430 protein-coding genes, 11 tRNA genes, 2 rRNA genes, 5 pseudogenes and 1 riboswitch (1 of these 449 only partly in view) are annotated in these 448,255 nt (G+C 63.7%); of the genes and pseudogenes, 265 read left to right on the top strand and 183 right to left on the bottom strand.

What is annotated here, in order from left to right:
* Positions 1-208 precede the first annotated feature (208 nt).
* The 3 genes and pseudogenes from PSAL_RS01025 to PSAL_RS01035 form a co-directional block, all read left to right on the top strand.
* Positions 209-3,046: ribosomal RNA gene (locus tag PSAL_RS01025) — 23S ribosomal RNA — on the top strand.
* 110 nt (positions 3,047-3,156) lie between these two features.
* Positions 3,157-3,271 (top strand): 5S ribosomal RNA (gene rrf, locus PSAL_RS01030).
* 233 nt (positions 3,272-3,504) lie between these two features.
* Positions 3,505-3,660: pseudogene (locus tag PSAL_RS01035) on the top strand (transposase); the annotation flags it as partial.
* Positions 3,661-3,860: 200 nt separating this feature from the next.
* On the opposite strand, the pseudogene PSAL_RS01040 reads toward PSAL_RS01035, so the two are convergent.
* A pseudogene (locus PSAL_RS01040) lies at positions 3,861-4,070 on the bottom strand (IS3 family transposase); the annotation flags it as partial.
* Between the two features lie 54 nt (positions 4,071-4,124).
* Between PSAL_RS01040 and PSAL_RS01045 the strand changes: the two are divergent.
* The 5 genes from PSAL_RS01045 to PSAL_RS01065 all read left to right on the top strand — a co-directional run bounded on the left by PSAL_RS01045 (position 4,125) and on the right by PSAL_RS01065 (position 5,690).
* Positions 4,125-4,415 (top strand): hypothetical protein, encoded by a 291-nt coding sequence (locus tag PSAL_RS01045; RefSeq protein WP_196941888.1) that lies wholly within the window; start codon positions 4,125-4,127, stop codon positions 4,413-4,415.
* 3 nt (positions 4,416-4,418) lie between these two features.
* Positions 4,419-4,631 carry a hypothetical protein gene (locus tag PSAL_RS01050; protein ID WP_119838418.1) on the top strand — a complete coding sequence of 71 codons (213 nt, stop codon included), beginning with the start codon at positions 4,419-4,421 and terminating at the stop codon, positions 4,629-4,631.
* A 92-nt stretch (positions 4,632-4,723) separates the two neighbouring features.
* On the top strand, positions 4,724-5,017 hold the full coding sequence (locus PSAL_RS01055) for a transposase (protein WP_196222738.1): 294 nt from the start codon (positions 4,724-4,726) through the stop codon (positions 5,015-5,017).
* A 92-nt stretch (positions 5,018-5,109) separates the two neighbouring features.
* Positions 5,110-5,391 carry a type II toxin-antitoxin system RelE/ParE family toxin gene (locus PSAL_RS01060; protein ID WP_119838420.1) on the top strand — a complete coding sequence of 94 codons (282 nt, stop codon included), beginning with the start codon at positions 5,110-5,112 and terminating at the stop codon, positions 5,389-5,391.
* Between the two features lie 11 nt (positions 5,392-5,402).
* On the top strand, positions 5,403-5,690 hold the full coding sequence (locus tag PSAL_RS01065) for a HigA family addiction module antitoxin (protein ID WP_119838421.1): 288 nt from the start codon (positions 5,403-5,405) through the stop codon (positions 5,688-5,690).
* Between the two features lie 139 nt (positions 5,691-5,829).
* Here PSAL_RS01065 and PSAL_RS01070 read toward each other — a convergent pair whose 3' ends face one another.
* Positions 5,830-8,730: a type I restriction endonuclease subunit R gene (locus PSAL_RS01070; protein WP_119838430.1), complete on the bottom strand. Its 2,901-nt coding sequence runs from the start codon at positions 8,728-8,730 to the stop codon at positions 5,830-5,832.
* 497 nt (positions 8,731-9,227) lie between these two features.
* Between PSAL_RS01070 and PSAL_RS01075 the strand changes: the two genes are divergently transcribed.
* The gene (locus PSAL_RS01075) at positions 9,228-10,304 is read left to right on the top strand and encodes a tyrosine-type recombinase/integrase (RefSeq protein WP_119838422.1); all 1,077 of its coding nucleotides are present in this window, start codon (positions 9,228-9,230) and stop codon (positions 10,302-10,304) included.
* Positions 10,305-10,366: 62 nt separating this feature from the next.
* On the opposite strand, the gene PSAL_RS01080 is transcribed toward PSAL_RS01075, so the two are convergent.
* Together PSAL_RS01080 and PSAL_RS01085 are read right to left on the bottom strand one after the other, a co-directional pair.
* Positions 10,367-10,440: transfer RNA gene (locus PSAL_RS01080), tRNA-Cys, on the bottom strand.
* A 183-nt stretch (positions 10,441-10,623) separates the two neighbouring features.
* Positions 10,624-11,571 carry a GSCFA domain-containing protein gene (locus tag PSAL_RS01085; RefSeq protein ID WP_119838423.1) on the bottom strand — a complete coding sequence of 316 codons (948 nt, stop codon included), beginning with the start codon at positions 11,569-11,571 and terminating at the stop codon, positions 10,624-10,626.
* 217 nt (positions 11,572-11,788) lie between these two features.
* Between PSAL_RS01085 and PSAL_RS01090 the strand changes: the two genes are divergently transcribed.
* The 3 genes from PSAL_RS01090 to PSAL_RS01100 all read left to right on the top strand — a co-directional run bounded on the left by PSAL_RS01090 (position 11,789) and on the right by PSAL_RS01100 (position 14,498).
* Complete coding sequence (locus PSAL_RS01090; protein ID WP_119838424.1) at positions 11,789-12,442, top strand: protein-L-isoaspartate O-methyltransferase family protein; 654 nt, start codon at positions 11,789-11,791, stop codon at positions 12,440-12,442.
* A gap of 69 nt (positions 12,443-12,511) precedes the next feature.
* Positions 12,512-13,966, top strand: coding sequence for a TolC family outer membrane protein (locus PSAL_RS01095; protein ID WP_231388574.1), 1,455 nt, complete (start codon positions 12,512-12,514; stop codon positions 13,964-13,966).
* Between the two features lie 70 nt (positions 13,967-14,036).
* Positions 14,037-14,498, top strand: a complete 462-nt coding sequence (locus tag PSAL_RS01100; protein ID WP_119838425.1) for a hypothetical protein — start codon at positions 14,037-14,039, stop codon at positions 14,496-14,498.
* A 7-nt stretch (positions 14,499-14,505) separates the two neighbouring features.
* Here PSAL_RS01100 and PSAL_RS01105 read toward each other — a convergent pair whose 3' ends face one another.
* Together PSAL_RS01105 and PSAL_RS01110 are read right to left on the bottom strand one after the other, a co-directional pair.
* On the bottom strand, positions 14,506-15,969 hold the full coding sequence (locus PSAL_RS01105) for a cobyric acid synthase (protein ID WP_119838426.1): 1,464 nt from the start codon (positions 15,967-15,969) through the stop codon (positions 14,506-14,508).
* 152 nt (positions 15,970-16,121) lie between these two features.
* Positions 16,122-16,442 (bottom strand): DUF6280 family protein, encoded by a 321-nt coding sequence (locus tag PSAL_RS01110; RefSeq protein WP_119397947.1) that lies wholly within the window; start codon positions 16,440-16,442, stop codon positions 16,122-16,124.
* Between the two features lie 224 nt (positions 16,443-16,666).
* Here PSAL_RS01110 and efp point away from each other — a divergent pair, with 224 nt between their 5' ends.
* A complete protein-coding gene (efp, locus tag PSAL_RS01115; protein ID WP_119838427.1) occupies positions 16,667-17,230 on the top strand; it encodes an elongation factor P in 564 nt (187 codons plus the stop codon).
* Positions 17,231-17,664: 434 nt separating this feature from the next.
* Here the strand turns inward: efp and ygfZ are convergent, their stop codons facing one another.
* Positions 17,665-18,405 (bottom strand): CAF17-like 4Fe-4S cluster assembly/insertion protein YgfZ, encoded by a 741-nt coding sequence (gene ygfZ / locus PSAL_RS01120; protein WP_119838428.1) that lies wholly within the window; start codon positions 18,403-18,405, stop codon positions 17,665-17,667.
* A 79-nt stretch (positions 18,406-18,484) separates the two neighbouring features.
* Here ygfZ and PSAL_RS19195 point away from each other — a divergent pair.
* Positions 18,485-18,802 (top strand): annotated as a pseudogene (locus PSAL_RS19195) (glycosyltransferase); the annotation flags it as partial.
* A gap of 164 nt (positions 18,803-18,966) precedes the next feature.
* Here PSAL_RS19195 and PSAL_RS01125 read toward each other — a convergent pair.
* Positions 18,967-20,955: an ABC transporter ATP-binding protein gene (locus PSAL_RS01125; protein WP_119840343.1), complete on the bottom strand. Its 1,989-nt coding sequence runs from the start codon at positions 20,953-20,955 to the stop codon at positions 18,967-18,969.
* A complete protein-coding gene (locus PSAL_RS01130; RefSeq protein WP_119840344.1) occupies positions 20,952-21,650 on the bottom strand; it encodes a tyrosine-protein phosphatase in 699 nt (232 codons plus the stop codon). Before PSAL_RS01130 ends, PSAL_RS01125 begins: the two co-directional genes overlap by 4 nt.
* A 337-nt stretch (positions 21,651-21,987) precedes the next feature.
* Here PSAL_RS01130 and PSAL_RS01135 point away from each other — a divergent pair, with 337 nt between their 5' ends.
* Positions 21,988-23,202 carry a pyridoxal-phosphate-dependent aminotransferase family protein gene (locus PSAL_RS01135; protein WP_119840345.1) on the top strand — a complete coding sequence of 405 codons (1,215 nt, stop codon included), beginning with the start codon at positions 21,988-21,990 and terminating at the stop codon, positions 23,200-23,202.
* A gap of 435 nt (positions 23,203-23,637) precedes the next feature.
* Here the strand turns inward: PSAL_RS01135 and PSAL_RS01140 are convergent, their stop codons facing one another.
* Positions 23,638-24,780: a pyridoxal phosphate-dependent aminotransferase gene (locus PSAL_RS01140; protein WP_119840346.1), complete on the bottom strand. Its 1,143-nt coding sequence runs from the start codon at positions 24,778-24,780 to the stop codon at positions 23,638-23,640.
* A gap of 176 nt (positions 24,781-24,956) precedes the next feature.
* Positions 24,957-25,745 carry a hypothetical protein gene (locus PSAL_RS01145; RefSeq protein WP_196941889.1) on the bottom strand — a complete coding sequence of 263 codons (789 nt, stop codon included), beginning with the start codon at positions 25,743-25,745 and terminating at the stop codon, positions 24,957-24,959.
* A gap of 237 nt (positions 25,746-25,982) precedes the next feature.
* On the opposite strand from PSAL_RS01145, the gene PSAL_RS01150 reads away from it, so the two are divergent.
* Positions 25,983-26,729: a thiamine diphosphokinase gene (locus PSAL_RS01150; RefSeq protein ID WP_119840598.1), complete on the top strand. Its 747-nt coding sequence runs from the start codon at positions 25,983-25,985 to the stop codon at positions 26,727-26,729.
* Here the strand turns inward: PSAL_RS01150 and PSAL_RS01155 are convergent.
* The 4 genes from PSAL_RS01155 to PSAL_RS01170 form a co-directional block, all read right to left on the bottom strand.
* Positions 26,647-27,597: a DMT family transporter gene (locus tag PSAL_RS01155; RefSeq protein ID WP_119840597.1), complete on the bottom strand. Its 951-nt coding sequence runs from the start codon at positions 27,595-27,597 to the stop codon at positions 26,647-26,649. The two genes, PSAL_RS01150 and PSAL_RS01155, sit on opposite strands and share 83 nt — an antisense overlap.
* Positions 27,598-27,727: 130 nt before the next feature.
* Positions 27,728-28,966 (bottom strand): peptidase T, encoded by a 1,239-nt coding sequence (gene pepT, locus PSAL_RS01160; RefSeq protein WP_119840596.1) that lies wholly within the window; start codon positions 28,964-28,966, stop codon positions 27,728-27,730.
* Positions 28,967-29,149: 183 nt separating this feature from the next.
* Positions 29,150-30,319: an OpgC domain-containing protein gene (gene opgC / locus PSAL_RS01165; RefSeq protein ID WP_119840595.1), complete on the bottom strand. Its 1,170-nt coding sequence runs from the start codon at positions 30,317-30,319 to the stop codon at positions 29,150-29,152.
* A gap of 250 nt (positions 30,320-30,569) precedes the next feature.
* Positions 30,570-31,943 carry an L-serine ammonia-lyase gene (locus tag PSAL_RS01170; RefSeq protein WP_119840594.1) on the bottom strand — a complete coding sequence of 458 codons (1,374 nt, stop codon included), beginning with the start codon at positions 31,941-31,943 and terminating at the stop codon, positions 30,570-30,572.
* A gap of 253 nt (positions 31,944-32,196) precedes the next feature.
* Here PSAL_RS01170 and rpiA point away from each other — a divergent pair, with 253 nt between their 5' ends.
* From rpiA to PSAL_RS01195, 5 genes are all read left to right on the top strand, one after another.
* On the top strand, positions 32,197-33,030 hold the full coding sequence (gene rpiA / locus PSAL_RS01175) for a ribose-5-phosphate isomerase RpiA (protein WP_119840593.1): 834 nt from the start codon (positions 32,197-32,199) through the stop codon (positions 33,028-33,030).
* An 84-nt stretch (positions 33,031-33,114) separates the two neighbouring features.
* Positions 33,115-34,482, top strand: a complete 1,368-nt coding sequence (gor, locus tag PSAL_RS01180; protein WP_119840592.1) for a glutathione-disulfide reductase — start codon at positions 33,115-33,117, stop codon at positions 34,480-34,482.
* A gap of 68 nt (positions 34,483-34,550) precedes the next feature.
* Positions 34,551-35,726 carry an FtsH protease activity modulator HflK gene (gene hflK / locus PSAL_RS01185; RefSeq protein ID WP_119840591.1) on the top strand — a complete coding sequence of 392 codons (1,176 nt, stop codon included), beginning with the start codon at positions 34,551-34,553 and terminating at the stop codon, positions 35,724-35,726.
* A 13-nt stretch (positions 35,727-35,739) separates the two neighbouring features.
* Complete coding sequence (gene hflC / locus PSAL_RS01190; protein ID WP_119840590.1) at positions 35,740-36,798, top strand: protease modulator HflC; 1,059 nt, start codon at positions 35,740-35,742, stop codon at positions 36,796-36,798.
* A gap of 437 nt (positions 36,799-37,235) precedes the next feature.
* Positions 37,236-38,705, top strand: a complete 1,470-nt coding sequence (locus tag PSAL_RS01195) for a Do family serine endopeptidase (RefSeq protein ID WP_119840589.1) — start codon at positions 37,236-37,238, stop codon at positions 38,703-38,705.
* 117 nt (positions 38,706-38,822) lie between these two features.
* Here PSAL_RS01195 and PSAL_RS01200 read toward each other — a convergent pair whose 3' ends face one another.
* Positions 38,823-39,146, bottom strand: coding sequence for an OB-fold nucleic acid binding domain-containing protein (locus PSAL_RS01200; protein WP_196941890.1), 324 nt, complete (start codon positions 39,144-39,146; stop codon positions 38,823-38,825).
* A 260-nt stretch (positions 39,147-39,406) separates the two neighbouring features.
* Between PSAL_RS01200 and PSAL_RS01205 the strand changes: the two genes are divergently transcribed.
* Both PSAL_RS01205 and PSAL_RS01210 read left to right on the top strand, forming a co-directional pair.
* A complete protein-coding gene (locus PSAL_RS01205; protein ID WP_119839809.1) occupies positions 39,407-39,730 on the top strand; it encodes a 2Fe-2S iron-sulfur cluster-binding protein in 324 nt (107 codons plus the stop codon).
* Positions 39,730-40,533: an FG-GAP repeat domain-containing protein gene (locus tag PSAL_RS01210; protein WP_231388575.1), complete on the top strand. Its 804-nt coding sequence runs from the start codon at positions 39,730-39,732 to the stop codon at positions 40,531-40,533. The genes PSAL_RS01205 and PSAL_RS01210 overlap by 1 nt, the downstream gene beginning before the upstream one ends.
* A gap of 29 nt (positions 40,534-40,562) precedes the next feature.
* Here the strand turns inward: PSAL_RS01210 and PSAL_RS01215 are convergent, their stop codons facing one another.
* Both PSAL_RS01215 and purD read right to left on the bottom strand, forming a co-directional pair.
* The gene (locus PSAL_RS01215; RefSeq protein WP_119839807.1) at positions 40,563-41,198 is read right to left on the bottom strand and encodes a hypothetical protein; all 636 of its coding nucleotides are present in this window, start codon (positions 41,196-41,198) and stop codon (positions 40,563-40,565) included.
* Positions 41,199-41,324: 126 nt separating this feature from the next.
* Positions 41,325-42,605 carry a phosphoribosylamine--glycine ligase gene (gene purD, locus PSAL_RS01220; RefSeq protein ID WP_119839806.1) on the bottom strand — a complete coding sequence of 427 codons (1,281 nt, stop codon included), beginning with the start codon at positions 42,603-42,605 and terminating at the stop codon, positions 41,325-41,327.
* Positions 42,606-42,874: 269 nt separating this feature from the next.
* On the opposite strand from purD, the gene xseA reads away from it, so the two are divergent.
* Complete coding sequence (gene xseA, locus PSAL_RS01225; protein ID WP_119839805.1) at positions 42,875-44,470, top strand: exodeoxyribonuclease VII large subunit; 1,596 nt, start codon at positions 42,875-42,877, stop codon at positions 44,468-44,470.
* 48 nt (positions 44,471-44,518) lie between these two features.
* On the opposite strand, the gene PSAL_RS01230 is transcribed toward xseA, so the two are convergent.
* Positions 44,519-44,944, bottom strand: a complete 426-nt coding sequence (locus PSAL_RS01230; RefSeq protein WP_196222818.1) for a hypothetical protein — start codon at positions 44,942-44,944, stop codon at positions 44,519-44,521.
* Positions 44,945-44,997: 53 nt separating this feature from the next.
* Positions 44,998-46,056: an alkane 1-monooxygenase gene (locus PSAL_RS01235; protein ID WP_119839813.1), complete on the bottom strand. Its 1,059-nt coding sequence runs from the start codon at positions 46,054-46,056 to the stop codon at positions 44,998-45,000.
* A gap of 189 nt (positions 46,057-46,245) precedes the next feature.
* On the opposite strand from PSAL_RS01235, the gene ftsY reads away from it, so the two are divergent.
* The 4 genes from ftsY (at position 46,246) to PSAL_RS01255 (ending at position 49,511) form a co-directional block, all read left to right on the top strand.
* Positions 46,246-47,538, top strand: a complete 1,293-nt coding sequence (gene ftsY / locus PSAL_RS01240) for a signal recognition particle-docking protein FtsY (RefSeq protein ID WP_119839804.1) — start codon at positions 46,246-46,248, stop codon at positions 47,536-47,538.
* Between the two features lie 105 nt (positions 47,539-47,643).
* A complete protein-coding gene (locus PSAL_RS01245; RefSeq protein ID WP_119839803.1) occupies positions 47,644-48,273 on the top strand; it encodes an inner membrane-spanning protein YciB in 630 nt (209 codons plus the stop codon).
* A gap of 168 nt (positions 48,274-48,441) precedes the next feature.
* A complete protein-coding gene (locus tag PSAL_RS01250) occupies positions 48,442-48,912 on the top strand; it encodes a MarR family winged helix-turn-helix transcriptional regulator (protein ID WP_231388576.1) in 471 nt (156 codons plus the stop codon).
* A 41-nt stretch (positions 48,913-48,953) separates the two neighbouring features.
* Positions 48,954-49,511, top strand: coding sequence for a nuclear transport factor 2 family protein (locus PSAL_RS01255; protein WP_119839802.1), 558 nt, complete (start codon positions 48,954-48,956; stop codon positions 49,509-49,511).
* A gap of 481 nt (positions 49,512-49,992) precedes the next feature.
* Here the strand turns inward: PSAL_RS01255 and PSAL_RS01260 are convergent, their stop codons facing one another.
* Positions 49,993-50,898: an alpha/beta hydrolase gene (locus PSAL_RS01260; RefSeq protein WP_119839801.1), complete on the bottom strand. Its 906-nt coding sequence runs from the start codon at positions 50,896-50,898 to the stop codon at positions 49,993-49,995.
* Between the two features lie 114 nt (positions 50,899-51,012).
* Positions 51,013-51,090: riboswitch (SAM riboswitch) on the top strand.
* A gap of 65 nt (positions 51,091-51,155) precedes the next feature.
* Here PSAL_RS01260 and metZ point away from each other — a divergent pair.
* The 13 genes from metZ (at position 51,156) to cysG (ending at position 63,428) form a co-directional block, all read left to right on the top strand.
* A complete protein-coding gene (gene metZ, locus PSAL_RS01265; RefSeq protein ID WP_119839800.1) occupies positions 51,156-52,340 on the top strand; it encodes an O-succinylhomoserine sulfhydrylase in 1,185 nt (394 codons plus the stop codon).
* A 195-nt stretch (positions 52,341-52,535) separates the two neighbouring features.
* A complete protein-coding gene (folE2, locus tag PSAL_RS01270; RefSeq protein ID WP_119839799.1) occupies positions 52,536-53,624 on the top strand; it encodes a GTP cyclohydrolase FolE2 in 1,089 nt (362 codons plus the stop codon).
* A gap of 162 nt (positions 53,625-53,786) precedes the next feature.
* The gene (locus tag PSAL_RS01275; RefSeq protein ID WP_231388577.1) at positions 53,787-54,590 is read left to right on the top strand and encodes an urease accessory protein UreD; all 804 of its coding nucleotides are present in this window, start codon (positions 53,787-53,789) and stop codon (positions 54,588-54,590) included.
* Between the two features lies 1 nt (position 54,591).
* The gene (locus PSAL_RS01280; protein WP_119839797.1) at positions 54,592-54,894 is read left to right on the top strand and encodes an urease subunit gamma; all 303 of its coding nucleotides are present in this window, start codon (positions 54,592-54,594) and stop codon (positions 54,892-54,894) included.
* A gap of 184 nt (positions 54,895-55,078) precedes the next feature.
* Entirely contained in the window at positions 55,079-55,384 is a 306-nt protein-coding gene (locus PSAL_RS01285) for an urease subunit beta (RefSeq protein ID WP_119839796.1), read from the top strand.
* Positions 55,385-55,479: 95 nt separating this feature from the next.
* Positions 55,480-57,189 carry an urease subunit alpha gene (ureC, locus tag PSAL_RS01290; protein WP_119839795.1) on the top strand — a complete coding sequence of 570 codons (1,710 nt, stop codon included), beginning with the start codon at positions 55,480-55,482 and terminating at the stop codon, positions 57,187-57,189.
* Positions 57,189-57,815: a hypothetical protein gene (locus PSAL_RS01295; RefSeq protein ID WP_119839794.1), complete on the top strand. Its 627-nt coding sequence runs from the start codon at positions 57,189-57,191 to the stop codon at positions 57,813-57,815. The genes ureC and PSAL_RS01295 overlap by 1 nt, the downstream gene beginning before the upstream one ends.
* Before the next feature lie 306 nt (positions 57,816-58,121).
* Complete coding sequence (locus tag PSAL_RS01300) at positions 58,122-58,343, top strand: DUF1127 domain-containing protein (protein WP_119839793.1); 222 nt, start codon at positions 58,122-58,124, stop codon at positions 58,341-58,343.
* Positions 58,344-58,383: 40 nt separating this feature from the next.
* The gene (locus tag PSAL_RS01305; protein WP_119839792.1) at positions 58,384-58,932 is read left to right on the top strand and encodes an urease accessory protein UreE; all 549 of its coding nucleotides are present in this window, start codon (positions 58,384-58,386) and stop codon (positions 58,930-58,932) included.
* On the top strand, positions 58,844-59,578 hold the full coding sequence (locus tag PSAL_RS01310) for an urease accessory protein UreF (RefSeq protein ID WP_231388578.1): 735 nt from the start codon (positions 58,844-58,846) through the stop codon (positions 59,576-59,578). The genes PSAL_RS01305 and PSAL_RS01310 overlap by 89 nt, the downstream gene beginning before the upstream one ends.
* A gap of 23 nt (positions 59,579-59,601) precedes the next feature.
* Positions 59,602-60,225 (top strand): urease accessory protein UreG, encoded by a 624-nt coding sequence (ureG, locus tag PSAL_RS01315; protein WP_119839791.1) that lies wholly within the window; start codon positions 59,602-59,604, stop codon positions 60,223-60,225.
* 19 nt (positions 60,226-60,244) lie between these two features.
* Positions 60,245-61,693 carry a TrkH family potassium uptake protein gene (locus PSAL_RS01320; protein WP_119839810.1) on the top strand — a complete coding sequence of 483 codons (1,449 nt, stop codon included), beginning with the start codon at positions 60,245-60,247 and terminating at the stop codon, positions 61,691-61,693.
* Positions 61,694-62,027: 334 nt separating this feature from the next.
* A complete protein-coding gene (cysG, locus tag PSAL_RS01325; protein ID WP_119839790.1) occupies positions 62,028-63,428 on the top strand; it encodes a siroheme synthase CysG in 1,401 nt (466 codons plus the stop codon).
* Positions 63,429-63,536: 108 nt separating this feature from the next.
* On the opposite strand, the gene PSAL_RS01330 is transcribed toward cysG, so the two are convergent.
* A complete protein-coding gene (locus PSAL_RS01330) occupies positions 63,537-65,309 on the bottom strand; it encodes a serine protease (RefSeq protein ID WP_119839789.1) in 1,773 nt (590 codons plus the stop codon).
* 350 nt (positions 65,310-65,659) lie between these two features.
* On the opposite strand from PSAL_RS01330, the gene PSAL_RS01335 reads away from it, so the two are divergent.
* Positions 65,660-66,604 carry a glycine--tRNA ligase subunit alpha gene (locus tag PSAL_RS01335; protein WP_119839788.1) on the top strand — a complete coding sequence of 315 codons (945 nt, stop codon included), beginning with the start codon at positions 65,660-65,662 and terminating at the stop codon, positions 66,602-66,604.
* A gap of 111 nt (positions 66,605-66,715) precedes the next feature.
* Here the strand turns inward: PSAL_RS01335 and PSAL_RS01340 are convergent, their stop codons facing one another.
* Entirely contained in the window at positions 66,716-67,351 is a 636-nt protein-coding gene (locus tag PSAL_RS01340; protein ID WP_119839787.1) for a MarC family protein, read from the bottom strand.
* A 154-nt stretch (positions 67,352-67,505) separates the two neighbouring features.
* Here PSAL_RS01340 and PSAL_RS01345 point away from each other — a divergent pair, with 154 nt between their 5' ends.
* Positions 67,506-68,021 (top strand): DUF6446 family protein, encoded by a 516-nt coding sequence (locus PSAL_RS01345; RefSeq protein WP_119839786.1) that lies wholly within the window; start codon positions 67,506-67,508, stop codon positions 68,019-68,021.
* Between the two features lie 142 nt (positions 68,022-68,163).
* Here PSAL_RS01345 and PSAL_RS01350 read toward each other — a convergent pair whose 3' ends face one another.
* Positions 68,164-68,718 (bottom strand): outer membrane protein, encoded by a 555-nt coding sequence (locus tag PSAL_RS01350; protein WP_196222817.1) that lies wholly within the window; start codon positions 68,716-68,718, stop codon positions 68,164-68,166.
* A gap of 315 nt (positions 68,719-69,033) precedes the next feature.
* Between PSAL_RS01350 and glyS the strand changes: the two genes are divergently transcribed.
* The 5 genes from glyS (at position 69,034) to folP (ending at position 77,111) form a co-directional block, all read left to right on the top strand.
* Positions 69,034-71,298, top strand: coding sequence for a glycine--tRNA ligase subunit beta (gene glyS, locus PSAL_RS01355; RefSeq protein WP_119839784.1), 2,265 nt, complete (start codon positions 69,034-69,036; stop codon positions 71,296-71,298).
* 172 nt (positions 71,299-71,470) lie between these two features.
* Positions 71,471-74,035 (top strand): putative PEP-binding protein, encoded by a 2,565-nt coding sequence (locus tag PSAL_RS01360; protein WP_119839783.1) that lies wholly within the window; start codon positions 71,471-71,473, stop codon positions 74,033-74,035.
* 158 nt (positions 74,036-74,193) lie between these two features.
* Positions 74,194-74,826 (top strand): cell wall hydrolase, encoded by a 633-nt coding sequence (locus PSAL_RS01365; protein ID WP_231388579.1) that lies wholly within the window; start codon positions 74,194-74,196, stop codon positions 74,824-74,826.
* Positions 74,827-75,150: 324 nt separating this feature from the next.
* Entirely contained in the window at positions 75,151-76,074 is a 924-nt protein-coding gene (locus PSAL_RS01370; RefSeq protein WP_119839781.1) for a dihydroneopterin aldolase, read from the top strand.
* Positions 76,071-77,111, top strand: coding sequence for a dihydropteroate synthase (folP, locus tag PSAL_RS01375; RefSeq protein WP_119839780.1), 1,041 nt, complete (start codon positions 76,071-76,073; stop codon positions 77,109-77,111). Before PSAL_RS01370 ends, folP begins: the two co-directional genes overlap by 4 nt.
* Positions 77,112-77,115: 4 nt before the next feature.
* Here the strand turns inward: folP and PSAL_RS01380 are convergent, their stop codons facing one another.
* Both PSAL_RS01380 and ilvC read right to left on the bottom strand, forming a co-directional pair.
* Positions 77,116-78,357, bottom strand: coding sequence for an Hsp70 family protein (locus PSAL_RS01380; protein WP_119839779.1), 1,242 nt, complete (start codon positions 78,355-78,357; stop codon positions 77,116-77,118).
* Between the two features lie 151 nt (positions 78,358-78,508).
* Complete coding sequence (ilvC, locus tag PSAL_RS01385; RefSeq protein WP_119839778.1) at positions 78,509-79,531, bottom strand: ketol-acid reductoisomerase; 1,023 nt, start codon at positions 79,529-79,531, stop codon at positions 78,509-78,511.
* Positions 79,532-79,679: 148 nt separating this feature from the next.
* Here ilvC and PSAL_RS01390 point away from each other — a divergent pair, with 148 nt between their 5' ends.
* Complete coding sequence (locus tag PSAL_RS01390; RefSeq protein WP_119839777.1) at positions 79,680-80,135, top strand: Lrp/AsnC family transcriptional regulator; 456 nt, start codon at positions 79,680-79,682, stop codon at positions 80,133-80,135.
* On the top strand, positions 80,132-80,590 hold the full coding sequence (locus PSAL_RS01395) for an Lrp/AsnC family transcriptional regulator (protein WP_119839776.1): 459 nt from the start codon (positions 80,132-80,134) through the stop codon (positions 80,588-80,590). The genes PSAL_RS01390 and PSAL_RS01395 overlap by 4 nt, the downstream gene beginning before the upstream one ends.
* A 92-nt stretch (positions 80,591-80,682) precedes the next feature.
* On the opposite strand, the gene PSAL_RS01400 is transcribed toward PSAL_RS01395, so the two are convergent.
* Positions 80,683-81,879, bottom strand: coding sequence for a UbiH/UbiF family hydroxylase (locus PSAL_RS01400; protein WP_119839775.1), 1,197 nt, complete (start codon positions 81,877-81,879; stop codon positions 80,683-80,685).
* A 49-nt stretch (positions 81,880-81,928) separates the two neighbouring features.
* Entirely contained in the window at positions 81,929-82,573 is a 645-nt protein-coding gene (locus PSAL_RS01405) for a pyrimidine 5'-nucleotidase (protein ID WP_119839774.1), read from the bottom strand.
* 101 nt (positions 82,574-82,674) lie between these two features.
* On the opposite strand from PSAL_RS01405, the gene PSAL_RS01410 reads away from it, so the two are divergent.
* A complete protein-coding gene (locus tag PSAL_RS01410) occupies positions 82,675-83,325 on the top strand; it encodes a GntR family transcriptional regulator (protein WP_119839773.1) in 651 nt (216 codons plus the stop codon).
* Positions 83,326-83,358: 33 nt separating this feature from the next.
* Here PSAL_RS01410 and PSAL_RS01415 read toward each other — a convergent pair whose 3' ends face one another.
* Together PSAL_RS01415 and carA are read right to left on the bottom strand one after the other, a co-directional pair.
* Positions 83,359-85,404 carry a glycosyltransferase family 2 protein gene (locus PSAL_RS01415; protein ID WP_231388580.1) on the bottom strand — a complete coding sequence of 682 codons (2,046 nt, stop codon included), beginning with the start codon at positions 85,402-85,404 and terminating at the stop codon, positions 83,359-83,361.
* Between the two features lie 402 nt (positions 85,405-85,806).
* Entirely contained in the window at positions 85,807-86,967 is a 1,161-nt protein-coding gene (carA, locus tag PSAL_RS01420) for a glutamine-hydrolyzing carbamoyl-phosphate synthase small subunit (RefSeq protein WP_119838015.1), read from the bottom strand.
* Between the two features lie 302 nt (positions 86,968-87,269).
* Between carA and PSAL_RS01425 the strand changes: the two genes are divergently transcribed.
* Together PSAL_RS01425 and PSAL_RS01430 are read left to right on the top strand one after the other, a co-directional pair.
* Complete coding sequence (locus PSAL_RS01425) at positions 87,270-87,731, top strand: GatB/YqeY domain-containing protein (protein WP_119838014.1); 462 nt, start codon at positions 87,270-87,272, stop codon at positions 87,729-87,731.
* A 169-nt stretch (positions 87,732-87,900) separates the two neighbouring features.
* Complete coding sequence (locus PSAL_RS01430) at positions 87,901-88,083, top strand: DUF3008 family protein (protein ID WP_119838013.1); 183 nt, start codon at positions 87,901-87,903, stop codon at positions 88,081-88,083.
* 14 nt (positions 88,084-88,097) lie between these two features.
* Here the strand turns inward: PSAL_RS01430 and PSAL_RS01435 are convergent, their stop codons facing one another.
* The 4 genes from PSAL_RS01435 to lipB all read right to left on the bottom strand — a co-directional run bounded on the left by PSAL_RS01435 (position 88,098) and on the right by lipB (position 91,824).
* Positions 88,098-88,592: a DUF2244 domain-containing protein gene (locus tag PSAL_RS01435; protein ID WP_119838018.1), complete on the bottom strand. Its 495-nt coding sequence runs from the start codon at positions 88,590-88,592 to the stop codon at positions 88,098-88,100.
* Positions 88,593-88,679: 87 nt separating this feature from the next.
* Positions 88,680-90,350: a cytochrome c oxidase subunit I gene (gene ctaD / locus PSAL_RS01440; RefSeq protein ID WP_119838012.1), complete on the bottom strand. Its 1,671-nt coding sequence runs from the start codon at positions 90,348-90,350 to the stop codon at positions 88,680-88,682.
* Positions 90,351-90,626: 276 nt separating this feature from the next.
* On the bottom strand, positions 90,627-91,064 hold the full coding sequence (locus PSAL_RS01445; protein ID WP_119838011.1) for a c-type cytochrome: 438 nt from the start codon (positions 91,062-91,064) through the stop codon (positions 90,627-90,629).
* A 94-nt stretch (positions 91,065-91,158) separates the two neighbouring features.
* Entirely contained in the window at positions 91,159-91,824 is a 666-nt protein-coding gene (gene lipB / locus PSAL_RS01450) for a lipoyl(octanoyl) transferase LipB (RefSeq protein ID WP_119838010.1), read from the bottom strand.
* Between the two features lie 247 nt (positions 91,825-92,071).
* Between lipB and PSAL_RS01455 the strand changes: the two genes are divergently transcribed.
* The 3 genes from PSAL_RS01455 to PSAL_RS01465 all read left to right on the top strand — a co-directional run bounded on the left by PSAL_RS01455 (position 92,072) and on the right by PSAL_RS01465 (position 94,212).
* A tRNA-Leu gene (locus PSAL_RS01455) sits at positions 92,072-92,158 on the top strand.
* 99 nt (positions 92,159-92,257) lie between these two features.
* On the top strand, positions 92,258-92,596 hold the full coding sequence (locus tag PSAL_RS01460; RefSeq protein WP_331274424.1) for an NAD-dependent epimerase/dehydratase family protein: 339 nt from the start codon (positions 92,258-92,260) through the stop codon (positions 92,594-92,596).
* 425 nt (positions 92,597-93,021) lie between these two features.
* Entirely contained in the window at positions 93,022-94,212 is a 1,191-nt protein-coding gene (locus PSAL_RS01465) for an MFS transporter (RefSeq protein WP_119838008.1), read from the top strand.
* A gap of 46 nt (positions 94,213-94,258) precedes the next feature.
* On the opposite strand, the gene PSAL_RS01470 is transcribed toward PSAL_RS01465, so the two are convergent.
* Positions 94,259-94,951, bottom strand: coding sequence for a DUF1045 domain-containing protein (locus tag PSAL_RS01470; RefSeq protein ID WP_119838007.1), 693 nt, complete (start codon positions 94,949-94,951; stop codon positions 94,259-94,261).
* Between the two features lie 378 nt (positions 94,952-95,329).
* Between PSAL_RS01470 and PSAL_RS01475 the strand changes: the two genes are divergently transcribed.
* The 5 genes from PSAL_RS01475 to PSAL_RS01495 all read left to right on the top strand — a co-directional run bounded on the left by PSAL_RS01475 (position 95,330) and on the right by PSAL_RS01495 (position 99,007).
* Entirely contained in the window at positions 95,330-95,962 is a 633-nt protein-coding gene (locus PSAL_RS01475) for an ATP-dependent Clp protease proteolytic subunit (protein WP_119838006.1), read from the top strand.
* A gap of 178 nt (positions 95,963-96,140) precedes the next feature.
* Positions 96,141-97,409 (top strand): ATP-dependent Clp protease ATP-binding subunit ClpX, encoded by a 1,269-nt coding sequence (gene clpX / locus PSAL_RS01480; RefSeq protein ID WP_119838005.1) that lies wholly within the window; start codon positions 96,141-96,143, stop codon positions 97,407-97,409.
* Between the two features lie 248 nt (positions 97,410-97,657).
* Positions 97,658-98,041: an NADH:ubiquinone oxidoreductase subunit NDUFA12 gene (locus PSAL_RS01485; RefSeq protein ID WP_119838004.1), complete on the top strand. Its 384-nt coding sequence runs from the start codon at positions 97,658-97,660 to the stop codon at positions 98,039-98,041.
* 64 nt (positions 98,042-98,105) lie between these two features.
* On the top strand, positions 98,106-98,558 hold the full coding sequence (gene mlaD / locus PSAL_RS01490; protein ID WP_119838003.1) for an outer membrane lipid asymmetry maintenance protein MlaD: 453 nt from the start codon (positions 98,106-98,108) through the stop codon (positions 98,556-98,558).
* The gene (locus tag PSAL_RS01495) at positions 98,555-99,007 is read left to right on the top strand and encodes a DUF2155 domain-containing protein (RefSeq protein WP_119838002.1); all 453 of its coding nucleotides are present in this window, start codon (positions 98,555-98,557) and stop codon (positions 99,005-99,007) included. Before mlaD ends, PSAL_RS01495 begins: the two co-directional genes overlap by 4 nt.
* A gap of 4 nt (positions 99,008-99,011) precedes the next feature.
* Here PSAL_RS01495 and aat read toward each other — a convergent pair whose 3' ends face one another.
* From aat to PSAL_RS01545, 10 genes are all read right to left on the bottom strand, one after another.
* Positions 99,012-99,668: a leucyl/phenylalanyl-tRNA--protein transferase gene (aat, locus tag PSAL_RS01500; protein WP_119838001.1), complete on the bottom strand. Its 657-nt coding sequence runs from the start codon at positions 99,666-99,668 to the stop codon at positions 99,012-99,014.
* A gap of 73 nt (positions 99,669-99,741) precedes the next feature.
* Positions 99,742-101,091 (bottom strand): acetyl-CoA carboxylase biotin carboxylase subunit, encoded by a 1,350-nt coding sequence (gene accC / locus PSAL_RS01505; protein WP_119838000.1) that lies wholly within the window; start codon positions 101,089-101,091, stop codon positions 99,742-99,744.
* 9 nt (positions 101,092-101,100) lie between these two features.
* Positions 101,101-101,583, bottom strand: coding sequence for an acetyl-CoA carboxylase biotin carboxyl carrier protein (gene accB, locus PSAL_RS01510; RefSeq protein WP_119837999.1), 483 nt, complete (start codon positions 101,581-101,583; stop codon positions 101,101-101,103).
* A 274-nt stretch (positions 101,584-101,857) separates the two neighbouring features.
* Positions 101,858-102,508, bottom strand: coding sequence for a PRC-barrel domain-containing protein (locus PSAL_RS01515; protein WP_119837998.1), 651 nt, complete (start codon positions 102,506-102,508; stop codon positions 101,858-101,860).
* A gap of 135 nt (positions 102,509-102,643) precedes the next feature.
* Positions 102,644-104,596, bottom strand: coding sequence for an acetate--CoA ligase (gene acs, locus PSAL_RS01520; RefSeq protein WP_119837997.1), 1,953 nt, complete (start codon positions 104,594-104,596; stop codon positions 102,644-102,646).
* A gap of 94 nt (positions 104,597-104,690) precedes the next feature.
* Positions 104,691-105,446 (bottom strand): ABC transporter ATP-binding protein, encoded by a 756-nt coding sequence (locus PSAL_RS01525; protein WP_119837996.1) that lies wholly within the window; start codon positions 105,444-105,446, stop codon positions 104,691-104,693.
* 12 nt (positions 105,447-105,458) lie between these two features.
* Complete coding sequence (locus PSAL_RS01530) at positions 105,459-106,220, bottom strand: ABC transporter ATP-binding protein (RefSeq protein ID WP_119837995.1); 762 nt, start codon at positions 106,218-106,220, stop codon at positions 105,459-105,461.
* A 9-nt stretch (positions 106,221-106,229) separates the two neighbouring features.
* Positions 106,230-107,426, bottom strand: coding sequence for a branched-chain amino acid ABC transporter permease (locus tag PSAL_RS01535; protein WP_119837994.1), 1,197 nt, complete (start codon positions 107,424-107,426; stop codon positions 106,230-106,232).
* 4 nt (positions 107,427-107,430) lie between these two features.
* Positions 107,431-108,462 carry a branched-chain amino acid ABC transporter permease gene (locus PSAL_RS01540; RefSeq protein ID WP_119837993.1) on the bottom strand — a complete coding sequence of 344 codons (1,032 nt, stop codon included), beginning with the start codon at positions 108,460-108,462 and terminating at the stop codon, positions 107,431-107,433.
* A gap of 160 nt (positions 108,463-108,622) precedes the next feature.
* A complete protein-coding gene (locus PSAL_RS01545) occupies positions 108,623-110,008 on the bottom strand; it encodes a substrate-binding protein (RefSeq protein ID WP_119837992.1) in 1,386 nt (461 codons plus the stop codon).
* A gap of 272 nt (positions 110,009-110,280) precedes the next feature.
* Between PSAL_RS01545 and PSAL_RS01550 the strand changes: the two genes are divergently transcribed.
* The 5 genes from PSAL_RS01550 (at position 110,281) to PSAL_RS01570 (ending at position 116,667) form a co-directional block, all read left to right on the top strand.
* Positions 110,281-111,609 carry a helix-turn-helix domain-containing protein gene (locus PSAL_RS01550; protein ID WP_119837991.1) on the top strand — a complete coding sequence of 443 codons (1,329 nt, stop codon included), beginning with the start codon at positions 110,281-110,283 and terminating at the stop codon, positions 111,607-111,609.
* Positions 111,610-111,781: 172 nt separating this feature from the next.
* Positions 111,782-112,150: a response regulator transcription factor gene (locus PSAL_RS01555; protein WP_119837990.1), complete on the top strand. Its 369-nt coding sequence runs from the start codon at positions 111,782-111,784 to the stop codon at positions 112,148-112,150.
* A 32-nt stretch (positions 112,151-112,182) separates the two neighbouring features.
* Positions 112,183-112,623 (top strand): hypothetical protein, encoded by a 441-nt coding sequence (locus PSAL_RS01560; RefSeq protein ID WP_196222710.1) that lies wholly within the window; start codon positions 112,183-112,185, stop codon positions 112,621-112,623.
* Entirely contained in the window at positions 112,620-115,322 is a 2,703-nt protein-coding gene (locus PSAL_RS01565; RefSeq protein WP_119837989.1) for an ATP-binding protein, read from the top strand. The genes PSAL_RS01560 and PSAL_RS01565 overlap by 4 nt, the downstream gene beginning before the upstream one ends.
* Before the next feature lie 184 nt (positions 115,323-115,506).
* Positions 115,507-116,667 (top strand): FliM/FliN family flagellar motor switch protein, encoded by a 1,161-nt coding sequence (locus PSAL_RS01570; RefSeq protein ID WP_196222709.1) that lies wholly within the window; start codon positions 115,507-115,509, stop codon positions 116,665-116,667.
* Positions 116,668-116,808: 141 nt separating this feature from the next.
* On the opposite strand, the gene PSAL_RS01575 is transcribed toward PSAL_RS01570, so the two are convergent.
* Positions 116,809-117,234 (bottom strand): TIGR01244 family sulfur transferase, encoded by a 426-nt coding sequence (locus PSAL_RS01575; protein WP_119838017.1) that lies wholly within the window; start codon positions 117,232-117,234, stop codon positions 116,809-116,811.
* A 280-nt stretch (positions 117,235-117,514) separates the two neighbouring features.
* On the opposite strand from PSAL_RS01575, the gene PSAL_RS01580 reads away from it, so the two are divergent.
* The gene (locus PSAL_RS01580) at positions 117,515-117,739 is read left to right on the top strand and encodes a hypothetical protein (protein WP_119837987.1); all 225 of its coding nucleotides are present in this window, start codon (positions 117,515-117,517) and stop codon (positions 117,737-117,739) included.
* Between the two features lie 233 nt (positions 117,740-117,972).
* Here PSAL_RS01580 and PSAL_RS01585 read toward each other — a convergent pair whose 3' ends face one another.
* Positions 117,973-118,188: a hypothetical protein gene (locus tag PSAL_RS01585; RefSeq protein ID WP_119837986.1), complete on the bottom strand. Its 216-nt coding sequence runs from the start codon at positions 118,186-118,188 to the stop codon at positions 117,973-117,975.
* 173 nt (positions 118,189-118,361) lie between these two features.
* Here PSAL_RS01585 and PSAL_RS01590 point away from each other — a divergent pair, with 173 nt between their 5' ends.
* A complete protein-coding gene (locus PSAL_RS01590; protein ID WP_119837985.1) occupies positions 118,362-118,625 on the top strand; it encodes a DUF2312 domain-containing protein in 264 nt (87 codons plus the stop codon).
* Positions 118,626-118,634: 9 nt separating this feature from the next.
* Here the strand turns inward: PSAL_RS01590 and PSAL_RS01595 are convergent, their stop codons facing one another.
* Positions 118,635-119,510, bottom strand: a complete 876-nt coding sequence (locus tag PSAL_RS01595) for a hypothetical protein (protein ID WP_119837984.1) — start codon at positions 119,508-119,510, stop codon at positions 118,635-118,637.
* Positions 119,511-119,616: 106 nt separating this feature from the next.
* Between PSAL_RS01595 and PSAL_RS01600 the strand changes: the two genes are divergently transcribed.
* From PSAL_RS01600 to PSAL_RS01615, 4 genes are all read left to right on the top strand, one after another.
* Positions 119,617-121,299: an ABC transporter permease gene (locus PSAL_RS01600; RefSeq protein ID WP_119837983.1), complete on the top strand. Its 1,683-nt coding sequence runs from the start codon at positions 119,617-119,619 to the stop codon at positions 121,297-121,299.
* 208 nt (positions 121,300-121,507) lie between these two features.
* Positions 121,508-122,704, top strand: coding sequence for a tyrosine-type recombinase/integrase (locus PSAL_RS01605; RefSeq protein WP_119837982.1), 1,197 nt, complete (start codon positions 121,508-121,510; stop codon positions 122,702-122,704).
* Between the two features lie 135 nt (positions 122,705-122,839).
* Positions 122,840-123,076 carry a helix-turn-helix transcriptional regulator gene (locus PSAL_RS01610; protein WP_119837981.1) on the top strand — a complete coding sequence of 79 codons (237 nt, stop codon included), beginning with the start codon at positions 122,840-122,842 and terminating at the stop codon, positions 123,074-123,076.
* A gap of 147 nt (positions 123,077-123,223) precedes the next feature.
* The gene (locus PSAL_RS01615; RefSeq protein WP_119837980.1) at positions 123,224-125,602 is read left to right on the top strand and encodes a DUF5906 domain-containing protein; all 2,379 of its coding nucleotides are present in this window, start codon (positions 123,224-123,226) and stop codon (positions 125,600-125,602) included.
* Between the two features lie 658 nt (positions 125,603-126,260).
* Here the strand turns inward: PSAL_RS01615 and PSAL_RS01620 are convergent.
* On the bottom strand, positions 126,261-127,223 hold the full coding sequence (locus PSAL_RS01620) for a hypothetical protein (protein WP_119837979.1): 963 nt from the start codon (positions 127,221-127,223) through the stop codon (positions 126,261-126,263).
* Positions 127,224-127,370: 147 nt separating this feature from the next.
* Here PSAL_RS01620 and PSAL_RS01625 point away from each other — a divergent pair, with 147 nt between their 5' ends.
* The 6 genes from PSAL_RS01625 (at position 127,371) to PSAL_RS01650 (ending at position 130,926) form a co-directional block, all read left to right on the top strand.
* Positions 127,371-127,715 (top strand): hypothetical protein, encoded by a 345-nt coding sequence (locus PSAL_RS01625; protein ID WP_119837978.1) that lies wholly within the window; start codon positions 127,371-127,373, stop codon positions 127,713-127,715.
* 155 nt (positions 127,716-127,870) lie between these two features.
* A complete protein-coding gene (locus PSAL_RS01630; RefSeq protein ID WP_119837977.1) occupies positions 127,871-128,485 on the top strand; it encodes a hypothetical protein in 615 nt (204 codons plus the stop codon).
* Positions 128,469-128,864: a hypothetical protein gene (locus PSAL_RS01635; protein ID WP_147407598.1), complete on the top strand. Its 396-nt coding sequence runs from the start codon at positions 128,469-128,471 to the stop codon at positions 128,862-128,864. The genes PSAL_RS01630 and PSAL_RS01635 overlap by 17 nt, the downstream gene beginning before the upstream one ends.
* 1 nt (position 128,865) lies before the next feature.
* The gene (locus tag PSAL_RS01640; RefSeq protein ID WP_147407597.1) at positions 128,866-129,456 is read left to right on the top strand and encodes a helix-turn-helix domain-containing protein; all 591 of its coding nucleotides are present in this window, start codon (positions 128,866-128,868) and stop codon (positions 129,454-129,456) included.
* Positions 129,446-130,225 carry a terminase large subunit domain-containing protein gene (locus PSAL_RS01645; protein WP_119837975.1) on the top strand — a complete coding sequence of 260 codons (780 nt, stop codon included), beginning with the start codon at positions 129,446-129,448 and terminating at the stop codon, positions 130,223-130,225. The genes PSAL_RS01640 and PSAL_RS01645 overlap by 11 nt, the downstream gene beginning before the upstream one ends.
* Positions 130,210-130,926 carry a hypothetical protein gene (locus PSAL_RS01650; protein ID WP_119837974.1) on the top strand — a complete coding sequence of 239 codons (717 nt, stop codon included), beginning with the start codon at positions 130,210-130,212 and terminating at the stop codon, positions 130,924-130,926. Before PSAL_RS01645 ends, PSAL_RS01650 begins: the two co-directional genes overlap by 16 nt.
* Positions 130,927-131,193: 267 nt before the next feature.
* Here PSAL_RS01650 and PSAL_RS01655 read toward each other — a convergent pair whose 3' ends face one another.
* From PSAL_RS01655 to PSAL_RS01680, 6 genes are all read right to left on the bottom strand, one after another.
* Complete coding sequence (locus tag PSAL_RS01655; protein ID WP_196222708.1) at positions 131,194-131,943, bottom strand: AbiV family abortive infection protein; 750 nt, start codon at positions 131,941-131,943, stop codon at positions 131,194-131,196.
* Positions 131,944-132,184: 241 nt separating this feature from the next.
* Positions 132,185-133,081, bottom strand: a complete 897-nt coding sequence (locus PSAL_RS01660; RefSeq protein ID WP_196222707.1) for a hypothetical protein — start codon at positions 133,079-133,081, stop codon at positions 132,185-132,187.
* A 23-nt stretch (positions 133,082-133,104) separates the two neighbouring features.
* On the bottom strand, positions 133,105-133,902 hold the full coding sequence (locus PSAL_RS01665; protein ID WP_147407595.1) for a HipA family kinase: 798 nt from the start codon (positions 133,900-133,902) through the stop codon (positions 133,105-133,107).
* 85 nt (positions 133,903-133,987) lie between these two features.
* On the bottom strand, positions 133,988-134,296 hold the full coding sequence (locus PSAL_RS01670; RefSeq protein WP_119837970.1) for a hypothetical protein: 309 nt from the start codon (positions 134,294-134,296) through the stop codon (positions 133,988-133,990).
* Complete coding sequence (locus PSAL_RS01675; protein ID WP_119837969.1) at positions 134,293-134,937, bottom strand: hypothetical protein; 645 nt, start codon at positions 134,935-134,937, stop codon at positions 134,293-134,295. Before PSAL_RS01675 ends, PSAL_RS01670 begins: the two co-directional genes overlap by 4 nt.
* Complete coding sequence (locus PSAL_RS01680; RefSeq protein ID WP_119837968.1) at positions 134,930-135,718, bottom strand: hypothetical protein; 789 nt, start codon at positions 135,716-135,718, stop codon at positions 134,930-134,932. Before PSAL_RS01680 ends, PSAL_RS01675 begins: the two co-directional genes overlap by 8 nt.
* A 260-nt stretch (positions 135,719-135,978) precedes the next feature.
* On the opposite strand from PSAL_RS01680, the gene PSAL_RS01685 reads away from it, so the two are divergent.
* The 5 genes from PSAL_RS01685 to PSAL_RS01705 all read left to right on the top strand — a co-directional run bounded on the left by PSAL_RS01685 (position 135,979) and on the right by PSAL_RS01705 (position 139,731).
* Positions 135,979-136,054 (top strand) — tRNA-Thr (locus tag PSAL_RS01685).
* A gap of 217 nt (positions 136,055-136,271) precedes the next feature.
* Positions 136,272-136,967: a hypothetical protein gene (locus PSAL_RS01690; RefSeq protein WP_119837967.1), complete on the top strand. Its 696-nt coding sequence runs from the start codon at positions 136,272-136,274 to the stop codon at positions 136,965-136,967.
* Complete coding sequence (locus PSAL_RS01695) at positions 136,964-137,377, top strand: PIN-like domain-containing protein (RefSeq protein ID WP_119837966.1); 414 nt, start codon at positions 136,964-136,966, stop codon at positions 137,375-137,377. The genes PSAL_RS01690 and PSAL_RS01695 overlap by 4 nt, the downstream gene beginning before the upstream one ends.
* A gap of 41 nt (positions 137,378-137,418) precedes the next feature.
* Entirely contained in the window at positions 137,419-138,822 is a 1,404-nt protein-coding gene (locus tag PSAL_RS01700; RefSeq protein WP_147407594.1) for a KAP family P-loop NTPase fold protein, read from the top strand.
* Positions 138,823-139,026: 204 nt separating this feature from the next.
* Positions 139,027-139,731: a hypothetical protein gene (locus PSAL_RS01705; protein ID WP_147407593.1), complete on the top strand. Its 705-nt coding sequence runs from the start codon at positions 139,027-139,029 to the stop codon at positions 139,729-139,731.
* A 154-nt stretch (positions 139,732-139,885) separates the two neighbouring features.
* On the opposite strand, the gene PSAL_RS01710 is transcribed toward PSAL_RS01705, so the two are convergent.
* The 8 genes from PSAL_RS01710 to PSAL_RS01745 all read right to left on the bottom strand — a co-directional run bounded on the left by PSAL_RS01710 (position 139,886) and on the right by PSAL_RS01745 (position 144,263).
* Positions 139,886-140,125, bottom strand: coding sequence for a hypothetical protein (locus PSAL_RS01710; RefSeq protein WP_119837964.1), 240 nt, complete (start codon positions 140,123-140,125; stop codon positions 139,886-139,888).
* Positions 140,122-141,327 carry a hypothetical protein gene (locus PSAL_RS01715; RefSeq protein ID WP_119837963.1) on the bottom strand — a complete coding sequence of 402 codons (1,206 nt, stop codon included), beginning with the start codon at positions 141,325-141,327 and terminating at the stop codon, positions 140,122-140,124. The genes PSAL_RS01710 and PSAL_RS01715 overlap by 4 nt, the downstream gene beginning before the upstream one ends.
* Entirely contained in the window at positions 141,324-141,647 is a 324-nt protein-coding gene (locus tag PSAL_RS01720; protein ID WP_119837962.1) for a hypothetical protein, read from the bottom strand. The genes PSAL_RS01715 and PSAL_RS01720 overlap by 4 nt, the downstream gene beginning before the upstream one ends.
* Positions 141,644-141,910 (bottom strand): hypothetical protein, encoded by a 267-nt coding sequence (locus PSAL_RS01725; RefSeq protein WP_119837961.1) that lies wholly within the window; start codon positions 141,908-141,910, stop codon positions 141,644-141,646. Before PSAL_RS01725 ends, PSAL_RS01720 begins: the two co-directional genes overlap by 4 nt.
* 11 nt (positions 141,911-141,921) lie before the next feature.
* Complete coding sequence (locus PSAL_RS01730) at positions 141,922-142,494, bottom strand: hypothetical protein (RefSeq protein WP_119837960.1); 573 nt, start codon at positions 142,492-142,494, stop codon at positions 141,922-141,924.
* Positions 142,495-142,502: 8 nt separating this feature from the next.
* Entirely contained in the window at positions 142,503-142,730 is a 228-nt protein-coding gene (locus PSAL_RS01735; RefSeq protein ID WP_119837959.1) for a hypothetical protein, read from the bottom strand.
* A gap of 101 nt (positions 142,731-142,831) precedes the next feature.
* The gene (locus PSAL_RS01740; RefSeq protein ID WP_119837958.1) at positions 142,832-143,113 is read right to left on the bottom strand and encodes a hypothetical protein; all 282 of its coding nucleotides are present in this window, start codon (positions 143,111-143,113) and stop codon (positions 142,832-142,834) included.
* A gap of 451 nt (positions 143,114-143,564) precedes the next feature.
* Positions 143,565-144,263 carry a helix-turn-helix domain-containing protein gene (locus PSAL_RS01745; RefSeq protein ID WP_119837956.1) on the bottom strand — a complete coding sequence of 233 codons (699 nt, stop codon included), beginning with the start codon at positions 144,261-144,263 and terminating at the stop codon, positions 143,565-143,567.
* Between the two features lie 134 nt (positions 144,264-144,397).
* On the opposite strand from PSAL_RS01745, the gene PSAL_RS01750 reads away from it, so the two are divergent.
* The 15 genes from PSAL_RS01750 (at position 144,398) to PSAL_RS01820 (ending at position 156,785) form a co-directional block, all read left to right on the top strand.
* Entirely contained in the window at positions 144,398-144,676 is a 279-nt protein-coding gene (locus tag PSAL_RS01750) for a hypothetical protein (RefSeq protein ID WP_147407592.1), read from the top strand.
* A 292-nt stretch (positions 144,677-144,968) separates the two neighbouring features.
* Positions 144,969-145,253 carry a hypothetical protein gene (locus tag PSAL_RS01755; protein WP_119837954.1) on the top strand — a complete coding sequence of 95 codons (285 nt, stop codon included), beginning with the start codon at positions 144,969-144,971 and terminating at the stop codon, positions 145,251-145,253.
* A 4-nt stretch (positions 145,254-145,257) separates the two neighbouring features.
* Positions 145,258-145,578: a hypothetical protein gene (locus PSAL_RS01760; protein WP_119837953.1), complete on the top strand. Its 321-nt coding sequence runs from the start codon at positions 145,258-145,260 to the stop codon at positions 145,576-145,578.
* 17 nt (positions 145,579-145,595) lie between these two features.
* Positions 145,596-146,264, top strand: coding sequence for a hypothetical protein (locus PSAL_RS01765; RefSeq protein ID WP_147407591.1), 669 nt, complete (start codon positions 145,596-145,598; stop codon positions 146,262-146,264).
* 4 nt (positions 146,265-146,268) lie between these two features.
* Positions 146,269-147,423, top strand: a complete 1,155-nt coding sequence (locus PSAL_RS01770) for a DUF7146 domain-containing protein (RefSeq protein WP_119837951.1) — start codon at positions 146,269-146,271, stop codon at positions 147,421-147,423.
* Positions 147,420-147,731: a hypothetical protein gene (locus tag PSAL_RS01775; RefSeq protein WP_119837950.1), complete on the top strand. Its 312-nt coding sequence runs from the start codon at positions 147,420-147,422 to the stop codon at positions 147,729-147,731. The genes PSAL_RS01770 and PSAL_RS01775 overlap by 4 nt, the downstream gene beginning before the upstream one ends.
* A 61-nt stretch (positions 147,732-147,792) precedes the next feature.
* Entirely contained in the window at positions 147,793-149,760 is a 1,968-nt protein-coding gene (locus tag PSAL_RS01780; protein WP_147407590.1) for a hypothetical protein, read from the top strand.
* A gap of 426 nt (positions 149,761-150,186) precedes the next feature.
* A complete protein-coding gene (locus PSAL_RS01785) occupies positions 150,187-150,897 on the top strand; it encodes a hypothetical protein (RefSeq protein ID WP_119837948.1) in 711 nt (236 codons plus the stop codon).
* Between the two features lie 168 nt (positions 150,898-151,065).
* The gene (locus tag PSAL_RS01790; RefSeq protein ID WP_147407589.1) at positions 151,066-152,832 is read left to right on the top strand and encodes a hypothetical protein; all 1,767 of its coding nucleotides are present in this window, start codon (positions 151,066-151,068) and stop codon (positions 152,830-152,832) included.
* Positions 152,829-153,104: a hypothetical protein gene (locus PSAL_RS01795; RefSeq protein ID WP_119837946.1), complete on the top strand. Its 276-nt coding sequence runs from the start codon at positions 152,829-152,831 to the stop codon at positions 153,102-153,104. Before PSAL_RS01790 ends, PSAL_RS01795 begins: the two co-directional genes overlap by 4 nt.
* A gap of 3 nt (positions 153,105-153,107) precedes the next feature.
* Positions 153,108-153,626, top strand: coding sequence for a hypothetical protein (locus PSAL_RS01800; protein ID WP_119837945.1), 519 nt, complete (start codon positions 153,108-153,110; stop codon positions 153,624-153,626).
* Positions 153,610-153,792 carry a hypothetical protein gene (locus PSAL_RS01805; RefSeq protein WP_119837944.1) on the top strand — a complete coding sequence of 61 codons (183 nt, stop codon included), beginning with the start codon at positions 153,610-153,612 and terminating at the stop codon, positions 153,790-153,792. Before PSAL_RS01800 ends, PSAL_RS01805 begins: the two co-directional genes overlap by 17 nt.
* Positions 153,789-155,441: a portal protein gene (locus tag PSAL_RS01810; RefSeq protein ID WP_119837943.1), complete on the top strand. Its 1,653-nt coding sequence runs from the start codon at positions 153,789-153,791 to the stop codon at positions 155,439-155,441. Before PSAL_RS01805 ends, PSAL_RS01810 begins: the two co-directional genes overlap by 4 nt.
* Complete coding sequence (locus PSAL_RS01815; protein WP_119837942.1) at positions 155,438-155,764, top strand: hypothetical protein; 327 nt, start codon at positions 155,438-155,440, stop codon at positions 155,762-155,764. The genes PSAL_RS01810 and PSAL_RS01815 overlap by 4 nt, the downstream gene beginning before the upstream one ends.
* Positions 155,754-156,785, top strand: coding sequence for a hypothetical protein (locus PSAL_RS01820; protein ID WP_196222705.1), 1,032 nt, complete (start codon positions 155,754-155,756; stop codon positions 156,783-156,785). The genes PSAL_RS01815 and PSAL_RS01820 overlap by 11 nt, the downstream gene beginning before the upstream one ends.
* A 236-nt stretch (positions 156,786-157,021) precedes the next feature.
* Here the strand turns inward: PSAL_RS01820 and PSAL_RS01825 are convergent, their stop codons facing one another.
* Positions 157,022-157,558 carry a hypothetical protein gene (locus PSAL_RS01825; protein ID WP_147407588.1) on the bottom strand — a complete coding sequence of 179 codons (537 nt, stop codon included), beginning with the start codon at positions 157,556-157,558 and terminating at the stop codon, positions 157,022-157,024.
* Between the two features lie 385 nt (positions 157,559-157,943).
* Here PSAL_RS01825 and PSAL_RS01830 point away from each other — a divergent pair, with 385 nt between their 5' ends.
* From PSAL_RS01830 to PSAL_RS01895, 14 genes are read left to right on the top strand one after another with little or no spacing between them, the layout of a single operon-like run.
* Positions 157,944-158,885, top strand: coding sequence for a phage capsid protein (locus tag PSAL_RS01830; protein ID WP_119837941.1), 942 nt, complete (start codon positions 157,944-157,946; stop codon positions 158,883-158,885).
* 59 nt (positions 158,886-158,944) lie between these two features.
* Positions 158,945-159,403, top strand: a complete 459-nt coding sequence (locus PSAL_RS01835) for a hypothetical protein (RefSeq protein ID WP_119837940.1) — start codon at positions 158,945-158,947, stop codon at positions 159,401-159,403.
* A 45-nt stretch (positions 159,404-159,448) separates the two neighbouring features.
* Positions 159,449-160,051: a hypothetical protein gene (locus PSAL_RS01840; RefSeq protein WP_119837939.1), complete on the top strand. Its 603-nt coding sequence runs from the start codon at positions 159,449-159,451 to the stop codon at positions 160,049-160,051.
* Positions 160,048-162,516, top strand: coding sequence for a hypothetical protein (locus PSAL_RS01845; RefSeq protein ID WP_119837938.1), 2,469 nt, complete (start codon positions 160,048-160,050; stop codon positions 162,514-162,516). Before PSAL_RS01840 ends, PSAL_RS01845 begins: the two co-directional genes overlap by 4 nt.
* Positions 162,516-163,067 carry a hypothetical protein gene (locus PSAL_RS01850; RefSeq protein WP_196222704.1) on the top strand — a complete coding sequence of 184 codons (552 nt, stop codon included), beginning with the start codon at positions 162,516-162,518 and terminating at the stop codon, positions 163,065-163,067. Before PSAL_RS01845 ends, PSAL_RS01850 begins: the two co-directional genes overlap by 1 nt.
* Positions 163,067-165,217 (top strand): hypothetical protein, encoded by a 2,151-nt coding sequence (locus tag PSAL_RS01855; protein ID WP_119837936.1) that lies wholly within the window; start codon positions 163,067-163,069, stop codon positions 165,215-165,217. The genes PSAL_RS01850 and PSAL_RS01855 overlap by 1 nt, the downstream gene beginning before the upstream one ends.
* Positions 165,214-168,582, top strand: a complete 3,369-nt coding sequence (locus PSAL_RS01860) for a phage tail tip lysozyme (RefSeq protein WP_119837935.1) — start codon at positions 165,214-165,216, stop codon at positions 168,580-168,582. The genes PSAL_RS01855 and PSAL_RS01860 overlap by 4 nt, the downstream gene beginning before the upstream one ends.
* Positions 168,582-171,089, top strand: a complete 2,508-nt coding sequence (locus tag PSAL_RS01865) for a hypothetical protein (protein WP_119837934.1) — start codon at positions 168,582-168,584, stop codon at positions 171,087-171,089. Before PSAL_RS01860 ends, PSAL_RS01865 begins: the two co-directional genes overlap by 1 nt.
* On the top strand, positions 171,086-172,621 hold the full coding sequence (locus tag PSAL_RS01870; protein WP_119837933.1) for a hypothetical protein: 1,536 nt from the start codon (positions 171,086-171,088) through the stop codon (positions 172,619-172,621). The genes PSAL_RS01865 and PSAL_RS01870 overlap by 4 nt, the downstream gene beginning before the upstream one ends.
* Complete coding sequence (locus PSAL_RS01875) at positions 172,621-174,951, top strand: hypothetical protein (protein WP_119837932.1); 2,331 nt, start codon at positions 172,621-172,623, stop codon at positions 174,949-174,951. Before PSAL_RS01870 ends, PSAL_RS01875 begins: the two co-directional genes overlap by 1 nt.
* A gap of 9 nt (positions 174,952-174,960) precedes the next feature.
* Positions 174,961-175,797: a hypothetical protein gene (locus PSAL_RS01880; protein WP_119837931.1), complete on the top strand. Its 837-nt coding sequence runs from the start codon at positions 174,961-174,963 to the stop codon at positions 175,795-175,797.
* A 36-nt stretch (positions 175,798-175,833) separates the two neighbouring features.
* The gene (locus PSAL_RS01885; protein ID WP_119837930.1) at positions 175,834-176,112 is read left to right on the top strand and encodes a hypothetical protein; all 279 of its coding nucleotides are present in this window, start codon (positions 175,834-175,836) and stop codon (positions 176,110-176,112) included.
* Positions 176,109-176,723 (top strand): holin-associated N-acetylmuramidase, encoded by a 615-nt coding sequence (locus tag PSAL_RS01890; protein WP_119837929.1) that lies wholly within the window; start codon positions 176,109-176,111, stop codon positions 176,721-176,723. Before PSAL_RS01885 ends, PSAL_RS01890 begins: the two co-directional genes overlap by 4 nt.
* On the top strand, positions 176,714-177,286 hold the full coding sequence (locus tag PSAL_RS01895) for a 3TM-type holin (RefSeq protein ID WP_119837928.1): 573 nt from the start codon (positions 176,714-176,716) through the stop codon (positions 177,284-177,286). The genes PSAL_RS01890 and PSAL_RS01895 overlap by 10 nt, the downstream gene beginning before the upstream one ends.
* Positions 177,287-177,568: 282 nt before the next feature.
* On the opposite strand, the gene PSAL_RS01900 is transcribed toward PSAL_RS01895, so the two are convergent.
* Both PSAL_RS01900 and PSAL_RS01905 read right to left on the bottom strand, forming a co-directional pair.
* Positions 177,569-178,504: a YHYH protein gene (locus PSAL_RS01900; protein WP_119837927.1), complete on the bottom strand. Its 936-nt coding sequence runs from the start codon at positions 178,502-178,504 to the stop codon at positions 177,569-177,571.
* 242 nt (positions 178,505-178,746) lie between these two features.
* Positions 178,747-179,634: a LysR family transcriptional regulator gene (locus tag PSAL_RS01905; RefSeq protein ID WP_119837926.1), complete on the bottom strand. Its 888-nt coding sequence runs from the start codon at positions 179,632-179,634 to the stop codon at positions 178,747-178,749.
* A gap of 102 nt (positions 179,635-179,736) precedes the next feature.
* Here PSAL_RS01905 and PSAL_RS01910 point away from each other — a divergent pair, with 102 nt between their 5' ends.
* On the top strand, positions 179,737-180,234 hold the full coding sequence (locus PSAL_RS01910) for a lactoylglutathione lyase family protein (protein ID WP_119838016.1): 498 nt from the start codon (positions 179,737-179,739) through the stop codon (positions 180,232-180,234).
* Between the two features lie 61 nt (positions 180,235-180,295).
* On the opposite strand, the gene PSAL_RS01915 is transcribed toward PSAL_RS01910, so the two are convergent.
* Positions 180,296-180,982, bottom strand: a complete 687-nt coding sequence (locus tag PSAL_RS01915; protein WP_231388581.1) for a TetR/AcrR family transcriptional regulator — start codon at positions 180,980-180,982, stop codon at positions 180,296-180,298.
* 125 nt (positions 180,983-181,107) lie between these two features.
* Here PSAL_RS01915 and PSAL_RS01920 point away from each other — a divergent pair, with 125 nt between their 5' ends.
* From PSAL_RS01920 to PSAL_RS01935, 4 genes are all read left to right on the top strand, one after another.
* Positions 181,108-182,253 carry an HlyD family secretion protein gene (locus tag PSAL_RS01920; protein WP_119837924.1) on the top strand — a complete coding sequence of 382 codons (1,146 nt, stop codon included), beginning with the start codon at positions 181,108-181,110 and terminating at the stop codon, positions 182,251-182,253.
* Positions 182,250-183,830: a DHA2 family efflux MFS transporter permease subunit gene (locus PSAL_RS01925; RefSeq protein ID WP_196941892.1), complete on the top strand. Its 1,581-nt coding sequence runs from the start codon at positions 182,250-182,252 to the stop codon at positions 183,828-183,830. The genes PSAL_RS01920 and PSAL_RS01925 overlap by 4 nt, the downstream gene beginning before the upstream one ends.
* 376 nt (positions 183,831-184,206) lie before the next feature.
* Positions 184,207-184,851 carry a GntR family transcriptional regulator gene (locus tag PSAL_RS01930; protein ID WP_119839747.1) on the top strand — a complete coding sequence of 215 codons (645 nt, stop codon included), beginning with the start codon at positions 184,207-184,209 and terminating at the stop codon, positions 184,849-184,851.
* A gap of 319 nt (positions 184,852-185,170) precedes the next feature.
* A complete protein-coding gene (locus PSAL_RS01935; RefSeq protein ID WP_119839746.1) occupies positions 185,171-186,337 on the top strand; it encodes an amidohydrolase in 1,167 nt (388 codons plus the stop codon).
* Between the two features lie 33 nt (positions 186,338-186,370).
* Here PSAL_RS01935 and PSAL_RS01940 read toward each other — a convergent pair whose 3' ends face one another.
* The 3 genes from PSAL_RS01940 to PSAL_RS01950 are packed head-to-tail and all read right to left on the bottom strand — an operon-like array spanning position 186,371 to position 189,388.
* Complete coding sequence (locus PSAL_RS01940; protein ID WP_196222815.1) at positions 186,371-187,165, bottom strand: pyrroline-5-carboxylate reductase family protein; 795 nt, start codon at positions 187,163-187,165, stop codon at positions 186,371-186,373.
* A gap of 43 nt (positions 187,166-187,208) precedes the next feature.
* Positions 187,209-188,660: a sensor histidine kinase gene (locus PSAL_RS01945; RefSeq protein ID WP_119839744.1), complete on the bottom strand. Its 1,452-nt coding sequence runs from the start codon at positions 188,658-188,660 to the stop codon at positions 187,209-187,211.
* Positions 188,657-189,388: a response regulator transcription factor gene (locus tag PSAL_RS01950; RefSeq protein WP_119839743.1), complete on the bottom strand. Its 732-nt coding sequence runs from the start codon at positions 189,386-189,388 to the stop codon at positions 188,657-188,659. The genes PSAL_RS01945 and PSAL_RS01950 overlap by 4 nt, the downstream gene beginning before the upstream one ends.
* Before the next feature lie 469 nt (positions 189,389-189,857).
* Between PSAL_RS01950 and PSAL_RS01955 the strand changes: the two genes are divergently transcribed.
* The 6 genes from PSAL_RS01955 to PSAL_RS01980 all read left to right on the top strand — a co-directional run bounded on the left by PSAL_RS01955 (position 189,858) and on the right by PSAL_RS01980 (position 196,365).
* Complete coding sequence (locus tag PSAL_RS01955) at positions 189,858-191,102, top strand: ABC transporter substrate-binding protein (RefSeq protein WP_119839742.1); 1,245 nt, start codon at positions 189,858-189,860, stop codon at positions 191,100-191,102.
* A gap of 72 nt (positions 191,103-191,174) precedes the next feature.
* On the top strand, positions 191,175-192,047 hold the full coding sequence (locus PSAL_RS01960; protein WP_119839741.1) for a carbohydrate ABC transporter permease: 873 nt from the start codon (positions 191,175-191,177) through the stop codon (positions 192,045-192,047).
* A complete protein-coding gene (locus PSAL_RS01965) occupies positions 192,040-192,948 on the top strand; it encodes a carbohydrate ABC transporter permease (RefSeq protein ID WP_119839740.1) in 909 nt (302 codons plus the stop codon). The genes PSAL_RS01960 and PSAL_RS01965 overlap by 8 nt, the downstream gene beginning before the upstream one ends.
* A 4-nt stretch (positions 192,949-192,952) precedes the next feature.
* The gene (locus PSAL_RS01970; RefSeq protein WP_119839739.1) at positions 192,953-194,050 is read left to right on the top strand and encodes an ABC transporter ATP-binding protein; all 1,098 of its coding nucleotides are present in this window, start codon (positions 192,953-192,955) and stop codon (positions 194,048-194,050) included.
* Positions 194,051-194,360: 310 nt separating this feature from the next.
* On the top strand, positions 194,361-195,149 hold the full coding sequence (locus PSAL_RS01975) for a glycoside hydrolase family 25 protein (protein ID WP_119839771.1): 789 nt from the start codon (positions 194,361-194,363) through the stop codon (positions 195,147-195,149).
* Between the two features lie 322 nt (positions 195,150-195,471).
* Positions 195,472-196,365 (top strand): glucokinase, encoded by an 894-nt coding sequence (locus tag PSAL_RS01980; RefSeq protein WP_119839738.1) that lies wholly within the window; start codon positions 195,472-195,474, stop codon positions 196,363-196,365.
* A 150-nt stretch (positions 196,366-196,515) separates the two neighbouring features.
* Here the strand turns inward: PSAL_RS01980 and PSAL_RS01985 are convergent.
* The 5 genes from PSAL_RS01985 to PSAL_RS02005 form a co-directional block, all read right to left on the bottom strand.
* Positions 196,516-196,590: transfer RNA gene (locus PSAL_RS01985), tRNA-Glu, on the bottom strand.
* 117 nt (positions 196,591-196,707) lie between these two features.
* A tRNA-Glu gene (locus PSAL_RS01990) sits at positions 196,708-196,782 on the bottom strand.
* Positions 196,783-196,891: 109 nt separating this feature from the next.
* Positions 196,892-198,637, bottom strand: a complete 1,746-nt coding sequence (gene recJ / locus PSAL_RS01995; RefSeq protein WP_119839737.1) for a single-stranded-DNA-specific exonuclease RecJ — start codon at positions 198,635-198,637, stop codon at positions 196,892-196,894.
* A 169-nt stretch (positions 198,638-198,806) separates the two neighbouring features.
* Complete coding sequence (locus tag PSAL_RS02000) at positions 198,807-200,108, bottom strand: homoserine dehydrogenase (protein WP_119839736.1); 1,302 nt, start codon at positions 200,106-200,108, stop codon at positions 198,807-198,809.
* Positions 200,109-200,280: 172 nt separating this feature from the next.
* Positions 200,281-200,673, bottom strand: coding sequence for a hypothetical protein (locus PSAL_RS02005; protein ID WP_119839735.1), 393 nt, complete (start codon positions 200,671-200,673; stop codon positions 200,281-200,283).
* Positions 200,674-200,783: 110 nt separating this feature from the next.
* On the opposite strand from PSAL_RS02005, the gene PSAL_RS02010 reads away from it, so the two are divergent.
* Both PSAL_RS02010 and PSAL_RS02015 read left to right on the top strand, forming a co-directional pair.
* On the top strand, positions 200,784-201,293 hold the full coding sequence (locus PSAL_RS02010; protein ID WP_119839734.1) for a hypothetical protein: 510 nt from the start codon (positions 200,784-200,786) through the stop codon (positions 201,291-201,293).
* A 260-nt stretch (positions 201,294-201,553) separates the two neighbouring features.
* On the top strand, positions 201,554-202,984 hold the full coding sequence (locus PSAL_RS02015) for a Glu/Leu/Phe/Val family dehydrogenase (protein ID WP_119839733.1): 1,431 nt from the start codon (positions 201,554-201,556) through the stop codon (positions 202,982-202,984).
* Between the two features lie 145 nt (positions 202,985-203,129).
* Here PSAL_RS02015 and PSAL_RS02020 read toward each other — a convergent pair whose 3' ends face one another.
* Positions 203,130-203,621 (bottom strand): hypothetical protein, encoded by a 492-nt coding sequence (locus tag PSAL_RS02020; RefSeq protein WP_147407639.1) that lies wholly within the window; start codon positions 203,619-203,621, stop codon positions 203,130-203,132.
* A 243-nt stretch (positions 203,622-203,864) separates the two neighbouring features.
* Between PSAL_RS02020 and PSAL_RS02025 the strand changes: the two genes are divergently transcribed.
* The 6 genes from PSAL_RS02025 to rpoD all read left to right on the top strand — a co-directional run bounded on the left by PSAL_RS02025 (position 203,865) and on the right by rpoD (position 213,216).
* Positions 203,865-205,130, top strand: a complete 1,266-nt coding sequence (locus PSAL_RS02025) for a sarcosine oxidase subunit beta family protein (protein WP_119839731.1) — start codon at positions 203,865-203,867, stop codon at positions 205,128-205,130.
* A 57-nt stretch (positions 205,131-205,187) separates the two neighbouring features.
* On the top strand, positions 205,188-205,466 hold the full coding sequence (locus PSAL_RS02030; RefSeq protein WP_119839730.1) for a sarcosine oxidase subunit delta: 279 nt from the start codon (positions 205,188-205,190) through the stop codon (positions 205,464-205,466).
* Entirely contained in the window at positions 205,463-208,408 is a 2,946-nt protein-coding gene (locus PSAL_RS02035) for a sarcosine oxidase subunit alpha family protein (RefSeq protein ID WP_119839729.1), read from the top strand. Before PSAL_RS02030 ends, PSAL_RS02035 begins: the two co-directional genes overlap by 4 nt.
* Positions 208,401-208,955, top strand: coding sequence for a sarcosine oxidase subunit gamma (locus PSAL_RS02040; RefSeq protein WP_196222814.1), 555 nt, complete (start codon positions 208,401-208,403; stop codon positions 208,953-208,955). Before PSAL_RS02035 ends, PSAL_RS02040 begins: the two co-directional genes overlap by 8 nt.
* A 122-nt stretch (positions 208,956-209,077) precedes the next feature.
* Positions 209,078-211,042: a DNA primase gene (dnaG, locus tag PSAL_RS02045; RefSeq protein WP_119839727.1), complete on the top strand. Its 1,965-nt coding sequence runs from the start codon at positions 209,078-209,080 to the stop codon at positions 211,040-211,042.
* A gap of 194 nt (positions 211,043-211,236) precedes the next feature.
* A complete protein-coding gene (gene rpoD / locus PSAL_RS02050; RefSeq protein ID WP_119839726.1) occupies positions 211,237-213,216 on the top strand; it encodes an RNA polymerase sigma factor RpoD in 1,980 nt (659 codons plus the stop codon).
* Positions 213,217-213,442: 226 nt separating this feature from the next.
* On the opposite strand, the gene PSAL_RS02055 is transcribed toward rpoD, so the two are convergent.
* A complete protein-coding gene (locus PSAL_RS02055) occupies positions 213,443-213,940 on the bottom strand; it encodes a hypothetical protein (RefSeq protein ID WP_147407638.1) in 498 nt (165 codons plus the stop codon).
* Positions 213,941-214,318: 378 nt separating this feature from the next.
* Between PSAL_RS02055 and PSAL_RS02060 the strand changes: the two genes are divergently transcribed.
* Entirely contained in the window at positions 214,319-215,299 is a 981-nt protein-coding gene (locus PSAL_RS02060) for an ABC transporter substrate-binding protein (protein WP_119839724.1), read from the top strand.
* Between the two features lie 7 nt (positions 215,300-215,306).
* Complete coding sequence (locus PSAL_RS02065; RefSeq protein WP_119839723.1) at positions 215,307-217,010, top strand: ABC transporter permease; 1,704 nt, start codon at positions 215,307-215,309, stop codon at positions 217,008-217,010.
* A gap of 6 nt (positions 217,011-217,016) precedes the next feature.
* Here the strand turns inward: PSAL_RS02065 and PSAL_RS02070 are convergent, their stop codons facing one another.
* Complete coding sequence (locus tag PSAL_RS02070; protein WP_119839722.1) at positions 217,017-218,036, bottom strand: ABC transporter ATP-binding protein; 1,020 nt, start codon at positions 218,034-218,036, stop codon at positions 217,017-217,019.
* 259 nt (positions 218,037-218,295) lie between these two features.
* On the opposite strand from PSAL_RS02070, the gene PSAL_RS02075 reads away from it, so the two are divergent.
* The gene (locus tag PSAL_RS02075; RefSeq protein WP_119839721.1) at positions 218,296-219,507 is read left to right on the top strand and encodes an AGE family epimerase/isomerase; all 1,212 of its coding nucleotides are present in this window, start codon (positions 218,296-218,298) and stop codon (positions 219,505-219,507) included.
* Positions 219,508-219,673: 166 nt separating this feature from the next.
* On the opposite strand, the gene PSAL_RS02080 is transcribed toward PSAL_RS02075, so the two are convergent.
* The 3 genes from PSAL_RS02080 to PSAL_RS02090 form a co-directional block, all read right to left on the bottom strand.
* A tRNA-Gly gene (locus PSAL_RS02080) sits at positions 219,674-219,748 on the bottom strand.
* 189 nt (positions 219,749-219,937) lie between these two features.
* Positions 219,938-220,012: transfer RNA gene (locus tag PSAL_RS02085), tRNA-Gly, on the bottom strand.
* A gap of 162 nt (positions 220,013-220,174) precedes the next feature.
* Positions 220,175-220,597: an organic hydroperoxide resistance protein gene (locus PSAL_RS02090; protein ID WP_119839720.1), complete on the bottom strand. Its 423-nt coding sequence runs from the start codon at positions 220,595-220,597 to the stop codon at positions 220,175-220,177.
* 121 nt (positions 220,598-220,718) lie between these two features.
* Here PSAL_RS02090 and PSAL_RS02095 point away from each other — a divergent pair, with 121 nt between their 5' ends.
* Complete coding sequence (locus tag PSAL_RS02095) at positions 220,719-221,204, top strand: MarR family winged helix-turn-helix transcriptional regulator (RefSeq protein ID WP_196222813.1); 486 nt, start codon at positions 220,719-220,721, stop codon at positions 221,202-221,204.
* A 3-nt stretch (positions 221,205-221,207) separates the two neighbouring features.
* Here the strand turns inward: PSAL_RS02095 and PSAL_RS02100 are convergent, their stop codons facing one another.
* Both PSAL_RS02100 and PSAL_RS02105 read right to left on the bottom strand, forming a co-directional pair.
* Entirely contained in the window at positions 221,208-221,912 is a 705-nt protein-coding gene (locus PSAL_RS02100; protein WP_119839719.1) for a thermonuclease family protein, read from the bottom strand.
* 146 nt (positions 221,913-222,058) lie between these two features.
* Positions 222,059-225,505: a pyruvate carboxylase gene (locus PSAL_RS02105; RefSeq protein WP_119839718.1), complete on the bottom strand. Its 3,447-nt coding sequence runs from the start codon at positions 225,503-225,505 to the stop codon at positions 222,059-222,061.
* 345 nt (positions 225,506-225,850) lie between these two features.
* Here PSAL_RS02105 and PSAL_RS02110 point away from each other — a divergent pair, with 345 nt between their 5' ends.
* A complete protein-coding gene (locus PSAL_RS02110) occupies positions 225,851-228,193 on the top strand; it encodes an ATP-dependent helicase (RefSeq protein ID WP_119839717.1) in 2,343 nt (780 codons plus the stop codon).
* A gap of 697 nt (positions 228,194-228,890) precedes the next feature.
* Here PSAL_RS02110 and PSAL_RS02115 read toward each other — a convergent pair.
* Positions 228,891-229,112, bottom strand: coding sequence for a DUF1127 domain-containing protein (locus tag PSAL_RS02115; protein ID WP_231388582.1), 222 nt, complete (start codon positions 229,110-229,112; stop codon positions 228,891-228,893).
* Positions 229,113-229,424: 312 nt separating this feature from the next.
* On the opposite strand from PSAL_RS02115, the gene PSAL_RS02120 reads away from it, so the two are divergent.
* The 9 genes from PSAL_RS02120 (at position 229,425) to murD (ending at position 240,656) form a co-directional block, all read left to right on the top strand.
* On the top strand, positions 229,425-230,519 hold the full coding sequence (locus PSAL_RS02120) for an Mrp/NBP35 family ATP-binding protein (RefSeq protein ID WP_119839768.1): 1,095 nt from the start codon (positions 229,425-229,427) through the stop codon (positions 230,517-230,519).
* An 881-nt stretch (positions 230,520-231,400) separates the two neighbouring features.
* Positions 231,401-231,895, top strand: a complete 495-nt coding sequence (locus tag PSAL_RS02125) for a division/cell wall cluster transcriptional repressor MraZ (protein ID WP_119839716.1) — start codon at positions 231,401-231,403, stop codon at positions 231,893-231,895.
* 3 nt (positions 231,896-231,898) lie between these two features.
* On the top strand, positions 231,899-232,918 hold the full coding sequence (rsmH, locus tag PSAL_RS02130) for a 16S rRNA (cytosine(1402)-N(4))-methyltransferase RsmH (RefSeq protein ID WP_119839715.1): 1,020 nt from the start codon (positions 231,899-231,901) through the stop codon (positions 232,916-232,918).
* Entirely contained in the window at positions 232,915-233,274 is a 360-nt protein-coding gene (gene ftsL, locus PSAL_RS02135) for a cell division protein FtsL (protein WP_119839714.1), read from the top strand. The genes rsmH and ftsL overlap by 4 nt, the downstream gene beginning before the upstream one ends.
* Complete coding sequence (locus PSAL_RS02140; RefSeq protein WP_119839713.1) at positions 233,271-235,055, top strand: peptidoglycan D,D-transpeptidase FtsI family protein; 1,785 nt, start codon at positions 233,271-233,273, stop codon at positions 235,053-235,055. Before ftsL ends, PSAL_RS02140 begins: the two co-directional genes overlap by 4 nt.
* A gap of 42 nt (positions 235,056-235,097) precedes the next feature.
* The gene (locus tag PSAL_RS02145) at positions 235,098-236,609 is read left to right on the top strand and encodes a UDP-N-acetylmuramoyl-L-alanyl-D-glutamate--2,6-diaminopimelate ligase (RefSeq protein WP_119839712.1); all 1,512 of its coding nucleotides are present in this window, start codon (positions 235,098-235,100) and stop codon (positions 236,607-236,609) included.
* Entirely contained in the window at positions 236,606-238,039 is a 1,434-nt protein-coding gene (locus PSAL_RS02150; protein WP_408004196.1) for a UDP-N-acetylmuramoyl-tripeptide--D-alanyl-D-alanine ligase, read from the top strand. Before PSAL_RS02145 ends, PSAL_RS02150 begins: the two co-directional genes overlap by 4 nt.
* 73 nt (positions 238,040-238,112) lie before the next feature.
* Positions 238,113-239,195 (top strand): phospho-N-acetylmuramoyl-pentapeptide-transferase, encoded by a 1,083-nt coding sequence (gene mraY / locus PSAL_RS02155; protein ID WP_119839711.1) that lies wholly within the window; start codon positions 238,113-238,115, stop codon positions 239,193-239,195.
* A 39-nt stretch (positions 239,196-239,234) separates the two neighbouring features.
* A complete protein-coding gene (gene murD / locus PSAL_RS02160) occupies positions 239,235-240,656 on the top strand; it encodes a UDP-N-acetylmuramoyl-L-alanine--D-glutamate ligase (RefSeq protein WP_119839710.1) in 1,422 nt (473 codons plus the stop codon).
* A gap of 22 nt (positions 240,657-240,678) precedes the next feature.
* Here the strand turns inward: murD and PSAL_RS02165 are convergent, their stop codons facing one another.
* Together PSAL_RS02165 and PSAL_RS02170 are read right to left on the bottom strand one after the other, a co-directional pair.
* Positions 240,679-241,854 (bottom strand): BaiN/RdsA family NAD(P)/FAD-dependent oxidoreductase, encoded by a 1,176-nt coding sequence (locus PSAL_RS02165; protein ID WP_119839709.1) that lies wholly within the window; start codon positions 241,852-241,854, stop codon positions 240,679-240,681.
* A 140-nt stretch (positions 241,855-241,994) separates the two neighbouring features.
* Positions 241,995-242,312: an SRPBCC family protein gene (locus PSAL_RS02170; protein WP_147407637.1), complete on the bottom strand. Its 318-nt coding sequence runs from the start codon at positions 242,310-242,312 to the stop codon at positions 241,995-241,997.
* A 396-nt stretch (positions 242,313-242,708) separates the two neighbouring features.
* Between PSAL_RS02170 and ftsW the strand changes: the two genes are divergently transcribed.
* The 15 genes from ftsW (at position 242,709) to PSAL_RS02245 (ending at position 259,590) form a co-directional block, all read left to right on the top strand.
* Entirely contained in the window at positions 242,709-243,875 is a 1,167-nt protein-coding gene (ftsW, locus tag PSAL_RS02175; protein ID WP_119839707.1) for a putative lipid II flippase FtsW, read from the top strand.
* Between the two features lie 15 nt (positions 243,876-243,890).
* Positions 243,891-245,021, top strand: coding sequence for an undecaprenyldiphospho-muramoylpentapeptide beta-N-acetylglucosaminyltransferase (murG, locus tag PSAL_RS02180; protein ID WP_119839706.1), 1,131 nt, complete (start codon positions 243,891-243,893; stop codon positions 245,019-245,021).
* Complete coding sequence (gene murC / locus PSAL_RS02185; protein ID WP_119839705.1) at positions 245,018-246,421, top strand: UDP-N-acetylmuramate--L-alanine ligase; 1,404 nt, start codon at positions 245,018-245,020, stop codon at positions 246,419-246,421. Before murG ends, murC begins: the two co-directional genes overlap by 4 nt.
* Before the next feature lie 355 nt (positions 246,422-246,776).
* Positions 246,777-247,034 carry a DUF2484 family protein gene (locus tag PSAL_RS02190; protein WP_119839766.1) on the top strand — a complete coding sequence of 86 codons (258 nt, stop codon included), beginning with the start codon at positions 246,777-246,779 and terminating at the stop codon, positions 247,032-247,034.
* A gap of 9 nt (positions 247,035-247,043) precedes the next feature.
* Positions 247,044-247,340 (top strand): hypothetical protein, encoded by a 297-nt coding sequence (locus PSAL_RS02195; RefSeq protein ID WP_119839704.1) that lies wholly within the window; start codon positions 247,044-247,046, stop codon positions 247,338-247,340.
* Positions 247,341-247,404: 64 nt separating this feature from the next.
* Entirely contained in the window at positions 247,405-248,361 is a 957-nt protein-coding gene (gene murB / locus PSAL_RS02200) for a UDP-N-acetylmuramate dehydrogenase (protein WP_119839703.1), read from the top strand.
* Positions 248,362-248,571: 210 nt separating this feature from the next.
* Positions 248,572-249,492: a D-alanine--D-alanine ligase gene (locus PSAL_RS02205; protein ID WP_119839702.1), complete on the top strand. Its 921-nt coding sequence runs from the start codon at positions 248,572-248,574 to the stop codon at positions 249,490-249,492.
* Positions 249,480-250,409, top strand: coding sequence for a cell division protein FtsQ/DivIB (locus tag PSAL_RS02210; protein ID WP_119839701.1), 930 nt, complete (start codon positions 249,480-249,482; stop codon positions 250,407-250,409). Before PSAL_RS02205 ends, PSAL_RS02210 begins: the two co-directional genes overlap by 13 nt.
* 29 nt (positions 250,410-250,438) lie before the next feature.
* Positions 250,439-251,758: a cell division protein FtsA gene (gene ftsA / locus PSAL_RS02215; protein ID WP_119839765.1), complete on the top strand. Its 1,320-nt coding sequence runs from the start codon at positions 250,439-250,441 to the stop codon at positions 251,756-251,758.
* A 169-nt stretch (positions 251,759-251,927) separates the two neighbouring features.
* A complete protein-coding gene (gene ftsZ / locus PSAL_RS02220) occupies positions 251,928-253,703 on the top strand; it encodes a cell division protein FtsZ (protein WP_119839700.1) in 1,776 nt (591 codons plus the stop codon).
* 386 nt (positions 253,704-254,089) lie between these two features.
* Positions 254,090-255,010 (top strand): UDP-3-O-acyl-N-acetylglucosamine deacetylase, encoded by a 921-nt coding sequence (lpxC, locus tag PSAL_RS02225; protein ID WP_119839699.1) that lies wholly within the window; start codon positions 254,090-254,092, stop codon positions 255,008-255,010.
* A gap of 119 nt (positions 255,011-255,129) precedes the next feature.
* Positions 255,130-255,981, top strand: coding sequence for an outer membrane protein assembly factor BamD (locus tag PSAL_RS02230; RefSeq protein WP_119839698.1), 852 nt, complete (start codon positions 255,130-255,132; stop codon positions 255,979-255,981).
* Positions 255,972-256,109 carry a hypothetical protein gene (locus PSAL_RS02235; protein WP_196222811.1) on the top strand — a complete coding sequence of 46 codons (138 nt, stop codon included), beginning with the start codon at positions 255,972-255,974 and terminating at the stop codon, positions 256,107-256,109. Before PSAL_RS02230 ends, PSAL_RS02235 begins: the two co-directional genes overlap by 10 nt.
* 7 nt (positions 256,110-256,116) lie before the next feature.
* Entirely contained in the window at positions 256,117-257,772 is a 1,656-nt protein-coding gene (gene recN, locus PSAL_RS02240; RefSeq protein ID WP_119839697.1) for a DNA repair protein RecN, read from the top strand.
* 123 nt (positions 257,773-257,895) lie between these two features.
* Complete coding sequence (locus PSAL_RS02245) at positions 257,896-259,590, top strand: chloride channel protein (protein ID WP_408004197.1); 1,695 nt, start codon at positions 257,896-257,898, stop codon at positions 259,588-259,590.
* A 110-nt stretch (positions 259,591-259,700) separates the two neighbouring features.
* On the opposite strand, the gene PSAL_RS02250 is transcribed toward PSAL_RS02245, so the two are convergent.
* The 5 genes from PSAL_RS02250 to cobS all read right to left on the bottom strand — a co-directional run bounded on the left by PSAL_RS02250 (position 259,701) and on the right by cobS (position 265,726).
* Positions 259,701-260,042 (bottom strand): DUF427 domain-containing protein, encoded by a 342-nt coding sequence (locus PSAL_RS02250; protein ID WP_119839763.1) that lies wholly within the window; start codon positions 260,040-260,042, stop codon positions 259,701-259,703.
* Between the two features lie 115 nt (positions 260,043-260,157).
* Positions 260,158-261,969 (bottom strand): aminopeptidase P family protein, encoded by a 1,812-nt coding sequence (locus PSAL_RS02255; RefSeq protein ID WP_119839762.1) that lies wholly within the window; start codon positions 261,967-261,969, stop codon positions 260,158-260,160.
* 50 nt (positions 261,970-262,019) lie between these two features.
* On the bottom strand, positions 262,020-263,894 hold the full coding sequence (cobT, locus tag PSAL_RS02260; RefSeq protein WP_119839696.1) for a cobaltochelatase subunit CobT: 1,875 nt from the start codon (positions 263,892-263,894) through the stop codon (positions 262,020-262,022).
* Between the two features lie 147 nt (positions 263,895-264,041).
* A complete protein-coding gene (locus PSAL_RS02265; protein WP_119839695.1) occupies positions 264,042-264,482 on the bottom strand; it encodes a hypothetical protein in 441 nt (146 codons plus the stop codon).
* Positions 264,483-264,742: 260 nt separating this feature from the next.
* Positions 264,743-265,726, bottom strand: a complete 984-nt coding sequence (gene cobS / locus PSAL_RS02270; protein ID WP_119839694.1) for a cobaltochelatase subunit CobS — start codon at positions 265,724-265,726, stop codon at positions 264,743-264,745.
* 216 nt (positions 265,727-265,942) lie between these two features.
* Between cobS and PSAL_RS02275 the strand changes: the two genes are divergently transcribed.
* Together PSAL_RS02275 and PSAL_RS02280 are read left to right on the top strand one after the other, a co-directional pair.
* Entirely contained in the window at positions 265,943-266,485 is a 543-nt protein-coding gene (locus PSAL_RS02275; protein ID WP_119839693.1) for a sigma-70 family RNA polymerase sigma factor, read from the top strand.
* Positions 266,470-267,213, top strand: a complete 744-nt coding sequence (locus PSAL_RS02280; RefSeq protein WP_119839692.1) for an anti-sigma factor — start codon at positions 266,470-266,472, stop codon at positions 267,211-267,213. Before PSAL_RS02275 ends, PSAL_RS02280 begins: the two co-directional genes overlap by 16 nt.
* A gap of 492 nt (positions 267,214-267,705) precedes the next feature.
* Here the strand turns inward: PSAL_RS02280 and PSAL_RS02285 are convergent, their stop codons facing one another.
* On the bottom strand, positions 267,706-268,335 hold the full coding sequence (locus tag PSAL_RS02285) for a J domain-containing protein (protein WP_119839691.1): 630 nt from the start codon (positions 268,333-268,335) through the stop codon (positions 267,706-267,708).
* Between the two features lie 89 nt (positions 268,336-268,424).
* On the opposite strand from PSAL_RS02285, the gene PSAL_RS02290 reads away from it, so the two are divergent.
* Positions 268,425-268,688 (top strand): BolA family protein, encoded by a 264-nt coding sequence (locus tag PSAL_RS02290; RefSeq protein ID WP_119839761.1) that lies wholly within the window; start codon positions 268,425-268,427, stop codon positions 268,686-268,688.
* Positions 268,689-268,742: 54 nt separating this feature from the next.
* Here the strand turns inward: PSAL_RS02290 and PSAL_RS02295 are convergent, their stop codons facing one another.
* From PSAL_RS02295 to pepN, 4 genes are all read right to left on the bottom strand, one after another.
* Positions 268,743-269,198, bottom strand: a complete 456-nt coding sequence (locus PSAL_RS02295) for a DUF4177 domain-containing protein (protein ID WP_119839690.1) — start codon at positions 269,196-269,198, stop codon at positions 268,743-268,745.
* Between the two features lie 87 nt (positions 269,199-269,285).
* Positions 269,286-269,753 carry a thioesterase family protein gene (locus tag PSAL_RS02300; RefSeq protein WP_119839689.1) on the bottom strand — a complete coding sequence of 156 codons (468 nt, stop codon included), beginning with the start codon at positions 269,751-269,753 and terminating at the stop codon, positions 269,286-269,288.
* Positions 269,754-270,547: 794 nt separating this feature from the next.
* The gene (gene gatB, locus PSAL_RS02305) at positions 270,548-272,062 is read right to left on the bottom strand and encodes an Asp-tRNA(Asn)/Glu-tRNA(Gln) amidotransferase subunit GatB (RefSeq protein WP_119839688.1); all 1,515 of its coding nucleotides are present in this window, start codon (positions 272,060-272,062) and stop codon (positions 270,548-270,550) included.
* 169 nt (positions 272,063-272,231) lie between these two features.
* Positions 272,232-274,796 carry an aminopeptidase N gene (gene pepN / locus PSAL_RS02310; RefSeq protein WP_119839687.1) on the bottom strand — a complete coding sequence of 855 codons (2,565 nt, stop codon included), beginning with the start codon at positions 274,794-274,796 and terminating at the stop codon, positions 272,232-272,234.
* Between the two features lie 210 nt (positions 274,797-275,006).
* Here pepN and PSAL_RS02315 point away from each other — a divergent pair, with 210 nt between their 5' ends.
* From PSAL_RS02315 to PSAL_RS02335, 5 genes are all read left to right on the top strand, one after another.
* Positions 275,007-275,204 carry a hypothetical protein gene (locus PSAL_RS02315; RefSeq protein WP_147407636.1) on the top strand — a complete coding sequence of 66 codons (198 nt, stop codon included), beginning with the start codon at positions 275,007-275,009 and terminating at the stop codon, positions 275,202-275,204.
* Between the two features lie 189 nt (positions 275,205-275,393).
* Positions 275,394-276,173, top strand: coding sequence for a gamma-glutamyl-gamma-aminobutyrate hydrolase family protein (locus PSAL_RS02320; RefSeq protein ID WP_119839685.1), 780 nt, complete (start codon positions 275,394-275,396; stop codon positions 276,171-276,173).
* Positions 276,174-276,296: 123 nt separating this feature from the next.
* Positions 276,297-276,533 carry a hypothetical protein gene (locus PSAL_RS02325; RefSeq protein WP_196222810.1) on the top strand — a complete coding sequence of 79 codons (237 nt, stop codon included), beginning with the start codon at positions 276,297-276,299 and terminating at the stop codon, positions 276,531-276,533.
* Positions 276,534-276,705: 172 nt separating this feature from the next.
* Entirely contained in the window at positions 276,706-278,280 is a 1,575-nt protein-coding gene (locus PSAL_RS02330; RefSeq protein WP_119839684.1) for a Re/Si-specific NAD(P)(+) transhydrogenase subunit alpha, read from the top strand.
* A gap of 13 nt (positions 278,281-278,293) precedes the next feature.
* Positions 278,294-279,727: an NAD(P)(+) transhydrogenase (Re/Si-specific) subunit beta gene (locus tag PSAL_RS02335; RefSeq protein WP_119839683.1), complete on the top strand. Its 1,434-nt coding sequence runs from the start codon at positions 278,294-278,296 to the stop codon at positions 279,725-279,727.
* Between the two features lie 284 nt (positions 279,728-280,011).
* On the opposite strand, the gene PSAL_RS02340 is transcribed toward PSAL_RS02335, so the two are convergent.
* From PSAL_RS02340 to PSAL_RS02350, 3 genes are all read right to left on the bottom strand, one after another.
* Positions 280,012-280,965 (bottom strand): ABC transporter permease, encoded by a 954-nt coding sequence (locus PSAL_RS02340; RefSeq protein ID WP_119839682.1) that lies wholly within the window; start codon positions 280,963-280,965, stop codon positions 280,012-280,014.
* Complete coding sequence (locus PSAL_RS02345; RefSeq protein ID WP_119839681.1) at positions 280,958-281,980, bottom strand: ABC transporter permease; 1,023 nt, start codon at positions 281,978-281,980, stop codon at positions 280,958-280,960. Before PSAL_RS02345 ends, PSAL_RS02340 begins: the two co-directional genes overlap by 8 nt.
* Before the next feature lie 90 nt (positions 281,981-282,070).
* Positions 282,071-283,777, bottom strand: coding sequence for a peptide ABC transporter substrate-binding protein (locus PSAL_RS02350; RefSeq protein WP_119839680.1), 1,707 nt, complete (start codon positions 283,775-283,777; stop codon positions 282,071-282,073).
* 277 nt (positions 283,778-284,054) lie between these two features.
* On the opposite strand from PSAL_RS02350, the gene PSAL_RS02355 reads away from it, so the two are divergent.
* Genes PSAL_RS02355 through PSAL_RS02365 form a run of 3 tightly spaced genes read left to right on the top strand, consistent with a single transcriptional unit; the run spans position 284,055 to position 288,264 of the window.
* On the top strand, positions 284,055-285,890 hold the full coding sequence (locus tag PSAL_RS02355) for an ABC transporter ATP-binding protein (protein ID WP_119839679.1): 1,836 nt from the start codon (positions 284,055-284,057) through the stop codon (positions 285,888-285,890).
* Positions 285,891-285,929: 39 nt separating this feature from the next.
* Positions 285,930-287,096 carry an acetylornithine deacetylase gene (gene argE, locus PSAL_RS02360; RefSeq protein WP_119839678.1) on the top strand — a complete coding sequence of 389 codons (1,167 nt, stop codon included), beginning with the start codon at positions 285,930-285,932 and terminating at the stop codon, positions 287,094-287,096.
* Positions 287,097-287,100: 4 nt separating this feature from the next.
* The gene (locus PSAL_RS02365; RefSeq protein ID WP_119839677.1) at positions 287,101-288,264 is read left to right on the top strand and encodes a M20 aminoacylase family protein; all 1,164 of its coding nucleotides are present in this window, start codon (positions 287,101-287,103) and stop codon (positions 288,262-288,264) included.
* A 52-nt stretch (positions 288,265-288,316) separates the two neighbouring features.
* Here PSAL_RS02365 and PSAL_RS02370 read toward each other — a convergent pair whose 3' ends face one another.
* The 3 genes from PSAL_RS02370 to moaA are packed head-to-tail and all read right to left on the bottom strand — an operon-like array spanning position 288,317 to position 291,693.
* Positions 288,317-289,366: a glycosyltransferase family 4 protein gene (locus PSAL_RS02370; protein WP_119839676.1), complete on the bottom strand. Its 1,050-nt coding sequence runs from the start codon at positions 289,364-289,366 to the stop codon at positions 288,317-288,319.
* A gap of 12 nt (positions 289,367-289,378) precedes the next feature.
* Positions 289,379-290,686 carry a 3-deoxy-D-manno-octulosonic acid transferase gene (locus PSAL_RS02375; RefSeq protein WP_119839675.1) on the bottom strand — a complete coding sequence of 436 codons (1,308 nt, stop codon included), beginning with the start codon at positions 290,684-290,686 and terminating at the stop codon, positions 289,379-289,381.
* Positions 290,686-291,693, bottom strand: coding sequence for a GTP 3',8-cyclase MoaA (gene moaA / locus PSAL_RS02380; RefSeq protein WP_119839760.1), 1,008 nt, complete (start codon positions 291,691-291,693; stop codon positions 290,686-290,688). The genes PSAL_RS02375 and moaA overlap by 1 nt, the downstream gene beginning before the upstream one ends.
* Before the next feature lie 84 nt (positions 291,694-291,777).
* On the opposite strand from moaA, the gene PSAL_RS02385 reads away from it, so the two are divergent.
* Positions 291,778-292,185 carry a hypothetical protein gene (locus tag PSAL_RS02385; RefSeq protein WP_119839674.1) on the top strand — a complete coding sequence of 136 codons (408 nt, stop codon included), beginning with the start codon at positions 291,778-291,780 and terminating at the stop codon, positions 292,183-292,185.
* On the opposite strand, the gene PSAL_RS02390 is transcribed toward PSAL_RS02385, so the two are convergent.
* The 4 genes and pseudogenes from PSAL_RS02390 to glmU form a co-directional block, all read right to left on the bottom strand.
* Complete coding sequence (locus tag PSAL_RS02390; protein WP_119839673.1) at positions 292,147-292,875, bottom strand: DNA alkylation repair protein; 729 nt, start codon at positions 292,873-292,875, stop codon at positions 292,147-292,149. The two genes, PSAL_RS02385 and PSAL_RS02390, sit on opposite strands and share 39 nt — an antisense overlap.
* Before the next feature lie 293 nt (positions 292,876-293,168).
* Positions 293,169-293,372, bottom strand: a pseudogene (locus tag PSAL_RS02395) (IS5/IS1182 family transposase); the annotation flags it as partial.
* A gap of 80 nt (positions 293,373-293,452) precedes the next feature.
* On the bottom strand, positions 293,453-295,276 hold the full coding sequence (gene glmS, locus PSAL_RS02400; protein WP_119839672.1) for a glutamine--fructose-6-phosphate transaminase (isomerizing): 1,824 nt from the start codon (positions 295,274-295,276) through the stop codon (positions 293,453-293,455).
* Positions 295,276-296,628, bottom strand: coding sequence for a bifunctional UDP-N-acetylglucosamine diphosphorylase/glucosamine-1-phosphate N-acetyltransferase GlmU (glmU, locus tag PSAL_RS02405; RefSeq protein WP_119839671.1), 1,353 nt, complete (start codon positions 296,626-296,628; stop codon positions 295,276-295,278). The genes glmS and glmU overlap by 1 nt, the downstream gene beginning before the upstream one ends.
* A gap of 183 nt (positions 296,629-296,811) precedes the next feature.
* Here glmU and PSAL_RS02410 point away from each other — a divergent pair, with 183 nt between their 5' ends.
* Entirely contained in the window at positions 296,812-297,474 is a 663-nt protein-coding gene (locus PSAL_RS02410) for an HAD-IA family hydrolase (RefSeq protein WP_119839670.1), read from the top strand.
* Positions 297,475-297,542: 68 nt separating this feature from the next.
* Positions 297,543-298,745: a DegT/DnrJ/EryC1/StrS family aminotransferase gene (locus tag PSAL_RS02415; RefSeq protein ID WP_119839669.1), complete on the top strand. Its 1,203-nt coding sequence runs from the start codon at positions 297,543-297,545 to the stop codon at positions 298,743-298,745.
* A gap of 22 nt (positions 298,746-298,767) precedes the next feature.
* On the opposite strand, the gene PSAL_RS02420 is transcribed toward PSAL_RS02415, so the two are convergent.
* Positions 298,768-299,238: a CreA family protein gene (locus PSAL_RS02420; RefSeq protein ID WP_119839668.1), complete on the bottom strand. Its 471-nt coding sequence runs from the start codon at positions 299,236-299,238 to the stop codon at positions 298,768-298,770.
* A 309-nt stretch (positions 299,239-299,547) separates the two neighbouring features.
* On the opposite strand from PSAL_RS02420, the gene PSAL_RS02425 reads away from it, so the two are divergent.
* From PSAL_RS02425 to PSAL_RS02540, 24 genes are all read left to right on the top strand, one after another.
* Positions 299,548-300,222 carry a glutathione S-transferase family protein gene (locus PSAL_RS02425; RefSeq protein WP_119839667.1) on the top strand — a complete coding sequence of 225 codons (675 nt, stop codon included), beginning with the start codon at positions 299,548-299,550 and terminating at the stop codon, positions 300,220-300,222.
* Positions 300,223-300,622: 400 nt separating this feature from the next.
* Positions 300,623-300,988: an NADH-quinone oxidoreductase subunit A gene (locus PSAL_RS02430; RefSeq protein ID WP_119839666.1), complete on the top strand. Its 366-nt coding sequence runs from the start codon at positions 300,623-300,625 to the stop codon at positions 300,986-300,988.
* Positions 300,988-301,512, top strand: a complete 525-nt coding sequence (locus tag PSAL_RS02435) for a NuoB/complex I 20 kDa subunit family protein (protein WP_196222816.1) — start codon at positions 300,988-300,990, stop codon at positions 301,510-301,512. The genes PSAL_RS02430 and PSAL_RS02435 overlap by 1 nt, the downstream gene beginning before the upstream one ends.
* A 9-nt stretch (positions 301,513-301,521) precedes the next feature.
* A complete protein-coding gene (locus PSAL_RS02440) occupies positions 301,522-302,133 on the top strand; it encodes an NADH-quinone oxidoreductase subunit C (protein WP_119839664.1) in 612 nt (203 codons plus the stop codon).
* Positions 302,133-303,347 carry an NADH-quinone oxidoreductase subunit D gene (locus tag PSAL_RS02445; protein ID WP_119839663.1) on the top strand — a complete coding sequence of 405 codons (1,215 nt, stop codon included), beginning with the start codon at positions 302,133-302,135 and terminating at the stop codon, positions 303,345-303,347. Before PSAL_RS02440 ends, PSAL_RS02445 begins: the two co-directional genes overlap by 1 nt.
* Positions 303,344-303,652, top strand: a complete 309-nt coding sequence (locus tag PSAL_RS02450; protein ID WP_331274416.1) for a hypothetical protein — start codon at positions 303,344-303,346, stop codon at positions 303,650-303,652. Before PSAL_RS02445 ends, PSAL_RS02450 begins: the two co-directional genes overlap by 4 nt.
* Before the next feature lie 89 nt (positions 303,653-303,741).
* Positions 303,742-304,590 carry an NADH-quinone oxidoreductase subunit NuoE gene (nuoE, locus tag PSAL_RS02455; RefSeq protein ID WP_119839661.1) on the top strand — a complete coding sequence of 283 codons (849 nt, stop codon included), beginning with the start codon at positions 303,742-303,744 and terminating at the stop codon, positions 304,588-304,590.
* Between the two features lie 41 nt (positions 304,591-304,631).
* A complete protein-coding gene (locus PSAL_RS02460) occupies positions 304,632-305,363 on the top strand; it encodes a hypothetical protein (RefSeq protein ID WP_119839660.1) in 732 nt (243 codons plus the stop codon).
* A gap of 5 nt (positions 305,364-305,368) precedes the next feature.
* Positions 305,369-305,611: a DUF5337 domain-containing protein gene (locus PSAL_RS02465; RefSeq protein WP_119839759.1), complete on the top strand. Its 243-nt coding sequence runs from the start codon at positions 305,369-305,371 to the stop codon at positions 305,609-305,611.
* 3 nt (positions 305,612-305,614) lie between these two features.
* Positions 305,615-306,913, top strand: coding sequence for an NADH-quinone oxidoreductase subunit NuoF (nuoF, locus tag PSAL_RS02470; RefSeq protein WP_119839659.1), 1,299 nt, complete (start codon positions 305,615-305,617; stop codon positions 306,911-306,913).
* On the top strand, positions 306,910-307,317 hold the full coding sequence (locus tag PSAL_RS02475) for a hypothetical protein (protein WP_147407635.1): 408 nt from the start codon (positions 306,910-306,912) through the stop codon (positions 307,315-307,317). Before nuoF ends, PSAL_RS02475 begins: the two co-directional genes overlap by 4 nt.
* Positions 307,318-307,496: 179 nt before the next feature.
* Positions 307,497-307,952 (top strand): DUF5333 domain-containing protein, encoded by a 456-nt coding sequence (locus tag PSAL_RS02480; protein WP_119839657.1) that lies wholly within the window; start codon positions 307,497-307,499, stop codon positions 307,950-307,952.
* A gap of 6 nt (positions 307,953-307,958) precedes the next feature.
* The gene (gene nuoG / locus PSAL_RS02485; RefSeq protein ID WP_119839656.1) at positions 307,959-309,974 is read left to right on the top strand and encodes an NADH-quinone oxidoreductase subunit NuoG; all 2,016 of its coding nucleotides are present in this window, start codon (positions 307,959-307,961) and stop codon (positions 309,972-309,974) included.
* 351 nt (positions 309,975-310,325) lie between these two features.
* Positions 310,326-311,366: an NADH-quinone oxidoreductase subunit NuoH gene (nuoH, locus tag PSAL_RS02490; protein ID WP_119839655.1), complete on the top strand. Its 1,041-nt coding sequence runs from the start codon at positions 310,326-310,328 to the stop codon at positions 311,364-311,366.
* Positions 311,367-311,369: 3 nt separating this feature from the next.
* Positions 311,370-311,864, top strand: a complete 495-nt coding sequence (gene nuoI, locus PSAL_RS02495) for an NADH-quinone oxidoreductase subunit NuoI (protein ID WP_119839654.1) — start codon at positions 311,370-311,372, stop codon at positions 311,862-311,864.
* A gap of 66 nt (positions 311,865-311,930) precedes the next feature.
* The gene (locus PSAL_RS02500; RefSeq protein ID WP_119839653.1) at positions 311,931-312,338 is read left to right on the top strand and encodes a carboxymuconolactone decarboxylase family protein; all 408 of its coding nucleotides are present in this window, start codon (positions 311,931-311,933) and stop codon (positions 312,336-312,338) included.
* Positions 312,335-312,943, top strand: a complete 609-nt coding sequence (locus tag PSAL_RS02505) for an NADH-quinone oxidoreductase subunit J (RefSeq protein ID WP_119839652.1) — start codon at positions 312,335-312,337, stop codon at positions 312,941-312,943. Before PSAL_RS02500 ends, PSAL_RS02505 begins: the two co-directional genes overlap by 4 nt.
* A gap of 87 nt (positions 312,944-313,030) precedes the next feature.
* On the top strand, positions 313,031-313,336 hold the full coding sequence (nuoK, locus tag PSAL_RS02510; RefSeq protein WP_119839651.1) for an NADH-quinone oxidoreductase subunit NuoK: 306 nt from the start codon (positions 313,031-313,033) through the stop codon (positions 313,334-313,336).
* Positions 313,337-313,340: 4 nt separating this feature from the next.
* Positions 313,341-315,482 carry an NADH-quinone oxidoreductase subunit L gene (gene nuoL, locus PSAL_RS02515; protein WP_119839650.1) on the top strand — a complete coding sequence of 714 codons (2,142 nt, stop codon included), beginning with the start codon at positions 313,341-313,343 and terminating at the stop codon, positions 315,480-315,482.
* On the top strand, positions 315,482-317,032 hold the full coding sequence (locus tag PSAL_RS02520) for an NADH-quinone oxidoreductase subunit M (RefSeq protein WP_119839649.1): 1,551 nt from the start codon (positions 315,482-315,484) through the stop codon (positions 317,030-317,032). The genes nuoL and PSAL_RS02520 overlap by 1 nt, the downstream gene beginning before the upstream one ends.
* Before the next feature lie 15 nt (positions 317,033-317,047).
* Entirely contained in the window at positions 317,048-318,484 is a 1,437-nt protein-coding gene (gene nuoN / locus PSAL_RS02525) for an NADH-quinone oxidoreductase subunit NuoN (RefSeq protein WP_119839648.1), read from the top strand.
* Between the two features lie 3 nt (positions 318,485-318,487).
* Complete coding sequence (locus tag PSAL_RS02530; RefSeq protein WP_119839647.1) at positions 318,488-319,249, top strand: biotin--[acetyl-CoA-carboxylase] ligase; 762 nt, start codon at positions 318,488-318,490, stop codon at positions 319,247-319,249.
* A 27-nt stretch (positions 319,250-319,276) separates the two neighbouring features.
* Complete coding sequence (locus PSAL_RS02535; RefSeq protein WP_119839646.1) at positions 319,277-320,056, top strand: type III pantothenate kinase; 780 nt, start codon at positions 319,277-319,279, stop codon at positions 320,054-320,056.
* Positions 320,053-321,726 carry a ribonuclease J gene (locus PSAL_RS02540; RefSeq protein WP_119839645.1) on the top strand — a complete coding sequence of 558 codons (1,674 nt, stop codon included), beginning with the start codon at positions 320,053-320,055 and terminating at the stop codon, positions 321,724-321,726. Before PSAL_RS02535 ends, PSAL_RS02540 begins: the two co-directional genes overlap by 4 nt.
* On the opposite strand, the gene PSAL_RS02545 is transcribed toward PSAL_RS02540, so the two are convergent.
* The 6 genes from PSAL_RS02545 to PSAL_RS02570 form a co-directional block, all read right to left on the bottom strand.
* Entirely contained in the window at positions 321,666-322,085 is a 420-nt protein-coding gene (locus PSAL_RS02545; RefSeq protein ID WP_119839644.1) for a PilZ domain-containing protein, read from the bottom strand. The two genes, PSAL_RS02540 and PSAL_RS02545, sit on opposite strands and share 61 nt — an antisense overlap.
* A gap of 108 nt (positions 322,086-322,193) precedes the next feature.
* Positions 322,194-323,843: a DEAD/DEAH box helicase gene (locus tag PSAL_RS02550; RefSeq protein ID WP_119839643.1), complete on the bottom strand. Its 1,650-nt coding sequence runs from the start codon at positions 323,841-323,843 to the stop codon at positions 322,194-322,196.
* 255 nt (positions 323,844-324,098) lie between these two features.
* Positions 324,099-325,052, bottom strand: a complete 954-nt coding sequence (locus tag PSAL_RS02555) for a glycosyltransferase family 2 protein (protein ID WP_119839642.1) — start codon at positions 325,050-325,052, stop codon at positions 324,099-324,101.
* Positions 325,049-326,077 carry a glycosyltransferase family 2 protein gene (locus tag PSAL_RS02560; RefSeq protein ID WP_119839641.1) on the bottom strand — a complete coding sequence of 343 codons (1,029 nt, stop codon included), beginning with the start codon at positions 326,075-326,077 and terminating at the stop codon, positions 325,049-325,051. Before PSAL_RS02560 ends, PSAL_RS02555 begins: the two co-directional genes overlap by 4 nt.
* A 45-nt stretch (positions 326,078-326,122) precedes the next feature.
* On the bottom strand, positions 326,123-327,730 hold the full coding sequence (locus PSAL_RS02565) for a peptide chain release factor 3 (protein WP_119839758.1): 1,608 nt from the start codon (positions 327,728-327,730) through the stop codon (positions 326,123-326,125).
* A 90-nt stretch (positions 327,731-327,820) separates the two neighbouring features.
* Positions 327,821-328,855: a Hint domain-containing protein gene (locus PSAL_RS02570; protein ID WP_119839640.1), complete on the bottom strand. Its 1,035-nt coding sequence runs from the start codon at positions 328,853-328,855 to the stop codon at positions 327,821-327,823.
* Positions 328,856-329,020: 165 nt separating this feature from the next.
* Between PSAL_RS02570 and PSAL_RS02575 the strand changes: the two genes are divergently transcribed.
* From PSAL_RS02575 to PSAL_RS02600, 6 genes are all read left to right on the top strand, one after another.
* Positions 329,021-329,800 (top strand): SDR family oxidoreductase, encoded by a 780-nt coding sequence (locus PSAL_RS02575; protein ID WP_119839757.1) that lies wholly within the window; start codon positions 329,021-329,023, stop codon positions 329,798-329,800.
* A 72-nt stretch (positions 329,801-329,872) separates the two neighbouring features.
* Entirely contained in the window at positions 329,873-330,955 is a 1,083-nt protein-coding gene (locus tag PSAL_RS02580) for an ABC transporter ATP-binding protein (protein ID WP_231388585.1), read from the top strand.
* A 293-nt stretch (positions 330,956-331,248) separates the two neighbouring features.
* Complete coding sequence (locus PSAL_RS02585; RefSeq protein WP_119839638.1) at positions 331,249-331,464, top strand: twin-arginine translocase TatA/TatE family subunit; 216 nt, start codon at positions 331,249-331,251, stop codon at positions 331,462-331,464.
* A gap of 6 nt (positions 331,465-331,470) precedes the next feature.
* Complete coding sequence (tatB, locus tag PSAL_RS02590) at positions 331,471-332,031, top strand: Sec-independent protein translocase protein TatB (RefSeq protein ID WP_119839637.1); 561 nt, start codon at positions 331,471-331,473, stop codon at positions 332,029-332,031.
* Between the two features lie 2 nt (positions 332,032-332,033).
* On the top strand, positions 332,034-332,927 hold the full coding sequence (tatC, locus tag PSAL_RS02595; protein ID WP_119839636.1) for a twin-arginine translocase subunit TatC: 894 nt from the start codon (positions 332,034-332,036) through the stop codon (positions 332,925-332,927).
* The gene (locus tag PSAL_RS02600) at positions 332,920-333,771 is read left to right on the top strand and encodes an ATP-binding protein (protein ID WP_119839635.1); all 852 of its coding nucleotides are present in this window, start codon (positions 332,920-332,922) and stop codon (positions 333,769-333,771) included. The genes tatC and PSAL_RS02600 overlap by 8 nt, the downstream gene beginning before the upstream one ends.
* 119 nt (positions 333,772-333,890) lie before the next feature.
* Here PSAL_RS02600 and PSAL_RS02605 read toward each other — a convergent pair whose 3' ends face one another.
* From PSAL_RS02605 to PSAL_RS02705, 21 genes are all read right to left on the bottom strand, one after another.
* A complete protein-coding gene (locus PSAL_RS02605; RefSeq protein WP_231388586.1) occupies positions 333,891-335,195 on the bottom strand; it encodes a LysM peptidoglycan-binding domain-containing M23 family metallopeptidase in 1,305 nt (434 codons plus the stop codon).
* Positions 335,196-335,279: 84 nt separating this feature from the next.
* Positions 335,280-335,939, bottom strand: coding sequence for a protein-L-isoaspartate(D-aspartate) O-methyltransferase (locus tag PSAL_RS02610; RefSeq protein ID WP_119839634.1), 660 nt, complete (start codon positions 335,937-335,939; stop codon positions 335,280-335,282).
* Positions 335,940-336,090: 151 nt separating this feature from the next.
* A complete protein-coding gene (gene surE, locus PSAL_RS02615; RefSeq protein ID WP_119839633.1) occupies positions 336,091-336,873 on the bottom strand; it encodes a 5'/3'-nucleotidase SurE in 783 nt (260 codons plus the stop codon).
* A gap of 224 nt (positions 336,874-337,097) precedes the next feature.
* Positions 337,098-338,033, bottom strand: coding sequence for an AEC family transporter (locus PSAL_RS02620; protein WP_119839632.1), 936 nt, complete (start codon positions 338,031-338,033; stop codon positions 337,098-337,100).
* Positions 338,034-338,245: 212 nt separating this feature from the next.
* Positions 338,246-338,899, bottom strand: a complete 654-nt coding sequence (locus tag PSAL_RS02625; protein WP_119839631.1) for an SDR family NAD(P)-dependent oxidoreductase — start codon at positions 338,897-338,899, stop codon at positions 338,246-338,248.
* A 92-nt stretch (positions 338,900-338,991) separates the two neighbouring features.
* A complete protein-coding gene (locus PSAL_RS02630) occupies positions 338,992-339,252 on the bottom strand; it encodes an amidophosphoribosyltransferase (RefSeq protein ID WP_119839630.1) in 261 nt (86 codons plus the stop codon).
* Between the two features lie 110 nt (positions 339,253-339,362).
* Positions 339,363-339,941, bottom strand: coding sequence for a DUF2199 domain-containing protein (locus PSAL_RS02635; RefSeq protein WP_119839629.1), 579 nt, complete (start codon positions 339,939-339,941; stop codon positions 339,363-339,365).
* A 37-nt stretch (positions 339,942-339,978) separates the two neighbouring features.
* Positions 339,979-341,448 carry an amidophosphoribosyltransferase gene (purF, locus tag PSAL_RS02640; RefSeq protein WP_119839755.1) on the bottom strand — a complete coding sequence of 490 codons (1,470 nt, stop codon included), beginning with the start codon at positions 341,446-341,448 and terminating at the stop codon, positions 339,979-339,981.
* Positions 341,449-341,833: 385 nt separating this feature from the next.
* The gene (locus PSAL_RS02645) at positions 341,834-342,409 is read right to left on the bottom strand and encodes a CvpA family protein (RefSeq protein ID WP_119839628.1); all 576 of its coding nucleotides are present in this window, start codon (positions 342,407-342,409) and stop codon (positions 341,834-341,836) included.
* Between the two features lie 25 nt (positions 342,410-342,434).
* The gene (radA, locus tag PSAL_RS02650) at positions 342,435-343,802 is read right to left on the bottom strand and encodes a DNA repair protein RadA (protein WP_119839627.1); all 1,368 of its coding nucleotides are present in this window, start codon (positions 343,800-343,802) and stop codon (positions 342,435-342,437) included.
* 147 nt (positions 343,803-343,949) lie between these two features.
* Positions 343,950-344,720: a DNA repair protein gene (locus PSAL_RS02655; RefSeq protein WP_119839626.1), complete on the bottom strand. Its 771-nt coding sequence runs from the start codon at positions 344,718-344,720 to the stop codon at positions 343,950-343,952.
* Positions 344,721-344,808: 88 nt separating this feature from the next.
* Positions 344,809-345,300: a paraquat-inducible protein A gene (locus tag PSAL_RS02660; RefSeq protein WP_231388587.1), complete on the bottom strand. Its 492-nt coding sequence runs from the start codon at positions 345,298-345,300 to the stop codon at positions 344,809-344,811.
* 2 nt (positions 345,301-345,302) lie between these two features.
* Positions 345,303-345,740 (bottom strand): hypothetical protein, encoded by a 438-nt coding sequence (locus PSAL_RS02665; protein WP_119839625.1) that lies wholly within the window; start codon positions 345,738-345,740, stop codon positions 345,303-345,305.
* Complete coding sequence (locus tag PSAL_RS02670; protein WP_119839624.1) at positions 345,740-346,486, bottom strand: ABC transporter ATP-binding protein; 747 nt, start codon at positions 346,484-346,486, stop codon at positions 345,740-345,742. Before PSAL_RS02670 ends, PSAL_RS02665 begins: the two co-directional genes overlap by 1 nt.
* Complete coding sequence (locus PSAL_RS02675) at positions 346,483-347,265, bottom strand: MlaE family ABC transporter permease (RefSeq protein ID WP_119839623.1); 783 nt, start codon at positions 347,263-347,265, stop codon at positions 346,483-346,485. The genes PSAL_RS02670 and PSAL_RS02675 overlap by 4 nt, the downstream gene beginning before the upstream one ends.
* Positions 347,262-348,311 (bottom strand): alanine racemase, encoded by a 1,050-nt coding sequence (alr, locus tag PSAL_RS02680; protein WP_119839753.1) that lies wholly within the window; start codon positions 348,309-348,311, stop codon positions 347,262-347,264. The genes PSAL_RS02675 and alr overlap by 4 nt, the downstream gene beginning before the upstream one ends.
* Before the next feature lie 378 nt (positions 348,312-348,689).
* A complete protein-coding gene (locus tag PSAL_RS02685; protein ID WP_119839622.1) occupies positions 348,690-349,523 on the bottom strand; it encodes a DUF1194 domain-containing protein in 834 nt (277 codons plus the stop codon).
* A 363-nt stretch (positions 349,524-349,886) separates the two neighbouring features.
* Positions 349,887-351,371, bottom strand: coding sequence for a replicative DNA helicase (locus tag PSAL_RS02690; protein ID WP_119839621.1), 1,485 nt, complete (start codon positions 351,369-351,371; stop codon positions 349,887-349,889).
* A gap of 445 nt (positions 351,372-351,816) precedes the next feature.
* Entirely contained in the window at positions 351,817-352,494 is a 678-nt protein-coding gene (locus tag PSAL_RS02695) for an orotate phosphoribosyltransferase (RefSeq protein WP_119839620.1), read from the bottom strand.
* A gap of 130 nt (positions 352,495-352,624) precedes the next feature.
* Positions 352,625-353,674, bottom strand: coding sequence for a dihydroorotase (gene pyrC / locus PSAL_RS02700; protein WP_119839619.1), 1,050 nt, complete (start codon positions 353,672-353,674; stop codon positions 352,625-352,627).
* Between the two features lie 93 nt (positions 353,675-353,767).
* Positions 353,768-354,691 carry a phosphoadenosine phosphosulfate reductase gene (locus PSAL_RS02705; RefSeq protein ID WP_119839618.1) on the bottom strand — a complete coding sequence of 308 codons (924 nt, stop codon included), beginning with the start codon at positions 354,689-354,691 and terminating at the stop codon, positions 353,768-353,770.
* A gap of 407 nt (positions 354,692-355,098) precedes the next feature.
* Between PSAL_RS02705 and PSAL_RS02710 the strand changes: the two genes are divergently transcribed.
* The 3 genes from PSAL_RS02710 to PSAL_RS02720 all read left to right on the top strand — a co-directional run bounded on the left by PSAL_RS02710 (position 355,099) and on the right by PSAL_RS02720 (position 357,638).
* Positions 355,099-356,067, top strand: a complete 969-nt coding sequence (locus PSAL_RS02710; protein ID WP_119839752.1) for an XdhC family protein — start codon at positions 355,099-355,101, stop codon at positions 356,065-356,067.
* Positions 356,064-357,092 carry a molybdopterin-binding protein gene (locus tag PSAL_RS02715; protein WP_119839617.1) on the top strand — a complete coding sequence of 343 codons (1,029 nt, stop codon included), beginning with the start codon at positions 356,064-356,066 and terminating at the stop codon, positions 357,090-357,092. The genes PSAL_RS02710 and PSAL_RS02715 overlap by 4 nt, the downstream gene beginning before the upstream one ends.
* A gap of 81 nt (positions 357,093-357,173) precedes the next feature.
* Positions 357,174-357,638, top strand: a complete 465-nt coding sequence (locus PSAL_RS02720) for a (2Fe-2S)-binding protein (RefSeq protein WP_119839616.1) — start codon at positions 357,174-357,176, stop codon at positions 357,636-357,638.
* A gap of 126 nt (positions 357,639-357,764) precedes the next feature.
* On the opposite strand, the gene infC is transcribed toward PSAL_RS02720, so the two are convergent.
* The 7 genes from infC to PSAL_RS02755 form a co-directional block, all read right to left on the bottom strand.
* The gene (gene infC / locus PSAL_RS02725; protein WP_231388588.1) at positions 357,765-358,259 is read right to left on the bottom strand and encodes a translation initiation factor IF-3; all 495 of its coding nucleotides are present in this window, start codon (positions 358,257-358,259) and stop codon (positions 357,765-357,767) included.
* A gap of 202 nt (positions 358,260-358,461) precedes the next feature.
* On the bottom strand, positions 358,462-359,310 hold the full coding sequence (locus PSAL_RS02730) for a ferredoxin--NADP reductase (protein ID WP_119839614.1): 849 nt from the start codon (positions 359,308-359,310) through the stop codon (positions 358,462-358,464).
* Between the two features lie 61 nt (positions 359,311-359,371).
* Positions 359,372-359,758, bottom strand: a complete 387-nt coding sequence (locus PSAL_RS02735; protein ID WP_119839613.1) for a DUF934 domain-containing protein — start codon at positions 359,756-359,758, stop codon at positions 359,372-359,374.
* Positions 359,755-360,516, bottom strand: a complete 762-nt coding sequence (locus PSAL_RS02740) for a phosphoadenylyl-sulfate reductase (RefSeq protein ID WP_119839612.1) — start codon at positions 360,514-360,516, stop codon at positions 359,755-359,757. The genes PSAL_RS02735 and PSAL_RS02740 overlap by 4 nt, the downstream gene beginning before the upstream one ends.
* A complete protein-coding gene (locus PSAL_RS02745; RefSeq protein WP_119839611.1) occupies positions 360,506-362,167 on the bottom strand; it encodes a nitrite/sulfite reductase in 1,662 nt (553 codons plus the stop codon). Before PSAL_RS02745 ends, PSAL_RS02740 begins: the two co-directional genes overlap by 11 nt.
* Before the next feature lie 5 nt (positions 362,168-362,172).
* Entirely contained in the window at positions 362,173-362,472 is a 300-nt protein-coding gene (locus PSAL_RS02750) for a DUF2849 domain-containing protein (RefSeq protein WP_119839610.1), read from the bottom strand.
* Positions 362,472-363,464, bottom strand: coding sequence for an NAD(P)-dependent oxidoreductase (locus tag PSAL_RS02755; RefSeq protein ID WP_119839609.1), 993 nt, complete (start codon positions 363,462-363,464; stop codon positions 362,472-362,474). The genes PSAL_RS02750 and PSAL_RS02755 overlap by 1 nt, the downstream gene beginning before the upstream one ends.
* 144 nt (positions 363,465-363,608) lie before the next feature.
* Between PSAL_RS02755 and PSAL_RS02760 the strand changes: the two genes are divergently transcribed.
* Positions 363,609-364,070 (top strand): Lrp/AsnC family transcriptional regulator, encoded by a 462-nt coding sequence (locus PSAL_RS02760; RefSeq protein ID WP_119839608.1) that lies wholly within the window; start codon positions 363,609-363,611, stop codon positions 364,068-364,070.
* A gap of 156 nt (positions 364,071-364,226) precedes the next feature.
* On the opposite strand, the gene PSAL_RS02765 is transcribed toward PSAL_RS02760, so the two are convergent.
* The gene (locus tag PSAL_RS02765; RefSeq protein WP_119839751.1) at positions 364,227-365,411 is read right to left on the bottom strand and encodes a cytochrome P450; all 1,185 of its coding nucleotides are present in this window, start codon (positions 365,409-365,411) and stop codon (positions 364,227-364,229) included.
* Between the two features lie 100 nt (positions 365,412-365,511).
* On the opposite strand from PSAL_RS02765, the gene PSAL_RS02770 reads away from it, so the two are divergent.
* From PSAL_RS02770 to PSAL_RS02790, 5 genes are all read left to right on the top strand, one after another.
* On the top strand, positions 365,512-367,248 hold the full coding sequence (locus PSAL_RS02770) for a sensor histidine kinase (RefSeq protein ID WP_119839607.1): 1,737 nt from the start codon (positions 365,512-365,514) through the stop codon (positions 367,246-367,248).
* Between the two features lie 90 nt (positions 367,249-367,338).
* A complete protein-coding gene (locus tag PSAL_RS02775; RefSeq protein WP_119839606.1) occupies positions 367,339-368,580 on the top strand; it encodes a sigma-54-dependent transcriptional regulator in 1,242 nt (413 codons plus the stop codon).
* Between the two features lie 334 nt (positions 368,581-368,914).
* Positions 368,915-369,916 carry a DctP family TRAP transporter solute-binding subunit gene (locus tag PSAL_RS02780; RefSeq protein WP_119839750.1) on the top strand — a complete coding sequence of 334 codons (1,002 nt, stop codon included), beginning with the start codon at positions 368,915-368,917 and terminating at the stop codon, positions 369,914-369,916.
* Between the two features lie 88 nt (positions 369,917-370,004).
* On the top strand, positions 370,005-370,682 hold the full coding sequence (locus tag PSAL_RS02785) for a TRAP transporter small permease (protein ID WP_119839605.1): 678 nt from the start codon (positions 370,005-370,007) through the stop codon (positions 370,680-370,682).
* A 3-nt stretch (positions 370,683-370,685) separates the two neighbouring features.
* On the top strand, positions 370,686-372,080 hold the full coding sequence (locus tag PSAL_RS02790) for a TRAP transporter large permease (RefSeq protein ID WP_119839604.1): 1,395 nt from the start codon (positions 370,686-370,688) through the stop codon (positions 372,078-372,080).
* Positions 372,081-372,184: 104 nt separating this feature from the next.
* On the opposite strand, the gene tpiA is transcribed toward PSAL_RS02790, so the two are convergent.
* From tpiA to tgt, 7 genes are all read right to left on the bottom strand, one after another.
* Positions 372,185-372,955, bottom strand: coding sequence for a triose-phosphate isomerase (gene tpiA, locus PSAL_RS02795; RefSeq protein ID WP_119839749.1), 771 nt, complete (start codon positions 372,953-372,955; stop codon positions 372,185-372,187).
* 97 nt (positions 372,956-373,052) lie between these two features.
* Positions 373,053-373,511: a TfoX/Sxy family protein gene (locus PSAL_RS02800; protein ID WP_119839603.1), complete on the bottom strand. Its 459-nt coding sequence runs from the start codon at positions 373,509-373,511 to the stop codon at positions 373,053-373,055.
* Positions 373,512-373,628: 117 nt separating this feature from the next.
* The gene (locus tag PSAL_RS02805; RefSeq protein ID WP_119839602.1) at positions 373,629-373,979 is read right to left on the bottom strand and encodes a HesB/IscA family protein; all 351 of its coding nucleotides are present in this window, start codon (positions 373,977-373,979) and stop codon (positions 373,629-373,631) included.
* A 27-nt stretch (positions 373,980-374,006) separates the two neighbouring features.
* On the bottom strand, positions 374,007-374,744 hold the full coding sequence (locus PSAL_RS02810; protein ID WP_119839601.1) for a DUF3307 domain-containing protein: 738 nt from the start codon (positions 374,742-374,744) through the stop codon (positions 374,007-374,009).
* Positions 374,741-375,373 (bottom strand): MarR family transcriptional regulator, encoded by a 633-nt coding sequence (locus tag PSAL_RS02815; protein WP_119839600.1) that lies wholly within the window; start codon positions 375,371-375,373, stop codon positions 374,741-374,743. The genes PSAL_RS02810 and PSAL_RS02815 overlap by 4 nt, the downstream gene beginning before the upstream one ends.
* A gap of 180 nt (positions 375,374-375,553) precedes the next feature.
* Entirely contained in the window at positions 375,554-375,916 is a 363-nt protein-coding gene (locus PSAL_RS02820) for an SUF system Fe-S cluster assembly protein (RefSeq protein WP_119839599.1), read from the bottom strand.
* Positions 375,917-376,008: 92 nt separating this feature from the next.
* Positions 376,009-377,136, bottom strand: a complete 1,128-nt coding sequence (tgt, locus tag PSAL_RS02825) for a tRNA guanosine(34) transglycosylase Tgt (RefSeq protein ID WP_119839598.1) — start codon at positions 377,134-377,136, stop codon at positions 376,009-376,011.
* Between the two features lie 384 nt (positions 377,137-377,520).
* On the opposite strand from tgt, the gene lon reads away from it, so the two are divergent.
* From lon to PSAL_RS02840, 3 genes are all read left to right on the top strand, one after another.
* A complete protein-coding gene (lon, locus tag PSAL_RS02830; protein WP_119839597.1) occupies positions 377,521-379,932 on the top strand; it encodes an endopeptidase La in 2,412 nt (803 codons plus the stop codon).
* 241 nt (positions 379,933-380,173) lie between these two features.
* A complete protein-coding gene (locus tag PSAL_RS02835) occupies positions 380,174-380,599 on the top strand; it encodes an HU family DNA-binding protein (protein WP_231388589.1) in 426 nt (141 codons plus the stop codon).
* 51 nt (positions 380,600-380,650) lie between these two features.
* A tRNA-Val gene (locus PSAL_RS02840) sits at positions 380,651-380,725 on the top strand.
* Positions 380,726-381,120: 395 nt separating this feature from the next.
* Here the strand turns inward: PSAL_RS02840 and PSAL_RS02845 are convergent.
* The 15 genes from PSAL_RS02845 to PSAL_RS02910 form a co-directional block, all read right to left on the bottom strand.
* Positions 381,121-381,579: a DUF2267 domain-containing protein gene (locus PSAL_RS02845; RefSeq protein WP_119839596.1), complete on the bottom strand. Its 459-nt coding sequence runs from the start codon at positions 381,577-381,579 to the stop codon at positions 381,121-381,123.
* A gap of 369 nt (positions 381,580-381,948) precedes the next feature.
* Positions 381,949-382,710: an SDR family NAD(P)-dependent oxidoreductase gene (locus PSAL_RS02850; RefSeq protein WP_119838775.1), complete on the bottom strand. Its 762-nt coding sequence runs from the start codon at positions 382,708-382,710 to the stop codon at positions 381,949-381,951.
* Between the two features lie 262 nt (positions 382,711-382,972).
* Positions 382,973-383,428 (bottom strand): VOC family protein, encoded by a 456-nt coding sequence (locus PSAL_RS02855; RefSeq protein ID WP_119840302.1) that lies wholly within the window; start codon positions 383,426-383,428, stop codon positions 382,973-382,975.
* Between the two features lie 222 nt (positions 383,429-383,650).
* On the bottom strand, positions 383,651-384,319 hold the full coding sequence (locus PSAL_RS02860) for an AAA family ATPase (protein ID WP_231388590.1): 669 nt from the start codon (positions 384,317-384,319) through the stop codon (positions 383,651-383,653).
* The gene (locus PSAL_RS02865) at positions 384,319-384,702 is read right to left on the bottom strand and encodes a VOC family protein (protein WP_196941893.1); all 384 of its coding nucleotides are present in this window, start codon (positions 384,700-384,702) and stop codon (positions 384,319-384,321) included. Before PSAL_RS02865 ends, PSAL_RS02860 begins: the two co-directional genes overlap by 1 nt.
* A 63-nt stretch (positions 384,703-384,765) precedes the next feature.
* Positions 384,766-385,230: a GNAT family N-acetyltransferase gene (locus PSAL_RS02870; protein WP_196222848.1), complete on the bottom strand. Its 465-nt coding sequence runs from the start codon at positions 385,228-385,230 to the stop codon at positions 384,766-384,768.
* Between the two features lie 404 nt (positions 385,231-385,634).
* Positions 385,635-386,633: a tyrosine-type recombinase/integrase gene (locus PSAL_RS02875; RefSeq protein ID WP_408004209.1), complete on the bottom strand. Its 999-nt coding sequence runs from the start codon at positions 386,631-386,633 to the stop codon at positions 385,635-385,637.
* Positions 386,516-386,797 (bottom strand): helix-turn-helix domain-containing protein, encoded by a 282-nt coding sequence (locus PSAL_RS19360; RefSeq protein WP_119840305.1) that lies wholly within the window; start codon positions 386,795-386,797, stop codon positions 386,516-386,518. Before PSAL_RS19360 ends, PSAL_RS02875 begins: the two co-directional genes overlap by 118 nt.
* A complete protein-coding gene (locus PSAL_RS02880; protein ID WP_119840306.1) occupies positions 386,794-387,048 on the bottom strand; it encodes a hypothetical protein in 255 nt (84 codons plus the stop codon). Before PSAL_RS02880 ends, PSAL_RS19360 begins: the two co-directional genes overlap by 4 nt.
* Complete coding sequence (locus tag PSAL_RS02885; RefSeq protein ID WP_119840307.1) at positions 387,048-387,881, bottom strand: DUF2303 family protein; 834 nt, start codon at positions 387,879-387,881, stop codon at positions 387,048-387,050. Before PSAL_RS02885 ends, PSAL_RS02880 begins: the two co-directional genes overlap by 1 nt.
* A gap of 19 nt (positions 387,882-387,900) precedes the next feature.
* Positions 387,901-388,224 carry a hypothetical protein gene (locus tag PSAL_RS02890; protein WP_196222849.1) on the bottom strand — a complete coding sequence of 108 codons (324 nt, stop codon included), beginning with the start codon at positions 388,222-388,224 and terminating at the stop codon, positions 387,901-387,903.
* Between the two features lie 294 nt (positions 388,225-388,518).
* The gene (locus PSAL_RS02895) at positions 388,519-388,674 is read right to left on the bottom strand and encodes a hypothetical protein (RefSeq protein ID WP_196222850.1); all 156 of its coding nucleotides are present in this window, start codon (positions 388,672-388,674) and stop codon (positions 388,519-388,521) included.
* On the bottom strand, positions 388,671-388,988 hold the full coding sequence (locus PSAL_RS02900) for a hypothetical protein (protein WP_147407655.1): 318 nt from the start codon (positions 388,986-388,988) through the stop codon (positions 388,671-388,673). The genes PSAL_RS02895 and PSAL_RS02900 overlap by 4 nt, the downstream gene beginning before the upstream one ends.
* A 187-nt stretch (positions 388,989-389,175) precedes the next feature.
* Complete coding sequence (locus PSAL_RS02905; protein ID WP_119840309.1) at positions 389,176-389,442, bottom strand: hypothetical protein; 267 nt, start codon at positions 389,440-389,442, stop codon at positions 389,176-389,178.
* Between the two features lie 44 nt (positions 389,443-389,486).
* Positions 389,487-390,272 carry a S24 family peptidase gene (locus tag PSAL_RS02910; protein WP_119840310.1) on the bottom strand — a complete coding sequence of 262 codons (786 nt, stop codon included), beginning with the start codon at positions 390,270-390,272 and terminating at the stop codon, positions 389,487-389,489.
* On the opposite strand from PSAL_RS02910, the gene PSAL_RS02915 reads away from it, so the two are divergent.
* Entirely contained in the window at positions 390,271-390,498 is a 228-nt protein-coding gene (locus PSAL_RS02915) for a hypothetical protein (RefSeq protein ID WP_119840311.1), read from the top strand. The two genes, PSAL_RS02910 and PSAL_RS02915, sit on opposite strands and share 2 nt — an antisense overlap.
* Complete coding sequence (locus PSAL_RS02920) at positions 390,495-390,860, top strand: hypothetical protein (protein ID WP_231388591.1); 366 nt, start codon at positions 390,495-390,497, stop codon at positions 390,858-390,860. Before PSAL_RS02915 ends, PSAL_RS02920 begins: the two co-directional genes overlap by 4 nt.
* Before the next feature lie 382 nt (positions 390,861-391,242).
* On the opposite strand, the gene PSAL_RS02925 is transcribed toward PSAL_RS02920, so the two are convergent.
* Positions 391,243-391,554, bottom strand: coding sequence for a hypothetical protein (locus tag PSAL_RS02925; protein WP_147407656.1), 312 nt, complete (start codon positions 391,552-391,554; stop codon positions 391,243-391,245).
* Positions 391,555-392,397: 843 nt separating this feature from the next.
* Here PSAL_RS02925 and PSAL_RS02930 point away from each other — a divergent pair.
* The 33 genes from PSAL_RS02930 to PSAL_RS03090 all read left to right on the top strand — a co-directional run bounded on the left by PSAL_RS02930 (position 392,398) and on the right by PSAL_RS03090 (position 417,089).
* On the top strand, positions 392,398-392,946 hold the full coding sequence (locus PSAL_RS02930) for a hypothetical protein (RefSeq protein WP_119840316.1): 549 nt from the start codon (positions 392,398-392,400) through the stop codon (positions 392,944-392,946).
* Positions 392,947-392,948: 2 nt separating this feature from the next.
* On the top strand, positions 392,949-393,188 hold the full coding sequence (locus tag PSAL_RS02935; RefSeq protein WP_147407657.1) for a hypothetical protein: 240 nt from the start codon (positions 392,949-392,951) through the stop codon (positions 393,186-393,188).
* Entirely contained in the window at positions 393,178-393,405 is a 228-nt protein-coding gene (locus tag PSAL_RS02940; protein ID WP_119840318.1) for a hypothetical protein, read from the top strand. Before PSAL_RS02935 ends, PSAL_RS02940 begins: the two co-directional genes overlap by 11 nt.
* A gap of 50 nt (positions 393,406-393,455) precedes the next feature.
* A complete protein-coding gene (locus PSAL_RS02945; protein ID WP_231388592.1) occupies positions 393,456-394,130 on the top strand; it encodes a YdaU family protein in 675 nt (224 codons plus the stop codon).
* Between the two features lie 234 nt (positions 394,131-394,364).
* Positions 394,365-394,955 (top strand): hypothetical protein, encoded by a 591-nt coding sequence (locus PSAL_RS02950; RefSeq protein ID WP_119840319.1) that lies wholly within the window; start codon positions 394,365-394,367, stop codon positions 394,953-394,955.
* Positions 394,952-395,608: a hypothetical protein gene (locus PSAL_RS02955; protein WP_119840320.1), complete on the top strand. Its 657-nt coding sequence runs from the start codon at positions 394,952-394,954 to the stop codon at positions 395,606-395,608. Before PSAL_RS02950 ends, PSAL_RS02955 begins: the two co-directional genes overlap by 4 nt.
* Positions 395,609-395,913: 305 nt before the next feature.
* A complete protein-coding gene (locus PSAL_RS02960; RefSeq protein WP_196941894.1) occupies positions 395,914-396,111 on the top strand; it encodes a hypothetical protein in 198 nt (65 codons plus the stop codon).
* Between the two features lie 176 nt (positions 396,112-396,287).
* Entirely contained in the window at positions 396,288-396,803 is a 516-nt protein-coding gene (locus PSAL_RS02965; RefSeq protein WP_196222851.1) for a phage terminase small subunit P27 family, read from the top strand.
* A gap of 1 nt (position 396,804) precedes the next feature.
* Complete coding sequence (locus PSAL_RS02970; protein ID WP_119840323.1) at positions 396,805-398,481, top strand: terminase large subunit; 1,677 nt, start codon at positions 396,805-396,807, stop codon at positions 398,479-398,481.
* Positions 398,478-398,654: a hypothetical protein gene (locus tag PSAL_RS02975; RefSeq protein WP_196222855.1), complete on the top strand. Its 177-nt coding sequence runs from the start codon at positions 398,478-398,480 to the stop codon at positions 398,652-398,654. The genes PSAL_RS02970 and PSAL_RS02975 overlap by 4 nt, the downstream gene beginning before the upstream one ends.
* Positions 398,655-398,749: 95 nt before the next feature.
* On the top strand, positions 398,750-400,033 hold the full coding sequence (locus PSAL_RS02980) for a phage portal protein (RefSeq protein WP_269212595.1): 1,284 nt from the start codon (positions 398,750-398,752) through the stop codon (positions 400,031-400,033).
* A complete protein-coding gene (locus tag PSAL_RS02985; protein ID WP_119840325.1) occupies positions 400,026-400,625 on the top strand; it encodes an HK97 family phage prohead protease in 600 nt (199 codons plus the stop codon). The genes PSAL_RS02980 and PSAL_RS02985 overlap by 8 nt, the downstream gene beginning before the upstream one ends.
* A gap of 110 nt (positions 400,626-400,735) precedes the next feature.
* Positions 400,736-401,962 carry a phage major capsid protein gene (locus PSAL_RS02990; protein WP_119840326.1) on the top strand — a complete coding sequence of 409 codons (1,227 nt, stop codon included), beginning with the start codon at positions 400,736-400,738 and terminating at the stop codon, positions 401,960-401,962.
* A 78-nt stretch (positions 401,963-402,040) separates the two neighbouring features.
* Positions 402,041-402,493 (top strand): hypothetical protein, encoded by a 453-nt coding sequence (locus PSAL_RS02995; RefSeq protein ID WP_119840327.1) that lies wholly within the window; start codon positions 402,041-402,043, stop codon positions 402,491-402,493.
* 74 nt (positions 402,494-402,567) lie between these two features.
* Positions 402,568-403,059, top strand: coding sequence for a hypothetical protein (locus tag PSAL_RS03000; RefSeq protein WP_119840328.1), 492 nt, complete (start codon positions 402,568-402,570; stop codon positions 403,057-403,059).
* 21 nt (positions 403,060-403,080) lie between these two features.
* Complete coding sequence (locus PSAL_RS03005) at positions 403,081-403,665, top strand: head-tail connector protein (protein ID WP_196222853.1); 585 nt, start codon at positions 403,081-403,083, stop codon at positions 403,663-403,665.
* Entirely contained in the window at positions 403,665-404,015 is a 351-nt protein-coding gene (locus PSAL_RS03010; protein WP_119840330.1) for a head-tail adaptor protein, read from the top strand. The genes PSAL_RS03005 and PSAL_RS03010 overlap by 1 nt, the downstream gene beginning before the upstream one ends.
* A 72-nt stretch (positions 404,016-404,087) precedes the next feature.
* Complete coding sequence (locus PSAL_RS03015) at positions 404,088-404,537, top strand: HK97-gp10 family putative phage morphogenesis protein (protein ID WP_119840331.1); 450 nt, start codon at positions 404,088-404,090, stop codon at positions 404,535-404,537.
* A 3-nt stretch (positions 404,538-404,540) separates the two neighbouring features.
* Complete coding sequence (gp17, locus tag PSAL_RS03020) at positions 404,541-404,942, top strand: tail completion protein gp17 (RefSeq protein ID WP_119840332.1); 402 nt, start codon at positions 404,541-404,543, stop codon at positions 404,940-404,942.
* Position 404,943: 1 nt separating this feature from the next.
* Positions 404,944-405,372, top strand: coding sequence for a phage tail tube protein (locus PSAL_RS03025; protein WP_119840333.1), 429 nt, complete (start codon positions 404,944-404,946; stop codon positions 405,370-405,372).
* On the top strand, positions 405,372-405,737 hold the full coding sequence (locus PSAL_RS03030; protein WP_119840334.1) for a GTA-gp10 family protein: 366 nt from the start codon (positions 405,372-405,374) through the stop codon (positions 405,735-405,737). The genes PSAL_RS03025 and PSAL_RS03030 overlap by 1 nt, the downstream gene beginning before the upstream one ends.
* A gap of 11 nt (positions 405,738-405,748) precedes the next feature.
* Entirely contained in the window at positions 405,749-406,057 is a 309-nt protein-coding gene (locus tag PSAL_RS03035; protein WP_119840335.1) for a hypothetical protein, read from the top strand.
* Positions 406,054-408,306, top strand: coding sequence for a phage tail length tape measure family protein (locus PSAL_RS03040; RefSeq protein ID WP_119840336.1), 2,253 nt, complete (start codon positions 406,054-406,056; stop codon positions 408,304-408,306). The genes PSAL_RS03035 and PSAL_RS03040 overlap by 4 nt, the downstream gene beginning before the upstream one ends.
* The gene (locus PSAL_RS03045) at positions 408,303-408,959 is read left to right on the top strand and encodes a hypothetical protein (protein ID WP_119840337.1); all 657 of its coding nucleotides are present in this window, start codon (positions 408,303-408,305) and stop codon (positions 408,957-408,959) included. The genes PSAL_RS03040 and PSAL_RS03045 overlap by 4 nt, the downstream gene beginning before the upstream one ends.
* The gene (locus PSAL_RS03050) at positions 408,956-409,537 is read left to right on the top strand and encodes a hypothetical protein (RefSeq protein WP_119840338.1); all 582 of its coding nucleotides are present in this window, start codon (positions 408,956-408,958) and stop codon (positions 409,535-409,537) included. Before PSAL_RS03045 ends, PSAL_RS03050 begins: the two co-directional genes overlap by 4 nt.
* A complete protein-coding gene (locus PSAL_RS03055) occupies positions 409,534-409,959 on the top strand; it encodes a DUF6950 family protein (protein WP_119840339.1) in 426 nt (141 codons plus the stop codon). The genes PSAL_RS03050 and PSAL_RS03055 overlap by 4 nt, the downstream gene beginning before the upstream one ends.
* The gene (locus PSAL_RS03060) at positions 409,949-412,186 is read left to right on the top strand and encodes a phage tail protein (protein WP_196941895.1); all 2,238 of its coding nucleotides are present in this window, start codon (positions 409,949-409,951) and stop codon (positions 412,184-412,186) included. Before PSAL_RS03055 ends, PSAL_RS03060 begins: the two co-directional genes overlap by 11 nt.
* 12 nt (positions 412,187-412,198) lie before the next feature.
* Positions 412,199-414,556, top strand: a complete 2,358-nt coding sequence (locus PSAL_RS03065) for a hypothetical protein (RefSeq protein ID WP_196941896.1) — start codon at positions 412,199-412,201, stop codon at positions 414,554-414,556.
* A gap of 11 nt (positions 414,557-414,567) precedes the next feature.
* On the top strand, positions 414,568-415,401 hold the full coding sequence (locus tag PSAL_RS03070) for a hypothetical protein (protein ID WP_119839206.1): 834 nt from the start codon (positions 414,568-414,570) through the stop codon (positions 415,399-415,401).
* A 24-nt stretch (positions 415,402-415,425) separates the two neighbouring features.
* Complete coding sequence (locus PSAL_RS03075; protein ID WP_119839207.1) at positions 415,426-415,866, top strand: hypothetical protein; 441 nt, start codon at positions 415,426-415,428, stop codon at positions 415,864-415,866.
* Entirely contained in the window at positions 415,841-416,128 is a 288-nt protein-coding gene (locus PSAL_RS03080) for a hypothetical protein (RefSeq protein ID WP_147407626.1), read from the top strand. Before PSAL_RS03075 ends, PSAL_RS03080 begins: the two co-directional genes overlap by 26 nt.
* Positions 416,129-416,189: 61 nt before the next feature.
* Entirely contained in the window at positions 416,190-416,726 is a 537-nt protein-coding gene (locus tag PSAL_RS03085) for an N-acetylmuramoyl-L-alanine amidase (protein ID WP_196222823.1), read from the top strand.
* Positions 416,727-416,750: 24 nt separating this feature from the next.
* A complete protein-coding gene (locus PSAL_RS03090; protein ID WP_119839838.1) occupies positions 416,751-417,089 on the top strand; it encodes a hypothetical protein in 339 nt (112 codons plus the stop codon).
* Positions 417,090-417,510: 421 nt separating this feature from the next.
* Here PSAL_RS03090 and PSAL_RS03095 read toward each other — a convergent pair whose 3' ends face one another.
* Together PSAL_RS03095 and PSAL_RS03100 are read right to left on the bottom strand one after the other, a co-directional pair.
* A complete protein-coding gene (locus PSAL_RS03095) occupies positions 417,511-417,654 on the bottom strand; it encodes a hypothetical protein (RefSeq protein ID WP_196222824.1) in 144 nt (47 codons plus the stop codon).
* 79 nt (positions 417,655-417,733) lie between these two features.
* Positions 417,734-418,255 carry a hypothetical protein gene (locus tag PSAL_RS03100; protein WP_119839840.1) on the bottom strand — a complete coding sequence of 174 codons (522 nt, stop codon included), beginning with the start codon at positions 418,253-418,255 and terminating at the stop codon, positions 417,734-417,736.
* Between the two features lie 132 nt (positions 418,256-418,387).
* Between PSAL_RS03100 and PSAL_RS03105 the strand changes: the two genes are divergently transcribed.
* The 4 genes and pseudogenes from PSAL_RS03105 (at position 418,388) to PSAL_RS03120 (ending at position 422,367) form a co-directional block, all read left to right on the top strand.
* On the top strand, positions 418,388-418,747 hold the full coding sequence (locus PSAL_RS03105) for a hypothetical protein (protein ID WP_119839841.1): 360 nt from the start codon (positions 418,388-418,390) through the stop codon (positions 418,745-418,747).
* Positions 418,737-419,012, top strand: a complete 276-nt coding sequence (locus PSAL_RS03110) for a hypothetical protein (protein ID WP_147407641.1) — start codon at positions 418,737-418,739, stop codon at positions 419,010-419,012. Before PSAL_RS03105 ends, PSAL_RS03110 begins: the two co-directional genes overlap by 11 nt.
* A pseudogene (locus tag PSAL_RS03115) lies at positions 418,924-419,867 on the top strand (IS3 family transposase). Before PSAL_RS03110 ends, PSAL_RS03115 begins: the two are co-directional and overlap by 89 nt.
* Positions 419,868-420,615: 748 nt before the next feature.
* Entirely contained in the window at positions 420,616-422,367 is a 1,752-nt protein-coding gene (locus PSAL_RS03120; protein ID WP_119839843.1) for a sugar phosphorylase, read from the top strand.
* Between the two features lie 163 nt (positions 422,368-422,530).
* Here PSAL_RS03120 and PSAL_RS03125 read toward each other — a convergent pair whose 3' ends face one another.
* On the bottom strand, positions 422,531-423,751 hold the full coding sequence (locus tag PSAL_RS03125; protein ID WP_119839844.1) for a glycosyltransferase family protein: 1,221 nt from the start codon (positions 423,749-423,751) through the stop codon (positions 422,531-422,533).
* A 33-nt stretch (positions 423,752-423,784) separates the two neighbouring features.
* Positions 423,785-424,564, bottom strand: a complete 780-nt coding sequence (locus PSAL_RS03130; RefSeq protein WP_119839845.1) for an HAD-IIB family hydrolase — start codon at positions 424,562-424,564, stop codon at positions 423,785-423,787.
* Between the two features lie 47 nt (positions 424,565-424,611).
* On the opposite strand from PSAL_RS03130, the gene PSAL_RS03135 reads away from it, so the two are divergent.
* Positions 424,612-424,687: transfer RNA gene (locus PSAL_RS03135), tRNA-Val, on the top strand.
* Positions 424,688-425,066: 379 nt separating this feature from the next.
* Here PSAL_RS03135 and PSAL_RS03140 read toward each other — a convergent pair.
* The 3 genes from PSAL_RS03140 to PSAL_RS03150 all read right to left on the bottom strand — a co-directional run bounded on the left by PSAL_RS03140 (position 425,067) and on the right by PSAL_RS03150 (position 426,592).
* Positions 425,067-425,393: a preprotein translocase subunit YajC gene (locus PSAL_RS03140; protein WP_196941897.1), complete on the bottom strand. Its 327-nt coding sequence runs from the start codon at positions 425,391-425,393 to the stop codon at positions 425,067-425,069.
* Between the two features lie 103 nt (positions 425,394-425,496).
* Positions 425,497-425,628, bottom strand: coding sequence for a hypothetical protein (locus PSAL_RS19300; protein WP_269212596.1), 132 nt, complete (start codon positions 425,626-425,628; stop codon positions 425,497-425,499).
* 319 nt (positions 425,629-425,947) lie between these two features.
* Positions 425,948-426,592, bottom strand: a complete 645-nt coding sequence (locus tag PSAL_RS03150) for a DsbA family oxidoreductase (protein WP_119839846.1) — start codon at positions 426,590-426,592, stop codon at positions 425,948-425,950.
* A gap of 367 nt (positions 426,593-426,959) precedes the next feature.
* Between PSAL_RS03150 and PSAL_RS03155 the strand changes: the two genes are divergently transcribed.
* Positions 426,960-427,036, top strand: a tRNA-Asp gene (locus tag PSAL_RS03155).
* A gap of 296 nt (positions 427,037-427,332) precedes the next feature.
* Positions 427,333-427,409, top strand: a tRNA-Asp gene (locus tag PSAL_RS03160).
* A 54-nt stretch (positions 427,410-427,463) separates the two neighbouring features.
* Here PSAL_RS03160 and PSAL_RS03165 read toward each other — a convergent pair.
* On the bottom strand, positions 427,464-427,871 hold the full coding sequence (locus tag PSAL_RS03165; protein WP_119839847.1) for a hypothetical protein: 408 nt from the start codon (positions 427,869-427,871) through the stop codon (positions 427,464-427,466).
* Positions 427,872-427,921: 50 nt separating this feature from the next.
* A complete protein-coding gene (locus tag PSAL_RS03170) occupies positions 427,922-429,310 on the bottom strand; it encodes a M20/M25/M40 family metallo-hydrolase (RefSeq protein ID WP_119839848.1) in 1,389 nt (462 codons plus the stop codon).
* A gap of 565 nt (positions 429,311-429,875) precedes the next feature.
* On the opposite strand from PSAL_RS03170, the gene hemA reads away from it, so the two are divergent.
* The 3 genes from hemA to ispG all read left to right on the top strand — a co-directional run bounded on the left by hemA (position 429,876) and on the right by ispG (position 434,190).
* Positions 429,876-431,099, top strand: a complete 1,224-nt coding sequence (hemA, locus tag PSAL_RS03175; protein ID WP_119839849.1) for a 5-aminolevulinate synthase — start codon at positions 429,876-429,878, stop codon at positions 431,097-431,099.
* A 532-nt stretch (positions 431,100-431,631) separates the two neighbouring features.
* Positions 431,632-432,885 carry a helix-turn-helix domain-containing protein gene (locus tag PSAL_RS03180; RefSeq protein WP_231388593.1) on the top strand — a complete coding sequence of 418 codons (1,254 nt, stop codon included), beginning with the start codon at positions 431,632-431,634 and terminating at the stop codon, positions 432,883-432,885.
* 174 nt (positions 432,886-433,059) lie between these two features.
* Entirely contained in the window at positions 433,060-434,190 is a 1,131-nt protein-coding gene (gene ispG / locus PSAL_RS03185; RefSeq protein WP_119839851.1) for a flavodoxin-dependent (E)-4-hydroxy-3-methylbut-2-enyl-diphosphate synthase, read from the top strand.
* 18 nt (positions 434,191-434,208) lie between these two features.
* On the opposite strand, the gene PSAL_RS03190 is transcribed toward ispG, so the two are convergent.
* From PSAL_RS03190 to PSAL_RS03200, 3 genes are read right to left on the bottom strand one after another with little or no spacing between them, the layout of a single operon-like run.
* The gene (locus PSAL_RS03190) at positions 434,209-434,943 is read right to left on the bottom strand and encodes a thioredoxin domain-containing protein (protein ID WP_196941898.1); all 735 of its coding nucleotides are present in this window, start codon (positions 434,941-434,943) and stop codon (positions 434,209-434,211) included.
* On the bottom strand, positions 434,940-435,704 hold the full coding sequence (locus PSAL_RS03195; RefSeq protein ID WP_119839853.1) for a DsbA family protein: 765 nt from the start codon (positions 435,702-435,704) through the stop codon (positions 434,940-434,942). Before PSAL_RS03195 ends, PSAL_RS03190 begins: the two co-directional genes overlap by 4 nt.
* 43 nt (positions 435,705-435,747) lie before the next feature.
* On the bottom strand, positions 435,748-437,007 hold the full coding sequence (locus PSAL_RS03200; protein WP_231388594.1) for a M48 family metalloprotease: 1,260 nt from the start codon (positions 437,005-437,007) through the stop codon (positions 435,748-435,750).
* Between the two features lie 154 nt (positions 437,008-437,161).
* Between PSAL_RS03200 and PSAL_RS03205 the strand changes: the two genes are divergently transcribed.
* Positions 437,162-438,319, top strand: coding sequence for a pyridoxal phosphate-dependent aminotransferase (locus PSAL_RS03205; RefSeq protein ID WP_119839854.1), 1,158 nt, complete (start codon positions 437,162-437,164; stop codon positions 438,317-438,319).
* Here the strand turns inward: PSAL_RS03205 and PSAL_RS03210 are convergent.
* Complete coding sequence (locus PSAL_RS03210; RefSeq protein ID WP_231388595.1) at positions 438,316-439,137, bottom strand: helix-turn-helix domain-containing protein; 822 nt, start codon at positions 439,135-439,137, stop codon at positions 438,316-438,318. The genes PSAL_RS03205 and PSAL_RS03210 overlap by 4 nt on opposite strands.
* A 201-nt stretch (positions 439,138-439,338) precedes the next feature.
* Here PSAL_RS03210 and PSAL_RS03215 point away from each other — a divergent pair, with 201 nt between their 5' ends.
* The gene (locus PSAL_RS03215; RefSeq protein ID WP_147407643.1) at positions 439,339-439,761 is read left to right on the top strand and encodes a hypothetical protein; all 423 of its coding nucleotides are present in this window, start codon (positions 439,339-439,341) and stop codon (positions 439,759-439,761) included.
* Positions 439,762-439,852: 91 nt separating this feature from the next.
* Here the strand turns inward: PSAL_RS03215 and ilvN are convergent, their stop codons facing one another.
* The 5 genes from ilvN to PSAL_RS03240 all read right to left on the bottom strand — a co-directional run bounded on the left by ilvN (position 439,853) and on the right by PSAL_RS03240 (position 445,798).
* Complete coding sequence (gene ilvN / locus PSAL_RS03220; RefSeq protein ID WP_119839856.1) at positions 439,853-440,416, bottom strand: acetolactate synthase small subunit; 564 nt, start codon at positions 440,414-440,416, stop codon at positions 439,853-439,855.
* Positions 440,417-440,426: 10 nt separating this feature from the next.
* Positions 440,427-442,172 carry an acetolactate synthase 3 large subunit gene (locus PSAL_RS03225; protein WP_119839857.1) on the bottom strand — a complete coding sequence of 582 codons (1,746 nt, stop codon included), beginning with the start codon at positions 442,170-442,172 and terminating at the stop codon, positions 440,427-440,429.
* A 461-nt stretch (positions 442,173-442,633) separates the two neighbouring features.
* Positions 442,634-443,533: a delta-class carbonic anhydrase gene (locus tag PSAL_RS03230; protein ID WP_196222826.1), complete on the bottom strand. Its 900-nt coding sequence runs from the start codon at positions 443,531-443,533 to the stop codon at positions 442,634-442,636.
* A gap of 118 nt (positions 443,534-443,651) precedes the next feature.
* The gene (locus PSAL_RS03235) at positions 443,652-444,347 is read right to left on the bottom strand and encodes a response regulator transcription factor (RefSeq protein WP_119839858.1); all 696 of its coding nucleotides are present in this window, start codon (positions 444,345-444,347) and stop codon (positions 443,652-443,654) included.
* Positions 444,344-445,798, bottom strand: a complete 1,455-nt coding sequence (locus PSAL_RS03240) for a cache domain-containing protein (protein WP_119839859.1) — start codon at positions 445,796-445,798, stop codon at positions 444,344-444,346. Before PSAL_RS03240 ends, PSAL_RS03235 begins: the two co-directional genes overlap by 4 nt.
* Before the next feature lie 312 nt (positions 445,799-446,110).
* On the opposite strand from PSAL_RS03240, the gene PSAL_RS03245 reads away from it, so the two are divergent.
* Complete coding sequence (locus PSAL_RS03245; protein ID WP_119839860.1) at positions 446,111-447,196, top strand: TRAP transporter substrate-binding protein; 1,086 nt, start codon at positions 446,111-446,113, stop codon at positions 447,194-447,196.
* A 185-nt stretch (positions 447,197-447,381) separates the two neighbouring features.
* Positions 447,382-448,255: the 5' portion of a TRAP transporter small permease subunit gene (locus PSAL_RS03250; RefSeq protein WP_119839861.1), read on the top strand. Its footprint extends 20 nt past the window's final position; 874 of the gene's 894 nt are visible here — the first part of the coding sequence; the start codon lies at positions 447,382-447,384; the stop codon falls past the right edge of the window.

The following is a 448,255-nucleotide window of genomic DNA, read 5'->3' on the forward strand; positions in this document are numbered from 1 at the left end:
GCCGATCCTGCTTTCGTCTGCCTCATCGACAAAAAGTAACCGTTGTCCAAGTCAAGTACACTAACCCGTGTGATTAACCATCACACAGTCTGGACGACAGTCCAGGCGGGAAATGTATGACTTTTGATCCGGAACAGAGTGCCAAGCGGACGAACCAGCCCGCACATACGATGGCACGCGACAGACTTGTCTGTCTTCTTCTGGATCAGATCAAGCGCGAAAAGGGCGTTTGGTGGATGCCTTGGCAGTAAGAGGCGATGAAGGACGTGATACTCTGCGATAAGCTATGGGGAGCCGAGAATAGGCTTTGATCCATGGATTTCCGAATGGGGCAACCCACTTGAATGCTTGATGATATTATCTCGCTTATGCGAGGTGGCTATCATTGAGTATAATCAAGTACTTATTACCTGAATACATAGGGTTTTAAGAGCAAACCCGGGGAACTGAAACATCTAAGTACCCGGAGGAAAGGACATCAATAGATACTCCCCTAGTAGCGGCGAGCGAACGGGGACCAGCCGAGCAATGATTGTGATTAGAATGGTCTGGAAAGGCCAACCATAGTGGGTGACAGTCCCGTATAAGAAGCAAGATTTGACGTATTAAGTAGGGCGGAACACGTGAAATTCTGTCTGAAGATCGGGGGACCACCCCCGAAGGCTAAGTACTCCTTACTGACCGATAGCGAACCAGTACCGTGAGGGAAAGGTGAAAAGCACCCCGACGAGGGGAGTGAAACAGTACCTGAAACCGAACGCCTACAATCAGTTGGAGGGGCTTTACGCCCTGACAGCGTACCTTTTGTATAATGGGTCATCGACTTGGTCTCACGAGCAAGCTTAAGCCGTTAGGTGTAGGCGCAGCGAAAGCGAGTCTTAATAGGGCGTCGAGTTCGTGGGATCAGACCCGAAACCGAGTGATCTAGGCATGACCAGGATGAAGGTAAGGTAACACTTACTGGAGGTCCGAACCCACACCTGTTGAAAAAGGTCGGGATGAGTTGTGCCTAGGGGTGAAAGGCCAATCAAACTCGGAGATAGCTGGTTCTCCGCGAAATCTATTTAGGTAGAGCGTCATCCGAATACCCCGGGGGGTAGAGCACTGGATGGGTAATGGGGCCCCACAGGCTTACTGATCCTAACCAAACTCCGAATACCCGGGAGTACTAGATGGCAGACACACTGCGGATGCTAACGTCCGTAGTGGAGAGGGAAACAACCCTGACCTCCAGCTAAGGCCCCCAATTCATGGCTAAGTGGGAAAGCAGGTGGGACGACCAAAACAACCAGGAGGTTGGCTTAGAAGCAGCCATCCTTTAAAGATAGCGTAACAGCTCACTGGTCTAATTAAGTTGTCCTGCGGCGAAGATGTAACGGGGCTCAAGCCATGAGCCGAAGCTGAGGATGCACATAGTGCATGGTAGCGGAGCGTAGTGTGACATAGCTCCATGCGTCCTTATCCTTGCTTGCAAGGTATTGGACGCAAGGAGCTTTCAGTGAAGCCGGGCTGTAAGGCATCCGGTGGAGAGATCACTAGCGAGAATGATGACATGAGTAGCGACAAAGAGTGTGAGAGACACTCTCGCCGAAAGTCCAAGGGTTCCTGCTTAAAGCTAATCTGAGCAGGGTAAGCCGGCCCCTAAGTCGAGGCAGAAATGCGTAGACGATGGGAATCAGGTTAATATTCCTGAGCCAGTGGGATGTGACGGATTGCGACGGTTGTTCCTCCTTATCGGATTGGAGGGGCCGCTTAGCAGTTCCTGGAAATAGCCCCACGTCAGACCGTACCCTAAACCGACACAGGTGGACTGGTAGAGAATACCAAGGCGCTTGAGAGAACGATGTTGAAGGAACTCGGCAAAATACCTCCGTAAGTTCGCGAGAAGGAGGCCCGGTAGATACGCAAGTATTTGCCGGGGGCACAAACCAGGGGGTGGCGACTGTTTACTAAAAACACAGGGCTCTGCGAAGTCGCAAGACGACGTATAGGGTCTGACGCCTGCCCGGTGCCTGAAGGTTAAAAGGAGGGGTGCAAGCTCTGAATTGAAGCCCAGGTAAACGGCGGCCGTAACTATAACGGTCCTAAGGTAGCGAAATTCCTTGTCGGGTAAGTTCCGACCTGCACGAATGGCGTAACGACTTCCCCGCTGTCTCCAACATCGACTCAGCGAAATTGAATTGCCTGTCAAGATGCAGGCTTCCCGCGGTTAGACGGAAAGACCCCGTGCACCTTTACTACAGCTTCACACTGGCATTAGGCCGAACATGTGCAGGATAGGTGGTAGACTTTGAAGCCAGGACGCTAGTCCCGGTGGAGTCACCCTTGAGATACCACCCTTGTTCTGCTTGATGTCTAACCGCGATCCGTTATCCGGATCCGGGACCCTGTGTGGCGGGTAGTTTGACTGGGGCGGTCGCCTCCTAAAGCGTAACGGAGGCGCGCGAAGGTTGGCTCAGAGCGGTCGGAAATCGCTCGTTGAGTGCAATGGCAGAAGCCAGCCTGACTGCGAGACTGACAAGTCGAGCAGAGTCGAAAGACGGCCATAGTGATCCGGTGGTCCCAAGTGGGAGGGCCATCGCTCAACGGATAAAAGGTACGCCGGGGATAACAGGCTGATACTGCCCAAGAGTCCATATCGACGGCAGTGTTTGGCACCTCGATGTCGGCTCATCTCATCCTGGGGCTGGAGCAGGTCCCAAGGGTACGGCTGTTCGCCGTTTAAAGAGGTACGTGAGCTGGGTTTAGAACGTCGTGAGACAGTTCGGTCCCTATCTGCCGTGGGTGTAGGATACTTGAGAAGAGTTGCCCCTAGTACGAGAGGACCGGGGTGAACGATCCACTGGTGGACCAGTTGTTATGCCAATAGCAGTGCTGGGTAGCTATGATCGGAAAGGATAACCGCTGAAGGCATCTAAGCGGGAAGCCCCCTTCAAAACAAGGTATCCCTGAGGGCCGTGGTAGACCACCACGTCGATAGGCTGGAGATGTAAGTGCAGCAATGCATTCAGTTGACCAGTACTAATGGCCCGATAGGCTTGATTTGATCCAGTAGAAGACAGAAACTTCTACGGAAAATCAAAAGCATACACATCAACAAGTAGACTTGAACCTGAACAACAATTGATAATCTCTCGACTTTGGATTTTTCCTCGGTCTGGTGGTCATAGCGCGAGCAAAACACCCAGCCCCATCCCGAACCTGGCCGTTAAGTGCCGTAGCGCTGATGGTACTGCGTCTTAAGACGTGGGAGAGTAAGTCGCCGCCAGACCTAGAAAAAATCCAAAACGATCAAAAAAACAAAAAAGCCCCCGCAAGAGAAATCTCGCAGGGGCTTTCTTGCGTAAACAAAATCACGCAATCGACACAAGACGTAAGCGAAGAAAAGGTCCCCCTGCAACCGCCACAAGGGGGACCTGCCGTCGTCGTGCCTTGCTCTCCTCCAGACGCCTGAAATAATGTTGATGGTGAGCGGGTCATAAGCCTCCGGGCGCATACCGTGCACGCGTTTACGCGGCATGGCTCGGCTTGACGCCGAAAGCCGATTTCAGCGACGGGAAAGAAGGGCTCGGGCGGATCACCAAGGCAGGCAATCGATACCTGCGAAGGATGCTCTACCTCGGCGCAATGGCCCAGATCAGCGCGCCGCGAGGACGGTGAGAGGTTGCATCAGGCCCAGGCACCGGACTGGGTTGATCAGATGCTCGCTTGCAAGCCCGTGAAGGTGGTCGCAATCGCGCTGGCCAACCGCATGGCTCGAACGGTCTGGCCACTGATTGCCCGTGGCGGCAGCTACCGAGCTGCTCCAGCCTGAGACGGAATGAACCGCCCCGAGTTTGCCGGAGGCTGATTTCGGTTAGTTACGCGGCCATGTCTTCAGTTTCCAGAGCGGCGTAGAAGTTTGCCTCTGCTTCTGCCGGCGGGATGTTCCCGATCGGCTCGAGCAGGCGGCGGTTGTTGAACCAGTCGACCCATTCGAGGGTGGCATATTCGACGGCCTCGAAGTTGCGCCACGGCCCGCGACGGTGGATGACCTCGGCCTTGAACAGGCCGCTGATTGTCTCCGCCAGACCCTGAACGCGGTCGAGGAGAGGATCGAAGCGCTGCAAGCGCGCAGCCTGCGGATGGACCGCCTGCTGACCCGTCACACGCTGGCTCGGGTGGCGCTGGTCGGCGGGGTGATGGCCGCGCTAACCCTCAGCGGGTCCTTCCTGGCGGTGACGTTGATGATCGCCAGCCAGCAGCCCACGCCAACGCCAAGCTTGGCGCAACCGCCCGAGGCACTGCAAGGCAGCCGGACGATCCGGGGTGTGGGCGGCCTTGGCGAATTGATCGCACTGCCGCCCGGCCTCGTGCCGGCACGCTGTCCGCTGGGGACAGGGGCTGGACGCACTTGTCTTCAACGAGAGGAGTAGAGGATGGCCCTGACGAACTTGGAGCGCGAGTTGCTGTCCTGCGTCGAAGAGCTCGGCAAGAGCGTGGAAGACTGCATGAGGAAATTGATCGAGCAAGAAAGGTCGCTCGCGCGCTTGCAGGAGGAGTTGCACGAGTCATTGAACGGATTGGAGCGTTCCTTGCAGGCCCCGAATCCGGAGGAAAGGCCTCCGCGCGGGTTTCTGTTCACGAAGTGAAGAATCAGTCCCCGGATGCGCCGAAACGAAGGGGTGCAAAGCCGGCGCCACCCCTCCAGGGGCCTTCATAAGTTATTGAAAGAATGCGTGGAATGAAAAGAGCCAATTTTACTGACGAACAGATCATCGGTATCTTGGAAGAGCACCAGGTTGGTGCGACCTGCCCGGAGCTGTGTGACAAGTACGGCATGTCCACCCGAACCTTCTACAGCTGGAAGGCCAGGTTCGACCTGCCGCAGGCATCGGGGTCAGACCGGATCGAGCGTCTCGAAAACGAGAACGCGAAGCTGAAGAAGATGCTGGTGGAGCAGATGTTAGCTTTGGAAACGGTCAAGGAAGAAGTCGCTCTGCGGAAGGTGACGCTGCCAAGCCATGAAGCGCCGTAGACGCAACAAAACTACCAACATACATAGGAATGGAAAGGCTTCGCCATGTATCACACCTTGACACATGCATCACATCATGATACATCCCTGTCATGATCCAGAGTGCCAAGGGCAAACTTGCCACGAACGCCTTGCAAGGCAAGTATGGGAAGAGGTTTCCCACCGATCTCGTAAAGCGCACGCGGGCCATGCTCACGGCGCTGGACGCGGCTGTTGTGGTGGAAGACCTGCGCTTCCCTCCTGGCAACAAACTCGAGGAACTCAAGGGAGATCGTGCCGGGCAGCACTCGGTACGGATCAATGGCCAATGGCGTATCTGCTTCGTCTGGACACCGAAAGGACCAGCCGAGGTCGAAATCGTCGATTATCACTGAAAGGAGACGTCATGAGTTTGCTTGAAGACCCGATGCACCCAGGCGAAGTACTAAAAGAGCTATACCTTGATCCGCTTGATATCGGCGCGATCGGGCTGGCCCGTCGCCTCGGCGTTCCGCGGACGCGGATCGAACGGCTAGTGAAGGGGGCGACGAGCATGACGCCGGATACGGCGCTGCGGCTCGCTCACGTGTTCAACACGACCCCGGAGTACTGGATGAACATGCAGACCAATTTCGACATGCATGCCGCCATCCAGCAGATTGACGTGTCCGACATCGAGCCTCTGGTGGCCTGAACGGGCACCAGTCCCGTCCCTCCTACGGCCCGTCATTATGCGAGCGTGCAGGGCCTGGCCTCCGCCGCCTTGAAGGACATCGCCCCCACAAGGCAGGGGACGGAAAGGCGGCTGCCGCCAAGGGCGGCAAGGTTTTACGTCATGTGATCTCGTGCAGCAGTGCTTCGGCCTGTTCGAGGACAATTTGAACAGCCTTTTTCGATAGGTCAGGAGGATAGCCGTATTTTCGAAGGATGCGTCGCACAAGAATCCGCATCTTGGCCCGTGCACTTTCCTTCGTATGCCAGTCGACCGTAGCGTTGCGGCGCACTTGATCCAGCAATTCATGAGCGATGAGGCGCAGTTTCTCATTTCCCATCGCTTCCACGGCAGTAACATTCTGTGCCAAGGCATCATAGAAGGCCAGCTCGTCATCTGACATCCCCTCAGCTTCACCACGCATGGCCGAAGCCTTGACGTCTTTAGCGATATCAATAAGAGCTTGAATCATCTCAACCGTAGAGATTGCATTGGCATGGTAACGAGCGACGGCTTCCTCAAGTCGCTGACTGAATGCCCGGCTTTCAACAACGTTGCGCTTAGTTCGGCTCATAATTTCTCCATTGAGCAGCTTCTTAAGCGCTTCCAGAGCGAGATTTTTTCGCTCCATAGATTGAACTTCTAACAAGAAGTCGTCTGACAAAATGGAAATATCTGGTGTCTTGATGCCGGACGCCTTTAAAATATCGACGATCTCGGCGTCAGCGACAGCCTTATTTAAAAGTTGCTCGATGGCAAAGTTTTTTGCCCGCGAGGACAGTTTGCCTTTCGCTGATGTCTTCGCCATCGCTGCGCGAACAGCTTGCAAAAAACCAACTTCGTCCTTCACAGACTTTGCCAGGTCGCTGGACGATGCCAGCGCAAAAGCACGTGACATCTCAAGACTGGCATCCTGAAAACGTGATAGCTGCTTCTTCTTTTCAGCTTCTGTTGACGCGGCTTGAGCCTTGTTGGTCTGCTGCCCAACGATCCAATCAACGGCATCGCCCAAGGCCTTCAATCGGGCTTGTGCGGTGCCGCTGAGCCCTAGACTGTAGTCGTGGCCGCTGAACATGCTACGCACTACATCGAGCTTCTCGGCGAGCAAGGCGACCGCCTGCTCTTCGTCAATTCCGGTTCGCTCTCGATCCGCATCAGAGTACTGCGAAAGCGCATCTTTAAGATTCTGGGCGATGCCGATGTAATCGACCACAAGCCCGCCCGGCTTGTCTCTGAAAACTCGGTTTACGCGCGCAATGGCCTGCATCAGACCGTGCCCGCGCATAGGCTTGTCGACATACATTGTGTGCATACTTGGCGCGTCGAACCCTGTCAGCCACATGTCCCTTACGATCACAAGCTTCAACGGATCATCTGGAGTGCGCGCGCGTTTGGCCAAGTCGTCCCGGCGCTTCTTATTGCCGATGTGCTCCTGCCATTCTAGGGGATCAGAGGCTGAGCCAGTCATGACGACCTTTACGGCTCCAACTTCGTCAGTGTCTGAATGCCATTCCGGACGCAGTTTGACAATTTCATTGTATAGAGAGACGCAGATGCGGCGGCTCATGCAAACCGCCATGGCTCTGCCACCCAAAGCGGAGGTTCGTGCCTCCAGATGTTCTACCAGGTCCGCAGCGACCTGCTTCAGGCGCTTATCTGCGCCGACGAGGGCTTCAACCGTGCTCCACTTGGCTTTAGCCTTTTCCTGCTCGGATAGAGTATCGTCTTCTAGGATGGCGGCAATTTCTTCATCGATCTTGGGCTTTTCGTCTTCACCCAACTCGATGCGGGCCAAGCGACTTTCATAATAGATGGGAACCGTAGCTTTGTATTCGACCGCTCTAGTGATGTCGTAAATGTCAACATAGCCCCCGAAAACTGCAGGTGTGTTCACATCAGCCGTCTCAATCGGAGTGCCGGTAAAGCCAACGAATGAGGCATTAGGAAGTGCCTGCCGGACGTAGTGAGCATACCCGTATCTCCGTTCACCGGTCTTGGCGCTCACTTTGGCATTCAGCCCATATTGGCTTCTGTGTGCTTCATCGGCGATCACGATGACGTTGCGGCGGTCCGTCAATGTAGGAAAACGCTCTTCCCCCTTCTCGGGAGCGAATTTCTGCATGGTTGTGAATATCACACCACCGGATTGACGCTCTAGAAGCTCGCGCAAGTCGTCTCGGCTCTCTGCATGTTCTGGGGTTTGCCGGATCAGATCCTTAGTAGTCGCGAACGTCTGGAACAGCTGGTCGTCGAGATCATTTCGATCAGTCAAGACAATCAGGGTCGGATTCTGAAGCTCAGGACTTCGAACCAACAAGCCTGCGAAAAAGGCCATTAGTAGTGACTTCCCTGAGCCCTGAGTATGCCAGATCACACCAATGCGGCGATCGCCTTCAGGCTTTGAGGCCTCGATCGCGTTAGTTAGGGCTTTTCGCGCGCCGAAAAACTGGTGGTAGCCAGCGATGATCTTGAACGGACCATCGCCTGTGTCACCAAAAACCGTGAAATCGCGCAGCAGCTCCAGGAAGCGACCTTTGTCGAATACGCCCTTCAGCAGCGTCTCCATTTCCTGCGGGCCTTCAGGGGTAAAGTCCTCCGCAGCGCCAGTTACGGAGCGCCATGGCATGAACCGCTCTTCATTGGCTGTCAGTGATCCGATCCGGGCTAGCAAACCGTCTGAACTGACCAACACAGCGTTTGTACGAAACAGGGATGGGATCTGCTGCTTGTAAGTTTGAAGCTGGGCGAAGGCATCTTCGATCGTAGCGGTTTCGCTTGCAGCGTTCTTCAGCTCGATCACCGCCACCGGTAAGCCGTTCAAGAATACTATCAAGTCAGGGCGGCGCTTGTGCTTCCCCTCGATCACAGTGAACTGGTTGGTCACCAGCCAATCGTTAGACTGAAAATCCTCAAAGTCGATCAGCCAAACTTTGTCACCCCGGATCGTCCCGTCATCCGCCTTGAACTCGACATCCACACCATTGACCAGAAGCGCGTGTATGCGTCGGTTCTCTTCGGTCATCTTAGATTGAATAATCGGTTCTTCGTTCCCGATGGGGCCCTCGACGAGTTCATTGAGCGGAAGATGATTGTCCCAGCAGTTATGCGTGAGCGCGGGGGCCAATCATGATGACCGTGGATGATCAGTCCCTTCATGCGTGGATGCTGTCGAGACCGCCTCAAAGCCGGAGCAAGGGTTTGTCGAACGAAGCCTGCGTCAGCCGGTCTGGTTCGACTAGAAACGTAGCCAAGATGGCTCTGCAGGAGGGTAGGGTATGCTGCGAGAAATTCAGCTGATTTCCACTCAACAATTGGCAGAGCACCTCGGATACGACAAAGCGTCGACTTCCTTCTATGAGTTTTGTCGGCATCTTCGTATCGCACCAGTGCCTGGTCGACGTGGATGGTACGACCCCAAGTTGGTGCGGTCGAGGCTGGACCAGTCGCAAGGCATGGATCAAATATCCAGAGATGTGAGCTCTAGCTCTCGAAATTTGGTTGCGGAAAGGAGGGCCCGCCTTGGTAAAGCGTAGTCTGCCTAAAGGGGTTCATAGGGTTCGCCGAAAAGTTAAGGGCGGGGTCAAATACCACTTTTACGCGTGGCGCGGCGGCCCGAAGTTCTGGGAAGATGTCATCCCATACCCAGTGGTGCCTGAGTTTTTCCAAGCATTCTCCGCTTGCACCGCTTCGCAAAAATCTAGCTTCACTCTAATCGATGAACTTGTAACAGATTTTCTGAGTAGTGATGCCATGCCCCCTAGGACACGTTCGCGGGAGGATGTCGAGCTCTGGGTCAAGAGATTTCAAAACGAGTTCGGTGGAGATCCCATGGCCATGTTCGAAGAGCCTGCCTCTCGATCTGAACTTAATACTTGGCGCAAGCGCTGGATTCATTCACCGAAACAGTACGACATGGCGGGCACACACGCAGTTAAATTACTGAATTGGGCTGTCGGCGAGGGGCGACTTAAGGAGCATTACTGCCATAAACTGAAGAAGATCTATGTGGCCAATCGTAGCGAGATTGTGTGGACGCCAGCAGATATTGAGGCGTTTAGCAAGGTCGCGCCTGAATGGGTCCAGCGCATCCTGATGCTGGGTTGTGAGACTGGGCTGCGCGTGGCGGATTTGGTGAAGGTTCGGAGGAACCACTTTGAGAAAACGACGCATGGGAAGCGTCTACGCTTCAAGACGGGCAAGCGTGGGCGCGTTGCATATATTCCTGTAACTCATGGTCTTCAGACGCTCTTGGAAACGACGCCTGATGGTCAGGAAACACTTCTGGTAGGGCAGCTTGGTGATCCCCTAACGCCCCGATGGGCATCTCACCAGATAACGAAGTGGCGGCGTGAAGCCAAGGTGTCCCCTTGGGAAGATGGGCGAGAAAAAACGCTTGCGGACACTCGGGGCACAGCAGCGACGCGTTTGCTCAATGCAGACCTCTCGCTGCGTCAGATTGCAACACTCATGGGCTGGTCAGTGCGCTATGCTTCTGAGGTCATTGAAATATATGCGCGTGTCAGTCCTGATGAGAGCGACAACGTTCTTGCCCTCATGAAGGCAGCTGAAAAACGTCAGGATGCACCGAAATTGTAAACGCAACTGTAAACGGCTTGGCCGTTACATCGAGAGGAGTGATCTAAGTGTTTGAAAATAAATGGAGGCGAGTACCGGAATCGAACCGGTGTGGACGGATTTGCAATCCGCTGCGTCACCACTCCGCCAACTCGCCTGCCGTGGTGTGGCTCCATTGAACGTGAAGCCGTGAGCCCGGTTCAAAGCGGGCCTGTTACAGCCGCTTGCATCGGGTTCGGAGCGCTTTATTGCCGCTTTTGCATCTCTTGTCCAGAGCAGCCACCGGAAATATGTGCTCCATATCGTCGGGGCAGGTAACCTGACTGAAAACAAATGAAAATTACTGTTCGGCCTCGCAGAGATAGCGGGAGGTCATGTAACCGATGACCCGGTCGACGATGGCGGGGCGGACGTGGACGTTGTCTTCGCCATAGGCGTTCAGGCCGAGGGTCGTGATGATCTCGTAACTGGGGAAATAGTCGACATCCTTAAAGCTCTGGATCGCGAGTTCGGCCACGACACGCAGCACGGATTTAGAATAGGCATTCCTGGAAACGGCGTCTCCGCCGGCGAAGGTGACCTGGATCGGGACCGGCGAAACTGTCAGCAGGACCTTGCGGCGGCCCTTTTCCATCAATCGTTCGAGCATTTCGAAAATCAGCATCTGACTTTGCCCGATATCCAGTTGCTGGAACAGGAAGCGGCCAGGGTGCGCGTTCATCAACTTCCGGCTCGGGGCCTCGTTCAGATAGGTGCCTGTTTCATTGTCGTACCAGGTTTCCACCAGCCCGAGGGTCACCACAACTACATCTGACTGCGCAAGGCCCTCGGCATAAAGGTCGCGGATCTGTCCACGCCGTTCCATCGCGCGGGCTTCGGCGACCGGGCGGGACCCGGTAGCAAGCAAGCAATCGAGAACCTCTCCCTTGCCGGCGGGATACAGACCAGCCCCATCGACGGGGCGATCCAATGCGGTGACGCATTGCAGCATCGTGCCGGGGTTGTACTGGTTCAGGATCCGGTTGGGCTGGCCCGGTGCCTCTTCCTGCGGGGCGGTGAAATGGGCGGTCGGCACGGTCAAGCCCCGCGCCAGCAGGGCTTTTTCCACATTGCGCGCGAAGCAGGAACCGATGGTAAAGACACTGTCGCCCGTCGACAGGTGAAAGCCCGGCGTGACCTCGGGAAAGATCATCCCGCCCTCGTAACGAGCATCGCTGCGGTCGGGGTATTTGCGCGCCTTGTTTCTGAGCGCCTCGGAAAAGGCCTCCTGTCCGGCAATCTGGTTCATGGCGTATCCTTTGGACTGACGGGCAGGGGGCCCGGCTTTCTGCTGCCTCAGGGCTAATCCTGTGAAGTTAAGAAAGCTTCAATTCCGGGCAGTCACACTGCGGCGCGACAGCCAGTCACAACGACAAAGGTGGGATCACACGCATCGTGGCGTTGCTGCCGCCTTTTCTATGTGGCAAAACCTTCGCAGAGAAGATTCTGAACGGAAGAGTCTAGTTATGACCGACTACGCTGCCCGGCGGACCATGATGGTCGATGCCCAAGTCCGGCCCTCGGATGTTACCAAGTTCCCGATCATCGAAGCGATGCTTGCCGTCCCCCGAGAGGTCTTCGTGCCTCGGGACCGCAAGGAAGCCGCTTATCTCGGTGAAAACGTGAGCCTTGGTGGCAACCGCGTACTGCTGGAACCCCGGACCCTGGCCAAGATGCTGGATGCGCTGGATATTCAACCGGACGAGCTGGTGCTCGATCTCGGGGCGGCGCAGGGCTACTCCGCCGCCGTGATCTCGCGCTTCGCAGAGGCCGTGATCGCCGTCGAGGAACAAGAGGACCTCGTGGCGGACAGCCAGCAGATCCTCAGCGATCTGGGGGCCGACAATGTCGTCCTGCATGACGCGAAACTGGCCGAAGGCGCGCCGGAACATGGACCCTATGACGTGATCCTCGTCGAAGGCGGGGTCGCCTTCCTGCCCGACGCCATCACCGACCAGCTCAAGGAAGGCGGCCGGATCGCGGTCCTGTTCCTGGAAGGGCACCTGGGCGAGGTTCGCCTTGGCTACAAGGTCGACGGCAAGGTCAGCTGGCGCTTTTCATTCAACGCCGGGGCCCCGGTTCTGCCGGGCTTCGAACGACATTCTGCCTTCACGCTCTGATCCCGCGGGGATGGTGGCGCAGGCGCGGTAAAGACAGACCGGCGAACCGGTCGCATGAAGGAGCAGAAGATGGCGAAACGGTTTGGGGCCGAAGTGGTCCGGCGCGGGCGCATGGATGTCGGCACGCATGTTCGCAGGCTGCTGACCGGTTCTGCGGCGGGTCTTGCGTTGCTGGTGATGCCGCTTGCGGCGGGGGCCGAAAGCCTGGGCGACGCGCTGGCCGACGCATATCGCAACAGCGGCCTGCTGGTACAGAACCGGGCGGTCCTGAAGGCTGCCGATGAAAGCGCAGCCCAATCGCTTGCCACCCTGCGCCCGGTGCTCAGCTGGTCGTCCGGGGTGACCAACAGTTTCGCCCGCACCTATGCTTCCGGCGTGGATTACGGCACCGCCTCGACCTCGGCCAATGCCGGTTTGACAGCCACGCTGCTGCTGTTCGATTTCGGCGCCAGCCAGATCGCCATCAACGTGGCCAAGGAAACCGTCTTGCTGACCCGTCAGCAGCTTGTGCAAATCGAACAACAGGTCCTGCTGCGCGCCGTCAGCGCCTACATGGAAGTGCGCCGGTCGACCGAAACCCTGTCGCTGCGTCAGGCCAACGTGCGCCTACTTTCGCAGGAACTTCAGGCGGCACAGGACCGGTTCGATGTTGGTGAAGTGACCCGCACGGACGTGTCCCAGGCCGAAGCGGCCCTTGCCGAAGCGCGCAGCGGTCTTGCGGTGGCGCAGGGCAGCCTGGAACAGGACAAGCTGGAATACGAGGCCGCGGTGGGGCATCTGCCGGGCACGCTGCCCGAACCCTCGCGTCTTGGCACTGTGCCGTCTTCGGTCGAAAGCGCGACCCAGACGGCCCTGCAGATCCATCCTTCCATGGACGTGGCACGCCGGCAGGTGACGATCGCCGAAATGCAGGTCGATATTGCCACCGCGAACATGAACCCGACGCTGAACGCCACCACCAGCTATGGCCTTACCAAACCGTTCGAAGGCGATACCCACACGCTTGGCGGCTCTGTCGGGCTGACACTGTCGGGACCGATCTACAGCGGCGGGGCGCTGGCCTCGGTCGAACGTCAGGCATTGGTGAACCGCGAAGCGACGCTGGCCAACCTGCATGTCGTTTCCGACACCGTGAAGCAAAACGTCGGCACCGCCTATACTGCCGTCAAGGTCGCTCAGGCGGCAACGGTGTCGGGCCGCGAACAGGTGCGCGCCGCTGAAGTCGCCTTTGAAGGTGTCCGTGAGGAAGCGACCCTTGGGGCGCGGACCACGCTCGACGTCCTGACCCAGGAACAGACCCTGCTGGATGCCCGGACGTCCTACCTTTCGGCCCAGGTGGACGAAGTGCTTGCCCGCTATTCGCTGATCAGCGCCATGGGGCAGCTGACCGCACAATCGCTTAGCCTGAACGTCGAGATCTACGACCCGACCGCCTATTACAACATGGTGAAATCGGCCCCCGCGCGCCTGTCCAAGCAGGGCCAGCAGCTTGATTCCCTGCTGCGGCGGATCGGGCAGGAGTAACTCTGCCCCATCCGCTTGAGACATTCGGTATCGCGGGCTAGACTTCTGCCCATACCAAGAGGGCGGCGGAATGGCGGATCACAATGACGGCTCGGGCATGGGTGACGAACCGGACGCCCCTACGGGGGCGGCCCCCTCTGGCAGGGGGCAGGCAGGACAGGAAGCTGACCCGCTGGTCCTGTCGCCGGAACTGCGTGTGGCCCCTGGCGCTGCGGATAGCCTGCCGCCCGAAACCGAGGCCTGGCCGGGGGCGCCTGTGGACCGGCGCGTCCTGGACAATCGACATTACGGGAATGATGGTCCGGCTGCGCCTGTCGCCGGGCGTGACACCAGCCATCTTTCCGCCGAAGAATGGGATGAAGTCTGGGAAGACGCCCGTGCCTTCGACGAAGCAGAGCTTCGCGAATTCATCCGTGGCATCGTGCGCGAAGAGATGGAGATCGCCCTGCGAGACGTCAACCTGCGCAACATCCGCAAGCATGTGAAACGAGAGATCGCCAAGGCCCTCTCGGGCGCGTCCAAGAAGGGCTAGGGAGCGCCTAGGCCCTGACGGGGTCTGCCATGGCCAGCAGGCGGTCTAGGTCCATGTGGGCCTCGATATGGGCAGCAAGGTCGTCCAGCACCCGGTCGACCGATGCGCCATATCCTGGCTGTGACGGCGCGCCCAACCGATCCAGGAAAGTGGCGCGGAACCCATCCGAGGCAAACAACCCGTGCAGGTAACAGCCCTGAATCCGCCCATCTTCGGAGGCCGCCCCTTCCCGGCGTCCCGACAGGTCCAGCCAGGCACGATCGCAATCCGGTCCGCTGGTTTCACCAAGATGGATTTCATATCCCGACAGCGCCGCGCCGCTGGCAGGGTGGCGCGCCGCGCTTAGCGCGACACGTTTGCCCGGTCGCATCACAGTGTCGATATTCAGGTGCCCAAGACCGGGATAGCGGCCGGGTCGGCCCTCCAGCCCTTCGGGGTCGCTGACGCTTTGCCCCAGCATCTGGTAGCCGCCGCACAGGCCAAGCACATGCCCGCCGCGCCGGATATGCGCGGCAAGGTCAATGTCCCAGCCGTTGGCGCGGAAGGCATCCAGATCCGCGATCGTCGCCTTGGAGCCGGGGATCAACACCAGTGCTGCATCGCCGGGCAGGGGGCGTCCGGGGGCGATGATCTCAAGCGTGACGCCCGGTTCGGCCGCCAGCGGGTCGAGGTCATCGAAATTGGCGATCCGGCCAAGGCGGGGCACGGCGATCTTCAGCGCGCCGGTGCTGCCGGGCCGGGCGCGGTCCAGGTCCATGACGTCTTCGGCGGGCAGGCGCCAGGCATCCGCGAACCAGGGCAGCACCCCCAGCGATGGCCAGCCGGTGTGATCGGAAATCGCCGTCACGCCGGCATCGAACAGCGCCACGTCGCCCCGGAACTTGTTGACCGCAAAGCCCTTGATCCGGGCGCGGTCGGGGGCCGAGATGACTTCCCGCGTGCCGACGATCTGCGCGATCACGCCGCCCCGATCGATGTCCCCGACCAGGATGACAGGCACATCAGCGGCCTCGGCAAAGCCCATGTTGGCGATGTCCCCGGCGCGCAGATTGACCTCGGCTGGGCTGCCGGCACCTTCGATCAGCACCAGGTCGGCGCCCGCTCCAAGGCGGTGGAAACTGTCCAGAACGGCCGGCAGCAAGCTGGCCTTGAGGCGGCCGTAGGCGCCGGCGGCGGCGGTGGAATGTAGCTGCCCGCGCAGGATCACCTGGGCGCCGGTTTCGGATTCGGGCTTCAGCAACACCGGGTTCATATCGACCTCGGGCGGGCGGCGACAGGCCAGCGCCTGAAGCGCCTGAGCGCGCCCGATCTCGCCGCCGTCAGGGGTGACGGCAGCATTGTTGGACATGTTCTGCGGCTTGAAGGGCGCGACCGACAGGCCGCGATTGGCAAAGGCACGTGCCAACCCCGCGACCAGCATCGACTTCCCGACGTTGGAGCCGGTGCCCTGTATCATGATCGCCCTGGTCACATGCCCCGCCTTTCGCCGCACCAACCGGCGGCCTTGCTGTTCTTCGGGCGGTTGTGCCACGGCGTCTCGGCGCTGCCAATCAAAACCCGCAAACGAAAATCGCGCCCCCTCGGGGACGCGATTTTCTGGGAAACCACTGAGGGAACAGAGGCTTATGCGGCTTCAGCTTGCTCTGCCGCGTGGCGGCGTTCGCTTTCTTCACGGCTCAGGGCGACCGAGGTCCGGATCCCCTTGGAGACGAAGTCCATCAGGCCTCCGACAACGCGTTCGTTCGGGTCGATCCCGGCGCAGGACAGCACTTCGCGGCCATCGCGCGAGCGTGCCCACCGAGCGATCTGCTCGGGGCCGTTGCCGTACTTCTTGTCATCCGCGATCGCGTCATCCAGGGCTGCAAGGACAACGGCGGCGAAGAGTTTCCGTGCGCGGTTGCCCTGTTCGTTATTGAAGGCGGTGCCATCAACGAAATCTTTCATGATCCGTCCTTGCTTATTGCTCTTGTGTTTCGGGCGTGCCGCCCCTTATGACGAACTGAATGCGATTCGGGTAGCGCAATCATGCATCCCCGTCATGCGTTCAGCGCATGCCTCGCAGAGCGATATTCGCAGCGGCTCCGGACAAGTGCGGCGCGCTTGCCACAAGCGCGCACCGGATATATAGGCTGCGCAACCCAACGTTCAACCAGTACAGGCGAGCCGACATGCCCAAGATCAACGGAAACGAAATCCGCCCCGGTAATGTGCTGGAGCATAACGGCGGCCTCTGGGCAGCCGTGAAGGTCGACCACGTCAAGCCCGGCAAGGGCGGTGCCTTTGCCCAGGTCGAGATGAAGAACCTGCGCAACGGGTCCAAGCTGAATGAACGCTTCCGTTCTGCGGACAAGGTCGAGCGCGTGCGCCTGGAACAGCGCGACATGCAGTTCCTGTATGAAAGCGACGGCATGCTGGCCTTCATGGATACCGAGAACTTTGATCAGGTCGAACTGCCCTCTGACCTGCTGGGCGACCGCCGGCCCTTCCTGCAGGACGGCATGACCATCGTGGTGGAATTCCATGAATCAGAAGCGCTTAACGCCACCGTCCCACAGAAGGTCGTCTGCAAGATCGTCGAGACCGAGCCTGTCGTGAAGGGCCAGACCGCCGCCAACAGCTTCAAGCCCGCGATCCTGGACAATGGCGTGAAGGTCATGGTGCCACCCTTCGTCGGTCAGGACGAAGACATCGTGGTCAACACCGAATCCATGGAATATTCCGAGCGCGCCTGAGCGCGCTGCATCGGTCCGGCAGGGCACCGCGAGGCCGCAATCACAGGCCTTGGACCTCTGGAGAGTGAACGCCGCCGCTCGGGGAACCGGGCGGCGTTTTGCATTGGCGAACCAGGGGAAGGTGAGGGCCCTTAGAGGCGACGCGGATGCCTTGGGGCAGGGGGCCGGGCCTTGGGGTGGAAGGGCGATCCTGTCGCCTGTGTGGCTGCCTTGTCATGCTTGCCCGTCATCCGTCAGGGTGGTTGCCCAACCGCCCCGGTCGAGGTGCCAGGAGGGCGGGCAGGCGGCGGATACCGACCCTTAAGGCTCGTAAAACCGCCGACACTCCTCCGATTGCAGGCACCACAAGACATCCCGCCCAAGATTTGCGCCATGGCCCGGTTTGCTGACCATTCCCGCGGCGGATTTCGAACCGGACGCCCTTGGCCGCTTGCTCAGCTATCCTCTGGCAGAAAAACGCGAGCTTCCCCGGCCTGCATCGCCCCGGTCGCGCGGTCAAGGCGCAGGTAGGCGATGGCCTGATCGCCCGCAACGCTGTGCAGGGTGCCGACGGACTTGCCCTCGGCCGTGATCTCGGTGCCCGGCGTGGCGGGGCCTTCCAGCGTGACGCGGCGCAGGCCCTTGCGCAGCTCGGTCTTGTGTTTCATCCGGGCGGTGACTTCCTGCCCGACATAGCAGCCCTTGCGGAAATCCACGCCATTCAGGTGCTCGAACCCGGCCTCAAGGATAAAGGTGTCGGGGGTCAGTTCGATGCCAGTTTCGGGGATGCAATGGGCGACGCGGATAGCGTCGAAATCGGTACCATCGGTACCGCCCTCGGCGCCGATCAGATGCCAGCCGAGCGCCGCATGGCGGGGGTCGGTGAAGGCCCCCTCGGGCGCCGGGCCGGTGCCGCGCAGGACCTGAAGGTCCGTGACATCGATCGTCACATCCGCGCGCAGGCGGTACATGGTCAGGCGCTGCGCCAGGGCGGCGGCCTGGGGTTCGGCGACCTCCAGCAGGATGTCCGCGCCATCCTCGATCAGGATGAAATCGCAGATGAATTTGCCCTGCGGGGTCAGCAACGCGGCATAGACCGGGCCGTCCCCCAGCCGATCAAGGCTGTTGGTGACCAGGTTCTGCAGGAAATGCTGCACATCGGCGCCGCCAAGGCGCAGGATCTTGCGGGGGATCATTGGGCTGTCGGGCATGGGACTTTCGCTTGTCATTGGCCCCGAGTATACCGCGTGGCGCAGAGGTTAACAGGGGGGTGCCATGGCAGCCGCGCTTTCGGTGGTGATCGCGACCATGAACGACGAAGCCGGGCTGGCACGCTCGGCCGCCGCGCTGTTCGAGGGCGTGCAGGCCGGCATCCTGCGGGAACTGATCGTCAGCGACGGCGGGTCGGGCGACGGCACCGTGACCCTGGCCGACGAAATCGGCGCGCGTCTGATCACCGGACAGGGCGATCGTGCCGCCTTGCTGGCGCAGGGCGCGGCGGCGGCGCAGGGCGAATGGTTGCTGTTGCTTGGTGCAGGTGCATCGCCCGCGCGGGGCTGGAGCGATGCGGTTCTGGCGCAGATGCAGGCCGGGCGCGCCGGGGTCTTTCGTCAGGCACCGGGGGCGGGCCTCGGGGGGCGGGTCGCTTCCTGTGCGCGAACCTGCGGGTGCGTTTCGGCGGGCGGGTCACGCCCGGCCGGTGCTTCTGGTCCGGGCGCGGGATTTCGGCGGGGCGATCCGCCCCGACCTGATGTCGGTCAGCGCCCGAACATAGCCCAGATCATCCGGCGCGCCATTGTCGCATCGACGGGCGGCGGCGGCAGGTCCTTGCCCTCGGCCCGGCGGCGCGCGGCTTCGCGTTGTTGCGCAACCGCATCGGCCGTGGGGCCGTCGGTCTTGAACTGAAGGTCATGCAGGTGGGCATAGATCCCGCCGCGTTCCAGCAGTGCCTCGTGCGGGCCGGCATCCACCGCATGGCCGCTTTCCATCACAACGATCTTGTCGGCATTGCGCACCGTCGCCAGCCGGTGGGCGATGACGATGGTCGTGCGCCCCTCGGCCAGCCGGTCCAGCGCGCTTTGCACCACCGCTTCGGATTTGGCATCCAGCGCCGAGGTCGCCTCGTCCAGCAGCAGGATCGGCGTATTGCGCAACAGGGCGCGGGCGATGGCCACGCGCTGACGTTGCCCGCCCGACAGGTTCGACCCCCGCGGCCCCACGGGGCTGTCCAGACCCTGCGGCATCCGGGCGACGAAATCAGACACATGGGCGGCGTCCAGCACGCGGCGCAATTCGTCTTCGCTGACATCCGTGCGACCCAGCAGGATGTTCTCGCGCAAGGTTTCATCGAAAAGCAGCGCGTCCTGGCTGACCACGGAGAACATTCCGCGCAGATCGGGCAGGGACATTTCGCCCACCGGCACGCCGCCGATTTCGACAGAGCCCGCCTTCGGATCGACCAGCCGGGTCAGCAAGTTGAACACCGTTGATTTGCCCGCCCCCGATGCGCCGACAAGCGCCGTGGTCGTGCCCGGCTCTGCGGTAAAGCTCAGCCCGTCCAGCACCTCGGTTTCGCCATAGGACAGGCGCACGTCCTTCAGGGTGATCCCCGGCACGCCGCTCGGCGCGGGCTTGGGGGTCGCGGGGGACACCAGTTGCGGTTGGGTTTCCAGCAATTGCCGGATCCGCTCGATCGCGGCCGCCGCGACCTGCCAGGTGCCGGTGACCCCGCCCAGACGGCGCAGGGGTTCAAAGGCGAACCCGATCGCGGTGAAGAAGGACACGAACTGGCCCACGGATTTCTCGCCCGAGATGATCTCGGCCCCGCCGAAGATCAGCACGCCGAGGAAGCCGAGCCCGGCCATGACATCGATCATGCCGGGGATCGCCGAGGTGCCCACGGTGGCGCGGATCTCGGCCTTCACCAGCTTGTCGGTCAGGGCGGAATAGCGGGTGTACTGGTAGTCTTCCAGCCGGTTCAGCTTGACCGGGACGATGCCGTGAAAGACCTCGTCCAGACGGATGGCCAGCCGGGCGCCCAGATCGCGTGCCTCGCGGGACCGCGCGCGGATAAAGCGTTGCACGACGAAGGAGGGCGCGATCAGCAGCGGCGCGCCGACCAGCGCGACCAGCGTCCATTTCCAGTCGACCGAGACCGCGACCCCCATCAGGATCACGAGCGAGATCAGATCGCGCCCCGCCCCGGTCAGGATCGCTGCCCAGACATCGTTGATCGAGGCGACATCGGTCTGGATCCGCTGGATCAGGTAGCCGGGCGGGTGGCTTTGGTGGAAGGGGCCGTCTTGACGCATCAGGTGGCGCAGCAGGTCGCGGCGCAGGTCGGCGGCATTGACCTGAGCGATCCGCGCCAGCAGCACCTTCTGCGCGACCGAAGCAAAGGCCCGGGTAATGAAGATCGCGACGACAGCCAGCCCGACCCAGCCCAGGGCCGAAGTATTGCCCTCGATGAAGACGCTGTCGAACATCGGCTTCATGATCCAGCTGAGCGCGCCCAGCATCGACCCTTCCAGCGCCATGAACAGCGCCGCAAAGATCAGCGCCAGCCAATGCTTGTGCAGGTAGCCCTTCCACAGCCAGCGGATCAACACGCCGCCCTTTTCATCAGCCGTGCGCGGCAGGTCGCGTTCATCCGGCGCCACGGGGGGTGTTTGCGATGCGGCTTTGGGCGGTTCAGCGGGAACGGCGGTGTCGCCGGCAGGGGCGGGTTTGGCGTCGTGATCGCTCATGACGGGGTCTTCCCGCGGCCGCGCGACTTGCGGGCGTCAAATTCGGCCTGCAAGGCCTTGGGGTCGTATTCCGTCTTCACCCAGTCCTCGAAACCGATGGGATCCCGTGCATTGCGCGCGGCATAGCTGTCCAGAATATGGTCGAGAATGCCGGTCTTCGTCCAGCGGAAGTGGACATATTTCGCCGACAACATCTTTTGCGCCTCCGCGACGGGGCGGCCTTCGATCACCAGCAGGTAGATGGCCGAGGCGAACCCGGCCCGGTCTGCCCCGGACTTGCAATGCATGACAAAGGGTTTCTCGATGCTGCGGAAGGCCTCGATCACCGACAGGATCTCTTCTGCCGAGGCTGCCTCGCGGGCATAAAGATTGCGGTCCACCAACGTCAGGCCAAGGGCCTCGCAGCTTTCCTTTTCCGTGAGGTAGTGCGCCGCACCACCCGCGCCCCGCAGGTTCAGCACCGACTTGATGCCGAGCGCCTTCATCTTCTCGAACCGTACATGGGTCGGGTGATTGGAACGCCAGACATCCGGGGCGATCAGAAAGAAGTTGGTCCAGACCTTGCGCAGGATCGCATGGTCGAACCAGTCGTTGTAGATCGCGGCCCGGCGCCGGTTTTCCGGCGTGGACAGGTCGGTATTGTAGGAGGCGCGCAGGTCGCGCTCCCAGTTCTTGACCCGGTCGACCAGTTTCATGCGGCGGTTCCCTTGTGAAGTCGGGGTGGTTTCGGGCCCCGGCAAGGGGCTGGTCCCATGTAGGCGAGGATGGGGGATGAGGCAAGCGGAGGTCCGGGACGCGCGGGCGCGCAGGGACCCGTGACAGGCGGCGAACGCCGGCGACCGAGGTAGCGATCCGACCTCGGCCCGGACCAGGCGCGGGGAAATTTCCACCGGGCCAAAGCGGTGCCCCCAGGGGCAGGGCGGCCCGTGACGGCGATTGCTGGCCTCCCGTGCATTGACCTTGCCCGACACGGCGCTATTGCTGGGGCGTCCCGGTGCCGCGCCGGGGCTTTCCGCTTCGAAAGGACCGACGATGTCTCTCGCCCACGGCCGCCCCTACCTTGCCATTCCCGGCCCTTCCGTCATTCCCGACCGGGTCTTGCAGGCGATGCATGCGCCGGCGCCGAACATCTACGAAGGCGACCTTGTCGAGATGACCTTCGGCATGATCCCCGACCTGCGGCGGGTGGCGCGCACGGCGCATGATGCGGCGATCTACATCGCCAATGGCCATGGCGCCTGGGAAGCGGCGCTGAGCAACGTTCTGAACCCCGGCGACAAGATCCTGGTGCCGGCCACCGGGCGCTTTGCCTTCGGCTGGGCCGATATGGCCGAAGGTCTGGGCCTGGTGCCGCATATCGTCGATTTCGGGCGCAAGGCCACCATCGACCCCGACCGCCTGCAAGAGATCCTCGAACAGGACAAGGCGCATGAGATCAAGGCGGTTCTGTTCAGCCACGTCGATACCGCGACCTCGGTGCGCAATGATCCGGCCGCGCTGCGGGCCGCGCTGGACGCCGCCGGTCACCCCGCCTTGCTGATGGCCGATTGCATCGCCTCGCTGGCCTGCGACCGTTTCGAAATGGATGCCTGGGGCGTGGATATCATGGTGGCGGGCTGCCAGAAGGGGCTGATGGTGCCGCCGGGCCTGTCCTTTGTCTTCTTCAATCCGCGCGCCGCCGAGGCCCGCGAAAAGGTCACGCGCGTCAGCCGCTACTGGGACTGGAAGCCGCGCTCGGCGCCGGATTTCTTCTACAACTTCTTCGGGGGCACCGCGCCCACGCATCACCTGCTGGGGCTGCGGACCTCGCTCGACATGATCGCCGAGGAAGGGCTGGAGAATATCTGGGCCCGTCACGCCACCCTGGCCCGCGCGGTCTGGGCGGCCTGCGATCATTGGGCCTCTGCCGGGCCGCTTGAGATGAACCTGGCCGATCCCGCGATCCGCAGCCATGCAGTGACCGCCCTGGCAATCGGGCCGGGCAATGGGCAGGCGCTGCGCCGCTGGACGGCGGATCAGGCCGGGCTGACCCTGGGTCTCGGCATCGGAATGGACAGCGAAACGGACCCCGGTGGCACCGGCTTTTTCCGCATCGGCCACATGGGGCACCTGAACGGGCACATGGTCCTTGGTGCGCTGGGCGTGATCGAGGCCGGGATGACCGCGCTTCAGATCCCCCACGGGAAGGAGGCGCTTAGCGCCGCCGCAGGGGTCATCGCCGCCGGGCGCATCGATCTGGCGCAGTAGCCCGCGCCTCGGTAGAAGGCCAGGGGCCCGGAACCGCAAGGATGCCGGGCCCCTGTTCTATCGGAAGGGGTCTCTCGGCACTGGAGCATCCGCGCGGCGTTGCCTGGCGCGGATCACCTCGATGCCGCCAAGGATCAGATCGGCGAGGGCAAGCGCCACCGGCATACCCAGTGCCGGCGGATCGCGACGCGGATCCACAGCAGGTTGATCAGCCCCATGACCGGCGCCGCGATGGTCTAATCGGGCGCGCCTTTGGGAGCAGGAGCTTGCAGGCTGTGATGTTGGGGGCTGCCGGGCCATGGCCAGGCTCTTTGCAGTCTTCCCCAACCCATCGGATGGTCGGCCCGTTTGCGCCCTGACACGAGCCTTTCCAAAACAAGGCTGACGCCGATGTGACCCCATGCCCACGGGGGGCGTCAATGCGACCTTTCTGCCTCAGGCAGACAGGTCGAGACGCGCAAGCGCGCGGGGCAGGGCCGCTTCCAACTGGGCCATCTGGTCTTCGGGGCCGCATGAAATACGGATGCAGCGATCCTGCGGGGCCACGAAGGGCATGCGCACGAAAACGCCCTCCTCGGCGAGCGCCGCAACCATGGCGCGGGCGCGGGCACCGTCGGCGCCCAGGTCCATACAGACGAAATTGGTGGCCGATGGCAGCGTTGTCAGGCCATTGGCGGTGGCCATCCCGGCGATCCGCTGGCGCGAGGCGGCAATTTCATCGCAGATATGGGGCAGCCAGGCAGTATCTTCCAGTGCGGCCAGCGCCCCGGCCTGCGCGGTCCGGTTCATGCCGAAATGGTTGCGCACCTTGTCGAAGGCCCGGATCAGACCCGCCGCGCCAAGCGCATAGCCCACCCGCGCGCCCGCCAGCCCGTAGGCCTTGGAAAAGGTCCGCATGCGGATCACCCGCGGGTCGTCGATCGGCAGCGGCAGTGCGGCCTCCGCTGGGGCAAGCTCGGCATAGGCTTCGTCGAGGATCAGCAACGTGCCCTCGGGCAGGTCGGACAGGGCGGCCGCGATCCGGTCGCCGGGCAGGTAGCTGCCCATGGGATTGTCGGGATTGGCAAAATAGACCAGCTTGGCGCCGGTTTCGCCGGACTTGGCGATCAGCGCCGGCAGGTCTTCGGAATCGTCGCGATAGGGCACCGTGTGGATCGTGCCGCCAAAGCCCGTGACATGGTAATTGAAGGTCGGATAGGCCCCAGCAGAGGTCACTATATTGTCGCCGGGACCGATGATTAGGCGGACAAGATCCGCCAGCAACCCGTCGATGCCGGTGCCGACCACGATATTGTCGACCTCGCACGACCAGTGCCGGGCCAATGCGTTGCGCAGATCGTGGCTGGCCGGATCGCCATATTGCCAGATCCCGTCAAGCGAGGCGCGCATCGCCTCCAGCGCACGGGGTGAAGGCCCAAAGCCGTTTTCGTTGGCGCCGAGGCGCGCGGCAAAGGGGGCATTGCGCCGGCGCTCAAGCTCTTCCGGGCCGGTAAAGGGCACGGAAGACGGCAATCCGGCAGCAAGCGGGGTCAGGCGCGCGGCAGAGCCGGCAGGGCGGGTGGCACTGTGCTTGGTCATGGCGCGTCATAGCTGCGCCGGGCGGGGTCTTGCAAGATTTTTGACGCGTCTTTTGACGGCGAATTTTATGCCTCGATCAAAGCGGCCCTGGACCCGGTCGCGCGGTGTTTGCAAAGTTGGCGAGGGGTGTTTGCAAAAGGTGCCTGGGGCGGCAGAGATGCGCGGTCAGGGGGCGGTCAGGGTTCGTCTGGGGCCGGTTGATAGCGTCCGTTCTCGGTCCGCCGCAGTTTGCCTTCTCGCAGCAAGGTGCCAAGCGCGCGCAGGCTGTCTTCGCGGTCGAACGCTGCCGGGGCCATGGATTTCACCTGCGCCATCAATTGCCGACGCGAGAAATGCGGCTGACCTTCGACCCTGGTCAATTCCCTTGCGGCCTGATGCAGGATTTCTGTCGGCAGGGGCATTCTGCGTCCCGGTGAAGGATCCGCGACCGGACGGGGCGCAGGCGGAGTCACCTCGGGTTTCCCGACCCCGCCTTCATGCCCCTGCTGAGATGCTGCCGGTTCGGAAGGCGGTCCATCGTCAAAGTGTTCCCCGCGGGGCTGCGCGGAAGGCGCTGCCACGCCATGCGAGGCTTGCTCCAGATCCTGCCGGTATGGGGCTGCAGGGCCCGCGTCCCGCTCCGGGGTCTTGATTTCGGCCCGGCGGGTGGCAACGGCGGCCCGCAGATGGGCAAAGGAGACCCGGCGGCGGCTGGAGTCACTCTGGTCGAAGGCCCGGTCGGTTTCATGCAGAAGGCGGTCGATCTGCGGCCCGGCAATCGGGGCGGTGTCGGCCGGTTCGTTGTGCTCCGCCGGGGGGCGGGCTGGCGGGGGCGTTTCAGCAGGCGGCGCAGCGTTCCCTTGTGGCGCCATGCCCGCCGCCGCGATCTGCGGGCCAAGCACCCGCAGGCATCCTTCCAGGGCCGCGAGGATTTCTGCCGGGTCATCGTAGCCTTCCAGGGTGCAGGAAAAGTCGCCAAAAGACACCGTGAGGCTTTTTGTGGTCGCACTCACTTTTCGCCGCATCGCCCCTGTCCTGACGTTTCTGACCCTTGCCTGTTCCCGTGGGCTTAGGGGGCCGCGCGTCGGCCCGCAAGGGGCGCGTGGCTGGAACGTGCTCCTTTGGCTCGTGACGGGATAGACTGGTCAGGGTGTGATTCTGTGGTGCAGAGCGTCCCATTTTGTGACGATAATGTGGAGACTTCCACTGACCCCGGGGCCTTCATGACCGACCAATCTGCACCTTTGCCCGTGATCCGCAGCACGCGGCCCGTGGCCCTGTTCGGTGGCGGCGAGATCCCGGGGCAACTGGCGGAAACCGTTCTGGCCATGGCTGGCGCGGTTGTCGGCGCGGATGGTGGCGGGGAATGGTTGCTGGAGCGCGGTCGGCTGCCCGATGCGGTGATCGGGGACATGGACTCGCTGCGCTCCGAACGCGTTCAGGACATCCCGCCCGAGCGGTTCATTCGCATCACCGAACAGGAAAGCACTGATTTCGAGAAATGCCTGACCCGGATCGAGGCGCCGTTGGTGCTCGGGATCGGCTTCATGGGCGGTCGGGTCGACCACATGCTGGCGGCCTTTTCGGTGCTGCTGCGCCATCCCGACCGGCCCTGCCTGTTGGTGGGAAGCGAAGACCTGGTGTTTCATGCGCCGCCGGATGTCACGCTGACCTTGCCATGCGATCAGCCGCTGTCCCTGTTCCCACTGGCGCCGGTCCGGGGACAGTCCAGTGGGCTGACCTGGCCAATCGAGGGGCTGGATTTCGCCCCCGGCGGGCGGATCGGGACGTCGAACAAGGTGGTCGGCAGGAACGAGGCAGGCGCGGCCCAGGCCGCAGAAGGTTCAGTCGCGGTCTCGCTGGCCTTCGACGGGCCCGGCATGTTGGTCATAATGCCGGTGGCGGCGATGGCGGATGTGGCAACGGCGTTGCTGAGCCGGCCCGCGCGATGGCCCGCTCGCGCAGGATGATATACAGCCCGGCGCCGATGATGATCGCGATACCGACCAGGGCCAGCCCATTGGGAAATTCGCGGAACACAAGCCAGCCGACCAGCGCGGTCACCGGCAGTTCAAGATACTGCATCGGCGCCAGGGTCGAGGCCGGGGCATAGCGCAGCGACCAGGTCATCAGGAGATGCCCGAAGGAGCCGAAGATCCCGGTCAGCAGTACCAGCCCCCAAAGCTGCCCCGGCGGTATGTCGAGGGCCAGTTCCTCAACCCCGAACGCGCTGCCGATCAGCAGCACGGGCAGCAGGATGACGGTGGCCATGATTCCGCTCAGCGCCTGCATGGCGATGGGGTCGGTCGCCCGGGCCACCTGTCGGGTGACCAGGCTGAAGGCGGTGAAGTTCACTGCCACCAGCAAGGGCAGCAGCGCGGGCAGGCCGACGGCGGCAAAGCTGGGCTGGATCACCAGCAGCGTGCCGGCGAACCCGACCGCCACGGCAGCGATGCGGCGCGGGCCGATTTCCTCGTTCAGGAACAGCCGCCCGGCGATCAGGGTCAGGAAGGGCATGACAAAGGCAATGGCGATGGCATCGGCCAGCGGCAGGTAGCGCAGCGAGACGATCATGAAATAGACGCCGCCCATATGCAGCACGGTGCGCAGCAGGGTCAGGCGCATGGGGCGGCCGCGTGCCGGCCAGGGCTTGCGCAGCAGAATTGCCAGCGGCAGCAACAGCAGCGCCTGCAATGCGAACCGAAACAACAGGATCATGGCCGAGGTCATCTCGGCCCCCAGGATCTTGACCACCGCGTCGGCGCAGGGCGCGACGACGCAGAAGGCGGACATAAGGGTGATGCCCAACAAGGGGTTGTCGCGATGCGGTGTTTCCATGGCGCGACGCTAGGTGCGCGCGGGGGAACTGTCCATGGCCGGCGTGACGGGACCGGTGCAGGGCAATGGCGCCTGTGCAGCAAGGGGGGGGCGGGCCCCCGGTTTGGGGACCCGGCCGGGCGGCGGGGCGTCAGGCCCTTGCGGCGCCCTGCAAAAGTTCGATGCAAAGATCCGTCGCCTTGGCCATGTCCTGGACCGAGATCCATTCCAGCGGGCCATGAATGTTTTGCATCCCGGTGAACAGGTTCGGCGTCGGCACGCCCATTTCGGTCAGCCGCGACCCGTCGGTGCCGCCGCGAATGGGGACCGAGACGGGATCCAGCCCCAGCTTGCGGGCCGCATCGCGGGCCAGGTCCACCGGGGTCATGTCGTTTTCAAGCCAATACCGCATGTTGCGATATTGCGGCGTGATCTCGCAGGAAATCGTCGCGCGCGGTTCGGTGGCCTGAACGGCAGCGCAGATCTGGCGGAGCATCTCGCCCTTCGCGGCCAGGCCGTCGCGTTCGAAATCCCGCAGGATCAGCTTGATCCGCATTTCGTTCGCGCCGCCGGACATGTCGGTGGCATGGATGAAGCCGTCACGCCCATCGGTCAGTTCGGGACGCATGGTGGATTGGGGCAGGGCGGCGATGATTCTGGACGCCAGCTGGATCGCATCGACCAGCTTGCCCTTGGCAAAGCCCGGATGGATCGAGACGCCCTTGACCAGGACTTCGGCCCCATCGGCGGAAAAGCTTTCGTATTCGATCTCGCCCAGCTTGCCGCCGTCGAAGGTATAGGCGAAATCGGCTGCCAGATCGCGGGGCAGGTCGGGACCGACGCCGCGCCCGATCTCTTCGTCCGGGGTGAAGGCGATGCGCACCGGCCCATGGGGAATGTCGGGGTTTTCCAGCAAGTGACGCGCCGCCGTCATGATGATCGCGACGCCCGCCTTGTCGTCCGCGCCCAGCAGGGTCAGCCCGGAGGCGGTGATGATGTCGTGGCCCTGCTTCTGCGCCAGATAGGGGAAATCCTGCGGCGACAGCACCAGATCGGGGTCGTCGGGATAGGTGATGTCGCCGCCGTTATAACCACGCACCACGCGGGGCTTCACGCCGGTCGCATTGAACTGTGGGGCGGTGTCCACATGGGCCAGCAGCCCGATGGTCGGCGCCTCAATATTGCCGGGGATGGTTGCCAGCACCACGCCGTAACTGGTCAGGGACACATCCTCTGCGCCGATCTCGGTCAGCTCGGCTTCCAGCATCCGCAGCAGATCATACTGGATTTCGGTGCTGGGGGCGGTGGGGCTGTCGGCGTCGCTTTGGGTATCCACGGCCGCATAGCGGACAAGGCGGGTTTCAAGCTCTGTATCGAACGGGCTGGGCATGGGGCCTCCTGACAAGGGGGTGCGCCGGGGCGCTTGACGGAAACCTATGTGGAGCCGCGGTCCGAGGAAAGGGGGGCCGCGCGCCCCGGCGCAGGGCTCTGCGGGTTCGCCGGGCCTGAGGGGGCGGGACTGGGTTCAGGTGAAGGACCGGGCTCTGGGAAAGGACTGGGCTCGGGTGAACGATCAGGCTCTGGCCCGGCTGGCGTTGCGTTCCCGCCAAAGCGGGGGCACCCAGAGCAGGGCCATGGTGGTCAGGGCCAGCAGCGTGTTGGCGGCCTGTCCGCCAGGGCCCCAGGTGCTGTCGATGTAGCGCACGCCATAGACCAGCACGACATGCCAAAGGTAGACCTGCAGCGAATGGCGCCCCAGCAGGCACAGGGCGGGCCGGGTGAAGATCCAGCCAATACCGTTCGAGATGGCGCGCACAATTGCCGACGGATCGTTGCGCCCGCCGATGGCCAGCCAGGTGAACAGGAACCCCGCGGCCATGAAGTTCAGCAGGTAGACCGGCCCGAAATTCGAGCGCAGTTCGAAGGGACGGAAGGCCTTGAAGACCGCTTCGGGCATCCAGCCATGGGCCGAGGCCAGTCGCAGCGGCGCGAACAGCAGCAGGAACAGCAACGCGACCAGCGCAAGGTCGCGGGTGCGCGGGCCAAAGACCTCTTCCCAGCGGATCCGGCCTGCGGCCCATGCCGCCCCCAGCATCAGCCCGGCGATGAAGGGCACCTGCCAGCCCATCGGATCGAAGGCCATGCGCAGGCCCTGGGTGTCCGAGGCTTCGAACAGCCGGTCCACCCCGCGCGACCAAAGCAGCGAAACCTGCAATTGGCAGGCCGTCCAGACCAGCGCCGACAGCCCGGCGGCCAGCATCCAGCGCCCGTCGAAAACCCAGCGGATCAGCAGCGGCGAGATGGCCATGAACAGGATGTACATCTGCAGGATATCAAGGAAGGTCGGCTGGAATGCCAGCGTCAGGATCCCGAGAATGCGTATCGGATCGTCCATCGGGGCGGTGCCCAGCCAGTTGCGCCAGGCCATCACGCCTCCGGGCAGCAGATCGCGCATCGCGAGCCCGAGAAAGATCAGCGCCACGGTCCAGAGCCAGAGTTCCAGCATCCGTGCATGGACAGATTTACGCATCGCCTGCATGCCGCTGCGCAGATATTGCCGGCCCTTGAACAGCCCGAACATCAGGCCGGACAGAAAGACGAATCCTTGGGTGCTTTCGACGAACATCACCTCGCGGAAATGCAGTTTCTGAACCCAGACCCCGTTCTGCAGAACGAGGTGGGACAGGACCATCGTCAGAAGGAAGAACCCACGCAGGCCATCCAGAAAGTCGATACGTTTCATGGCTTCAGTTCGAAATGTGACGGGCTGGTAACCACGCGGCGTCTCCGGAAGGAGGGGAAGGGATGGAGTGTTCCGTTTAGAGATAGCGCGAAAGTTGCGCGTTCATAGCCGTGCCGCACGGCAGGCTCAATTGGCCAAGCAAGCGAAAGTGCCGCGCTGCCGTCGCGATAGGCGAAATCGGGGCGCGATGGGCGATTTTCTGCGCCTTTGCATGCCGGTGGGCCCGATGGGCACGGGCGTCGACGTTGCTTCAGCAGTTGGGGACGTTCACCGCCAGCCCGCCAAGCGAGGTTTCCTTGTACTTCTCGTGCATGTCCCGTCCGGTCTGGCGCATGGTTTCTATGCAGGCATCCAGCGGCACGAAATGCTGCCCGTCGCCGCGCAGCGCAAGCGAGGCCGCCGAGACCGCCTTGATCGCGCCAAGGCCGTTGCGTTCGATGCAGGGCACCTGCACCAGACCGGCGACCGGATCGCAGGTCATGCCCAGGTGATGCTCCAGCGCGATCTCGGCTGCGTTTTCGATCTGCTCGGGGGTGCCGCCCATGACGGCGCAAAGCCCGGCGGCAGCCATGGCTGCGGCCGATCCGACCTCGGCCTGACAACCCGCTTCGGCGCCGGAAATGGAGGCGTTGAATTTCACCAGCCCGCCGATGGCGGCTGCGGTCAGGAAAAAATCGTCCAGCTTGTCGCGACTGGCCGTGGGCACATGGGTCAGCCAGTATTTCACCACCGCCGGCAGGACCCCCGCCGCGCCATTGGTGGGGGCGGTGACGACCTGACCGCCGGCCGCGTTTTCCTCGTTCACCGCCATGGCATAGGCGGAAATCCAGTCGTTGATCACATGGGGAGGGGCCAGGTTGCGCCCGGCCTCGTCCTTCAGCGCGTCATGGATGGCGGCAGCGCGGCGGCGCACGGCCAGACCGCCGGGCAGGGTGCCGGGCGTGCTGAGGCCCCGGTCGATGCAATCGGACATGACCTGCCAGACCTGGGCGATGCCGCCCGACAGGGGCTTGCCACCTCCCCGCGCGGTTTCATTGGCCGCTTTCATTCCGGCAATCGTCAGGCCGGATGCCCGTGCCATGTCCAGCATCTCGGCGGCGGATTTGAACGGATAGGGGATCGGCGGGCCCTCGGCCTCTGCCTTGCCATCAGCCAGTTCGGCTTCGGTCAGGACGAAACCGCCGCCGATGGAATAATAGACTTCGGACAGGATCACATCGCCCTGGGCATCCAGCGCCATGATCCGCATCCCGTTGGGGTGGCCGGGCAGGGGGGTGTCGTAGTCGAAGATGAGGTCGGTCGCGGGGTTGAAGGCCAGTTGGCCCAGCCCGCTGGGCGCGACATGACGGTGTTCGTCGATCCAGGCCAGGGCGGAGTCTGCAGCCCCGGCATCATAGCTGTGGGGCAGGAACCCGGCGAGGCCCAGCACCGTGGCGCGATCCGTCGCATGGCCCTTGCCGGTGAAAGCCAGCGATCCGTGCAGCGAGGCGCGCAGCCCATGGGCATCGAAGGGCGCGGCGCGCAGCCGGTCCAGAAACCGCCCCGCAGCCACCATCGGCCCCATGGTATGGGACGAGGACGGGCCGACCCCGATCTTGAAAATGTCGAAGACAGAAAGGAACATGCGCGTACTCCGGTTTGCGGGCAGGATAGGGCGGTAGCCCGGGCGCTGTCGCCATGAAAGCGACACTTTCCGCGATTGCCGCGCCAGAGGTCCCAACCGGCTTGCGGACTGGCTTGCGGACTGGGTCCCAGCTTGCCATCCGGCTTGGGGCCCCGGCCAGGCATCCGGGACTTGTGAACCAGCACGGGAAATCCGTACTCGCATCCCTTGCCTTACCTGCCTATAACCACCCCGGTATTACGGAGTGAGCCGCATGAGCCAAGAGCCTTCCCCTGCGACCCAGACTGCGACCCCTGCAACCCCGAACGGCGCGCCTGATGCGCTGGGCGCGGCCGACCGGGCGAAATTCGCGGCCTCCTGGCGGTCGGTGGGCTTTGTCGAGGACGGAATGAAGGTCGGTCTTGGCACCGGCAGCACGGCGGCCTGGATGGTGAAATGCCTCGGCCTGCGGGTCCGGCGCGAAGGGCTTAAGATCGTCGGCGTGCCGACCTCGTCTCGCACCGCGGCGCTGGCGCGCGAGGTCGGGATCGAGGTGACGTCTCTGGATCAGGCCGGTTGGCTGGATCTGACCATCGACGGCGCGGATGAATTCGACCCCGCCTTTCGTCTGATCAAGGGCGGCGGCGGCGCGCATCTGCGGGAAAAGATCGTGGCTGCCGCCAGCGACCGCATGGTCGTGATCGCCGACCCGGACAAGGATGTGGCGACCCTTGGCGCCTTTCCCCTGCCTGTCGAGGTGATCCCGTTCGGCATGGACGCTACCCGGCGACTGGTCGAGCGCGCGCTTGCGGATCTGGACGTGGATCAGCGCAGGACCGTCTTCCGCCCCGCCGGCGAAGGTCTGTTCGTGACCGACGAGGGCAACCATACGCTGGATCTGCACCTCGGCCGGATCGGCGACCCCGAAGCCCTGTCCCAGGCGTTGAACGCCATTCCGGGCGTCGTTGAAAACGGCCTGTTCATGGATATCTGCGATGCGGTCGTCATCGGACGGGAAGACGGCCATGTCGTGACCCGCCACAAGCAGGGCGCAACAGAAGAAACCCACCTTGATTTCGCAGCGGAACTGGCCCTTTTCGACGCCTGAACCGATGCCGGACAGCACCCGGTCCGGCCATTGGATCGGGGTCCGCAAACGAACGCCCTCAGGGCTCAGAAGAAGGATCCTCGCATGAGCTTCGACTATGACCTCTTCGTGATCGGCGCCGGTTCGGGCGGCGTGCGCGCGGCCCGCGTGGCAGCCGGTGAAACCGGCGCCCGCGTCGCCATCGCCGAAGAAAGCCGTTACGGCGGTACCTGCGTCATCCGGGGCTGCGTGCCGAAAAAGCTGATGGTCTTCGCCTCGACCTATGGCCGTGTCGCCGAAGAGGCCGCCGCCTACGGCTGGGACGCGAAGATCGAGAATTTCAACTGGACCGCTTTCTGCAGCAAGCTGAACCTGGAACTCGACCGGCTGGAAGGGGTCTACAACCGCCTGCTGGATGGCTCCGGTGTCGACAAGTTCTCGCAGCGGGCCACGGTGCGCGATGCCCATACGGTCCTGCTGGCCGATGGCACGGAAAAGACCGCCAAGCATATCCTGGTCGCCACGGGCGGGCGCCCGGTGCGGCCCGATCTGCCGGGGGCGGAACTGGGCATGGTGTCGGACGACATTTTCCACATGGACAGCCTGCCGGGCAATGTCCTGATCGTCGGCGGGGGCTATATCGGTAGCGAATTTGCCTGCATCCTCAACGGGATGGGCGTTTCCGTCACGCAATATTACCGGGGTGATCAGATCCTGCGCGGCTTTGACAACGAGGCCCGCAACCTGATCGCGGAGGAAATGCGCGCCTCGGGCATCGACCTGCAGACCGGCACAGACATCACCGGGCTGGAACGGGACGGCGACCAGATCGTCGCGCTGCGCTCGGACGGTGCAAAGGCGCGGTTCGACAAGGTGATCTTTGCCACCGGACGGCGCCCCAACACCGACGACATGGGCTTTGAAGAGGCCGGCGTGACGTTGAAAGGCAACGGCGCGATCACCGTGGACGAATACAGCCAGACCGGCGTGCCCTCGATCTATGCGATCGGGGATGTGACGGACCGGGTGCAGTTGACCCCGGTGGCGATCCGCGAAGGCATGGCCTTTGTTGCGACGGTCTTCCGGGGCGAACCGACGCGGCCTGATCACGAACTGATCCCGACGGCGATCTTCACCCAGCCCGAAATGGGCACTGTGGGCCTTTCTGAAGAACAGGCAAAGTCCGTCGCAGGAGAACCGGTCGAGATCTACGCGACCTCGTTCAAGCCCATGCAGCAAAGCTTTGCCGGGGGTGCCGCGCAGAAGATCCTGATGAAACTGGTTGTCGGCAAGGAAAGCCGCAAGGTCCTGGGCTGCCACATCGTCGGCCCGGCGGCCGGGGAAATGATCCAGATGGCCGGAATCGCGGTCAAGATGGGCGCCACAAAGGAGGACTTTGATCGCACGGTCGCGGTCCATCCGACGGCAGCAGAAGAGATGGTGACCATGCGGACTCCGGTCAGAACCATCTGAAGCGCTTGTAATTCGGCCCGAGGACGCACACGTATCGGGCGAGAAGACTATAACGGAAGGGGAGATTGATGGCTGGAAACAATGGCGGTCCCTGGGGGGGCGGCGGTTCCGGCGGAGGGCGACCGACGCCACCCGGAAACAACGGGGGCAACGACGGACGTCGGCCCGGCGGAAACGGTGACAAGCCGACAGGTATTCCGGATATCGACGACCTGGTCCGCAAGGGCCAGGACCAGTTGCGCGTCTTGATGGGCGGCAAGGGCGACACGCCCCGGCGTCCGGGCGGCGATGGCCCCGGTGGCGGCGGCGGCGGTGGCCCGCTGGTCACCCGTGGCACCCTGCTGATCGGGCTGGTGGTGCTGTTCGGCCTCTGGGTCTTTGCCAGCTTCTACACCGTCCGCCCCGAGGAAAAATCGGTGGAACTGTTCCTGGGCAAGTATTCCTCGACCGGGGAACCGGGCCTGAACTTTGCGCCCTGGCCCGTCGTGACGCATGAAGTCATCACCGTGTCGCGCGAACGCAACGTCGACATCGGCGTCGGCGCCCGTGGATCGGATGCCGGGCTGATGCTGACCGGGGACGAGAACATCGTCGACATCGATTTCCAGGTCGTCTGGAACATCACCGATCCGGCGCAATTCCTGTTCAACCTGCGTGATCCGCAGATGACCATCGAAGCAGTGTCGGAATCCGCCATGCGCGAGATCATCGCGCAGTCTCAGCTGAGCCCGATCCTGAACCGGGACCGTGGGGCGATCTCCGGCCGTCTGCAGGACATGATCCAGAGCACGCTCGACAGCTACAATTCCGGCATGAACGTGATCCGGGTGAACTTCGACAAGGCCGACCCGCCCGCGCAGGTCATTGATGCCTTCCGCGAAGTCCAGGCCGCCGAGCAAGAGCGCGAACGCCTGACCAACCAGGCCGATGCCTATGCCAACCGGGCCACGGCGGCCGCACGTGGTGCCGCAGCGCAGATGATACAGGAAGCCGAAGGCTATCGCGCCCGCGTGGTCAACGAAGCCGAGGGTGAAACCAGCCGCTTCACGGCCGTGCTGAACGAATACCGCAAGGCACCTGAAGTGACCCGCAAACGCCTTTACATCGAAACGATGGAAGAGGTGCTTGGCAACGTGAACAAGGTGCTGATCGACGAAAACGCCGGGTCGGGTGTGATGCCCTATCTGCCGCTTTCCGAACTGACGCCCCGCGCTTCGGCACCTGCCGACGCAAGCGGCAACTGAGGAGGATCCGGTCATGAAAAAACTAACGATAGCCCTGGTCGTCCTGGTCGTCGCCCTGATCGGCTTCTTCAGCTCGATCTTCATCGTGGACGAGCGTGAGAATGCGCTGGTCCTTCAATTCGGTCGTGTGGTGGACGTGAAGGAAGACCCCGGTCTTGCCTTCAAGATCCCGCTGATTCAGGAGGTCGTGACCTATGATGACCGCATCCTGAGCCGCGACATCGATCCGCTGGAAGTCACGCCGCTGGATGACCGCCGCCTGGTCGTGGACGCCTTTGCGCGTTATACGATTTCGGACGTGCGCCAGTTCCGGCAGGCCAATGGTAGTGCCGGTCTGGTGGCTGCCGAAAACCGGCTCGATTCCATCCTGCGCTCGCAGACCCGCGAAGTGTTGGGCTCGGTGACCTCGGACGAGATCCTCTCGGCGGATCGTGCCGAGCTGATGACGCGGATTCGCGATGCCGCCTACACCGAAGCGCAAAGCCTTGGTCTGGATATCATCGATGTGCGGATCAAGCGGACCGACCTGCCGACCGAGAACCTTGACGCGACCTTTGCCCGGATGCGGGCCGAACGGGAACGTGAAGCGGCAGATCAGATCGCGCGCGGTAACGAACGTGCGCAGGAGATCCGCGCCGAAGCCGACCGCAAGAAAGTCGAGCTGGAATCCGATGCGCAGCGCCGGTCCGAGATCACCCGAGGCGAGGCCGACGCCCTGCGCAACGGCATCTTCGCCGAGGCCTTCGGCGCCGACCCGGAGTTCTTTGACTTCTACCGGTCGCTGAACGCCTATCGCGCCGCGCTGAGCGGGAGCAATTCGACAATGGTGATTTCGCCTGACAGTGAATTCTTCAACTATCTGAAGTCGAACAATCCCGGAAACGCCAGCCCTTCGACCTTTACCGCTGCGGCCCCGACTGCAGGGGCGCCGTCAGAGGACGGGCTGGAAGGCGATGCCATGGAAAGCGAGGATGCGGCCCCGGAAGAGACCGGCAACGGCGCGTCTCTGGTGCCCCTGGCTGATCCGGCCACCGCACCGGAAAGCGACCCGGCGACGGTCCCGGTCGACTGACATCGCCCCCATTCGGGGCGCAGAAGGGGGCTGACCGCAGGGTCGGCCCCCTTTTTCGTGGGCCGGTTCCTGGCCTCGACCGCCAATCCTGTGCCGCCATTTCTGCATCGGCTCTCGCAGAGGTGAACTTTGTGTCACCCGGTTTGGCCGGGTCGCAGGTCGCACGGATGTCGGGAGGCTCTTGCGAAAAAAATTTACCAAAAATCAGGGCTTCGGTGAAAACCTCGCACCTGAACGGGACGGGCGCCGCCGGGGCTGGTGGGTTGGCCGGAGTCTCGATGCGGGCGAAAATCCTCTCACAGGGGGGTCACGGCCTGTTGACGTGTCGCGATAGGCTTTGTGTTGCAGTCAGGAGAGCCTACATTAGAAAACAATGACATGTTCGGCCCCGCCGGGGTTTCGGACGTTGTCCTCACGAAGATGAAGGAGATATGGGAATGACCAGCCAGGCCTTGGCCTTCCGATCCCGACAACCGCAAATGTTCCGCGCCTTCTGGCTGACCGTTCTGGCCGTCGCGCTGCTGCTGGGGCAGGCACTGTCCGCCCGCGCGCTGCCCGACAGCTTTGCCGATCTTGCAGACCAGATCAGCCCCTCGGTCGTGAACATCACCACATCGACGACGGTGACGGGGCGTGACCAGCCCTCTCCCATGGTGCCTGAAGGCTCGCCTTTCGAGGATTTCTTCCGCGAATTTCAGGACCGTAACGGCGGCAACGACGAAAGCCGCCCGCGCCGCAGCCAGGCGCTCGGCTCCGGGTTCGTGATTTCGGAAGATGGCTATATCGTCACCAATAACCACGTGATCGAAAACGCCGACGAAATCGAGATCGAATTCTTCAATGGCGAACGTCTTGATGCGACCCTGGTGGGCACGGATCCGAACACCGACATCGCCCTGCTGAAGGTCGAAGCCGAGGAACCGCTGCCCTTCGTTACCTTCGGGGACAGCGATACCGCTCGGGTCGGCGACTGGGCCGTGGCCATGGGCAACCCGCTGGGGCAGGGCTTTTCCGTCTCCGCCGGGATCGTTTCGGCCCGCAATCGCGCGCTGAGCGGCACCTATGACGATTACATCCAGACCGACGCGGCGATCAACCGCGGCAACTCGGGCGGTCCGTTGTTCAACACCAACGGCGAAGTGATCGGCGTCAATACCGCGATCCTGTCGCCCAATGGCGGCTCGATCGGGATCGGCTTCTCGATGGCCTCCAACGTGGTCTCCAAGGTTGTGACCCAGTTGCAGGAATTCGGGGAAACCCGCCGCGGCTGGCTGGGTGTGCGCATCCAGGACGTGACCGATGACATGGCCGAAGCCATGGGTCTGCAACAGGCCAAGGGGGCCATGGTCACCGATGTGCCCGATGGTCCGGCCAAGGATGCGGGCATGGAAGCCGGCGACGTGATCACGAGCTTCGACAATGTCGATGTGGATGACACCCGCGGCCTCGTGCGTCAGGTCGGCAATACCTCGGTCGGCAAGACCGTTCGCGTCACCGTCTGGCGCGATGGCGAGACCGAGACGCTGCGGGTGACCCTTGGACGTCGCGAGAACGCCGAAGCTGTGCCTGCGGCCCAGACGCAGGACATGCCTTCCGAACCGGAAGTGCTTGACCTGATGGGCATGTCGATCAGCGAACTGACCCCGGATTTGCGTCAGCAGCTGGATCTGGACGAAGACGCGACGGGTCTTGTCGTCACCAATGTGGACGAGATGGCCAACGCCTTTGAAAAGGGCATTCGCGCCGGTGATCTGATCACCGATGCGGGCCAGCAGAAGGTGACCGGCCTGACCGATCTTGAGGACCGGATCACCGAGGCACGGGATGCGGGGCGCAAGTCCATCCTGCTGCTGGTGCGTCAGAACGGCGATCCGCGCTTTGTCGCGCTGCCGCTCGACGCGGACTGACGAACCGGCCGGCAAACGGGCTGATGATCCTGCGGGATTGCAAAAGGGGCGCTTTCGGGCGCCCCTTTTCCTGTGCGGTCTTCGTGGTGTCAGGAGGGCAGGCAGTCGAGGCTGGTCTCAGCCTGTCAGGCTGTCGAGCATGGCGGAAATATCCTCGATCTCTTCAGCCAGGACATGGGTCACGCCATCACCGCGCTGGATCCGCCCGGTGACCCGCAGCATCCGTCCCGAGATCACCGCGCGGCGGAAGCGTTCGAAGATCTTGCGCCAGGCAATGACATTGACCACGCCGGTCTCGTCCTCCAGCGTCAGAAAGATCACCCCCTTTGCGGTGCCTGGCCGTTGGCGCAGGATGACCAGCCCCGAAACCGTGACCCGTGCGCCATTGGGCGGACGCGTCTGCCAGCCGGCGGGCAGGCTGGCGGGGGGGGGGCCAGACATCGGCTGGGCGCTGCCTTCCGGCGGGGCTGTCCGGGCAGGGGGCTGTGGTGTGGCGGGAAGGGCGGGCATAGGCCTGCGGTCTCCGGGCTGGGGTATGGCGGGGGCTTCGGCGCTGGCTACGACTTGGGCGGCGATGCGAACATTTATAGAACATCTGTCCGGATTCGCAAGAATCGCACTGGGCGCGCGGGAAAATTGACTGGAAGCATGCAGATGGCGCAGCTAGGTAGGCCGGAGGCACCAACCAGAACGAGGCGCAGATGGCGAAGATCACCTATATCGAATTTGGCGGCACCGAACATGTGGTCGAGGTCCCCAACGGACTGACCGTGATGGAAGGCGCGCGCGACAACGGCATTCCGGGCATCGAGGCCGATTGCGGCGGCGCCTGCGCCTGTTCCACCTGCCACGTCTATGTCGCACCCGACTGGGTCGAAAAGCTTCCTGCGAAAGACGACATGGAAGAAGACATGCTCGACTTCGCCTATGAACCCGATGCGGCGCGGTCGCGCCTGACCTGCCAGATCAAGGTGACGGATGCGCTTGACGGGCTGGTCGTTCAAATGCCCGAAAAGCAGATCTGATGCGGCGCTGGCGGGGGCCACCTGCCAGGGGGGCGCGGCGTCAGCCCGCCCGCACCTTGCAGCGGTGCGCCCGCCGCGCCATGCCGGTGGTTTGCCTGGTGGCCGCGGCGCTGCTGCTGCCCTGTCCCGCCACGGCAACGGAGATCCACTCGGCCCGTTTCGCAGGGCCGACGGAACGCTACCGCCATGGTATCCTTGGTGACGAGATCGAATTTTCCATGCTGGAGATCAGCCTGTCGGAAGGACCAGGGCGGCGCTTTACCCTGCCCGAAACGCTGGTTTTCGAAGACGTCGCCCCGCGCCTGCTGGATGTCGACGGAGATGGCACACCCGAGATCCTCGTGGTGGAAAGCAGCCTGACCGGAGGCGCGCGCCTGACGGTCTGGGACGAGACCGGGCGCATCGCCGCCACCCCGCATATCGGGCGCAGCCAGCGCTGGCTGGCCCCGATCGGCGCCGCCGATCTGGATGGCGATGGCCGGATCGAGATCGCCTATATCGACCGACCCCACCTGGCCAAGACCCTGCGGATCTGGCGGTTCGACGGCGATCCGGCAGACGGCACAGGCCAGCTGACCGAAATCGCCTCGGCGCCCGGATACAGCAATCACCAGATCGGCTGGAGCTTCATTCCCGGCGGAATACGCCACTGTGACGGCGTGGCGCCGGAGATGATCCTGGCGGATGGCAATTGGCAGCATGTGGTTGCGGTGACGCTTGATGCGGACGGCCAATTGAACGCGCGGGAGCTTTCAAGTTATGCCGGGCCGCAAAGCCTGTCGCGCGGGGTCGATTGCCCCTGATCAAGTCGGGTGTCCCGACGGCTGAGCGGTCAGGACATCGGTGTGGTCTGGTCGGGGGAAATGCCCTCGGGCCTTGGTCCGCCCATGGTCCACAGAAGGAACGGCAACGTGGCGATGGGAAATTCGTCCGGTTGCCGCAGCGGCCAGTTGCGCCAGATCACCACGGCCCCGAGGATCTTGGTCATTGCGAGAAAGGGCAGGGTCAGCACCAGCCGCAAGATATGGTCGTGCAGGTTCAGGACCGCCGCGCCGGTCAGCCCCAGGCCCAGACACAGGATGCAGAGGCCGATCATGAACAGGATCATGCGGGTGCGTCCCATCTCCTCCATCCGGTAGGTCAGGTCGGGCAGGCGATGCGACAGGTGTGTCGCTGTTTCCGACACCAGAGACAGGAATTGCCGCTGATCCGCATCCGGCGTTGCGTTTGACGCGTTGAGGGCGATCTGCAGCTTCACCCGCTCGCGGCCGCTGGCAAGGATGAAACGGATCAGACGATGGTCGCCGGTGTGGATCTGGATCAGGGCTGCTTCGCGCACCCGGCTCAGGTCCAGCGAGACGCCCGGCCCGGTCAGCGCATTCTTCGACAGAACCCATTTCTGCGTCTTGCGGGTAAGGGCAGGACGAAAGGAATACGTCAGCTCTGGGGCAGGTTCATGCAGATCCATCGTGCGGCAGGTTACGCGAAAGTCACTTGGGTGCAAGCAACCTTGGGGGGCCCTGCGCGGTGGACTGCCGGCCATACAGCTTGATCGCAGAAGCGGCGCGGCCCCAAGGACCGCACCGCGTGCCGTTTATTTCTTCGCCGTGGCAAGGGCGCGCCAGCCGATGTCGCTGCGGTGAAACCCCTCGGGCCAGTCGATGGCCTGGACCATGGCATAGGCCTTTTCGCGGGCTTCCTGCAGGCTGCTGCCGCGCGCGGTCAGGTTCAGCACCCGCCCGCCGTTCGCCAGGATCCCGCCCGCGCCGTCGCTGCGGGTGCCCGCATGGAAACACATCTGCGTGGCGGTTTCGGGCAGGGCATCCAGACCGGAAATTTGCGTGCCCTTGGCATACCCGCCGGGATAGCCCTTTGCCGCCATGACCACCGAAATCGCATGATCGTCGGACCAGTTCACCCGGGCCTCGGCCAGACGGCCCTCGGCGGCGGCCTGCAACAGGTCGAGGACCTGACCGCCAAGGCGCATCATGATGGCCTGGCATTCGGGATCTCCGAAGCGGCAGTTGTATTCCACCAGCCGCGCCTGACCGTCCTGGATCATGAAACCGGCATAAAGAACCCCCTGGTAGGGCGTGCCGCGCCGGACCATCTCGGCCAGGGTGGGGCGGATGATCTCTTCCATGGCGCGTTCAGCCACGCCATCGGTCAGCACCGGCGCGGGGGAATAGGCACCCATGCCGCCGGTATTGGGCCCCGTGTCCCCGTCAAAGGCGCGTTTGTGATCCTGCGCCGTGCCGATGGGCAGGGCGGTTTCCCCGTCGCAAAGGATGAAATAGGAAGCCTCTTCGCCCTCCATGAATTCCTCGATCACCACCTCGGCCCCGGCTGCGCCGAACTCTCCGCCGAACATGTCGTCGATGGCCGCCAGCGCCGCGTTTTCATCCATCGCGACGACGACGCCTTTGCCTGCGGCAAGCCCATCGGCCTTGACCACGATCGGAGCACCCCGCTGGCGGATATGGGTGCGTGCAGGCTCGGCCTCGGTGAAACGCGCATAGGCCGCGGTCGGCGCGCCGGCGGCATCGCAGATCATCTTGGTGAAGGCCTTCGAAGCTTCCAGTTGCGCCGCCGCCCGGCTGGGTCCGAAGGTCAGCACGCCGGCCACGCGCAAGGCATCCGCGACACCCGCCGCCAGCGGCGCCTCGGGGCCGATGATGACAAAATCGATGGTCTGCGCTTCGGCGAATTCCACCACGGCGGCCCCGTTGAGAATGTCGAGATCCGCACATTCCGCGATGGCCGCGATCCCGGCATTGCCGGGCGCGACAATCAGCCGGTCGCACTTGGGGTTCTGGACCACCGCCCAGGCGAGGGCATGTTCGCGGCCGCCGCCGCCTAGGATGAGAATGTTCATGAAATCTCCGCTCGGTTCCAGCGCGGTTTAGCGTCAGGGCGCCTGCGGAGCAAGCGTCGCGCGGTCAGGGGGCGCTGCCCCCGTCTCCTTGGCGGAGACTCCCCCGGAGTATTTTTGGCCAGATGATAAAGAGCGGGCTCGCTCATCTGGCGGGAAATACTCCCGCCGGAGGCATCTTTCTGGCGATCAGCCAAGCGACACAAGGCACGCTCGGGGCTTTTGGTCGCCGCCCGGTCTGATATGCTGTTTGCGCAGAGACGAGGTGCGCAGTGGATCTTTTCGAAGAAGACGAAGCCGGCAATGCCCCCGAATTTTCGGTCACCGAAATATCGGGTGCGATCAAGCGGGTGATCGAGGGAGAATTCGGCCATGTCCGGATCAAGGGCGAGATCGGGCGGGTCAGCTTCCCCCGGTCAGGGCATGTCTACCTGGATCTGAAGGATGATCGCAGCGTGATCTCCGGTGTGATCTGGAAAGGCGTGGCCAGCCGGCTGGAAACCCGCCCCGAAGAAGGGATGGAAGTGGTCGCCGTCGGGAGGATCACCACCTTTGGCGGGCAGTCGAAGTACCAACTGGTGATCGAGGATCTGAAGCCCGCCGGCATGGGCGCCCTCATGGCCATGCTGGAAAAGCGCAAGGCGGCCCTGCAGGCCGAAGGGTTGTTCGCGCCTGAACGCAAGAAGGCGCTGCCTTACCTGCCCGACGTGATCGGAGTCGTGACCTCGCCCTCCGGGGCCGTGATCCGCGACATCCTGCACCGGCTGAGGGATCGTTTCCCGCGCAAGGTGCTGATCTGGCCCGTAGCCGTTCAGGGCAAGGCTTGCGCGCCTGAGGTTGCACGCGCAATCGAAGGCTTCAACGCCATGTCCATCGGGGGGGGCATGCCGCGCCCGGATCTGCTGATCGTGGCGCGGGGCGGCGGCTCGATCGAGGATTTATGGGGGTTCAACGAGGAGGTCGTCGCGCGGGCGGCGGCGGCGTCGCAGATCCCGTTGATTTCGGCCGTGGGGCACGAGACAGACACGACCTTGATCGATTTTGTCAGTGACCGCCGCGCCCCGACGCCGACCGCCGCGGCCGAGCTTGCCGTGCCGGTGCGCGCCGAGCTTCTGAGCTGGGTCGCCGAACAGGGCGCGCGGCTGGTGCGGGCGGAAACCCAGGCGCTGGAGCTGCGGGGCCAGCGGCTGCGGGACTTGGGGCGTGGCTTGCCGCGCGCCGAGACCTTGTTGGAAGGGCCGCAGCAGCGGCTGGATCACCTGGGTGAACGGCTGCCACGCGCGCTGGTGGGCCTTGCCCAGACCCGTCGCGTAGCCCTGTCCGAGGCTGCGGGGACCCTGCGGCCCGGCATGCTGACTCGTCGCCTGGCCGAGGAAACCCGAAGGCTCGACGCCGTTTCGGGGCGGCTGGGTCCGGCCTTGACGCGGGCTGTTGCGGGCAAGCGCGAGGCGCTCGGGCGGCGCAGTGACCGTCTGAGCCTGGCGCCGATCCAGCGCGAAATCGACCGACAGGGGCGAGATTTCAGCCGGGCATTGCAACGTCTGGTGCACTACGGTGAAGCGGATCTGCGGCGGCGCGGCGATGCGCTGGAAAGCCTCGACCGGTTGCGCCTGTCGGTGGGCTACGAGGCGACGCTGGACCGCGGCTACGCGGTGGTGCGCGATGGCGATGGCCGGATCCTGCGCCGCAAGGCCGAGGCCGAGGCCGCCGCAGAGCTTGAGATCCAGTTTGCGGATGGGCGGATCGGTGCCATGACCGGTGCTCCGGGGTCCGATGCCGCGTCGGGTCGTGCGACGAAGGCGGCTGCGACCAAGCCCGCGCGGGCGAAACCTGCGCCGAAGGCGGATGATCAGGGGTCGCTGTTCTAGGCGGCTGAAGTCTTCAGTCGATTGGTCAGCTGAATGACCGGGCTGCGCTCAGACCCCAACCTCGGGGCCCATGCATTGCAGGGGTTCCGGGGTGTTCTCGATCTCGTAAAGCTCGGTCCCGACCTCGTCGCTCTGGAAGCTGGCGGTCATGCCGTCGGGACCGTTGAAGAACAGCCAGCATTGCGGGGCGCTCTGGTCTTCGTAGACAAAGCAGATCTCGCCGTTTTGTTCGTACCAGGTGCCGTCCTTGCATTGCCCGTCCAGGAAGGACCAGCGCACGCGGCGGCCTGGCAGGTATTCCTCGATCCCGTAGGGCTGGCCGCCGGAGCCATAGTAAAAGGTCTTGCCCTGGGAATAGCTGTCGAATTCCTGTGCCGTCATCGCCTGCTGGGCCAGCAGGGGCGTGGCGATCAGCAGGGTCAGGGCCGTCAGGGCGGGAATGTTCAGGGCGGGGCGCGCATGCGGATGTCTCATCCCCTGACCCTGACAGAAGCCATCCGAGTCGGGAATATCCAAGCGCATGGCCTTCAGCCCGGCGGCGAAGCTCTGCCGGGTTCCGCGCCACCCGCACGGCGCCAATCGGCCAGGTGCGGGTCCATCACCCGTCGCCAGCCTCCTGGCCAAAGCGCCAGGGTTGCCATGACAGGCAGGCTGCGCGGCAGGATCGGCATGGTCTCGCGCGCCAATTGCAGGCCGGGATAAAGCCGCTGTGCATGCAGGTGGTGGTCCGAATGGCGCGGCGCATTCAGCATCATCGCCTGGCTGGCGGCCTGGGGGGCATTCCAGGAATGGCGCAGGCCGGTGGGTTCATACCGCCCCGTAGCCAGCTGGCGGCGCTCCAGCCCATAGTGCTGCACGTAATCCGACAATAGCACCTGGTTCTGGAACAGCAGGCACAGCCCGAGATACAGCAGCAGCCCCGTCGCGCCACCCGACAGCAGCGCCAGCAGGCACAGGGTCAGCGCCACTGCCAGATCCCCGAGGTAGGGGGTGCGCCAACGCGCCCGCCCCGCGCGCGTCAGATCGCGCCGCTCGGCCGCCAGCCCGGCGCGGAAGGAGCCGATCCAGGCGCGCGGGAAATACCGCCAGTAGCCTTCGCCGCGCCGCGCGGTATTTGGGTCGTCCGGCGTGGCGACATGGATGTGATGCACCTTGGGATGGGACGAGGCATGATGCCCGAACAGCATCGTGCCATAGAGCAGCCTGCCAAGACAACGCAGTGCGCGGCGCGGTCGGTGGATCAACTCGTGGGCATTGGGATGGGTGACTTGCCCCGTCCAGGTTGCCAGCGCCAGCAGGCAGGGCAGGACCGACCAGCCCGCAACACCGCGCGGCCCGCAAAGCAGCGCGATGGCCAGCAGCACAAGGCCGATATGAGCCAGTGCAAGTCCGACCGAAAGGGCGGAGCCGGCGGTGAAATCCTGCCCCGGGTCGGCGTTGTCCCATTCTTCGGGCAGAAGGCGGTCCATCAGCGCCACGCCGAGCGTCAGCCAGGCCAGCGCGATCCAGCCCCAGACCCCGCCCAGTACCAAAGCCGCCAGCAAAAGCGGCAGCGGCAGGCAGGTGGCAAGCACGAAACGGGTCATCTTCATCCTCTGGTGCGGGGCGGACCCCCGATCTGGCTAAGGGATGCCCCTTGCCGGGTCAACGACGGCCAAATGCGGGCACAGGCCGGTGTGACCGATGGGGGCGGGCCCGGCACGGCGCTGACGCCGCCCCCTTCCATCACTGGGCAATAGGCATTACCTCTGCGGGAAACCACAGGCGGACCCAAGATGGCTCTTTTCACGAAACTGCGCGAGCGGCTTTTCAAATCCTCTTCGAAGCTCGAAGAGGGGCTGGATGCGATCATGGAAGACGGTGGCACGGCAGAGGCCGATCCGCAGCCGGATCCGCCCCAGCCGGAACCCGAGAAAGAGCCGCAGCGGGACCCTGAACCGGCGCCTGATCAGGAACCGGAACCAACGCCAGAACCTGCCCCTCAGCCGACGCCGAAACCGGACCTGCCGCGCCCCGCCGCGCCGGAGCTTCCGGTGCCCGAACTGCCATCCCCCGGTCCGACCGAGGTTCCGGCGCCCGCGCCCGACATGGTGCCCGTGCCGCCCCGTGAAATCCCGGCCCGCGCCCCGTCTGAAATCCCGACGGGCACGCCCACCGAACTGCCTGCCGATGTGCCGAAGGACGGCGGCGGCCTGATGTCGCGGCTGTTCCGGCGCGACAGCGCGCCAGTGGTACGCCGGGTGCTGGACGACGACATGCTCGAACAGCTCGAAGAGCTGCTGATTGCCTCGGACATGGGCGTTGACACGGCCCTGCGGGTAACGGCGAACCTGGCCGAGGGGCGCTATGGTCAGCGCCTGTCGACGGCCGAGATCAAGAAGCTGTTGGCCAGCGAGGTCACGCGGATCATGGAACCCGTGGCCCGCCCCATGCCGCTATACCCGAAGAAACCGCAGGTGGTGCTGGTTGTCGGCGTCAACGGATCGGGCAAGACCACCACCATCGGAAAGCTTGCCAGCCAGTTCCGCGATGCGGGCAAGAGCGTCATCATCGCCGCGGGCGATACGTTCCGCGCCGCTGCGGTCGAACAGCTTCAGGTCTGGGGAGATCGGGCCGGGGTGCCGGTGCTGAAGGCCGCGCAGGGCAGTGACCCGGCCAGCCTTGCCTATGACGCGATGGTCAAGGCCGAGGCAGAGGGCGCCGACCTGCTGCTGATCGACACCGCCGGGCGCCTGCAGAACCGTGCCGACCTGATGGAGGAACTGTCCAAGATCGTCCGCGTGATCCGCAAGAAGGACCCCGAGGCGCCGCATAACACCCTGCTGGTGCTGGATGCGACCACCGGTCAGAATGCCCTGTCCCAGGTTGAAACCTTCCGCAAGCTGGCCGATGTCTCGGGTCTGGTGATGACCAAGCTCGACGGCACCGCCAAGGGCGGCGTGCTGGTCGCGCTGGCCGACAAGTTCGGCCTGCCGATCCATGCCATCGGGGTCGGGGAACAGATCGACGACCTTGCGCCCTTTGATCCGGCGGATTTCGCCCGCGCTTTGACCGGGGTCGAAGCTTAACGACCGCATAGCCGACCCCGACAACATCATGTCCACCCTGCCTGCCCGCCGCGAACCGCCCCGAGGGCGCTAGGCGGGCAGGGGGCGCAAAAACAGGAGGTCCGCGTGGCCGAAACGAACAGCCGAAAGATCAGCCCTCTGGTAAAGACGGGCCTGGAACTGGGACCCGTGGTCCTGTTCTTCATCGCCTATGTGCTGGTGAAGAACCGGACCTTCGACATCGGGGGCCGCAGCTACGAAGGGTTCATCCTTGTCACTGCCGGATTCGTGCCGCTGGTGCTGCTGTCCACCGCCTTGCTGTGGAAGCTGACCGGCAAGCTGTCGAAGATGCAGCTTGTCACGGCCGTTCTGATCACCGTCTTCGGCGGCCTGTCGGTCTGGCTGAACGACGACCGGTTCTTCAAGATGAAGCCGACGCTGATCTACCTGCTGTTCGGTGGTGCGCTCGGCATCGGTCTGCTGCGCGGCGAAAGCTGGCTGCAATCGGTGATGGAAGGCGCCATGGCGATGAAACACGAAGGCTGGATGATCCTGACCCGGCGGCTTTGCGTCTTCTTCCTGGCCCTGGCCGCGCTGAACGAGATCATCTGGCGCACCCAGAGCACCGATACTTGGGTCTATTTCAAGACCTTCGGGCTGACCATCGCGGTCTTCCTGTTCTTCATGACACAGGGCAAGGTCCTGCAGACCTATGCGCTGGAAGAGGAGGACAAGACCCCGGACGAAGCCGGCTAGGCTGCCGGCGACGGGGCTGCCTGCTGCATCGGGCGTCGGGCGGTTGGCATTTCTGCGGCGCCTTGCGGGGATCGCGCGGCTTGTTCTTGCGATTCGCGTGAGGCTGGGGTCACGTGCGCTTCGGTTGCCCCAGGCGGGCGGCCGTTTGCCATTCCGAAAGGCCAGCCCTTGCCCGATCGTCCCGCCGTGGAAAGCCTGCCCGTCATCCTGACCCATATGAAGCGCAACTGGCCCTTCTACTGGGTGTCGCGGGTCAATGCGCGCTATGTCCATGTGCTGGAACGCCGGTTGAAACCCCTGGGTCTGGACATGCCGCGCTGGCGGGTGCTGATTTCGCTATATGAAGAGGAATATCTGGGCGTGTCGCAGATCGCTGAAATCTCGACCATGCGGCTGAACACGACGACCAAGGTAGTCCAGCGCATGGTGGCGGATGGCCATGTCTCCACCCGGATCAGCCCCGAGGATGGCCGCGTCACCCAGGTGCGCCTGACCCCGGCGGGCGACGCCCTGCGTGCCGCGGCGCTGGAAGAGGCCAATCGCGTGCTGGCCGCCGGTTTCGTCAATATCTCTGCGCAGGAACTCTCGCAGCTGAATGCCACGCTGGAAAAGGTCTTTGACCAGTTGCAGCGGATCTGAGCCTGCCGCCTTGCCCCCCCTTGCCGTCGAAAGGAAAACCGATGTCCCTTGAAGATAAGATTGCCGCGCTCGCGACCCGCGTCGAGGTGCTGGAAGCAGAAGCCGAGATCCGGCGCCTTCAGGCCCGCTACATGTTCCTGTGCGACACGCCCCTGCCGGAACATGGGGTGGACAGCGATGCCGGGCGGATCGACCGGATCATGGCGCTATATGCCGAGGATGCGACCTGGGAAGGGGTCGGGGAATATTACGATGGCCAGTTCGGAAAGCTGGAAGGGGCGCCCGCCATCCGGGCGCATTTCGAACGCTTCTGGGGCGAAAAGCAGGATCCGGCGCTGCTGCTGAACTGCCATTATCTGACCTCGGAACAGATCCATGTTTCGGGGGACACGGCGGAAGGCCAATGGGTGCATATGCAGCCCTGGCTGTTTTCGGATGGCAAGGCGGTGCTGCGGTCCTCGCGTCTGAACAACGGTTTCCGCAAGGAGGCCGGGGGCTGGAAGATCACCCGGACCCGGACCGAGAACGTCTTTGTCGCGCCGCTGGCTGAGGGCTGGGCGTCGGATTACCCCTCGAAGATGGTGCTGATGGCCCCCTGACCGGGAGCTGAGGGGGAGAGGGCGCTGCCCCCTCTTGGGTCCATGGCCCCATTCACCCCCGGACTGTTTCCGACAGGATGAAGAAGGGCCGCGCGGCGCGAGGTGTTCAGCCATTCTGGCCGAAAAGGATCTTATGTTCCTCGGCCCTGTTGCTGCTGGTATGCAGGTTTTCGGCCAGGGCCTTGTCCTTCCGGACCGCCGGGCGCGCAGCGACCAGGTCCAGCCATCGTTGCAGGGCGGGTTTGTCCGAAATGTCCCGTTGCTGGCCTTGTCAGAGGCAGGCCCGGGGCCAGTTCGCCATGTCGGCGATGGAAAAGAAATTCCCCGCCAGATATTACAGGATCGCGCCGCTTTCGAAGACCGGGCTCGGGGCGCCGTCCGGACTTTCGGGATCGATGACCGCCGGCATCCGGTTGTTGGGCGTGGATCAGTCGGAAGGCGGGATCGGATCGGTCATGGCGGGTCCTCCGTGTCGGAGCCGTCATGAGGCATTCGCCCCCCAGGGCAAGGGCAGCGACCAGCCCGAGGCAACGGCGAGGGCGGGTGTGGGCGCGGTGATCGCACTGACTTCTGCGTGAAGGGCGGCACCACATGTATCCGTGAGGTCGCGGTATAGGTCGAAGATGCCGGGGCGCAGGTAGCTGGACCAGTGGCAGATGCGCCGCTGCGGCGGGGCGACGCGGTAGCCGAGCCCCGACAGCCCGTCGAGATGGCGGGGGTCATCCAGCCGCAGGGTCGGCAGCCCCGGCAGGTCCGCCCGGCCGAGCACCAGATCTCCGGGGTGTGCGGGCGGCAAGGCCGAGCGCAGCATCAGGTCGTAGACCCGGTTTTCACCACTGGTGACATGCAGCATCCGGGCCCGGCGCCCGGCGGGGCTGTCCAATGCGCGGCGCGCGGAGCTTGCGTAATCCGCACCCGCCAACAGCAGCACGCGGTCCAGCGTCCCGGCCTCGAGCTCCGGCAGGGCAGACAGGATCACCCGCGCGCCAAGCGAATGGCCGATGGCATGGATCGGGCGCAGCGGATCGGCGTCGCGCAGGCGGCGCAGCAGCCCGGCGAGGGCCTGACCGGCAAAGGCGGCCTCGGCATGGGCCTGCCAGATCGACCCCCGGGCCCGCCAGCCGAAGGCCAGACCCTGGCGCAGCGCCCCGATGCCCAGACCGCGGGGCCAGCTTTCGGCCTTGTAGCAGGGGTGATCCGGGGCCTCGCTGAAGATATGGTCATGCGGGCAGTGGTCGGGATGTTCGGGTTCGAAACGGTAGCCATGCACCATGACCACGATCGGCCCCGGTCGCGCGACCAACGGGTCCAGCGCAGCCGACGTGGATCTGGGCGTACCATGTGCCTGCACGGCGGTGCCCGTTGCATTCATCCTGATCAAGGCCATTTCTGCGTGCCCATTGCCCGATGTTCACCCGACCATAGCGCGGGACTGCAAACCGGTGATGAACGGGGCATGACAGAGCCGTGACGGCTTGACCCGACGCAATGGCAGCGTTAATCCGAGGCTCGTGGCGCTTTGTTACCGGATTGCGGGCCACGTTAAACATGCCGCTAAAGAGGTCGAGGATGGGGACCCCCTTTCGCTTGACCGCGATTGGGGTTTTTTTGTGCCCGTCTCAGGCGGGTGGGAAGGAAAAGAAGATGAGCACCGACTGGAAGCAGGGTACCAAGCTGGTTCACGGCGGCATCCGCCGTTCGCAATATGGCGAGGTGGCCGAAGCCATCTTCATGACCCAGGGGTTCGTCTACGAGACCGCCGAAGCCGCGCAGGAACGGTTCGAGGAAACCGGCCCGGACGAATTTATCTATGCCCGCTACGGCAACCCCACCGTCGACATGTTCGAAAAGCGCATTGCCGCGCTGGAAGGGGCCGAGGATGCCTTTGCCACCGCGTCCGGCATGGCGGCGGTGAACGGGGCGCTGACCTGCCTTTGCGCGGCCGGGGATCACGTGGTTGCGGCCAAGGCGTTGTTCGGCTCCTGCCTTTACGTGCTGGAACAGGTGCTGGGCCGCTTCGGGGTCGAGATCACGCTGGTCGATGGTACCGATCTTGACGCATGGCGCGCGGCGATCCGGCCGGACACCAAGGTTGTCTTCTTCGAATCCACCTCGAACCCGACACTGGAAGTCATCGACATCAAGGGGGTCGCCGACATCGCCCATGCGGTTGGTGCCACGGTCGTGGTGGACAATGTCTTTGCCACCCCGGTCTATTCGCGCGCCATCGATCTGGGCGCCGACGTGGTGGTCTATTCCGCGACCAAGCACATCGACGGCCAGGGCCGGGCCCTGGGCGGCGTCGTGCTGGGCACGCAAAGCTATATCCGCGAAAAGCTGATGCCTTACCTCAAGCATACGGGCGCGGCGCTGTCGCCGTTCAACGCCTGGCTGATGCTGAAGGGGCTGGAAACGATCAAGCTGCGGGTCGATGCCCAAAGTCGCAACGCGATGGCCGTGGCCAAGGCGCTTCAGGGGCACGAAAAGCTGGCCCGCGTGATCTACCCCGGCCTGCCCGACCACGCCCAGCACGCCCTGGTGCAAAGCCAGACCGGCGGGCAGGGCGGCACCGTGATCGCCATCGACCTTGCGGGGGGCAAGGAGGCAGCCTTCCGGTTCCTCAACGCGATCGAGATCGGCGTGCTGTCCAACAACCTCGGGGATGCCAAGTCGATCCTGACACATCCGCAGACCACCACGCATTCCAGCCTCAGCGATGAGCAGCGCGCGGACCTTGGCATCACGCCGGGGCTGGTGCGCATCTCTCTCGGGATCGAGGACGAAGAGGATCTGGTCGCGGATATCCTCGGGGCGCTCGAGAAGGCCTGATTGAAGCCGAGCTATCCTTAACCATTCGTGACCCATCGGCCCCGCCGGGGTTGGATGGGGCACGATCCCGCGACGAGATTTAATGATCCGTTAGCTACCGTCCGGCGTATACCGTGCAGGAATGGAAAAAGGTGCTATTGGACCTTACATGTTGCGGGACGGCGCCATTTGCGGCGCAAGGGAAAAGGGGCCGGTATGAATATCCACCCGAACGATCTGTCACCCAAGGACGATGACGCCAAAGCGGCGCTTGACCTTTTGCGCCATTGGGCCGCGCAGGCCAGCGATGCCGAGATCAATGCGCTTGATCCCTCGATCGCGCGGCTGCTGCCGGGGCAGGGCGAATACCCCCTGCTTTCCAATGTCTACCCGACGGATTTCACCGCAGGCGCCAATTACCGCGCCACCATGCCCGACCTGCAGAATGGCCCGGCCAGCCTGATCCGCGGCGCCAACAAGGCCATCCAGCATGTCGGGATCTCGAATTTCCGCCTGCCGATCCGCTATCACACCCGTGACGGTGCCGAGCAGATGCTGGAAACTGCAATCACCGGCACCGTCAGCCTTGAGGCCGACAAGAAGGGCATCAACATGTCGCGCATCATGCGCAGCTTCTATGCCCACTCCGAGAAAAGCTTTTCTTTCGACGTGATCGAGGCGGCCCTGGACGATTACAAGGCCGACCTCGACAGCATGGATGCGCGGATCATGATGCGCTTTTCCTACCCGGTAAGGCGGGAAAGCCTGCGTTCGGGTCTCAGCGGCTACCAGTTCTACGATATCGCGCTGGAACTGGTGGACGAAGGTGCGACGCGCAAGCATTTCATCCATCTCGACTACGTCTATTCCTCGACCTGCCCTTGTTCGCTGGAACTGTCGGAACATGCCCGGCGCGAGCGCGGCCAACTGGCGACGCCGCATTCGCAGCGCTCGGTGGCGCGGATTTCGGTGCAGGTGCTGGATGGCAAGGTGCTGTGGTTCGAGGATCTGATCGACATGGCCCGCAGCGCCGTCCCGACCGAGACGCAGGTCATGGTCAAACGCGAGGATGAACAGGCCTTTGCCGAGCTGAACGCCGCCAACCCAATCTTTGTCGAAGATGCTGCGCGGCTTTTTTGCGAGCAATTACAGGATGATAATCGGGTCGGGGACTATCGTGTCGCCGCCAGTCATCAGGAAAGCCTGCACAGCCATGACGCGGTGTCGATCCTGACCGAAGGCGAAAGCTTCCGCTCCGGCAGTGTCGATCCGCGCTTCTTCGCGACCCTGCATCACGCCGGGTAACCCCTTTTCAGGGCGCACAAATTGCGGGCAGAGGCCCGCAATCTCCGGTGCCGTCTGGTCTGGGATCTGAATAGGGCTTACACTCCTGCCATCGCTTGCTAATCTGCCGGGCGACGGAGGGACCAGACCATCAACGCCGAACTGCAAGACCTGCGCCCGTCAGTGACGCGCCAGCCCCGGTCCCGGGGTGTTCTGCGGCTGTCGGCGCGGCCCGGCGCGCGGATCGGTGATCTGCATCAGTCGGGGTCCCTCAAGGCGCTGTTTCCCGCTGCACGCCATGGCATGTTGAATGCGGTGTTCCTGAACACGTCCGGCGGGGTGACCGGCGGCGACCGCTATTCCATCACCGCAGAGGCCCGCGATGGCGCGGCCCTGTCGCTGACCTCTCAGGCGGCAGAGCGGCTTTATCGCGCGCAACCGGACGAGACGGGCCATGTGGAAGTGTCCTTGCGGGTCGGGGCGGGCGGTCGGCTGGACTGGCTGCCCCAGGAAACCATCCTGTTCGATGCCGCCCGCGTCTGTCGCCGGTTCCAGGTCGACCTGGAACCCGATGCGCGTTTCCTTGCAGTCGAGCCGCTGGTCTTCGGCCGCGTCGCCATGGGCGAGGTGGTGCGCGACGGGCTGCTGAAGGACCGCTGGCGGCTGCGGCGGGACGGGCGCCTGATCTTTGCCGACAACCTGACCTTTGATAGTGCGGACCTGCCGCTGGACCGCCAACGCATGCGCCCCGGTGTCGCGGCGGGCGCCGGCGCCATGGCGGCGCTGCTGTTTGCCGCCCCCGGTGCCGAGGCCGCGCTGGCCGATCTGCGCTGGCTGCTCGGCCCCACGGGGGGCGCGAGCCTTGTTGCCCCCGATCTGATTTTCGCCCGGATCGTCGCCCCCGACGGGTTCGAGCTGCGCAAGCGGCTGATCCCTGCCGTCACGCGGCTGTCCGGGCAGGACATTCCCAAAACCTGGACGCTTTGACATGCAACTGACCCCCAGAGAAAAAGACAAGCTTCTGGTCGCGATGGCCGCCGAGGTCGCGCGCAAGCGCCTGTCGCGCGGCGTGAAGCTGAACTACCCTGAAGCCATCGCGCTGATCACCGACGCGGTGGTCGAGGGCGCGCGGGACGGACGTTCGGTCGCCGAGATGATGGAAGCCGGCGCCCAGGTCATCACCGTCGATCAATGCATGTCGGGCATCCCCGAGATGATCCACGAAGTGCAGGTCGAAGCGACCTTTCCCGATGGGACCAAGCTGGTGACGGTACATAACCCGATCCGCTAGGACCTTGGGCCAAAACAGATTTCACGCGCCGGGCGCGGCATCCCCAGCCGCCCGCCGCCTCAGGAAAGGAACGGAGCATCATGACCCTGCTTGAAAAGATCCTGACCACCCTCGGCCTGGCGCCGCAGGTTCAGCCAATCCCCCTGCGCGTCCCCGGCGCGCCCGCCTTCTGGGAGAAACGCCAATGATCCCGGGAGAGCTTTTCCCCGCCGAAGGCAGCCTGACCCTGAACGAAGGCGCGGAGTCCATCACCCTGATGGTGGCCAATACCGGTGACCGCCCGGTGCAGATCGGCAGCCACTACCATTTCGCCGAGGCCAACGAGGCGCTGGATTTCGACCGCGCCACTGCCCGTGGTCTGCGCCTCGATATCGCCGCCGGCACTGCCGTGCGGTTCGAACCGGGCCAGCGCCGCGAGGTCAGCCTTATTCCGATCTCCGGGGATCGCCGTATCTTCGGTTTCAATCAGAAGGTCATGGGGCCGCTGTGACCGGGACGGGGCGCTTGCCCCGCCGCTGATCCACGCCCTTTCGACCTGACCCCCATTCGCCGCCTCACCGCGACCAGACATTTCAGGAGCCCGCAATGCCCACCCAGATCTCTCGCGCGGATTACGCCGCGATGTTCGGCCCGACCACGGGCGACCGGTTGCGCCTGGCCGATACGGATCTTGTGATCGAGGTCGAAAAGGACTTCACCAGCTACGGTGAAGAGGTCAAGTTCGGCGGCGGCAAGGTGATCCGCGACGGCATGGGCCAGTCGCAGGCGACGCGGGCCGAGGGCGCGGTGGACACGGTGATCACCAATGCGCTGATCGTCGACTGGACCGGCATCTACAAGGCCGACGTGGGCCTGAAGGACGGGCGCATCCACAAGATCGGCAAGGCGGGCAACCCCGATACGCAGCCGGGCGTCGACATCATCGTCGGTCCGGGCACCGAGGTCATCGCCGGTGAAAACCGCATCCTGACCGCCGGCGGCATCGACAGCCATATCCATTTCATCTGCCCGCAGCAGATCGACGACGCGCTGCATTCCGGCCTGACCTGCATGATCGGCGGCGGCACCGGCCCGGCCCATGGCACGCTGGCCACGACCGTCACACCCGGCCCCTGGCACATGGCGCGCATGTTGCAGGCCGCCGATGCCTTTCCGATGAACCTGGCGTTTGCGGGCAAGGGCAATGCCTCGCTTCCCGCTGCGCTGGAGGAACAGATCAAGGGCGGGGCCTCCTGCCTGAAGCTGCACGAAGACTGGGGCACCACGCCTGCCACTATCGACAATTGCCTGTCGGTGGCCGACGACTACGACGTGCAGGTGATGATCCACACCGACACGCTGAACGAATCCGGTTTCGTCGAGAACACCGTGAAGGCGATGAAGGGCCGCACCATCCACGCCTTCCACACCGAAGGGGCAGGGGGCGGGCATGCACCCGACATCATCAAGATCTGCGGCGAAGAACATGTGCTGCCCTCTTCGACCAACCCGACGCGGCCCTTCACGAAGAACACCATCGACGAACATCTCGACATGCTGATGGTGTGTCACCACCTTGACAAGGCGATCCCCGAAGACGTGGCCTTTGCCGAAAGCCGCATCCGGCGCGAGACAATCGCCGCCGAAGACATCCTGCACGACATGGGTGCCTTCAGCATCATCGCCTCCGACAGCCAGGCCATGGGCCGGGTGGGCGAGGTCCTGATCCGTACCTGGCAGACCGCCGACAAGATGAAGAAGCAGCGCGGCCGCCTTGCCGAGGAAACCGGCGCCAACGACAATTTCCGGGTGCGCCGCTATATCGCGAAATACACCATCAACCCCGCCATCGCCCATGGTCTGTCGCATCAGATCGGCAGCATCGAGGAAGGCAAACGCGCCGACCTCGTGCTGTGGAACCCGGCCTTCTTCGGAGTGAAACCCGAAATGGTGCTGATGGCCGGCACCATCGTCTGTGCCCAGATGGGTGATCCCAATGCCTCCATCCCGACGCCGCAGCCGGTCTATTCGCGGCCCATGTTCGGGGCCTATGGGCGATCGGTTGAACGCTCTGCGGTGACCTTCGTCTCTGCCGCGGCCCAGGCCGAAGGCATCGGTCACAACCTGGGTCTCGCCAAGGAAACCGTCGCGGTGCTGAACACCCGCAACATCGGCAAGTCGCACCTCAAGCTGAACACGGCCACCCCAAGGGTCGAGGTCAACCCCGAGACCTACGAAGTGCGCGCCGACGGAGAGCTGCTGACCTGTGAACCGGCCTCGGAGCTTCCGATGGCGCAGCGCTATTTCCTGTTCTGATGCGGCGGGCGCTTTCCCTCGGGCTGGTGCTGCCCGCGCTTCTGCCGCTGAGCGCGCAAGCGCAATCGTTCTATTGCCCGACCGCGACGGATCTGGAAACCGGCATCGCCCTGATCACCCGTGATGCGGATTACGAGACGATCGAGGTCTTTCAGCGCGTCTCGAACGATGTGACCTCCTATTGGGTGATGGAGGACGCGACGCCGAGCTATTTCGAACTGATCGGCAAGGGGATCTTCACCCTGTCCAACAGTTATCTCGAAGGCGGGCCAGGTGAATCCGAAATCTATGTCTATCCGGTTCCCACCGACGGGCTGCCGGTCGTGATCTCGGGCCTGAGCTGGAGCACGGAAGTCGATATCTTCTCGCCCACGGGCAGCAGCACGACCCGGATGGAGGTCTCGGTAGGTCCGGTGCAGGACCTCGACATCGGGCCCTGCCGCTATTCCGCCATGCCGGTGCGGATCGAGACGGTGCCGGCAGAGGGTGAAAGCAGCTATACGACCTATCTTTACGCGCATGATCCGGGCATTTCGGTGATTTCCGAAAGCGGCTCGGGGGACACGTCCCACATGATCGACCTGCCGACCGAGATCATTGCCCTGCGCAAGAGGTTCGAAAATTGACATTTCGCGTCGCATACCTGGCCTGTTGCCACGCTGGAACGACCCTTTCCGGCGCCCGTCGCGCCCTGTTTCACGGGGTCGGACTCCTGTGCCGCAGCGCAGCAAATCTAGCCCCTTCCGTCATGCAATTAGCGCAATGCGGCCCTGTTTCACGCTCATTAACAGGGGTTTTAGAAGAATTCTCTGCGTTGCAGCGGGCGCATGGCGGTGTTGAGGGATTGACTGTAGTAAGGACGCAATCGCTGACCTATCTCTTGGACAACGGAGCAAAACGCCCCAAACCAAAGTCCAAAGAGGTTACTCATCATGGCTACTGCAACTCATATCTCTTCCGCACCGTCCTTCGGCAGCCGCTTCTCGGCTCTGATGAACAGCATCGGCACCGGCCTGAACAACTACATGGAACGCCGCACGCGTCACGACCAGATCACAGCGCTGAACGCGAAGTCGGACGCCGAACTGGCCAAGCTGGGCATCCGTCGCGACGAGATCCCGGCCTACGTCTTCCGCCACCTGTTCTACATCTGATCGGGTTTGACGGCGTTGGTTTGACGGTTGGGGGCGCGGCATGATCCGCGCTCTCTCCACCCTCACCAGCGAGGCCGTCGATTCGACGAGGGTCACCGACAGCGTGACGCTCGACTACGACGCCCGGTTCATCCGGCGTAAGGGGCTGCAGACCGACGGGGGCAATCGCATCCTGGTCGACCTGGCCCAGACGATGTCGCTGAACGAAGGCGATGCGCTGCAGTTGGAAGACGGCTGTCTGATCACCGTCCGCGCCGCGCCCGAGCCGCTTTTGCAGGTGACGGGGCCGCATCTTGTGCGCCTTGCCTGGCATGTCGGCAATCGTCACACCCCCTGCCAAATCCTGGACGACCACCTTCTGATCCGTCAGGACAAGGTCATTGCCACCATGCTGACGCATCTCGGCGCGACCCTTGTCCCGGTCCAAGCGCCCTTTGTCCCCGAAGGCGGGGCCTATGGACACGGGCGGACCCATTCCCATGAACATGGCAAGACGCTGAATGGCGGAGATCATGACCATGGGCATTCTCATGGCGATGGTCACGCGCATGACCACGGGCATTCGCACAGCCACTCCCATGACAACTGAGCAACTGCATGTCGACCCGGCGCTGATCCTGCATCGCTGGCTCTCGCCCGCCTATCCGGTCGGGGCCTTTGCCTATTCTCACGGGATCGAGGCCGCGGTGGCCGATGGCTGGATCACCGACACCCCGACAGCCGAGGCCTGGATTCGCGACATCCTCGATCATGGGGCAGGGCACAATGATGCGCTTCTGCTGGCCGCCGCATGGCATGCCGCCCCGCAGGACCTGCCCGAAATTGCGGAACTGGCGCTGGCGCTGGCCCCTTCGGCCAGCCGACGCCTGGAAACCAGCGCACAGGGCGCCGCTTTTGCCGCCACCACGGCCGAGATCCACGGGATTGACCTGCCGGCCATGCCTTATCCGGTCGCCCTTGGCCGGGCGGCCCGGTTGATGGATCTGCCTCTGGACATGCTGCTGCGGCTGTCTCTGCTGGCCTTCGCCTCGACCCTGACATCGGCAGCGGTGCGTCTGGTGCCTCTTGGCCAGACCGATGGGCAACGTATCCTGTCGGGTCTTGAACCCTTGTGTCAAACACTGGCACAGAGGGCGGAAACCGGCGACCTGGAAGGGCTTGGCGCGCGCGCCATTTTGTCCGACATTGCCGCCATGCGGCAGGAAGCCCTGACGACGCGACTCTTTCGTTCCTGATTCCCGATGGAAAGGATCCAGCCATGCCATCCCCCCACGGTCCTCTTCGTATCGGTCTGGGCGGCCCGGTGGGTGCCGGCAAGACCACGCTGACGGCAGCCCTGTGCCGGGCGCTGCGCGACCACCTGTCGGTCGCAGTGGTGACCAACGACATCTACACGCAGGAAGACGCCGAGGCGCTGGTGCGCATGCAGGCGCTGACCTCGGACCGTATCAGGGGCGTTGAAACCGGCGGCTGTCCGCATACGGCGATCCGCGAGGATGCCTCGATCAACCTGGCGGCCATTGCCGAGCTGAACAAGGATTTCCCGGACCTCGACCTGGTGCTGGTGGAGTCGGGGGGCGACAACCTGTCGGCGACCTTCTCGCCCGAACTCGTCGACATGACGATCTATGTCATCGACGTGGCGGCGGGCGAAGAGATCCCGCGCAAGGGCGGTCCGGCGATCACCCGTTCCGACATCCTGGTCATCAACAAGACCGACCTCGCCCCCCATGTGGGCGCCGACCTGAGCGTCATGGAGCGCGACGCAACGGCACAGCGCAAGGGGCGGCCCTTCGTCTTTACCAATCTCAAGACCGGAGAGGGGCTGCCGGCCATCCTGTCCCTGATCGAGGAGATCGGCGGACTTGTCCCGGCTCTCTGACGCCTCCCGTCGCTCGGCGATGATCGACATTCGCCCCATCGGCTATGTGATCGGCCTGCTTGTCGCCGTGCTGGGCATGACGATGCTGTTGCCGATGCTGGTCGACATGATCGAAGGGCAGGGACATTGGTACGTCTTTGCCGAAAGCGGTATCATCACCTTCGTCGCGGGGGCCCTGACGGCGCTGGCCTGCCAGAACGGCAACCGTGACGGGCTGACCCTGCAACAGACCTTCCTGCTGACCTCGGGTGTCTGGGCAACCCTGCCGATCTTCGGTGCGCTGCCATTCATGCTGGGAGAGACGCAGGCCAGTTTCACCGACGCTTATTTCGAGGCCATGTCGGGGGTGACCACCACCGGTTCGACCGTCTTCGTCGGCCTTGACGACATGGCGCAGGGGCTGCTGCTGTGGCGTGGCATCCTGCAATGGCTGGGCGGCATCGGGATCATCGTCGTGGCCATGGTCTTCCTGCCCGAACTGCGGGTCGGGGGGATGCAGGTCTTCCGCTCCGAAGCTTTCGAAACCATGGGCAAGATCCTGCCCCGCGCCACGGCTATCGCCAGCCAGATCTCGGTCATCTATGTCGGGCTGACGCTGGCCTGCCTGATGACTTACCTGCTGCTCGGCATGGGGACCTTCGATGCAACGGTCCATGCGCTGACCACCGTGTCGACAGGCGGATTTTCCACCCGGGATGCCAGTTTCGGCGCCTTTGCGGGGGGGATGGAATATGCCGCCACGGTCTTCATGATCCTCGCGGCGCTGCCTTTCGTGCGCTACGTGCAACTGCTGCATGGCAACAAGACCGCGATCTTTCGCGACGTGCAGGTCAGGGGCTTCATGGCGACGATCGGCGTGCTGGTCCTGGTCAGCAGCCTGGCCCTGCTGCACCTGTTCCCGCATCACTGGGAACAGGCCTTGCGCGAAAGCCTTTTCAACATCGTCTCGATCATCTCGGGGACGGGCTATGCCTCGGTCGACTACATGCAGTGGGGGTCGTTCCTGATCACCCTGTTCTTCTTCATCGGACTGATCGGCGGCTGTGCCGGATCGACGGCCTGCTCGGTCAAGATTTTCCGCTACCAGATCCTGCTGGCCTCCATCGGGGCACAGATCCGCCGCATCCACGCGCCCCACGCGGTGTTTTCGCCCCGCTACGAAGGCCGGCCCCTGGGCGAAGAAGTGCTGGGGTCGGTCATGTCCTTCTTTGTCTTCTTCGTGGTGTCTCTGGGTGTGTTTTCGGTGCTGCTGGCGCTGACGGGCCTCGATTTCATCACCGCGCTCTCCGGCGCGGCGACGGCGCTGGCCAATATCGGCCCTGGCCTTGGCGACATCATCGGCCCGGCAGGCAATTTCGCGCCCCTGAACGATTCCGCCAAGTGGATCCTGAGCATCGCCATGTTCTGCGGCCGGTTGGAGCTGATGGTGGTCTACGCCATGCTCACGGTCCAGTTCTGGCGTGGGTGAGCGGCGGTCCGGCGCAGCCGGCAAAAGGTCCGGTGGACCTTTTGAACCGCGAACGGGCGGGGGCTTCCAGGCGTCCGAGCCTTTGCCAAGGATTTGCCGGCCCGATCCCCCGAAACGCCCGCTAACCTCGCAAATAGCCGCCCTGCCAGCCCGCGCAGGCCCATGACCCTTGCCAGAGGCCCCTGTTCTGCGGCATCATGACCCTCAACGCTGCGGCAACGACGCCGGGCGCCTTTCCCGATGACTGGGACTTTCATGAGCATGGCCGTGTGACCCTTCGCCCTTGGCGGGGCGCGTTCCGGCCCTATTCGTCCTGATCCGGCAAGAGGCTGATATGAAGACCTTTCCGATATTCCTGACCATGACCGGCCGCCGCGTGGTGATCTGCGGCTCTGGCGCCGAGGCGGCGCGCAAGGCGCGTCTGGTCCTCAAGACCGAGGCCGAGATCGTCATCGCGGGCCGCGACCTCGACCCCGAACTTTCTGGCCTCGTGGCTACCGGGCGCGCCCTGCATGTGCCCGAAGCCGGCCCCGAGACCTTCGAAAACTGCACGCTGGCTTTCATCGCCACGGGGGACGAGGCGCTGGATCTGCGCATCGCCGCCATGGCGCGGGCGGCGGGGGCGGTGGTCAATGTCGTCGACCAGCCGGATCATTGCGACGGGTTTACCCCGTCGATCGTTGACCGCGACCCGGTCGTCGTCGCCATCGGGACCGAGGGCACGGCCCCGGTGCTGGGCCGCATGATCAAGACCGAGATCGAGACGATGCTGCATCCCCGTCTTGGTGGTTTCGCCGCCCTTGCGGGGCGCTTGCGCGATGCGGTCGCGGGCCGGATCGCGCCGCGCAACCGGCGCGCCTTCTGGGAATGGGTCTTTACCGGCGAGGCCTTCGCCCGGCATCGCGGCGGCGACGAACATGCCGCTGCCGACATGCTGAAGCAGGCCATCGCAAATGGCGAGGCGCCCGGAGAAACCGGACTTATATCCCTTGTCGGGGCAGGGCCGGGGGCGCGGGATCTGCTGACCCTGCGCGCGGTGCGCCGCCTGCAGGAGGCCGATGTGATCTTCTACGATCGCCTGGTCGATCCGGAGGTTCTGGAACTGGCGCGCCGCGATGCCGACCGGGTCTATGTCGGCAAGGAGATCGGTGCCCATGCCTGGCCGCAGGACAAGATCGACCGCCTGATCGTTGCCGAAGCCGCCAAGGGCCGCCGCGTCGTGCGGCTGAAATCCGGCGATCCGTCTATCTTTGGTCGCGCGGCCGAGGAAATCGCCGCCGCCCGCGCCGCCGGGATCGCGGTCGAGATCGTGCCGGGCATCACCGCCGCCTCTGCCGTGGCCGCCGCCACGACCCGGCCACTGACCGAGCGCGGCGAGACCGATACGCTTGTCATCACCACGGGCACCTGCCGCCCCGGAGATTGCGCGCCCGACTGGCGCGCCGCCGCCCGTCCCGGCACGGCCATGGCCTTCTACATGGCGGTCGATCGGGCCGCCCGTGTCGAAGCCGAACTGCTGGCCGCCGGGGTGCCGCCGAATTGTCCGGTCGATGTGATCGCCTCGGCCAGCATGCCGCAGGAACGGCGTCTGAGCCTGACCCTGCAGGGCATGGCCGAGGCCTTGCAGCGCGAAAAGGTGCAGAGCCCTGCGATCCTGTTACTGCGCTATTCCAAGACGCTGGCGGTGGATGCGGTGCCCTCTGCCGATGTCGCCGCGCTGCCGTCCCGCGCCTGAGAAGGTCATGTGGAGTTTGCAATGAAAGAAGCCCGCGCATCTGACTGCGCGGGCTTTTGTTTGCTTTGTCGAAGGGCCGGCTTGTTCGGGCCTGGCGCGGATCCTGGGCTATTCCCAGCATTCCACGAGGGCGGTCATCTCGCGGGCCTGGCGGGCCAGGGTCAGGGGGGGCAGCGTGCCGCTGGTAATTGAGGCCGGAGTAGAGATGCCCGCGCCGGACAGAAAAGTCGCAAGGCTGGCTCCGTCGGTGGCGAAGGCGACCGATTGCGGCAGGCTGCGATCCCCGTCGGGGCCAGCCTGCAGCAGGCCGATCACGGCGCCGGAGGCGTTCATCACCGGGCCGCCCGCATCGCCGGGCAGCGTTGCGATCTCGAGGCGCGAAACCCCGGTTTCCCCGTTCAGCCCACCCCGGTCCGCGAGGTCCCCATAGGTGACGCTGGCCGCGCCCAGCATCCCGGCATAGGAATAGCCCGCCACGGCAATTTCGCTGCCGATTTGCGGCACGGCCGAGGAGACCTCGGCGACGCGCATGGGGGCAAGGGCGGCGGTGGGGCGCAGCAGGGCAAGGCCGCTGGTGGCGTCGCTGCGCGCGACAGAGGCGGCGTGATCCCCGGCGATGGTGATCTGGCCACAGCTTGCAAGATCATCGGCCAGGGTCGCCACCGCGCCATCCCGGCTGACGAAGACACCCGAGCGCGCGAACAGGGGCTTGCGGACCCGCAGTCCCGCCACCAGATCGACACCCTGGCTGGCGTCGATGCCTTCGTTATAGGGCAGCACGCCGGGCAGGCGGGTAAAGCTGGCCTGCATTTCGCCCAGAAGCCGGCTGCGGCGGTCGCTGTCGCCCATGGGCCAGACCAGAATGAACCCCTTTATATGACCGTCTTGCAGCCGCGCCTCGGCATGGCTGACGATCTGTGCGTTCTCCCCTTCGACGGTAAAGCTGTCGGCGCGCCGTGACCGGGCGCCGCCCTCGGGCAGGATCGCGAGGGTTTGCATGATCTCGTAAAGCGCGGCCAGGCGGCCTTCGTCCCCGGCCTGCGAAATCAGCAGAACGCGGGCGGGCAGGGCGGCTTCGTCCCGCGGAGTGAAATGGGCAAAGGGCGCCTCGTGGCGGTCGAACTGCACCGCGCCAAGCGGCAGTTCCATGGCGATCCCGGCCTCGTTGTCGCTATAGAGTTCCAGCCCGAGATCGTCGAGCAGGGCGTTGTACTGCCCGATCAGCGCACTGCGCTGCGCCGTCGTCAGGATGCCGGTGGCGGAAAACCCGTTGGCCTGTTGCCAACGGGCCATGGAATTGCGTGTGCCCTGTCCGAAGGCGCCGTCGACGGGGCCATTGTAATACCCGGCCCAGCCAAGGGCGATCTGCAACTGGTCGCGTTCGGCGCGCGACAATTGCGCCTCGCTGCGGCGGGCCTGCTCGGGGGTTTCATCGTCAAAGCCGGTGCCGAAGGTGCCCGCGTCAGGCAGGGGCTGGGCGGCTGGCTGGGGGGCGGTCTCGGGCTGGGAGCCCGAGCCGATGCCCGAGCCAGTGCCTGACCCGATGCCCGCCTGGAACTCCGCCTCGTACCAGGATCGGTATGAGATATAGCTGTCGCCCGGAATCTGTCCGCTGGCCCGCAGGGTCTGCAAACGGTTCACGGCCTCGTCCCGCGGATAGGGGCCAAGCACGGCGACATAGAGACCGTTGGACAGGGTGAAACCCGTGACATCGGGCAGGTAGCCCGCGTAATTCTGCAGCCCGGCTTCGGCCTCGGCGGCATCGGGCCAGGCGTGGATCTGGATATAGGCGGGCAGGTCCTGCGCCTGGGCGCCGCGCAGGGCGACAAGGGTCGCGAAGAAAGCTGTGAAACACAGCCGCATGATCAAACGGGTGGACATGGAATACCTCTTGCCTGCCACGATGGGCCTCATCCTTCGGGGCGTTTGCGGACCGGCAGTTGCGACAGGGCCCGGAAGGCAAAGTCGCAGAAGGCGATCCATGCGCCTCTGTCAGGGATTTCTACCAAATCGGGAATTACTTGCACCCTAATAATGCAGATATGGCCGGATCTGCGCCCCGGAAACCACGGTTGCGCAGGCCGCAGGATCGCCACAGGGGCAGGCGCGGCGCAGGTTGGCGGTGGCCGCTGGCGCAGGGGGCAACTTGACCTCTGACCGCCTGCCCGGTAACGAACGGCAACGCCGTGGCCCGGCCACTTCCAGACCCGCGCCGAACCCAAGGTAGCCCGATGCCCGAGACCAGTTTCGCCCAGACGACCCGCCCGCAAAGCTTTCAGGAGATCATCCTGCGGCTTCAGGCCTATTGGGCCAGCAAGGGCTGCGCGATCATGCAGCCCTATGACATGGAGGTCGGCGCCGGCACCTTCCACCCCGCGACCACGCTGCGCAGCCTCGGCTCGCGCCCCTGGGCGGCGGCCTATGTGCAGCCTTCGCGCCGGCCCACCGACGGGCGCTATGGCGAGAACCCGAACCGGCTGCAGCATTACTACCAGTACCAGGTGCTGATCAAACCGAGCCCGCCGGATCTTCAGGCGCTTTACCTCGGCAGCCTCGAGGCCATCGGCATCGACATGGACATGCACGACATCCGTTTTGTCGAGGATGACTGGGAAAGCCCGACCCTGGGCGCCTGGGGCCTTGGCTGGGAAGTCTGGTGCGACGGCATGGAAGTCAGCCAGTTCACCTATTTCCAGCAGGTCGGCGGCCACGACTGCAAGCCGGTCTCGGGCGAACTGACCTATGGCCTTGAACGCCTTGCGATGTATGTCCTCGGCATCGATCACGTGATGGACATGCCTTACAATGATCCGCAGTCGGTGATCCCGCTCAGCTATGGCGATGTCTTCCGCCAGACCGAGCAGGAATATTCGCGCTGGAACTTCGACGTGGCCAATACCGAGGTGCTGCTGAAGCATTTCGAGGAAGCCGAAGCGGAATGCGAGGCGATCCTGTCCCAGCCCGCCGAAGACCCCAAGACCGGCAAGCGCATCGTCATGGCGCACCCCGCCTATGACCAGTGCATCAAGGCCAGCCATGTCTTCAACCTGCTGGACGCGCGCGGTGTGATCTCGGTCACGGAACGCCAGGCCTATATCGGACGGGTGCGGGCGCTGGCCAAGCAATGCGCCGATGCCTTCGTGCAGACCGAGGCGGGCGGCTGGACGGCCCCCTGAGCCGGGACCCTTCCAGCCCCTCGCGGCTGGCCTGCAAAAGGACGGGCAAGGGGGCAGGATCATCCTCTTGCCGCTGTGCCATCCGGACTTTCCCGATGGCGCCGGGTCGGGTCAGCCCGCGAGGCCGGGCAGCAGGACCTTCAGCCCGTCGGTCAGCATCTCGACCGCGATGGCAGCCAGGATCATGCCCATCAGGCGGGTCATGATGGTCCGCGCGGTCTGGCTGATATGCTTGCCGATGGTCCCCGCAGCCAGGAACACCACCCCGACCAGCGCCAGGACCGTCAGGAAGACCGCCCCATAGGCGGAAAGCCCGGCCAGATCCGTGGCCTGCTGACGATAGAGGATCAGCGTGGTGATCGTCCCGGGCCCGACAAGGATCGGGAAGGTCAGCGGATAGAAGGCCACGGCGCTGCGATCGTCGAACCGGGCCTGTTCGGTATTGGTGCCGTGATGGGCCGCGCTGTCCTTGCCGTTCAGCATCCCCAGCCCGATGGTCAGCACCACCAACCCGCCCGCGACGCGGAAATCGTTGACCGAGATTCCGAAGGCCGACAGCAGCGCCGTCCCGGCCGCCGCGAAACATCCCCCCAGGACCAGCGCGTATAGCGTCACCTTCACCGCGGTGCCGCGCCGTTCGGCCGGGGTCATGCCATCGGTTATGCTCAAAAAGACCGGCAGGTTGGTCACAGGGTTCATGATGGCGAAAAGGGCGCCAAAGAACTTGATGGCGTCGAAGCTGTCCATGTGGTCTGTCTTTCCTGGAAAATGCGGGCCCTTCCGGCGCCTTGCCTAGGGGCAGAGGCACGGGGCAGGGTTCAGCCCTAGCAGGGCGCGTGCGAACTGCCTATAGCGAAGCGGCGCGATCAGCCGCGCCATGCAAGAAAAGCCGGGGAAAGATATGCTGGGACGGATTGCCATCGTTGCCATTCTGGTCTGTGCGCTGTTGGCGGGCGGGGGCCTGTTCTATCTTCAGATCTGGGGTTACTACGACCCGGTCGTCTCGCGCCCCGGTCAGGACGTGGCCATCGTGCCCCTTGGCGACACCAGCGCCCGCCCGATCTCCTACTCCGATTTCGAAGCGATCGACGCCGACAGTTCTCCGATCCGGTATCGCGCCTGCTTTACGCCGATGGACGATCTTGCCACCCTTGAAACCCTGTACGAACCCTACCCGGAGGCGGAGCCGTTGAACGCGCCCTTCTGGTTCGGTTGCTTTGACGCCGGGGATATCGGCGAGGCGCTTGAAAGCGGCACCGCGAAGGCGTTCCTGGGCGGGAAGAACTTCCACTACGGAGTCGACCGGGTGATCGCGGTGACGGAAGAGGGGCAGGGATATGTCTGGCACCAGCTGAACAATTGCGGCGAGCGGTCCTATGACGGGACCCCGGTCGGGGAAGCCTGCCCGCCGCGCTGAGCAGCGCCGGACCAATGGGGCGGGTGCCTTCGTCAGGGCATGTCCCGGATCATGCAGCATGCCTGGAATGCAAAAGGCCCGGAGCGGGATGCTCCGGGCCTTTCCATTCGTATCGTTCTGTCCTTGGACAGATATGCCGCTATCAGAAACGATAGTTGACGCGGGCCGCGACCGTGTTGCCGGTGAGGTCACTCGGGGAGTCGTCGAAGTCCGAGATGTTCTCGTAGAGGTACTCGGCGCCAACGCTCCAGTTGGCGTTCAGCATGTGCTCTGCGCCGAAGCCGACGTTATAGCCCCATTGGTCATCGACCATCGAGCCACCGGCAACGCCGTAGACCAGGGTCGAGCCCAGGTCATACCCCAGGCGGGCTTTCAGACGGGTGGAATCGGCAGCGCCGTTTTCCCACATGTCGCGGGCCTGGTATTCGGCTTCGCCACCAAGAACGAAGTCGCCGAAGTCATGGTCGTAGCCGGCATGCAAGCCGTAGACCATGGAATCGTCAGAGAAGGAGCCCTTGTCGAGGTCGCCGTAGCCGAGGCTGGCACCACCGTAGAAGCCGGTCCAGTCGGCCGAAGGCTCTACGATCACCGGGGTCACGATGACCGGATCGGCGGGGGCTTCGGTATAGGCCCCTGCAAATGCGGGACCAGCGGCGAAGAGGGCAGTCGTTGCTGCCAAGATGTTCAGGCGGTTCATTTCTTTATCCTTTATCCTGCCAAGTCTTGAGGCCGGAAATTCACTACACGTCACAGGCATGTAAGTCTCAGCGACCCTCGGACAAGCAACGCACATAAAGTTGATAGGTTCCGGCCTTGTCGGTGGATTTATGCTTTCCGTTGCGGAACATCCCGGCGGGATTTCGCGCGGGGCGGTGCGCGCTGCGGCGGCAGGATTGACTGCCGCAATCTGCCGGATGGCGACCCCGGAGGCGACCCCGCCTATCGCCACTGGACCCTCAGGCCCCCCTCGGCTATTCCCTGCCCGCAAACCACAGCCCGGACGGATATTCACATGCCCGATCTCCTGATCGAACTCTTTTCCGAGGAAATTCCCGCCCGTATGCAGGCGCGTGCGGCGGAAGAGCTGAAGAAACGCGTGACCGACGGTCTGGTCGAGGCCGGTCTGACCTATGCCGGGGCCGGGGCCTTTCACACGCCGCGCCGTCTGACGCTGACCCTGCAGGGCCTGCTGGGCGAAAGCCCCACCCTGCGCGAAGAACGCAAGGGCCCGCGTACCGATGCGCCGGAAAAGGCCATCGAAGGCTTCCTGCGCGGGGCGGGGCTGACCCGTGACCAGTTGCAGGAACGCGATGACAAGAAGGGCCGCGTCTTCTTTGCCGTGATCGAAAAGCCGGGCCGCAAGGCGCCCGAGATCATCGCCGAAGTGCTGGAATCCGTGCTGCGCAATTTCCCCTGGCCCAAGTCGATGCGCTGGGGCAGCGGGACCTTCCGCTGGGTACGCCCGCTGCATTCCATCCTTTGCGTCCTGTCGGACGAGGCAGGCGCCGAGGTCGTGCCGATGGACCTTGACGGCATTTCGACCGGCAATACCACCGAAGGCCACCGTTTCATGGCGCCGGGCCGTTTCGCGGTGAAGGATTTTGACGATTACGCGACCCAGTTGAAACGCCGTTTCGTGGTGCTGGATGCCAGCGAGCGGGCCGAACATATCTGGCAGGACGCGACCAATACCGCCTTCGCCAACGGTCTCGACGTGGTCGAGGACAAGGGCCTTCTGGCCGAGGTCTCGGGCCTTGTCGAATGGCCCGTCGTGCTGATGGGCGAGATCGGCGAGGACTTTCTTGGTCTGCCCCCCGAGGTGCTGCAAACCTCCATGAAGGAGCACCAGAAGTTCTTTTCGGTAAAGAATGCCCGGACCGGACGTATCGAACGCTTTGTCACCGTCGCCAACCGCGAGACCCGCGACAATGGCGCGACGATCCTTGCCGGGAATCAAAAGGTGCTGGCGGCACGGCTGTCGGATGCCAAGTTCTTCTGGGAAAACGACCTGCGCGTGGCGCAGCGTGAAAAGATGCAGCCCTGGATCGACCAGCTGGATAATGTGACCTTCCATGCCAAGCTCGGCAGCCAGGCAGAACGGATTGCCCGGATCACCGATTTGGCGGGCGATCTGGCCCCGGCGCTTTCGGCGGATCCCGCCGTGGCGCAAAAGGCTGCGCGCGTCGCCAAGGCCGATCTGAGTTCGGAGATGGTCTATGAGTTCCCCGAACTTCAGGGGCTGATGGGCCGTTACTATGCAGAGGCCGCGGGCCTTGCCCCCGAAGTCGCCGCCGCCTGCGAGGCGCATTATTCCCCGCTTGGTCCCACGGATGACGTGCCGGTTGCACCGGTCTCGGCCACGGTGGCGCTGGCGGACAAGATCGACACGCTGATCGGCTTCTGGGCCATCGACGAAAAGCCGACTGGTTCCAAGGATCCCTTTGCCCTGCGTCGCGCGGCGCTTGGCGTGATCCGCATCATCCTGACCAACAAGGTCCGGTTGAACCTGCTGGGCCTGTTCGACGACCTGCTGATGCGCCACATCTTCAAGGCGCTGGACGAGACCGAGACCGGCAAGCGCGCCCGCCTCGCCGATTTCGCCGCCGAACGGGACATGCCCGAAGAGGCCTTTGGCCAGTTGCTGTCGGCGCTGGAGCAGGAAGAAGCCGAGCGCAGCGCCGATCGTGCACAGATGCAATCGGTCCTTCAGGACGCCTTCGGGGCCGGTGATCAGGGCGCACTGCCCAAAAGCGTCAACCTGCTGTCCTTCTTCCATGACCGGCTGAAGGTGCACCTGCGCGACGAAGGCATCCGCCACGACGTGATCGACGCCTGCCTCGCGATGCCGGGCAATGACGATCTGACGCTGCTGGTCAACCGGGCGCAGGCGCTGTCGGATGTGCTGGGCACCGAGGACGGCGTGAACCTTGTCCAGGGCTTCAAGCGCGCCAACAACATCCTGACCCAGGCCGAGGACAAGGACGGGGTGGCTTATGAATACGGTGCCGATCCGAAATTCGCCGAAGCCGAAGAGGAAAAGACCCTGTTCGCGGCCCTCGACGCCGCAGCGCCGCGGATCGAAGCAGCCCTTGAGGGCGAAGATTTCGCCGCTGCTGCTGCCGCGCTTGCCGGGCTGCGCGGGCCCATCGACGCCTTCTTCGAGGCGGTGCAGGTCAATGCCGACAACGAGGTCGTGCGCCGCAACCGTCTGAACCTGCTGTCGACCATCCGCAGCACCGTGCTGAAAGTGGCGGACCTGACCCGGATCGAAGGCTGATCCGGGCCGGGTTGGGCGAGCGTCTTCCAAGGCCGTGACACGGCTGCCGACTCGCGCCGAGCCGGTGAAAACGGCAGGGGCAGGTGGCTGAACGCGGCCCTCGGGGCGGGGACAAATCCCTTGCCCCAAACCCCGCCCCGGCTATGCTGCGCAGACTCAGGAAGGTGCCGCAGTGCAGCAAGACGATCCAGATATCACGCCGGTCACCGAAACCGCGCCGATCGCGACCCGCACCCATGGCGGGCGGGCCAAGTGCCTGCAACGCCTGACCCGGCTCAGCCTGCCGGTACCGCGCACCACGGCCCTCAGCTTTCGAGCCGTCAAGGATATCGCCGAAGGGCGGATGCCCGACGTGGCCTGCATCCTTGCCCCCTTCGGGGACGATCCCCTGCTCTGCGTGCGCCCTTCGTCCGAAGACCCCGATTGGGGTGGGCCTTCGGCGGTGCTGAACATCGGCATGAACGACGCCACCCATGCGGCCCTCTCCGAACGGATCGGCACGGAGGCGGCGACGCGTCTTTACAACCGCTTCGTGCGCTCCTACGCGATCCATGTCGAGCGGCTCGATCCGGACATGTTCGAGGACCTGCCCGTCACCGGCCCCGAAGCACTGGCCGAGAGTTTTCGCGCCTATCACGAGGAAACCGAACAGGATTTCCCCCAGGATGCCGCGACGCAACTGGCCGCCGTGCTGCGCAGCATGGCGCGGGCCTGGCGCGGGACGACCGCGCGGCTGCTGCGGCAGGCCAAGGGCGCGCCGGCGGATGCGGGCCTGGGGCTGGTGGTGCAGGAAATGGCATTGGGGCTAGGCAAGACGGGGGAATGCGGCTCGGGCGTGATCCAGCTTGCATCCAGCGGAACCGGATTGCCCCGGATCACCGGCCGCTACCTGAGCCAGAGCCAGGGCCGCGAGGCCCTGCAGGGCGACAGCCGGTCGATGTTCCTGGCGCGGGATGCGCGCGGGCCCTCGCTTGAGGACCTCGCGCCGGAGGCCTTTGCCACCCTCGCCGAATATTCCCGTCTGATGCGCTATCGCCTGCGCGAAGAGATGCAGTGCGAATTCACCATCGAGAACGGCAATGTCCATGTGCTGGACGGGGTGCGCGCCAGCCGCAGCGCCCGGGCGGCAGTCCGCATGGCGGTGCGCCTGGCCGAAGACGGCGTCATCCCGCGCGACGAGGCCCTGTGCCGGGTCGATCCCCGCGCCCTGAACGAGATGATGCACCGGCAGGTCGACCCTTCGGCAAAGCGTGACCTGATCGGCACCGGGATCGCCGCCAGCCCCGGCGCGGCCTCGGGGCGGCTGTGCTTTTCGGCGGCGGATGCTCAGGCGGCGCAATCGCGGGGCGAGGCCTGCATCCTGGCGCGGCGCGAAACCGGTCCCGAAGACATTCGCGGCATGCATGCGGCCGTGGCGGTGATCACCGAACGTGGCGGCGCGACCTCGCATGCCGCGGTGATCGGGCGCGGGCTGGGCCTGCCCTGCGTGGTGGGCCTGACCGGGCTGCAATTCGACATGAAGACCGAGCGGTTGATCGCGCGCGACGGCCGCAACTTCCGCGCCGGGGACATGATCACCGTCGACGGCACCCATGGGGACGTGCTGGCCGGCGAAGCGCCGCTGCACGAGGCCTCGCAGGATGCCGCCTTCCAGGCGATGCTGACCTGGGCCGAAGACTATTGCGACATCGGGATCCGCGCCAATGCCGACACCCCGGCGGACGCCGAGACCGCGCGCAAGTTCGGCGCCGACGGCATCGGCCTGTGCCGGACCGAGCACATGTTCTTTGAATCCGGTCGCCTGACCGTGATGCGAGAGATGATCTTTGCCGATGCGCCCGATGACCGGCGCACGTCCCTGGAACGTCTGCTGCCCATGCAACGGGCTGATTTCACTGATCTCTTCCGGATCATGCAGGGGCGGCCCGTCTGCATCCGCCTGTTCGATCCGCCGCTGCACGAATTCCTGCCCTCGGATCGCGAGGGGCTGCGCGAACTGGCCGAAAGCCTGTCGCGCCCCCTGTCGGACGTCACCCGTCGGGCCGAACAGCTGTCGGAATACAACCCCATGCTGGGGATGCGCGGCGTCCGTCTGGGCATCACCGTGCCGGAAATCTACGACATGCAGGCCCGCGCCATCTTCGAGGCGACGATCGCCGCCAGCGAAGACGGTGTTCCGGTGGTGCCCGAGATCATGATCCCCCTGGTCTCGGCCAGGCGCGAGGTCGAACTGGTCAAGACGCGGGTCGATGCCGTCGCCGCTGCGGTGCGCAACGAGACGGGCAAGGATTTCAGCTTCCGCCTCGGCGTCATGGTCGAGACCCCGCGCGCCGCGCTGCGGGCCGGGGAAATCGCGCCCCATGCGGCCTTCCTGTCCTTCGGGACCAACGACCTGACGCAGATGACATACGGGTTGTCACGGGACGACGCGGGCAAGTTCATGTCGACCTATGTCAAGCAGGGTGTGTACCCCGAGGATCCTTTTCATACGCTTGACCATGAAGGCGTCGGCGAACTGCTCACGATTGGGGCAGAACGCGGCCGCGCGGCGCGGCCCGACCTGGTCCTGTCGATCTGCGGGGAACATGGGGGCAATGCCGAATCAATCGCCTTCTGCAGGGCTGCGGGCTTTGATTACGTTTCGTGTTCTCCCTTCAGGGTGCCCATCGCTCGGCTGGCTGCCGCTCAATTGAACATTCGGCCAACATTGCCGCCAAGGGCGCTTAAAACATCCTGATTTCAATGGCTTGTGATTTTCTGGCGGAAAACTTCAGCCTTGTGATGGGCGAGTTAACTCTTGCTTAACGTAGCGGTGGGTGGACGGTTCCATCACTTTTCGTTAGGGACCTGACCGGTCGCACCCGAATGGGCGCCGCACCAGAGGATCCGAGATACATGAAGTTTGCTGCACACCTGCTGACCGCCACCCTGCTCATGGCCACGCCCGCGCTGGCCCAGAACCCGATGACCGATGCAATGGACGCCGAGCAGAAAGCCATGGAAACCGTCCCGCAAGGTCGGCTTGCCGCCCTGTTGAAGACCCCCGAAGCCGTTGCTTCGGATGCGGTCAAGGTCAGCTACACGCGCGACTGGCTTGCGGCGCAGCCCGCAGGGGCAGGCGGTGACCAGTTCCAGTGCCTCGCCGAGGCGCTTTACTTTGAAGCTCGCGGCGAAAGCGTCAAGGGCCAGTTCGCCGTGGCCGAGGTGATCCTGAACCGAGCCGACAGTCCTGATTTCCCCAGCTCCGTCTGCGGCGTGATCAACCAGGGGACGGGGCGCAAGTACGCCTGCCAGTTCACCTACACCTGCGATGGCCGGGCCGAGACGATTTCCGAACCCCGCGCCTATGCCCGCGTGGCCAAGGTCGCCTCGATCATGCTGGCCGGGGCCCCCCGTACGCTGGTGGATGGCGCGACCTATTACCATACGACCCACGTCAACCCGTCCTGGTCCCGGCGTCTGAACAAGACCGCCTCGATCGGCGTGCACCAATTCTACGTCTCGCCCACCCGTACGGCGAGCAACTGATCCCCATCGGGGTGCGCCGGTCATATAACGGACCGCGGACCCGAGGCGCCCGGAACGGAGCGCAAGGAAGACCTTCCAGAATGGAAACCCGGATCCCGGCCGCCAGAAGGCGCCCGCGGGTCTGATCGGGCCCTGGCCCCTTGGGCCCCCTCGCGGGCGACCCCTTTCCCCCATTGATGCCCCGCGACAGGGCCTGCCGGGCCTTGCCGCCCGGGCTTTGTCGCCTGCCTGTCGGTGCCGGCGCCTGCGCGCCGCTTTCAGCGCCGACCCCTTTGCCTATCCGCGCTCTTTCTGACATGAAGACGCCGCATTCAGGGGGCAATGATGAGCGAAGAGATTTCCCAGGCTTTCGGCCATCCCGAGGAGCGATCCCGGGCCCTGTCGGGCGACAGCCCTGCCGACCGCATTTCGCTGCGCGATCACCTGACCTCTGTCGAGATCGGGGCGTTTCAGCAGGAACGCGGTACCGATCAGCGGCTGCGCTTCAACATCGTGGTCGAGGTCCGCAACCCCGCCGAGATCGCCGATGATGTGGACCGAATCCTGTCTTACGACACGCTGACCGACTCCATCGCTGCCGAACTGGCCGCGGAACGCCTGAACCTGCTTGAAACCCTGGCCGAACGCATTGCCGCGCGCATCCTGCGCGAACCGGCTGCCGACCGGTGCTTCGTGCGGATCGAAAAGCTGGATCGCGGCCCCGGCGCCCTTGGGGTCGAGATCGTGCGCAGCCGGGCCGAGGCCGCTTCGCCGGGGCAGGGCGCGGCGGAAACCCAGCCCGATCCGCTGATCTGTTACCTGTCGCAACCCGCCATCGCCGCGCCCCTGCTGCCCGGATGGCTGGATCAGCTTCAGAACTGCGGCCGCCCGGTGATCCTGTGCTGCGGTCCGGCGGTCCATGCCCAGGCGACCTCGGCCCTGGTGCAGCGCCGCATCGACCTGCTGGCCATCGAACAGACCGCCTGGATCCTGGCCGGTCAGGACCGCCGCTGCGTGGTGGTTGCCAGCCGGACCGAGCTTGACTGGGCGATGACCCAAGGCCAGATCAGCCTCTGGGCGCCGTCGAAGATCGTTCTGGACGCGGTCGGGGACCGGCCCGAACGGATCGACGGCCCCGGCCTTGCGCTGTGGTTCGCCGGGGTGATGGGCAGTAGCGAGATGCTGGTGATCGGGGACAAGGCACCGCCATCCACCGAGGCGACCCGCGTCCGCCAGATCACGTCGGGGACCGAAAGCCTGCATCCATGACGACCTATTACCGCCCGCTGGTGCAATCCGGCCCGCGCCCGTCCCATGCGCTGCCCCTGTGCGGTGGCCCGCTGTGGTTCACCGAGGTCGAGGCGCTGCGCCGTGACGCCGCCGCCCGCATCCTGCCCGCGTCCGACCTGCCCGAAGACTGGTCGCGCCGCCTCTGCCGCCCGCGTCCCGCGCTCGCCGGTCTGTCGCTGGACCGGCCGCGCCTGATGGGCATCCTGAACGTCACGCCCGACAGCTTTTCCGACGGCGGGGTCTTCAATGCCCCCGAGGCGGCGCGCGCCCACGGCAAGGCCATGGCCGGGGCCGGGGCCGACCTGATCGACATTGGCGGCGAAAGCACAAGGCCCGGCGCGGCCGAGGTCCCGGTGGACGACGAAATCCAGCGCACCGCCCCGGTGATCGAGGCCCTGCGCGACCTCGGCTTGCCGATCTCGATCGACACCCGCAAGGCCAGCGTCGCCCGCGCCGCGATCCGGGCGGGTGCCGGGCTGATCAACGATGTTTCGGGCTTTACCCATGATCCCGCTCTGGGGCCGCTGGCGGCGGCCTCGGCCCTGCCGGTCTGCGTCATGCATATGCGCGGCACGCCGGGCGACATGCATCTGGACCCGGTCTACGACAACGTCCTGCTCGACACCTACGACGAACTTGCCGCCCGCATTGACGCGGTCGAGGCCGAAGGCATTCCCCGCGCCCGTATCCTGGCCGATCCGGGTATCGGTTTTGCCAAGACGGCCGGGCATAACCTGCAGATCCTGCAACGCCTGTCGCTGTTCCACGGACTGGGCTGTCCGCTGCTGCTAGGCGCATCCCGCAAACGCTTTATCGGGACAATTGGCGCAGCATCCGAGGCAGGCGCCCGCGCGCCCGGTTCCATCGCCGTGGCGCTGGCCGGGGTGGCGCAGGGGGTGCAGATGCTGCGCGTCCATGACGTGGCCGAGACCGCCCAGGCGCTGCGCCTCTGGCTTGCGGTGCGAGACGGGGCTGCGCGGGACGGGGCGGGGCCGGAAGGGACGGGGCGAGCCTAGGCCGTCAAAGCTCTGCCGCCGCTAGCGCCAGCCCGTCGACAACGGCGGTAAAGGCCGCAGCCCGTTCAACCCGCGCGTCAGGACAGAGCGCGCGCACGACGTCATCCACCATGCCCATCAGGCTCGACCCGCCGACCAGCACCACGGCGGAAATCTGACCGGGCCGCAGTCCGGCGATCGTCAGACTTTCGGCGGCAGAGGTTTCCAGCGCGCTCCGTTGCGCGGCCAGTGCCGCATCCATCGAACTGCGCGTGATCTCGGCGACAAGGCCCTTTTCAACCACGCCAAGGGCGATCTCGGCCTGCTCGGCGCCATTGGCCGCGATCTTGCCCCGCTCTACCGCAAAGGCCATCTCGTGGCCCAACTCGCTTTCCAGCACCTCGGCCAGACGGCGCAGCTTTTGCGGCTCGACTGCCTGGCGCAGCATGCCGGCCACCATGCGCCGGGTCTCGGGGGTGTAAAGGAAGGGGATCTTGGCCCAGGTCGCCAGTTCGACGAAAATCCCGGCCGGCATCGGCAACAGGCCCGCGCCCATGTCGCGGCGCAATTGCCCGCCCTGACCCAGCAGCGGCATGACATGGGCCAGCGACAGGGCGGCGTCGAAATCGGTACCGCCCAGACGGATGCCGTGGCTGGCCAGTACCTCGACCCCATTGCCGCCCTGACGGAAGACCGTGAAATCCGTCGTGCCGCCGCCGATATCGACGATCAGTCCGGTTTCGCCGCTGCGGTCTCGGCCCATGCTGGCCCAGGCCGCAGCCTCGGGTTCGGGCAGGAACCGGATGTCGGTGAAACCGGCGGCCTCGTAGCAGCCGCGCAGATCCGCCTCGGCCTGGGCATCGCGGGCGGGATCGCCATCGTGGAAATGCACCGGACGTCCCGACAGCACGCGGCTGACCTTGCCGCCAAGCTCGGCCTCGCTGCGGGCCTTCACACGGATCAGGAAAGCAGTGACGATATCCGCCAGCGTCCGCCTGCGCCCGCCGATCAGGCGGCGTTCATGAAACAGCGTCGTGCCCAGAACCGATTTCAGCGCCCGCATGTAGCGGCCTTCCTCGCCACTGATCAGCGCCTCTGCGGCGGCCTGACCGATCAGCATCGTGCCTTCATCGGCGGGAAAGAACACCGCCGTCGGCAGGGTCTCGGCCCCGTCCTCGACCGCGATCCGCCGGATCGAGCCTGCTTCCACCACCGCTGCCGCCGAATTCGACGTGCCGAAATCCACGGCCAGAACCCGCCCGTCCATCGGGAGCCTCCCCTTGCTCGAAAATGCGAAACCGCCTGCTACCCAAGCCCGCGCCCCGGCGCAACCGCAAACCGTGCCCATGCAAAAAGGGCCCCGCCATCTGGCAGGGCCCTTCCAATCCGCCAGGCCATGAAATGGCCTGCGAAATTTCTCAGTTCTTGGCCTTGTCGACCATCTTGCCGGCCGAGATCCAGGGCATCATGCCGCGCAGCTTTTCGCCGACCTGTTCGATCTGATGCTCGTCGTTCAGGCGGCGCGTACCCTTGAAGAAGGGCTGGCCAGCCTGGTTTTCCTGCATGAAGTCGCGCACGAACTTCCCGGTCTGGATGTCGCGCAGAACCGCCTTCATCTTCGCCTTGGTCTCGTCGTAGGGCAGGATGCGCGGGCCGGAGACGTATTCGCCGTATTCCGCCGTGTTCGAGATCGAGTAGTTCATGTTCGCGATGCCGCCTTCGTAGATCAGGTCGACGATCAACTTCACTTCGTGCAGGCATTCGAAATAGGCCATCTCGGGGGCGTAGCCGGCTTCTACCAGGGTTTCAAAGCCCATGCGGATCAGTTCGACAAGGCCACCGCAAAGCACGGCCTGCTCACCGAACAGGTCGGTTTCGCATTCCTCGCGGAAGTTGGTCTCGATGATGCCCGAACGCCCGCCACCGATGGCCGAGCAATAGGACAGGCCGATTTCCAGCGCCTTGCCGGAGGCATCCTGATCCACGGCCACCAGGCAGGGCACGCCGCCGCCCTTGGTGTATTCGCCGCGCACGGTATGGCCGGGACCCTTGGGCGCCATCATGATGACATCGACGCCGGGCTTGGGCTCGATCAGGCCGAAGTGCACGTTCAGGCCGTGGGCGAATGCGATCGCCGCACCGTCTTTCAGGTTGTCATGGACGTATTTCTTGTAGGTTTCGGCCTGCAGTTCATCGGGCATGGTGAACATGATCAGGTCGCACCAGGCGGCTGCCTCGGCGATCCCCATGACCTGAAGGCCTTCGCCCTCGGCCTTGGCCGCGCTGGAGGAGCCTTCGCGCAGGGCGACGACGATGTTCTTGGCGCCCGAATCGCGCAGGTTCAGCGCATGGGCATGGCCCTGGCTGCCGTAGCCCAGGATGGCGACCTTCATATCCTTGATCAGGTTGATGTCGCAGTCACGATCATAATAAACGCGCATGTTTTCGCTTCCTTCCGTTTCGCCCTCTTGGGCTGTCCGTCATGAGGGGCAGAATAGGGATTTTGTGGCGCATGGCGTTGCAAAATTTGCATTAAGACGCCATAATTACAAAAATCAATTCGCCGGTATCCGAAATAAAGTAAAATCAATGCTCGACGACGCAGATCGGCGCATCCTGCGCCAGCTCCAGGCCGATCCGGCGGCGAGCGCCGCTCAGATCGCAGAGCGCGCCAGCCTGACCCAGGCCACCTGTTGGCGACGGATCGAGAAGATGCAGGAAGAGGGCGTCATCCGCGGCTCCCACGCGGTGATCAACTGGCATGCGCTTGGCTATTCGGTCGAGGTCTCCCTGCGCATCACCCTCGACAAGAGCCAGCCCCGCGCTTTCGAGGATTTCGCCGCCGAAGCCCGCAAGATTCCCGAGGTGCTGGAAATCCAGACCTTCCTTGGCCAGGTCGATGTGCGCCTCGGCCTCATCGCGCGCGACATGGACCATTATCAGGACCTCTACCGCACCCGGATCCTGACCTTGCCGCATATCTCCGACCTCGATGCGCTGATGCATATCGCCCGGATCAAATACGATGAAACGGTGCCGCTGTGATCGATCTCGACGACACCGACCGCCGCATCCTGCGGGCGCTCAGCGAAGATGCCTCGCTCAGCTCGGGCGCACTTGGCCGCCGCCTTGGCCTGTCGCAACCGGCCACCTGGCGCCGCATCCGGCGCCTGCAACAGGCCGGTGCCTTCCAGTCACGCCGCCTCGATCTCGACCTCACGCGCCTCGGCTTCGGCGTCACGGTCTTCCTCGGGATCAAGCTCGCCGCCAAGGGCCGCCTCAGCCTCGAGGATTTCGAACGCGCCGTTTCGGCCATACCGGAGGTGCAGACTGTCGAACATATCCTCGGCAGCTACGACTACCGCCTGCGGGTCACAGCCCGCGACATACCGGATTTCGAACGCGTCCTGCGGCGCCGCATCATGACCCTGCCGGGCATCGGCAATGTCGACGCCAATGTCATGCTTTCCGAAGAACGCCTGCCGGGCCCGCTCGGCTGACAGGTTTCCCTGTTCAAAATATCCCGGGGGAGGGCGCCGCAGGCGACCGGGGGCAGCGCCCCCATCACGCCCTCTCCGCAAAGCCTGGTTCGTCAGGAAACGCCCAGACCCATCTGCATCAGCATCCGGCGCACCGGTGCGGCCCCGTACAGCGTCTGCAACCCGGCGGCCCGCAGATCCCGCAACGGCTGGGGCGCGACTTGCGAGGCGCGGTTCAGCAAGTCGATGCCCGCCGCCCGGATCTTCACCTCCCGGTGGCGGGCGCGGTCATAGGCCTCCAGAACCTCTGCGCTGCCCGGATCGTCCGCCTTCCGCATCAGATCGCGCAGCGCCCGCAGATCCCCCAGCGACATGTTCAGCCCCTGCGCACCGATGGGCGGCAGCACATGGGCGGCTTCGGCCATCAACGCGATACGCTGACCGGCCATCCGGTCGGCCACCTGGGTCACGATGGGCCAGATCGCCCGCCGGGTCCGAAGGGTCAGCGGCCCGAGGATCCCTGTCGACCGCTCCGACGCTGCCGCTTCGAACTCCGCAACCGGCAGCAGGGCCAGGTCCTGCGCTTTCGGGCCATCTTCCATCCAGACCACGGCCGAGCTTGGGCAGCCCTCGAAATCGGGCAGGGGGACCAGGGTGAAGGGCCCGCCGCTGCGGTGGATCTCGGTCGAGATATTTTGATGCGGCTCTGTATGGGTCACCGCAAAGGCCAGCGCCTTCTGGCCATAGCGCGTCGTCTTCACGCTGATGCCGGCGGCACTGCGCATCGGCGAGGCGCGACCATCGGCGGCCAGGACCAGCCGGGTGCGCACCCGGGTTCCGTCGCTCAGGCCCACGATGGCGCCGCTGTCGCGGGTGAACAGGCTCGTGGTGCCGATCCCGGGGCGGAATGTGACGCGTTCCAGATCTGCAAGCTGGGCTACCATTTCCCGGCGCAGCAGCCAGTTGGGCAGGTTCCAGCCAAAGGGCTGTTCGGAAATCTCGGCGGCGCGGAAATCCCGGATCAGCCGGGCTTCGGGCGCGGGACCGCCGGCATCGACGATGCGCATGATCTCCAGCGGGGCGGCATGGGGGGCAAGGCGCTCCCACAGCCCGGCATCCTCCAGCAGCGCACGGGCCGGTTGCAGAAAGGCAGTGGTGCGCAGATCCGCACCCTCGGCACTGCGATCGGTCACCGGGGCGGCGGGATCAAGGCAAAGCACCTTGTACCCTTCGGCGCCCAGCAGGCAGGCTGCGCTCAGACCGGCGACGCCGCCGCCCGAAATCACGATGTCAAAGCTTTGATCGGCCATGGCCGGGCACCTCCTGATTTGGTCCCGCTATACCTAGCGGAAAATCCGCTCAGATCACGCGGGCAAGAAAACCGGACAGGTCGTCGGTATGAAAATGCACATGCGGCGCGGTCACCGGCGCCTCAGCCACATGGACGCAGCGCAGGCCCATGGCGTGGGGCTGGGCCAGATTGCGGGGATCGTCCTCGAACATCGCGGCGCAGCTGGGGTCCAGTCCGTCGGTGCCGAAGATCACGTCATAGGCGTCGCGGTCCGGCTTGGGGCGGAACCCGGCGTGTTCGATCCCGTAGATCGCATCGAAACGCCCCGCCAGGCCGCGCGATTCCAGCACCCGTTCGGCATAGGGGCCGGAGCCGTTGGTATAGACGATCTTGCGGCCGGGCAGGGCGGTGATGCGGTCAGCCAGCACCGGATCGCGTTCCATGTGGCTGAGGTCGATCTCGTGCACCTCGGTCAGATAGGGCAGCGGGTCGACATCATGTTCGCGCATCAACCCGGCCAGCGTGGTGCCGTGATTGTGCCAGTAATCCTTGCGCAGCTGATCCGCCTCGGCCTGCCCGAGGCCAAGGGTACGCATCACCCAATCGGTCATCCGGACCTCGATCTGATCGAACAGCCGGGCCGAAGGGTGATAAAGCGTATTGTCCAGGTCGAAGACCCAGGTCGTCACATGGGAAAAGGCATCTTTGGGCATGGCCTGACGCTATCCCTACCGCGCGCCGGTCGCAAGCGCCCGCAGCTTGCCTGATCGCCGCCCCGCCCCTAAGGTGCGGGGACGTTGAAAGGAAACAGCCAATGGCCAGTAAACCCGCGCAGGGAGACGCTTATTCCCTGATTCTGGAAGCCATCGATGTCGGGCTCTACCGCCCCGGCGACCGGCTGGTGGAAAGCGAGCTGGCCGAGCGTTTCGGCGTTTCGCGCACCCCGATCCGCGAGGCGCTGCAACGGCTTGAGACTCAGGCCCTGCTGACCCGCGACGGCCGGTCGCTGATCGTGGCCTCGCTGGATCACAACCAGTTGGCCGAGCTTTACATCGTGCGCACCGAGCTCGAGGCCCTGGCGGCCCGTCTTGCCGCCCGGCACGCCACAGCCGAAGAGATCCGCGTCCTGCAGGACATGGTGGCAGACGATCAGCGCTATCTTGGCGATCCGCCCGCGCTCAGCCGGGCGAACCGGCGTTTTCACCACCAGATCCACCTGGCCTCGCACAACCGGTTCCTGGTGCAGCAGCTTGACCTCGTGCATCGCTCCATGGCGCTTCTGGCCACCACGTCGCTTGCGGCCGAGGGGCGCGACAACGATGCGCTGAGCGAACATGATCAGATCGTCCGCGCCATCGCCGCCCGGGACGAGGATCGCGCGGCGGAAAGCCTGCGGATCCATATCTCGAAGGCCTTTGTCACCCGGCTGAAACTGGATGCCGCCCGCGACGACGGGCTGATCTGACCCGCGTGGCACTGCCCCGGCAGTGGAACCGGCCTAGTGGAGGGTTTGTCCTGGCGCGGCGAGGTCCGGTCCTGCCGCGACAGGCGGCCCTTTCGCCGATGCAGGTTCATGGCACGGGGGCACTTGCGTGCAGGGGACTTCGGGCGTTCCCGCCATGGCGGACCGGCGTTTGAACAGCTGGGTGGAATGGCCATGCTGGGTTTTGTCCCAGTAGAAGGGACAGACGATCATCTCGTAAAGCGCCTTGTAACAGGCAAGGCATCCGAGCGGGTAGTAGAAGTGCAGGCTGGGCACCCAGAACCAGAGCCGCCGGTGCTGGGATCGCGAGACCGCGACGATGCCGAGAATGATGTTCTGCAGTTCCGCGATGACGAAGAAGGTGGTGAACATCTTCAGCATCCAGTAGGGTACCAGCCCTGCCAGCGGATGCGGCAGCCCCAGCATCAGCAGCCAGAGCGACCAGAGCAGGGGCGCCAGCAGGAATTGCGATATCGCCGAGATGAAGTGGATCTGGAAGCCGAAAAATTGCCAGGCCCCCATCTGACGCATCGACAGCAGCGGCTGGCGCATATGCACGAGGTAGGTGACCATGTAGCCCTTCAGCCAGCGCGACCTTTGCTTGACCCATGGCAGGGCGTGGCAATTGGCCTCTTCGCCGGTGGTGCTTTGCAGGATCTCGGTGCGGTAGCCGTGCCGCGCCAGGCGATAGCCGAGGTCGGCATCCTCGGTCACATTATGCGCGTCCCAACCGCCCAGCCGTTCCAGCGGTGCGCGCCGCATGAAAACCGTGGTGCCGCCAAGCGGGATCGCAAAACCGAGCCGGGTCAGCCCCGGCAGCACCACCCGAAACCAACTGTTGTATTCGATGGTGAAACAACGGGCGAGCCAGTTCTGATGCGGGTTGTAGTAATCGAGCGCCCCCTGCAGGCAGGCGACCTCTGCCGGGGCGGCGTTGAAGCGTGCAGCAACCCGGCGCAGCTGGTCGGGGTCTGGCGCGTCCTCGGCATCATAGATCCCGATGATCTCGCCCCGGCAGAAATCCAGCGCATAGTTCATCGCCCGCGGCTTGGTACGCGGCAGGCCGTCGGGCACGATCACCACCCGCATCCAGTTCGGGATGCCCTGGGTGGCGACGACTTCCTGAGTGACCAGATCTTTCTCTTCCAGCACCAACACGACGTCGAGGTTTTCGCGCGGGTAATCCAGCCGCTCCAACCGGCGGATCAGCGCATCCGCAATGCCCCTTTCGCGGTACATTGGCGCCAGCACCGAGATCACTGGCAATCGGGTGCCCGGCGGCGGGCAGTCCGGTTCCGGCGGGCGGCGGTCGATCAGCCCGGCGATCAGGGCCGAGGATTTCATCACCAGCACACAGAGCAGCGTCAGCACCCCCCAGCAGACAAGGCCCAGGATCAGCGCACCCGGTGCCAGGGCCGTCAGGCCGATCAAGGCGGTAATGAACACGCCGGTTATCAGGTAGCGGCGGCGGTCGACGGACCAGGTCCGGCAGCTTTCGTGCGGGGGGACGCGGCTGGTCATGGTCCTGATCAACCTGTCGCCGTGATGCCAGGCCAGATAGCTGTGGATCGCGTCCCGACCCGCGATCACCGGACGGACCGAGATCCGCAGCGCCTGTCGCGGGGCGTCTTTCAGCTGCGTGTCGGCGGCCTCCGCAGCCTTTGCTTCGGCCCGCATCGCGGTTTCGATGGCGGGGATCAGGCTCAGGAAATCCTCTGGGCGAGCGGTGGCAAAGACGATGTAGCCCTGTTCCACCCCGTGCGGCACGATCTGGTGGCGGATGCAGAAGGTCGGGTCCAGCAGGTCCTGCAACGCGTCTGCGGGCCGATTGCGCCGCAGGTCGACACATTCCAGGCGAAAGCTGCGGGCGAGGCTCTGCAAAAGGTCCTCCTCGCTCAGCTGTCCCTCGGCCCAGTCACGGCGCAGGGCCCGGATCGGGTCGTCGTAGTTGGCGCCCTGACGCTGGACCGGAACGAAGGATGTCGCAGCCTCCTGAAAGCCGAAGATCCGGGCGGGTTCGCCGGCCTCGTGCAGGGGGCCCGACGGGCTGGTCCGGGCCAACGGGGCGGGCCGGGGCGGCGGCAGGTCAGGGAATGGGATGGGGTCTGGGCGGCCTGCAACATGTCGGCTGGCATCCCGGCGGCAGTGCGGGCGGCCTGCGCCCCACCCCCTGCACCGTCGCGAGCCATGCTGCGCGCGCCGTCTCGTGCTTCCAGCCTGCGTGGATGCAGCGCCATCCGCCAAACCCCGTTTCAACCTCGGCGGGAGCATGGCGCGGGTGGGGTTAACTCTGGGTTAATAGATATCCGGGGTCATATATCTGGAACCGCGGGTATATCCGACCCGCGTTCGATCGGGTCGGGTCAGGGAGGGGTGGTCAGGGAGGGGTGGCCAGACAGGGGCGGCTAGGAGAGCGGCAGGTCAATTCCGGCGGCGCAGGCATCGACCGCGCCTGCCAAAGGGTCAGGAGGCGACCTTGTCCATCGAGGCGGCGAAGCGCTCGAACAAGTAGAAGCTGTCCTGCGGGCCGGGGCTTGCCTCGGGGTGGTACTGGACCGAAAAGACCGGCCGGTCGGTCATGCGGATGCCGCAATTGGACCCGTCGAACAGCGACACGTGGGTCTCGGTCACGCCAGCGGGCAGCGACTGGCTGTCGACTGCGAACCCGTGGTTCATCGAGGTGATCTCGACCTTGCCGGTTTCCAGATCCTTCACCGGGTGGTTCGCGCCGTGGTGACCATGGTTCATCTTGACCGTGGTGGCGCCCAGGGCAATCGACAGGATCTGGTGCCCGAGGCAGATGCCGAAGATCGGCATGCCGGAGCGTTTCATCACGTCCTGGATCATCGGCACGGCATAGACGCCGGTCGCGGCGGGATCACCGGGGCCGTTGGACAGGAACAGACCGTCGGGTCCATGGGCCAGGACCTCGTCCGCCGTGGCGGTGGCAGGCAGCACGGTCACGTCGCAGCCGGCCGAGGCCAGGCAACGCAGGATGTTGCGCTTGGCGCCGTAGTCGATGGCGACGACCTTGTGACGGGCTTCGGTCTGCTTGGTGAAACCGTCGGGCCAGGCCCACCGCATCTCGTCCCAGCGGTAGGTCTGCGCGCAGGTGACTCCCTTGGCGAGGTCGAGACCGACCAGACCCGTAAAGGCGCGGGCCTTGGCCACCAGGGCCTCGATGTCGAAATTGCCTTCGGGATCGTGCTGAAGGGCCGCATGGGGCGCGCCGCGTGCCCGGATCACCCGCGTCAGCCGACGGGTGTCGATGCCGCCGATGGCGATCCGGCCCCGGCTGGCAAGCCAGTCGCCCAGTTCGCCGGCCGAACGCCAGTTCGAGGGTTCGGTCGGGTCCCATTTCACCACCATGCCGTCAGCCACGGGATCGGCGGTCTCGTCGTCTTCGGGATTGACGCCGGTGTTGCCGATATGGGGGAAGGTGAAGGTGACGATCTGCCCGGCGTAGGAGGGATCGGTCATGATCTCCTGATAGCCGGTCATGGCGGTGTTGAAGCAAAGCTCGGCCACGGTGATGCCGGTGGCACCGAACCCTTTGCCGTAGAAGATGGTGCCGTCGGCCAGTGCGAGGCAGGCGGTCGGTTTCTGTCCTTGGGAAAGGGGCATGGCGGCGACTCTTCTGGCTTGAAATTTGCGCATTCCTATGGGGCGGCGGGCGGCGGGTCAAGGCCCGAAGGCCATTCGCCTCGCGGCCGGGCCCTGCCTGTCCTGCGGGTCCCTTCCGGGCGGTGGGACATTCCCGCCCTGGTGCGACCCGAATGCTGCCGCCGCAGGCGTTTCCCTGCGGCCTTTGCCTATTGATCGGACGACACGGATATCGTCAGGCGACGTCGCGGCGCGGTCCTTGTTCGTCCCCGCCACATTCGGTATTGTCGGCAATTGCCACAACATCCGGGGATAGATGTGACATGTCACTAAGGGAAAAACTCAACGCCGAGATCAAGCAGGCGATGAGAGATCGTGCCAGCACGCGTCTGTGCACGCTGCGCCTGGTCAATGCGGCGATAAAGGATCGCGACATCGCCACGCGTGGAGACGGCAATGACGAAGGCGTCGGCGAATCCGAAGTTCTGGCCATCATGGGCAAGATGACCAAGCAGCGTCAGGAAAGCGCGCGCGCCTACGAAGAAGGCGGACGGATCGACCTGGCCCAGCAAGAGCTGGACGAGATCAAGGTGATCGAGGAATTCCTGCCCCGCCAGCTGAACCAGACCGAGGTCGACAAGGCCATCGAAGAGGCGATTTCGTCCACGGATGCGCATTCGATCCGCGACATGGGCAAGATCATGGGCCACCTGAAGTCGAAATATACCGGCCAGATGGATTTCGGCTCTGTCGGGCCGATGGTGAAGAAGCGCTTCGCCTCCTGATACCGGCGGGGGGGGCTGGCGTCGCGGCTGTTCCGCGCCGCCCCGGAGAACCGAACGACATTTTGCAAAGCCCCGGTGTGCCTCTGGCCGCCGGGGTTTTCGCATGGCGGTGGGGGGAACCTGCGCCGGGGGGACCCGGTTGATCCTTTGAGCACAAAGGAGACCTGTCATGAAAGCCCAGTCGAAATCCCAGCAACGTGCCGCCGGCGCCGCCCTGTCCGCCAAGCGGGGCGAGACGAAGACGTCGAGCCTGCAAGGCGCATCGAAAGATATGTACGAGTCGATGACGGAAGCCGAGCTTGCCGAGATGGCCGGAACGCAACGCAAGGATCTGCCCGAAGAGGCAAGCTAGTCCCAGCTAGAGTTTCATCCAGCCGCGTGCTGGCCGAAGGCCTGCAGCAATTCGGGGTAAAGCCGGCTGCGCTCGTCTTCGGACAGGAAGGCGCCGATTTCGACCTCGCGGCCATTGCCGGCCAGGGTGATGTATTGCGCAACCTTGCCGCCAGTCGGGTATAGCCGCACCGTGACCCAATAGGGATTGGCCTGCCATTCCTGATGCCGCCCGCGCGGTCCGCTGCGGATCAACTGGCAGGTGTCTGTGCCGATCTTCAGCACCTCGTGGATCTCCGTATCGCGGTAGGATCGATCCAGCCCCCACCAAAGCCCGGTCAGCGCCAGCATGGCAAAGGGCAGCAACCCCCAGAGCACAGGTGTGCCGATCATCGTCAGCAGCGGGATCGACACCAGTCCGAAAAACAACAGGATCACCACCGCAAAGCCCTGCCTGGGCAGCGAACGATAGGGCCTGAGCTCCAGCCGGGTGGTGTCCTGCCAGTGATAGGGCAAGGGGGGCTCCGTCATCTCTGTAATGGCCCTTTGGCGGGCCTTGGGGAGATCAAATGCAAAGGGGCGCAACATGGGCGCCCCTTTGTTGTTCCTGCGGCCGGTTCAGTGGGCGTGGCCCTTGTCCCAGTCTTCCTGCTTGGGAAGCTGCTCGAACGTATGTTCGGGCGGCGGGCAGGGCAGGGTCCATTCCAGCGTATCAGCGTATTCGTTCCAGTAGTTGTTCTCGGTCACCTTGGCGCCGCGGAACAGCGAATAGAACATGATGCCGAAGAAGAACAGGAACGACGCGAAGGACAGGAAGGCGCCCATCGAGGACCAGTAGTTCCAGACTGCGAAGCCTTCCGGGTAGTCGATGTAACGGCGCGGCATGCCCTGACGACCCAAGAAGTGCTGCGGGAAGAAGGTCAGGTTGGCCCCGATGAACATCATCCAGAAGTGCAGCTTGCCAGCCCATTCAGGGTACTGGCGCCCTGTCATCTTGCCGAAATAGAAATAGACCCCGGCGAAGATGGCAAAGATCGCCCCCAGCGACATCACGTAGTGGAAGTGCGCCACGACATAGTAGGTGTCGTGATAGGCGCGGTCCACGGGGGCCTGACTGAGGACCAGACCGGTGACACCGCCGACGGTGAACAGGAACAGGAACCCGAAGGCCCAGAGCATCGGCGTCTTGAACTCGATCGAGCCCTGCCACATCGTCGCGATCCAGCTGAACACCTTCACGCCGGTCGGCACCGCGATGACCATGGTCGCCATCATGAAGTAGCTCTGCTGCGTCAGCGACAGACCCACGGTGTACATGTGGTGCGCCCAGACGACGAAGCCCAGCACGCCGATCGCGATGATCGCGAGGACCATCGGCAGGTAGCCGAAGATCGGCTTGCGCGCGAAGGTCGAGATGACGTGGCTGATGATGCCGAAGCCGGGCAGGATGATGATGTAGACCTCGGGGTGACCGAAGAACCACAGGATGTGCTGGTAGAGGATCGGATCCCCACCGCCGGCGGGCTGGAAGAAGGTCGTTCCGAAGTTCCGGTCGGTCAGCAGCATGGTGATCGCGCCAGCCAGGACAGGCAGGGCCAGAAGGATCAGCCAGGCGGTGACAAAGACCGACCAGGCGAACAGCGGCACCTTGAACAGGGTCATCCCCGGCGTGCGCATGTTCAGGAAGGTGGTAATGATGTTGATCGCGCCGAGGATCGACGAGGCACCGGATACGTGCACCGCGAAGATCGCGAGATCCATCGAATACCCGCCTTCGGAGGTCGACAGCGGCGGGTAAAGCACCCACCCCACGCCCGACCCAAGCTGGTCATTGCCCCCCGGTGCCAGCAGCGAGCAGACGCCGAGCGTCAGGCCGGCCACGTAGAACCAGAAGGACATGTTGTTGAGGCGCGGGAACGCCATGTCCGGCGCGCCGATTTGCAACGGCATGAAATAGTTGCCGAAACCGCCGAACAGGGCCGGGATCACGACGAAGAACATCATCAGGACACCGTGATAGGTGATCATCACGTTCCAAAGATGCCCGTTGGGCGTACATTCCGCCGCAGACGGGAAGAGCCTTGCGCCTTCGAGGCACATGAACTGCACACCGGGGTGCATCAGCTCCATCCGCATGTAGACGGTGAACATGACCGAGATCAGACCGGCGCAGGCTGCGACGATCAGGTAGAGAATCCCGATATCCTTGTGGTTGGTAGACATGAACCAGCGGGTGAAGAACCCTCTGGTATCCTCGTGCCCGTGGCCATGAACGGCTGCGTCGGCCATGTCGTGCCTCCTGCTAGAGTTGTGCGGACGGCGGAACGGGGGACTCCTCCCATGCGCCAGAAATCCCTAGCTTTCTAAAAGACGGGATCATGCGGGGCAATGGCCGCATTTGACGCAGATCAAATTATTTTGTCGCAGGGGTTGTTCCGCCCAGCCCTGCTGCACTCCGCCCTTGATCTGCGCGCACCGGGTTCGGGCCGCATGGGCGGTGCAGGGCGGGCCGACGGGGGAATCGTCTTTGACGGGTGGCAGGGTAAGGGGCGGGCGACCTTGGGCTCAGGACCCGTCCGCCTCCGGCGCGACGCTGGCAAGATAGGCGGCGATGTCGTCCTGCCCTCTGGGCAGCTTGAAGCTCATCTTTACCGTCGCCGAACTGTCGTCCAGGAAGTCGCGGACGAAGGCCCGCGGGTCGGTAACATAGGCGGCCAGGTTTTCCTCGGTCCAGATCAACCCGGTCTCGCCGGCGGCGATCAGGTCGGCGCCATAGCGGAAGTCCCCGATCCCGGCCTGACGCCCGATCACCCCGTAAAGGTTCGGGCCCGTGGGACCCCCGCGCTGAATCATGTCCGAACCGTTCTGGATCTTGTGACAGGCGCGGCATTTCTTGTAATCGGCTTCCCCGGCCGCCGGATCACCCGCAAGGCCAGGGGCGGCCCCGGCCAGAGACAGAATCACGGACAAGGACAGGGCTGCAAGGGGTGTCTGGCGTGGCATGGAAAGCTCCGGTCGCGAAATGTCAGAGCGAATCCTAGCAAGCGATCGTGCGAATCCCCAGCCCCTGCGCCTCTGGTCTATTGTCGCAGGGCGGTCAGGTCGCCGTTGCGGGGTCGGGAAAGGCCTCGGGGAAGCGCGCCATCAGCGCCAGGTCAAGGTCGTCGATGGTGACCGGCAGGCCCAGATCGACAAGGCTGGTCACCCCCTGATCCGAAATCCCGCAGGGCACGATTCCCGAGAAATGGCTCAGGTCCGGCTCCACGTTGATCGAGATCCCGTGAAAGCTGACCCATTTGCGCAGCCGGATACCGATGGCGGCGATCTTGTCTTCGCGCGGGGTGCCATCGGCCAGGGGCGCCTTTTCCGGGCGCGGTACCCAGACACCGACGCGGCCTTCGCGGATCTCTCCCCGGATGCCGAAATCGTTCAGGGTGGCGATCACCCAGCCCTCCAGCGCCAGAACGAAGGCGCGGATGTCGCGCCCACGCCGGTTCAGGTCTAGCAAGACATAGGCGACGCGCTGTCCCGGCCCGTGGTAGGTATATTGCCCGCCGCGCCGCGCCTCATGCACCGGAAAGCGGTCGGGATCGGTTAGATCCTCGATCCGGGCCGAGGTGCCGGCGGTATAAAGCGGGGGATGTTCCAGCAGCCAGATCAGCTCTTCCGCGGTGCCAGCGGCGATGGCGGCCACGCGGGCCTCCATCTCGGCCAGGGCCTGTTCATAGGGCACCAGCCCGTCGGATTTGCGCCATTCCACCATGTCCCGCCCCCGGCAATCTGCATTGTTCGTTTCCGGGGCGGATATGCACCCGGTGCCCCGGATTGTCGAGATGGAGGCGGGGCAGGGACAGGCCGAGCGACCCGCTGCGCCGCGCCTTTTTTACCCGCCTTTCAGGGAGCGAAAACAGGCGCTTTCCGGCTCGGGAGAAGAAAATCCACATCGGCAGATTTTCCGCTTCACATTCCCGGAGACGCTCGGTATATGCCCGCTACCTACCTGATCACGTGCGGTCGTGGCGGAATTGGTAGACGCGCAGCGTTGAGGTCGCTGTGGGGTAACACCCGTGGAGGTTCGAGTCCTCTCGACCGCACCATTCATCCCGACACATCGCGGATGATGATGATCGACAGGCCCGCGACAAGCCGGGCCGCAGTGGGAAATCCAAGCCAGGAAGCACAGTCCCGACATCCCCATTGTGCGCGTCTTTGACACCTGCGGGCCGCGCAGGACCGTCAGCGACGGCCGCGTGGTGTTGAATTTCATCGGGCAAGCGCTGTCCGGCGCGCCGCTGACGATCTACGGCGACGGCGGGCAGAGGCGGTTCTTCTGTTTCATCACGGATATGGTCGAGGGGTTGGTGCGGCTGATGGCCAGCGCGGGCGACATGGCGCGGGCCTGCAACCGGGGCAATCCGCGCGCATGCACCGTGCTGGAGCTGGTCGAGGTGATCTCGGCCGCGGTCGGCACCGGCACCCGGATCCTGCAGGGACCACAGCCCCAATGGCGATCCGACTCGGCGCCAGCCGGATAACGCCCTGGCGTGGGCTGCTCTGGCCTGGGAGCCCGAGGGCGGGATCAGCGATGGGCTGCTGCGGACGATCGCCTGTTTCCGTGCTCTGAGGGGGGAAGCAGATCCGGGGCAGGGCCCCCGGCCGCGCAGGCTGACCCGCCAGGGGGCTGGCGTCTTTCCTCGGCAGAGTGGCGCGCCGCCCGCATTTTTTTCGCCCTGCAATCCCGGAATCGCGCGGAACGGGTCTTGCGTTGCGCCGCGACCGGGGGGAAACAGACCTTGCGGCCGGGCTTGTTCCCCACTGCCCCCGATTGCCCCGTCTGGCCGTTCGCGTTCACATTCGATACCCCCGCGCGCCCTGCCGTACCCGCTGAACCGGGTGCCGGGGCGGTCCCTGCGGGCGGATCCCCAGACAACGCGGGCCTGCTCCGCGTCGGAGCATCCCTATGCAAAGCAGCCAGAGCGGCGCGCGCCCCGGACTTGTCATGCTGGCCCTTGCCATGGGCGGTTTCGCCATCGGCGTGGCCGAATTCGCCACCATGAGCATCCTGCCCTTCTTCTCGGCCGATTTCGGCGTCAGCGAAGCCGAGGCGGGTCATGCGATCAGCGCCTATGCACTTGGCGTCTGTGTCGGTGCGCCTCTTGTCGCATTGTTGAGCGCGCGGGTGCCACGGCGCACCCTGCTGGTCGCGTTGATGGCCTATTACGCGGTGGTGAACGGCAGTTCCGCGCTGATGCCGGGCTGGGGTGGTTTCGCCACGTCGCGCTTTTTTGCCGGACTGCCGCATGGGGCCTATTTCGGTGTGGCCGGCCTGATGGCCGCCTCGCTGGTGGCGCGGGAAAAACGGGCGCAGGCGGTGGCGCGGGTGATGCTGGGCCTGACGGTGGCGACGGTGCTGGGCGTGCCGCTGGCCAATGTCTTTGGCGCGGTGCTCGGCTGGCGCTGGAGCTTTGCCATCGTCACGATCCTCGCCGCCACCTGCGCGATCATGGTGCATCTGCTGGCGCCGCGCCTTCCGGTTGCAGCCGATGCCAGCCCGATGCGCGAGCTTGCCACGCTGAAGCGGCGGCAGGTCTGGCTGACGCTGGCCATCGGCAGCATCGGATCGGGGGGCATGTTCTGCATCTATACCTACCTTGCCTCGGTCATCATGCAACATGCAGGCGGCAGTGCGGCCGTGGTGCCGATCATGCTGATGGTCTTCGGCGTCGGCATGACGGCGGGGCAGTTCATCTGCGGCTGGGCCGCGGACAAGTCGATCATGGGCGCGGCGGCCGGGGCGCTGGCGGTCAATGCGGTGATGATGGTCGCCTTCTGGGCCGTCGCCGGAAACCTGTGGCTGATGGCGCCCGTGCTGCTGGTCATCGGGATCACCGGCGGGCTGAGCACGATCCTGCAGACCCGGCTGATGGACCTTGCCTCGGACGCGCCGACCCTGTCGGCGGCGCTGAACCATTCGGCCTTCAACGTTGCCAATGCGCTTGGCCCCTGGCTGGGCGGGCTCGCGCTGATGGCCGGTGCGGGTTGGCCTTCCATCGGGCTGGTTGGCCTTGGCCTGTCGCTGGCCGGGCTGGTGATCTGGGGCATCGCCATGCTGGACGATGCGCCGCGTCGGCGGGGGATTCCCGCCGGCTGATCGTCCGGGGCTGGCGCTTGTCGGTGCCTGCTGCTGTTCGCGTGGATCAACCCGCCGCGTTCAGGGGCAGGCGTTCGATCAGGTGAAAACGGCCCTCGGCGTCCTCTCCCGCCAGGGCCAGGCTGTCGATGCGGAACGGGGCCGGCAGAGCGGGCAGAAGATTCGCCAGGGCCGCTTCGGTCGCGCGGGCCTGATCGTCAGGCAGGGCCCCTGACAAGGTCAGGTGAAAGCGGAATTCGTCCATGACGTAGGGATAGCCCCACTGCTGCAAAAGCGCCTCCTGCCGGTCCGACAGGCCGGCCTTGCGGCGGCGCGCGGTCTCGGCCGGGGCCGGCGGCGCGCGGAACGGGTCGAGGTCGCGGACCATGGTCCCGGCCAGCATCGCCAGATCAGTTGCATCCCCGACCGGCGTCAGGGCCAGAAAGCGCCGGATGCGGCGCAGGGCGAGCCCTTGCAGCAGGACGGGCGCTTGTGCCGCGCATAAAGACCGGGCCGCCGATGCCAGGGCCTCGGCGGTCTGGCCGTCGGCAAGGCTGAAGGGCGGCTTGATCGTGCCGTGAAAGCCGTATTTGCGCGGCCTGGCGGTGATGTCCTGCACCGTGCAGGGCAGCGGTCCGGTTTCGGGATGCGGACGGGGCTGCCCCGTGGCGATATCCCAGCCCAGCCAGGCGGCGCCGAAATCGGCCAGGGGGCCGGGCGCGGGCAGGTAATAGATCGCGAAGCGGCTGAAATCCTGCATCTTCGGGGCCTTCCTGTGGATCGGGTTCGCCTGTTGGGGCGCCTCATGGATGTGCGGTCCCCATCCGGCCAATTGCGCCGGGGATCGGGTCGCGTGACGCCCGGTCATAGCGTGGCGGGCATGACATGGAAATGACGCCACGGGCAATTTGTCGCGTACAGGGACCGCATTCGTCTGCGGAAGGCAGCGACCGGCAGGGACGCCCTGCCGTGATGCAAGCCGTGATGAAAAAGGGCCGCGACGGCGCCCTCGTCGCCCATTCGGGTCAGGGGGCGTTAGGCAAAATCTCCGCCCGCCCTTGCAGGTGTTCCTGACGATCACTAAGACTCTATTAGTATCTGATCGATAGGGATCAGGGATAACATCAAGGGCAGGCGTATGAGAGATCCGGTCGACTTCTACATGAACAATCTGGTGCCGATGGTCGTCGAACAGACTAGCCGGGGCGAACGCGCCTACGACATCTTTTCGCGCCTTCTGAAGGAACGGATCATTTTCCTGTCCGGCCCGGTTCATGACGGCATGTCGAGCCTGATTGTCGCGCAGCTGCTGCACCTCGAGGCGGAAAATCCGTCCAAGGAAATCTCCATGTATATCAACAGCCCCGGCGGTGTCGTGACCGCAGGTCTGTCGATCTATGACACCATGCAGTACATCAAGCCCAAGGTGTCGACGCTGGTTGTCGGTCAGGCGATGTCCATGGGGTCGCTGCTGCTGGCCGGCGGCGCCGAGGGCATGCGCTTTTCGCTGCCCAACTCCGAGATCATGGTGCACCAGCCTTCGGGCGGCTATCAGGGCCAGGCGACGGACATCATGATCCACGCCGAGCACACGAAGAAGCTGAAAGAGCGTCTGAACCGGATCTACGTCAAGCATACCGGCCAAAGCTACGAAGCGGTGGTGGACGCCCTTGAACGCGACAACTTCATGTCCGCCGAAGAGGCCAAGGCCTGGGGCCTGATCGACGAAATCGTCGAAAGCCGCGACAGCATCGGCTCGGATGCCGACTAATTCGGCCAGACCCCCTGTCCCCGGCGGGGCAGGGGTGGCTGCAGCGCAACAGGCAAACTTTGGCGTTGTCCCCCCTGCGGGGCTGGCCTAGTCTGTCTGGCATGCTGCAATGGTACGGCCCCGAAGCGCGCAATATGGCGTGCATGAAAGGCCCTCCGGGGCGAAAGGTGAACTGAAGATGGCAACGAATTCCGGCTCTGACAGCAAGAACACGCTCTATTGCAGCTTCTGCGGCAAGAGCCAGCACGAGGTGCGCAAGCTGATCGCGGGCCCGACCGTGTTCATCTGCGACGAATGCGTCGAATTGTGCATGGACATCATCCGCGAGGAAACCAAGTCGACCGGGCTGAAAAGCTCTGAAGGCGTGCCGACGCCCAAGGACATCTGCGGTGTTCTGGACGATTACGTCATCGGCCAGATGACGGCGAAACGGGTTCTCTCGGTCGCGGTGCACAACCACTACAAGCGGCTCAACCATTCGGCCAAGTCCGGTGGCGATATCGAACTGGCAAAGTCCAACATCCTGCTGATCGGCCCCACGGGCTGCGGCAAGACGCTGCTGGCGCAGACGCTGGCGCGCATTCTGGATGTGCCCTTTACCATGGCCGATGCCACGACCCTGACCGAAGCCGGCTATGTCGGCGAGGATGTCGAGAACATCATCCTGAAGTTGCTGCAATCCAGCGAATACAACGTCGAGAAGGCGCAGCGCGGCATCGTCTATATCGATGAGGTCGACAAGATCACCCGCAAATCCGAAAACCCGTCGATCACCCGCGACGTGTCGGGCGAAGGCGTGCAGCAGGCGCTGCTTAAGCTGATGGAAGGCACGGTCGCAAGCGTGCCGCCCCAGGGCGGGCGCAAGCATCCGCAGCAGGAATTCCTGCAGGTGGACACGACCAACATCCTGTTCATCTGCGGCGGTGCCTTTGCCGGTCTCGACCGGATCATCGCTGCGCGCGGCAAGGGTTCGGCCATGGGCTTTGGTGCCGATGTGCGGGACAACGATGATCGTGGCGTTGGCGAGATCTTCCAGGAACTCGAACCCGAGGATCTGCTGAAATTCGGCCTGATCCCGGAATTCGTCGGCCGTCTGCCGGTTCTGGCGACGCTGGAGGACCTGGACGAAGACGCTCTGGTCACCATCCTGACCCAGCCGAAGAACGCTTTGGTAAAGCAATACCAGCGTCTGTTTGAACTGGAAGATGTCGAGCTGACCTTCACTGATGATGCGCTTCTGGCCATCGCCCGGCGCGCCATCCAGCGCAAGACCGGTGCGCGTGGTCTGCGTTCCATCCTCGAAGACATCCTGCTTGATACGATGTTCGACCTGCCGGGCATGGATAACGTCGACGAAGTCGTCGTCAACGAAGAGGCCGTGAGCGCAGATGCGGCCCCGCTGATGATCTACGCCGATGCCAAGAAGGAAGGCGCGACAGCGGGCTGACCGCTGCGCGTCCTTCGGCGGCAAGACTGCCAGGATCGATAAGGCCCCGCTTCGGTGGGGCCTTTTTCATGTCACCCGCTTCAGCCGCGTTGTTTGCGCAAGGAATGGGTAGCGGCAGAGCCCGCTTGCTGCCATGTCGTTTCAATCCAAGCTATTCCGCGCCGATCCACCCGGCCTTGGCGGCGCTGGCCTCTGGACCTTCGCCGCCGAATAGGTCATATCAGAAGCAACCAGTACCGGAGGTCTTGATGGGCATTCTGCATTCTCTTTTCCGTGGCGTGACGTGGTGGGACACCGCGACGCTGAACACCTCGCTTTATACACGGCGCAAGGGTGTGAAGGTCGGTGAGGATGACGAAGGCAACGTCTTCTACCAGACGGCGGATGGCAAGCGACGCTGGGTCATGTTCAAGGGTGAAGTCGAGGCAAGCCGGATCGGTGCCGATTGGCACGGCTGGCTGCACCATACCTTCGACGAAACGCCCACGGATCGCCCGCTGCCGCACAAGACCTGGGAAAAGCCGCACCTGGAAAACCTGACCGGTACGGCATTGGCCTATGCGCCGCCGGGCTCGATCCGCAAGGCAAGCCCCGCCGCCCGCGAGGATTACGAGGCCTGGAGCCCCGAATAAGGGCTCGATCACCCGATCCTCCCATTGACTGCCAGGAATTGGCGACCAGAACGGGACGCTTTTGATGTCTTCTCAGAACACGACCGAAATCATCGTCGGGGCCGGGGTCATCGCGATCGCTGCGGGCTTCCTGATCTATGCCGGCCAGATCGCCGGGATCGGCGGCACCAAGGGCTATGACCTCAACGCCTCTTTCCGGTCGATCGAAGGGGTGAACGTCGGCACCGACGTGCGCCTTGCCGGCGTCAAGGTCGGCAGTGTCACGGATATCGTTCTTGACCCGGCGAGCTTCCGCGCCAAGGCCGGTTTCACCGTCCAGAACGGCATCGACGTGCCCGATGACAGCCAGGTGGTGATCGCCTCCGAAGGTCTGCTGGGCGGCAATTACGTGGAGATCCTGCCGGGTGGCTCGACCTTCAACTACGCGGCCGGGGACGAGGTTCTGGATACCCAGGGTTCTGTCAGCCTGATCTCGCTGCTGTTGAAATTCGTCGCCGGGGGCGGTTCCGAGGGATGAAACCGCTGGGTCGTTTCGTTGTGACCCTGTTGGCCACGGGGCTGATGGCGGGTCCCGCCGTGGCGCAGGACGCGGCAGAGCCGGGGACCGGCGCAATGTTGCGCGGTCTCGACCGGATCGATGCCACCACGACCGATCTGGAACTGCGTAACGGCGCCACCGCGCCCTTCGGTGATCTTGAGATCACGCTGAAGGAATGCCGCTACCCGATGGGCAACCCTTCGGGGGATGCCTATGCCTATCTGTCGATACGTCAGGATGGCCGCGATCTGTTCGACGGCTGGATGATCGCATCCTCGCCGGCGCTGAATGCGCTGGACCATTTCCGCTATGACATCTGGGTGCTGCGCTGCACCCTGCCGGGCAATGTTCAGGACCCGGCGCAGGCACCCGTGGCCCCGCCGGAACCGGTCGCGCCGCAGGATGGCGAAGAAGCCCCCGTCGACTGACGTATCAGCTTCGCCCCGCCCGGTTGCGGGCAAGCAGCCCCTCGACAGTCTGATCGATCGGTGCGGTGAATTCCGCGCGCGCCGTCAGCGCTTCGGCAAGTTGGGCGTGGTAATCGGCCCGCGTGATCTCGACCGCGCCAAGCGAGGCGAGGTGATCGGTCAGGAATTGCGTGTCGAACAGGCCAAAGCCGGTCTGGCGCAGGCGGTCCACCAGCCAGGCCAGCGCGATCTTGGACCCGTCGCGGGCGCGCGAGAACATGCTTTCGCCAAAGAAGGCCCGGCCCAGAGTGACCCCGTAGACCCCGCCGATCAGCCGGTCCTCGCTATTGCGGACCTCCAGCGAATGAGCATGGCCCATGGCGAAAAGCGCCTGGTAAAGCTCTGATATCTCGTCGTTGATCCAGGTTTCGTCCCGGTCCGCGCAGCCCTCCAGCACGCCGGTGAAATCCTGATTGATCGTGACCCGGTAATCGGGCCGCCGCAATCGCCGCGCCAGCGAGCGCGAGATGCGGAAACCATCGAGGGGAAAGACCCCGCGGCGGCGCGGATCGACCCAGAACAGCCCCGGGTCATCGCGACCCTCGGCCATGGGAAAGATGCCGGACATATAAGCCTGAAGAAGCAGTTCCGGCGTGACGCCGGTCTCGTCCTGATCCTTCATGCGCGCGGCCCCGCAAGGGGTCGGTCACAACCGCCCCGGACCCATGCAAGGGACCGGGGCCGGGGGGGCCAGTTTAACCGGGAAAGGTCCGCGCGAGCCATTTTTCCAGCCAGTGGATGTTGTAATCCCCGGATTGGATGTCGGGATCCTGCAACAACATGTCGAACAGCGGCACGGTGTTTTCGACTCCGTCGACGATCAGTTCGCCAAGCGCACGGTCCAACCGGGCCAGCGCTTCGGGGCGGTCGCGGCCATGCACGATCAGTTTGCCGATCAGGCTGTCGTAATAGGGCGGGATCGAATAGCCGTTATAAAGAGCGGAATCCATCCGCACACCCAGCCCGCCGGGCGCATGGAAGGCCGAGATCTTGCCCGGACGGGGCGCGAAGCCCGGCACGGTTTCGGCGTTGATGCGCACCTCGATGGCATGGCCGTTGATTCTCAACTCGTCCTGCGCGAAGGACAGGGGCATGCCGGCGGCAACGCGGATCTGTTCGCGCACCAGGTCGATGCCGAAGATCGCCTCGGTCACCGGATGTTCCACCTGCAGGCGGGTGTTCATCTCGATGAAGTAGAATTCGCCGTTCTCGTAGAGGAATTCGATCGTCCCGGCGCCGGCATAGTTGATCTTGGCCACGGCATCCGCGCAGACCTTGCCAATGCGATCCCGTTCTTCCTGGGTGATGGTGGGCCCTGGGGCTTCTTCCAGCACCTTCTGGTGACGCCGTTGCAACGAGCAATCGCGTTCGCCCAGATGGACAGCCGTGCCCTTGCCGTCACCGAAGACCTGAATCTCGATATGGCGGGGGGTGGTCAGGTATTTCTCGATATAGACTTCGTCGTTGCCGAAGGCGGCCTTGCCTTCGGAGCGGGCGGTCAGAAAGGCACGCTCCATCTCGGCATCGCTGTTGGCGACCTTCATGCCGCGCCCGCCGCCGCCGGCGGTGGCCTTGATGATGACCGGATAGCCGATTTCGGCCCCGACGCGCCGGGCACTGGCCAGATCGGGCACGCCACCGTCAGAGCCGGGCACGCAGGGTACGCCCAGGTCCTTCATCGTGTCCTTGGCGGTGATCTTGTCACCCATGACGCGGATATGTTCGGCGCGCGGGCCAATGAAGGTCAGCGCGTGGTCTTCGACGATCTGCACGAAGTTCGCGTTTTCGCTGAGAAAACCGTACCCAGGGTGGATCGCCTGGGCGCCGGTGACTTCGGCTGCGGCCATGATCGCGGGGATCGACAGATAGCTGTCGCTGCTGGCGGGCGGGCCGATGCAGACGCTTTCGTCGGCCATGCGCACATGCATCGCGTCACTGTCGGCAGTGGAATGCACCGCGACGGACTTGATGCCCATCTCGCGCGCCGCGCGGATCACGCGCAGGGCAATCTCGCCCCGGTTGGCGATGAGGATCTTTTCGAACATGGGGAACCCTTACTCGATGATCATCAGAAGCGAACCGTATTCGACAGCCGCCTTGTCTTCGACCAGGATCCGCGTGACGGTCCCGGATTTCGGCGCCGGAATGTGGTTCATCGTCTTCATCGCTTCGACGATCAGCAGGGTGTCACCTTCGGACACGCTGTCACCGACCTTGACGAAGGATGGCGCACCGGGTTCGCCCTGCATGTAGATCGTGCCCACCATGGGAGAGGTCACAGCGCCGGGATGATCGGCGGGATCTTCGCTGGCGGCGGCCGGGGCCGGAGCGGCGGCAACCGGCGCGGCGGCGGGGGCAGGCGCGGCGGGAACCGCGACGGCTGCCTGGATCTCGGCCTTGCGGCTGACCCGGACGCTCAACTGGTCGTCTTTCGCGTAATCGCGTTTCACTTCCAGTTCGGTCAGATCATTCTCGCGCAGGAGTTCCGCCAGGGCCTGGATAAAGGCCACGTCTGCGTCATGCGTCTTTTCGCTCATTGCACCCTCGATCGGATAGGAGCGCCTCTTACCTGTCAGGCGCCTGATGTTATTGCACTGCTTATAGAGAAAGCCTGTGCCAGAAGAAAGCCGTGGTTGTCCATGGTCGCGCCGCTTTTCCCCGCCCGCCCGCAAGGTTGTGCGCAACAGCAGGGGGTCCCCGGGGGCGAACATGTGAAAAGGCCGCCCTCCGGGACGGGAGAGCGGCCGACATTTGATCTGTCTGTGGTCTGGCAGGATCCGTGCGGGGATCCGGCTCAGCGACCGGGCGTCGTTACGATTTGCCCAACATCACTGGTTCATCCGAGTTGATTTCCTCGGAGGCTTCGGGGTCGAATTCGGCCATGGCTTCAAGCTCGGCCTTGGTATAGGCGCCGGCCTGCAGTTCTTCGCCCGACCAGCTCAGGGCTTCCAGCGGCATGGCGACGTCATGTTCGCCAAGACCCAGGAAGCCGCCGATACCCACGATGGCCATTTCCTTGCCGTCGACCAGAACGACATTGTCGATCTCGCCGATGGTTTCGCCGTCACCGGATTTCACATCCGTGCCGATCAGCGACCCGGCGGTGATGGTCGAGGGCATCACAGCGCCATCATTGGCCAGATCGTCGGTGGCCATGTCATCGGATCCGGTGTCGGTAATCTGGTCGACATCCTGGGCGTAGTCTTCGGTCTGGGTGCCCATGCTGTCGGCCGTATCACTGATGGCGTCGCCGGTGGCGTCGATACCGCTTTCGATTGCATCGCCAGTGGAATCCGCAGCTTGGGCAAGGTCTTCGCCCATGGTGTTGTCGGCGTTGGCATTGGCCTCTGCGTTGACGTCGGCGGTCAGGTTATGTTCGGACGTGGCTTCCTGTGCGACGACAGGGGTTGCAACGAGTGCGATAGCGGCCACACCGGACATCAGGGTTTTCTTGAAGGTCATGTCGATCTCCTTTGTCTGTTCTGACCACTCAACACGGGCGGGGCCATCGAAGTTCCCTGCCGCGTTTCCAGAATGCACAAAAAAACCCCGAAGCTCGCGGCTCCGGGGGTCTTGATCTGGTGTGAGGTCGGGGTGTCAGCCCTTGTTCTTGCGGTTCTCGATCAGGTCTTCGACCACCGAAGGATCGGCCAGGGTCGAGATATCGCCAAGCGCGCCGTAATCGTTTTCGGCGATCTTGCGCAGGATCCGCCGCATGATCTTGCCCGACCGGGTCTTGGGCAGGCCCGGCGCCCATTGGATCAGGTCGGGTTTTGCGATCGGCCCGATCTCTGTGCGCACCCAGGTTTCCAGCTCCTTCTGCAACGCGTCCGAAGGCTCTTCGCCGTTCATCAGCGTGACATAGGCATAGATCCCCTGGCCCTTCACCTCGTGCGGGTAGCCGACCACGGCGGCCTCGGCGACCTTGGCATGGGCGACAAGGGCGGATTCGACCTCGGCCGTGCCCATGCGGTGGCCCGAGACGTTGATCACGTCATCGACCCGGCCGGTGATCCAGTAATAGCCGTCGCCATCCCGGCGGCAGCCGTCCCCGGCAAAGTAGTAGCCCTTGTAGTCGCTGAAATAGGTCTTTTCGAAGCGTTCGTGATCGCCCCAGACCGTGCGCATCTGCCCCGGCCAGCTGTCCTTGATCGCCAGCACGCCTTCGCAGGCGGTCTCGGTGATCTCGGCGCCGCTTTGCGGGTCCAGCACCACGGGCTGCACCCCGAAGAAGGGCAGCGTGGCCGATCCGGGCTTGGTCGCGGTGGCACCGGGCAGGGGGGTGATCATGTGGCCGCCGGTTTCGGTCTGCCACCAGGTATCGACGATGGGCAGCCGCCCCTTGCCGATGTTGTCGTTATACCAGTTCCAGGCCTCGGGGTTGATCGGTTCGCCCACTGTGCCCAGCACCTTGAGGCTGCTCAGGTCGTAGCCTTCGACGAAACCGGTGCCCTGGCCCATCAGCGCGCGGATTGCGGTGGGGGCGGTGTAGAACTGGTTGACCTTGTGCTTTTCGATGACCTGCCAGAAGCGCCCGGCATCAGGCCATGTCGGCACGCCTTCGAACATCAGCGTGGTCGCGCCATTGGCCAGCGGGCCGTAGACGATATAGGTGTGCCCCGTCACCCAGCCCACATCCGCGCCGCACCAGAAGACGTCGCCGTCGTGGTAGTCGAAGGTGTATTGCTGGGTCATCGCGGCATACAGAAGGTAGCCCGCGCTGCTGTGCACCACGCCCTTGGGCTTGCCGGTCGAGCCGGAGGTGTAGAGGATGAACAGCGGGTCTTCGGCGTTCATCGGGCGGATCGGGCAATCCGGCGCGACCTGCTCCATCATCGCTTTCACGTCGACATCGCGCCCGTCGATCCAGCTGATCTGGTCGCCGGTATGCTTGACCACCAGGCAGCGCACCTTGTCCGAGCAATGCAGCAGGGCGGCATCCGTATTGGCCTTCAGCGGCGTGCGGCGGCCGCCGCGCGGGGCGTGGTCGGCGGTGATGACCACCTTGGCGCCGCAATCGTTGACCCGGTTTGCCAGCGCATCGGGCGAGAAACCGGCAAAGACCACCGAGTGGATCGCGCCGATCCGCGCACAGGCCAGCATGGCATAGGCCGCTTCGGGGATCATCGGCATGTAGATGATCACCCGGTCGCCGCGCATCACGCCCTGTGCCAGCAGCACGTTGGACAGGCGGCAGACCTTTTCATGCAGCTCGCCGTAGGTGATGTGCAGGGCCGGGGTCTCGGGGTCGTCGGCTTCGAACAGGATCGCCGTCTGATCCGCGCGGGCCGGCAAATGCCTGTCGATGCAGTTGTGGGCGACGTTCATCACGCCGTCCTCGAACCACTTCACCGACACCTCGCCCAGCGTGAAGTTCGTGTCCTTCACGCGGGTGAAGGGTTCGATCCAGTCCAGCCGTTCGCGGGCGGCGGCGCCCCAGAAGGCATCGGGATCGGTTACGGATTGCTTGTACATTTCCGCATATCGGTCGGCATCCACATGGGCATGGCCCACGAAATCCTCGGCCGGCGGATAGGTCATATCTTTCATCACGGACTCCTCCTCGCGTGATTAACCATTTCTAGATATGGGCGGGGGCCGGGCCTGTTCAACCGCTTCGCGGCGCGGGCCCGGCCCTTCGGCCTTATATGGCTAGGTATTCCGACCGAAGTTCGGCGTTGGAAAGCACCTCCTGGGCGGCGCCATCGAAGACCACCGACCCGGTGTCCAGAATCACCGCCCGATCCGCCAGTTCCAGCGCGCGCACGGCGTTCTGTTCGACCAGGATCGTGGTGATCCCCTGTTCCTTGATGATCCGCAGGGTCTTTTCGATCTCGTCGACGATCACCGGGGCAAGGCCTTCGTAGGGTTCATCGAGCAACAGCACCTTGATGTCGCGGGCCAGGGCGCGGGCGATGGCCAGCATCTGCTGTTCGCCGCCCGACAGGGTGACGCCTTCCTGGCGGCGGCGTTCGCCGAGACGCGGAAACAGTTCGTATAGCCGCGCCAGGCTCCAGCCGATGGGCGGGGCGATCTGGGCCAGTTGCAGATTTTCCTCTACCGTCAGGCCGGGGATGATCGAGCGGTCCTCGGGCACGAGGCCGATCCCCGCCTGCGCGGCCTGCCAGGAAGCCATGGAATGCAGCGGCTGGTGATCCAGCCAGATCTCGCCATGGGTGACCTGCGGGTCATTCATCCGCGCGATGGAGCGCAGGGTCGATGTCTTGCCCGCCCCGTTGCGCCCCAGCAGCGCCAGGATCTCGCCCTCGTGGACGTTGAAGCTGATGTTCTGGACGATGTAGCTTTCGCCGTAATAGCTTTCCATGTTCCAGACCGACAGGAAGGCCGGGGCGGTTTCGGCAAAGTTCTTGCCCTTCGAGAAATCCGGTTTGACGTTCATTTTCCCGCTCCTTTAAGCCGCCGCGCTTTCGCCAAGGTAGGCTTCGCGCACCTTGGGGTGGCCCTTGATGTTTTCCGGCACGTCCTCGACCAGGGGGGTGCCCTGGGCCAGCACGGTGATCCGGTCGGCCAGGCTGAAGACCACGTGCATGTCGTGTTCGATGATGGCGATGGTGATGTCGCGTTCGGCCTTGATCTGCTTCAGCAGATCGATGGTGTTGTTGGTATCGGCCCGCGCCATCCCGGCGGTGGGCTCATCCAGCAACAACAGGCGCGGTTCCTGCGCCAGGCACATGCCGATTTCCAGTCGTCGCTTGTCGCCGCGCGACATGGAAGCCGCGTGCATGTGGCGCTTGTCGACCATGTTCATGTCGACCAGCATCGCTTCGGCCTTGTCGCGGATGTCGGCCTCGCGGGCGACGGACCGGACCCCGTTCAGCTTGAACGCCCCGTCGCGACGCGCGAAACAGGGGATCATCATGTTTTCCATCACCGTCAGATCGCCGAAGATCTCGGGCGTCTGGAAGACCCGGCTGATCCCCATCTGGTTGATCTCGTAAGGCGTGCGCCCCAGCACCGACTGACCGTCGAACATGACCGACCCGGTGTCGGGGATCAGCTTGCCCACGAGGCAGTTCAGCAGCGTGGACTTGCCCGCCCCGTTCGGCCCGATGATCGCATGGACCGAATTTTCCGCCACGCTCAGGTTCACGTCTCCGAGCGCCTGGAGCCCGCCGAAACGCTTTCCGACATTCTTGACTTCGAGAATACCCATTTCGGTCTCCTATTCGGCAGGGGTGGATTGGGTGGCCTTGTCGCCGCCGTCACGGCGCCGGCGCAGCCGCGACAGACGTTGGCCGCCTTCGACAAGCCCACCGGGCAGGAAGGTGACGACCAGCATGAACAGGAGGCCCAGGGTCAGGTGCCAGCCGGAGCCGACGAAATGTTCCGCGACCCAGATCACGATGCTTTCCAGCCCGTCGGGCAGGGCGTGGAACCACTGGTGCAGCACGTTGTCGTTGATCTTCGAGAAGATGTTCTCGAAATACTTGATGAAGCCCGCGCCCAGCACCGGCCCGATCAGCGTGCCCGCCCCGCCGAGGATCGTCATCAGCACGACCTCGCCGCTGGCAGTCCATTGCATGCGCTCGGCCCCGGCCAGCGGATCCATCGAGGCCAGAAGCCCGCCCGCCAGCCCGGCATACATCCCCGAGATCACGAAGGCCGCAAGGGTATAGGGGCGGGTGTTCAGCCCGGTGTAGTTCATCCGCTGCTGGTTGGATTTCACCGCCCGCAGCATCAGGCCGAAGGGCGAGCGGAAGATGCGGATCGACAGGTAGAAGGCGATCATCATCACCAGCGCACAAAGATAGTAACCGGCATTGAACTGGAAGGCCCAGCCGCCAAGGTTCAGCGTCTCGGTCGCGCGCATCTCCAGACCGAAGAAGCTGGTTGCGGGGATGCCACCCGTGGCGGTCGCCGCCTCGCCCAGGATGCGCGGATCGTCCAGCGACAGTTGCAGCCCGGTTTCGCCGTTGGTGATCGGTGTCAGCACCGAATAGGCGAGGTTGAAGCTCATCTGCGCGAAGGCCAGCGTCAGGATCGAGAAGTAGATGCCCGAGCGGCGCAGGCTGACAAAGCCGATCAGCAGGGCAAACAGCCCCGAGACGACCACTGCCAGCAGGATCGCCGGAATGACGTTCATGCTGAGCAGCTTGAACATCCAGACGGCGGAATAGGATCCGACGCCAAGGAAGGCCGCGTGACCGAAGCTGAGATAGCCGGTCAGGCCGAACAGGATGTTGAAGCCGATGGCGAAGATCCCGAAGATCACGAAGCGCTGCATCAGGTCCGGGTAGCCCGCGTTGAATTGCGACATGGCGCTGTCGGCGGGGAAGGGGTTCAGGATGAAGGGCGCGAAGATCACCAGCGCGGCGACGACGCCCAGAAGGGTCAGGTCTTTCTTGTTCAGTCCCAGCATGGGTTCAGTCCTCCATCACGCCCTTGCGACCCATCAGGCCACGCGGGCGGGTCAGCAGGATGACGATTGCGGCAAGGTAGATGATGATCTGGTCGATCCCGGGGATCAGCGACTTGATCTCGTTCATCGAGGCGAAGCTTTCGAGGATCCCCAGCAGGAACCCGGCCAGCACGGCGCCCGGCAGGCTGCCCATGCCGCCGACCACCACGACGACGAAGCTGAGGACAAGGAAATCCATGCCCATGTGGTAATTGGGCGAATTGATCGGGGCATACATCACCCCCGCCATCCCCGCGACGACTGCGGCAAGGGCGAACATGATGGTGAACCGCTTGTCGATGTTGATGCCCAGCAGGCCGACGGTTTCACGATCCGCCATCCCGGCGCGCACGACCATCCCGAAGGTGGTGAATTGCAGGAAGGCAAAGACCGCACCGATGATCAGGGCCGCGAAGGCGAAATAGACCAGCCGCCAGTAGGGGTAGATGATGACATTGGGATCCATGCCCAGCATCGCGCCGAAATCGAAACTGCCGCGGAAGGCGTCGGGCGCCGGCGTGGCGATCTGGGTGGCGCCGAAGTAATGCTTGATCAATTCCTGCAGCACGATGGCCAGGCCGAAGGTGACAAGGATCTGATCGGCATGGGGACGGCGGTAGAAATGCTTGATCAGCCCGCGTTCCATCACGAAGCCGACCAGCAGCATCACCGGGATCGAGAACAGGATCGCCAGGGGCACGGACCAGTCGATGATCGCGGCGCCGAAATCGGGGCCGAACCAGCTTTGGACATAGGGGGTCTTCACCTTCATCGGATTGCCGAGGAAATCGGTGCGCGTCGGGTCGATCGTCTCGAACGAGAGGTTGAGGATCTTGTTCAGCGTGACCGCGCAGAAGGCGCCGATCATGAACAGCGCGCCATGGGCGAAGTTCACCACGCCAAGGGTGCCGAAGATCAGGGTCAGGCCAAGGGCGATCAGCGCATAGGCGCTGCCCTTGTCGAGGCCGTTGAGAATTTGAAGGATGAGTGCGTCCATTGTCCCCGCCTGGGTTCGGATGTGGAAGGGTTGCCTGGGGTGGTGCCGCAAAAGCGCTTTGCCTGACCGGCGAAAGCCGGTCCGGGTCGGGGCCTAATTGGGTTTGGGCACCACGGGCGCCGGTCGGCCATTGGCCACCGGCGCCCGCTTCCATGCGCGATCAGGCGCCTGCGTTGCAGGACCCGAGGTTGCCGCCCGAGAACATCGGGTTGTCGGGCTCGTACCAGACCTGCTGGACGGGCGTCTGTTCGACCACTTCGAGAAGGTCGAATTCGGAGGTCGGGTTCTCTTTCCCGCGCACCACCAGAACGTCCTTGAAGCACTGGTGATCATCGGCGCGGTACAGCACCTGGCCGTTGCCCAGACCGTCGAACAGGAAGCCCTTGTTCGCCGGGCTGTCGATGCCCTCGATGGAACTGTCGCCACCCACCAGGGCCTCTCCCACGGCGCAGGGGTTGAAGGACCCGGCCCGTTGCACGGCATCCGCATATAGCAGCGTCTGCACGTAGCAGGTATGCGCGGCCTGGCTCGGCGGGAAGCCGTACTTGGTGCCGAAGCTCTTCACGAAGGCCTTGGAGCCTTCGTCCTGCAGCGACCAGTGCCAGTTGGTGGACCCGAAGATCCCCTTGACCGCATCGCCCGCGCCCTGCGCCATCAGACGCGAATAAAGCGGCACGACGATCTCGAACTGCTTGCCGTTGACGATCTTGTCGCGCAGGCCGAACTGCACGGCGTTGGTGATCGAATTGACCATGTTGCCGCCGTAGTGGTTCAGGATCAGCACATCCGCGTCCGTCTGCAGGATCGGCGTGATGTAGGAGCTGAAATCCGTGGCCGCCAGCGGGGTGCGCACGGTGTTGACCGTGGACCAGCCAAGCGCCTCGGTCGCCGCCTTGATCGATTCTTCCTGGGTCCAGCCCCAGGTGTAGTCGGCCGTCAGGTGATAGGCCTTGCGATCGGTGCCATATTGCGAGGCGAGCACCGGGGCCAGCGCCGCGCCGGACATATAGGCGTTGAAGAAGTGGCGGAAGCCATTGGCCTTCTTGTCCTTGCCGGTGGTGTCGTTGGAGTGGGTCAGGCCGGACATGAAGATCACGCCCGCTTCCTGGCACAGACCCTGCACGGCGACCGCGACGCCCGAAGAGGACCCGCCAGTGATCATCACCGCGCCGTCCTTTTCGATCATCGATTTGGCCGAAGCCCGTGCCGCGTCGGATTTGGTCTGGGTGTCGCCGGTGACGTATTCGACCTTCTTGCCCAGGATGCCGCTGCCTTCCAGCGCCTTGGAGCTGAAGGTGTTCAGCATGCCGCCGTCGCCTTCGCCGTTCAGGTGCTCGACCGCCAGCTGATAGGCGCGCAATTCGTCCGCGCCTTCGTCTGCATAGGGTCCGGATTGCGGCACGTTGAAGCCGAGCGTCACGGAGCCGCCCATCGGTTCATTGGTGAACGCGTTTGCCGCGCCGGTGAAGATCGTGGGAACGGCAAGGCCGGCCCCGCCGATCATACTGGTCTTCAGCAACCCGCGACGTGTCAGGTTTTTCGACATGAAGTCTCCTCCCTTGGATTGGGCGCCATGGTCCTCTCCATGGCGTGATGCGGCTGCGCCTCCTCCGCGCTGCCACCTGCACTAAGTGCGGGGTCATCATCGCACCGGAATCGAAAATTCTGCAACAATCCCTTTTGATTGCTGGATTTTTTTGTAAAGAAATGAACAGTTAACCAGTAAGACTTGTAAATTAATTCTGTCGCACTGCAGCAATCTACGGCCCGGAAGGCCAAGAGAAGCTTGAAACGACAGGGAAATTCGGCAGGAGGCCAATGCCCAGATCAACACTGACAGGCACACGAATCCGTGATCGTCGCCTGGCGCTGGGCATCCGGCAGGCCGAACTGGCGCGGCAGGCGGGGATCTCGGCCTCCTATCTCAACCTGATCGAACACAACCGGCGCAGAATCGGCGGCAAGGTCCTGCTGGCGCTGGCCGGGGTGTTGGGTGTCGAGCCTTCGGCCCTGTCCGAAGGCGCCGAGGCAGCGCTGCTGTCGCAATTGCGACAGGCCGCCGCCGACCGCCCCGACACCCGCGCCGAAATCGACCGGCTTGAGGAATTCACCGGGCGGTTTCCCGGCTGGGCGGCGCTGATCGCGGGGCAGAACGCTAGGCTCGGCGCGCTGGAACAGGCGGTTGCGGCGCTGACCGACCGGCTGGCCCATGACCCGCATCTGGCCGCTTCGATGCATGAGGTCCTGTCGACGGTGACGGCGATCCATGCCTCGGCGGAAATTCTCGTCGACGATCCCGGCATCCCGCCCGAATGGCGCGCCCGCTTTCATCGCAACATCGCCGAGGACAGCGCCCGCCTGGCCGAAGGTGCGCGACGCCTCGTCACCGAACTTGACGAGGGCGCGAGCCGGGAAACAATGCTTTCGGCTCCGCAGGACGAGGTCGAGGCCTTCTTCAGCGCCCGCGATTTCCATTTCCCTGAACTTGAAACCGCGCCGGAGGCCGAAACGGTTGCCCGCCTGACGGAAACAGGTGCGAGCGGGCTGAGTTCGGACGCGGCGCGGCTGCTGGCCCGGCGGGCGCTGGAATCCTACGAGGAAGACGCCCGCATCCTGCCTGCCGCTGCCCTGATAGAGGCGCTGCCCGATCAGCAGGGCCCTGACCCGTTGCAACTGGCCGCGCGCTTCGGGGTCGATCCGGGACGCATCATGCGCAGGCTTGCGGCGCTGCCGGCGGATCTGCTGGCCACGCGGGGGCAGCGGCCCTTTGGCCTAGTGGCCTGCGATGCGGCCGGGGCGCTGACCTTTCGCAAGCCGCTGGCGGCCTTTCCACTGCCCCGCTTTGGTGCGGCCTGTCCGCTGTGGCCGCTGTTTCAGGCGCTGAGCCGCCCGATGATGCCCCTGCGTCAGGTGATCCGCCTGGCCGGGCGATCCGATGCGGTCTTTGCCACCCATGCCATCGCCCAGCCCGCCGGGTCGCAGGTGCCGAACCGCGAACCGACCTTCGAGGCCCATATGCTGATCCAGCCGATGCCCACGCTGACCCCGCAGGACGAGATGCCGCGCGTCGGGATCACCTGCCGGATCTGTCCCAAGCCCGCTTGTCGGGGGCGGCGCGAGCCCGCGATCATGGCCGAACAGGGGTAGCCCGATCGCCCTGTGTCCGACCATGCAGGTCAACTGCTGAAGCGGCGGGGCCATCGCAGAGGCGCGAACCGGGTCCGGGGAATTCCCGTTCCGCGACATATACGCTTCCCCTTTCGCGGGCGGGCCTGCTAAGACAAGGGAATGATTGCTCTGCAAGGGAGGGGAGGACCTTATGGGCAAGTCGGTTCTCGTGATCGAGGACGAACCCAATATCATCGAGGCGATCAGCTTCATCCTGTCGCGGGATGGCTGGCATGTGGCCAGTCATTCCAACGGTGTGGATGCGGTTGCGGCGATCCATGCCCGGCGACCGGATCTGGTGATCCTTGACGTGATGCTGCCGGGACGGTCGGGATACGACATTCTGCGCGATCTCAGGGCGGACCAGCAGACGGACAGCCTGCCGGTGCTGATGTTGACCGCCCGCGGCCAGACCAGCGACCGCGCCCTGGCCGAGGAAGTCGGGGCCAGCCGTTTCATGACCAAGCCGTTTTCCAATTCCGAAGTGCTGGCGGCGGTGAACGCGATGATCTGCACCTGAAGATGCCGCTGCCCGGAGCTGCGAAGCAGGATATGCCAGACCCAGTCGATCCCGAAAATGTGCAGGACCCAAGCCGGCAACCGGTCGGAACGGCCGCGCGGTCCAGCCTGCGACAGCCACTGCGGCAACCACCTCGGCCCGGGCCGGTCTTTCTGGCGCGCCGAAGCTATCGTCAGCGGCGGCTGGGGGATGCGGCGCGGCTGTTGCCGGTCCTCGGGATCATCTTTCTGGTCGGGGTGCCGTTGCTTTGGCCGCAAGGCGCGGCGGCGGGGCTGCCGACCTCTCGGGCGATCATCTATATCTTCGGGGTCTGGGCCCTGCTGGCTTTGGCCACCGCCCTGTGCCTGCATTGGTCGCGCGATCTGCCCGATACCTTCGATGCAGACCCGAATGACGGTCTTCAGGATACGGGCGAGCGGCCCGGGGCCGTGCCCGGTGCCGCCGCGTCGATACCGGAGGCGCCGCGCAGATGACATCGCTGAACCTGTTGATCGGCGCCTGCCTGACCTATGCCGCCTTCCTGTTCCTGATCGCCTTCGCGGCGGAACGGGCGGCGGTGCAGGGACGGTCGAACTGGCTGCGTTCGCCGCTGGTCTATACGCTGTCGTTGTCGGTATATTGCACCGCCTGGACCTTTTACGGGGCGGTCGGCTATGCGGCGCGGTCGGGTCTGGAATACCTGACGATCTATATCGGGCCGAGCCTGGTGATGATCGGCTGGCTCTGGGTGTTGCGCAAGATGGTGCGGATCGGGCGCAGCCAGCGTATCACCTCGGTCGCGGACCTGATCTCGTCCCGCTACGGCAAGTCGAACCTGCTGGCGGTGGTCGTCACCTTGTTGGCGGTGATCGGCACCACCCCCTATATCGCGCTGCAATTGCAATCGGTCACGCAAAGTTTTGCCGTCTTTGCCGCCAATGACCCCACGACACAGTCCGCGCTGGCGCCTGCCGGGGCGGACAATCGGTCCACCGCACTTTGGGTGGCCGCCGGGCTGGCCGCCTTCACGGTGCTTTTCGGCACCCGCAATCTGGACGCCAATGAACGCCATCACGGTGTGGTCATCGCCATCGCGGTCGAGGCGGTGGTCAAGCTATGCGCCCTGCTGGCCGTCGGTATCTTCACGGTCTGGAGCCTTGGCGGTGGCCTGTCAGAGACGCTGGCGCGCATCGATGCCTCGCAAAGCCTTGGCACCTGGCGGATGGAGGGCGGGCGCTGGACCGGTCTGATCTTCCTGTCGGCGGCGGCCCTGCTGTGCCTGCCGCGGATGTTCCAGGTCCTGGTGGTGGAAAACGAGGACGAGCGCCACCTGCGCACCGCCGCCTGGGCCTTTCCCGCCTACATGATCGCGATGAGCCTGTTTGTCATGCCGATCGCGGTCGCGGGCCTGTCCTTGCTGCCGGCGGGGTCGAACCCCGACATGTTCGTGCTGACCCTGCCGCTGTCCGAAGGGCGCCCGGCCCTGGCGGTGTTTTCCTTCATTGGCGGTTTCTCCTCGGCCACCTCGATGGTGATCGTGGCGGCCATTGCCCTGTCGACCATGGTGTCGAACCATATCGTCATGCCGATCTGGCTGAAGATGAGCGGCGATGGCGCGATGGTCTCGGGCGACATGCGTCACGTGGTGATCCTGTCGCGCCGGGCCTCGATCATCGCGGTGCTGTTCCTCGGTTACCTCTATTACCGCTTTTCGGGCGGCGGCGCGGCGCTGGCCTCCATCGGGTTGATCTCCTTCTCGGGCGTGGCGCAGTTCCTGCCTGCGATGCTGGGCGGGATCTTCTGGCGCGGGGCGACGCGGTCGGGGGCCTTTTCCGGGCTCTGCATCGGCTTCATGCTCTGGCTCTGGTGCCTGTTCCTGCCGTCCTTCGGGCCCGATGTCGTGATGTCCCGCACGCTTCTGGCCGATGGCCCCTTCGGACATGCCTGGCTGCGCCCGCAGGCCCTGTTCGGGATCGGGGGAATCGATCCGCTGGTACATGGAGTCTTCTGGTCGATCCTCCTGAACAGCCTCGCCTTCACGCTGATTTCGCTGTTTTCCTTCCCCTCGCCGATGGAGCGGTTGCAGGGCGCGCAATTCGTCAACGTGTTCCAGCACTCCGCCCGCCCGCACGGCTGGTCGGGCGGCGCGGCGCAAAGCGAGGATCTGCTGATCATGTCGCAGCGCCTGCTGGGCCCGGCGCAGGCCCAGGCGCTGTTTCAGTCAGAGGCAGCGCGCCAAGGCGTGACCGGATATCTGCCGGACCCCGATGCCGATTTCCTGCTGTTGCTTGAACGCGAATTGTCCGGCTCGGTCGGGGCCGCCACGGCCCATGCCATGGTCGCTCAGATCGTCGGAGGCGCGGCCGTTTCGGTCGAGGACCTGATGGCGGTGGCCGATGAAACCGCGCAGATCATGGAATATTCCAGTCAACTGGAAGCCAAGTCGAGCGAGCTGACCCGCACCGCCCGCCAGTTGCGCCTTGCGAATGAAAAGCTGACCCAGCTGTCGGTGCAAAAGGATGCCTTCCTCAGCCAGATCAGCCATGAGTTGCGCACGCCGATGGCCTCGATTCGCGCGTTTTCGGAGATCCTGCGCGATCCCGGCGCTTTGCCCGAAGCGGACCGCGCCCGCTATGCCCGCATCATCCATGACGAAGGCGTGCGGCTGACCCGACTGCTGGACGATCTGCTGGACCTTTCGGTGCTGGAACACAGCCAGGTCACGCTGAACATCCGCCGCGTGCGCCTGTCCGAGGTGCTGGATCAGGCTATCGCGGCAGCCGATACCGAAGGCGGCGGGCTGGCGTTGCAACGGGCCTATGGGCGCGACCCGATCTGGATCGAGACGGACGCGGATCGGCTGGCCCAGGTCTTTATCAACGTGATCGCCAATGCGCGGAAATATTGCGACGCCCCGCACCCCGCGCTGCGCATCGCCACCCGCAGCCTCCAGGGCGAGGTGACGGTGGATTTCATCGACAACGGCAGCGGCATCGGGCCCGCGCAGCAGAACCTCATCTTCGAGAAATTTGCCCGGATCGGAGAGCACAAGGCCGGTGGCGCCGGGCTTGGTCTGGCGATCTGCCGCGAGATCATGGCCCGGCTCGGGGGCACCATCACCTATCTGCCGGGGCAGGGCGGCGCGGCCTTTCGGGTCCGGCTGGGGCCTCGGGCGGTGCTGGCGGCTCAATAAGGGGCGGCGCGGCGCAGGTTCTTGCGGTTGCGGCCATTCTTAAAGCGGATGGTAACTATCTGGCCCCTACAACCAGCCTGAATGTCCGCAAAAAGCGGTGGCGGAGAACATGGCAAACGTAAAGTCAAACGCAGTCCTGCGCAGAAAGGCAGTTGCTGCCAGGGAGGTCTACCAGGCGCGCGCCATGTCGCCTGAGAAAGCCTTGCGTCTTGCGCTTGCGAAAAGCGCGGATGAACTTCTGGATCTGCCTCTTGTCGTGACGGAAATCACCCATGATTTCATTCCGGCTCAGGATTTCATCGACATGCTGGGTGATGATGCGCTGCTGCTGCTGCTGGATGGCCCGGTGCGGCTGACCGGGGCGGTGGTGCTGGATCTGCCGGTGACGACGGCGCTGGTCGAACAAAGCACGATGGGCCGCGTCAGCCCGCTTGAGATCGAGGAGCGCGCGCTGACGGCGACCGATGCCGCCTTGGTCGCGCCGATGCTGGATGACGTGCTGGAGCGGGTCGAAGGGCTGCTTGATGGCGCGCCGGGCACCGGCTGGCTGACCGGCTACGCCTTCGGGGTCCGGATCGAGAACAAGCGCCTGCTGGGACTGGCATTGGACGCGCCGGATTTCCATCTGTTCCGAATCACGATGGATCTTGGCGGCATCAAGCAGGGCGACCTGATCCTTGCCCTGCCGGACAGGCCGGACAGCGACGAGGACAGCCTTGCCGACGATGGTGCAAGCGCGCGCAACCTGAGCGACGCGGTGATGTTCGCCCCCGCCGCCATCGACGCGGTCTTGCACCGCATCAGCATGCCCCTGTCCGATGTCAGCAATCTGAAGGTGGGGGACCTGCTGCCCGTTCCGCTGGAGGCCCTGCAACAGACGCGGCTTGAAACCGGGCGCAACCATTGCCTCGGCAAGGTCCGGCTGGGTCAGGCGAACGGCCTTCGCGCTGTGCGCCTGACGATGGCGGATCTGGCCGAGGCCCGCGAAACCATCGGCACGTCCACCGATTCCGCGGCGGCCTTCTTTGAGGCCGATTCCCCGTCAGAGGCGGGGGGGATGGATTTCGGGGCCCCCGACCTTGCCGATACGGATTTCCCGGCGCTGGATTCGATCCCTGACCCCGGTGGCCAGGAGGCGGGACTACCTGATCTGCCGCAAATCGACATGGGTGATGGGGACGCGGGCGATTTCCCGGCCATGGGCGATCTTCCCGAAATCGGAGACCTGCCCCCGATGGATGATCTGCCCGATCTCTCGGACTTGCCGGGGTTGGACGACGGCGAAGACAGCGATTTCCCGACGATGGGCATGGCGATGCCCGATCTTCCCGATCTGGAAGGCTAGCCGAAGAACATGAGGAATATTGCGCTGGCCGAGGATAAGATGCCTGAAACCGGGGTCCCGGCTACATCGGGCGGTTGGCCTTTTGCGGCGCAAACTGGTCCCGGCGCCCGGACGGATCGCACCGCCCGAGCCAAAGCCGGCTCAATCGCTCAGTTGCACCAGACGCGGGCGCAGGCCCGACAGGTCGTAGCCCGCTCGTGCTACGGTGCCGAGTGTCTCATCGACATCCGCGCCATTGCTGACCCGACCCAGCGACCAGATCACCGAAGAGCGGGTGCCCGAAGCGCAGTAGGCCAGAACCGGCCCGGTGGCAGTGTCGGCGAAATCCATGTGTCTGGCGATATTGTCCGCCGTCATCGTGTCATGGGTCAGCGGCAGGACCGCGAAATCGAGGCCCGCAGCCGTGGCAGCCTCGGCCAGGGCTTCGGCCTGCAGCTCGGGCGGGTTTTCCGCGTCGGGGCGGTTGCAGATGATACGGGTGAATCCCGCCGCCTTGATGGCCGTCATGTCCGACGGTTCGATCTGGGGCGAAACGGAATAGCTGGGCGTGATCTGACGAATATCCATGGCGTCGAGTTTAAGCGCCGCCGAAAGGGCTGTCCAGCGGCGCAAGCGTGCAGGGTCGGCGAAATTCGCCAACCAGCAGAAGCGCGAAATCCGCAAGTGTCCGCGCGCCGGGCCCTGCCCAGACCAAAAGCGTTTTGCGCAGTGACGCGCATTGGCTATACTGAAACCGGTCCGGATCGCTTTGGGAGGAGCACCGGGCTATCGACAGCAAAGCAGGGGAACGAGACGGCACAAGCACTTTGTGTCTTGTCGTCCTGCTATCTATCAGGAGGAGGATCATATGAACGAAACGTCCATGAATGACCTGCAACGCAAATTTGCCGATGTGTCGGACCTGATCTTGTCCACGCGCCCCGGAAACCGGCATCGGCACCTGACCAAACTCCATGAACTTGTTGGAGATTATTCCCGCAAAGGGGTCGTGGTTCCGCTGAAACTGCGCCAGATGCAGGAGGACCTGACCAACGAGGCGATTGAGTCCCGTTTCAACAACATGCCGGTCTGAAGCGCGGAGCCCGCGCACCGGGCAGGCCAGATCAGGCCTGTCGCGTCTGATTTCATCCCGTCGCCGGTGCGCCCTGCGGCGGGATTATTCGTTTGCAGGCAAAGGATTAAAGGCCGTGCTGTGATGATCAATCTTACAGGGCGATTCGCGCTGATCAGGCAAAGTCGCGCCCGAAACCCCGTTCGACAGGTGGCTTGCCCCCGGCGACACGGTGTCTCAGGCGAGGCAGATCGTCAGCCGAGCGATATCCCGACCATCACCGCCATGAGACCCAGCACGGACAGGGCCAGCCCGCCCATGTTGAAAGGCATCGCCCGGCGGATCGCCTCGCGCAGGGCCGCGTCGTCCAGCTGCGCGCGCTTGGCCTGCGCCACCTTGATGATCGACCAGAAAAGCGACGTCAGTCCGATCAGCGACACCAGCGTGCCGGTCCAGATCAACCATTCCATTGCCGCTCTCCTCTTGTCCGGGCGTCCTGCGCGTAATCCAGCCGCCCCCCGGTTGCAAGCCCGCAGGCCTGTCCGCAGGGGTGAATTGGCCCTTGCGGCGCTTAGTCCCCTTGGCTAGCAAAGGGTTCCGCCGCCAGACGGCAGATCCCCGGTTCCGCATCCGAGAGTGAGACATGGAAGACGAAACGAGCGCCGACTCCAATTACCGCGTCACCGCGGGCGAACTGCGTCAGTTCGTCGAGCGTATCGAACGGCTGGAAGTCGAAAAGAAAGATATCGCCGACCAGCAGAAAGAGGTCATGGCCGAGGCCAAGGGTCGTGGGTACGACACCAAGGTCCTGCGCAAGATCATTGCCCTGCGCAAACGCGACAAGGATGATATCGCCGAAGAAGAAGCGGTGCTGGAAATGTACATGGAAGCGCTCGGGATGACCTGAGCGACCCGGTCAGGGGCGGAGCATCCGCACGCCCTCGATCGCTTCGATCTGGTCCAGATCGTCTTCGTAGACATCGCTCAGCAGATTGATCACGTCGCTGTCCCAGCCGGGCACGTTGATTTCTTCTTCGGTGCTGCCGGGCAGGGCGTTGCGCTTCAGAAAGGCTTCGATGACCTGATGGCGTTGTGCGGGGTCAAGCTCCGGATGGTTGCCAAGATAGGTCTTCAGCCGCGTCATCGCCTCGGGCGGCAGAAGCCGGCGCAGGATCGCGAATTCGCCATCCATCGGGATGTCGGGCGCGACGCCGGCCATTGCGTGCATGACATCGGCCCAGATCAGCGGCGTGTGTTCACTGCACCAGACCGTGATCGCGATATCGGGCGCGGCCCGGCGCAGGCGCAGCAGCAGTTCCGACCAGCGCAGGCGCAGCGGGTCCGATTCCCAGAACCTGTCCAGCACATCGCTCTGCGGGGCTTCGCGATAGAGCGTCGGGATGAACAGCGCCGGATTGCAGAGCGACAGGCACAGTTCGATCTGATCCTCGCGGAACAATTCGCGCAGCGCCGCCAGCCGGATATCGGCGTTTCGGAAAAACCGGTTCTGCGCCAGGGCGAGCTTTGGCACGCTGAAGAAATTCGGGTTGGTCAGGATCAGGCGCCGGATGTCCGGGCTGCTGACCAGGTCTGCCAGCAGGGCTTCGCGTTGGCCGGGGGGGCGCGGGGCGAAGGCGATGGAATCGAGCATCTCGCGCAGGTCGCGCCGATAGCGCGACGGGCCGGGCAGGGCGGTCCCGGCCTCCTGCAGAACGTCGCGGTTGCGCAGCAGGCATTTGACCAGCAGATCCTCGTCGGTGCCGTAGACCCCTGCGTGAAGTACGATATGCATTGCCGCTCCGTGAAATTGGCCCGGTATTCAAGGTGAGCCCGCTTTCGGGCCCGGTACCCCGGGCTAGGTTCTGGACAGAAGGAACCATTTCGGGCAACCAATTTCCATGACAAATTCGCCGCTTACAGCCCGTTCCCCAAAGGGCCCCGTCGCCGGAGCCCGGAAAACCCGGCGCTTCGGTCTTGATATCTGGTCCTGTGTGGCGGCGCTGATCGCGTTGATCGTTCTTGCGCCGATCCTTGCGGTGATCTGGATCGCCCTCTGGCCCGAAGAACAGATCTGGGGGCATCTCGTCTCGACCACCCTGCCGCGCTACCTTGGCAATTCGCTGATACTGATGATCTCGGTCGGCGGGTTGACCGGGGTGATCGGGGCGGCGGCGGCCTGGATGACGACGCGCTATGACTTTCCTCTGCGGCGCTGGCTGGATTACCTGTTGCTGCTGCCGCTGGCGATCCCGGCTTATATCGGGGCCTATGCACTGGTCGATTTCCTCGAATACGCCGGGCCCGTGCAGCGCCTGATGCGGCAGGTCTTTGGCTGGCAGGATGCGCGGGATTACTGGTTCCCTGAGATCCGATCCATGGGGGCGGCGATCCTGGTGCTGACAGCGGCGCTTTACCCCTATGTTTACCTGCTCTCGCGGGCGGCGTTCCGCGAACAATCGGCCAGCGGGGACGAGGTCGCCCGATCCCTCGGCGCCGGGCCGTTCGCGCGCTTTCGCCGGGTCGGCCTGCCGATGGCCCGGCCTGCCATCGCGGCGGCGATGTCGATCGTGATGATGGAGACGGTCAACGATTTCGGCACGGTGGATTTCTTTGCCGTGCAGACCCTGACGACCGGTATCTTTTCGGTCTGGCTGCAAAGCTACAATCCCGGCGGCGCGGCGCAGATCGCCTGCGTGATCCTGGCGCTGGTACTGGCGCTGGTGTTGATCGAGAAGACCTCGCGCCGGCGCTTGCGGTTCTATGCGCCGGGCCGCCGGCACCGCCCTGTGACGCGCCGACAGTTGCACGGCTGGCGCGCAGCCCTTGCGACACTGGGTTGCATAGTGCCCTTCCTGGCCGGTTTCGTCCTGCCGGGAAGCGTGATCCTGGGCCATGCGCTGGCGGCCGGCGAAGGATGGCGCGATCCCGGTCTCCTCGCGGCGTTACGCCATACGTTGGTAATCTGCGGGGCGGCCTCGATCGTGACGGTTCTGGCGGCGATCCTGCTGGTCTATGGCGTGCGCCTGTCGGGGGCGGCACTGCCCCGGTTGCTGCTGCCGGTGACGACGATCGGCTATGCCGCGCCGGGTGCCGTGCTGGCAGTGGGGATCCTGGTGCCCCTGGCGACGCTCGATCATCACCTGGCCGACGGCATTCAGGCGCTGACCGGCTGGGATCCGGGCCTGTTGCTGACCGGCACCGCCTTTGCCGTGGTCCTGGCCTATTGCGTGCGCTTCTTTGCCATCGCCCAGGGGGCCACCGATGGCGCCATGGGTCGGGTGCCGCCGTCTTTGCCGATGGCGGCGCGATCCCTGGGACGCAGCCGGGCGCGGGTCCTGACCTCGGTCTACCTGCCCCTGATCCGCGGCACCCTGGCCTCGGCTCTGCTGTTGGTCTTCGTAGACAGTGTAAAGGAGCTTCCCGCGACGCTTTTGCTGCGTCCCTTCAACTACGACACCCTGGCGACACGGGTCTTTGAAAAGGCAAGCCTCGAGCAATTGGGGCAGGCAGCCCCTGCAGCGGTCCTTGTGATCGCGGTCGGTCTGGTCGCCGTCGGCCTTCTGGCGCGCAGCAATCGCTGAAACCCCTTGATCGGCCGCTCGTCTTTGGCTAAACGGCAGCCGATGCCCCTATAGCTCAGCTGGTAGAGCAACTGATTTGTAAAGCGAGCACACGACCCTGCTCAGCAATGCTGTCGCGGTAATTACCTCATAAAAACAGACGCTTCGGTTGATCAGCCCCGCTGCTGGATGCCATGCAATTGCATAGTTGATTGCATGGAGGCGCGTGATGGCGACCCTTGAAACCACGTTCACGAAAGGCACGCTTGATAAGGCCGTGCACAAGGGTGGAGCGGCGACGCGTTACCGCGATCCTCGCTATCCCAACCTCTACATGGAAGTTGGCGCGCGCTCGAAGACGTGGCGCTATCGCAAATTCTGGAAGGGGCGCAACTTCACCGAGACGCTTGGTACATGGCCGCAGATGGCCGTGATCGAAGCCGCACAAACAGCAGCAGAGACTAACGCGCGGGTAGAGGATGCGGGCGTCACCCAGCATAGTGATCGCCCGCGCAATGCGCCGGAAGTGACGCTCCGCGCGGCCTTCCAACAGCATGTCACGCAGGCGCTCGACCCCCGGCAGAAGAAACTGACCGATACGACCGTTGCCGACTACGAAGGCGTCCTGCGCTGCCACGCTGCCGATTGGCTCGAACTGTCGATCTCGGATATTTCTCGGCAGATGGTCAACGAGCGCATCAAGTCACTTTCAGACACTCCACCGACCGCGACAAAGCTGCTACGCGCCCTATCCGCGATCTACGGCACCCAGCTTGCCTATCGCGATGATGGGTTCGAGCATGATCCTACCTACCGGGTAAAGGGATATGAAGCTGCACACCGGGAACTGCTGTTCGACGAGGCGAAACGGTGGCCCGCGCTCGACGCCATCGCGAAAGTGCCGAACCTTACGAGGCGGGCGGCATGGCTAACGCTGCTCTTTACCGGGTTCCGTATGCGCAACGTGCGCGAGCTTCGCTGGCAGGACATTGACCTTGATGAGCGCGTCCTGACCATCCCTCGACTCAAGAACGGGCAGAAGCGTACTTTCCCATTGTCCGACATGGCGGTCGAGGTACTTCGCCTTACGCCACGCTCCCACGACGTCATCGTCTTCGAAGGCCGTCACCACGGCAAATCCATCTCAAACCTTCGCCAGATCGACAGGGATGGCAACGACGTGGACAACGGCGGCGTGCTGCGCCCGCATGACACGCGCCACCTGTTTTCGTCTGCGGCAGCAAAAGCGGGTCTTTCGGGGCCTATGATCAACTGGATGCGTGGGGATGTGACCATCATGCGGGGAGCGGCTGGGCGCTATATGCATGATCTTGGGTCCCACGAAGTCGCGAACGCCGTCGCGCAACAGATCATTGCCAAGTGTGGACCTGAAACCACCATTGATCAGTTGCTGACGGTCGCTTAAATTTGTCACATCTTGCCTCCACGTCCGGACCCTGACCTATCGTGACGTGAGGCCGATCCTAGCAGAGTAGCGCGGTGCGCTCAGGGAGAAGGTTGCTGGATCGGTCATGTGGGCTTCCTAGAGAGGAAGTGTCGCATGACCGTCGTTGACGACCTTATCACTGAGTTGCGGACCGCAATCGAAGCGCAGTCCTTCCCCGAAATCATGACACCCGCACAGGCCGCGAAGTTCCTTGGCGTGTCCGAAGACTATCTGCGGGACCATCGCAAAGCGAAATCCGGACCTGCATACTCCCAGCCAGCGACGAAGATTGTCCGCTACATGCGGCACGATTTGATTGCTTGGCTGAACCGTTCGCGCGTCGCCGCATGAAAAGACCGAGGCAAGTTGGAACTCGCCCCGGTCGGACATTCAGGCTCGCAGTGAACGCAAGAGTTGGGATAACTCATTTATAGCGTTTGTTGCCGCGCGGTTCGAACAAAGTTTGAGGACCAACTTGTCCGCTTGAAGGACAAGACAATGGATAACAATCAGAAAGAGATCGTGGCAGCACTTCTGCGCCTGTGGGATGGATACGAAAAGCGGCACATCGAATTGAACCTCACGGGTGCCGAGAAAGATGAAAACGGCAAGGTAAAGCCGAAGGTCATGACCGTTGGAGGCCCGCTGACGCCCGAGCTGGCTTGGGAACATGTAAGCGGCAAGCGTTCCATAGGTGTCGCACCAGTGAAGGCCGACAGCACATGCTCGTGGGGCGTATTGGACATTGACTGGCCCGATATGCCCGAAGACGACGTGATGCTGGTGGGCGAGCGGATCAAGACGCGGGCCGCGGCATTCCGTTCGAAATCCCGCGGCCTGCATGTCTACATTTTCGTGGATGAACCGATCCCCGCTCGTCAGATGCACGATTACCTCGTCACGCTCCGTAAGCGGTTGCCGAAGGCCTGCTTCGACAAGAAGGCGCTGCGCGAGGTCGAGGTGTTTCCGAAGGCGACTCAAACTGTCGTGACGCCGGACAACGAACCCACGGCGGTCAATCTTCCCGTCTGTGGGCAGCGCCGCGAACTGGCGTGGGTTATCGGCTCCGAAGGCATGAGAACGGCGCTTGACGATGTCGATGTGCTCGGCATGTTCAACCATCTCGATCAGCATTGCCGCCTCAACGCTTCGATGGTCGGCCAGATCGCAGAACAGCAGCCCGTATTGGACGCCAGCGAGATCGGCTACAAGGTGCCGGACAACCCGGCGGGGCGGAATGACCTGCTCATGCGCATTGCCATGTCGATGCAGGCGCGCGGCTGGCCCGATACCGAGATGGATGCCGAAATTCGCAAGCTCAACGGTGATGCAACCTTCCACCATCTTTTCGCGGATGGCCCGCTGCCTGAAAGCGAAGTCGCCAACCTGCTCAAGAGCGCCAAGCGGAAGGAAAAGGGCACGCCGACACCGCTGCACTACCGTCAGGTCGAGAAGTTCAACCGGCGCTGGTCGAAGATTACGATCAATGGCACGGTCGAATACATCGACAAGGAAGCGGCCGAGTTCACCACCTTCGCGAAGCAAATGCTGTTCGACGAAACGTCCGATCAGGTAGTCCGCGTCGGCAAGTCGTTGATGCCTCTCGCCCAGCTTTGGCTTCGCGACCCGGATCATGCCAGGTTTAAAGGTGTTGTCTGCGAACCCGTCGACTATGACGGCCCGGCCTACAACGTCTGGCGCGGGTTCGCGGTGGTGCCGAAGGAGGGCGACGCTTCGGTGTTCAAGTCCTATATTCGTGACGTGCTGTGCTCCGGCGACACCGGCCTCGCGCAGTGGGTGATGATGTGGCTGGCCGATGCCGTGCAGCGCCCGACTGAACCCTCGCCGCCGTCAGCAATCGCGCTCCGCGGGCGTCAGGGCGGTGGCAAGTCCTTCCTTCAGGAGCGCGTCCTGACCCCGATCTTCGGGGAACGCTATGTCCAGAAGGTTCAGGAGTCGGAACGTCTGTTTTCGCGGTTCAATCGGTCAATCTTCGGCGCGACCTTCATTGCAGCGGAAGAGTCGATCTTTCACGGATCGGCGGCGACAGCGGCAAAGCTCAAGTCGTTCATCTCGTCGCCTAGCTGGACCTACGAGGAAAAGTTCAAGGCGACCGTGCAGGCGAAGAACGTCCACCGCCTGATCGCCACCACCAACGAAACGCAAGCGGTCCACATCGACTTCGACGACCGGCGCTGGACCGTAATCGAAGTTGGCCAACCATTCGACATGACCACCATGGATGGGCAGGAGGCAGCATATGCTTTCTGGGAGCCTTACCACGCTTTTATGCGGTCGGATGATGGCCCGTCTATCGTGCTGCACTACCTGCTCGACTATCCCGTAGACCGGCAAGCACTGACGTTCGGATATGGCACGGAGGCGAAGGCGCGGGATAAGGTGGCATCTGATCCCGTGATGGCTGTGCTGCACGAGATTGCGGAGCGTGGTGTGTGCCCGCATGATCCGAAAGCATCGGGTATCATCTCGAACAAGACCCTCGCGGATTTCGTGCACAAGGCTGGCGGGCGCAAGCTCTCGCCTGAGGAAATTGCCAACAAGCTGCTCGACCTCGTTCCCCATGCCGAAAAATCCCGCAAGGCAATGTTCTGCGAGCGGGTACATACTTCGACCGACATGTATGGCGATGCGACAGCGACCCCGATGATGGAAACGCGCCAGCGGGGCTATTACCTTGGCACGCTGGACGAGTTTCGGGCGGCTGTGTCACGGATCACGCTGCGCGCCTATGGCGAAGATGATGAGCGGCTGCCTGATGACTTCGATCCGGCTGAGTTCGACATGGCGCAGGCGGGCGGCTGGCGGGCGTGGGAGGCTGCGCAGAAGGAAGACCCTAATGGTGATCCGCCATTCTGAACTTGGGCGTGTCACGGGCGGGAAAGGCGTGTCAGGGGGTGACACGCCTTTTCTATATCAAGGGCAAGTGGTTAGGCGATTTGTGTCAGTTGTGACGCCTGTGACGGGGGTAAATCGTTAGACTCTGAAACATGAGATTTGACCACGGCTGCGCGGGCGGCGAGGCGTTGTGCTGCTACGATTATTATACTGACACAACTGACACAACTGACACAAAGGTTTGAAAACAAGGCGTTATGGCGTGTCAGGGGCGATCTTCGGTGACACGGGGTGACACGCCTTCGGGCACGTTAGCGCATTCTTGAGGTGATCCGCGCCCGCAATCTCCACCTTCTTGTTGTCAGCCAGCCGCAGTGCACCGGGTCAATTGCATCAAACCCAATTGCATGCCGATCTGATGCCCAACGAAATCAAGCCATTAAACGCTTAGCGCAGCGAATAACATATTCGTCGAGGTCGGGCCGATCCTGACCGAAGAATGTCAGCATCTATGACGCATTTAGCGAGGCAAAACCAAGCCAACGCGGCACAACTAACCAACACCAGCGACCTCGCGGTCATCTCCGCAGCCAGCTAGGCGAGCGCTGGGTATCTCGACCATCGCGCCTACCATCGTGGGGTAGAGGATTGCCGCCCGTGGCTGACGCGCTGCTAGCCTTCACTCGCGCATGATTTTTTCTGACATGTGAGCGCAGTAGCTACAGAGGTCAGGGTAGTCCGGGTTGTATTCAAATACGGTGATGTCAGTGCTGCATCGTGCGCACTCACCGCTGACGCTTTCGCCGCAGGTAAAGCAAACGCTGGCCTCGCCTGTTTCGACGTATGTGGAAGACCAACATTCTGGACAGTCGGTTATCGCCGGATTCAAGCCTTCCTTCGCCATGATGTAGGCTGAAATCTCGTATGATGTGTTAACCACCATCTGCATCATGGTTTCAAACGGAATTTCTTCGCCGCACTGGTAGCACTTTCCAATGACATCTTCTCTATCAGCATTGTCAGGGTCCGCCTGACCGATCAGAGATGAACTGCATTGGGGGCATTCCATGCGATCAAGGTCCGTGACTACTGCGGGCCAATCGACAATTTCGAGGCTCGCAAGGCACTTTTTCTGAACCTTCTCGAAGGCGGCGCGCTGTGCGAGTAGCGTATCCCAGACATCGGCAAGATGGTCATGCGGATCTTCGCCAAGCAAATTGAAAAAGTCCACCACCATAGGGAATGATGATGCTATTGCCTCGCCAAGTGCGCTCACTGGCTCCTTCAAGTGGTAGTGTTCAAGATCGTTTCGAAACCGTTGAAGCTTGTTGATGTCCGCGTCCGGCCACGGCAACCCAAAATCCTTAAACCGGGATTTGAGTTGGGTAAGATCGACAGTCGTGTACCCAACAACCTCGAGATCAACGCCGCCCTCCCCGTCAGGGATCGGCTTGAATTTCGCCCCTATGACCTCCATCGGATCAGCCTCAGGGGCTGCTCTGATCAGACATTCCTTCGCCAGCAGTAGCAGTCCGGCATAATAGTTTCGCGCCGCACTCAGCATGCGTGCATCTGGGCCGGTTTCAAAATCCTCGATGCCGAGCGCAATGGAGGTAATGGCGTTGTCAAAGATTCCTGACACGAGACCCTCTTAGGTAGAAATAAGGTGGAGACACCGTTGGACCTTGAATAGGTCACACAGAGCAGAAGCGAGGCATTACGACAAGAGCTACCGGCCCACTGAAACATCTCCATTGGGTCAATCACTTGCATCAAGTCGGAAATGCACATGAAATTCAACGGTCGAACCGAAGAGCAACGTCTTGTCGCCGGTATCCTAACGCAGGCATTCAGTGACATGTTTCTGGTGCGTGACAACTATAACGCGTCGGCGGACATTGACGCCGTTCAGGCTATCCGCTTTCTGACCGCGCGATCCGGCAGCCTAGCCGAGTGGCGGGATCAGCTATGTTCATATCTCGACCTTGATGGTGACGTGCTGGCTGCGCGCGTCCGCGCCATTCTCGACGGCAAGGCCGAACCGCCGAGTGCCGACAAGTCTGGGCGGGGATCGCATGCGTTCCAGAAGCGTGTCCATCAGGCACGCGACCGTTGGAAAAAGCTGGCACCTTAAATTTCCCCATCGCTACCTTGTACTTCGCTCGGATCAGTCGGTCGCGGTCGATACATTTCAGGTATGGGTCGCGGTGCGTGCTTTCTTGTCTTTCCATCCAGACGGGCGCGGGCGCATTGGCCGCGCCCGTTTTGGATTGATCAAGGGAGACAACTATGGCCGACGATACCAATGCTGCCATTCAGGCTTTGATCCAGCAGGTCAGCACACTCACCGAGACCGTTGAAGCGCAGTCCAAGCGGCTCGATAAGCTTCATGATTTCAATGGTCGGGTGCTGGACGAAAAGAAAGACCTCCAACGCAAACTTGCTGATCCCGGAGAACAGGCTCGGCGCCTATCTGCCGTTATCGCACAGGAGCAGGAAGACCGCCGCTTGAAAAGCGCAGGCATGGATCGTTACGAGAAGCGCTTCCACCTAAGCCGTGCCGAGGCTCGCGATCCGGCCAAATATCGTGCGGCCAAAGAAGCCGCAGAGAAGGCCGGAGCCACTTTGCAGATCGTCGATCCCGATGCAACAAATGATCGTCACTGGCGCAAAGTTCAAAAGTCCGAAATCGCCCAAACCAAGACGATTTCGCTCGACGATGAACATCACCGTGTCCGCTACGTTCGCGAGGATCACAACACGGGCGCCGGTATCGTGCAACGTCGCCTCGAAGCCGAGAAGCAAGGCTTCAAGATCACCACTTGGCGCACCCCGTCAGACCTTCCCCAACACATGCAAGCGAAGTTGCACCTGATGGAGAAAGCTCATGACGCCAACACCTGAAGACCGTGCATGCCTTGAATGGGCCTTCCGTGTCGTTCTGGGTCTTGGGCCGGAGAGCGACGTTTTTGTGCTTCGTGACCTGACCGTCGTAACCGCCGCTGGGGATGAACGGATCGACCCGTCAATCGGCCCCGATGAGGCGTTCTTCCATGCACTTGCGCAGGCGATGAAGCTTCATCTTGCGGGGATCGACCCGGCTGAGGTTCGCCACGATCTCGTCGCGGTGGGCATGGGGGTAGAGGCGGCAAATCGCGTCCATGATCATCTTCTGGATATCTCCGTTGAAGAGTGGGGCCGGTTAGGCGAGCGTGTCGTGTGGTATAGCGACGATAACGGCTCACCGATTACGGCCTCAACTCCGCTTTCGGGAGTATCCTGACATGGCTGGAAACAAGGGCTCGGGGCGGCCCAGTGTCATCAATACCCATCCAGAGAAAAAGACCATCATTCGACAGATTGTCCTTGGCGAGCACGACATGGCGGGAGGCATGTCGAAGGCGCAGATCGCGAAGCGCATCGGCATCCATCCGGACTCTGTTTCTCGGTACCGCAAAGAGCAAATCACGGAAGAGATGGTGCGCACAATCTTGGCCGATGCGCGGCGCGAAAAGCTGAACGACGATACCGGGCTGCTGAATGAAGAACGGCTAGATGTGGCCCAGAGCTATGAAACGTTGGCAAGGCGGGTCGAGAAACTGATTAGGAAAGCCGAGCAGACCGAAGACGACGGCTTCGCCCTTTCGGCCATGGAAGGTCTTCGGAAGGTCCTCCGCGACATTGCCACCATGCACGGGAAGATGGCGACCCAACTGTCGGTCGAGGTCAAGTTGGCGGAAAGCCCGGAATGGGTCACACTGAAACGCATCCTCCGCGAAGTGTGCGAAGAAGTGCCTTCGGCACGCGAACCGCTCCTTCGCCGCATGCGTCACGAGTTGCTGTCCGTCACCAAGGAGGACGGCGGTGCCTTTTGATGCCTTGATACCATGGTTTCAGGATCTGGAACGCCAGCTCGACCCCGAAGCCAGGTTGGCTCATTGGATGCAGCATCCGCCAGACCCTTGGCAGGTTGAGGCCTTCACCACAGCGGCCAGCGAAATCGCTATGCGTGTCGGGCGTCAGTCTGGCAAGACCTCTGTACTCGCGGCACGCGCTGTCGAAGAGTTGCATGTGCCGAACTCGCTTACCATCTGCGTTGCACCGGCGGAGCGGCAGGCGAAGATTATCGCACGGGAGATCGGTCAGCAGCTACAACGCACTGACCTGCTAATTGCGCGGTCGACGCTGACGGAACTCGAGATGGCGAATGGCGCGCGCGTAGTCGCCTTGCCTTCCACGTCGGACACCATCCGTGGCTATCCCTCAGTGTCGCTGTTGATCATTGACGAGTGCGCCTTCTTGCAAGGGGAGGGCGGCGGTGAAGACCTAATTTCTGGCGTGCTGCCGATGCTAACCACCAAGGGGCAGGTTTACTTTTCCTCAACGCCCGCGGGAAAGCACAACTACTTCGCGAGGTTGTTCCTCGACGCAAAGCCCGGCGACGGAATTCACCGGATTGTGGTGAAGGGAACCGATATTCCGCGTCTGGCCGAGAAAGTCGAGCGGATGCGCCGCACCCTGTCTGCAACAAAGTTTCGGCAGGAAATAGAGGTTGAGATGCTGGCCGACGGGCAAGCTTACTTCGACCTCTCGATCATTGAGCAAGCCACGAGCAAGGAGGGCGCGGTATGTCCGAAGTTCTAGAATTAGTCTACCACACCGACGGGCGGGTGGTGAATGAGACCCATCAGGACCCGGCAATCGAACGAGTTACTGGCTTCCAGCGCTATCAGATCGCCGCCGACCTTGGGCAGGCGAATGACTATTCGGCGGTTGTCGTTATCAAAGACGAGGCATTGCCAACGGTCGCTTCCAGCCGTGTCGTCATCGGCCCTCGGCGCCGCACTGTCGTCTATGCGGACCGCTTCCGTGGTGTTTCCTATGTGGATGTGGTTGATCATCTAATCCGACTGCGGAACGCGCCGCCATTCGGCGGCAAGTCGGAACTCGCCATCGACGGCACGTCCATTGGGCGGGTGGTGTCCGACATGCTCTGGGAGCAGGGTGTGGACCACAAGGCGATCCAGATGACGGGCGGGCAGGATTGGTCGCGCAAGGGCCGCTACGTGAACGCAGGCAAGACCTTCATGATCGAAAACCTCGCCGTATTGTTCGCTGCGGGCGAATTGACCTTCGCTCACAACTTACCGCTTAGGCAGGAAATCGAGGAAGACCTATCCTCGTTCACCACTCAGACGACGGCGGCTGGAAATCAGATTATCACCCAGTCACGCAACGCCTCCGGTCACGGTGATACCGGGATTGCACTGATCGTCGCGGCGTTCGCCTCGCAATACCTCGCGCCCCAAGGCATCAAGGTCAGTCACCTTTCAGGAATGTACTAGAGTGTTCGGCACCTGACAGAAGATACCGTGTGGAAGCAGGGTGTCGGACATTGGTCCGGCATCCTATTGCGAAGCGGTCAAATGACCGCTTCGAGCCCCTTTGCGGACTATCGCCGTGAGTTCAGTCGTTGTGGGTCCAGTTCTCCATTGCACGCGGGCTAAAAGAGTTTTTAGTCACGGCAGAGAGGCTGAAAGTTTTCGGAACGTTGATAGCATAGTAAGGGAATGACATCATTAGTGGCTTACGCTTCACCGTTTTCACCTGCGTCAATTGTCTTTCGCTTCTCTATGCTCAGATGTTACTTCGTCTAGGACGCGTGTTGCTGTCTGGTCGCCAGCGTTCGCCGCAGTCAGGAGTTCACTCAGAGGAGAATAGGACTGAGAATACAACCCTTTCTCTAGCAGATTGAGTACTCGGGTCGCAGCCCAGATCCAACGCTCTGCATCTAACCGGCCCACCGAGTCCGGTGTGGAAGTCACCTCGAGTTGGGAATTTGTGTCAAGATAAAGCCCCGATTGCCTTATCTTCTCGAGATTGCCTTCATGTACTGCCTCGAAGATTTTCGACAGCCAGCGTTGCTCGATCCCAAGAATCTTGATCTGGTCATCTGACATGCCGCTAAGCTGTGGCAGGAGCTCAGCGCGCAATTCTTCACGGAGTTCCAAGCTCATCGGCGGCAAGGGCTCCTTCATGCCGGGCTGGTGGCCGAGTGCTGTAAATCGTGCTGCAATCTTGTCAGACACCCCCTTCATATCGAGTTCATATTTCTGCTGAAGCGAAGCCTGAAGTACAATGAACGCCATTAAGTGCCGGAATCTATGTTGGCTGTGTACGTGTTTCGGCTTTCGCCAGCCGTTCTCGATGATATGCCCTTTGCCAGCCTCCTCAAACGCCAAAATTGAGAGGCTAAGCGCAGAACCTGCGCTCCCATTCTCCTGCAAGATTCGAGCATCGCGCAGCAATCGTTTTACGTTGGCGACTACTCCCTCAAGTGCGGATGCCTTTGCTTTGTCCATTTTGACCATTCAAAAATTCCGCTCTGCTGCTTTCTGCGCCTCACCAAAGCTCAGCTCAAGCCATTCTGTTCAAGGAGCGAAAGTCTGCTCCGTCCCGCATTTCAGCCGTTCTATTTGTGTTCGTTCCACCGAGCGCTAGCCGGAGGACACCAGGGAGCCTTCTGTCAGATGTCGAACATTAGAGACGCGCAGAGCTAGGCGCTGACGCGGTGTCCAGTGATCGTCCGAGCGTTCACCCCTTTTACGCCGCCTCAGCCTTGAGAACGTGATCCCCAATCTGCTGGTATGTCTCAAGCGGACGCAGACGCAAATGCTTATCATCTGCCTGCTCTTCCAATTCCTTCAGAGCTTCCTCCAAACGATTTTGCTGCTTATCTGACACTTGCGGATCATCTTTTGCAGGCCGCTGAAGGATCATTTCATAGTTTCGAGCGGCCATGCTATTGTGGTCTCGGACCTGAATTGTATTCAAATCCCAAAGGCGCAATTTTACTAACTCAAACGACCTTGGGAGAGACGACACTTTGAGTGTCCCAAAATTGGCAACCAATCGCGAGCCAGAGAAATCAATGACAGGTTCCTGACTGTTTCTTTTCGCGCGCCGCTGTCTGTTTTCACGAAGGTCAGCACTAAAGAAATTTGTGAAGCCGACCCTTTTGCTTTTGACATAGTCGCAAACAAGGAAAGGAAGGCGGTCACCAGATCCTTCTGTCTCGGCGGCAACTTCCACGAGCTCCCTTGAGCGGGAGTCTTGTGCCATTCCGGATAGGTAGAGCGATGAAAGCGCCGCCATCCAACTTTGCGCAATTCCTTCAAGGCTGCTGCCCTCGGCCTCTCGCGTGTCGCCAAACGCAATGCCTGATACCGCTGGGTCCGGCTCACCAATCGCCCGGCCCGCACGCTTGGCCAAGTCCTCTTGCAGATATTCACCCGCGATCTGGATCGCGCTTATCGCACCACGTGCATTGGGACCGTAGAGGCAGGTAAGGCGGTCCAGTTGGTTGGCCCACTCGAGATGGAAGCCCTGGTCATTGAAGGCAGCCACGCCCACGACGAACCTCTCGTATGAACCAGAAATCGGCTCAAAGAAAACAGGTGCCCAACGCGCTCGGACTCCGTCGCGCAGCTGGGGAAACATGTTCGTGTCTAGCGAAATTTCCATCATACCATCTGCGGCACGCCTAGTGCCTTACTTGCGTCAAGCGACACTCTAGCCGTTCTTTTCTCAAGAAATTCTTTCAGAGCTTCGGTATACTGTAGCGGCAACAGGTCAGCAATGCGACTGTTTTGCGAGGTCTCGCTGGCATCAAAGCCGTCGATCTCGACCCCAAACTGTCGAGCAGCCTTCGCGCATTTTTTCTTTTGCTCCAAGGTCATGAACCGCGTCACCCACAACCCCAACTTGTTCAAATATTCTACATCCGGGTCTAAATTTTCGGGTTGCCAGCTAGGGCCTGTAAAGCAGTGCCCATGATCAATGATCCAATACTCATTGTCCCCGCCAAATAGAAAATTTCCGGTATTCCTATCGACATTGGCTACCCAAGAGTCAAAAGCGTACAGCTGACCGAGGTCGTTCCACTTGGCTATTTCAGAAACCAGAGCGCTCTTGCCCGAGTCATCAGAGCCTTTCCATCGGTAGGTCATATTCGGAACTTTCACATCGACGCTCACGAATGCCAAATGGGAGCCATCTTGTAGCTGCGGCGCTTTATTGATCGGAAGGACGCCCGGACGAACTAATCCAAGGTAGCAGTCTGGGATTGGCAAATTGGCTTCCCGAGCCAAACAAAATACGATCAATTCGTTGCAGAGTTGAATTAAATTGAGGTCCTTTATGACGGCTAGACGTTCTTCTCCGTCATCGGTGAGAACCGGACCGCGGAATGTGTCGTTCACATTGCCGTCTTTAAATCCCTCAGCCCCAACTAAAACCGAGGCAAGTCGAACTTCAGACATGGAAATCCTTAACAAATGTCGGTTACTTGCCTTGATACACACGCAATACGAGCGTGAGCAAGAGGTTAGCCGCCAGTAGCAACTACTACGCGGGTGCGCGCCCGAGATATTGGATCGCGACTTCTTGGCAGGCCTTAGCCATAGCCTTTGCTACCGTGCGCAAGTTCCTCTGCGTCACGATTGCGCGCATGCGCGGACCATTCGCGGTCGATTGTACCACGCCATGCTCAAAGAGCAGAAATCTTCGGCTCTCATCCTCGAACGTTATCGGTTTCAGCAATGGCTGCAACTGACTGAAGAACAGGATCGTTTCGCTGGGTTTATCAGGGTCGTCTGAAAAGAGCTTCCATAGGTCGTTCTCATCGACTTTGCCGTCATACTCGATGTGGGTCACGGCGCTCTTGGGTTCCCGACAGTTACACTCGTGAGGCGCAAGGGCTGGACCCGGCCAGCAAACTCGCTGCGATACGCCTCGAAGGCCTGTCTCACTCGCTCTACAACGGTATCCCGAGTTGGGCGAGGCTCCGGCGGTGTTTCCTTGCGCCGACGTTTGACCGTCACATAGACAAATTCTTCATCCGCGTGCGTATCGGAAATGTCCCATCCCTTGCCCAAGGACTTGTTCACGAACTTCGACGCGGCGTCGATCTCGTGTTCTTTCTTGGATTTGTCCGCGGCATCGAATTTCTGCCGTTCCGCCGCTAACAGGGCATGGCAGGTCGGCACCAAGACCTCGTCAATTTCTCCGGTGTCGTGGAAGTGCTGAGCAGCTTCCTTAACCGTTTTCTCGTGCTCCTCAGCGGAGGCTATATCGTCCTCCAGCTCGGCAACACGAGCCTTTAGCCGCGCCAGTTGTTCAAGTGCCTTGTTGTAGTCGTTCTTGGCCTTCTGGGTCGCGTCGTTTGCCTCGCGCTTGGTTGCTGCGAACAGGTCGTCCAAGTCGAGGTTGGGCACCCCCTCAATGAGGCGCTTCAACTGATCGGTCGGGCTGCTGCCGTCCGGGTGATACAGGAAACCGTCGCGCAACTCAGCCATCCCACACCTCTAGGTCTGGAACATCGGAACCGAGAGTACGCTCGATAAGGAGGCCACGTCCTCCTGCGTGATGAAAGCAGACGGGGCTGCACTGGAAGTCGATTTGGGTGGCAACCTTGACCATCTGGGCAAAGGCTCGCCGCTCGAAGCGCATTGCTCTTGTTGCGTTGGTGTCGAAGTCGACAAGGTAATCGCTCGTAAAGCGCTTCGTCTTCCTGTCGAAGATGCGGGCGATCATGCCACGAGGCGATATGTAGACGTCTTTGTGCAACTTGTTCGTTGAAAGGGTGCGACGGAAGTCCTCACGGGTCTGGGCGCTGACGGCCTTTCCGCTGTGGAAATTCCAGTAGTTGTCTAATGTCGCTGCACGTGCTTCAGAGATTCTTGGAGCGTCACCGCACCGGAAATGCTGTCGCCAATCGACAAGCAGCTCTTGTCCATTGCTCCACATGAACAGTTGTGCTTCGCCAGCCAGCAAAAGAGCGTCTGGCGGCTCGCCAAAGGCTTCAAGTGTTCTGAATGCAGCCGGGCTAAACTTGAGACCGGGCAGGTCATTCTCACCGATCTCAAACTCCAGAATCAAACTGTTGGTGACGACGTGGAGCTTGCCGGCGATGAGATGCACCCATGTCTCGACGGGGTCGCCTGATCGCTTAACGAAAGGTGCAAGGAAGACCAGTCCATCGACAAAGTCCGGCGGCAAAGCAAACCTGTCACCCTCCACCGGGTCGGTGGAAAGTGGCTGGCTGTAGGGCCGTGTATTCGTGAACGTCTGCAACATCGGTGTCGAAAAGGCCTTGGACTTCAGTCAGTAAGCGTCAACGAGAGGATGTAGTCAACCTCCCGCCCGGACTCCGGGCCTGCTGTTACGGCTATAAATTTAGGAACGAGTGATTTTTGCCGGATTGCGCTTTGTCCGCAGGTCGTTTAAACGCACGATCAGCGCTCGGTGGCGCACCAGAGGTCAATTGCATGACAATTGCATGATGGTGGAAGTCGAGTTCGTCAAAACCACGAAAACACACATGTTTTCAACGGTTTGCCCCTATAGCTCAGCTGGTAGAGCAACTGATTTGTAATCAGTAGGTCCGCGGTTCGAGTCCGTGTGGGGGCACCACAAATCATTGAAATTACTGAATACTTTAAGTATTCAGTTGTATGCGTCCGAGCGTCCGAGTTTGTCCGAATTCGGACGGGCAGTTTCTATGCCAAATGATGCTGCCAGCAATATTTTTCTGAAGTACTGCTTGGTCACGGGGCGTGACCTGCGTATATGATTATTTCCAATTGGATCACTCTGAAGTGACAGGTGATCCGGCTCGGGAGGCCGCATCATGAAACACGAACTGATTGGAGTAGGCCTCTACACTCCCAGCGAAGCGGGGCGCCTGACCGGCACGGCCTCTGGGAAGATCAGTCGCTGGCTGAAGGGGCACGATGCGAACGGGAAGCACTACGATCCGTTGTGGCAAGGTGACATTCCAACCGACGATGGGCCCGTGCTGCTAAGCTTCCGGGATCTGATGGAGACCAGGGTGGTGAATGCTTTCATAACCATGGGGGTTTCACCGGTTCGGATGCGGGCGGCGCTCAACTTGGCGCGCGAGGTCATCGGCGCCAGTCATCCTTTCTCCACAAATCGTTTCAGGACCGATGGTCGCGAGATCTTCCTTCACGTGATCGAAGACGACGAAAACGGCGAGCAGCGAGAGCACCTCCTCAATCTATTTCGCCGCCAATATTCGTTCCGGGAAGTTCTGGATCCGGTGTTGAGAACCGTTGAGTTCGACGATGGCGGAAACCCCTTGCTGTGGTGGCCCCGGGGAAGGCGGACGAACATCGTTCTGGACCCGCGCAGATCATTTGGGGCCCCCATCGAAGCGACGACGAGCGTGCCTACAGAGGTTCTTGCTGAGTACGCGGCGCACCAAGGCGAGGCGGAAACCGCCATTGCCTATGACGTTCCACTGGAAGCCGTTCGACGGGCCGTGGAGTTCGAGCAGATCCTCAAGGGGCCGATGGCTGCTTGAAGGTTTTCTTCGATAACTGCACCTCGCCGGTGCTGGCGTCTACTCTGAACGGGTATCTGTGCCACTACGATCATGAAGCCCTGCATATCAAGGATGTGCAAGGCCTGCCTGCCGGGCGGCACTCGACGGATGAAGACTGGATCAAGTTTCTGAGCGCGAGCCCTGAGGCCTGGATCTTCATTTCGGCAGATCGACGCATCCTAAAAAACAGAGGAGAACGCGCCGCGCTGCGTTCGGCCGGTCTTCACGGCTTTATCCTGGCAAAGGGCTTTCAGAAGCAGACGTCGGCAAAGAATGCCGGTTCCCTGGTTCAGCGCTGGCCGGATATCGAGAACTTAGTTTCCTTGATGTCACCGCCTGTGATCTTTGAAATTCCCGTTAGCGGAAAGATTAAATCCTTACCGTTTTAGGTGTGTTCTGCCGATGCAGCTATCGGGATCGTCGAAAGAAAGTGAGCTATTACGAAATGAGGCTGACACTACCAACTGCGAAGTGCGAAATTTATGTTGATGGCTTTTCCGGTCAAGATTTGTTGGGGCGCGCCGAGACAGGTAAACAGCTTACCGCTTTGGTGGATCGGCTGGAAGATCCAGTTGTCATCGCACTAGATGGCCCTTGGGGAAGTGGTAAATCATACTTCTTGCAGCGATGGGCAGGGGCGCATCATAATGAGTTCTCTGGCAATTCAACGGTCATATACCTGGACGCGTTCAAGAACGATTATCTGGATGATCCGCTCATCGCACTCACCGCTGCGATAGCTGATCGATTTGAGAAAGCTGAAGAGGCCGGCCGGGGCAGGTCTTGGGAAAGGGCCAAGCGAGCCGCTGTGTCGCTCTCGCGGCCAGCTTTTCGGATTGGCTTGGCCATGGGGACCGCAGGTTTAAGTGAAGTTGTTGGCCCCGCCCTTGATGCGGCTCTGAAAGCCGCCGGTGAAGACATCGAGCAGCGAGCGGAAGATGCTTTCTGGGCAGCCGAGCAGAGCCGCCGGGCGGCGATGGAGCAATTCAGAGGGGCCTTGGATGCCATAACCGCCGGTGGGGAGGGGGAAGATGAGGGGTCTCCAATTGTAATCGTTGTTGATGAACTGGATCGCTGCCGGCCTGATTATGCTCTTGCGATGCTGGAAGTAGCGAAGCATTTTTTTTCGGTGCCCCGAGTGCATTTTGTCTTGGGTGTCAACATGAACGCACTCCAGCACATTGTCAGGGCGCGTTATGGAGTGAGCGTTGATGCGGCGGAATACCTCAAGCGGTTCGTATCTATTGTCCTCAATCTCCCAGAAAGTTCTGATCAATATGGTCGCACTGTAGCTTCTTATACATACTTTGAAGCGGTTGCGGCTCGAATGGAGATACCCCATTCTATCTCTAAGACGCTTCTTGGTCCGCACGTGAAACTTTTGGCGAAATCCGGAAACTTATCGTTGAGAGATGTTGAGCGGCTTTTGTCGCATGCGGTTTTAGTGCCGGATTTTGAATCATTGATACGTTATCGTTCCGGCTACCAAGTGGTAGTGGCTTCATGCTTGATCTTAAAGGCGTTGCGGCCAGAATTGTACGATGCCGCAATTAAGAACAGTATTGCCATTGAACAGATCGACGATTTTTATGGCATCACAGCAGAAATGATTGGTGCGGATCAAGCCTCGAGACGCAGCGGCAAGTTTTCTCAAGATGCTATGATGATCAACAAGTGCTGGAGCTTTATTATATCCGGCGGAGAAAGCGAGAAAAGCGACGAGAAAAGGGAGCTGCTGTCAAGAATGTTTGATGAATTTGGTGATGTTCATTTACCGAGTTTTGTTCGGTCAATCGGGGAGAGCCACTTCTCGAATTTTAGATTAATCGGATGAGCGTCGCTGGGCCTTTGTTAGGGCTTAGAGTACCTTTATTTTCGCCACATCCAAAGTTGCAGAAATGGCTGAGGGGGGTGGCTCTGTATGGGGGAGGCTAATAGAAGAAGCGCGAGTAGGGCCGAAATTCTAAAGTCGGCAAAGAGGTGCGTTTATTGCAGCTCTACTTCCGCGACCACAATTGAACATATGCCGCCACGCGGCATGTTTGAAGGGAAGGACCGCCCGAGCGGATGGGAGTTCGCTTGCTGTGATCGCTGCAATGAAGGTTCTCGGGGCTCTGATGCCGTCGCTCAGCTTTTTGCCTTGATTGAGCCCATATCGGTGAGCGGATGGAAGGGTGATCAAATATCTAGGGCAATGGCCGCAGTTAGAAAGCAAGCACCGAAAGTGCTCTCGGAGTTGAGTCCGCTGGGCAAGTCTCGGCCAGTGCTCTTGAACCGGAAAGGTTTGCTGCATGAAGCGGTCGAACTGAAAGCGGACGGTCCAGCAACAAAAGCTCACCTCGATGTATTTGCTGCAAAGATGGCCATGGCAACTTTTGCGACATACATCGGTCGACCGATGAACATGGATGGGATCATCTACACACAGTGGTTTCTCAATCGTGGAATGGGCCAAGATGCCTATCACGCCTCATTGTCGATCATGCCGAGTTTTGATGAACTCCGGCAAGGAAGGAAGACCTCTGGAAAGCAATTCCACCTTCATTACAACACTGATTTAAGTAGCTTAATTGTGGGCCTTATTTCTTTTCATGGATGTCTTACCGTCATGCTTGTTGCTTCCGATGGAGATGAGTTTAGGCCAACTCTCGATAATATGTTGCAAAGGATGATTGGTCCTCACAGACCGGGCTCTCAACTTACGGAGCCAGGGTTGCCAAACCTAGAATTCCTTCGATCCTAGATTGGGTGATACCGTTATTTGAAATGCAGGATCTCATCTAAAGCGCTGCGCCAGCGAGCACAGTACCCCGGGTTCAATCAGGTTCCGATCATAAGGCAGGCTGAGGGTGGGTACGTCGGCCATCTTCTCGGATCAATCCATGTCGTTCAGCCCGTCAAACTAAGGGGCTGTTCCGGCAGGGATTGCACATGCGGTTGCCCGGTCCGTCGCTGAGGAACTGGCCGCCGCAGCACAGGCAGTTCCGGGTCTTCTGGCGGCGCTGGCGTTCCAGGCGGGTGGCGGCGCTGTGGGCGGTGTATTCGCAGGAATAGCCGCGGGTGAGCTGGCGGGGACCTTCGAATACGGCCCAGCCGTCACGGGATCCCCGGACGGCGAGGGGCACTGCTTGGGTCATGGCTTTTCCTTTCCATCATGGGGCCGGCGGATCGCGCCGATCGCGCGGCTGGCCGTCTCGAAACTTGCCGGCATGTAGGTATCCATCAGCTGCGCGTTCTGCGCGGCCGTGTTGCCTAGGACATCGCCCACGTCATCCTTCGTGGCGCCGCCCTGGCGCGCCCAGACGCTGCCGGTGCGGCGCAGGTCGCGGTACTGGATGGTGGCGCAGCTGGGCAGGTCCTCGGCCGCGCGGTTGCGCAGGCGCTGCCAGTCCTTCTGGAACTCGTCCAGGGTCCAGAGACCATTGCGGCCCGGCAGCAGGGGAATGTCCATGTCGCCTGCTGCCTCGGCTTGGGCCACGCGGCGCAGGACCAGGGGCAGGTTCTCGGGGTGAACGGGCAGGGCGCCTTCCGTCTTTCGCTTGGAGCGGGTGAAGATCCAGACCCAGTTGGTGCGCTCGACGATTTCGTCGCCGTCGATCGTGCGCGTGACAATGCGCCGGAAGGCGCTGACCCGGGCGGCGAGCACATCGGTCTGTCGCTGTCCCTGGAACAGAGACAGGCGCATTGCGTCGGCCGTGGCGCGGGCGCGGTCATCGCCCAGAGCCTCGGCCGCCGCTTCCAGGGCGGCCAGCTCGGCCCCCGAGACGATGCGCCGGCGTGGCTCCGGCACGGCGATGCCCAGCTTGCTGCAGGGGTTCGAGTTCTGCGGCCGCCATTCGATCCGCTCGGCATAGGCCATGAGGATCGACATCATGGCGATCACGCGTTTGGCTTGGGTGGCGCCGCGTTCGCGCTGCAAGGTCTTGGCCCAGCGATACATCACGCCATGGGTGATATCGGTGGCCAGCTCGTCTGCCCACTTGTCCTCGATGATCTGCAGCCAGCCGCGGTAGCTGCGCTGTGTGGCAGGTTCGCGATCGGGCAGCTCGTCCCGGCGGTAGTCGCCGATCAGCGCGCCGATGGTGCGCCCGCCGCGCCGGATCTGGTCCGCATCCTCCGGTGCCTTGCCGGCCTTGAGGGCCTGGCGGGCGCGGTTGGCCAGGCGGCGCGCCTGGGTGATGGTCCATCCCGGGCGCTCGGCATCGAGCTCGATCGAGCTGATCCCCAGATCGCGCTGCTGGGTGCTGGGTTCCCACCAGACGCGCCAGGTCCCGTCCGCGCGCTGGCGTTGGCGCAGCCCCGTCACCTTGTCCGCGATCGGCTTACGGATCCGGCTCATTGGTGGGCCTTCCAGGCGTCGGCCTTCTTGCGCACCTGGGCAATCCAGTTGCGGCAGGCAGCGGCAAACCCGGAGGCACCGGACGCGCGGAACCCGAGCAGGGAGATGTAGACATCGGAATAGCCCTCCGAGATCCGGGCGGGATTGTCCTGTCGCGTGGTCAATTCCCGGGAAAGCACGGTCACGGCCTCTCGATAGCGCCGATGACTTGCGGCCCAGTCGGAGCCTTCGATTGCGGGAAGGGTGTCCAGCATCGCGGCCAGCTCGTCAGCGGCGCTGAGAACACGGCTGCGATGGGCGGCATCGGAAAAGTCGGTCATGCGCTTCCTGCCTTCTGCATGAGGTGATCGAGGCGTGTGCGCGGCGGTGGCGCCGGCCGCTCCTCTTCGACAAGGCCCTGGCGATCGAGCCAGGCCAGAACGGCGCTGCGGCGCCAGAGCATGGGGCTGAGCGAATGGGGCATCGGCGGCGGGAAATCGTGGTCCCGTTCCAGCCAGTCCCGTTTGACTAGGAAGGAGGCGCGGCCGGACAGTTCCAGCAGTGACGCGACCTCTTCGGAGGTGATGAACAGCGTCCGGTGCATGGGGTCTCCTTTCAGGCGGGGCTCGGGATTGTCTCGATGACCTGCGCCACGGCCCCGGTCACCGGCAGCAGCACGGCGCGCGAGGCGACGCGGGCAAAGGTCATGTTCGTGCGGGTCGCGCCGGGCAGGGCGGCCAGGGCATCGGCCCAGCGGTCCGCCCAGGGCGTGGTTTCGAAATGCTGTGCCAGGAAGGCGACGGACCGGCCGGAAGCGATGCAGAGCATGCCTTCTTCCGGCCGGATCCGGAGGCCGCCATAGGCGAGCTGGCGGTTGGCGGCCTTCTGGTCCGCGCCCACTTCCCCCAAAGCGGTGCGGATCCAGTCGGCGACGCGGCACGGCCTGTCTCCATCCGAGAAGTAAGGCCGCGCCAGCAGGTGCGCGAGGCAGTCCATGCCGGTCTCGATCGAGCAGTAGCCATCGGTCACGTCGATCCCTTCCAGCTTCTGCCCGGGGCGCAGGCTGCGGCGCGCCATGCGCAGCGCTTCGTCACGGTTGGACGCGGGGATCGTGTATTGACGGCATACGGTCTCCGTCACGGTCGCGCGGTAGTGGCGCAAACCGTCGATATCGGCATGAGATGTCATGGTGTTACCTAGTCTGAAAAGCGATCTGCCAGAGCTTGGCCGAAACGGGCCAGAGCCTGCCGGTCGTCCTGACCGAGCTCCGTGGCGTAGTCGCAGAACTCGTCGAAGTTCATGGAGGGCGGCGAGACCAGGTCCGCGATCTTTGCCAGCACGTAGGGGGTCTGTTCCATCTTATCGACAAGCTCCGACACGATTTCATCGCGCAGGACGCCCGTATGGAAATGATAATCGCTCATGGGAACCTTGGGGGGTATCCCCGCGCGCGCCCGGCGCGGGGGTGTTGGGACAACAGGCCGGCAGGATTGGGATGTCTACCGGGGGCGCCCCGACGGGAACGTCAGGCCGCGCCAGGCGCGGGCTTGTCTGTCGATACCTGGGGGCGGTGGTCTTCGAGGAAGATCACCTTCGGGTCGAGCTGCCCGATTTCGATCCGATAGGCGGTGCGCCACTGGATCAGCTCGTCGAACAGCGGGCCGATGGCCGCCAGCAGGGCCTCTGCCTCTGCCCGCGAGGGGATTTCGCCGCGATGGGCCGCATAGGCGCAGTCGCGCAGGGTGCAGAGCTGCGGATCCCCGATGGGGCCCGGCTGCGCGAGGGGTATTCCGTCGTGATGTGCCACGAGAGCCTCCTGAGCATGTTTCTGCCCTTGAGTTAGGAGACGTGACCCGTGACTGTCAACTAAAAAAGTTAGGAAATGTAAAAGTAATCCTCGGATATGTAACTCAACATCCGCACGTAATAGCTGTTTAGCTTCCTGCTGTGAAATTCTCGAATGGTGTAGTTGAATACGGATGCCACCCCTCCGCCAAGCACCATTGAGACCAGTATCAGCATATCTTCGCCGGTCCGGAATTCGGATGCGAGAAGGAGATACGCCCCGATGGTTCCCAGTATAAAGGTGCAAATTGTAGCGAGCATTGCCGCTTCGCCGCTGGCTATTCGGATCTCCCTTCGGATCGCCGCTTGAGCGCGAAGGAAGCGGTCATAGTCTTTCTTCTCACTTGCATCCTAGAGCATTCGGCTTGCGTATTCCAGATCCCTAATCCGCGTTGCGCTCACCCATGCCCCACCTAACTTCGCCATGACGCAATGACCTTTGCTCTGATGACCACATTCACAAAGTCCACGATATGTATCCTCTGGTCGAGATTGGGTCCGGCTGCGGGTACGAGGGCGGGCGGATCATACTTTCGCAGTATCGTGGTCTTGCCCTTATTGCCCCAGTTTGCGACGTCGGCGACTACAATGTCTCCCGGTTTGCAGAGTTCGGACAGGCCTCGATCTGCAAGGATGATGTCGCCAGGCATATAGCCGCACATTGAGACCGCGTAGCTGTTGACCTCCCACATTTCAGAGTTCTCGTTGAGGCCAAGCGCGCCAGCTACCTCTGTGGCCTTCCTGTGAGTTGTGTTTCCCTGGTGAAGCGCCAGAAGTTCGCTCTGGTCGCTGCGAACCAAGAGGCGATGCGCGTTCTCCTCGCTGAGAGCGCCAGGTGGTCGCGTCCTACGCGCAGTGGTGGGAGTGTCTGCCTGAATGGGCATGCTTTCCTTGGGGGGCTGTGATTGCAGGACCACCCCTGCACGTGTCAGCACCTCGTCGATCGGCACTTCTAGGGCATCGGAGAAAGCTTGCGCCCACTCCAGCGTCATTTTCTGACGCCCGTTATAGATGTGGGATACATTTGAGCGCGACTTTCCAAGGCGACCGGCAATCGCATCGGCCGTTACGCCGACCTTCTTTTGTTGGGCTTTAAACCATTTGTCATCCATCGCGAGAGAGGTAAGCACCCGTTACTAGTAACGCGAGGTAGAAAAACTAAAAAAGTGAGTGACAGGGGCTTTCCGCTCAAGCTATATCTCGTGTCATGACCAGTCACCTCACACCACTTGCGGTATGCGAACGCATGATCGGCCCTATCGAGCTGATTTCCGTGCTTTGCGGGTATTCCGAAAAGGCCGCGTATCGCTGGCGTCACCCGTCGAACACGCGGGCCGGCGGCGATTTCCCGTCACTGCGGGATCTTCGCCGGCTGCATGCCCATGTCCGCGCCCATGACCTGCCTCTGAAGCCGGAATGGCTGATCTGGGGCGCCTTCGAGGACGAGGTGGAGGCGGCAATCCGCGCCCATCCCTGTCCCCTGCCGCTTGTGGCCCGGCTCCGCCCGGAGGTGGCCGCGCAATGATGTTCCCCCCGTCCCACAGCCTGTTGCCTTGCCGGACTGCCTCGATGGACGGGCACCTGGGGCCGGTGCGCGAAAGGCGCGCCGGTCCCCCTTTCTCTTCCTGTTCCGGAGGGCGTGCGGGCAGCGCGTGCTTCGGGCGCGGGCGCTGCCTCATCCTCCTCCCGAGGCTGGCGCCCGCGCATGTTTTCGGATCGGCCGCTTCGAGCAGACACCCCACGGGTGGAAGCGGTCGCGAGCGGCGGGGCAGGGTTGCCGGGCAGCCATCCCGCCTCGCCGCGACAAGGGGGCGGGCATGAGTGTGGCAAAGCTCAAGGTCCTGGCCTGGGTGGCCGGGATGCAGGCGCGGACCAGCACGCTGCTGGAAAGCAGCCTGCGCAGCCAGCTTGAGGATCGCATTGCCGCTCTGCCTCAGGGCGATGCGCTGCGCCAGCTGGTCGAGGCCTTTCTGTCGGCAATGGACGCCGCGGCGCGGGATCCCGGCGCGCGGATCGCGGCGGGCGAAGCGCTGGTCGGCGGTGTTCGTCATCTCGCCCTGGCCGAGGCCGGGGACAATATCAGGAGGATTTCCGGTGAATGACCGCATGAGCCTGCAAGACCAGATCGCGATCAATGCCGCCATGGCGCTGGTGTTGACCGTCGTTGCCGATCCGGCCCGTGAGAAGATGCACCTGGCCATCCTGCGCGAGGCGGCATCGCAGATGGTCGATGGCCGCCCGCGGTTCGAACCGTTCCTCGATGCGGCGCGCGCCATGGTGGGTGCCGCCCAGGTCCGGCCTGGCGGATCCGGCGCCGACTGGACCCGCGCCACCTGGCAAATGAAGGACGCGCTGCGCGCTATCGTGGAATGGCGTCTGGGTGAAGCACAGGAGAAGGCGGATGCGCGCCGGGCGGTTGCGGCGTGACCGGCGTGGATACTCTGATGCAGCGCCTCGTCCAGGAAGAGCAGCTGGCCCGGCGCCGTCTTCGCGCGGCGCATCTGGTCGAGACGCTGGCCGGCGCGATCGCGGTGCTGGACGTGCCGGTCAGCCTGGAGCGCCGGGGCGGAGCCATGGTGTTAACCTTGGACTTTTGGAATCCTTCGGATCCATGCGCAGACGCCGGTGGGCAGGACATCGCGCTTGCTGCGCAGCCGATCGAGATGGCCGGTTCGGATCCCTTCAAAGCGGCCACGCCAATCGCACAGGCCCAGGCTTCAGCTGTCGATGAAGATCCTGCACCGGAAGCGGGCACGGATGACGTTGAGGTCGAACCGGAGAGCGCAAATGCAGCAGCGGACAGCGCGCCAGTCCCGGGGCCCTTGGCGTTGCCGGAAAGCGCCCCGGTCATCCTCAAAGTCGTACAGGCCCACTTGAACGCGCTTGGATACATCAGCCCCTGGTGCCCGCAAACGGATCACCAGCTGATCGCGCGTTTGACCGACGGCTTGAAGCTGCCCGCCGTCGCACAGGAGCTGGGCATCCCGGTCGATGACTGCCGCAAGAGGTTCTCCGCGCTTTGCCCGCAAACCGATTGGGATGCGCAGCTGCGCCTTCTGCGGGTCTTGGGCTGCCGGGCCGGGCTGAAACAGCCCGTCTCGGACGAGGCCTGATGCCATGTCCGCAGCCATGCGCCAGACCTACTCCCTGGACGAGATCAAGCACATGCTGATCGCGCGGCTCGAGGACGTGGTGGCGCGCTATGCGCCGCCTGCCCATGGCAGCTACCGGGCGCATGGCAAGTTCTTCACCCTGAACCCCGGCCGGGCCGACCGTCACGTGGGCAGTTTCTGCGTGACGATGCAGGGGGCCAGCCGGGGGCGATGGAACGACTATGCCGTCGGCGATGTGCCGGGCCAGGGATTTGGCGACGTGCTGGACCTGATTGCGCTGTCGCTTGGCTGTTCCACCACCGATGCGATCCGTGAGGCGCGGGGTTTTCTGGGCTTGCAGACCGCCAGTGCCGAGGACGTGGCGCGGCATCGGGCGGCGGCAGAGAGATCCCGTCGCCTGCAGGCAGAGGCAGCTGCCAAGGAAAAGGCCGCACGGGCGAACCGTGCGAAGGCGGCGCGCGCGATCTGGCATTCCGGCCAGGCCCGCCTGCGCGACACGCCGGTGGACCACTACCTGCGCGGCCGCAGCATCGACCTGTCCCGCCTGGGGCGCCAGCCCGGCGTCCTGCGGTACGTACCGGACTGCCGGTATCAGCATATGGATCGGGAGAGCGGCGAGATCATCGAAGGGCGACATCCGGCGATGGTCGCGGCCGTCACCGATCGGCAGGGCCGGACCGTGGCTTGCCATCGCACCTACCTCGGCATCGGTCCCGATGGCTGGGGCAAGGCGGCAGTGCCGCAGGCCAAGAAGGTGCTGGGCGATTATGCCGGTGCCTATGTGCCGCTCTGGAAGGGCATGGGGCCACGCGGAGGGAAGCCGCCCGCACTGCACGAGGCAGAGCCGGGCCAGCACGTCTTCATCGCGGAAGGCATCGAGGATGCCCTGTCGGCCGTGCTGTTGCTGGACGGCTTGCCGCGGGTGATCGCGGCGATTTCGCTCTCCAACCTCGGCCAGGTCGCGCTGCCGCCAACCGTGTCCCGCGTCACGCTGATTGCGGACCAGGACGAGGGCGAGCAGGCCCGCGCTGCACTTGATCTGGCAATTGCCCAGCACCGCCGCGCCGGGCGCGAGGTGCGCCTATGGCGCAATGAGTGGGGCGGCAAGGATCTGAACGATGCGCTTCGGATGCTAAAGGCAAAGGAGGAAGGGTCATGATGCGACTGTCCGATCAGCGGTTCGAAACCGGCGACGAATGGGTGGCGGCCTTGCCTGGTCGGTTGCGGACCGCAGCGGCACTGACCTCCGAGGGAAAATCGATCCGCATTGATGTTCTGATGAGCCCCGAGATGGCCCGGCAGGCGGCGCGACAGCTGGATCTTCTGGCGCGGTCGCGGCCCGAGCTTGGCGAGGTGCCCATCTGCCTGCCGCAAGCCGAACCATTTTCGCGAAGGGCGCTCGGCAGTGTCCTGATCGTCTGGACCATGATCCTGGCGGCCATCGCGATCCTGGTCGCGGTCATCTAGGCGACCCGACCGAATGCAAGCCGGTGCGCAAGACACCGGGGAAACTCAAGATCCGAAAGGCATGGCTGTGACGACAGAACCGGGGGACATGAGTTGGCTTGAAGAGCCTGCCCGCACGACCTACAGGCCGGACGCCCGGCCGTCGGAAGCAGATCTGCGCGCTGGCCTGGCAGAGGCCCCCGAGGCACCAGGCCGTGCTTTCGAGGAGAGCACAGGACATGGTGAACACCGGGACGCTGGCAAGAGCCAGGGCGCAGCTGGAGAGGATCGCGGATCGTCGGCGGCTGGTGACGGCGCTGGCGGTGGCGGCAGCGGCAGGCCGCGTGGCGAGATCTGGGAAGATTGCCCGGTCGTCCCGTTGGGGGTCCACGGCGATCTGTCGTACTATCTCGACACCAAAGGGCAGCTGAGATCGGTCGACAACCATTCGCTGGACAAGATCCGGCATATCTTCGGCGGCCGCATCGGCCTGCTTTCGGCCAAGTATCCGAGCTATTACAAGAACGGTGATCCCAAACCCGGGGCCTTTGACCAGGCGAAGGCCGCCACGGCGATGGTTGCCGCCAGTACCGAACGCGGCGTCTGGTCCCCGGTCGGCAAGGTGCGCGGCGCCGGTGCCTGGCTGGACGAGGACGGCCGCCTGATCTTTCACGCGGGCGACGAGGTCATGATCGAGGGGCGCTGGCGTTCGCCAGGCGTGTACGGCGGGCATGTCTATCCCGCCTCGGATCCCGTTCCCCGCCCGGCCAAGGAGATCTCGGCCGAGGCTGCAGCCGAGATCCTCACCACGCTGGAAAGCTGGAACTGGGCGCGTCCGGATATCGATCCGATGCTGACCCTTGGCGTCATATGTGCGCAGCAGATCGGTGGCGCGCTGGATTGGCGGCCGGTGACATGGGTCACCGGCGACCAGGCGACCGGCAAGTCGACGCTGCAACGGCTTTTGCGCTATCTGCACGGGGGCAGCAGCGGGTTGCTGCAAGCCTCTGACGCGACCGAGGCGGGCATCCGTTCGGTCATCGGCTACTCCTCGATGCCTGTCGCCCTGGACGAGCTGGAGCCGGACGACGATCCGAAGAAGGGCAAGGCGGGCGCGATCATCCGCCTGGCCCGGATCGCCGCAAGCGGCGACCAGATCCTGCGGGGATCCACCGATCAGAAGGGCTACCAGGGCAATGCTTACAGCTGCTTCCTGTTCAGCTCCATCCTGGTGCCCCCGCTCCCCCCGCAGGACCGATCACGTCTGATCCTGCTGGACCTCAATCGCCTGTCACCGGATGCGCCGAAGCCCAAGGATGATCCTCGGCGCCTGAAGGCCCTGGGCGCCACGCTGCGCGCCAGCATCATCGGGAGGTGGGACAGCTGGGCCGAGAGGCTGGACCTCTGGCGCGGCAGCTTGGCTGCCCAGGGCCATGGCGGCCGGCAGGCAGACAACTACGGCACCGTCCTGGCGCTGGCCGATATGGCCCTGCACGAGGCGCTGCCGCCCGACGAACTGATGTCGAGCTGGGCGCGCAAGCTGGACGTGCACCTGAGTGCCGAGAGCGTGGACGTGGGCAGCAATGCCGAGGACATGCTGGTCCATCTCCTGTCACAGCCTCTCGACGTCTGGAGGCGCGGCCAGAAGCTGAACGTTGCCAGCTGGATCGCCATGGCAGCGAAGCTCCCCCGCGCCCCCGAGGCGATCGAGGCCGCCACTGCCGAGAACGCCAACACCTACCTGGCGCAGTTCGGGCTGCGCGTGAAGGGCAGGGATGTGAACGCCGAGCTGTGCATTGCCAACAAGCCGCTGGCCGGGCTGCGCAGCCTCTTCGAGGGCACGCCCTGGGCTGAGGGCGTCTGGTCCCAGGCGGCGCGCCGGGTGACGGATGCAAAGAGCGCCAACATGACCTTCGCGCGCGTGCCGTCCCGCGGCTACGCGATCCCCTTCACCTCGATCCCCGGGTTGCTGAACGCGATGGATGAGACCGGCGGCGTGTCGCAGCGCCGCGAGGCCTCAGTTCCCCCGGACATGGAGGATTTCGTCTGATGTTGCAAAGCAATCGCAACCCAATGGAAACGCACAATCTTTTAAGCTCGACCCGGACCCGGTTTCAGGCCATCATTCGCCTGCGGTGGGACGCTCTGCGGACGGGTGCGGGGCTACGACGCTACGACGCTAAAATTTTAAGCGTCGTAGGGTTTGTCGTAGGGTTTTTTCCTTCTGTCGCAATGGGTTACTGCCCGCCTACGACGCTACGACACGAAAACGCTCTCCCCACGTATGTGCACACGCACATGCGTGTATGCGAGGGAAAGTGTGTGTCGTACCGTCGTAGCGTCGTAACTCTCTTCTATCTTTTTGATAAGAAAGAAGAAGTACCTACGACAAGCCTACGACACGGCCAAAATGGGCGTCGTAGCCTGCCGTTGATCTCCGCTAACCCTCTGTTCTTCAATAGAAAAGGGGGATTTTATGCCCAAGCCTGACAATCAATGGCAGCAGGAAGCCCTGCTGATGGCCGAGCGCATCGATCGGCAGCGCGACCGGGGCATGCAACTGGCGCTGTTGCCGGACGAGGTCGGTGAACCTGTGGCTGGCGAGGACCAGGCGCGGCAGGCCGGGCGTCCGAAGGGGGCCAAGAACAAGGTCAGCAGCCAGATGCGCGAATGGCTGGCCGCGCGCGGCATGCGGATGCCTGAGGATGTCCTGGTGGAGATCGCGGGGCTCAACTGCCGCGACGACGTGATCACCCTGGCCATGGCGCAGACCGAGCGGATCCTGTCCTGGGCCTTCGATGGTGCGCACATCGGTGACAAGGCTGCGCCGAAGGCCACCTCGGCCATGCGGCTCGATGTCTTCCGCCAGCAGTACACGATGATCCTGCGCGCAGCTGAGGCCATCCTGCCCTTCACGGCCCCGAAGGTGACGCCGGACGTGAACGTGCAGCAGAACACCACGTTCATCCTGCCGTCGGCGCCCTCGGCCCCGGCGGTTCCTGGTGCGGATGCCAGGGACGTGACGCCGCCGTCGCGCGGCCGGATGCGCCCCGCCGATGTGGTGCATGAAATCGAGCAAAATCAATGTCTTGGCGATGCGCATACCGAAAACTCGGACGCGGAAACTCGGACGGGCAAGCTAAGCAACGGAAAAGATGGGGGAAAATCCGATGCTGCAACTGATTGAAAATCAGCAGGAGCGCCCCCGCACCGCCGCGGTGTCCCGCCCTGGTGCAGGGCGCGCCCCTCGCCCGGCGCGCGCCCGCGCGACACCCCGGGGGGGCCTCCCCGCGCTTTGCCTCAGGCCCCTCTGTGTGACCCCATGCAGCATTTTGGCCCATCGGGAGGCCAGGGTATGAACGCGAAATCTGGAAACGGTCAACGGGGTCGGGGGGAAGCCTCTGACCTGGCCACCGCGGGGGGCAGGGGGTTCACGGCAGAGCAGATCGAAGCATTGCAGGGAAGCGATGCGAAAGAGGCGATTGCCAGCCTAGAGGGCGATTTCGCATCTGGCAATATGCCGGATCTGGACGTGGTGCAGTTTCCGGGACCGATCGCGGAGCGCTTCTTCTGGTCGAATGACGACGTGATTGCGATCCAGGGGCCTGTCGGTTCGGGCAAGACCACGACGCTGATGAAGTCCCGCGCCCGGCGGGCTGTGGAAATGCCGCGCTCGACCATTGACGGGGTGCGCCGCTACAAGGTGCTCTTCATCCGCGAGACCTACCGCCAGCTCTGGTCCACCACTATCCCCTCCTACCTGGAGACCTTTCCGAAGGACCTCGGCACCTGGTCCGGCGGGCGTGGGGATCCCGTGACGCATGTGATCCGCTTCGCCGACGCCTATGGCCCGATCGAGTTCACGGCCGAGTTCATGGCTTTCGGCGACGATATCGTCGCCAGCATGCGCGGGGTACAGACCACCGACATCGTGCTGAACGAGCTCGACACCATGCCGGTGGAGATCCTGACCGTCGGGATCGGGCGGATCGACCGTTATCCGGCCCGCAACCATTTCGAAGGTTTGCCGGATCACCTGCGCAGCTACGGGCAGATCGTTGGCGACATGAATGCGCCAGACGAGGACAACTGGGGCTTCCGGGTGTTCCACGACGCGGACGAGCGCCGGCGGATGGCCGAGCTGCTGTCTGCAGAGCTGCCGGAAGGCGCAAACCGGATCACGATCGAGTTCTGCAACCAACCGGGCTATGGTGAGCCGGGCTGCGAGAACCTGCAGAACCTGTCCTCCAGCTATTACCCACGCCAGATCGCGGCCATGCAGCTTGCGGGGCGCGGCGACATGGTCGACCGGCTGGTGCGCAACAGGATTGTCTACCTGCGCGCGGGCGATCCGGTCTTCCGGCGTGAGTTCAGTCCGCGCATCCATGTGTCCGATACACCGCTGAAGCCCATTCCAGGCCTGCCGCTGCGCATCGGCCTCGATCAGGGCTTCAAGGGGGCCGCGGTGATCGCCCAGATGACCGGCTTCTTCCGCTGGCGGATCCTCGGCGAGATGCATTTCCCGGATGAGCGTCTGATGGCCGCCGTTTTCGGGCAGCGCCTGGCGGACCTGCTGGAGCAGCGCTGGCCCGGTGCCCATGTCGAGGCCGGCTGGGGCGACATGGCGGGAGAACATGGCGCCAGCCAGGCCGCTACGGAAAACGCGACCTGGAACATGCTGGTCGGGAAGGCCTCTGGGATCACCATCCGGCCCCAGCGGCTGGGGACCAACCGTATCCAGCCGCGCCTGGAGGCGGTCCGCGCCGCTCTCGAAGCCCCGCTGGACGCGGGCGAGCCCGGGCTGCTGCTGGACCCCTCCTGCAAGTTCCTGCGCAGGGGCTTCGAGGCCCGATACGTCTGGACCGAGCGGGTCGATGCGAGCGGCGACAAGCGCAAGGTGCCCGACAAGAGCCTGACCGAAGCCAACGTGATGGATGGCCTGCAATATCTGCTGCTGTCCGAACATGCGGGCGATGGCAGCCCGCCCTATGCGAAGCGCCGCCCCGACAGGCACGAGGCCCGGCAGGGCGCTATCCGCGGGCCGCGCCGGGCGGGGGTGCGCGATGGTCTGAACCCGGGGTGGGACATCCTCGACCCCTATGCAGAAGGAGCAGGACGATGAATGGCATGTCGAAGCAACGGGCCGATGATCTGAAGCGGCTGGTGGGGATCCTTTCCGAATACCCGGTGGGCAGTGAGGACGTGGTGGGGCGTTTCGAGCGTGAGGAGGGCATGATCTTTTCCCGCCCGAAGGCCGGCGGGACATCGGCCAGGCTGCGGGGGATCACCGTCCGGGCGGCCTATGTCAGCCCCTTGAGCGGCAAGGTCGCAGCTCTGCAGCTCTGGGGGCAGAAGGCCCGCCGGGAGCTGCTTCAGGCGGGGCAGGCGGTCTGAACCATGATCCATGCACTGCCTTTCGACAATCAGGGCGCCATGGCCGTCTTCCGCTGGCTGGATGCCAACGACCGACGCGAGGCGGAAATCGTGCGCGGCGCGCCGCAGGATCACATCGACCTGTTCTGCGACTGGCGCGCGGTGCAATCCGTGGCCGCGCTGTCCTTCGTCCTGCGCACCGAACGGCGAACGCCCTTCGCGGTACTGGCGGTGGTGCCTACCGGACAGGCGGGGGTGGCCCAGGCGGCCATGCTGGCACGCTCCCATGAGGGCTATCGCCACTCCATGGCGCGCACCGCCGTGATGATCCGCCGCGGCCTGCCGGCCTGGGCGCAAAGCGTGGGCTTCAACCGCCTGGAGGCGCGCTGCTGGGCCGGCCATCCGACGGCGGCGCGCTTCCTGCGCGGCTGCGGCTTTCACCAGGAGACCGCCGTGCCGGGATACGGCGCGGATGGCACCGAGACCTTCCTTCAATTTGCGTGGACACAGGACAGGAGAGACCCCCATGTGCAAGGCACCTAGCGTCGACACCCGACCCGCTATCATCTCGGCAGGCACCGGCCAGGACAGCACCCAGAGTGCAGATCTGGAAGCCCGTCTGCGGCGGGCTCGCTCCGGGGCAGCGGCGAATATCCTCACCAGCCCGCTTGGGATCCCGGCGCGCAGCAAGCTGGGGGCGCCGCAATGAGACCCCAGACCGGATTTCCCCAGGACGATCGCGCGAAGGAAGCCGAGCGCCGCTGGTCGGAACTGAAGGAGGAGCGCACCAAGTTCGAGCCCGATTGGGACGAGATTGCGCGCCTCATCCGCCCGCAGCGCGGCGGCTTCCGGCTGGACACGCCGACCACGCGTCAGCTGAGCAAGTCGCTCAGCTCGGAAGGCGCGATCGCGCACGGGCATTTCGCGGCCGGGATCTATTCCGGGATCACCAACCCCGCGACGCGCTGGGGCGGGTTCACCACGCCGGATGAGGAGCTGAACCGCTGGGCACCATTTGCGGAATGGCTGGACGGGGCGGCGGCCAAGGTGCATCGCTCCTTCAGCCCCTCGATGTCGAGCTTCTACCCGGCAAGCTTCCAGCTTTACGGGGACCTCGCTGCCTTTGGGAACGGCGCAGGCTATGATCAGGTCGACCTGACCAACCGCAAGTTCATCGACGTGACATTCTCGCTGGGCGAGATCGTGGTGGCGGTGGATTTCCACGGCCGGGTCTGCGAGGCGGTGCGCAAGCTGCATCTGACCCCGCGCCAGGCGATCCGGGAATTCCGCGAGGACACGCCCGCGAAGATCCAGGACCAGGCCGCGCGGGGGGTGGTCGAGAAGAGCGTCTACTACTGGCACGTCCTACCGAACGAGGCGTTCGAGCCCTACAAGCTGGGCCCACGCGGCAAGCGCTGGCTGAGCCGCTGGATCTGTGCGGCCGATTACACGCTGATGCGCGAACGCGGCTACGAGGAAATGCCGGTCTACTACCCGCGCTGGGACGTGGACAGCGGCATGAGCTACGGCACCGGGCCGGGGTCGATCGCCCTGGCCTCGGCCCGCAAGCTGGATGTCATGGAGGCCGCCACCCTGCGCGCGGCGCAGCGGGCCGCCGATCCGACCAAGCTGGCGCCCGACCGCAATACCGTGCCGCTGGACGGCGTGTTCCGACCGGGCAGCACGGTCTATGGCGCGGTCTCGATGCAGGGGCACCGGCTGGTGCAGACCGAGGAGTTCAACGGCAATATCGGCCTGACGCTGGAAGAGAAGCGGGCGGCAGCCGAGGCGGTGGAGAACGCCTTCTACTACTCGGTCATGAGTCTGACCGGGCGCACCGGGATCTCGGACGCGGAGAACCGTGTCATCGAGGAGGCCCGGCTGCGCAACTGGGCTCCGCATGCCGACCGGATCATGGAGGAATACGCCGCGCGCAAGTATGAGCGCCGTTTCCGCATGCTGTACCGGGCGGGGCAGATCCCGCCCGTTCCTGAGGGTGTACCCGGCGGGGTGCCCCTGATGGTCAGCTACACCTCGGCGGCGGCGATGGCCCTGCGCGCCTCCGAGGCGCAGGCCGTGCGGTCCCTCGTCCTGGGGGATCTGCTGCCGCTGGCGCAGTTGAAGCCCGAGATCCTGGACCGCATCAGTGCGGATGACTACGCCGAGGTGTTGCACGAAGCCAGCACCGCCGTGCCGCAGCGTGTCCTGGTGCCGCGCGAGCAGGCAGCGCAGCTGCGCGAGGCAAGGGCGCAGGCCCAGCAGGCCCAGAGTGCCGTCCAGATGGCGGCCGAGGGCGGCGCCGGCATGAAGGAGCTGGCCCAGGGCATGCAGGCGATGCAGGGGGGTGGTGAAGGATGATCCTTGACCGTCTCGGGACGCTGCTTGCGCGCTTCGGCACCACGCTGGAGGGACGCCGGACCGCAGCGGAACATGCCCGGACCTGGCGCAGGGCGCGGGTGCATGTCCCGGAGATCGTGCCCGACCTGATTGCGCATGGCGGCCTGTTCATGGGGCAGGCCGTGACCATGGAGGGCGGGGTGCCGAGCCCCGCCCGGATGGATCCCTGCCAGCTGGCCTACGAGGCTGGCCGGCGGGACCTGGCGGTGCAGCTGCTGGCGGCCGCCGGACTGACGACAACCGATCTCAACGAACTCATGAGGGAGCAGGATTATGACCTTTGAATTGTGGAACCAATGGCGGTTTCGCCGCTTTCTGGAAACGGCTGGCGAAGGCGGCGCGGGTGGCGCCGGAGCCGGCGATGGCGGGGGCGGCGAAGGCGCGGGCGGCACGGGCGCAGGCGCAGGCCAGGACGGCCAGGGCGATGCTGGCGGCGATGGTGGCGCCGCGGCTGAAAAGCCCTGGTGGGAAGGCGCCGGCTTCGACGAGAAACAGCGCCAGCTTCTGACCGCCAAGGGGCTGACCGTGGATGATCCGGTCGCTGCCATGGCAAAGCTGACCACGCTTTACGGCCATGCCGAAAGCCGCCTCGGCAAGCCCGCCGACCAGCTGATGGATCGTCCCGGGAAGGACGGCGACGTGTCCGACTGGCTGCGCGCGAATGGTGATCTGTTCGGGATCCCCGAGAAGGCTGACGGCTATGACATCAAGCCCCCGGAAAGCTGGCCGAAGGACGCGAAATGGGACAGCGACCTTGAAGCCGCAGCCCGCACGAAAGGCCACGAGCTCGGCCTGAACGCGCGCCAGATGCAGGGCATGGTCGAGCTGTACGCCGGCGCGGTGGCGAAGCTGGACGCGGGCGCCAGCCAGGATCTGGAACAGGCCTCGGCCCAGTTGCAGTCCGAGCTGCAGGCGGACTGGGGCGACACGTACGGCGCCAAGGTGACGCTGGCACAGCAGGCGGCCCAGGCGGTGGCCGAAGCCGCTGGGCTGGACAGCGACGGCCTGCTGGCGATCGCGCAGGTCCTGAAGAAGGGCACGGGCGATGCGAACACGCTGCGTCTGTTCGCGGCCGTCGGCGAAATGATGGGCGAGGACAGCCTGCCGAACCTGTTGGGCAATGGCGCCGGTCTGTCCAGCACCCCCGCCGAAGCCCGTGCCGAGCTGGAGGCGATGATGGGCCCGGACAGCGAATATTCCAAGGCCGTTGCCGCCAAGCGCGGCGGCAAGCCCGGCGCGGATGCCGAGTTCAAGCGGCTGCATGAGCGGCGCCAGCACCTGGAGAAAATGGTCAGCGGAAGATAGCCAAACCGGCAGGTCCACGAAATGTGTAGTCTGATCTTTTTAGGTCAGGCTGCACGTGTCTCATGCCCAAGATTGCCTGGCCGTCTCGGGGGCACGCGTTGCAGAACAGGCGGCAGAGCAAGTGTTAACTATTCGCAAACATGGAGCGCGTACGATTTAAGCTGCGCTCACGCTAGAAGTTCAAAAGTTTCGTGGACAGGCGAACTTCGCTGAGGAGGTCAAAGATGTATAGGCGTTCAGTTCTTTCGCGAGTTGCTTCTCTCTTTCGCAAGGCGGGCTCGCCGCGAATGACGATTTTCACGTGGGGGTTTGCTCTTGGCGCTTGGTGTCATGCGCTTTTTTTCTTGCTCGACTTCGGATTGTTTTGATTGAGTAGTTTGTGGTGGCCGAATGGAGTACTGCGGGGCCAAGCTTTCTGAGACGGAGCCGTTCATCCCTGCTGCTTCTATCGTTCGGCTGAACTCGTAGTCCATTCCTTCGTAGGGAGGAAGGTTCGATCTGCTCTCAATGTGGGTGTATCCAAATGCCAGCGCAGCAACGACGGCAGCGAGTAAAGTGCCCAAACCAGTCAATAATGTCCCAACGGGAACTCCATACTCTTTTAGCAGTTCTCCCCAACGTGAAACTTCATTTCCAGCGACCGGATCAACTTTGGAAACCTGCCTGGCGGCTTCGGAGGGAGTGATCCTTTTTTGCCGCAGTTCTTCTCCAACGTTGGTCAGAATCTCTATGACTTGCGGGCCAAAGTTGTCCGAGTTGAAAATTCGGATCAATCCCTCCCAAATCTCGTAAGTTCCGTTGAATACTAAGCCGTTGGACTTACACCGAGGGCATTCTGAAAAGCATTCCTCGATCTGTATCTTGGTGCCAATGCCTGCAGCGATCCCACTCGGATAAGCCAACTCACAATTGGGACAGAAACTCGGTATTATCATTTAGCCGCCTAATCCTTCTCTTCACCACGGATTGCCGATTCGATCAGTGTTGCGATGTACCAAAGTAGATGCTATCCATTGGGTGACGGGCAACCCGGTTTCCGGGTCCGTCTGATCCGGGCAATTCCGGCGTCTAGGCCACGATACGGCCAGGGCGGGTCCGGTATAGGGCAACCCCTCCGAAATCTCACCATGATCGTTGATTTTTCGAGAGGGGACCCAGATGTCCTATCGTCAGACCGTCGAGGCGCATCACCGCCTTTCCTACCAGAACAACGTCCGCATGGTCGCGCAGCAGATGCAAAACCCGCTGCGGGCCGCCGTGACCATCGTGTCGGCCTCGGGCGAAGCACAGGACATGGCCGACCTGATCGACAAGGTCGAGTACCAGGAAGGCGAGGATTATTCCCGCCGCAACCCGGAAAACCCACCCAAGCGCACCCGGCGTTGGCTGGTCCGCCCGACCGTGATCGAAAGCGGCCAGCTGATCACCAAGGAAGAGAAGTTCGACCAGTCGCAGGATCCGACCTCTTCGCTGGTCGTGACGCACACGAAGGCCGTGGAACGCGGGATTTTCGACCGGATCCTGGGCGTTCGCAAGTCCGGCAGCAATTACGTTGTCCGACCGGGTGGCATCTTCGGGGCGGTTTCCGAGGGCAAGACGCCGGGCTCCACCAAGGATCTGGCCGCCGGCAACTACATCGCCGTTGATGCCGGGGAGGACGCCGCGGCCGGGCTGACGCTGAACAAGATGCGCGCGGCGACGGAAGGCATGGAGCTGGAAGATTTCGGGCTGGAAAGCGACGACGAGATCTTCGGCCTCATCACCCCCAAGCAGAAAACCGACCTGCTGAAGCTGGCTTTCGAGACCGGGAAGAACCTGAACCCGTTCGAGGTCAAGGAAATCGAGAACGGCCGACCGGGTTCGCTCCTTGGGATCCGCTGGATGTTCACCAACCGCTTGCCCAAGGACAACAACGGTCATCGTCTCGTGCCGCTCTGGACGAAGGCGAATATCGTCTGTGGCATGTGGCAGGACATCGAGGCCGATCTGTTCAACGACACCTCGGCCCGCAACCTGCCGCAATGCATCGTCGACGCCTATCCGGCCGCCGGCCGGGTCCAGGACGAAGGCGTGCGCATAATCCGGTGCCTGGAAGCTTGATCGCGGGGCCGGATCCGGTCCGGCCCTGACCTTTACCAGAACCTTCAGGAGCAGAGTTCATGCCCGTAGTTTCCGCCAATTCCGACCTCGTCCACGATCCCTTCGACGCCAATTCGGTTCCGCCCGATCCCGAGATCGCGCGCGGCCGCCTGGTCTGTTCGACCGGCAATGTGGTCAACGCAGCCGATGACGCCAACACATCCAAGTACCACCTTGCGAATGTTCCGGCGAACGCCGTGGTGCATGAAGATACCTTCTTCGATGTGGCCAGCTGGGGCTTTGCCCAGGTGGTCATCGGCACCGAGACCGATACCGATGCCCTGGTGGACCAGACCAAGGCAACCGAGACCATCGTCACCCCGTTCGCCTTGGGCGACGCCAACCATGGCAAGCGGTGGTGGGAAGTCCTGGGGCTCGCCGAAAACCCCGGTGGCACTGTCGAGATCTGGGCCCATGCAGAGGCCGCTGCCACCGGCGCCGGGAGCATGGCCTTCCGCATCGCCTACCTGATGCCCTGAGCTAGGACGGTGGCCGGGCGCAGGTCCGGCCGCCGAGGGTAATCCATGACCTCTGCAATCGCATCCAGCAACATCGCGCGCCAGGCGTTCCGCTTCATGGAACTTCGCCCGCTGCAAAGCTTCGGTGAAAACTCCGATCAGGCCCGTGCGGCTGAGGAGCAGTATCCGAACGCGCTGGACATGGTTCTGGAAGCCTATGACTGGAGCTTCGCGCGTCGGCTCCTGAAGCCGGCGATGGTACAGCCCGTCGCGACTCTGGCTGTCGACCCCGACCTCCCCTTCGCATATGACCTTCCCGTCGACCTGCTGACGATCCGCAAGATTTATGGCGCTGAAACCGGGCGCTGGCGGTTGGACGAGCGGCTGCTGCGCACCGATTTCGCAGGTCCGCTGGTGCGGGGCACCGTTCGAAAAACCAATGAGAACCAACTGCCCGCGACCGTCCGGACCGTCATCGCCTGCCAGCTGGCGGTTCTCCTTTCCTCCCAATTTGTCAGCTCACGTACAAAGAGGGTTGAGATCGACGACAACCTGCTTCGGGTGTTCCAGCAGGCAAAGGACAATGATCTTTTGACAGCCTCGGCCGCACGGCTCGACGGGCTCGATCCCTCGGTCAGTAGTGACTGGGTCGGGCAGGTGCTGTCATGACCGCAACGCGGCCCCCACAGGTTGCTTTTTCCAGTGGTGAACTGGATCCGTTGCTGCACGCACGGGAGGATTTTCAGCGCCACCAGACCGGGCTGGCTCTCTGTCGCGGGTTCCTTCCGCTGCGCCAGGGCGGGGTCACCCGCGCACCCGGCACGATCTTTCGCGGCTACACGCGCGCAAACGCCATGGCCCGCCGCATTCCCTTCGTCTTTGCCGAAGACGATGCCTGCTCGCTGGAGTTCTCGAGCGGCAAGATGCGCGTCTGGCGCTACGGCGCGCTGGTGACGGAAGCGGGCGGTGGGATCTACGAGATCGACACGCCGTTCCTGGAGGCGGACCTGCCCGGGCTGAACTACCTGCAGGACGCGGACGTGATGTACCTGTCCGACGGCCGCAATCCGATGCAGCAGCTCAGCCGCTTCGCCCTGAATGACTGGACGATCACAAGTGCTGAACTGCTTAGCGGTCCGTTCAGGGTGCAGAACCTTGACGAGAATCTGAAGCTAACACTGACGCCTTCAGGCGCGCCCAGCGACGTGGCTTACTGGATTTCCAAAGCCGATCTTTCGATCAATGCGCTGCGTAAGTACGGCACCCGGATCTACCGTTTCAAGGGGGAGGGCCCCTCGCTTATTTCTACCACGAACGGCAGCTGCGGCGAACTCCCCCCGACACACGATAACGGGACCGAATCCTACCTTGTCGATGATTTCGTCGATCCGGATATTTTTGCCTTCTGGGAATTCGTTTACGACACGGAAAGCACAGCCGGTGGCTTCCCGATCGACATTGAAGCGGACTCGGATCTGTTCACCGAAGATCACGTTGACATGCTTATGATGATCGAGCCGACCGATTGGAGCTCAATCGCAATCTGGGTCGGGAATGCGTCCGTGGGCAACGGCCAATTGGTCCGCTACGCTGGGAACATTTACGCCGTTATCGGCACCGAAACGGGGGTCAATCCCCCTGTCCATTCCACGGGAACGGTGCGAACTGACGCGTCCAAGGGCACAAAGTATCGCCATGTCTCGACGGAAGTTGGGATCGTGCGTATAAGAGCGGTGACAGATGCCACCCATGCGGTTGCCGATGTGCTTCAGGCCGTGCCGCAACCTTGTCTGGACGACCCGACTTATCGCTGGTCCATGGGAGCCTGGAATGACCTTTTTGGGCATCCCAGATTCCTGACGCTGTTCGGCCAGCGCCTCTATACGGCACGCACGGCCACGGAACCTCGGACCGTGAGTGCTTCCACTGTTGGGGCCTACCGTGATTTCCTGCCCGGGGCGGAAGCGGATGCGAGCTTCTCCTACGACATCGGCGGGATCACCTCGAAGAACCCGATCACCTGGCTGACGGCCGGGCGGCGCGGTGTCTACATCGGGTCCATGGGCGGCGTTCGCCTGGTGATCGGCACTGCCGACAGCCCGATCACGCTGACCACCTTCAATCCCGAGATCGTTTCCACCGATGGCGCCGCCGCGATCCAACCCGTCATGCCCTATGGCTGGCCGGTCTACGTGACCCGCGACAAGGGGCGTCTTATGGAGGTGCGATACAATTTCAGCGACGACGCCATGCGGCCCTTCGAGATCTCGCTGCCCTCACAGCACCTGGGCGCCGAGCTGTTCGAACAGATCGTCTGGCAACCCTCGCCCTATCAGCGCGGCTGGATCCGGCGCGGCGACGGGACCCTGCTGTGCCTGATCTATGATCCCGAGCAGGATGTCCTAGGGTGGGCCACGGTACCGATGGCCGGGGGCGTGGTCGAGGACCTGGAGGTTTCGCCGAGCGTCGACAGCGCCTTCGACGTGCTGAGCATGATCGTGCGCCGCGAGATCGACGGGCAGACGGTGCGCTGCATCGAGGAACAGGCGATCAACCTGCGCCCCTCACTGGGAAGCCTGGGGGAAGAACACTTCAACCATGCCTTCTGCGGCTCGGTCTTCGCTCCGGAAGCGCCGGCCGACACCTTCTATCTGCCGCATCTGACCGGCGAGACCGTGGCTGCCTGGACAGACAAGGGGCCCTATTCCGGACTTGTGGTCGGCCCGGGCGGCGCGGTGGTCCTGCCGGACCCGGTGTCCCATGCGGTGATCGGGCTGGCCGATGCGACACACCAGTTCCGCACCTTGCCGATCCGGGCGGCGGCCAACGACGGCGATGCCAGGGGGCGCAAACGCCGCCTGAAAAATGGCTCGGCCGCGGCGGTCTTCAAGACCGTGCGCGGCTTCGCGCGTTGCGTCGAACGCATCGAGGGCGAGGCGGAATATGTCTCTCCGCCCGTCGAGCTGGTCCCGCTGCATGTGGCCTCGGACGATGTCACGGGACGCACCGGCATCCTGTCGGTCGAGCTGACGAGTGGCGAGGCCGACGAGGTCATGCTGCAGTTCGAGCCCGACGGCCTTGCCCCGATGACGATCACCGGGATCTTTCCCAATATCGAAGAGGTCGGTGCCTGATGTGCGATATGGGTATTTCGGCCGCACTGCTCGCGACAGGTGCCAGTTCGGCCGCTGCAGCTGGCGGCGCGGCTGCGGCGGGCGGCGCAGCGGCATCGGCCTTGACCATCGGGCAGGCCTTGCAGATTGCCGGCACCGTGGCAGCCGTCGGCGGCTCCCTCTACGGCGGTATCCAGTCCAACAACATCGCGAAAGCCAATGCAGCGGCGATCGGGCGCCAGAAGCAGGAAACGGCGGTCCTCAATTCGGTCGAGGATCAGCGCACCCGGCAGAAGTTTCAGGGGCAGATCGCCCAGCAGCGGGCGGAACTGGCCGCGCGGGGGATCGACCTTGGCAGCCCCACGGCCATCTTCCTTGGTCAGAGCGCGGCCGAGGAGATGGCCTTCGCCTCATCCTCGGTGCGTCAGACGGGACAGGCGCAGGTTGCCGAGCTGAGCGACCAACAGCGCATGCTGCGGGCCCAGGGCCGGCAGTCGCTTTTCAAGGGCGGCCTGTCCGCCGCCGGCAGCCTGCTGACCGCCGCGCCTGACCTCTGGCCGGAGCTGACCTGATGGCACAGCTGACCGTCCCCACCGCAGGCACCAGCCCCGGCCGCGCGGCCCGCGCCGTGCCGGCCCAAGATCCGGGCACCGGCGGCGCGATCGCGGATTTCGGGGCCGTGATGGAACGCATCGGCACCGGGATCGAAGCTGACCGGCTGGACCGCAAGCTGAAGCGCGTCCAGGTCGACCTGACGCGGGACGTGAACGATCTGCGCCTGCAGGTCGAGCAGATCGGCGACCCGGACGCCGCCGAACACGCCTGGAGCAGCGGGGTCACCGGCCTGCGTACGCGCTACGAGGCAGCCCAGGGCGAAGACGGCCGGCAGATGATCGAGGATCGCAGCCGGGAGACCTTCGGGCTGATGTTCGATCAGCTGACCAATGCCACGGCCTTCGGCATCGGCAAGCGGGCTCTGGAACTGCGCCGGTCCGAACGCGAGGCCAGCTTCCTGAACTACACCTACGAGGCCAGCCGGGCGGGGGCATCGGCCGATGCGCCCACGCTGGAGGTGCTTTACAGTCAGGGCGACGAGCAGATCGACGGGCTGCTGGCCAGCGGGATCATCGACGCCGAGGAAGCCGCGCGCCGCAGGATCGCCCTGCGCGGCGAGATCTCGACCGCGCGGGCAATCGAGATGGTGGGCAGCGATCCGGCAGGGTTCCTTGCAGCCAGCGAAAATGCAAGCGCCGTCCCCGGCCTCAGCGGCGATCAGCTTGCCGCCTACCGCGTCCAGGCGCAGTCGGCCGTCGACAGTGCGGCAGCGGCGGCCACCCGGCAGGCGGCAGCGGACACGCGGGCGCGCAGTGTCGCGGTCGGACAGGAGATCACCGATGCTGTCACCGTCCTGAAGTCGGGCAAGCCCTATGGTGATACCGATTTTCTTGCAGATCCCGAGGTGAAGGCCCACGAGGATTACCCGAAGTTGCAGGCCTGGGTATCGCTGCAGCAGCGTCTGCCGGGCCTGGCGCAGATGAGCCCGGACGAGCTTTGGCGGCGCGTTCAGGATGAACGGGCAAGGCCCGGCACGGATGCGCATGACACTGCCGAGCTGTCCGCGTTGGAAAGCTACTACGACGAGGCCCTGACCGGCTGGTCTCAGGACCCGATCCAGTTCGCCCATGATCGCGGCTTCGCTGTTCCGACCCTGCCGGGCTTCGAGGCCTCCGACCCCGGGACCTTCGCGACGGCACTGGGACAGCGCCTGGCCTTCGCCGGTTGGCTGCAGGAGGAAGGCTATACGGATGACCTGCGCCCCTTTAGCCGGGCGGACAAGGCGATGTTCGACCGGATGAAGCAGGCGGATCCGGCAACGCGCGTCGAACTGGCACAGATCGCCTCGGTCGCGGCAGTGCAGGATCCGCAGACCGGCCAGCGCAGCTATCCGCTCCAGGAGTTGATCGGGGATCCGGTCATGGCTTCGGTCGGGGATCTGATCACCGCGACGGGAGATCGTGGTCTGGGTGAAGAGATCCTGACCGGGCAGGGTCAGATCGACGCGGGCAATGTGCGTATGCCCGCCCAGGCGGACCGCCTCGAAAGTTCGACCCAGACTGTTCGGATGCTTCTGGCCGATCTTCCGGGCGGCGCCGAGATGGAGGGCCGCGTCCGCGCCGCGACCGACGCGCTTTACGCGGCGCGCGTCAAGGGCGTCGATCCTGCCTCGGGGGAGATCGACGAGGACATCTACCTGCAGGCGCTGCACGAGGTCATGGGCGGCACGGGCACCTATGACGACAGGAAATCCGCGACGGGCGGGGTGCAGAAGGTGCGCGATCGCGAAACGATCCTGCCTGTCGGGATCCGCGCGAGGACTGTTTCGTCCGCGCTGGAGCGTCTTGGGCAGGTCGCCGAGACGGCCTCGGTGTCCAGCGGACGTGGCGGGCAAACCGACGTCACCCGGTGGGTCGAGGACCCGGCCGCCTTCGAACGCCAGATGCGCACGATCGGAAATGGCGCAATGCCAATGGTCGATGGGGATCCGATCACCCGTGAGGATCTGCAGAGCCAGCGTGTCACGCTGCAGGCCGTGGGCGACGATCAATACATCTTCGCGGTCGCTGGGCGCGACAGCGCGACCGGGTTCAGCACGCTCTATGACGAGGACGGCGCCCCCTTTGTCTTCAGCCTTCGCAAGATGTTGCGCGAGGTCGCACGATGACATTCATGCTGAAGGATACCGGGACGGTCGATCCCAACGGGCCTCTGAGCCACGCCGTGCCCGAACGGGCCGAGCGCGTTGCGGCGCAGTTCCGGCTGGACCAGGTCAGCACCGACAGCATGGGCCTGCAATCGGCGCACGTCGAGCGCACGCTGCTGTCGGAGATCCAGGGCGCAATCGGTCCGGATCCCGACGCGCCTGCACCGACCCGGCCTTATCGCAGCAGTGAAAAGGCCTTCCAGGTGGACCGTGCCCGTGCCCTTCGGCAGGTCGCGGATCTGCGCGCCTTCGATCCCGACACTTTCGGGTCGCTGCCCACGACGCCGGAAGAGTTCGACCGCGAAGTGCTGCGCCGGCGCCGAGCCGAGCTCGATGACCTGATGGACCTGCTGCAGGCTGCCCCTTCCGGCGGTTGGGCCCCGGAGCTAGCCGGCAGCCTTGGGGCCGGCATCTGGGATCCATGGACCGCGTTGACCTTGCCATTTGGGGCCGCCGGGCGCCTGTCGGTGCCGATGACGGCCGCCATCGAGGGCGTTGCCGGCGCGGCGGGGGAGGCCCTGAGCTTGCCCGACCAGTTCCGCGCGGCTCGGGAACTCGGCATGCCCGATCCAAACGTGCCTCTGCAGCTGGCGTTCGCGGCGGGGTTGTCGGGCGCCCTCGGCGGTGCCGGGGCCGCAGCCGGGCGATACATCCAGTACCGGCGGACGGGCCGTGCTGCGGGACAAGCGGCCCGGCCGTCGGCCGAGGCACCTCTGGAATTCGGCGCAGCCCTGGATGAGGCCGATGGGGAAATGTTGCAGGCCCGGGCCGATGGTCGACCCGCCCTTGCCTCGCCGCAGGATGGGCCCGCCGCCGACCGGGCGCCAGCCCCGGGCCAGCCCCTGACCATGGGCGACTTCGATTTCAGCGCAACGGGCAATGCGTCCCCGCGCGGCAACCGGATCGGCTATGTCTTCGGGCGGCTCCTGGAGAGGGGCGTCGATCCCCACCTGGCCGCCGGCTTCCTGGGCAATTTCGTCGCCGAGAGCGGCCCGGGACTTGATACCGCTGCCATTGGGGACAACGGCAATGCCCTGGGCATGGCGCAGTGGAACGGCCCGCGCCGCCGTGAGCTGGAGCGCTTCGCGCAGTCCCGGGGCAAGCCGGCCACGGATCTGGATACGCAGATCGACTTCCTGTTCCACGAGCTGGAAACGAGCGAGGCGAAGCCCTGGGCGCGGATCCGCGAGGCCCGTGACGCGGGCGAAGCCGCCCGCCTGATTTCCGACCTCTTCGAACGCCCGGGCACGCCGCATCTACCCCGCCGTCTGGGCGCGGCGCGCAGCATCATGACGCAATATTCCCAAGGTGGTGTGCCGCGCTGGACCGGCCCGCTGGAGCTGCCCGACGACGCGCCCGCCGCCGGTTTCAGCGGCTATCGCACCTCGCGGGCCTATACCGGCACCGGCGAAATGACCGTCGGCGACGACATGCGCGTCTCGGTCGAATACCAGGTGGTCGACCTGGCCGACCTGCGTCAGGCCACGGGTGATTTGCAGCCCCGCGATCGCGCCCGCGCCGCCAGCGATGCCTGGGTGACGGATACCGCCGCACGTCTGGATCCGGCGCGCCTGATGGACAGCCCGGAGGCGGACCGGGGCGCGCCGCTGGTGGGTCCCGACAACATCATCGAAAGCGGCAACGGACGGGTGCGCGCCATTGGGCGCGCCTATGAGCTGGGCTCGGACCGGGCAGCGGCCTACCGGCAGCAGATCGAGGAGCGCACCGGCGCGACGATCCCCGAGGGCATCGAGCGCCCGGTGCTGATCGCGCGGCGCACCAGCGCGCTGGATGACGCGGCCCGCCGCCAGCTGGTGGTGGACGCCCAGGACAGCGGCGTGGCCCGGATGACCGCCACGGAACGCGCACAGATCGGGCAGCGCGCCCTGGGACACGACCTGCTGCAACGCCTTGACCCGGACCGGGTGCTGACCTCCGCCGAGAACCGGGATTTCGCGCGGGCCTTCGCCGCGCGCTTCCCCCGATCCGAGCGCAATGCCTTCATCGACGAGAAGGGCAACCTGTCGATCGACGGTGTGCGCCAGATGCAGGACAGCCTGTTCGCGCGCGCCTATGAGGCGATGGACATCCTGGCGCGCTACGTGGAAGCCGCCCCGGGCGAGCTGCGCAGCCTGATGGATGCCTTGTCTGCCGCGGCCCCCCGCATCGCGCGGCTGCGCGCGGCGATCGCGGCGGGTGACGTGAGCCCCGAAATGGACATCACGCCGTTCCTTCTGGATGCCGTGCGTCTGATCGCGGGCGCGCGGGAGGTTGCCACGGCCGAGGGCGGCAAGCTGGCCGAGATCGTGGAAGAGGCCCTGGCCTCGGTCGATCTGCTGGACGGCGGGGCGGTGGCGCCGCTAACCGCCGCACTGGTCCGCAAGATCATGCCGGGCGGTCGGCAGGCCAGCGCCAGGGCAATCACGGATTTCCTGAACCGATATGCGGACGAGGCCCTGGCCGCAGGGCAGGGCGGCGGTCTGCTGGGCGCGCCCGGACCGCTGGACGTGTTGAAGGCTGTTGACCGCGCGAGCTTCGGGGACCTGACCGAAACCGGCCGCCCGAGCAGCCCGGAAGCGCGGCCGGTAACGGTGGGCGCCTTGGCCGAGGGCGCGAGCTTCGACCAGGGCGCCACCAGCGAAGGCGCCCTGATCGGGGATGCCCAGGCCGAGCGCGGGTTGCGGGAAAGCGCGGCGGCACAGGCAGGCCCGCCGCCGGTTTCAGCAGGACGGCTCAGCGATGAGGAACATGACGCCGTCGAGGCCTGGCTGGAAACGCAGGTGCGCGCCGGATCGCCGCTGGACAGGGACGCTCAGGGAAGGATTGACCGCTCCTACAGGGCCAATGGAGACGAGGATGTCGCCGGGGATATTCGCGCGGGCCTGACGCCGGCGCCGGTCGAGATGACGCTTTACCGGGGGCAGGCGCTCGATGAGGCGGCAGCAGGGGGGCTGCTGTCCTTCTCGCTCAGCCGCGCGACGGCCGAGGGCTTCGGGCGCCTGGTCGAAGTGAAGATCCCGGCCGGCACCCCGATCTATTCGCCGCGCTCGGGTATCTCGGGCGGCGAGATCCTGATCCCCGTCGAAGAGGCGCGGCGCCTGATCCCCGAGCTGGACGATGCTCCGACCGCTGGTCCCGCCGGATCTGCTGGCAGCGCCGATCCCGAAGACGCCCTGTCGATCGACGATTTCCGGGGCGTGGCCGAGGTCGAATTCCGCAACCCGGACAAGACCGTCCACAGCCTTCAGGACATCCTGGCCGACCTGGACGCCGACGAGGACCTGGAAACCGTTCTGGAAATCTGCCCCACAGGGAGGCCTGCCTGATGCCCAATATCCATGATTGCCTGCAACGCGCCGTGGACGCCGGAGAGCTGGACCAGGTCCGTGCCCGCGAGGCAGGTTCAAAATACGATCAGCTGGTAGAGCGCTACGCGACCGAAATGCCGCGCCACCAGGCTGAGGCGACCGCCGCGGCCCATTTGAAAGAGGCAACCAAGCGGGCCCGGCGGTCGCGCAAGCATGCGGTGCTGAACCAGCTTCAGGCGATGACACGGATCCGCACCCTGATCCTGGACAGTCCCGATCCCGCCCTGGCGATCCGCAACCTGATCGAGTTCTCCGAGGGCAGCGGGTTTCGTGGTGAAAGCGTGGCCTCGATCGAGAAGGCCTATGTCCATTCGATCAATGCCTCGCTGAACAGCGTGCTGCGCGAAACCGGCCGCAACGTCTGGGGCAACAGCCGGGACGCGGTGCGCCTGCGCGATGTCATCCGCGAGTTGCACATGGAAGAAACCGGGGATGCGCGCGCCAAGGCGCTGGCGCAGAAGGTCCGTTCCGAGCAGCAGCGCATGCGCCGCCTGTTCAACGCCCATGGTGGCGACATCGGCGAGCTGGCGGATTTTGGCGTGAACCACACCCATGACGTGGCCCGCCTGCGCGCCGCCGGCCTGGATGCCTGGAAGGATTTCGTCGCCCCGCAGAGGGGCCCGCACATGCTGGACTGGACCCGCATCATCGACAATGCCACGGGCAAGCCCTTCTCGGCCGACGGGACGCCACCGCCACGAGACCGGATCGACAGCTTCCTGAACCAGATACACGAGGGGATCACCACGCGCGGCTGGGACACCCGCGAGGCAGGACTGACCACCGGCGGCAAGGCGCTTTACAACCAGCGTGCCGAACACCGTGTCCTGCATTTCCGCGATGGCAGCACCTGGCTGGAATACAACAAGCGCTTCGGCAGCTCTGACCCGTTCAGCGGCATGATTGGCGGGCTGCATGGCATGGCGCGGGACGTGGCGATGATGCGCGTGCTGGGTCCGAACCCGCATACCGGGCTGGAGTTCGCCATCCAGGTGGCCGAGAAACACGCCGCCATCCGCAAGGATCCCGGCCTCGAGGATCGGGTCAGCAAGACGGCGATCCGCGCGCGGACGATGCTGATGCATATCGACGGGTCGGCAAACGTGCCGGAAAGCCTGGCGGCGTCCCGCTTCTTCGGTGGCACCCGCAAGGTGCTGACCTCCATCCAGCTTGGCTCAGCCGCGCTGTCGGCTGTTACGGACCTGGCGACCACGCGCATGGCAGCGACGGTCATGGGGATGAACCCTAACAACCTGTTCGCCCGGCAGGTCCAGATGATGACCAGTCATGCGACGCGCGAGACCGCCGCGCAGATGGGCTATGTCGCCGATACGCTGGCCGATATCGGCAGCACGGCCGCGCGGTTCACTGGCGAGGTTCCGGTCGGCGAGTTCGCGGACCGGCTGTCGGGCTTCACGATGCGCGCCTCGGGTCTGAGCTTCTGGACGGACATGAACCGCACCGCGTTCCAGATGGAATTTTCCGGCTTTATGGCCAGCCACGCCGGAGACCGCTTCGAGGCGCTGCCGGATCCGCTGCGCCGGATCTTTGAGACGCGGGGCATCACCGCGCGCGACTGGGATCTGCTGCGCGATCCCGAGGCGCTGTTCACGGCGCCCAACGGCGCGACCTTCCTGTCGCCGATCTACTGGCGCAATGCCCAAAAGACCCTGCCCCCGGCCGAGGCCGAGGGGCTGGCGATGCGCCTGCAGATGGCCATCGAGGAGCAGCTCGAAGTGGCGATCCCGAGCGCGACCGTCGAAGGCCGGGCGCTGATGGTGGGGCGCTCTGCGCCGGGTGCCATCGGTGGCGAGTTGCTGCGGTCCACAGCGATGTACAAGGGGTTCGCAGTTTCGCTGATGTTGGCCCAGATCCGTCGCTTCATGGCCATTCCGACGCCCCTGGGGCGCGCCGCCTATGCGTTCAAGATGAGCGCGAGCCTGGTCCTGATGGGCGCCCTGGCCGTGCAGCTGAAGGAGATGGCCAAGGGCAATGATCCCCGTCCGATGGATGAGAGCAAGTTCTGGATGGCGGCCGTCTTCCAGTCCGGTGGCCTGGGCATCTTCGGCGATTTCTTCGCCTCGGAAACCAGCCGCGTCGGCGGTGGCCTGGCCGAGACCATCGCCGGGCCTGTCGTCGGCTTCGCGGGTGATCTGATCGGCCCGGTGGCATCGAACATCCAGCGCGCAGCCGAGGGTGAGGACCTGCTGCTTGGCCGCGATGCGGCGAACCTGGTGCGCTACGACACGCCCATAGGATCAAGCCTCTGGTACGCGCGTCTGGCCTTCAGCCGGGGCGTGGCCGACCAGCTGCAGTACTTCCTGGACCCGGAGGCCGAGCGCCAGTGGCGCCAGCAGGCCCGCCGCCAGGAGCAGGACTACGGCAACGCGAACTGGTGGCAGCGCGGCCAGCTGGTGCCGGACCGCGCCCCCGACCTGTCCAATGCCTTCGGAGGTTCCAGATGAGCATCGACGAATTCAGCCCGGCCCCGGTCCAGGTGGTCGACGGCATCGGCCCATACGGCATCCCCCATGCCTATGCGGGGGCGGCGGAACTGGCCGTGACCCTGAGCCTGGCCGGTGAGCGCACGGTGCTGACCGTGCTGCAGTATTCCTGCGATCCGGTCACCAGCGACACCGCCGGCAGCCTCTACCTGGAGGCCCAGGTGGCGAGCGATTTCGCTTGGGCCTCGATGATCGTCGAGCGCGCGACCCGCATGGAACAGGGCTATGATGGGGCCGCGTCCCGGGAGAAGGCCGTGCAGGTCCAGCTGGATCGCATCGTCATGGCCCAGCAGGACACGCAGCGTCTGGCGAAGAACGCGCTGCGCCTGGCACCGGAAGAGCCCGAGGTGCGCGTCTTCGACAAGACGGTTGCCGAACGGTCGGGGCGCACCCTTGCCTGGGCCGAGGACGGCATGGGCCTTGAGCCCGGGCCGAAATCCTCGGAGATCGCGAAGGCGCAGGGTTTCGCGGAAGAGGTCGCGCAGATCAAGGAAGAGTTCGGGAACGTGGACGGGGCGATCACCGAAGCTCGAGCCGCACGGGACAAGTCCGAGCTTTGGGCCGAAGAGGATGAGGATACCGAGGTGGACCCCGGGCAGTATTCCGCCCTGCACCATGCCGCGAAATCTGCGCTGGCTGCCACGGCAGCCGGCGTTGCGCAGACGGGCGCCGAGACCGCCAAGGGCGGCGCGGAAGCGGCGCAGGCCGGCGCCGAGCTGGCCGCAGCTGCGCAGGACATCTTCGAGAGCACCGCGGCCGGACTGGCCTCCACCACAGAGGGTGGCCTGTTCTGGGTGCCCTCTGCCGGCGCGCTGGACCTCTATCGGCACGACGCCGGCCCCCTGGCCTTCGACATGGACGTGAGCGTGGCGACGAGCCCGCGTATCGAGCAGTTCGAGACCATCACGCCCACGGGCCTTGCCCTGGCGGGCGGCACTGTGCGCGAGAAGGGCGAGACGGTGACGCCCGAGCTGAGCTGGGTCCAGACGAAAAGCAGTGTCTACGCTGCGGTCTCTGCGCAGAGCGTCGATGACGGAGGCGGCCCGGAAAGTGTCGGGACCGGCGACACGAGCTGGGAGGGCGATGACGTGACCGAGGATACCACCTTCACGGTCGAGATCACCGACGCGCTGGCCCGCACCAGCGAGGCCAGCATCACGCTCGATTTTCGCAACCGTCTGTTCTGGGGGGCGTCCGCCAATGCCACGTTGACCAGCGCCCAGATCATCGCCCTGGCCGGGGCCGGGCTATCGAACGTGCTGGCCCGGGCAATGAGCATCGCGGCCTCGGGCGGCGCGCCCTACGTCTACTATGCTTGGCCCCTGGTCTATGGTGACCCGTCGAGCGTGAAGGTCGGTGGCTTTGCCCTCGATGGTGCAGGCTACACACTCGCGACCGTCTCCGTCAGCACCGCTGCCGGACATGTCGAAGACTACCGCGTCTTGCGGCTGGCCCAGCAGCAGAGCGGCACTGTTCTCCTGGAGGTTTCCTGATGCCTATCCCTCTGGCGGATACCGCCGTTCCCTCCACGCCCACCTACGAGATTGCACGTCGCGAGAACATTAAGGGCACCGCGCACCCGATTTCCGCCATCGCGAGCTGGTCGGCGGAGGTACCTGCCTACCTGCGGGAAGCGGGCATGTTGCTGGTCGAGCGGGACACCCGCAGGCTCTTCATGATCAACGAGGCGCTGGACGGCCTGGTCTCTGTCACCAGTGACGATCTGGACGGCGCGCTACTCGGCATCCTGCGCAACCTCCTGTGGGTTTGTCTCGGAGACGGTGAAACGTCCGCACCACCTGTCCTGGTCGCCGAAGACGGCCTGGTGCTCGACGTTGCTGAGCCGAAGGCGTCGGTGGCGGCGTTCGACGGCGCGGCCGTGGCGGCCCTGCGCGTGGATCTATGGATCGTATCGGGCGAAGGGGGGGAGCTGTCCCCACCTCCAGACGCCGTTTCCGAGGGCGGCCTGGTACTCGACATTGCAGAGCCGAAGGCGACGGCTGCCGCGTTCGATGGCGCGGCCGTAGCGGCCCTGCGCCTCGACCTCTGGAGCTTCGAAGGGGAAGGCAATGCCCTGGGCATCATCCCGACACTTGTGTCCGAGGCGGGCTTGGTCCTGGACGAATGGACGGGCAATGGTGCCAGTGCCCTGCTGGCCGCTTTCCGGGACGCCGTGTGGTCGTTCAGCGGTGCGGCCCAAGGCCTCATCGCCTGGCCGGTTCGTGTGGCCGAGGACGGCCGCGTGATCGAAACGCAGGGCGCGCGAAACGGGGACCTCTACAGCAGCTACGTCGAGCGGGCCACGCTGCCGCAGTTTCGCCAAATGGTTTGGCGCTTCACCGGCTCGGGCGAGGGGCTGAACCCCCCGTCGGAAGTGAGCGAAGACGGATATACGCTGAGCGCGTCCTTCGGTGCGTCTGGTTTCGCTGACCGGGCCGTCGCCTATATCGTGGCCGGCGGCCTTTATATCATGGGCGGCAGCGGGCCCGACGGGGTGCTGAACGACGACGCTGACAAGACGTGGCTTTCGGCGGTCGTCGTGGGCGGCACCGTGCAAGCCATCTGGGAGGACGATGTCGGCGGCAAGCACACGGCCAGGGTCATGATTGCCGACGGGTCTGTGTGGGACGACGGCGCCATCGAGGCAATGTCTGACGACGGGCAGTCCAATGGCGAATCGCAAGCCCGCGAAGCCAACTCGATCGTCTTCCCGGCGCCGCCGGCCTTCAAGGACAGGCTGCGCATGCCACGCACCGCTTCGGCGGACGCCTGGCTTGGCTACTACACGTCAGGCGGGGCTTCCGTCGAGATCCCGCCTGGCACGATCACGGGGCTCATGGACCTGACCGATAAGCTTAGGGAAGTCGGCTCCAATCGCTACGGCACCACGGCAGCCAGCGCCGCCTGCCGCCGTGAGGTTGAACTTGCCCACGCTCTCTCCGGCGACTGGGTCCCGGACATGCTTATCTGGAGCAATGCAGAGGGCGGCCAGGACATGGCCGATATTCTCGACAGCGCCGGGGCTGGAAAATATTACGCGCAGAACGTTTCCACGGTGCTGACCGACCTTGCTGGGCTGCCCTTGCCTCGCCGGATAGCCTATCGCTGGATGCTGATGCAGCAGGGTGAGAGTGACAGCAACGTCGCCAACCTGGGAGACCTGCACAGCCAGCACCGTGAGGAACAGGAAGAGAAGGCCCAGTCTATCTTAGGACAGTTCGAGCCAGTCCGGATGCTCTCGGGACAACCCTCCAGCTTCTTCTCGAACTTTGATGGCGCGCAGTCGATCCTGGATTACGCCCTCTCGGGGGCCGATCCTTACATGTACTGTCTCGGACCGACTTACGCCTTCCCGTTTGCGTCCGACTTCCTGCACCAGACCAGTGTCGGCCATGCGATGCGCGGATATCTGGCGCAGGCAGCAAGGCATGAGATCAGGAACGGGCGGGGTTGGGTCCCCCTGCATCCCGTCAGCGCTTCCGTCACGGGGGCGAACGAAATCACGGCCGTGCTGTCGGAAGCAGCCGTAATCGACGAGGACTGGCTTGTAGATCCGACGGGACTGGCCAACGCGGGCGTCCAGGTGAGCGGAGCCACGGTTTCGGCAGTGTCCGTCACGGGCACCACCATGACCATCACCACCAGCGACGCTGCCGCCGGAGCCACCGCGGTAGGCACGGCCACCGCAGGCCACACCGGAGAGGACCGCGCCGCCACCGGGATCCCGCGATCCACAATTCGCTCCGTGGCTCAGTTCGGGGCCTTCCATACCGGGGACCCCATCCACAAGCCCATCTGCCACCGTCGCATCAACATCACCTAAGGAGCCAACATGACCGTCTACAGCTTCAAAGTCCTGCCTGGCGTCACAGCCCCCGCAGGCGCGCCGGCCAACCCGCTGATCAACCTGCGCAACGCATGGGAGGGCGCGGCCCCTCTTGCGTTCCAGGCAATCCTCGATGCCCTTGGCGGCGCCTACGACGTGTATCAGCGGGCACGTCTGGCGCAGACCTGGATCGACCTCTACGACGCGGGCCTGCTGGCCAAGCTGGACAGCATCCACATGCTTGGACTGACCGAGGCCGACAGCCTGATCAACTGGGCCGGAGGTGCCGCAGCAGTGAGCACGGGCGCGGCCTGGGATGGTGTGGCCGGGCACACCACGGACGGGGTCGACGATTTCGTGACCTTCGGCAACCCGTCGGCCATGCCCGACTTCCTGCAGAACAGCGCCTGCTTCGGGATCTTCTGCGCGGATGAGACCGGCGTCGTCAGCAACACCTACCAGGTAGGCATGAACATTTCCGGTGCCCCGGACAACACCCTGTATTCCATCCAGACCGGCACGGATACCGTCGCCTGGGCGGTGCAGACCTCCCCCACAACCAACGCCAGCTACGAAGGCGCACAAACCGGAATGTGGCTTGCCAACCGCACCGGGGCAACCGCTGCACAGATCTACAAGGACGGCGTGCAGATCGGCACGACGAGCCAGGCATCCACTGTCCTGCGCAACGGGTCGCTGTCGCTTGGTCGGCAATCCACCTCTTTCACCGTGGCAAACGCGGCTGCTTTCGTCGCGGGCGCCGGATTGACGGCGCAGGAGGCCGCCGACCTCAGCGCGATCATCTCGGGGCACGTCGCCAAGGTCCAGGGCTGGGCGGTCTGATCGGCGAAGTCAGCCACCTCACTATCGGAGGACAGCATGAAATTTGACGGCACAGTAAGCTTGGGCAACGCGCTGTCCATTGCGACGGTGATCGTGGGCCTCAGCATCGGTTACGCCAAGCTTCAGGCCCAGCAGGAAGATAGCCACAGGCGGATCTCGGTCATCGAAGCGGCGGCGAACGCCCGAGAGGGTCGCATCCGCGCCGCCGAGATCGCGTTGGCTGGGCAATCCTCCGACCTGCGCAACATTCAAAATGGCATCGACGACATCAAGAAATCACTGACGCAGTTGACAAATGGCAGGAGCGACCGATGACGAAGTCCGTTCAGCACCTTGCGGAAGAAATCGTCGCCCGTGAGGGCGGCTTCGTAAATGACCCCGATGATCCGGGCGGCGCCACGAAACACGGGGTCACGATCCACACCATGCGCAACCTGGGGCTGGACTTGGACCGCGATGGTGACGTGGACGTTGCCGACGTGCAGCGCCTGACCGTGGATCAGGCCGTGGACATCTTCCTGCGGCGCTACCTTTATGCGCCGCGGATCAACCAGCTCCCCGAGCAGCTCGTGGATACGGTCTTCGACATGCAGGTGAATGCCGGGAACAACGCGGTGAAGATCCTGCAGCGGCTCGTGACCGAGATGGGCTTTCCGGCGGTGGCGGATGGAGCGATCGGGCCGAAGACGCTGGCCGCAGTGCAGGCCGCCACGGCGGCGGCCCCGGGTTTCATCCGGGATGGCTACGGGATTGCCCGGCGCAACTACTACTTTGCCCTCGCCGATGCGCGACCGGCCAGCCGGAAATACGCGCGGACCCGCGCCGGCGGCAAGGGTGGCTGGATCACCAGGGCGGAAGAGTTCATTGCGCCGCGCTACCACATGAGCGCGGCAAAGTTCAGGGAAAGGACGAAGGCATGGGCGTGATTAGCACCATCACCGGCGCGCTCTTCGGGGCGGGCGGCAACGTGATCCAGGAGACGGCCGAGGTCTTCGTGCCGAACGCGGAAGCTTCCGCGCAGCGGGCGAGCGACGGCACGGCCTCGGCCCGCGCGCAGTTCGCGGCAGAATTCACCGGGGCGACCGGTGGCTTCAATGGCTTCGTCAACGCACTGAACCGCCTGCCACGGCCGATCCTGGCGCTGGGGGTTATCTTCCTCATGGGCGCAGCCATGGCGGATCCGCTCTGGTACACGGCGCGGATGCAGGCGCTGGCACTGACACCGGATCCGCTGTGGCAAGGCTTCGGCCTGCTGATGCTGTTCTTCTTCGGCGGGCGGATGCAGGTCACGGCCGCCCAGGCCCGCGTCGCAACGGCAGCGCTGAGCGCCCAGGTGCCCAAGGTGATCGAGAGCATTGCAGCCCTGCGCGAGCTGCGCGCTGAGAGCGCAGGCGTGGCCGATACGGGAAGTGCTGCCGATCTCACGCTGGACGCCACGGAGGCCGGTGACAATCCCGCTCTGGCGGCGTGGCGACAGGCGCAAGGGTGACGCGGCCGTCCGAAAACCGCTTCATGGGCCATCTGACAAGCCATTGAAAACACGACGAAAATTTTTTTCCGAGTGAAACGATTAAGTGATTGATTTCAAAGGGTATATTGGTGATTTGTAATCAGTAGGTCCGCGGTTCGAGTCCGTGTGGGGGCACCATTTTACCTGAATGATGTGCTGAATTTCATAGGCCTCTGGATGGCCACGGGCCTTCCAGGGCCAGGCCGTGCGGTCGAGGCGGCAAAGGATTGTCCTCTGACGCCTCCCCCTCACCCCGGACGTCTAGTCCCTGCCGGGCCGCCGCTTGCGGAATGAGTCATCGGGCGTGCCGGTGAAACAGCCGAGCACATGGGGGTAGGCCTCGGTTACGACGTAGCCATAGACGCCGTCCTGCACCATCCCGTTGCAGATATCGAGATCGCCGGAGCCGGCTACGTATTCCCAGTCATCGACATAGGTGCCGTCATAACTGCCGCCCGGTCCGTCGGGGCGCGTGCCGGACTTCAGGTGGTAGCTGGTGGTGGCCTTCCGGATCTCTCCGTCGTCGTCGATATAGCTTCCGAAGATCGGAAACCCGTCAGCGGCAAAGCCGATCACAGGCGAAGGTCCATCGGGAGTGTCCTGATTGAACAGTGCCATCGGATTGCCGTGATAATGATAGGTGCCATCAGGCTGGGTGTGGGCGTTATGCGCATCCGTCCCGAAATTGCTGGCCCCGCCCATCGGATCGAACCGATAAGGCGTGTCCATGTCGTTGCACCCGATAAAGCCATCGCCGACGCCAAAGCACCCGGCTGCCACCTGATCCAGCTTCACGCCGTTCAGGAATACTGCATTGTCCATCATCAGGCTGAGAGGGGTCGGCGTGTCGCTTGCGCGCGGGTTCGCGGTGATCGTGAAGCTTTGATCCTGAACCGAGAACGGATTGGCGAACCCCTTGCTGGTATTGAAATCATGATTGGGCACGGCGTTGGAGGTGATCGTGCAGCTTGCCCCATCCGTGGTGATGGTCACGGCCCCATCGTATTCCTGCGAATTGTGCAGATCTGTCGCTTTGGCAGAATTGGCAGCGACATGATCGGCACAGGTTGCGGACCGGTCTGTCAGGATTTCACCCGTGATGTCATGCGCGGTGGCCAGGCCGGGGGGCAGGGCGAAGACCAGAAGGGCCGCAAGGGCCGGTGCCGTCGCGGGTGCAGGGTGTTTGCGGAAAAGCATCGGAAAGGTCCCTCCATCGGATGGCACAAGCCCAAGTTTCCATTGCGTGAATGTGACGGGGCTCTCGGCGGTGCTGAAACCTTACGAATTCGGCGTTTGGCTATCAACAGCCTCGGAGATCACTGTAAATTGCCTCGCTTGATCGTGAAGAGGCCGGCGTGGTCGATATGCCCCCAGGGCCGACGACAAGGCGCACGGGAGCGACCTGTGCACAGGCCCCGACCCCCAGCAGCCAGGCGACTTCAGCCAAGGGTCGCCGCCAGCGCCTCGACCACGCCCATGATCCTTTGCAGCCGCGCGCTTGGGGCGCGACCACGGTGCCGGATCGACCACAGCTTGTTGAAGCGTGGCTCCGGCAGGGGCGCGACCCTGATCCGATCCGCCCGAGGAAAGGCCGCAAGGCCGCTGCGTGGCAAAAGGGTATATCCAAGGCCCTCGGCCACCGGCGCGGGGATTTGACCGATCTGGTTGACATAGGTGCGCAGGCGCAACCTGTCGGCGCCGGTGAAGGCCTCGGGGAAATTCCGTGCCAGCAGGTCGTTGGCATAGCTTGCAACATCCGGATGCGCGACAAGGCCGAGGGTTTCGAGATCATTGAAACCAACCGGGCCGTCCCGGCCGGCGGGTAGCAGCAGGCACAGTTCTTCCTGTCCGATGTGGCGCGCTTCGATGCGGGGGTGGCCGGGGTCATCGGCCACCACGCCCAGATCAAAGCGGCCCTCCAGCACACCCTCGAGGACGCGGGGCTGCGGGACGGCTTCGACATGAATGGACAGTTCCGGCGCGTCCCGCATCAGGGCGATGGCACGGGGGTAGAACAACATCGCGAAGCTGCCCGAGCAGGCGAGGCGCAATTCGCCCGCGTCGGGATCGTCCCGCGAGATCGACTCGCGCAGCGCCTTTTCTTCGGTGCGGCGGGACAGGCCGACGTCGCGCAGCGCCTCGCCGGCGGCCGTCAGGGTAAAGCTTTTGCCATCCTGCGAGATCAGCGGCTGGCCCAACTGCTGCTCGAGCTTGCGCAGATGCTGCGACACGCCGGGTTGCGTCATGTTGAGGCGTGCCGCGGCGCGGGTGAAATGCCCCTCTTCGGCGAGGATGGTGAAGGTCTCGATCCAGGTGGCGTTCAGCATCAGATCATTACGCTTTGTTTTCGTTTTTCTAAGTAATGATTATTTCACAAGCGGTGGGTGGCTGTCTACATCCTGGACAACCTCAAACGACAGGAGATCGATATGACACCGACACCCCGTACCTTTTCCCACATCGGCCTGTCCGTCCTGGACGTGGACGCAGCCGTCAAATTCTATTCCGAGGTCATGGGCTTTTATGTGCTCATGCAGCCGAGCGACATCGTGGAAGACGACAGCGCGATTGGCGTGATGTGCACCGATGTCTTCGGTCCGGGCTGGAAACACCTGCGGATCGCGCATCTTTCGACGGGCGACGGCATCGGGATCGAATTGTTCGAATTCGCGGATAATCACGCCCCCGACGACAATTTCGCCTATCGCCGCCACGGGACCTTCCACTTTGCGATTCAGGACCCGGATCTGGAAGGGTTGCTGGAAAAGATCGTTGCAGCTGGCGGTAAGCAGCGGATGCCCGTGCGGGAATATTTCCCCGGCGAAAAGCCATATCGCATGGTCTATGTCGAAGACCCCTTCGGCAATATCTTCGAGCTTTACAGCCACAGCTACGAACTGACCTATTCCGCCGGGGCCTATTCATAACTGACGTTCTGCGTTCCGGCGCTTCGGCGCCGGGACGGCTTTAACCGGGACGACCTGACGTTCAGGCCCGATAGACCCCGAGAAACATCGTGACAGCCGCCTGCGCGACGCGCTGGATCTCGGCTTCGGAGGGCTCGTCAAGGCAGCGCCCGAACAGACGGGAGCGCCAGATGCTGGCGGTCGAAAGTTCGACCAACTGCTGCGCCGCGAAACCCGGATCGGGCACTTCCAGGTGCCCCGCTTCGGTTTCCTGTTCCAGAAAGTCCCGCAGGCAGGTCAGGAAATGGCTGGCGCCGGCGTCATAAAACCGCGTCCCGAGTTCGGGCATGCGTTCGACCACCGCAATGACGATCCGTTGGGCGTGGATCATGTCGCGGGACCCCATCTTGCGCGCAAGGCCCTTGGCATAGGCCATCAGGCGGTCCTCGACCGTCCCGGCTTCGGTCAGCTCCGCCGCGATCCCGTCAAAGACCCCGTCGCGGCGGTCCTCGACCAGGGCAACGAACAGATCTTCCTTGTTGTCGAAATAGACATAAAGGGTGCCTTTCGACACGCCCGCCGCCTTGCAGATGTTGTTCATCGAGGCGGCATCAAAGCCCTGATCGACAAAGATACGCCAGGCGCCGTCAAGGATCTGACGGCGTTTCTGCGGGTCTTCGCCCGCGGCATGGCGGCGCTTCTGCGCATTGGTGTCGGCCGGTTCCGCCGGTTTCCGCGCCCGTGTTTCGGGATCTCTGTCGTTCATCATTCAGCCCATATAGTCGAACCGGCTGGTTCGATAAAGCCTTGATTTCCGCCCGCGACCTTTCTAAATGGCGTCGAACCAATCGGTTCGACCGTTCGATTCCCATCCAATTTCCGAAAGCCTGCCTCATGCCACGTGACGAAACCAATGCCCCGCGCCCGACCGAAACCCTGTCTTCCGAAGGGGCTGGTCCCGCGGACGGCGCGGCGCCGCAGAAGGGGTCACGCAAGAAGGTCGTCCTTGGCGGGCTTGCGTTGATCGTGGTGCTGGCAGGGGGCTACGAAGGCTATGGGTGGTGGACCGAAGGGCGTTTCATGATCGGCACGGATGATGCCTATGTGCAGGCGGATCTGTCGCTGGTCTCGTCGAAATTGCAGGGCTACGTTGCCGACATCCCGGTGCAGTCGAACCAGCATGTCGCCAAGGGTGATGTGCTGGTCCGGATCGAGGATGGCGACTACCGGATCGCGCTGGAACTGGCCGAGGCCAAGCTGCCGACGCTTGAACGCACCTTGGCGCGGATCGACGCCCAGATCGTCGCGGCTGAGGCCGGCGTGACCCAGGCCGAGGCCGAGCTTGCCGGGGCCGAAGCCGCCCTGCGCACCGCCGAAACCGCCCAGGCACGGGCGCAGGGGCTGTCGGACCGCAAGGTGACCTCGCAGGCCGCGCTCGACACGGCGAACGAGGATCTGGATACCGCGCGGGCCGACAAGGCAGCCGCGCTGGCCGCGATCACCGGCGCAGAGGCCGAGGTCGAGGTGCTGAAGGCGCAGAGCGCCGAAACGGATTCGGGTCGCCGGGAACTGCAGCTTGCCATCGACCAGGCGCAGCGCAACCTGGATCACACTGTCCTGCGCGCGCCCTTCGACGGCACGGTCGCCAATATCGCCATCGAAGCGGGTGAACTGGTCAGCGTCGGGGCGAGCCTCGCCGCCGTCATCCCCGATCGCGGTCTCTATGTCGAAGCGAATTTCAAGGAAACCCAACTGGCCGGCATCGTGCCCGGCGAAATCGCGACGGTCACCATCGACGCCATCGCAGGGCACGAGATCGAGGGCCGGGTGGTCTCCATCGCGCCGGCGACCGGATCGATCTTTTCGCTGTTGCCGACGGATAATGCCACGGGCAATTTCACCAAGATCGTCCAGCGCGTTCCGGTGCGGATCGAACTGCCGGCCGAAACCGAGGGTCTGCGCGCCGGCCTCTCGGTCGTGGTCGAGATCGACCAGCGCAGCGCGCCGCAGGGCACCAAGGTGGCGCAGGCGTTGCAATGACCGCCGCTGTCGTACCGGCACCGGAACCCGAATTGACGCCGCGCCGGGTCGCGGCGTTCTTCGTCATGGTCTTCGGCATGTTCATGGCGATCCTCGACATCCAGATCGTCTCGGCCTCGTTGCCGGAAATTCAGGCGGGGCTGGGGGCCTCGTCGGACGAGATCAGCTGGGTCCAGACCTCCTACCTGATTGCCGAGGTGATCATGATCCCATTGTCGGGCCTGCTGGGGCGGATGATGTCGACGCGCTATCTGTTCGCGGTTTCGGCAGCAGGGTTCACGGCGGCGTCCTTCATGTGCGCGACCTCAAGCTCGATCAACGAGATGATCCTGTGGCGCGCCCTTCAGGGGTTCCTCGGCGGCGGCATGATTCCTTCGGTCTTTGCGGCGGCCTTCACGATCTTTCCCGCCTCCAAGCGCAGCATCGTCTCGCCGATGATCGGCCTTGTCGCCACCCTGGCGCCCACGGTCGGGCCGACCATCGGCGGTTATCTCAGCCACGCAATGAGCTGGCATTGGCTTTTCCTCGTCAATGTCCCCGCCGGGATTGCCGTCACCATCGGTGTGCTGGCGCTGGTCGATTTCGACAAGCCCGACTGGAAGCTGTTCGACAGGTTCGACTGGATTGGTCTGGCCGCGCTGGCCTGCTTCCTCGGCGGCATGGAATATGTGCTGGAAGAGGGCCCCGGCAACGACTGGTTCCAGGATGAAATCGTCGCGGTGCTGTTCATCGTCATGGTCGTCGGCGGGCTGCTGACCTTCTGGCGGGCCTTCACGCGGGAAGATCCGGTGGTCGACTTCTCCGCCTTCGCAAACAGGAATTTCGCCGTCGGTTCGGTCTTCAGTTTCACCATGGGGATCGGGCTGTACGGGATGACTTATCTATACCCGCTCTACCTGGCCTCGATCCGCGGCTATGACAGCCTGATGACCGGGCAGACGGTCTTTGTCTCGGGGCTGGCGATGTTCTTCAGCGCGCCGCTGGCCGGGGTGCTGTCATCGAAAATGGACCTGCGGCTGATGCTGTTGATGGGGTTCCTCGGCTTCGGGGTCTCGTCGTGGATGCTGACGGGGATGACGGCGGGATGGGATTTCGATGAATTGCTGCTGCCGCAGATCCTGCGGGGGGTGTCGCTGATGATCTGCATGGTGCCGATCAACAACCTGGCCCTCGGCACGCTGCCGCCCGACAAGATGAAAGGCGCCTCGGGGCTTTACAATCTGATGCGCAACCTCGGCGGCGCGGTCGGGCTGGCATTGATCAACACGCTGCTGACGGATCGCGGCGCCCTGCATGCCGCCCGCCTGCGCGAGGCGCTGGATTGGTCCAATGCCGAAGCGCTGCGCCAGATCGCCCTGCTGTCGGCCTATCTGGAGGCCGACGGGATCGATGGCGAAACCGGCGCGCTGGCGCAACTGGCCGCGCGGGTGACGCAGCAGGCGACGGTGATGTCCTTCATCGACATCTTCACCCTGATCGCGCTGCTTTTCGCCGGGTTGGCGGTGCTGTCCCTGGCGATGGAACCCCGCGCCGCGGAGCAGGTGGGGGCGGTCATTAGGGGCGGGGGCGGTCTTTAAAGGGCGGGGTCAGCCCGCGCAAGGCCCGGCCAGGGCGGAACGACGACTCCTCATTTCACTGCCGGTGCCGCCCGACGGCGCTGTTTGACGGGACGTGACGCTTGATGGCCAGACAGGTGGCATCGTCTGTGCAGACTGGGTTCCCTGACGCCGGTTTGTGTCGTACTTCGATTGCGAGACATATCTGAACCCGAACGCCAGGCAGAGCATTTTGCGGCGTCATTCAATTGCCGGCCAGGGAGAAAACCGCCGATGCCGCATCCGCCAAGCGCCCGGGCCCCCTCTCGAACGATCCGCATAACCCGATCGAAACCTGCGGAAGTTCCCGCAGAGGACAATGATATGACTTTCCATCAATGGGGGCCATATAAGGCAGATGGCAAAGGATAACACACAGGTCACGACCCTGGTGCAGCGGCTCGGCTCGATGATCATCGCGGGGGATTTCCGACCCGGCGAGCGCCTGCTTGAAGACACCCTTACCGAGGAAATGGGTCTTGGGCGCACACCGCTGCGCGAAGCCCTTCTGGTGCTGCAGGGGCAGGGCATGATCGACCGCCGCAAGGGCTGGTACGTTCCTGAAACCCGCCCGGCCGAAGTGCCCAACCTGTTCGAAGCCCGCGCCGTCGCGGAAGAAGCGCTTGCGGTTCTGGCAACCCGGCGCGGGGGACCGGACCTGGCGGTGCAACTGGAGCAGCTTTGCGACCGGATGGAAACCTATCCGGATATTTCGCGGGCCGAACTGAATGCCCTGAACCAGACCTTTCACGAAGCGATCCGCGATGCAGCGGCCAATCCGCATATCGCGGAATTCTGGGACCGGGCGCAGTTCCGGCACTGGCAATTGCGCCTGCCGATCATGTTCTCCCAGGATCAGATCCTGATGGCGCATACCGAACACCGCCGGATCGCCGATGCCGTCTCGGCCGGTCAGGCAGACGCCGCCGGCGCCGCGGCGCGGGCGCATGTCGAGGCCACTGCCAGAATCGTTACCGAAGCGCTAGAGACCGTGCGCATGTAGCCGGTCGGGCAACCTTGCCCTTTCCCGACACGCCGCCACCCAGACCGCGCCATTTCGATTGCCCGGATCCCGGCGGACATCCTCTGCAGCGCCCTCCCGGCTCTCGACATCCCACCGAAGACGCCCCTGCGCTCCAGCGCCGCCACAAGCGCCGGCCCAGGTTTCCCTGTTCCAAATATCCCGGGGGAGGAGGGCGCCCTGGCGCCCTTCGGGGGCAGCGCCCCCATCCCGCCCGCGCGCCCATTAAGCCCGGACGCCCTTGCCTTCCCCCGCCCGATGCACAAACCTGCCGGCGCAATCACAGCCAGCAGGAGCCCCCATGAGCGACGTCACCGATTTCCTTGCCGAGCGTTTCCCCGACCTGCGTGACATCCGCCGTGACATCCACGCCCATCCGGAGCTTGGCTTCAGGGAAACCCGCACCGCTGCACTGATCGCCGGCCGGTTGCGCGCTGCGGGCTACAAGGTCACCGAAGGCATCGCGCAGACCGGCCTTGTCGCGACTCTCAAACGGGGTGACGGCCCGGTCATCGGCCTGCGCGCCGACATGGATGCGCTGCCGATGGACGAACAGACCAACCTGCCGCATGCTTCGAAGACCGAAGGCGTCTTTCACGGCTGCGGCCACGACGGCCATACCACCAGCCTTCTCGCCACCGCCGAAGCTCTTGCGGCCCATGGCAACTTTTCCGGCACGGTCCACCTTATCTTCCAACCCGCCGAAGAAGGCCTCGCCGGAGGTCTCAAAATGGTCGAAGAGGGCCTTTTCGACCGCTTCCCCTGCGACCGGATCTACGGGTTCCACAACATGCCGCTGCTGCCCATGGGCCAGGCGGCGGTGCGCCCCGGTCCCGCCATGGCATCCGCCGATGGCTTCATATTGCGCTTCACCGGCAAGGGCGGCCACGCGGCCATGCCGCATCTGTCGCGCGACGTGGCGCTGCTCTGCTCGGAACTGACCCTCGCCTTCCAGAGCCTCATTTCACGTGGCATCAACCCGCTGCATTCCGCGGTCCTCTCTGTGACCCAGATCCACGTCGGCTCGGCCCATAATGTCATCGCGGGCGAAGGCTGGATGTCCGGCACGGTGCGCTGCCTGGATCCGGAGGATCGCGCCCTGTTGGAAGCCGGTTTGCGCGCGCTGGTCGAACACCATTGTGCGGCGCGCGGCATCTCTGTGGATATCGAATGGATCAACGGCTACCCGCCCCTGACCAACGACCCCGCAGCGGCGGCACAGGCGTCGAAGGTCCTCTCGGCACAGGGGTCTCCGGTCTCCTGTTCGCAAGCCGAACCGCTCATGGCAGCCGAGGATTTCTCCTACATGCTCAACAAGATTCCGGGTGCCTACATCTTCTTTGGAATGGCGGTCGAGGGCGAAGACAACCCCATGGTGCACCACCCCGCCTATGACTTCCGCGACGAGTTGATCCCGATCATCGCCGAAAGCATGGTTCGCCTGGTCGAAGCCGAACTTCCGGCTTGAAGATTTGGTGTTCTGCCCCCGCCGCCATGCCAGCTATCCGAGGTTCATCTGTCGCACCTTCACAAGCGCGGCCTCCAGACCTTTCGCGATGCTTTCGTCATGACCAGCGGCGCGGGTGGTGCGGAGGCCTTCGGCGATGACACCGTCATAGTCGATGAAGCTTTGAACGATGTCGGGGGCCTCGGCGATGCGGCCCTTCAACAACAGAGCGGCGTTGCAGACAAGGTTTTCGGCCGCGCCTCTGGCCAGGCTCGGGGACAACCCTTGCGATTCTGCCGCTTTGATCAGCGCGGTGGCGAGCAAGGCGGCATAGGCGGGGCCAGCCCCGGATAGGGCTGTCATGACGTCGATCTGGGCTTCTCCGGGCACTTCCGCTTCGGTCCCGATACCTGAGAAAATCGCGCGGGCGAGGCTCTTGTCCGCTTCGCCTGCAGCAGCGGCGGCGGTCCAGGGCGTATAGGATTGCCCGACTTCGGCCAGGGCATTCGGCAGGGCGCGGATGATGCGCGAGGCGCCGGTTTTTTCGGCAATCTCAGCCGCCAGAACGCCCGCCATGACCGAGATGACCAGCGCGTCGGGGCAGTGAAAGTTGCCGGCCCGAAAGTCGTCGGGTCGCAGGGACAGGATCACCACATCCGGGCTGGGCGCCTCTGCCAGGTCATGGTGCCAGGCGACGGGCCAGGCGGTGTAGGCGTTGCTGGGGCCGGATCGGTTCAGGGCGTGAAAGTGTTCGGCATCTGTCAGGCCATTGGCCAGCAGGGCAGGGCCGATATAGCGGCCAAGCCAGCCACTTGCTCCGACTAGGGCAATCACGGGATTGGGCGGCATGGGCAGGCTCCTTTGGGGTGTCGGTTGCTCCGCAAGGCGAATTTCAGGTCCGGCAAATCTCGAGCATGGCGCGCAATCCATGACGGCCATTGGCAAAGCTGAGGCCGCCACCGTGCTGTTCGGCCACGGCCGTGACGATGGTCAGGCCAAGGCCAAACCCATCCACGGCGCCGGCATTGGGGCCGCGCCGGAACGGCTGGATCAGGGCCTCCAACTCTTCGGCCCGCTGCTCCGTACCTTCGTCCTCGACGGTGATGCAGGCAAAGCTGGAATCCGCCGTCAGGTCGACCCGCGCGCGCCGGCCGTATTTAAGCGCATTGTCGATCAGGTTCTCCAGCGCCCGACGCAGCGCGATGGGACGGGCCGTGACCAGCAGGCGCTTTGGTTCGGGCAAGGTCGTGGCCCGGCGCCGCGCCATAAAGACATTGGCGGCACTTTCCATCACCCGAGGCTCCGGTGTGACCAGTTCGACCGGGCGGCCCATGTCCTGGTAGTCGTCCACGACGCTTTCCACCAGGGACGTAAGGGAAATCTGGCGTGGTTCCTCGTGGCTCAGCTCGGAGCGCGTGTAGGTCAGCACACCTTCGATCATACCGGTCATCCGGTCTATATCCGTATCGAATTTCTCGCGCAGATCCGCATCCGCGATCAGGGCGGCACGCAGGCGCAGGCGGGTTGCGGGGGTGCCGAGGTCGTGGCTGACCCCGGAAAGGACCAGGGCCCGGCGGGACAATTGGTCCCGCTCGGCTTCCAGATAGCTGTTCACCGCCTGCACGATGGCATCCAACTCGGCCGGGCCTTCGGCGGCATAGGCCTGGGGGCCGCCAAGCCGGCGCCGACTGCCGAGGGTCTCGGCGAAGGTCTCGAACCGCGATGCGCTGTCGGTTAGCCGGGTATAGATCGCCGCAAGCGCCAACATGGCAAGGACCAGCCCCAGCAGGCGCGTGTCGCGCGGCTGGGCTTCGCAACCCCAGATCGGCGCGCCGTCAATCCGCTGCCAGGGGGCATCGCCCATCTGGGCGAAAAGGACAGGGTGGCTACAGTAATTGGCCAGAAGCCGCGTGATATGGCCCAGCTTTTCCGGGGCAGTCCGCCCGGCGCCCGGTACCAGGTTTGCGACCTCGTATTGCAGATCGCCAGACAGGATGGCGAGGCGCAGCACGACCCCCCCGAGATCCTCCAGCGAGGCATCCCGGATCGAGACCTGGGCGACGAAGGCGGGCGAGGGCATGCCGTCGATCGCGGCAAAGGCCCCATCGCGTGCACGTGACTGCTGGCTTGCCGGCACCGGGGTCAGGGTCACGCCGTCGGGCGGCGCCGTGCCGCGCGCCAGGGAATCATACAGAGTCACTCCGGCGACATAGGCCCGGCCCAGATGGGCTTCCCAGGCGGTGCGGGACCCGAACCAGAGCGCGCCTGCCATGGCACCCGACAGAAAGGCGGTGCCGGCCCAGATTATCCCAAGGTGCCGCAGGCTGGGGCGCCAGTGCCTCATGCTTCGGCGACCGAGACGTCACTGGCGAGGATATAGCCGGTGCCACGCAGGGTCTTCAGCATCATCGGCGTCTTGGGGTCGGGTTCGATCTTGGAGCGAAGACGGCCGACCAGCATGTCGATGGCCCTCCCCGAGGTCTCACCCGCATCCTCGCTGGCCATGTCGAGGGACCCGGCGATTTCCTCGCGGGTCAGGGGGATGTGCGGATTGGCCAGCAGGACCTTCAGCAGTTCGGTTTCGCGCCGGGACAGGGCAACCTGAAACCCCTCGGGGCTGCGGACCTCGTCGCGCTTGCCATCATAGGTCCAGCCGCCGAAATCATAGCGCCGGGTCGAGCGGCGATAGACAAGGGATGGCGTGCGCCTGGCCCGGCCCAGAACGGCGCGCACACGGGCCAGCAGAAGTTTGGGGTTGAAGGGTTTGGCGATGTAGTCATCAGCCCCGACTTCGTATCCTGCCATGCGCTGATGATCGGCAGACAGGGCCGAGACGAGGATGATCGGCATCTCGTGATCACGCCGCAATTCGGCGCAGATCTCGACGCCGCTCTCGTCTCCCAGCATCACGTCGAGAAGGATCAGATCGATCCGCCCGGCGGCCAGGTAGGCGTCGATCTCGGAACGGGTGGCGGCGGAGGAGACGAAAAAACCTGACTGGCGGAGAAAATCCGTCAGCATGTCGCGCATCTCCGTGTCGTCATCGACCACCAGAAGTCGTGCGATCGTCATGCCCTGCCTTGCCTCCCCCGGCTGCCTCACGCGTTTTGCGCACATTATGGGACAGGGCCGCACAGCGCAATTGATCGGGGGATGCATCTTCTGCCTATCTGGGGGGCGCTGCCCCCCGCCGCGAAGGCGGCTCCCCCCGGAGTATTTCCGGCCAGATGAAAGAGCCATGTCCTGAGCCTCGGCTCTTTATCATCTGGCCGGAAATACTCCCGGGGGAGGGCGGCGGACCGCTTTGCGGTGCGCCGTTCGGGGGCAGGGCCCCCATAGAGGCGGCCGTCGGTGATGCCTTTTGTCAGCATTGTTGCTGCGCTGCAGCAAATGCGCCCGAGTAACAGCGTGTAACAGAGGGGCGCAAAATATGGGGCGACGGTAGGTCAGATCTGTTGCATGCATCGTCACGGCGGCGTGATTATGCGGCGTCCCCGTCGTGATCGACGGGCAGACGGAATTCCTTGGGAGGATAATCCAGATGAAGATGAAAAACCTGTTCGTGGCCTCGACCGCATTGTCGATCGCGGCATTGCCCGTGCTGGCCGATCCGCAAGCCGAAGTCCTGCATTGGTGGACATCCGGCAGCGAAGCCAAATCGGTCGCTGTGCTTCAGGAAGAATTCGCAGAACGCGGCGGCACCTGGACCGACATGCCCGTGGCGGGCGGCGGCGGCGACGCGGCCATGACGGCACTGCGCGCCCGTGTCCTGTCGGGCAACGCTCCGACGGCCGTGCAATTGAAAGGCCCGGCGATCCAGGAATGGTATGAAGAAGGCGTGCTGGCCGATATCTCGGACGTGGCCGAGCAGCAGGGCTGGGCCGATGTCCTGCCCGATCAGCTTGCCGAGCACATGAAATGCGACGGACATTGGTGCGCTGCGCCGGTCAACGTCCACCGCGTGAACTGGATCTGGGCCAACAAGGCGATCCTTGACCAGAACGGCGTCGAGATGCCCACCACCTGGGAAGAGTTCAACGCCGCTTCTGACAAGCTGCAGGAAGCCGGCATCACCCCGCTGGCCCATGGCGGTCAATCCTGGCAGGACGCCACGCTTTTCGAAGCCGTTGTCCTGGGCCATGGGGCGGAGTTCTATCAATCCGCGCTGATCGATCTGGACCCCGAAGCGCTCGATTCCGAAACGATGGTCGAAGTCTTCGACGAGATGCGCACCCTGCGCGGCTATGTCGACGACAACTTCTCGGGTCGCGACTGGAACCTGGCCACCGCCATGGTCATGAACGGCGAGGCCGCCTTCCAGATCATGGGTGACTGGGCCAAGGGCGAATTCCTTGCCGCCGGCAAGGTCCCGGGCGAGGATTTCCTCTGCGGCGCGACGCCGGGTGACGGTTATCTCTACAACGTCGACAGCTTTGCCATGTTCGACGTCGGTGGGGACGAAGACAAGGTTGCCGGGCAGAATCTGCTGGCGGAACTGATCGTCGGCCCGTCCTTCCAGGAGACCTTCAACCTGAACAAGGGCTCGATCCCGGTGCGCTCCGACGTGTCGCTCGACGATTTCGACATGTGCGCGCATATCTCGGCCGAAGACATGGCCAAGGATGCGGCAAGCGGTTCGCTTCTGCCCAGCTATGCCCACGGCATGGCGCTGCGTGGCGAGCCTGCCGGTGCGATCACCGATGTGGTGACCGCGCATTTCAACTCGGACATGTCTTCGCAAGATGCGGTCCAGATGCTGACCGAGGCCGTCGCCAACGCGATGTGATCCTTTGATCGATACCTTTGCCGCCCGGCCGGGATCCCCCTGGGCGGGCGGCGCTGAATTGCGGAGCCCCCAATGCAAAACTGGCTAGAGAGACAGGTCCCCAAAGTGGTCCTGGCACCTACCTTCGCCGCCATCCTCATTTTCGTCTACGGCTTCATCGGCTGGACCGCCTGGGTCTCGCTGACCAACTCCAAGTTGATGCCACGGTACGATCTTGTCGGATTCGGCCAATATACCAAGCTTTTCGCCACCCCACGCTGGGACACGGCGATGAACAACCTGTTCATATTCGGCGCGCTGTTCATCATCATCTCGATGGTGCTGGGCCTTCTGCTGGCGATCTTCCTCGACCAGAAGATCCGGACCGAAGGGGCGATCCGCACGATCTTCCTTTACCCGATGGCGCTGTCGATGATCGTTACCGGGACCGCGTGGAAGTGGATCCTCAATCCCGGTCTCGGGATTGAAGCCATGGTCCGCGGCTGGGGCTACGAGAATTTCACCTTCGACTGGCTGATCAACCCCGACATGGCGATCTATACCATTGTCCTTGCGGGTGTCTGGCAAAGCTCGGGCTTCGTGATGGCGCTGTTCCTGGCCGGGCTGCGGTCCGTGGACGGCGAGATCATCAAGGCCGCGCAGGTCGATGGCATTCCAACGCACCGGATCTACACGGCGATCATCATCCCCTCGATGGCACCGATCTTCCTGTCGGCCTTCATCGTGTTGTCGCACCTTGCCATCAAGAGCTTCGACCTTGTCATCGCGCTGACCGGCGGCGGGCCGGGCTATGCCACGGACCTGCCGGCCACCTACATGTACGCGATGGCGTTTTCGCGCGGGAACCTGGGTCAGGCGGCAAGTTCGGCCATGATCATGATGGCGGTCGTCTTCGCCATCGTCGTTCCCTACCTTTACTCTGAATTGAGGGCGAAACATGACTGATACGACCTTCGCCTCCCCCCGCGCCGGCAAACGCGGATCCTCCGGCCGGGCCAGCCGGATAGCGCTGCGCGTCGGGCTTTATGCGGTGCTGATCGTCTTCGCGATCTGGTATCTGCTGCCGCTCTTCGTGATGTTGACCACCTCGCTCAAATCGCTGGACGAAATTCGCACCGGGTCGCTTGTGGCGCTGCCGCGCGACGTGACCTTCGAGGCCTGGCGCACCGCCTGGTCCGGGGCCTGTTCCGGGATCAAGTGCGAGGGTCTGAAGCCCTACATGTGGAACTCGGTCCTGATCGCGGTGCCCGGCGTGGCGCTGTCGACTTTGATCGGGGCGCTCAATGGCTATGTCTTTGCGCAATGGACCTTCAAGGGGGCCAACCTGCTGTTCGCCCTGTTGCTGTTCGGCTGCTTCATCCCCTTCCAGGTGGTGCTGCTGCCGATGGCGCGGATGCTGGGTCTGCTCGGCATGGCCGGGACGATCCCCGGACTGATCCTGGTGCACACGGTCTATGGCCTCGGTTTCACCACGCTGTTCTTCCGCAACTACTATGTCACCATTCCCTATGAGCTGGTCCGGGCGGCCAAGATCGACGGCGCGGGTTTCTTCCGCATCTTCTGGTCGATCTTCCTGCCGCTGTCGCTGCCGATCATCGTGGTGACCGTCATCTGGCAATTCACCCAGATCTGGAACGACTTCCTGTTCGGGGTCAGCTTCAGCCAGTCGGGCACCCAGCCGGTGACCGTGGCGCTCAACAACATCGTCAATTCGACGACCGGCGTGAAGGAATACAACGTCGACATGGCCGCAGCGATCATTGCCGCCCTGCCGACCCTTCTCGTCTATGTCGTCGCAGGCAAGTACTTCATCCGCGGCCTCACGGCCGGTTCGGTGAAAGGATAAACCAATGGCTCCCATCCTCGACATCCAGAACCTCTACAAGAGCTACGGCCAGACCGAGATCCTCAAGGATATCAACGTGGCGATCGAACCCGGCGATTTCCTGGTGCTCGTCGGTCCTTCGGGCTGCGGCAAGTCCACGCTGCTGAACTGTATCGCCGGGCTGGAACCGATCACCGGCGGGAAGCTCGACATTGCCGGCAAGAACATGACCGATGTCTCGCCCAAGGACCGCGACATCGCCATGGTCTTCCAAAGCTATGCGCTTTACCCGACGATGACAGTGGCCAAGAACATCACCTTCGGCATGAAGGTGCGCGGCATCGACCAGGCGACCCAGGACAAGAAGCTGAAGGAAGTGGCCGAACTGTTGCAGATTTCTCCGCTTCTGCACCGCAAGCCGGGTCAGCTTTCGGGTGGTCAGCGTCAACGGGTCGCCATGGGCCGCGCCCTGGTGCGGGATCCGGCGCTGTTCCTCTTTGACGAACCGCTGTCGAACCTCGACGCCAAGCTGCGGGTCGAGATGCGTACCGAGATCAAGAAGCTGCACCAGACGCTGAACGCCTCGATCGTCTACGTCACCCACGACCAGATCGAAGCCATGACCCTGGCCACCAAGATCGTCGTGATGAAGGGCGGCGTGATCCAGCAGATCGGCACCCCGGCCGAGATCTACAACACGCCGGCGAACCTGTTCGTTGCCGACTTCATGGGCTCTCCCGCGATGAACCTGATCCCGGCCCGTGTGCAGCGCGATGGCCATGGTCACCGGATCGAGATCACCCGGATGAAGGGCGAGCCCCTGATCCTGGCGGATTCTCGGCCCCTCGACCTGCCGCAGGATGTCATCATCGGGCTGCGTCCCGAAGACATCGCCGAAGCGGGCTATCGCTCTGGCGAAGATGTGCAACAGGCCGCCTGCATGGTCGACATGGTCGAACCGGCCGGCGCGGATACCTATGTGGTGTCGCAACTGGGGGGCAAGTCTGTGACGGCGCGGCTGCATGCGGAAACCTCGGCTTTGGCGGGGCGCGAACTGGAGCTGGCTTTCGATCTGGGCAAGGCGAGCTATTTCGCACCGAAGACCGGCGAGCGGCTGAACTGAGCCTGCCTGCGACCGGCGCCGCCGGTTGGGGAAACGTGAACAAGGGCGGGCGCGGGCATCAAGCCGGCGCCCGTTTTTTGTTGGTCGGCAAGGATCTGCCCAAGCGGGGCTTCAGGCTTCGGAAGGTGCAACCGAAAGGTGCATTTGCGTGAGGGTCCCGCTAGGCTTTCTGCAAGGCCCCGCCATGAGGTCGGGCGCAGATCTGCCGAATGAAGGGGCCAGCATCATACCGATCCGATCCACAGGACCCGCGAACCCCGGGGCGGCCAGCCGGCGCCCATCACGCCGCAGCGCATTCCTGGTGCTTTCCATGGTGCTTGCCCTCTCGGCCTGCGGTCGCCCGCCAGAGGTCAAGGGCTTGATGAACCCGGCGCCGCTTGACGCCTCCGACCACCGCGCGCCTGGCATCCCGGCCTCCTTCGGCGATACCAGGCCGCATGACTGGTCGGCGCGCGCGCCTTCGGCCTATCCGGTCCACGGGATCGACGCGGCCCGATACCAGGGTCGCATCGACTGGTCCCGCGCGCAAAGGTCCGGTGTCAGCTTTGCCTGGTTGAAGGTGACCGAGGGCGGCGATCTTCTGGACCCTGGTTACGCCATCAACGCGCCCCAGGCCCGCGCCGCCGGGGTGCCGGTCGGCGGCTATCATTTTTACTACTTCTGCCGAACGGCGCGGGAACAGGCCGAATGGTTCATCCGCAACGTCCCCAAACGCGGCGGAGACCTGCCCCCTATGCTGGACATGGAGTGGAACCACACCTCCCCCACCTGCCAACGCCGCCCGCCGGCCGCAACGGTCCGCGCGGATATCACGACCTTCGCACAGATCGTCGCCCGGCACTACGGCACGGCTCCCGTGGTCTACACGACACCGGATTTCTACCGTGAAAACGGGCTGGGACAGTTGAGCGGCGTGGAGTTCTTTTTGCGCTCGACCACCGCCCACCCCTCGGTCAGGTATCCCGAGGAACGGTGGACCTTCTGGCAATATTCCGGCACCGGTGTTGTCCCCGGCGTGAATGGCATCGTCGACCTGAATGCCTTTGCCGGAGACCGCAGTGACTGGACACGCTGGCTCGGCTCCCGCCGACAACGTTAGGTTCGCGATGATGGCGCTGCGTCGGGTTCCGGAGGCCTCCGGCGGGAGTATTTCGGGCCAGATGACAGGGGAGCGGCTCTTCATCATCTGGCTGGAAATACTCCGGGGGTGAGGGGGCAGCGCCCCCTGCGCGGTTTCCGCGCGTAAGTGGCTCGACAGGCTTCCTGGGAGGGCCATTGCTTCGGAACCCTGCTGCGAACTGCCTCTTGCTGCGGCGTCGTCCGAGCCTGTTGTTCCTTAAGCACGCTCGGAGTATTTGCACGGCGCACGGGCTCTGTTAGTAGCGCTAACATAAACGCAGGACCTGCTCCGGGGGAATGGAATGAAACTGGTTTCTGATGTCGGCGGTACCAATGTCCGCTTTGCGCTTGCGCAGGGGAATGCAGTCCTGAAGGAGACGATCCGCAGTTTCCGCAATGATGATTTCGCCACCTGGTACGATGTGGCGAAACGCTATGTCTCAGAGGCCGGCGATCCGCCTCTGGAAACCATGGCCGTGGCTGTGGCGGGGCCGGTCAACCAGACTCAGGCCCGGCTGACGAACCGGGAATGGTATCTGGACGTCCGCGAAATGGACTCCCTGTTCAGCGTGCGCTCCCGCCTGATGAACGACCTCGAAGCGCTTGGCTATTCCGTGCCCTCGCTGACCGATGAGGGGTTGTTGCAGATCACGGCCGATTTCGCACCGTTCGGGGATCAGGCCCTGGTCGCGGGGATCGGCACGGGATTCAACGTTTCGCCCGTGGTGATCCGTCCCGAGGGGCCGATCGTGCCCAAGGCCGAACAGGGGCATGTGCAGCTTGCCTGGCGCAGTCGTGACCGGGTGAGCGCGCTCGCCGGGACCTCGGATCACGGCTACGAAACGGTCGAACATCTTTATTCGGGGCGCGGTTTCGACAAACTCTGGCAGCTTTGGTCCGGTGCCTCGGTCGGCGCGGCCGAGGCGATGGCGGCCGAAGATTTGCAGATGGCTGAATTCGTTCTTCACTACGCCGAACTGATGGCTTTCCTCGCGCAGGATCTGACGCTGGGGTTCCTGCCGGGGCAGGGGCTGCATTTTTCCGGTGGGGTGGCGCGGGCCGTGCTGACCAAGGGCGGCGCCAAGGCGTTTCGCGTAGCCTATTCCAAGCCGCTGGCGCTGGACACCTGTTCGCATGTGCCGGTGCGGGTGATCCTGGACGATACGGCAGCCTTGGCAGGGTGCGCAGCAGCCTGATTGCTGCCGCAGTTCATCGCCTGATGGATGGCATGGCGGTCCGGGGTATCCCGGCCGCAAGCCCGGCTTTCGACGGTCGAAAGACGACATGCGTGCTGCTGGTGATCGCGGTGCGCAGCCCGCGCATTTCAGGTGAGGCGATGGAGGAGATGGCAGCCCGTAGGGGAATCGAACCCCTCTTTCCAGGTTGAAAACCTGGCGTCCTAACCGATAGACGAACGGGCCATCTCATGTGCCTTGCGTTCTACCATCTTCCCGCTTCCAGACCGGGGTCTGGACTGAGCAACATACTGACATCCCGAAGTGTTTCCGAGAGCCTGCCTTGCTGCAGCGCGGGGAAAATGGCAGCCCGTAGGGGAATCGAACCCCTCTTTCCAGGTTGAAAACCTGGCGTCCTAACCGATAGACGAACGGGCCACGCTTGGCGTGAGGCGGGTTCTATGCAAAGGCCGCTACCGGTGCAAGGGGATTTTTCCGCCCCGGTTCAACTTTTTTCGCCACCTTGCGGGCGGGTCAGAAAGGGCGTCTAACCGTCGCTCGCGGGGGCTGCATCCTCCAGCCGAAGCTGCACGTTGCGGCGTCCGCCCCAGTCGTTGATCTCGAGCTTTCCGGCCAGGTGGAAGGGCCGCCCGCCATGCTGTTCCAGCGCCGGTCCGAGCGGCCCGTCATAGGCGCCAAAGCAGATCGCCTCGACCCGCTTGCCCATGCCGTCGTTGAAGCTGATCTTCAGGTGGGTGTCGCCGATACGTTTGGCAAAGCTGATCTTCTGGCCGGCAAAGGCAAAGCGCGGGGCAGGGGCCGAGGCGCCGTAGGGCCCGGCCGCTTCCAGCTGGTCGACCAGTTCGGGGGTGGCGGCACCGGGCATCAGCAACCCGTCGATCTTCAGGTCGCCCGGGCCGGCCGATCCTGCGCCCTGCTTTTCAAGCAGCTCGGACAGGCGCGCCATCGCGGCTTCCAGCTTGTCACGGGCCACGGTCAGACCGGCGGCCATCTTGTGCCCGCCGCCCTTTATCAGCAGCCCTTCGGCGGCCAGCTTCTGGATGCTCGCGCCAAGGTCGACCCCGGTCACGGACCGCCCCGATCCCTTGCCTTCGTCACCGTCCATCCCGATCACGATGGCGGGGCGGTTGGTGGCCTCCTTCAGGCGCGAGGCGACGATGCCGACCACGCCGGGGTGCCAGCCTTCGCCCGCCGCCCAGACAAGCGGCGCGTCCAGGCCGCGCTCTTCGGCCTGGACCATGGCGGCTGCGCGGACTTCGGCCTCGATCTCGCGGCGTTCGGTGTTCAGCTCGTCCAGGCGCTCGGCCATGGCGCGGGCCTCGACGGGTTCGTCGCTGGCCAGCAGCCGCGCGCCAAGGTCGGCCTGCCCGATGCGCCCGCCGGCGTTGACGCGCGGGCCCAGCAGGAAGCCAAGGTGATAGGCTGCAGGCGCGGTGTTCATCCGTGCGCAATCGGCCAGGGCGGTCAGGCCGGGGCGTTCGCGCCGCCCCATGACCCGAAGCCCCTGCCGGACCAGCGCGCGGTTGACGCCGATCAGCGGGGCGACATCGGCCACGGTCGCCAGTGCCACCAGGTCGAGCATGGCCATAAGGTCCGGGCCCTTGGCGCCTTCGTCGCGCATCTGGCGATTGGCCTCGACCAGCATCAGGAACACTACGGCGGCGGCACACAGATGGGCCAGCGCGCCGGTTTCGTCCTGTCGGTTGGGGTTCACGACGCCGATGCACTCGGGCAGGGTCTCGGAGCCAAGGTGGTGGTCCAGGATCACCACGTCGCAGGGCGCGGCGGCGACCGGTCCGTGGCTGAGCGTGCCGCAGTCGACGCAGATGATCAGGTCGTGCTGGGCGCCAAGCGCCTGCATGGCGGGCACGTTGGGGCCATAGCCTTCATCGATCCGGTCCGGGACATACAGCGTCGCGGTGCGCCCCATCTGGCGCAGCCAGTCGATCAGAAGCGCGGCCGAACTGCCGCCATCCACGTCGTAATCCGCGAAGATGGCGATCCTTTCGCGCTGTCGGACTGCGCGCAGGAACCGCGCCGCCACGGTCTCCATATCCAGCAGGGACCGGGGATCGGGCAGCAGATCCTGCAGGCGTGGTTCAAGAAAGGCCGCGGTCTCGCCCGGTCCCACGCCGCGCCGGGCCAGGATGCGGCACAGGGCTTCGGGCAGGTGATCGCTTTGCACCAGGGCCGCTGCCTGGCGTTCGATCCCGGCCGTAGGTCCGATCCAGCGCCGCCCGGTCAGAGAGGAGTCCACGTCCAGAAAGCTCATCTGTTTTCCTCGCATATCGCACTGTTCAGGGGCCGGAGCCGGCCGGCAAAGGGCGCGACAGTCGCCGGGCCCGAGGGCACAGATTTCTCTTTGCCCGCCGGCACCCGGCTAAAAGCCCGCCCGAATACCGCAAGCCGAAAACCCGAACCAATAGGCTGGGGCGCGCAGCCTAGACCGTCTCGATCCGCAGCGCGACGGGGTCGCCTTCGACGACGCCGGTGCCGGTCATGGCTACCAGGGCTTCGTCCAGCAGTTTGCGTTGTGTCTTGTGGGTCACGATCAGCACCGGGGCACGGCCGCCGGTATGGTCGTATTGCCGCATCCGGTGGATCGAGACGCCCGCTTCGCCCAGGACCGTAGCGATCTTGGCCAGGGCGCCGGGTTTGTCCTGAAGGGTCAGGCGCACGTAATAGGGGGCCGGCGTGGTTGAGGTCGCGGGCACGGCGTCTTCCAGCGAGGCGGCGGGCTGACCGAAGACCGGCAGGCGGAAGCCACGTGCAATGTCGCAAAGGTCGCCCAGAACGGCAGAGGCCGTTGGCCCCTCGCCCGCACCGGCGCCGCGCAGCACGATCTGGCCGACCGCGTCGCCTTCCAGCACCACCATGTTGGTGCCGCCTTCCAGCTGCCCCAGCGGGCTGGTCGCGGGCACCAGGCAGGGCGCCATGCGCTGTTCCAGCCCGCGCCCGGTCATCTGGCTGACGCCGAGCAGCTTGATGCGATAGCCCATGTCCTCGGCGGCGCGAATGTCGTCGATGGTGATGCGCCCAATTCCTTCCAGCTCCATCGCGTCGAAGGAGACCCGCGTGCCGAAGGCGACCGAAGCCAGCAGCGCCAGCTTGTGACCGGCGTCGATACCGCCCACGTCCAGCTGCGGATCGGCCTCGAGGTAGCCAAGGTCGGCGGCTTCCTGGAAGACGATGTCATAGGGCAGGCCCGCCGATTGCATCCGCGTCAGGATGTAATTGCAGGTGCCGTTCATCACGCCGATGACGCGCTGGATACGGTTGCCCGCAAGGCCTTCGGTCAGGGATTTCACCACCGGGATGCCCCCGGCAACGGCCGCTTCGAAGCGGATCACCCGCCCGGCGTCTTCGGCCAGTTCGGCCAGCGCCTGCCCGTGGATCGCCAGCATCGCCTTGTTGGCGGTGACCACGTCCTTGCCGGCCTTCAGCGCCGCTTCGGTCGCGGCCTTGGCCGGCCCGTCGGAGCCGCCCATCAGTTCGACGAAGACATCCACATCGTCGCGGGTGGCCAGGGCGACAGGATCGTCTTCCCAGGCGTAGCTGTCCAGCGAGATGCCGCGATCCTTGCCCCGGTTGCGGGCCGAAACCGCGCTCACGGTGATCTCGCGCCCGGTGCGGGCGCTCAGCATGGCGGCTTCCTTGCGCAGGATTTTCAACACGCCGGTGCCGACCGTCCCGAGGCCGGCAATTCCCAACCTGAGGGGCGCGGGGCGCAAAGGCTCGCTCATTGCAGTTCTCCTGATTACCCGGGTCTTTCCGAGGCAACGGCCTATCGCCTTCCGTGCAGCCTTGCAACGCGGCTTTTGCACGGATGGACCGGGCAGGGGGCCGGATCCGGGGGCGTTCGTCAGGCGGGAGGGCCGCCCGTGGTCAGTCGGCGGTCAGGCAGAGGCCCGCCATTCAGCTGTCGAATTCATAGTCCTGCAGCGCGCTGGCGCGGCGGCGCAGCGCCTCGGCCCGCGACAGAAGCGCGTCGTCGTCCTGTTCCGCGATCCGGGGCTGGGCGGCGCCGCTGGCAAGTATGCGGCTGGCCGGGATCAGCGTCGGATAGGGCGCCGCGCGCGCTTCCTGCGAGATAGGCGTATCCAGTTCGGAGGGCCGGTCACACCCCGTCAGCCCCACCAGAAGCAGTGCGGCGCAGGCGCTGGTCCATCGATCTGCCCGACGGCGGACACCAGCATGGTTCTGACGACTGACCTGATGATCGGCACGCTCCGCTGTCCGGTCCGCCGTCAGGATCGGCATCAGGGTCAGGGCCTTCCGGCAGGAAATGAGGCGGGGCAAGGCGATCATGTTCCAGCAGTGCCTCAGCTTCGCCGGCTTGGCAAGAAGCGCCTCTCGCTTTTGGGCAGAGGCTGCGGTAAGGGCAGGGATCTGACCAGCGGGAAGACGGGGACGATGTGATGACAGATGAGGTTCTGGCCCGGATAGATGCCAGCCCGGCGCGGCGCTTTTTCGGCGTCGGCGTGCTCGTGCTTCTGGCTGTGGCGGTGGGCAATATCGCCATGATGCCCGACAGCGCCAGTTTCGGACGCCGCATCCCGCTGTTTGCCGTGGCCGCCGTCCTGGTGTTCGGGGCCTGGTCGATGTCGAAGGCAACCGCCCTGGGGCTGGAATATACCGCGCAGGGCCTTCGGGACAGCTCGGGGCGCATGATCGCGCCCGAGGCGCTGATCCTGTCGGTGGATCGTGGCACTTTCGCCTTCAAGCCGTCGAACGGTTTCGTGCTGCGGCTGTCCTCTGCGCCGGGCCTCATGTTCCGCCCCGGTCTGTACTGGCGGATCGGCAAGCGGGCCGGCATCGGTGGCGTCCTGCGCGGGGCCGAGACGCGGGCCATGGCGGACATGATCACCCTGCGGCTGATGGAGCGCGACAGCGCAGCGGCGCAGGCAGGCAACGACCCCGCCAGCTGAGGGCTGACCCGGCGCCGTGCTGCAGTGCGGAACGCCGATGCTCTCTGTATCAATCATCTCAACAGGTTGGCGCGCCTTACCCATGCGGCAGTGCGGCGCAAGCCCGGAGTTTCGCCCGCATCCGCCGCCCGGGGTTGCCATTTGTGACCATGGCCAAGCAAGGTACCGGTGAACGGCAGTTTTTAATGGAACCATCACGGATTTGGTCCATCTTGCCGCCAAAGCCACTTGTTTGGCCAACCACCTGTTGGAGGGATAGGATGCAACCTGTCAAGGAACCCGGTTTCCGCCAGAGCGTCGAGCTCATGTTCAACCGGGCCGTCGCGCTGACGGATCTCAGCCCCGGTCTGGAAGAAAAGATCCGCGTCTGCAACGCGACCTATACGGTGCGCTTCGGGGTGCGCCTGCGCGGCAGCATCCATACCTTCACCGGCTATCGTTCAGTCCATTCCGAACATATGGAACCAGTCAAGGGCGGCATCCGCTATGCCCTGTCCGTCAACCAGAACGAGGTCGAGGCGCTGGCTGCGCTGATGACTTTCAAATGTGCCCTGGTCGAGGCGCCCTTCGGCGGCTCCAAGGGCGGGCTCTGCATCGACCCGCGCGAATGGGACGATCACGAGCTGGAACAGATCACCCGTCGCTTTGCCTATGAACTGATCAAGCGCGACATGATCAACCCGGCTCAGAACGTGCCCGCGCCTGATATGGGCACCGGCGAACGGGAAATGGCCTGGATGGCCGATCAATATGCGCGGATGAACACCACCGACATCAACGCCAGGGCCTGCGTCACCGGCAAGCCGCTGAATGCCGGCGGGATTGCCGGCCGGGTCGAGGCAACGGGGCGCGGCGTGCAATATGCGCTGCGCGAATTCTTCCGCGAACCGGCGGATGTTGCCAAGGCAGGCCTGACCGGTGGGTTGGACGGCAAGCGCGTGATCGTTCAGGGCCTTGGCAACGTCGGCTATCACGCGGCGCATTTCCTCAGCACCGAAGACGGGGCGAAGATCACCGGCGTGATCGAACGCGACGGCGCACTTTATGCCGAGGAAGGCCTGAACATCGACGCGCTGCGCGACTGGATCAGCACTCATGGCGGCGTGAAGGGCTTCCCCGAAGGGCAATATGTGGCGGATGGTGCCTCTGTCCTCGAAGAAGACTGCGACATTCTTATTCCGGCCGCCCTGGAAGGGGTGATAAACCTTGGCAACGCCGCCCGCATCATGGCCCCGCTGATCGTCGAGGCCGCCAACGGTCCGATCACCGCCGGGGCCGATGAAATCCTGCGCCACAAGGGGACGGTCGTCATCCCGGATCTTTACGTGAACGCGGGCGGTGTCACGGTGTCCTACTTCGAATGGGTCAAGAACCTCGGCCATATCCGCTTTGGTCGCATGGGCCGTCGCCAGGAAGAATCACGTCACCAGCTGATCGTGGACGAGCTGGAACGCCTGTCTGCCGACAGCGGCGTCGGCTGGCAGCTTTCCCCCGGTTTCAAGGAAAAGTACCTGCGCGGCGCAGGAGAGCTTGAACTGGTGCGCTCCGGCCTGGACGATACGATGCGGGTGGCGCTGCAGAACATGCGCGAAGTCTGGCATGGCCGCAGCGATGTCGAGGACCTGCGTACATCGGCCTATCTGGTGGCGATCGACCGCGTTGCGGCCAGTTACCGCGCCAAGGGTCTCTGAGGTCCGGAATCCTGACGTCGAATATCTGGCGCCACGCGCCGCGCCGGGCCCTCGATGGGCCCGGCGCGGCGCGTGGCGCCAGATAGTGTGCGGGGCATGACGTTCTGATCGGAGGGACTCCGCCATACGCCGCCGGTTTCCCGGTTCAGGCGCTGTGGCGGTAGCGGATCACGCAGCGTTCCAGGAAATGCTCGATCTTGCTGCCCCAGTTTTCCCTCGCGATTTCCGGTGACGTCAGATGCAGTTGCGCGACCGGATCGCGGCCCGTCAGGCTTTCGAGTTCGGCAAATACGCCATCGGCGGAATCGTCATCGTGCGAGGTGCAGAGAAAGGCGATCCGATCCGGCAGGGCGGGGCGCATTTCCAGCCATTGCCGCAGCGCCGGGGCGATATGGCTTTGGCAGGCCGGCGTGCCAAGGATCATGAGGTCACTGCGATGCCAGGGCTGATCGGGTACGAGGATACCGGGCTGCTTGGGACGCAGCGCCGAGATCTTGCGGCGCAGCGCGGCCCTGACACCGGTTTCCGGGTCCGGGGCTTCGATTTCATGCAACTGGGCGCCCAGTTGCCAGGCTAGCTCTTCGGCGACCGTCAAAGTTTCACCGGCCGAACCGTCGAGCAGGATACGGCATGTCATTGCTTTCCCCCAATCGTCACGGAAGTGATGCCGATCCATCACCGAAGTGTCATCCGCCGAAAGGCGCTCTGGACGCTTTGCAGGCCATTTCCGCCTGATTTTACTTCATGTCGATTAAATTTACGGCATTTGCATTCCATGGATTGCCTCTGCGGCGCCATGTTGCTTTGCTCCGGATGAGAACAGGCGCCGGGCAGGGGCTGCGCGGGATGCGGAGTCCTGGTCGGCAAGAAGGAGCAGCGCATGGCGGGACTCGGGCGATTTTCCGGTCTTCGGGTCCTGAAGGAAGGGGTCTCCGGCAATCGGGGCTGGGCGCCGCAGTGGCGCGATCCGGCGCCGAAACCGGCCTATGACATCGTGATCATCGGCGGGGGTGGGCACGGGCTGGCGACGGCCTTTTACCTGGCGCAGGCACATGGGCTGAAGAACGTCGCGGTGCTGGAAAAGGGCTATCTCGGCGGCGGCAATGTCGGGCGCAACACGACCATCGTGCGGGCCAATTACTTTCTGCCGGGCAATTCCGAATTCTATTCCCATTCCCTGAAGCTTTGGGAAGGGCTGGAACAGACGTTGAATTACAACGTCATGCACAGCCAGCGGGGGCTGATCAACCTGTTCCATTCCGATGGTCAGCGTGACGCCTTCTGCCGGCGTGGCAATGCCATGGTGAACCAGGGCGACGATGCCGAGTTGCTGGACCGCGACGGGGTGCGGCGGCATCTGCCCTATCTCGATTTCGATCAGGCGCGCTTTCCGATCCACGGTGGGCTGCTGCACCGGCGCGGCGGCACCGCGCGTCATGACGCGGTGGCCTGGGGCTATGCCCGTGGGGCTTCGGACCGGGGCGTCGATCTGATCCAGAATTGCGAAGTCACCGGCATCGATACCGAGGCCGGCCGGGTCACCGGTGTGCAGACCAGCCGGGGCGCGATCCGCGCCCGCAAGGTGGCGATCGTGACCGCCGGACGATCCGGGCAGGTGGCGGCCATGGCCGGTCTGCGCCTGCCGATCGAAAGCCATGTGTTGCAGGCCTTCGTGACCGAAGGGGTGAAGCCGGTGATCGACCACGTTGTCAGCTTCGGCATGGGCCATTTCTACATCAGCCAGTCCGACAAGGGCGGACTGGTCTTTGGCGGCGATCTCGATTTCTATCCCTCCTATGCACAGCGCGGCAACCTGCCGATGCAGGAGCATGTGATGGAGGCCGCTATGACCCTGATGCCGATGATCGGAAAGGCTCGGGTATTGCGGTCCTGGGGCGGGATCATGGACATGACGCCGGATGGTTCGCCGATCATCGACAAGTCGGGGATCGAGGGGCTCTACCTTGATTGCGGCTGGTGCTACGGCGGCTTCAAGGCGGTGCCGGGATCGGGGTTCGCGCTGGCGCATCTGATTGCCACCGACCGCCCCCACGACAGCGCCGCAAAGCTGCGGCTGGACCGGTTCCGCGACGGTCATGGACTGATGGACGAAGAAGGGACCGGCGCGCAGCACAACCTGCACTGAAGCCGGAAAGGGATACCGTATGATCCTGCTGGAAAACGATGGAACAAGGGCCCCCGAATGCGTCTGACCTGTCCCCATTGCGGGTCCCGCGACCTGCGCGAATTCACCTTTCGCGGGGCCGTTCTGGCACGGCCCGAGGCCGCAAGCGGCGACACCCCGGCGGAGGAATGGTCGAAGGATTGGCACGGCTATCTGCATCTGCGCGACAATCCGGCGGGCCTGTCGCGCGAATACTGGTCCCATGAGATGGGCTGCGCGGCTTTCCTTGTCGTCACCCGCGACACCCGCACCCATGAGGTCCATTCCGTCACCCTGGCAGTGGAGACTCCGGCATGAGGCTGTCGTCGGGTGGGCTGATCGACCGCGACGCCCCGGTCACCTTCCGGTTCGAGGGGCGCGATTATACCGGCCTTGCGGGGGATACGCTGGCCTCGGCGCTGATGGCGAACGGGGTGGGCGTGCTGGCGCGCAGTTTCAAGTACCACCGCCCGCGCGGCGTGTTTTCCGCCGGCAGTGAAGAACCCAATGCCCTCGTGACCATCGGGCGCGGCGCTGCGGCAGAGCCAAATGTCCGTGCCACGATGCAGGAGATCCACACCGGGCTGGAAGCCTTCGGTCAGAACGCCTGGCCTTCGGTTGCCTTCGACGTGATGGAGATCAATGACCTTGCCGCCGATTTCCTAGGTGCTGGATTTTACTACAAGACCTTCATGTGGCCCAAAAAGGCCTGGGAAAAGCTGTATGAGCCGCTGATCCGCCGGGCAGCGGGGCTGGGGGCGCTGTCGGGCGCGCATGACCCGGATCCCAACGAAAAGGCCTTTGCCCATTGCGATCTGCTGGTGATCGGGGCGGGGCCGTCCGGGTTGATGGCGGCCTGGACGGCGGCGCAGGCCGGGGCGGATGTCATCCTTTGCGACGAGGATGCGCGCCCGGGTGGTCGCTTGCTGGCCGAGGTCGAACAGATCGACGGCGCCCCGGCGCTGGCCTGGGTGGCGCGCATGGTCGCGGCCCTGCGCGCCATGGACAACGTCCGCCTCATGACCCGCACCACCGTGACCGGCGTTTACGACGGCGGCACCTTTGGGGCGTTGGAGCGGGTCTCGCGCCACGCCCCCCGTGCCCCGCTGGCGCCAGTCGATTGTTTCTGGCGCATTCAGGCCCGGCGCACGATCCTGGCGGCGGGGGCCATCGAGCGCCCGATCGCCCTGACCAACAACGACCGCCCCGGCGTCATGCTGGCCGGGGCCCTGCGCGCCTATGTGAACCGCTATGCGGTCGCGCCGGGGCGTGCAGTGACGGTCTTTGGCAACAATGATGATGCGCATCGCACCGCCCGCGACCTGCTTGCCGCCGGGGTGCATGTGGCCGCCCTTGTCGATGCCCGGCCCGAGGCCGTGACCGATCTGCCGGTGCCCTTCCACGCGGGTGCGGTCGTTTCGGCAGTCTTCGGGCATACCAAGGTCGAAGCGGTGGCGATCCGAGAGGCCTCGGGCCGGGAACACAAGCTGCAATGCGATTGCCTTGCGCTGTCGGGGGGCTGGAACCCGTCGATCCATCTGACCTGTCACCTGAATGGGCGGCCCGTCTGGGATGAAACCCTTGCTGCTTTTTTGGCCCAACCGGGTGCGGTACCGGGCCTGTTCCCGGCCGGGGCGGCGGCGGGGGTCTTTTCGACCGCCGATTGCCTGGCGTCGGGGGCAGAGCAGGCCTGCGTGGCGCTGCGCGACCTTGGGCTTAAGGCGCCGGACCCCTCGCTGCCGGAGGCCGAACAGCGCGGGTATAGCATCACCCCGCTCTGGCAGGTGCCGGGGCGCGGGCGCAAACCGGGGCGCGCATGGCTGGATCTGCAGAACGACGTGACCGTGAAGGACGTGCGCGGCGCGGCGACGGAAAATTTCCGCTCGGTCGAGCACATGAAGCGCTATACCACCCAGGGCATGGCCCCCGATCAGGGCAAGACGTCGAATATCGGCGCGCTTGCGGTGCTGGCCGATGCCACCGGGCGCGACCTGCCGCAGACCGGGACGACCACCTATCGCCCACCCTTCGTGCCCGTACCCATTGCGGCGATGGGGGCAGGGGGGCGCGGGACCGGCTTTGCCCCGCAGCGATTCACCACCAGTCACGATGCCTCGGTCACCATGAACGCCCCGATGATCGAGGCGGGGCTGTGGTATCGCCCCGGATACTTCCCCCGCGCGGGCGAAGTCACCTGGCGCCAGGCCTGCGACCGAGAGGTCCTGATGGTGCGCAACCATGTCGGCATCTGCGATGTCTCGACCCTGGGCAAGATCGACATTCAGGGGCGGGATGCGGCGCGGTTCCTCGACTTCGTCTATACCAACCGGTTTTCGACGCTGAAGCAGGGCCGGGTGCGCTATGGCCTGATGTTGCGCGAAGATGGCCATGTCATGGACGATGGCACCACGGCGCGGCTGGGGCCGGATCACTATGTCATGACCACGACAACCGCCGCCGCCGGGCAGGTGATGCTGCACCTCGAATTCGCGGCCCAGGTGCTGCGGCCCGACTGGGACGTGCACCTGGCCTCGGTCACCGAACAATGGGCGCAATTCGCCGTTGCCGGGCCGCAATCGCGCGCCCTGTTGCAGGACCTGCTGGGCATGGACCTGTCGCCGGCGGCCTTCCCCTTCATGGCCTGCGGTGCGGTGGAGGTCGGCGGGGTCGGGGGGCGGTTGTTCCGGATCTCCTTCTCGGGGGAACTGGCCTATGAAATCGCGGTCCCGGCGCGCTATGGCGAAAGCCTGTTCCGCCAGTTGGTCGCGCGGGCCGAGGCGCTGGACGGCGGGGCCTACGGGATGGAGGCGCTGAACATCCTGCGGCTGGAAAAGGGCCTGCTGACCCATGCCGAACTGCATGGCCGCACCACAGCCTTCGACCTTGGCCTGCAGCGGATGATGTCACAAGCCAAACCCTTTATCGGTCAGGCTGCTGCCTCCCGCCCCGGTCTGATAGATGGCGAACGCGAACAGCTTGTCGGGCTGCGGCCGGTCGGAACGGTCAAGCAGATGACCGCCGGGGCCTTCCTGTTCGAAGAAGACGCCGCGCCGCAGCGCCAAAATGCCCAAGGGTACATCACCTCGGCCGGGTTTTCCCCGACGCTGCAAAGCACCCTTGCCCTCGGGTTTCTTGCGAACGGGCCGGACCGGCATGGCGAAACCCTGCGCATGGTGGATCATCTGCGCGGCGTCGTCGCGCTCTGCGAGGTGTGCGATCCCGTGTTCCTTGACCCGGAAGGAGACCGCGCCCGTGGCTGATCCCCTGATCCTGAGCGCCCAGAATGCCCTGCCGCAAGGCGAGGCGGCGCGGCTGGCCGGCACCGCGATCACGGTGCTGCCGATGGCGCGGCTGACCTCGCTGATGGCGGGGAGGCAAGTGGGCGACCTGGCGGAGGCCCTGCAGCGGGTCTATGGGCTGGCATTGCCGGAGTCGGGGCGCTCGGCGCGCAACGGGACGGCAGAGATCAAATGGTTCGGGCATCGTCACTACCTGCTGATCGGCGCGGACCCTGCGCCGCTGGCGCAACTGGCTGCAATGACCGATCAATCCGACGCCTGGGCCACGGTCCTGATCGAGGGGCCAAAGGCGCGCGATGTGCTGGCCCGGCTCTGCCCGCTGGATCTGCGGGCCGCCCGCTTTGTTCCCGGCGCCACGGCGCGCAGCGAGATCCGGCACATGATGGCCAGCGTGACGCGGGTGTCCGAGGACGGGTTCCGCCTGATGGTCTTCCGCTCCATGGGCCAGACCCTGCTGTCCGAACTGCGCGCGACACTGACCATGGTTGCGGCCCGGCCTTCCGCTTGATCCGCGCCCCGGCCTGACCGACGCCCAGGCCGGGCGCGCCTCTCCGCTTGGGGCCGCCGAATTGATCGCGGCGGCGCAATGGTGCTCTGGACTCGGGCGCTGCGAGGGCAGATATTTGGCCTATGAAGCTCGACCCCTCGTTCATGGATGAATTGCACAACCGTATCTCGCTGGCGCAGGTGGCGGGGCGCAAGCTCATGTGGGATCAGCGCAAGTCGCAGCCGGGCAAGGGCGACCTGTGGGCACCATGTCCCTTCCATCAGGAAAAGACCGCCAGCTTTCATGTCGATGACCGCAAGGGGTTCTATTACTGCTTTGGTTGCCACGAGAAAGGCGATGCGATTTCCTTCGTGCGCAAGACCGAGAACGTCGAGTTCATGGAAGCGATCGAGATCCTGGCGCGCGAGGCCGGCATGCAGATGCCCGCGCGCGACCCCCAGGCCGCCAAGAAGGCGGAAAAGCGCGCCTCGCTGACCGAGATCATGGAGCAGGCGGTGAACTACTTCGGCCTCTCCCTGCGCGGCGGCGCCGGAAAGATGTCGCGGGATTACCTGACCCATCGCGGATTGGACGAGGCGGCGATCCAACGCTGGGATCTGGGCTTTGCGCCGGGGGCCTGGCAAGCGCTTTGGGATCATCTGATCAACAAGGGCAATGCGCCGGACGACCTGCTGGCCTGCGGGCTGGCCAAGCCGTCCAGCAAGGGTGGCAAGCCCTATGACACTTTCCGCAACCGGATCATGTTCCCGATCCGCGATACCCGTGGGCGCTGCATCGCCTTCGGTGGCCGGGCGATGGACCCCGATGACAACGCGAAATACCTGAACTCGCCGGAAACCCAGTTGTTCGACAAGGGGCGTACCCTTTACAACCACGGTCCCGCGCGCGAGGCGGTCGGCAAGGGCCAGCCGCTGATCGTGGCCGAGGGCTACATGGATGTGATTGCCTTGGCCGAGGCCGGGTTCACCGGGGCCGTCGCGCCGCTGGGGACGGCCGTGACGGAACACCAGCTCGACATGCTGTGGCGGATCACGCCGGAACCGGTTTTTGCCATGGATGGCGACAAGGCGGGTCTGCGGGCAGCGCAGAAGGTCATCGACCTGGCGCTGCCAAAGCTTCAGGTCGGCCGCTCGGTCCGTTTCGTGTTGCTGGCCGATGGTCAGGACCCCGACGAACTGCTGAAGGCCAAGGGGCCGGGCGCGATGCAGAAGCTGATCGACGAGGCGCTGTCGCTGGCCGAGCTTCTGTGGCTGCGGGAAACCGGCGGCAAGCGTTTCGACAGCCCGGATCGTCGCGCGGCGCTGGATGCGGCCCTGCGCGCCGCGACCCGGCAGATCCCCGACGAAGGGCTGCGGTACCACTATGATCAGGCGTTGCGTGAAAAGACGCGCGAACTGTTCCGCCCGGTGCGCAAGCCGGGGCAGGCTGGCGCGCGCGCGCCCTATCGGCCCGGCAGCCCGCGCTGGCAGCCGCCGGCGGTACCGCAGGACACGACGAAGAACTCCCTTCTGGCCTCCGAAGACGGCGTGCATCTGGACAGCCTGCGCGAAGCGGTGATCCTGGCCACGCTGATCGTCACCCCGGCCGTGGCGGCGGATTTCGAAAGCGGGATCGAACGCCTTGCGTGCCGCGAGGCCGATCATGCCGCCCTTCGCGATGCGATCCTGACCCATGCCGGGCAGGGGGCCGAGGCCCTGCGCGGCGAAATCACCGCCCGGCTCGGCGCGGCAGCCCTTGACGAACTGCTGGCGCGAACCCATGTGGCCTTGTGTCCTCCGGTACGTTTTCCGGGAGACGAGGAGCGGGCCCGCATGACCGTGGCCGAGGAACTTGCCAAGCTGCATTCGGACCGGGCCCTACGGGCCGAGATCGCCGAGGCCGAGGAAGACATCCTTGGTGCGGAGGACGAGGCGATGACATGGCGGCTTGGTCAGGCGGCGCAGGCGCGCAGCAATGCCAGCCGCAGCAACAACGAGGATCGTGCGGAATATGATCTTGGCGAGAACGGCGCGCGAATCAATCGCGAGGAACGAACTGCCCTCGATGCGTTGCTTCAGTCGATTCGCTATCAGAAACCGCAACGTTGATTTGAAAAGAACAGGGTTCCTCAAGAAATTCAGGGTAAACGGGTGTGCGAATCGCGCAAACGCGATATTGATTCGGACCAACCGAATCGCATGTCGGATGATTCGCTCAGGCGAATCACTTAACGAATCATCTGCTGTGTACCGGACCTGCCGTCCGGCGCCCCGCCCCGGACCCATTGCCTAGGAGTATCGCCATGGCCGCCAAGGACAACGACGAAGCCCAGATGGAAGAGCAGGAGGCGGAAGTCTCTCTCGACATGAGCCAGGCTCAGGTCAAGAAGATGATCGCCGAGGCGCGCGAGAAGGGGTTCATCACCTACGACCAGCTGAATCAGGTCCTGCCCCCGGATCAGGTTTCCTCGGAACAGATCGAAGACGTCATGTCGATGCTGTCCGAAATGGGCATCAACATCATCGAAGATGAAGAGGCCGAAGAAGAAGAGGGCAAGAACACCGCCGTCACCACGACGAACCAGAACCGCGAAGTCACTATCGGTGGCTCGGGCTCGGAAAAGCTGGATCGGACGGACGACCCGGTGCGGATGTACCTGCGCGAAATGGGCAGCGTCGAACTGCTGAGCCGCGAGGGCGAGATTGCCATCGCCAAGCGGATCGAGGCCGGGCGCAACACTATGATCGCGGGCCTGTGCGAAAGCCCGCTGACCTTCCAGGCGATCACCATCTGGCGCGACGAACTTCTGTCCGAAGACATTCTTCTGCGCGATGTGATCGACCTTGAAACAACCTTCGGCAACACGCTTGGCGACGAAGAGGGCGAAGAACCGGCTGTCGATACGACGGCCGTGAAGCCCGCGCAGGCCAAGACCGAAGCCGGTCCCGAGCTTGACGCCGACGGCAATCCCATCGCGACCGATGACGATGACGACGAGGACGATCAGCAGAACATGTCCCTTGCGGCCATGGAAGCGGCGCTGAAGCCCCGTGTGCTGGAAACCCTCGACCGGATCGCGGACGATTACGAAACCCTGTCGGAAATGCAGGACAACCGGATCAGCGCCACGCTGAACGAAGACGGTTCTTTCAATTCCGACGAGGAGGCGCAGTATCAGAAGCTGCGCTCCGAGATCGTGCTGCTGGTCAACGAACTGCACCTGCACAACAACCGGATCGAAGCACTGATCGACCAGCTTTACGGCATCAACCGCCGCATCATGCAGATCGACAGCGCGATGGTGAAACTGGCCGACCAGGCCCGTATCAACCGCCGGGAATTCGTCGAGGAATATCGCGGTCACGAGCTTGATCCGAACTGGATGGACCGGATGTCGCAAAAGCCGGGTCGTGGCTGGCAGATGTTCATCGAACGCTCTTCGGACAAGGTCGAGGAACTGCGCTCCGACATGGCCCAGGTCGGGCAATATGTCGGTCTCGACATCTCGGAATTCCGCCGCATCGTGCAGCAGGTCCAGAAGGGCGAGAAAGAAGCCCGGCAGGCCAAGAAGGAAATGGTCGAAGCCAACCTGCGCCTCGTCATCTCCATCGCCAAGAAATACACGAACCGCGGTCTGCAATTCCTTGATCTTATCCAGGAAGGCAACATCGGCCTGATGAAGGCCGTGGACAAGTTCGAGTACCGCCGCGGTTACAAGTTCAGCACCTATGCGACCTGGTGGATCCGCCAGGCCATCACCCGGTCCATCGCGGATCAGGCGCGCACGATCCGGATCCCGGTCCACATGATCGAGACGATCAACAAGCTGGTCCGTACCGGGCGCCAGATGCTGCACGAGATCGGTCGCGAGCCGACCCCGGAAGAGCTGGCCGAAAAGCTGCAAATGCCGCTGGAAAAGGTCCGCAAGGTGATGAAGATCGCCAAGGAGCCGATCAGCCTCGAGACCCCGATCGGGGACGAGGAAGACAGCCAGTTGGGCGATTTCATCGAGGACAAGAACGCGATCCTGCCGCTGGATTCCGCCATTCAGGAAAATCTGAAGGAAACCACGACCCGCGTTCTGGCAAGCCTTACCCCGCGCGAGGAACGGGTTCTGCGGATGCGTTTCGGCATCGGCATGAATACCGATCACACGCTGGAAGAAGTCGGGCAGCAGTTCTCGGTCACCCGCGAACGGATCCGTCAGATCGAAGCCAAGGCGCTACGCAAGCTCAAGCATCCCAGCCGCAGCCGCAAGCTGCGCAGCTTCCTCGACCAATAGTCGAACGGGTTCTCAGGCCGACGTCATGCACCGAACAAGAAGGCCGCCCCGATCAGGGCGGCCTTTTTTGATGCCTCTGGCCAGACGTGACGGCTGCGCAGTCCAGGGTTGGCCGCGGCAAACGTGGGGGTGTTGCACGTCTCGGTGCAGGCGCCTCTGAAAAGATTGCCGCTCCCTTTCCACCGAAGCACGCGAGTTGCCCGGGAGCACCCGAAGACACCCTGGTCTAGCTATCCTCCGGGAATGTCTCGATCGTCAGGGTGGCCTCGCAATTGCGGTTCTCGTAGGTGCCGATCCAGATGTCATAAAGCCCATCCGACGGGTTGGTCAGGTGGATCTGGGCATCGTATTGGCCATCGTCATCGTCGAAGAACCAATTGCCCGCCCCGGTATTGATCAGCAGCACCGTGTCGCAGTCGCCCACGGCGGTGAAGCGCAGGTCGAAATCCCGCGTCTTCCGGTAGTGCAGTTCGAAATCCGGGGGGGCGGCGACATGGCCGGTGGTGAAGGGGCCATTGAAATCGCATCGATCGAGGTCCTGGTCCCCCCCGGCGATGACAGCGAAGGCAACTGCGTTCCACAGGTCATCGGAACTGTAGTAGAGGTCCTCTCCGTCCTCTTCGACATCAGGACAGGCGATGGCCGCACTGGCCAGCAAGGTCAGGGTGAGGGCGGTCAACCCGCCGAAAACTCGGTGCATCATCATCGCGTCGTTCTTTCCCATCTGTGCCCCATACCGATCCGTGACCCATCCCAATGGCCCCATTTCCCAGGGTCCGCCCCGTGAAAAGGGGCCGTTTGTCCTGTCATTAGGCAGGCAGCCGCATTCCGGGCCGCGGGTCATGGCCTGCCCAGAGCGGATAAGGGACCGTGACCGAAAATTCTGAGCCCGCGGTTAATGCAATCGGGAATGCCCCGACAATTGAGGCGACCGCGAGAGCCCCGCGTTGCCCGGACCTTGGGTATTTCGGCCTTTCGCTGCCACCGCACCCCATACCGGGTCCTTTCGCGGCCCGTCTGTCAAGGAAGTGTCATGCGCTCTTGATACCTAGCGCCCAAGAAGCCGGGCCGCGCCCCGGTCGCCCCCTCAGGAGTACCCTTCATGAAGACCTTGTTCGCCTTTGCCGCCGCCACCCTTCTGGGCGCCGTTTCGGTTCACGCGCAGGATGTCAGCGGCAAGCTGGTCCTTTACACCTCGCAGCCCAACGAGGACGCGCAGAAGACCGTGGATGCCTTCATGGCCGCCTATCCCGATGTCACGGTGGACTGGGTGCGCGACGGCACGACACAGGTCATGGCCAAGCTGGCCGCTGAATTCCAGGCCGGCGCGCCGCAGCCCGACGTGCTGCTGATCGCCGACAGCGTCACCATGGAAAGCCTGAAGTCCGAAGACCGGCTGATGGCCTATCCGGGCGCGGATACCTCGGCCTATGAGAGCGGCGTGATGGACCCCGAAGGCTATTGGTTCGCCACCAAGCTGATCACCACGGGTATCATCTACAACACCGCCGCGCCGATGCAGCCGACCTCATACAGGGATCTGCTGAGCGAAGAAGCCAAGGGCAAGATTGCCATGCCTTCGCCGCTGACCTCGGGGGCCGCAACGATCCACATGGATGCGCTGACCTCCAACCCGACGCTCGGCTGGGACTTCTACGAAGCGCTGGCCGATCAGGGCGCCAACCCGCAGGGCGGCAATGGCGGCACTTACAAGGCAATTGCCGGCGGTGAAAAGCTTTATGGTTTCGTCGTCGACTTCCTGCCGATCCGCGAAGCGGTCAAGGGTGCGCCGGTGCGTTTCGTCTTCCCCGAAGAAGGCGTCTCGGCCGTGTCAGAACCCGTCGCGATCCTGTCGACCGCCCAGAACCCCGATGCAGCCCGGGCCTTTGTCGATTTCCTGATCTCGACCGAAGGTCAGGAACTGGCGTCGGACATGGGTTATCTGCCCGCACACCCCGGTGTCGCGGCGCCCGAAGGCTTTCCGGCGCGCGACCAGATCCACCTGATGGAATTCGATCCCGCGAAGGCCCTGAAGAACGACATGGCCAACAAGCAGCGGTTCATGGACATCTTCGGCGGCTGACCCCGGAATGATCCGCAATGCCCTGCGCGGCGAGGGAATATCCCTCGCCGCGCTTTGCCTTTTCGCGCTCCTGCTGTTCGTCATGCCGCTGGGGTTGTTGTTCCGACTCGGGCTGGCCCCGGACGGGGTGCCCAGCCTTGCGCCGCTGGCCGGGGCGCTGGAATCCGATGCAGTGCGCAGGGCGCTGTGGCGGTCACTGGTCAGCGCCAGCCTTTCGGGGGCCGGGGCACTGGTGATCGGCACGGCGCTGGCGCTGGCCATCGGGTTGACGGATCTGCGGCGCAAGGGCGCACAGGTCTTCGTGTTGCTGCTGCCGATGATGATCCCGCCGCATGTGACGGCCATCGCCTGGATCCAGGCGCTTGGGCCCGCCTCGCCGATCCTGCTGGCGCTCGGCATCGCGCCCGAGCCGGGATCGACCCATCCGCTGTATTCCGGGGCGGGGGTGATCCTGCTGCTGACCCTGCAACATGCGCCGCTGGTCTTTCTGGTGGTGCTCTCGGCCCTGCGTGGCCTGCCGCGCGAACTGACCGAAGCCGCCCGCCTTGCCGGTGCGCGGCCCAACCGGTTGCTGGCGCGCATCCTCTTGCCGTTGCTGGCGCCGGCGCTGCTGGCGGGGTTCACGCTGGCCTTCATCTCGGCGCTCGGGAATTTCGGCATTCCGGCGCTGCTGGGGATACCGGCGCGCTATACCACGCTGCCCGTGCTGATCTGGCGACGGCTGGCAAGCTTCGGGCCGGGCGTGCTGGGCGATGTGGCGATGATCTCGATGCTGCTGGCGCTGGTGGCGGTGGTGGCGATCTGGCTGCAGGGGCGGCTGCAACGGCGCCTGCGCTCGGGGTTGATCGGGCTGGCCCAGGCGCCGATGCTGATCCGGCTCGGGGCCTGGCGCGGACCGGTGGCCGGGGCGCTGGTGGTCTACATGCTGATGACGCTGGCGCTGCCGCTTGCCGCCCTGATCTCGACCGCGCTGGTGCCGACCTATGGTGTGCGCCTGACATTCGATACCGCGACCCTGGCGAATTTCGGCGAAGTGCTGCTGCGTCAGTCGGTGACCCTGCGGGCCTTTGCCAATTCGGCCATGGCAGCGGGGCTGGCGGGGCTGTTGTTGGCCGGGCTGTCGGTGCTGCTGGCGCATCAGGCGGGGCGTCGCGGGCGGGGGCCACGCCGCACGGCCGGTGGGATCTTCGTGCTGGCCGAAATCGCCTATGCGATCCCCGGGCTGGTGATCTCCATCGCCTTCATCCTGGCCTTCATCCGCCCGATCCCCTTCACCGGTCTGTCGCTGTACAATACGCTGGCGATCATCTGCCTTGCCTACCTGACCGCCTTCTTCTCGGTCGCGCTCAAGCCCGTGGCGGCGGCCTATGGCCAGCTTGATCCGGGGATCGAGGACGCCGCCCGCGTGTCGGGCGCGCGCTTCGGGCGCCGACTGTGGCGGATCATCCTGCCGCTGCTTGCCCCGGCGGCCGGGTCCGGGGCAATCCTTGTCTTCCTGACCGCCTATAACGAGGTGACGGTCTCGGCGTTGCTCTGGTCGACGGGGAACGAGACCATCGGCACCGTGATCTTCAACTACGAAGACGGCGGATATACGGTGCTGGCCGCAGCCATGGCCAGCGTGACCGTGGCGGTGACGGTCCTGCTGATGCTGTTGCTGGATTGGCTGGGGCGGCGCCTGCCGCCGGGCGTGGTGCCCTGGCGGCTTTAGGGTGGTCTAGGCGGGCAGGGCCCAGGCCTGCTTGATGGCGATCTGCAGGGTCTCGCCGTCTGTCACGCGTGCATCGCTGCGAAACGGCAGCGCCTCGGCCAGACCTTGCACACGCAGCGCGCCTTCCCAGCCGCCCCCGCGGTAAAAGACCTGTTCGGCGCAGGCCGGAATGTTGCCGCTGCCGAGGTCCAGATCGCGGGGGCGCAGTACCACCTGGCCCGGACCCTTGCGCGGCCCGCCCGACAGGGCCACGCGGATCGGCCCAAGATCGGCCGTCGCCCCGTCAAGGCGCGCCTCGAGCAGCGCGGCACGGCCGATGAAGCGCGCCACATGGGCGGTTTCGGGGCGGTCATGAATGTCTTCGGGCGCGCCGACCTGCACGAAACGCCCGGCCTCCATCACCGCGATGCGGTCGGCCAGCGCCATGGCTTCGCGCTGATCATGGGTGATGTAGATCACCGTCGCGCCCGAGGCCTTGTGAAAGGCCAGAAGCTCTTCTTCCATGCGGTTGCGCAGATGCGGGTCAAGGTTGGCCAGAGGTTCGTCCATCAGCACCAGCCCCGATCCGCTGGCAAGACAGCGGGCCAGGGCGACGCGCTGACGCTGGCCGCCCGACAGGTCGGCGGGCTTGCGATCCGCGTGCTCGGTCAGGGAGACGGTCCTAAGGTGCTGGTCCGCGCCTGTCCGTGCCGCCTGCCGCCCCAACCCGTCGCACTCCAGCGGAAAGGCCACGTTATCCCGCACGCTCATATGCGGCCAGAGCGCATAGGTCTGAAAGACGACCGCCACATCGCGTTCCTCGGGCGGGACATGCAGGCCGGGTGCCGAGACCGCTGTGCCGCCAAGGGATATCGTGCCGCGATCCAGTGGCTCCAGCCCCGCGATCAGCCGCAGCAACGTGGACTTGCCACAGCCCGAGGGGCCGAGCACCACAAAGAACTCGCCGGCCTCGATCCGGGTGGTGATGCCGTCCACCGCCGGTTTGCCGGCGAATAGCTTTGCCGTCTCGCTCAGATCCACCGACATGCGGGGCCTCCCATAGCCGAACCTTCGGGTCGGGATAGGGCCGCGCCCAGAGGCGCGCAAGTCGCGGCCAAGTGAAGTTTTTGCGACAGGGGCAGGGCGGTGACTTGGCAGGGGGCAGAGGGGGGCGATGGGGCGCCGGGCAGGCTAAGGTCGTAAGCGGCTGGACTATTCTTTGCCCCGCCCGGGGCTTGCGCTTGGCGCGGTCGCGCAGCATGGTCCGGGCTTGTGGACCTTGAAGCCGACAAAGACGGAGCCGCCGATGACCGCCCCCACCCGATGGACCGACCTTGCCCCGCACCAGGCCTGGTTGCGCAATCAGGCCGACCGCCTTCTGAGCCTGTTCGAAGCCACCGCAATCGACCCCCACGGCGGGTTCTTTACGCTCGACAGCCAGGGCCGGCCAAACGAGGACGACGGGTTCCGCCAGCTTCACGATACCACGCGGATGATCCACTGTTTTGCCCTGGCCGAGCTGATGGGCCGCCCCGGCGCCCATGTGATCGTCGGGCACGGGCTTGATTTCCTGCGCAATTTCCACGCCGACGACAAGCTGGGCGGCTATGCCTGGAACGCGCGGAACGACGGTGCCATGGCAGGCAACAAGACGGCCTATGGCCATGCCTTCACGCTGCTGGCGGCCTCGACCGCGCGGCTGGCCGGGCATGACACCGACGACCTGCTGAAGGACGTGACCGAGGTCATCGACACCCGGTTCTGGGAAGAAAGCGCTGGCGCGGTGACCGAGGAATTCGCGCTCGATTGGGCGCCCTACCCTGAGTATCGCGGCCAGAACTGCAACATGCACATGACCGAAGCCCTGATGGCGGCCTACGAGGCCACGGGCGATGTCACCTACCTCAAGAAGGCCGAGCGGATCGCGGGGCTGCTGATCAATATCCATGCCCGCGCCCATGACTGGCGGGTGGTCGAGCATTTCGATGCCAACTGGCGCCCGGATACCGAATATGACGGGGATCCGATGTTCCGTCCCGCCGGGGTCACGCCGGGGCATGGGCTGGAATGGGTGCGCCTGCTGGTTCAGCTGTATCGTACCAGTGGCGGGTCCCAGGACTGGATGATCGAAGCGGCGCGGGGCCTGTTTGCCCGCGCGATTGCCGATGGCTGGGACAGCACCGGCGGCGGGCTGGTCTATACGACCGATTTCGCCGGGAAACCGCTGGTCCGGGACCGCTACTGGTGGCCGGTCTGCGAAGGCATCGGCGCGGCCCATGCGCTGCGCGGCCTCGATCCGCAGGCCGAAGACTGGTACCGCCGGTTCTGGGATTTTGCCGCCACGCGGCTGATCGACCATGAGAACGGTGGTTGGTTCCCGCAACTGGATGACAAGGGATGCCCATCGCAGGATCCCTTCTTCGGCAAGCCCGACCTCTACCATGCGCTTCAGGCCTGCCTGGTGCCGCTCTGGCCGGTGGAAAATTCCGTCGCCGGGAACCTGTTGCGCGGTCAGTGATCCGCGAACCAGCAGCGTCGGACCTGTCCGGCGCTGCGCCCTGAACTGCGCGGGCAGGGGACCCGGAGCTACAGGACCGGAATCGTCAAAAGGCCCAAACGCCAAAAGGTCCGTCGTGACCGCTGGCATTGCCTGCGGACCCTTACGGATACCTTTTGGTGATTTTTGGAGCGGGCGAAGAGATTCGAACTCTCGACCCTAACCTTGGCAAGGTTATGCTCTACCCCTGAGCTACGCCCGCTCTCTGACGTGGCGCCGAAATACGCGGTAGGACGGGGCGGCGCAAGCAGAAATTTCGGCCTTTTCGGGCAAATTTTTCGGGGCCGATCATTCTGGTGATCTGCGGGCCCAAGGCCCCTGAAAACGCGAAAAACCCCCGTGCATCGCGCTGTTGCGCCATGTTCGGAGGATCGCTGATCTTCAGTAAAATTGGAGCGGGCGAAGAGATTCGAACTCTCGACCCTAACCTTGGCAAGGTTATGCTCTACCCCTGAGCTACGCCCGCATCCATTGGGTGAGGCACGATGTATAAAGAAGCCCGCTGCGCCGCAAGAGGAAATTTGACCACGGGCCAAGAAATTATCCGGGGCGGTTGCCGGTCCCGGCAAGGGCGTATCGGGGGGACTGTCCCCACTGCGCAGCCTTTGCGCAGCGGGGGCAGGGGAGGTCACGCGCGGTTCAGCGTCACTTCGACATTGCCGCGAATGGCGTTGGAATAGGGGCAGACCTCATGCGCTTTCTCCAGCAGGGCATCGGCGGTTTCCGCGTCGACGCCGGGCAACGAAACGCTGAGCGTGACCACCAGGCCAAAGCCCGCGCCGTCCTTGCCGATACCGACCTCAGCAGTGGCGCTGGCGTCATCTGTCAAGGCGACCTTCTGCTTGCCGGCGACCAGTTTGAGGGCCGACATGAAGCAGGCCGCATAGCCGGTGGCGAACAGTTGTTCGGGGTTGGTGCCCTCGCCGCCTGCGCCGCCAAGTTCCTTGGGGGTGACAAGCTTGACCGACAGTGTGCCGTCTTCGGTGTCTGCGGTGCCGTCGCGGCCGCCGGTTGCGGTGGCGCGGGTCGAATAAAGCGGAGTGATGGACATGGTATCCCTTTCCGTGGCTGAAAATTATGTCGTGCACGATATAATAATCCGGAATGCCGCAGTTTCAACCGGTGGCAGGGCCTGTATTGCAAATAAATCGTGTGCGACCTATTTAAGGGGGATGACAGAATTGCTTCCCGACCCCCCGAAAACGCCGGATCAGGGTGATCAGATCCCGGCACCGACCGAAGCACTGATCTGCTTCAACCTCTATGCGGCCAGTCATGCCTTCATCCGGCTTTACACGCCGCATCTGGACCGTTTGGCGCTGACCTATCCGCAGTTCCTGGTGCTGTTGCTGCTGCATGACCGGGATGGTCAGCAGGTGGGGGAGCTGGGGCGCGCCCTTTCGATGGAAACCAACACCCTGTCACCGCTGTTGAAACGGCTGGGTGATATGGGGCTGATCACACGACAAAGGTCGAAGAAAGATGCGCGCCGGGTAGCGATCTGCCTGACAGATGCAGGGCGCACCAAGGCCACAGCCGTGGCCGATGTGCCGGGCTGCATCGCGCGCGAAAAGGGTTTGAGTGCCGATGGCTATCGCCACACGCTCGAGATGTTGAAGGCCCTGCGCGGCTGGATCGACGCTTCGCCGCAGGCCTAGGGGTCAACGCAGGGGCGCGCGCCAGCCGGCGGCCAGCGCCTCTGCCTCGGAGCAGAACCAGCGCTCACCGTGATCGGTGGAGATTCGCGTCGCCGCATAGCTGCGCGAATAGGGCGTGTGATAGATCCGTTCGCCGCTTCGCGAGATATTGCCCTTGATCGGGCAGTTTTCCGGCGTGACCTGGCTGGCGCTGTTCCAGCGGCTGGCGCGGAAATCCCATGGTGTTTGCGGCGTGCCACGCGCCCAGAGGCCGCGACCGGCGGCGCGGGCCTCGTCCTCCAGCGGCAGGTAGTCGCGAGAATAGCGCACGAAGGCCATGGCGTGGCCATTCGCGATCATCGTCCCGCCAAGATCGACCTTGCCGGCAAAGCAATGGGCCAGAAGTCGGTCATAGGCATCATATTCAGCGCCCGTGCAGGTGATCTGCCGGCCCGAGGTGATCCGCTGCATGAAGGCGGTGGACTGCTGGCCGCAGGGCAGGCCATTGCAACTTTGCGCGCTTTCGGGGGCATCGATACCGAACAGGCGGATCTTGGTGCCTGCGATGTCCAGCGTGTCGCCATCCACCACGCGCGCCGCGCCGGTGACGGAAAACTCGGCCCTCGCGATCTGAGGCACCGACGCAAGCGACAGGGCCGAAACGGTCAGGGCGGCAAGAGACAGGGCACCGCGCAGAATGGCGGGCCGCAGGGCGGTCAGGGGGAACATGGCAGATCTCGCAAGGCAGGGCGTTAACGAAGGTTAACACCTCGACGCCCGGCTCTGCATCCGCAAAAGACCGGAAGGGTTAAGGGGGGGCAGCAAAAAGGCCCGCCTGGTCAGGGCGGGCCTTGGTCGTCGTCAGCGGCGGCGGATCAGTCTTCGTATTCGATCAGCAGATCCTTGGCGTCGATCTGCCCGCCGGGGGTCACATGCACGGCCTTGATGACGCCGGAGCGGTCCGCATGAAGGCCGGTTTCCATCTTCATCGCCTCGATGGTCAGCAGCAGGTCGCCTTCCTTGACGGCCTGACCGGCGGTCACCCCGATCGAGGCGACGACACCGGGCATGGGTGCTGCCAGATGGGCGTTGTTGGTCGGATCGGCCTTGGGCCGCGCCGCGGAGGCGCCGGTGATCGACCGGTCCGGCACCCGCACGACACGCGGCTGGCCATTCAGTTCGAAGAACACCCGGACCTCGCCATCTTCATGGGTTTCCCCGACGGCCTGCAGGCGGATCTCCAGGGTCTTGCCGGGGTCGATCTCGGCCGAGATCTGTTCGCCGGGATCCATGCCGTAGAAGAAGGTCTTGGTGGGCAGGGTGCGCACCGGGCCATACATCTCGTGCCGGACGGCGTAGTCGGTGAAGACCTTGGGGTACATGATGTAGGAATTGAGATCCTCGTCATCGATCTCCCGCCCTTCCAGCTTGTCCGAGACTTCTTTCCGGGTCGCTTCCAGATCAATGGGGGGCAGGTGCTTGCCGGGGCGGTCAAGGTTGGGTTTGTCGCCCTTCAGGATCTTCTTCACTAGCGGCGCCGGGAACCCGCCGGGAGGTTGGCCGAGGTTGCCACGCATCATGTCGATCACCGAGTCGGGGAAGGAGATATCCCGCTTGGGATCTTCGACCTCGGCGCGCGAAATGTCCTGGCTGACCATCATCAGGGCCATGTCGCCCACCACCTTGGACGATGGCGTGACCTTCACGATGTCACCGAACATCTGGTTCACCTGGGCATAGGTATGCGCGACCTCGTGCCAGCGTTCCTCAAGCCCCATGGAGCGCGCCTGGGCCTTGAGGTTGGTGAACTGACCACCGGGCATTTCGTGCAGATAGACCTCGGAGGCGGGGGCCTGCATGCCACTTTCAAAGGCGATGTACTGCCCGCGCACGGCTTCCCAGTAATCGCTCATCAAGCGGATCTGTTCGATGTCTAGGCCGGTGTCGCGGTCCGTATGGGCCAGCGCCTCGACGATGGAGCCCATGGTCGGCTGCGAGGTATTCCCCGAAAGCGCATCCATGGCGCAATCGGCGGCATCGACGCCCATTTCGGCTGCCGCCAGGATCGTCGCCCCCGCGATGCCGCTGGTGTCATGGGTATGGAAGTGGATCGGGATGCCGATTTCGTCCTTCAGTGCCTTGATCAGCACGCGGGCGGCGGCGGGTTTCAGCAGCCCGGCCATGTCCTTGAGCCCAAGGACATGGGCACCGGCGGCCTCAAGCTCCTTGGCCATGCCGACATAGTACTTCAGGTCGTACTTGGCCCGGTCGGGGTTCAGGATATCGCCGGTGTAGCAGACCGTGCCTTCGCAGATCTTTCCGGTCTCCACCACGGCATCCATGGCGACGCGCATGTTCTCGACCCAGTTGAGGCTGTCGAAGACGCGGAAGACATCCATGCCGGTTTCGGCGGCCTGCTTGACAAAGCTTTCCACGGCGTTGTCGGGATAATTGGTATAGCCGACACCGTTGGAGCCGCGCAGCAGCATCTGGGTCATGATGTTGGGGCAGGCGGCGCGGATGTCGCGCAGGCGCTGCCAGGGGTCTTCCTGCAGGAACCGGAAGGCCACGTCGAAGGTCGCGCCGCCCCAGCATTCAAGGCTGAACAGTTGCGGCAGGTTGCTGGCATAGACCGGCGCGGCGCGGATCATGTCGATCGAGCGCATCCGCGTGGCAAGCAGCGACTGGTGACCGTCGCGCATGGTGGTGTCGGTGATCAGAAGCTGCTTCTGCGCCAGCATCCAGTCCGCCACGGCCTTTGGTCCCTTGGTATCGAGCAGGGACCGCGTGCCAGCTGGGATCGCATCGCTCATTTGTGCCGGGGGGCGCGGCGTCTTGAAGCCCTCGGGCAGGGCAGCGCGCCCCTTGGTTTCGGGGTGACCGTTGACGGTGATGTCGGCGATGTAGGTCAGCACCTTGGTGCCGCGGTCCTGGGTGACCTTGAACTCGAAAAGCTCGGGCGTCGTATCGATGAACTTGGTGGTGTACTGGTTGCTCAGGAAGGTCGGGTGCTTCAGCAGGTTCTGCACGAAGGCGATGTTGGTGCTGACACCCCGGATGCGGAATTCCCGCAGCGCGCGATCCATCCGGGCGATGGCCTTTTCGGGCGTCTGGGCCTTGGCGGTGACCTTCACCAGCAGCGAATCGTAATAGCGTGTGATGACGCCACCGGAATAGGCGGTGCCTCCGTCCAGGCGAATGCCCATGCCGGTCGCGGTGCGATAGGCGGTGATGCGGCCGTAGTCGGGGATGAAGTTGTTCTGCGGGTCCTCGGTGGTGATCCGGGTCTGCAAGGCGTGGCCGGTCAGGCGCACGTCGTACTGGCTGGCCTTGCCGGTGGCGGCGGCCAGGCTCTTGCCCTCGGCAATCAGGATCTGGGCCTGCACGATGTCGATGCCGGTCACTTCCTCGGTGACGGTATGTTCGACCTGCACGCGGGGGTTGACCTCGATGAAGTAGAACTTGCCGCTGTCCATATCCATCAGGAACTCGACCGTGCCGGCGCATTCGTAGTTCACATGGGCACAGATCTTGCGCCCCAATTCGCAGATCTCTTCGCGCTGCGCCTCGGACAGGTAGGGGGCAGGGGCGCGTTCAACGACCTTCTGGTTGCGGCGCTGGACGGAACAATCGCGTTCGTAAAGGTGATAGATCGTGCCCTGCTTGTCGCCCAGGATCTGGACCTCGACATGGCGGGCGCGGATGATCATCTTTTCAAGGTAGCCTTCGCCATTGCCGAAGGCGGCCTCGGCCTCGCGGCGACCCTCAAGCACCTTTTCCTTCAGTTCCTCGGGGCCGTTGATCGGGCGCATGCCGCGTCCGCCGCCGCCCCAGCTGGCCTTCAGCATCAGGGGATAGCCGACCGCCTCGGCTTCGGCCTTGATGGCGTCGAAGTCATCGCCCAGCACCTCGGTCGCGGGGATCACCGGCACGCCGGCTTCGACCGCGACACGCCGCGCGCTGGCCTTGTCGCCAAGGGCGCGCATGGTGGCGGCTTTCGGCCCGATAAAGGTGATTCCGGCCGCGTCGCAGGCATCGACGAATTCGGGGTTTTCCGACAGCAGGCCATAGCCCGGGTGAATGGCATCCGCCCCGGACATCTTGGCGACACGGATGATTTCGGGGATCGACAGATAGGCGGCCACGGGACCGAGGCCCTCGCCGATCCGGTAGGCTTCGTCGGACTTGAAGCGATGCAGGCTCAGCTTGTCCTCTTCGGCATAGACCGCGACGGTCTTCTTGCCCATCTCGTTCGCGGCACGCATGATCCGGATGGCGATTTCGCCCCGGTTCGCGATGAGGATCTTTTGAAAATCAGCCATGTTCACTCCCTTGGTACAGCCTTGCAGCCCGTGGCGCAGCCTCCCGCCCCGTCCCGACAGGAAACGCTACGCCGCGCTGCAGCGCAAGCGGGATTGTCGCAAAACTTTTGATTGCGCTACCGGTTGCAGGAAATCGCCTGATACGGGACCTGGGGCGCAATGCAGGGTCGAAACGCGCCCGGGCGGCGCCAAAATGGTGCGGAATCTATCCAATTCGATTCCCGGGCATCTGTCAGGCTCCATTCGGGCGCTTCTGCTGGAACGGGATTTTGACGGCGTCATTTCACCTTGGAACGTATGGGGAACGGCAGTTGGCAAGGCAGACGTGGCGCGGTATGATGTGCCATGAGCTCTTATTCCGAAGATGACGCGTTCGAAGCCGCAGTTCCCTTGTCGCGCCAGGCCATGGCCGCGCGTCCGACACCCTATCTCGACGATCTGAATCCGGCGCAACGCGAAGCGGTCGAAACGCTGGACGGGCCGGTGCTGATGCTGGCCGGGGCAGGGACGGGCAAGACCAAGGCGCTGACCTCGCGCATTGTGCACCTGCTGAACACAGGGCGGGCGCGTCCCAATGAAATCCTGTCGGTGACTTTCACCAACAAGGCGGCGCGGGAGATGAAGACCCGCGTTGGCCGGATGTTGGGCGAAACCGTCGAGGGCATGCCCTGGATGGGCACCTTTCACGCTATCTGCGTCAAGCTGCTGCGCCGTCACGCCGAACTGGTCGGACTGAAATCGAACTTCACCATCCTCGACATGGATGACCAGTTGCGTCTGCTCAAGCAGCTGGTGCGCGCCAGCAACATTGACGAAAAACGCTGGCCGCCGCGTCAGCTTGCCGGGTTGATCGACAGCTGGAAGAACCGCGCCTGGACCCCGGCCCATGTCCCCGCCGCCGAGGCCTCGGCCTATAACAACCGTGGAACCGAGCTTTACGATCAGTATCAGCGCCGCCTGCTGGAACTGAACGCCGTCGATTTCGGTGACCTGCTGCTGCACATGGTGACGATTTTCCAGAGCCACGACGATGTGCTGTCCCAGTACCAACGCTGGTTCAAGTACATCCTCGTCGACGAATATCAGGATACCAACGTGGCTCAATACCTGTGGCTGCGGCTGCTGGCGGGCGGGCACAAGAACATCTGCTGCGTCGGGGACGACGACCAGTCGATCTATGGCTGGCGGGGTGCCGAGGTTGGCAACATCCTGCGGTTCGAAAAGGATTTTCCCGGCGCCAAGGTGGTGCGGCTGGAACAGAACTACCGCTCGACCCCACATATCCTGTCGGCCGCCTCGGCGGTGATCCGGGGCAACGAAGGGCGCCTTGGCAAGGAGCTCTGGACCGAGGCGGAAGAGGGAGAAAAGCTGCGGCTGATCGGCCATTGGGATGGCGATGAAGAGGCCCGCTGGGTTGGGGACGAGATCGAGGCGATGCAGCGTGGCACCCGCGGTATGGCGCCCTTCGGCCTTGATACCATGGCGATCCTGGTCCGCGCCTCGCACCAGATGCGCGCCTTCGAGGATCGCTTCCTGACCATCGGTCTGCCTTACCGGGTCATCGGCGGCCCGCGTTTCTACGAGCGGTTGGAGATCCGCGATGCCATGGCCTATTTCCGTCTGGCCGTGTCGCCCGCCGATGACCTGGCCTTTGAGAGGATCATCAACACCCCCAAGCGTGGTCTCGGCGACAAGGCCCAGCAAAAGATCCAGATGACGGCGCGCGACCATGGCGTGCCGTTGCTTGATGGCGCACGGATCCTGCTGCAACAGGCCGGAATCAGCGGCAAGGGCGCGGGACAGTTGCGCCTGTTCATCGAGGGTATGGACCGCTGGGGCGGCCTGGTGAACAGCCCGGACCTGTCGCACATGGACCTTGCGGGGATGATTCTGGACGAATCGGGCTACACCGAGATGTGGCAGAACGACAAGACGCCAGAGGCGCCAGGGCGGCTCGAGAACCTCAAGGAACTGGTCAAGGCCCTCGAGAACTTCGAGAACCTGCAAGGGTTCCTCGAACATGTCAGCCTGATCATGGATAACGAGAAAGAGACCGATGGCGAAAAGGTCTCGGTCATGACGCTGCACGCGGCCAAGGGGCTGGAGTTTCCGGCCGTGTTTCTACCAGGCTGGGAAGACGGGCTTTTCCCGAGCCAGCGCAGCATGGATGAAACAGGCCGCAAGGGTCTAGAGGAAGAACGCCGGCTTGCCTATGTGGGAATCACTCGGGCCGAACAGGTCTGCACGATTTCCTTTGCAGGCAATCGCCGGGTCTTCGGTCAGTGGCAAAGCCAGTTGCCATCGCGATTTATCGACGAATTGCCCGCCAAGGACGTCGAGGTCCTGACGCCACCCGGCCTATATGGCGGCGGGTTCGGCGCCGCGGTGCAAAGCACGGTGGATGTCCGCGCCTCGGAAGCGGACGGCTATGATTCCCCCGGCTGGAAGCGCATGCAGTCGCGCGCCAGCAGCCGCCCTATGTCGCAACCGCGCGAGACCCGAAGTTCGGTGATCGACGCCGAAGCGATCAGCGCCTTTGCCATAGGCGAACGGGTCTTCAATCAGAAATACGGCTACGGCGAAGTACTGGGTATTGAAGGCAACAAACTGGAAGTGGCCTTCGACAAGTCCGGCATCAAGAAGGTCGTGGCAAGTTTCCTCAGCACGCCGGACGACATCCCCTTCTGAAGGGACCCGGTCGCGGTCCGCCTTTCTTTAAGTGTTGGAAGGGGGCGCTGCCCCCAATCGTGCCTGCGGCCCGATCCCCCCGGAGTATTTCCAGCTAGGTGAATAAGCACGGCGCGTCTCGCTCACCTGGCGCGAAATACTCCGGGGGAATTGAGGCCGCAGGCCTCAAGGGGGCAGCGCCCCTGAAATTTACATGTCCTGAAAATGAAAAACGGCGGTGCCAGGGAGGAGGAGAGGCACCGCCGTTCGTTTGACGACCGCTCAGGGAGGAGGAGAGAGCGATCGGTCTGTTGCCAGGTTCCGGCAGGGCCAGGGAGGAGGAGAGGCCCTGCCGGTCTTGGCATCACCGCTCAGGGAGGAGGAGAGAGCGGCGAATTTTTTGCGAAGCGTAACCCTGCTTCGGGGATGAGGTCCGGTGATGCCAGGGAGGAGGAGAGGCATCACCGGGAAACACGACCGCTCAGGGAGGAGGAGAGAGCGACCGATCTTTGGCCAGTGTCCGGCAGGGCCAGGGAGGAGGAGAGGCCCTGCCGGTCTTGGCATCACCGCTCAGGGAGGAGGAGAGAGCGGCGAATTCTTTTCGAAGCGTAACCCCGCTTCGGGGATAGGTGCGACGATGCCAGGGAGGAGGAGAGGCATCGTCGCTGGTCTCAGAGGGCCCAGGGAGGAGGAGAGGGCCGCCTGATCTCGGTGTTCTTCAGGCCGGTTGTCCGTAGGCTTGTTGATAGGCCACGGTCCGGATCAGCGAGCGGCGCAACCCAAGGTCGCTAAGCTCGCGGTTATTCATGGACGACAGTTCGTCCAGGCACTTGCGATAGGCCGCGTAACGGGCGTAGCGTTCGCCAATCTGGGCGAAGAGGCGCACCAAGAGGGTCTGGCCTTCGTTTGCCTGACCTTGATATCCGGTTGCCATTGCCATCGTTTCGATCCTTCGTCTCGCATCTCTGTCTGCGGCGTCTTGACTGTCCGTGCCGATCTCGTTGGCGCTAACTGCCTTGCTGCTGTTGACCTCAATTTAGCTATTTGCTGCGTTTGCACAATGGACGCTTGATCAACGCCGCTATGCAGAAAGTGCATAAGAAGCGTTGACCTAAGATTAACGGATTTCAACTTTAAGATGAAAGGGGCCGTGTCGTCTCGGGGAGGGGCTGCAAATGGCAGGTCAGCACGGCTGCCCTTGCCCATTGCGTCGAAAATGCGCACCTATGCAGGCATATCGAAGGAGAAAACCTTGCCTGTTACGCGTGATGACATCCTTAGCGAACTCAAGCGACTTGGCCTGCCGGATGGTGGCGACCTGGTTTCGGCGGACATGATCCGTGCTCTTGTGGTCGAGGGCACCAGCGTGCGCTTCGTCATCGAGGCTCCGGACCCCGAGACCGCAAGGCGGATGGAATCGATCCGCGCCGCCGCTGAAAAGCTGGTGTCCGACATGGCGGGTGTCGACAAGGTCAGCGTCGCCCTCACGGCGCATGGCCCTGCGCCGCAGCCGTCACGTGCCCCGACGGGCAATGCGGAACCCCCCAGCCTGAAGATCGGCGGCCACCCGAAGCCGCAGAATGCCCCGATGAAGCCATCGGGGGTGAAGCGCATTCTTGCGATTGCCTCCGGCAAGGGCGGGGTGGGCAAATCGACCGTCTCGGCCAATCTCGCGGTGGCCCTGACGCGCGCCGGCAAGAAGGTTGGTCTGCTTGATGCCGATATATACGGTCCCTCGCAGCCGCGCATGATGGGGGCGACGAAACGGGTCGCCTCGGCGGATGGCAAGACAATCGACCCGCTGCATCTGCATGGGGTCACCATGATGTCCATCGGTTTGATGATGGAAGAAGACAAGGCCGTGGTCTGGCGCGGGCCGATGCTGATGGGCGCCTTGCAGCAGATGCTGGGGCAGGTAAACTGGGGCGAGCTTGACGTGCTGATCGTCGACCTGCCGCCGGGCACTGGCGATGTGCAGCTGACCCTGTGCCAGCGCGCCGAATTGTCGGGCGCCATCATCGTTTCGACCCCGCAGGATGTGGCGCTGCTGGATGCGCGCAAGGCCATCGACATGTTCCATACCCTGAAGACCCCGGTCATCGGGCTGATCGAGAACATGTCGGTCTTCATCTGCCCTCATTGTGGTGGAGAAAGTCATCCATTCGGTCATGGCGGCGTCGCTGCCGAGGCCGAGAAGATGGGCGTGCCGTTGCTTGGTGCACTGCCGCTGGATCTGGACACCCGGCTTTCGGGTGATGGCGGGACCCCGGTCGCCCTGGGTGAGGGCAAGCAGGCGCAGGCCTTTGCACAGCTGGCCGAGGGGTTGATCCGCGGCGGCATGGTCTGAGGCATCGCCTCAGGATGATCCGGGGGTTTCCCCCGGGTGGCTGAGGCAAAGATATCACGCTGCCGCGGATTTCAGACGGCGCGTGATGTCAAATCCCCAGGCCCCGGCTAGAAGAAAAGAGCGTGACGGCGGGCCGGACGGGTCTTGCCGTCGCTCGGCATCTGGAGGCGGTCTTGCGGCGTAAGCCCAACCCTTCAGCTAAGCGCGCATCCGGTGGAGCATGCGAATCACTGCCCCGTGAAGCCCGGTTTTGGGCGGAATTCGGATCAAGCAGCCCAGGATTTCACCGGAAATCCGACTCTCTGAAAAAAAGTTGGGAACGGCTGGTCCTGGATGGGACCGGCAGGGGCAGGCCCGTATCACCCCTGTGGTGCCACCACATGTGGTGCAGAAAAATCACGCAATCGCAATTTGAAGTATTTCCCCCGTCGAATCGGACTCGCAGGTCCTCGGTCGAGGTTGTGCAATCTGCGCTATGGATGGGCGGAGTACCACCCATTCCCGGCAGATAATGGTTGATCCCCATCCATTCCCATGGCATCCAAGACTTACTGAAGAGGACAGGAAGTCAGAGGCGCTAAGACCTCGTAAGAAAAGACTTTCCTGACAGTGGTTCATACAGGCACCGCACTCCTCGAACGATGAGATCCGGCGTGCGGGGCGAGCAGCATCCCCCCAGGTGGCCGCGCGCAGCTGGACATACCCGGTGACGGGACGAGGGCGGCGGATAGGGCAGTGGCAGCAGCTCCTATCCGCCGTTTTCCGTTTCAGGGGGCCCATTTGGGCATTGGATGAAGCAGGGGGAATAAGGGGCCAGCGGGACCTTGCGCAGCAACAGGTTCAGAGGCGAAGAGGAGCTCCGGCTCGACGGGAAGGCCAGGATGTCCATCCCGGTCAACTTCCGTCGTATCCTTGAAAAGCAGGACCCCGATTGCGTCGAGCGTCTTCAAGGTGCTCCGGATGCCAAGCTGAACCCCACTGTCATTGTTGTCTACGGCGCCCATCTGGATGGCTATCTGGAGTGTTATTCGGTCAGCACCATGGCCGAGGTCGAGAACATGATCGACGCCTTGCCCGATGCCGATCCGCGCAAGGATCCGATGATCGACATGTTCCTGACCCATTCCCATGATGTCACGGTCGATGACACCGGCCGCATCGTCCTGCCGCAGAAGTTGCGCGAGAAGATCGGGCTGGATCAGCAGAACCCGGCCTATATCAAGGGCACCGCCAAGACGTTCCAGCTTTGGAATTTGGCCGAATACGAACGCCGCCATGGTCCACGCGACACCGCTGGCACCGTGCCCGCCTTCAATCCCAAGGCCGTCTTCGACGAGTTGCGCGATCAACTGGCCGCGCAGCCGAAGGAGGGCTGAGTCGTGAGCGATCCCGAAACCGGCCGCGCCCCCCATGTTCCCGTCTTGCTTGGTCCGCTGCTGCAGGCTGTCGCGCCCGTGGCAGGCACCTGGCTTGACGGTACATTCGGGGCTGGGGGCTATGCCCGTGGGCTGCTGGAGGCGGGCGCCGACAAGGTGATCGGCGTCGACCGCGACCCGCTCGCCATCGAGATGGCGCAGCCCTGGGCCAGTGACTACGGCGACCGTTTGCAAATCGTGCAGGCCAACTTTGCAAATCTTGACGAGGTGGCGACCGGCCTCGACGGGGTGGTGCTGGACCTTGGTGTCAGCTCCATGCAGCTGGACCTGGCCGAGCGCGGCTTTTCCTTCATGCGCGACGGGCCGCTGGACATGCGGATGAGCCAGGATGGCCCCTCGGCGGCGGATTTCGTCAACGAGATGAGCGAAGAGGACCTCGCCGACATTCTTTACCTTTATGGCGAAGAACGCGCCTCGCGTCGGATTGCCAAGGCGATCGCCCGCGAGCGGGCCGAGGGCCCGATCGCCACCACCGGCCAGTTGGCCACCATCGTCGAAAGCTGCCTGCCTCGTGCGCGCCCCGGTCAGTCGCATCCGGCCACGCGCAGCTTTCAGGGGCTGCGGATTGCGGTGAACGACGAATACGGCGCCCTTGCCGAAGGGTTGATGGCCGCCGAACGCGCGTTGAAACCCGGCGGGGCCCTGGCGGTCGTGACCTTCCATTCCATCGAGGACCGAATGGTCAAACGGTTCTTCCAGATGCGGACGGGCGGCACCGGGCGGGCCAACCGCTATGCCCCCGAGGCCGAAGAAGAAGTTGCCGCCTTCACCCAGAAAACCCGCAAGGGTATCGGCGCTGACGAAGCGGAATTGTCGGTGAACCCGCGGTCGCGCTCGGCCCGGCTGCGCGTCGGGTTCCGCACCAAAAGCCCGGCTGAAGAGATCGACCGGGCGGCCATGGGCATGCCGGGGGCCAGCAAGGCCGGGAAGACCAGCAAGGGTCGAAAAGGAAGACGGGGATGAGATCGCTTTTGTTCGTGCTCAGCGCCATGGGGCTGATCGGGCTCGCTTTCTGGGCCTACCGTGAGAACTACGAGACCAAGGCCGCGATTACCGAAGCGGTGAACATGCAGGATGATATTGCCGCCGCCCGTGCGCGTCTGTCGATGCTGCGGGCCGAATGGGCCTATCTGAACCGCCCCGACCGACTGCGCGCCCTGGCCGAGGCCAACTTTGGCCCGCTCGGCCTGCAGCCACTGGATGCCGCGCAATTCGGGGTCGTGGCGCAGGTGCGCTTTCCCCCCGCTGAAACCCTTCGGGTCATAAACCGCAGCGTCGAGGTGTCGTCGCTGAACCAGCACGCGGACGCGGGCCAATGACCCGCACCCCGCTGCGCCCCCTGGCCCGCATCCTCGAGGCCCGCAGCCGGGGCGTCAATCCGGACGTCATCGAACGCGAGAACATGCGCCTGCGCCACGAGGAGATGCGCGACACCTCGCGCGCCCGTGCCGAAGGGCGTCTTCTTGTGCTGGGCGCGGTCTTTTTCTGTGCCTTTTCCGTGGTCGGCCTGCGCATGGGCGGCATGGCAAGCTCGGTCCCCGAGGAACCCCGCGCCTCGGCCAGTGGCGCCGGGATCGAGGCGCAGCGCGGCGATATCATCGACCGCGACGGGCGCATCCTTGCGACCAACATGGAAACCTATTCGCTATACGCCCATCCCCATCAGATGATCTATCCAGAGGTCGCGGCGCGGGAATTGGCGCGGATCTTCCCCGAGCTGGACGAAGATTCGCTGAAGCGGCGCTTTACCGGCAATGGCAAATTCTACTGGATCCGCCGCACCATGTCCCCCGAACAGCGCCAGGCGGTGCATGACATCGGCGATCCGGGGCTGCTGTTCGGCCCGCGCGACATGCGGCTTTATCCCAACGGGCCCATTGCGGGCCATATCCTTGGCGGCACCAGCTATGGCACCCAGGATGTCCGCTGGGCCGAGATCAAGGGCTCGGCCGGGGTCGAACATTACTTTGACGCCGCCCTGCGTGATCCGGCCAACGGCGGGGCGCCGCTGCAATTGTCCATCGATCTGACGGTTCAGGCCGCATTGGAGCAGGTGCTGGACGGCGGCATGAAGCTGATGAATTCCAAGGGCGCCGCCGCGGTGCTGATGGATATTCACACCGGCGAGATCATTTCGATGGCCTCGCTGCCCGATTTCGACCCCAACGACCGTCCGCATCTTCCGACCTCGGGGCATCCCGACGACAGCCCGTTGTTTGATCGTGCGGTGCAGGGGGTCTATGAACTCGGCTCGGTCTTCAAGCCCTTCACCATCGCCGATTCGCTGGAACTGGGGCTGGTGTCCCCGGACAGCATGATCGACATTCGCGGCCCCATCACCTGGGGCCGGTTCCGCATCCGGGACGACCATTACCTTGGCACCAGTGCGGATGTGACCAAGATCCTCGTGGAAAGCTCCAACATCGGGACGGCGCGCATCAGCCAGATGATCGGGGCGCAGCGGCAGCAGGAATTCCTGCGCAAGCTGGGCCTTTTCGATCCGGCCCCGGTCGAGCTGTCCGAAGCCGAGGTGACCAAGCCCAATTACCAGTCGAACTGGTCCGAACTGACGACGATGACCGTGTCCTATGGTCACGGCATGTCGGTCACGCCGCTTCACCTTGCGACGGCCTATGCGGCGATTGCCAATGGCGGTCGCCTGATCCAGCCGACACTGCTGAAGCGTGAAACGCCCCAGGTCGGCGAGAGGGTCATGTCTGAAAACACCGCCGCCACAGTGCGCCGGATGCTGCGCCTTGTGGTCACCGAAGGGACCGCCAGTTTCGGCGACGTGCCCGGCTATGATGTCGGGGGCAAGACCGGCACCGCGAACAAGCTGAAGCCCTCGGGCGGCTATTACGAGGACAAGACCATCGGTACCTTCGCCTCGATCTTCCCGATCCGGGATCCGAAATATGCGTTGGTGGTGATGCTCGACGAACCCTCGACCCATATCTATGGCCAGGACCGCCGCACCGCCGGCTGGACGGCCGTTCCCGTCGCCGCCGAACTGATCCGCCGCATCGGTCCGCTGCTGGGGCTGCGCCCCTACATTGAACCCGCAAGTGGGGCTGCTATAACGCAGGCGTCGTCCCACTGAGATGACGGGAGAAGGGGCAAGAGGCCCCGGAAAGGCGCAGCGATGACATCGGGACACGAGGCTTCGGGACAGGCTGCAAAATCGCTGACAGAGCTCGGGTTGACGGCCCGGGGGGGGCGCAGCGCGCAGGTCACCGGCCTGGCGGTCGACAGTCGCGAGGTTGAAGACGGCTTCCTGTTCGCGGCCATGCCCGGCACCCGGATCCATGGCGCCGAATTCACCGAAACGGCGCTGGCCAACGGGGCGATTGCCCTGCTGACGGATGCCGAAGGCGCGCGGATCGCCGCGCCCGCCCTTGCCGCCTCGGCGCGCGAGATCGCGCTGATTGTTGCCGAAGATCCCCGCCAGGCGCTGGCCTGTGCGGCCTCTCTCTGGTTCGGGGCGCAACCGCGTGTCGTCGTCGCCATCACCGGCACCAATGGCAAGACCTCGGTCGCGACCTTCCTGCGCCAGATCTGGCAGGCGCTCGGCGCGCAGGCCATCAACCTTGGCACCACCGGGGTCGAGGGCGACTTCAGCCGCCCCTTGCATCACACCACGCCCGAACCCCTGACCCTGCACCGCGTGCTGGCCGAAGCCGCCGCCGCCGGGATCACCCATTGCGCGATGGAGGCCTCGTCCCACGGGTTGGCCCAACGTCGCCTCGACGGCGTCATGCTGACCGCCGGGGGGTTCACCAACCTGACCCAGGATCACCTCGATTATCACGCCGATCTCAACGACTATTTCCGCGCCAAGGCCGGGTTGTTCATCCGTGTTCTGCCGCCCGAAGGCCATGCGGTCATCAACCTCGACGGGGAAAAGGGCGCCGACATGGTCTCCGAGGCCGAGGCGCGTGGCCTTGACGTGATGAGCGTCGGCATGGCCCCCCTGGCCGAGATGCAGGTCAGGGCGCGGCGTTTCGATCCGCAAGGCCAGGTGCTGCGTCTGGCCTTCAATGGTCAGGATTATCAGATCAATCTGCCGCTGATTGGCGATTTCCAGGGCGAAAACGTGCTGGTGGCCGCCGGCCTGGCGCTGCTGACGGGCTACCCCCCGGAAGAAGTCTTTCCGGTACTGGACCATCTTCAGGGCGTGCGTGGCCGGATGCAGCTGGCCGCCTCGCGGGCCAACGGGGCTTCGGTCTTTGTCGATTTCGCGCATACGCCCGATGCGGTGGCCACGGCCCTGCAATCCCTGCGCCCTCATGTGATGGGCCGGATCATCGCGCTGATCGGGGCGGGCGGCGACCGGGATCGGACCAAGCGTCCCCTGATGGGGCAGGCGGCGGCGGAACATGCCGATCTGGTCTTTGTGACCGACGACAACCCCCGCTCTGAAGACCCGGCAGCCATCCGTCAGGAAGTCATGCTCGGCTGTCCCGAGGCGACCGAGATCGCCGACCGGGCCGAGGCGATCCTGCGCGCGGTCGATGCGCTTGGACCCGGGGATGCGCTGCTGATCTGCGGCAAGGGGCATGAAACCGGACAGATCGTCGGCGATACGGTCTTTCCCTTCGATGATGTCGAACAGGCCTCGGTCGCGGTGGCAGCCCTTGACGGGAGGCTGGCATGATCGAAACGCTCTGGACCTCGGCTGCCGCGGCGCGGGCCACGGGCGGCACGGTGACGCAAAGCTTCACGGCCTCCGGGATTTCCATCGACACCCGGGCGCTGGAACGCGGCGATCTGTTCGTGGCGCTGAAGGATGTGCGCGACGGCCATGATTTCGTGGCTCAGGCGCTGGAAAAGGGCGCGGCGGCGGCATTGGTCAGCCACCGGCCCGAAGGGCTGCCCGACGACGCGCCGCTGCTGATCGTGCCGGATGTGCTCGAGGGGCTCGAGGCGCTGGCCGCCGCCGCCCGGCGCCGGATGCAGGGCAAGGTCGTCGCGGTCACCGGATCGGCGGGCAAGACATCGACCAAGGAAATGCTGCGCGACGTGATCGGCGATCAGGCCCGCGTCCATGTGGCCGAAGCCAGTTACAACAACCATTGGGGCGTGCCCCTGACGCTGGCCCGAATGCCGCGCGAGACCGAAATCGCGGTGATCGAGATCGGCATGAACCATCCCGGTGAAATCGAACCGCTGGCGCGTCTGGCCCGGCCCCATGTTGCCCTGATCACCACCATCGCGCCTGCACACCTTGAGGCCTTCCCTTCGGTCGAGGCGATTGCCGAGGAAAAGGCCACGATCTTCAAGGGGCTGGTGCGCGGCGGTGTGGCGGTCATCAACGGCGATCTGCCGACCACGGGCCTGATGGTGGCGCGGGCACGGGCCGAACGGGCGCGGGTGCTGCGGTTCGGCGAAAGCCGGGGCTGCCATCATCGCCTGACAGAGGTGATGTTCACCGACAGATGCCTTGTCTGCCATGCGCGCGCCTGGCGCACGCCGGTGACCTACAAGGTCTCGGCCACGGGGCGGCATTTCGCGATGAACGGGCTGGCGGTGCTGGCCGTGGCCCATGTGCTGGGTCTGGACCGGGCGCTGGCCCTGTCCTCGATCGGGCGATGGACGCCCCCGGCGGGGCGGGGGCTGCGCCAGTGGCGGGTGCTCGACCCGCTGGACCGGGCGCTGAGCTTTGAACTGATCGACGACGCCTTTAACGCCAACCCGGTCTCGATGGCTGCAGCACTGGATGTGCTGGCCGCCTCGAACCCGCGCGACAACCTTGGCCGGTTTTCCGAAGGCCGCCGCATCGCCATCCTGGGCGAGATGCTGGAGCTTGGCCCGCAGGAGGCCGAGATGCACCGCGCCCTGGCCGATCTGCCGGCGCTGAACGACATTGACCTGATCCATTGCGTCGGGCCGCGCATGCGCGCCTTCTACGAAGCGCTTCCCGATCACCGGCGCGGCCGGTTCGAAGAAACCGTGACTCCGCTGTCACGCGACCCGATGCGGCTGGTCGACGCCGGCGATGTCGTGCTCATCAAGGGCTCCAAGGGGTCCAGGGTGTCGCTGCTGGTTGACGCCCTGCGCAAACTCAGCCATCCGGCCGAGGAATGACGGGACAGCGATCCCGTGAACTGCCCCGGACCTGCCATCTGGTCAGCCCCGAGGAACAAGAAGGACTACGCAGATGCTGTATTGGCTGACCAGCTTGTCGGATGGCGGGGATGTTTTCAACCTGTTCCGCTATATCACCTTTCGTGCCGGTGGTGCCTTTCTGACGGCGCTGATCTTCGGCTTCCTGTTCGGGCGGCCGCTGATCGACGTGTTGCGCCGTCGTCAGGGCAAGGGCCAGCCGATCCGCGATGACGGTCCCGAAGGGCACCTGATGAAGGCCGGCACGCCGACCATGGGCGGTTTGCTGATCGTGGGGGCGCTGGTGACATCGACCCTGCTCTGGGCGCGGCTCGACAATGCCTATATCTGGCTGGTGCTTTTCGTGACCATGGCCTTTGGCCTGATCGGCTTTGCGGATGATTATGCCAAGGTCTCCAAGCAGAACACCGCCGGGGTCTCGGGCAAGCTGCGGCTGGCGCTCGGCTTCGGCATCGCGCTGATCGCCACCCTCTGGGCGACCTGGCTGCATCCCGAGGACCTGCAATCGCAACTCGCGCTGCCGATCTTCAAGGACGTTCTGGTCAACCTCGGCTGGCTGTTCCTGCCCTTCGCGATGTTCGTCATCGTGGGCGCTGCCAATGCGGTGAACCTGACCGACGGGCTGGACGGGCTGGCGATCATGCCGGTGATGATCGCCTCTTCGGCGCTTGGGATCATCGCCTATACCGTCGGGCGCACCGACTTTACCGAATACCTCGGGCTGCATTACGTACCCGGCTCGGGCGAGATCATCATCTTTGTCGCCGGGCTTGTTGGCGGGGGCCTCGGGTTCCTGTGGTACAACGCGCCCCCCGCTGCTGTCTTCATGGGCGATACGGGCAGCCTTGCCCTGGGCGGCGCGCTTGGCGCCATCGCGGTGGTGACCAAGCACGAGATCGTGCTGGGCATCGTCGGCGGCCTTTTCGTGGTCGAGGCGCTTTCGGTGATCATCCAGGTCGCCTATTTCAAGCGCACCGGTAAACGGGTCTTCCTGATGGCGCCGATCCACCACCATTACGAAAAGAAGGGCTGGGCCGAGCCGCAGATCGTCATCCGGTTCTGGATCATCTCGCTGATCCTGGCGATCATCGGCCTTGCGACACTGAAGCTGCGCTAAGGCGCGCGCGGGCCTGCCTGACATGTGAAAGGGACGAAGATGATTGCGGTGCCGGGGTTCGAAGGACAGAAGGTGGCGGTGCTGGGGCTTGGCCGGTCCGGCCGGGCGACGGTACGGTCCCTGCAGGCTGGTGGCGCGACTGTCGTTGCCTGGGATGACGGGGCCGATGCGGCCAGTATCGCGGCCGGTGAAGGCATCGCGCTGGTTGATCTGACGCAGCCCGGTACCTTCGAGGACATCGCCTGTCTCGTGACCTCGCCCGGTATCCCGCATCTTTATCCCGCGCCTCATCCCGTGATTGCCGCCGCGCTGGCCGCCGGGGTGCCCGTCGACAATGACATCGGCCTGTTCTTCCGCTCGCTCGGCCGGGCGGATTGGGATCGCTTCGATCAGGCGCCCCGGGTGGTCGCGGTCACCGGGTCGAACGGGAAATCCACCACCTCCGCGCTGATCGCCCATATCCTGACCGAAGCGGGGCGCGAGGTGCAACTGGCCGGCAATATCGGGCGCGGTGTGCTGGATATCGACCCGCCCGAAGACGGCGGGATCGTGGTGCTGGAACTGTCCTCCTACCAGACCGAGCTTGCCAGGTCCCTGACGCCGGATGTGGCGGTCTTTACCAATCTCTCCCCCGATCACCTGGATCGCCATGGTGGGCCGGGGGGCTATTTCGCGGCCAAGCGGCGGCTGTTCGCCGAGGGCGGTCCGGATCGCTGCGTGATCGGCGTGGACGAGGTCGAAGGCCGCTTTCTGGCCGGGCAATTGTCCGAAGGGCCGGCGGATGACCGGGTGATCCGGATCTCGTCGGGGCAGAAGCTGGGCGGGCCGGGCTGGGCGATCTTTGCCCGCAAGGGGTTCCTGTCGGAATATCGCAAGGGCCGTCAGATCGCCTCTGTCGATCTGCGCAGCGTGGCGGGTCTGCCGGGGGCGCATAACCACCAGAACGCCTGCGCGGCCTTTGCCGTGGCGCGCACCCTTGGTCTTGGTCCGCGTCCCATCGAGGCGGCGTTCCACAGTTTCCAGGGGTTGCCGCACCGCAGCCAGCTGATCGCAGAGGCCGATGGCGTCCGCTTCGTCAACGACAGCAAGGCCACCAATATCGATTCCGCCCGACAGGCATTGATGGCGTTTCGCAAGATCCGCTGGATCTGTGGCGGCCTGCAGAAGGAAGGCGCGATCGACCCGCTTCTTGAGGCGACAGGGCAGGTGCGCAAGGCCTATGTCATCGGGCGTGAGGCGGCGCATTTCGCCATGCAGCTGAAGGGCCTGCAGGTCGATGTCTGCGGCGACATGGCGACCGCCGTTGCCCGCGCCACGGCCGATGCCGAACCGGGCGACACGGTGCTTCTGGCCCCGGCCACAGCCAGTTTCGATCAATACGACAGCTTTGAGCGCCGGGGCGAGGATTTTGCCGCCGAGGTCGAGGCCTGTCTTGCAACCCGCGCAACGGTCAAGGGCTGACAGGGCGCGCGCTGGCCCCGTTTCAGCCTTGGATGGCGCGGGCGGCGGCCATGGCCGATGACCAGGCCCATTGGAAATTATAGCCCCCCAGCCAGCCGGTCACATCGACGCATTCACCGATGAAATACAGGCCGGGGTGGGCGTGGCTTTGCAGGCTGCGCGATGACAGCGCCTCGGTCGAGACGCCGCCACGGGTAACTTCGGCGGTGCGGTAGCCTTCGCTGCCGGCGGGCCGCAGGCGCCACTGGCTCAGGCGGTCGCAAAGCGCACCGAGCGCCGCATCTGATTGATCCGCAAGATTGCCCTCCAACTGCCAGTCCGCCGCCAGGTAATCGGACAGGCGCGCGGGCAACAGCATGTCGAGGCTACGGGTCAGACTGCGGTTGCCCACCTTGCGCCGCGCGCCGCGCAGGGTGGCAAGGGCCTGCCCGCCGGGGGTCAGGTCGATGGTGATTTCTGCGCCTTCCTGCCAATAGGAAGAGGCCTGCAGGATCGCCGGACCGGACAAGCCGCGATGGGTGAACAGCAACGCTTCGGCAAAGGTGGTGGCTCCGGCAGTGACCCGTGCGGGCAGGGCTACGCCGGGCAGGCCCGCAAAGCGGTCCGGCGCGAAGGTCAGGGGAACAAGGGCCGGGGCCCTCTCTGTCACCGGCAGGTCCATCTGGCGGGCAAGGTCATGGGCAAAGCCGGTCGCGCCCATCTTGGGGATCGACTTGCCCCCCGTCGCCAGCACCAGGTTGCGGGTCGTCACCAGCTGACGGGCGTTGCCACGTACCAGCGTCAGGCCATAGCCGTCCGCAAGCCGTGTGATGTCCTCGGCACTGGTGGACAGGCTGATCTCGGCCCCGGCGCGCCCGACCAGCCCCAGCAGCATGTCGATGATCTGCTGAGCGCTGCCGTCGCAGAACAATTGCCCCAGCGTCTTTTCGTGCCAGGCGATGCCATGTTCCGATACCAGAGAGATGAAATCCCACTGCGTGTACCGGGCCAGCGCGCTTTTGGCGAAATGCGGATTGGCGGAAAGGAAGTTCTCCGGCCCCGTCCCGGTATTGGTGAAATTGCAGCGCCCCCCACCCGAGATGCGGATCTTTTCGCCCGGTTTCTTCGCGTGATCGACCAGTAGAACCCGGCCGCCGCAATGGGCTGCACACATCAGGCCTGCAGCGCCGGCCCCCAGAATGATCGTATCGTAATCCATGCCCCTGCCTTAGCGATCAGGCCGGGCAACGCAAGGGGGCGTCGGGACGCTTGCGATCCGGGCGGGCCGAACCAGTGGGCGGAAACGCGAAATGGCAGACCATCGGGGGCCTGCCATTTCCGAAAAGTCACCCAAAAGGCTCAAAGCGTGGTGTAGAGCGCTTCCATGCTGTCGCCAAGACCGGCCTGCAGCGCCGCGTCGCGGCTTTCGGTATCGGGGTACCAGAATTCGATGGTCATCAGGGTGCCGCCCTCGGGGTGGACAATCATCAGCATGGTGCAGAGAACGTCGATATTGCCCATGACCTTGTTGTAGACGATGCGACCCGGCGCCTGCATTTCCTGCACGCTATGGCCGGGGGTGGCGGTGTCGGCGGTCAGTTTGCCGAAAAGGTCATCACGCTGGCCGGCAAAGCGGCGATAGATGCGGATCCGGTTGCCGCTGAAGGCAGATACCATGGCGGGACCATGACCCTGGTCGATGGGGGCTGCATCACCTGCGCCTGCGGCAACGCCGGAAATCATCATGTTCACAGGCTTGTCTCACTCTGGAAAAAGAGGCGGTGGAAAGAGGCCCGGAAAGGGGCCGAAAAATCATTGGACCATGCGGTCCCCCGACCCGCCGGGAATTGCCTGTCTGGCAGGCCAATGTGCCATAGCTAGAAGCGGCAGCCCGCCCTGGTCAAGCCCTGCCGGCGGTTCTGAGCCCCGGTGCGGCGCGAGGGCCGCATTCGCGCTGGCCCCATTGCATAAAAACGGGTACAGTTTCAGCAGATCCCGCAAAGGGACAGGCAGATCCCGTCAAGGGGCAGACAGCGGCTGCAGGGCCGTCCGAGATCGAGGCGCAGGCAAGACATGACAGAGATGGTCTACGGCACCGTCCCGCACAGGGATGGCGAGCCGATTATTCCCAAATGGTGGCGGACGATCGACAAGCTCACGCTGAGCTGTATCCTCGGCCTGTGCGGTATCGGCCTTTTGCTGGGCTTCGCGGCCTCGCCGCCGCTGGCCGAGCGCAACGGGCTGGCGCCCTTCTACTACGTCACGCGTCAGGCCTTCTTCGGCACGCTGGCGGTCGGGGTGATGTTCGTCACCTCGATGCTGACACCCAACATGGTGCGGCGCCTGTCGGTGATCGGCTTCGGCTTTGCCTTCCTGGCGCTGGCCTTCCTGCCGGTCTTCGGGACCGATTTCGGCAAGGGGGCGGTGCGCTGGTATTCGCTCGGTTTCGCCTCGGTCCAGCCGTCGGAGTTTCTGAAACCCGTCTTCGTCGTGGTCGCGGCCTGGCTGATGGCCGCCTCGCAGGAGATCAATGGCCCACCGGGGCGCATGCTGTCCTTCGGCCTGACCCTTGCCGTGGTGCTGATGCTCGTGGCGCAACCCGATTTCGGTCAGGGCAGCCTTGTGCTGTTTGGCTGGGCCGTGATGTATTTTGTCGCCGGTGCGCCGCTGCTGCTGCTGGTCGGGATCGCAGGTCTGGTCGTCATGGGTGGGACGGTGGCCTACGGCAATTCCGAACACTTCGCCCGCCGTATCGATGGGTTCCTGAACCAGGAAGTCGATCCGACCACCCAGCTTGGCTATGCCGAGAACGCCATCCGCGAAGGCGGTTTCTTTGGCGTTGGGATCGGTGAAGGCCAGGTAAAGATGTCGCTGCCCGATGCCCATACCGATTTCATCATCGCCGTCGCGGCCGAGGAATACGGGCTGGTGCTGGTGGCGATCATCATCGCGCTTTACGGCACCATCGTGCTGCGCAGTTTCACCCGGCTGATGCGCGAACGCGATCCCTTTACCCGGCTGGCGGGCACCGGCCTTGCGGCCATGTTCGGCGTGCAGGCGATCATCAACATGGGCGTCGCCGTCCGTCTGCTGCCGGCCAAGGGCATGACGCTGCCCTTCGTCAGCTACGGTGGGTCCTCGCTGATCGCGGGGGGTATTGCCGTCGGCATGCTGCTGGCCTTCACCCGGACCCGGCCACAGGGCCAGATCGGAGACATCCTCTCCGGCCGCACACGTTAAACCAAGGGGCCCGCAATGCCGTTGCTGATGATTGCCGCCGGGGGGACCGGCGGCCACATGTTTCCCGCGCAAAGCCTGGCCGAGGCCATGCTGGCGCGAGGCTGGCAGGTAAAGCTGGCCACCGATGCGCGCGGCGCGCGCTATGCCGGCGGCTTCCCCGATGCCGTGGAGGTCCAGGAAATGTCCTCGGCCACCTTCGCGCGGGGCGGTGTGCTCGCGCGGGCCGTGGTGCCGCTGCGCATCGGGGCAGGGGCGCTTGGCGCGACGCTCCGGATGATGAAGGAAAAGCCCGACGTGGTGGTCGGTTTCGGCGGCTACCCGGCGATCCCGGCCATGGCGGCGGCGACCCTTCTGCGCATTCCGCGCATGATCCATGAACAGAACGGCGTGCTGGGGCGGGTGAATCAGGTCTTTGCCAGCCGCGTCGACCGGATCTGCTGCGGCACCTGGCCGACGACCCTGCCGGGCGGGGCCTCGCTGCCCGAAGGGACCGAGATCTATCACACCGGCAACCCGGTGCGCCGGGCGGTGCATGACCGCGAAGGCGCCCCCTATATCCCGCCCGGTGATTACCCCATGGCGATGCTGGTCATGGGCGGCAGCCAGGGCGCGCGCATCCTGTCGGATGTGGTGCCCGAAGCCATCGCCGCCCTTCCGGAACCGCAACGCTCGCATATCCGGGTGAGCCATCAGGCCCGCCCCGAGGATCTTGAGCGGGTCACGGCCTTTTACGCCGAGGCGGGCATCAACGCCGATGTGCAAAGTTTCTTCGACGATGTGCCCAACCGCCTGTCCGAAGCGCAGCTGGTCATCACCCGCTCCGGGGCTTCGACCGTGGCCGATATATCGGTCATCGGGCGGCCCGCGATCCTTGTGCCCTTTGCTGCTGCTGCTGCGGATCATCAGACTGCCAATGCCCGTGGCCTGACCGAAGCCGGTGCCGCGATCATGATCCCGGAAAGCCAGTTGACGGCGCAAAGCCTGACCGAACAGATCCGGCTGGTGCTGGACAACCCCGTGGGATCGCAACAGATGGCGCGGGCCGCGCTGGCCTGTGGCAAGCCCGATGCGGCAGAGACCCTGGCGGATCTGGTCGAGGACCTGATCGACCCCGCCAACAAGACCGAAAGAGGGACCCAGACATGAATGCTGCGACCAAACTGCCCGGCGACGTCGGCGCGATCCATTTCGTCGGCATCGGCGGTATCGGCATGTCGGGCATTGCCGAAGTGCTGCTGAATCACGGCTATTCGGTGCAGGGATCGGACCTGAAGCGGTCCGAGATCACCGAAAGGCTGGAAGGACTGGGGGCGCTGGTCTTCGAAGGGCAGCGGGCCGAGAACCTTGAGAACGCTCAGGTCGTGGTGATTTCCTCGGCGATCAAGCCCGGCAACCCGGAGCTTGACGAAGCCCGCCGTCAGGGCCTGCCAGTGGTGCGCCGGGCGGAAATGCTGGCCGAGTTGATGCGGCTGAAGTCCAACATCGCCGTCGCCGGCACCCATGGCAAGACCACGACCACCACCATGGTCGCCACACTGCTGGATGCGGGCGGCCTCGATCCGACGGTGATCAACGGTGGGATCATCCATGCCTATGGCTCAAACGCGCGCGTTGGCCTCGGAGAATGGATGGTGGTCGAGGCCGATGAAAGCGACGGCACCTTCAACCGCCTGCCCGCAACCATCGCCATCGTGACCAATATCGACCCCGAGCATATGGATCACTGGGGCGATTTCGACAGCCTGCGCAAGGGCTTCCTCGATTTCGTCTCCAACATCCCTTTCTACGGCATCGCCGTTTGCTGCACCGACCATCCGGAGGTGCAGGCGCTGGTCGGCAAGATCACCGACCGCCGCGTCGTGACCTTCGGCTTCAACGCCCAGGCCGATGTGCGCGCGGTGAACCTGACCTACAAGGCGGGCGTGGCGCATTTCGACATCGCGCTGCAGGCCGAAGGGGCAAGGATCGAAGGCTGCAGCCTGCCGATGCCCGGGGATCACAACGTTTCCAACGCGCTGTCGGGGGTCGCCGTGGCGCGGCATCTCGGCATGAAAGCGGACGAGATCCGCGCCGCATTGGCCGCCTTCGGGGGCGTCAACCGGCGTTTTACCCGCGTAGGCGAGGTCGACGGGGTGGCAGTGATCGACGACTATGGCCACCACCCGGTGGAAATCGCCGCGGTTCTCAAGGCTGCGCGCCAAGCCTGCGATGGTCGGGTGATCGCCGTCCATCAACCGCACCGCTATTCGCGCCTGCATTCGCTGTTTGACGATTTCTGCGCCTGTTTCAACGATGCGGACGTGGTCGCGATCGCCGAGGTCTATGCCGCCGGAGAGGACCCGATCCCCGGTGCCTCCCGCGACGATCTGGTGGCCGGGCTGATCCGCCATGGCCATCGCCATGCGCGCGCCATCACTTCGGAAGACGACCTGGTGGGGCTGGTGCGCGAGCAGGCGCAGCCCGGTGACATGGTGGTCTGCCTCGGGGCGGGGACGATTTCGACCTGGGCGAACAACCTGCCGATTCGTCTGGCCGAACCTGCCTGACCCGATCGGCCGGCAGCGCAGGCCGCTTTGCCGCGCAATGCCTCCGGTGCCTGTTGGTGGCCGGTTTGCGGCTGTCGGGCTGGCAAGGACTTCCCTGACGGAAGGTTCGGCAATGCCGTTCCTGTCCGGCTGCCTGTTTCCGCGTCTTACCTTCTGTCCGAGAATCACCCCCGGGGGCGGTTTTCCGAGGTAAAGACCCAATAATTCCTTGTTCGGGCAGCCACTTGTCAGTACCTTGTGTAATTAGGCAACAGGCAAAATAATATCGGCAGCCAGGGTAAGAACCGACGCAAATGTGGCTTTTTTGCAGAGGTTTCCTAGCCAGTCGGATGGGCAGTGGCAAAACAAAATGTTCATGAGTGAATCTTTTCTACTCCTGATGCTCTGGGGGCTTGGCGCTCTTGCGGCCGGGTATCTGGGTAATCAAGGGGCGCCCCGGCGCGGGCAGAGGCAGCGGCTTGCGGCGCTGACGGGAACCGGCATTCCGGTGCTCGGCTATATCACCGCGCAGCATGGGCCCTGGGTCGGGTTGCTGGTGCTGCTGCTGGGGTTTGCCGTGCTGGCGGCGCTGATGGCGCGGGTGCTGCAACGCGTCGACGGCTCTCCGGGCTGATCGGGCCGCGTGTTCGTCGCGATCCTGACCCCTTATCTGCCGCTGGTCGTGGCGCTGATCTTTTCCCGGCTCGGCTATGCGCTTCTGCGCGGGCGGAGCCTTGTGCTGTCGCTGGTCTTGCCGCTGCTGTGCCTTGGGGCCTTCATCGGGGCGGATGCACTGGGCCAGGGGCTGCCCTATGATGGCGTGCTGATGGCTTCTGCCATCGCGGCGATGCTGGGCAGTCTGCTGGGGCTTTTCGTGGCCCTGATCGTCGGGATCTTCACCTCGCGGCCCCAGACCGCGCGCTACGTCCGCGGGCGCTGAGCCACGCGGGACTTGCGATGGGGCAGGGGCATTGCTAGGCCAGCCGCGACGCGAAGGAGACGCCATGCCCCATAGCCCCGACAACAAGACGGATCAGCCGCAGGACATTCCGGTCCGGGGGCGGCTTGGCATCGATCAGGACCTGTCCAGACTGACCTGGCTGCGCGCAGGTGGACCTGCGGATGTCCTGTTTCAGCCCGCTGATACCGAAGATCTGGCGCAGTTTCTGGCCGCATTGGATCCTGTTGTGCCGGTCTTTCCCATGGGTGTCGGCAGCAATCTGATCGTGCGCGATGGGGGTATCCGTGGCGTGGTGATCCGGCTGGGGCGCGGCTTCAACGCGATCACCTGCGCGGAGGGTCAGGTGGTGGCGGGTGCGGCGGCGCTGGATGCGCATGTGGCGATCCGCGCGGGTGAAGCGGGCATCGACCTTGGTTTTCTGCGCACTATTCCCGGTTCCATCGGCGGCGCACTGCGGATGAACGCGGGCTGCTATGGCTCCTATGTCGCCGATGTCTTTCGCTCGGCCCGCGCGGTGACCCGCGACGGTCGGATCGTCGAGTTGGGCGCGGCGGATCTGGCCTTTGCCTATCGCCAGACGGATCTTGCGCCGGGCTGGGTCATCACCGAGGTCACCTTGCAGGGGCCCCAGGTCGCGCCCGAGGATCTGGCAGCCGCGATGGCCGACCAACTTGCCCGTCGGGATGCCAGCCAACCCACCAAGGCGCGCAGCGCGGGATCGACCTTTCGCAACCCGGCGGGGTTCTCGTCGACGGGGCGGGCCGATGATGTGCATGACCTCAAGGCCTGGAAGCTGATTGACGAAGCCGGCCTGCGCGGGCATCGGCGCGGTGGTGCGCAGATGAGCGAAAAGCATTCGAATTTCATGATCAATACCGGCGGCGCGACGGGCGCCGACCTGGAAGGTCTGGGCGAGGAAGTCCGAAAAAAGGTTTTTAATGACCGGGGAATAGAGCTAGAGTGGGAAATCATGCGGGTCGGCGATCCGGCGCCGGAATAGGCGCTGATCGCGAAATTGCCCGCCGGATCTCCGGTTCAGGTTCTTGGTGGATACACATCTTCCCCCGATTGCGGTAAGGCCGGAACAAGATCGAAGAAAAGAGCCCCTTCAGGGGTCGTCTTCGCGGCCCGCGGGCCAGAGCAGCGGAAAGGGCGCCAAGCCCTTCGGATAACAGGGCCAAAAGGCCCGATGAAAAATTGAGGCGCGAACGTGGGTCTGTCGAGCAGGGCAACCCCGAAAGTGGCAGTTCTCATGGGTGGACCCTCGGCCGAGCGCGAGGTTTCTCTGTCCAGTGGTCGGGAATGCGCTGTCGCTTTGCGGGATGAAGGGTACGAGGTGGCCGAGCTGATCGCGGATGTCGATCTGCCGGCCCGTCTGGCCGAAATCGATCCCGATGTCGTCTTCAACGCCCTGCATGGCCGCTGGGGCGAAGATGGATGCGTACAGGGCCTGCTGGAATGGCTGCGCATTCCCTATACACATTCCGGCGTGCTGGCCTCGTCGCTGGCGATGGACAAGGAACGGACCAAGGCGATCTATGCCTCGGTCGGACTGCCCATAGCCGAAAGCCTCGTTGCCACTGCTCCCGAGATCATGGCTGCGCATCTGATGACGCCGCCCTACGTGGTGAAACCCTATAACGAAGGGTCCTCGGTCGGTGTCTATATGGTGCCGGACGGCAGCAACACGCCGCCGCAACTTGCCCCCGACATGCCCGAAACCCTGATGGTCGAAAAATTCGCACCGGGGCGCGAGCTGACCGTGTCGGTGCTGGGCGAAACACCGCTTTGCGTGACCGAGATCTTCACTGAAGGCTGGTACGATTACGCGGCCAAGTATCAACCCGGCGGGTCGCGCCATGTCTGCCCGGCCCAGATCCCCGCGGACATCGCGCAGATCTGCCTCGACTACGCCCTGAAGGCGCATCGGGTGCTGGGCTGTCGTGGCCTGTCGCGCACCGATTTCCGCTGGGACGACAGCAAGGGGGCCGAAGGGCTGATCCTGCTGGAAACCAATACCCAGCCGGGCATGACGCCGACCTCGTTGTCGCCGGAACATGCCCAGGCGCAGGGGATGTCCTTTGGCGCGCTTTGCCGCTGGCTGGTCGAGGATGCCTCATGCGAGAGATAAGGGCCTATCACCCCGCCCATTCCGGCCAGGCGCCGCGCGGGGCGCGAACACAGGCGCCGCGGCGTGCCGATCCGGCCCCGTCGCGCTGGTCCTACCGCAAGGAACGGCTGATGCTGACGCCGGGCTTCCGGCTGTTGCTGCGGGTGATCCTGCCGCTGGTGCTGGTGCTGGCCATTGCGGCGATCTATTTCCACAGCGATGCCCGCCGTCTTGCCATGATCGAGATGGTCGAGGGCTGGAAGACCGACTTCCAGGACCGTCCCCAGTTCATGGTCGCCCGGCTCGAAGTCGCCGGGGCTTCGGCGGGGACCGAAACCGCGATCCGTACCGCGGCTGCCACGGATTTGCCGAAATCCTCCTTTGCGCTGGACCTCGATATGCTCAAGGCGCGGGTCGAGACGCTGCCGGCCGTGGCCGAAGCCTCGGTCCAGGTGCGCAGTGGCGGGGTGCTTTACATTGCGATCACCGAACGGGTGCCGGTGGCGTTGCTCCGCCGGGCGGATGCGCTGGTGATGATCGATCAGGCGGGGGACGTCACGGGACGGCTTGAGACACGGATCGACAGGCCGGGCCTGCCTTTGCTGGCGGGACGCGGCGCGGGCGCCCATGTCGCCGAAGCGCTGACGCTGCTGACCGCCGCCGACCCGGTCGAGGACCGGATTCGCGGGCTGGAACGGATCGGCGAACGCCGCTGGGATCTGGTGCTGGATCGCGGACAGCGGATCATGCTGCCCGAGGACCGGCCCGTTCAGGCGTTGGAACAGGTGCTGGCGCTGCACCAGGCGCAGGAACTGCTGGACCGCGACGTGGCGGCGGTGGACATGCGGCTTGCGGCACGCCCGACCGTCCGGCTGACGCCGGATGCGGCGGGCGAATGGCGTGACATCAGAGGTATTGTGATCGAGGCAGGACGGTAGGCATGGAGCTTTACGAATCCCAACGGGCGATGCGGAACATGCGCAAGGCGGCGATGCAGCGGGGCGTCGTGGCAGTGCTGGACGTGGGCAGCAGCAAGATTGCCTGCCTGGTGCTGCGGTTCGATCCCGACGCGCGGCGCGGTCCCGAAGGCGAAGGCATGGGCGAAGGTATCGGATCGCTGGCCGGGCAGGCGGGCTTCCGCGTCATCGGCGCGGCGACCACCCGGTCGCGCGGCGTGCGCTTTGGCGAGATCTCGTCGATGTCGGAAACAGAACGGGCCATCCGTACGGCCGTTCAGGCAGCGCAGAAGATGGCCCAGGTCCGGGTCGATCACGTCATCGCCTGCTTCTCGGGCGCCGGACCGCGCAGTTACGGCCTGACCGGGCAGGTGGCCGTGGCGGGCGAACATGTCACTGAACAGGATGTCAGCCGGGTGCTGGCGGCCTGCGACCTGCCGGAATACGGCGATGACCGCGAGGTGCTGCATGCCCAGCCCGTGAACTTTGCGCTGGATCATCGCTCGGGTCTGTCGGATCCGCGCGGGCAGATCGGCTATAACCTGGCGACCGACCTCCATATGCTGACCGTCGATGCCGCGGCGATCCAGAACCTGCTGCATTGCGTCAAACGCTGTGACCTCGAACTTGCCGGGGTGGCGTCCTCGGCCTACATGTCCGGGGTTTCGACCCTGGTGGAAGATGAACAGGAATTGGGCGCGGCCTGCATCGACATGGGCGGCGGCACGACCTCGATTTCGATCTTCATGAAGAAGCACATGATCTATGCCGACGCGGTGCGCATGGGTGGCGATCAGGTCACCGGCGATATCTCGATGGCCTTGCAGATCCCGGCGGCCAATGCCGAGCGGCTCAAGACCTTCTACGGCGGTGTCGTCGCGACCGGCATGGATGACCGTGAACGGATCGAGATCGGCGGCGAGACAGGCGATTACGAATTTGACCGCCGCACCGTCACCCGCGCCGAGCTGATCGGAATCATGCGCCCGCGTGTCGAGGAAATCCTCGAAGAGGTCCGCTATTGCCTCGATGCGGCCGGGTTCGACAGCCTGCCCAACCAGCAGATCGTGCTGACGGGCGGCGCCAGCCAGATCCCGGGCCTTGATGGTCTGGCAAGCCGTATCCTGGGCTCGCAATTGCGCCTTGGACGGCCTCTGCGCGTGCATGGGCTACCGCAGGCCGCCACCGGTCCCGGGTTTGCCAGCGGTGTGGGCATGTGCCTGTTCGCGGCGCATCCGCAGGACGAATGGTGGGATTTCGACCTGCCCATCGACCGCTACCCGGCCCGGTCGCTCAAGCGCGCCGTGCGCTGGTTCAAGGACAATTGGTAACCGCTATATCCTGTGTCCTGCCCGAGCGATTGCAGTTTTCGGCAATTTTCCTCCCAAGTGTGGTGGAAAATCGCCAAAACAGGGTGACGCAGCACGGCAGAATTGCTAAAGTTGTCCAAAATAGGCAGAGAAATCCCCGCAAAAGGGGCCCAAGCAGGCGGATAGAGCAATGACACTGAATCTGAGCGTGCCCGGTCAGGGTGAAGAGCTGAAACCCCGGATCACCGTCTTCGGTGTCGGTGGGGCCGGCGGTAACGCCGTCAACAACATGATCGACCAGGAACTTGAAGGCGTCGATTTCGTCGTTGCGAATACCGATGCTCAGGCTCTTCAGCAAAGCCGCGCCAGCCAGCGTGTCCAGCTTGGGATCAAGGTGACGGAAGGCCTTGGCGCCGGGGCCAAGCCCTCGGTCGGGATGGCCGCTGCCGAGGAAAGCATCGAGACCATCGTCGACCACCTCGCGGGGGCACATATGTGCTTCATCACTGCCGGTATGGGCGGTGGCACCGGGACTGGTGCTGCGCCCATCATCGCGCAGGCCGCCCGTGAAATGGGTGTTCTGACCGTCGGTGTCGTGACCAAGCCGTTCCAGTTCGAAGGCTCCAAGCGGATGCGCCAGGCCGAAGAAGGCGTGGAAGCCCTGCAGAAGATGGTCGATACGCTGATCATCATTCCGAACCAGAACCTGTTCCGCCTGGCCAACGAAAAGACAACCTTCACCGAAGCCTTCGCCATGGCCGACGATGTCCTTTACCAGGGCGTCAAGGGCGTGACCGACCTGATGGTCCGTCCGGGTCTGATCAACCTCGACTTCGCGGACGTGCGCGCCGTGATGGACGAGATGGGCAAGGCCATGATGGGCACCGGCGAGGCCGAGGGCGAAAACCGCGCCATCCAGGCTGCCGAGAAGGCGATCGCCAACCCGCTGCTTGACGAGATCTCGCTGCGCGGCGCCAAGGGCGTGCTGATCAACATCACCGGGGCTCATGACCTGACGCTGTTCGAACTGGATGAAGCGGCCAACCGCATTCGCGAAGAAGTCGACCCGGATGCCAATATCATCGTCGGTTCGACGCTGGATGAGACCATGGAAGGCCGCATGCGCGTGTCCGTCGTCGCCACCGGGATCGATGCTGCCGAGGTCGTCGATGTGCCGGCTCCGCGCCGTACGCTGGCCGAGCCGTTGAAGACCCCTCAACAGGTTGAGGAAGCCACCGCCCGTACGGTCGCCGCACAACCTGCGCGTCAGCCGCTTGTAGCCGAGCAGCCCGAACCGGTCGCAGAAGCGCCGTCGCTGTTCGACCGTCAGGACGCCCAGCCCGAACCCTCCGCCGAAGCTGAGCCCTTCTATGCCGCGCGCAGCCAGCCTGCCGCGCCGCAGCCCGCGCCGCGTGCCGACTATGCGCCGCGTGCCGCTGCGCGTCCCGCCGCGCAGGATGATATGCCGCCGCCCGCCTATCGCCCGCATGCCGAACAGGCTGCGCCGCGCCGTCACGGCGAACCGAGCCAGGATACCATGGCCCGCCTGCAGGCGGCCGTGACCCATCGCCCCGCCGGTGGTGGTCAGCAGCAGCCGGCTCAGCAACACGCGGCCCGTCAGGCGGCACCGCAGGGGCAGGGCAACCAGTACGGTCAGCCGCAGCCCACGCAGCAGGCACCGCGCCGCGGCGAAGGGGAAAAGCCGCGCTTCGGGATCAATTCGCTGATCAACCGGATGACCGGCCACGGCGAAGGTGAGGAAAGCCGCGCCCCGGCGCAGCGTCCGCAACCCTCGATGCGCGCCGAAGAACCGGCCCGTCATGCGCCGCAGGCGGCTCCGCGCCCCGCCCATGGCGGTGGTCAGGGCTATGGCGCGGCACCAGGTGCTCAGCGCCAGCCGCAGGTCGAGGAAGACGATCAGGACCGCATCGAAATTCCGGCCTTCCTGCGCCGTCAGGCGAACTGAGGCGGACAACCGGGGACAGAAACCGGGTCAGACGCGACATCACCGGGCAGGGGTCGCGATTGCGGTCCGGTGATGATCGGCCAACCCGATACAGGGCGAACTGCTCGCTGAATTTGAAAGGCCGCCCTAAAGGGCGGCCTTTTGCGTCGATGGCTGCGAAATGTGTCGAAATATTACAACTGATGCAGGAATTCGCGCAGCCTTTGCCCCATGTTACAGACCGTTGCAAAGCGTGTGTTGAGGTCGGACTGGGCACCTCTTACCTAAGATTTCATGAATTGCTGCAAGACAGCAGCCGGTTTTTCAGGACAGCGCGGGGGTGCCGCGCTTCGGACTTTGGTCCGGGGAGCCTGATCCGACGAGATTGAGAAGACCTGAGGTGTAACGTGCAACATTCGATCAAAGCAGCAGCTAGCTTCGTCGGTCAGGGCCTGCACTCGGGCCGTCCGGCCACCCTGACGATCCGTCCCGCCGGGGCGGACCAGGGGATCTGGTTCCGACGCACGGATATCGCGCTTGGCGATGCCCGTATTCCGGCGATCTGGGATGTGGTCGAACGCACGGCGCTTTGCACGCGGCTGGTCAATGGTGCGGGCGCCTCTGTCTCGACGGTTGAACATGTCATGGCGGCGCTTGCCGGCTGCGGCATCACCAATGCGATCATCGACATCGACGGCCCCGAGGTTCCGATCCTCGACGGCTCGGCCGCACCTTTCGTGCGGGGTATCCTGGCCAAGGGCATCGTGGCCCTCGACGCGCCGTCCCGCGTGATCGAGATCCTGCGCCCGGTCGAGGTGTCCCAAGGTGCGGCCACTGCGCGCCTGCTGCCCAACCCGCTGATGGAGATCGCCTTCGAGATCGATTTCGACGAGGCCGCCATCGGCCGTCAGGGCCGCGAGATCGTCGTCGAAAACGGTTCCTTCGTGCGCGAACTTTGCGACAGCCGGACCTTTTGCCGTCAGGCGGACGTGGACATGATGCATGACCGGGGTCTGGCCCTGGGCGGCACAATGGAAAACTCGGTCGTCTTCGATGGCGACAAGGTCCTGTCCCCCGGTGGCCTGCGCCACGCGGATGAGCCGGTGCGCCACAAGATGCTGGATGCGCTTGGTGACCTGGCGCTGGCCGGTGCACCGATTCTCGGACGCTACGAAGGTATCCGCGCCGGGCACAGCCTGACCAATACGCTTCTGCGCGCGGTTTTCGCGGATAGCGCGAATTACCGTTTGGTCACCTGCACCGAGGCCCTTGCTGCACGGCTTCCCGGCGCTGGTGTGACCCGGGACGAGATCCCCGAGGTCGCGTGACGCAAACCCGCTGGCAGGGTCGTTAAGGCGTTTTGCACCGCAATTTTCTATGCTAGGACCTTGAAAGCACGGCCCGGTTCCGGACCGTGTAATAAGAACGTCGAGAGGGTCGAATACGCATGACAGGCGGCGGTTTCGGAACGAGGCTGGCGGGTGCAGCGCTCCTGGCAATAATGCTAACGGGTTGCGGCAATGGCGGCCCGGGTATCGACAATGCCGATACCCCGATGGAGTCCTTCACCGCTGAACAGATCTTCGAGCGCGGAGAATACGAGCTCGATCGTGGCAAGTACGAGGATTCAGCCGAGTACTTCTCCGAGATCGAGCGACTCTATCCCTATTCAGATTGGGCCAAGCGGGCGCTGATCATGAATGCCTTCGCCCAGCATCGTGCGAAGAACTACGACCAAAGCCGCGCGGCTGCGCAGCGCTACGTCGATTTCTATCCCACGGACGAAGATGCGGCCTATGCACAGTATCTGCTGGCCTTGTCCTATTACGACCAGATAGACGAGATCGGCCGTGACCAGGGCCTGACCTTCCAGGCGTTGCAGGCCCTGCGGGCGGTCATCGAACGCTATCCCGACAGCGAATATGCGCGGTCTTCGATCCTGAAGTTTGACCTGGCCTTCGATCACCTTGCGGGCAAGGAAATGGAAGTCGGGCGCTATTACCTGCGCCGTGATCATTTCGCCGCCGCGATCAACCGCTTCCGAATCGTGGTCGAGGAATTCCAGTCCACATCGCAGACCCCCGAGGCGCTGCATCGTCTGGTCGAAGCCTACCTGTCGCTCGGCCTCACGGACGAAGCGCAATCGGCCGGTGCGATCCTTGGCTACAACTTCCAGTCCAGCCAATGGTACGAAGACAGCTATCGCCTGCTGACCGGCGCCGGTCTGGCGCCTGAGGCGCGCGGCGACAACTGGTTGTCGCAGATCTATCGTCAGACGGTGAAGGGCGAATGGCTGTAACCCTTCCGGGCAATCTGCGCGGTATCGACGGGGCCTTTTCGGCCCCGTTCGACGGTTGGCTGCACCTGTTTGTCAGTGCCTTCAAAGGGCGTTTGGGCGGCGTTTCGGGCCGTCCGGTCCGGGGGTAATCAGGCCATGCTGCGCGGGCTGGACATACGCGACCTGCTGATCATCGACCGCCTGGAATTGGATTTCCAACCGGGTCTCAACGTTTTGACCGGCGAAACCGGTGCGGGGAAATCCATTCTGCTGGATTCGCTCGGCTTCGTGCTTGGCTGGCGCGGTCGCGCCGATCTGGTGCGCAGCGGCGCGGCGCAGGGCGAGGTCACGGCCATTTTCGACCTGTCCCCCGCTCATGCCGCCCGCGCCGTGCTGGAAGAAGCCGGATTGCCCGCCGGGGACGAACTTATCCTGCGCCGGGTCAATACGGCTGACGGGCGCAAGACCGCCTGGATCAACGACCGCCGTGCCTCCGGCGAGGTGCTGCGGCGGCTGTCGGAGACCTTGGTGGAACTGCATGGCCAGCACGATGACCGCGGGCTGCTGAACGCCGCCGGTCACCGGGCGATCCTGGACCGTTTCGCCGATCACGACCCCCTGCGCCGCGCGACCCGCGAGGAATGGCGCAACCGCAACGCTGCCGCCAAGGCGCTGGATGTGGCCCGCGCAGCCCTGGCCGAGGTTGCCGCCGAAGAGGATTTCCTGCGTCACGCGGTTGCCGAACTGGACAAGCTCGCGCCGGAACCGGGCGAAGATGCGCGGCTCGACACCCACCGCCGCCGGATGCAGGCCGCCGAAAAGGTCCGCGCCGATATTGCCCGGGCCGAGGCGATCCTGGGTCTCGACGGGGCCGAAGGGGCCATGGGCGACGCGCTGTGCTGGCTCGAAGGCGCGGCCGAAGGCACGGAGGGGCGCCTGGATGCGCCGATTGCCGCCCTGTCGCGCGCCCTGACCGAACTGGGCGAGGCCAGCGATGGCGTGTCGCGTTGCCTGCAGGACCTTGAGTTCGATCCCCTCGACCTTGAAGCGACCGAGGAGCGGCTGTTCACCCTGCGTGGCATCGCCCGCAAGCATGACGTGCCCGCCGATGCGTTGGCCGATCTGTCCGACACCCTGTCGCAACGGCTGGCCGATCTCGACAGCGGAACGGAACGTATCGCGGATCTTGAGCGCGCCTTTTCCGGGGCGAAAGCCCGCTACGAAGCCGCCGCACTTGCCCTGGCGCAATCGCGCCGCGCGGCGGCGCAGCGGCTGGATCGGGCGGTGGAATCCGAACTGGCCCCGCTGCGCATGGATCGCGCCCGTTTCGAGACCCGCTTTACGGAGGCAGACCCGGGCCCCGAGGGACGCGACGAGGTCTCCTTTACCGTGGCCACCAACCCCGGTGCACCTGCCGGCCCGCTGGCCAAGATCGCCTCGGGCGGCGAGCTTAGCCGCTTTCTGCTGGCGCTGAAGGTCTGCCTGACCGGTACCGACCCCGAGTTGACGATGATCTTCGACGAGATCGACCGCGGTGTCGGCGGCGCGACGGCGGATGCGGTCGGTCGGCGGCTGGCGGATCTGGCCTCCGGTGGGCAGGTCCTTGTCGTCACCCATTCGCCGCAGGTGGCCGCGCGCGGGGCGCATCACTGGCAGGTCTCCAAGCGGGTCGAGAACGATGTGACCCTGTCCACCGTCACGGCCCTGTCGCCCGAGGCCCGCGTCGACGAGCTGGCCCGGATGCTGTCGGGCGATGCCATCACCGCCGAGGCGCGTGCAGCCGCGCGCCGCCTGATAGGGGACGCCGCCTAGGGCCCGGTACGGGCGCAGGACAGAAAAGTGGCGAAGACGCCGCGCCGTGCGGCTAAGGCAGCTTGCGGGCTTTTGTCGGCCCAGTCCCTGACCTATCAGGGAAGGATCGGGCCGGTTGGAAAGATGGACATGGCAAAACGGGCAGGTTTGCGACGAGATTTCCGGACGGTCGGGCTTGTGACCCAGGCCGAGACCGGCTGGAAGCGCCTGAAGGGCGAAATGCCCCGGCAGATAACGCTGTGGTTCATCGCGCTGGCGGTCGGCATCGCTGCGGGGATCGCCGCGTTGGTCTTTCGCAAGTCCATCGCCTGGCTGCAACATGTGGTCTACGGGGCCGAGGACGTCCATCTGCTGCATACATTCGTCGGCACACTGCCCTGGCAGGTCGTGCTGATCACGCCGATCATCGGCGGGCTGGTCGTGGGGCTGCTGCTGCACTGGTTCACGCCGGATGGCCGGGTCCGGTCGGTGGCGGATGTCATCGAAGGCGCCGCCCTGCATGAAGGCCGGGTGGAAACGCGGGCCGGGCTGGCCTCGGCGCTGGCCTCGTTGATCACACTGGGGACCGGTGGGTCCACGGGGCGCGAAGGGCCGGTGGTGCATATGGCCGGGCTGATTGCCGCCTGGGCGCTGCGCTGGATGCGGGCCGATCCCCAGACCGGGCGCGATCTGCTGGGCTGCGCGGTGGCGGCGGCGGTCTCGGCTTCTTTCAACGCACCGATTGCCGGGGCGCTGTTCGCGCTTGAGGTGGTGCTGCGCCATTTCGCCATCCATGCCTTTGCCCCCATCGTGATCGCCTCGGTCGCCGGGGCGGTCATCAACCGGCTGGAATTCGGCGGCGGCGCGGAATTCCTGCTGAACGACAGTTCGGCTTTGCAATTCTACGAAGAGCTGCCCGCCTTCCTGATGCTGGGCGCGGTCTGCGGTGTCGTCGCCGGGCTGCTGATGCTGGCCTTCTTCATGGCCGAGGACGTGGCGGGCCACCTTCAGAAACGCCTGCACATTCCGCGATGGCTGCGGCCCATGGGGGCGGGGGCCATGTTGGGCGCCATCGCGATCTGGTTCCCGCATATCATCGGGGTCGGCTATGAAACCACCAGCCGCGCGCTACTGGGCCAGATCACCCTGCGCGAAGCGGTCCTGCTTGCGGCGACCAAGGGGGTGGCCACGGCGATCACCTATGGCGGGCGGATGGGGGGCGGTGTCTTTTCCCCGTCGCTGATGGTCGGGGCGCTGACCGGGCTGGCCTTTGGCATCATCGCGACGGCTGTCTTCCCCGATATGTCGGGCACCCCGCGCCTTTATGCGCTGGCCGGGCTGGGCGGCGTGGCAGCCGCCGTCCTGGGCGCGCCGATTTCCACCACGCTGATCGTCTTCGAGCTGACGGGGGATTGGCAAACGGCCCTCGCGGTCATGGTGACGGTGTCGATCTCGACCGCGATCGGATCGCGGATCGTCGACCGGTCCTTCTTCCTGACGCAGTTGGAGCGCCGCGACATCCATCTGGCTGCGGGGCCGCAAAGCTATCTTCTGGCTCTGTTCATCAGTCAGGACGTTATGCGGGCCCCGGATCACGACAATGCTGCCCCGGAAGACCGCTGCTGGGAACTGATCGAGCAAGGCACCTACCTGAGCGACAGCAGCACACTGGCCGCCGCGCTGCCGGCGTTTGAACGGACGGGCCAGCCCTTCCTGCCGGTGCTGCGCCTTACCGATGCCAATTCGCCGCCCGAACTGCTGGGCGCGCTGTTCCACGTCGATGCGCTGCGGGTCTACAACAAGGCGCTGGCGGCAACCGCGGCCGAGGAGCATAGCTGATCCAGCCCGATGATCCGGCCCTATGATCCCGCTATCCAGGACATGAAAAGACCGGGGCCCGTTGCCGGGGCCCGGTCTTTTCGCATGACATGCCCGGTTCGGGCGCCGGATCAGATCTGTTCGATGGTCACGAAATCCGTGGCATAGAAGGCGATGTGCTCCCGCACCCGCTCGGCGTCGGGCAGAGGGTCCTCATAGCTCCAGGCGGCGTTTTTCAGCGTCTGGCTTTTGGTGACGATCGAAAAATAGGACGCATCCCCCTTCTTCGGGCAATGGGTTGTGTGCTCGGTGCGATCCAGGAAGGCCATGGCGATATCTGCCCGCGGGAAATAGATCACGTCGTGCAGATCCTTCTCGCTCAGGACCAGGGCATTGCGGCTTTCCACCAGCACCGCGCCGCCGGCGCGCACCGTCCAAGTTCCTTCCGCAGCGCGGATTCTCATATCGTTCATGTGCATTTCCCCTTCGGCGCTCCTGTCCTGCCCGCCGGATGTAACACGCGCATGTCAGCGCAAACATCCCTTCTTTCGGCGAGCACCTTTCGCGGGCGCTGCGCCCTGGCGGGGGTCAGAGTTTTTCAGTCGCGCGATCCAACCACAAACGGGTCTTGTCGTCCAGCAGGGGGCCGACCTTGTCACGGCAGGCAGCGTGGTAGCTGTCCAGCCAATCGCGTTCCTCGGGGCTCAGGAGCTCTGACAGGATCAGGCGGCGGTCGATGGGCACGAAGGTCAGGGTCTCGAAGCTCAGCATCGCGCGATCATCGGCGCCGGGCAGATCCGGGGCGGGCTCCACGACGATCAGGTTCTCGATGCGGATGCCAAAGGCGCCCTCGCGGTAATAGCCCGGTTCGTTGGACAGGATCATGCCCGGTTCGAAAGGCACGTCGCTGACCCGGCTCAGGCGCTGCGGGCCTTCGTGGACGCAAAGATAGCTTCCGACGCCATGTCCGGTGCCGTGGTCGTAATCCTGTCCCGCCAGCCACAGCGGATAGCGCGCCAGCGCATCCAGGTGCTGCCCGGCAAGCCCGCGCGGAAAGCGCAGGCGCGACACGGCGATCATGCCCTTCAATACGCGGGTGAAGGCGGCCTTTTCGTCGGCCCCCGTATCGCCGCCGACCAGAAGGGTGCGGGTGATATCGGTGGTCCCGTCCAGGTATTGCCCGCCGGAATCCAGCACCACCAGCTGGCCGTCTTCCAGCTGCCGGTTGCTGTCCGTGGAAACCTTGTAATGGGGCAGCGCGCCATTGGCGCCGGCGCCGGCGATGGTGTCGAAGCTGATTTCCATCAGGCCGTTGGTTTCCCGCCGGAAGATCTCCAGCCGGGTGGCAAGGTCGATCTCTGTCAGGGTGGTCTGGGCGGCGGCGTCATACCAGGCAAGGAAGCGGCACATGGCCTGGGCATCGCGCAGATGGGCGGCGCGGGCGCCGGCAATTTCGGTGGGGTTCTTGCGGGCCTTGGGCAGAACGCAGGGATCACTGTCCCAGGCGATCTCGGCCCCCGCAAGACGCTGTTCGACCCAGACCGGGCAGGAGGCCGGATCAAGCCGGATCTGCCCGGTCGCCTCGTCCGAAAGACGTTCCAGCGTCGGGCCGAAGGCGGATGGTTCCTCGACCGTGACTTCGGTGCCGAGGTGGTCGATCAGCGCTTCTTCGACCTTGGCATAGCTGGCGAACAGGGTGACCTGGCCGCTGGCATGCAGCAGCGCAAAGGCATGGGCCACCGGGTTGCGGTCAATGTCGCTGCCGCGGATGTTCAGCAACCAGGCGATGCTGTCGGGCAGGGTCAACACGGCGGTTTCCTGACCCGCTTCGCGCAAGGTCGCCGCAAGGCGTGCGATCTTCGAGGTCAGTTCCTCGCCCGCGAAATCGAGCGGTTGGGGCACGATATTGCCCTCGGGCGGGGCAGGCTGGTCGGGCCAGACCGCGTCGAGCGGGTTGGCGTCCAGCGGGCGCAGGGTCAGGCCGCTGCCTTTCAGGGCCTTGGTCAGGCGCGCGATCTCGGCGCGGGTATGCAGCCAGGGATCAAAGCCCAGCACGCCGCCCTCGGGCAGCACCCGGCGCAGCCAGGGGCCGGGCTGTGTCGCGGGCCAGTCGAGCTTTTCGATGGTGGGGTCGGTCTGTTCACGGGCCTGCACGGTATAGCGGCCATCGACGAAGAGCCCGGCGGTGTCGGTTGTCACGATGCAGAACCCGGCCGAGCCGGTGAAGCCGGTCAGCCAGGCCAGCCGGTCATCGCGCGGGGCGACATATTCGCCCTGGTGCGCATCGGCGCGCGGCACGAGAAAGGCATCGACGCCGCAAGCCGTCATTGCGCTGCGCAGATCGGCAAGGCGGGGTGGCCCCTGGTCGGGCGAGCTTTGGCTTTCGAAGGTCTGGAACATCTCTCTCGCTTCCCCGAAGGCGCGGGGGTGCTGGCCCCCGACGCCGTCGATCACATCGCCTTGCGAATGCCGACCATCCGGGCCTGCGCCCTTGGGTCGTTGTCGAACAGGCTGGCCAGTTGCTCGGTCATCGCCCCGGCCAGCTGATCAACATCGGTGATGGTGACGGCGCGCTGGTAATACCGCGTCACGTCATGGCCGATGCCGATGGCGATCAGTTCGACCTGGCGGCGCTTTTCCACCATGGCGATCACGTCGCGCAGGTGCTTTTCAAGGAAGCTGGCGGAATTGACGCTGAGGGTGGAATCATCCACCGGTGCCCCGTCCGAGATCACCATCAGGATCTTGCGCGCCTCGCGCCGGGCCACGGTGCGCCGATGTGCCCATTCCAGGGCCTCGCCGTCGATGTTTTCCTTCAGCAGGCCTTCCTTCATCATCAGCCCGAGGTTGGAGCGCGACCGCCGCCAGGGCGCATCCGCCTGCTTGTAGACGATGTGGCGCAGGTCGTTCAGGCGGCCGGGTTGCTGTGGTCGGCCATCGGCCAGCCATTTCTCGCGGCTCTGGCCACCTTTCCAGGCGCGGGTGGTGAATCCGAGGATCTCGACCTTGACCGAGCAGCGTTCCAGTGTGCGCGCCAGCACATCCGCACAGATCGCCGCGATCGAGATCGGGCGGCCGCGCATCGAGCCGGAGTTGTCCAGCAGCAGCGTCACCACGGTATCGCGGAATTCGGTGTCCTTTTCGACCTTGAAGGACAGGGGCGTCGTCGGGTTCGCCACCACGCGCGCAAGGCGCCCGGCATCCAGGATGCCTTCTTCCAGGTCGAATTCCCAGCTGCGGTTCTGCTGCGCCTGAAGACGGCGTTGCAGCTTGTTCGCCAACCGCCCCACCGCGCCTTTCAGCGGGTCGAGCTGCTGGTCGAGATAGGCGCGCAGCCGGTCCAGTTCGGCCGGGTCGGCAAGTTCGTCGGCCAGCACCTCTTCGTCGAAATCGCGGACATAGACGGTGTAATTGGGATCGGCGTCGCTGACGGGCGCAGGGGCGGGCGGTTCCATCGGGGCTTCGCCCTCTGGCATCTCGGCCTCTTCGCCGGCCTCCTGATCGGCCATGTCATCGGCGCTGACCTCGGCTTCCGAGGGGTCCTGTTCCTGCTCCTGGCTTTGCTCGGGGCTGGCTTCGGGCTGATCGTCGCTGTCGTCATTGCCGGTGGAATCGGGATCCTGTTCCTCTTCCTCGCCGTCCTGGGCCTCGTCGTCGGCCTCGTCGTCCTCGCCATCCGGGTCATCTCCCAGCTGGTCGCCATAGCCGAAATCCTCGATGATCTTGCGGGCGAATTTGGCAAAGGCGGCGGGGTCCGAGATCTTGGCCTGAAGATCCTCCAGCGTCTCGGCGGCGCGTTCCTCCATGAAGGGGCGCCAAAGCTCCATCACGTTGTCCGCGCCTTCCGGCATGGGGCGGCCCGTGGCCAGATGGCGGATCAGGTAGCCGGCAGCAACGGCCATCGGGGCATCCTGCTGTTTGGTGATCCCGGCATAGCCGGCGCGCTTGGCCTCGGCGGCGATCTTGTGGTCGATATTGCCGGCCGTTCCCGGCATGTCACGGGCGCCCATGGCCTCGCAGCGCGCGGTTTCCATCGCGTCGTAAAGCTCGCGCGCCATCTGCCCGTCCGGGGTGTAGCGCGCATGGGTGCCGGTATCGTGGTACTTGTGATGCAGGGCCAGCGCATCCGCCGTGCCACGGGCCAGAAGGACTTCTTCCTTCGACAGGCGGCGGCTGATCTGTGGCAGGCGCACGGAATCACCGCTCTTGCCAGAGGGGTCGACCGAATACTGGACGTTCAGGTCGGAATCATTGGCCATGACCTTGGTGGCCTCGGCCAGAGCCTTCTTGAACGGATCTGCGGGATTATCGCTGGGTTTGTTCATGCCAACGATAAAGCATCCCGCGCCGGGGCAGGCAAGGGGCAGCCAGAGGCTTGGCGACAGGAAAGCGCAGGGGCCGGGTATTGCGCGACCTGACGGACGGGCGCCGGGTCGTTTCAAGAGGGTGTCTCGAGGGGGCTGTCGGGGTCTTCAGCCGCCGCTTGAGGCGGCGGCGCCACCGGCTTCGCGTTGCTGCGGCAGTAGCGCGTTGCAGCGGGCCAGAAAACGGGCCGAGACGCGCGTCGCGCGCGCCGCTTCCACGGCATCCCAGGAAAAGGCGGCGCGGCGCAGCAAGCGGGCCTGCGCCACCTTGGCCTCAAGGCGCAGGGCCCGCACCCGGCTGTCCGCGCCCTCGGGGGCGACCGCATCCAGCAGGTCGATCATCTGGTTGCGGCGTATCGCGGTGGCACCAGAGGCCGGGTCCGAGAACAACCATTGGTGCTCCATCTCGGCTGAAAGCCGACCCGCGCAACTGGCGAACAGGCGCACGATCTCTTCAACCGGGGCAGAGGATCCGGAGCGGGGGAACAATGGCGTCAGGACAAGCGCAAGCGCCAGCCCCGCAGCCGGTAAGCATTTCTGCCGTGCCATGGTGAACCTCGAAGGCGGTGGTCCGGCAGGGTGCCGCGACCAAACGGGCCGAGGTGGGGCGGGTGGGGTAAGCCAGGCGCGCCCTGTCGGTCCTCCATCACCCTAGGGGCGGAAAACTTGCGATTCGGTTCATGGGTCGCGCGCCGGCCCGGGGTAGGGCGGCGTCAGTCGGGCAGAAATGAAGAGGGGTGGTGGGGCGCGCTGCGAAGTCGCGCCCGGGGGGCGATCAGCCCGAAAATCCGGGCTGATCGATCAGGTCCTCAGCCCGCCGCGACGGCGGCGCTTTCGGGCAGTTCCTCGTCAAAGCAGCGCTGGTAGAACTCGGCCACGGTCTGGCGTTCAAGCTCGTCGCATTTGTTGAGGAAGGTCAGCCGGAAAGCGTATCCGGTGTTGCGGAAGATCTCGGCATTGGTTGCCCAATTGATCACGGTACGCGGCGACATGACGGTCGACAGGTCGCCGTTCATGAAGGCGGTGCGGGTCAGCCCGGCCAGGGTCACCATCTGGGAAATGATCCGGCGGCCCTTCTCCGTGTTGTAGTGAGGCGCCTTCGACAGGATGATCGCGGCCTCGGCATCATGGCTGAGGTAGTTCAGGGTCGCCACCAGGGACCAGCGGTCCATCTGGGCCTGGTTGATCTGCTGGGTGCCGTGATACAGCCCCGTCGTGTCGCCCAGACCCACCGTGTTCGACGTGGCGAAGAGGCGGAAATACTTGTTCGGTGTGATGATCTCGTTCTGGTCAAGCAGCGTCAGCTTGCCATCGGTTTCCAGAACCCGCTGGATCACGAACATCACGTCGGCGCGGCCGGCGTCATATTCGTCAAAGACGATGGCGGTCGGATTGCGCAGCGCCCAGGGCAGGATTCCTTCGTGGAATTCGGTGACCTGCATGCCATCCTTCAGCTTGATCGCATCCTTGCCGATCAGGTCGATCCGGCTGATGTGGCTGTCGAGGTTGACGCGCACGCAGGGCCAGTTCAGGCGGGCGGCGACCTGTTCGATGTGGGTCGACTTGCCCGTACCGTGATAGCCCTGCACCATGACGCGGCGGTTGTGGCTGAACCCGGCCAGAATGGCGAGCGTGGTGTCGGGATCGAAGCGGTAGGTCGGGTCCGCTTCGGGCACGCGATCCGTCAGGGAATCGAACCCTTTGACGATCATATCGGTATCAATACCAAAGGTTTCGCGCACCGAAATCTCTTCGGTCGGTTTGGCGTTGATATCCAGTGATCCGTCGGCCATGGTCGGTCAGTCCCTTGTCGTGTTCCTCGCAGTCCGGCAATGCCCCGGACCCTCGACGCACAATATCGAAGCGGACAGCGAGCGAAAGGGCAAAAAGCGCGCAGGCGTCCCGCAGCGGGAAACGCAGGCCGGGATGACCGGGGCAGCAAGGCCGGGGGCAGGGGCCGCCAAGGGGAATGCCCAAGGGCACAAACGGGAGTGGGGAGACAAGCTTACATGGCCACCCTGGACGAGATCGAGCAACTGATCGCCCGCACCGCACTGGCGGACCGGGCTGCCTTTCAAAACCTCTATCGGCTGACCTCGGCGAAACTATTCGGCATTGCCCTGCGTGTCTTGGGGACAAGAAGCGAAGCCGAAGAGGCCATACAGGAAACCTATATCAAGATCTGGCGCAATGCCGGGCGGTATGCGTCCGGGGGCTATAGCCCGATGACCTGGCTCATCACGATTGCACGCAACACGGCGATCGACCGCCTGCGCGCCCGGCGGGCAGGCGGAGAGGACATGGCCGAGGCCGATGACATCGCCTCGCCCGATCCGACGCCCGAAGCGGCGGCGATCGCCAGTTCCGAACGCGCCCGCCTGCTGGGCTGTCTGGAAGAGCTGCCCGACGACCGGTCGGCGGCGGTGCAGGGGGCCTATCTGATGGGCCTGAACTATCAGGAGCTGGCCGAGAAACACGGCGTGCCGCTGAACACGATGCGAACCTGGCTGCGCCGCAGCCTGCTGAAACTTAGGGAATGTCTGACGCGATGAGCGATGGTGACGATCATATCCCGCCAGAGGGCGGCCAGCCGGGGGATGGAGACCGCATTCTGGCGGCGGAATACCTGCTGGGCCTGCTGTCTCCGGCGCAGGCGACCGCCTTTGAATCCCGGCTGACGGGCGATGTGGCGCTGCGCGATCTGACCGCCGCCTGGGCCGATGATTTCGTGGCCATGACCGATGAAATCGCTGCCGTGGAGCCGCCTGCGCGGGTCTGGAGCGCCATTCAGTCGGGCCTCTGGCCCGAAGAGGCCAGCAGGGCCACCTCGATCCGGACCGGAGCCTCGCGGAACGCCCTTTTCGGCCGGTTGTTCGGCGGTCTTGCCGTGGCGGCGATGCTGGCCGTGCTGGTGATGCAATCGGATCTTCTGGTTCCCGGCCAGCCCGGTTACCTCGCCGATATCGCCTCGACCGAGACCGAGGCGCATTTCACCGCCGCCTATGATCCCGACAGCGGCGCGTTGCGCCTTGCCCGGGTCGGGGACGAGGCCGCAGCGGGGCGCAGCTATGAGCTTTGGCTGATCGCAGGCGATGCGGCCCCTGTTTCGGTCGCGGTCTGGCCGGAGGCGACCGAGGCGCTGGAGGTGCCGCTTGGCACCGAACTGGCCGGATTGCTGCCCGGTGCGGTGCTGGCGATCACCGACGAACCCTTCGGCGGCGCGCCGAACGGGGTGCCGACAGGGCCGGTCGTGGCAAGCGGCGTGGTGGCAGAAGGCTAGCGCCGCAGCGCGACCTCGCCCACCTCATGACAAGGGGCCGTGCCAGAGGGCGCGGCCCTTTTGAGTGACTGGGCGCCCGCTACGGCCCGCGAAAATGCTTCAAATGTCTGGCATCCCCGTCCGGTTAACGAGGAATTCGCTCGCCTTCGTCACAAAGGACACAGGGCCTGCATGGTTTCGCCAAGGCCACGTATCGGTCCGGCACATCGGGCTGTCATGGACGCCTCCCTGCCGGGGCGCGGCCGAAATTCAGAGGTCGAGGAATGCTTGCACCCATTGGACGTCGTCAATCGGCTTCGCTTTTCGTTCTGGCCCTGTTGGGGCTGGCATGGCTGGGGGAAAACCTCAGCTCTGCCGGGGCGGGCATTTCTGCCCCCTCGAACGTCGCTCCCTCAACGCTTGATGCCCGAACTTTCGCGGGGTGGGGGGGCCGATAAACGGCTTGCCCCCCGCGTTTCGTCCAGACCCGCCCGCGGCCAAGGCCGCCGCAACTTACTTGAAGTTGCGGCTGTCCTTCAATTGTTCCCAGGCCCAGACGACAAGCTGAAGCTGGTCTTCCTGGCTGCGGTCGCCACCGTTCATGTCCGGATGCAGGACCTTGATCAGCGCCTTGTAGGCCTTGCGCAGATCCGTCTTGCTGGCGGTTTCCCGCACTTCCAGGATCTCGATCGCCTTGCGTTCGGTCGGGGGCAGGCGGCGGGTTGCCGCGGCACCGGCGTTCTTGCCCGGGTTCTGGGTCGCGTTCTCGCCCAGCACCTGATGCGGGTCCTCGATGCCCAGCCGGGCCCAGGCCCGCGCCTCGGGGTCGCCAAGCGGCTTTGTCTTGCGCTCCCAAACCTTGTCATCGGATTGCTGGGCGTTCAACTCCGCCTCGGTCCGCCCGTCGAAGAAGCTCCATTTCTGGTTATATTCGCGCACGTGATCCTTGCAGAACCAGTAATAATCGTCGAGCACGTCCGGCGCCTTGGGCGCCCGGTACTTGCCCGGTTCCTCACAGCCTTCGTGTTCGCAAACACGGACCGAGGTCTCGGAGGCGCCGGACATGCCGCGCCGGCCGCGATTCGTTTTCTTCTTCGCGGTGGAGATCGACATGTCGAAACCGAAGGGATCGTTTTTGGGCATCGCGGGACCTTTCCGTACAGACCTTTCCGAGTCAGGCGGTGCAGTTTAGACTCTGTGGCGTCAGATTGAAGAGGCGAGTGGAAAAAAAGATGACCAGACAGGCAGAGATCCGCAGGCGGCTGGAAGCGGCCTTCACCCCGGAAGCGTTGGAAGTTCTTGACGAAAGCGAACAGCATCGCGGCCACGCGGGGTTCCAGGATGGCGGTGAAAGCCATTTCCGGGTCCGTATGCGCGCGGCCGCCATGGCTGGGCAAAGCCGTATTGCACGGCATCGCGCGGTACATTCGGCCATCGGGCCGGACCTGATGGGCCAGATCCATGCGCTGGCTCTGGAGCTTGAGGCGCCCGCCTAGGCGCAAGGTTCCGGCCCCAGGGCGACACCACGCGCCCGAAGGCGGCCAGGCGCCCTAGCTGGCGGGCTTGGTGTGATCCGTGTCGCTTTGGGCCAAATCTTCCGCCTCGTCTTCAACCGCCTCGCCCTTGCGGGCGGTCAGGACGGGGCCGCGGCCACCGGCGGGCCCCCGGGCGGGACCAAGGCGTTGTCTCTGGGCCTCGGTGGAAACGGCGGCCATCGGGGTTTCCTGCGGCGTGTCGACGTCCATGACCTCGGCCCGGTAGGTATCCAGCGGCGAGGGGCGGCAAAAAATCAGCACATTGCGATAGGTGGTCGCGCTGCCGGTCAGGCCCGAGCGTTCTTCCTGCGGCAGCATCTCGGCCCGCTGGTATTGCCAGCCATCGGCGGCCAGCTTGTTGATCAGGGCTTCAAGGCCATGGGCAAAACGGTCTTCGCTGGTTTTCGCCCCGGCGGCCTTGCGGGGCGCTTTCACGGGGGCGGGAACCACCTTGTATTCATAACGGCTCATCCGGCGTCTCCTTTGTCGCGTCCCTTGCGGTGGGGCTGTCCCCTCTAGATGCATTCCCCTGCGCGATTGGCAAGAGGGCCGTGGGGGCTACTTGCGGATGCGCATCGGGGCGCCGACCCAATCGGGCACAGCCGTATCGCCATGGCTGGCCAGCGCTGCCTCCAGTGCGGCCTTCTGGGCGGGTTGATAGGCGGCGACGCGGGGTCCGGCCTGATCGATATGAAGCGAGATCCCTTCGCCGGTGGCCGCGATCCAGCCGTCTTCGTGGATCAGTTCCTGAGCATAGTGATAGGCCTTGGGGCCGACGTCCAGCACCCGGACCGAACTGCGTACCCTGGCGCCCAGATGCAGTTCCTGCAGGTATCGGATGCGGAATTCGGCGGTGTAGGTCGTATGCGCCTGCGCCTTCATGTAGCTTTCACCAAGGCCCATATCTTCTTGAAAAGGCTCAAGTCCGAGGTCGAAAAGCACCCCATAGAAGGCCATGTTGAGATGGCCGTTGTAGTCGATCCAATCAGGTTTCAGGTCCATGGCGGGCGATACGTAAAGGGGCATGCGGTCTCCTGGTGCAGGCGCCGGCGCGGGGGCCGGTCAATGGCAGGCAGCCTAGCAGGCGCAGAAGGCAGGGCAAGGGGCGGGGCCGTTTCAAGGGCCTGTGGTGCGCCGCAGTCGGGGCCGCCTGGGCGACCTGATCCATCCGCCCAAGGATATCCTTGCGCAACACCTGCGCGGCCAAAGTGAAAGGCCGCGCTTTCTCCGTCGAGCACCTCGAGAGCGGCATCTACATGGGCAAGGATCGCGATGCGGGCGGGATCGAACAGATCTTCGCGCGCCAGGTCCCTACGCCAGGACCGGTTGGCCTTGAGGTCGCCTTCGCCACATTCCGGATGAGCGCGGAATTCCCGCTCCAGAGCATTTTCGATCCGAGGTGCGGCGGCAACCGGCAGAATTGGCCGTCATGCCGATGGTCGCCAGCCCGACCGTGGGCAGGACGATCCGGGCAATCGAGGCGGTGTTCAGGTTGGAGCTGTCCCAGGCAAGGCAGCAGGCGCCGATGCAGCGCTCTCCCGGGTTTCCCGCAACGTCCTTGAATGCCGGCGGTTGGTGTCCCCGATCCGTCCTTGCGTCAATGCATGGTGTTCGGGCGAAGGATCGCAGGCAAGGTTGTTGCCCCTCGGGTCCGGGAAAGGCGGCCCGAGGGGGGGGCCTTGCAACCAGTTCGGGCAAATCCTGCGACCCGCAGGGGCAGGGACACGCGCGGACTGCGGCCGATCCTCGATGAAAAAAGGGGGCAGGGCCTGCGCCTTGCCCCCCATCGGGTGTGTCGTGTCCGGCTCTGGGGCCGGGCCTCAGAGCCCCAGTTTCGCCGCGACGAGGTCGTTGACCGCCTTGGGGTTGGCCTTGCCGCCGGTGGATTTCATCACCTGGCCGACGAACCAACCGGCCAGCTTCGGGTTCTGCTTGGCCTTTTCGACCTGGGCCGGATTGGCGTCGATCACCGCGTCGACGGCCGCTTCGATGGCGCCGGTATCGGTCACCTGTTTCAGGCCGCGCGCCTCGACGATGGCCTCGGCGGTGCCGCCTTCGGTGAACAGGATCTCGAAGACATCCTTGGCGATCTTGCCGTTGATGTCGCCCTTGACGATCAGGGCGATCAGCCCGCCAAGTTGCGCGGGAGAAACCGGGCTATCGGTGATCTCCAGGTCGTCCTTCTTGAGGCGGCCGAACAATTCGTTGATCACCCAGTTGGCCGCCAGCTTGCCGTCCTTGCCTGCGCCGACGACCTCTTCGAAGAAGACGGCATTGGCGACTTCGGCGGTCAGCACCGAGGCGTCGTATTCGCTGAGGCCGAAGTCCTTGACGAAGCGCGCCTTCTTGTCGTCGGGCAATTCGGGCAGGGTTTTCGCGATATCATCGACCCAGCCCTGTTCGATTTCCAGCGGCAGCAGGTCGGGATCGGGGAAGTAGCGGTAATCATGCGCTTCTTCCTTGGAGCGCATGGAGCGGGTCTCGTTCTTGTCGGGATCGTAGAGACGGGTTTCCTGTTCGATCTCACCGCCCGCTTCCAGGATCTGGATCTGGCGGCGCGCCTCGTAGTCGATGGCCATCTGGATGAAGCGCATGGAGTTCATGTTCTTCAGCTCGCACCGCGTGCCCAGGTGGCCGAAATCCTGGGTTTCCATGTACTTCTCGTACTGGCCGGGACGGCAGACCGACACGTTGACGTCAGCGCGCATGTTGCCGTTCTGCATGTTGCCGTCGCAGGTGCCGAGATAGCGCAGGATCTGGCGCATCTTGACGACATAGGCGGCGGCCTCTTCGGGGCCGCGGATGTCGGGCCGCGAGACGATCTCCATCAGGGCAACGCCGGTGCGGTTGAGGTCGACGAAGGACATCGCCGGGTCCATGTCGTGGATCGACTTGCCGGCGTCCTGTTCCAGGTGAATGCGTTCGATGCGGACAAGGCGGGCGATGCCGGGCGCCATGTCGACCAGGATTTCGCCTTCGCCGACGATCGGGTGGTAGAGCTGACTGATCTGGTAGCCTTGCGGCAGATCCGGGTAAAAGTAGTTCTTGCGGTCAAAGGCCGAGAACAGGTTGATCTGCGCCTTCAGGCCCAGCCCGGTGCGCACGGCCTGTTCGACGCAGTATTCGTTGATGACCGGCAGCATCCCCGGCATGGCGGCATCGACGAAGGCGACGTTGGAATTGGGCTCGGCCCCAAAGCGGGTGGAGCCGCCGGAGAAGAGTTTCGCCTGCGAGGAGACCTGTGCGTGGACCTCCATCCCGATCACCAGCTCCCAATCGTGTTTCGCGCCCGCGATGACTTTGGGTTTCGGGGTCTCGTAGGTGAGGTCCAGCATGGAATATCCTTTCGGCGGCGGTCTGGTCCGGGGTTCTAGGCACTTGGCCGGATCGGGGCAAGAGGGTTGGGCGGTGCCGGGGGCTCTGCCCCCCGCCCCGAGGCGGCCTGGATGGCCACCTCGGGGCGTCCCCCGGGATATTTCGAACAGGGAAACGGGGCGTCGGGAGTCAGGCGGCGAGGATTCGGGTGATCATTTCCGAGGTGTCGCGGCTGAGCCCGTCGCGGGAGAGGATGCGTTCCAGTTCGGCGCGGATCATGTCCTGGCGGTCGGCATCGAAACGTTTCCAGGTTTCAAAGGCGGTGCTCATCCGGGCGGTGGTCTGCGGGTTGAGCGCATCGAGGCGGATGAGCCAGTCCGCCAGCAGGCGGTAGCCGGCGCCGGAGGCATGGTGGAAGCCTGCCGGGGACGCCGCCAGCGCACCGAAGGTGGCGCGAAAGCGGTTGGGGTTTTTCATGTCGAAATCCGGGTGTCCGGCCAGCCGGGCCGCCGTGGCGGCGGTCTGGTCGGGGGCTGCGAAAGCCACCTGGAGAGAGAACCACTTGTCGATCACGAGGCGGTCGGACTGCCACTGGTCGTAGAAGGCCCCAAGCGCGTCATCGGCCATTCCGATGGAGAGCAGGCAGGACAGGGCCGCCAACTGCTGGGTCATGTTGTCGGCTTCGGCGTACTGGACGCGGGCGCGTTCGCCACCGTCACGGCGCGACAGCAGGGCGAGGGCGCTGTTGGCCAGGGCGCGGGCGGCCGCCGGAGCGGCTTCGGGGGCGTATCTGCCGGGGACCTGGTGGGCGTCGAAGAGTTGGGCCAGCAGATCGGGCATGAAGTCGGCCATGGCGTCGCGCATCGCCTCGCGCTTGTCCCAGATGCGTTGCGGGTCGGGAACATGGCCGGTGTCGGCCAGGCTTTGCGCCAGGTCGTCTTCGGAGGGCAGCGCCATGGCCAGGGCGCGGAAGGCCGGGTCCAGCGTTTCATCCCCGAGCAGGGTGGTCAGCGCGCCGAGGTAGGCGGGATCGGCGGGCGCGTCGTCTGTGATCATCCGCATCAGGGCCTGCTTGGCCAGGGCACGGCCGGCTTCCCAGCGGCAATAGGGGTCGGTGTCATGGGCCAGCAGGAAGGCGCGATCGGCGTTGTCCTGATCACGTTGCAGGATCACCGGGGCCGAGAAGCCGCGCAGGACCGAGGCCACGGGGCGGGCACCGAGACCGGAGAAGGAGAAGCTTTGTTCTGTTTCGGTCATTTCCAGCAGGGTTGTTTCCTGCACCTCTTCGCCATCGGGGCCGATCAGGCCGACGGCGATTGGCAGAACCTGGGGCTGCTTGTCGGTCTGGCCGGGCGTCGGCGGTGTCCGCTGGCTGAAATGCAGCGTTAAGGTGCCCTCGTCCCAGGTTTCGCGCAAGGTCAGGCGTGGCGTGCCCGCCTGGCTGTACCAGCGTTTGAACTGGCCGAGATCGCGACCTGTCGCCTCTGTGAATACCTGCAACCAATCCTCGATCGTGCAGGCCTGGCCGTCGTGGCGGGTGAAGTAGAGGTCGCAGGCCTTTTCATAGGCTTCGTCCCCGACAAGGCGTTTCAGCATGCCGATGACCTCGGCGCCCTTTTCGTAGACCGTTGCGGTGTAGAAGTTGTTGATCTCGCGAAAACTTTCGGGGCGCACCGGGTGGGCCAGCGGGCCGTTGTCCTCGCGGAACTGGCGGGCGCGCAGGGCGATCACATCCGAGATCCGCTTGACCGGGGCGCTGCGCATGTCCGAGGTGAACTGGCTGTCGCGGAAGACGGTCAGCCCCTCTTTCAGGCACAGCTGGAACCAGTCGCGGCAGGTGATCCGGTTGCCGGTCCAATTGTGGAAATATTCATGGGCGATGATCGCTTCGACCCGTTCGAAATTCCCGTCGGTCGAGGTTTCGGGGCTGGCCAGCACGCAGGAGGAGTTGAAGACGTTCAGCCCCTTGTTTTCCATCGCCCCCATGTTGAAATCATCGACCGCAACGATGTTGAAGATATCGAGGTCGTATTCCCGGCCATAGACCTCTTCGTCCCATTTCATCGACTTTTTCAGCGCCTCCATGCCGAAGGCGCATTTGCCTTCGTCGCCGGGGCGGACCCAGATGTTCAGCGCGACGTCCTTGCCGGACTGGGTGGTGAAGCTGTCGGGATGGGCGATCAGGTCACCGGCCACCAGGGCAAAGAGGTAGGCGGGCTTGGGCCAGGGGTCATGCCATTCGGTCCAGCCGGGCCCGCTGGCGCCCGGGTTGCCGTTCGACAGCATCACCGGCAGATCGCTTTCGATCCGCACGGTAAAGGTCGCCATCACGTCGGGGCGGTCGGGGTAATAGGTGATCTTGCGGAACCCTTCGGCCTCGCACTGGGTGCAGTACATGCCGTTGGACATGTAGAGCCCTTCCAGCGCAAAGTTCTGCGCCGGCGCGATTTCGACCTCGGTTTCCCAGGTGAAGGCGCCATCGGGCACTGCGCAGGTCAGGCCTTCGTCCGTCACATCGGGGGTGACGGGGGCGCCGTCGATCCGGGCCGAGATCAGGGTCAGCTTTTCGCCGTGCAGGAAGAAGCGGTCCTGCGTCCCGTCCGGGTTGGGGCGGAACCGGATCCGGCTTAGGACCCGCGTGGCGTCTGGCGCAAGGCGGAAAGTCAGCGAAACATCCTCGACCAGCCAGCCCGGCGGTGTGTAATCCGCAAGGAAGATCGTTTCGGCGGAATGATCGGCAGCTGCATCTTTCATCTTCGGGTCCTTTTATCCGGTCTGGTGATCTTCCGCGCCCGGGCCCGGATTGCAAGGGGGCAGGGGCGGAAGGGGGCGGTTGCGACCCGTCCGGTCAGCGATCTGGTGCGCCTCTCTTTGCCGGCAAGGGCCAGCCGCGCGCGGTCCTTGGGGAACATCCTGGGGGCGGGTGTCGTTGGTCTTGGGCACATCACAAGGAAGGGGCCCACCATGTCCGCACCAGACACAGAAATCGCCGAACAGGAAAAACGCCATCGTACACCGATCTGGGGCATCGTAATTGCCACCATCGTCGGGCTGGTGATCGGGGGCGCCGCAACGTTCAAGGCTACCTCGGGCGATCCCGAACCGGGCGATGCCGCGATCACGCCGGCCGGTGAGGGCGCGCAAGTCCAGCCTGTGGACTAAGGCGCGGCGGGCCCTGCAGCCAGGCATCGCGCCTGCTGACCCAGCGTGATGCCCGCGGACTGCCCGTCAGCAGCCCAGCCTGCCGAATTTCGGTGCACCGCGCCCCCGTGGTGCATCTGCGCACAGCAAAAGCCGTTTTCATTGGCTGCGCGCGCGCCTAGTCTAGGGTCAGGCAACAAAGGCGCAACCATGTCCAGACCCCTTATCGGCATCATCTCCAACCAGCATGTGGTCGAAAGCACGTACCGCATTCATGCAGGTGGCGTGATGAATTCCACGGCGGTGGCCGAGGTGTCGGATTGCATGCCGGCGCTGATCCCCGCCGATCCGCGAATGGTCTCGGTCGAGGAACTGCTGGAAAGCTTCGACGCCTTCCTGCTGACGGGTGGGCGGCCGAACGTGCATCCCTCTGAATACGGTGAAGCGGAAACCGAGGCACATGGGGCCTTCGACCGGGCTCGCGATGCGATCACCCTTCCGCTGATCCGCGCCTGCGTCGAACGCGGTCAGCCCTTCCTTGGCATCTGTCGTGGCTTTCAGGAGGTCGCGGTGGCCATGGGGTCGACCCTTCATCCTGAAATTCGCGATTTGCCGGGCCGGATGAACCACCGGATGCCCCCCGAAGGCACGCTTGAGGAAAAATTCGCCCTGCGCCACAAGGTCAGCTTTACCGAAGGCGGGGTCTTCCATCGTCTGATGGGCGCGCCCGAGGTGATGACCAACACGCTGCATGGTCAGGGCGTCATCCATCCGGGCAAGCGCTTCGTGATCGACGGCACCGCTCCGGATGGCACGGCCGAGGCCGCCTATATCGACGGCGCGCCGGGCTTCACCCTGGCTGTGCAATGGCATCCCGAATACAATGCCGCCAATGATCCGGTGTCCCGGCCCCTGTTTGAAGGGCTGGGCGCAGCCGCCCGCGCCTGGAAGGCCGGCGAGCGGGCCACCCCGATGCTGAAAACCGCCTGAACAGTGCATTGCGGCCCGGCGCGCGTGGCGCACGGGCATTGCCAACTGCGCGATGTCTTTCGCTTTGCGGGCCCGCGCGCTTCGTGCTGGCATGGGGCGCAAGGTGGGCTATGGTGACTTCGCGTGACTTTCTTCAACGATACCGGGTGGCTGGCGGATCGCGTCCCAAGCAGGAAACGCCGCGCGATTGCGCCGCTTTGCCGACGTCTGACGGCGGGATTTGGCGTCAATCTGCACTCTCTGTGCGTGTTAGCGCTGCCAAGGCTTCCCTGTTTCATCCAGTTGATGGAAAAGGGTTTCACCCTGCGCGGCAACGCGATCCCATGGTGGCGAAAGCGCCGCGGAATCGCTTTGAAGTAGCAGCAAGCAGACCGCCGGATTTGACTTGGCCCATCGGCCCTGTCATCCCGGCGAAAGTTTCGCGCCCGGACCTGGTGCGCGTTTCAAGGAGGTGTCGGACCCATGGTCCGACAAGAAGACATGCTCTTTCTCACCGGAAGGGCAGGATGTTCGAAAAAGGGGGACGTCACAGGTGAAAATCGGTACGCCAACAGAAGTTTTCGAGGGAGAAGCCCGCGTTGCCATGACGCCGGATTCGGCTCTGCAACTTCAGAAACTGGGGCATGAATGCTTCATCCAGTCCGGGGCAGGCCAGAAGGCCAGCTTTACCGACGCTGCATATGAAGAGGCCGGTGTCACCGTGCTTCCGGATGCCGCGACATTGTTCGACACCGTCGACATCGTGGCCAAGGTGCGCGCACCTTCCGATGACGAAGCGAAGATGCTGAAGTCGGGGCAGACCCTGATTTCCTTCTTCAACCCGGCCGGAAATACCGAACTGCTGGACCTGTGCAAGGATCAGGGCGCAACCGTCCTGGCCATGGAAATGATCCCGCGCATCAGCCGGGCGCAGAAGATGGACGCCCTGTCCTCGATGGCGAATATCGCGGGCTACCGCGCCGTGATCGAAGCCGGCAACAACTACGGCCGCTTCTTCACCGGTCAGATCACCGCCGCGGGCAAGGTGCCCCCGGCCAAGGTGCTGATCGTCGGCGCCGGCGTCGCCGGTCTGGCCGCCATCGGTGCCGCGACCTCGCTCGGTGCGATCACCTATGCCTTCGACGTGCGCCCCGAAGTGGCCGAACAGGTCGAATCCATGGGCGCCGAGTTTGTCTACCTGGACTTCGAGGAAGAGCAGACCGACGGTGCGTCCTCTGGTGGCTATGCCTCTGTTTCCTCGCCTGAATTCCGCGAAGCCCAGCTGGCGAAGTTCCGCGAGATCGCGCCCGAGATGGACATCGTGATCACCACGGCCCTGATCCCCAACCGCGAAGCGCCCAAGCTTTGGCTGGAAGACATGATCGCCTCGATGAAACGCGGCTCGGTCATCGTCGACCTGGCGGCGGAAAAGGGCGGCAATGCCGAAGGCACGGTGCCGGATGAAAAGATTGTCACCGACAACGGCGTCACGATCATCGGCTATACCGATTTCCCCAGCCGGATGGCGTCGCAGGCCTCCAGCCTTTACGCCACGAATATCCGCCACCTGATGACGGATCTGACGCCGGCCAAGGACGGTGTCGTCAACCAGAACATGGAAGACGACGTGATCCGTTCCGCGACGGTCACCCATGGCGGAGAGATCACCTTCCCGCCGCCGCCCCTGAAGATCAAGGCGATCGCGGCGCAGAAGCCGAAGGAAAAGGTCAAGGAGCCGACGCCGGAAGAACGGCGCGCGGCCGAAACCGCCGCCTTCAAGAAACAGACCCGCAACCAGGTCACCCTGCTGGTGATCGGCGCGGCGCTGCTGCTGGGGGTTGGCCTCGTCGCTCCGGCCAGCTTCATGCAGCACTTCATCGTCTTCGTGTTGTCGGTCTTCGTCGGCTTCCAGGTGATCTGGGGCGTGTCGCATTCGCTGCACACGCCGCTGATGGCGGTCACCAACGCGATTTCGTCGATCATCATCCTGGGCGCCCTGATGCAGATCGGGTCGGGCAGCTGGATCGTGATCCTGCTGGGGTCGTTGTCGGTCTTCATGGCCGGGATCAACATCTTCGGCGGCTTCCTTGTCACCCGGCGCATGCTCGCCATGTTCCAGAAATCGTAAGGAGGTCGGGATTATGGATTTCGGTTTCACGACAGCGGCCTATGTGGTCGCAGCGGTCCTTTTCATCCTGTCGCTGGGGGGGCTTTCGGGCCAGGAAAGCGCCAAGCGGGCCGTCTGGTACGGCATCGCGGGCATGGCGCTGGCGGTTTTCGCCACGCTGATCGGCCCCGGCGCAGGCTTCTGGCTGCTTTCGCTCATCCTGATCACAGCGGGCGGCATCATCGGCTTCTTCGTCGCCACGCGCGTCCAAATGACCGAGATGCCGCAACTGGTCGCAGCCATGCATTCGCTCGTCGGCCTGGCGGCGGTCTTCGTGGGCTTCAACGCCCACTTCGAACTGGCCCACGTCCTGCGCATGGACGAGGTCGAGCGCGCCACGCTGCACGGCTTTGCCGAGCTTCTGGCGCATAAGACCCTGGTCGAGCAGAATATCCTGCGGGTAGAGCTGTTCCTTGGCATCTTCATCGGGGCGGTGACCTTCACCGGGTCGGTGATTGCCTATGGCAAGCTGGCCGGCAAGGTGAACTCCAAGGCGACGAAGCTGCCCGGCGGTCACATGCTGAACGCAGCTGCGGCGGCGATTTCGGTCCTGTGCCTGATCTGGTACTTCAGCACCGGTGGCTTCCTGCCGTTGATCCTGATGACGGCGGCAGCGCTGTTCATCGGCTATCACCTGATCATGGGCATCGGTGGGGCGGACATGCCCGTCGTGGTGTCGATGCTGAACAGCTATTCCGGCTGGGCGGCAGCGGCCATCGGCTTCTCGCTCGGCAATGACCTGCTGATCGTGGTCGGCGCGCTGGTCGGCTCTTCCGGCGCGATCCTGTCCTACATCATGTGCAAGGCGATGAACCGCAGCTTCGTATCGGTCATCCTTGGTGGGTTCGGCGGCAGCGCCGGTCCGGCGATGGAAGTCGAAGGCGAACAGATCGCCATTGACGCGGACGGCGTCGCCTCGGCGCTGGACGAGGCAGACAGCATCATCATCATTCCGGGCTACGGCATGGCGGTGGCGCAGGCCCAGCAATCGGTCAGCGAGTTGACGCGCAAGCTGCGCGCCAAGGGCAAGACCGTGCGTTTCGCCATCCACCCGGTTGCGGGCCGTCTGCCCGGCCACATGAACGTGCTGCTGGCCGAGGCCAAGGTGCCCTACGACATCGTGCTGGAAATGGACGAGATCAACGACGACTTCCCGACCACGGACGTCGCCATCGTCATCGGCTCGAACGACATCGTGAACCCGGCCGCGCAGGAAGATCCCAACAGCCCCATCGCCGGCATGCCGGTTCTGGAATGCTGGAAGGCCAAGCAGGTCTTCGTCTCCAAGCGCGGGCAGGGTACCGGTTATTCCGGCATCGAGAACCCGCTGTTCTACAAGGACAACACGCGGATGTTCTACGGTGACGCGAAGAAGTCTCTTGATGAGCTGCTGACCAAGCTTTCCTGAGCCCGCATCAGTCAATCACGCCAGGGGGCGGTCCTTTCGGGGGCCGCCCTTTTTGTTGCGTGGTGGGTGGGGAAAGGTGCGGTGAGGTCGCTTGCGCAAGGCAGCTTCGCAAGCGTCCTTCGCGGGCGGGGCAACCGGAGGCTCTGCGCCCCGTACCGGGCTATTCATCCCTTAGCTAACCGTAGAAGCTTCTCCCAAGTCATTGGCAGGGCTTGCCCTTTGCACCAAAGCAAAACGCCCGAAGCAGGGCTCCGGGCGTTTCGAGGTCTCAGGCGTTCAGGGGATCAGCGACCGCGGATCCGCGGATCCAGCGCATCGCGCAGCCCGTCGCCAAGGTAGTTCACCGACAGCACGGTCAGCGAAATCGCGACCCCCGGCAGCAGCACCCGTTCAGGGTTCTGTTGCAGGTAATCCACCGCATCATACAGCAGCCGGCCCCAGGTCGGAAAATCCGGCGGGAAGCCAAGCCCGAGGAAGCTGAGCGCGCTTTCCGTGATGATCGCATTGGCAATCCCCAGCGTTGCCGAGACCACGATGGGCGAGATCACGTTGGGCAGGATATGGCGCAGGATCATCATCTTGTTTGTCGTCCCGATGGACCGCGCGGCCAGAACGAATTCCCGCTCCTTCAGCGCCAGAACATCGCCGCGCACGATCCGCGCCGTCGGCATCCAGGAGGTCACGCCGATCGCGGTCACGATCAGCAGGAAAATTCCGGTTTCGGTGCCGAAGGCCTTGGACAGCGGATCGCGGAACAGCAGCACCATGACCAGCAGCAGCGGCAGCAGGGGCAGGGCCAGGAACAGGTCCGTCACCCGCATCAGCAGGTTGTCGAGCCGCTTGAAATAGCCCGCCGAGATACCGACCAGCGTGCCAAGCACCAGCGCCAGCAGCATGGCGCTGATCCCGACCGCCAGGCTGACCTGGCCGCCTTCCATCAGGCGGGCCATCATGTCACGCCCCAGCTGGTCGGTGCCGAAGGGATGCGCCCAGCTGGGCCCTTCGTTGCGCGCCCGGAAGTCGATCTTGGCGGGGTCCAGACCCCAGAGATAGGGACCAAGGAAAACTCCGAGCACGATCAGCACGAAGACGATTCCGCCGGCCATGGCGCCCTTGTGGTGACGGAACTGGCTCCACACTTCGGCCCATTGGCTGCGTGGCGGGGTCGAGGGCACCGGTGCGGCCAGGATCTCGGACACCGGAACGTCGGGCGGCGGGGGGGGAGGTGTCTCAGTCATAGCGGATCCGCGGGTCGAGGATGCCGTAGAGCACGTCGGCAATCAGGTTGAAAAGGACGATCAGCACGGCAAAGATGAAGGTCAGCGTCTGCACCATCGGCAGGTCGTTGGCCTGGATGGCGCCGATCAGAAGCTGGCCGATGCCGTTCACCTTGAAGACCTGTTCGGTGATGATCGCACCGCCAAAGATCTGCGGAATGCCGAGCGCGATGACGGTGACCACGGGGATCATCGAGTTGCGCATCACATGGACCAGCACGACGGCCTTTTCGCCCAGACCCTTGGCGCGGGCGGTACGGACGTAATCCTGGTTCAGGTTGTCGAGCATCGAAGCCCGCATGAAGCGTGACAGTTGCGAGGTGATCTGCAGGGCCAGCACCATGACGGGCATGACCATCTGGCGGATCTGGGCGCCGAAGCTGTCCCAATCGGTGACCTTCAGCGTGGTGTCGTAGATCGACGGGAACCACCAGAAGCTTTCGCGCGGCATGTTGACCGAGAAGATCACGATGACCAGAACGCCGGAAAAGAACGGCGGCACCGAATAGCCGATCATGGTCACGAAGGTCCCGACGTTGTCGAAGACCGAATAATGCCGGTAGGCCGAATAGATGCCGATGGGCAGGGCGATCAGGATGGCGACCACATAGGCGGTGCCCACGACCCAAAGCGTCTGGGGCAGGCGTTGCACCACGATGTCCATGACGGGCGACCGGGTCTGCCAGCTGAAGACGCGCAGCTTGCCGTCGGCCAGGTGGGTGCCGAAGATATTGTCGATCAGCACCTGAGGTTCGATCCAGAAGAACTGCACCAGCCATTTGTAGAACTGGACATAGCCGGGTTCGCCAAGGCCAAGGGCCTCGCGCATCCGCTGCTTGACCTCGGGCGGGACGGTCAGCGGGACCTGGGCCATGGGATCGCCGGGCGACAGCTGCAGCAGGCCGAAAATGACCATGGCGATCGCAAGCAGCGTCGGGACGGCAATGATGAGCCGTCGGATGGTGAAATTGAGCATGAGGAGACCGGGCGTTCTGGCGTCAGCGGGGCCGGGCCCCGAAGCCGCGGAGGTCCGGGGGCCGGCACATGGCCGACCCCCGGTTCAGGGTTACTCCTTGATGCGGTACCAATCGGCCGCATTCCAGAGTTCGCTGTCCCAGGTGTTCAGAACGACGCCGCCCAGGGAGTTGGAGTGCGCCGAAACCCGGCCGCGATCGACCAGCGGGACGATCGTGTAGCTTTCCTTGGTCAGCATCTCGTTCAGCTTGATCGCGATCTCGCCGCGCTTTTCAAGCTCGCCGGTCTGCGCCAGCTCGTCGAGCAGGGCGTCATAGGCGGGATCGCAGTAGCGGTTCATGTTCTCGCCCTGCCATTGCGAAGACGGCTTGGGTTCGTTGCCGCAACGGTATTGCGCCAGATAGGCCTGCGGATCGGTGCCGTCGAAGTTGTTGGCGTACATTTCCACGTCCGCATAGAACTTCTGGAAGGTGTCGGGCGAGCCCGGATCCCCACCGAAGAAGACCGAGGAGGACACGTTCTTCAGCTCGGTTTCGACGCCGATTTCGCTCCACCAGGCCTTGATCGCATCCTGGAAGTTCTGACGCACGGCATTGGTCGAGGACTGGAACAGCAGCTTGAGCGGAACGCCGTCCTTTTCACGGATGCCGTCACCGTCGGTATCGACCACGCCCGCTTCGTCGAGCAGCGCATTGGCGCCTTCGATGTCCTGGGTCATGCAATCGGTGTTCGAAGATGCGTAAAGTTCAGGCGCCGGCACCAGATTGCAGGTCGGGCGACCCGCCTGGCCATAGCCGATCTCGACCAGGATCTCGCGGTCGATGGCCATCGAAAGGGCCTTGCGCACGGCGAGATCGGTCAGGAAGGGGTGCGGTTCGGCCACGGTGGCGCGTGTCTCGGGCGGCAGATCGGCCGAGGGGTTGGTCAGGTTCATCTCGATCCGCTCAACCAGCGTTCCGAATGCCGCAACAGTCTTGCCCTGGCCGCCTTCGGCCATCTTGGCCAGCACTTCGGGGGCCAGTTGCAGGTTCCAGGCATAGTCGAACTCGCCGGTTTCCAGCACCGCACGACCTGCCGCGGTGGCGTCGCCGCCGCCCTTGAAGGTCGCGGTCGCGAAGGCGGGTTTCGCCGGGTCGCGGTAGTTCGGGTTGGCCGACATGGAGATTACGTCATTGGGCTTGAATTCGTCCACGACGAAGGGGCCGGTGCCGATCGGGTTGAAGTTGGCCTCGGTGCATTCGGGTGCGCGCGGGCCCAGGCATTCGGCGAATTGCGCGGCCTGGATGATCGGCGACTGGCCGCCCATGAAGGGCAGATAGGGGTTGGGTTGCGGCGCCTTGAAGGTGACCTTGACGGTCAGGTCGTCGAGGGCTTCCACCGATTCCACGGCGTCGAACTTGGAAAACTGGGCGCAACCGCCGCCGTCCGCCATGCAGTATTCAGAGGTGAAGACCACATCGGCCGAGGTCAGGGGCGTGCCGTCGGACCACAGCAGGCCTTCCTTCAGTTTCCAGGTGATCGTCGTCAGATCTTCCGAAACGCCGCCATTGCCCACCGTGGGGATCTCTTCGGCGAGGTAGGGCACAAGGCCGCCTTTTTCGTCGAAGCGTGCAAGCGGTTCCAGGATCAGGGACGAGCTTTCGATGTCCTTGGTGCCGCTGGAAAGATAGGGGTTCAGGATGGACGGCGCCTGCCAGTAGATGATGTTGACATGGCCGTCGGCGCCGCGTTCGGCCATGGCCGCCGGCGCCAGTGCGACGGTCGCGGCCGCACCCAGCAGAATGGTTTTGAATGACATTTGTGTCTCCCGGTTAGATAGCCCGGCCCTTTTGGCAGGCCGGTTACGAATGTGGGTGAATTGGCGAAAATGCGGCACGTCATTTCTGCTGTGCCACATTCCGGTTCGTCTCCCCACGGACTGTTGCCATCGAAAATCGGATTCGTGCAAAATGCAAGCCTTCCGGTCCGGTGACGCTAAGGGAGAGGCGCGGGCAGTTTGACATTTCGGCGAAAGCCTCTGTAGCGTCGCTCCAACACTTCCTTTGCTCCCGAAAAATTTCTTTGCGAGGCGCCGCATGCTGGATACCGGAACGTCGACACAACCGCTCGCGAGGATCGAGAACCTTCAGGTTACCTTTGAGACAAGGGATGGCCCGGTCAAAGGCGTGGAGGATGTTTCCTTCGATATCTTCCCCGGAGAGACGGTCTGCGTGGTGGGCGAATCCGGGTCGGGCAAGTCGGTCTCGTCGCTGTCGCTGATGCGGCTGATCGATTTCGGTGGCGGAAAAATCTCGGACGGGCGCCTGATTTTTGATCGCAAGGGCGGCGGAGAGATCGATTTGGCCAAGGCCGACCAGGGTCTGATGCGCACCATTCGCGGCAACGAGATTGGGATGATCTTCCAGGAGCCGATGACGGCGCTGAATCCGGTCTTCACCGTGGGTCGGCAATTGCGCGAAGGCCTGATGCTGCACAAGGGCATGAACAAGGCGCAGGCCACCACGCGTGCCATTGAACTTCTGCGAGAGGTCCGCATCCCCGAACCCGAACGCCGCATCGCGCAATATCCCCATGAATTGTCCGGCGGCATGCGACAGCGGGTCGTGATCGCCATGGCGCTGGCCTGCGAGCCCCGGCTGCTGATCGCGGATGAACCGACGACAGCCCTGGACGTGACCATCCAGGCCGAGATCCTCGCCCTGATGGACCGGCTGAAGCGGGAAACGGGCACGGCGGTGATGTTCATTACCCATGACATGGCGGTGGTGGCCCAGATGGCCGATCGCGTCGTGGTCATGTTCCGTGGCAACAAGGTCGAAGAAGGGCCGGTCAGCCAGATCTTCAACGCGCCGAAGCATGATTACACCAGGTCTCTGCTGGCCGCCGTTCCCAAGCTGGGCGAAATGACCGGCAAGCCGCTGCCTGAACCGATGAAGCTGTTCGGCGTCGAAGGTCAGGTCATCGCGCCGATCCCCGGCAAGGACGAAGTCCTGCTGAGCGTGAAGAACCTCATCACCCGCTTCCCGGTCAAGGGCGGCGTGCTGCGCCGCACGGTCGCCAATGTGCATGCGGTTGAAGATATCTCCTTCGACATCAACAAGGGCCAGACGCTGAGCCTTGTGGGGGAATCCGGTTGCGGCAAATCCACCGCCGGGCGATCGTTGCTGCGACTGATCGAACCGCTTTCCGGGCAGATCGAGCTGGATCACAAGGACATCATGGCGCTGAACCAGCGAGATCTGCGGCGCGCGCGGCTCGACATGCAGATGATCTTCCAGGATCCCTTTGCCTCGCTCAACCCGCAGATGCAGCTGGCCGATCAGGTGGCCGAGCCGATGAAGAACTTCGGCACCCATTCCGGCAAGGAGATGTACGACCGCATCGAGATGCTGTTCGACCGGGTCGAGCTGCCGCGCAGCTTCATGCGCCGCTTCCCGCACGAACTGTCCGGTGGCCAGCGTCAGCGCGTCGCCATCGCCCGCGCGCTGGCCCTGAACCCCAAGCTGATCGTGGCGGACGAAGCGGTTTCGGCGCTGGATGTCTCGGTCCAGGCCCAGGTGGTCAACCTGATGATGGAGCTTCAGGCCGAACTGGGCCTGTCCTTCCTGTTCATCAGCCACGACATGGCGGTGGTCGAAAGGGTGTCGCATCGGGTCGGGGTGATGTATCTGGGGCGCATCGTCGAAATCGGGTCGCGCCAGGCCGTCTTCGAGGACCCGCGCCATCCCTACACCCGGGCCCTGATGAAGGCGGTGCCCATCGCCGACCCCGACCGCCGCAAGCAGGAACACGAGCTGAACTTCAAGCCGATCCCATCGCCGATCCACGGGCTGGATTACCAGCCCGGCCCTTCTGAATACGAACAGGTGGGACCGGATCATTTCGTCCTGACCACCGACAGCGGATACTAGGGGGCAGGGCGGGGGCTTTGGCCCACCCAAGGAAATATCATGGCCTCACGTCTAACGCCGTTCGAAATCATGCGGACCCTTGTGGGCTTTCCCACGGTCAGCCGCGACAGCAACCTGCCGCTGATCGACTGGGTGCAGGACTATCTGGAAGGTCACGGGGTCACCTGTGTCCGGCACCTGCATCCCGATCAGCCCAAGGCCGGGCTTTGGGCGCATGTCGGGCCATGGCAGGACGGCGCCGTTGTGCTGTCGGGGCATACGGATGTGGTGCCGGTCGATGGTCAGGAATGGACCGATGACCCCTTCACGGTGATCGAACGGGACGGCAAGTATTTCGGGCGCGGCTGCGTCGATATGAAAAGCTTTGACGCGTTGGCGATCTGGGCCATGGCCGAAGCGGCCGGACAGACCCTGGAAACCCCGCTGCAACTGGCCCTGTCCTACGACGAGGAACTGGGCGTGATCGGGGCCGACCCGCTACTGCGCGACATTGAAGGCCAGGTGCCCAAGGGTGCCGTCGCTATCATCGGCGAACCGACGATGCTGAAGCCGGTCACCGGGCACAAGGCCTCGATCGCCTTCGACACCGTGGTGCATGGGTTCGAGGTCCATTCCTCGCTGTCCCATACCGGCGTCTCGGCGGTGATGGAGGCCGCGCGGATCGTCGACTGGGCCAATTCCGTCAATGCCGCCAACATGGCCAAGGACCCGCAGGGCAGCGATGCCCTGTTCGAGCCGCCCTGGACCAACGCCCATGTCGGTGTGATCTCGGGCGGGACGGCGCACAACATCACCGCCAAGCGCTGTGAATTCGTGATCTCCTTCCGCTGTGTGCCTGGCGAAGATCCCGAAAGCTATGCCACGCTTTATGAGGCCGAGGTCCGCCGCGTCGAAGCCGCCATGCAGGCCATCCGCCCCGAAGCCCGGATAGAGCTGGTCGGTAAGTTCCGCGCGCCGGGCCTGAAACCCGTGCCCGACAATGCCGCCGAAGCGCTGGCGCGCCGGTTGACCGGCGACAACGATACCTATGTCGTCAGCTACGGCACCGAGGCCGGGCATTTCCAGAATCACGGGTTCGCCGCCGTTGTCTGTGGCCCCGGCGACATCGCCCAGGCCCATCAGCCGGACGAATACATCACCATCGCCCAATTCGAGGCCGGCCATGATTTCATGCGCCGCCTGCTCGACACGCTCATCGAAAGGTAATTCCATGCCCATCAAGAACCGGCTGGCCGAAATGCAGCCCGAGATCGCCGCCTGGCGCCATGATCTGCACGAGAACCCCGAGATCCTCTACGAGACCCACCGCACCTCGGCCCTCGTGGCCGAGAAGCTGAAGGCGTTCGGCTGTGACGAGATCGCCACCGGCCTTGGGCGCACCGGCGTCGTCGGCGTGATTCGCGGCAAGAGCAATACTTCGGGCAAGGTCATCGGCTTGCGCGCCGACATGGATGCGCTGCCGATCCACGAACAGACCGGACTCGACTATGCTTCCAAGACACCGGGCGCGATGCATGCCTGCGGTCATGACGGCCATACGGCGATGCTGTTAGGCGCGGCGAAATACCTGGCCGAGACGCGCAATTTCGACGGCACCGCCGTGGTGATCTTCCAGCCCGCCGAAGAAGGCGGCGGTGGCGGCAAGGAAATGTGCGACGATGGCATGATGGAGAAATTCGGCATCCAGGAAGTCTATGGCATGCACAACTGGCCCGGCATGCCGCTTGGGTCCTTCGGGATCCGGCCCGGCGCCTTCTTTGCCTCGACCGACCAGTTCGAGATCACGGTGCACGGGCAGGGTGGCCACGCTGCCAAACCGCATAACACTGCCGATCCGGTGGTCGCGGCCAGCCAGTTGGTCAGCGCGCTGCAGACCATCGCCAGCCGCAACGCCAGCCCGGTCGATCAGGTCGTGGTTTCCGTGACCTCCTTCGAAACCTCATCGAAGGCCTTCAACGTCATCCCGCCGCGCGTCACCCTGCGCGGCACCATTCGCACCATGTCCGCCGAGATGCGCGAACTGGGCGAAACCCGTCTGAAATCCATCACGACGTCGCTGCTCGAGGCCATGGGCTGCAAGGCCGAGATCCGTTGGATCGCCGGCTATCCGCCGATGGTGAATCACGAAGAGCAGACCGAATTCGCCGCCGAAGTGGCACGCTCGGTCTCGGGGGATTGCGACTTTGCCGAGATGACGATGGGCGGCGAAGATTTCGCCTATATGCTCGAAGAACGCCCCGGCGCCTATATTCTGGTCGGCAATGGCGACAGCTCGGACGTCCATACGCCGGAATACAACTTCAACGACGAAGCCATTCCCGCCGGATGCTCCTGGTGGGCCGGGATCGTCGAGCAGCGCATGCCGGCTGCCTGAACCTGGGCCGGTGCGGTGGCCTTCGGGGCTGCCGCGCCACAAGGGATGGGGCTCAGGGCGTGTCCTCGGCCCAGAGCCGTTCGTAGACTGCGTTGATCCCTGCCGCCTCGCCGGTGATGTTGAACAGCTTTTCGGCATCCTGGCGGGCGTGCTGCGACATGGCCCCCAGCTTGTCCGCGTCGCTCAGCATCGCCTTCAGCGCCTCGGTCGCGGCTGCGACGTCATCCAGCGGAACGACAAGGCCGTTGCGCCCGCCTTGCGTGAATTCGCGAAAGAACCCTGCCTCGCTGGCAAGAATGGGCGTGGCCGAGGCCAGCGCCTCGAGCGGGGCCATGCCATAGCCCTCGTAGCGCGGCAGTTGCACCACCAGCGACAGCGCACGCAGCAGGGCGGGCAGGTCATCGGCTGGGATTTCGCCGGGAAACAGGATGCGGTCGGTCAGACCGGCGGCGGCGATCTTTTCCTTCAGACCATCCAGAAACGCCTGATCGCCGCTTTTCGCGCGCCCCAGCACCAGAGCGGTCGTGTCGGGGGTGCCCGGAAGGGTGCGGATCAGGGTCTCGACCGTCAGGTCGGTGCCCTTCTCGGGGCGGATGCGGCCGATGGTGGCGATGCCGCGCGTGCCCGGATAGCCGGTCGCTGCCCAGGCGGCGGCCCGGTCCGGTGCGGGGGTATAGCGCGTGCAATCGACGCCGTGATGCACCACGGCGCGCACATGGGGCACGAAATCGGCGGCCTTGTCGGTGGTCGCAATCACCGCATCCATCCGTGCAATCAGCCAGCGGGGCAGCGCGGAATGATATCGCTGCGCCGCCGAGGTGAAGACGATCTTGATCGGCAGGCGCAGCACGTCCCGCGCCCAGAGCGCGGCGCGCATTTCGGGATTGCGCCGCACATGCCAGATCGCGAAGGGCCGGGTCGCCGGGACGCGGCGCGACAGGCGCCGCGCTTCGTCGCGTCCGATTGGCGTTGGACAACCGGGCAACGGATGGCCAATCAGCGCCAGGTCGTAGGCCGCCTGCTGCTGGCGGATCACCCCCGCTGCAGTGGCCGAAACCCCGGTGAAATTGCGATTGAAGTTGGTGACGAAAAGTTCGGGCATGATGCGCTCGGTCTAGCCGGTCGGGCGCTCTGCGGGAAGCAGTTTTGCCAGCAGCAGCGCAGCGACGTCGTCGATCTGCCCCTGTTGGCCGTCGCGGATCGTGGCCGCCGCCGCCGCCATCGCCGTGCGCGGGGTTTCGTCCGAGAGCAGCTCGACCAGCGCGGCGGCCAGCGCAGGTGCATCCGCGACCGCGCGCGCGGCGCCGCTTTGGTCGAACTCCGCGTAGGTTTCAGCGAAATTGGCCACCTTTGAACCATGCAGGACCGGCGTGGCGAAGCAGGCCGGCTCATAGGGGGTATGCCCGCCCGCCGGGCCGAAGGACCCACCGAGGAAGGTGACCGGAGACAGCGCATACCATAGCCCGGTTTCGCCCAGGGTATCGGCCAGATAGACCTCTGCATCCCCCGGCGGGTGGCCTTCAGAGCGGCGGGCGAAAGACAGGCCACTGCTGCTTAGCTCGCTGGCGATGGCTTCTGCACGGGTGGGATGGCGCGGTACCAGGATCAGGCGCAGGCCGGGCAGGGCCGCGCGGGCGATCTTGTGGGCCGCCAGGACCTGCTCTTCCTCGCCCTCGTGGGTGGAGACCGCGCTCCAGACCGGGCCGGGGAAGGCGGCGCGCATCTCCTGCAGGGCGGCATCGTCGACAGGGGGCGCCTGGATCAGGGATTTCAGGTTCGGCCCCTGTGCAACGGTGTCCGGGTCTGCCCCAAGCGTCAGCAGCCCGTCCAAGGTGGTGCGGTCCTGCGTGCGGATCACGCAGAACTGCGACAGCAGGTATCGGAAGGTGTCCCCGAACCGCCCCCAGTTGCGCAGGGTGCCGCGAGACATGCGCGCATTGACCAGCGCCAGCGGGATATCGCGGGCGCGGGACATGACCAGCATCTGCGGCCAGATCTCGCTTTCGACAAAGATGCCGGCATCGGGGCGCCAGTGATCGAAGAACCGCGTCAGGGGCGCGCCCGCATCCAGCGGCGCGAACTGGTGCTGGCACCGCGCCGGCAGCCGGTCCGCCAGCACCTTGGCCGAAGCCGCGGTGCCCGAGGTGATCAGCGCCGAGGCCCCCGGCATCCGGTCCAGCAGCGCCTGCACGAGCGCGAGGGCAGAGACGCTTTCCCCGACGCTTGCGGCGTGAAACCACAGCAGCGGACCATCTGGGCGGGGCGCGGTGGCATGGCCCAGCCGTTCCCGTCGCCGTTCGGGCGCAATGTCTTCGCGGCCCAGCTTGCGGTTCACCCGCCGCCAGACCAGCGGCGCGGCACAGGCCGCGATCCCGCGGTAGAAGTGGTAAAAGGGCGTCGGTTGCGCCAGTGGCCCAGGCATCAGCCGCCCGTATGGCTCATGTGGCGCGACACCTGACCATCGGCGCGCTGGCGCGAATAGTCGAAATCATGGCCTTCGGGTTTCAACCCGATCGCGGCGCGGATCGCTTCCTCGAGCGGGGCGTCGTTGCCCGGATGATTGCGCAGGGCGGGGCGCAGATCGGCGCGGTCTTCCTGGCCGAGGCACATGTACAATTCGCCCGTGCAGGTCATCCGCACGCGATTGCAGCTTTCGCAGAAATTATGGCTGAGCGGGGTGATGAAGCCGATCTTCTGGCCGGTTTCCTCGATCCGGACATACCGCGCCGGGCCGCCGGTGTTCTCGGGCAGGTCGGTCAGGCGATAGGTTTCCGCCAGCTTGGCGCGCAGATCGTTCAGCGACCAGTATTGGCCAACGCGATCCTCGTTGCCCAGATCTCCCATCGGCATGACCTCGATCCATGTCAGGTCCATGTCCCGCGCGGCGCAGAATTCCGCCAGGGTAAAGATCTCGTCCTCGTTGAAGCCCTTCAGCGCCACGGCGTTCAGCTTGACCTTCAGCCCGGCGGCCTGCGCTGCGTCCAGCCCGCGCAGCACCTGCGGCAGGCGGCCCCAGCGGGTCACGCGGGCGAATTTCTCCTCGTCGAGCGTATCAAGCGACACGTTCACACGGCGCACCCCGGCAGCGGCAAGATCCGCGGCAAAGCGTTCCAGCTGCGATCCGTTGGTGGTCAAGGTCAGCTCTTTCAGCGCGCCGCTGTAGAGGTGGCGGCGCATGCCATGAAAGAAGGTCATGATATCGCGCCGCACCAGCGGCTCGCCGCCGGTGATGCGCAGTTTTTCCACCCCGAGACGGATGAAGGTCGAACACATGCGGTCCAGTTCCTCCAGCGTCAGAAGTTCTTTCTTCGGCAGGAAGGTCATGTTTTCGGCCATGCAATAGACACAGCGGAAATCACAGCGGTCGGTGACCGACAGGCGCAGGTAGGAAATCGCGCGCTGGAAGGGATCGATAATGGGTTCCGTCATGGGACAAAGGTATTGCGGCGGCATGGTGCCGACAAGTCATGATTCCGAGATTGATGTGTGGCGCACTTCCGCTAGATATGGAGCATGATGATTTTGCGCCCCCTGCTCCTGTCCGCTCCGCTGTTCCTGGCGGCCTGCAACCTGCCTATTTTCCAGGCTGATCCGGCGCCGACCGGTCTGCCTGCCGCCCGGATCGCCGAAGAACCTGCCGGCATGGTCGAACAGGCGGACGGCGCGGTGCAAAGCGGCCAGTTGGGCAGCACGCTGGCGACGCTTGGCGCGGCGACAGAGGCCGGGCTGTGGCTGAAGACCCCGCTGGTGACCAAGCGCCAGCCCGGTGAGGTCTATTCCGCGCAGACAGGCAAGCGTCTGGCGGTCGACCTGATCCCGATCGAAGGGCCCGCTACGGGCGGTTCGCGTCTGTCGTTGCAGGCGATGCAGCAACTGGGACTGTCACTTACCTCCCTCGCGGAGGTCGATGTCAGCGCCTGAAGCGGGGGTCTGAGCGGGCAGATATTTGGCGGCTTCCTTGCGGGCGAAGGGCTTCATGGCCGCGCCGTGCATGTCCAGGAACCCGCGCACCCGCACTGCGTCATGCTTGGACAGATCCCGCAGCCACCAGGCCACGGCCTTCTGAATGAACTGGCGCTGGTCGGCGACCAGGGTGGCCGTCCATTCCAGCACGGTTTCGCGCGCGGCGGTTTCCTCGGCCGAGGGGTGGTTCAGCCGCGCGAGGGGCAGGGTGATGACGAGCGCCGCGCGCTTCGTCCACAGGTGCTCTGCCTCGGTCCAAGGCGCTATGACCTGAAGGCGGGTCAGGTCCGCCATGATGCGGCGCGAACCGGCCGCGCAGGCGTGATCCGCTATCGCCCAGCCGTCGAATTCCGGCACCCAGGACTGGATCAATGCCCAGGTCGCCGCGTCGTCGCGGATCCGCGATTGGGTCAGCAGCTTGGCCGCCGCAATCCGGGCTTCGTGGATGTCGCTTTCCCAAAGCGTCTGAGCGAGTTCCAGCTTTTCCGGCGACTCCATCGACCTGCGCCAGGCGGCGGCAAGGTCGTTGATCTGGGGGTTCGGCACGCCGAGATAGCGCCGGTCCGCCTTGTGATAGGCGGCCGCATTTTCAGCGCGGACCGCATCCTGATGCTGAATCAGCGCCTCGATTGCGTCCTCGGCTGTCATATGCGCGCCCCTTGTTTACCGGCTGCCGGGATCGGCCCGCTCTTGAGGCCTAGTGCCACCGATCCTGCGGAGCGAAAAGGTCTTTTGCAGGAAGGGCGCTGCCCAGCGTGACAGTCCCCCCGTGGCGCGGATATGGTCGATCTGACGCGATCTGGCTGGGGCATCGGCATTTATTCCAGCAGATAATCTTAAGGTTGGAGCCGATATTGGTGATGATCTTCACGTCATTCAGGTTCGGCGTTTTTTCGCATCTCGCGCCTGAGGCATGACTGCCCCGTGCCCCGCTGAGGTTGTGACAAACGAACGAACCCGGCGGTGCCGAGCGCGATGAAGTGGTTCATGAGGGCGATTCGGATGTGGATTTCGGCGGTCTGGCGATCCGGGTCTCTGGCCGTGATGCGGTCGCCGAAAAATTTCAGGCAGCGCATTTTCGGCTCGATCCAGCTGCGTGCGTGGTACCTTGTCCGGTGTTTCCAGAACGCCCTGCCGAAATGTCGGGGGGGCGCGCAGGGTTTCTGTGCCAAAGGGGACACCACGCTGGCATCCAATTCCGGCGGCTTCCGGGCCGCAACTAGGGCTATTCGACCGTGACGGACTTTGCCAGATTGCGGGGCTGGTCCACGTCGGTGCCCTTGGCGACGGCGGTGTGGTAGGCCATCAACTGCGCAGGGAGCGCATAAAGGATCGGCGTCAAAACCGGGTCGACCATCGGCATTTCGATGCTGCGCCAGATGCCGTCCTGTGCCGCTTCCAGCCCCGCGTGATCCGAGATCAGCACGACGCGTCCACCCCGCGCCATGACCTCCTGCATGTTGGACACCGTCTTTTCGAACAGCGCGTCGCGGGGGGCCATGACCACCACCGGCACGTGTTTGTCGATCAGCGCAATCGGCCCGTGCTTCAGTTCGCCTGACGCATAAGCTTCGGCATGTATGTAGCTGATTTCCTTCATCTTCAACGCGCCTTCTAGCGCCAGAGGATACATCAGCCCGCGCCCCAGGAACAGGATATCCTGGGCCTCGGCCAGTTCCAGCGACAGGGCCTCTGCCATGGTGTCGGTTTCCAGCGCATTGCCCAGGGTGGCGGGCAATCCGCGCAGGGCGGACAGCAGGCTTTCCAGTCGCTCTTCGCTGATCCGGCCCTTCTGGCGCGCGGCCTCCAGCGCGAGGATCAGCAGCACGGTCAGCTGGCAGGAAAACGCCTTGGTCGAGGCGACGCCGATTTCGGTACCCGCGAGGATCGGCAGGGCAAGGTCGCTTTCCCGCGCGATGGAGCTTTCGGGGACATTGACCACGGAAACGATCCGCTCGGCCTTGTCGCGGCAATAGCGCAGGGCGGCGAGGGTATCGGCGGTTTCGCCCGACTGGCTGACGAACAGCGCCAGGGTGCCTTCGGTCACCGGCGGTTCGCGGTAGCGGAATTCCGAGGCGACATCGACCTCGACCGGCAGGCGGGCAAGCTGTTCGAACCAGTATTTCGCCGTCAGGCAAGCGTAATATGCGGTGCCGCAAGCGACCATGACCAGCCGGTCGATGCCGGTGAAATCAAGTCCTCCGTCGGGCAGGGTGATGCTGTGGCCCGACTGGCCGAGGTAATGCTTGACCGCCTCGGCGATGACCTGGGGCTGCTCGGCGATTTCCTTGGCCATGAAGTGCTTGTGCCCGGCCTTGTCGACCTGGGTCCGATCCAGGCTGACGCGGCGCATCTCGCGGTTGGCGACATTGCCTTCGCGGTCGAAGATCGTGATCGAATGGCGGGTGACGACGGCCCAGTCACCTTCTTCCAGATAGGTGATCTTGTCCGTCAGTGGCCCAAGCGCCAGCGCATCCGACCCGACGTAGTTTTCGCCGTCCCCATGCCCGATTGCCAGCGGAGAGCCCTTGCGCGCGGCGATCATCAGGTCCTCTTCGCCGTCAAAGAGGAACAGCAGGGCAAAGGCGCCTTCCAGCCGGTCCAGCGTCTTGCGCACCGCGTCGACGGGCGACAGGCCTTCCTGGATATGCAGGGCGGTCAGCATGGCGACGGTTTCGGTATCCGTCTCGCTTACCGGGACCAGGCCCTTTTGCGACAGTTCGGCGCGCAGTTCGCGAAAGTTCTCGATGATGCCGTTGTGGACCACGGCGACCTTGCCGGCGCGGTGCGGGTGGGCGTTGACCTCGGAGGGTTCGCCATGGGTCGCCCAACGGGTGTGGCCGATGCCGGATTTGCCGGGCAGCGGCGCATGAACCAGCACGTCGGACAGGTTCACCAGCTTGCCCACGGCGCGGCGGCGATCCAGCACGCCGTTGTTGATGGTGGCGATCCCGGAACTGTCGTAGCCGCGATATTCCAGCCGCTTTAGGGCCTCGACAAGAAAGGGAGAGGCTTCGTGATTACCGAGGTAGCCGATGATTCCGCACATTATTCCGTCTCTGCTTTCCGGGCTTTCTTGAGCCGCAACATTTCCATCAGCTTCCGGGCCATGCCCGGCTTGGTCTCTTGTCGGGGGCGAGCCAGCGCCAGGGCGCCGGGTTCCACGTCGCGGGTGATCACCGACCCGGCCGCCGTCATTGCCTCGTCCCCGATGGACACCGGGGCGACGAGGATGCTTGACGAGCCGATGAAGGCTCGGGCCCCGATCCGCGTCACATGTTTGAAGACGCCATCGTAATTGCAGGTGATCGTGCCCGCCCCGATATTGGTTTCCTGGCCCACTTCGGCATCCCCGATATAGGTAAGGTGGTTGATCTTCGCCGCCCTGTCGATGCGCGCGGCCTTCACTTCGACGAAATTGCCGATATGCACGTCCTCGGCCAGTTCCGCACCGGGGCGCAGACGGGCATAGGGGCCGATCAGCCCGCCGCGACTGACATGGCAGCCCTCAAGGTGGGAAAAGGCGCGGATGCGTGCGCCGCTTTCGACGGTGACACCGGGGCCGAAGACCACGTTGGGCTCGACCACGGAATCCCGGCCGATCACCGTGTCATAGGCGAAATGCACGGTTTGGGGCGCCAACAGGGTCACGCCGTCCTCCAGCGCGGTTTCGCGGGCGCGGGCCTGATAGGCCGCTTCGGCGCGGGCGAGTTCTGCGCGCGAATTGATGCCCATGGTTTCGGCTTCGTCGCAGGTCACGGCCCCGGCCGACAGGCCCCGGTCCCGCGCCAGCCCGACGATATCCGTCAGGTAGTATTCACCCGAGGCATTGTTGTCTCCTACCGCGGAAATCAGGTCGAACAGAAGCTCGGCGTTCGCGCAGACAAGGCCGGAATTGCAAAGGTTTATGCGCCGCTCCTCTTCCGAGGCATCCTTGAATTCGACGATCCGGTCAAGGTGCTGACCATCCATCACCAACCGCCCGTAGCGACCCGGATCGGCGGCCTCGAAACCCAGCACGACCACGTCGTGACGGGCGCGCGCGGCTTTCATCGCCTCCAGCGTCTCGGGGCGGACGAAAGGTGTGTCGCCGTAAAGCACCAGCACGTCGCCGTCGAAATCCGCCAGGGCGGCGCGGGCCTGATCGACCGCATGGGCGGTGCCGTTCTGGGCCTCTTGCAGTACGATCTGCGCAAAGGGCGTGACCTCTTCGGCGGCGGCAGTGACCGCCTCGGCGCCATGCCCGGCCACGACGATGACGCGGGATGGTTCCTGCGACAGGCCCGACAACATGGCATGGGCCAACATGGGCGCCCCGGCGATTTCGTGCAGGACCTTGGGCAGGTCCGAATTCATCCGCGTGCCCATACCCGCGGCCAGGATGACCAGTGCCGTGCTCATATAACCCTCGACGTTTCTGTGCAGAGCCGCGAGATCCCTGCAAAAGCGATGCTGCGCGGATTGTTCTTTTGTCCGGCCCGTTTTAATCGGAAGACAAGGCGGTGCAAGGCCGGGAGGGTCGCACGGGGATCAACTTGGGTTTCGCTCCGCAACAATGGCGGCGAAACCCGGCTTAGGGGCGATATGCGCGCAGTCATCTTCGATCTGGACGGAACGCTGGCGGATACCAGTGGCGATCTGCTGGCGGCGGCGAATTGCTGCTTTCGCGACATGGGGCTGGGCGATCTGCTGGGCGTGGCGGATGCGGGCACCGCGATGCGCGGCGGTCGGGCCATGCTGCGCCTTGGCCTGACGCGGGCCGGGCAGGGCGCTGATGAGGCGTTGATCGATCGGCAATATCCCCACCTTCTGGCCGCCTACGACCAACAGATTGCCCTGCACACCCATTTCTATCCCGGCGCGCTGGAGGCCGTTCAGCGGCTGAAGGACGATGGCTACGCAGTCGCTGTCTGCACCAACAAGCCCGAGGCGCTGGCGCGCAAGCTGCTGATGGAACTGGGCGCGCTGGACAATTTCGACGCGCTGGTCGGCGCCGATACCTTGCCGGTGCGCAAACCCGATCCCGCCCCGCTGCGCGAAGCGGCGCGCCTTGCAGGGGCCGATCCGACGCGCTGTTGCCTTGTCGGGGACAGCGACACCGATCGCAACACCAGCCTTGCCGCCGGTGTGCCCTCGATCCTGGTGACCTTCGGACCCTCGGGGGCCGACATGGCCGCGCTGACGCCCGAGGTCCTGATCGGCCATTTCGACGAATTGCCCGCCGCTGTTGCCGCCCTCGGGCTCTAGGCGGGCGCCCTGATCGCCCGGATGCCTCGGGATTGACGCCGGCAAAGCGCTGCGCAAAGGATGACGCCATGACCGAGATCTTCACCGGAAACTTCACCCAGCAGGAGCCGATCCCCGAAGAGGCGATCGAAGCGGCGGTGGCCGTGATGCGCAGCGGGCGGTTGCATCGCTACAACACCGCGCCGGGCGAGGCGGGGGAAACCGCGCTGCTGGAACAGGACTTCGCCGCGCTGACCGGCGCGCGCCATGCGCTGGCGCTGTGTTCGGGCGGGCATGCGATCTCGACCGCGCTCCGGGCGGTGGGGGTGCAACCCGGCGACCGGGTGCTGACCAACGCCTTCACGCTGGCCCCGGTGCCCGGCGCGATTGCCGCCCTCGGGGCCGAGCCGGTCTATGTCGGCGTCACCGAAGGACTGGTGATCGACCTCGATGACCTTGCCGCCCGCGCCGATCAGGCCGATGTCCTGCTGCTGAGCCATATGCGCGGCCATATCTGCGACATGGACCGCCTGATGGCGATCTGCGATGGCGCCGGGCTGATCGTGGTCGAGGATTGCGCCCATACCATGGGGGCCACCTGGGATGGTACGCCAAGCGGGCGGCATGGTCGGGTGGGTTGCTATTCGACGCAGACCTACAAGCATGTGAATTCCGGCGAAGGCGGGTTTCTGATCACCGATGACGATGCGGTGGCGGCACGGGCGGTGATCCTGTCGGGCAGTTACATGCTCTATGATCGCCACCTTGCCGCGCCGGGACCAGAGGCCTTCGAGGCGGTGAAATACGACACGCCCAATATCTCGGGCCGGATGGACAACCTGCGCGCCGCGATCCTGCGTCCGCAGCTGCGTCGGCTCGACGCGCAATGCGCAGCCTGGAATGCGCGCTACGAGGTGGTCGAGGCGGGCCTGCGCGGCACCCCAGGCCTGACCCTGATCGACAGGCCCGCACGGGAGCACTTTGTCGGGTCTTCCATCCAGGTGCTGCTGATGGACTGGAGCACCGCGGCCATCGGCCAGGTGCTGAGCCGCTGCAAGGCCCGCGGGGTCGAGCTGAAATGGTTCGGGGACGCAGAGCCGCAGGGCTATACCTCGCGCTACGATTCCTGGCGTTACGCGGCGCATCCGCCGATGCCGGGCAGCGACCGTATCCTGCAAGGCATCGTGGACATGCGCCTGCCGCTGACCTTCAGCCTTGAGGATTGCGCCCAGGTCGCCGGCATCATCCGGGCAGAGGTCGGCGCGGTCTGGCAAGCGTCCAACCCTGCGTGAGGCGCGGCCTTACAGGCCTGGGTCAGTCCCCGGAATATAACGGTACCGTCGACATCGACAGCTTGGCCGAACCATCGGTCAGCTCCGCCGCATGGGCGAGGTAGATCAGGGTCTGGTTGCTCTCGTCCCAGATCCGCTTGACCCGCAGGCTTTTCAGAATGATCGAGCGTGAGGCGCGGAACACGTCCTCTCCGTCCTCGTCGCGGTCGATGTCGCCGATCTCGATCGGGCCGGTCTGCCGGCAGGAGATCGAGGAATTCGACGGATCCTCGAACCAGTCGCCCTTGGAAATCCGGTCGATGAAGCTGCGGTCGAAATAGGCGATATGGCAGGTGACGCCCTTGACCTTGGGGTCTGCCACCGCTTCGATGATGATGTCGTTGCCGACCCAATCGACGCCGACTTCGCCGACCTGTTCGGCAGCGAGGGGGCTGGCGAGGCCAAGCAGGGCCAGCAGGGGCAGGGCGCGAAGCCGTGTGGGGTAGGCGGGCATGGCGGTGTCTCTCCGATGTCTTTTGCAGTTATCTGGGATAGAAGCGCCCAAAGTCGAGAGGCAGGGGGGAAACTTCGCCCCTTTGGGGGCAGTCGGTCGTCCATGTGCGGGATATGGACCCGGCCGCTCTGAAATGCACGTCCCGTCGGTTTCGGTCGCCACAGGACGCTTGCCCGCCTTGTCGCACGCCGCCGCGCCGCTATTGTCACCACGGTGACACGCCCGAAGACCCGCCGCGTCCCCCTTTTCTTGACGTCCGCTGCCTGCGGTCGACGGGGCGCCGGAAAACCCCAGTGAAAGCCCCATTCCATGATCGTCCTCCACCATTGCCCCGGCTCCCGTTCGATGCGCGTTCTCTGGCTGTTGAACGAGCTTGATGTGCCCTTCGAGATGGTCTTGCATGCCTTCGACACCGGGCTGCGCGCGCCGCAGCACCTTGTCCTGTCACCGGCGGGGCGGGTTCCGGCGCTGGAAATGGATGGCGATTCCTGTTTCGAGAGTGGTGCGATCCTCGAGATTCTGTGCGAACGCTATTCGCGGCGCGGGCTGGGCCGCCTGACCGGGGATCTTGACCGGCCCGATTGGCTGGTCTGGGTGCATTTTGCCGAAACCGTCACCCAGCATGTCTCCTCCCTGATCCAGCAGCATGTCATCTGCCCGCCGCAGGAACGGTCGGAATTCGTCATGCGCGTGGAAACCGAGCATCTGCACGGCTGTTTCGCCGCGATCGAGGGACGGCTGTCCACCCCGGTCGAGAACAGCGACTATCTTTTGACCAGCGGTTTTTCCGCCGCCGATATCGCGGTCGGGCAGGCGGTCTGGATGGCGCAGCACTTTACCACCCTGGACGATTTTCCGGAAACTGCGGCCTGGTTCCAGCGGATCACCGAGCGGGAGAGCTTTCGGCGGGCCCTGCCGGACCCGGGGCGCGGCATCTTCGCGCAAGGGTATTATCCCCAACCGCACCTGTCCGGGTCTGTCTGAAGTCGCAGGGCGCTTCGCCCTTGTCAGACGCGTTGTCGCGTCCCGGTTGGGAGCGCAGAAGACACCTGTCCGGCCAATCGGCCGGGGGCGAAACGGATCGCCCGCGGTCACTGGCGGGCCCTGCTTGCCGCGTGATGGGGACGCTACAGGGATTTCCGAGTGATTCCTTCGTAAATTTCCGACGGTTTCAGTCATGTATTGCCCCGGATGCGGCAACGCGGCGTTAACCGTCTTTCGAGAGGGCAAATGATTGGTATTCAATTGTTTACGAAGTCCGTCCAGAGACGATTCAGGGTATCGAAAACGTCGCGGCTCGGTTGACCCTGCCGGGGGGCAGGCGTAAAACCCGACACAGCCCTGCGGGTCCTCGTGACCCTGCCGCCCATGAAAGGAGCCATTCGTGGAAGAGATGCTGCGGGAATATCTTCCCATTCTCATCTTTCTGGCCGTTGCGATCGTTCTGGGACTTGTCCTGATCCTCGCCGCCGTCATCGTCGCCGTCCGGAACCCGGATCCCGAGAAGGTAAGTGCCTACGAATGCGGCTTCAACGCATTCGACGATGCCAGGATGAAATTCGACGTCAGGTTCTACCTCGTCTCGATCCTCTTCATCATCTTCGATCTCGAGATCGCCTTCCTGTTCCCCTGGGCCGTTGCCTTCAAGGATATCTCGATGGTCGGCTTCTGGTCGATGATGGTCTTCCTCGGCGTGCTGACCATCGGCTTCGCCTACGAATGGAAAAAAGGAGCCCTGGAATGGGAGTGATGACGGGACCCAACACCGCCGGCGCCGACCGCGATGTCGCCACCCAGGCCCTGAACCGCGAATTGCAGGACAAGGGTTTCCTGCTGACCACGGCCGAGGATCTGATCAACTGGGCCCGGACCGGGTCGCTGCACTGGATGACCTTCGGTCTGGCCTGCTGCGCTGTCGAGATGATGCACACCTCGATGCCGCGCTACGACGCCGAACGCTTCGGCATCGCACCGCGCGCCTCTCCGCGGCAATCCGACGTGATGATCGTCGCAGGCACGCTGACCAACAAGATGGCGCCGGCGCTGCGCAAGGTCTATGATCAGATGCCGGAACCGCGCTACGTGATCTCGATGGGGTCCTGCGCTAATGGTGGCGGCTATTATCATTACAGCTATTCCGTGGTGCGCGGCTGCGACCGGATCGTTCCGGTCGACATCTACGTCCCCGGTTGCCCGCCGACCGCCGAGGCCCTGCTTTACGGCATCATGCAGCTTGCGCGGAAAATCCGCCGCACCGGCACCCTCACGCGGTAAGGAAAGCAGATGAGCGAAGAAGCCCTGAAGGAACTCGGCGCCCATATCGAGATGAAGCGTCCCGATTGCGTGCTGGCCTGGGAAATATCCTATGGTGAGCTGAACATCGACGTGACCCCGGCCAATATCACCGGGTTCATCGAATTCCTGCGCACTGACGGCAATTGCCGGTTCTCGTCGCTGGTCGACATCACGGCTGTGGACTACCCGGAACGCGCCAAGCGGTTCGACGTGGTCTACCATTTCCTGTCGATGTACCAGAACCAGCGCGTCCGCCTGCGCGTCGCGATCCGCGAGGACGAGATGCTGCCCTCGATCGTCACGATCCACCCCTCGGCCAACTGGTTCGAGCGTGAGGTCTTCGACATGTTCGGCGTCATCTTCTCGGGGCACCCCGACATGCGCCGGCTGCTGACCGACTATGGTTTCCGTGGCTACCCGCTGCGCAAGGATTTCCCGACGACGGGCTATACCGAAGTGCGCTATGACGAGGTGCGCAAGCGCGTCGTCTACGAACCGGTCAGCCTGGTGCAGGAATACCGGCAATTCGATTTCATGAGCCCGTGGGAGGGTGCCGAATACATTCTTCCCGGCGACGAGAAGAAGCAGGAGGCGAAATGATGGACGGCTCCAAGGGATTCGACGACGCCCAGACCGGCGAACAGCAGATCCGCAATTTCAACATCAACTTCGGCCCGCAGCACCCCGCGGCCCACGGCGTGCTGCGTCTTGTGCTGGAGCTTGACGGTGAGATCGTCGAACGCTGTGACCCGCACATCGGCCTGCTGCACCGTGGCACCGAAAAGCTGATGGAAAGCCGCACCTACCTGCAGAACCTGCCGTATCTCGACCGCCTCGACTACGTGGCGCCGATGAACCAGGAACATGCCTGGTGCCTGGCCATCGAAAAGCTGACCGGGGTCGAAGTGCCGCGTCGTGCCAGCCTGCTGCGCGTGCTGTTCTGCGAAATCGGCCGGGTGATGAACCACCTGATGAACGTCTGTACCCAGGCCATGGATGTCGGCGCGCTGACGCCGCCGCTCTGGGGCTTCGAGCATCGTGAAACGCTGATGATCTTCTGCGAACGGGCCAGCGGGGCGCGTCTGCACGCGGCCTATTTCCGGCCCGGCGGCGTCCACCAGGACATCACCGACAAGCTGATCGACGATATCGAGGAATGGGCGATCACCTTCCCCGATTTCCTTGACGACCTGTCCGAACTGCTGACCGAAAACCGGATCTTCAAGCAGCGGAACGTCGACATCGGCGTCGTCACCGAAGAGGAAATCCTGCAATGGGGCTTTTCGGGCGTGATGGTGCGCGGCTCGGGCCTTGCCTGGGACCTGCGGCGCAGCCAGCCTTACGAATGCTATGACGAATTCGATTTCCAGATCCCGGTCGGGACCAATGGCGATTGCTATGACCGCTATCTTTGCCGCATGGCCGAGATGCGCGAAAGCACCAAGATCATCCGCCAGGCCCTGGTCAAGTTGCGCGACTATCCCGGTGAAGTGCTGGCACGCGGCAAGATCACACCGCCCAAGCGCGGCGAGATGAAGACCTCGATGGAAGCGCTCATCCACCACTTCAAGCTTTATACCGAAGGCTTCCACGTGCCCGCCGGCGAAGTCTATGCAGCCGTCGAGGCGCCGAAGGGCGAATTCGGCGTCTACATGGTTGCCGATGGCACCAACAAGCCTTACCGGGCCAAGCTGCGCGCGCCGGGCTTCCTGCATCTGCAGGCGATGGACCACGTGGCCTCGGGACACCAGCTTGCCGATGTCGCCGCGATCATCGGCACGATGGATATCGTCTTTGGCGAGGTGGACAGATGAGCCTGATGACCCGCAAGCGCACCCTTGGGCTGATCGCCTTGCTGCCGCTGGCCCTGACCGCCGGTTGTGCAATGCCGCCCGAGGACGTCAGCGCCGAACAGATCGGCAATTTCGACGCCGCCGTGGCTTCGATCGGCTGTGAATTGCGGACCGAGCGGGACTACCTGCCGGTCGAATTGCAGACCGGCATGACGCGGGACCAGACCATCGCCATGGCGCAATACCGCATCGCGATGGGCGAAGCGGTATCGCTGGGGGATGGCGCGGTCCGGCTGACGACGGGCGCCTGCGCGACGCCAAGCTGACGGAATTGGGCGCGCCCTGCGGGGTGCTGCCGCCAAGGACAGGGGCCACGCCCCGCAATGAACGGACCTGAGGACGGGACACCGAGCCTATGCTGAGACGCCTGCACCACGAACAGCCTGAAAGCTTTGCTTTCACCGAGGCGAACCTGAAATGGGCCGAAGCCCAGATCAGCAAATATCCCGAAGGCCGCCAGGCCAGCGCCGTGATCCCGCTGCTGTGGCGCGCTCAGGAACAGGAAGGCTGGCTGTCCAAGCCCGCCATCGAATACATCGCGACGCTTCTCGGCATGGCCGAGATCCGTGTGCTGGAGGTGGCGACCTTCTACTTCATGTTCCAGCTTCAGCCGACCGGTTCGATCGCCAACATCCAGATCTGCGGCACCACGACCTGCATGATCTGCGGCGCCGAGGATCTGGTGGCGGTCTGCAAGGAAAAGATTGCGGCCAAGCCCCATACCCTGTCCGCCGATGGCAAGTTCACCTGGGAAGAGGTCGAATGCCTCGGGGCCTGCGCCAATGCGCCGATGGCCCAGATCGGCAAGGACTACTACGAGGATCTGACGACCGAAGGCTTCTCGGACCTGCTGGATCGGTTGGCGGCGGGCGAAGTCCCGGTGCCGGGGCCGCAGAATGGCCGCTTTTCGTCCGAAACCGCAGGTGGGCCGGTGGTGCTGGCCGATCACGTCGGAACCGGGTCGCAATATAACGCCAGCGTCCAGCTGGCCGTTGATCTGGGCGATACGGTCAAGCGGATCGACGGCACCGAAGTGCCGATCCTGACGCCTTGGCTGCAGGATGCACCGGTCAAGACCCCCTCGGCCGAAGAAGTTGCCGAAAAGGAACCGCGCCCTGCCAAGGGCGAAGCGGCGGATGACACCGGGGTGACCGAACAGGAAGCCAAGGCGAAGACCACCGGAAATCCGAAAACCGACGGCTGAGGCCGGACTGACAGGGTAAGCGCAGGAGACGACGCGGCAAGATGACGGGGACCACGGATATCTGCAGGACCACCTGCCTGGGGCTCGGCCTCGTGATGGCGCTTGCCATCACGATCGGGCTTTCGGGTGGGATGCCGGTTCTGCTGGCCCTGGTTCTGGGTCTGTTGATCGCCGGGGCGGCCACCTCGCTGCTTCTGCGCATGGTCTGCGGGTCCGCCGCGGCGGGCGAGGGGCCGGTCGCCACGCTCCGCTCTCAGGTTGCCGAAGCCATGCATACCCCCGTGGGCGAGCCTGCGCCGGGTCAGACCCGTTCAAAGGCGGCGAAGGCCTCTGCGGCTGCCGAGCTTCCGGAAAAGGTGACGGCCCGGGACACGAAGAAGGCGCCAAAGCCGGCTGCCAAGAAGGGCGCGGCCAAAGCTGCCTCGAAGGCGGGCAAGAAGGCCGTTGCGGGCAAGGACGGCGCGAAGAAGAAAAAGACCCCGGCCAAGGGCGATGACCTGAAGCGGATCAAGGGCCTTGGCCCACGTTTCGAAAAGGCGCTGCACGAGGCCGGGATCACCGGTTTTGCCCAGCTTGCCGCCATGTCGCCGGCGGATTTCGAGGCGCTGGAAGCCGTCCGTCCCGGATTGGCCGCCCGTGCCGAAGGTGGTGACTGGACCGGCCAGGCCAAGGTGCTTGCGGTTGAGACTGCCGGTAGTGGCGGGGCCAAGCCCGCTTCGGGCAAGTCGGTATCCCGCAAGGCGGCGGCCGGTAAAGCCGGGGCAGGGGAATGAATGCGATGACCGGGAATGGTTCCAAGGACATCGGCAAGGAAATGGCCCTCGCGCGCAAGGCGCGGATGGTTTCGATCGTGATCGCCGCCACCATGGTGATCTGGATGGCTGTTCAATTCATGGGCGGCAAGCTGGGGCTTCCGCCCCGCTATGCCTTCCTGTTCGATTTTGCCGCTCTCGGCGCCCTGATCTGGGCTCTGGTTGTGACACTGCAAATCTGGCGGCAGCGCCGGGATGACAAAGGGTAAGACATGCTCAAGGACGAAGATCGCATCTTTACCAACCTCTACGGCATGCATGACCGGTCGCTGAAAGGCGCCCAGGCGCGTGGCCATTGGGATGGTACCAAAGGGATCCTCGACAAGGGTCGCGACTGGATCGTCGATCAGATGAAGGCCAGCGGGTTGCGCGGACGTGGCGGGGCAGGGTTCCCGACGGGTCTGAAATGGTCCTTCATGCCGAAGGAAACCGATGGGCGTCCGGCCTATCTGGTGGTCAATGCGGATGAATCGGAACCGGCGACATGCAAGGACCGCGAGATCATGCGCCATGATCCGCATACCCTGATCGAAGGCTGCCTGATCGCCTCCTTCGCCATGGGCGCGCATGCCAGCTACATCTACATTCGCGGCGAATACATCCGCGAGCGCGAAGCCCTGCAGGCCGCCATCGACGAAGCCTATGACGCCGGGCTGATCGGCAAGAACGCCTGCGGTTCGGGCTGGGATTTCGATCTGTACCTGCACCACGGCGCCGGCGCCTATATCTGTGGCGAGGAAACCGCGCTGCTGGAAAGCCTGGAAGGCCGCAAGGGCATGCCCCGGATGAAGCCGCCCTTCCCGGCGGGCGCGGGTCTCTACGGCTGCCCGACCACGGTGAACAACGTGGAATCCATCGCCGTCTGCCCGACCATCCTGCGGCGCGGTCCGGAATGGTTCAGCTCCTTCGGGCGGCCGAACAACGCCGGCACCAAGCTGATGGCGCTGACGGGCCATGTGAACACTCCCTCGGTCTTCGAGGAACAGATGTCCCTGTCGGTGCGCGAGATCATCGAAAAGCACGGCGGTGGCGTTCGCGGCGGCTGGGACAACCTGAAGGCCATCATTCCCGGTGGGGCCTCTTGCCCGGTGCTGCCCAAGGAAGCTCTGGAAGACGCGATTTTCGATTTCGACTGGATGCGCGAGAACAAGTCGAGCTTCGGCACCGGCTGCATGATCGTGATGGACCAGAACACCGATGTGATCAAAGCGGTCTGGCGCTTGTCGAAGTTCTTCAAGCACGAAAGCTGCGGCCAGTGTACGCCCTGCCGCGAAGGGACGGGCTGGATGATGCGGGTCATGGACCGGCTGGTCTCCGGCGAAGCCGAGGTCGAGGAAATCGACATGTTGCTCGACGTGACCAAGCAGGTCGAAGGCCATACGATCTGTGCCCTCGGCGATGCGGCCGCCTGGCCGATCCAGGGCCTGATCCGTCACTTCCGTGGCGAGATCGAGGACCGGATCAAGAAACAGAAGACCGGCCGGTCGACGACGGTCCTGGCGGCGAAATGAGCGGTATGCCGATCTTTGACACCCGCGCCGTGACCCGGACCGGCCTGCTGTCCGGCCGGGTGCGCCCTGTGGCGATTGCCGCGCTTCTTGGTCTGGCGCTTCTGCCGGGCTGCGAAGCTCTGCGGCGTGATCGGGGTGTTCCGGCCTTCGATGGTGTCGTCTTCGGCGCCAAGGTCAGTTCGGACGCCACCAACCCGGAAAACTTCACCATCGCCATCAACAAGCCTCAGCGGACACTGGCAGGCGCCAGCGAGGCCGGGCGTTACGAGGCGACGAAGTATTGCATCCAGACCTTCGGCAGTTCCGAGATGACATGGTACCAGGGGCCCGATCAATCGCGGACCCAGCCGGTCTTTGCGGATGACGGTGATCTGTTGCTGAGCGGGGCCTGCAAGGGATGGTAGCAGGGCCGACATATGGGGACCGGATCCTTGCGGGACGGCGGGACATGGGCGGATCGCGTCTCATATTCCGGCGCCTGGCGGGGCGGTTATTGCATAACAGCGCCCGCGCGCTCCCTTCTAGCATGTCCGGTGCCGCTTTTGCGGCGACCGGGTCCACATGTGAAAAAGGAACCTGCAAGATGACCGATCATCCCCAAGTCGGCAAGACTACGCCCTTCGCCACCCGTTTGTCGCGCGGCCTGCTGGTGCTGGCCACCGGCGTGCTGATGACGAGCGCCGCCGCCGCCCAGGCCCGCCAACCCCTGCGCGAGGTCGAAGCGATCGACCAGAACATGCTCTGGGTGGCGATCGCCAGCGAGATCGGCGAAAAGTGCGACCGCATCGCGCCGCGCATGGCCAAGGGCTATCTGTTTCTCTACCAATTGCGCGACCAGGCGCTGGACATGGGCTACACCCGAGACGAGATCGAGGCCTATGTGACCAGCGACGCCGAAAAGGCGCGCATTCGTAAACTGGGCGAGGCCTATGCCGAATCCCAAGGACTGAATCCGGACGTGACGGCGGACCTGTGCAAGCTCGGCGAGATCGAGATGGCCAGGAGCAGCCAGATCGGCGTTCTGTTGAAAGAAAAGTGAGCACCCATGGCTGACCTTCGCAAGATCATCATCGACGACCAGGAGATCGAGGTGGATCCGGCCCTGACCCTGCTGCAGGCATGCGAGCAGGTTGGGGTCGAAGTGCCGCGTTTCTGCTATCACGAACGGCTCTCCATCGCCGGCAACTGCCGCATGTGCCTGGTCGAAGTCGTGGGTGGCCCGCCGAAACCGGCGGCCTCCTGCGCGATGCAGGTCAAGGATCTGCGCCCAGGTCCCGAAGGCGCACCGCCGGTGATCAAGACCACCAGCCCGATGGTCAAGAAGGCCCGCGAAGGGGTCATGGAATTCCTGCTGATCAATCACCCGCTGGATTGCCCGATCTGCGATCAGGGTGGTGAATGCGACCTTCAGGACCAGGCCATGGCCTATGGCGTCGATTTCTCGCGCTACCGCGAACCCAAGCGGGCGACTGAGGATCTGGATCTCGGCCCGCTGGTCGAAACCCATATGACCCGCTGCATTTCCTGCACCCGCTGCGTGCGCTTCACGACCGAGGTCGCGGGCATCACTCAGATGGGCCAGACCGGGCGCGGCGAAGACGCCGAGATCACCTCGTATCTGAACGAGACGCTGAATTCGAACATGCAGGGCAATATCATCGACCTTTGTCCGGTCGGTGCGCTGGTGTCCAAGCCCTATGCCTTCACCGCCCGGCCCTGGGAATTGAGCAAGACCGAAAGCATCGATGTGATGGATGCGCTCGGCTCCAGCATCCGGGTCGACACCAAGGGTCGCGAAGTCATGCGGGTTCTGCCGCGCAACCATGACGGCGTGAACGAGGAATGGATTTCCGACAAGACGCGCTTTATCTGGGACGGTCTGCGCCGCCAGCGTCTGGACAAGCCCTTTGTCCGCGTCAACGGCAAGCTGACCCCGGCCACCTGGCCCGAAGCGCTGGCCGCCGCCGCCACGGCGATGCAGGGCAAGACGGTGTCCGGCCTGATCGGCGATCTGGTCCCGGTCGAGGCCGCCTATGCGCTGAAAACCCTGATCGAAGGTCTGGGTGGTTCGGTCGAGGCGCGCACCGACGGGGCGAAGCTGCCCGCCGGCAACCGCGCCGCCTATGCCGGAACCGCGTCGATCGAGGATCTCGACGAGGCGGCCTTCGTGCAGATCATCGGTGCCAACCCGGCCATCGAGGCTCCGGTTCTGAACGCCCGTATCCGCAAGGCCTGGCTGCGCGGGGCCGAGGTTGGGCTGATCGGCCCGGCGGTCGATCTGACCTATGAATACGCGCATATGGGCGAGGGCCGCGAAGCCCTGGTCGATCTGGCGAACAAGTCCTTCGACAAGGTCAGGGAAGTCCCGTCGGTCGTGATCGTCGGCATGGGCGCCCTGACCGGCGACGACGGCGCGGCGGTTCTGGGCGCGGTCATGGACGCGGTGCAGAAATCCGGCAGCAAGTTGCTGGTGCTGCACACCGCCGCCTCGCGCGTGGGGGCGCTGGATATCGGTGCTGTCAGCGAAGGCGGGATCGACGCCGCGCTTGGCGCCGAGGTGATCTTCAACCTTGGGGCGGACGAAATCGACATCCCCGCCGGCCCGCTGGTGATCTATCAGGGCAGCCACGGGGATCGCGGGGCGCATCGCGCCGACATCATCCTGCCCGGTGCCGCCTATACCGAGGAAAACGGGCTGTTCGTGAACACCGAAGGGCGCCCCCAGCTTGCCATGCGGGCCGGTTTTGCGCCCGGTCAGGCCAAGGAAAACTGGGCCATCCTGCGCGCTCTGTCTGCCGAGGTGGGCCAGCCGCTGGCCTTCGACAGCCTCGCGCAACTGCGCAAGGCGCTGATCGCCGAAGTGCCGCACCTGGCGCTGATCGATCAGGTTCCGGCCAATACCTTCGAGATGCCGGAGTTCGGCGATCTTGGTCACGGGGCCTTTGCTCTGCCGATCCGGGATTTCTATCTGTCGAACCCGATCGCGCGCGCGTCCGAGGTCATGGCCGAATTGTCCCGCCTCGCGGCCGCACGCAACGCCGCGCCGATGGCGGCAGAATGACCCGATCCGCCGGGATCATAGGCGCCTTGACCGCAGTGCAGGGGGGGAATATCGCCCGCCTCACCGCGAAAAAGGCACGGGAAATACCCGTTGCGGGACCGGTCTGCGGTCCGGCAACAGGCGATAAATATGCCTCGGGTCGCGATGTTTCCGCGACCCTGCGAATTGTGCGGAACCGGGGCTACGGAATTGCAAGACATCTGCGTACAAATGTCTCCGAACGCTCTGGTCACCGGGTGGAAGATGCGGTTTATACCGTCTCGAACGCACGGCCTACAGGCAAACGGATCAACGACGCAGAAGTCGTCGTCGCGCAATGCGCGGAACGGAATACCGACGGTGTGAGGACATATGGCTGAATTTTTCACCTCTAACCCGCTAGGCGTGCTGCTGCTGATCATCGGCCAGATCCTTCTGATCGTGGTGCCGCTGCTGGTCTGCCTTGCCTTCCTGCTTTACGGCGACCGCAAGGTCTGGGCCGCGGTGCAGTTGCGGCGCGGACCCAACGTGGTGGGGGCCTTCGGCCTGCTGCAAAGCTTTGCCGACTTCCTGAAATACATCACCAAGGAAGTGGTGGTGCCTGCGGGCGCGGACAAGTTCGTCTTCTTCCTCGCCCCATTGCTCAGCTTTGTCCTGGCGATGATCACCTGGGCGGTCATGCCGTTCAACGAAGGCTGGGTGCTGGCGGATATCAACGTCGCGATCCTTTATGTCTTCGCCATTTCCTCGCTTGAGGTTTACGGCGTGATCATGGGGGGCTGGGCGTCGAACTCCAAGTATCCCTTCCTCGGCTCGCTGCGCTCTGCGGCGCAGATGATTTCCTACGAGGTCTCGATCGGCCTGATCATCATCGGTGTCATCATCTCCACCGGCTCGATGAACTTCAGCGATATCGTCCGGGCCCAGGATGGCGGGTATGGCCTGTTCTCCTGGTATTGGCTGCCCCACTTCCCGATGGTCTTCCTGTTCCTGATCTCGGCCCTGGCCGAAACCAACCGGCCGCCCTTCGACCTTCCCGAAGCGGAATCCGAACTCGTCGCCGGCTACCAGGTGGAATACAGCTCGACCCCGTTCCTGCTGTTCATGATCGGCGAATACGTGGCCATCGTCATGATGTGCGCGCTGATGACCACGCTGTTCTTCGGCGGCTGGCTGTCCCCGATCCCGGGTCTGCCCGACGGCTTCCTGTGGTTCTTCGGCAAGGCGCTGTTCGTCTTCTTCATCTTCGCAATGGTGAAGGCCGTCGTGCCGCGCTACCGCTACGACCAGTTGATGCGCATCGGTTGGAAGGTCTTCCTGCCCATGTCGCTGATCTGGGTCGTGCTGGTGGCTTTCCTTGCGAAATTCGAACTTTTCGGCGGCGCCTATGCCCGCTGGATGATTGGAGGCTGACCCATGGCGAATGTCGATTATACCCGCGCCGCCAAGTACTTTCTGCTCATGGACATGTTCAAGGGGCTGAAAATGGGCATGAAGTACTTCTTCAAGCCCAAGGCGACGCTGAACTATCCGCATGAAAAGGGGCCTCTGTCGCCCCGGTTCCGCGGCGAACACGCGCTGCGTCGTTATCCCAACGGCGAAGAACGCTGCATTGCCTGCAAGCTTTGCGAAGCGATCTGCCCGGCGCAGGCCATCACCATCGACGCCGAACCGCGCGAGGACGGCAGCCGCCGCACCACGCGGTACGACATCGACATGACGAAATGCATCTACTGCGGCTTTTGTCAGGAGGCCTGCCCGGTCGATGCCATCGTCGAGGGGCCGAATTTCGAATTCGCGACCGAAACCCGCGAAGAGCTGTTCTATGACAAGGACAAGCTGCTGGACAACGGCGCCCGCTGGGAAGCCGAGATCGCCCGCAACCTGGAGCTGGATGCGCCTTACAGATGACGCGAGACAGCCGTCATATCCAAGCGGCCTGCCGCGATGACCTGATCCGGAAGGGAGCAGACCGTCATGACTGACAATATGAACCCGTTCGAATTCTTCATCCAGCAGGCTCAGGACATGGCCAAGTCGATGAACCCGGCGCTGGAGCACTTCAATCCCAAGGGGTTCGAGGCGCTCTGGCCGACGATGCCGAAGGAATGGATGGAATTCGCTTTCGGCAAAAGCTTCAACCGCGAGGGTCTGGATGCCAAGACCCGGCTGATGCTGGTTCTGGCCGGGCTGACGATGCAGGGCGCACAGGCGGACAGCCAGTTGCGCATCACCGTGCGCCACCTTCTGGAAGCGGGCGCGAAGAAACAGGAAATCGCCGAGGCCATCGCACAGATGTCGATGTTCGCAGGCATACCCGCCATGACCCGAGCCGCCGCGCTTGCCAAGGAAGTCATGGACGAACAAGAGGATGATGAGACATGACTGTCGCCGCCTTCTCCTTCTACCTTTTCGCGCTCTGCGCGATTGTCGGGGGGCTTTTCACCGTCATTTCCCGCAACCCGGTGCATTCGGTGCTGTGGCTGATCATGACCTTCCTGTCGGCGGCGGGGCTTTTCGTGCTGCTTGGCGCGGAGTTCGTCGCGATGCTGCTGATCATCGTCTACGTCGGCGCGGTCGCGGTGTTGTTCCTCTTCGTGGTGATGATGCTGGATGTCGATTTCGCCGAACTGAAGGCGGAAATGGCAAAGTACATGCCGCTGGCACTGCTGATCGGTCTGGTGCTGCTGATGCAATTCGGGATCGCCTTCGGCGACTGGACCCAGGCCGATACGGCGCTGGCTGCCCGAACCGCCGTCGCGCCGGATGGGGTGACCAATACCGCCGCGCTCGGCCTGCTGATCTATGACCGCTACTTCCTTGCCTTCCAGCTTGCCGGTCTGGTGCTGCTGGTCGCGATGATCGGGGCCATCACCCTGACGCTGCGCCATCGCCAGAACATCAAGCGCCAGAACGTGCTGCAACAGATGTGGCGCGACCCGGCCAAGGCGATGGAAATGAAGGACGTGAAACCGGGGCAGGGGCTTTGATGCTTTGCCACCGGCAAGACCACAAGGCCGCCAGGGCGCCAGCCGCCCTGGACCGGGCCGCCGACAAGAATTGAGGGACCGAGGGACATGATCGGAATCGAACATTACCTGACCGTGGCGGCGACGCTTTTCGTCATAGGCATCTTCGGGATTTTCCTGAACCGGAAGAACATCATCATCCTGCTGATGAGCATCGAGCTGATCCTGCTGTCGGTGAATATAAACCTGGTGGCCTTCTCGAGCTTTCTCGGGGATCTCGCGGGTCAGGTCTTCACGCTCTTCGTGCTGACGGTGGCTGCGGCCGAGGCCGCGATCGGCCTTGCCATCCTGGTCTGCTTCTTCCGCAACCGCGGCACGATCGCCGTGGAAGACGTCAACGTGATGAAAGGCTGAGCCCATGGTATCGATCATTCTCTTCGCGCCACTGATCGGCGCCGTGATCGCGGGCTTCGGCTGGCGGATCATCACGGTGAAGGGCGCGCAGTACATCACCACGGGACTGCTGTTCCTGGCCTGTCTGCTAAGCTGGATCACCTTCTTCAACACGCCCGAACAGGTCGAATACATCCCGCTGATGCGCTGGATCGAAAGCGGCGCGCTCTCGGTGGACTGGGGTATCCGGCTGGACAGGCTGACCTCGACCATGCTGATTGTCGTGACCACTGTCTCGGCGCTCGTGCACCTCTACAGCTTCGGCTACATGGCGCATGACGCCAACTTCAAGGACAACGAGGAATACCGCCCCCGGTTCTTCGCCTACCTGTCGCTGTTCACCTTCGCGATGCTGATGCTGGTGACTTCGGACAACCTGGTGCAGATGTTCTTCGGCTGGGAAGGTGTCGGTCTGGCATCCTACCTGCTGATCGGCTTCTACTACAAGAAACCCTCGGCGGGCGCAGCGGCCATGAAGGCCTTCGTCGTCAACCGGGTCGGCGATTTCGGCTTTGCCCTTGGGATCTTCGCGCTGTTCTTCCTGACCGACAGCGTCAGCTTCGACGTGATCTTTGCCCAGGCGCCTGTGCTGGCCGAAACCAGCCTGCATTTCCTGTGGCGTGACTGGAACGCGGCCGAACTGATCGCCTTCCTGCTGTTCGTCGGTGCGATGGGGAAATCGGCGCAACTGTTCCTGCACACCTGGCTGCCGGACGCGATGGAAGGCCCGACGCCCGTGTCGGCGCTGATCCACGCCGCGACCATGGTCACGGCGGGCGTCTTCCTGGTCTGCCGCATGTCCCCTCTGATGGAATATGCGCCCCAAGCCACGGCTTTCGTCACCTTCCTCGGTGCGACCACGGCGTTCTTCGCCGCGACCGTCGGGCTGGTGCAGACCGACATCAAGCGCGTCATCGCCTATTCGACCTGTTCGCAGCTTGGCTACATGTTCGTGGCCGCCGGTGTCGGCGCCTATGCCCCGGCCATGTTCCACCTGCTGACCCACGCCTTCTTCAAGGCGCTGCTGTTCCTTTGCGCCGGCTCTGTCATCCACGGGATGCACCACGAACAGGACATGCGGAACTACGGCGGGCTGCGCAAGAAACTGCCCTATACCTTCTGGGCGATGATCCTCGGCACGCTGGCGATCACCGGGGTCGGCATTCCCTTCACCCATATCGGTTTCGCCGGTTACCTTTCCAAGGACGCGATCATCGAAAGCGCCTGGGGCGGGGTCGGTGCAGGCTATGCGTTCTGGATGCTCGTGATCGCTGCGGCCTTCACCAGCTTCTATTCCTGGCGCCTGATCTTCCTGACCTTCTTCGGCGCGCCGCGCGGTGACAAACACACCCACGAGCATGCCCACGAAAGCCCGACGGTCATGCTGATCCCGCTGGGGATCCTCAGCCTCGGCGCAGTCTTCTCGGGGATGATCTGGTACAACAGCTTCTTCGGTGACCATGAAAAGATGACCAGCTTCTTCGGCATGCCGCATCACGCGGAAGCCTCGGAAGGGGGCCATGGTGCGGCCGCTGAAGACCACGCCGCCGATGACCATGCAGTGGCCGATCATGGCGTTGTCGTCGCGACGGAAGTCCAGGACGGTGAGGCCCATGACGGTGAAGCCGGCCATATGGCCGCTGCCGGTCTGGCGCCGCAGGGTGCGATCTTCGTGGGACCGGACAACCATGTGCTGGACCGCGCCCACGAGGCCCCCACCTGGGTCAAGTTGAGCCCGTTCTTCGCGATGCTCAGCGGTCTGATCGTTGCCTGGCTGTTCTACATCAAGGCGACCTGGCTGCCGGCCCGCTTTGCCGAAACCAACCGCCCGCTGTACCTCTTCCTGCTGAACAAGTGGTACTTCGACGAGATCTACGACTTCATCATCGTCCGGCCGGTCTTCTGGCTCGGCAGGCTGTTCTGGAAGCAGGGTGACGGCAAGATCGTCGATGGCAGCATCAACGGCGTCGCGCTTGGCATCATTCCGTTCTTCACCCGGCTCGCGGGCCGGATGCAGAACGGCTACATCTTCACCTATGCCTTCGCGATGGTCATCGGCATCGCGGTCTTCGTCACCTGGATGACGCTCACCGGAGGGGCCCACTAATGAGCAATCTTCTCTCCATCGTCACCTTCATGCCCGCAATCGCGGCGCTGATCCTGGCGGTCTTCCTGCGGGGCGAGGACGTTGCAGCGCAACGCAATGCCAAATGGGTGGCGCTGATCGCCACCACGCTGACCTTCCTGGTCTCGCTGTTCATCCTGGTCGGGTTCGACCCGTCCAACACCGGTTTCCAGATGGTCGAGGAACGCGACTGGCTTCTGGGGCTTCAGTACAAGATGGGCGTCGACGGGATCTCCGTCCTGTTCGTTCTGCTGACCACCTTCATGATGCCCCTGACGATCTGGGCCTCCTGGGGCGTGACCAAGCGGGTCAAGGAATACATGATCGCCTTCCTGCTGCTGGAAACGCTGATGCTCGGCGTCTTCATGGCGCTGGACATGGTGCTGTTCTACGTCTTCTTCGAGGCGGGCCTGATCCCGATGTTCCTGATCATCGGGATCTGGGGCGGGGCGAACCGGATCTACGCCAGCTTCAAGTTCTTCCTCTATACCTTCCTTGGCTCGGTGCTGATGCTGGTTGCCATGGTGGTAATGTATACCGAGGCAGGGACCTCGGACATTCCGACCCTGATGACCTTCGATTTCAGCTCCTCTCCGATGACGGTGCTGGGCATTCACGTGGTTGGCGGGATGCAGACCCTGCTGTTCATCGCCTTCTTTGCCAGCTTCGCGGTAAAGATGCCGATGTGGCCGGTCCATACCTGGCTGCCGGATGCACACGTCCAGGCACCGACCGCCGGGTCGGTCGTGCTGGCGGCGATCCTTCTGAAGATGGGGGGCTACGGCTTCCTGCGGTTCAGCCTGCCGATGTTCCCTGTCGGGGCCGACGTGATGACTCCCCTGATCCTTTGGATGAGCGCGATTGCCATCGTCTACACCAGCCTCGTGGCGCTGGTGCAGGAAGACATGAAGAAGCTCATTGCCTATTCGTCGGTTGCCCACATGGGCTATGTGACCATGGGGATCTTTGCGGCGAACCAGCAGGGGATCGACGGCGCCATCTTCCAGATGCTATCGCACGGCTTCATCTCGGGCGCCTTGTTCCTTTGCGTCGGGGTCATCTATGACCGCATGCACACCCGCGACATCGATGCCTATGGCGGGCTGGTGAACCGGATGCCGGCCTATGCGCTGATCTTCCTGTTCTTCACCATGTCCAACGTCGGCCTGCCGGGCACCTCTGGCTTCATCGGTGAATTCCTGACACTGGTCGGTATCTTCCAGGCCAATACCTGGGTGGCGCTGGTCGCGACCTCGGGCGTGATCTTCTCGGCGGCCTATGCGCTCTATCTCTATCGTCGGGTCGTCATGGGCGACCTGATCAAGGAAAGCCTGAAGGCGATCAAGGACATGAGTGCGCGAGAGAAATGGATCTTCGCGCCGCTCGTCGCCATGACACTGCTGCTTGGGGTCTATCCTTCGCTCGTTACCGATATCATCGGCCCCTCTGTCGGGGTGCTGATCGACCACCATGAAACCGCGCTTGCCGCGGCCGATCGCCTAGGCGACACGGCCATGGCCGCGTCGCACTGATCTGGAGGCTACCTGATGCTTCAGGCTGATCTGAACGTAATCCTGCCGGAGATCATTCTGGCCTGCTACGCCATGCTGGCGCTGGTCGGCGCGGTCTACACGGGCAAGGACAAGCTGGCCCCGATGCTGGTCTGGGTGACGGCGGCGATCTTTACCGTCGGCGCGCTGTGGATCGCATCTCGGGACGTGGCACCGACCGCCTTCTACGGAATGTACAACGCCGATGGGTTCGCGCGCTTTGCCCAGGTCGCCATCCTGCTGTCCGGCGCTGCGGTGCTGGTCATCAGCCAGGACTACATGAGCCGCCGGAACCTTCTGACCTTCGAGTATCCCGTTCTGGTGGTGCTGGCGGTCATCGGCATGATGATCATGGTCTCGGCCGGCGACCTCATCATCCTCTACATGGGGCTGGAACTGCAGTCGCTGGCACTTTACGTCGTGGCCGCGTCGCGCCGCGACAGTGTGAAATCGACCGAGGCGGGGCTGAAGTACTTCGTCCTCGGGTCGCTGTCCTCGGGCCTGGTGCTGTATGGTGCCTCGCTGGTCTACGGGTTCTCCGGCACGACGCTGTTCACCGGCATCATCGCCGCGGCGGGCGAAGGTCAGGCGCCTCTTGGCCTGCTGTTCGGCCTCGTCTTCATGATCTCGGGCATGGCGTTCAAGGTTTCGGCCGTGCCGTTCCACATGTGGACCCCGGATGTCTACGAAGGCGCGCCGACCCCGGTCACCGCCTTCTTCGCCACCGCACCCAAGATCGCGGCCATGGGGCTGTTTGCCCGTGTCGTCCATGCGGCTTTCGGGGGTATCACCGCTGACTGGCAGCAGATCATCGCGCTGATTTCGGTGCTTTCGATGTTCCTCGGATCGATCGCGGCCATCGGCCAGACCAATATCAAGCGCCTGATGGCCTATTCCTCGATCGCCCACATGGGCTATGCGCTGATGGGTCTTGCGGCGGGCACGGCCTTTGGCGTGCAGGCGATGCTGATCTACATGGTGATCTACGTCATCATGAACATCGGCGCCTTCGCCTTCATCATGACGATGGAACGGGATGGGCGGCCGATCACGGATATCACCGCGCTCAAGGCCTATTCCTCGACCAGTCCCGCGCGGGCTCTGGCGGTTCTGATCCTGATGTTCAGCCTTGCCGGTGTGCCGCCCCTGGTGGGCTTCTTCGGCAAGCTTTACGTTCTGCGCGCGGCCTATGACGGTGGCTTGGCCTGGCTGGCCGTGATGGGGGTGATCGCATCGGTGATCGGCGCCTATTACTATCTGCGGATCGTCTACTACATGTACTTCGGCGACAATGCCGAACCGCTTGAAGCGCCGCGTGCGCCGATCCTGGCCGGTGCCTTGATGCTGTCGGCCGCCGCCATGCTGCTTGGTATCGTGAACCTGTTCGGCATCGAGGGCGTGGCCCAGGCCGCCGCCCTGACGCTGGTACAGTAACCGGTGCTCACGTCGGTCCCGGAAGACTGGCCCGGCGGCTATGACCGTGTGGTCCTGGCCGAGACGGATTCGACCCTGGACGAGGCGGCGCGGCGGTTCGACACCCTGCGCCGTCCGGTCTGGCTGCTGGCGCTGAAACAGACCAGGGCGCGGGGCCGGCGGGGTCGCCCCTGGGTCGCGCCAGAGGGCAATTTTGCAGCGACCCTGCTGCTTCCCCTGGCCGAAGATCCCGAAACCATCGCCTTGCGGTCTTTCGTGGCCGCCCTTGCCCTGCACGAGGCCATTGTCTGTCTGACCGGACGGCCCGATGGACTGTCGCTGAAATGGCCCAACGACGTGCTGCTGAACGGCGGCAAGGTCGCGGGTATCCTGCTGGAAGGCATGCAGCGTCGCGGCCTCGCCGGGGTCGCCATCGGCATCGGTGTAAACCTGTTGCAGGCCCCGGCCCCGGAAGAAGTTGAAGCCCGTGCCGTGCGTCCGGCATCGCTGCTTCAGGAAGCCGGCGCCCGCGTCACACCCGAAGAGATGCTGAATGCGCTGGCCAATGCCTATGCGGCCTATGAAGTCAGCTTGCGGACCCTCGGATTCGGCCCGATCCGACAGGCATGGCTGCATCGCGCCAGCCATATCGGGCAACAGATCACCACCCGTTTCGGCGATACCGAGCTTTCGGGACGTTTCGAGACGATCGACGAAAAAGGGCACCTGGTTCTGCAAACCGGAGAGACCCGCCACAAGATCGCCGCCGCCGAAGTCTTTTTCTGACCCGACCGGCAGCTGAGGGAGGTCACCATGCTTCTGGCCATTGATTGCGGCAATACCAACACCGTCTTCTCGATCTGGAACGGAGAGCGCTTTCTTTGCACGCTCCGCACCTCGACAGAGCACCAGCGGACAGCCGACCAATATTACGTCTGGCTGTCCACGCTGCTGGCCCATCACCGGATCCCGATGGATATCGACGCGGTGATCATCTCGTCCACCGTGCCGCGCGTGGTCTTCAACCTGCGGGTCCTGTCGGATCGCTATTTCAACTGCCGCCCGCTGGTGGTGGGCAAGCCCGAATGCCTGCTGCCGCAGGTGCCGCGTGTCGATGAAGGCACGCAGGTCGGCCCGGATCGGCTGGTCAATACCGCCGGGGCCTTTGACCGGTATGGCGGGGACCTGATCGTGATCGATTTCGGCACCGCGACGACCTTTGACGTGGTGGCGCAGGACGGGGCCTATGTGGGTGGCGTAATTTCGCCCGGAGTGAACCTGTCGCTGCAGGCACTGCACGAAATGGCCGCCGCCTTGCCCCATGTCGATGTGACCCGCCCGCAGAAGGTGATCGGCACCAATACCGTCGCTTGCATGCAAAGCGGAGTTTTCTGGGGCTATATCGGCCTCGTGCGCGAGGTTTGCGACCGGATCCGGGGGGAATATGATCGTGATATGCGGATTATCTCGACCGGGGGGCTTGCGCCTTTGTTCGCGCAAGGCGATACGCTCTACGACCATTTCGATGAATTCCTGACCATTCACGGCCTGAGAGTCATCCATGACCACAACAAAGCGTTAGGCAATCCATGAGCAATGACCGGCTGATCTATCTCCCCCTCGGCGGTGCCGGGGAAATCGGTATGAACGCCTATGTCTATGGTTACGGCGCGCCGGGGAAAGAACGGCTGATCGTCGTGGACCTGGGCGTGGCCTTTCCGGACATGGACAGCACGCCCGGCGTGGACCTGATCTTTGCCGACACGACATGGCTGCAGAAGAACAAGGACCGGATCGAAGCGGTCCTGATCACCCATGCCCATGAAGACCACGTCGGCGCCGTCGGCCACCTTTATGAAAAGCTGGGCGCGCCGAAAATCTATACCCGTGCCTTCACGGCCAATATCGCACGCGGCAAGCTGTCGGAATACGGTTTCAGCGACGATGTGGTGACCACGGTCAGCGCCTGGCCCGAAACCATCAAGGCCGGTCCCTTTACCATCGGCTTCCTGCCGATCTCGCATTCCATTCCCGAAAGCTCGGGCCTGGTGATTGACACGCCCGAGGGGCGGGTGATCCATACCGGCGACTTCAAATTGGACCTGAACCCTCTGGTGGGCGAAGCCTTTGATGAAGCGCTCTGGGCGGATGTGTCCAAGGATGGCGTTCGTGCGCTGATCTGTGACAGTACCAATGTGTTTTCACCCAAGGCCGGGCGGTCTGAATCCGAACTGGGCAAGCCCATCGAAGAGCTGATCGGCAGCCTCAAGGGTATGGTCGTCGCCACGACCTTTGCCAGCAACGTGGCCCGGGTCAAGACCCTGGCCGAAGCCGGCGACCGGGCAGGGCGTTCGATCTGCCTGCTGGGCCGTGCGATGAAGAAGATGCTCGACGCCTCACTGGCGACCGGCGTGGTCAAGGACTTTCCCACCGTGGTCAGCCCTGAAGAGGCCCGCGATATTCCGCGTGAGAACCTGATGCTGATCGTGACCGGCAGCCAGGGCGAACGTCGGGCGGCCTCGGCGCAACTGGCGCGGGGCAAGTACAACGGCTTTACCATGAAGGAAGGGGATACCTTCCTGTTCTCTTCCAAGACCATTCCGGGCAACGAAAAGGGCGTGATCGCGATCATGAACGCCTTTTCCGAACAGGGCGTCGATGTGGTTGACGACAATGGCGGGCTCTACCACGTGTCCGGCCATGCCAACCGTCCCGACCTGCTGAAGATGCAGGAGGTCGTGCGCCCCCAGATGGTCATCCCGATGCATGGTGAACACCGTCACCTGCGCGAACATGCCCGCCTGGCCGAGGCCAATGGCCGGGCTGCTGTCATTGCCGTCAATGGCATGATGCTGGACCTCTCGGGCAATGCGCCCAAGGTGGCCGAATATATCGAGACCGGGCGCACCTACCTGGACGGGTCAGTGCAGATTGGCGCCATGGACGGGATCGTCCGGGACCGTATCCGCATGGCGCTGAACGGCCATGTGGTCGTGACACTGGTGCTCGACGAACAGGACGAACCGCTTGGTGAACCTTGGTGCGACCTGAAGGGCCTGCCCGAGACCGGCAAATCCAACGCGCCGGTCGTCGATGTACTGGAAGCTGATCTGGGTCAGTTCCTTGGCAGAGCCAATGCAAAGACCCTGCGCGATGACGACAAGCTGGAAGAGGCCCTGCGCCGTATCGTGCGCAATTCTTCTCAGGAAGAAGTCGGGAAGAAACCCGAGGTCACGGTCGTCATCTCCCGGCTCAGCGCCTGATCCATCAGATCCGCTTCGGGCAGGGGGGTGACTTCCTGTTCGAGGCGAGCGATCAACGCGTTCAGGGCAGTGGAGCGGTGCGCGCGGATGTCAAAGCGCAGACCGGCCCGGCGGTCCGACCGCCATCGGATATCTGACTTGAAAAATCCGACGTTGCTGAGCTGAAAGCGCGGCGCATCTATCTTGCCATAGCTGGTGACAATATTGGGCAGCCGGATTCCGGCGCCACCAAGCGAGATATCTTCCAGAACGGCCGTCAGGCTGCGATCACCAAAATGCACCTGGCAATCCATGTGCACCGGATACCGCGGAAATCTGCGACGTTCGGACCGTGGTCCGCTAAAATAGATCTGTGCCATGACAGGCTCCCCACAAGCTTTGGGGAAGGCTATCGGCAGCCCGTTACCAATTCTTGAACAGAAGTGGAAATCGACGCGCCAGGCGCCGATTTCCGGAGTTCAGGCGCTTTAGCCAGCGCGACGTTCGTCGAACGAAAGGGCGATGAAGCTGGGCATGTGATCGCCCATGCCGACAACCTTGTTGTTGTCATTGCCGCCACGCGACTTGCCGCCCCGCGAGGACGAAGACCGCTTGTCGCCCTCACCGGAGCCGTTGCCGCGGGTCGTGGGCTCTGCAGTGCGCGGCGCCTCCTTGGGTGCTGCTGCGGGGGCTTCGGCTTCCTGGGGCGCAGGGGCCTCGGCCGCCTTGGCCCTGGAAGAGGACCGGCGACGCGGGGTGCTGGCCGGCTTGCTTTCAGGGCTCTTTGCCTCTGGCTTGGCCTCGGGCGCTTCCGGGCTGACGGCCTCGGCCGCGTCGGGGGCCGCTTCGGCGGCTTCGACGGGCTTGTCCTGCTCGGGCTTGCGGCGCGTGCGGGTCCGGGTGCGCTTGGGCTTCGGCGCCTCTTCCGGCGCGGCGGCGGCTTCGACGGTTTCCCCTTCGGCCTTGGCAGCCGCAGCGGGCTTCGCCTTGGCGCCGGGGACGTCCATCAGCGGGATCGGGTTACCGACCAGCTGTTCGATGTCCGCCAGGTTCTTTTCGTCGCGCGGCACGCAGATCATCACGGCCTTGCCCTTGCGACCCGCACGGCCCGTCCGGCCGATCCGGTGCACGTAGTCCTCGGCATGGCCCGGGACGTCGAAGTTGAAGACGTGGCTGACCGAGGGCACGTCGAGCCCGCGCGCGGCCACGTCCGAGGCACAGAGGATGCGCAGCGACCCTTCGCGGAAGCCATCCAGCGTCCGGGTCCGCTGCGACTGATCCAGATCGCCGTGGATCGGCGCAGCGTCATAGCCGTATTTCTTCAGCGATTTTGCGGTGACATCCACATCGGTCTTCCGGTTGCAGAAGATGATCGCATTGGTCAGGTTGTCGCCTTCGGCGTCGATCAGGTCGCGCAGAATCCGGCGTTTTTCAGAAGCTTCGCGATCCTTGCGCGACGCTTTGAACATCACGACGCCCTGTTCGATATTGGCCCCTGTGGTGGCCTGACGGGCGACCTCGATCCGTTCGGGCGCGGAGAGGAAGGTATTGGTGATCCGCTCGATCTCGGGCGCCATGGTGGCCGAGAAGAACAGCGTCTGCCGGGTAAATGGCGTCAGGCTGAAGATACGTTCGATGTCCGGAATGAAGCCCATGTCGAGCATCCGGTCGGCTTCGTCCACGACCATGATCTGCACGCCGGTCAGCAGCAGCTTGCCACGTTCGAAATGGTCCAGAAGGCGGCCGGGGGTGGCGATCAGCACATCGACGCCACGGTCGATCAGCTGGTCCTGTTCCTTGAAGGAAACGCCACCGATCAGCAGCGCCTTGGTCAGCTTGAGGTGCTTGGTATAGGTGTCGAAATTCTCGGCAACCTGCGCGGCAAGCTCGCGCGTCGGGCAGAGCACCAGGCTGCGCGGCATACGGGCCCGCGCACGGCCCTTGGCCAGGCGGGTGATCATCGGCAGCACGAAGCTGGCGGTCTTGCCGGTGCCGGTCTGGGCGATCCCCAGAACGTCCTTGCCCTCGAGAGCCGGGGGAATCGCGCCCGCCTGGATAGGCGTCGGCGACTCGTAACCGGCTTCTTCAATGGCTTTAAGGACCTTCGGGTCCAGGTTGAGATCAGAAAACTTGGTCATGTGTATCCGTCGTTTACGGACACATTCGGGCCCGTAGCGTGTGAAAGTCCGAACCCCCTTGGTCCGGCGTGAATCGGGCAGCAGTCGGACCGCGTCCCGACAAGTGTCAGCCACTTACATCAGATGGGTCGGAAGGTCAATCTCGGCAGGGGTTTCCCCTTGTTTTTCGATATTTTGCAGGCCGTTCCGGTTGTGATTTCGATGGCGGGCGCGTGCTTTTGGCCTCAAGCGCGGCAAAGCAGCGGGGTGGGGCATTCATGTCAGTGTTTCCGGCAAGGTGTGGGCCGGGAAATACCGGTCGCGCAGAGCGGCGAAATCCATCCGCGCTTCGGCCAGCAGGCCTTCGGTGTCAAGTCGGCCCCGCAGGGCCGGTGTGTCGCGGCAAGTCGCCTCGAAGAAGTCGATGAGCCCGGCATCGCCGCGGGTCTGGCTGATCCGTGTCAGCAGCCCGTGCAGGGTTTCCTGACCGGCCTTCGCCGGTTTCAGTTCGGTTCGGTAGGCCCCCTGTGACAGACGGAAATGGAAATGGGCCAGCCAGGCATCGCGGTCGCTGGCGTGGAAATGGCCAAGGGCGATCCTGTCCAGCTCTCGCTGGCCCGGGTTTTGTCCCTGTTCGGTCAGAAGGTTGTGGATGCGGAATTCGGCCCCCGGAATGCCGGGGCGCACAAAGAGCTTGCCTGCCACATGGCTGAGGAACCCGCCGTTCAGCCAGGGACCGTACTCGGGGTAGATCCGCGCGGTCTGGGCTTGGCGCAGCTTGGGCGCGTGGCTGAAGCGCTTGAACCGTTGCGGGGCAGCGGGGTCGGAGGGGGCCAGTGCCTCCATCGGCCGAATGCGGGCAGATTGGCAATCGGGCGGAAGCGTGGAAAGGATCGCGCCCAAGTCGCCTTGCGGCATCAGGAATTCATCGACGTCTATATGGGCCAGCCAATCGAGTGGCGCCTCGCGCTGGTAGGCCTGCGTCGCATTGGCTGTCTGCCGCGGTTGATGGCGCCGTGGGCGACGTCCGATTTCGCCCCAATGGGCATCGTCGCACAGGATTGCACTTACCTTAGGAATGGCCTGCAAGATACTGTAAACCGGATCTTTTGGATCATCGATATACAGGTACAGATGGGCCGCACCCAGCTCCAGGTGCCAGGCGACAAAGTCCAGGACTGCCTCGGGGGCGGCCTTCAGTGTGGCGACGAGTCCCCAGCTTTGGCTCATGCGGGCAAGTCCTTTGGGTGGCAGCCAAAGACCCTTTCGCAGCAGGCGTCCAAGGCAAGGTCTCGGGTCAACAGCATGCCATGGTTTTGCAGGGCGGCGCGAAGCCTCGGTGTGTCGGCGCAGACCTCGTCAAAGAAGGCGCGCAGGGCCGGTTCGCCGCCGTCCTCCTGCAGGAAGCCAAGCAACTCCCCCAGTCCGAAACGCGGGCGTTGATTGCGGTAGGAGCCTTTTTCGAGCCGAAACGCCAGTTTGTCGCGAAAGCTGGCCCAATCCGTGACATGGGCGTGACCCAGCCAGGTGCCGTGAAGCACCGCGACATTGGTAATGGGCGCCTTGTTTCGGCGCAGCGTATGCAGGCCAAGGCGACAACCCGGCAGGCCGGTGCGCACGATTGCCTTGCCCTCCAGGTGGCTGACATAGCCGCCGCGCAGATAGGCACCATAGGTCGGATAGATCTCGTGCAGCACCGATGGATCCTGTCCGGCAAACCGGGCGGTCAGCTTGAAATGGCTTTGAGAACCGGCAAGGCGCTCGGCGGGGAGGATCTGGATTTGGGCGATATCTTCAGGTGCCTGCGCGAGGATCCCCATCAAATCATCCGGCGGCATCAGGAATTCATCGACGTCGACATGCGCCAGCCAGTCGAGCCCGCTATTGCGATAGCACAGCGATGCATTGCGAAATTGCCGACGTTGATGGCTCGCGGGGCGGTCCTTTTGGACCCGCTGCCAATAGGCGTCATCGCAGGCGGTCACCTCGATCCGGGGATCACCCTGCAGAAAGGCTTCGGTGGCTGGATCGGGCACGTCGAGGAACAGGTGCACCTGGCTGGCGCCAAGCGTCAGGTGCCAGGCGGCAAAGCGGGCGATATCGGCCAGCGGGGCCTTCACCGTGCTGACGATGCCCCAGGTCGGCTGCGCGGACAGCGGCCCGGGCAGCACCACATTCGGCGTGACCTCCGTGCGGATCGCCTCGAAGTGCGGGGCGCGCGTAGGGGCTTGATCTGGGGGCGTGCCTCTGTCCATTCCGGAAAGATGCCCGGCGCGCGCCGGGCAGGCAAGCCGTTGATGTCAGGCCATCATCTCTTTCGTCGCGGTCAGCGTCACATCCGGATAATCGCGCACGATCCGGTCGATGTCCCATTGCAGACGGGTCAGGAAAACAATGTCGCCGTCGTGGTCGTACCCGATATGCTGGCGGTTGGAATCCACAAGCTTGTCAACGGCTTGCTTGGCGCCGTTCACCCAGCGAGCCGAAGTGAACTGCGACCCTTCAAAGCGCACCGGGATGCCGTATTCCAGCTCGATCCGCGATGCGAGGACCTCGAATTGCAGGGCGCCGACGACGCCGACGATGAAACCCGATCCGATGGCTGGCTTGAAGACCTTGGCCGCGCCTTCCTCGGCAAATTGCATCAGCGCCTTTTCAAGGTGCTTGGCCTTCATCGGGTCCGTGGCGCGCACCGATTGCAGAAGCTCGGGCGCGAAGGAGGGAATGCCCGAAACCCGCAGCGCTTCGCCTTCGGTGAGCGTGTCACCGATGCGCAACTGGCCATGGTTGGGAATGCCGATGATATCGCCGGCCCAGGCCTCTTCGGCCAACTCGCGGTCCGAGGCGAGGAACAGCACCGGGTTAGAGATCGCCATGGGCTTCTTGGTGCGCACATGGGTCAGCTTCATCCCGCGCAGGAAATGCCCGGAAGCGAGGCGGACGAAGGCGACGCGATCCCGGTGCTTGGGGTCCATGTTCGCCTGCACCTTGAAGACAAAGCCGGCGACCTTGGTTTCCTCGGGCGCGATCTTGCGCGGTTCCGCAGACTGGATCTGCGGCTCGGGGCCGAAGCTGCCGATGCCATCCATCAGTTCCTTCACGCCGAAGGAATTGATCGCGGAGCCGAACCAGATCGGGGTCAGCGTGCCTTCGAGCAGCGCCTGGCGGTCAAAGGCGGGCAACAGTTCGCGCGCCATCTCGACCTCTTCGCGCAGCTTGGCAAGCTGGTCGGCTGGGATGTGTTGGTCGAGAAGTTCGTCGTCCAGACCCTTGATTTCAATGGATTCCGCGACCTTGTTCCGGTCGGCGCGATCCATCAGTTCAAGCCGGTCGTTCAGCATGTCGTAACAGCCAAGGAAATCCCGGCCCATGCCGATCGGCCAGGAGGCCGGGGTCACATCGATGGCCAGGTTTTCCTGAATCTCGTCGATAATGTCGAAGGTGTCGCGGCTTTCGCGGTCCATCTTGTTGCAGAAGGTCAGGATCGGCAGATCGCGCAGGCGGCAGACCTCGAACAGCTTCTGGGTCTGGCTTTCCACACCCTTGGCGCCGTCAATCACCATCACGGCGGCATCGACCGCCGTGAGCGTGCGATAAGTGTCCTCGGAAAAATCCGAGTGGCCGGGCGTGTCGACCAGATTGAAGCGGAAGGTCTTGAAATCGAAGGACATTGCGGATGCGGACACCGAGATTCCGCGATCCTTTTCCATCTGCATGAAATCGGACCGGGTGCGACGTGCCTCGCCCTTTGCGCGGACCTGGCCGGCCATCTGGATGGCGCCCCCGTAAAGCAGGAACTTTTCGGTCAGGGTCGTCTTGCCGGCATCGGGATGCGAGATGATCGCAAACGTCCGGCGGCGGGCGATTTCGGCAGGCAGTTCAGGGCGGTTCGTGGCGTTGTCCAGCATGTCGCGGCATATATCAGCCAGCGCGGAAAGGGCAAGCGCGGGCTGACGCGCACCGGCCCGCAAGGACCGGCACGACCCCCAGACCTTGCGTCAGGCACCGGAGACAGGTTTGCGCCCGGTGGTGGCATGGCGCAGCAGTTGCAGCGCCTCGGGGCGGCGCAGCTCCGCTTTCGTCAGTTCCAGGTCATGGTGATCGGGCATTGTATGCCCCGGCAGAAGCCCCGAGTACCCGTTCTCCAGATCCGGCAAAAGCGCAGTCTGTGCAGAGGCGTCAAGCAACAGGGTCTCGGCGGCGATGCCTTCGGCATAGATGATCTGGTGATTGTCGAAGAGCAGCTGGAAATAATCCACGAAACCGCCGCCCTGCTGGGTGATCGTGTCGCCGTTGATCAGGTGGCGCGCGCGCACCAGTACCTCCTTGCGGCCAATGCCGAGGCGGTCTTCGCGCTGGTACAGGAAAAGCCGGTGGTCGGGGCTGACGACCAGATCATGGGTATTGGACAATTCGCCCGCCCGGATGACGATAGGGGCAAAGGCACCGGTGGCGCGGATGGTGGAATGACCGATCCAGCGGATCTCTTGCGGGCCCTGGTCCCGGGTCAATACCCGGTCGCCTACCTGAAGATCCTCGATTGCGCGCTGCAGGCCGCTGGCCATGGTGATCTGGGTGCCGCGCGTGAAGGAAACGCAGGTAACCTCGGCCAGCTTGTGGCGGGCACTTTTGCGGTCGATACCGACAAGTTGATAATCGACGCGCGGGCGCAGCGGGGCAAGGGGCAGGGCGTAGACTTCGTTCACGGCGCCGTCGCGCCCGACCTCGACCAGAACAAGTATCTCGGTCGTGGCACCATCAGGCGACATGAAGGTCAGACAGCAATCCAGGTGCACCCGCGCACCGGGTTCCCCGGCGTCGGCTTCGGCCGCGACAAGCGTCCTGCCGTCGGGTTTCTGCACGGTGGCAAGGCGGACCTGGCGGGCACGGTCTGCGAACCAGTAGATATCATCCGGCACAAGTTCGTCGGCGAAGGAAAGCGGGTCGCCTTCATTCACGCCATGGACGACCTGCAAGGCTGCGGATAGATAGACCGGTATGACGGTAACGGGCTGGGCTATGGCACTTTTCATGACATCGGCTAGGCTACCTCTGAACGGACGGACCGCAAGGCCTTTTGTTGAAAACGCACGCAACTTGTCCTCATGATATGGACGATTTCGTGAAGAAGACATGCGCAGAAAGAAGATTTTTGCGCGCAATGGCGCTGGATGTGCCGAATGGAAGAGGAGAACGGGATGGATCTGGGGATCAGCGGAAAGCGCGCCTTGGTAACGGCGTCGTCGAAAGGTCTGGGGCGTGGGTCGGCCATGGCGCTGGCGGAAGCGGGCGTCGACCTGATTCTGAATGCGCGCGGCGCAGAGGCGCTTGAAGCCACGGCCGAGGAAATTCGTTCGCGTTTCAATGTCTCGGTCATCGCGATTGCGGCCGATATCGTCGATCCCGACGGTCGTGCAAAGGTGCTGGAGGCCGCGGGCCAGGTGGATATCCTTGTGACCAATGCCGGCGGTCCGCCCCCGGGCAAATGGCAGGATTGGGACCGCGAAGATTTCATCGCAGCGCTCGATGCCAACATGCTGACGCCGATCGCCCTGATGAAAGCCCAACTGCCCGGCATGATGACCGCAGGCTGGGGCAGGGTGGTCAACATCACTTCGCAATCGGTGAAGGCCCCCATCGGCGCGCTTGGCCTGTCGAATTCGGCCCGCACCGGTCTGACCGGCTACGTCGCCGGGACCTCGCGTCAGGTCGCGCCACATGGTGTCTGCATCAACAACCTGTTGCCGGGCATCCATGACACGGACCGCGCTGCCAGCCTGGATACGGGCGTATCGACCCAGAAGGGGATCTCCTTCGACGAGGCGCGTGCCGCGCGCAAGCAGTCGATTCCGACCGGCACTTACGGCACCGCCGAAGCCTTTGGTCAGGCTTGCGCTTTCCTGTGCTCGCAACATGCGGCCTTCATGGTCGGTCAGAACGTGATGCTGGACGGTGGGCTGAACGCCCAGACGATCTGAGCCATCCGCGAACGCCACACCATGCCATGTCGAAGGCCGCGGTTCTGCGGCCTTCGTGCAAGAGGAGGTCCCGTGACCCAATCCGTCCCCCGCCTGGAAATCCGCAACCTGACCCATAGCTACGGCGGGCAGGTGGTCGTGCAGGATGTGTCTCTCTCGGTCAATCCGGGCGAAGTCTGCTGCCTGCTGGGGCCATCGGGTTGCGGCAAATCGACCACGCTGCGGATGATCGCCGGGGTCGAGGATCCGGATGCGGGCGAGATTCGCGTCGATGGTGCGCTGATCTGCGGTCAAGGACGCTCTGTCCCGCCCGAGGCCCGGCGCATCGGGTTGATGTTTCAGGACTTCGCGCTGTTCCCGCATCTGACTGTGGCCGAGAACATTGCCTTCGGCCTGACGGGTCCGAAAGCCGCGCAACGCGACAGGGTCCGAGAGCTTTTGGCCAGGGTCAGTCTGCTACCCCATATCGACGTCTACCCCCACCGCCTGTCAGGGGGCGAACAGCAGCGTGTCGCCCTCGCGCGTGCGCTCGCGCCGCGCCCGGCGATCATGCTGCTGGACGAACCCTTCTCGGGTCTCGACAACCGGCTGCGCGACGGGATCCGGGATGAAACCCTGGCGATCCTGCAACAGGAAGGCACGGCCGTCCTGCTGGTCACCCATGAGCCGGAAGAAGCCATGCGCATGGCTGACGAAATCGCCCTGATGCGGGCGGGCCGCATCATTCAGCAAGGCGCCCCCTACAATATCTACAATGCGCCAAAGGACCGGGCGGCCGTCTCCTTCTTCAGCGATATCAACGTTATACGTGGACGTGTCCGGGGCGCGCTCTGCGATACGCCCTTCGGCCAGTTCCTCGCGCCCGGCCAGCCAGATGGCGCGCTGGTCGAAATCGTGATCCGACCGCAACACCTGCGCATCGACTTCGACCGCAGCGGCACGGGCCCGCTTGCAACGCCGGAACACGGCACCCCGGCCCGCGGCGTTGTAGAGCGCGCGCGGTTCATGGGGAATGAAAGCCTCGTGGAATTTCGCATGGATCACGATGGTTCTATTCTGAAGGCAACGGTCCCGAATGTCTTCCTTCCGCGCCCAGGAAAGCCGCTCTGGCTGACGATCCGCCGCGACCGCTGTTTCGTCTTCCCGGCCAGTTGAGCCTGCAGAACCCCTTATGTTTCCCTGTAGACAAATATCCCCCGCGGAGCGTTGAGCCGCTTCAGCGGCTCAAATCTGCCCCGTTCAACGCCGTTTAAAGCGCCGCTGACGCGACGCTGCCTCCGGCGGGGATATTTGGAACAGGGAAACCGAGGCGCCGCGCCTGAGAGGGCGGCGGTGGGGCGCAAATATACATCCTCCGGCGCATTGGTCCTTTCATCCCCTGTTGGAAGCCATTAGATACCCTTGGACAGAACCGGGCCAACCGCAGGCCTGGCAAGGGGAGACCTGAAATGCTGAACAATATTGGCCTGCCGGGCCTTCTTTTGATCGCCGTCGTCGTGCTGGTCCTGTTTGGACGGGGCAAGATCTCGTCGCTGATGGGCGAAGTGGGCAAGGGGATCACCGCCTTCAAGAAGGGCGTGAGCGACAGCACTGAAGAACTCGAAGAAGAAAAGGCCGCTACCGCGCGTGATGTGACGCCGGAAGAGACCAAAGACAAGGTCTGATCCCCCATGTTCGGAATGGGTTGGACGGAGATCCTGGTGATCGGTGTGGTGGCCCTGGTGGTCGTCGGGCCGAAGGAACTGCCGGGATTGTTCCGAAATGTCGGCCAGTTCGTCGGTCGCGCACGCGGCATGGCCAAGGAATTTACCCGGGCCATGGAAGAGGCGGCCGATCAATCTGGCATGCGTGAGGCCAGCAATACGCTGAAGGGGCTTTCCAACCCCAAGGCCTTCGGTCTCGACAAGGTGCGGGAAGCGACGGATCTGACCAAATGGAAGCCCGAGAGCAGTACCGGCAAGCTGGCCGCTGAGCGCGCTGAAGCCTCGAAAAAGATCCAGGCCGCCGCCGCCAAGGCCGCGACCAACCGGATCGAAGGTGAAAAAGCCGCCGCCAGTGCCGCGACGACCGAATTGCACACACCCAAGATTTCCGGCCCCGCGCCTGCGGTCGCGCCTCAGGTTCAGCCGACCCCGCGCAGCGTCAACCGCCCGACGAAGAAACGCGAGATCCAGAAGGGGGCTGCCCCGCGCAGCGCCCGGACCCGCAACGCGCCGATCAGGAAAGACTGAGCATGAGCAGCGAGACGGATGAGCTGGAAGACAGCTCCGCCCCCCTGATCGAACACCTTGCGGAATTGCGCACACGGCTTATCCACAGTGCCATTGCCTTCATCGTCGGCATGATCATCTGTTTCGCCGTATGGAACCCGATCTTCAACTTCCTGACCGAGCCGCTTTGCCGTGCACGTGGGGCGATGGGGGACGATTGCGGGTTGATCCTGATCAAGCTGCAAGAAGGTTTCTTCGTCGCGATTTCGATTTCGTTGCTGGGTGGGTTGTTCCTCAGTTTTCCATATATCTCTTACCAGATGTGGCGTTTCGTGGCGCCGGGGCTCTACAAGAACGAAAAGGGCGCCTTCCTGCCCTTTATGATCGCCTCGCCGTTCATGTTCATTCTCGGCGCGGCCTTTGCCTTTTACATTGTCACGCCGATGGCCTTCGACTTCTTCCTGGGGTTCCAGCAAGCAGGGTCCCTCACGGGCGAGGCCGGTGTCGATGAAAGGGTCGCCTCGATTGCCTTCCAGGGCTCGGCGCAGGAATACCTGAACCTGACGATCAAGTTCATCGTGGCCTTCGGGCTATGCTTCCAGCTTCCGGTGCTGCTGACCCTCATGGGCAAGGCTGGCCTGGTCAGCGCCGAGGGCCTCGGCCAGATGCGCAAATACGCCGTGGTGGCCATCCTGATCCTCGCCGCCGTGGTCACGCCGCCGGATGTGATCACCCAGATCATCCTCTTCGTGGTGGTATATGGCCTCTACGAGATTTCCATCTGGCTGGTGCGCCGCGTCGAACGTAAACGCGAAGCCGAATTGCGCGCCGAAGGCTATTACGACGACGACGAAGAGGCCGAGGAAACCGCCGTCGCTACTGCGGCCGAACCGACGGTGAAGCCCAGGGATGACTGATCCCTCGGATCTTGATCTGGCGCGTATTGCCGGGGCCCTCGAACGCATGGCCCCGGCACCGCTGGACGCGCCGGATTTCGAAACTTCTGATGCCTTCGTCTGGCAGACCGGCCCTGAACGTCTGACCCCTGTCGCCCGCGTCTCGCGCGTCGATCTGGGGTTGTTGCTTGGCGTAGACCGGGCGCGGGACATCCTGCTGGCCAATACCCTGCAATTCGCCCAAGGGCACGGCGCCAACAACGCGCTGCTCTGGGGCGCGCGCGGCATGGGGAAATCATCTCTGGTCAAGGCAATCCACGCGGGTATCCTGGCTGAGGGCCATCCGCTCAAGATCGTCGAACTGCAACGCGAGGACCTGCCGACGGTCTCCCGGTTGATGCAGCTTCTGGCCGCCTCATCCCATCGCTTCCTGTTGTTCTGCGACGACCTCAGCTTTTCCAGCGACGATCAGCACTACAAATCCCTGAAGGCAGTGCTGGACGGTGGCATTTCCGGCCGCCCGGACAACGTGCTGTTCTACGCCACCTCCAACCGCCGTCACCTGATGCCCCGCGACATGATCGAAAACGAACGCGGATCGGCCATCAACCCCTCCGAAGCGGTCGAGGAAAAGGTATCGCTCTCGGATCGTTTCGGCCTCTGGCTCGGTTTCCATCCCTGCACCCAGGACGATTACCTGGCGATGATCGATGGCTATTGTGCGCATTATGGCCTCAGCATCCCATCGGATGTCCTGCGGGCCGAGGCTATTGAATGGCAAGCCACCCGTGGCGCGCGTTCGGGCCGCGTCGCCTGGCAGTTCTTCACCGACCTCGCCGGCCGTCACGGCCTTCCAGTCAGCTGAAAACCGGACCGGCCGCCCGAAAGCGCCGCCCCGACCCCGTTTCCCTGTTCGAAATATCCCGGGTGAATTGAGGCCACAGGCCTCAAGAGGGCAGCGCCCTCCTGCTCCCTCCCGGGACCTCAGTTCAGATAGCTCTCTGGATCCACCGAATCGAGGCCTTGGCGAACTTCGAAGTGTACGAAGTTCTCGCCATCACCGGGGATCTTCGCCAGCGCCTGCCCACGGCTGACGCTGTCGCCCTTCTTCACGGTGATCTCGGTCACGTTGGAATAAAGCGTCAGCAGGTTGGCCGAATGCTTCACCACCACGACGCTCTGATTGTCGCTGTCCTGGATGATTGCCGCCACGGTCCCGGAATCTGCGGCCTTGACCGTGGTGCCGGGGGCCGCCGAGATGTCGATGCCGTCGTTGCGCCCCTTGGCATAGGTGCGGATGATGCTGCCCTGCACGGGATAGGCCAGTGCCCCGCCGGCGCTTTGCTGCTGCCCGGCGCCCAGATCCGGCGCGGTGGACGGGACGGCAGCGGCGTCGGCCAGGGGCGGCGGCGAATCTGCGGGCAGGGGAGCCGACGCGGAGGGCGGCAGCGGAGTCGGGCTGCCCGATCCCGGCGCGGTGGTCACGGCAGCCGCCTCCACAGTCGAGCCGTCCGAGGCGACCAGCGGGATGATCAGGAACTGACCTTCGCGAATGGTGAAATTGCTGTCGAGCCCGTTCCATTCCGCAAGCGAGCGGACCGATACCCCGTAAAGCCGCGCGATGGTATAGACGGTTTCGCCGCGCAGGACCTGATGCCGGATCGGCTCGGCGCCGACCTGGCGGGCGGGCTGTCCGGTGCTGGTAGCGGGCAGGGTGGCCACGGCGATTTCCCGGTCCGCCGCACGTTCGATGGCGGTCCCGGCCATGGTGGTCAGATCGACATCCTCGGGCGACAGGATCGGGCCGGTGCCGGCCGCACCTGTGGCGGGCGATGGTTCGGCGACCCGCACCGGCAGGGCCAGTACAGCGCCGGCGCTCAGCGGGTCGGTGGGGCTGAGGCCGTTGTAGCGGGCCAGTTCACCGGCGCTCAGGCCAAGGCGGCTGGCGACATCGGCGACCGTGTCGCCCTGTCGCGCCACGGCGATCTGGTAATTCGGATAGGAAATCACACCGCGATTGTCAGGTTGTGGCCGGGTCGCGCTGACACCGCGCGCCGCTTCGGCGGTGGAAAATCCGCCAAGCCCGCCGCGCAGATCGCTGTCGACCGGGCCGCAGGCCGTCACCAGCCCCAGCATCCCGAGGGCCAGCCCCGTCGTGACGTATCTGCCCAGGTGCAGCGGCCTGTCGGCCGGGAACAGGGCAACTGCTTTGCGCCCTGCGCTCAGGGGGCGCGGGCCAGGGCCTGTCATCATCACAGGCAGGGGCTTGGGGCGGAAATTTCCGGTCATCTGTTCGGTCCTCGTCCCGGCCACCGCGATCCGCGACGGCATCTGGACCCGGTCTTGGCTGCCGGGTCTTGGTCTGGTTGGGCCTCAGCTATCCTTGCCCATGCCTTCCAGCAAGGGCACGAAACGCACGGGGCGCAATTCTTCGTATTCCAGCCGACTATCCGCATGCTTCAGCACGCGGATCAGGCTTTGCACCGTATCGGACTGGCCGACCGGCAGAACCATGATACCGCCGGGCTTCAGTTGCGCCAAGAGCGGGCCGGGCGGGTCTTCGGCCGCCGCGGTCACGAGAATGCGATCGAAGGGGGCCTGGTCGGGCAGCCCGAGGGTGCCATCGGCGGCAAAGGTGGTCACATTCACCAACCCCAGCCCGTCGAGCACCGTCTTGGCCTCGCGCGCAAGGCGGGTATGGCGGTCCACGGTATAGACCCGCCGGGCGAGGTGGCTCAGCACCGCCGCCTGGTAGCCCGATCCCGTACCGATCTCCATCACCTTGTCCCGCGGCTGGACCTCCAGCGCCTGGGTCATCAGGCCGACCACGGAGGGCTGCGAAATCGTCTGTCCACAGGCGATTGGCAGGGGCATGTCCTCATAGGCGCGCTCGGCGAAGATGCCGCGCACGAAATGGCCGCGATCGACCTTTTCCATTGCCTCCAGCACGCGCTTTTCCGTCACCCCGCGCGACCGCAGGGCGAAGAGGAACTGCATCTTGCGTTCCGCGATGGTTGGGGCCTCTTCGGTCATGGGCTGGGGGTCATGCCTTGTTGTTGCTGTCGCCGGATCGTCCGGCAGTCCTGCCCGGATCGCCGGACGGCTGGACCGGATCATCGCCCGGCACCTGCATCAAGGATGGGCGAATCCGCGCCTATGGAAAAGGACGGATTGCACCCTTGGGTCATTCAATCGCCCGTAGTGGCTCAAGTAGGTCACTTGCGGTCAGATCTGCCCGCATCGGGGTGATCGAGACATAGCCCTCGAGGTTGACCGCCACGTCGGTGCCCGGTGCCGTGGCCGCGCGTTGGTCGCCGCCCTTGGCCCATAGGAACCGCCGCCCCGAGGGGCTTTCCTGCGGCAGCACCGAAAAACTGGTGCCCTGGCGAAAGCCCTGGGGCACGACGCGGCGGCCCTTGACCCCGGACAGGGGGCAGGGCGGGAAGTTGATGTTGTAGAAGGTCGCATAGGGGTGGCTTTGATCCAGCTCGGTGGCCAGGATCGCGCGGATCACCTCGGCGCCATGGGCGGCAGCGGTTTCGAAAGGATCGTCAAGCCCGGCATTGCCGGGGCCCCAGAACTGCGACAGGGCCATGGCCTTCAGCCCCTGCAGCGCGCCTTCCATGGCGCCGCCGAGGGTGCCGGAATAGACCGCGTTTTCACCCGAATTGTTGCCCCTGTTGACGCCGGACAGCACCAGGTCGACCTGCTTGCCCTTCAGCACGTCATGGATGCCTGCAAGAACGCAATCGGCGGGCGACCCTTCGGCGGCAAAGCGGCGGGGCGCCATTTCCGAGATCATCGTGGGATGGGTGTAGGAGATGCAATGCGCGACGCCGGATTGTTCGAAGGCGGGGGCGACGACCCAGACTTCTCCGTCCGGTCCCGCAATCTCGGCTGCAATCTTTTCCAGGGTCTTCAGACCCGGTGCGTTGATGCCGTCGTCATTGGTGATGAGAATGCGCATGAAGGCTCCTTTTTCCGGCGTGTGCCCTGCATAGGTGAAGGGGGTTTGAGGGTCCAGACCCGGACCGGGCTTGCCCGGCAAAAGGTCCGGTGGACCTTTTGGGGTCTGGACGGGCGGAGCCCCGGGAGGTGTGGTCGGGCGGGAAAGGAAATGCTTGCCCGGCAAAAGGTCCGGTGGACCTTTTGGGGTCTGGACGGGCGGAGCCCCGGAAGGTTTGGTCGGGACTAGCTGGCGAAACCGGCCAGCAGGGCGAGCAGGGTCATCACCAGTGGCAGTGCGATCAGGGCCAGGACGGTCTGGGCCGCGGTCAGACCTGCCATCAGCGGGGCGTCGCCACCCAATTGCCGGGCGAGGATATAGGCGGACGAAGCGGTCGGCAGAGCCTGGAACAGCAGCGCCGTGGTCAGGGCCAGCCCTTCGAGGCCAATGAGCCGGGCCACGATCAAAGTGATCAGCGGCAGAGCCAGGAACTTGATTGCCGAGGAGGCGGCAACGGGGCCGATCCATTGCCGTGCCTTGTCGAAATCAAGTGCGGCCCCGACGCAGAGCAGGCCAAGAGGCAGCGAGGCCGCGCCAAGTGTATGCAGGGCGGGTTCGATCCCGGCCGGAACGGAAAGCCCGAACAGTTGAAAGCAGATCCCGGCCAGCGACGCCATGAGCAAGGGGTTGCGCAGGAGTTGCAGGAGCACACTGCGCAGGGTGAGGCGGGCGGTGGCGAAGCGGGCAAAGACCAGCACGCTGAGGATATTGACCGTTGGTACCAGCGCCGCATTGCAGAGCGCGGCAAGGGCGAGGCCGATGGGGCCGAACAACCCGGTGGCAAGTGTGACGCCGACGTAGTTGTTGAAACGGATGCTGGCCTGGAAGACCGAGGTGAAGGCCGGGCCGTCGACGCGGAAGGCGGGCCTGAGCATGACCACCGCGAGGGCCGTGAGGCTGGTCGAGATCACCAGCGTTGCCGCCAGACGGGCGACGGGAATAGCACCGAGGTCCGCCGTGGCGAGCCCGTTGAAGAACAGGCAGGGCAGCAGGATGTAATAGCCGAGGCGTTCGGCCTGGGGCCAGAAGGCTTCGGCCAGAAAGCGGCGGCGGCGCAGGACCTGACCCAGCCCGATGATGAGCACGATAGGAAGCAGCGCAAGCAGGATGGCGGCTGTCATGGGCGGTCACCGGGCTGTGGTTGGCGGTCCCGACGGGCGGGGCGTCTGGCCGGGCAGGGAGTGAGGTCTTCGGCCTTGATAACAGGCCTGCCAGCGGGAGGAAGGGCTGGTCGCGGAGGCTTTGGTGGTCAGGGGCGCGGGGGCTCTGCCCCGTCTCCGTACCGGAGACTCCCCGGGATATTTGGAACAGGGAAACGGACGGGGTCGAGGACTCAGGCGATTTCGGCGAGAAGGCGGCGGGCTTCTTCGGCGCAGGGCGTGAGGGTGGCGCGGTTTTCGCCCGGGTAGAAGCGGGCGCGCAGGGCCGTGGGCATGGGGCGCGGCGCAAGAAGATGAACGCGCGGGCCGGTGTTGATCGTCTCGGCGGCCCAGGAGCGGGCCATGGCGATCTGGGCGGATTTGGTGGCGCCGTAGCTGGCGCAGAACTTGGCGCCCGGCGCGGTGGCGTCGTCGAAGAACAGTGCCTTGCCCTGGCGGCCGAGGAGCGGGGCGACGTAGGGTATGAGGTGGCCCATGGCGATGGTGTTGGTGGCCAGGGATTTCTGCCAATCCTTGGCGTCGACATGATCGGCCGGCGTCAGGGGGGCTGCATGGATCGCCGTATGCGCCCAGAGCGCGATGGTGCCCCAGCGGTCGAAGATCGAGCGGCAGAGCTGGGCCATCGCCTCTGGCGTGGTGATGTCCATGGGCGCGAGGGTGGCCTGGCCGCCGGCGCTTTTGATGCGGTCGTCCAGTTCTTCCAGCGCGCCGATGGTGCGGGCGACGGCGACGACATGATGGCTGGGGGCCAGTTCCAGCGCCAGGGCGGCGCCGAGGCCGCGCGAGGCACCGGTGATAAGGGCGACGGGTTTGTTCTGCTCGGTCATGGCGGCGTCTTGCGAGGTTTTTCGCAGCCGGTCAAGGGACCATCCGTCGCGGTTGCGGATGTTCGATCCGGGAAGGCCGGGGGGGGGCGGGCCTAGTGGCCGGGCATGACGAGGAATTCTTCCTTGCCGCCGCGTTGCAGTCGAACCTGGCCGTCGCCGACCGCCACCACCTGGGGCCCGCCAAGGCCGAGGCGGTCGCCGGTGCTTACCTTGCGGATGCGCCCGTTGGACATGCGCAGGAAAGCTTCGGGGCCGCGCGGGCTGGTCAGGGTCCCGACAAGGGTAATGCCGCCGCCGGGAAGTTGGCCACGCTCGGTTGCATTGTCTTCGGTGAAGGAAAGGTTGGTGCCCATGGGATTCGCTGTCTTGCTGCCTGTTGGGCGCAGGCTTGCCACGGGGACCGACCGGGCGAAAGGGATGTGGAAATCATCGCTGGGCAAGCAGCGGGGGATTGCCGGGAGGCCTAGCCCGCAGAAATATGGGGGCGGATGTCGTCGCCTGCCGCGGCGTAGAGGTCGAGCAGATCGTCGAAGGAGATCCCGTCGGTGATGGCCTCTGAGAGCGGTCCGGCGAGAGCAGTGGCGCGGGGGCGTTCGGCGCCCGCCGGCATAAGGCGCAGGGCGGTGCCTTCGTCCTCGGGGAAGCCGGGCAGGGCATTGGCGAGCAGGCCTTCGATGGCTTCCGGGCCCCTGTCATGGGGCGTTGCGCCGTCTTGCCCGGTGCTCTCGATCCAGGCGTAGAAATCCGCAGGCGCGACCTGCACCCAGGGCGCAAGATAGAGAATTTCGCCGGTGCCGCGCAGGGGCAGGGCAATGACCGCGCGCAGGTAACGTGCCTCGCCGATCCGGCAGAGCTCGGCGGAAAGACGGTCCGCGCCGGCCTCGAGCAGCGGCTGATCCGCCGGGCGGGGGCCATGCGGCCAGGCGTCGGGCGCGTCGAAGCCGAGGTCGTAGAGACCCGAAAAGGCGCGCCCGTCGATCGGGCTGCGGAAATCGGGATCGTTGAAGCGGCGCCAGCGGGCGTCGAGGGACAGAAGAGACATGCAGGGCCTTTGGGGGCTGGGGCGGTGAAGCGGAGCCTTATTCGGTGGCCTTCAGTTCGAAACCCTTTTCGATCATGTCGGAGGGTTCCACCGGATATTCCCCCGAGAAGCAGGCGTCGCAGTATTGCGGGCAGGCGTTGTCGCGCCCTTCCGCTTCGCCCGCAGCACGATAGAGGCCGTCGAGCGAGACGAATCGCAGGCTGTCAACCCTGAGGTGATCGCGCATCTCGTCTTCGGTCATGGTCGCGGCCAGCAGCTTTTCCCGCTGCGGCGTGTCGACACCGTAGAAGCACGGCCAGGCTGTGGGCGGAGAGGCAATGCGAAAGTGGACCTCGGCCGCACCGGCGTCGAGGATCATTTCCTTGATCTTGCGCGAGGTTGTGCCGCGGACCACAGAGTCGTCGACCAGCACCACGCGTTTGCCCTTGATGAGCGCCCGGTTGACGTTCAGCTTCAGGCGCACGCCCATGTTGCGGATCTGTTCGGTGGGCTCGATGAAGGTCCGGCCCATGTACTGGTTGCGGATGATCCCCATGGCGTAGGGGATGCCGCTTTCCTGGCTGAAGCCGATGGCCGCCGGGGTGCCGCTGTCGGGGACAGGGCAGACGAGGTCGGCCTCGACCGGGGCTTCGCGGGCCAGTTCCACGCCGATTCGGCGGCGGGTGTCATAGACCGACTTTCCACCGATGATAGAATCGGGGCGCGAGAAATAGACATGCTCGAAGATGCAGAATTTCGACGGCTGGCTGCGGAAGGGGCGGCGGCTGTCGACCTTGCCATCCGAGGTGATGACGACCATTTCGCCCGGCTCGATCTCGCGCACGAATTCGGCGCCGATGATGTCGAGGGCACAGGTTTCCGAGGACAGGCACCAGCCATCCGCGACCTTGCCCAGCACCAGGGGCCGCACGCCGAGTGGGTCGCGGACCCCGATCAGCTTGGTCCGGGTCATGGCGACGACGGAGAAGGCGCCTTCGACCCGGCGCAGGGCGTCTTCCATGCGTTCGGGGACGCTTTTCTGCAGGCTGCGGGCCATCAGGTGGATGATGCATTCGCTGTCCGAGGAGCTTTGAAAGATCGAGCCGCGCTCGATCAGCTCGCGCCGCAGGGCGATGGCATTGGTAATGTTGCCGTTATGCGCGATCGCCGCGCCGCCGCGGGAAAATTCGCCGAAGAAGGGCTGTACGTCGCGGATCGCGGCGGCCTTGGACCCGGCAGTGGAATAGCGCACATGGCCGATGGCCAGCGGGCCGGGCAGGGTTTCCATCACGTCCTGGGAAGTGAAGTTGTCCCGCACATAGCCGAAACGACGGGCAGAATTGAACCCGGCGTCGGGATGGTAGCAGACGATACCGCCGGCCTCCTGTCCGCGATGCTGCAACGCATGCAGGCCGAGGGCGACGAAATTCGAGGCATCGGTCACGCCGATGACGCCGAAGATCCCGCATTCTTCCTTGAGCTTGTCGTCATCGAAAGGATGTGCGTGGAACCGAGGAGCTTGGTCCAGGGAAAGCGAGGGCGCAAGGCGTGGTTTCACGGCTGGCCGCTCCTGGCAGGGATGCGTTGGCTTGGGCAAGGAAATGCTCCGACTCCGGTCATGTCCGACGGGCCCCTCATACGCGCCTTGAGGGGGAGTGTCACGGGGCGATCATGACAGAATGGTGAACTATGGCGAATGACTATCGGGCGGGCAAAAGAATGGCTGCCGGGGGGGGGGGCTGTGGCCGAAGGCATGGGGCAGAACGCCTGCAAAAGCGGCAGGGTTGGCGGAGGGCGCTGCCCTCTTGGGGCCGGTGGCCCCAATTCACCCGGGATATTTTGAACAGGGAAACCCTGGCGTGGTGCGCGCGGGCAAGGCGCGCACCACGAGGGCCGGGTATCAGGTGCCGGAGTCAGGTGCCGGAGACCGGGGTGGTGGCGGTGCAGGTGCCGGTCAGGTCCTCGTATTTCGCGGTAATCCAGCCGAGGGCGCGTTCCGGGTCGTTGTCTTCGATCTGGCCGGTCATGCGGGCAAAGACCTGGGCGGACCGGGAATTGTCGACCATGGGGACGCTTTGGGCGCTGAGGACCGTGGAATAGACGAAGAAGGCAATGGCGACGAGCAGGATGCCGCGGGCGACGCCGAAGAGGAAGCCAGCCGCCTGGTCAATGCCGCCGAGGATCGAACGCTGCACGACCGAAGAGAAGAGCGGCGTGAAGAGCGAGGCGACGGCGAGAGCGATGGCGAAAAGCACGCCGAAGGAGGCGATGACCGAGAGTTCGCAGCTGTCCGACAGGAAGTCACCGACATAGGGGATTTCCTGCACCAGGGGCATGACCGAAGGGGCGAAGACGAAGGCCAGCACCGCTGCGACGACCCAGCCGGCGATGGCGAGCACCTCGCGCATGACGCCGCGCGAATAGGCCAGCAGCGCCGACAGGAGAATGACCGCGCCAACAATGGCGTCGATAAGTGTGAAACCGTCCATAGACCTGTCTTCTCCTTAGGCGCGCTTACCCGGCGCCGAAAATCTCGCCCACAAAGCTGGTCAGATCGCCCATTCGGGTGAGCTTCAGCCCCTTTGCCCCGCCCGGCTTGCCACCTTCTGGAGCGATTGCGGATGAAAAACCAAGTTTCTCCGCTTCTTTCAACCTGTTTTCCGTCTGGCCCACCGGTCGCAGGGCGCCGGAGAGGGAAATCTCGCCAAAGACGACCGTGTCGGCGGGCAATGCGCTGTCTTCGCGCGCCGAAAGCAGGGCGGCAGCGACGGCAAGGTCGGCGGCGGGTTCGGAAATCTTCATGCCGCCGGCCACGTTGAGGTAGACATCGAGCCCTGCGAAGGGAATTCCGCAGCGGCTTTCGAGGACTGCGAGGATCATCGCGAGCCGCCCGCCATCCCAGCCGACGGTGGACCGGCGCGGTTGGGAATGCGGTGAGGGGGCGACGAGGGCCTGGATTTCGACCAGCACGGGGCGGGTGCCTTCGATGCCGGCAAAGACCACCGATCCGGGGCTGGGCTTGCCGCGTTCCGACAGGAACAGGGCGGAGGGATTGGAGACCTGTGAGAGCCCGCTGCCGGTCATTTCGAAGACGCCGATTTCGTCGGCCGGGCCGAAGCGGTTCTTGACCGCGCGCAGGATGCGGAACTGGTGACCGCGTTCGCCTTCGAAATAGAGCACGGTGTCGACCATGTGTTCGACCACGCGGGGGCCGGCGATCTGGCCGTCCTTGGTGACATGGCCGACAAGGATGACGGCGGCACCCCGACGCTTGGCAAAGGTCGTCAGCTCGTGCGCGGCAGCGCGGACCTGGCTGACCGAGCCGGGTGCGCTGTCGACGGTGTCGCTCCACATGGTCTGGATCGAATCGATCACCACCAGGTCGGGGCGTTCCTCGTCCAGGGTGGTCAGGATATTGCGCAGGGCCGTGTCGGCGCCAAGGCGGACCGGCGATTGCGCCAGGCCAAGGCGATCGGCGCGCATGCGGATCTGGGCCGAGGCCTCTTCGCCGGAAATGTAGAAGGTCTTGAGCCCGCCGTTGGCAAAGGCCGCTGCCGCCTGCAGCAGCAGGGTGGATTTGCCGATGCCGGGATCGCCGCCCACCAGCACGGCCGAAGCCGGGACCAGTCCGCCGCCCAGAACGCGGTCGAGCTCCGGCATGCCGGATGCGGTGCGGGGCGGTGGGGCCTCTTTCGAGGACAGATCCGTCAGGGCAATCCGCGATCCGCGCGCCGCGCCGAGGGTCTTGCCCGAGGGGCCCGTGGAGAGCGGCACATCTTCCGAGACGGTGTTCCAGGCCCCGCAGGCATCGCAGCGCCCCGACCACTTGGTCGAAGTGGCCCCGCAGGCTGAACAGGAAAAGGTGGTTACGGGTTTTGCCATGGGCCGCTTTTGCCTGCGCGGGCCGATGCGGTCAATCGGGGATCGGTGCTGCCGGGGCGGCAGGACAGGGCGAAGGCGGGCGGGAGTGTCGGTCCCTTTGCAAATCAAGGCACAGTTGTTTGCAAATCCCTGTCGACCTCGGCGAATCTATTCTGCTGGCAAGCGATTGGCGGCAAAACCGTTGAGACGGGGATCGATGCCGGGCTCTTCGTCCAGTTCGGGCAGCAGGTCGGACAGCTCGTCCCGCAGGCGATTCAACTGCGCCTGGGCGATGCTTTCGTCCATTTCAACCGCCGACACCCATTGGCGCAGCTCGATCGATTTGCGGTTTGCCTCGGCGATGCGGGCCTCCAGCGCGTCGCATTCAGTTTGCCGCTGTTCCAGAAAGCCACGTGCGCGGGCCATGTTGTCGTCCGAATAGATCTCAGCCAGCTCATGGGAGGCGGTCGACATCTGCGCGGCGGTTTCCAGGATGTCGGTCTCAAGCTGGGCCAGATCGGGATGATCGCGCATGTAGAGAATGCGTTCGCGCACCGCGTCGTATTGTTCGGACATCGTAAAGGCGCCAGAGCGATCTGCGGCATGGGCGGCATGATAGGCGCGGATCACATCCTGCATCGAGATCCGGAATCGGCGGTGCGACGTCTCAAGTGCCATGATCCGGGCGTTTGCGGGCAGGTAGGCGCAGAAGCCCAGGGCGAGGACCGTCAGGCCGATCTGCAACGCCGGGCCGACCTGATAGCTGGTTTCGCCGTATTGCAGCATCAGATCGGGCCAGGGAAGGATGCCAAAGGCGGCAAGGAGGCTGGCTGTCAACAGGGCGAGGGCGAGGCCGAGGATAAGTGCGAAGCTGATCACCTGCGTCAGGCGCTGCGCCAGATCGCGCAAGACCGTAAAGCTGTTTGCAGACGGGGACATTGGCAGTCCTTTCGGGCAAAGGGGCTGGCCGGCGGAATTATGCCGGTCCCCAGAAAAACCTTAACCCGCCCCTAACGGTTCCCAAAATTTAACTCGAATCCCGGGGCATTGCGCCGAGTGTTGCCCCAAAGCTTCGCTTGGTCAGCGCCGACAGGGCAAGAGAGGCCAACGTGCATCCGGTAAACAGCCAAAGGCCCCAGGCGGTTTCGACATGGCCGTACCCCAGCCCCTTTACCAGGGAAATATAAAGCGCAATCAGGAAGATATCTGCCATGGCCAGGCGCCCGAGGGCGCGGATCCAAGGCAGCCACCGGCGATTGGCCCGACCAAGCAGTACCAATGTCAGCCCCAGGGTCTTGGCCAGCGGGGCCATCATGGCAAGAAACGCCACCAGAAGCGCCAGAAATGGGTCGGATCCCCAAATTGCAGCGAGGCTGGAGATAATCGAAATCTCCGCCAGACCGAAAATCGGCAAGACGCCCGCCCGCGCAAGCGGCGCAAACCAGGAGATCGGATAGATCAGCAACAGCAACAGGTTGGCGAGGAAGATCAGCCGGGCCGGGCCTGACGGGGCGGCCATCTTCAGCCTCTGATCGATTTTGCAGGCGGCGGGGCCAGGGGTGCCTCTGTGGGTCTGGTCGGCGTGGCGATGACCCAGATCCAGATCAGGAGGGCGGCCAGAAGGCCCGAAAGCAGCGCTGTGGCGAAATCACCTGCGCGCCACCGCGCGCCGCGCAGGCTGGTCAGCCAGTCCCAAAGGGTGAAACCAAAGAGCAGGACCGAAACGAACAGACCGTAGCTGCCGGACAGCCAGGCCGGAAGCAGCCCTGCAATAAAAGCAAGGGCCCAGATCAGCCATACCACGGCAGTCGCGGGGCCGGCGTTGAAGCCCGACGTCTCGGCGGCCTTCCGGGCAATACGGCGGCGGTGCCACATCGCCCACCCGGCGAGCAGCGGGATCACGAAGATCAGGGCGGCGGTGAGGCCGGTCCAGACAGGGGTGCCGGGACCGAGGGCCATCAGCGCACAGCCTCGATCGGCCCCTCTGCGCTGCCGGTGATGAATTGCTGGACATAGGGATCGCCCGAGGCATCCAGCTGCGAGACCGGTCCGGTCCAGCGGATCTTGCCCCCGTGCAGCATCGCCACATTGTCCGAAATTGCCCGGACCGAGGACATGTCATGAGTGATCGTCATCGCCGTGGCGCCCATTTCGGTCACGATCTCGCGGATCAGGTCATTGATGACCCCAGCCATGATCGGGTCCAGCCCGGTGGTCGGTTCGTCGAAAAAGATGATCTCCGGATCGGCGGCGATGGCGCGGGCCAGCCCGACACGCTTTTGCATGCCGCCCGACAGTTCGGCGGGAAAGCGGTCGGCCACATCGGCGGTCAGCCCGACGCGGCGCAGCTTTTCAATGGCGATTTCGCGGGCCTCGGCGCGGGGGCGTTTCAGCGCGCCGCGCAGCAGGCGGAACGAGACGTTCTGCCAGACCGGAAGGCTGTCGAACAGCGCTGCGCCCTGAAACAACATGCCGAAGCGGGCCAGGAAGGCATCCCGGTCGCCCTTGGCCGCGTCCTTGCCATCGACGAGGATCCTGCCGCTGTCGGGTTGCACCAGCCCGAGCACACATTTCAGCAGCACCGACTTCCCGGTGCCGGAGCCGCCGATGATGACCATCGAACTGCCACGCGGGATCTCCAGATCCACGCCCCGCAGGACGGCGTTGGCGCCAAAGCTTTTCTCTACCTGTTCAAGTTTGATCATGCCGAGAAAAAGACCCCCGTCAGAAGGAAGTTGGCGGCCAGGGTCAGCACGGCGGCCGCCTCGACCGAGCTTTTGGTCGCCTGGCCGACGCCCTGTGCGCCGCGCCCGGAATTCATGCCCCCGTAGCAGCCCATCACCGTGGCGATGACCCCGAAGGCCGCGCCCTTGGCGAGGGAGGAAATGATATCGGTCGGCTCGATGAAATTCACGGTGTTGTTGAGGTAGACACCGGGGTTGAACCCCAGCGAATGGACCGAAACGACATAGCCGCCCATGATGCCCAGGATATCGCCCACGCCGACCAGCAGCGGGACGGTGACAAGGGCCGCCAGCACCCGCGGAACGGTCAGGTACTTCATCGGATGGGTAGACAGGGTGACCAAGGCGTCGATCTGCTCGGTTACCTTCATGGTCGCGATTTCGGCGGCGATGGAAGATGTCACGCGGGCGGCGATCATCAGCCCGACCATGACGGGCCCCAGTTCGCGCACCACGCCGAGCGCGACGATCTGCGGCACCACGGCCTGTACGTCGAATCGCGACCCGCCGGCATAGATCTGCAAGGCCAGCGCGCCCCCGGTGAAGATCGCCGTCAACCCGACGACCGGCAGCGACAGCCAGCCGATGTTCAGCAATGCCATGGCGAATTCGCGGCCATAGAAGGGCGGGCGCACCATATGCGACAGGGTCTGGCCGAAGAAGATCGCCAGTCGCCCGACCATGGCCAGAAAACCAAGGGCCGCGCGCCCGAGTGCCGCAACCGGGCTGAGCAGGATCATGTCAACGCCCCGTAGCGCCGGGCATAGCGCTGTCCGAGCGAGGTCAGGATCTCGTACCCGATTGTATCGGCGTTATCGGCCAGGATATCGACAGTCTGGGCGCTGTTCAGCAGGCTGAGGCTGTCAGGGACATAGCCGTCGAGGTCGGTGATATCGGCGGTGATCAGGTCCATTGATATCCGCCCGACGATGGGGCAGGCGACCTCTCCGGCGTACAACTTGGTCTTGGGTCCGAGCAGGCGGTGGATGCCATCGGCATAGCCGGCGGCCAGAGTGGCGATGATGCTGGGGCGCGTGGCCGTCCAGGTGTTGCCGTATCCGGCGGCCTCTCCGGTATCGACTTCGCGGGTCTGGATAATCGGCAGGTCTATCTGGACAACGGGCCGGGCTTCTTCGAAGGGCATGCCGCCGTAAAGGCCGACGCCGGGGCGGGTGACGTCGAAATGGTATTCCGGGCCCAGAAGGATGCCCCCGGTGGCGGCCAGAGACCGGCGCACGGGCAGGCCATCCGTCATGCCGCGGAAGGTCTGAAGCTGACGGTAATTCATCGGGTGGCCGGGTTCATCGGCGCAGGCCAGGTGCGACATCAGCAGGGTCGGCTCCTGGCTCATGGTGATGTCGCGCAGGCTGTCCCATTCGGCGGGCTCCATGCCGAGCCGGTTCATGCCGCTGTCGAGTTGCACGCCGAAGGGCTGACCGGGCAGGGTTTCGAACTGGCGGACAAGCTGATCGGCGGAATTGATCATCGGCGTCAGCCCGTGCTGGGCCAGCAAATCCGTGTCGCCCTGCATATGGCCCGAGAACACGCTGATCTCGGGGTCCGGGCCGATGGCGCGGCGCAATTCGGCGCCCTCTTCGGCAACGGCGACGAAGAAGCGTCGGACCCCGGCCGAGACGAGCGCCTTGGCGACCGGCCCAAGGCCCAGCCCATAGCCATTGGCCTTGACTGCCGCGCCGGTCTCAACCCGGTCGGAGGAAACGGAATCCAGCATGCGCCAATTGGTGGTCAGCGCGTCGAGGTCGATGGTCAGGCTTGCGGTGCTCATGGGGGCTTTTTGCTGGCGCGGAAGGTTGCACGCAAGTGGAATATACTGACTGCCCCCCACTTCGACCCATTCGCGGCCCGTTCCCGGGGCGGAATTGGGGGGGATCACCAACATCTGCGCCTTTTTCACAAGGCTCCGCTGGCCCCGGCAGGAAGCCGCCGGGCAGGACGGTCGCGGTACCGGACCTCGCGTGATCGTCATCGGCTACAGATTGTGATGAGGGCCTTGCCGGGGATGGTGGCAAAGGGGAAGGTCGCCGACGGTGTGGGGGGCAATGACCGGGATCGGAAAGACCGGCCATCCGGGGCGTGGGTCGCTCATCGCCCGGGCAGAATCCGACCTTCGGGCGCAGACCGGCGGAGGGCCGGGGTCTGAACCTCAGGGTTCCCAGTTCTGGCGGAACCGGTCCCACACCTTTTCGCCGGCCATGCAATCATAGGTGCCGGGCGCGGTGCCCGCCGCCGGAATGACGCTGCTGGCGCGCATGATACGAGGCTGGATCGCGGCGATTTCAAGCAGGATTTTCTGGCGCACGGCGGTCGGGAATTCCTCCCAGCTGGCAACGGGGATGACAAAGGCCCCCTGGCCGCCGATGACGCAATCGCGATAATAGGCGTCGAGGTCATCGATGGTCCAGCGGCTGCCGACGCCTTCTGCGGTCATCAGTGGCAGACCGTTGATGACGATCCCGCGCGACAGGGCGCGGTCCCGGGCCGCCGCAACGGGATCACCGGAGTTGTTCGGCCCGTCGCCCGAAACGTCGATCACCCGTCGCAGACCCTGAAATCCATTGTCCTCGATCAGGTCGGCCGCGAAATCCAGCGCCGAGGAAATCGAGGTCCGCTGCATCCCGAAGGGTCGTGTTTCCATCAGCGCAGCGGCGAATTGGCGGGCTTCATCCATGCTGCCGATGGTCATCCAGTCGACCACGACCCGGTGATTGCCCGGCCCCGCCCATTCAACATAGGCAACCGCGATCCGGCCCAGGAACCCCTGTTCGATCACATCCATGACGTCTGCGCTGGTCAGGGCCGCGGCATAGCCATGCCGCTGGATCTCAAGCTCGTTGGGGGTCATGGAACGCGAGACGTCGACCATCAGCGCAAGTTCGACATCGACCTCGATAATGGTCGGATCATAAGTGTAGTCGGCGAAATCCGCCGAAAGACGCGCGGGGAGAAGGCAAAGAAGGAGGAAGAGGAAATACCGCATATGGCAAATGTCCCGTCGGTTCGGAGTTCTGTCCAGCTTTTATGCTGCATCGCAGCGTCGAAATGCGGTACTTGCCACATAAGATGCACAGAGATTGGGCCATTCTTCCTTAACGCGAGCCTACTCACTTCAAATTTTTCTTATTTTATGAGAAGATCGCAGGATCCACCGGTCCACTTGAATGCGGCCGGATGCTTAACAATTTGGCAATATTTTGCTGCAGGTGCGAAGTGGCCCGCAGGCTACCTGTCCGCCGCCGCCGCCGCCGCCGGTGGGCGGGGCTGGCAAAGGGTCTTGGGTCCCGCCTGACGGGCGGATGATCTAGGAAAGACAGAAAGTTGTTCCGCGCGGATAAACGCGGCGTCAGTAATCCTCGGCGCCTTGCTGCCAGGGTTTGACGAGGTTGCCGAACCGGGTGAAACGTCCCTCGAAGCTCAGCTCGATGGACCCGATGGGACCGTGCCGCTGCTTGCCGATGATGACCTCTGCCTTGCCATGCAGGCGTTCCATACGCTGCTGCCAGGCGGCGATTTCATCCAGCTTGTCGTCGGAAGGTTTCTCGCGTTCGACGTAATATTCCTCGCGGAAGACGAACATGACGACGTCGGCATCCTGCTCGATCGAGCCGGATTCGCGCAGATCGCTCAGCTGCGGACGCTTGTCTTCACGGTTCTCGACCTGACGCGACAACTGCGACAGGGCGATGACCGGGATCTGGAGCTCCTTTGCGATGGCCTTCAATCCCATCGAGATCTCGGCGATCTCGTTCACACGGTTCTCGGCGGTGCCACGCACCAGTTGCAGGTAGTCGACGATCAGCACGTCAAGCCCATGGGTCCGCTTCAGACGCCGCGCGCGGGCGGATAGCTGGGCGATGGGCAGGGCAGGGGTGTCGTCGATGAACAGCGGGCAGCTTTCCAGATCGCGGGCGGCCTGGGCAAAGCGGCGGAATTCCTCTTCGGTCATGTCGCCCTTGCGGATCTGTTCGGACGGCACCTCGGAGGCTTCCGACAGGATCCGCGCGGCCAGCTGCTCGGCGCTCATTTCCAGCGAATAGAAGCCGACGACGCCGCCTTCGACCGCCCCGACCGATCCATCCGGGAGGGTCCCGCGCTTGTAGGCCTTGGCGATATTGAAAGCGAGGTTGGTCGCCAGCGACGTCTTGCCCATGGACGGGCGCCCGGCAAGGATAAGCAGGTCCGACTTGTGCAGCCCGCCCAGCTTGCGGTCCATATCCACCAGCCCGGTCGAGACACCGGCCAGCCCGCCTTCGCGCATATAGGCGGCATTCGCGGTCTGCACGGCTTCGGTCACGGCCTTGAGGAACGACACAAAGCCCGAATCCGCCTGACCCTGTTCGGACAGCTTGTAGAGCTTCTGTTCCGCCTCGACGATCTGCTCCTTGGGATCGCTGTCCACATCCACCTTGGTGGCGCGGGCCGAAATATCCTGGCCCAGCCGGATCAGCTCGCGCCGCACCGCCAGATCATAGATCATCTGGGCATAGTCGCGCACCGCGTAGGACGAAATCGCCGCCCCGGCCAGCTTGGCCAGGTAAGCCGGTCCGCCCAGTTCCTTCAGGCCTTCGTCTTCGGCCAGAAAGGCCTTCAACGTCACCGGCGAAGCTAGATTGTTCTTCGCGATCCGCGCGGCGGCGGTTTCGAAGATGCGGGCGTGGACCGGATCATAGAAGTGATGCGCGCCGATGATGGCGGCCACCCGGTCATAGACATCGTTATTGGTCAGGATGGCGCCCAGAAGCTGCTGCTCGGCTTCGACGGAATGGGGCATGCTGCCCGCCATCTGCACATCCGTGCCGGTCGCGTTGAAAACCGATGCGTCGTTCATTCTGCCTATCCCTCGATGCGGGGCGTGCCTTGTCGGAACGTCCCGGCCCGCGATGATGCCCCGCGGGTCGTTTTTGCCTGAACGGAGGAAGACTCTATCGGACCTCAGCACCTGTCCGATGCCGCGTGATACTTCGAATGAAGCCGTCCGGATAGTGGATCAGTCCAAAGCCCCCGTGAGCAAGCTACATACAGAACGACCCCTGTCGCAGGCAAATGGGATATCCTGTGGATAACCTGTGGTTAACCTGTGTATGAGACGCTGTCCTCAAGATGATGTGGCAAAAGCGCCCCTTGCGTCAACATCTGCTGCGTCCAAGGCAGGAAACGGCCGAGCCGGATCGCGGGAAATCGCCGCATCGCCGCCTATTCGAAGCCAGCGCAGGCATCCTGGGGTCGCCCTCTGTCCGCTTGGGCGGTTTCAGGCAGGAATGCCGAGCCGATTCTCAGTCCTTGCGTGCATCCTGCCAGGCCCGCGGCGCCTTCAGGAAGGCTTCGACCTCATCCAGCGTTTCCATGGAGAAAGTCGTCCGGGTCCGGGCCTCGGCCAGTACATCCCACCAGGTGCAAAGATGATGCAGGGTGATGCCATGGGCACCAAGGGAGTCCTCGACCCCGTCGAATATCCCGTAGTAGAAGATCACCGCCGTATGACCGCATTCGGCCCCGGTGTCGCGAATGGCATCGACAAAGGACAGCTTGGAACCGCCATCGGTCGTCAGGTCCTCTACCAGCAATACACGCTCGCCTTCGGTCATGACCCCTTCGATCCGGGCATTGCGTCCATAGCCCTTGGGCTTCTTGCGCACATAGGTCATCGGAAGCGCCATCCGCTCGGCCACCAGCGCGGCAAAGGGGATGCCGGCCGTCTCGCCCCCGGCAATGTTGTCAAAGGCCTCCAGTCCGGCGTTTCGCATGACCGTGCAGGCCAGGAAGTCCATCAGCGTCGACCGGATGCGCGGATAGGAGATCAGCTTGCGGCAATCGATATAGGTGGGCGACGGCAGACCCGAAGCCAGGACAAAAGGCGTGTCGGCATTGAAATGTACCGCCTCGATATCAAGCAACATGGCGGCACTCAGCCGCGCGATTTCTTCCCGGGAGGGATAGGAACTGGGGATCATTGCGCTGTCCTCTTGAAAAGTCTGCATGTTTCCCTGTTGTGAAATATCCCCGCCGGAGGCATGGGGCGGCCAAAGGGCGCGCCATTTGCTTTCAAGCCTCCGGCGGGGATATTTTCAACAGGGAAACAGATCATTCCGCACTGACCGAGGCGACGTGCCAGGCGGGTGTGAAGCCGGGGTCGAAGACAGTGACAGGGCCGTCTGGGGTTTCGATCTTCACGGGGTATTCGGTCGTGCGGCGTTCCAGCACGAGGGTGCCGTTATTGACCGGCAGGCGATAAAAGGCGGGACCGTTGAGCGCGGCGAAGGCTTCGAGCTTGTCGAGCGCGCTTTCTTCTTCGAAGACATGGGCCAGGATCGCCATGGTGTTGGTGGCCGTGAAGCAGCCCGCGCAGCCGCAGCCGGTTTCCTTGGCCGCATCGACGTGCGGAGCGCTGTCGGTGCCGAGGAAGAACCGCGGGTCGCCCGAGGTGGCCGCCTTGCGCAAGGCCTGCTGGTGGCTCGCGCGCTTGGCAACGGGCAGGCAGTAGTAATGCGGGCGGATGCCCCCGACCAGTAGGTGGTTGCGGTTGATCGCAAGGTGGTGGGTCGTGATCGTCGCGCCCAGTCCGGCGGGGGCTTCGCGTACGTAATCGGCGGCCTGGGACGTGGTGATATGTTCCATGATCACGCGCAGTTCCGGGATATCCCGGCGCAACGGGTCTAGCACCGTGTCGATGAAGACGGCCTCGCGGTCAAAGATGTCGACATCCGCTGATGTGACCTCGCCATGCGTACAAAGCGGCAGGCCGATTTCGGCCATGCGTTCCAGCACCGGACGGACCTTGGTGAAATCGCGCACGCCCGAGGCGGAGTTGGTCGTCGCCCCGGCCGGGTAAAGCTTGACCGCCTTCACAAGGCCGGAGGCATGGGCCACGGCGACATCTTCGGGATCGGTTTCTTCCGTGAGGTAGAGCGTCATCAGCGGCTCGAAGGTCATGCCGTCTGGCAGGGCGGCAAGAATCCGGTCGCGGTAGGCGCCGGCCTCTGCCCCGGTCACCACGGGCGGCACCAGATTGGGCATCACGATGGCTCTGGCGAAGTGGCGCGCAGTTTCGGGCAGGACGGCCTTCAGCATCGCGCCATCGCGCAGATGCAGGTGCCAGTCGTCGGGGCGGCGGATCACGAGGCGTTCGGTCATGTCTGCCGATTAGCGCAAGTCCGGCAAAAGCGCCAGAGGCTTGCCCGGGCCTGCCTCGTGCTGGAGAGGGATGAGCGTCCGGTCGCGCAGCGCTCAGGCAAGGGTGTCCGCAAGCCGGGCGATATGGCGAAAGAGAAGCATGTTCAGGCGCGGGTGGCGGTGGTGATCGAGGCCACGCAGCAGCGCCAGGAGATAGGGTGGGTAGGTGCGCCTTGCCCGCAGCATTCCCGCCAGGTCGCGCGGCTTTGGGATGGGCTGTGCCAGGTGATGCAGCAGGCCTTGCCAAAGGCCGAGGTCCAGCAGCGCGTTCTCGATACTTTCCACCGTGCCGAAGCAGGGCAGGCGCAGGGGATGTACATGGGGCGCGTGATAAAGTGCGGCATGGGCGGCATCCAGGCACACATGGGGGTCGAACAGAAGCAGTGCCCGGTCGGCGGCGTCGAGCATGTCGGGGCCATAGCCGTAGCGTCCTGAAAAACTTAACCGCCGCGCGACGCGATACCGGTGGTCCCAACCCGCCCTTGCCGGGTCCAGCGTCGCCTGCGGGGCGATAGCCAGAACCCGCGCGCCCGGTGCCGCCAGGGAACAGGCGCAAGCGGCATAGCCAGCCGGGCCTGCGCCATAGAAGATCACCTGGGTGAAATCCTCGAAAAATCCGTCATCGCCGAGGCGATCGAAATAGGCATGAATCGCCGGATCGCGAAACCAGCTTTGACCATGGCTGATGAGGGCCAGGTGCGACCAGCGGGATCGTTCCACCATGGCCCAGCCGAGCGGACGGGCACCCGGCCGGGCACGAATCGTCGCTTCATCCTCGAAGGTGACAAGCAGGATGCGCCCGGTTTCGATCAGGGCGGCAGCATGGTTGACACCAAGAGGCTGGAAATCCCCGGCGGCCTCGGCAGTCCCTGCCAAGGCGGCGCGCCAATCGACCAGGGAGAGGCCGCGCAGATCGGGCAGGGCGTCCATTCCGTCCAAGGCCTCGGTTTCGGTCCCGGTCGCGGATCCCTCGGTCATTGTGTTCCTGGGGTGGCAAGGCAGGACGATACGCCCGCAAAAGGCGCAACCGGGGAAAGACCGCGCTCATGATGCGGGATCGACCAGCCGGGGGACACAGCTTTGGTCGGCATTCACCGGCCCCGCAAAGGGGCCGCAACCCGACCGTGCCGATGTCTTTTCTGTCCTGTCATCTGTCCCGCTTTCCGCTCGGCCCGGAGATTGGCAAGTTCCGGCGCAGGGGTCAATCGGATGCACGGGGTCATCTTGCCGCGTCCCTTGCAAGCCCCGGTGCGATGACAGAAGCTTGAGCGAGTAAATTTGCGCGGAATCCGTTCGCCGGGACCTGGGCGCGCACCTGCCCTTTCAATCTTGCGAAGGCAAGGGCAGGGACGCCGCAGATGGACAGGGAAAAAGGAAACAAGGCCATGACATTGTTCGACGACACCCCGGAACGCGCCCTGGCCTGGCATGAGGCCGGACAGGGCGCCGTGCTGGCGACCGTGGTGCAAACCTGGGGCAGCGCGCCCCGCCGGGTGGGCAGCCAGCTTGCGGTGCGCGGGGACGGTGAGATGGCGGGATCAGTCTCGGGTGGCTGCGTCGAGGGGGCCGTGGTGACAGAAGCGCTGGAGGCCTTGCAGGACGGCAAGACCCGGATGCTGGAATATGGTGTCAGTGACGAGGATGCCTTTGCCGTGGGTCTGGCCTGTGGCGGGACGATCCGCGTGCTGGTCGAGCCGGTGGGTGCCGCCATGCCCGCCGAGATGCTGAGCGCACTGGTCGCGGCAAGGGCCGCGCGCCGCCCGGTCGCCTACCTGGTCAACCCCGGCACCGGCGCGCGCAGTCTCGAAGACAGTGGCCACGAGGCCCGGTTCCGCATGGATCGTTCTGGGATGGAGGAAGACAACGCCACCTTCGTCACGATCTTCAACCCGCCCCTGCGCTTGTTCATCGTCGGTGCGGTTCATATTGCGCAGGCGCTGGTGCCGATGGCGCGGATCGCGGGCTTTGATCCGCTGGTGATCGACCCGCGCGACAGCTTTGCCTCGCCGCAGCGGTTCCCGGACACGGTCCTGCACAGCGATTGGCCGGATGAGGTGCTGGCCGAGGTCGGTCTTGATACACGCGCGGCGCTGGTGCTGCTGACCCATGACCCGAAGATCGACGATCCGGGGCTGGAACTGGCGCTGCGATCGCCCGCCTTCTATATCGGTGCGCTCGGCTCCAGGCGGACGCATGCGGGGCGCCGCGACCGCCTGCTGGCGCGCGGCTTTTCCGAAGAGGATATCGCCCGCATCCATGGCCCCGTCGGGCTGGACATCGGGGCCGCCGGCCCGGCAGAGATTGCCGTGTCGATCCTGGCGCAGATGGTCGATGTGCTCAGGAACGCCCGGTGAAATTCGGTCCAGTGCCCGTCGGTGACGCGCTGGGCGCGGTGCTGGCGCATTCGCTGACGCTGCCCGCGGGGCGTTTGCGCAAGGGCGCGGTGTTGGGCGCTGATGATCTGGCGCTTCTGCGCGCGGCGGGCATTGGTGACGTTGTCGTGGCGCGGCTTGATCCAGAGGATCGGGACGAAGACACCGCCGCCGCCCGGCTGGCCGCTGCCCTGGTGCCCGATCCGGGGGCGGTGGGGCTTCGGCTGGGTAAGGCGGCGACGGGGCGCGTGAACATCTATTCCACGGGTCCGGGATTGGCCGACATCGCGGCCGAGAAGATCCATGCCGTAAACCGGGTCGATCCGATGATCACCCTTGCCACGGTGCCGCAATGGCAGCGCATGGCCGAGCGCAGCATGGTCGCCACGGTCAAGATCATCGCCTACGCGGTACCCGAAACCGCGCTGCAAAAGGCCTGCGCGGCGGCGTCGGGTGGGCTGGCGTTGCGCGCCATGCAGCGTCGTCGTGTGGCGCTGATCACGACCGAGGTCGCGGGGCAGAAGGCCGCCGCGACGGAAACAGGCCAGGACAAGGGCCGCGACGCCGTGGCGCTGCGGATCACCCGGCTCGGTGGTGCGCTGGTGGCGCAAACCGGTGTGGCGCATGAGACCGCCAGCATTGCCGCCGCATTGGACACCGTTGCGCGCGAGATCTCCGATCTGGGGGCGATTCTGTTGCTGACCGGCTCGGCTACCTCGGACCCGCAGGATGTGGGGCCGGCGGGCCTGCGCGCGGCGGGGGGGCAGGTCACGCGTTTCGGGATGCCGGTCGACCCCGGCAATCTGCTGTTCTTCGGCGATCTTCGCGGGCTGCCGGTGATCGGCCTGCCGGGCTGTGCCCGCGCCCCGGCGCTTAACGGGGCGGATTGGGTGCTGGAACGCATTCTGTGCGACGTGCCCGTGGGGCACGACGACATCGCGGGCATGGGTCTGGGCGGTCTTCTGAAGGAAATTCCGACACGACCCCAGCCGCGCGATCCCAAATAGGCCCAAGGCGGCGCTCGGCCCTTTTCCTTCCGGGGCGCGCGTGATTAAGTTCGCTCAGCCAACGCAGCGAAGGACATAACCATGCCGAGCATCAATCTGACGGTGAACGGAAAACCCGCCTCGGGCGAGGTCGAAGGAAGGACCCTTCTGGTCGACTTCCTGCGCGAGGACCTCGGGTTGACCGGCACCCATGTGGGCTGCGACACCAGCCAATGCGGCGCCTGCACCGTGCATGTCGACGGGTTGCAGGTGAAAAGCTGCACCATGTTCGCGGTCGAGGCCGAGGGCGCCGATGTGCGCACCATCGAAGGCATGGCTGCCGAAGACGGGACGCTTTCGGTATTGCAGCAGGCCTTTCAGGATGAGCACGGACTGCAATGCGGTTTCTGCACACCAGGCATGGTCATGTCGCTGGATGCCTTGCTGAGCGTGAACCCGAAGCCTTCGGAACCCGAAATCCGCGCCCACCTGGAAGGCAATATCTGCCGGTGCACCGGGTATCACAACATCGTCCGCGCGGCGCTGGCGGCCTCCGGCCAGCTTTGACGCTGGCCCGGGCGCGGTCCGTGGCGGCGCTGATTGATACACACCCCTGAAATTCGAAACCCTGAAACGTGAAACGCCCCCCGAAAGCGGAGGGCGTTTTGGTCCGGTGGGTCTGTCAGAGCGAAATCAGCGCGGAAGCGGGCCGATCATCATGACCATCTGACGGCCTTCCATCTTGGGCATGCTTTCGACCTTACCAAGTTCCTTGACGTCGCCGGCCACCCGTTCAAGCAGCTCGCGGCCAAGGTTCTGGTGCGCCATCTCTCGGCCCCGGAAGCGCAGGGTGACCTTCACCTTGTCGCCGGTTTCGAGGAACTTGTAGACGTTGCGCATCTTGACTTCGTAGTCGTGCACATCGGTGTTGGGTCGGAATTTGACTTCCTTCACCTCGATGATCTTCTGCTTCTTGCGTGCTTCGGATTCACGCTTCTGCTGTTCGTACTTGAACTTGCCGAAATCCATGATCTTGCAGACCGGCGGAGCCGCGTTGGGAGAGATCTCGACCAGATCAAGCCCGGCTTCTTCCGCCAGTGCCATGGCGCGTGTGGGTGTCACGACGCCGACGTTTTCACCTTCCGCGCCAATCAGGCGGACTTCGGGGCAGCGGATACGGTCGTTCACGCGAGGGCCCGTGTCACGGGTGGGCGGCGCGTTGTGGGGTCTGCGGGCTATGGTTTTCTTCCTTTGATCGTTGATCGAATTTGAGCCGGGAAAATAACGTCAGACACGGCTCTTTTCAAGCCGCAAAACGCCCGGTTCATGGTCAGAACGCAAACAGGGCGGCGCGGGTTCCGCGCCACCCTGTATATTGGTGTCTCGGAACCTAGTCCACGAAGGCCTTTTCGACCACATATTGCTTGGGATCGGAATTGGCGCCTTCTTCCAGACCATAGCTTTCCAGAAGCTCCTTGATCTCGACGTTGAAGGCCAGGTTGCCGCAGACCATGCCCCGGTCGGTTTCCGGGTTGATCGGTTCGATCCCGAGATCCGCGAAAACCTCGCCCGAACGCATCAGGTCGGTGATCCGGCCCATCTTGGGGCTCTCTTCGCGGGTGGTGGTCGGATAGTAGCGGATCTTCTTGTGGAAATCCGGGCCGATCAGCTCGGCCAGCAGTTCGTCCTGCTTGATGTCCTCGATCAGCTGACGGCCATACTCCAGCTCGCCCACCTGGCGGCAGGTATGGGTGATCACGACCTCGTCGTAATCCTCGTAGGTCTGGGGTTCGCGCAGCAGCGAGGCAAAGGGCGCAAATCCGGTACCGGTCGAGAAGAACCACAGCCGCTTGCCCGGCAGGATCGCGTCATGGACCAGTGTGCCGACGGGCTTGGGGCGCAGGATGATCTCGTCCCCGACCTGGATGTTCTGCAGCTTCGAGGTCAGCGGCCCATCGGGCACCTTGATCGAATAGAACTCCAGTTCTTCGTCCCAGGACGGCGAGGCGATGGAATAGGCGCGCAGGATCGGCTTGGCCTTGCCGGTCTTTTCGTTCACGTCGCCCATCAGGCCGATCATCACGAATTCGCCCGAGCGGAAGCGCAGCGAGGCAGGGCGCGATACACGGAAGGAGAAAAGCCGGTCTGTCCAGTGTTTGACGAAAGTCACTTTCTGGGCGTCGGGCAGGGTGGGCGCCTTGGGCGCAGGGGCTTCTGTGTTCACGGCTGTATCTGTCATCTCTTTACGAAGGATTTCTTACAATCCCATCTCTAGCAATTTTTTGACCATTTGGAAAGTTTCACGCGGTGCGCAGGCGGTCCCTGTAGCTATGTGCAGTCCAATCTGCCCGAAATTTCCACTGTTCTTCCGGTTGGCGGGCGGCGAGCTCTTCGCTGATCTCCACATCGTCGAAGCCACAGCGGCGTGCCATGGCGTATTGATCTGCGATCACGTGCCCCGAGGCGCGCAGCTTGCCGGTATATCCATGGTCGCGCAGGACGCGCGCAATGGTGAAGCCGCGGCCATCGGCGAAGCTGGGGAATTCGACGCGCACAAGCGCAGGCAGGCTGGCCACATCCACGCCATGGGGGTCGGTGTCCGACGGCAGGGCCAGCATGTCCGCTTCGGGCAGCTCTGCGGCCCAGTCACTTTCGGAAAAGCCCTGGTCTGTAACGATCACACTCATGCTTGCGGTCCTCTCACGATTTTGCCATCCACCACGTGGATGCCGCATTCGATCTTGTTCTGTCCACGCCAGCGCCCTGCGCGAGGGTCTTCGCCGGGGGCCACGGGGGATGTGCAGGGGGCGCAGCCGATGGAAGGATAGCCCTTGGCGACAAGCGGGTGCTTGGGCAGGCGGTTCTCTTCCATGTAGTTGCGCACGTCTTCGGGGTGCCAATGGGCCAGGGGGTTGACCTTGACGCGGGTCGGCCCGTCCGGTTCGAAGAATTCCAGTGCCGCGCGGGTCGAGCTCTGGAACCGTTTGCGCCCGGTGATCCAGCCGTCGAAGTCGCGCAGGGCAACCTGCAGCGGCCGGGTCTTGCGCAGATCGCAACAGGCGTCGGTGTCGAATTGGTGCAGCGTGTCGTCGGGGTCCTCGTGCGCCAGCTCGATCTCGTTGGCGCGGATCACCCGCACGTCGCGCAGATGCAGCCGTTCGGCCATCTCCTGCTGGTATTCCAGGGTCTCGGCAAACAGCATCTGGGTGTCGATGAACAGCACCGGGACGGTGTTGTCGACCACCGAAACCAGGTGCAGCAACGCAACCGATTCCGCCCCGAAGGAGCTGACCATGGCAAGGTCGCCCACATCGTGGTCCTTCAACGCGGCCTCCAGCACGGAGGTCGCGCCGTGGTGCCGGTATCGGTCGTTCAGCATCTGCACCTTGGCCGCGATTTCGGGCGCGGTGGTGCTGCCGAAGTCCATGGCTGCTTCAGGCGGCATTCGCTTTCTCCGGATAGAGCGCGGCCTTGAACGGCGCGACCCCAAGGCGCTTGTAGGCGGCAAGGTAGGTCTCGTCTTCGCTGTCGCGAAGCGCGAGGTAGGTCTTGATGATGGTCTCGATGGCGCCGGTAATTTCGTCATAGGCGAAACCGGGGCCGGTGCGTTGACCGATGGCGGCATCTTCCGTGCCGTCCCCACCAAGGGTGATCTGGTAGTTCTCGACGCCCGCGCGATCCAGGCCCAGGATGCCGATATGGCCGACGTGGTGGTGGCCACAGGCATTGATGCAGCCCGAGATCTTGATCTTCAGCGGCCCGATCTCGTGTTCCAGCTTCAGCTCGTCGAAGCGATTGGCGATCTCCTGGGCGACCGGGATCGACCGGGCCGTTGCCAGCGCGCAGTAGTCCATGCCGGGGCAGGCGATGATGTCCGAAACCAGCCCGATGTTGGCCGTCGCTAGGCCCTGATCCTTCAGCGCCGCGTGCAGGGCGGGCAGGTCCGACTTGTGCACATGGGGCAGGATGACGTTCTGCTCGTGGCTGATGCGCAGCTCGTCATGGGCATAGGTTTCGGCCAGGTCAGCCATGGCGCGCATCTGGTCGGCCGTGGCGTCGCCCGGCGTCTCGCCATGCTTCTTGAGCGAGATCGACACGATGGCGTAGCCTTCCTGACGGTGCTCGGCCAGGTTGGTATCGGCCCAGGCACGGAACACCGGATCGGCCTCGCGCGCCGCGTCATAGGCATGGGTCGGCGCGTTGCGGAAGGCGGGCGGCGCGAACATCGTGCGGATCTCGGCCAGCATCTTCTGGTCGACACCGCCGAACAGCGGCTTCAGCTCGGCAAAGCGCTTTTCGGTCAGCTCCTTGAAGGTCTCCAGCCCGTTTTCGTTCACGGTGATCTTGATGCGCGCCTTGTACTTGTTGTCGCGCCGGCCAAGGACGTTGTAGGTGGCGACGATGGCTTCGGAATAGGGCAGCAAGTCTTCTTCCGGCAGGAAGTCGCGGATCACCTTGCCGATAACCGGCGTACGGCCAAGGCCCCCGCCGACGAAGACGCGGACGCCGCGTTGGCCGTCCTTTTCCACCAGTTGGATGCCGATGTCATGGGCGCGGATCACGGCGCGGTCGGCGTCGGCGCCCGTCACGGCGAACTTGAACTTGCGCGGCAGGAACTGAAATTCCGGGTGGTCGGTGGACCACTGGCGCAGCAATTCGGCAATGGGGCGGGGGTCGGCGACCTCATCCGCGGCGGCACCGGCGAAATGATCGGCCGTCACGTTGCGGATCGTGTTGCCGCTGGTCTGGATCGCATGCAACTGGACCGAGCCGAGCGCGTCGAGGATATCGGGCACATCGGGCAGCTTGGGCCAGTTGTACTGGATGTTTTGACGCGTGGTGAAGTGGCCATAGCCCTTGTCCCACTTCTCGGCGATGGTTGCCAGCATCCGCATCTGGTCGCTGCGCAGCGTGCCATAGGGAATGGCGACGCGCAGCATGTAGGCGTGTAGTTGCAGGTAGAGACCGTTCATCAGGCGCAGCGGTCGGAATTCGTCTTCGGTCAGCGACCCGTCGATGCGGCGTTCGACCTGGGACCGGAACTGGGCATTGCGCTCGGCAAGGAAGGCGGTGTCGAATTCGTTGTAGCTGTACATCTGGCTTACGCCTCCGCTTGCTTGCCGTGGAAGTAGTTCGATGGGCCGGTGCGGCGGAACTCTTCGCGGAAATGGGTGGGTTCGGGGCCGGTGTCGCTGGGTGCCATGTCGGCCAGGTAGGCGCCGACGATCAGGCTCTGGTCGCTCGCCGCTTCGGTCAGGCGCAGGTCGGCTGCGGCCTGGTCGGACAAAACCTGTGCTTCGGCCAGGTTGCGGGTCCAGGTGCCTTGAGCCGTGTAATAGACAACATCGCCTTCAAGAAGCGCGTTGCCGGTAACGACCTTGGGGGTGAAAGCGCGGGCCATCAGGCAGTTTCCTTCCATTGGGCGGCGTGCGGCGCGGGAATGCCGGGGATCAGGTCCAGAGGCAGTCCGGAGCGGCGGCAGGCCATGACCAGATGCTTCGAAACGGGTTCGGCCGCCAGATACAGCACATGGGCGCCATTGTCAGCCTCCAGCGCCAGGATCTGATGCAGCGGCGGGACCGTGGGATGGGACAGAGCGACAAGGCGTGCCTCGCGGCGGCCAAGCTCAAGGATTCCCGGTGCGATTTCGGGGTCATGCAGGATAACATCCGCCTGATCGAGCGCCTTGCGGGCCTTCAGAGTCAAGAGTTCGGGGTCATCGCTGCCGGTGAAGGTCAGGGTGATGCGCCCCGAAGAGGCAGCCTTGCCCATGGCTTGGGCAAGCTGGGTCTCCAGCGCGCGGTCGAGGTCGCGGCCCTGTGCCTGGGCGGCCGGACCCGTGGCGCCGAACCATTCGGACCAGAAGGCGCGGCGCGGCTTGCCTTCAGGCAGGGCCTCGGCCCGTGTGCGGAACGCCTGGGCGGCGCGGGCCAGATCGGCCAGGCCGGTGGGCAGGCGTTCTTCGAGGTCGCGCTTGACTGCGCGGGCCAGCATCGGGGCGGCGCCTTCGGTGCCGATGGCCACGGTCAGCGGGGCGCGGTCGACCATCGCGGGGGTGATGAAATCCGAGGCCTCCAGATCATCGACCACGTTGCACAGCACGCCGGCCTGCCGCGCCATGGCGGCGGTGGCGGCATCCCGTGCGGGATCTGCGTCGGCGGCATAGACCAGGGTCGCGCCAATCAGATCGTCTGCCGTCAGCGGCACCTGCACCAGGGTCAACCGCCGGTCCCGCGCAAGGGCACGGAGTTGCGGCAGCGCATCGGGCGCATGCACGGTGATCGCAGCCGGCGTCTTCAGCAGCAGCCGGAGCTTGGCCAGCGCGGTCTCGCCCCCGCCCGACAGCAGGATGCGGGCCTCTGTCATGTTCACAAAGATCGGAAAATGTCGCATGGCTACCGGATTTCACATCGTTGACTTGTGCTGAATATAGGAAATAATCCCGGTCAAAGGCCATGGCTTGGGGGGAATAAGGAATTCTGTTTCCTCGCTTGCCCGCTTTCCGACATATGTTCCACGATAAGGGGGAAAGGGCGAATGACTGTCCGACTGGACGAAACAGACCGGAAAATCCTTTTGCAACTGCAGCAGGACGCGGCCCAATCGCTGGATGATATCGCCCGCAAGGTGGGGTCTTCTAAGACGCCGGTCTGGAACCGGATCCGCAAGATGAAGGAGGCCGGGATCATCGGCGCCCAGGTCGCCCTGCTGGATGCGGAAAGCCTTGGCTTTGATGCCTGTTTCTTTGTCCTGATCCGTACCAGCGAACACGAGGCCGATTGGCAGGCGGCTTTCCTGAAGGCCCTGAAGGACCGCCCCGAGGTACAGGAAGCACACCGATTGGCCGGGGACATCGATTACATCCTCAAGGTCCGGGTGCGCAATGCGCGCGCCTATGATGCCTTCTATCAGGCGCTTATTTCAGAGGTGAAGGTGCATAACGTCACCGCGCTGCTCAGTATGGAGCAGATCAAGTCCACCACGGCCCTGCCGTTGTAAGGGGGGGCGCTGCCCCCGCCGCACCTGCGGCGCGTCTCCCCCGGAGTATTTCCGGCCAGGTGAGGTGAGCAACAAAGCCGTCTCAGCCTGTCGGGAATACTCCGGGGGGAGCGCGAGAGGCGATCGGGGCATCGCCCCCTGCCGGGCGTGAACGGATCAGACGGTGACCATGAGCCGTTCAAGCGCGTGGAAGTGGTAAAGGTCCGCGTAGCGGGGCGGTTCGGCCAGACGTAGGTTCGGGCACCGCTGGAACAGGATAGGAAGCGAGACGCGCAGTTCCAGACGGGCCAGGGGCGCGCCAATACAAAAATGCGCGCCGGCACCGAAGCTGGTATTGGGGCGCACGGGCCGGGAGGGATCGAAGACGTCCGGATCGCTCCAGACCGCCGGATCACGGTTCGCCGCCCCCAGGACACAAGCCACCTGATCGCCCCGGGCAAAGTGACGGCCATAAAGCTCGATCTCTTCCAGCGCATAGCGGGTGAAGATATGCAGGGGCGGGTTGTGGCGCATGATCTCCTCGACCGTGCCTTCGACGCGGTCCGGGGTTAGCCAATGGGGGGCATTGCCGTGCTCCGACAGGGCGACCACGCCATTGCCGGTGGTGTTGACCGTGGCCTCGTGCCCGGCGTTCAGCAACAGGATGCAGGTTGCGATCAGCTCGTCCATCGTCAGGCGATCGCCGGCTTCCTCGGCCTGAAGCAATTCGCTGATCAGATCGTCGGAGTGGGACGTGCGACGCGCCTCGGCGTGGCTGCGGATATAGGCGGCGAAGTCGGCGGCAGCGCTGTTGGCGGCCTCTTCCAGCGTCCGGTCACGACGTGCCTGGTACATGGCGACCATGGTGTTGGACCAGTCCAGAAGCTGCGGCGCCATGTCTTCCGGCACCCCCAGCAGGCGGGCGATGATGATCGCGGGCAGGTGGGTGGCGAAGGCGGGGATCAGGTCAAAGGCTTCGCCCTGCGGGAAGGCGTCGACCAAGGTGTGCGCCAGTGTGGCCATTTCAGGTTCCAACCCGGCGATCCGGCGAGAGGTGAAGGCGCGCAGGGTCAGCCCCCGCAGGCGTTTGTGTGCAGCACCATCCAACGCCAGCATCGACATGTCGTCGACCCGGTGGAAGTCCGCAATATGGGCGGGCACGGGGGGCGCCAGCTCGGGCGGGCATTGGGAGCCGAACCTCCGGTCGCGCAGGATGGCATTTACCGCCTCATGGGAAAAGGCGGCGGGCATGCCGTAGTCTTCCCAGTCGTGCAGCGGCCCTTCGGCACGGACACGTTCGTAAAAGGGATAGGGGTTCTGGACAAAGTCCGGATCGGTCGGGGATTGTGTATAGCTGGCCATGGCGCCTTGATAGGCCAAGGGGCCGCCATGGCAAGTGGTCAGGACAGAGGAACGCGCGTCATCCGGGCCAAGGCTGCTTGCAGGAAGAGGAGGTATCGCGATGTGGAGACGGGCAAGGGCCATGCTGGCCTTGCTGTTGGCGGTGGCGGTGATTTCCCTCGCGGTCTTCCATGCGGGGTATCGGCAGTCGCTCAATGCGCTGGCGCAACGCGGCGAATCGGATCTTTCGCTGGCCGCCGACCGGCTGACCGGCCAGTTGCAACGCTATCAGGACCTGGCCGTTCTCTTTGCCCAGCATCCGACCCTGCGGTCGGTTTCGGCGGGCGCCTTTCCCGGCCCTGCCGCCGATCTGATGCTGCGCCTTGCCGATCGCACCGGCGTGCTGAACATGGCCTACCTGGATGACAAGGGGCAGGTACTGGCCGAGGCCCGCCCCGGTGCCGTCCCCGAGACCACCTATGTCGCCGAAGCCATCGCCCGGGCGCAGGAAGGCGCGCTGGGCACCGGCCACGGGCTAGCACCCGGAAGCGCCCTGCGGTCCTATGTCTTTGCCGCGCCCAGTTTTGCCCCTGGTGGCGGGGTCATGGGGATCCTCATGGTCAGCGTGAATGTCGAACTGCTCGAAGCGGAATGGCGCGGGGATCGTCCGGCGGTCCTGTTCACGGATGAAACTGGCCAGGTCTTCATCACCAACCGGTCCGAACTACTTGGTTGGCAGCGGGGGCCGGGGCTGCGCGGATTGTCCCCGAGGGATGCCCCCGCAGCCGAGGTCGCCGCGCGCTTTATCGGGGGGCGAGAGCTTTGGCACATCGACTGGTCGCCCTATCTGCCGCGACGCGTGCTTTATCTGGAGCGGGATCTGCCCAAGGTTGGCATGTTGGCGGTGGCGCTGGTCGATGCCGCTCCGTCGCGCCGCATCGCGCTGTTGCAGGCGGCTGTGGTCGGGCTGGTCCTTCTGGTCTTCGGGGTGGCCTTGCTTTCCGCGCGTGAACGGCGCCGTGTCCTGGCCGAGGCCAATGCCGGCCTTGAAACGCGCGTGGCGGATCGCACCGCGGCCCTGTCGGGGGCCAACACCCGCCTGCGCCGCGAGGTCCAGGAGCGGGAGGAGGCCGAAGCCGCCCTGAAGCGCGCCCAGAGCGAGCTTGTCCAGGCCGGCAAGCTGTCGGCGCTGGGCCAGATGTCGGCAGGCCTTGGCCATGAATTGAACCAGCCGCTGATGGCCATCGGGCAGTTCGCGGAAAACGGCGCGCTGTTCCTGGAACGGGGTCAGCCGGACAAGGCGGCCGAGAACCTGATCCGGATCGCCGGGTTGGCGGGGCGGCTGGGCCGGATCATACGTAACCTGCGCGCCTTTGCCCGTCAGGAAAGCGCGCCCGTGCGCCGCATCGACCTGGTGCAGGTGATCTCGACCGCGCTCGAGATGACAGAGGCCCGGCTGGCCGGGGATGGCATCACCTTGCACTGGACCCCGCCGTCCGACCCGGTCTGGGCCATGGGCGGAGAGGTCCGCCTGGCGCAGGTGCTGGTGAACCTGATCACCAATGCAGCCGACGCCATGACCGACAGCCCGCGCAAACGGCTCGACATCACGTTGACCGGGGGGGCGGCACCCGAGATCCGGCTGCGTGATACCGGCACCGGAATCTCGGACCCCGACAAGATCTTCGATCCGTTCTTCTCCACCAAGGAGGTCGGGGCCTCCGAAGGCATGGGGTTGGGTCTGTCGATCTCCTACGGGATGGTGCAAAGTCAGGGCGGAACGATCCGGGGCGACAACCACCCGGAGGGCGGCGCGGAATTCCTGGTGCAATTGCCGGTCGCCACGGAGCAAGTCTGAGCTGATCTTGGGTCAGCGCGGCATGGCGAAGTGCATGGTGGGTCCGGGTCGACGCGCCGGGTTCGGTGGCCGAAAGAGGAACGAGGTAGGATGACCAGAACGGTTCTCGTGGTGGATGACGATGCGGCGGTGCGCGATGCCCTGGCGCAGACGTTGGAACTTGCCGATCTTGATCCGCGTCCCGCCGGGTCCTTCATCGCGGCCAAGGACCATATCGGCCCGGATTTCGACGGTGTCATCCTGTCGGATATCCGGATGCCGGGGCGGGACGGGTTCTTCCTGCTGGATCACGCGCTGAAGGCGGACCCCGAATTGCCGGTGATCCTGCTGACGGGCGAAGGCGATATTCCCATGGCCGTGGCCGCCATGGATCGCGGGGCCTTCGGGTTTCTGGAAAAACCCTGTGCCTCGGCCGAATTGCTGCCGGTGATCGAACGCGCTCTGCGGACACGCGAGCTTGTGCTTGAAAATCGCCGTCTGAAGGCGCAGCTGGAACGCGGCGACCCGGCGGCGCGGATGATCTTCGGGCGCTCCGCCAAAAGCGACGCCTTGCGCGCGCGGGTGCGCCAGGTCGCCGTCACAGCCGCCGAAGTGCTGGTAACAGGCCCGGCAGGTGCGGGGATTTCGAAGGTTTCCGAAGTCATCCACCTCAGCTCGCGCATGGCGCAGCGTCCCTTCGTCAAACGCGCCTCCGCCGGATTGGGGGCCGAGGCGCTGGAGGCCGCCTTTGCCGAGGCGCTGGATGGCACGCTTTACCTTGATGAAATCAGCGAACTGCCCCGCGAGGTGCAATTTGCGCTGGCCGAGCGGCTTGAGCAGGCCTCCGGTGCGCGGCTGATTGCGGGGTGCACGGCGGATCTGGGCGCAGCCGTCGAGGCGGGGCGGTTCAGCCCGGACCTGTTCTATCGCCTCGACGTGATGCGGGTGCATATCCCGGCGCTCAAGGACCGCCCCGAGGATATCCCCTTCATGTTTCGCCAATATGTCGACCAGTCCTCGGAACAGGCCGGGTTGCCGGCCCCCATGGTCACCGCTGAAGTGGTCGCCGCCCTGATGGCCCGCGACTGGCCCGGAAACACCCGCGCCCTGATGAGCGAGGCCATGCGTTTCGTGCTGGGCGGCGGGGCCATCGGCGACGCGAAAGAGGGCGAGGATCAAAGCGATCTCGGTCTTGCCGATCAGATGGCGCGGATCGAGAAAAGCCTGCTGGCCACCGCCTTGCGCCGCCACGAAGGGCGCGCGGGCGAAGTGGCCGAGGCCCTGAAACTGCCGCGCAAGACGCTTTACGACAAGATGACCAGGTACGGCCTGAAGCCGCAGGATTTCCGCTGACGCCGGGGTTCACGAAGGCGGTTGCGCCTTGGGGGCATCGGCCATAGGGCCGCCCGCCCTGCGGTGAAATGCGCGCGCGTGTCAGCCCACTTAAATTGTGCGAAATTCCGCACATTTCGGCAAGCAATCTGTGCGGTTCTCCGCACATGGGCGAAACCTTCGTCCTTGGCTAACCTTAAAAGTAACGATCAATTAATTGATATAATGGAATAAAATTTCCTGCCTTTGACTCACACACTTTTTCTTGAGCGGTGGGTCCTCATCCCCGAACCTGTCTTCAGTCGGGCGTCTGCAAGGGCGCCCGGGGAGAATGTTCAACGGGGAGGAGACCCAGATGAAATTCCTGACCACCACCGCCATCGCCCTTGGTCTGGCCGTGACCGCCAGCGCCGCTTTTGCATCCTGCGAGGACGGTGAGACCGTCATCAAGTTCAGCCATGTGACCAACACCGACAAGCACCCCAAGGGGATCGCCGCAAGCCTGCTGGAACAGCGCGTCAACGACGAGATGGATGGCGTCGCCTGCATGGAGGTCTTCCCGAACTCCACGCTTTACGACGACGACAAGTTGCTGGAAGCCATGCTGCAGGGCGATGTCCAGCTCGGCGCGCCTTCCCTGTCGAAATTCGAGACCTTCACCAAGGTTTTCCGCATTTTCGATCTGCCCTTCATGTTCAAGAACATGGAAGCGGTCGATGCCTTCCAAAGCTCGGATGCGGGTCAGGACATGATGGGCTCGATGGAAAAGCGCGGGCTGGCAGGTCTGGCATTCTGGCATAACGGGCTGAAGCAGTTCTCGGCCAACACGCCGCTGATGGTTCCGACCGATGCCGAAGGCCTGAAATTCCGCGTGCAGCCTTCCGACGTTCTGGTCGCCCAGATGGAAGCCATCGGGGCAAGCCCGCAGAAAATGGCCTTTTCCGAAGTGTACGGCGCCCTGCAGCAGGGCGTTGTCGACGGTCAGGAGAACACCTGGTCCAACGTGCTGGGGCAGAAGTACTACGAAGTGCAGGACGGGATCACCGAAACCAACCACGGCGTTCTCGACTACATGGTCGTGGCCTCGGTCGACTGGCTGGACAGCCTTGAACCGGCGACCCGTGACCAGTTCCTGACCATCCTAGACGAGGTCACCACCGAGCGGAACGCGGCCATTGCCGAAGTCGACGCCGAAGCCCGTCAGGGCGTGCTGGATGCCGGCGGCGAGATCCGGGAGCTGAGCCCCGAGCAGCGCGAGGAATGGGTCGTCGCGATGAAGCCCGTCTGGGAGCAGTTCACCGACGACGTCGGCCAGGAAAACATCGACGCGGCCCAGGCGATCAACATGAACTACTGATCCTGGCGACAGGGTTTCGAAGGGCGCGGCATGGCCCGCGCCCTTCGTCGTGGGGCAAAAATCACCATACAACAGGGGGAGGGGGACGATGAGTAGCATCAACCGGGCACCCGGCATTTCATTCATCGACCGGATCGAGGAAAGCCTGATCTCGGCGATCCTCGGGATCATGACGGTCATCACGTTCGCCAATGTGGTGGCGCGCTATGTCTTCAACGCGAATATCCTCTGGGCACTGGAAGCGACGGTCTTCCTGTTCGGTTGGCTGGTCCTTCTGGGGGCCTCCTACGCGGTGAAGAAGAACGCCCATCTGGGCGTCGATGCGGTGGTCGACATCGTGCCCGCGCCGGTGCGCCGGGTGCTGGCGCTGATTTCGGTCGCGGTCTGCATCGTCTTTTCCTGCCTGCTGCTGAAGGGCGCCTGGGATTACTGGGCCAATTTCGCCAACCTGCCGCAGACCACGGGCCGCTGGTTCCCCACCGGATTCGAGGACAGCTTCCGCGCCAAGGCCTGGTACGAGGTCAACGATATTCCGATTCCCGAATGGTTGCGCTTCCTTGAGGGGGCCATGAACGACGGCGATGAATACGAAAAGCTGCCGCGCTTCATTCCCTATGTGGTGCTGCCGGTCTCGATGGCGCTGCTGCTGTTCCGTTTCTGTCAGGCGGCCGTGCTGGTCTGGCAGGGCAAGCTGGACCGGATCGTCGCCAGCCACGAGGTCGAGGACGAACTAGAAGAGATGCGCGATCAGCGCGGAGAGGCCTGAGTCATGGAAGTCGTCATTCTTTTCGGGCTGGTCATCGGCTTCATGCTGATCGGCGTGCCAATTGCCGTGTCGCTCGGCATGTCCTCGGTCATGTTCCTGCTGTGGTATGGGGACACCTCGCTGGCCTCCATAGCGCAGACGCTGATGCAGGCTTTCGTGGGGCATTTCACCCTGCTGGCCATCCCCTTCTTCATTCTGGCCTCCAGTTTCATGTCCACCGGGGGGGTGGCGAAACGGATCATCCGGTTCTCGATCGCCTGCGTGGGGCACCTGCGCGGCGGTCTGGCCATCGCCGGGGTCTTTGCCTGCATGATCTTCGCCGCCCTGTCGGGCTCCAGCCCGGCCACCGTGGTCGCCATCGGCTCCATCGTCATCGGGGCGATGACACAGGCCGGCTATACCAAGGACTTCGCCGCCGGGGTGATCTGCAACGCCGGTACCCTCGGTATCCTGATCCCCCCCTCGATCGTCATGGTGGTCTATGCAACCGCCGTCGATGTGTCGGTCGGGCGGATGTTCCTGGCTGGTGTCATCCCCGGCATCATGGCCGGTGCGATGCTGATGGTCACCATCTACGTCATGGCCCGGATCAAGGGCATGCCCAAGGGTGAATGGCGCGGGGTCGGTGAAATCTGGGCCAGCTTCCGCGAAGCCTTCTGGGGTCTGATGCTGATCGTCATCATCATGGTCGGGATCTATGGTATCCCCGGCGTGACCGGCGCGATCTTTACCCCGACCGAAGCCGCTGCCGTCGCCTCGATCTATGCCTTCATCGCGGCGGTCTTCATCTATCGGGATATGGGGCCGCTGAAGGAAACCGAGGACCGTGCGAAGTCGAGCCTGCTGAAGAAGCCCCAGGCCCTCGTCACCGCACTGTTCCACAAGGACACCCAGGCGACCCTGTTCGAAGCCGGCAAGCTGACCATCACGCTGATGTTCGTGATCGCCAATGCGCTGATCCTGAAACACGTGCTGACCGACGAACAGGTGCCCCAGCATATCGCCAATGCGATGCTGTCGGCAGGCTTCGGGCCGATCCTGTTCCTGATCGTGGTCAACGTGATCCTGCTGATCGGGGGCCAGTTCATGGAGCCCTCGGGCCTGCTGGTGATCGTCGCGCCGCTGGTCTTTCCCATCGCCATCGAACTGGGGATCGACCCGATCCACCTTGGCATCATCATGGTGGTGAACATGGAAATCGGGATGATCACGCCGCCGGTGGGTCTGAATCTGTTCGTCACCTCCGGCGTCGCCGGGATGCCGATGATGCGGGTTGTCCGCGCGGCCTTGCCGTTCCTGGCCGTGCTTTTCGTCTTCCTGATCATGGTGACCTATATCCCGGCGATCTCGACCCTGCTGCCCAATGCGGTGATGGGCCCGGAGACGGTGGTGAACTGACCGGGCGCCGAGGCCCCAACCAAGTCGAGGCCCCAACCAAGACGAAAGGCGGCACCTTTGCGGGTGCCGCCTTTTGTCTGTCCTTTGCCGTCCGTCGGGGCTGATCAGCCCTCGGCAGGCTCTGTCGCTGCCGCTTCCAGTGCCGCGATGATGGGCGAGAAATCCTTGGCCGACAGGCTGGCGCCGCCGACCAGCGCGCCATCGACGTTGGAGATATCGAAGATCTCCTGCGCGTTGGCCGCCTTGACCGAGCCGCCGTAAAGCAGCCGCACGGATTTCCCGACCCCGAAGCCAAAGCGTTGTTCCAGCCGGGCGCGGATGAAATCATGGACCTCGCCGATCTGGTCGCTGGTCGGGACCTGACCGGTTCCGATAGCCCAGATCGGCTCGTAGGCGACGACAAGGTTTTCACCCGTGGAACTGTCGGGGATAGACAGCGACAACTGCGCGCCGATGATGTCCAGCGTATTGGTCGCCTCGCGCTGGAACTGGCTTTCGCCGACACAGATGATGGTCTGCAACCCGGCCGCCTGGGCCATCTGGGCCAGCATCCGCACATCTTCGGAGCTTTCCTCGTGATCGGCACGGCGTTCGGAATGACCCAGAATCACCGCATTGGCGCCCACGTCCCGCAGCATCTGGGCGGAGATGTCACCGGTGTGCGGACCCTCCACGTTCATGTGGCAGGTCTGGCCACCGACCCGGATCGCCGTGCCGGCGCAACGGTCCGCCGCCAGCGCCAGAAGCGTGGCGGGCGGGCAGATCAGCACGTCGCAGGCGGGATCGGGATGGGCGCCGGCCAGCGCCTCGAGCTCGTCCAGAGAGGACCGCAGCCCGTTCATCTTCCAGTTGCCTGCCGCCATCTTCCTGCGCATGTCGTTGCCTTTCATGTCTCTTTGGTGGGCATTCTTACCGGCAGGGGGCAGAGGTCAAGCTATGGTAGCGCCCACATGAAGCGAATTCCGCGTGGGCTCAGCCCGGCGGCTTGCGGGATGCCTTCGCTGGGGCCTTTCGGCGGGCCTTTGGCGGGGGGGCATCTGTCGTTGCCTTGCTTGTCCGTGCCTTGGCCCGCGCTTTGGCCTGGCGCTTTTCAGCGGCGGCCACGCGGGCGGGCGCCAGTGAAATGCGCGCCCAGGCCATGGCCTCTTCTGGATCGTCGAGCGCGCTTTCGGGCAGGGACATCAAGCTGCGGACCTCGCGGGTGCCGGTCTTGCGCTCATAGCTGAAGGGGGTCGATCCGGCGGCGACATAGGCCGCTTCGGTGCTGTCGTCCGATTTCATCAAGACCGCGCCGCTGCCCGAGATCATCGCGAACATCGCGCCTTCCTCGGCATAGATCCCCACGCCGGAAAACATCCGCCCCGTGCGCAGCGCCCCGAGCCCGGAAAACAGGTCCAGCACATGGTCGAGAAAGTCGGGATCAACGGCCATCGGGGTCTCCTGTCACGGTGAAGACAGGAAAGCACGCAAGCCACATTGGCGAAAGGGGGGCGGGTTGTTCTGCGGACGCCGATTGACAGGGACGGCGATCTGGCGCCGCCCACCGGGTCACATATCGGCGAACTTGATCGATTCCCCGCAGCCGCAGGCTTCGGTCACGTTGGGGTTGTTGAAGCGGAAACCGGATTCCAGCAACGAGGTCTCGTAATCGATCTCGGTGCCGAACAGGAACATCTGGGCCATCGGCGCGATCATCACGCAGGCGCCGTCCTGTTTCACCATTTCGTCCATGGGGTCGACCGCGTCGACGTAATCCATGGTATATTCCATGCCCGCACAGCCGCCCTTCTTTACGCCGATGCGCAGACCGGAGTGGCCGCCCTGATCCATCAGGCGGGTGATCTGCGCTGCGGCGCGGGGGGTGATGGACACGGCTTGCTTGCCGGGAATGCTGAACATGGCTCTGCTCTCCTTCGTTAGGGGAATTTAGGGGTTCCGGGCCGGAATGCCAAGGTCCGGCAGTGCAGAGAGAAGTCCTGTCGTCGCGTAGGCGGAAAGCAGCGCCCAGCCGAAGGAGGCGAGGGTGCCGATAATGACGTATTCGCCCATGGCCTGATCTTCGCGCGCGGTGTCGAAGCGCAGGATCGACTTGGCCGCGATCAGAAAGCCGATGGCAGAAGGTTCACCCCCCATCAGGAACAGGAAGATCAGCCCGCGTTCCATCAGCCCGATATGTTCGCCCCCGCGCGGCAGGCCCTTGGTTTGCATGGTGCCGGCCCAGCGGTGCATCAGCAGGCCGACCGCATAGCCCCCCGCCCGTGTGGCGATCAACAGCCCTGCCACAAGGGCCATGGTGGCCGGCAGCCAATCTCCCTGCGGACCCCAAAATCCCTGATCGAAAAGCCCGGGCCAATAGAGTGCTATTCCGGCAAGGCTGGCCAGATGAGCGCCCTGATCCAGCAGGAACGGCGCCAGGCCACGCGGGGTCAGCGTGCTCTTGGCGAGGTCGATCACCAGATGCAGCGCGCCAAGAAGCAGGATCGGCGGAATCGCATCGGCCATGTCGGGGCCGAGGGCGAGGGTGGTGCAGGCGATCACGATCAGGATATGCAGCAGCAGCGGGCCTGCGCGACGCTGCTGCTTGGCTGCCGCCATGGCATCGCTTTGCAGCAGGAAATCCGCGCAGGCATGGGCCAGCAGGAGGGCAGCGAAGGTTGCGATCATCGGAGGCGCTCCTGCGTTTGGGCTGTTTCGATTCGCTCCAGCGCGGCCGATAGCGCCGCAAAGCCCGCGCCGGAAAGCGCCAGCGAAATCGCCTGGCGGGTGATCCCGTGCTGTGCCGCGACTTCTGCATGGGTCGGCGGGTCGGGGGCGAGCATGGGCAGGACCGCGCGCGCTTGGGCCGGGGTCCAGTGATGGCTGATCTCGCCCGCCAGCAGGGTTGCGGCGGCCAATGCATCGCCCGACGCATGGTCGAAGCCGGCCCCTTTCAACTGATCCAGCAGCCGCCCCGCCGCGGTGAACCCCGCTCCGCTGGCCTGGTTCAGATTGCCGTCGGGCGGCAGGGAGACCGCGCCTGTTGCCAGGGCGATGCGGGTCTCGAAACGTTTGTCCGTGGCGCGCAGGCTTGCCCGCAAGGCCAAGGCTTCGCGCAGGCCGGGGGCATCGCCGGAGGGCAGACAGATCTGCCAGGCATCGCCCCGGTTGCGGGTGAAATGCACCGGTGCCCGATGCCAGGACGCGATTTCACCTGCGGTTTGCGCCAGCACCGCAAAGGCGCAGGCGATATCGGTGGGGGGAAGATCGGTCGAGGCGACAAGATCGCCGCTGAGGATCGTGCAGATCGTGGTCATGGCTGGCGGTTCCACCTGGGGCTTGGGCAGTGAATACCAGAGGGAGCGGAATGGCAAGTATTTTTGCTTGCATTGACGAGATGCAAGTTATTTTGCTTGCCTTCTGAAGGATAGCAAAAAAGGCTTGCCCCGGAAGGTGGCAAGCCTTTTTGATTGCGCGAAACCGGGGCAACAAGGGGCTTACATGAAGCCAAGCTCCAGCCGGGCCTCGTCGCTCATCATGTCCATGCCCCAGGGCGGTTCCCAGGTCAGTTGCACATCGACCATCTTGACGCCATCCAGCGGTTCGATCGCCTCGGCGACCCAGCCGGGCATTTCCCCGGCTACCGGACACCCCGGCGCGGTCAGGGTCATGGCAACCTTGACTTCGTTCTCGGGCGAAATGTCGATGGTGTAAATCAGTCCGAGGTCGAAGATATTTACCGGGATTTCAGGGTCATAGACCGTGCGGCAAGCTTCGACGACGCTGTCGTAAAGCGGGTGATCGGTAGAAGAGGGCGCGATAAGCGGTGCGCCTTCAAGGGGTTCCGGTGTTTCGGTCATGATGGGTCCGTCCTGTTCCTGACGAAATATATAGGGATACGGGCGGGCGAGGTCTAGGGGAGGCAGCGTTTCCCGCACCGCCTCCGACTGTGTCAAAGCGGCTCGATATCGCCCTTGGCGCGCTGCGCGTGGAAATCTGCCTGCCAGGCGGTAAAGGTTCCGCCCGCGATGGCGTCGCGCATGCCCTGCATGAGTTCCTGATAGTAATGCAGGTTGTGCCAGGTCAGCAGCATGCCCGAGATCATCTCCTGCGAGCGGAAGACATGATGCAGGTAGGCGCGCGAGTAATTCGAACAGGCCGGGCAGGTGCAAGATTCGTCCAGGGGGCGCGGGTCATCGGCGTGGCGGGCGTTCTTGATATTGACCACACCGTTGCGGGTAAAGACCTGGCCGGTGCGGCCTGAACGCGAGGGCAGCACGCAATCCATCATGTCGATGCCGCGCGCCACGGCGCCGACGATGTCATCGGGCTTGCCAACCCCCATCAGGTAGCGCGGCTTGTCTGTGGGCAGCATGTCGGGGGCATAGTCGAGCACACCGAACATGGCCTCCTGTCCTTCGCCGACCGCGAGGCCACCGACCGCGTAGCCGTCGAAACCAATGGATTTCAGGGCCTCGGCGCTTTCTTCGCGCAAGGATTGCGTGACGCCGCCCTGCTGGATGCCGAAAAGCGCATGGCCCGGACGATCCCCGAAGGCATCGCGGGACCGCTGCGCCCATCGCATCGACATGCGCATGGAACTGGCGACGACCTTTTCTTCGGCCGGCAGGGCAGGGCATTCGTCGAAGCACATGACGATATCCGAGCCAAGCAGCTTCTGGATTTCCATCGAGCGTTCCGGCGTCAGCATGTGGCGCGAGCCGTCGATATGAGAGGCGAACTTGACCCCTTCTTCGGTCAGTTTGCGCAGCCCGGCGAGCGACATGACCTGAAAGCCGCCCGAGTCGGTCAGGATCGGCTTGTGCCAGTTCATGAACTTGTGCAGGCCACCGAGCGCCGCGATCCGTTCTGCCGTGGGGCGCAGCATAAGGTGGTAGGTATTGCCCAGCAGGATGTCGGCCCCGGTGGCCGCGACGCTTTCGGGCATCATCGCCTTGACGGTGGCGGCGGTGCCGACGGGCATGAAGGCCGGCGTGCGGATCTGTCCGCGCGGCGTGTCGATGACGCCGGTGCGGGCAGATCCGTCGGTGGCATCGAGGGAGAAGGAAAAGGTGCTCATGGCGGCGCCATTAGCGGGTTTGGCGGACAAAAGCCAGTCGGGTCGTCGGGCGCTTGTTTCCGCGGCGCGGGCGGGTGGGGGCGCTGCCCCCGGCAGCCAAGCCGGGGCTTGGCTGCCTCCCCCGGGATATTTCCAACAGGGAAACGGAAGGGGTTTGAGAGGGGGCCATTGCAAAGAGCACCAGATTGGGGGCGCTATTCTGCGTAGATTTTCACTGAAACCGCAATATATGGCGCTTGCCCGTGGGGGCAGGGGCAGGCAGACTGGTAAAAATGCAGTTGAATTCGGGGCGGCGCGATCCCAGATAAGAGGCTGTGAACCGGAGATGGACCGGGCTGCCGCCGAGCCGGGGACGGCCCATCTGCCCAAGATCAAGGAAAGAGCATGCAAGAGCCTCTGAATCCGTCCTATCCCGTATTGCCGTTGCGCGACATCGTGGTGTTTCCGCATATGATCGTGCCGCTTTTCGTGGGTCGCGACAAATCCGTGCGCGCCCTGGAAGAGGTGATGCAGGACAACAAGCAGATCCTGCTGTCGAGCCAGATCGATCCGGCAGAGGACGATCCCGATGCCGAGGGTATCCATAACGTCGGCGTGCTGGCCAACGTCCTGCAACTGCTGAAGCTGCCCGATGGCACCGTGAAGGTGCTGGTCGAAGGCGCGGCCCGCGTGCAAATCCTGGAATATTTCGAGAACGACAATTTCTTCGAGGCCCAGGCCGAATACCTGGAAGAGGTGCCGGGTGACGAGCCGACCATCGAAGCGCTGCTGCGCTCGGTCGGGCAGGAATTCGAGCGCTATGCCAAGGTCAAGAAGAACATTCCCGAGGAGGCCCTGGCCGCTGTCGCGCAAAGCGATGAACCCTCGCGCCTGGCCGATCTGGTCGCGGGTCATCTGGGTATCGACGTTGCGCAGAAGCAGGAGCTTTTGGAAACGCTGCCGATCAGTGAACGGCTGGAGCGTGTCTATGGTCTGATGCAGGGTGAAATGTCCGTCTTGCAGGTCGAGAAGAAGATCAAGACCCGCGTGAAATCCCAGATGGAGCGGACACAGCGCGAATATTACCTGAATGAGCAGATGAAGGCCATTCAGAAGGAGCTGGGCGACGGCGAGGAAGGCGAGGGCGAGATCGCCGAGCTGGAAGCGCGCATTGCCGAGACCAAGCTTTCCAAGGAAGCCAAGGAAAAGGCCGAGGCCGAGCTGAAGAAGTTGAAGAACATGAGCCCGATGTCCGCCGAGGCGACAGTCGTGCGCAATTACCTCGACTGGATGCTTTCGATCCCCTGGGGCGTGAAGTCGCGCACCAAGAAGGATTTGCACGGCGCGCAGGAAACCCTGGATGTCGACCATTATGGCCTCGAGAAGGTCAAGGAACGCATCGTCGAATACCTTGCGGTCCAGCAACGGTCGAAAAAGCTGAAGGGCCCGATCATGTGCCTTGTCGGGCCTCCGGGCGTCGGCAAGACCTCGCTCGGCAAATCCGTGGCCAAGGCAACGGGGCGTGAATTCATCCGCATTTCGCTTGGCGGCGTACGCGATGAATCCGAGATCCGTGGGCATCGGCGGACCTATATCGGCTCCATGCCCGGCAAGATCATCCAGGCGCTGAAGAAGGCCAAGACGACGAACCCGCTGATCCTGCTCGACGAGATCGACAAGATGGGTCAGGATTTCCGGGGCGACCCGGCCAGCGCAATGCTGGAGGTTCTCGATCCGGAACAGAACGGCAGCTTTGTCGATCACTACCTCGAGGTGGAATACGACCTCAGCAACGTGATGTTCCTGACCACGGCGAACAGCTACAACATGCCGGGCCCCTTGCTGGACCGGATGGAGATCATCAGCCTTGCCGGCTATACCGAGGACGAGAAGCGCGAGATCGCCAAGCAGCATCTGGTGGCCAAGCAGGTCAAGAACCACGGGCTGAAGAAGGGCGAATTCGAGGTCACGGATGAGGCTCTGAACGAGATGATCCGCCGCTATACCCGCGAAGCGGGCGTGCGGAACCTGGAACGCGAGATCGCCAAGCTGGCGCGCAAGGCCGTGACGATGATCGTCAAGGGCGAGGCCAAGTCCGTCGTGATCACCGAAGACAACCTGGATGACTTCCTGGGCGTCAAGAAGTACCGCTATGGTCTGGCCGAAATGGAAGACCAGATCGGTGTCGTGACCGGGCTGGCCTGGACCAGCGTCGGCGGCGACCTGTTGCAGATCGAAGCGTTGCGCCTGCCCGGAAAGGGGCGGATGAAGACCACCGGCAAGCTGGGCGACGTGATGAAGGAAAGCATCGACGCGGCCTCCAGCTATGTCCGGTCGATCGCGCCGGAAATCGGCGTGAAGCCGCCGCGCTTTGATCGCCTGGACATCCACGTCCACGTGCCCGATGGCGCGACGCCCAAGGACGGGCCCTCGGCCGGTCTGGCAATGGTCACCTCGATCGTGTCGGTGCTGACCCAGATCCCGGTGCGCCGTGATATCGCCATGACCGGCGAGGTGTCGCTGCGCGGCAATGCCATGCCCATCGGCGGGCTGAAGGAAAAGCTGCTTGCGGCCCTGCGCGGGGGGATCACCACGGTCTTCATCCCGCAGGAGAACGAAAAGGATCTGGCCGATATCCCGGACAACGTGAAGCAGGGGCTGAAGATCATCCCTGTCACCCATGTGCAGGAAGTGCTTGAACAGGCGCTGGTCCGCATGCCCGAGCCGGTGGAATGGGACGAAGAGGCCGAAGAGGCCGCTGCCGCTGCCCGTGCCGCCGCCATGCCCGAGGCGGGCCATCCCACGACAGCGCATTGATCGCGCCAGCGCGCGCCATGTGGAGCGCTGAGAAATGAACCAGAAAGGCCATGCGGGGCATCTTCGCATGGCCTTTTTTGCATCCAGCCCCGGCAATGTTCCTGTCCTGTACACAGGAAAATGCCCATCTCCGGGGCGGCAACTGGTCAGACGCAACCCGTGCTGTTAGCCTGCAAAACATGCAGCTTCAAAAACGCGGCTTCCGGTGAAGCCTGCAAAGTGCACATGGATAGTGGTGAAGATGACCGAGACAGATAAATTCGAAACCGGCATGAATATCGACACGACCCCAAGCTCCGAAGACCTGGAGGCCAGCGAAGTGCTGGCGGCGTCTCTGCCGGTTGAACTGAAGAAAAAGGAACTGATCGACCTCGTGGTTGCGCGGACCGGCGTCAAGAAGCGTGACGCCAAGCCGGTCGTCGAGGCGATGCTGATGGTGATGGGCGAGGCCCTTCTGGAACAGCGCAGCATGAACCTGCCGCCGTTCGGCAAGGTCAAGATCAACAACTTCAAGGAAGTCGAGAATGGTCATGTCTTCGGCCTGCGGCTGCGCCAGAACGAACAGGTGCTGAACACGGCGATTGCCGAATCCGCCGCTGTCGCGCTGCCCGCTGGCGCGGACCTGCCGGATGGCGCTTCGCAAGAAAGCCAGACGGACGGAGAATAGGTCAAAACCCTGCTTGCAGAAGCATCGGAGGTTGGCTAAGAAGCGCCCCACGGGTGATTAGCTCAGTGGTAGAGCGCTTCGTTCACATCGAAGATGTCGGGGGTTCAAGTCCCTCATCACCCACCACTCAAGCCTTTGATATTATTTAATTATATCTCTAACGTTCGCGTATTTGCGAAGTGGTCCTAGGTTTTGTGAACCAAGTTACAAACGTTTGACACTTCTGCAAGTCGAGGCGAATCCAAATCCGGCCTCAAATCAACGGTTCGAAGCGGCCGTCGGCACCGCCCTCGAGGCGTCTACTCTCGTCCATCCCGGGTGGCAGGTTGTCTCAGGGTAACCGGCATCTCGCAGGCCTACGCATTCGGCCCGAAGCCGACCTTGATCGCGACACCCGCCGCCGCAGTGCAGTTTCACCAAACCAGCCGTTTGTGCATCGCGCAGCATTTCAGGCACATGAAGGTCGGCAGAGCAGACAAAGTGAGCTTTCGCTTTCTCATTCGGAACGACTGCTTACGCCGCTAAATTATCCGTTGATCCAGCTCTGTAGGATCTTCGACATCGACATGCCAGAACGCCACGGCCTCGTCAGGAAGCTGCATCAACACTCTTTCGAAATCCTTGGTGTCAGTGCACCTTCGGACTGCCCAGGCAGTCGCTTCGATTGCGTTGTCTGGCGTCAGGTTGTGGTTTACGCGAACCTGCTTGGCTTCATCGGTGAGGACCTGCCGCTCCGCAAATGGAACCAGCGGTTCGGAAACATTCCAACCCTTTACAAAAATCGCGCGGAGAACAGCCGGAAGGACGCTTGCGAAGGCTAGACCCTGTTCTGCCGTCAGGCGGCGTCGAAAGACCTGCAAAACAGCGTCCACAGCGGTGTAGGCCATATTGTCGGACTCAAGCGACATGCGTTCTTTCACATCATCGAGAAAGGCGCTCCACTCTTTGGAAGCATGGCGGTATGTCCACGGCATCGGCATTTACGGTCTCGCCTCATTTACGTTCAATCATTGCCTATTCTAGCCGGAGGACGGCTGAGGCGTCGAGCTTAACCTTTTTGCGATAGTGGACATTCATGCTCATCGCAGCATCAGTCACATTGGGCTCGAAGCGGTCATGCGGCGGCGCAGCAGGGGCAAGCGTCTGGTCAACCCTCGCGGGCCAGGCCCTGGGCGCTCTGGCTGAACGCCGCTCGCGGCCCACACCGGACATCCACCAGGGTGGCCATTGCCGCGTCGCAGCTTCCCCTAACCGGCCATTCGTGCATCGCGCAGCATTTGTCGCTTATGAAAGGCAGCAGGGCGGACCAAGCTGCCGTCCGTGCCTCTGTAATCAAGGTCTGCTTTTATTCATCTGACGTAGCTTGCACCGTTCACGTCCAAGGTCGCGCCACTTAGCGATTTTTGTTCAGGGCGAAGGGCAAAGCACACAAGTTCTGCAACTTCGCTTGGCGCAACCATTTCTCCGATAGGAACATCTCCAACGGCAGCATCTTTGCCTTTTGCGCGGATAAATTCCTCAGCCATCTCCGTCCGCACAAAGCCCGGCGCAATCGCGATGGCGATAATCCCATCAGCACCAAAAGAACGAGCAATCGTCTTGGTTAGATTGATAAGCCCAGCTTTGGACGCGCCATAAGGCATGTGATCTTCTGTGTATCCCCGCTGCGCCGCGCGGCTGGCAATATTCACAATTCTCCCCCCGTCAAAGGCGCAGAAGTGCTGGATTGCCATGCGACATAGATCAGCAGGAGCCCGGAGATTGACACGCAAATCAGCCTCCCATGCGGCTGACCAAACGTTGAAATCATCCTCAATCCGTGCAGTGGCGCGGATCCCTGCGTTATTCACGAGCGAGTGGATCCGACCTACACGATCCTCTGCCGCCTCCCAAAGCCGCTGCGCACCGTCATTCTCTGTTAAATCGGCCTGAACGAGCGTTCCTTGACCACCCATCGTTTCCAGAAGTGCCTGTGCCTCGTCTTCATGGCTGCGGTAATGTAGGATTGGGTGTCCGCCCAATTCTGCGAGGCGCAGGGCTATGGATCGTCCGATCCCTCCGGTAGCACCGGTGACAAGAACAGTTTGGCCACTTAAGGGCAAATCAACCATATCTTTAAAGCCCTTTAGTATTTGTCCAACGCGATGGTGTGATTTGCGACTGAAGTTCTGTCATTATCTGACTGCCTTTTGTGAGGTAACGTTTCCCTATTGCCGATTTTCGCTGCAATGCAGAAACCTGTCAATGAGGGCTCGAACCGGACTTTCGCCGCAGGCAGCAGCAAGGTCCGGTGAGCGGATAAAGTGCGCTTTCGCCGCAATGACGGCGAATGGCTGGTTTTTGGCGAAGGTTCACAAACGTTCCGAACTTTTCTTATTCTATGTGCCACTCGTGGGATGCAGCAACCAGCTCGACGGTATTGCCGTCCGGGTCGCGTGTGAACAACCCGCGCCAGCCGGTCCAAGCAAAGTCTTCGAACCGCGCGTCGTAGCCTTCTTGCCGAAGCCATGCTGAGGCGTCTTCCTGCTCGTCCCAGGACAGGCTTAACGCAAGATGGTGCAGCGAAGATTGGCGTCCAACGGAAAGGGGGGCATCCTCGGCATCCTCGGCATCCTCGGCATCCTCGGCAAAGAGCGCTAGTACCGCAATATGACCTCCAAAGCTCTCGCCGAAGCGATAGAATGCGATCCCATCACGATGTCCGCCCCGATCGCTGGGTCGAAGGCGGGGAAGGCCCAACACGTGTCCGTAAAATTCCTGCATCGCCTCGAAGTTGCGACACCGGATAGCAATCTCGCCCAAAGCACGAAGTTGGAAGGGCCGATCCATAATGCCGCACAGACCTTTCGTTTTCCAGGGGATGCCAGAGAGCCAATAAGAACTCTATAGAATCTCTCGAGCGAAAACCATGAAAACCGAGAGCGGTCATCTACACATCGTGGAACGTCCAACAGAGAGGGCTCACTGCCGACCTTCGCTGCACTTGCAAACGAAATCAGCGTCAAACCGGAGGGCGAGCGGCGGCACTGCGGGACGAAGCAGCCCCTTAAATCAGAGCGCGCCACACTCTTTCAACACGATTTCCGCCCGTTTTTGCACCGACACCTTGGGTAACTCAATTCTCATGTAGCCGAGCGTGTCCAGAGCCTTCTCAATGTGGATGTGTTCCTGCACAGCAGCATCGAAATTGTGCCGCCGCTCGGCGTCATTGGCAAACAACTCCCTCCATGGGGGGACCACGAAAACGCGCTTCCAGTACGCTTGGGTTTCACCAAGTGTCTCCTCTATCGTTGGTCCGCCGGAATGAGCCAAGGCGACCGCCGCGTCGATCAAGCCACGGTCGAAGAATGTAATGCCATCATTGTGCTGCGCGGACTGCAAGTCGGTCTCGGCTATTTTGACTGCTCGCAATGCAAACGCGTTCATATCCACCCATGGAAGAGCCTTGCCTTGTCGGGCCAATTCTTCCGAAACAATGCGGCGGCCTGGCTCTTGGACTATCGAAAACCCGTGATCTTCCAAAGCCTTCAGCAAAGTTGATTTCCCGCCGCCAGAACACCCTGTCAGCAAAACAAACCTACTGCTCAAAACAGTTTCCCACCCGTGACTGTATAACCCTGGATGCATCTGATACTGCGACGCCGAAAGTTGCAACAAGGGCTCGGAACTGCCGTTCGCTGCGCAGAGCGCGAGCGTCAACACTGCAGACAAAGCGGACATCAAATGTAGTTCGCGATTTCAATGAGGTTTCGATCGGGGTCCCGAATGTAAATTGACAATATTGGGCCGTTTGCACCTGTACGAGCAACGGGGCCTTCTTCAATTGAAACGCCTGCGAGCGCCAATTGTGAGATAACTTTGAGGAGTGGTGTTGTTGATATCAAACACAGATCGGCGGACCCGGTGGTTGGACGCGCGGCTTTTGGTTCGAACTCTTTGCCTTGCTCATGCAAATTGAATTTCTGAGCCCCAAAAACCAACGCTTTTCGATCACCATTAAAAGTATTGACTTCGAAACCAAGCACTTGGCTATAAAATGCACATGTGCGGTCAGTATCAGCAACTGTGAGAACCAGATGGTCTAAGCGGTCAATTTTAATCATAACGGCAATCCTCTAAAGGCAGGAACCCCAGTTCATCCAACCGGTCGTAGACTTGCTACAAGGTTATTCTGGGCCCAATCTTTGTCGTGCAAATTTTGTCACTTTGGGTTTGAGCAGCTTTCGGAAGAAAAAGCGGCTCTGACCTAATGGGTTATTAGGCAACTCACCAAATGTTTCGTAGCCCATGTCGAGGTAGAATTTAGGTGCCTGAAAGGAGAAGCTATCCAGCCATATCCCTTCACAATCTCTCTTGGAAGCCAATTCCTCAGCGGCGGTAACCAATGCCTTTCCGAGGCCGGTTCCGCGCAAGGTTTGGGGGACGAATAAAAGCTCAATAACCGCCCAATTATATGCGGTTCGCCCCCAAAGCCCCCCAACAGGCTTATGATCAGAGCCCTCAATAATAAAAGCAAAGGTCTTTAGATTGGATGGCGGCCCAACCTCATTAATATTTTCAACAAGGGGTGTAAGAATCGCCAACCTGTCTTCATCGGACGGCTCTTCCAAAAGTCTGATTGGCTGGGTCAACGGAGTTTTCCTCAGGATGTTTCGTTCGGCACTTTGTAAGTTGTTCTGTCTAGAAAGTGAACGTTGTCAAAACGTACATTGGGCTCTCTGCCGACCTTCGCTGCAGATGCACACCGAAAAATATTGTGCGTTGGCCCCGAGCGGCCGCTTTGTTCGGCTTACCCATTTTAGTTAGCGGGCGCAGCGAATGGCCGCAATCCGCCCTTCGTGCTGTTGCCTGGCATCATGCTACCCTTCGCACCCATGTCGCAGAGGGGCGAAGAGCGGCTACGGCTTGACTGGGGATGTATCCTCAGCAGGTCTAGTCCCTGCCCTTAGCTGAAGCCCAGAGATGTCGTTCCCGAGATTCTCTTCTTGCGCCTTGATGGCGAAGTGCGTGTTGCGGAAAAGCCTTGTTTTCGCGCCTATCGCTTTTGCAGGCTCATGAAGTCCAGGACATTTACTGCGTCCTGCATGTGCTCCGGCAGGTATCGTCCATAAGTCGAGAAGGTCACGGCAGTGTTGGAATGGCCGAGAACTTGGGAGACTTTCTCCAGAGGGATCCCGTTCGCCAGCATGGTCACCGCGGCGGTGTGGCGCAGGTCGTGGATCCGAACGTGCCCGATCTTGGAGCGGGTTACGGCGCCGGAGACACCCTTGCGGACCGACGCGACCGGGCCGCCAGCATACTCGATCACGTAGTCGGACAGGGCCGCCTTATGCGCGGCGGAAAGAGCGGCCCGGGTGCTGCCGTTCATCGGCACCACAGCACGACCCTTGCGGGTGGCGCCGTCAGCCAGGCGCAGGTTGATTGCGCCGCGCTCGAAATCCACCCGATCCCAGGTCAGATCCAGCACCGCGCCGACGCGAGCGCCGGTGCCCAGCAATAGGATTAGCGCCAGTCGAATGTGCGGCTCCATCGCAGCGTCGATCAGCGCGCGGGCCTCGCCAGCGTTCAGGATCCTCTTGTCGGTCTGCGGCTTCTCGGGGCGCCAGATCTTTGGTGCGCGGTCGATCATGCGCGTGTTCTCGGCGAACAGCAGGGCGGACTTCAGGTGGCCGAGCTCTGTGTGAACCGTGCCCTGCGATTTCCCCGAGGACTTGCGATCTGCAGCGTAGCTGAGACAGGTAGCCTTGGTGATATCCTCGGGGCGCAGGTGGCCGAAGTGCGGAAGGATCGCCTTCCCGGTGTAGCCCATCGTCGTGGCAGTGGGCTTGTCGCCCAGGTCGTCGCGGTAGAGCGCCCAGATCTCGGCAACGGTGGGGTCCTGCGGGCGGCTGGAATAGGTCGCCGTTCGATAGACCTCTAGGGCTTCTGCTTCCGCTTCCTTTCGGGTGCGTGCCGCAAGCTGACGACGCACTCGCTTGCCGTCCTCGCCGGTCCAGTAGACGCAAAGGCCGCCTCTGAGCTTTCCGATGCTAATGTCGGGCATTCGTATTCCTCTACAACCTGGGCCGGGATTCGGAGCATGCGCCCTGTTCGGAAATGGTGCAACTGCCCCCGATGGCACATCTGCCGGATGGTTTCAGCGCTGCATTGCCAGCGGTCCGCCAGCGTGTCGGGGGTGTATGGACGTTGTGCGGTCATCCCTCGCTCCTCTTCATCGGCTTCCCTGCGTCGTGCCCCTCTGGTCGGGGCAGCAGCCCCAGCAGTCCGGCGATCATGTCGAGCGCAAGCGCGTCGGCCACCATGACGCGGCTAATGATCCGGTGCCGCAGATCGGCCAGACGAGCGCTTTCGTCGTGGGCGTCCCTGGCGGATCGATCCTGAGGGGCGCGGTATGCCACGCCGGTGGCTCTCTCGTCTGCGTCACTGCCCGCCGGGGCAGAAAGAGGCATCAGGTGCGGCCAAACATGACCGGCAAGCCGGTGTTCTCGGATACCTGAAAGGCCATGGCTCGGAAGGTGGCCTGCCGCTGGTATTCGACCCGGTGCCAGCGAAGCCCGAGGCGCAGGCCTTCAGGGGTGACGCGGAACCGGAATTTGGCCTTCAGTTCGACAGGTTCTTCGCCGTGATAGATCGGGATCGAAAGCCCGATCTCCGTCGGCACGACCATCTGATTGGCGACGCGGGTTTCGTTCTCATATTTGAAGACGCGGTCGCCGTTTTCGAGGCGAATGCCGCTTTTGAACGTCGCGCCCTGGGTCGCTTCAAGTTCCCGGCAAATTTCCAGCAAGGTCGAATGGTCCGGGTCACTGACATCCGCGACGTTCTCCTCGATGAACATCGCGAACTCTTCCTGGCTGTGCATTGGGCCCTCGATCTCATCCCAGCGTTTGAATTCTTCGCTGAGGCGCAGCCGAAGGCTGGCCTTGTGACACGCGGGCTGGGCCTTCAGGGCGTCGCCATCTTCCTCGCTCCCCGTGTGCCAGTCGAGCGCGGCGCAGATCGTGCCAGCGTCCAGATCTGCGATGATGATGGAGCGATGATCGCAGAAGCGATTGACGTAGGTGGTCAGAGAGTCCCGGTCATCGAACGTGATCGCCTGCTTGATCATCGGCGGCAGCTTGAATGGGTCGGTCACATCCTGGAGCGAATAGCCGCTCGGGACGAAAGCATGGCGACGCCCGTCGGGATGGTCGATGATCGGATTGGAGAGGCGGGCGCCATCGATGCTCGCGTTCAGCGCGCCGCGTGGATCGAGCCGGGTATCTGGTGTGGTGCTGTTCATGTGAAGTCCTTTCCTTGGTTCAATCGGCCGCGCGGCGGCGGTCGATTTCGTCTTCGATGTCGAGCTGGTTCGGGTCGCGGCGGGACAGGCGGCCCTCGTCATCAGCGAAGTAGATGCCGGTGCCCATGGCGCGCGGCGGCACCTTGCCGGTCACCTTCGGGGTGCATTCGATCTGGCCGCCCTTGTTGAACTTGAAAGGCAGGGTGATCGTGATGGAACCGTCTCCGCCGGTTTCCTTCATGGCTGAGATGACCCGTTCCAGTTGTTCGTTGCCTTGGCGCAGTAGCTCGCCGCGGCGAAAGCTCTGCATGAATTCGAGAAAGTTGAGGTCGTGCCGCTGCATGAGCATGGTTCCTTTCGGGTTGGCGAAGTCGGAGTTGAGTTCGGGGGCGGGGGCGCCTGACTCAGAGCAAGTTCCAGACCGCCCAAGCGATCAGCCAGAATCCGATGCCGGCAATGGTTGCCAGTACGAAGCCTGCGTCTGAGATCTCGCTGAGGGGATTGCGCTGGCGGGGCGTGGGATGCCGCCCCGCCAGCTGGGATGGCGCAGACAGTGCGCTATCCGTGGGGGTGGCGGCGGGCAGGGTGCGCTCCTCGATCTCGGAAGGTATGCCGGGGGCCGGCAGGGACTAGGGCCTCATAGCCCTGCCTCGGCCATCAGCACCGCCCGCATGACCAGCAGCAAGGTCACCAGCACCACGCCGAGGATCGCAATGACCAGGCGGGTGGTGGGCAGACGATCCCGGCGCATGTCGCGGGCGTTCAGGTGTTCCTGGGGAGAGCGGAATGTCATGCCGCGTCACCGCCGGTTGGGCCTTGGCTGTTGGCGGCGCGTCGGCGGGCGCAGACATCGGCGACCAGGCGCTCTATGCGGGCGCGCTCGGCCTGCAGGGCGGCGGGCGGCTGATCGGGCAGGGACTGGCCGAGCGATCGCGCTTGTCCGAAGCCTGTCGACGGCTGGTTCCGGATCAGGCGCTGCATGCGGTCCAACGTGATCGGCTGACCACGGTCGGCCTTGGCGCGTGCCCACAAGGCCAGCATGGCCGTAGGGGAAGCGGCGAAGATTTCCGGGCAGAGAATGGGCGGGCGAGAGTCCGGGCTGTGCATGGGTGACCTCCATCAGAGTGATGGGGTCATTGATGGGGGGAAAGAATTCCCATGTCAAGCAAAATAGGAAAGAATTCCCATATGGTGACTGACTGCCGCCCCTGCTTGTGCTCGAATCGGGGTGCCAGAAAAAGGAAACCCGGCGCGAAGCCGGGCCTCCTTGAGGCCGTCGACCGTCAATTAACCGCTACAGGCAAAGGAAAAGGTGAGACGCATAATAGTTGTTGGGGGCGTAAGTTGTTGAGACATATTCAGCTTTACGGCCTCTGGTGCCGCAGATTCTACTTGCTTGATTGACCACCTCCGGCTCTTCGGGGTTGGCGCCCGTAAGCAAAGTGGATTCTTGAATCTTCACGCTGTCACCATTGAAGTCGGAAACGACAGGTGCGGGCTCTGTGCAGGCTGTGAGGGTGAACGCGATAATTGCGAAGCTGAAAAACTTAAAAATCTTCATGATCCTCTTTCGTCAGAGAGTTTTGGTATAAGGGCTCAATAGTTCTACCGGGATTGGTTCTCGCTGGTGATTTGGTGCTGATACTGAGATTGACCGTGCTCGAAGGGCGCCACCAGTTCCGCAGGCCAATGCAGCAGGACACGGGCGGCCCATTTCAGTTCCACGTCATGCATGTTGGTGGCACCGGGGTTGAGTGAGACCAGGTTGTATAGGCCCGGCTGGCTACCCAGCTTGATCTGCTTGACCCAACCCATGCCATTGGCGTCTTCGCAGACGCAGCGGTGGCCGATTGACTCGGCCGGGACGCCGTCCGCTGTTTCGCGGTGATAGAACAGCAGGTCTCCGGCGCTGTACACGGGTTCCATGCTGTCGCCTTCGATGCGCACGGCGATGACATCTGTTCGCTTGAGGCCGGGTGGCAGGGGCACCTTTGGGCCGCTTCCGTTCGGATAGGCCTCGAAGACTGGCACTTGGGCGCCAGCCCCCACATTGCCCGCGAGCGACGCGTGTGGCTTTTCGATCCACACTGTCTGGGGATCGCCGACAATCTCTTCGATTGTAGTCCCGAGTATCGATGCAATTTTCACAGCATTGGAGATCTTGGGGGACTTCACAGATCCATCCAACATCTTCCGGATAGCCGACTTGTCGAGGCCCGCCTCTGTCGACACAGTGGCGGGCTTCAGGTCGGGTCGCTCCGCGAAAATCGCGCGGAGGCCGATGATGAATGGATCGTCTGACACGGCGCGATACTGCGCTGAGGGCACAAAATCAGCGATGGGAAAGTAATCCTTGCTAATGTAGGAATAAATTCCTATCAGTGGTGCCATGCAAATCATTCCCACCACCGAAGCTCTTGTTTCCGAAGTCGAGGCCTGCGCGGCACGGCTCGATGTTGCGCCCCAGAAGATCCTGCGCGACGGGATCGGTGCTGGCTGGGGTGCCTGGGATGCCTGGAAGTCTGGCAAGTCGAGTCCGACCCTGCGGGTTGTCGATCGGTTGCGGGCTCATATGGCCATTGCGATGGCTGAGAAAACCGAAAGGGACGCGGCATGACCACCGCGCCCCATCCAGACCTTTCCACTGCAACTGCATCACCATTCGTCCACTCACAGGATGAACATGGAGACGGCATGCGGAAAAATCTTTCACAAAATGCATCCCGGCGGGATTTTTCGACCGGGGATCACCAGTGCCGGTCGCGGCGCTGGTTCGCGGCGCTGCTGTGGCTGGCTTTTCCCGGCGCGTCCGAGCGTGACGTGGCGCGGCGAGCCTCGGGGGTTCTGGAGGTCTCCGAACGGCAGGTGATCAATTGGCTGCGCTGCGAGAACGACGCGGCCCTACGCTATGTGACAGCGGTCATGGTGCTGGCGGGGGTGCTGTGCGCCCTGGAACCGATCCGGGGGAGGGGGGAGTGATGCTGAAGCGCTTGGGAATGGAGATCGCGGGTCACTGGTTCGACATCTGGTCTGCGCGGGCGGGGCGCATCGCGTCGGGCTGGTCCCGGCGCAGCCGTCGCTGGGCGAAAAAGTCGGAAAAATTTTTCCACAAGGCGAGCGGGGGGCGGCGGTGATGACATGGGATAGTCCCGAGTTTTGGTGGGCTGTGGTCAGAAGCGGCGCCCCCGCTGACTTCATACAGTGGGGGTTTATTGTCTATTTGATCTGTCGTGTGAGAGCGCTGAAATCGGACGCAGACAATATCCGCGGGGCGGTCGCAGGGAAGCTGCAAGTAACCATGGTCCCTGCGGACCCGTTCGATGCATCTGCGGTCTGTGGAAAATCGGCTGGAGCGCTGGCCTCATTCCTCAGGAACGGGAGGCACTAGGCGCAAATGTCCTCCACTTTCACCTCGCGCTACGGGTTCAAGCAGGCTGACAAGGCTGGCAAGGGACTGACGGGCATAGCTGCCTTCGTCCTGCCGAGTCACGGCAGTATTGAGATCCGCCATGATCGCCTCGCGCATTTCGGGTGTGGAGACGGCGAGGACGCCGACAAGGGCGGTATAGTTGATCTGATGCTGAGCACGCAAAGCAAGGTTCAATTCGACGACTTGCTTATTGAGATAGGTAATGGCCTCAGCGTGCGTCATTTCAACCGTTGGTGTCGCCATTGGAATGTTCCTTTCCTGGTGGCGCGTGTTTCTGGCGAGGTTGAGCTTAAGCCCGAAACGCAGGTGAACCGCGCTTCTCACAGCGGCGCGGCTTCGCTCACTGGGCGGGCGTTGGAGCGTCCGCCCAGGCAAGCATCCAAGCTGCTGTACTATGTGACCTTAAGTCAAGAAGGCTCCTACAGCGTCCTTATCCAATCCCCATCCGGGCCGAGCGCCCGGCGAGCAGTCCCGTGCCAGAGGCGGCGCGGGCAGCAGGCGCGGGGGGCCATCCTCCTCCCGGTTCCTCGCGCCACCAATTCAGAACAGCCCGGGCAGACGACAGCCGCACCGCAGGATCGCGTGGCCGCCTGGGCAATGTGCGATCCTGACGCCTCCCTGTCGACTTGGGGCGCATCCCGCGTGGTGCGCCCCCTTTTCGTGCGGGTGCGGGCATAATGGAAATTCGGAAAGACCAGATGCGGCGACCGTCAACGGCTGTTTGTCGGGGTGGCCAATCCGATCCCATGAGGGCCCGGCGGTGTCAGAACCTTTGGGCTGCGGTTTTCTCCGAATGTGTGATCTCGGTCCTGAAGGGGTATTCGGTAACGACCCAGCCGGGCAAAAGCAGCGGCGTGCGCGCGGTTGAAGAGAGCTGGATCGGCTCCGGAGATTTCCATGAAGTGGCGTCTTTGGCCGGCATGGATGGAGCTTGGATCCATGAGGCCATCCAGAAGGCCCGGCGGACCCCGGGCGGTATTGCTGAAATCCTGCAGAGGTGGGTGGAAGCCTCGCCCGGCGGGCGGTTTGCAGTGCAGCATTGGGATGCTCAGCCCCAACCCGGCCCCGTACCATCGGAGGTCGATCATGGATGAAATCTGCTCAGAAGAGCGCGCCCTGATCGAAGATCATCTGCGCGAGCGTGGAGTAACGCGGGTGGGGCCCGGCGTCACCGCTGCGGGCTTTGATTATGTTTGGGATGGCCAGCGCTTGATCAGCGCCGATCCGCGCAATCGGGGCTGGGGTAGCGCCGGCGGGCGGCCTGGCTCGGTTCGCCAGCCGGCGCGTGGCCAGTATCGCAGCGAAGAAGACATCCTGAAGGACAAGGAGATCGCGCAGGCGATCCGGGACGGGCTCAGCGGCAAGCAGATCGCGCATCAGCTTGATACCAGCGCCGCCCGCGTGCGCCGTATCGCAAGGCGGCATGGGCTGAAGCAGGAGCGCGGCGAAAGCGGCATGAAGGGGGCTGAGCTTCCCCTGGATGAGGCGGTGACCGCGCGGATCCTGCCCTTTGTCGATGGCCAGAGAAGTGTGACGCAGATCGCCCGGTTGTCTGGCTGCACGATCCGGACTGTCCGCCTTCGTCAAAAGCGCCTTGGCCTCGACATTCCGGACAAGCGGAGTGCGAGGGCGTGACGGTGGCGCGGGTTGAAGTTGTCGAGCGCCACGAGCTGCCCTTCGGGCATCTGGTGTCGGTTCTGACGGTCAGCGCCTGTGGCGCGCGGCAGTGGGGATTGCGGGCGGATGGTCTGTCGAAAGACGGCAGCCGGCCACAATCGACGCTGATCGCAAGCGGCTTCATCGACGCGGATTTGCCTGTCCAGCTTCGCGCCCTGGCGGATGCCCTAGAGGCGCTTGGGGGTGGCCATGAAGCCTGACCCGATTCAGCACATGCGCAGCGCGGTGATCATGCCGGGGTCTGACGTCTACGCCCTTTGCCGTCGCCTGTCTCGGGGTGGGTGCGGGTGCGCGGGGCGGGCTGGGCATCACTGCGCCGGCTTGCGCGAGCTGCTGGCGCTGCATGGCAGTGTCGATGCCGCCCATCAGGCGGAACTGGCGCGAATGGAGCAAGTCGCGCGAGACGCGCGCTGCTGAAGAACGAAGAAGCTGATCGGCACAAGCCGGCGTCAAGAAAGGGAAGCACGTTGAGCCAAGAACAGGATGAGACCGAACTGATCGCCGATTTCTGGTGGTATCCCTTGAGCTGGGGCGACACCCTGTCGAACCACGACTGGATCCCGCTCTACATCAACCGCCTGCTGACTTCGAACTTCGTGGCCTATGCCGTGGCCGAAGGGCGACGTGCAGACATCGGGACCGCGCTGATCCTGTGGAGCGAAAGCTTCAAGCAGGACCCGGCGGGCACCTTGCCCGATGATGACGTCCAGCTTGCGCAAATTGCCCGTTTTGGCGCGGACTTGCAGGGCTGGCGCGAAGCGCGGGCGGGTGTCCTTCACGGGTGGCAATCCGTCACGATCGAAGAGGACGCGGTGCCGGGTCGCCGCCGCGGCGGGCGGCTCGGGCACCCGGTGATCGCGGAAATCGCAGCGGACATGCATCAGCGGAAAGCCGGGCGGGACCAGGCGCGAGAGGCTGGCCGGTCGGCCACGTTGCGCAGCCGCGTCCGAAAGAAGCTGGCGGCCATGCGCGTGCCCAAGGCCCTGCGCGAGTCCGATCAGGTTGTGCATGCCGTGGCGGGTTTCCTTGAGAAAAGCAGGCTCTACTGCACCGAGGAGAACGTGCGGGTGGCGCTGGAAGAGGCAGTGGGTCTTGCCCCGAACGTGCATCATCTGGGGGCAAGAGGCGGCTCGGTGGAGTAACGCAGGAAGTGTGATCGAAGTGTAATCCGCTGTCATGATTACAGTCATATGGCAGTCATGTTGCAGGTGATTACACCTGCTTTTTTCAGCGTCCGAGGTGTCATTGCCCTACAGGACAAGAAAAGAAAAAACAGGAAAACACAAAACACCCTTCCTGCACCGAGCGCGCCCCGAACAACGAACCATGGTGCCGGGTGGAACCGGCATGCAGAGGCTGAGAAAAGGGTGAAAGCCATGAGCGAAGAGCAGAAGACCGAAACGAAGCGCGGGCGGGTCCGCAGGCTGCTGCTGACACCGCTGGCCGAGATGGGCTTTCGGTGGAAGAAGGGCGTTTCCCCTGAGGACGGCCAGCGCCGCCTAGACCGGGTGGCCGATGACCTGGCCTATCTGACCGATGGCAACCTCGACCGGCTGTTCCTGTCATTGCAGGACAAGGGCGAGGGCTCGGCGCGTTGCTTCTGGCCGGTCCACGCGACATTCGTGGCCTACGCGCAGCTGGCGCAGCCGCGCCCGCTTGAGGAAATGCCGGGGCTGGCGAGCTGGTTTGCCAGCAAGGCGGGGCAAAGGGCGCAGGCCGAGGATTGCCTGGTGGCACATCTGCGGTTCTGGATGGCAAAGCGCCGTCCGCCGATGAACGATGCCGAGCATCGCCGGGTCGCCGAGCGCGCGTCCGAAATGCGCGACCGCGTGATCCGCCTTCAGGACAAGATCGATCGGGGCTGGCTCATTTCGGAGGCGGATGAAGCCTGGCTCGATGCCTATCGGCGCGACCTTCAAAGGGCGACCGCCTTGGTCGACCTGAGCGGGCAGGGGGATGCGGCATGATGGTTCAGCGATCCTTCCCCTCGCTGCATGTCGTGGCGGCCAAGCGCGAGGTCTCGATCCTCCATCTGATCGAATGGGCCTTCCAGCGTGAGTTCGCCTCGATCGAGTTCGACGATGTCATGGCTAGCATGCCGGGGCAGGCCCCGGCCTTCGGCATGGAGTACGTGATGATCGAGCGCGCCCGGCTCGGCTGCCGTGTCGATGGGGGTGGCCGCTCGGATCCCCATCCAGACGCAGACGCCGTCGCTGCGGCGCTGGCGGTTCTGCCGGAAGGCTGCGGGGGCCGGCAAATGGCCGTGACGATTGCGGAACTGGCTCGCCTGGGCACGATGCCCGATTGGGGCAAGGGTTTGAAGACCAGATGCGTTCCGGTCGGGTGGCAGTCCTGCAAGCACGGCATGTTCGCCAAGACTGAACGGGTGAACGATGTCCGGTACTTCTACCGTGGCAGGTGGCGCGAAGTGGAATCGCGGATGTGCCCGGTGATCATCGTGGACGATGCCCGGCGGCTCGCGTCCTTGCGGCGTCGGTATCTTCTTTGGTGGGGTGCGCTGCTGGATCTCCGCGAAAGCTTTCGTCTTTACGGTGGGTTGACCTCCCATTCGGTGACGCTCGACATGCCGCCACGGCGACCTTGGGAAAATACTGCTTGACGAGAATGTCAGTGCATTGACATATTGCCCTCGATCGAACTGCGCCCGGAGTGGATGAACCCACTGCCGGGCGTTTTCATGTTCGGGGCCTGACGGAGTGGGATTGCATGCCGACAATGCCGGGAACCTTCAGGCCAACCCACAGTCCGGATAGAAAGGCGCGCGTGAAAGAGTATGAGGCGCGTCGCGGGTCTGCCCGAGAGCGGGGGTACTCGACGCGGTGGGATCGGGCGAGCAAGACGTTCCTGCAGCGTAACCCGGTGTGTCCTGCGTGTGAGGCGGCTGGGCTTCTCGAGAACTCTCGAGTGACAGATCATATCGTTCCACACAAAGGGGATCAGCGCCTGTTCTGGGACAAGAACAACTGGCAGCCGTGCTGTGCCTGGCATCACGATGTGGTCAAGCAGGCTTTAGAGCGTGCATTCGAGGCAGGCAAGGTCGAGGCGACGGATCTGGTTTTGACAAGCGCCCGTGCGTTGGCGTTGGCGGCTCTCCACCGCTGAGGCGGGGGGGGGGGTGGGTTAATCCCTGAAAGCCCGACGATCCGGGACCGGCGCATAAGGAAACAAAAATTCGCGCGGGTTTCCGGGAAACTTTTTTTTGAGATGGTCCGATCGGGCTGGGAAGGGAGATCGCAATGGCTGGTGGGCGTAGGGGTCCCGCGCCGGAACCTGCGGCCGTGAAAAAGGCCAAGGGCAATTCGGGGCACCGACCGATCAAAACAGCGGACATCGAGGCTGAAGCGCACGCAGCGGCCAAGCTCGGCGAGACGGGCAGCACCGAGATCCAGCCGCCGGATTGGCTGAACGCTGATGGCCGGAAGGTTTGGGCGGAACTGGCCCCCAGGCTGTCGGCCATGAAGATCCTGCAAGTCATCGATGCCCATACTTTCGCGCGCTATTGTCAGGTCTTCGGTCGTTGGGTGCAGCTAGAGAAGGTTTTGAACGATGAAGGCACGACCTATGAAAGCGAAAGTCCGCACGGCAGCTACGTGCGCTCGCACCCGGCCTTCATGCAGGCGGATCGGCTGAACCGGTCCCTGATCCAGATGGAATCGGGCTTTGGTCTGAACCCTGCTGATCGTCAGCGCCTCTTCGCGGCACGCGCAGCAGCAGCGAATACGCCCGGCCTGTTCGATCCTGGCGTTTCAGGGGAAAAGAAGGACAAGACGGGCGCGATTGGCGTCCTGAACTGACATGCTCGCACCTGAACGCCCGCGAGGCGTCGGCCCATTCGCTTTGTGGAATGCCGCCCGCGGCGTCTGGACCAGCGGAGACTTCTGGTTTGACGGCCGGGCCGCCGAAGCCGCGGTGGAGTTCTTCCCCAGCTATCTGCGCCTGACCTCGGGTGAATGGGCTGGCAAGCCTTTCGTCCTGGCGGACTGGCAGGCTGACGACATCATCCGCCCCTTGTTCGGCTGGAAGCGGGCGGACGGGACCAGGCGGTATCGCCGCTGCTACGTCTGGGTGCCGCGCAAGAACGGCAAGACGGAAATGGCTGCCGGCATCGCCCTGTTGATGTTGCTTGGCGATGCTGAAGAGGGCGGCGAGGTCTACTCGATTGCGGCTGACAAGGATCAGGCGGCGATTGTCTTCAACAAGGCAACCTTGATGGCCGGCAAGAGCGAGGATCTGCAGGAAAGCCTCGTTTGCCTCAAGACTGCGATCTACTGCAGCGCTCTGAATGCATCATTCAAGCCGCTATCCGGGTCAGGGAAGGGAAAGCACGGGATGGCCGCCAGCGGGCTGATCGGGGATGAGATCCATGAATGGACAGGGGGCGACCTCTATCAATTCATGCACGATTCCGAGGGCAACCGCCGCCAGCCGCTGGAATTCCTGATCTCGACAGCCGGTAAGAAGGGTGGCTATGGCGCGGATGTCTATGACGAATGTGAAAAGATCTGCGACGGGGTGATCGAGGACCCGGAAACGCTGGTGGTAATCTATGCCGCCGATCCCGAAAAGGACGATTGGACGGCTGAATCCACCTGGTTCAAGGCGAATCCGAACCTCGGGATTTCCAAGAAGCTGGAAACGATGCGGGCCGACGCGCGTCGGGCCATGCAATCGCCGCGGTTGGAGAACAGCTTTAAGGCTTACCACCTGAACATCTGGTCAGAGCAGGCGGTGCGGTGGCTGCCGATCGACATGGCCGATGACCAGGGGCGCAGGTTCGGCTGGACCTATTGCGCCGGGCCTCGCAAGTGGAAGGATCTGGAAATCGATCTGACCGGCAAGCGCTGCTTCTCGGGCATCGACCTGTCCTCGATCAGCGATCTGACTGCCCTGGTGCATTGGTTTCCGGTGCAGCCGGGACTGGACGTGCCGGCGGTGGTGGCGCGGTTCTTCAAGCCTCGTGACCTGATCGAGGAGCACTCGAAACGGGATCGGTTGCCCTACGATAAATGGGCCGCGAGCGGAGCGCTATTCACGACCGAAGGCAACGTGGTGGATTACGCGTTTTTGAAACGCACACTGTTCGATGATGCCGAACGGTTCGAGATCGAGAATATCGGTGTCGACCGGTTTAACGCGACCCAGACAACGATCGAGATCGCGCAGGAGGGCCTGCCGATCGAGTATTTCCAACAGGGGTTCATCTCTATGTCGCCGCCTTCCAAGGAGTTGGAGCGGCTGGTGATGTCGAACGCCTTGCATCACGGCGGCCATCCAATCCTTGACCGGCATGCCCGTGTGGTCGCGGTCGAAACGGACCCGGCCGGGAATATCAAGCCGACGAAGGCAAAATCGACCCAGCGGATCGACGGGATCGTCGCGCTGGTCAACGCGATAGGTGTCGCCTCCAAGGATGTGGGCGATGCAGGAAAGCTCACAAGTGAACGCATCATGGAACGGGGTGGCCTGATTTGACGAAGAACCCAGACACAACCGACCGGACGCCCTGGATCGATCGTCGCGACATCGTTGGCCTGATCGGTGTCGGCTTGATCGGCTATGGTTCCTGGCTGGTCTATGAGCCTGCCGGCTTCCTGACGGCCGGCGCCGTTCTTGCCGGCGTTGCCATCTTCGGGGTGCGCAGCTGATGGGTTTTTTGTCTTCACTGGCTGCAGTTTCACCGGGCGGCGAGCAGCGAGCGACGGTAAATCCAACGCATCCGCGTGACCCGGTCCTGGCCGAGATGTTCGGAGATCCGGGCGGAGTGTCGGTCACGCCTGAATCGGCGATGCGTGTGACGGCTGTCTATGCCTGCGTCTCTCTGATCGCGGAAACGCTCGCGGCTTTGCCACTGCATGTCTACCGCAAGGAGATCGACGCGAACGGGCGCGAGAAACGGGTGCGGCTGACCGATCATCCGCTCTATCGCATCGTGCACGAGATGCCGGTTGCCGGGATGACGTCCTTCGAATGGCGCGAGATGAGCTTGTCTCACACGGCGCTGCGCGGCGACAGTTACGCGCGCATCGTGACCGGACCTGATGGCCGCATTTCGGAGCTGCCGCCGATCCTACCGGATCATATCGAGCCGTTCCGGGACCGTGGGGGTCGTATCCGCTACCGGTGGTGGCCGGATGGGCTTGGCCCGGTCCGGGTTCTGTTCGATGACGAAGTGCTCCGGATACCGCACAAGATGCTGGACGGCGTCCGGAGCCTGTCGCCAATCGGCACACACCGGATGACGATCGGAAATTCGCTCGCTGCCAGCCAGTTCCTGCGGTCCTTCTACGTCAATTCGGCCCAGCCCAAGGGCGCGCTTATGTCGCCGGAATTGCTGAGTGATGATGCCGCTTTGGCGCTGCGCAAGAGCTGGGAGGATCGCCATCAGGGACCGCAAAACGCTGGCCGGATCGCGATCTTCGATGGTGGTCTGAAGTGGGAGCAGATCGGCATGACGATGGATGACGCCCAGTATCTGGAACTGCAAAAGTTCAACGTCGCTGACATCGCCCGGATCTACCTGGTGCCGCCGCACAAGATTGGCGAGATGGGTGCGGTGACCTATTCGAACATCGAACATCAGGCGATCGAGTTCGTGGTTGATACGCTGCTGCGGTGGGTGACGCGCTGCGAGATGCGCTATAACGCCTATCTTCTGTCGGCGGCTGACCGGGCCAGAGGGGTCTATGTGGCCTACGACATGAAGGGTCTGCTGCGCGGTGACGCCACAGCACGGGCCAATTTCTACCGGTCCCTGTTCTACATCGGTGCGATGACTCCAAACGAGATCCGGCGCGCCGAAGACATGAACCCCTATGACGGTGGTGACAGCTATTACGTCCAGGGGGCAACCACGCCGATTGCCAGCCTCGACGGAATGCTGGGCATAGGCGGACCGGGGCAGAGCGTCGATGCTGCCATGCAGACGATGATCGAGAAGATCGTCAGTCAGGCTCTTGAGGGCCGGGATTTCGACAATGGGTTGAATGAAGCACTGAGAACAAACGAAGGGGGCGGAAATGCCTGATGACCTGATCAACTGCGGTGCGCCCGAGCGTCGCTTCTACGCCAGTCCGGAAATCGAACTGCGGGCAGATGATGGCGATGATGCGCCGCAGGTGCTGGTTGGCTACGCCGCGATGTTCAACGAGTTGTCCGAGGACCTCGGCGGCTTCCGTGAGCAGATTGCTCCCGGTGCCTTCGCCAAATCGCTTGGCGGTGATGTGCGGGCCCTGTTCAACCATGATCCGAACCTGGTCCTTGGGCGCACCAAGTCGAAGACCTTGAGCATTTCCGAAGATCAGCGCGGCCTTCGGGTGGAAATCACCCTGCCGAATACCTCGGCGGCACGTGATCTTCTGGAAAACATGCGCGTCGGCAATGTGGATCAGATGTCTTTCGGGTTTCGGACCATCGCGGATGAGTGGAACGAAGTGGACGGCAAGCTGGTGCGCACCCTGTTGGAAGTGCGTCTACTAGATGTGTCGCCCGTGACCTTCCCGGCCTATCCGCAGACCGAGATCGCCAAGCGCTCCATGGCGGAGTGGAACAAGGTACGGGCTCCCGATGCGCCGGACTACGCCAATGAACTCCGCCTGTTGGATCTGCTGGGCAGCTGATCTGCCGGTCTGACTATACCGACCACCCCCTGAAACTGAAAACGGAACACCCCGCTGGCGGGGCCTGTCGGCGTGGCGTGGTGCCCGCTCGAAACGGAGAGGACTTCAAGATGACCATCAAGGAAATGCGCGAGAAGCGGGCAAAGCTGATCAAGGACGCGCGCGAACTGATCACGAAAGCTCAAACTGAAAAACGCTCGATGACCGACGAAGAAAGCGGTCAATACGATGCGATGTTCACCGAGGCCGATGGGCTGCGGCAGAACATCGAGCGGGAAGAGCGTCAACGCGAAGCCGAACGCGAGCTGGAAGAGGGCCTGCAGCAAGACGAAGAGCGCAGCGGCGGCAATGGCGCTGATCGTGGCGAGCAGCGCGGGCGCGCCGATGCCCTGATGGCCTCCTTCCGCAGCTTTCTGACCGGCGGCGCGGGCGAAGGATCGCAGGAATTCCGCGCTCTGTCCGCCGGCGTCAACACCGAGGGCGGTTTCCTCGTGGTGCCGGAAGTGTTCGTAAACCTGCTGATCAAGGCGATGGATGATGATGTCGTCATTCGCAGCCTGGCCAACGTGATCCCGATGCCGGCGGCCGCCTCGATCGGCATGCCCAGCCTCGATGCCGACCCGTCCGATGCCGACTGGACCACCGAACTTGCGACCGGCGGAGAAGACAGCAGCATGAAGTTCGGCAAGCGCGTGATGCGCACCCACCCGATGGCCAAGCGCATCAAGGTGTCCGAGGATCTGCTGCGCAACTCGGCGCTGCCAGCGGAAGCGCTTGTGCGCCAGCGGTTGGCCTACAAGTTCGGGATCACGCAGGAGAAGGCCTATATGATCGGCAATGGCGACAAGAAGCCCCTCGGTCTCTTCGTCCCGTCGAATGATGGGATCCCGACCAGCCGCGATGTCGCGCAGGAGAACACCGCGACGGCCCCCACGGCCAAGGGCCTGATCAATGCCAAGTATTCGCTGAAGGCGGGCTATTGGGGCAACGCGAACTGGTTGTTCCATCGTGACGTGATGAAGGAAATCGCCAAGCTCACGGACAACGATGGCCAGTTCATCTTCCGCGAAAGCCTGCGCGACGGTGAACCCGACCGGCTTCTCGGGCGTCCTGTCCGGATGTCCGAATTCGCGCCGAACACCCTGACCGCGAACAGCTATGTCGGCCTGCTGGGCGACTTTAGCCACTACTGGATCATCGACTCGCTGATGATGCAGATCAAACGGCTTGTCGAGCTCTATGCCGAGAGCAACCAGGTGGGCTTTATCGGTCGCTATGAAGGCGATGGCGCGCCCGTTCTGGGCGAGGCGTTCGCCCGGATCAAGTTGGCGGCCTAAGGCCGCGCTCGACGCAAGATGACGGGGGCTTCGGCCCCCGTTCCCATTTCTCAATCCCTGGAAACGTGAGGTACTACCATGAACCCGACCCTTTTGAGTGAGCTGAGCCTGGTTGGGCTGGCTGCTGCTGTCGCCGCTGGCGCCGCAATCGACAACGATTCCGCAATCATCGACATGGCCGGATATGAGGGTGTGATCTTCATGACCAGCATCGAGGACTCGGTTGCGACCGGCGTCGCCACCCTGACCGTCGAACAGAGCGATGCGAATTCCGGGGCTGCCATGGCGGCGCTGGCCGGGGCGGTGGCAACGCTGACCAGCGGCGTGAATGACGACCTGAACGGCAAGCTGCTGGCTGTCGATGTCTACCGCCCCCGCGAACGCTATCTTCGCGTCAATCGCGCATCGGCCACCGCGAATATCGCCTACGGGGCGGTCACCGCGATCCGCTACGGCGCGCGTGTGCTGCCGGTCCCGGATGGTGGCGCCAGTGGCGATTTGGTGTCTGTCACGTCGCCCGCTGAAGCCTGATCTGGAGCGCTGATCGCGCGACCTTGAATTAACACCTGGCGCGCAATCGCGCAGCCCTTTGAAGGATCATCGAAATGGATGTGAAGTTGCAGACAATTTTGGCGGGGCCAGAGGGCTGCGCGGATGCCGGCACGGTAATGACGGTCAGTGATGTCGTCGGGCGCCGTTTAATCGCCGCAGGTTCGGCCACCGAGTATCGCCGCCCAGTCCGCGAAACGGCGATGATCGATCCCCGTGCTCTGGAAGAAGAGGAGCGCCGGCGGTCTGAAGAGGCTGCGCGCTCAGAAGCCGAGGCGGAACAGAAGCGCAAGGGCGCTGAAGCTGTTGGTGCGGCACTCAAGGATCTTGATCCTTCGGAAGATGATGACTGGACCAGCGCCGGCAAGCCCGCAATGGACCGCATCAAGGATCTGACAGGCAGCACGACCTTGACCCGCGCTGATGTGGAGGCGCTGTTCCCGGCCTTCAAGCGCCCGTCTTCCGAAGCGCCGCCGCCGGCCGCACTTAACGCGGTTGCGTCAAAGCCCGCGTCCGCCGCCAGCGGCGCGCGTTCGAACCGGCCTTGATTGCAAGGGGAGGCAGATAGCGTGCGACGCCTTACATCGATCCAAACTTCTGACCCGCTGGCCGAGCTGATCACCTTGGCGCAAGCCCAAGCACGTTTGCGTCGTGGCGATGGCGAAGACGACGGCACGATCGAGCTGGTGATCGTCGCGGCCTTGTCACAGCTGGATGGGGTTGACGGAATCCTTGGGCGTGCGCTGGTGTCGCAAGGCTGGGCTGATCAGCTGAGCGGGTTCCCGATCGGCGACCGGCTGCCCATAGTCCTGGCGCCAGTGATCAGCGTGGATAGCGTGACATACTTCGACGCTGACAATGTCGAGCAGGTGTTGTCGCCTTCAGCGTATGCGCTCGGGCACGACTGCTCTGGCGCATATCTGCGCCTAGATCCCAATTGGTCATGGCCGTCGACCTATGATCGCGATGATGCAGTGACCTTGTCATATGCGGCAGGCTATGGGCCTGCGGCGACGGATGTGCCTGCCGCCATCCGCCTGGCCGCGCTCGACCTGGTCGAACACTGGTATGAACCTGGCGTTCGCGTGAACACGGATGAGGTTCCGGTGATGTTCATGGCCAAGCTGCGCCGCTTCATCCGGCCCAAGTTCTGATGGGTGAGTTTCGGGCGGGCAGCCTTGATCGCCGGGTGCAGTTTCTTCGGGGCACGTTGACAGACAACGGGTTCAACGAGGTTCTAAAGTGGACCGATCCAGCGACCGATGCCCTTGGCGATCTTGTCTGGGCTGAGCGCACGGACGTATCCGATCAGGAACGCTGGCGGGCCGCCAATGTTGATGCCGTCATCACGACGCGCTTCGTGGTGCGTTCCTCGAACTTCAGCCGGTCCATCACGCCGAAGGACCGGCTGGTCTGCGACGGGCTGACCTTCGATATCGTCGGGATCAAGGAAATTGGTCGCCGGGATCGGCTGGAAATCACCGCCAGCGCTCAAGCTGATTGAAATCCACCGCGAACGCGCGGCGCCGCGTCGCGGGTTCGGGGGACAATACGCACGCATCATTGGGGTGAAGATATGACGCTGAGCATGAAGCTGGAAGGCTTCAAGGAAATCGAGATCACCTTGAAGCAACTGCCACGCGCCACGGCGAAGAACACTGGCCGACGGATCCTACGTAAGGCCGCAACCCCGATCGCTGAGGCGGGCGGGAGCAACGCGCCGCGTGACAGCGGCGGGCTTGTAGCCAGCTATGGCGTTGGCACCAAGTTGACCAAGTCACAGAAAAAGGCGGCGCGGGGTCTCAGTAAATCTCAGGTCGAGGTCTTCGCCGGACCCGGCGAGGGTGGATATCAGGCCGGGCTGCAAACCGAATTCGGCAATGAGCACCAGGCCCCGGAGCCGCATCTTCGACCAGCCTGGGATGCCCACAAGAACGACGCCCTCGAAATCATTTCGTCCGGGTACTGGGAAGAGGTTCAAAAGGTCGTCGCTCGTTATGCGCGCAAGCTCGCGCGGAAGGGCTGATCCATGCAAAGGGAATTTCGGGCGCTCCTGAGGGCCGATGCTGTCATTTCTGCTGCTGTTGGGGGGCGGATCGACTGGACTGGCGCTGCTCAGGAAGTGGGTGAGCCGAGCATCCGGCTGCATTTGGTTTCGGGGGGCCGCAGCTATCACAGCACCGGACCAGCCGGACTGTTTCAGGACCGGGTGCAGTTGGACATCTGGACCTTGGACGCTGAATCCCGCGCGGAGATCGGTTGGGCGGTCGAGGCCCTGCTGAGCGGCTTTCGCGGAGACCGGGGGGCTACAGCCTTCCGGGGGGTTTTCATCGATTTCATCCGCGAGACAGGCGGGGAAATGAAAGAGGGCGGCGCGTATCTCTACCGCCGACAGATTGACTTCATGATCAACTGGAAGAGGATCGTTTGACATGACCGAAGACGCAGATATCGGCTTCAGCAGCAAGTTCCAACGCGGTGACGGTGAGGATCCGGAAGAGTTCGCCACTGTTGGCGAGGTGGTGGACGTTGTTCCTCCCAAGCTGTCGCGCGAAGCCATCGATGTGACGCATTCCGAGTCGCCGGATGGCTGGCAGGAATTCATCGGAGGCCTGAGGCAGGCCGAGGAATTCTCAGTGCAGATCCACTACAACGCCTCTTCGGCGCATATGGCGTCAGTCCACGCCGATTTCGCCAAGACGGTCCCGGGCAATTACAAGGTGATCTTCCCGGATGGGTCCGACTGGACCTTTGCGGCCCTGGTGATCGGGGTTTCGCCTGCTACGCCGACCGGGGACAAGATGGTCTGTGAAATCACCTTCCGCCCGAGTGGCAAGGCGACTGTGACGGTGGCTGCCTGATGGGAAATACCGTGCAGGGCAAGAGGACCTTCAGCGTGGATGGGGAAACCTTCACGCTGCAGTTCACGCCGAATGCGTTTTGCGAGCTCGAGGATGCCTCGGGCCTGTCGACCTCTGTTTTTCTTGCCCAGTTCCAGGCGAACCTCGAAAGGAAACGGCACCGGATGAAAGAGATCCGGATGCTGTTCTGGGCCGGGCTGACGGAGCATCACGACACGATCACCGAGAAGCAGGCTGGCCGGATGATGCAGGAACTGGGCGGCGTGCTCGGCGCGCTTGAAATCATGCATGAAGCCCTTGGCCTGGCTTTCCCGGACAGCGGGGAGAATGTGGGAAAGGAGACCCCGGCGCCGCTGGCGAGATAGACTGGCTGGCATTGCTGGAAACGTGGGTTGATGCCGGGCAGCCCGCCGAGACGTTCTGGCGCACGACCCTGCGGGTGCAGGATCGGATCATGAGGGGTGTCACGCGCCGGTTGGAGCGCGATTTTTTCGTGCGGGAATTGACCGCTTGGCAGACGGCAAGGCTTGTGGGCACCGCATTTCACGCGCCGGCCAAGTTTCCGTCCTTCAAGGAGTTCCAGACTGCACCTGCGGGTCCCGCTAGGCGGCCTGATTGGAAGGCCGTCAAGGGCAAGGTCCTGCAATTCGTTGCGGCGACCGGTGGAGAGGTAATCATCAAATGAGCAACGCGATAATCGGCGCGCTGCGCGTCGTGCTCGGCATGGATTCCGCGGCGTTCGAAAAGGGTGCGACGAAATCCGAAAAACGCATGGCCGACTTCGAGCAGAGAATGCGGCGGATCTCGGGGAACATGCAGCGGATTGGGCAGCGCATGTCTGTCGGGATCACTGCTCCTCTCGTGGCCATGGGGTACAAATCGGTTGCCGCGATGAAGGTGCAGGAACAGGCGGTCGCATCTGTACAGGCTGCCCTGATCAGCATGGGTCATGGTGCCGGATATACCATCGGGCAACTGGAAAAGATGGCGAGCGCCATCCAGAATGAATCGCTTTATGGCGACGAAGAGATCCTGTCGAAGGTCACCGCCAACTTGCTGACCTTCGGCAATGTGCAGGGGGATGTGTTCAGTCGCGCGCAACAGAATGCGGTCGACCTGTCAGCGCGTCTCGGGCAGGATCTGCAATCGTCTGCTGTCATGCTAGGGAAGGCTTTGAATGATCCCATCAAGGGTCTGACGGCGCTGACGCGGGTCGGGGTTAGCTTCACCGATCAGCAGCAGCAACAGATCAAGGCGATGGCTAAGGCTGGGGATGTCGCAGGCGCGCAGGCGCTGATGTTGGACGAGCTGGAGCGGCAGTATCGCGGACAGGCCAAGGCGCTGGCCGAAACGGATTCCGGCAAGGTCACTCAGGCCATGAATGCGATCGGGGATGCCTTCGAGAAAGTGGGAGCGGTTATTCTGCCGGTTGTGGCTGATCTCGCCGAAGACGTGAAGCGAGCCGCTGAATGGTTTCAGACCCTGTCGCCCGGCATCCAGTCCACGATTGTGACACTGGGTGCCTTCGCAGCGGCGCTTGGACCGGTCACGCTTGCCCTCGGGGCTCTGGTCGGTTCCCTGACAATCTTGTCCGGCCCTATCGGGCTAGCGGTGATTGCGGCCATCGCTGTGATCGCGGGCGGGGTTGCGCTGCTTCAGCGAAATTCGGACGCCAGTACGACCGCCATCGACAATGTGACCCTGGCTATGGGTGATGAGATTGAGCAGTCTCAGCTGCTCTCTGAGGCGCTGAACACCAACGGCACAATGTCCGTGCAACTGGCTCAGAAGAAGCTTCAGGAAGCACGTGCGCGGCATGACAACGTGGCGGCTATTATTGCTGAGCATCGCGCGCTTGCACTCGGATCCGATGCATATGCGCTCCTTTCGGAGCAGATCGAGGATGCACAGGGGGCACTTTCCGGGATCGGCTTCCCCGCGATTGACGCGGCTGTTCCCTCTAAGGCGGACGCTTTCGAGGCCGCGCAGCAGCGCGTTGTCGATCTGCTGAGAGAGCGCGATAGCCTACTGAAGGCTGATCAGGAGCTAAACGATCAACTATCGAGGACAAAGGAGAATATCGCAGAGATCGAGGGCCGCATGGCATCTGCGCAAGACGGGGTGATCCAGCTTGGTGATGGTCTTATCGCTGGAATCCAGCCCGGCGAGCGCTTGTCTGCAACTCTTGGCGGTGCTGCTGGTGGGGCGTCTGACCTCGCGCGGGAGGTTGACGCGATCTTCGATGGGACCCGCACTGACCAGGAGCAGTATGCCGCCAAGCTGGCGCGCCTGAATGAGTTGTTCCGAACAGGGGCCATAGACGCGGAAACCTACAAGCGTGCGGTGGCGCAGTTGGACGAAGATCTCGGCAAGGCCGATCCGAAACTGGAAAATGTCGAGCGGGGAATTGATGGGATATCGCGTGCGATTGGCTCCAACGTTACCAATTTCAAGGAAATGCGATCGGCGATCAATAATGTCCTGAGCGGAATCGCGAGCGACATCGTTTCGTCTGGCATTAATGGGGCACTGACCAAGGCCTTCGGTTTCGCCGTTGACAACTTTGGCGCTGTTCTCGGGTCCGCATTTGGTGGTGCTGTCCGTACGCCTGCTGTGACAGTGCCTGTGGGGGCCAATGCCAACGGCACGAACAATTGGAGCGGCGGCCTGACGAAGATCAATGAGCGCGGGGGCGAGATCGTTAACCTGCCTGAAGGTACGCAGATCATCCCCAACGACATCTCCAAGCGCATGGCCGACAACGCGGCGCCGCAGGGGCAGGCGGTGCAGGTGGTGCCGTCGCCTTATTTCGATGTTGTCGTCGCTGATCGCGCGGCGCAGGTCGCGGGCGGTCTCGATATGCAACAGGCGCGCCAGCAATCTCGCGCCTTCGGTGGCATGCAATCCAGCTTCAGCCAGCGGGGAACCCGATGAGCAGGCCTGTCATCGACTTTCCCGACTCCCTGCAGCGCGTCCTGAACTGTGATTGGGATATCGACTGGCGCGGGCAATCGGCAGGCACGGGCAACGATGGACAATCGCAGATCGTCTACAACCGGTTCCCGCGTTGGTACGGATCTCCCACGCTGTCGCTCCCGCCGGCTCTGGTGAACGCTTGGCGCGCGCTTCGGGCACAGGCGCGGGGGCGGGCGGCGGTCTATCGGCTGACCCTGAAGGATCTCGATGGGTTGCCGCCTTACCCAGTCGGCCTGCCGTTCTCGACGGAAGAACTGTTTTCGACGGATCAGGGATTTCGCTTCTCGCCCTGGGTGACCTGCTCGGATGGCGCGGCAGCGGGTGTCTCGGAGATCGTGATCGAGGAAAACGATTTCCCGATCGTGGTCGGGCAGTTCGCGAGCCATGCCGATTGGCCGTTCGTGGTGACCTGGAAGCGGTCAGAGGGGGCGGGGTGGCGGATTGGCGTCGAAATGCCGCTGCGCCGCGCGATCCCTGCCGGTGCCCGGATCGACCTGCGCGCGCAGGGGCTGTTCCTGGCGACCGATGACACGATGGGCAATCCGTCCTACGGCTTGATCAAGGTCGCAACGCCTCAGCTGAGCTTTGTGGAGTGGCTGAACAGACCATGACGTTTCCTGCCTGGTATGACCTGACCTCGGATGTCGTCTATGGCCTTCGGCTGGTGACGCTCGACACGCCGGACGGGCTTGTCCGTTTCATGATGAACGCAGATGCGACCTTCATCGATATCGACGGCAACGCCTGGACGGGCTGCTCGCTGTTCGCGGGCGGCGATGATGAATACTCGGTCGGCGGCACCGCGCCTTCGGGGCAAATGTCGCTGACGTTTTTCCAGGATCCGGGCGCGGCCGACCTGGTGGCCAATGTGAAGGCCTTCGGGGCCGATTACCTTGCCGGCCGGGCGCTGGTCGAGTGGCTGCAGCCGATCGGCTGCGCCGAAGAATTGACCGCGCCGATCGTGGCGCCTGTGAAGGTCATGACCCGGATCATGCGCAAGCTCAGCTATTCGCTGAACGAGGATCAGACCCGCTCCATCATCCTGACCTATGAAAGCCGTTTCGAGGGGCGGCGCAGTTCGCGTCGCCGGGTCTGGAATGAGGCCGATCATGGCGCACTGATTGGCGCGGCGAACCCGTCTCTGAGGTTTGTTCCGCAAAGCTTTGACAATCGGCAGAAGCTGTTTTGAGCGCTGATCTTTATGGCGAGATCAATCGCTGGCTGCCGATGCCGTTTCACTACGGGGAAAGCGATTGCTGCATGGTCCTGGCCGATTGGGTGCGTCGCGTGACCGGCATCGATGTGGCGGCAGAATATCGGCTGACCTACACCGATCTCGGATCTTGCCAGCGGGCGACCGGGTTTCGCGCGGATCCTCTGCGGGTGACGACGCATTGCATGGAAGCGGTCGGGGGGTTCCCCCGGACCGATGCGCCGGCGCCGGGCGACGTGGCGGTCGTGCGGGCGCTGATCGACGGGCGGGTCGTGCCGTTCGGAGCGCTGCGGTTGAGAGACGGCTGGGCCTCCAAGGCCGAGCATGGCGCCTGCATTTGGCGCCGGGGGGATCTGATCGAGGTCCTGCGGGCATGGAGCATTGGCTATGAAACTTAAATCCCTCGCTCTGCTCGGTCTGCTGGGCACCACGGCGCTGACGCCTGCGCCGGCGGTTGCAGATGAATCCACGATTATCAGCATTGCTGCGATCGCGGCCTCGGTCTTTGTCCCGTTCGCGGCGCCGGCGGCTTGGGGCACAACGGCCGTTGCGGTGGCTCAGGCGGCGGCCGTGGTGGCGGTGCAGCTGATCGGCGCCAGCTTCCTGCGCCCGCCTTCGGCGAGCCAGAATGTCACGCGCCTGGTCAATACCGCGCAGCCGGTGGTCTATCAAAGTCGGCTTTATGGTCGGGTGCGCTATGCCGGTCCCTTCGGGCTGCGGACGTTGCAAGACGATCAGAGGCATTTCGCGATCCTGATGGCCGCGCATTCGACCAAGGGGCCGGTAACGCACTATCTCGATGAGTGGGAAGTGCAGCTCTATGACGCGTCGGATCCTGAAATGCCCCTGGCAAAGCCGAGTGCAATGAACGGTGAGGTGATCACCTGGCCGTTCGGCGACTATCTGACCGAAGACGAAGGCGACAATCCGGCTACGCCTGAGATCGACGAGGGTGTCGAGGTCACGCGGTTCTCGGGGTCGATCGCCTATGTGCGGACCTATACGGGCCAGCCTGGGCAGGTGGCCGATAGCACGTTGCTCAGCGCGCTTCCCGAGTGGACTGTCGCGCATGACCTGGCCGGGATCAGCTACGCCGCGATCCGGGCGCGCCGGGTGGCGCAATCGGATTTCAACACGCGCTATCCGAACGGGCGCGAGTGGGCTTATGCGCCGGTCTGGGATGGGAATGATCGGATCTATGATCCGCGCAGTGGCAGCTACGGCTGGACGCGCAACGCGGCCTTGATTATCGCCCATGAGCTTTCTGTCTATCAGGGCCATGCGGTTGATTGGGATCGAGTGGCGATCGAGGCGGATGCCTCTGATGTGCTGTTGACAGATGCGGCGGGGGCCGACCGGCCGCGCTGGCATATTGATACCTGGTGCGAGGATGATGAAGAACACGGCGCGGTGTTGGTGCGCATGCTGTCGGCTTGTGATGGCTACCTCTGCGAGCGCCCTGATGGCGTGACCGACTTCTATGTGGGGCGCTACATCGCGCCGGATGTGACGCTGACGGATGCAGATTTTATCGCCCTGGAGATCTCGGAAGGGGCAGACTTCGGGGCGGCCGACAGCTTTTCAATTCGCTATGTCGAGCCGCTGCAGGATTGGCAGGAAACGCCTTCCGGGGCTTTCGAGGTCGCAGGGATCAACAGCGAAAGCCGCGACGAGATCACGGTGCTTGCCTGCAGTAACCACAACCAGGCAAGCCGGCTAAACAAGCGCCGCGCCCGCAAGACCCATGCGAAGTATCGGCTGCGCGGGACCGTCAAGCTGGGCGGCTACAATCTGGTCGGTAAGCGGTTCTTCCGGTTTTCGCATTCCGAACTGGGGATCGAAATGACGTTTGAGATCGACAAGCTCTCGCGCGGGCAGGACCGGCTGACCTTCGACCTTGAGGCATCAAGTGTCATCGCCGAGGATTTCGATTTCCTGGCCGCGACCGAGGAACCCGATCGCCCGGCCTATGAGGTCTTGACCGAGGACGGCGAGCCGGAGGCGTTGACCGGGTTCAGCTTCACCGGGATCGCGGGATCCGGCGGCGGCGCGCGGGTGCTGTTTGAGTGGGATGAACAGGCCTCGGGGGTCGGGCAGGATATCCAATACCGCGCGCCTGGTGCCGGGATCGCTGATTGGCAGAATACCTATGTCCCGGCCGGATCCGGCACGACGAGGGTCACGTCCCAGGTGATCAGCGGCCTGGTCGACGGCGCGACCTATGAGGTGCAGGCGCGCAATCGTACCGGCTCGGGGCGGGTGTCGGACTGGACCGCCTCGCTTTCTGTCCTGGCGACGGCAAACCCGACGCCACCAGGAGCGCTGGACGCCTTCACGGCAACAGCCGGCGCCGCGCAGGCGGTGATCGATATCGAGGCAGCCGAGGATGCCAACTACTACGCGACTCGGATTTATCGGGCCGATGGCAGCACGGACTTTGACGAGGCGGTGCTGGTGCGGACGGAATACGGCCTGCCCGGCAATGCGGACAGCTGGACTGATACCGGGCTTGCCTCAGGCGCCTACACCTACTGGGCATTGCCCATAAACGCGTCGGGCGTACCGTCCGCTATCGGGGGCCTACCTGCCAACGCCTCCGGGCCAGAAACCATCACCATCATCTGACGAGGGTCAAACATGGATCTGACAAAGACGCCTGCCCAGGTTTGGCGGGGCAATTCCTCTGCGCATCAGCCAAACCCGGATGATGCCACACTTCTGGCTGAAGAGCAGAATGCCGCGATTGAAGCTACTGAAGGTAGCGTTGCAGCTCAGGCTGCGTCTGTCGCTGCGATCGACGACCGCGTCACTACAGTCGAGAGCGACGTCACCGACCTGCAAAGCACGGTCGTCTCTGGCCTGATCAACCGGGACCCCGTCGCGGCCTGGGCCGGAACGAACATCACCCTGAGCGGGGCGCAGACGGTCGACGGCGTGACGCTGTCCAACGGGGATCGCGTCGGCGCTGGTGCCCAGACTGACCCGAGCGAAAACGGCGTGCGGATCTACAACGACGCCGGGGCCTGGACCCGGGCGACGGACATGGATGACGCCGCCGACATCAACCTGTCGGCCGTCCTGGTCGAGGGCGGCGCGACCTATGGCGGAGACGTGTGGAAGTTCACGGTGGCCGATCCGGGCACGTTCGTCCTGGACACCGACGACATCACCGCGACGAAGGTGCAGGACGCGGCGGCAATCAAGGACTACCTGGACGCCCAGATTGCGACAAAGGCAGGTCAGGCTGAGTTCGATGCGCTTAAGGCATCGCTCGGCACCGCCTCGACCGAGGACGCCGACGCTTTCGCCTCGAGTTCGCTGCTGCGCCAGGTGGCGCTTGCAACCATGCGGGCAACGCTGGGGCGGATGACGGGGGAGGGGGGCGCCGCCTCGCTGACGATCATCCCGCGCCTTGTGGACATGGAGGGTTACGTGATCGAGTCGGTTGCGGTGCTGAACGGCACCGTGGTTGAACCCGTGGTGCTGGAAAACACCCTGTCCGATATGCGCCGCACGCTGGGTTTCATGGAGGGCGGGGGGGACGGCAGCCTGATCCCGCGCCGGGTGGATGCCAGCGGATACGTCGTCACGACCGTCGAGGCAGATCCCGGCCCGAATGCGGGCACGGCCTACGTGATCGACGGGGCGCTCTACGTCTCGACCGGCAGCGGTATCCGGCTGCTGGACGATCACGAGGACAGGACTTGGATTTCGGCGCAGGTATTTGGCGCCGGCGTGATCGGCACCTACACTCAGGACAGTATCCCGGTCAGCGTTCAGGTGGCCCTTTCTGACGGCTCCATCTGGCTATTCGGCGGATATCGTATCTGGACAAATGATGGGCAGTCCAATGCCGAGGGCACGGCCAACGACGACCGAAGCATCGTTTTCCCTGGCGCGCTGGAGTTTGCGCATCGGCCTTCCATGCTCATGACGGCAGCAAAGGATGTCTGGCTCGGAATGGCAACCTCTGGCGGGGCGTCTGTCGAACTCGCGTCGGATGCCATCACGGGTGTTACGGATCTGGTCGACACGATTTCGGCGGCCGACAAGCACGGGACGATCTCGGTCAGCGCGGCCGCGCGGGCGCATGCGGCTGCGGGTCATGCGGCCTTCGGCGACTGGGTGCCGAATATCTTGGCCTGGTCGAATGCCGAGGGCGGCGAGTTCATCGCGAGCATGCTCGATGGCGCGCCCGCCGGGGAATATTACGCGGCCAATATGACCACGGTGCTGACTTCGATCGCGGATCTCAGCATCAGCGCGGTCTATGACTGGATGTTGATGCAGCAGGGAGAATCTGACCCTGCCACTCCGACGCTTGGCGTCAATCACAACCTGCTGCGGGCGCAGACGCAGGCCAAGGCGCAGGCGATCCTCGGGCAGCAAACGCCGGTGCGGATGGTCTCGACGCAGGCGTCGAGCTTTTACAACAGCAGCGCGGGGTGCCGGTCGATCCTGGATGAAGCGCTGGCCGATACGGATGGCGTTTTCTTCTGCACGGGGCCTTCCTATATCTTCCCCTGGTCGGACTACGATTTCCTGCACAACACCAGCGTCGGGCACGCGATGCGCGGGGAAATGGAGCAGGCCGCGATTTATCGCATCGAGCAGGGTCTGGGCTGGCTTCCGCTTCACATGGTCAGCGCCTCGTTCACCGGGGCAAACGAGGTCACGGTCACGCTGTCCGAAGACGCGGAAAGCGTCACGGGCTGGCTTGTCGATGAAGCCGGTCTTGCAAATTCGGGGATCGCGCTGGTCGGCGCCACGGTTTCGGGCGTGGCGGTCGCCGGCGATGAATTGATCATCACGACCAGCGATGCTGCCAGCGGTGCGACGGCGGTGCAGGCCGCTATGGTCGGGCACGGCGCCGGCCCGCGCGCACAGGCCACGATCCCCCGCAGCACCATCCGTGCGGTCGAACAGACCGGGACCTTCCTCACGGGCGCTCCCATGCACAAGCCCCTCTGCCACCAAGAAATCAGCATCGGTTAAGGACAGCATAAATGACCACCTATCCCTTTGAAGTCGTCTTCGACGTTGCTGCCCCGGATGGCGCCGCGACGAACCCCCTGACCAACCTGCAGAACGCATGGCATGTGACCGAGTCGTTCCAGAACATCCTGGACCAACTCACGGGCACCTACACGGCGATGCAGCGCCTTACGCTGGGCAAGACGTGGCTGGATCTGACGGACGCCGGATTGCTGGCGAAGCTCGATCAGCTCTGCATCCACGGTCGGACGGAAGCCGACAGTCTGATCGACTGGACCGGCGGCGCGGCGAGCGTGAATAACGGCGCCACCTGGGACAGTGCCACCGGATTCACCTGCGATGGCATCAGCGATTACATCACGATGGGCGTTAACCCCTCGACCGCAGGCAACCTGAGCCAGAACAGCGCGAGCTACGGCATGCTGATCCTCGACGGCAGCGGCTTCGCCTCCAATGACTACCTGCTGGGGATGGAGATTTCGGGAACCCCGGACAACTACCTGCGGGCCATTACCACCGGCGGTTCAGTTGCAACGCGCATCCAGTCTGGCGCTGACCTTGCCGGGGGTGTCGGCGGCGCCGCGCAAGAGGGTCTTTGGATAGCCTCGCGCACCGGTGCCGCTGCGACGGCGCTCTACCGCAACGGTTCGTCGCTCCTGACAGGAACGGGGGCGAGCACCGCTGTCCGGGACGGCGACCTTGTGATCGGCCGACAGAGCGCAACCTACGGGCCGGCCAACGCTGGGGCATGGTTTGTCGGCGCGGGTCTGACCCCAGAAGAGGTGGAAGCGCTGGACGCGATCCTGCGGGCGCATGTCGGGGCGGTCGTGAGCTGGTCAGCCTGACTGGTTAGGTAGGAGGGAAAGCTGATGCCCCGCCGTATAGCCTTTGCGCTGATCGAACACGGGCGCGCGACTGAGTGGCTGACCAGCCTGGTGCTTCTGGGCTTCGCTATGACTCTGGCGCTGCCGGGCGACACTTTCACAATGAGTCCTTCATATCAGGGGTTTCGAAACCTCGGATTTGACGAAGCAGCGATATCAACGCCGCTGTCTCTGCTCGCCTCGATGCGGCTGGTGGCGCTCTACGTCAACGGCTCCTGGCAGCGCACACCGATGCTTCGGGCAGTCGGGGCCGTGGTCGGCGCAACCGTCTTTACCATGCTGACAATCACCTTTGCATGGAATTGGATCACGCACTCGAACATCGCCCTAAGCACAGGGCCGGCGACCTATGGGACGCTTGCCCTGTTCGACTTCCTCGCAGCCTACAGGAGCGGTGCCGATGTTAGAGCCTCTCGGTCTCACTGAACAAGACGCGGTGATATTTGGATCCGGGTTTGCGGCGTTCATCGCGACAATCCTTGTTGCATGGCGCGGAGCCGCAAGGGGAAAGCCGACGCCGGCCGCGCAGGCGGTTGCTTCTATCTCGGCTTGTGAGGTCGGGGAGATGCGCCCGATCCTGTCGGCTCTTGTCCACCGTCTGGACGAGCACGATCGAGACATGACCCGCGAAATGCGTGAAGTTCGCGACATCGTGGTCCGCCTTGAGGATCGCACCAGACGCGACTGACCTTCTTTAAATTTTGACCCACATGCCCCGCCAGCGGGGTTTCCAGCATTGGAGCAACACCATGAGGCAGATCACCGGACTGATCGTCCACTGCACCGCAACGAAGTCCGATTTCATGCCCGGCGCCACGACCGCGCAGCGGGTGGCCGAGGTCAGGCGCTGGCACGGCCAGGACAACGGCTGGAGCGACATCGGCTATCACTACCTGATCGACAGGGACGGGACCCTGGCCACCGGGCGGCCGCTCGATCGCACCGGGGCGCATGTCGCCGGACACAACACCGGGACCATCGGGATTTCGCTCTTCGGGGGCCACGGCTCATCCGCCGACGACGCCTTCGGCGATCACTTCACGCTGGGCCAGGAGCGCGCGCTGCGCAGCCTCCTGGCAGACCTGCAGGACCGCTTCGGCGCGCTGCCTGTGACCGGCCACAATCAATATGCCGCCAAGGCCTGTCCCGGATTCCGGGTGCCGTCCTGGTATGCCGCCGTGCCGATGGCCGCGCCGAAGGCAGACTGGACGCCGGACCCTGCCGAGGCACCGGTCAGCCCTCTCGCATCCTTCCTTGCGCTGTTTCGGCGCCTCATCCGGGCGTGAGCCCATCGACCGAAAGGACCTTCCATGTCTTTCCAAGCTTTCATTCCCGCGGCGCTCGAGCCCGCGCTAACCGAAGTGGTCAGTGTCATGGCCCTGGCCGTCATCGGCTGGATGGCCGCGCGGTTCCAGAAATGGACCGGTGTGCAGATCGAGGAAAAGCACCAGCGTGCGCTGCACACGGCGTTGATGACCGGGATCCGCGCGGCGCTGGAAGGCGGGCAGGTGGACAAGGATGCGCTGGTGGCGGCGGCGGTGGCCCATGCCGAGCGCAGCGTGCCCGACGCGCTCAAGGCTCTGAAGCCGGATCCGGAGGCGCTGGCGAGTATCGCGGCGGCGAAGATCGCGGAGGCGATGGCGCGGTGAGTGGATACCAGAGATACGCCGCTCTTTCCTACACGCCCGCTTATGGCTGTGTCGACATGCGCGGTGAATACCGAACCTTCAGCGCGGAGGTCTCGATCGAGCAGGGCCTTGCGATGGAGGCTGACGGCATTCCTGTGATGTGGGTGCATTCGTCCTGCCCGGCGTGGGCTGGTAGGTTTGCCCGGTTGTGGATGAGGGCGCAGCGGCTGCTGACGTGGCCGTCCAGGGCGGGCTGATCTGTCTTCTGAAGCAGCAAAGGCCCCGGCATTGCTTCCGGGGCCTTTTGCGTTGGGTGGGCGAGCGTACTTACAGAGGGTTCTAAGCCGTGGAGGCCGAGGTCTCGGGTGAAGGGGAGCACTTGGGGCCATTATAACAAAAGAAGCCCCCGACTATGCGGAGGCTTCTTCACTATTCACAGACCTCAAGCTGCCATCTGGTCGGCATCTTTCATTCGTTCGTTTGTGCCGAAGAACGGCTGTGAGCGAAGAGTGGCTAAGTCCATCTTAGCCATCGCTGCCCTGACGGCCATGTCGATAGCCGCCATTTGGCGGTCATAATTGGTCATGGTGTCCTCCACTTCGATTTCCTTGCTGCGTCACGTGTGGTTGGATATGAGGCGGCACGTGATTCGCACTTTACAGTATTTATACTTTTGAGAGGTAAATCCAAGATCCTCGAATATCAGCGATTTTGAACGCCCCGTCGCCGCGGAGGGCATCAGTGAAGTTATGTCCGAAAGTACGTTCAACAGGACTCTTGAGGTGGAACTTGATATGGTCGCTCGCGAGTTCCCCATACGCAAGATCTAGTGCTGCGGAGAAGACCCCGACCATTACGTCTATGTATTCGTCATAGTCGATCGTATTATCGAAATCAAATTTTGGTGACGTTACGATGTGCCGAATGCGAAGCACTTTACCAGTGTACCCGGGCAGGAATGTCCTGTTCGCTTGAAACGCGGCTTTCGGTGCCCCGGCTACCTTCAGGACGTAGGTCGCAGCGTTGAGAGTTGGCGTCCCGCGCGCGAGTTCGTCCAAGATTGGGAGAGAAGCTGACGCATAGTCAGCCAAGTTCTCTTCGTAGTCTGAACATTCCTGCTCCCACGCAGTCATGAGTTCGCTCCACGTGGGGTCCGATGTCGATGCCTTCAGAGCTTCGTTGCTCATCTTCTCTCCTAAAGCTTGTGCTTCCTGTGACATGGCTTAGCCTAGAACTTCCAGCATTGCGACATATTCTCAGTGTTAGATCTGCTATCGCTGTGTGTTTCCCATGGATCGTGTCAGAATAGGAGCAGGGCTATGTTGCTTGAATTCCCGTCCGGTGTTGCGTATGCCTGCCAGCTTTCTTGGCAGTCGATCCACATCCTCTGTGTCAATCCGATGGGTCTCCGTGTGCGTTTACCTCTGGCTTGGGATGAGGGTATGTCGCTGATCGAGATCCCCTCATTGCCACGGGAGTGCAAATCGGCACGGGAGTTGCTTGTTGAGCTAAGCGATTTCTTCGATGTTCCTTGTAGCAACTACGACGCGCGCGAATTCGGCGCTGCACAAGTGGCGGTCCGAAGGAAGCACGAAACGACCTTGACGAAGTTAGCCGACAACATGATGGACATCTATTCTGACCTTAGCCGGTACGAGGAGCGCGTCCGTGGCCGATGAAGCGAAAGACGTTGCTGATCACCTGTTCGTTGATGCGCGGACGGTCAGCGGGCAGGGCTTGCACCGCGAGAAGGTCATCGCCGCCGCAGGTTCGCGCCAGGTTGAGGGTTGGTATCAAGTCGATATGAACCGCGCCGGGTTTGCCGGAGACTTGAAACCTGAGAAGGATGAGAGTCATGGAAAAGAGCACGATAGCCAACCGCTATTCACCGGAGGTCCGCGCCCGCGCGGTTCGGATGGTGCTGGAACACCAGAGTTCCTATGAAACGCAGGGCGCCGCGATAGCGACGATTGCACCGAAGATCGGCTGTATTCCGCAGACGCTTGCAGTCTGGCTGAGGAAGGCGGCGAAGGACGCTGGTGCTGCGGGTGGCTTGACCAGCGATGAGCGGGATCGGATCAAGCTACTTGAACGCGAGAACCGTGAGTTGCGTCAAGCGAATGAGATCCTGCGCAAAGCCTGGCATCAACTCAGACGGGAAGGCTTCGATGTCGCCCGTTGCACGGTGGCGCGGCTCATGACCCAGATCGGGCTGCGTGGGGCCGTTCGTGGCAAGGTTCTCAAGACCACGCAGAGCGATACAGCGCCACCATGTCCGAAGACAAGGTGAACCGCCACTTCCGAGCACCGGCACCGAACATGCTGTGGGTGAGCGACTTCACCTACGTCTCAACCTGGGCCGGATTCGTCTACGTGGCCTTCGTGATCGACAAATTTGCCAACCACATCGTTGGTTGGCGGGTGTCAGGGTCGGCCAAGACGGACTTCGTTCTGGATGCGTTGGAGCAGGCGCTCTACAAACGACGCCCCGATGGGGACGGCAGCCTGGTGCGTCACAGCGATCGCGGGTCCCAATACGTCTCCATCCGTTACACTGAACACCTGGCTGACGCTGGCATCGAGCCCTCAGTCGGCAGCGTCGGAGACAGCTGCGACAACGCCCTGGCCGAGACGGTCAATGGCCTCTGCAAGACTGAGGTCATTCGCCGTCGTGGTCCTTGGAAAAACCTCGAGGCTATTGAGATGGCGACCCTCGAATGGGTGGACTGGTTCAACAACCGTCGGCTGCTTGAACCCATCGGGAATATCCCGCCTGTAGAGGCTGAAGCCAACTACTAAGCGCAGCGTGCCGGGCTCGATATGGTCGCATAAAGTGAAGCAATTGGTCTCCGGCAAACCCGGCGTGGTTCAAGATAGGAGGACTGACCATATGCCGGCCATGCTTTGGATCCAGTGCGCCTGCGGCCACCAGGCGACCCGTGCCATCCCGAGCTTCGAGGGTATGACGCGTGACCGGGTGCTGCCCGCGGCGAAGTGCGGGCGGTGCGGGCAACGGGGTGCCGTGGATATGCGGATCTTCTGGGATACGGCAGACCCCGAGGCGGCTACGGATGGCGGATCTACGAAGCGTTCCCCAGTTCAATGAACCTACGTGAACCTGCGAACATTGGCAGAACGGGGTTTCGGAGCCTTTTAAAAAGAGGGCCTTGGCCGAAACATCAATAGGTTGGCTGGCGGGACCTTCGTTCACATCGAAGATGTCGGGGGTTCAAGTCCCTCATCACCCACCAGATTTCGCTCAGCGCGCCGCGACTTTTCGTCCGGCGCGCTGATGTCGTTTTGGGGGCGTTTCAGGAGTTGTTTGAGAAGCGGCAGGTCAGGGGCTCCCGGTGCGATACCCTTGCGGGGACGCTCTTGTCAGGGTTGCGCTGCGCTGCATGGCTTTGTGCATTCCGCCGGCTGCCTGCCTTTTGTGCGACAAAACAGTTAATTAGACGAATTTGAGGCGGCGCGCGGACAATCCTCTGCTTGAAACTTCCGGGCCAGTCTGGAAAGTCTGAGGCATAGGCGCAGGAGAAATTGATTTATGGGTTCCGAAACCTCCTCGGCGTTTCAGCACCGGCTGAAGGCGCTTGTCCGGCAGATTTATCCGGAACATGACAGCAAGATTTTGGCGAAAGGCCTGACAGAGGCCTTCTGGCCCGAAGGGACCGAGCGCCGCAAACGGGGCCGCGTCCCCGGCAACCGGCAATGGTCGGAACGCGACGCGATGATGATCACCTATGGCAATTCCATCGTGGACGGGCGCTACAAGCCGCTCGATCTGCTGCGGGATTTCATGGAAAATCACCTGACCGGCGTGCTGAACGGCGTGCATATCCTGCCGTTCTTTCCCTACACCTCGGATGATGGTTTCGCGGTGACCGATTACCGGGCGGTCAACCCGATCCTTGGCGATTGGGCGGATATTCAACGCATCGGCTCGGAGTTCCTGCTGATGTCGGATCTGGTGCTGAACCACGTGTCCAGCTCCTCGGCCTGGTTCAACGATTACCGTCAGGGGCATCCGCCCTACGACAAGTTCTTCTTCGAGGCATCGCCCGAAGACGACCTGTCCGACGTTGTCCGCCCGCGGACCCATCCGCTGCTGCGTGAAGTGAAGACCAGCCGCGGGCCGAAGCATGTCTGGTGCACTTTCAGTCACGATCAGGTCGACCTCGATTTCCGCAACCCCGAAGTGCTGATGGAATTCCTGCGCGTCATGCGCCTGCATATCGACAATGGGGTGCGGATCGTCCGGCTGGATGCCGTGGCCTTCATCTGGAAGGAAATCGGCACCAAGTCGATCCACATGCCCCAGACCCATGCCATCGTGCGCATGATGCGGCTGTTTGCGGACTGGGCCAGCGAGCCTGTGATCCTGCTGACCGAAACCAATGTGCCCAACCGCGAGAACCTCAGCTATTTCGGCAACCGGAACGAGGCCCACGCGGTCTACAACTTCTCGCTGCCGCCACTGATCCTGCACGCGATGTTGTCGGGGACGGCGGAATACCTGATCCGCTGGCAGGGGGCGATGCCGCCGGCGCAACTGGGCTGTGCCTACCTGAACTTTACCGCCTCCCACGACGGGATCGGCATGCGTCCGGCCGAAGGCATCCTGTCGCCCGACGATACCAGCGCGGTGATCGACGCGGTGCGCCAGTTCGGTGGCAAGGTGTCGATGCGGGCGTTGCCCGATGGCGGCGAATCCCCCTACGAGCTGAATATCACCTGGTTCAGCGCCATGGCGGGGACCTTCGCGGGACCGGACGAACACCAGATCACGCGGTTCCTCGCATCCCAGACAATGATGATGGCGCTCGAAGGCATTCCCGCTTTCTACATCCATTCCCTGTTGGGCTGTCGCAACGATGTCGAGGGCGTGGAAAAAAGCGGCCAGAACCGGGCCATCAACCGTCACCGCTGGGAATATACCGAGCTTCAGGACCGTCTTGCCGATCCTACCTCGGAACAGCATATCATCCTGGAAGAGCTTTCCCGCCGCATCCGGATCCGTCGTCGCCAGCGCGGCTTCCACCCCAATGCGACGCAGTTCACCCTGCAACAGCTCGACGACCGCCTTTTCGGCATCTGGCGTCAAAGCCTTGACCGGGATCAGTCGATCTTTGCGATCCACAATGTCTCGGCCGATGCGATCACCATCGATCCGCTGGAGATCAACCTGATCGACGGCGAAGCCTGGGTCGACCTGCTGAGCGGCGAGGAGATCCTGCCCGAAGGCAAGATGATCCCCTTCGCGCCCTACCAATGCCGCTGGATCACCAACCGCGGCTAGCCGGGCCATGCACCGGGGCTGATCGCAGCCCCGGTGAGTCTTCATCCTGTCAAAGATACTTCGGGGAAAAGCGCGTCAGCAACTTGGGGCAGTGCCCCCGGATCCTGTGGCAAGACGAGACGCGTCCGGGGGGCAGATCCCCCCGAACCCCCGCCGCAACATGTCAGGCGTATTCCTTCAGATCCTCCGCCACGGCCTTCAGCATATCCGTCATCAGGTCTGGATCAGCCGAGTGCACCCGGTTCCAGGTCGGGATGAAGGGTGTCTCGGATGGCTTTTCCAGGAACATCTGCCCGGCCGTGATGATGTTGTCGGCAAATAGTTCGACCGCGTTTTCCTCGGAATGCCGGTCGAGGTAGAGCCCGTTGGCCTTGGCATCGTTGTAATAGCAATCCAGCACATCCAGAGCCGAGCGATAATAGGTCGCTTTCAGGGTCCGGAAGACTTCTTCGTTGAAGACCGTGCCATCGGCGGCCAGCTTGCGGAACATGGCCTTGCAGATGTCGATGGACATGCGCGACAAGCCGCGGCTCTTGTCCTCGGCGCTCAGATCCTGGTGCTTGTGGTCGTAATGGTCGGCGATCTCGACCTGGCAGACCGATTTCGGCGCCAGGTTGCGCCAGGCCTCGGACAGCACTCCGATCTCAAGTCCCCAGTCGGACGGGATGCGCAAATCCGGCAGGATGCCGGTCCGCATCGCCATTTCGCCCGACAGCGGGTACCGGAAGGCGCGCAGGAAATCGAGGTAATCGCGATCCCCGATGGTACGCTTCAGCGCGATCAGCAGCGGCGAGACGAGCATCCTGCTGACCCGCCCATTGATCTTGCCGTCACCGACCCGCGCGTAATACCCCTTGGACAGTTGATAGGGGAAATTCGGGTTGGCGACCGGATAGACCATCCGGTCCAGCATTTCCTTTTCGTATGTGACGATATCGCAATCGTGAATCGCCACCACCGAGCTGTCCGCGCAGGCGATCAGGAAACCGAGGCAGCCCCAGACGTTCTTGCCCTTGCCGTTCTCGATCGGGCCAAGGCCCAGCTTTTCCAGCCGGTCCTGGATTTCCAGCATCCGGGGGCTGGAGTTCCAGATCACCACATGGGTCTGGGGCAGGACCGAAAAGAACTTGCGAGCGTGTCGGTACTGTTCCTCGTTCGCCTGATCAAGGCCGATGACGATCCGGTGCAGGTAGGGGACTTTTGCAAGTTCTTCCAGGATGTTGGGCAGGGCGTCGCCTTCCAGTTCGGAAAAGAGCGACGGTAGGACCAGGCTGATCTTGCGGGTCGCGGCATAGCTTTGCAATTCGCGACTGATATCCTCGTCCGAGCGGGTGCGCAGATTGTGGATGGTGGCGATATTGCCGTTCTGGTGAAAATCAGCCACCGGGGGCCTCCTGTGCGAAAAACGGGTGCGGGACTATAGCGCCCACTCTGATAGTAGCGGCAGCATCATCTCGTTCCAGCCTTCAGGACCGAATTTCGTGCTTCGGCGAATTTCGCCCCGCGCGATCTGCGCGAGATCGGGCAGGGCATTGCCATGGGGATTGGCGATGACGATACCGATATCGGCCGAGGCCAGCATTTCGGCGTCATTGGGCGCATCGCCAAGCGCCACGCTGCGCCCGGCGCCGTACTGCGCGGCGACCTCTACCATGCGGTCGGCCTTGGTGCCTCCATGGGACAGGGTCAGGTAACGCCCGCCACGCCGCGCGGAAATTCCGCTTTTGGCCAGGACGGCGACAAAGGCGGCCTCATCTGCGGCGCTGCCCGACCAGATCCCCGGTTCAGAAAAGCTGCGTCGACACGCCATCGCGGCCTGTTCAGGCGGCAGGCCGGCGTTTTCCGCCACCCCGTGGGGGCCGAGGTCGCCGAACCCGCGAAAGGACCCGCGCAGTGCGGGCGGCAGCACATCCAGCGCCCGGCGCAGATCGCGGTAGGCGTGGCCCCCGACCTCTGGTGCGGCATGGGCGGGCAGCAGCCCGGCGCCATTTTCGACGATGGCAGGGCAGGCGGCGAGGCCCAGTTCATCGCGCAGCACCGCGATCTCGGGACCGGTCTTGGAAGAGGCCAGGATCACGGGCACACCGAGGTCCTTCAACGCTGCAAGCGCGGGCAGGGCGGCATCATAGCTGTAGCTGGCATGATCCAGCAGGGTTCCGTCGAGGTCGGTGAAGACAATGAAGGGGGGCTGGGTCATGACACCTCTTGCGCAGCATGCCGGTCATGCGCTAGAGCGCGTCCGGCGGGTGATTAGCTCAGTTGGTAGAGCGCTTCGTTTACACCGAAGATGTCGGGGGTTCGAGTCCCTCATCACCCACCATTCAAGCCTTTGATATTATTTATTATATCTCGAACGTTCGCGTCTTTTCGAAGTGGTCCTAGGTTTTGTGAACCAAGTTACCAACGTTTGACACTTCTGCAAGTCGAGGCGAATCCAAATCCGGCCTCAAATCAACGGTTCGAAGCGGCCGTCGGCACCGCCCTCGAGGCGTCTACTCTGGTCCATCCCGGGTGGCAGGTTGACTAAGGGTATCCGGCATCTCGCAGGCCCACGCATTCCGGCCCTGAGCCGGACGTTCGTGACCAACACGACAAACGTCAACTTCTCTTCGCTGCGCGGGTCCTTCGGGCTACCAGGATAAGTAGCAGCTACTACCGGGTTTCCTCAGCGGCCCGGCTATTCGCACCGATGCCCTAATCTACTTCTTCGCTTTCGCGATTTCCTCCAAAGCGTCTGCCATACGTTTCCGCTCAGCAGCTTTGCGTTTGCTAGAGCGACTAATCAGAAAGATAGGCAAGCCGAACAAAAGTACGATAATCAAGAGGCCCGGCAGGCCGATGTTGTTAAGCACGCTGGTCTCTGTCGCTTCTTCTGTTTTCGGGTGCATAAGTTGTTGCGCAAAGAATCTAGCAAAATCAAGGGCGCGGTTCTCTGGGGGGCCAGGGGCGTTCGTGCACCTTCGGCCCAAACCGGCCGTTATTAGTGGCACGGCGCGGGCCGCGCCGCAGCTCGTCGAACCGGACATTTGTCGCACCGGCACTTGGCGCTGTGGCTGTGCCGGTAGCAGACGCCAGAGCGATTGCCGGGTTTGAGGACGTTTGCGCAGCCGCGCATGGCGCAGGTGCGGATCATTCCTGGCCTCTCTTGCGCGCCTCACGCGCCGCATGCTCCAGCTCGGTCACGGCCATGATGGCTGGCTTGACCTCGGTAGGGGCATGGTCATAGCCGCGTCCGAAGCGCCCGTTCAGGCGGGGCGCCATGGCGATCGGTATCAGCTTCCAATTCGACGGTTGGTGTTGGTCTTGTCACCGTCCAAGCACTTCAGCCGATGGCCCGCGGGGATGACCGACTTGGCAGGCGCCGTGGTGACGGCGATCAAGGGAATCCGTTTGACCCCGTCCCACACCCGCATCATCCACCCGGTCGCCCTTGCGCCGGATATCGCAAGTGAGTTTGCCAGCTGCCTGAACCTTGGGAAGGGCGTGGGGAATGATGGGGCCTCGCCCTCCGGTCCCGGTGGCAAGGCCGAGATCGCGCTATCCCTCCGCGGAGGTACGGGACAGAGCCCCGTAGCGGTCGCTAACCTCGCATCTCGGCGAGTTGCGCCAGGATGCCGGTGTAATTGTCCACGCCCTGCGCGCCGGTCACCAGGTGCTTGCGGTCAAATACGACGGCCGGCACGCCGGAAATGCCCTGCTGCTGCCAAAACTGCTCGGCACTGCGGACCTCATCGGCAAAGCGCTGATCATCCAGCACCGCGGCGGCCTCATCGCGCTCCAAACCGATCTCAGCGGCAACATCGGCGAGCACGGCATCGTCGGACAGGTTGCGCTGATCGGTGAAATGCGCGGTGAACAGCGCCATTTTCAGATCATGTTTGCGGCCCTGCAGACCGGCCCAATGAAGCAGTTGGTGCGTGTTGAAGGTGTTATGCATGCGCGAGTCCCTGGTCCACTGGAAGTCGAATCCCAGATCGTCGGCCAGCGCCTTCATCTGCTGGCGCGATTGTTCGGATTGCTCTGGCGTGCTGCCATATTTCTCGGCGATATGTTCGCGGGTATTCTGGCCCTCCGGAGGCATCTGGGGGTTCAGCTCGAACGGATGCCAGTGGATTTCATGCTCGGTGCCGGAAGCCTCCAGCGCGCGGGAAAGTTGCCGGTAGCCGATGATGCACCAGGGGCACATTACATCGGAGACGATATCGATACGAAGGGGATTGGTCATTTTCACAAGTTCCGTTCCGGGCAGGTGACATGACGGTCTTCGCCAAGCCAAGGCCGTAGATCATTGATTTCGACCCGCTGAGGATGCGGTTCGGCAGTATTCGGGAGTAAAATAGGACGCGGTACGGCGATTTTCCATAGGGCGCACCCGTTTCGTTCCGGAACTGAGGCGCACCATGCGCGAACCCGGGCCGCGTCTTGGCGGGTGCTGCTGGCGTTGAATTCGACTTTGGTGGGGCGCGCGGATCGCATGGATTGCCGGGGAAGGCGGGGCGTTCGGGTGGCCTGATCATCGGGCGAACAAAAAGCCGAAATTTCGTCTTGACGCTCGACCGGCCACAGCCTAGAAGCCCCCCCACGGCAGATGCGCGGTTGTAGCTCAGTTGGTTAGAGTACCGGCCTGTCACGCCGGGGGTCGCGGGTTCGAGCCCCGTCAACCGCGCCACTGCCGTAGATGAAAGCGCCCAGACCCTTCGGTCCTGGGCGCTTTTTCATTTGGTGTTCCATCCGTTTTTCCGGTTGTCTTCCTTGGGGACTTGTCGACGCAGCGCGCGCGCGCCCAGGCGCGACACCCCGCCCGCCATCTCATGTCCCTGGAAGCAGACACGACGAACGCGCGGGTGGATGGCCGTGGATTTCGGGGTCTCCTTCGGGACGGATCAAGGGCTTGCGAAAAACCGGTCAGGCGGAGACTTTTTGCATTGACGGTCCCTGCGGCTCGGTCTATCCAGCCCCTCACGCGCGGTTGTAGCTCAGTTGGTTAGAGTACCGGCCTGTCACGCCGGGGGTCGCGGGTTCGAGCCCCGTCAACCGCGCCACTTTCCTTACAGATCAAATGGTTATTCACCATTTTGGGGCCATCATTCCTGGCCTCAGGGCCGCGAATGCAGGTCAGCATAAGTATAGCCGTCGGGCCAGGTACCGATCCAGAGCCAGCGTTTGCGGTGGCTCAGTTGCAGGCTGACGTGCTGCAGGTGATTGAGGTCCAGCCAGACCCGGATCGTGCGATCTTTCTGTTTGAAATAGGGCGGCTTCAGCTCCGCTCGGGGTCGAAATCGGATGATGCCGCGTTCGACCGTGCTGTTGGGGCTGGCGGTGCCATCGACCTCGATCTGGACAAGGCCGCGCATCTGATCGTTGCGTTCGGCGCCGGTGGTATGGACAACATCGCGGATAAACAGGATCTCACGCCGCACCTGGTCGAGCGGGGTGGAGGCCTGAGGCTCTGCCTCGATGGCCGCGATCCGGGCGGCGAATTCTTCTTCAATGTCGAAGGCCATGGGCTCCTCCTTGCAGGGTGGCCCATGGCAGGGCGCGACGGGGGCGGCGATCAGCCCCGTGTCAACGCCTCAAGCACGCGGGCCCAGCTTCTCATTCCTTTATGAAAGGCGTTAAGATCGTATTTCTCGTTGGGCGAATGGATCTGGTCGTCGTCATTGCCGAAGCCGATCAGCATCGCATCCATGCCGAGGATCTTCTTGAAGTGCCCGGCAATCGGGATCGAGCCGCCGCAACCGACATAGGCGGCCGCTTCGGGCCATTCGTCCGACAGAGCCTGTCGGGCCTGTTCAAAGCTGGGGGCAGAGGTTTCCATGATCCCGGCCGAACTGGCGCCATGGCCGTGGAAATCGACCGTGCAATCGGGCGGCAGCATGGATTGGACGTAGGCGCGGAAGCTTTCGCGGATCTTCAGCGGATCCTGCTGGAACACCAGCCGGAACGAGATCTTGGCCTGGGCTTTGGACGGCAGGACGGTCTTGAACCCTTCGCCGGTGTAGCCGCCCCAGATGCCGTTGACCTCGCAGGTCGGGCGCGACCAGATCTGTTCCAGCCCGCTGCGGTCCGTTTCGCCGGCGGGCTGTGACAGGCCAACTTCGCCCAGAAAGGATTCCGGCTCGAAATCAAGGCCGTCCCACTGGGCCTTAAGTTCGGGGTCAAGGTCCGGCACGCCTTCGTAGAAACCCGGCACGGTGACGCGACCTTCGGCGTCATGCAGGTTCGCGATCACCGAGGAAAGCACCCGGATCGGGTTGCGCGCGATGCCGCCGTACATGCCCGAATGCAGGTCCTTTGCGGGGCCGGTGATGGTCAGTTCCTCACCCAGCAGGCCGCGCAGCATGGTAACCAGCGCCGGAGTGCTGGGGTTGAACATGCCCGTGTCGCAGATCAGCGCCAGGTCGCAGGTCAGTTCTTCGGCGTTTTCCTGCATGAAGGGGACAAGGGAGGGCGAGCCCGATTCTTCTTCGCCTTCCAGGAAGAAGGTGATCTTGCAGGGCAGGGCGCCATGTTCGGCCTTCCAGGCGCGGCAGGCCTCGATAAAGGTCATCAACTGGCCCTTGTCGTCGGCTGCGCCGCGGCCCCTGATCACCTTGCCCTTGGCCGTGTCCTCGATCGCCGGATCGAAGGGGTCGCGGTCCCAGAGGTTCAGCGGATCGACCGGTTGCACGTCATAATGCCCGTAGAACAGCAGGTGCGGCACATCCTGACCTTCGGGGCCCTCGACATGGCCGACCACCATCGGATGGCCCGGTGTGTCCCGCTTGCTGGCGCGGACGCCAAGCGATGTCAGGTCCGCGACCAGCCAGTCCGCCGCACTTTGGCAGGCGTCCTTAAAGGCGGGGTCGGTCGAGATCGACGGGATGCGCAACAATTCCAGAAGGCGGTCGGTCGCGGCCGGAAGATCGGAATCGATGCGTGCAAGGACGGATTCAAGGGACATGGAAAAGACTCCTGTTCATGGCTGCGGCGACCGTAGCACCGGCAGGTCCGGTGTCCAGCCAGCGCCTAGCGCCCCTGTGATCACGGGAAGTTGACCTGGGGCCCGCGTCTCAACGTCATTTGCAGAAGGGCGCGGAAGCAGGAGGAGGGCCCCGTCGCCTCCTACCCGATGGGGTGGGGGGCGACGGGGAAAAGGCTAGGTCATGAAAAGCAGGCTGGAAAAAAATGATGAAATTCATTTATAAATATGGAGTAAAGATTTGTTGCCCTTACGGAAGTTCGTAAAGTACCAAAGCTGTATTTGGCGAGGAGGTACGCTGGTCTTGCATAATTTTTTGGCGGCTGACTGGGGGTGCCCGATCAGCGGGCAGGATTGATCTGGGTCAAGGCCGCAGGGGGGCGGCAATTTGTACTGTGTCGGCTCGGCCCGAAACGACTTATGGCCATTCCAGATTACATCCATTCCAAATCGGGATCTGGCCAAACCCGGAACGGAGATGATAGATCAGACAGGCCCGACCGGCACTGCGAAGGACCGGCACCACGAAGCAAGAAGAGGGTAGCCCGTGAGTTACGAAGCCCAACTGGACCAGGCCATCGGCAAGCTGCATGAAGAAGGCCGTTATCGCACGTTCATCGACATCGTGCGGCACAAGGGGAAATTTCCTCATGCGACCTGGCGCCGTCCCGATGGGACCGAGACCCCGGTCACGGTCTGGTGCGGCAACGACTACCTCGGCATGGGCCAGCATCCGGCGGTCCTGTCGGCCATGCATGATGCGCTGGACGTGGCGGGGGCCGGTTCGGGCGGGACACGCAACATTTCGGGCACGACACTTTACCACAAGGCGCTGGAAGCCGAGATTTCCGATCTGCACGGCAAGGAAGCCGCGCTGGTCTTCACCTCGGCCTATGTCGCCAACGATGCGACGCTCAGCACGCTGCCAAAGCTGTTCCCCGGCCTGATCATCTATTCCGACGCGCTGAACCATGCCTCGATGATCGAGGGTGTGCGGCGCAACGGCGGGGCCAAGCGGATCTTCCGGCACAATGACGTGGACCATCTGCGCGAATTGCTGGAAGCCGACGATCCTGCCGCGCCCAAGCTGATCGCCTTTGAATCGATCTATTCGATGGACGGTGATTTCGGCCCGATCGAGGCGATCTGCGACCTCGCGGATGAATTCAACGCCCTGACCTATATCGACGAGGTCCACGCGGTCGGCATGTACGGCCCGCGCGGTGGCGGGGTTACCGAACGCGACAACCTGGCCCACCGGATCGACATCATCAACGGCACCATGGCCAAGGCCTTTGGCGTCCTCGGCGGCTATATCGCGGCCTCGGCACGGATGGTGGATGCGGTGCGCAGCTATGCGCCGGGCTTCATCTTCTCCAGCTCGATCCCGCCGGCGGTGGCGGCGGGCTGTGCCGCCTCGATCCGGCATCTGAAGTCAGATCAGGCCTTGCGAGACCGCCACCAGGAGGGCGCCTCGGTGCTCAAGACGCGGTTCAAGGCCCTGGGCCTGCCGCTGATTGACCACGGCAGCCATATCGTCCCGGTGATGGTCGGCAATCCGGTGCATACCAAGGTCCTGTCGGACATGCTGCTGGACGATCACGGGATCTACGTGCAGCCGATCAACTTCCCCACCGTGCCGCGTGGGACGGAACGGCTGCGTTTTACCCCGTCGCCGGTGCACGGCCCGAAAGAGACCGGCAAGCTGATCCGCGCCATGGATGCGCTCTGGTCGCATTGCGCGCTGAACCGTCAGGAATTGGCTGGCTGAACCCATGTTCCTGGGCTCCTGGTCAACAGACCGGGTCAAAAGGGTGCCCTGGGCGGCCATTTTGACAGGTCCTGTTAACCATCCTTCAATGATTTGGAGGGGTAATGGGGCAGGGCAGGGCGACACCGTCTGGTCCGGGTCTCGGGTCATGAAATGGACGTTATTCTTGAGGAATCCAATGAAATCGTGTGGATTAATTAAGAGCGCGGTCATAGACGCTTGGTAAGGTTTGAATGCGCGAAGGTTTCGCGCTAAAGTGGTGCTTGGTAGAGGCTCTCACGTTTAACGGGTTCGGTTGGCGATAATGTGCCCACGGTTCAAGCGATATGGTCGGATATCCGCAAATCTCCTTGAAACGTGTTAGCCTGTTATTAACAAAGAAGGGGGCTCGAATCGGGGGATCATCGAGCTACCGGTTCGCATATGGGGCAGCGGCATGGCACGGCGTTTGGCACGTCCGGATCAAAATACCGATCAGGCAAGCAACAGACCGAAAAGTTTTGATGACTTCGAGATCCGTCTCGGAGACGTCATGCGTGGGGAGCGTGCGACGCTCGGGAAATCCCTGCTTGATGTGCAAAGAGAGCTGCGCATCAAGGCCAATTACATTGCCGCCATCGAAAACTGTGACCCTCAGGCGTTTGATACGCCGGGCTTCATCGCCGGCTATGTAAGGTCCTATTCGCGCTATCTCGGCATGGACCCGGATGAAACCTTCCGCAAGTTCTGTGCCGAAAGCGGTTTTGTTTCCGCCAACGGGAAAAGTTTCGACAGCGCCCCCCGCAAACCGGAGCGAGTGCGCAGCGACAAGGGCCGCAAGGACAGCGCTCGCCGCGACCGCGCCCCTCAGATGTCGCGCGCCGAGACCGCCGTGGGTAAGGCGACTGCCGCAGACGAGACGCCCCGTGTTGGCGCTTTCAAGGCCCGCGATCCCTTCACCGCACCGGCGACACCCTTCATCCCGCAGGGCGACAGCATGCTGTCGCGGATCGAACCGGCGGCCATCGGCTCGGCCCTTGTGTTGCTCGCGGTGATTGGCGGGCTGGGGTACGGGGGCTACGCGGTTCTCAATGAAATTCAGCGGGTCCAGTTTGCGCCCGTGGAAAACCGGCCCGATGTGCTGGCGGACCTGGATCCACTGGCCGGGGCGACCCGCCGGATCGAGGATCCGGTCGCCGGGCAGCAATCCGCAGGTCTTTACGTGGCCCAGGGCGAAGGCCTCGACAGGCTCTATCGTCCCAAGGCGCTGGATGTGCCGGTCGTCGTGTCCCGCGATGCCCCGATTTCCACGCTGAACCCATCCCAGATCGGTACCTTCGCCGCCGGCCCCGAGGTCACGGCGCCCGCGCTGCCGGCCGATAGCACAGCCGGAGAGATGGTCGCCGGCCTGCACCCAGCCGAAGCAAGCCCGGTTCCGCAGGTCGTAACCGATGTGCCGCCGGGTGTTTCGCTGCTGGCGGTACGTCCGGCCTGGGTGCGGGTTCAATCCGTCGATGGTTCGATCATCTTTGAAAAGATCATGGATGCGGGCGAAACCTTCCAACTGCCAAACTCCGAAGATGCGCCGATCCTACGCGCCGGCATGGCCGGTTCGGTCTATTTCAGCGTCGACGGAGAGCTTTACGGCCCCGCCGGCAAAGGCACCTCGGCGGTGCGCAATATTGGCCTCGCTCCGCAGGACCTGAAAGAAAGCTTCGTGCTGGCTGATCTGACCCTCGACCCCGAAGCGGCCCGCGTCGTTGCCGTGGCCGAAGCGAACATCGACGGTCTGCCGATCACCGATTGATCGGTGGGTCTTCACCCGGTCTTTACCATCCTTTCGGATAAATAGCCGTCCCGACGCGGAACGATGACCCGCATCGTTTGGCCGGTATCGGGAAAGGGCAGGCGGGGCGATTGTCTTCTTCCGGCCGGGTCTGTATCCAGTAGCCAACGCAGAAGGCGAGAAGGCACAGGCACCATGTCGCATAATCCCATCCGTCCCTGGCGCAATATTGATCGCCGCAAGAGCCGCCAGATCATGGTCGGAAATGTTCCGGTCGGAGGCGGCGCGCCGATCACTGTCCAGACCATGACCAACACCGATTCCTCGGATGTGAAGGCGACGCTGGATCAGGTCATTCGTGCGGCCGAGGCCGGGGCCGATATCGTCCGTATCTCGGAGCCCGATCAGGCGGCGACGCGGGCGCTGAAGGAAATCGCGCGCGAAAGCCCGGTGCCGATCGTCGCGGATATCCATTTCCACTACAAGCGTGCGATCGAGGCCGCCGAGGCCGGCGCTGCCTGCCTGCGGATCAATCCGGGCAATATCGGCGACGAAAGCCGCGTGAAAGAGGTCATCAAGGCGGCACGCGATCACGGCTGTTCGATCCGCATCGGCGTCAACGCCGGTAGCCTTGAAAAACACTTGCTGGACAAATACGGCGAGCCCTGCCCGGATGCGATGGTCGAAAGCGGGCTGGATCACATCAAGATCCTGCAAGACCTCGACTTTCACGAATTCAAAATCTCGGTGAAGGCCTCGGATGTCTTCATGGCCGCCGCCGCCTATCAAATGCTGGCAGAGGCCACAGATGCGCCGATCCATCTTGGCATCACCGAGGCCGGTGGTCTGACCTCGGGTACGATCAAGAGCGCGATCGGGCTGGGTAACCTTTTGTGGATGGGGATCGGCGACACGATCCGCGTGTCCCTGTCGGCCGATCCGGTCGAAGAGGTGAAGGTGGGTTACGAAATCCTCAAGAGCCTCGGCTTGCGGCATCGCGGCGTGAACATCATTTCCTGCCCGTCCTGCGCGCGTCAGGGCTTTGACGTCATCCGCACGGTCGAGGCGCTGGAACAACGGCTCGAGCATATCAAGACCCCGATGAGCCTTTCGATCATCGGCTGCGTCGTCAACGGTCCGGGCGAGGCGTTGATGACCGATGTCGGCTTTACCGGCGGTGGCGCGGGCAGCGGCATGGTTTATCTGGCCGGCAAGCAGAGCCACAAGATGTCGAATGACCAGATGGTCGATCACATCGTGGAAGAGGTCGAAAAGCGCGCCGAGGCCATCGAGGCAGGTAATGTTGCGGCCCAGGCCGCCGAATAACCTTCTCTGCCGGGCGACCTATTCCGCCAGGTAGCCTTCCAGCACGACCGCGGGCATCTGCCCGCGGATCAACCGATCCGGCATGACGTAGCTTGGCGCGGTATCCAGGCCGAGTACTTCAAATTGCCGGGCTTGCAGGTCTGCTTCCCTGTTCATCTGCGCGCTTTCGGCCAGGGTCAGAAGCGCCTCGGGGTCGTGGCCGGCCTGCTCAAGAAGCGCCGTTAGGGCGGCGCGGTCCTGCGTGGTGACCTGGGCGCGAAAGCTTATCGCGGCCTCGGCCCCGTGGGTTTCGGCCAGGGCCATGGCCAGACGGTCGGGCAGGGTGGTGGACAGGCTGCGAATTTCGAACCGTTTGTCAGGATGCTGCACCGCAAGGACGCGCAGTTCGGCTTCGGCCCTTTGACAGGCCGGGCAATCGGCACGGGTAAACAGGGTCAGGCTGGCAGTCACCTGCGGCCCGATGCCCTGCGGCGAGACAGCGAACAGGCGCGGGGCCTCTGTCCCGATCTGGCCGAGGTCGCTGGTGATCTCATCCTGAAGCGGTTGCCAACTGGCGTCGGATTGCGCGGCCGCGACCTGGGCCAGGGCTTCGTCGACAAGCTCGGGCTCCTGCGTCAGCAACTGGCGCATTTCCTGATCCATCAGGGCCGGTTGACGCTTTAACCTTGCTACCCAGTCGCCTGCGTGCCCCGGCAGAGGCAGCAGAAGGACCAGCGCGCAGGCGCTGATCCGGGACATTTTGGCCCGGGTCACTCGGACCGGATGTCGGCGACCATTTCGCGCATGCTCGCCAGCGGCAGGTATCCGCGCAGCATGGTGTCGGACAGCACGAAGGTCGGGGTCCCGGTGATGTTCATCTGCTGCGCCAGTCTGCGGGTCGTGGCGATTTCCTCGTCGATCACGTCATCAGACAGGCGGGCAAGAATCGGCGCGGGGTCCAGTCCGAGACCTTCCAGAAGACGTGTCGAGGCAACCTCGTCAAAGCCGCCGGTATAGGTCATCATCGCGTCATGCAGCGCCTTGTATGCGTCGTCCCCGGATTCGAGCCGCGTCGCGATGGCCAGTCGCGATGCCGCGACAGAGGATTCTCCGAGGATCGGGAACTCCTTCAGGACAAAGCGGATATTGCCATCGCTTTCGACCAGTTGTTCGACGTCTTCAAAGGCCTTGCGGCAGTAGCTGCAGCGGTAGTCCATGAATTCGACCAATGTCACGTCGCCGTCCGGATTGCCGCCGACCCAGCTGAACCCGTCGTCGAAAAGCGCATCGGAATTATCCTTTACCAGGTCGATATCGTCCTGGGCGGCTTGTTCTGCCTGGCGGGTTTCCATCGCTTGAGCGGCCTCGAAGATCACCTCGGGGCTATCCAGAAGATAGGCCCGGACCTCGGCGCGGAAAGCGGTGCGGTCGGCCTCTGACAGCTCCGAAGACCCCAGCCGGGGCGCGATGGCAAGGCCGAGGGCCAGGCCCGCGATCCCAAGAACGGCGGGGAGTACAAGAGAGCTGCTGCGCATGGGATGGTCCTTTTTGTCGGCGAAGGGGACGGCGAAAGATCGTTCAGGGCTTCTCGGCATTCTCCGAGGCAACAACCACATCACGCGCCCGCTGCCAAGAGGGCGAGCCACGCGACAAAAGGCCCTCGGCCCGTCGGGCCTGGATGCCGGCATCCTTCAGGCGCCCGTAGAGCGCATGATATTCGGCGATCGACAGGGCGGCCATGCCGGGCTGTCCAAGCTGCGCATAGGCCGACCCGAGATCGCGCATCACGCCGCCGTTGCGGTAATCCGCGGCGCGGGCGCGTTCCAGTACCGGCAGGGCCTGCTGCAGGCGCGCCGTGCCACCCTGGACCACCATCGCGTGACCGAGAGAGGCCAGGATCAGCCCGTCGTTCGGGGCCAGCGTGCTGGCGCGGCGATAGGCGGCCTCGGCGGCGGCAAACTGGCGACCTTCCAGCAGGATCTGGCCCTTCAGCTCGTGATAATAGGCGTCATCGGGACGGATCGCCAAAGCCCGGTCCAACTGCTGGACCGCGCCGCGCCAGTCCGAAAGCCGGTGATTGGCCACGGCCAGCCGCATGTATTCGATATCGGGTGCAAGGCTTTCGTCGGCGCGTTGCCGGGTCCATTTCGGCGGTTGCAGAAAGGCCGAGATCTTGCCCTTGGCGCGTTCGTACCAATAGGTATCCTGGTCGACATCGAGCCGCGGATCGGGGCCATAACTTTGGGACAGGGCGGTCAGGCTGCGCAGGCGGTCGCGGGACACCGGGTGGGATTGCGCATAGGGATCGCGGCGGGATTCCGACAGGGTTTCCTGCCCGGCGAAGATCTGCATCGCGTCGATGGCCCCACGGGCGCCGCGCCCGGATTGGGACAGATAGCGAATGGCACTTTGATCGGCGCTGCTTTCCTCGGCCCGGCTATGGGCGAAGAAGCCGCGCCGCGCGGAATTGGCCACGCCGAGGCCCGCCGCCGCCAGGGCCGGCTGACCGGTGCCCGCTGCAGTCGCCACTGCCAAAGCCATGCCAAGCCCGGCCACGCGCGAGGCATATTGCGCGTTCAACCGCCGTCGGGTCAGGTGGCCATTCGCGATATGTGCGGCCTCGTGGGCGATGATGAATTGCAGCGCGGCGGCCGAACTGGTGCGCTGCAGCAGGCCGGAATGGATGTAGATCGCGTTTGGATCGACGACAAAGGCATTCAGGCTGGGATCCTGCACCACCAGCACCTTCAGCGCGCTGGAAAGACCTGCCGCGCGCAGGACCGGTTGGGCCAGCCGATTGAGGGCATGTTCAATGTCCGGATCGCGCAGGACCGTCACTGCCTGTGCGGGAAGGGCGAGTAAAACCAGTGCAAACGCCAAAACTGTGCGCAGGCGCACCGGTTTGCCCCCCCGAAGCACCCCCCCCGCCATTGACCTGAGCGGCCCGGCCTGTTGAAACGACCCTATCACGGAGCCAGTCTCGGAGATCAGCATGAGAGTTTCAAGCCGCGGAGATATCGATCCTTTCATTGTGATGGATGTCATGACGCGGGCGGCAGAACTGGAAGCGCAAGGCAGGCACATCGTTCACATGGAAGTCGGGCAGCCAGGCACGCCGGCGCCGCTGGGGGCCCGGCGGGCGCTGACATCCGCGCTGGAATCCGAAAGCCTCGGCTATTCCCTGACCGTGGGGATGCAGGATCTGCGCCAGCGTATCGCGCAGCTTTACGACGAATGGTACGGCATCGACCTTGATCCGGAGCGGGTGATCGTGACCACCGGGTCCTCGGGTGGTTTCCTGCTGACCTTCGCGTCGCTGTTCGACGCCGGTGCGCGTGTCGGGATCGGCGCGCCGGGTTATCCCTCCTACCTGCAATTGCTCAAAGCTACGGACCTGGAGCCGGTGGTCCTGCAAACGCAGGAAGCCGCGCGGTTCCAGCCCCGGCCAGACGACATTCGCGGGCGGAACCTTGAGGGGCTGATGGTCGCCTCGCCGGGCAATCCGTCGGGCACCATGCTGTCGCGTCCGGCGCTGACACGGCTGATGGAAGCGGCGGCGGATGAGGAGATCAGCTTTATCTCCGACGAGATCTATCACGGGCTGCATTACGAGGACCGCGCGGTCAGTGCGCTGGAAATTTCGGATCAGGCCTATGTGATCAATTCGTTTTCGAAGTATTTCAGCATGACGGGTTGGCGCGTCGGCTGGATGGTGGTGCCCGAAGACCATGTGCGCCGGGTGGAACGCATCGCCCAGCACATGTTCATCTGCGCCCCCACGGCGTCGCAGGTTGCGGCCTGCGCGGCGATGGATTGCCCCGAAGAACTGAATGCCAACCTGACCGTCTATGCCCGCAACCGCGCGCTGATGCTGGATCAATTGCCCAAGGCGGGCTTTCGCCGCATCGCCCCGCCCGACGGAGGCTTCTACCTATATGCCGATGTCAGCGACCTGACCTCGGATTCGCGCATTTTTGCACGCGAAATCCTGGAAAAGGCCGGGGTGGCCGTGACACCGGGTCTGGATTTCGACAAGGCGCGGGGCAAGGGGACGCTGCGGTTTTCCTATGCCGCTGCCAGCGAGGAAATCCGCGAAGGTCTTGATCGGCTGAAGGTCTTCATGGCCGAACGCGAGGCCGTGCGCGCCTAGCTGAACGGGTGGTCGAGGCGTAGCAACCGGCGATGGAAGGTCGGCAGGGCGCCAAGTTCCACCAGGCCGGAGCGCCGGGCTGCTTGCAGGATCGCCCCTGAATTGGTCGGCAGCAATTCATAGACCATGCGCGAGGCCCGCGGGCCGCTGATCGCTTCGCGGATCGTGCGGGTCACGTAGCCTTCCCAGAAATTGTTGTCGAAGGCGGCGACAGGCGACAGGAAATTGAACGAACAGGTGGCCGCGCCGCGCCGTGCGATCAGCGCCGCAACGCCTTGTTCCTGCGCAAGGAAGACACCACGGAACTCGCGGCTCTGGCCATCGGTCGGCAGGCCCTGCTGGCGCATTGCCTCACGCGCCTCGTAGCCGCGCACGAAGGTAAATCCGTCCCGTCGATAGACCTGCACCAGCCCCATGACCGCCAGCGAGGAATCCACGAAGCTGAGCCGGGAAAACCTGTAGATCCCGGAGGGCAACATCGCCGTGTCGAATTCGGCCGCGTGGCGTCCCAGATAGCCGACGATTTCCGGATGGCTGAGGATGCCCTGGCTGACCGGGTGCAAAAGGTCGACGGGTTCCAGCAGGATGCGCGCATCGGTGCCGAAGAACCGGCAGATCCGATGCAGCACGTCCGGGCGCGGAAAGCTTTCGCCGGACAGGTAGCGGTTGAATTGCGTGCGGTTGATCCCAAGATCCCGGCACAGCCCCGCAACCGAGGGATAGATCGAACTGAGCTGACGCAGGTTGGCGCCAAAGATGTTGCGGATCTCGACGGGTTTCAATTCTGACTGTTCGGACGTCGGACGTGTTGTCGGCACCTTCGGGTCTCCGCTGTTCTCTATGTAGGCAGGCTGTTCGTCTGATGACCGTTTTCGGGTCGAATTTCGGGGTGTGATGCCAATCCGCGTCACGATTGCATCTATATAACGTCACATGCGGGAAATTGCGACACAAATTCAGACATTACAATACGCAAACGGGCATGTCCAAAGGTCGGATTTTGCCCCATTGTGAACAACATGACGTCACTTCTTGCGGCGGAGAAGCGCATGTTTGGAATAGTTTTATGGAGATCCCCCGACAGCAAATCTGCTGTCGTCTGGTGTGAAGATCATGGGGATCTTGCCTTTTTCCGGTCCGGGACAAGTCGGACCACGAAAGGGGAGATCTGCCTGGAGGCAGGTGACCTGCTTCAGTTTGACCTGTCCGAATTCGGAGAGATCCGGTTGGTCGAAGACCCGCATCTTATCGAGGAAGAGCATTACCCCTGCCTTGCCCGGCGTCTTCGCGAGGCCGGCGGCGGCGTGAAATCCGCCCGGGAGATGCCCCAGATGGAAGCACAGGCCGGGACCAATGTCGGCAACCATGGTCGTACCGTGGTGCCGTTCCCCGGCAAGTTCGTCGACGACAGGGAACAACCCAGAAGCCTGCGGTTGTCCTGAGCGATCCAAGACCGGACAAACCAATGTAAAGGGCCGCGCCAGAAATGGCGCGGCCCTGATCATTTGCACCTGAGGCAAAAGCCCCTCGGCGTCAGGTATCGCCGCGTTTCAATGCCGCGACCCCGGTGCGGGCCAGTTCGTTCAGGCCGAGAGGACGCATCAGATCGGCAAAGGCATCGATCTTTTCCGGCGTACCGGTCAGTTCGAAGACAAAGCTGGACAGCGTGCTGTCCACCACCTTGGCGCGGAAGATATCTGCCAAACGCAGGGCCTCGACCCGCTTTTCGCCTTCGGCGACCACCTTCAGCAATGCCAGTTCGCGTTCGACGGACGGGCCTTCGACGGTCAGGTCATTGACCTGATGCACTGGCACAATGCGGCCAAGCTGGGCCTTGATCTGTTCGATCACCGCAGGGGTGCCGGTGGTCACGATGGTGATGCGCGACCGGTGGCCGGTATGGTCGACCTCGGCCACGGTCAGGCTTTCGATGTTGTAGCCACGGCCCGAAAACAGCCCGATAACGCGCGCCAGCACACCAGGTTCGTTTTCGACCAGCACCGCGAGGGTGTGTTTCTCGATCACTTCGGAATGCGGATCCCGAAGCGCATAGACGGAATGGCTGGATGCGCCATGTTCGATCTTGAGAGGGGACATCTGCGTTTCCTTAGACCAGAGCGCCGCCACCGGCGAAGGCTTCTGCCTCTGCGCCAAGCAGGATTTCGTTATGCGGCTTGCCCGACGGGATCATCGGGAAGCAGTTTTCGTGTTTCTCGACCCGGCAGTCGAAGATCACCGGACCGTCGTGGTTGATCATTTCCATGATCGCATCATCCAGATCGGCGGGATCCGTGCACAGGATGCCCTTGACGCCAAAGGCCTCGGCCAGTTTGACGAAGTCGGGCAGGCTTTCGGACCAGGAATGGGAATAGCGTTGTCCGTGCATCAATTCCTGCCACTGCCGGACCATGCCGAGGCGTTCGTTGTTCAGGATGAACTGCTTGACCGGCAGGTTGAACTGCACGGCGGTGCCCAGTTCCTGCATGTTCATCAGCCAGGAGGCTTCGCCCGCGACATTGATGACCAGGGCCTCGGGATGCGCTTGCTGCACGCCGATCGAAGCGGGGAAACCATAACCCATGGTGCCCAGCCCCCCGGAGGTCATCCAGCGGTTCGGCCCTTCGAAGTCGAGGAACTGTGCCGCCCACATCTGGTGCTGGCCGACCTCGGTCGTGATGTAGCGGTCATGGTCCCTGGTCAGCGCCTGAAGGCGTTGCAGGGCGTATTGCGGTTTGATGACCTTGTCGGAGTTCTGGTAATTCAGGCAGTTGACCGCACGCCACTGGTCGATCTGTTCCCACCATTTGGCGACCGCCTGGGTGTTGGTCTTGCGCCCCTTGGCTTTCCAGACCTTCAGCACGTCTTCCAGAACATGGGCGACATCCCCGATGATCGGCAGGTCGACATGCACGATCTTGTTGATAGAGGATGGGTCGATATCGATATGCACCTTGGCCGACCCGGGCGAAAATTCATCGATCTTGCCGGTGATCCGGTCATCGAAACGGGCGCCAACGTTGATCATCAGATCACAGCCGTGCATCGCCAGGTTGGCCTCGTAAAGCCCGTGCATCCCCAGCATCCCGAGCCAGCTTTTGCCGCTGGCCGGGTAGGCGCCAAGGCCCATCAGGGTCGAGGTGATCGGGAAGCCGGTCGTTTCGACCAGTTCGGTCAGCAACTGACTGGCCGCAGGGCCGGAGTTGATGACACCGCCGCCGGTATAGAAGACCGGGCGTTCGGCGCGTTCGATCATTGCGACCAGATCGTTGATCTGTTCGATCTCGGCCTTCTTGCGGGGCTGGTAGTGCGAAGTGCGCGCCTTCTGCGGCTCGACATAGCTGCCTTCGGCGAATTGCACGTCCTTCGGGATGTCGATCAACACCGGGCCGGGCCGCCCCGAGGTCGCGACATGGAAGGCCTGATGGATCGTGTCTGCCAGCTTTTCGGCGTCCTTGACCAGCCAGTTGTGCTTGGTGCAGGGGCGGGTGATGCCGACTGTATCGGCCTCCTGGAAGCCATCGGTGCCGATCAGGAAGGTGGCGACCTGGCCGGTCAGGACGACAAGCGGAATGGAATCGAGCAGCGCGTCGGTCAGCCCGGTCACTGCGTTGGTGGCGCCGGGGCCCGAGGTCACCAGAACGACGCCGGGCTTGCCGGTTGAGCGGGCATAGCCCTCGGCGGCATGGACCGCGCCCTGTTCGTGGCGCACCAGCACGTGCTGAATTTCGTTTTGCTGGAAAATCTCGTCGTAGATCGGCAGGACGGCGCCGCCCGGATAGCCGAATACCGTGTCCACACCCTGGTCCTTCAGGGCCTGGATCACCATTCTCGCACCTGTCATCTGACGTGCCATCTTCTTTTCTCCGTCACATGCCGCAGCTTTTGCGGCCAGTTTTGGCAAATAAAAAACCCCCGGTGAAGTTCCGGGGGCGCATGGGATCCTGTCTGGGAAACCGGTGTTACCGGCCCATGCGCCTTTTTCCTGTAATTACCACTAGATCGGTCATTTTAAGCGGCTCATCCCAAGGGGGTCTTATTCACTGATGGGTTTGATATGGGCTGAAAACCCCAAGGTCAACCGCAAATCTGGCCCTAAAATGTCGCGAGGCGTGGAAATTCTTTCCGAAAATTGCGTATTGGCCCCTGAAAATTGCCGAAACACGCGGATCCCCCGTGGGTTCGGGGTGGAATCGTGGCGGTCTGACCGCATTGTCCCGGCGACACGGCGGTCATTCAAGGACGGCAACAGCCATGGCCCCGCCGCTGGGACTGCGGACGGGGCAAGGGCGGATGTATCGGACAGGGCCGGAGGGTCTACTGGATCGGGGCCAGCAGTTCCGGTGCAGTGACGAGGGCTCGGACGCCATGGGAATGGTCCTCGTCAAAGGCATTGCCGTCCATGGTCCACCGATGCAGAGACGAAATATCGAGGCGCGCGCACCGTGGGCGCACTGACCATGTCACCTGCATCGGCGAACAGATCGACTGGGTATAGCTGGGCCCGGTCGTCGAGCCGCGGAAAACGATGGGCGTACCTGTGTCGCCGGGCAGGGAATGGGGCTGAGGCCGGCCATTCGTCATGTCGCCATCGTAGTCATACGCCTCGAAATTCAGTGCGAAGGGGTCGTTGACCAGCAGGAAGACCTGGCTTTCCACGCGCAGCGTCGGGTTTGCACAGGCATCCGACAGGCAAGCGCCCAGGCCCGGCCCGGGCTGCACGTCGCACGAGGAATAGACCCAATGCACCTCGATCGTGTCGCCGGGTTTCACACCGTGGAAGGGGCCATGCCCAAAGGCGGGGTCCTCAAGCTCGGATTGTGTCAGCTGGTCCGAGCCTTCGCATTGATACCCGCCGAAATCCGGGTCGGAGGAGCGGATGGAAAACCCCGGCCCCTTGTGCTCGGCATTGGTATGGGTGTGGATATTGCACAGGCTCATGTTCTCCGGGGCTTGCGCCATCGGGAAGCTCTGGCCGTTGGTGCCATCCAGAAGCGAGATGTCGCGCGGCGTCTGCGGACCGAACCCCTGACACAGCGGACCATCTTCGGGCACGGGGGCAGTGGACTGGGCGGGGGCAGCGGACCGGGCGGTGGCAGTGGGGGCAGAATCCCGACCCGGGCCCGGTTCTGTTGCGTCCCCCGCCACGTCGCCAATCGCCGTCAGCGGCACGAAGAGGGCAAGGGCCGCGATGAGCGGAGTGAGGCGAACCTGCATCGGCATTCCGTTCCTATTGATCTGTTTCGAGGTTTCTAGGATCTTTCTCTTGCCAAATACTTGAATGGCACGCCCAATCGAAATCGGGGTTAACCAAATGCAACCTCATGAAATGGGCTCAGAAACCCCGTCCGGTGCCCTGTAGAACCCCATGTTCCATAGCATAACGGGTCAACCCGGCGGTCGATGAAATACCAAGCTTTGTCTTGATGTTCTTGCGATGGGTCTCGACCGTGCGGACCGAGATATCCAGCGCCAGGGCCACGTCCTTATTGCTTTTGCCCTGCGCGAGTTGAAGCAGGATCGTCTGTTCGCGGTTGGTCAGATGCGACGGGGTACGCTGTGGCGCCAGGGATCCTTGCGCGCCCGTGCAAAGGTAGCGCAGGCCCGCCATGACCGCATCGATGGCGCGCTTGATCTCGTCCGTCGGCACGTCCTTCAGCACATAGCCCTGCGCCCCGTGGTCCAGCGCGGTCGAGATATATTCGGCGCTGTCATGCATCGACAGGATCAGGATCTTCAGGTCCGGGGCATTTTCCAACAGGATTTCGCAGGCGGTCAAGCCGCTCATCCCCGGCATGTTGAGGTCGAGCAGGATGACGTCGGGCTGGACGGAGGGAAGGGCCTCGATGATCTCGGGGCCCGATCCATAGGTACCCACGACCTCGATATCGGGGAAGGAGTCCAGGATCGCCTCGATCCCTTCGGCGACCATGGGGTGATCATCGACCACGGCGACGCGCACCGGGGCGCGGCGGGCGGCGAACGTTTGCGCGTCATTGGCATGGTCGGGCGGAATGGGGGGCAAGGTCATGCGCTTTCCTGTCCGGGAAGGGTGTCGGCCGACTGGCCGGGGGAGGCGTCATTGGGGGTGATATTGGTCGGGTCGATGATCTTGGACAGGGGGACCTGCACTTCGATCACCGTGCCACCGCGGGACGACAGGATGCGCAGGGAGCCTTCCATTTGCTCGGCGCGTTCCTGCATGTTGCGCAATCCGATACCGGGGCCAAGGGCGCTGTCGGTATTGCGCATCCCGTGGCCATTGTCGGAAATCCGCATCATGGCGCCGTTGCGGTGGCCGCGGATCTCGACCGAAACGCGGGTGGCTCCGGAGTGACGTTCGATATTGGTCAGCGCTTCCTGCGCGATCCGGTAGAGAGAGATCTTCACGTCGGAATCCAGCCGGTTGCGGAAGACCACCGTGGAAAATTCGGTCTCGATCCCGGTGCGGGAGCCGAAATCCGCGACCAGGACCTTGACCGCAGGGCCAAGGCCAAGATCGTCGAGCACGCCGGGACGCAGGTCGCGGCTGATCCGGCGGACCTCCTGAATGGCATTGCCCAGCCCCTCCATCCCGCGATCCAGCGTCTCACCGGCGCGCGCGTCGCCGGCATCGAGCCGCCGCCGCGCGCTGTCCAGCGCATAGCGGACCCCGACCAGAAGCTGGCTGATGCCATCGTGCAGCTCGCGGGCGACGCGGCCGCGTTCCTCTTCCTGGGCATCGAAAACCCGTTGGGTCAGTTGTTTCAGCTTGGCATCGGCCAGCCGCCGTTCGCGGATGTTGATCAGCATGCCAGAGCCGAAGACGACGAACAGGGCCCCGGCCGTGATGCCGCCGATATAAAGGAAGGTCTGGCGCACCCGAACCTGCACATCCGCCCGCGCGGCGGCGGTGCTTGCCAGCACGTCGTCAATGAAGACCCCGGTGCCCATCGCCCATTTCCACGAATGCAGCGGCGCGATGAAAGAGACCATCAGCGCTTCCTCTCCGGTCGAAGGCTTGGGCCACAGATGCGCCACCCAGCCGGTACCCTGACGCGCGGTGGCGATGAAGTCCTGCACCACCTTGCGCCCTTCGCCATCCTGCAGATCCCACCAGTTGCGATTGATCATCCCGGTCTGGCGGGGCGAAACAAGGTTGTTGCCATCGTAATCGTAGACGAAAAAGAACCCGTCATCGCCATAGGTCATTGCCGAGAGGATCTGCTTGACCTGCTCCTGCGCCGCGCGGTCGTCGGGGCCGGCCATGCCGTAGACATAGTTGAAGCCGTTCTTGGCCTGGGTGACATAATTGCGCAGTTCGGCCTTCTTGGCCTCGATCATCTGGCGCTCCAGGGTCGCGATCTCGCGTTCCGCAAGAGCGCGGGACTGATCCGCCACCAGGGCCGAGATCGCCGCCACCGCCAGCACAAGCGGCAGGGTCGCCAGAAGGAAAAGCTTCTGACCGTAGCTGAGGTTGATCCGGGGCAAATGGGTACGCATGACTTCGGACCATAGAAGCGGCCTGCGATTCCCACAATTGCCGGGCGGGCGCGGGTCTTGTCCTGCCCCGAATCACGGCGGCGTGATCGTCGCGTGACTTGTCCAGGGGCCGCCGCTGCGCGCCCGTATCCCCGACGCCCATCTTTTCGAATGGCCTGTTCTGTCATCCTCTTGGGTAATTTCCGCAAATTTTCCGCTCAATTTACGTAGTACTTGGTATTTCGAGGCCCCTGGAACGCCGATAGGCTGCCCGGACTTTAATGCCGCGCCGTGCAGACGACCCGGTGGCGCGGTCTCTAGGGAGGAGAAAATATGGATCGTCGTTCTTTTCTGAGAACATCCGCCTTGGGCGGTTCCGCAGCAGCGGCCAGCACCCTGGCCGCGCCGGCAATCGCGCAGGGCAACATGACCCTGACCATGGTCACCACCTGGCCGCGCGGCCTGGCCGGTGTCTGGGATTCGGTCGAGCGCTTTGCCGATAACGTCAATTCCATGTCCGGCGGTTCGATCACCGTCGAGCCGAAGGCGGCCGGCGAACTTGTCGGTGCGCTGGAAGTCTTCGATGCCGTGACCGCCGGTCAGGCGGACATGTACCACGGGGCCGATTATTACTTTGTCGGCCAGCATCCGGCCTGGGCCTATTTCACCACGGTGCCCTTCGGCATGACCGCGCCGGAAATGATGACCTGGTACTATGCCAACGGCGGGATGGAGCTGCATCACGAGCTTGGCGAGATCTTTGGCCTGAAAAGCTTTATCGCTGGCCAGACAGCGGCGCAGGGTGGCGGCTGGTTCCGCAACCAGATCAATTCCGCTGATGATTTCAAAGGGTTGAAGTTCCGTATGCCGGGCCTTGGGGGGCAGGCGCTGGCCAAGCTGGGCGCCTCTGTTCAGGTGCTTCCGGGCGGCGAGATCTATCAGGCGTTGTCCACCGGCGCCCTGGACGGGACCGAATGGATCGGCCCCTGGTCGGACGAAAAGCTAGGCCTGCAAGAGGTCTGCGACTATTACTACCCGGCTGGTTTCCACGAGCCGGGCGCGGCGCTGTCGGTGGCGACCAACCTCGACATCTTCAACGAGATGACGCCAGTACAGCAGAAGATCATCGAAGTGGCTGCCGCCGAAGCGCACCAGCACAACTACGCCTTGTTCATCGCCAACAACGGGCCGGCCCTGCAGCGTCTGCAATCGGGCGGCACCAATGTGCAGGCCTTCCCGGACGAAGTCTGGACGGCTTTCGGCGCGGCCTCGAAAGAAGTTCTGGACGGCTTCATGGACGACGAGATGTTCGCCACGATCCGCGACAGCGCAGAGGCGTCGATGAAATCGGCCTCCGGTTGGATGTCGGTGTCGGACTCGGCCTACACCGCACAGCGGAACCGCGTTCTGGGCAGCTGAGACCCTGAACCTTTGAAAGACGGGCTGTGCATCGGCAACGATGCGCAGCCCATTGCGAAAGGATCTGCCGGGCGGCATCGCCCATGCAGGAAAGCAACAGGGCAGGGACCACGGCCGGGGCCGTCGGACCCTAGGCAGGGACGGGGGCGCGGCAACGACCGGCGCCGTCGGAAAAGGGGGGAAGGATGTTTACCGGATTTGTCTGGCTGATCACGCAGATCGGGCTGGGCTTTTACAACATTGGCTATGCGCTGACCCATCCGGGCCTCTGGCTCAACTGGGCGGACAGCGAGGCGCTGATCCGTTTCATCTATTACGGGGCCTCGGTCGAATTCTTCTTTGCCGTCTTCGACATCTTCCTGGTGGTGACCGTGGTGGGGCTGATCTACCGCCCCTTCATGTGGGGCATGGTCCGGGGGCTGGAAGGCTTTGCCAATGTCGTCGGGCGCACCGCCGCCTGGGCCGGGCTGATCATGGTCGGCCAGCAGATCGTCATCGTCTTCCTGCAGTCCATCTTCCGACTGGGCGAGATCTCGATCTCGCCGCTGGGGATCGGGTTCACCCAATCGATCAGCTGGTACGCTGAGGGGCTGAAGCTGTGGAATGCCGCCGTGGTGGCGCTTTGCGTCAGCTATACCTTCGTGCAGGGCGGGCATGTGCGGGTCGACCTGATCTATGCACCGCTGAGATTCCGCGCCAAGCGGGTGGTGGACATGTTCGGGGCGCTGTTCTTCATGCTGCCGGTCTGCACGCTGGTCTGGATGTATTCCTGGTTCTTCCTGTGGCGGCACCTGATCACGCCCAAGGTCTCGGCCAGCGACCGGATCGACCTGCTGATGCGCAAGGCGCGCATCGTGAAATGGAACGTCGAGACCATCGGCTTCAGCCCGGACGGCTTCAACGGCTACTTCCTGTTCAAGATCCTGATCCTCTGCTTCGTCGCTCTGGTGGCGCTGCAGGCGGTGGCCTTCTTCTATCGGTCCTTCCTTGAATGCATCGAAGGCGAGGATGCCGAAGGAAAGTACCTCGACCGCGACACGCTTGGCGCCGGTGAAGAAG

Origin of the sequence: Pseudooceanicola algae (assembly GCF_003590145.2) — a bacterium.
Classification (GTDB): Bacteria; Pseudomonadota; Alphaproteobacteria; order Rhodobacterales; family Rhodobacteraceae; genus Pseudooceanicola; species Pseudooceanicola algae.

What these genes read in the sequence shown, in the direction of transcription:
- PSAL_RS03245 (WP_119839860.1), top strand. Translation starts at nt 446,111, where the DNA reads ATGGATCGTCGTTCTTTTCTGAGAACATCCGCCTTGGGCGGTTCCGCA.
- hflC (WP_119840590.1), top strand. Translation starts at nt 35,740, where the DNA reads ATGAAAAAACTAACGATAGCCCTGGTCGTCCTGGTCGTCGCCCTGATC.
- PSAL_RS03070 (WP_119839206.1), top strand. Translation starts at nt 414,568, where the DNA reads ATGACCACCTATCCCTTTGAAGTCGTCTTCGACGTTGCTGCCCCGGAT.
- PSAL_RS01070 (WP_119838430.1), bottom strand. Translation starts at nt 8,730, where the DNA reads ATGACCGAAGAGAACCGACGCATACACGCGCTTCTGGTCAATGGTGTG.
- PSAL_RS01065 (WP_119838421.1), top strand. Translation starts at nt 5,403, where the DNA reads ATGAGTTTGCTTGAAGACCCGATGCACCCAGGCGAAGTACTAAAAGAG.
- PSAL_RS01155 (WP_119840597.1), bottom strand. Translation starts at nt 27,597, where the DNA reads ATGGAAACACCGCATCGCGACAACCCCTTGTTGGGCATCACCCTTATG.
- PSAL_RS01475 (WP_119838006.1), top strand. Translation starts at nt 95,330, where the DNA reads ATGAGAGATCCGGTCGACTTCTACATGAACAATCTGGTGCCGATGGTC.
- pyrC (WP_119839619.1), bottom strand. Translation starts at nt 353,674, where the DNA reads ATGACCGAACGCCTCGTGATCCGCCGCCCCGACGACTGGCACCTGCAT.
- PSAL_RS03045 (WP_119840337.1), top strand. Translation starts at nt 408,303, where the DNA reads ATGAGCAGGCCTGTCATCGACTTTCCCGACTCCCTGCAGCGCGTCCTG.
- pepT (WP_119840596.1), bottom strand. Translation starts at nt 28,966, where the DNA reads ATGCCCAGCCCGTTCGATACAGAGCTTGAAACCCGCCTTGTCCGCTAT.
- recN (WP_119839697.1), top strand. Translation starts at nt 256,117, where the DNA reads ATGCTGCGCGGGCTGGACATACGCGACCTGCTGATCATCGACCGCCTG.
- PSAL_RS01215 (WP_119839807.1), bottom strand. Translation starts at nt 41,198, where the DNA reads ATGGATCTGCATGAACCTGCCCCAGAGCTGACGTATTCCTTTCGTCCT.
- PSAL_RS03230 (WP_196222826.1), bottom strand. Translation starts at nt 443,533, where the DNA reads ATGCAGGTTCGCCTCACTCCGCTCATCGCGGCCCTTGCCCTCTTCGTG.
- PSAL_RS01605 (WP_119837982.1), top strand. Translation starts at nt 121,508, where the DNA reads ATGGCGACCCTTGAAACCACGTTCACGAAAGGCACGCTTGATAAGGCC.
- PSAL_RS02950 (WP_119840319.1), top strand. Translation starts at nt 394,365, where the DNA reads ATGAGCGAAGAGCAGAAGACCGAAACGAAGCGCGGGCGGGTCCGCAGG.
- PSAL_RS03165 (WP_119839847.1), bottom strand. Translation starts at nt 427,871, where the DNA reads ATGGCCTTCGACATTGAAGAAGAATTCGCCGCCCGGATCGCGGCCATC.
- PSAL_RS02690 (WP_119839621.1), bottom strand. Translation starts at nt 351,371, where the DNA reads ATGAACGACGCATCGGTTTTCAACGCGACCGGCACGGATGTGCAGATG.
- ftsA (WP_119839765.1), top strand. Translation starts at nt 250,439, where the DNA reads ATGCGGAACATGCGCAAGGCGGCGATGCAGCGGGGCGTCGTGGCAGTG.
- PSAL_RS02745 (WP_119839611.1), bottom strand. Translation starts at nt 362,167, where the DNA reads ATGTACAGCTACAACGAATTCGACACCGCCTTCCTTGCCGAGCGCAAT.
- murB (WP_119839703.1), top strand. Translation starts at nt 247,405, where the DNA reads ATGCCCCATAGCCCCGACAACAAGACGGATCAGCCGCAGGACATTCCG.
- PSAL_RS02165 (WP_119839709.1), bottom strand. Translation starts at nt 241,854, where the DNA reads ATGGATTACGATACGATCATTCTGGGGGCCGGCGCTGCAGGCCTGATG.
- clpX (WP_119838005.1), top strand. Translation starts at nt 96,141, where the DNA reads ATGGCAACGAATTCCGGCTCTGACAGCAAGAACACGCTCTATTGCAGC.
- PSAL_RS03240 (WP_119839859.1), bottom strand. Translation starts at nt 445,798, where the DNA reads ATGCGTACCCATTTGCCCCGGATCAACCTCAGCTACGGTCAGAAGCTT.
- PSAL_RS01110 (WP_119397947.1), bottom strand. Translation starts at nt 16,442, where the DNA reads ATGAAAGATTTCGTTGATGGCACCGCCTTCAATAACGAACAGGGCAAC.
- PSAL_RS01055 (WP_196222738.1), top strand. Translation starts at nt 4,724, where the DNA reads ATGAAAAGAGCCAATTTTACTGACGAACAGATCATCGGTATCTTGGAA.
- PSAL_RS01760 (WP_119837953.1), top strand. Translation starts at nt 145,258, where the DNA reads ATGAGCCTGCAAGACCAGATCGCGATCAATGCCGCCATGGCGCTGGTG.
- PSAL_RS01770 (WP_119837951.1), top strand. Translation starts at nt 146,269, where the DNA reads ATGTCCGCAGCCATGCGCCAGACCTACTCCCTGGACGAGATCAAGCAC.
- gor (WP_119840592.1), top strand. Translation starts at nt 33,115, where the DNA reads ATGAGCTTCGACTATGACCTCTTCGTGATCGGCGCCGGTTCGGGCGGC.
- PSAL_RS03140 (WP_196941897.1), bottom strand. Translation starts at nt 425,393, where the DNA reads ATGTCCGGTTCGACGAGCTGCGGCGCGGCCCGCGCCGTGCCACTAATA.
- PSAL_RS02915 (WP_119840311.1), top strand. Translation starts at nt 390,271, where the DNA reads ATGCAAATCATTCCCACCACCGAAGCTCTTGTTTCCGAAGTCGAGGCC.
- PSAL_RS19360 (WP_119840305.1), bottom strand. Translation starts at nt 386,797, where the DNA reads ATGACCGCACAACGTCCATACACCCCCGACACGCTGGCGGACCGCTGG.
- PSAL_RS03095 (WP_196222824.1), bottom strand. Translation starts at nt 417,654, where the DNA reads ATGACCAATTATGACCGCCAAATGGCGGCTATCGACATGGCCGTCAGG.
- PSAL_RS01820 (WP_196222705.1), top strand. Translation starts at nt 155,754, where the DNA reads ATGACCTTTGAATTGTGGAACCAATGGCGGTTTCGCCGCTTTCTGGAA.
- nuoN (WP_119839648.1), top strand. Translation starts at nt 317,048, where the DNA reads ATGCTTCAGGCTGATCTGAACGTAATCCTGCCGGAGATCATTCTGGCC.
- PSAL_RS02210 (WP_119839701.1), top strand. Translation starts at nt 249,480, where the DNA reads ATGCGAGAGATAAGGGCCTATCACCCCGCCCATTCCGGCCAGGCGCCG.
- PSAL_RS02710 (WP_119839752.1), top strand. Translation starts at nt 355,099, where the DNA reads ATGACATTGTTCGACGACACCCCGGAACGCGCCCTGGCCTGGCATGAG.
- PSAL_RS01230 (WP_196222818.1), bottom strand. Translation starts at nt 44,944, where the DNA reads ATGAGACATCCGCATGCGCGCCCCGCCCTGAACATTCCCGCCCTGACG.
- PSAL_RS02115 (WP_231388582.1), bottom strand. Translation starts at nt 229,112, where the DNA reads ATGGCAATGGCAACCGGATATCAAGGTCAGGCAAACGAAGGCCAGACC.
- PSAL_RS02970 (WP_119840323.1), top strand. Translation starts at nt 396,805, where the DNA reads ATGCTCGCACCTGAACGCCCGCGAGGCGTCGGCCCATTCGCTTTGTGG.
- PSAL_RS01320 (WP_119839810.1), top strand. Translation starts at nt 60,245, where the DNA reads ATGATCGACATTCGCCCCATCGGCTATGTGATCGGCCTGCTTGTCGCC.
- PSAL_RS02560 (WP_119839641.1), bottom strand. Translation starts at nt 326,077, where the DNA reads ATGGACAGAGGCACGCCCCCAGATCAAGCCCCTACGCGCGCCCCGCAC.
- PSAL_RS02460 (WP_119839660.1), top strand. Translation starts at nt 304,632, where the DNA reads ATGACGGGGACCACGGATATCTGCAGGACCACCTGCCTGGGGCTCGGC.
- PSAL_RS01615 (WP_119837980.1), top strand. Translation starts at nt 123,224, where the DNA reads ATGGATAACAATCAGAAAGAGATCGTGGCAGCACTTCTGCGCCTGTGG.
- PSAL_RS02885 (WP_119840307.1), bottom strand. Translation starts at nt 387,881, where the DNA reads ATGAACAGCACCACACCAGATACCCGGCTCGATCCACGCGGCGCGCTG.
- PSAL_RS02170 (WP_147407637.1), bottom strand. Translation starts at nt 242,312, where the DNA reads ATGGTATCTGCCTTCAGCGGCAACCGGATCCGCATCTATCGCCGCTTT.
- radA (WP_119839627.1), bottom strand. Translation starts at nt 343,802, where the DNA reads ATGGCAAAACCCGTAACCACCTTTTCCTGTTCAGCCTGCGGGGCCACT.
- PSAL_RS02860 (WP_231388590.1), bottom strand. Translation starts at nt 384,319, where the DNA reads ATGTCCGCTTTGTCTGCAGTGTTGACGCTCGCGCTCTGCGCAGCGAAC.
- PSAL_RS01310 (WP_231388578.1), top strand. Translation starts at nt 58,844, where the DNA reads ATGGCGGAGATCATGACCATGGGCATTCTCATGGCGATGGTCACGCGC.
- PSAL_RS01305 (WP_119839792.1), top strand. Translation starts at nt 58,384, where the DNA reads ATGATCCGCGCTCTCTCCACCCTCACCAGCGAGGCCGTCGATTCGACG.
- PSAL_RS02555 (WP_119839642.1), bottom strand. Translation starts at nt 325,052, where the DNA reads ATGAGCCAAAGCTGGGGACTCGTCGCCACACTGAAGGCCGCCCCCGAG.
- PSAL_RS01285 (WP_119839796.1), top strand. Translation starts at nt 55,079, where the DNA reads ATGATCCCGGGAGAGCTTTTCCCCGCCGAAGGCAGCCTGACCCTGAAC.
- PSAL_RS01950 (WP_119839743.1), bottom strand. Translation starts at nt 189,388, where the DNA reads ATGACGATCGCACGACTTCTGGTGGTCGATGACGACACGGAGATGCGC.
- PSAL_RS01470 (WP_119838007.1), bottom strand. Translation starts at nt 94,951, where the DNA reads ATGCAGGATTTCAGCCGCTTCGCGATCTATTACCTGCCCGCGCCCGGC.
- PSAL_RS02030 (WP_119839730.1), top strand. Translation starts at nt 205,188, where the DNA reads ATGCGTCTGACCTGTCCCCATTGCGGGTCCCGCGACCTGCGCGAATTC.
- PSAL_RS02865 (WP_196941893.1), bottom strand. Translation starts at nt 384,702, where the DNA reads ATGATTAAAATTGACCGCTTAGACCATCTGGTTCTCACAGTTGCTGAT.
- PSAL_RS01665 (WP_147407595.1), bottom strand. Translation starts at nt 133,902, where the DNA reads ATGTCTGAAGTTCGACTTGCCTCGGTTTTAGTTGGGGCTGAGGGATTT.
- gatB (WP_119839688.1), bottom strand. Translation starts at nt 272,062, where the DNA reads ATGCTGGACCTCACCTACGAGACCCCGAAACCCAAAGTCATCGCGGGC.
- PSAL_RS03015 (WP_119840331.1), top strand. Translation starts at nt 404,088, where the DNA reads ATGACGCTGAGCATGAAGCTGGAAGGCTTCAAGGAAATCGAGATCACC.
- PSAL_RS01830 (WP_119837941.1), top strand. Translation starts at nt 157,944, where the DNA reads ATGTCCTATCGTCAGACCGTCGAGGCGCATCACCGCCTTTCCTACCAG.
- PSAL_RS01100 (WP_119838425.1), top strand. Translation starts at nt 14,037, where the DNA reads ATGGCGGATCACAATGACGGCTCGGGCATGGGTGACGAACCGGACGCC.
- cobT (WP_119839696.1), bottom strand. Translation starts at nt 263,894, where the DNA reads ATGAACAAACCCAGCGATAATCCCGCAGATCCGTTCAAGAAGGCTCTG.
- PSAL_RS03105 (WP_119839841.1), top strand. Translation starts at nt 418,388, where the DNA reads ATGTTGCTTGAATTCCCGTCCGGTGTTGCGTATGCCTGCCAGCTTTCT.
- PSAL_RS02790 (WP_119839604.1), top strand. Translation starts at nt 370,686, where the DNA reads ATGGAAGTCGTCATTCTTTTCGGGCTGGTCATCGGCTTCATGCTGATC.
- PSAL_RS02150 (WP_408004196.1), top strand. Translation starts at nt 236,606, where the DNA reads ATGATCGAAACGCTCTGGACCTCGGCTGCCGCGGCGCGGGCCACGGGC.
- PSAL_RS01600 (WP_119837983.1), top strand. Translation starts at nt 119,617, where the DNA reads ATGACAAATTCGCCGCTTACAGCCCGTTCCCCAAAGGGCCCCGTCGCC.
- ispG (WP_119839851.1), top strand. Translation starts at nt 433,060, where the DNA reads ATGTCGCATAATCCCATCCGTCCCTGGCGCAATATTGATCGCCGCAAG.
- PSAL_RS02810 (WP_119839601.1), bottom strand. Translation starts at nt 374,744, where the DNA reads ATGATCGCAACCTTCGCTGCCCTCCTGCTGGCCCATGCCTGCGCGGAT.
- PSAL_RS01945 (WP_119839744.1), bottom strand. Translation starts at nt 188,660, where the DNA reads ATGAGGCACTGGCGCCCCAGCCTGCGGCACCTTGGGATAATCTGGGCC.
- gp17 (WP_119840332.1), top strand. Translation starts at nt 404,541, where the DNA reads ATGCAAAGGGAATTTCGGGCGCTCCTGAGGGCCGATGCTGTCATTTCT.
- nuoF (WP_119839659.1), top strand. Translation starts at nt 305,615, where the DNA reads ATGCTCAAGGACGAAGATCGCATCTTTACCAACCTCTACGGCATGCAT.
- PSAL_RS02125 (WP_119839716.1), top strand. Translation starts at nt 231,401, where the DNA reads ATGTCCATCCCGGTCAACTTCCGTCGTATCCTTGAAAAGCAGGACCCC.
- PSAL_RS02350 (WP_119839680.1), bottom strand. Translation starts at nt 283,777, where the DNA reads ATGTCATTCAAAACCATTCTGCTGGGTGCGGCCGCGACCGTCGCACTG.
- PSAL_RS02275 (WP_119839693.1), top strand. Translation starts at nt 265,943, where the DNA reads ATGGCCACCCTGGACGAGATCGAGCAACTGATCGCCCGCACCGCACTG.
- PSAL_RS01340 (WP_119839787.1), bottom strand. Translation starts at nt 67,351, where the DNA reads ATGGACAGCTTCGACGCCATCAAGTTCTTTGGCGCCCTTTTCGCCATC.
- PSAL_RS02815 (WP_119839600.1), bottom strand. Translation starts at nt 375,373, where the DNA reads ATGACCACGATCTGCACGATCCTCAGCGGCGATCTTGTCGCCTCGACC.
- PSAL_RS02060 (WP_119839724.1), top strand. Translation starts at nt 214,319, where the DNA reads ATGAAGACCTTGTTCGCCTTTGCCGCCGCCACCCTTCTGGGCGCCGTT.
- PSAL_RS02450 (WP_331274416.1), top strand. Translation starts at nt 303,344, where the DNA reads ATGAGCCTGATGACCCGCAAGCGCACCCTTGGGCTGATCGCCTTGCTG.
- PSAL_RS03150 (WP_119839846.1), bottom strand. Translation starts at nt 426,592, where the DNA reads ATGACCAATCCCCTTCGTATCGATATCGTCTCCGATGTAATGTGCCCC.
- PSAL_RS01680 (WP_119837968.1), bottom strand. Translation starts at nt 135,718, where the DNA reads ATGTTGCAGACGTTCACGAATACACGGCCCTACAGCCAGCCACTTTCC.
- glmU (WP_119839671.1), bottom strand. Translation starts at nt 296,628, where the DNA reads ATGAGCACGGCACTGGTCATCCTGGCCGCGGGTATGGGCACGCGGATG.
- PSAL_RS01535 (WP_119837994.1), bottom strand. Translation starts at nt 107,426, where the DNA reads ATGCTGGGACTGAACAAGAAAGACCTGACCCTTCTGGGCGTCGTCGCC.
- PSAL_RS02480 (WP_119839657.1), top strand. Translation starts at nt 307,497, where the DNA reads ATGACCGATCATCCCCAAGTCGGCAAGACTACGCCCTTCGCCACCCGT.
- PSAL_RS02475 (WP_147407635.1), top strand. Translation starts at nt 306,910, where the DNA reads ATGAGCGGTATGCCGATCTTTGACACCCGCGCCGTGACCCGGACCGGC.
- PSAL_RS01350 (WP_196222817.1), bottom strand. Translation starts at nt 68,718, where the DNA reads ATGAACCGCCTGAACATCTTGGCAGCAACGACTGCCCTCTTCGCCGCT.
- PSAL_RS01895 (WP_119837928.1), top strand. Translation starts at nt 176,714, where the DNA reads ATGGGCGTGATTAGCACCATCACCGGCGCGCTCTTCGGGGCGGGCGGC.
- PSAL_RS02005 (WP_119839735.1), bottom strand. Translation starts at nt 200,673, where the DNA reads ATGATCGCCTTGCCCCGCCTCATTTCCTGCCGGAAGGCCCTGACCCTG.
- accC (WP_119838000.1), bottom strand. Translation starts at nt 101,091, where the DNA reads ATGTTCGAAAAGATCCTCATCGCCAACCGGGGCGAGATTGCCCTGCGC.
- ygfZ (WP_119838428.1), bottom strand. Translation starts at nt 18,405, where the DNA reads ATGATCCCCCGCAAGATCCTGCGCCTTGGCGGCGCCGATGTGCAGCAT.
- PSAL_RS01260 (WP_119839801.1), bottom strand. Translation starts at nt 50,898, where the DNA reads ATGGCCTTGATCAGGATGAATGCAACGGGCACCGCCGTGCAGGCACAT.
- PSAL_RS02255 (WP_119839762.1), bottom strand. Translation starts at nt 261,969, where the DNA reads ATGTTCCAGACCTTCGAAAGCCAAAGCTCGCCCGACCAGGGGCCACCC.
- PSAL_RS01730 (WP_119837960.1), bottom strand. Translation starts at nt 142,494, where the DNA reads ATGACATCTCATGCCGATATCGACGGTTTGCGCCACTACCGCGCGACC.
- lon (WP_119839597.1), top strand. Translation starts at nt 377,521, where the DNA reads ATGCAAGAGCCTCTGAATCCGTCCTATCCCGTATTGCCGTTGCGCGAC.
- PSAL_RS01800 (WP_119837945.1), top strand. Translation starts at nt 153,108, where the DNA reads ATGATCCATGCACTGCCTTTCGACAATCAGGGCGCCATGGCCGTCTTC.
- PSAL_RS01140 (WP_119840346.1), bottom strand. Translation starts at nt 24,780, where the DNA reads ATGACCAAGCACAGTGCCACCCGCCCTGCCGGCTCTGCCGCGCGCCTG.
- PSAL_RS01560 (WP_196222710.1), top strand. Translation starts at nt 112,183, where the DNA reads ATGCCAGACCCAGTCGATCCCGAAAATGTGCAGGACCCAAGCCGGCAA.
- PSAL_RS02660 (WP_231388587.1), bottom strand. Translation starts at nt 345,300, where the DNA reads ATGGCCGCCCCGTCAGGCCCGGCCCGGCTGATCTTCCTCGCCAACCTG.
- PSAL_RS01540 (WP_119837993.1), bottom strand. Translation starts at nt 108,462, where the DNA reads ATGGACGCACTCATCCTTCAAATTCTCAACGGCCTCGACAAGGGCAGC.
- PSAL_RS02295 (WP_119839690.1), bottom strand. Translation starts at nt 269,198, where the DNA reads ATGAGCCGTTATGAATACAAGGTGGTTCCCGCCCCCGTGAAAGCGCCC.
- PSAL_RS01720 (WP_119837962.1), bottom strand. Translation starts at nt 141,647, where the DNA reads ATGACCGACTTTTCCGATGCCGCCCATCGCAGCCGTGTTCTCAGCGCC.
- nuoL (WP_119839650.1), top strand. Translation starts at nt 313,341, where the DNA reads ATGGTATCGATCATTCTCTTCGCGCCACTGATCGGCGCCGTGATCGCG.
- PSAL_RS03065 (WP_196941896.1), top strand. Translation starts at nt 412,199, where the DNA reads ATGGATCTGACAAAGACGCCTGCCCAGGTTTGGCGGGGCAATTCCTCT.
- PSAL_RS02075 (WP_119839721.1), top strand. Translation starts at nt 218,296, where the DNA reads ATGACCGCCCCCACCCGATGGACCGACCTTGCCCCGCACCAGGCCTGG.
- PSAL_RS01705 (WP_147407593.1), top strand. Translation starts at nt 139,027, where the DNA reads ATGTTTGAAGGGAAGGACCGCCCGAGCGGATGGGAGTTCGCTTGCTGT.
- PSAL_RS02565 (WP_119839758.1), bottom strand. Translation starts at nt 327,730, where the DNA reads ATGCTGGACAACGCCACGAACCGCCCTGAACTGCCTGCCGAAATCGCC.
- PSAL_RS02290 (WP_119839761.1), top strand. Translation starts at nt 268,425, where the DNA reads ATGACCAGACAGGCAGAGATCCGCAGGCGGCTGGAAGCGGCCTTCACC.
- mraY (WP_119839711.1), top strand. Translation starts at nt 238,113, where the DNA reads ATGCTGTATTGGCTGACCAGCTTGTCGGATGGCGGGGATGTTTTCAAC.
- PSAL_RS01980 (WP_119839738.1), top strand. Translation starts at nt 195,472, where the DNA reads ATGAAACTGGTTTCTGATGTCGGCGGTACCAATGTCCGCTTTGCGCTT.
- PSAL_RS02340 (WP_119839682.1), bottom strand. Translation starts at nt 280,965, where the DNA reads ATGACTGAGACACCTCCCCCCCCGCCGCCCGACGTTCCGGTGTCCGAG.
- PSAL_RS02655 (WP_119839626.1), bottom strand. Translation starts at nt 344,720, where the DNA reads ATGTCCCCGTCTGCAAACAGCTTTACGGTCTTGCGCGATCTGGCGCAG.
- PSAL_RS02370 (WP_119839676.1), bottom strand. Translation starts at nt 289,366, where the DNA reads ATGCCCGAACTTTTCGTCACCAACTTCAATCGCAATTTCACCGGGGTT.
- PSAL_RS01045 (WP_196941888.1), top strand. Translation starts at nt 4,125, where the DNA reads ATGGACCGCCTGCTGACCCGTCACACGCTGGCTCGGGTGGCGCTGGTC.
- PSAL_RS01815 (WP_119837942.1), top strand. Translation starts at nt 155,438, where the DNA reads ATGATCCTTGACCGTCTCGGGACGCTGCTTGCGCGCTTCGGCACCACG.
- PSAL_RS02320 (WP_119839685.1), top strand. Translation starts at nt 275,394, where the DNA reads ATGTCCAGACCCCTTATCGGCATCATCTCCAACCAGCATGTGGTCGAA.
- PSAL_RS01295 (WP_119839794.1), top strand. Translation starts at nt 57,189, where the DNA reads ATGCGGCGGGCGCTTTCCCTCGGGCTGGTGCTGCCCGCGCTTCTGCCG.
- PSAL_RS01575 (WP_119838017.1), bottom strand. Translation starts at nt 117,234, where the DNA reads ATGGATATTCGTCAGATCACGCCCAGCTATTCCGTTTCGCCCCAGATC.
- PSAL_RS01835 (WP_119837940.1), top strand. Translation starts at nt 158,945, where the DNA reads ATGCCCGTAGTTTCCGCCAATTCCGACCTCGTCCACGATCCCTTCGAC.
- PSAL_RS01850 (WP_196222704.1), top strand. Translation starts at nt 162,516, where the DNA reads ATGTGCGATATGGGTATTTCGGCCGCACTGCTCGCGACAGGTGCCAGT.
- PSAL_RS01905 (WP_119837926.1), bottom strand. Translation starts at nt 179,634, where the DNA reads ATGCTGAACGCCACCTGGATCGAGACCTTCACCATCCTCGCCGAAGAG.
- PSAL_RS01400 (WP_119839775.1), bottom strand. Translation starts at nt 81,879, where the DNA reads ATGGCCGATCAAAGCTTTGACATCGTGATTTCGGGCGGCGGCGTCGCC.
- PSAL_RS01150 (WP_119840598.1), top strand. Translation starts at nt 25,983, where the DNA reads ATGACCGACCAATCTGCACCTTTGCCCGTGATCCGCAGCACGCGGCCC.
- PSAL_RS03090 (WP_119839838.1), top strand. Translation starts at nt 416,751, where the DNA reads ATGTCTTTCCAAGCTTTCATTCCCGCGGCGCTCGAGCCCGCGCTAACC.
- PSAL_RS02035 (WP_119839729.1), top strand. Translation starts at nt 205,463, where the DNA reads ATGAGGCTGTCGTCGGGTGGGCTGATCGACCGCGACGCCCCGGTCACC.
- PSAL_RS01485 (WP_119838004.1), top strand. Translation starts at nt 97,658, where the DNA reads ATGGGCATTCTGCATTCTCTTTTCCGTGGCGTGACGTGGTGGGACACC.
- PSAL_RS02600 (WP_119839635.1), top strand. Translation starts at nt 332,920, where the DNA reads ATGACTGATCCCTCGGATCTTGATCTGGCGCGTATTGCCGGGGCCCTC.
- PSAL_RS02285 (WP_119839691.1), bottom strand. Translation starts at nt 268,335, where the DNA reads ATGCCCAAAAACGATCCCTTCGGTTTCGACATGTCGATCTCCACCGCG.
- PSAL_RS02955 (WP_119840320.1), top strand. Translation starts at nt 394,952, where the DNA reads ATGATGGTTCAGCGATCCTTCCCCTCGCTGCATGTCGTGGCGGCCAAG.
- PSAL_RS01660 (WP_196222707.1), bottom strand. Translation starts at nt 133,081, where the DNA reads ATGTTTCCCCAGCTGCGCGACGGAGTCCGAGCGCGTTGGGCACCTGTT.
- PSAL_RS01650 (WP_119837974.1), top strand. Translation starts at nt 130,210, where the DNA reads ATGTCCGAAGTTCTAGAATTAGTCTACCACACCGACGGGCGGGTGGTG.
- rpiA (WP_119840593.1), top strand. Translation starts at nt 32,197, where the DNA reads ATGAGCCAAGAGCCTTCCCCTGCGACCCAGACTGCGACCCCTGCAACC.
- PSAL_RS02235 (WP_196222811.1), top strand. Translation starts at nt 255,972, where the DNA reads ATGGCTGTAACCCTTCCGGGCAATCTGCGCGGTATCGACGGGGCCTTT.
- PSAL_RS02610 (WP_119839634.1), bottom strand. Translation starts at nt 335,939, where the DNA reads ATGACCGAAGAGGCCCCAACCATCGCGGAACGCAAGATGCAGTTCCTC.
- PSAL_RS01690 (WP_119837967.1), top strand. Translation starts at nt 136,272, where the DNA reads ATGAAACACGAACTGATTGGAGTAGGCCTCTACACTCCCAGCGAAGCG.
- PSAL_RS03205 (WP_119839854.1), top strand. Translation starts at nt 437,162, where the DNA reads ATGAGAGTTTCAAGCCGCGGAGATATCGATCCTTTCATTGTGATGGAT.
- PSAL_RS02550 (WP_119839643.1), bottom strand. Translation starts at nt 323,843, where the DNA reads ATGACCAAGTTTTCTGATCTCAACCTGGACCCGAAGGTCCTTAAAGCC.
- PSAL_RS02390 (WP_119839673.1), bottom strand. Translation starts at nt 292,875, where the DNA reads ATGACAGCCGAGGACGCAATCGAGGCGCTGATTCAGCATCAGGATGCG.
- PSAL_RS02445 (WP_119839663.1), top strand. Translation starts at nt 302,133, where the DNA reads ATGGACGGCTCCAAGGGATTCGACGACGCCCAGACCGGCGAACAGCAG.
- PSAL_RS02105 (WP_119839718.1), bottom strand. Translation starts at nt 225,505, where the DNA reads ATGGCTGATTTTCAAAAGATCCTCATCGCGAACCGGGGCGAAATCGCC.
- PSAL_RS02665 (WP_119839625.1), bottom strand. Translation starts at nt 345,740, where the DNA reads ATGGCCCTCGGTCCCGGCACCCCTGTCTGGACCGGCCTCACCGCCGCC.
- PSAL_RS03235 (WP_119839858.1), bottom strand. Translation starts at nt 444,347, where the DNA reads ATGACCTTGCCCCCCATTCCGCCCGACCATGCCAATGACGCGCAAACG.
- murD (WP_119839710.1), top strand. Translation starts at nt 239,235, where the DNA reads ATGATTGCGGTGCCGGGGTTCGAAGGACAGAAGGTGGCGGTGCTGGGG.
- PSAL_RS02630 (WP_119839630.1), bottom strand. Translation starts at nt 339,252, where the DNA reads ATGGGCACCAACCTTTCCTTCACCGAAGACAATGCAACCGAGCGTGGC.
- PSAL_RS02245 (WP_408004197.1), top strand. Translation starts at nt 257,896, where the DNA reads ATGGACATGGCAAAACGGGCAGGTTTGCGACGAGATTTCCGGACGGTC.
- PSAL_RS02465 (WP_119839759.1), top strand. Translation starts at nt 305,369, where the DNA reads ATGACCGGGAATGGTTCCAAGGACATCGGCAAGGAAATGGCCCTCGCG.
- carA (WP_119838015.1), bottom strand. Translation starts at nt 86,967, where the DNA reads ATGCCCCTTTCCCAAGGACAGAAACCGACCGCCTGCCTCGCACTGGCC.
- PSAL_RS02540 (WP_119839645.1), top strand. Translation starts at nt 320,053, where the DNA reads ATGAGCAATGACCGGCTGATCTATCTCCCCCTCGGCGGTGCCGGGGAA.
- PSAL_RS02280 (WP_119839692.1), top strand. Translation starts at nt 266,470, where the DNA reads ATGTCTGACGCGATGAGCGATGGTGACGATCATATCCCGCCAGAGGGC.
- PSAL_RS01135 (WP_119840345.1), top strand. Translation starts at nt 21,988, where the DNA reads ATGTCTCTCGCCCACGGCCGCCCCTACCTTGCCATTCCCGGCCCTTCC.
- PSAL_RS02055 (WP_147407638.1), bottom strand. Translation starts at nt 213,940, where the DNA reads ATGGGAAAGAACGACGCGATGATGATGCACCGAGTTTTCGGCGGGTTG.
- PSAL_RS02230 (WP_119839698.1), top strand. Translation starts at nt 255,130, where the DNA reads ATGACAGGCGGCGGTTTCGGAACGAGGCTGGCGGGTGCAGCGCTCCTG.
- PSAL_RS02190 (WP_119839766.1), top strand. Translation starts at nt 246,777, where the DNA reads ATGAGTGAATCTTTTCTACTCCTGATGCTCTGGGGGCTTGGCGCTCTT.
- folP (WP_119839780.1), top strand. Translation starts at nt 76,071, where the DNA reads ATGACGACCTATTACCGCCCGCTGGTGCAATCCGGCCCGCGCCCGTCC.
- PSAL_RS02635 (WP_119839629.1), bottom strand. Translation starts at nt 339,941, where the DNA reads ATGTCTCTTCTGTCCCTCGACGCCCGCTGGCGCCGCTTCAACGATCCC.
- PSAL_RS01765 (WP_147407591.1), top strand. Translation starts at nt 145,596, where the DNA reads ATGCAGCGCCTCGTCCAGGAAGAGCAGCTGGCCCGGCGCCGTCTTCGC.
- PSAL_RS02575 (WP_119839757.1), top strand. Translation starts at nt 329,021, where the DNA reads ATGGATCTGGGGATCAGCGGAAAGCGCGCCTTGGTAACGGCGTCGTCG.
- PSAL_RS02095 (WP_196222813.1), top strand. Translation starts at nt 220,719, where the DNA reads ATGACAGAATTGCTTCCCGACCCCCCGAAAACGCCGGATCAGGGTGAT.
- PSAL_RS01970 (WP_119839739.1), top strand. Translation starts at nt 192,953, where the DNA reads ATGGCTCCCATCCTCGACATCCAGAACCTCTACAAGAGCTACGGCCAG.
- PSAL_RS01885 (WP_119837930.1), top strand. Translation starts at nt 175,834, where the DNA reads ATGAAATTTGACGGCACAGTAAGCTTGGGCAACGCGCTGTCCATTGCG.
- PSAL_RS02345 (WP_119839681.1), bottom strand. Translation starts at nt 281,980, where the DNA reads ATGCTCAATTTCACCATCCGACGGCTCATCATTGCCGTCCCGACGCTG.
- PSAL_RS01210 (WP_231388575.1), top strand. Translation starts at nt 39,730, where the DNA reads ATGCGGCGCTGGCGGGGGCCACCTGCCAGGGGGGCGCGGCGTCAGCCC.
- PSAL_RS01935 (WP_119839746.1), top strand. Translation starts at nt 185,171, where the DNA reads ATGAGCGACGTCACCGATTTCCTTGCCGAGCGTTTCCCCGACCTGCGT.
- purD (WP_119839806.1), bottom strand. Translation starts at nt 42,605, where the DNA reads ATGAACATTCTCATCCTAGGCGGCGGCGGCCGCGAACATGCCCTCGCC.
- nuoI (WP_119839654.1), top strand. Translation starts at nt 311,370, where the DNA reads ATGGCGAATGTCGATTATACCCGCGCCGCCAAGTACTTTCTGCTCATG.
- PSAL_RS01975 (WP_119839771.1), top strand. Translation starts at nt 194,361, where the DNA reads ATGGTGCTTGCCCTCTCGGCCTGCGGTCGCCCGCCAGAGGTCAAGGGC.
- PSAL_RS01530 (WP_119837995.1), bottom strand. Translation starts at nt 106,220, where the DNA reads ATGGGTATTCTCGAAGTCAAGAATGTCGGAAAGCGTTTCGGCGGGCTC.
- PSAL_RS03050 (WP_119840338.1), top strand. Translation starts at nt 408,956, where the DNA reads ATGACGTTTCCTGCCTGGTATGACCTGACCTCGGATGTCGTCTATGGC.
- PSAL_RS02065 (WP_119839723.1), top strand. Translation starts at nt 215,307, where the DNA reads ATGATCCGCAATGCCCTGCGCGGCGAGGGAATATCCCTCGCCGCGCTT.
- PSAL_RS01630 (WP_119837977.1), top strand. Translation starts at nt 127,871, where the DNA reads ATGGCCGACGATACCAATGCTGCCATTCAGGCTTTGATCCAGCAGGTC.
- PSAL_RS01900 (WP_119837927.1), bottom strand. Translation starts at nt 178,504, where the DNA reads ATGCTTTTCCGCAAACACCCTGCACCCGCGACGGCACCGGCCCTTGCG.
- PSAL_RS03075 (WP_119839207.1), top strand. Translation starts at nt 415,426, where the DNA reads ATGCCCCGCCGTATAGCCTTTGCGCTGATCGAACACGGGCGCGCGACT.
- PSAL_RS02500 (WP_119839653.1), top strand. Translation starts at nt 311,931, where the DNA reads ATGACTGACAATATGAACCCGTTCGAATTCTTCATCCAGCAGGCTCAG.
- aat (WP_119838001.1), bottom strand. Translation starts at nt 99,668, where the DNA reads ATGAAGGATCAGGACGAGACCGGCGTCACGCCGGAACTGCTTCTTCAG.
- PSAL_RS02110 (WP_119839717.1), top strand. Translation starts at nt 225,851, where the DNA reads ATGAGCTCTTATTCCGAAGATGACGCGTTCGAAGCCGCAGTTCCCTTG.
- PSAL_RS02820 (WP_119839599.1), bottom strand. Translation starts at nt 375,916, where the DNA reads ATGACCGAAACACCGGAACCCCTTGAAGGCGCACCGCTTATCGCGCCC.
- PSAL_RS03025 (WP_119840333.1), top strand. Translation starts at nt 404,944, where the DNA reads ATGACCGAAGACGCAGATATCGGCTTCAGCAGCAAGTTCCAACGCGGT.
- dnaG (WP_119839727.1), top strand. Translation starts at nt 209,078, where the DNA reads ATGAAGCTCGACCCCTCGTTCATGGATGAATTGCACAACCGTATCTCG.
- rpoD (WP_119839726.1), top strand. Translation starts at nt 211,237, where the DNA reads ATGGCCGCCAAGGACAACGACGAAGCCCAGATGGAAGAGCAGGAGGCG.
- tatC (WP_119839636.1), top strand. Translation starts at nt 332,034, where the DNA reads ATGAGCAGCGAGACGGATGAGCTGGAAGACAGCTCCGCCCCCCTGATC.
- PSAL_RS01550 (WP_119837991.1), top strand. Translation starts at nt 110,281, where the DNA reads ATGCCCAGATCAACACTGACAGGCACACGAATCCGTGATCGTCGCCTG.
- PSAL_RS01960 (WP_119839741.1), top strand. Translation starts at nt 191,175, where the DNA reads ATGCAAAACTGGCTAGAGAGACAGGTCCCCAAAGTGGTCCTGGCACCT.
- PSAL_RS03120 (WP_119839843.1), top strand. Translation starts at nt 420,616, where the DNA reads ATGGGTTCCGAAACCTCCTCGGCGTTTCAGCACCGGCTGAAGGCGCTT.
- PSAL_RS02585 (WP_119839638.1), top strand. Translation starts at nt 331,249, where the DNA reads ATGCTGAACAATATTGGCCTGCCGGGCCTTCTTTTGATCGCCGTCGTC.
- PSAL_RS02250 (WP_119839763.1), bottom strand. Translation starts at nt 260,042, where the DNA reads ATGAACGATATGAGAATCCGCGCTGCGGAAGGAACTTGGACGGTGCGC.
- PSAL_RS02100 (WP_119839719.1), bottom strand. Translation starts at nt 221,912, where the DNA reads ATGTTCCCCCTGACCGCCCTGCGGCCCGCCATTCTGCGCGGTGCCCTG.
- PSAL_RS02940 (WP_119840318.1), top strand. Translation starts at nt 393,178, where the DNA reads ATGAAGCCTGACCCGATTCAGCACATGCGCAGCGCGGTGATCATGCCG.
- PSAL_RS03085 (WP_196222823.1), top strand. Translation starts at nt 416,190, where the DNA reads ATGAGGCAGATCACCGGACTGATCGTCCACTGCACCGCAACGAAGTCC.
- PSAL_RS01785 (WP_119837948.1), top strand. Translation starts at nt 150,187, where the DNA reads ATGCCCAAGCCTGACAATCAATGGCAGCAGGAAGCCCTGCTGATGGCC.
- PSAL_RS02015 (WP_119839733.1), top strand. Translation starts at nt 201,554, where the DNA reads ATGCAACCTGTCAAGGAACCCGGTTTCCGCCAGAGCGTCGAGCTCATG.
- recJ (WP_119839737.1), bottom strand. Translation starts at nt 198,637, where the DNA reads ATGAGCTTTCTGGACGTGGACTCCTCTCTGACCGGGCGGCGCTGGATC.
- PSAL_RS02365 (WP_119839677.1), top strand. Translation starts at nt 287,101, where the DNA reads ATGCCCATCAAGAACCGGCTGGCCGAAATGCAGCCCGAGATCGCCGCC.
- PSAL_RS03195 (WP_119839853.1), bottom strand. Translation starts at nt 435,704, where the DNA reads ATGCGCAGCAGCTCTCTTGTACTCCCCGCCGTTCTTGGGATCGCGGGC.
- PSAL_RS02300 (WP_119839689.1), bottom strand. Translation starts at nt 269,753, where the DNA reads ATGCCCCTTTACGTATCGCCCGCCATGGACCTGAAACCTGATTGGATC.
- PSAL_RS01860 (WP_119837935.1), top strand. Translation starts at nt 165,214, where the DNA reads ATGACATTCATGCTGAAGGATACCGGGACGGTCGATCCCAACGGGCCT.
- PSAL_RS01365 (WP_231388579.1), top strand. Translation starts at nt 74,194, where the DNA reads ATGAAGTTTGCTGCACACCTGCTGACCGCCACCCTGCTCATGGCCACG.
- PSAL_RS02880 (WP_119840306.1), bottom strand. Translation starts at nt 387,048, where the DNA reads ATGCCTCTTTCTGCCCCGGCGGGCAGTGACGCAGACGAGAGAGCCACC.
- ureC (WP_119839795.1), top strand. Translation starts at nt 55,480, where the DNA reads ATGCCCACCCAGATCTCTCGCGCGGATTACGCCGCGATGTTCGGCCCG.
- PSAL_RS01235 (WP_119839813.1), bottom strand. Translation starts at nt 46,056, where the DNA reads ATGACCCGTTTCGTGCTTGCCACCTGCCTGCCGCTGCCGCTTTTGCTG.
- PSAL_RS01445 (WP_119838011.1), bottom strand. Translation starts at nt 91,064, where the DNA reads ATGCCACGCCAGACACCCCTTGCAGCCCTGTCCTTGTCCGTGATTCTG.
- PSAL_RS01965 (WP_119839740.1), top strand. Translation starts at nt 192,040, where the DNA reads ATGACTGATACGACCTTCGCCTCCCCCCGCGCCGGCAAACGCGGATCC.
- cysG (WP_119839790.1), top strand. Translation starts at nt 62,028, where the DNA reads ATGAAGACCTTTCCGATATTCCTGACCATGACCGGCCGCCGCGTGGTG.
- PSAL_RS03215 (WP_147407643.1), top strand. Translation starts at nt 439,339, where the DNA reads ATGACGTCACTTCTTGCGGCGGAGAAGCGCATGTTTGGAATAGTTTTA.
- PSAL_RS02780 (WP_119839750.1), top strand. Translation starts at nt 368,915, where the DNA reads ATGAAATTCCTGACCACCACCGCCATCGCCCTTGGTCTGGCCGTGACC.
- PSAL_RS02020 (WP_147407639.1), bottom strand. Translation starts at nt 203,621, where the DNA reads ATGACATGCCGTATCCTGCTCGACGGTTCGGCCGGTGAAACTTTGACG.
- PSAL_RS02010 (WP_119839734.1), top strand. Translation starts at nt 200,784, where the DNA reads ATGACAGATGAGGTTCTGGCCCGGATAGATGCCAGCCCGGCGCGGCGC.
- PSAL_RS02845 (WP_119839596.1), bottom strand. Translation starts at nt 381,579, where the DNA reads ATGCCGATGCCGTGGACATACCGCCATGCTTCCAAAGAGTGGAGCGCC.
- PSAL_RS01790 (WP_147407589.1), top strand. Translation starts at nt 151,066, where the DNA reads ATGAACGCGAAATCTGGAAACGGTCAACGGGGTCGGGGGGAAGCCTCT.
- PSAL_RS02805 (WP_119839602.1), bottom strand. Translation starts at nt 373,979, where the DNA reads ATGTTCAGCATTCCCGGCAAGCAAGCCGTGTCCATCACCCCCCGCGCC.
- metZ (WP_119839800.1), top strand. Translation starts at nt 51,156, where the DNA reads ATGAGCACCGACTGGAAGCAGGGTACCAAGCTGGTTCACGGCGGCATC.
- PSAL_RS02355 (WP_119839679.1), top strand. Translation starts at nt 284,055, where the DNA reads ATGCTGGATACCGGAACGTCGACACAACCGCTCGCGAGGATCGAGAAC.
- PSAL_RS01655 (WP_196222708.1), bottom strand. Translation starts at nt 131,943, where the DNA reads ATGGACAAAGCAAAGGCATCCGCACTTGAGGGAGTAGTCGCCAACGTA.
- PSAL_RS02335 (WP_119839683.1), top strand. Translation starts at nt 278,294, where the DNA reads ATGGATTTCGGTTTCACGACAGCGGCCTATGTGGTCGCAGCGGTCCTT.
- PSAL_RS01920 (WP_119837924.1), top strand. Translation starts at nt 181,108, where the DNA reads ATGCCACGTGACGAAACCAATGCCCCGCGCCCGACCGAAACCCTGTCT.
- PSAL_RS01195 (WP_119840589.1), top strand. Translation starts at nt 37,236, where the DNA reads ATGACCAGCCAGGCCTTGGCCTTCCGATCCCGACAACCGCAAATGTTC.
- PSAL_RS01370 (WP_119839781.1), top strand. Translation starts at nt 75,151, where the DNA reads ATGAGCGAAGAGATTTCCCAGGCTTTCGGCCATCCCGAGGAGCGATCC.
- PSAL_RS01060 (WP_119838420.1), top strand. Translation starts at nt 5,110, where the DNA reads ATGATCCAGAGTGCCAAGGGCAAACTTGCCACGAACGCCTTGCAAGGC.
- PSAL_RS02410 (WP_119839670.1), top strand. Translation starts at nt 296,812, where the DNA reads ATGCGCGCAGTCATCTTCGATCTGGACGGAACGCTGGCGGATACCAGT.
- PSAL_RS02920 (WP_231388591.1), top strand. Translation starts at nt 390,495, where the DNA reads ATGACCACCGCGCCCCATCCAGACCTTTCCACTGCAACTGCATCACCA.
- nuoE (WP_119839661.1), top strand. Translation starts at nt 303,742, where the DNA reads ATGCTGAGACGCCTGCACCACGAACAGCCTGAAAGCTTTGCTTTCACC.
- PSAL_RS02760 (WP_119839608.1), top strand. Translation starts at nt 363,609, where the DNA reads ATGACTGTCCGACTGGACGAAACAGACCGGAAAATCCTTTTGCAACTG.
- PSAL_RS01050 (WP_119838418.1), top strand. Translation starts at nt 4,419, where the DNA reads ATGGCCCTGACGAACTTGGAGCGCGAGTTGCTGTCCTGCGTCGAAGAG.
- PSAL_RS01570 (WP_196222709.1), top strand. Translation starts at nt 115,507, where the DNA reads ATGTCGCCTGAGAAAGCCTTGCGTCTTGCGCTTGCGAAAAGCGCGGAT.
- PSAL_RS01870 (WP_119837933.1), top strand. Translation starts at nt 171,086, where the DNA reads ATGAGCATCGACGAATTCAGCCCGGCCCCGGTCCAGGTGGTCGACGGC.
- PSAL_RS01565 (WP_119837989.1), top strand. Translation starts at nt 112,620, where the DNA reads ATGACATCGCTGAACCTGTTGATCGGCGCCTGCCTGACCTATGCCGCC.
- PSAL_RS03170 (WP_119839848.1), bottom strand. Translation starts at nt 429,310, where the DNA reads ATGTCCCTTGAATCCGTCCTTGCACGCATCGATTCCGATCTTCCGGCC.
- PSAL_RS03030 (WP_119840334.1), top strand. Translation starts at nt 405,372, where the DNA reads ATGGGAAATACCGTGCAGGGCAAGAGGACCTTCAGCGTGGATGGGGAA.
- PSAL_RS02740 (WP_119839612.1), bottom strand. Translation starts at nt 360,516, where the DNA reads ATGCCGCCTGAAGCAGCCATGGACTTCGGCAGCACCACCGCGCCCGAA.
- PSAL_RS01525 (WP_119837996.1), bottom strand. Translation starts at nt 105,446, where the DNA reads ATGAACGTCAAACCGGATTTCTCGAAGGGCAAGAACTTTGCCGAAACC.
- PSAL_RS03010 (WP_119840330.1), top strand. Translation starts at nt 403,665, where the DNA reads ATGGGTGAGTTTCGGGCGGGCAGCCTTGATCGCCGGGTGCAGTTTCTT.
- PSAL_RS02675 (WP_119839623.1), bottom strand. Translation starts at nt 347,265, where the DNA reads ATGATCCTGCTCAGCCCGGTTGCGGCACTCGGGCGCGCGGCCCTTGGT.
- glmS (WP_119839672.1), bottom strand. Translation starts at nt 295,276, where the DNA reads ATGTGCGGAATCATCGGCTACCTCGGTAATCACGAAGCCTCTCCCTTT.
- PSAL_RS03080 (WP_147407626.1), top strand. Translation starts at nt 415,841, where the DNA reads ATGTTAGAGCCTCTCGGTCTCACTGAACAAGACGCGGTGATATTTGGA.
- PSAL_RS01495 (WP_119838002.1), top strand. Translation starts at nt 98,555, where the DNA reads ATGAAACCGCTGGGTCGTTTCGTTGTGACCCTGTTGGCCACGGGGCTG.
- lipB (WP_119838010.1), bottom strand. Translation starts at nt 91,824, where the DNA reads ATGGTGGAATGGCGCAAATCCGACGGGCTGGTGCCCTATGAACAGGCC.
- PSAL_RS01515 (WP_119837998.1), bottom strand. Translation starts at nt 102,508, where the DNA reads ATGACCTTCAAGAAAACCCTGATGTCCGGTGTGGCCGCTATCGCACTC.
- PSAL_RS02385 (WP_119839674.1), top strand. Translation starts at nt 291,778, where the DNA reads ATGATGATTTTGCGCCCCCTGCTCCTGTCCGCTCCGCTGTTCCTGGCG.
- PSAL_RS02000 (WP_119839736.1), bottom strand. Translation starts at nt 200,108, where the DNA reads ATGAGCGAGCCTTTGCGCCCCGCGCCCCTCAGGTTGGGAATTGCCGGC.
- PSAL_RS02995 (WP_119840327.1), top strand. Translation starts at nt 402,041, where the DNA reads ATGAACCCGACCCTTTTGAGTGAGCTGAGCCTGGTTGGGCTGGCTGCT.
- nuoG (WP_119839656.1), top strand. Translation starts at nt 307,959, where the DNA reads ATGGCTGACCTTCGCAAGATCATCATCGACGACCAGGAGATCGAGGTG.
- PSAL_RS02900 (WP_147407655.1), bottom strand. Translation starts at nt 388,988, where the DNA reads ATGCACAGCCCGGACTCTCGCCCGCCCATTCTCTGCCCGGAAATCTTC.
- ftsZ (WP_119839700.1), top strand. Translation starts at nt 251,928, where the DNA reads ATGACACTGAATCTGAGCGTGCCCGGTCAGGGTGAAGAGCTGAAACCC.
- PSAL_RS02090 (WP_119839720.1), bottom strand. Translation starts at nt 220,597, where the DNA reads ATGTCCATCACTCCGCTTTATTCGACCCGCGCCACCGCAACCGGCGGC.
- PSAL_RS02425 (WP_119839667.1), top strand. Translation starts at nt 299,548, where the DNA reads ATGATCGTCCTCCACCATTGCCCCGGCTCCCGTTCGATGCGCGTTCTC.
- PSAL_RS01755 (WP_119837954.1), top strand. Translation starts at nt 144,969, where the DNA reads ATGAGTGTGGCAAAGCTCAAGGTCCTGGCCTGGGTGGCCGGGATGCAG.
- PSAL_RS01890 (WP_119837929.1), top strand. Translation starts at nt 176,109, where the DNA reads ATGACGAAGTCCGTTCAGCACCTTGCGGAAGAAATCGTCGCCCGTGAG.
- PSAL_RS01715 (WP_119837963.1), bottom strand. Translation starts at nt 141,327, where the DNA reads ATGAGCCGGATCCGTAAGCCGATCGCGGACAAGGTGACGGGGCTGCGC.
- PSAL_RS02265 (WP_119839695.1), bottom strand. Translation starts at nt 264,482, where the DNA reads ATGGCACGGCAGAAATGCTTACCGGCTGCGGGGCTGGCGCTTGCGCTT.
- pepN (WP_119839687.1), bottom strand. Translation starts at nt 274,796, where the DNA reads ATGAAAGATGCAGCTGCCGATCATTCCGCCGAAACGATCTTCCTTGCG.
- PSAL_RS01130 (WP_119840344.1), bottom strand. Translation starts at nt 21,650, where the DNA reads ATGAAACTGGTCGACCGGGTCAAGAACTGGGAGCGCGACCTGCGCGCC.
- PSAL_RS02775 (WP_119839606.1), top strand. Translation starts at nt 367,339, where the DNA reads ATGACCAGAACGGTTCTCGTGGTGGATGACGATGCGGCGGTGCGCGAT.
- PSAL_RS01750 (WP_147407592.1), top strand. Translation starts at nt 144,398, where the DNA reads ATGATCGGCCCTATCGAGCTGATTTCCGTGCTTTGCGGGTATTCCGAA.
- PSAL_RS01675 (WP_119837969.1), bottom strand. Translation starts at nt 134,937, where the DNA reads ATGGCTGAGTTGCGCGACGGTTTCCTGTATCACCCGGACGGCAGCAGC.
- PSAL_RS01875 (WP_119837932.1), top strand. Translation starts at nt 172,621, where the DNA reads ATGCCTATCCCTCTGGCGGATACCGCCGTTCCCTCCACGCCCACCTAC.
- tpiA (WP_119839749.1), bottom strand. Translation starts at nt 372,955, where the DNA reads ATGCGCAGGAAGATGGCGGCAGGCAACTGGAAGATGAACGGGCTGCGG.
- PSAL_RS01810 (WP_119837943.1), top strand. Translation starts at nt 153,789, where the DNA reads ATGAGACCCCAGACCGGATTTCCCCAGGACGATCGCGCGAAGGAAGCC.
- PSAL_RS02375 (WP_119839675.1), bottom strand. Translation starts at nt 290,686, where the DNA reads ATGCCTGGGCCACTGGCGCAACCGACGCCCTTTTACCACTTCTACCGC.
- PSAL_RS03180 (WP_231388593.1), top strand. Translation starts at nt 431,632, where the DNA reads ATGCGTGGGGAGCGTGCGACGCTCGGGAAATCCCTGCTTGATGTGCAA.
- alr (WP_119839753.1), bottom strand. Translation starts at nt 348,311, where the DNA reads ATGAGCACCGCAAGCCTGACCATCGACCTCGACGCGCTGACCACCAAT.
- PSAL_RS01805 (WP_119837944.1), top strand. Translation starts at nt 153,610, where the DNA reads ATGTGCAAGGCACCTAGCGTCGACACCCGACCCGCTATCATCTCGGCA.
- PSAL_RS01880 (WP_119837931.1), top strand. Translation starts at nt 174,961, where the DNA reads ATGACCGTCTACAGCTTCAAAGTCCTGCCTGGCGTCACAGCCCCCGCA.
- PSAL_RS02835 (WP_231388589.1), top strand. Translation starts at nt 380,174, where the DNA reads ATGACCGAGACAGATAAATTCGAAACCGGCATGAATATCGACACGACC.
- PSAL_RS01795 (WP_119837946.1), top strand. Translation starts at nt 152,829, where the DNA reads ATGAATGGCATGTCGAAGCAACGGGCCGATGATCTGAAGCGGCTGGTG.
- PSAL_RS01430 (WP_119838013.1), top strand. Translation starts at nt 87,901, where the DNA reads ATGAAAGCCCAGTCGAAATCCCAGCAACGTGCCGCCGGCGCCGCCCTG.
- acs (WP_119837997.1), bottom strand. Translation starts at nt 104,596, where the DNA reads ATGAAAGATATGACCTATCCGCCGGCCGAGGATTTCGTGGGCCATGCC.
- PSAL_RS01930 (WP_119839747.1), top strand. Translation starts at nt 184,207, where the DNA reads ATGGCAAAGGATAACACACAGGTCACGACCCTGGTGCAGCGGCTCGGC.
- PSAL_RS01335 (WP_119839788.1), top strand. Translation starts at nt 65,660, where the DNA reads ATGCCCGAGACCAGTTTCGCCCAGACGACCCGCCCGCAAAGCTTTCAG.
- PSAL_RS01855 (WP_119837936.1), top strand. Translation starts at nt 163,067, where the DNA reads ATGGCACAGCTGACCGTCCCCACCGCAGGCACCAGCCCCGGCCGCGCG.
- murG (WP_119839706.1), top strand. Translation starts at nt 243,891, where the DNA reads ATGCCGTTGCTGATGATTGCCGCCGGGGGGACCGGCGGCCACATGTTT.
- murC (WP_119839705.1), top strand. Translation starts at nt 245,018, where the DNA reads ATGAATGCTGCGACCAAACTGCCCGGCGACGTCGGCGCGATCCATTTC.
- PSAL_RS02670 (WP_119839624.1), bottom strand. Translation starts at nt 346,486, where the DNA reads ATGATCAAACTTGAACAGGTAGAGAAAAGCTTTGGCGCCAACGCCGTC.
- PSAL_RS02850 (WP_119838775.1), bottom strand. Translation starts at nt 382,710, where the DNA reads ATGGTTGATTTGCCCTTAAGTGGCCAAACTGTTCTTGTCACCGGTGCT.
- PSAL_RS01095 (WP_231388574.1), top strand. Translation starts at nt 12,512, where the DNA reads ATGGCGAAACGGTTTGGGGCCGAAGTGGTCCGGCGCGGGCGCATGGAT.
- moaA (WP_119839760.1), bottom strand. Translation starts at nt 291,693, where the DNA reads ATGACGGAACCCATTATCGATCCCTTCCAGCGCGCGATTTCCTACCTG.
- nuoH (WP_119839655.1), top strand. Translation starts at nt 310,326, where the DNA reads ATGGCTGAATTTTTCACCTCTAACCCGCTAGGCGTGCTGCTGCTGATC.
- ilvC (WP_119839778.1), bottom strand. Translation starts at nt 79,531, where the DNA reads ATGCGCGTTTATTATGATCGTGACTGCGACATCAACCTGATCAAGGAT.
- PSAL_RS01745 (WP_119837956.1), bottom strand. Translation starts at nt 144,263, where the DNA reads ATGGATGACAAATGGTTTAAAGCCCAACAAAAGAAGGTCGGCGTAACG.
- PSAL_RS01610 (WP_119837981.1), top strand. Translation starts at nt 122,840, where the DNA reads ATGACCGTCGTTGACGACCTTATCACTGAGTTGCGGACCGCAATCGAA.
- surE (WP_119839633.1), bottom strand. Translation starts at nt 336,873, where the DNA reads ATGCGCATTCTCATCACCAATGACGACGGCATCAACGCACCGGGTCTG.
- PSAL_RS01280 (WP_119839797.1), top strand. Translation starts at nt 54,592, where the DNA reads ATGCAACTGACCCCCAGAGAAAAAGACAAGCTTCTGGTCGCGATGGCC.
- PSAL_RS02765 (WP_119839751.1), bottom strand. Translation starts at nt 365,411, where the DNA reads ATGGCCAGCTATACACAATCCCCGACCGATCCGGACTTTGTCCAGAAC.
- tatB (WP_119839637.1), top strand. Translation starts at nt 331,471, where the DNA reads ATGTTCGGAATGGGTTGGACGGAGATCCTGGTGATCGGTGTGGTGGCC.
- cobS (WP_119839694.1), bottom strand. Translation starts at nt 265,726, where the DNA reads ATGGCCGACGGATCACTGGATATCAACGCCAAACCGACCGAAGAGATT.
- PSAL_RS02025 (WP_119839731.1), top strand. Translation starts at nt 203,865, where the DNA reads ATGGCGGGACTCGGGCGATTTTCCGGTCTTCGGGTCCTGAAGGAAGGG.
- PSAL_RS03060 (WP_196941895.1), top strand. Translation starts at nt 409,949, where the DNA reads ATGAAACTTAAATCCCTCGCTCTGCTCGGTCTGCTGGGCACCACGGCG.
- PSAL_RS01865 (WP_119837934.1), top strand. Translation starts at nt 168,582, where the DNA reads ATGCCCAATATCCATGATTGCCTGCAACGCGCCGTGGACGCCGGAGAG.
- PSAL_RS01435 (WP_119838018.1), bottom strand. Translation starts at nt 88,592, where the DNA reads ATGACGGAGCCCCCCTTGCCCTATCACTGGCAGGACACCACCCGGCTG.
- ftsW (WP_119839707.1), top strand. Translation starts at nt 242,709, where the DNA reads ATGACAGAGATGGTCTACGGCACCGTCCCGCACAGGGATGGCGAGCCG.
- PSAL_RS01635 (WP_147407598.1), top strand. Translation starts at nt 128,469, where the DNA reads ATGACGCCAACACCTGAAGACCGTGCATGCCTTGAATGGGCCTTCCGT.
- PSAL_RS01405 (WP_119839774.1), bottom strand. Translation starts at nt 82,573, where the DNA reads ATGCCCAAAGATGCCTTTTCCCATGTGACGACCTGGGTCTTCGACCTG.
- PSAL_RS02735 (WP_119839613.1), bottom strand. Translation starts at nt 359,758, where the DNA reads ATGAGTGTGATCGTTACAGACCAGGGCTTTTCCGAAAGTGACTGGGCC.
- PSAL_RS02415 (WP_119839669.1), top strand. Translation starts at nt 297,543, where the DNA reads ATGACCGAGATCTTCACCGGAAACTTCACCCAGCAGGAGCCGATCCCC.
- PSAL_RS01330 (WP_119839789.1), bottom strand. Translation starts at nt 65,309, where the DNA reads ATGTCCACCCGTTTGATCATGCGGCTGTGTTTCACAGCTTTCTTCGCG.
- PSAL_RS01845 (WP_119837938.1), top strand. Translation starts at nt 160,048, where the DNA reads ATGACCGCAACGCGGCCCCCACAGGTTGCTTTTTCCAGTGGTGAACTG.
- PSAL_RS01125 (WP_119840343.1), bottom strand. Translation starts at nt 20,955, where the DNA reads ATGAGCGATCACGACGCCAAACCCGCCCCTGCCGGCGACACCGCCGTT.
- PSAL_RS02750 (WP_119839610.1), bottom strand. Translation starts at nt 362,472, where the DNA reads ATGGCCCGCGCTTTCACCCCCAAGGTCGTTACCGGCAACGCGCTTCTT.
- PSAL_RS01410 (WP_119839773.1), top strand. Translation starts at nt 82,675, where the DNA reads ATGGCCAGTAAACCCGCGCAGGGAGACGCTTATTCCCTGATTCTGGAA.
- PSAL_RS02890 (WP_196222849.1), bottom strand. Translation starts at nt 388,224, where the DNA reads ATGCAGCGGCACGACCTCAACTTTCTCGAATTCATGCAGAGCTTTCGC.
- PSAL_RS01085 (WP_119838423.1), bottom strand. Translation starts at nt 11,571, where the DNA reads ATGAACCAGATTGCCGGACAGGAGGCCTTTTCCGAGGCGCTCAGAAAC.
- ftsL (WP_119839714.1), top strand. Translation starts at nt 232,915, where the DNA reads ATGAGATCGCTTTTGTTCGTGCTCAGCGCCATGGGGCTGATCGGGCTC.
- PSAL_RS02505 (WP_119839652.1), top strand. Translation starts at nt 312,335, where the DNA reads ATGACTGTCGCCGCCTTCTCCTTCTACCTTTTCGCGCTCTGCGCGATT.
- PSAL_RS01840 (WP_119837939.1), top strand. Translation starts at nt 159,449, where the DNA reads ATGACCTCTGCAATCGCATCCAGCAACATCGCGCGCCAGGCGTTCCGC.
- tgt (WP_119839598.1), bottom strand. Translation starts at nt 377,136, where the DNA reads ATGAGCACCTTTTCCTTCTCCCTCGATGCCACCGACGGATCTGCCCGC.
- PSAL_RS01595 (WP_119837984.1), bottom strand. Translation starts at nt 119,510, where the DNA reads ATGCATATCGTACTTCACGCAGGGGTCTACGGCACCGACGAGGATCTG.
- PSAL_RS02315 (WP_147407636.1), top strand. Translation starts at nt 275,007, where the DNA reads ATGTCCGCACCAGACACAGAAATCGCCGAACAGGAAAAACGCCATCGT.
- mlaD (WP_119838003.1), top strand. Translation starts at nt 98,106, where the DNA reads ATGTCTTCTCAGAACACGACCGAAATCATCGTCGGGGCCGGGGTCATC.
- PSAL_RS02910 (WP_119840310.1), bottom strand. Translation starts at nt 390,272, where the DNA reads ATGGCACCACTGATAGGAATTTATTCCTACATTAGCAAGGATTACTTT.
- PSAL_RS02070 (WP_119839722.1), bottom strand. Translation starts at nt 218,036, where the DNA reads ATGTCGGTGGATCTGAGCGAGACGGCAAAGCTATTCGCCGGCAAACCG.
- PSAL_RS02770 (WP_119839607.1), top strand. Translation starts at nt 365,512, where the DNA reads ATGTGGAGACGGGCAAGGGCCATGCTGGCCTTGCTGTTGGCGGTGGCG.
- PSAL_RS01205 (WP_119839809.1), top strand. Translation starts at nt 39,407, where the DNA reads ATGGCGAAGATCACCTATATCGAATTTGGCGGCACCGAACATGTGGTC.
- PSAL_RS02720 (WP_119839616.1), top strand. Translation starts at nt 357,174, where the DNA reads ATGCCGAGCATCAATCTGACGGTGAACGGAAAACCCGCCTCGGGCGAG.
- PSAL_RS02570 (WP_119839640.1), bottom strand. Translation starts at nt 328,855, where the DNA reads ATGAAAAGTGCCATAGCCCAGCCCGTTACCGTCATACCGGTCTATCTA.
- PSAL_RS02625 (WP_119839631.1), bottom strand. Translation starts at nt 338,899, where the DNA reads ATGACCGAGCAGAACAAACCCGTCGCCCTTATCACCGGTGCCTCGCGC.
- ctaD (WP_119838012.1), bottom strand. Translation starts at nt 90,350, where the DNA reads ATGGCCGACGCAGCCGTTCATGGCCACGGGCACGAGGATACCAGAGGG.
- PSAL_RS01940 (WP_196222815.1), bottom strand. Translation starts at nt 187,165, where the DNA reads ATGCCGCCCAATCCCGTGATTGCCCTAGTCGGAGCAAGTGGCTGGCTT.
- PSAL_RS02755 (WP_119839609.1), bottom strand. Translation starts at nt 363,464, where the DNA reads ATGCGACATTTTCCGATCTTTGTGAACATGACAGAGGCCCGCATCCTG.
- PSAL_RS01090 (WP_119838424.1), top strand. Translation starts at nt 11,789, where the DNA reads ATGACCGACTACGCTGCCCGGCGGACCATGATGGTCGATGCCCAAGTC.
- PSAL_RS01390 (WP_119839777.1), top strand. Translation starts at nt 79,680, where the DNA reads ATGCTCGACGACGCAGATCGGCGCATCCTGCGCCAGCTCCAGGCCGAT.
- PSAL_RS01555 (WP_119837990.1), top strand. Translation starts at nt 111,782, where the DNA reads ATGGGCAAGTCGGTTCTCGTGATCGAGGACGAACCCAATATCATCGAG.
- PSAL_RS01775 (WP_119837950.1), top strand. Translation starts at nt 147,420, where the DNA reads ATGATGCGACTGTCCGATCAGCGGTTCGAAACCGGCGACGAATGGGTG.
- PSAL_RS02695 (WP_119839620.1), bottom strand. Translation starts at nt 352,494, where the DNA reads ATGATCCCCAGTTCCTATCCCTCCCGGGAAGAAATCGCGCGGCTGAGT.
- PSAL_RS01200 (WP_196941890.1), bottom strand. Translation starts at nt 39,146, where the DNA reads ATGTCTGGCCCCCCCCCCGCCAGCCTGCCCGCCGGCTGGCAGACGCGT.
- PSAL_RS03225 (WP_119839857.1), bottom strand. Translation starts at nt 442,172, where the DNA reads ATGGCACGTCAGATGACAGGTGCGAGAATGGTGATCCAGGCCCTGAAG.
- PSAL_RS02620 (WP_119839632.1), bottom strand. Translation starts at nt 338,033, where the DNA reads ATGACAGCCGCCATCCTGCTTGCGCTGCTTCCTATCGTGCTCATCATC.
- hflK (WP_119840591.1), top strand. Translation starts at nt 34,551, where the DNA reads ATGGCTGGAAACAATGGCGGTCCCTGGGGGGGCGGCGGTTCCGGCGGA.
- PSAL_RS03000 (WP_119840328.1), top strand. Translation starts at nt 402,568, where the DNA reads ATGGATGTGAAGTTGCAGACAATTTTGGCGGGGCCAGAGGGCTGCGCG.
- PSAL_RS02985 (WP_119840325.1), top strand. Translation starts at nt 400,026, where the DNA reads ATGCCTGATGACCTGATCAACTGCGGTGCGCCCGAGCGTCGCTTCTAC.
- argE (WP_119839678.1), top strand. Translation starts at nt 285,930, where the DNA reads ATGGCCTCACGTCTAACGCCGTTCGAAATCATGCGGACCCTTGTGGGC.
- PSAL_RS01300 (WP_119839793.1), top strand. Translation starts at nt 58,122, where the DNA reads ATGGCTACTGCAACTCATATCTCTTCCGCACCGTCCTTCGGCAGCCGC.
- glyS (WP_119839784.1), top strand. Translation starts at nt 69,034, where the DNA reads ATGCCCGATCTCCTGATCGAACTCTTTTCCGAGGAAATTCCCGCCCGT.
- accB (WP_119837999.1), bottom strand. Translation starts at nt 101,583, where the DNA reads ATGAGCGAAAAGACGCATGACGCAGACGTGGCCTTTATCCAGGCCCTG.
- PSAL_RS01380 (WP_119839779.1), bottom strand. Translation starts at nt 78,357, where the DNA reads ATGGACGGGCGGGTTCTGGCCGTGGATTTCGGCACGTCGAATTCGGCG.
- efp (WP_119838427.1), top strand. Translation starts at nt 16,667, where the DNA reads ATGCCCAAGATCAACGGAAACGAAATCCGCCCCGGTAATGTGCTGGAG.
- ilvN (WP_119839856.1), bottom strand. Translation starts at nt 440,416, where the DNA reads ATGTCCCCTCTCAAGATCGAACATGGCGCATCCAGCCATTCCGTCTAT.
- PSAL_RS01465 (WP_119838008.1), top strand. Translation starts at nt 93,022, where the DNA reads ATGCAAAGCAGCCAGAGCGGCGCGCGCCCCGGACTTGTCATGCTGGCC.
- PSAL_RS02520 (WP_119839649.1), top strand. Translation starts at nt 315,482, where the DNA reads ATGAGCAATCTTCTCTCCATCGTCACCTTCATGCCCGCAATCGCGGCG.
- PSAL_RS02685 (WP_119839622.1), bottom strand. Translation starts at nt 349,523, where the DNA reads ATGCGGTATTTCCTCTTCCTCCTTCTTTGCCTTCTCCCCGCGCGTCTT.
- PSAL_RS01625 (WP_119837978.1), top strand. Translation starts at nt 127,371, where the DNA reads ATGAAATTCAACGGTCGAACCGAAGAGCAACGTCTTGTCGCCGGTATC.
- PSAL_RS02990 (WP_119840326.1), top strand. Translation starts at nt 400,736, where the DNA reads ATGACCATCAAGGAAATGCGCGAGAAGCGGGCAAAGCTGATCAAGGAC.
- PSAL_RS19300 (WP_269212596.1), bottom strand. Translation starts at nt 425,628, where the DNA reads ATGGCGCCCCGCCTGAACGGGCGCTTCGGACGCGGCTATGACCATGCC.
- PSAL_RS02930 (WP_119840316.1), top strand. Translation starts at nt 392,398, where the DNA reads ATGGATGAAATCTGCTCAGAAGAGCGCGCCCTGATCGAAGATCATCTG.
- PSAL_RS01640 (WP_147407597.1), top strand. Translation starts at nt 128,866, where the DNA reads ATGGCTGGAAACAAGGGCTCGGGGCGGCCCAGTGTCATCAATACCCAT.
- opgC (WP_119840595.1), bottom strand. Translation starts at nt 30,319, where the DNA reads ATGAAACGTATCGACTTTCTGGATGGCCTGCGTGGGTTCTTCCTTCTG.
- PSAL_RS02420 (WP_119839668.1), bottom strand. Translation starts at nt 299,238, where the DNA reads ATGCCCGCCTACCCCACACGGCTTCGCGCCCTGCCCCTGCTGGCCCTG.
- PSAL_RS01780 (WP_147407590.1), top strand. Translation starts at nt 147,793, where the DNA reads ATGGCTGTGACGACAGAACCGGGGGACATGAGTTGGCTTGAAGAGCCT.
- PSAL_RS01955 (WP_119839742.1), top strand. Translation starts at nt 189,858, where the DNA reads ATGAAGATGAAAAACCTGTTCGTGGCCTCGACCGCATTGTCGATCGCG.
- PSAL_RS03040 (WP_119840336.1), top strand. Translation starts at nt 406,054, where the DNA reads ATGAGCAACGCGATAATCGGCGCGCTGCGCGTCGTGCTCGGCATGGAT.
- PSAL_RS02785 (WP_119839605.1), top strand. Translation starts at nt 370,005, where the DNA reads ATGAGTAGCATCAACCGGGCACCCGGCATTTCATTCATCGACCGGATC.
- PSAL_RS01425 (WP_119838014.1), top strand. Translation starts at nt 87,270, where the DNA reads ATGTCACTAAGGGAAAAACTCAACGCCGAGATCAAGCAGGCGATGAGA.
- PSAL_RS02980 (WP_269212595.1), top strand. Translation starts at nt 398,750, where the DNA reads ATGTTCGGAGATCCGGGCGGAGTGTCGGTCACGCCTGAATCGGCGATG.
- PSAL_RS02895 (WP_196222850.1), bottom strand. Translation starts at nt 388,674, where the DNA reads ATGACATTCCGCTCTCCCCAGGAACACCTGAACGCCCGCGACATGCGC.
- PSAL_RS01345 (WP_119839786.1), top strand. Translation starts at nt 67,506, where the DNA reads ATGCTGGGACGGATTGCCATCGTTGCCATTCTGGTCTGTGCGCTGTTG.
- PSAL_RS01590 (WP_119837985.1), top strand. Translation starts at nt 118,362, where the DNA reads ATGGAAGACGAAACGAGCGCCGACTCCAATTACCGCGTCACCGCGGGC.
- PSAL_RS02730 (WP_119839614.1), bottom strand. Translation starts at nt 359,310, where the DNA reads ATGACAGATACAGCCGTGAACACAGAAGCCCCTGCGCCCAAGGCGCCC.
- PSAL_RS01925 (WP_196941892.1), top strand. Translation starts at nt 182,250, where the DNA reads ATGACCGCCGCTGTCGTACCGGCACCGGAACCCGAATTGACGCCGCGC.
- PSAL_RS01585 (WP_119837986.1), bottom strand. Translation starts at nt 118,188, where the DNA reads ATGGAATGGTTGATCTGGACCGGCACGCTGGTGTCGCTGATCGGACTG.
- PSAL_RS02605 (WP_231388586.1), bottom strand. Translation starts at nt 335,195, where the DNA reads ATGACCGGAAATTTCCGCCCCAAGCCCCTGCCTGTGATGATGACAGGC.
- PSAL_RS02435 (WP_196222816.1), top strand. Translation starts at nt 300,988, where the DNA reads ATGACGGGACCCAACACCGCCGGCGCCGACCGCGATGTCGCCACCCAG.
- PSAL_RS01910 (WP_119838016.1), top strand. Translation starts at nt 179,737, where the DNA reads ATGACACCGACACCCCGTACCTTTTCCCACATCGGCCTGTCCGTCCTG.
- PSAL_RS02705 (WP_119839618.1), bottom strand. Translation starts at nt 354,691, where the DNA reads ATGACCGAGGGATCCGCGACCGGGACCGAAACCGAGGCCTTGGACGGA.
- PSAL_RS02925 (WP_147407656.1), bottom strand. Translation starts at nt 391,554, where the DNA reads ATGGCGACACCAACGGTTGAAATGACGCACGCTGAGGCCATTACCTAT.
- PSAL_RS01255 (WP_119839802.1), top strand. Translation starts at nt 48,954, where the DNA reads ATGTCCCTTGAAGATAAGATTGCCGCGCTCGCGACCCGCGTCGAGGTG.
- PSAL_RS02905 (WP_119840309.1), bottom strand. Translation starts at nt 389,442, where the DNA reads ATGAAGATTTTTAAGTTTTTCAGCTTCGCAATTATCGCGTTCACCCTC.
- ureG (WP_119839791.1), top strand. Translation starts at nt 59,602, where the DNA reads ATGCCATCCCCCCACGGTCCTCTTCGTATCGGTCTGGGCGGCCCGGTG.
- PSAL_RS02440 (WP_119839664.1), top strand. Translation starts at nt 301,522, where the DNA reads ATGAGCGAAGAAGCCCTGAAGGAACTCGGCGCCCATATCGAGATGAAG.
- PSAL_RS03130 (WP_119839845.1), bottom strand. Translation starts at nt 424,564, where the DNA reads ATGACCCAGCCCCCCTTCATTGTCTTCACCGACCTCGACGGAACCCTG.
- PSAL_RS02645 (WP_119839628.1), bottom strand. Translation starts at nt 342,409, where the DNA reads ATGGACGGTTTCACACTTATCGACGCCATTGTTGGCGCGGTCATTCTC.
- PSAL_RS01735 (WP_119837959.1), bottom strand. Translation starts at nt 142,730, where the DNA reads ATGAGCGATTATCATTTCCATACGGGCGTCCTGCGCGATGAAATCGTG.
- PSAL_RS02145 (WP_119839712.1), top strand. Translation starts at nt 235,098, where the DNA reads ATGACATCGGGACACGAGGCTTCGGGACAGGCTGCAAAATCGCTGACA.
- PSAL_RS02140 (WP_119839713.1), top strand. Translation starts at nt 233,271, where the DNA reads ATGACCCGCACCCCGCTGCGCCCCCTGGCCCGCATCCTCGAGGCCCGC.
- PSAL_RS01725 (WP_119837961.1), bottom strand. Translation starts at nt 141,910, where the DNA reads ATGCACCGGACGCTGTTCATCACCTCCGAAGAGGTCGCGTCACTGCTG.
- PSAL_RS02800 (WP_119839603.1), bottom strand. Translation starts at nt 373,511, where the DNA reads ATGGCCGTTGATCCCGACTTTCTCGACCATGTGCTGGACCTGTTTTCC.
- PSAL_RS01915 (WP_231388581.1), bottom strand. Translation starts at nt 180,982, where the DNA reads ATGATGAACGACAGAGATCCCGAAACACGGGCGCGGAAACCGGCGGAA.
- PSAL_RS03100 (WP_119839840.1), bottom strand. Translation starts at nt 418,255, where the DNA reads ATGAGCAACGAAGCTCTGAAGGCATCGACATCGGACCCCACGTGGAGC.
- PSAL_RS01580 (WP_119837987.1), top strand. Translation starts at nt 117,515, where the DNA reads ATGAACGAAACGTCCATGAATGACCTGCAACGCAAATTTGCCGATGTG.
- PSAL_RS01545 (WP_119837992.1), bottom strand. Translation starts at nt 110,008, where the DNA reads ATGTCGAAAAACCTGACACGTCGCGGGTTGCTGAAGACCAGTATGATC.
- folE2 (WP_119839799.1), top strand. Translation starts at nt 52,536, where the DNA reads ATGAATATCCACCCGAACGATCTGTCACCCAAGGACGATGACGCCAAA.
- ftsY (WP_119839804.1), top strand. Translation starts at nt 46,246, where the DNA reads ATGGCTCTTTTCACGAAACTGCGCGAGCGGCTTTTCAAATCCTCTTCG.
- PSAL_RS01710 (WP_119837964.1), bottom strand. Translation starts at nt 140,125, where the DNA reads ATGACCCAAGCAGTGCCCCTCGCCGTCCGGGGATCCCGTGACGGCTGG.
- PSAL_RS01170 (WP_119840594.1), bottom strand. Translation starts at nt 31,943, where the DNA reads ATGTTCCTTTCTGTCTTCGACATTTTCAAGATCGGGGTCGGCCCGTCC.
- PSAL_RS02535 (WP_119839646.1), top strand. Translation starts at nt 319,277, where the DNA reads ATGCTTCTGGCCATTGATTGCGGCAATACCAACACCGTCTTCTCGATC.
- nuoK (WP_119839651.1), top strand. Translation starts at nt 313,031, where the DNA reads ATGATCGGAATCGAACATTACCTGACCGTGGCGGCGACGCTTTTCGTC.
- PSAL_RS02855 (WP_119840302.1), bottom strand. Translation starts at nt 383,428, where the DNA reads ATGGATCGGCCCTTCCAACTTCGTGCTTTGGGCGAGATTGCTATCCGG.
- PSAL_RS02545 (WP_119839644.1), bottom strand. Translation starts at nt 322,085, where the DNA reads ATGGCACAGATCTATTTTAGCGGACCACGGTCCGAACGTCGCAGATTT.